The following is a 461,373-nucleotide window of genomic DNA, read 5'->3' on the forward strand; positions in this document are numbered from 1 at the left end:
GCAGAGACATGCGAAATGGACAGCCGTCATTTTGACTATCGTTGCAGGAGTGAGCTGGATGCTTATGGGTAACTCCAAGCCGAGAAACAATACGTCAACGAGTCAACCACCTGCGACTGAACGTGGGCTTGCCAAGGTGTCAAACGCACCGATCATTTCAGCGGATGTAACCTCGAAGATTGAACTGCTGGGGAGACCTTTTAGAAAAACACCCTATGCCAATAACGTCTGGGACATGCAACTGTATAACGGCAAAATATATTTGGGTCACGGAAATAGCAGCAATCTGGGCGTAGCGCCGAATTCAGGTCCTATTCCAGTCATTTATTATGATACAGCGAACGCGAAATTCAAGACTCAATCGGTGACCAACAGCAACCCGGGCATTCTACCATCGACGAAGATGTATGTGGATGAGGAACAGATTGATATCTACAGAGTACTGAACGACAAGTTATATATTCCTGGCAATGATTCCGATAGTGAGCAGTGGGAACTGGGCAACTTCTATCGTCTGGATGGGGATGTATGGACCAAATATCGCAATCTGCCGCTTGGTGTACACGTATACGATCTGGCATCCTATCAGGGCAAGATGTTTGCCGCGCTGGGTACGGACTCCAAACCAACCATATTAATCTCTCATAATGAAGGTGAAACTTGGCAGAAATATGCGACCATCAATACGTTTGGCTTCCGGGCGTATACGATGTTCCATCTTAATGGCAAATTATATGCCTCAGGCATGATGTATCCTGCCAATAAAATATGGAATGATAAAACCAATATCCTGGAGATTAATGAACAGCTTCAGAAACGGGACGTTGTCATCTATGGCAACAAAATGCTGCCTGGGTTAACCTATCAAACGGGCACAATTCCTTATAATAAAATAGGCAAAAATGTTAACTTTAATAATAAGTTGCTCTATATAGCCGGAGGCGTGTTCAATGATGGACAGCTGTTGCCCAAATCCTTGAATGTCATGACCGACATTAATCAGGCAAGACGAGTTAATCTGCCAGATGCCAAGGCGCTTCCTACGGATGTGCTGTTGCGGGATGGCAAGGTATATGTGCTTACGTACACCCGGCAAAGTGCCAATCTCTATATCAACAGGGTCTATCAATCAACTGATCTCACAACGTGGAATGAGATTTTGCGCTTTAACCAGGACACGTACGCCAAGTCATTCGAAGAGAATGACGGAGATTTCTATTTTGGTCTCGGTACCGATCCGGATGTATTATCGACTTCGTCAGGCAAATTACTTCGTGTAAATCGCGGTGATATTCCCGTGAATGCTAATTAAATTGGAAGGAAGATTATGGATTATATACTATGCTACATCCACATTATTGGTGACCGGGAAAATACCTGAAGATGTAGTAGAATAAGGGGCCGACTGCTGCAGCAGTTTGTTCTGAGGGAGGCTACCACAAGGTAGCTTTCTTTTTTTGTCCATAAGATTAGTATGAATGCCTAACTTCGAAAATTTGAAAATAAAATTAAGAAACTATAAAATGGATAGAGAAATAACCTTAAACCAGTCAACTCGATTAACCTGTTACAATATACAGAAGCAAGTCGCATTTCACAGGAGTGCGGAGTTCCATACTTCCAATTGTAAAGGAGAAATATACGATGAACGTACCTTCAGCATTATTCAAACCCTTCATCTCGGACAAGCTAACCTTGTCGAACCGAATTGTGATGGCACCCATGACACGTGGGTTTTCACCAGAGGGCGTACCTGGACCAGAAGTTGTTGAATACTACCGTCGTAGAGTAGCAGGCGGAGTGGGGCTTATCATTACGGAAGGCACAGGCATTAATCATCCGTCTTCCGTCAGTGGGGCGAGTATTCCATTGTTCCATGGTGAAGATTCGCTGCAAGGATGGGCTAACGTAGTGAAAGCAGTACATGAAGCAGGCGGCAAAATCATGCCACAATTGTGGCATGTGGGTACAGCGCGTCGTTCCGGCGACTTGCCTAATGCTGAAGCTGAACCGGTAAGTCCGTCAGGTGTTAGCATGGCAGGAGAACCATCACGTGAACCCTTGACGGAAGAGGAGATTCAAGGTCTTGTTCAAGCATTTGCCCAAGCCGCAGCGGATGCACAGCGAATTGGGTTTGACGGCATTGAGCTGCACGGAGCCCACGGATATCTGATTGACCAATTCTTCTGGGAGCAGACGAACCGACGGACCGACAAGTATGGCGGTGATTTGGTACAGCGAACCCAATTTGCAGTTGAAGTGATTGAAGCTTGTCGTGCGGCAGTTGGTCCTGATTTCCCAATTGTGCTTCGGTTCTCCCAATGGAAGATGGGGAATTATGATGCTCGTCTGGTGGAAACACCGGAACAATTGGAGCAATTTCTGACACCACTCAGTGCTGCTGGCGTGGATATATTCCATTGTTCTACACGCCGGTTCTGGTTGCCTGAATTTGAAGGTTCCGAGCTGAATCTCGCGGGTTGGACTCAAAAAATAACAGGCAAACCAGCTATTTCAGTTGGATCGGTAGGGCTGGAAGCTGAATTTGTGGACAGAGCAACCGAGAACCAAGGAGCAGGGGATGCCCATTTGGAACTATTGAATGAGAAGCTGGAGAATAATGAATTTGATCTGATCGCTTTGGGCCGCGTTTTGCTGAGTGATCCCGAATGGGCAGACAAAGTTCGTGAAGGTCGCACATCTGAAATCATTCCTTTTACAACGGAAGTGTTGCAAACACTCCAATAATTCAAGGTTAAGGACGTTTGGCAAAAGGTGAACCAACGCTGGACGGCAACGATTTCCAACGAAAATTAAAACAATAACGAACAAATAGGCCGCCTTTGGGCGGCTTTTTGATCTATCTATATTAATAATTTCAACATATGAAAAATTCACAATAGTAAAACACTTTCCTGCACCGTTGCTCCTATTGATTATCCCCACACATCCCGCACGCGCTTGGTCACAACACCATTTAGTTCCATAGTTCAGGTTCTATAGCAACCTTTTTTTCGCTGCATAGATGTCAGCACAACAATTCAATCCTCAGAAGCGCTCATTTTGAAAATCATTCACCTTGTGATAAGGTTAGGCCTGAACCTTTGGATTACCAAGATGACATTACATAAGGAGGATGAATATCCTTGCACAACTATAGGTACCACTCGAACAATCAATGGAAAAAAACATTACAGATGATGTGTTTCATGTTGGGGATCGTTCTGCTTTTATCGGCATGCGGCCAAGCTCAGAAACCTTCTTCCGCAACGGACTCGAACATCAATTCGAACACAGACTCCAACACAGGGCAAACTTCCTCATCACCGGAGCAGAATACCGTTCCACCACAGGAACAAGCGCAAGAGGAACCGCAAGAAGAATCCGACCCGGTGCAGGAGCAGCTCAGTTCACTGACGTTAGAAGAGAAGATTGGACAGATGATACTGGCTGGTGTTCAGGGAACAACGCTGGATGATCAAGCCAAACAGATGATTATGGATCAGAAGGTAGGGGGCATTATTTTCTATGCCAACAATGTAACGACGCTTGAGGGAACAGCCAAGTTTGTGCAGTCCATCAAGGACACGAATCAGTCCAATCCGGTACCGATCTTCATGAGTGTAGACCAGGAGGGCGGCAAAGTCAGCCGTATGCCGGAGACGGTGGAATCCATTCCTTCCAACAAAAAGGTAGGCCAGACGAACGATAGCGCGCTTGCTGAAACGATGGGAGAATTGCTGGCGAGACAGGTTCAACTTGCAGGTTTTAATGTGGACTTCGCTCCTGTACTGGATGTGAACAGTAACCCGAAGAACCCGGTGATCGGAGATCGTTCATTCGGCAGCTCGGCAGAACTCGTGTCACGTATGGGGATTGCAGAGATGAAGGGACTACGTAGTGAAGGCATTATTCCGGTAGTGAAGCATTTTCCGGGTCATGGGGATACGTCCGTGGATTCCCATCTTGATCTGCCTGTCGTAAACAAAACGGAAAAACAACTGGCCGAGCTTGAATGGATTCCGTTCCAAGCCGCAGTGAAGGAGCAGGTAGAAGCGGTCATGGTTGCACACATTTTGTTCCCCAAGCTTGATTCGGATCATCCGGCTTCCTTATCCGATGTCATTATTGGTGAACATTTGCGTGGCAAATTTAAGTATGACGGTGTCGTCATCACAGATGACCTTAGTATGGGAGCAATAGCGAAGAATTTCAAGTTGGACGAAGCTGCTCTAGCAACGGTTAGAGCAGGAAGTGACATTCTTTTGGTAGCTCATAGTTATGAAAGTGCCAAGACGATTTTTGACACGCTAATGAGTGCAGTGAAGTCAGGCGAGATCTCCGAATCTCGAATTGATGAAAGTGTATATCGAATCCTGGCATTGAAGCAACAATACAAATTATCCGATGACCAGAAAGCTTCCGGAGATCTGAAACAATTGAATGCAGATATTGTGGATTGGCGTAAGCAAGTCGATGCTCGATAATTAATCCTGTGATATGATTTTGGCAGAGGTGAGACCCAACTATGTATACCATTATGATTATAGAGGACGACCCCAAGATTGCGGGATTATTGAAATCACATATTGAGCGCTATGGGGATAAGGCCGTTTTGGCCGAGGATTTTGAGACGATTGTACAACAGTTTGAGCAGGTGCAGCCACATGTGGTGCTTCTGGATATCAATTTACCCAGCTACGATGGTTTCTATTGGTGCCGCCAGATTCGTACGATGTCTACGTGCCCGATTCTGTTTATCTCCGCCCGGAGCGGAAAAATGGATCAGGTCATGGCACTGGAGAACGGAGCGGATGATTATATTACGAAGCCGTTTGAACATGAGATTGTTATAGCCAAAATTCGGAGTCAGCTGCGCAGGGTGTATGGGGACTATGCTGTACGTGACGAAGAACGCAAGGTGGAATTGGACGGTTTGGTCGTGTATCTGGAAAGACAGGAGATTCAACTCGCTGATCTCAAAGTGCAGTTGACGAAAAAGGAAACGATTTTGCTGGAAACGTTATTGCGCCGCAGTCCAAAGCTTGTGAGCAGGGAGACGATTCTGGAGAAGCTGTGGGATGACTCTTTTGTAGATGACAACACACTTAGTGTTAACGTTACCCGGGTGCGTAAACGATTAGCCGAGCTTGGCATAACGGACGCACTGGAAACGGTAAGAGGTTCGGGTTACCGACTGAACAATAACTGGAAGTTCTCTTCACCGTCATGAGGTTGTTTATACGAGAACATCTCGCTTTAACTTGCTGGGTTGTTGCTATCTTGTTCACCGTTATTGCAGTGTTCTGGTATGACGGTTACAACGATTGGGTGACGGCTGCTTATGCTGTAGCGTTGGGATTGTTTTTATACGTTGCATATTTGGTCTATCGTTATTATTCACATCGCTCTTTTTATGCCCGTATGACACGATCGATGGATTCGCTGAAGGAATTTGTACCATTGAACGAAACAAGTCCTTTATCACTGGCACTGGAGAAGCTGCTGGATTCACAATACGGGCAGTATCATGCTCATCTGCATCGGCTGGAACAACGGCAGCAAGAATATCTGACGTTTATGAACCAGTGGGTACATCAGATGAAGACCCCGTTATCCGTCATTGAGTTGACCGTGGAAGATCAGGAAGATGATGATCCCAGGCTCATCAGCATTCGAGAGGAAGCGGACCAGATGAGACGGGGATTGGAGACTGTGCTGTATGTGGCCCGCTTGGATACCTTTGAACAGGATTTCAGTGTCGAACCTGTGGTACTGAAGAACGCTGGTGAAGAGGCGATCCATGAGCTGAAACGATTCTTCATCCGTAATCACGTTTATCCAGAGATGCATATCGATTCTGCGCTGGTTGTGCAATCCGATGCCAAGTGGATTCGTTTCGTCTTGGTACAGTTACTGTCGAACGCAATCAAGTACTCTGCGGGCAACGGACAAAAGATTCATCTGCGTGCGTATGAAGCGGAACGCTCTATCATGCTGGAAGTGCAGGATCAGGGCATCGGGATTCCGAAGTCTGATCTGAATCGGGTATTCCAACCTTTCTTCACCGGGGAGAACGGGCGGCATTTCAAAGAGTCCACAGGCATGGGATTGTATATAGCAAAAGAAGTGTTAACGCGGATGAATCATCAGATTGATCTTGAATCCGTGTACGGCGAAGGAACGACCGCCCGAATTACATTCAAATCCTGAAGTCGCAGGTTGAAGTTAAGATTGGGGCGTGAAGTCTGGTATTTTTGTTGAAGAAGTGTGAGTAGAGTATGAATTACAGTGTAGGTTTAAGTTTAGACGTCTATTGCCTGGTAAGGGCAAAGACGTCTTTTTTGCTTACCATCATGCAACCTTACAACATTGTCATGTTGATGAAAGGTTAAACCATAGGAGAATGGCCGAAACTTCGATAGACTGTAGTCAGAAGATCACAGGAAAGGCACTTACATCACCACATAAACAGAGCAGGAGAGTACTCATTTTCGCATTCATAAATCACGAAGGAGTTGTAAGCATGGAGATTTGTTCTGTAAAACAGATCAGTAAAATCTATAAAGGCATCGTATCATATGAAGCATTATCCGGTATTGACCTCAGTATTCAGGAAGGTGAGTTTGTTGGCATCATGGGACCATCCGGTAGTGGCAAAACGACCCTGCTGAACATGATCTCTACTATTGATCATCCAACATCAGGCGAACTGCGGATTGCAGGGAAGAATCCGTTTGAATTGAATCAGGATGAACTCGCGCTGTTCCGGCGCAAAGAGCTTGGTTTCGTTTTTCAATCGTTCAATCTGTTAAATACACTGACAGTCAAGGAAAACATCGTACTGCCACTGACCCTTGACGGCGTTTCGCTAGCAGAGATGAACGCACGTGTTGAACAGCTGGCAAGCAAGCTGGGCATCGAGAGTATTCTAAACAAACGGACATATGAGATCTCAGGTGGACAGGCACAACGTACGGCTATTGCCAGAGCGCTTATCCATTCCCCGAAGCTGATTCTGGCCGATGAGCCAACAGGTAATCTGGATTCGAAGGCGGCCAGAGATGTGATGGAGATTCTTGAAACACGCAATCAGGAGGATCGGGCTACGATGCTGCTGGTTACCCATGATGCAGTTGCAGCGAGCTACTGTAGTCGGGTCGTCTTTATCAAGGATGGCAAATTGTACAATGAAATTCATTACGGCGATAATCGCGCAGCCTTTTATCAGAAGATTATTAACGTATTATCCCTAATGGGAGGGTCAGGACATGAATTTTCGCCAGTTCGCCATTAATAACGTTGTTCGCAACAAACGAATTTATCTGGCTCATTTTCTGAGCAGTACATTTTCCGTCATGATCTTTTTCACCTACGCATTGCTCCTGTTCCATCCCGATCTGAAAGAAGGGTTAAAGGGATCAAGTGGTACGGTTACGTTGCTTGCCAACCAGGGGTTTATGATTGCAGAGGTCATTATATTCATCTTTTCATTCCTGTTCCTGCTCTACTCGGTTGGTTCATTTCTGAAGACACGTAAGAAGGAATTTGGTATTTTCCTGATCATTGGCATGACACGTAAACAAATGAACCGGCTCTTGTTTATGGAGAACATGTGTATCGGATTAGCTTCAATTATTACCGGTATTGGACTCGGGCTTATTTTCGGCAAATTGATTCTGCTCATCTGCGGCTCCATGCTGGCTGTCGAGAACAGCCTTCGGTTCTATTTTCCGCTGAAAGGCATCGCCCTGACGGTTGGGGCATTTCTACTGCTGTTCATTATCATTGCGATGTCGTCATCCTTGCTCATACGGAAAGGTTCGCTCATTGAGCTTGTGAAATCAGAGGAAAAACCGAAACCGGAACCCAAAGCATCGCGTCTGCTCGCATTGCTATCCGTATTGTTCATTGGGGGAGGTTATGCAGGGGTATTCACTTTTGTATGGGTAAGCTTCTCGTTTCCGCTATTAATGGCAAGTGTCGTGGTCGTTATTGCAGGTACGTACTTTTTGTTCACGCAGCTCAGTGTATACATCATTCGGGCACTCAAAAGAAACCCAAGATTGTTTTTCCGCAAAACCAATCTGCTCTTCTTATCGGAACTTACGTATCGAATGAAAGATAACGCCATCATGTTTTTCATGGTAAGTATCATTTCAGCTTCTTCATTTACGGGAATTGGCACCATGCTTGCTATTGCTGACCCGGGGTTGTCGTCCATGTCGAATCCGTACGCATTCAGTTATATGAATAACTGGGATACTCCAAACTCCGAGCGACATATTCGGCAGATTGAAGAAACGTTGGTTGATCATCAAGTTCCCTACGTGAAGGGTAGTTATGCTCCTATAGGTGAAAATAATAATGGGAAGATTATCAAACTGAGTGATTATAACCGTCTTGCGAAGGCACTGGGGTATGAAGAACGTACGTTGAAACAGATCGATGAGTCATTTATGACACCAAGCAATTTGGCGATTCGCAAGGCGTACCGTGAACAGGTTGAACAAGGAGTCTCGGGAGGAAAGGTCAATCTGGAGGTTGATAATCAGCACGTACCTGTCCAGCTATCGACACCTGGTACCGATATTGTGATTCCTTTTCAATATGAAATTTATCTCTACGTCGTAACCGACGAACTGTTTAATAAGATGAGACCTGCGTACAACGAGGAAGTTGGCATGCCTGAAGATTTCTATTCGAGTCGAACGATACAATTTATTGTGAAAGATTGGATGGGTACACGCAGCTTCGCTCCTGAATTGATCAAATCCATTCAAGATGATTATTCCGACAAAGGTTATTATGAGGTCAGCGCACTTGTGGTGGATTGGCTTAATTCCAAGCAGACCAATGGCATCATTCTGATTTTGAGCGGCCTGATCGGCATTGTTTTCTTCACCTTTGCAGCAAGTTTCACGTATTTCAGACTTTACGCAGATCTAGAGCGGGATGAAGCGCAGTATCGCATGATTGGCAAAATGGGACTGAGTCGTCCCGAACTCCGTAAGATCGTAACAAGGCAGCTATTGCTTATGTTCTTCCTGCCGCTTCTGGTGGCGGTCATCCACAGTTCAGTTGCCTTTGTAGCGTTACAGCAACTGGTTGATTTCTCGGTCTTCGGATACAGCCTGCGCATCTTCTTGGTGTTTGCTTCCATGCAGATCTTGTATTTTGCGCTTGTGCGCTGGCGGTATCTGCGTCATATGTATTCCAAGTTAGTCTAAAATAGCATGGCCCAACAGACACCGAACGCATGACTCGGTGTCTGTTGACTTTTCTATCCAAGGCACAGTACTATTTCGATAGATACAAAATGTATCATCACATAGTTTCTCAAGCAGTTAGAAGGATGGGGTTACAGAAATGTCAGGCAGATGCCTGAGAGGGAGGACAGATCATGAGCATCACGATGTCTCGTGGACAAGCTTACATTCAACGTTTGAATGATGAGCGGAATGTATGGCTGGACGGAGAACGTATCCGGGTTACCCAGCATCAGGCCTTTCAGGGAACACTTCAAACGATAGAAGGATTGTTTAATCTGGTGGATGACCCGGAGACAAGGGAAACCGTGGCCTATTGGGACGAACAGACGGGAAGTTATGTACATCGCTCTTTTCTTGTACCCCGTTCACATCTCGACGTGAATAGCAGAGCGGAGGCTTTTCGGCTTTGGTCTGAGCGGACGTATGGGGTGATGAGCCGATTGTCTGATTATGCTCGTTCCCGCCTGACCGGCTGGTATGCAACACGACATGAGATGACAGCACATGATCCTGCATTTGCAGGTAAAATATCGGCTTATTTTGAACAAGCCAAACGAAAAGATGTATTCCTGACCATTGTCCAGCGCGACCCCCAGATTAACCGTTCCTTGCCTGTTGGTGAAGACGAGGATGCCATGCTGCGGATTGTCAAAAGCAATACGGAGGGCGTAGTCATTCGCGGGGCCAAAATGGTGGCAACAGCAGCGCCTTATGCAGATGATATTATTGCTTATCCCGTTCAACGAATTCCGTCCCACCTGCCAGAGCTGGCCCATATGGTGATTGTAGCTGCGGACAGTCCGGGCTTACACATGATGTGTCGTGAATCTTTTGCCACAAAAGATACAGATCAATCACATCCACTCAGTGCGCAGTACGATGAGATGGATGCCGTGTTATTTTTTGACGATGTATTTGTGCCCTGGGAACGTGTATTGCTGCACAATAACCCTGAAGCCGTATGGCAGATTCGCTGTAATACAGCTTCGGCCAGTCTGGCCTATCATCAGAGCGTCATTCGTTTGCACTCAAAACTGGAGTTCATTACAGCCGTGACCTCAGCCATTGCCAAGGAGATTGGGGTGGACGCTTTCCTGAATGTACAGGAACAGCTCGGAGAGCTGATCAGTCAGATGCAGACCATCGAGGGATTGATTGTTGCTGCTGAAGCTCAGTCCAAGTCGGATACATTCGGCAACTGGTTGCCGGAATTCAAATATATTGAAACTGCCCGTAATCTGGGCAATCGGTATTATCCCCGCGCTGTGGAAATATTAAAGACGATTGCTGCGGGTGGTCTGATTCAGATTCCTTCAGGTACGTTTGAGATGAATGAAATGATGGGCTCCATGATGGGAAAATACCTTGGCGGAGTAACGATGCAAGCCCCGGAGAAGATTCGTCTCTTTCAACTGGCGTGGGAGCTAACAGGAAGTCCACTCGGAGCCAGGCATGACCTGTATGAACGCTTCTATGCGGGTGATCCCGTGCGCAACCGGGCGAGCCAATATGTGCAGTATGACAAACAACGTTTATCGCTGAAAGTTGAACCTTGGCTTCGTTCCGGTAAGGAATGATCTGATAGTCTAATCCGAATGGTCCGAATGAAGATTGAAAAGCCTGAATGAAGAATGAGAACGATCCTATTTTCATAAAGCCTTGGCTTGCGCCAGGGCTCTATTTCTATTTATTTAGATTATCTTTAGAAATGATTTAGGTTGAATTAAGAGACGTAGTATATAGTAATAATGTAGAGATAGGCATAGAGTATAGGAAATGAGAGGAATAACATGAGATACACCGTATTAATTGCAGATGACGAACCAGAGATTGTGGAACTGCTTCAGCTCTATCTGGAGAAGGACTATACCATTAAGACTGCGGTGAATGGAGCCGAGGCGTTACAATGTATACGTTCTACACAGATCGATCTGGTCATACTGGACATCATGATGCCTGTGATGGATGGGTTGCAGTTGATCAAACAGATCCGGGCTACACATCACATGCCTGTTCTGTTCCTATCCGCCAAAAGTCAGGATCACGATAAAATCCTTGGACTGGGACTTGGGGCAGATGATTATATAGCGAAGCCATTCAACCCGCTTGAGATTGTCGCCAGGGTAGAGGCATTGCTCAGAAGAGTCAATCATTTTGATGCAGCGGAGGTTCCCGCAGCGAAAGAACAGAATCTGGTATTAGGTGATCTGACCCTGGATCGATCCCAATGTATCCTTTTTCGTTCAGGAAGTCCTGTAACATTGACCTCTACAGAGTATAAAATCATGGAATTGTTGCTCGATCAGCCTGGCCGAGTGTTCACCCGTAAAAAAATATACGAAGCGGTCTGGGGCGACTATTATGCGCACGAGGACAGCACGATTATGGTACATATCAGCAACATTCGGGAGAAGATCGAGCGTGACTCCAGACAACCGGAATATCTCAAAACGATAAGGGGACTGGGATACAAAATTGAAGCGCCCATGGAAAGCTAGAGAAAAAAGACTGTTGCAGACATCCCTGACACTGGACTTCTTGCTGTTCAACTTCTTTTTACTGTTACTGGTATTGATCGTGTACCTTATGGTGTCACTGGATGTCGTGGATTTTCGTATATCGGATCAGGTGGTTGATCCGGATTTGAATGTCGAAGCCCATGTGTACGTGGCAGAGCTGGAGAACGAATTTTACTCCGGTGGGGGTTCGGTATCGAAAGATAAAGACACCGAGATTCAACGTCTCAAGGACAGCGGTGGCTGGATTGAGATACTGGATGCGAATCGCACCGTCATTCGTCATGTAGGAGATAAGCAAGATGCGTTCACCCAATACAGTGAAGCCGATCTGTATGCTGGATTGGAGAATCGGAGTGACCAGCCGTACTATTACTCCATCACTCCGTTTTCGACAGATGGAGCGGCAGCGTATGTGTTGCTGAAGATCCCGCGTGATCTGGTCAGCGTAAGGATTAATGATAATCAATTGATTACCAATCTGAAGCACCCGTTATCTTTTTACATTATGATTGGCATCGGTTTAGTGTTGTCATTGATCTTTGTCTATAGCTATTGGGTCGCACGGAGAATCAAAAAACCACTCAGCATTCTCTCCTCGGGTCTTACGCAGATGATTCAGGGAAATTATAGTACACGGATGTCGATCTCGGCCGAGAGAGAGTTTGTCCAGATTGGTGAGACCTTTAACTACATGGCGGACGTCATTGAGAACACCTCTGCGGAGAAACGTTATGCAGAAGAGAGTAAACAGCGACTGATTGTAGACTTATCACATGATCTGAAGACACCGATAACATCTATACAGGGATACGCGCAGGCATTGGTGGAAGGACGTGGGGAAGACAAGGACAGGCAGCAACGATATCTGGGATATATCTATAACAAGTCCGTTCAAGTTGCACGCATGATACAGAATATGCTGGAGCTGCTCAAGGTGGATTCGCCCGATTTCCGCATGCATATTCAGAGAAGAGAAATTGGAGAATTCGTGCGCGAGATTATGGCAGATACGTATGGGGAGATTGAACAAAAACAGTTTGTCCTTCACGTACTTGTTCCTGATCAGGAGATCTACGCGAGGTATGATCCCGAGCTGTTATCCAGAGTCATTCAGAATCTGATTACCAATGCTCTGTCTTATAATCCGCCCGGAACAGAAATGCGCGTGGAACTCATTCCGCTTCATACCCATGTGGTAATTGAAGTGGCAGATACCGGAGTGGGCATACCCCAAGAACTGTGGTCAACGATCTTTGACCCGTTTGTACGAGGGGATGAGGCGCGGACAGCGACCGGAGGCACCGGACTTGGTTTGTCCATCGCACGACGTAATACGGAGAAAATGGGCGGACGGCTGATCCTTTCCCGGCGTGGGCGAGAGACCACCGTGTTTACCATTGAGATTCCAAATTAAATAAGAGAAGAAATGTCCATGTGGAGGGGAATATTTTGTTCAAAGGAAATACGTTTGTCAGGTTCAGTATTGCACTGGCTCTGATATTGGTTAATATCTATTTATTATCACGTGTGAGCTTCATCTTTCAGCCGCTCGTTACCATGATCACGGTAATCACCGTGCCGATGATGTTATCGGTGTTCTTTTATTATCTGCTAAGGCCGCTCGTGAATTATATGGAGAAAAAGAAAATAAATCGCACGTTAAGTATTTTGCTAATCTATCTGGTTATTGCTATTCTGGGTGTGTTCTTCATCATTGGATTATGGCCATCGTTACGTGAGCAGCTCATCAACCTGGTCGATAACGCACCGAATCTACTTAATTCATTAAGTGAACAACTGAGAGAGCTGGAGCAGAATGGTGCGATTCAAGCCTTGTTCCCGGAGGGATCTACACCTTTATCTCAGATCACGGAGTATATCAACAAAGGATTTAACTTTGTGACCAACTATGTAAGTGGATTTTTCTCACTCGTGTCCAGTTTTGCGATTATCTTGTTTACATTACCGATCCTTTTGTTCTATATGCTGTTACAAGGTGAGAAATTCGGCCGTAAACTGGCACATATCGCTCCAAAACGTTTCCAAAATGACAGCCGTGAAGTCGTGCTTGAGATTGATCAGGCGCTGAGTGGTTTTATTGTGGGAAGAGTCTTGGTGAATCTGGCGCTGGGTGTACTGATGTATATCGGTTTCCTGATCATTGGACTGCCGTACGCATTACTGCTCACGGTAATCGCGGTCATCATGAACTTTGTTCCGTTTATCGGAGCGATTGTGTCGTCCGTGCCTATTGTGATCATGGGTCTCGTGGTATCGCCATCGGTTGCCATCTGGTCTCTGATTATTATTCTCGTCGCCCAGCAGATTCAGGACAACCTGGTTGCACCCTACGTATTTGGTAAAAAACTCGATATTCACCCGCTAACGACGATTATTCTGGTTTTGGGTGCAGGGGACCTCGGTGGAATTATTGCCATCCTAATTATTATTCCGGTGTATATGATTGTTAAAATTCTTTTGGTTCGAATCTACAACATGTTCTTCAAGGACAAATGGCAGAATGCATAGAATCTAAATTATTCGAAGGAGTGGAGCACATGTCTGAAATTATCGAAAAACCATACAATGAACCTGAATATATCGCACCTCAATCTGTTCAAATGGGTACCATTCACATCTCGAACGATGTGCTGTCCAAGATCGTGGGGATGGCCGCGCAGAGCACGAATGGTGTATCCTCCATGTCCGTGGGACTGACTGAAGGCATTGCCAAGAGCATCAGTGGCAAAAGTCTGCAAAAAGGGATTGATGTGCACGTCAAAGACGATCAGGCCACCATTCAGCTGCGCATCAACATTCAATATGGCAACAAGATGCACGAGGTTTGCCGTGAACTTCAACATAATGTTCAACAGGCTGTAGAACAATTAGCTGGCGTTATGGTCAATGAAATTAAAGTACAAGTCGTCGGCGTATCCATGCCGGAAACGGTATAAACGAATGGCAAAAACAGCACTTTCCCAATTAACAACTTAACTGGGAGGGTGCTGTTTTATGTTTGCGGTAGTAGGTGGGAGCTTCGCCCATCACTTTTTTGAACATTTTGGAGAACAGCAATTGATCGGTGTAGCCCACAGAACGGGCAATATCACCAATGGTCAGACCGGGATCAAGCGTCAGTTCAGCTGCCCTGCGCATCCGATAATGGACCAGATACGACTGGATGCTGCTTCCCATCTGGTCCTTGAAGAGAGAGCACAGGTAACTGCGCTGCAAACCGACATGGGCCGCGATGGATTGAACGGTAATGGCATTGGCATAGTTCATTTCAATAAAGTCCATTACCTGCGTTACGTACGTTTCCTTCGAATAATCCGGCATGGGTTGAAGATGATCTGCATTGGCCTGATCAATTAAAATAGAGAAGAATTGATACAGCAAACCAGTCATGCTAATCTCCCAGCCTTTATGGGTATGCCGCGAATTAATCATTCGGTGCAGGCAGGATCGCATCTCGTCATCCTCATTGCCCAGCTCAAAGATCGGGTGATGCTCCGACAGACAGGCCTGCTGTAAAAAGGAAGAACTATTGCTGCCTTGAAAAGCAACCCAGCTGTATTCCCAAGGGTCATCCTGATCTGCTTCGTAATGTACGACGGAATGCGGAACAATCAGAAAACCTTGACCTTTGTGCAGGGTGTACGTTTTGCCACCAACTTCGAAGGTGCCTTTGCCATTCAAAATATAATGAATTTTGTAGTAGTCTCTCATGGCAGGGCCAAAGTGGTGACCTGGTGTACAGGCTTCCGTGCCATAATGAAGGAGCTGAAGCTCCTGAAAATGATTGTTCTTGAACATATACGTAATCAAGGGTATTCACTCCTGTACGATTTCGTCTCATCTTGCATTTTAACATATTGATTCGTACAAAAGATCAATCATTTAAGATTAGTTTATATAGATATAACAATCATTTTTCCATATGTTCAAAGTGAAATGCCATATCGTTTTGCCAGAAAAATGTCTAAGATGAAAAGGAATTCAACAAACCTTACAGGAAAGTGAGAATGACGATGCCCTATACTGCGAGTGAACAACGATATGATGAGATGAAATATGTACGTTCCGGTAAATCCGGAATCAGACTGCCGCAAATTGCGCTGGGTTTATGGCAGAACTTTGGTGGCAACCGTACATTGGATATTCAGGAAGAGATGATTTTGCGTGCCTTCGACCTCGGAATTAACCATTTCGATCTGGCGAATAACTACGGTCCACCTCCAGGCTCAGCGGAAGAGAACTTTGGCGTGATTTACAAAAAACATCTGCGTCCTTACCGGGATGAGCTGCTCATCTCGTCCAAGGCAGGCTACCATATGTGGAGTGGACCTTACGGCGAATGGGGCTCCCGCAAAAATCTGATTGCCAGTCTCGATCAAAGTCTTGGTCGGATGGGACTGGATTATGTAGACATTTTCTATCATCACCGTCCAGATCCGGATACACCATTGGAAGAAACGATGACGGCGCTGGATCATATCGTACGCCAAGGTAAAGCACTGTATGTGGGCTTGTCCAATTATAATGCAGAACAGACACAAGAAGCGGTGACCATTCTTCGTCGTCTGGGTACGCCATGTCTGGTTCATCAGCCAAACTACTCGATGCTGAATCGCTGGATTGAAGACGGTTTGCAAGACGTACTGGATGAGCAAGGCGTAGGCTCCATAGCGTTCTGTCCGCTTGGCCGCGGTCAGTTGACCAATAAATATGTCGACAAGATCAAGGAAGAACGAGCCAACCCAACTGGCAATTTGAAAAAAGAAGCATACACGGACGAACGGATTGCCAAGTTCGATGCACTTCAGGCGGTTGCCGAGCGAAGAGGTCAAACTATCTCCCAACTGGCTCTGAACTGGATCTTGCGTGGTAACCGTGTAACTTCCGCACTGATTGGTGCAAGCCGTGTGTCCCAGATCGAAGAAAACGTAGCTGCGCTACAGGCACCGGATCTGACGACGGAAGAGCTCAATGAAATTGAGAGCATTTTGGACGGCATGGGTAATTATCCTTGGTAACCGAAAAATTATAGTTAGGCTAAAATTTTCGTGTAATGAAAGATTGAAAAATAAAATGGTGCCTCCCTGATGTTTCAGGTTGGCGCTATTTTTTTATATGTCATTTTCTTTATAGGAATAGATCGATTATAATAGTTCATTAATTGACCTATGTTTATTTTTTTCGGAATGAGCCTAGTTCATAGCACCTGGTCCTAGGATTTAGGGTATAATATATAGAAGCTTTACATTTGAATTACGAAGGAGAGGCTCCATTTGAACTTTGAACAGTGGATTTCGCCTGAAAGCTATAACCTGACATCCGAGATGGAAAATCATCCATCAGACCGGATTGCACTTAGATGGCTCAGCGATCAACGGGAATTGGAAGAGATCACGTACGGTGATTTATTCAAGCAGGCGAATCGTCTTGCTGGAGGTTTGCGTGAACTTGGACTAGAGAAGGGTGATCGGGTGTTGGTCATGGTACCACGCCGTATTATTGCCTATGTTATTTACATTGCTTGTCTGAAATTGGGGATTGCCGTTATTCCTTCCTCCGAGATGTTACGGGCCAAAGATCTTGAATATCGTCTGCGTCACTCTGAGGCGCGGGCTGTTATTGTATGGTCCGAGACGACCTCGGAAGTGGAAAAGATGGACGCAGATCTGCCATCACTGGCACATCGCATCGTGGCATCACCGAATGGTGAAGTCGGCGTACCTGCTGAAGGTTGGGTCAATGTGCATCAGTTAATGCAAAATCAACCCGATGAGATGGCTGCGGTGGAGACTCATCGTGATGATACGGCTATTCTTGCTTATACTTCGGGCACAACAGGTAATCCCAAAGGAGTTGTACATAGCCACGGTTGGGGATATGCCCACCTGCGGATCGCTTCTTCATTATGGTTGGATATTCAACCTTCAGATACCGTATGGGCAACGGCTGCACCTGGCTGGCAAAAATGGATCTGGAGCCCATTCCTGTCGGTACTCGGAAGAGGCGCGACTGGACTGGTCTACAATGGATCATTCCAGCCCAAGCGTTACCTGGAACTGATGCAGGAACATCAAATTAATGTCCTTTGCTGTACACCAACGGAATATCGGTTGATGGCCAAAGCCGATGATCTTGGACATTATGACCTGTCTCATCTGCGCAGTGCCGTGTCAGCGGGCGAACCGCTCAATCAGGAAGTCATTGAAATCTTCCAACGTCACTTTGATCTGACTATTCGAGACGGATATGGACAGACCGAGAGCACGTTGTTAATCGGCAGTCTCAAAGATGCGCCTGTGCGAATTGGCTCCATGGGTCAGTCGATTACACCTGGATTGATTGAAATTATTGACGAAGAGGGACAACCTGTTCCTGCGGGTGAAGTGGGAGATATCGCGGTGCACAAAGAGATGCCAGCTTTGTTCCGGTCCTATTATCAGGATGAGGGACGGAAGGAAGCGAGTCAGCGTGGCGATTATTTTGTAACAGGAGACCGTGCACGTAAAGACGAAGAAGGTTACTTCTGGTTTGAAGGCCGCAGTGACGATATCATCATCAGTTCGGGTTATACGATTGGACCATTCGAGGTGGAAGAAGCACTCATGAAACACGCCAGTGTGAAGGAATGCGCGGTGGTTGCAAGTCCGGACGAGATCCGCGGCAATATTGTCAAAGCTTTTGTCGTGCTGAGAGACGACTCACTGGCTTCACCGGAATTAATGCGTGAATTGCAGCACCACGTCAAGGAAATCACAGCACCTTATAAATATCCACGCAAGATCGAATTTGTTACGGATCTGCCGAAGACAAACTCCGGTAAAATCCGCCGGATCGAACTGCGCGAACAAGAAAAACGAAATAGTTAGATCATTTTGTATAGATGAAATTTTGCAAATTGATCATGCATAGTGAAAGTGAAGGAATCGATTCTGAAGAAGCGATAGCGTTCGTATTTGTCTCCAAATTTTAACCTTTGAAAAATACGATGAAGAAAATTTGGAGACAACGACGATCTAAAGAACGATCCTTCGCTGTAACGGCCACTCAATAGATCCGAAGACATTTTGCAAACCGATGCCATTAATATATGAAACAGGAGTGAACACAACCATGAGTCAATTTGAACAAACCTTTGAAAAGTCATTGGAACAATACGCAGAACTGGTTGTCAAAGTCGGCGTAAATATTCAAAAAGGACAGGATCTGCTCGTAACCGCTCCTATCGAAACACTTGAATTCACACGTCTGATTGTGCAAAAAGCTTATGCGGCTGGTGCGAACTATGTACAAGTGGACTTTGATGACGACAATATTACCCGCAGTCGTTTTGAGCATGGCTCCAATGACAGCTTCGACTACTATCCGGCGTGGAAGGCGGATATGATGGAGAAGTTTGCAGAAGCAGGCGGCGCTACCCTGACAATCAAAGTTCCAGATCCTGAACTGTATAACGGTATTGATTCGGACAGCGTTTCCCGGGCAACGAAAGCGGCTGCTCAGGCACGTAAAGGGTACGCAAAATATACACGTAACCATGAAATTAGCTGGTGTCTGATCAAGGCACCAACCAAGGCTTGGGCGAACAAAGTGTTTGCCGACATTCCGGAAGAAGACCGTATCAACGTGATGTGGGAAACCATCTTCAAAATGAACCGTGTCGATGGCGGGGATGCTGTACAAAATTGGAGAGAGCATCTGGATACCTTGAATACCATGAGTGATCTCCTGAACAAGAAGAACTATAAGAGCCTGCATTACCGTGCGCCAGGTACTGACCTGAAAATTGAACTGGTCCACAACCACATCTGGGGTGGCGGTGGTAGTGAAAATAAACAAGGCGTATACACAGTCGCTAATATGCCGACTGAAGAAGTATTCACCATGCCGAAGCGCAGCGGAGTGAATGGGTATGTTAGCAGCACCATGCCTTTGAACCTGAACGGGCAACTGGTAGATCAGATGAGAATCACATTTAAGGATGGACAGGTTGTAGCGTTTACGGCGGCATCTGGCGAAGAGCATCTGAAGAACCTGTTTGCTACCGATGAAGGAGCGCGTTATCTGGGTGAAGTGGCACTCGTACCGCATGACTCCCCAATCTCCAACCTGAATCGCATTTTCTACAATACGGGTATTGACGAAAATGCATCCTGCCATTTGGCTGTGGGCAGCGCTTATCCATTCAACATGAAAGATGGCACAACGATGTCTAACGAAGAGTTACTGAAGCATGAGTGCAATGTGAGCTTGACCCACGTCGATTTCATGATCGGTTCCGCAGAGCTGGATATCGACGGTGAGTTACAAGACGGTACAATTGAGCCGGTATTCCGTAAAGGCAACTGGGCATTTTAATTTCTAATCTAGTTATATAAGTTGAACTAAAGATTATTTACACTGACACTACGATGACAGAATAACCTTCCAATCGCTGTTATCCCCAGTTTTTTTGATTCCCTTTTCTCAAGGGAAAAATCCGGGGATAGCGTATGCTTCCGATGCAGCTTTCTTTCAGAAAGCTTTTGGGCGAGTGTGTGCTTTCGAAGTAGCTTTCTTACAGAAAGCTTTTAGCTTCGCTTTTTCAGGTTTTTTCTGCCCTCTTCGTTATCGTGTAAATAAACTAATAGTAGTGAACAAGAAAGTGACTTCAACCTGAAGTCACTTTTTTCGTTTCTTTGTAACGTGGATTACTCAGGTCTTACAGGCACACATATTTCGCACCAATGCTCATGGAGTAGTTCCCAACGATATCGTTCTATTACCGGCTTGTTGTCCATCCGATAACCACTTGTTTGTAAATGGGGTATGATTACATTCCATGCCTGCTGAATATCTTCTGCGGTGTGCTTCACTTTACAGATGAGATAATCTCCACCTGATAATTCTCCAAACTCAATAGAATCATCTTCCAGACGTTCGAATTCGGCAATAACAATACAGGCATCATATCTACATTTTTCGGGAGGTGTGCTCGCTGGGTCATCTTGAGGGATACCCAGTAATGTTGCTGATTCGTTAAGCAATTGTTTTTTGTCTGCCCATTGTTTCAGCGTATTCATCGCTTGAGCATTGGCTGGACCGTAAGGACCAACTTGTCGAACATAAGCGAGACGATATGACGGGAGGGTTTCGATATACATTTGCATGAAATTCTTCCTCTCTATTCGGTTTTTCCTTACATGTTGGATGCTAACACGGTATAAAAAAAATTAGATAGGTTAATATTGATTCCCTATGTTGAAACTCATAGAATAGGGATAATATGTTGGAAGACTGCTCCGAGAGAAGAAAAGGAGAGGGAGAGGATCATGGGTATGGATATCACCTATGCTTTCACGGATGAACGTTTCAGGCGAGTTGTGTTGGATCGTTTTTGTAATCAGAGGGGGTTCATTCAGGAGAGTGACGTTTGTGAGGTTGAGATATTACAACTTTCCAATCACAATATTAGCAACCTTGACGGAATCGAGTATTTTAGGGGTCTTCAAGAGCTGGATTGTGACTATATTCAATTGACCGGTCTGGATCTTACTCAGAATCACAAGCTGAGGATGTTACGTTGCAGAGAAAATCAGCTTCTTACACTGGACCTTAGTCCAAATAAAGAATTACAGGTGCTTGATTGCAGCTTTAATCGACTTCGTAAATTGGATCTTTCTCATAATTCCAAGCTTGTTACGTTGGAGTGTCACTGGAATATGTTGTCGGAGCTGGTTACAGAGTCCCTTGAGCGATTGGAGGAACTCAGTTGCAGTTATAACGCTCTTTTCTCGCTTGACCTTGAACACAATAAGCAACTGCAGCGACTCGATTGCGCCAACAATTACATGTTGGAACTTAATGTAACCGGTTGTCCAAATTTAATTGAACTTCGCTGTCACCACAACCATATCAAACAGTTGGATCTTCGTTCGAATTTGGTTTTGGAGAGTGTCCGTTGTTTTAACAATCACATTAGCGAACTGGACATTCGACATAACGTGCAACTACGTGAGCTGTACTGTTCCGAGAACAAATTAACCGAGTTGGATTATAGCGCTAATCCCAAGCTGGAGAGGCTGCAGTTTGCAGATAATCTGATTTTTGAATCCAATCATGAAGTTCAGGGGATGGGTGTATTCCAGTATGACGTATCAATGTCCAATTATCAGATACGCTTGCTGGTTCAGGGTAATGAGCTTGTAGTTACTGCACAGGTTTCAACCAAAACAGAGATGGAAGCCTTATCTCCATATATGGAAGCGACATGGAAACGATGGGATATGCTTGGTGAGCAGGCGCTTAGAACCATTGCCGAGGCCCATCCGGACGAGGATATTAATGCATTGGTTTTGGTTGATGCCGAATTTCAGGGAGATCAATATTTCCGATTGGGTTATGATGCGGGGGATACACCTGCAGGCCGACTGTACATATACGCGGAGTTTGATGAGGAATTTCAAATGTTGGACACCTTGATCTATGAAACATATTAAAGCCACGAGAACGTGGCTTTTTTGCTTGTTATTTTTATGTTATTCAGCGTGCATTTTGTTGAAGCTAACATATTCGTTAATCGGTTTACGGTAACCGCGTGGACGCTGTTTGGCTTCCGACTTTTTGCCGATCGTAATCATCATGGCAGGTACATAATGGTCGGGAATATCCAAACTCCGTTGCAGTTCTTCCGAGTCAAAACCAATCATTGGACAGGTGTCCCAACCGCGATCCTGAGCGATCAACATCAATTGCATGGCAGACAAGCTGGCATTGCGAATCGCATCCTCACGTTGGAAGAATCTGCCGCGAGATTCATAAAATTCAGTGACACTTTGGGATTCCTGCTCGTATTGAAACGGAGTGAGTGCGCCCAGGTTCAGCAAGCCTTCGTTAATGGTGCGGATATGATGATGCGCATTGACGTCGCCCAATACCACGATGACCGCAGAAGCTGTTTTTACTTTATATTGCTGGGAAGCTTCATAGACTTTCTCTATCTGTTCCTCATCTTTAAGCACAAGATAGTGCGTGTGTTGCAGGTTGAAGGCAGATGGTGCGAATTTGTTCAGGGCAAACATCTCTTGTAGTTCCGAATCCGAAATTTCAATTCCTTCTTCAAAAATAACGGCCGATCTACGGTTTTTGACTAGATTCTCTAACTCACTCATGATGGTTTCCCTCGCTTATGTATGATTTATAAACTGACTATAACACACTTAGTTACTTTATGTAAGTATTATTTTAGAATAAGACAAGGTTTGCCTGCCATACGCTAAAATAAAACACTAGAGGTGATTCATGAAAACATTCATCACAAGGTATAAGGGAGGACATAACCCGCATGAATTTCGGGTATATGTGATCCAATCTTCGACGTTAAAACGTTTTGTGGTAATGGAGATTATTCTGGGATCAATCGTTTACAATGTCGCACTGTATTTGTTCCATAATGCACTACTTGCTGGCGTAGGCTCTTGGGCTGGAACAGAAAGTCTGAAGAGATTGCCACTGGTTTTTAGAAGAATTGCGGGTACATGATGATGTGTTCAAATGAGAAAGATTGAAGCAGAAGAGGGCCAGTTTCGGCCCCACCTGCTGCTTCAGCCGTGCTTTAGTCACGCTTCTTTATCTGATCCGATAATTCGCTAAGCTTTGGGTCCCGAACCTACCTTATTTGGCACGTTCCAAATACTGCTCCAGCGTAAGTTTCTGGTTAGTAATCTCACCAGCAATATATACACCTACATAACGTACATGCCATGGCTCATAAGAATAGCCTGTCAATTTCTCCTGATCTTTACCGTAACGGATGATGAATCCGTACTTGTGGGCATTGGCTTTCAGCCATTTGCCTTCTTTGGTGTTGCCGAAGCTTTGTTGTAGATCATAACCGGCCGAAGCGCTGGAGATATCCATGGCTAGGCCAGTCTGATGTTCGCTTTGTCCTGGACGAGCACTTGTCTTATTGGCAACAGCTTCACCTTTGATACTGGCATTACGGTCAAAGATCGATTTTTGGGTCGCATAAGAGCGATAGCCGGACACCGCTTTGATATCAATGCCGTCTTTTTTGGCGGCGGCGAATAATTTTTCAATCGCGGTTGCAGCCACTTTACGCATTTGTTTCTTCGGACTGGAGCCTGAGAAGCTAAAAGGAATATTAGGGACTACCAAATCTTGAGGTGCATAAGTCGAAGGCAGATTTCTCTTTTTATTGACAAGCACAACTGTACTAGACACATTGGTCACCGTTGCTACATTTTTAATCGTTTTGATCGTACGACCAGGTGCATTATCATGCAGAAATTGAGTGAAGCTGGAACTCGCAGCAGATGCGACAGGATTCAAGCTTGAAGTAATAGGAAGGGTAGTAAAAGCAGAACCTGATACAACAGAACCTACCAGAATTGTGGATATGATGGATTTACGAGTAAAAGATTTCATGATGTGTGTTCCTCCTCGGATTATATGAATCTATATACCGAGTATACTAGAGGATTATATCCATAGGTTCTCCAATTGTTTCCGAGTTGTAAACAAAGTTTGTTAGAGTCTTTTTTGCAACTCTGATAGAGGCATATAAGGAAGAGAACATTAAAAAAAGCCGTTGCATTAGATGCAGCGGCTTTTGATGTGAAGAGAGGCAATGCTAGATTAATTCCTGCTGGAGACTGTATTACAGCATGCAGGCGTCAGATCCACTGGAGTTTCCTACAGTCACGGCGCGGGTATCACGAACACGAACGTTACCGCTGAGGACACCGGAATCACTGCTCAATTTGAAAGAAGGATAGTTTTCTTCCGTATCCAGCTTCATGTGTTGTTCAAGATTCAGCTGCTGCTTCGGATCAACATAGAACGGGACCAGATTGGTTTCAATCTGCGCGTCGAGAGTCGCAAGTTCGTCAACAATGATAATCGCGATAACTCCGTTACATCCGCAACCTTCTAGGTCATAGATTACTTTGAAATATCCGGGTTGGTCATTCAGGCTTTCGGTCAAGCGTTTTGCAGCCAGATCAGTAATTTGAATATACATATGGGTACACTCCTTTATAAATGAAAAAAGTGGTGAAAGGATAATTTATACTCTCAATGACTATCAATATTATACCACTATCGACATAAATCAACGCATTATTTTTTCGTGAACAGATAGCTCTAGTGAAAATGATGGAAGCAACACCATTATCCGGAGCAGTGATTATACGAACACACTTTTGGGGAAATAGATGAGAATGAATGTTAGGGCGTGTCTGAGACACTCCCTAGATAAAGGGGCGAAGAGTGCGGATGATTCAGTTTGAAAATGTATCTAAACAATATCCTGATGGGACTACAGCCTTGCGTCAGGTTAATCTCAACATTAACAAAGGAGAACTGTTCGTCATGATTGGTCCAAGTGGATGTGGCAAAACCACCATGCTCAAAATGATCAATCGCCTGATTGAACGAACAGATGGAACAGTAAGCATTAATGAACGCCCAATCGATGAATACAACATTCACGAATTGCGATGGAATATCGGATATGTGCTGCAACAGATTGCATTGTTCCCGCATATGACGATTGCCGAGAATATTGCGGTTGTTCCTGAACTGCGAAAATGGAAGTCAGATCAAATCAAGAAGCGCGTACATACGTTGCTGGACATGGTTGGATTGCACGGAGACACGTACAGTGAGCGTAAACCTGCCGAGTTATCTGGAGGACAACAGCAGAGAATTGGTGTGTTGCGTGCACTCGCTGCCGATCCCGAGATTGTCTTGATGGATGAACCGTTCAGTGCACTCGATCCGATGAGCCGCGAGAAATTGCAGGACGATATTCTGGATATCCAGCGTCAGATGAAGAAAACAATTGTGTTTGTCACCCATGATATTCAGGAAGCGATGAAGCTGGGGGATCGCATCTGCATTATGAAGGATGGACAGGTTCTACAGGTAGGCACTCCGGAAGAACTGATCCAGCATCCAGCCAATGATTTCGTACGCGAGTTTGTGGGGAGTCCAATTTCCGATATGAGTGAACAGTCTGCATTTGATCTCGAATCCATCATGTTACCCATCTCACCTGGTCATGTGCCAAAATCGGCCAAAACAGCCGTTCCCGTATCCATTACGTTGACGGAGTTAGTTGAGATCATGACTTTCCATGACCGTCTGCTGGTTGAACGTAACCGCCAGATTATTGGCGAGATCAGTCGGGCTGATCTGATGAAATATTGGTCCGGTCAGTTACAGGAGCGAGGTGATGGACATGAGTAGATTCACGGAGGTGTTCAGCGAGCGTAAAGGTCAGTTATTGTCTGCACTGCTTGAACATATTCAGATCTCATTTATCGCGTTGTTCTTTGCTGTTCTCATTGCTATTCCGCTTGGTATCTATTTGACACGAAAGCCAAGAGTTGCTGAACCGATTATCGGGGTTACGGCTGTATTGCAAACCATTCCTTCTCTGGCGCTTCTCGGATTGCTTATCCCGTTATTCGGCATAGGCACACTGCCTGCAATTATTGCACTGGTGGTGTATGCGCTGCTCCCGGTACTTCGCAACACGTACACAGGCATATCCGAAGTCGATCCTTCCATGGTCGAAGCGGCGAATGCGATGGGCATGAATAGTCGGCAACGGCTAATCAAAGTGGAGCTACCGCTGGCGATGCCTGTCATTATGGCCGGAATTCGGACCGCGATGGTCCTGATTGTAGGGACGGCGACACTTGCTGCTTTGATCGGCGCAGGAGGCTTGGGTGCATTAATCTTACTGGGCATTGATCGGAATGATACGGCACTGATCATCCTAGGAGCTATTCCAGCCGCATTGTTGGCCATTTTGTTTGATGTGCTATTGCGTCAGTTCCAGCGCTTGTCATTCAAGAAAACTTTGGTTACCTTGGGTTCGCTTGCTCTGATCGCGATACTTGTGATCACCATTCCCTTTTTTGCGAGGGGAGGACAGAAGGATCTCGTCATTTCCGGGAAACTGGGGGCGGAACCCGAAATTCTGATTAATATGTACAAATTACTGATTGAAAAAGATACAGACCTGACCGTTGAACTAAAGCCCGGATTAGGCAAAACGCCATTCCTTTTCAATGCACTCAAGTCGGGTGATATTGATATCTATCCTGAATTCACAGGGACAGCCATCTCCGAATTCATGAAGGAAACAGCTGTGAGTACGGATCGGACAGAGGTCTACGAACAGGCTAGAGACGGAATGCTGAGTCAGTTCAACATGGTGCTTCTGAACCCTATGGATTACAACAACACGTACACTTTGGCTGTACCCCAGAGTATCGCAGATCAATACAATCTCAAAACGATTTCCGATCTCAAACCGGTGGAGCAGCAGATGAAGGCAGGATTTACACTTGAATTCTCGGATCGGGAAGACGGATACCTTGGCATCCAGAAGAAGTATGGGATTGAATTCCCGAACGTGGCCACAATGGAACCCAAGCTTCGCTATGGTGCTGTTCAGCGTGGCGATATCAACCTCGTAGATGCCTACTCCACAGATAGTGAGTTGAGACAATATGAACTCGTTGTGCTGGAGGATGATCAGGAGTTATTCCCGCCTTATCAAGGCGCACCGATGCTTCGTCAAGAAACGGCAGATCAATATCCACAACTGGTTGAGGTGCTGAATCAGCTTGCTGGCAAAATTACCGATGACGAGATGCGTCAGATGAACTATGACGTGAACGTAGAGGGAGCGAATCCCGAAAAGGTGGCAGCAGAGTACCTTAAACAGGCTGGATTGCTGTAACTTCAGGCATCACTGCAATAGATATAACAAAAGGATGAGGAGGAACCGTGATGACCCAAGAAACCTATGACTTGATTGCAATCGGAACAGGAAGTGCAGCAAGCTCTGTAATCACCCGTTGCGCTGAAGCTGGCTGGAAAATCGCTGTGATTGATGAACGTGAGTTCGGAGGAACCTGCGCACTGCGCGGTTGTGATCCCAAGAAAGTGCTGGCTGGAGCCGCGGAGCTGATTGACTGGAATGAACGGATGCAAGGGAAAGGAATTCAAGGACAGGCGAGAATAGACTGGTCTGAATTGATGGCGTTTAAGCGCACTTTTACCGAGAGCATACCCAGAGCAAGCGAGGATAAATTCAAACAGGCCGGAATGGATACGTTTCATGGTAAAGCATCATTTGTCGATGAAGACCATATTCAAGTGGGAGAAGAAGTGCTCCATGGCAAACACATCCTGATTGCTACCGGTGCAAGACCTGCGCCACTTGAGATTGAGGGCTCAGAGCATCTTATATATAGTGATGACTTTCTGGATCTGGAACAGCTGCCGGATCGATTAGTTCTGGTAGGCGGTGGATACATTGCATTTGAGTTTGCGCATATTGCGGCCAGAGCCGGGGCGGAAGTCCATATCCTGCATCGGAGTGAACAGCCTCTGAAGTCGTTTGATGCGGAGCTTGTAGAATGTTTGTTGCAAAAATCAAAAGAGATCGGCATTCATGTTCACTTGAACGCGGAGGTGAAGTCCATACGGCAAGAGGGGAACGCCTATGTCGTTCATGGCACACGTAATGGTGCAGATCACCAGTGGCAGTGCGGACTTGTCGTTCATGGAGCTGGGCGTGTTCCTAATGTGGATGGGCTGGAATTGGAGAAAGCCAACGTCAGCTACAGCAAAAAGGGGATTACGGTGAACGAGTACTTGCAAAGTGAAAGTAATCGGAGAGTGTATGCTGCTGGCGATGTGACCGACACAAAAGGACTGCCTTTGACCCCGCTAGCTGGACAGGAATCCCGCGCAGTATCGTTTAATTTGTTGGAGGGAAATCAACACAAACCAAATTATAAAGTCATGCCTTCCATTGTGTTTACTGTCCCTGCACTTGGATCTGTAGGCATGAGTACGGAACAAGCCCAGAAAGAAGGCTACGAGGTACAAGTCAATGATATGTCGAAATGGTATACTTACAAGCGAACGCATGAAAAAGTTGCCATGGCCAAAGTGGTGATCGATAAATCAACCGGCCGTATTCTGGGTGCGCATGTGCTCGGTAGCAAAACAGAAGAATTGATTAACCTTTTTGCAGTGGCGATTCAATTCAATCTAACGACTGATCAGCTAAACACCATGAATTTTGCATATCCTACTGCTGCATCGGACTTGGGTTCGCTATTGTAGAAGTGATGATGTCCCCTCTTTGGGACGGAAGGAAGGATGAGAATAGCGATGTCATCGGATTTTATAGGGCTGCATGAAGGCAAGTGGACCACGGAACCTGTTGCTGCGCGGATGGATAGGGATCGTTTCGTCGTGGAAGCTCAGGAAGGTAGTGACTTCTGGGAAAAAACATTCTACGGGTTCTGTCATCGGAATGGACACGCCATGCTTGCACCATGGGATGGAACGGAAGCCATTGAAATATCTTTCGATCTGAGTTCATTTACCGAATTGTATGATCAGGCGGGATTAATGTTATGGTATGGAAAAGATCAATGGATCAAGGCTGGGGTTGAAGTCAATGATGGTGTCGCTCATGTCGGAGCCGTCGTGACGGATACGTATTCCGATTGGTCATTATCTCCGGTGCCAGAGTGGGGTGGACGAATTGTAACGATCAGAGCCTCCTACAGTAACGAGGCCGTTGTCATACGTGCTCGCACAGATGAGCATGCCTGGCGAACAATTCGAGTTGCGCGGTTTGCCTATCCGACGAACAAACAAGCCGGTCCGTTCCTATGTTCACCGAAGCGTGCAGGTTTTGAGGTAGCCTTTACGAAGTGGAGATCCACGGCACCGGATGAAGACTTGCACACAGATCCGCCAATTACGGATTAAGACAAGTTAACAAGTTAAGATGTACTTTAAATAATGAAACTTGAACAAGTATATCTGGCTTAAAAGCAAGGTAATACAAATAAGCAAGTCTTCCATTAATGGAGGACTTGCTTATTTTCGTGTTTACATTTTGGACCATGAAGAGTACTCGAGTACTCCAGGTGCTAACTCCATAATTTACCGGCTAAGTAAGTTTTTTTGCGTGTACAACGAGAGTGCTTGCGAACTTTACTGAGTTTAACGTTTATTTACTCGTGTCTGTATCCACGGACTGGGACTCGTTCTCTTTTTCATCCTCATCATCATTGGACTTATTGAACTCCAGCATACGCTCCTCGTAATCGTCCAGGAACCATAGTGGGTCCATACTGTCTTCCTCACCGTTGTAATTGATCACGATCTCTTCGCCAGCTTTGATATCTGTATATGCGTAAAAGTCAAAGGTGTGGTTATCAAAATTGATATCATAGGTAGCGTTAGGTTCATAAGAGTGGTTGATCAGACTGCCGTAGCCGAGCAGAATCGCGGTATGATTCGCCCCATATTCGAACACGTAATCTTCCAGGATCGTTTTTTCGACATGCTCATGATCTTCATTCGGGTAAGGCACAACGGGTGCCTGATGGATAAGCGTTCCTTTGGCAATATCAACGGTAGCAAATACCCCGCGGTTAAATTCACTACCATCACCCAACTTGGATTGTTTCACTTCAATCATATTTTTCACCTAATGCTCTTCGAAGAGCTCCGTTCTATATAGTAATAATTCGTTAAGGCAAAATTTTACCCCATACTTTCATTTAAGGCAAATTTCAGACAAAAAGGTGCAATATTTTTGAATATGACGTTGAGTTGTGCAGGATATAACGCTTATAATATACAAAGAATTAAGTCTATATAGAAAAGGTGTCATGAATGAGCATATTAAATGTAGAAAAATTAAGTCACGGTTTTGGTGACCGTGCTATCTTTAACGACGTTTCATTCCGCCTCTTAAAGGGCGAACATATTGGTCTGATCGGGGCCAATGGTGAGGGTAAATCCACCTTCATGAACATTATTACAGGCAAGCTTCAGCCGGATGAAGGCAAGGTGGAGTGGTCCAAACGGATGCGTGTTGGTTATCTGGACCAGCATGCTGTATTGAACAAAGGCCAATCGATCCGTGACGTACTTCGCGGCGCGTTCCAGTATTTGTTTGACATGGAACAGGAAATGAATGATATGTACGGGAAAATGGGCGATGTGACTCCAGAGGAGCTTGAACAACTGCTTGAAGACGTGGGTACAATTCAGGACACGCTGACGAATCAGGATTTCTACATGATCGACGCCAAAGTGGATGAAACCGCACGTGGTCTGGGTCTGACGGATATCGGCCTGGATAAAGACGTCAATGACCTGAGTGGTGGACAGCGTACTAAAGTACTGCTTGCCAAGTTGTTGCTGGAAAAACCCGATATTTTGCTGCTCGATGAGCCTACGAACTATCTGGATGAATTGCATATCGAATGGCTGAAACGTTATTTGCAGGAATATGAGAATGCATTTATCCTCATTTCTCATGATATTCCGTTCCTGAACAGTGTAATCAACTTGATCTATCACATGGAGAACCAGAATCTAACTCGTTATGTGGGCGATTATAATCATTTCCAGGAAGTGCATGAGATGAGAAAACAGCAATTGGAGTCGGCTTACAAGCGCCAACAACAAGAAATTGCTGACCTCAAGGATTTTGTAGCACGTAACAAAGCAAGTGTAGCTACACGCAATATGGCGATGTCCAGACAGAAGAAGCTCGACAAGATGGATGTCATCGAGATCGCCAAGGAGAAACCGAAACCGCAGTTCAACTTCCGTGATGCAAGAACATCCGGCAAGCTCATTTTCGAAACCAAAGGTCTTGTGATTGGTTACAACGAACCGTTGTCCAGACCACTGGATCTGCGTATGGAGCGGGGACAGAAGATTGCCCTCGTTGGTGCCAACGGAATCGGTAAAACAACCCTGATGCGCAGTATTTTGGGTGAAATTCAAGCTCTGGAAGGAACCGTTCAACGCGGTGAACATCTGGAGATTGGATACTTCCAGCAAGAGATGAAGGATGCCAACTACAACACGTGTATTGAAGAGATCTGGCAGGAGTTCCCTTCTTATACCCAGTTCGAGGTTCGTGCTGCACTTGCAAAATGTGGTTTGACTACAAAACACATTGAGAGCAAGGTAGCTGTACTAAGTGGTGGGGAGAAAGCCAAAGTGCGTCTCTGTAAGCTGATCAATAACGAAACCAACCTGCTTGTGCTCGATGAGCCGACGAACCATTTGGACGTTGATGCCAAGGAAGAGTTGAAGCGTGCGCTCAAGGCTTACAAAGGCAGCATTCTGTTGATTTCCCACGAACCGGAATTCTATCGTGATGTGGTTACGGAGACTTGGAACTGTGAGTCGTGGACGACGAAAGTATTCTAAGTTAATACGAGCGAGCTTGCGAACAAGCTCGAAGGGTGAAAAAAGGCGCGAATTTTGCTTGCAAAACAGGCAGAACTCGCGCCTTTTTTGCATGGTTTTAACGAAAAATGTTTGAGTCGATTTCATAGTTGACAGCTTGAATAAGGCAATAATATAATTCAGGAAAGCGATTACATTTTCATATTAAGAAACCTGTTTCACTGTATAGGGGCAAGAAAGACACGGTATTCCGAATGGGTATCATTGCACTTAGAAGAGAAGACGGGTCTTTTTTTGCGCTTTAATGAAACCGGTTTCATTAAAATAAGGAGGTGGACCTAGCTCGTTACTGACCGCTTGGCTGCTGAGGACAGGCCGGACAACAACACCGCGCCTTCAAGAACCATGCTTTCATCTTCCAAGCCAAAGGAGAGAATGAACATTGGATAAACTCAGGAAACCCATGATATTCATGTTATCTGCAACACTTGCGCTATCCTCCGGACCGCTGATGCTGCCGAGTAAGGCATATGCTGATCTGAACAGTATACCCGCCACGTTGTTGCAGGACGATTTTTCGGATGGAGATTTCACGGCATCACCTGCGTGGAACGTTAGCTCAGGCAATTGGGAAGTAAACGCTGACCCGACAGATGCGTCCAACTCGACGCTTTTCCAGAGCGATACCAATGAAGGCATCATCTCCACTGGGGACTCCATGTCGGACATGACCGTGTCCATGCGCTTTTACACGGGAGCCGGTCAGGGGTATCCGGGAATATTGCCGCGGTTTCAGGATAAGAGCAACTTTTACTATTTTCAAATGCAAGTTCCCAATAATAAACTCGTTTTCTCGAAAAGGGTAAATGGGACAGATACACCACTGAAAACAGTGGACTATGTGTTTGCAAAAGATACATGGTACACACTCAAAGTGGTGCTGGCGGGTACCTCCATTCGCGGGTATATCTCGGAAAACGGCTCCGATCGATTGGTATTCGATCTGGTCGATCCTACATACAGCTCAGGTACCGTTGGCATTCGAAATAAGTGGCAGTCGGTACATATCGATGACGTCACTATCGCGGAGCAGCCGCCAGGGAACGATATTCAGCTCTCCATTGCAGAGCAGACGGCATCTTCGGTTTCCCTGCAATGGTCTGAAATCTCAGGTGCATCAACCTACCGCCTGTATCGTTCCTCCACGCCTGAAGGCGGCTATTCCCTGGTAACCAACACCGGAACTTTGGGACACACGGATGTAGGATTAAGTGGGGATACGGTGTATTATTACAAGCTCGCCTTTGAATACGGAGGATTAACCGAATCATTATGGACTGCTCCGCTGGAAGTTCGGACGACTGCGGCAGCACCACAGGCTCCTGGCGAATTAAAAGCGGTAGCACTCAATGCCACGAGTGTTAAGCTATCTTGGCCCGCCGTGGACAAGTCAACTGGCTATCGCGTGGTTCGATCTGAAGCTGGCAGTGACCAATATGAGCAGGTTTACGAAGGGAAGGGGCTTGTTTTCACAGATGAGGGACTTGAGCCCGGCAACAGCTACAGCTATCGCGTGACGGCCTACAACGCAGCTGGGGAGTCAACGTTCACTGTTGCAGAAGCCACGACGTATTCCATTGACTCTCCTGCAGAGTTTGCTGCCACAGCTGTGACGGATACATCGATCTCTCTCGGATGGAATGTCCTGCCTGGATCTGATGTAACGTATACAGTGTCCCGTGCAACAAGTGCAACGGGGACATATCAGCAGGTGTACAGTGGCAATGAAAGCACGTTTACCGATAGTGGTCTGACGATGGGTACAGGATATTTTTACATCCTCCAGGCGACCGTAGACGGCGTAACTTCTCCCGCATCCGCACCGTTGGGGGTTGCCACAGTTCGCACAAGCATTACTCCGGGGCAATTGTGGCCAGATCTGGACGGGAAGCCGATCGATGCGCATGGAGCTGGTTTTTTTTATGATGAACAGACAGAGACCTATTACTGGTATGGCGAATATCATAAGGGCGGCTGGCCAGCGGTTGGTGTGCGTGTGTATTCTTCCAAGGATCTGATGAACTGGACGGATGGAGGCATGGCTCTAACGACGCTCCAATCGATGGATGATTTTGAGAATGACCCGTTGATCTCTGAATTGTATGCGGGGCGTGAGGACCGCGTGGATATCTGGGCAGATATTCGCAAAGGACGGATTATTGAACGACCAAAGGTCATCTACAACGACAAAACGAAGAAATACGTGATGTGGGCCCACATGGACGGCGACAAGGACCCTTATAACGATAATGCAAACTACGGTAAAGCGCGTGCTGGTTACGCGATCAGCGACTCTCCGACAGGGCCTTTCGTGTATCAGAAGAGTTACCGCATGGACAGAACCCCCGAAGGAGAGAAAGATTACTTCCCAAGTGATGTGGGTATGGCTCGTGATATGACACTATTTAAGGACGATGATGGCACTGGCTATCTGATCTACTCCAGTGAGGAAAACCTGACGCTGTATATCTCCAAACTAACTGAAGACTACAGTGACGTAACAGGGTGGCATAAGGAAGGACGAACGGATGACAAAGGCAATCCGGTACGTGATTCCACCTATCAGGCGGAATACGGCGTCGATTACGTGCGTGTGTTCCCTGGAGGGCAACGCGAAGCGCCAGCGATGTTCAAGTATCAGGGTAAATACTATATATTAACCTCCGGAGCTTCCGGATGGGCCCCTAACGAAAACAAAGTGACGGTGGCGGACAATATTTTCGGGCCTTGGTCAACGCAGACCAATCCGTTTGTACGTACGTCGCAGAGCGATCCCGATCCAGGCAAAGCATTTGGCACCCAGACTACATCCGTCATTCCGGTCGATCCGGAAAAAGGCAAATTCATTTACGTAGGGGATACGTGGAACGGTGGCAATTTCTCGAATGACGCTGCAAAATACGTGTTCTTGCCAATTGAGTTTGGAATAGGTTCCGACATTGCCATCAAGTGGTATAACAGCTGGACGCCTGACCTGCTGAATTCAATGGGCAAGGTGGATATCGCTGATCCGCTGCCAGAAGCTGTAGCGCTTGGCAAAGTGCCATCCCTGCCAACCACATTAAATGTGCGCGACGGGGATGAACTGGTGTCAACGCCAGCAGTATGGACGATTGATAATCGGGCTATGACGGCGGAAGATTTTGCTAAGCCTGGACCGCTCACGTTACAGGTAACGACACCGGAATATAACAACAAAAAACAGGCGGTCCGTGTAAACGTCATTCCAGAGAATACACTTTATTTTGTGAATAGCGGAGGTTATGAAACTGCTGATTACAGTCTCATGGGCGCTTATATGAAAGGAACACTTGCCAATCCGGGAATAGCGGATCAGATGTACGCTCCGGCAGAGGGACGTAATTGGGGGTATGTCAGCCCAGATGCACTGGCATCCGGTTCGAATGGCGGGGATATATTCTCGACCGTACGTTATCTGAACGGTGGCAATGTCAGCAATTCTCCTAAAGGCACGGACTTAACCTATACATTTGATGTGCCGAATGGGACATACGACGTGTACGCCGGATTCAACGATCCGTGGACCAATGCATCGCGGAGAGCGAATTTCCTTATCAATGGCACCAATACCGGTGCAGTCACTTTTACACCTGCCAGTGTGAGAGCGCACAAAGGCATTAGTGTATCGGGCAACAAGCTGGAACTGACCGTGCGCAACACAGCATCGCAGGACCCGATGATTAGTTGGATTATGATCGTTAAACCAGATGCGGCACCACCTGCCAATGACAGTGCGGGCCTCAATGCTGATGCGTTTGATTCAACGAGCGCAACGCTTCATTGGGATGCACGTCTTGGCGCAGCAAGCTACAAGCTCTACCGTTCAGATCGTGAGCAAGGTGAGTATAGAGTGGTCTATAACGGCAATTTGAGAGAATACAAGGACAGTGAGTTGAACCCCGGCACAGATTACTATTACAAAGTGGAAGCTTTTGATGCGTCCGGGCAATCCGTGAGCGGTCTATCTTCCGCATATCAGGTACTTACGGTTCAGCAGACCGCTGCCGATGTAGCTACAGGCATTACGGAACTGGAACAGCCTTCTGCAGGTGCAAAAAAACTGAAGTTACCGGTAGTACCGCAAGGTTTCACGGTGACGATCGCTTCCAGTTCGGTACCGTCTGTCATTCAAACCGATGGAACGATTGTCCTGCCATCAATGGAAACAACGGTACTAATTGCGTTGGAAATAACTCGAACTTCTGACGACAGTAAAGCTCTGACTGTGCCTTTGACGGTGAAGGTACCCGCGTCTGTTCCTTCCCCCGGAGGTAACCCTGGTTCGGGAGGTAGTCCAGGCGGCAATTCAGGTGGTAATCCAGGAAATGGTAGTCCAGGTGCGGAGAATCCTGCATCACAACCTGAACCACAGAAAGACCGTACTGTTCTGGAGTTGCAGGGGCAATCTGATCAGAAGGGTGTAGTGCAGTCTAAAGTGGATGCTTCCACCATCAAAGAGGCTTTCAAAGTTGCGCCTACAACAGAAGCGGGTCAGCGCTTGGTTGAACTTCGACTGAAGTCGGTCTCGGGAGCAACTGCATATGAAGTGTCTCTGCCTGCCTCTGCGTTGTTGGATCAAGGTGAATCACATGTGTTCAACATCGTAACTGAGCTGGGGACGTTGGAGCTTCCTGCGACACTGTTAACGAAGGATGCGGTTAGTGACGGTATTGCGTTAATCCGATTGGTCAGAACGGAGCTACCGAAAACAGTCGCAGATCAGCTTGGCACGAAGCATGGGGTTCAACTTGAACTCCAACTGGAGGGTCTGGCTTGGCCATCAGGAAGTGAGTTGGTGCTTAGTCTGCCTTATCAATCATCGCCAAATGCTCAGCAGGATCGAATTGTAGCGTTTGTCATTGACGCGAACGGTGTGGCAACCCCGTTGCCGCAAAGTCACTATAATTCAAATAGCGGGCAGATTGTATTTTCCGTAACACCACTTACAGGAAATTATGCTGTTGTCTCTGTAGAGCAGACATTCGCAGATCTTGCAGAAGTGCAGTGGGCCAAGAAAGCGCTGGAGGCATTGGCTGTCCGAGGTGTGATTGATGCTGAGGCAAGCGGAGATTCCACTCAGTTGCATCCAAAACAGGAGATGACCCGTGGTCAATACGTACAGTGGCTAATGACAGCGCTGGGCTTGAGTACGGCTTCCGGAAATGCGTTCTCTGATGTAAACGAAAAAGCTCCGTACTACGAAGCAGTTACAGCTGCACGTTCGCTCGGTATTACCGGGGGGACTGGTGACGGTCGTTTCTTGCCAGAGTCCACGATCACCCGTCAGGAAATGATGACGTTGACAGTGCGAGCTCTTGCAGCGGCAGGACTGGTTGACTCCGAGATGTCTGCAACAGATAATCTTACTCGTTTCCGCGACGCTTCCAAGATTCGCTCTTATGCCCGGGATAGTGTGGCATTACTTGTGAATTTGGGCATCGCCAACGGGTACAACGGTGAGGTGAAACCTCTTGCCGAAGCGACCCGAGCTGAATCGGCTACGTTGCTATATGCGATGATGAGCAAACTCGTATGGAATAAGTGATGATACATCAGAATCGCAGCGTGTGAAAAAGAAGGCTTACTTTGACCTGAAACCCAGGTTGGAGTAAGTCTTTTTGCGTTACCCTAACAGAGATGGATTCGCACATATTGTTCCTTTATCAGCGAAACTGATAAATGTCATAAAATCATTGAAATTGACCCTAAACACCCGGTGTGTTAGGTTTTAGAGAGAAGAAATTTAATTAATGTGATCATTTTAGTCGGAATTAAAATCGAAGCAATGCGCGAGGTGGCAAACAGTGGAACTTCAAGTGACAAACAGCCCTTTTAATCAAGAACAAGTTGAACTGCTTAATCGTCTTATTCCTACATTGACCGATGGACAACGGACTTGGTTGAGTGGATATATTGCAGCAATCCAGGCAAGCGCGACAATAACGGCTCCAGCTAACCTGGTACAGGCTGCACCAACTACAGATATTGCGCCTGTCAGTGCTCCGCCAGTGTCCAGGGAAGTGACCGTGCTCTTCGGTTCACAAACCGGGAATTCCAGTGGCCTGTCGAAGAAGCTGGCCAAGAAACTTGAAGAACAAGGTCTTCAGGTAACGTTATCATCGATGGGAGATTTCAAACCGAACGGACTCAAGAAAATTGAAAATCTCCTTATCATCGTTAGTACCCACGGCGAGGGTGAACCGCCGGATAATGCGATTCCGCTGCATGAATTCCTGAACAGCAAACGGGCTCCGAAGCTCGAAGGACTTCGTTACTCGGTGTTGGCTCTTGGAGATACCTCCTATGAGTTCTTTTGTCAGACAGGTAAGGATTTCGATAATCGATTGCATGAGTTGGGTGGTACAGCTCTTGTACCGCGCGTGGACTGTGATGTTGATTTTGATGAAGCAGCTGCGGAGTGGATGAATGAAGTACTGGCGTCATTAAGCAGCACATCTGGTGCTGCGGGCACAGTAACTACTGAAGCTGTTACAGCTGCGGTGAGCGGCGGGGAATCCGAATATGACCGCACGAATCCATTCAAGAGTGAAGTTTTGGAAAATCTCAATCTGAATGGCAGAGGCTCGGACCGTGAAACACGTCACATTGAGTTGTCTTTGGAAGGGTCCAATCTGGATTACGAGCCTGGTGATAGCCTTGGGGTATTTCCTGAGAATCACCCACGTCTTGTGGATGAATTGATTGCAGCCATGGGATGGAATGCAGATGAGCGCGTGACTGTGAATAAAAACGGGGATCAGGCATCTGTGCATGAAGCGTTGCTGCGTTATTTCGAGATTACAGCCGTAACGAAACCGGTCGTGGAACAACTGGCGAAGCTGAATCCGGGAAGCGGTCTGACAGCGTTGCTCGCAGATGATTCCGAATTCCGTACAGTCATGAACAGCTGTGATCTGTTGGATCTGGTTCAGGACTATCAGTTGAAAGGCATTCCTGCTGGGGAGTTCGTAGCTGCTCTTCGCAAAATTCCGGCACGTCTGTATTCTATCGCGAGCAGCTCGAAGTCTTTCCCGGACGAAGTTCATCTCACGGTTCGTACGGTACGTTATGAAGCACGTGGCAGAGAGCGTTACGGTGTATGCTCGGTTCATCTGGCTGAGCGAATCGAAGCTGGCGACACCCTGCCTGTATATATACAGCATAACCCGAATTTCAAGCTGCCTGAGAACCCGGACACGCCGATCATCATGGTTGGCCCAGGTACAGGCGTAGCGCCATTCAGATCTTTCCTTGGTGAACGTGAAGAAACAGGCGCAGAAGGCAAAACATGGCTGTTCTACGGGGATCAGCATTTTGCTACCGACTTCCTGTACCAGACCGAATGGCAGCGCTGGCTCAAAGATGGTGTGCTCACGAAGATGGATGTAGCCTTCTCCCGTGATACCGAACAGAAAGTGTATGTACAACATCGCATGCTGGAACACAGCAAAGAGTTGTACCAGTGGCTCCAGGAAGGTGCAAGTGTATATATCTGTGGTGACGAGAAAAAAATGGCACATGATGTGCATGCTGCGCTTACCACGATTCTTGAACAAGAAGGCGGCTTATCGCCTGAGCAGGCATCGGAATATCTGACACGGTTGCAACAGGATAAACGTTATCAGCGGGACGTCTATTAATTACCGGCCCAGCCGGATTGCATTAACCCGCAGAGACGAGAGGAGAAAGCAGCATGGCTTATAATAACTTACTTAACCCACAGCGCACGAATAGCGATGTGGAAGATATAAAGATCAAAAGTGATTACTTGCGCGGAAGTCTGACTGAAACATTGGCTGATCGTATCACGGGTGCGATTCCCGAGGACGACAACCGTCTGATGAAACACCACGGCAGCTACATGCAGGATGACCGTGACCTGCGTAATGAGCGTCACAAATCCAAGCTGGAGCCTGCATACCAATTCATGTTGCGTGTGCGCGCTTCCGGGGGCATTGTAACGCCAGAGCAATGGTTGATGATGGACAGTGTTGCACATAAATATGCGAACGAGACGATTCGTCTGACCACACGACAATCTTTTCAACTGCATGGCGTACTGAAGTGGGATCTCAAGAACACCATTCGCGAAGTAAACGATTCGTTGCTAAGCACACTTGCTGCATGTGGTGACGTGAACCGTAACGTGATGTGTAACCCGAATCCGAATCAGTCCGATGTGCATGCCGAAGTGTATGAGTGGGCATGTCAGGTGAGCAATCATCTGGACCCTCGCACGCGGGCCTACCATGAGCTGTGGCTGGACGGAGAGAAAGTGATTGATTCCCAGGATTCGGATGAAGAGGTTGAACCGATCTATGGCAAAGTGTATTTGCCACGTAAGTTCAAAATCGGCATTGCTGTACCGCCATCCAATGATGTGGACGTCTTTTCACAGGATCTTGGCTTTATTGCTATTGTGGAGAACGGCAAGCTGCAAGGCTTCAACGTTTCCGTTGGCGGTGGCATGGGGATGTCTCATGGTGACTCCAAAACCTATCCTCAGGTTTCCAAAGTTATTGGGTTCTGTACACCGGAGCAAATGATTGATGTTGCGGAGAAAACAGTCATGATTCAGCGCGATCATGGTGATCGTGCGGTTCGTAAACATGCTCGTTTCAAATATACGCTGGATGACCGTGGTGTGGAGTGGTTTATCGAAGAGTTGACTACCCGTTTGGGTTGGAAACTGGATGTGGCACGTCCGTATCATTTTGAGACGAATGGAGATCGATATGGTTGGGTTAAAGGCAATAATGGCAGATGGCACTACACGCTGTTTATTCAGAATGGTCGTGTAAAGGATGTTGATGGCTATCCGCTCATGACGGGCCTTCGTGAAATTGCTAAAGTGCATACGGGTGATTTCCGTCTGACGGCGAACCAGAATCTGATTATCGGTAATATCAGCAGCCAGAAGAAGAAAAAGATTGAAGCACTCATTCAGCAATATAACCTGACGGATGGTGCGCATTACTCTGCGCTGCGCAGAAGTTCGATGGCTTGTGTTGCACTTCCGACCTGTGGTCTGGCAATGGCTGAGTCGGAACGTTACTTGCCATCTTTGATTGATAAACTGGAGCCAGTACTGGACGAAGCCGGGCTGAGAGACGAAGAGATTGTCATTCGGATGACAGGCTGCCCGAATGGATGCGCAAGACCGATGCTGGCTGAGATTTCATTTATCGGTAAAGCACCAGGGAAATACAATATGTATCTTGGTGGCAGCTTCACCGGACATCGTCTGAATAAGCTGTACAAAGAAAACATTGGAGAAACCGAGATTCTGGACACGTTGACTCCAATGGTGAATCAATATGCCAAAGAGCGCAATGAAGGTGAACATTTCGGAGATTTTGTCATTCGTGCGGGATATGTTCCAGAAGTGCTGGATGGTCGACAATTTCATGCTTAAATGAGCGGGTAAGATGAACTGAAGTTAAGACTGATTTAGGGCGGAAGCATTCCTTACGGAGTGCTTTTTGCTTACTATATAACATGGGAATAGAGATAACGGGAGTTGCTGACGAGAGATTTATAAGAGGATAAACTGTGGCTAAACTTCAAACGGAGATGGATAATCACCGGAGTTATTCCCATTTTTTCGTGTGTATTAACTTGTTGAAGTACGCTCAACAAGATATAATGGCATAGTAGAAAGCAGATTACATGTTGAAAGTGAGCGGAAACGATATGGGTCGTAAGTGGAATAATATCAAGGAAAAAAAAGCTTCAAAAGATGCAAACACGAGCCGGGTCTACGCTAAATTCGGCGTTGAGATCTATGTAGCTGCCAAGAAGGGCGAACCGGACCCGGAAGCGAACCGTGCACTGAAAGTCGTGCTGGAACGTGCCAAAACGTATAATGTACCCAAAGCCATCATTGATCGTGCGATGGAAAAAGCAAAAGGCAGCGGGGATGAGAACTATGAAGAGCTGCGTTATGAAGGCTTCGGACCGAATGGTGCGATGGTCATCGTTGATGCACTTACGAACAACGTAAATCGTACAGCGCCGGAAGTGCGCTCTGCGTTTAACAAAAATGCCGGCAACATGGGTGTCAGCGGTTCTGTTGCTTACATGTTTGATCCTACAGCGGTTATCGGTATTGAAGGCAAAAATTCCGAAGAGGTGCTTGAACTTCTGCTCGAAGCAGATGTGGATGTACGTGATATCGTGGACGAAGACGATGCTGTGATTGTATATGCAGAACCGGATCAATTCCACGCTGTACAAGAAGCATTCAAAGCTGCGGGAATTAATGAGTTCACAGTAGCCGAGCTGACGATGCTTGCGCAAAACCATATTGAACTTCCAGAGGATGCACAAGCTCAGTTCGAGAAACTAATCGATGCGCTTGAGGACCTTGAAGATGTTCAGCAGGTTTACCATAACGTAGAGTTCGTTTAAGAGAACAAAGTGATACGTGGTTTGATTGCCAAAAAGAGTGTCTGACTAATCTCTAGGATTGGACAGACACTCTTTTTTGTTCGTTTATGAGTCAGACTGAAGTGTTCCAGGGGACTGCTCTGATTTTTCCGATTTCCCCCCACCGAACTTAAACAACACAATTCCGCCTACAATGACAAGTACACCGAGCAGTTGATTCCACGAAAAAGGAATTTGTTCCAGACCGAGCCATCCCATGGAATCAAACAATAGAGCAAAGCTCAGTTGGGACGTCAGTACGATCGAGATGGCATATGTGGGGCCAAGCAGCTTCATGCCTTGCACGAGACAGAAGACTACACCAACGCCGATGGCTCCACTGAGCCAGTACCAAGGTTGCATATGCTGAAAGCTGAATGTATTTTTGCCTTCGACTAGCAGAGAGATGAGGAATGAAGCAATAAATCCGGTGAACAGGACCATCGTTGTAGTGGACCATGAACCGGTGCGTTCATTGACTTTGCTATTAAAAATCGTTTGCAGACTGACAAGTGCACCTGCCAGTAGTGCAAGCGAAATACCTGTGATTAACATGGGTTGTCGAACTCCTTATTCATAAATGTTGTGACCTGCTATCTCACGTAGACCCGCCCGATCCTTAATCATAATCAATCCTTGATGTCTTTCAATTAACCCGTCCGTACAGAGCTTCTGAATGACCCGGTTCAGATGTCGGTAACTGGTGCCGATCAGATTTGCAATGTCAGTCAGATTGAACGCGTCTAGCTCTTCGTGAACGACGTTGCCGGCTTCTTCTGTCGAAATGGAAAGCAGGTAGCTGGCTAGACGAACCTCAACGGGATACATCAGGTTGAAATTGGAAAAGTTCGAGTCAATGTAGAATTTGTGTGAGATGATTTTCAGTAAAAATTTAAGCAACGGTGCATAATCGCTGGCAAGCTCAGCGAGCCATTGATAATGAATGCGAAGCATCACCACAGGCGATACGGCCTGAACCGTGTTGACAATATCGCTTTCGCGGACGTACTCTATGTCGCCAACGACTTCAAGCGGTGTTTTGAAACAAAGCACCAGCGTTTTATCCTGAGCAGAGGTGGTGAAAATCTTGATTTTGCCCTCGACCAGTACGTATAAATATTCGGAAGCTTCTCCTTCGCGACAGATCAGTTCACACTTCTCGAAGTGGCATAACGTTATATGCGGACGCAGGGGCTCGTGAAATACCGTTTCGAGTTGATATTGCTTCAGATAGTTCATTAATTGGTGCTCGTTATGGATCTCTTCCACGCTGTTGTTCACCCCCGACTATATTCTCGAAAAGCTACAGTTTCATAATGATAACGCCCGTGATCATCAAGGCAATGCCCAGAAATTGCGGCAGTTTCATCTTTTGTTTCACCGCGCCAAACCATCCGTTACTATCCACCAGAAAAGTCAGGAACAGCTGCGCAATGAGCAAGGCCGAGATCGTGAATGTAACCCCAATTTGCTGAATGGCCGTTACTTCGCTGAAAATAATGACGGCGCCAAAAGCACCTCCAGCCAGGTACATGGGTTTCACTTGTTTAAGTCCTTGAAGGTTGGTGTCACGAACGAACGACAGGATCAGCGCCGCTAATATGAAGCCTGTTAGTTGTGTAATCGTAGCGGCCTGCCATGTGCCCATATCCGTGCTAATCCGAGTATTGGCAACCCCTTGCAGCGTGATACACGCACCACCCAGTAATGCAAAAATAATTCCTCTCATATGTACGCTCCTTATTTAATCACTTCGACTTCTATTTAATGATATACTCATCCCAAACGCCAAGGACAAATGTCCTAAGCTCTGAAGTCACAGCATTTAGAGTACAATAAAGAACCCCGAAAATCCAGATGGGGCATAAAGAGATGCGCGGCATATGTGCGTAGTACTCATTTTTCATAATCTCTAATGAACCTGTTGGACCTATGTCAAAAAAGAGTCTGCCGACTCGACCCCGGAGCGTAGAAAGTATGTAAAGCTCCGAGGTACGCTGGGCAATGAGATTAGAAACCAACAATCAGTTAGATACTCTCCGTACAAATTGAATCTAGTATTAAATCATAGTATACAAAGGCTCCTCGCCTACAAAACGAACAGACAATTCGGGAAAATGTTCTCCCAACCTGTCTGCCAAAAGCTTCATTCCTGAAGCCTCGCTCTCGGCATGTCCCATCATGATCAGTGCTTTGGACTTGCCTTGTTGTACGGCATCACGGATATATTCCGGTGTCTCCCATTCGAATCCTTCTCCAGCGATGATGAGATCCAATTGCTCGTTCTGAATCAAGGGAATCGTTACAGGGCCATTGCCACGAAAACCTACTAATACCGCTGCGCGTCTACAGACTAATTCCGCATTGCCTGCAACGCGCACATACTCGATCCCAAGACAACTTTTCACATGGTGAGCAATAGCTTCAACAGTGCTTCCTTCCGGAAAAGAAAGAATGTCTGCTTCCGCTAGTCGTTGTTCCAAATAAGAGGACCACCCTAAGGCTTGAATCAATCCTTCCGTAATGCCATCCGGTTGAAACCGGTGGATGATATCATGACATCGATAGATGGAAATACCTGCTTCGTCGATCAACTTTCTTTTGTCCACATAAACCGAATCATTTGCAAGCCAATCCGTATGACTGTGATGGTTATAAAACGGAGATTCATGCGCAATGATCAAGTTAGCACCGTGTTGTATGGCTTGTTCAATAACATAATGTGTGGGCATAAAAGCAATGATAATACCTGTAACCTTTCGATCAAGTGATCCCGTAATGAGCTGATCCACCGTTTTTTCCGGCAATTCAATGTTAGCTGTGAGATGAAGTACAATGTCTTGAACAGTAAGGTCCATAGGATGCATTCCTCCAATGACAGGATATAAAGGTAGTGTACCATTTTGACATCTGAAATCTACTGTCTTCCAGAATATAGGGGTCATTTTTACTGTTTGCGGTTAATACTAAAACATACAGTTTACAGTCAGTTATGATAACAACGGAGGAATGTATTAGATGTGTACCGATGTTGGATTCATATAGTTTTCTCTAAAAAGAATAAGTATACTTACATAGAGTCTTTGTCTGCATTAATGGAGCTGATTGCGGCACAAGTCGTTCTATTTTAAAGCACGATGAGATTCAAATGAGGATAAGCATGAATTTGCATATACAGAACAGATTGTGAAAGGGGATAACTACGATGACATCAACAAATATTATGGAACGTCTGAAGAGCGAGACAGCTCATTATCACAGACAAGTAGAACAGAACCCTTATGCGAAAGCCATTATGAATCAAACTGTGACTATAGAAGAATATAGAACATATTTAGAGAAATTTTATGGATTCCTGAAACCGTTGGAAGATCAGGCTGTACATCAGCCTTTCTGGGGAAGTACGGGATTGGATATCGAGATTAGAGGCAAGGCTGGACTGTTGGAAAAAGATTTACGAAATCTGGGTGCAAGTGAAGAGGAAATCAGCCAACTTCCGCTCTGTGAAGAATTGCCGGATATTTCAACACCTGCGCGTTTGTTCGGATATCTGTATGTCATTGAAGGGTCCACGAACGGTGGACAGATTATGACCAAGCGTTTGTCGCAGTTTCTGCCGATTGAAGCTGATCGCGGTTTGGAATATTTCAATGCCTACGGTACAGAGACTAGAACAAGATGGAGTGAGTTTATGGGTTTGCTGCAGCAGTCCATCAGTACTCCAGAAGATCATGACAACATGGTGCACAGTGCATCAGAGACTTTCCGACTGCTGGATCAGTGGATTAATACGGACAAGTAACATCCCTTTTCTTCAACCCAAACGCCTGTAGGGCAGATTTTTTCACATTTATAAGGTATCTATATAAGTTGAAATAATCACTCCAACTTATATAACATCATGAGAGGGGATTTTCCTGGCTATGGCCGAACCGAAGTCCAAGAAAGAACAAAATTTATTGAACCGCACATTGCTTCAACAGGGAACATACACGAATGATCCAATTGATCTGAATAACTGTGATAAAGAACCGATTCATATCCCGGGCTTTATTCAACCTCATGGTGTGCTTTTGGCCATCAATACCAGTCATACGCCAACCGTTGTTCAGTGTAGCCAAAATACGGAGGACCATCTGGGTATTGCCTATGAGGATGTTCTGGGCATGCCTTTGGAAAATCTGATCGGAGAGGAAGCTGTACGCAAACTGTTGGGTAGTAGCTTCAATGCAGATGTAACCTCTGATTTGCATTACATGGATCTGACCATTAACGTATCCGGTGAAGACCGGATATTCTCTTCTGTTCTTCATGAAAGTGAAGGGCTGCTTATTCTGGAGATCGAGCCTTTCTATGAAAAAGAAAACATGGAGACCACTGACTTTGAATGGATATCCCGATTCTTCGGTCGGATCAAAAGTACAGACAGTCGCGTGGAAGCAAGTCAGATTGCGGCTGAACAGGTGAAGGAAATGCTCGGTTATGACCGAGTGATGATCTATGAGTTTGACGAGCAATGGAACGGGAAAGTTATTGCTGAAGCGCGTGAGCAGGAACTCGAACCCTTCCTGGGACATCACTATCCGGCTTCAGATATTCCAAAACAGGCTCGGGAATTGTATCTTCGCAATTGGCTTAGAACCATTGTGAATGTCAATTATAAACCCGTGGAGATTGTGCCTACGCTCCAACCGCTCACAGGCAAACCGCTGAATTTGAGTCTGTCGGTCCTGCGTAGCGTGTCTCCTCTTCACATCGAATATTTGCATAATATGGGTGTGGGTGCGACGGTTACGATCTCGCTTATTCATAACAATCAGCTGTGGGGACTCATTACATGTCATCATTATTCGGCCAGATATGTACCCCATCGCGTACGGAATCTGTGCAATTTTCTGGGGGCATTCTTCTCGAATGAATTGTTCCAGCGTCAGCAACTTGATGATTATCAAGCAGAGATTCAATCACGTGAAGCCGCTTCACGAATTGCCAACATTTTTATTGGAAATACAAGTCCTGCCCGGGTTCTAGAGGAATTACAGGGAGAAGAAGAGACGGTGTTAAACCTGATGGATGCTGCCGGAGCAGCGATCTGTTACCAGGACAAGCTGTTGTTGTATGGTGAAACTCCGAACAGTGGACAGATTCGTGAACTGGCAGGTTGGCTTGCAGGAAGGGCTGAGGATTACAGTTATCATACGTCGAAACTGAGTTTAGAGTATGAGACGTCCAAAGCTTATCAAGATAAGGCTTCCGGGGTTATTTATGTTGCGATCTCACCTGGACAGCATAACTATATGATCTGGTTCCGACCGGAGGTCGTTCAGGTTGTCGAATGGGCGGGTGATCCAGCCAAGGCGGTCCTTAAAACGGATGACGGCATGCGGTTGTCCCCTCGTAAATCATTTGAGAAATGGCGTGAGGTTGTGAAATCGACTTCCTATCCATGGACAACGAAAGAGCTGAGTGTATTACCTTTACTCAAAACCATTGTACGGCGCCAGACAGAGAATCAGTTGGTTCAGGCCGAAGAACAGGCGCTTCAGAATGCTCGTATTTTGCGACAAAATGAACAGCGTTATTTGCAGTTGATGGATTACTCGCCTGTGGCATTCTTTACTTTGACTGACGGTCAGATCATCTATTGTAACACGAAGGCTGCTGAGTTGCTCGGATTCGAGAGTTCCAAAAACCTGACAGGCAAGGACTTCAGAGAATTTGTACCTGACAAAACGAGAGTCACGTTGCAACAGAATTTTGAAGAATTACAACACAATAACACAAGTTTGATTACCAGCCAGTCGTATTTTACTACAGCTGCAGGTACCTCATTGTTGCTTGAAATTACACTTGCTTCTGTTACGCATGCGGGCAAGCCATCTGTGATGGTACTACTGCACAGTGGAGCGTCCCACCATGAACAGGATAGCTACTCGGAAACGACGAGCCAGCTTCAAAATTATCTGAACACAGATCCATTAACAGATATGCCGATTCAAGCGGTGTTTAGGTCACAGCTTCAGGATGACTGGGATGACTGTTTACAGGAAAAATGCAGTCTGGGACTGCTCATTATAGATATTGATGATTTCCGCTCATATAATGCAGCTTATGGCCTTCAGGGAGGCGACCTGTGTCTGCAATGGATCGGTGAGGTGCTTACGGTTGTTAGCGAACAGCATCATGGCTTGATCTCTCGTCTTCGCGGAGGAACATTCATGCTAAAATTGAAGAGCACAACGTCTGATGATGTAGATAAACTGGCAGAAGAGATTAGACAGCACGTTCTGGCTCTTCAGATTCAAAGGGAATCATCCGGTCCGAGTGGAGTCGTCACCGTTAGTGTCGGTGGGGCAGTACTGGTGCCAGATGAGAGCTCCAATGCATCCGATCTGATTGAGAAAGCTAGTCTGGCATTGACCCAAGCCAAGAGTGAAGGGAAAAACCGAGTGATTGTCGTGTAATTACGCCGGTGCAACGTTCGTTTGGAAACAATACAATCTCTTTTGAAAAAAGATTAAATAGACATGATGAAAAGAGGGCAGAAATGCCTTCTTTTTTTGTGTCCAAGAATGTCTTAATTTCGTCACCGCAGATAGAGGACAAGTGTTATAATGATCCCTATGGATACACTTGTTCGTATTCTGTCTTGGAGGAGGGTGAGATAACGTTATATGAAAGACGACTCTATACAATTGGAATTTATGGAGATAGATCTAAGTGAAGAACCCGAAACAGCAGCGGTTCCGGTTCCTGATCGTTCAACCATTGTGCAGTCTGCACATGAACCGATGCAGCATCGTGGAGGCATATTGTCCTCAGAGAAACGTTTTGTAGAGGAAGCAAAGCAGTCGGCGGAGATGGAGGGGGATGTATCCCCGTGGGTTCCCTTTATGAGTTACTGGCCAACGTATGGCGTGATGAACGAAGCCCAGCGCAAGTGGTATTTGTTTTGGAGGAAGGAAGTTCGTCAGGGGAGTTACCCGGATACCGATCTGTCCTATCTATTTGTTCATATCTACGAGTTAATTAACGGCATTGGCTGGCAGAATCCTGAGGATGGTTATAATCAATTAAAGCAGCTATGGGTGAACTACCGTGAACGGATGCCCCAATTAAATATATATATGCAAGAGTGGATGGTCGATTATGTGCTGGTCCATCAGATGGAGATGTCTTTATCCGAGGTCATGGGTCTTTCGGGAGGATATTTGCCAGCAGAGATGCTGGATATGGAGTTGCAACGTATTTTACAGGACAAGGTATCGGATATCTCGCTGAATATGCTGCAAAGATACTATGATTACGATATTACACTTAGCAAGTTCTACAGAGATGGCGGCAAAGAGGTGATGGAGCAGTACATCCCACGGGTCATGGCCTTGGTTGATTCATACCTGGAACGTACGCGAAAAGTTGGACTACTGCCTGAGTTTCAACCCAACGATGAACGCACGGTGGAGCGCATCCTGTTTCGCAAAGCAGTCTATGATGATTCGATCTATGGAAGATCGGTATCGTTCAGATATATACCCATAGGTGAGCAGGCTGATTTTGTGCAGATGGTTACGCGGATCTACCGATGTACTGAAAATAAACTTCGTGAACTGCTCGGATTCAGAGGCCGATTGCGAGGACAGACGCTTGAACCCGAACTTGCGAATTTGATTGAACGTTACTTGGACAAAGCATATGCGACCGAGCAGGCTGAGGCTGTGGAGCAACCGGTAATTCGGATTGATACGGAGAAATTGGCATCGTTACAGCAGGAAAGTGAGTACGTACGCCTGGCACTTACAATTGAGGAGGATCACCCTTCTGAAGTGAATGATGATCTCCCTCCAACGGAAGGTCTTATGGAGCCGGCCCCATCCCTAGTAGAGATTGAAACAGGAGCGCCAGCAGAATTAATTAGGTTGCAGTGGGACGAGTCTGCTGAGGCGGATCTGGATGAAGAATGGCTGCTTTTTGCCAAGGCACTATCCCCTCAGCAGGTGCAAGCGATTCATGTTCTGCTTGGTGATAATCCTGATACTGAACTGATGCGTCTGGCTGAGCAATATGGAACGATGCCTACGCTTCTGCTTGATGAACTTAATGATGTGGCTATGGAAACGATCGGTGATCTTCTGATCGATGGTGACCGGATTGTTCCTGATTATATAGAAGTGTTCGAACATGTGAAGAGGTGATACGCAGTGACAGAACTTAAAATACCGAAGCGGCTAACCACCGCACTTGTTAATTCGTTGACGGCGGGTGTTGTCCCGCGAATTGGATTGGAGCAGATTGCTGTCGGCCGGAAACCGGAAGTGGAAGCCATCTTACGGGATATGGACAATATTGCCGAGGGAGGGGCAGCGTTTAAACTCATTACCGGCCGTTACGGTAGTGGTAAAAGCTTTCTTTTGCAGATGATTCGCAACTATGCGATGGATCGTGATTTCGTTGTGGCGGATGCGGATCTGTCACCGGAGCGACGACTGGTGGGTACCAAAGGTCAGGGACTTGCCACATACCGCGAACTGATGACTCGTCTGTCTACACGCACACGCCCGGATGGGGGAGCGTTGGAGCCAATTTTGCAAAAATGGATCGCAGGGTTGCAACAGTCCACGATGCAGAGTCAGAACCTGCGCCCGGATGATCCCGCTCTGCCGCTTGAGGTAGAGAAACAGATCTATGCAGTGACGGGTGAGATGCAGAATCTGGTTCACGGCTTTGATTTTGCCAAGGTGCTGGCGTCCTACTGGAATGGGTACAAGCTCGCTGATGATGATCGCAAACAGGCGGCCCTTCGCTGGCTTCGAGGAGAATTTGCAACCAAAACGGAAGCGAAAAAAGAACTGGCTGTTGGCGTTATCATTGATGATGACAACTGGTATGACTACTTCAAATTATGGTCTGAATTCACAGCGCGCATTGGTTACAAAGGATTGTTGTTGTTCATTGATGAAGCGGTGAATCTGTACAAAATTACAAACAGTGTCTCCCGTCAAAGCAACTATGAGAAATTGCTGACGATGTTTAATGATACGATGCAGGGCAAGGCAGAGCACCTCGGCATATTTGTAGGTGGTACACCGCAATTTGTAGAGGATGAACGGCGCGGACTATACAGCTATGAAGCGCTTCGCTCCAGGCTTATTGATGGTCGTTATGCAACCAAAGCGTACGCGAATTATACAGGCCCGATCCTGAAGCTGGCGATGTTATCGCATGAAGAGATTCTGATACTGCTACAGAAACTACGACAGATTCATGCCCTGCATTTTGGATATAGCGCAAGTCTGACGGATGAACAATTGGTTGATTTTATGCAAACGGCGGTGAACCGACTGGGTGCGGATGAATTGCTCACCACGCGTGAAGTGGTACGCGACTTTATGGATGTACTGCATACGTTACACCAGAATCCTGAAGTGACTTATACTCAATTACTTGGCGAGCGGGTTGCCAAACCTCAGGAAACGGGTAAAGGGGCAGATGCTTCCGCGAATACAGATGATCTGGACGACTTTCTGGCGGAGTTTGAATTATGAGTGAGAATCCGTTCTATCGGCTGGCTCCGTTTGTTCAGGAATTTATATATAAAAAAAGATGGGAATCGCTTCGTCCTGCTCAGATTGAGGCCTGCAATATCTGTTTTCATACCCCGCATCATATGCTGATTGCGGCGGGAACGGCCTCCGGCAAAACGGAGGCGGCTTTTTTTCCTGCATTGACCGAGCTGTATGAACGGCCTTCCAAGTCGGTTGGTATTTTGTACATTGGACCTCTGAAAGCCCTGATTAATGATCAATTCGAACGGCTTAAGGATCTGTTATCCGAAGGAAATATTCCGGTTTGGCATTGGCACGGGGACGTGCCTCAGGCGGAGAAAACAAAACTGATGAAGAATCCGTCCGGTGTGCTCCAGATAACGCCAGAATCGCTGGAAGGTCTGCTCATGAATCGACCGAATGCAATCCCGGCGCTGTTTCATGACTTGCGATATGTCATCATCGATGAGGTACATGCCTTTATGGGAGCGGATCGGGGCATTCAAGTACTCAGCGAGCTTGCCAGAATCGAGCGTATGGCTGGCTGTACACCGCGAAGAGTGGGCTTGTCGGCTACACTCAGTGACTATGATGCGGCTACATCTTGGCTTGCTGCCGGAACGCAGCAGGGTGTGGATGTGGTCTCTTCCCCGGGCGGTCGCAAGTTGCGACTGCGGGTGGAACATTTCTCTTTTCCAGATGCGCAGGACGAGGAGCAGGCGGAGCAGCTTCATAACGCACGTAAAGCGTACTACGACTTCATCTATGAGAGCACACATCGTAAAAAAGCGCTGATCTTCACCAACAGCCGTACCGATGCAGAAGTCACCATTCTTGAGATGCGGCGGGTCGCGGCTCGCAGGGAGGAACGTGATGTGTTCCATGTTCATCATGGAAGTATCTCCGCCATGCTGAGGGAAGAGACGGAAGCTGCCCTACGCACTGGATCAGGGCCCGCGGTTGCTGCGGCAACGGTCACGCTTGAACTGGGCATCGATCTGGGCGAACTGGAACGTGTGGTTCAGCTCGGTGCACCGTATAGTGCGTCCAGCTTTGTACAGCGTCTGGGACGATCAGGGAGACGAGAGGACATGGCATCGGAGATGCTTTTTGTATGTCCGGAGGAAGAGGATGAGGAAGCACAATTGCCAGCACGTATGCCGTGGACATTGATGCGTGCGATTGCTGTTATCGAACTATATGTAAAAACGAAGTGGGTCGAGCCGCTTGAAGCCCGCAAAATGCCCATAGGTGTGCTCTACCATCAGACGATGAGCATGCTGAAAAGTATGGGGGAGGCGGAGCCGAGAGATCTTGCAGAAGCCATCCTTTCACTGGCTCCATTTGCGTTGATTAGAACTGATCAATATCAGGTTTTCCTGAATTACCTCATTGAGACGGATCATCTGCAATGGACAGAAGAGCGAACGCTGATCATCGGTCTGACTGGTGAGAAAATCGTGAATAATTATCGCTTCTACGCAGTGTTTAAGGACGATGAGGAACATAAGGTGCTTAACGGATCTGAAGAAATTGGTTCGATTACAACCGTACCCCCTCCTGGCTATTGCTTCTCGCTCGCAGGAAAACTGTGGAAAGTGGAAGAGGTCGATCACAAACACAAGGCTGTGTATGTGAAGTCTGCGAAAGGTAAAGTAGATACGTTATGGCTTGGCGCGGGAGGAGATATTCATACGTCGGTGGTACAGAAAATGCGTGAAGTGTTGTCTGACTCGACCATCTATCCCTACCTGTCACCACAAGCCGTCAATCGACTTGAACGGGCACGCCGCTTAGCTCGTGAAAGTGGACTGTTGAAACAGGTCGTGATTCCGGCAGGGGGAGATTCGATGTACGTTCTTCCTTGGGTTGGAAGTAAATCGTTCCGTACATTGGAGCGCTTGATGAAGCATAATCTGTCCAAGAAACTTGCCTTGCGTTCGGTAGTGCCCATGGAGCCATATTATTTTGTGGTGTCTGGCAAAGTCGATGAACGAACATTGTTAGCAGAGATCATGAGTGAGTGTCGAACGGCTGAAGACGCATCTGCGTTACTGGCTGAAGATGAAGCACCTTATCTGGGCAAGTATGATGAATTTGTCGCACCACCTTTGATCCGTGAGGCTTTTGCCGTGGATGGGCTGGATCTGGATGGATTGAAGGAAGGTTTACAGCAAACTTTGGAGTGGGATTCCTCGAGTACCAAACGGACATGACGTATTTACGTAATAAAATTTTTATATGGAATAGGGTTGACACCATCTCACCTCCCATGTAATATATGAAAAGTCGTCACACACGAATTACATCAAATTGCATATATCATTTCGTATAACCTCGCAGGCCGAAAGTGTACACAGGGCGAGGGTCTCTACGGGAAGCCTATACTTCCTAACTACGATGCCAAGGAACCGATTTATTCCTTGCTCGTAGTTAGGATTTTTTGCATTTTGATGGTGTCTGTGACCTTGGCATGAACTAAACATGCGGACGTACTTTTTTGATCATCAGGAGGTTTATTCACAAATGAAATATTATCTGTCCGTTCTCGCAGGAGCGATGAGCTATGGCATATTATCCACGATTGTGGTTCTGGCGTACGGCGAAGGATACAAACTTGGAGAGGTTGTGGGAACACAGCTGATTACGGGTTTTCTCTTATCCTGGATGCTGGCGCTCTACACACGGTTTAGAACCAAACGCAAGTCACAGGCAGACGGCAAAGCATCAGGAGCCGTGGCACAGGTATTCAAGCGTTTGACGTGGAAACAACGTCTGCTATTGATGGCTGCTGGAACACCAACGGTAATTACAGGGCTCGTCTATTATCAGTCTTTACGTTATATTCCGGCGTCACTTGCCATTATCCTGTTATTCCAGTTCACATGGATTAGCGTATTGATTCAGGCGATAAGCAAACGTCAACGTCCAGACAAAGTCACGTTCCTTACCTTGATCATTTTGTTCGGAGGAACTTTGCTGGCAGCCGGTTTCCTGGAACAGGGACTGGGTGAGTTCAATGGTCTGGGTATCGCACTTGGACTAATGGCAGCCGTAAGTTATTCCCTGTTTGTATTGTTCAGCGGTAAAGCAGTTCCTTCAGCGCATCCAGCCTTCCGCAGTGCGTGGATGGTTACAGGCGGATTGATCCTGCTGTGCATCTTGTTCCCACCGACATTCCTCTTTAACGGATTGATCTGGAGTCAGTTGCTTGTATTTGGATTGCTGCTCGGATTCTTCGGGGCTTTCATTCCACCTGTATTGTTCGCCATCGGCGTTCCACATATTGGTGGTGACATGGCCGGAATCCTGGGTGCTGTAGAGCTTCCAATTGCAGTTCTGTTATCCTCTATCGTGCTCCATGAGCATGTCAGCGGATTGCAATGGTTTGGGGTTATCATTGTGCTCATTGGTGTAGCCCTGCCAGAGTTGTATAAATTACGTATGAGACGAAGTCGAAGCACACCGATATATTCCTGATTTATACCAAAAGGGATATTGGGAAGCATGAACGGGAATAACCGTAGTAAAGCCTGAGAAATCAGGCTTTTTTTAATGAATTATTTTTGCTCAAACACAATAGCCCAGAGGGGTCATTTTCATTGTCCTGCGAATCAGGTATGCTTAAAGAATACATCCGTCTGTGATTAATTATTGATGGGACATCGAATGAGGAGTGTTTATATGAAAAGCTGGTTTGGAAAAACATGGCCTTGGTTAACGCTGGGTCTGACCGTTGTTGTACTGCTTGGATCATTTTTGGTTTATTTTATGGGCAAAGACCTATCCCCGGGATCGGGAAGTGCGGTAACTGCACAAGCCGAGACTCCGGAGGATTTGAAGGGATATGAAGTCATTGATGTGGACGTGAGCAACGATGGTTTTGGACCAGATGTTATTGAGGTGAAAGCTGGCGTACCGACGAAAATCAACTTTATTCTGACCCGGTCGGTGACACATGTCAAATCGGTGGGATCACAAAAGCTTGGCATGGATTTATACATGCAAAAAGGACCTAATTATTATACCGTCGATAAAGATCTGCCGAAGGGTGAATATGAGATTCACTGCGGTATGTACATGATATACGCAACGATTAAGGTTGTATGAGTAGAGGGAGCATGGTTTCGGGTCACCGAGCTTTGCTCCTTTTTTTGGTGCGTGATATCATGGAAAAGTGGGTAAAATCGATCAGGAGGTGGCAAAAATGAAAGCGCTATTTATTGGAGGGACAGGCACCATCAGTACGGCCATTACGGAAATGCTTGCACAGCAAGGCTGTGAGCTTTATTTGATTAATCGCGGCAATCGGAATAACGATTTGCCTGCAGAAGTCAACGTACTTCAAGCCGATATTAATGACGAGGCGCGTGTAGCGGAGTTGATTGCTGATCTGGAATTCGATGTTGTGGCAGATTTTATCGCTTTTGTACCGTCTCAATTGGAGCGAGATTACCGTTTGTTCAAGGATAAAACGAAGCAGTTTATTTTTATAAGTTCAGCATCGGCGTATCAGACACCTTTGGCTGATTACCGGATCACGGAAGGGACGCCATTATCGAATCCATACTGGGAGTATTCGCGCAACAAGATTGCGTGTGAAGACTATCTGATGAAACAATATCGTGAGCAAGGATTCCCAGTGACCATCGTGCGTCCAAGCCATACGTATGGGAACCAATCCGTACCTCTCGGTGTTCATGGTGCACAAGGCAGCTGGCAGGTTCTTAAGCGCATACGTGAAGGTAAACCTGTTATCATCCATGGAGACGGCACATCACTGTGGACCATTACGCACAATACTGATTTTGCCAAAGGGTTTATCGGGCTTATGGGAAATATCCATGCCATTGGTGAATCGGTACATATCACCTCAGATGAATCCGTCACGTGGAATCAAATTCATGAGATTATTGCCAGCGTGTTGGGTGTTAAGCTTCATGCGGTACATGTACCCTCCGAGTTCTTGGCAGCATGCAGTGACCAGGATCTGCGCGGCGGTTTGTTAGGGGACAAAGCCAATACCGTTGTGTTCGATAACAGTAAACTGAAACGGCTTGTACCGGAATTTGTAGCAACGACAAGAGCTGATCAGGGCATTCGAAGTACGATTGAGCACATTCTGGCGCATCCTGAATTACAGACCGAAGATCCGGAATTTGATGTATGGTGTGACAAGGTTATAGGCGCATTGGATGAGGCGTTATTGAAGATCAGAGATGAGAAGTAAGAAGAAAGGCGTTCATCATCAACTGTTTACATTCATGAGCTGAATCGTTATAATCAAGAAAAAATGACACTTGTTAGGGGAGGCACCCCAACTTAGGACATCGTTCCTTTGTTGGGGTGCCTCCTTTTTTTGGTGTACCAAAAAGGAGAGCAGACGTTGAAGAAATCAGGAAAACGTGTGAAGAAACAAGCGGAACAGTTAACCAAAGTGGTACTGGCATTTGCGTTATTATCACCTCAAGCCTTGTTGCTTGAATGGGGTGCAGCCACGGTAATGGCTGAAACGGTTGAAACAATCGGGATTGTATCCGATACGTCCAGCATGAAGGCTGTACAGTCCTCCAAGGTGAAAGTGGAGATGAACAGTGACGGTAAATACAGAATTGTATTACTACCAAACACAAATGTATTTTACGGTGGCGATACAGGGAATGTATCCACCATTATCGACCATAACGGATCTCCCGTGAACTTCAAAACATTGCCGCTGAATTATTACCGAATTAACAATAATGTGATTGAAATGTCCCGGCAAAAGGACAATGTGGAATATATTTTGCGTGTATCTATCGTTAATGCTACCTCACAAGGTGGGTACATGAAGGTTGAGCTGGAAGCTATCAACCGCAGCGGATCGGCACTGAATTTGGGTGGAACATTTTATTGGGATACGATGGTGAATGGCAATGATGCTTCTCCGTTTGAAGTCATCGAGAATGGATGGCGCAATTATAGCGGCGGTGTTCAGGTCACGGCTTTTTATGCGAATACGTACAATGTTGTGAATGCGGATCGCATATACATGGGCCAGTACAGCAGTCCGGATAGCGCACAACTTACAGGGGGTTCTTCACCTTCGGCATTCACTCCAGGCCAGACCGTGACGGCGAGTGATACAGCTGCACAGTTCTGGTGGAATGCCAAGGCAACAGCGAATCAGACTTCACGCAAATTTTCGACCATTGTGGGGATTGGCCCCAAAAATGTTCCGCCTTCATTTACACTAACAGCACCCTCTTCGGGTCAAACCTACTACAAAGGCGAGCAACTTCAGATCTCCGGTACAACGCGAGACACGGATGTAGGCGACCTGTTGACTGTGAAATGGTCCATTGATGGTGGGTCCGAGAACATTCTGACCCAGATGACCGCAACGGGTTCGAATCAGTCTTTTAACACCAATTATACGTTGCCTGACACCCTGCCAGATGGCACGCACACATTGCAAGTATGGGTCATGGACGACAAAGGTGGGGTATCCTCGGCAGGAACCGTTAACTTCACGGTAAGGAGTTTTGTTGTGCCTGGAACGCCGACGTATACACTGGTTAATCCTAATAACTTGACGGTGAACTGGGATAAGAAGGCCAATGATGCATCCGTTACGTATGAACTGAAGAATATGACAACCAATCAGATCGTGGATACAGGTGCTTCAAATAGTCGGCAGGTGACTGGACTCACTCCGAATACGAGTTATTCTTTTGCTGTACGTGCCAAAAATTCAAGTGGTTCCTTCACGGGGTACTCCACTCCATCCACAAAATATACATTGGCCAATCCACCCGCTACTGCGGCAGTGACACAATCAGGCAACTCTGTTACTGCGAGTTGGAATAATAATAGCAACCCTGCGGGCACTCAATACAAAACGGAAATACGCAGTCCAGGCGGGCAGGTCCTTGCATCAGGAACATCAACTTCAACACGTACAGCGTTTGCCCTGACCGGACTCGCGGACGGAAAATATGAAGTATTTGTGGCAGCGCTGAATGGCGAAGGGATACAGACCCCGTATATATCCGCTGGAGAGATGATGAAAGATACGACGGGTCCAACTGCTCCTTCCGTTACAGTCACTCCATCCACATGGACAAAGGAAGATGTTCTGGTCACGGTTGAGGAAGGGAAAGATGTATTGAGCGGAACTCAAAAGACTGAAGTGAAAGTGGGTCCTGCAGGAGAATGGCGTGAATACAGTGCTCCGTTTACCGTAAACAGTGAAGGCAACACAACTGTTATGGCACGCAGTATTGATGCATTTGGTAATACAGGACAGGAAACCGCTGTGACAGCTAGGGTAGATCGGACGGCACCAACGCCACCTGTTATCTCGTTGAATCCGCCCGAATGGACAAAAGCGGCAGTAATTGTGACATTAACGGAGGGTATGGACGAAGCAAGTGGCATTGGTCTGACACAGTATAAGCTGGGAAGCGAGGGAGAATGGATTGACTACAGGACCCCTTTTACACTCAGTGAAGAAGGAATAACGGAGATTTATGCACGAAGTGTAGATTGGGCGTCCAATGTCAGTGCTTCCACTTCGGTAACAGCCAGAATCGATAAGACTGGGCCTGAGCAACCAAGGATTACGTTAAGTGAAGAGCATTGGACGAATCAGGATGTAACTTTTGCAATAAACAGTGGTGAAGATGCAGGCAGCGGGCTTGCCAAGAGCCAATATCGACTTAACAAAGAAGGTCCCTGGATCGATTATACGGGCGAAGTGACAATTACCGATGAGGGAGAAACGATTGTATATGCACGCTCACTTGACCGTGTGGGCAATATAAGCATGTCCGCTCAGGCTACGGTTCGAATCGATACGACTGCTCCAACCGAGCCGGTAATTCGTTTGAGTTCTTCAGGATGGAGTAAAGAACATGTGCAATTCACGATCGCTGGTAGTGTGGATGAACGAGCGATATCCTATGAATACAGCATGAATGATGCCCCGTATATGACAGGAAATACAGGTACAGTTAGTACAAACGGCGCTACCACCATTCGGGCGCGAGCAAGAGATGCCGTTGGTAATGTGAGCAAGGAAGTCAGTCGAATCGCCTATGTGGATCAGATCGCGCCCACAATTACATTTGCACCGAACGGACATGGCTGGACGGACACGGACATATCCACTACGATTCAGTATGCTGACGCACACTCAGGCATTCAGGAGCTGGAACGATTCTATCAAGTTACGAACAGTGCAGAATCACCGGAACATTGGCTAGAAGCTCGCTCTGACGAGCATAAAGTATCCATTGAATCGGAAGGCATCTGGTACATCCATGCCAAGACCATGGACAGAGCTGGTTATACATATGAGACAACATCTTTACCTTACCAAATTCAACGCAAGCCCCAGCAACCGAGTCATGTGAAAACGACACAGATCACTGAGACTTCAGCTGAACTTACAGTGGATTTACCAACTGGGGAAAGGTATACCGATGGATATCAGTATGAGATAACGAATAAAACAACAGGACAGTCATGGACACTGGATTATCCTAACCACAGTATAATCGATCACTCCCTAAGCGGTGGTCAGGTCTATGAATATGAAGTTAGAATGAGAAACCATACCGGAGTAAGTGATGCAGTAAGCGCTCAAGTATTAACTACCCCAGCAGCTCCCGGAACGTTGCACGTTCGAAAAGTAGATTCACAGCCCCATTTGGCCGAAATTCAATTTGATTCAGTACGAGGAGCAGATGCATACCGCATCATCGCGACTACTTCGGACGGAACTACCGTGTTTGATCAGACGGTATCTGATCCGAGTAGCCTTCCCTATGTCAGCAACCTGGTTCCAGGAACCATTCATAACATTTCGGTAACGGCAATGAATGAAAGTGGAGCAGGTGGTAGCAGTAGAACCGGATTCCTCACACTGCCGGCAATGCCCGGGGAATTTATAGCCGTTCAAATTCAGGAGCATGATATTTCATTAGAATGGGAGACAGTGACTTCTGCAACGTATTATGGTCTTTCACGCGATGGAAAAGCCATATATGAAGGAGAGCAGTCGGAGTATCTGGACTCGGGTCTGGATAGCGGAACGGAGTACAGCTATACGTTAATTGCAGGAAATGAGACAGGACCAGGGCCGTTGGCTGGATTACCTTTGCTCAAGACGTTACCTGGACAGGTATCCGGCTTACAGATATCAGATGCTTCCACAGCGAGCCTTCGTCTAAATTGGGAAGCAGTACGAGGAGCCGATCGTTATGAGTTATGGTTGAATGGAGAGAAGTCGGGAATGGTTCCTGCCGGAACCCAAGAATGGGTCTTTGCGGGACTTAGTTCGGGAACATCTTATCAACTGGATGTACAAGCAGTGAACGGAAGTGGACAGGGGATGCGCAGTTCGGTATCAGGAACAACGCTACCAGAGAGCCCGTCGGGACTTCACGTTGCTCAAGTAACTGAACAGGGAGCGATCTTAAGCTGGGAGCCTGTCGTTGGGGCAACGAAATATCGGGTGGTTATCGATGGACAGAGCCATGAGATATCAGATACACAACTCGCAGTTCACCATCTGTCAAGCAGTCGTGAATATAATTATGATGTACAGGCAGGCAATGCTGCCGGGTACGGTGCATCCACCAGTAGTACAATTCTTACGCTACCTAGCAGGCCGGAAGGACTGAATGTCATATCGACTGGTGAGACAAGTATGGGACTTGCATGGCAAGCTGTAGATACGGCGAATCTCTATATTGTGAAAATCAATGGAACAGAAGTGGGCAGAACATCAGAACTGGCCTACACAGTTGAGGGATTGTTGCCAGGTACAGAGTACGATTTGGAAGTTCAGGCTGTGAATGCTTCTGGATCAGGTGAAACAGCTCAGCTCATCCGATTGTCCAAACCTGTGTCGCCTGCCGAGGTAATTGTTGATCCAGGAGTACATCGGGCAAAAGTTTCCTGGTCTGTCGTGGAAGGTGCCGCTGAATACGTGATTGAGCAGAATGGCAAGGAGATCTATAGAGGAGTGGAGAATGAAACAACGATTACAGGGCTCCAGGATGGAACGTGGCATCGCTATCAACTATGGGCGGTCAACAGACAGGGAACTCGTTCTGAAGAGACGGATGTATCTCTGCTGACTTTGCCTGAGAAACCCGTTAAGGTTGCAGTATATGATGTGGCAAAAAACAGCCTGGGTCTGGATTTCAGTAACACTGGTATCCAAGGGGCAGATCATTACGTCATTGAACGGGATGGAAGAGAGATTGCTCAGTTGAATTCAAGTGAGACCCTGTTCGTAGACAAGGACCTATCGCCAGGAACAAAATACACTTACGTGATTCGGGCAGTTAATACGAGTGGAGCGGGGGCGTCGCTTACGTTCAGTATAATGACTCAAACGTTGCCATTGGTTGCAGAAAGTATCACGGTGAAAGCTGGAACACATGCGGTGGATCTGGCTTGGGATGTTGTAAAAGGAGCAGCTGCATATGAAATTCGTAATCGGGTAACGGGAGAGGTGCAGAGCGTGTCTGAACCGTCTTTACATCTCAACAGTATGCTGGATGGCACAGTGTATGAATTCGAACTCGTTGCGATTAATGAAGATGGTCATCAGTCAGAGCCTATCCAGATTCAGGTTTTAACGAAACCCATAGCGCCTCAGACGGCAGGTATAACACACATCACAGATCAAACCGCGACACTGGACCTGAATGGCAGCTCCACACGGGGAGCAGAGCAATTCATCATGATGAGAGATGGCGTGGAAATCGCGAGGGTTCCAACAGATCAAGGAGCATTTGAAGATGATGGACTGACACCAGGAGAGTATTACACGTACACCATCCAAACATCCAATGCTGCGGGGGTGAGTGATTCCGGTTTTGAAGTTCAATTGCGGACATTGCCTGCGACTATTATTGAACCTTTACATGCAAGCATGATTGGGGAAAAGGAGGGATTGATCTTTTGGCCAAAGGTACGAGGCGCGGAGGGATATACCATACGCATCGGAGATCAGATCATCACCACAATTGAAGAAGGGGATATCACAGAGATGAGATTAACTCATCTGGAGAGTGCGACCCGATATGATCAGGTGCAGGTTATTCCTTATAATACGGCTGGTTCAGGAAGCCCCATGACTGTGACCGCTTTTTACACCCTGCCTCATGTGGATTCGCTGGAAATGAAGTTGTATCCGGAGACAGATCACGCCAAACTGGAATGGGACTTTCCTTATGTGAACGAAACATTCGTTGTATTACTGGATGGTAATGAAGTATATAGAGGCAAACAAAAAGAGTTTATTGTTGATCAACTCGATGCAGGCAAGCAGTACGAGATAGAGATCTACACGGAGAATGATCAGGGAGATGCATCGGAGAAGCTGGCGCATTCTGTCCTGACCAAGCCAGCAGCCCCTGTCAAAGTAGAGTATCTTTCAGCGAAGGACCGCATTCGTCTTCTATTGGAACAGAGTCGGGTTGTAGGTGCCGATCAGTTTGTCATTGAGCGTGACGGTGTGGAGATTGCTCGTGTTCCAGTAGACGAAGTGTTCTATGATGATGAGCGACTCGAACCAGGCGTGAACTATATTTATACGGTCAAGGCCATGAATGCCTCGGGCAGTAGTGACGGTGGTTACTATCTTTCTGCTATGACCCTTCCTGGTAGCGTTACTTCTCCTCCTGTAGTAGAAGGGCGTTCAATGTATGGTACAAACATTGTATGGGAACTGATTCCTGGTGCTGTGGGTTATCGAGTTTATCGGAATGAAGAGATCGTGGGAACGACAACGGAGACATCCATACATGTGTCTGATTTGAACAGTGCAGAGCGTTATACTGAATTTGCAATCATTCCATTCAATGAGGCAGGGGAGGGTGAGGTACTTCAAGTACCTGAATTCGAGACGCTACCTTCCGAGGAACTGACAGTAGCAGCCGTAGCGCAAGGTACGAACACGATTAAGCTAACTTGGGAACTGGAATCCATGAATGAGGTGATTGTGATCACCCATAAAGATCGTGAAATTTACCGTGGCACGCAGCGAAGTTATGTATGGACAGGATTGAATGCTGAGCAGCAATATGAGGTGGACGTATGGACGGAGAATTCAGCGGGTGAAAGAAGTGAAAGCAAACGGGCAGCAGCCATGACTTTTCCGTATCCACCATCCGCCTGGAGCGGTGGTGGTACAGCTTCAAATCCGGCAGATACTTCGGTAAAAGCCGATGAGTTGAGTTCACAACTTGAACCCTCTAAGCAATCTGATCTACCTGCGAAAAAAAATATCAAATTTATCGATATCAGCCAAACATTCAATAAAGACCAGATTACCTGGCTGGCGGAACAAAATATCATTCAAGGTGTAAGTGAAACTCACTTCGAACCACGCCGTCCGATCACGCGTGCAGAGTTCACCGCACTAATCGTGCGTTTGATGAGTGTGGACACGACTGCCAACAATCAGCATGGCTTTCAGGATGTAAATGACGAAGATTGGTTCGCTCCTGAGATCAAGGCAGCAGTTCATCATGAAATGGTTCAAGGCATGGGGAATGGAAAATTCGCTCCGTATGCGCTGGTAACACGTGAACAGGCATCCAAGATTATAGCGAATGTTGTCCATAAAATCAGCCCGAAACGGCTGACTTCTTTAAAATCATTTACCGACCAGACGGATGTATCCGATTGGGCCAAAGAAGAAGTAGAAGAGCTTGCAGGTTTGTACATGATTACCGGGTATGAAGACGGTAGTTTCCGTCCCATGCAGCACTTAAGCAGATCCGAAGCTGCAGCGCTGATCTTCCGCTTAAATAAGCTGATTCAAGTCATGGATGAGAACCGTACAGATCAAGTTGAGAAAGCGTCAGCGTTCGATCGTCATATCTAGATTGAATTGAATCATACATGTGATACTGCAAGCATCGCTAGTAACGACATTACCGCTTGGTTGGTTTTTAATGCTATAATGGTTGCCAATATGATAAAAAAAGGGTAATGAACAATGGTGATGAATAATGAATAATAAATTTATCCGGATATATGAAGATATTGCAAATCGTATTCGGACCGGAGAGATTGAGGCAGGGACGCTGCTTCAATCGGAACTGGATCTATCGGAAAGTTATCAAACGTCTCGAGAGACCATTCGCAAAGCGCTGAAAATGTTGTACGAAGAAGGTTATATTCAGAAGATTCAAGGCAAGGGCTCGATTGTACTGGACATACGCAAGATCGATTTTCCCATCTCAGGTCTGGTTAGTTTCAAGGAATTAGCCAAAAAAATGGGACATCGGGCTCAAACGTATGTGAAGGTTTTCGAGGAGCAACAGGTCGATCAGGCGTTGTACAAGAAAATTAACTTTGGTCTGAATGAACAGGTCTGGGAGATCAGACGTGTGCGCAAAGTGGATGGAGAGCACGTCATTCTGGACAAAGATTACATCAGCCAGCGGCTTGTTCCTGGACTCAGCAAAGAGATCTGTAATGATTCCATCTATCAGTACATTGAGCAAGAGCTGGGGCTTTCCATTTCGTTTGCCAAGAAAGAGATTCTGGTGGAAGAACCCACCGCTGAGGACAGGGAATTACTTGACCTTGAAGGTTTCCACAATGTGGTTGTGGTAAGGAGCCAAGTTTACCTGGAGGATGCCAGTCAATTTCAGTATACGGAGTCGAGGCATCGACCGGACAAGTTCAGATTTGTGGATTTTGCACGCCGAAGATAAGTTAATCAAGATTGATCAGAGAGTACCTTTCACTGCATTATTTGCGTGGATCGGTACTCTCTTTGGTTATGCGGGAAATCCGAAGATCGTCCATCAAGAACCGCTTAATGTCAATGTTCTTCCTTCATGCTGGAGCGTATGATCACAATATATACGAGACCGAGGAGTGAGGGAATTGAATCACGTGACAGCGAAATCAAATGTCCGCATATGGGAAGAAACCAGAGATATTCCAACCTATGGTACAGGTAAACCGGACAAAAACCCGATGTTTCTTGAAAAGCGAATCTACCAGGGAAGTTCGGGTAAGGTGTACCCGCATCCCGTGATCGACAGCATTGAAGATGAGGCCAAAATGAAGTCGTATCGACTAATTATTCTCGAAAATGAATATGTACGTATCGAGTTGATGCCCGAACTGGGCGGACGTATCTATCGTGCGCTGGATCGGACCAACGACTACGATTTTGTATACTATAACCGGGTGATTAAACCTGCACTTGTGGGACTGGCAGGGCCATGGATTTCCGGAGGAATTGAATTCAACTGGCCACAGCATCATCGGCCCAACACGTATGGCCCAGTCGACTATACATTTGGCAGTAATGAAGATGGAAGCGCTACCGTCTGGGTGGGCGAGATTGACCGCATGTATGGTACCAAAATGACCGCTGGCTTCACATTACATCCTGGCAAAGCCTATCTTGAAATCCAGGCCGAAGTATATAATCGCACCAACACACCTCAAACTTTTCTATGGTGGGCCAATCCAGCTGTAGCCGTCAATGATCACACGCAATCCGTGTTTCCACCTGATGTAACGGCTGTATTGGATCATGGTAAACGGGATGTATCCCGGTTTCCGATCGCAACCGGGACCTATTACAAGATGGACTATTCCGAAGGCGTGGATATCTCGCGATACAAAAACATACCGGTTCCAACATCGTACATGGCTTATAAATCGGATTATAATTTCGTAGGCGGCTATGACCACGGGGTTCAGGCAGGTTTGTTGCATGTGGCCAATCACCATATCTCACCCGGGAAAAAACAATGGACCTGGGGGAACGGGGAATTCGGGCAAGCCTGGGATCGGCAGTTAACGGACGAGGATGGACCTTATATTGAATTAATGACCGGGATCTATACCGATAATCAGCCTGATTTTACATGGTTACAGCCCTATGAAGCCAAATCATTTTCCCAGTATTTTATGCCGTATAAAGGAATTGGCATGGTTAAAAATGCATCAATTGATGCAGCGGTTAACCTCGAAATGGACGAAACGACCGGAATGGTAACCGTGATGGTATATGCGACGTCGGTTTTTGAACAAGTGACCGTTGAAGTGATAGGACCAACCGCGGTATATCTCCATGAGAGATGTAATATCTCACCTACGGAACTATATAAATCTTCATTCCCGTGGAGCGGACAAGATGAACGGCATCAGTTGAAGTTAAGTGTTCGAACTGCGGAAGGAAGAGTACTTGTGACCTATCAGCCTGAAAGATCTGAGATTCAGGAAGTTCCAGATCCGGCCACACCACTCCCACTACCATCGGAGATTCGTACCAATGAACAACTGTATCTCGCGGGTCTTCATCTGGAGCAATATCGGCATGCCACGTATGAACCGGAACCTTATTATCTGGAAGGATTGAAGCGTGATGCAACGGATATCCGTCTGAACATTGCCTATGGTACATTGCTGCTGCGTAGAGGACTGTTTCAAGATGCGGAGAAGCATTTCAGACAGGCCGTTCAATCGCTGACGTGGAAAAATACGAATCCGTATGATAGTGAAGCATTTTACCAACTCGGTCTGAGTTTGAAACTACAGGGAAAACAGGAAGAATCCTATGCTGCTCTCTATAAAGCTGTATGGTCTGCACAGCATCAGGATACGGGTTATTACATGCTTGCTCAGATCGATACGGGTCAACATCGGTACATCGAAGCGTTGGATCACATCGAACGTTCGCTGATTCGTAACACCAGAAACTACAAGGCTCGTCATCTGAAGGTGGCACTGCTGCGTAGATTGGGTCAAGATAAACAGGCGATCCAATATGCGCGTGAGACATTGGCACTGGACCCGGTTGAATTTGGAGCTGCACATGAATTAGTCCTGATTTACAGCGGGGCTACTACACCGTCAGATAGGCAAAAAGCGGAGCAAGCACGTGAACATTTCCATCGTCTGATGCGAGGAGACGTTCATAATTATCTGAATGTAGCCGCAGATTACGCGGATTGTGGATTGTGGGAAGAAGCACTGAAGGTACTCTCCGGTGTTGAATCCGAAGTTGCACAGCCGTATCCCATGGTTGGTTATGCGCTGGCTTACTTGTATCGTAAGTTGGGGGATACGGAACAGGTCCGAGAATATCAAAAGCAGGGGAAAGCTGCTCCAACCGATTATTGTTTTCCTAACACGCTATTTGAATTTCTGGTACTTCAGGATGTATTGGCAGTGGATTCGAATGATGCGCGTGCTCACTATTACCTGGGAAATTGGCTATATGATCATAAACGCTACGAGGAAGCGATCACTCATTGGGAAACTTCGCGTGAGACGGATGCTTCATATTCAACTGTACATCGGAATCTGGGACTGGCTTATTATAATAAGCTGAATCGGCCCGGTCTTGCACTGGCATCCTTAGAGGAAGCTTTCCGGTTGGATTCACAGGATGCCCGAATCTTCTACGAGTTGGATCAATTGCGCAAGAAGATGGGGTATTCTTGTGAACGTCGAATCAAATTGCTGGAACAACATATGGAGTTGGTTCATCACCGTGATGATCTGTATATCGAGTGGGTGACTCTGTTAAATATGCAGGGTAGTCATCAGGAAGCATGGGATGCTCTTCAGGCCCGGCGGTTTCATCCCTGGGAGGGTGGAGAAGGCAAAGTTACAGGACAATATGTTACGGCACTGACGGAACTGGCAAAGCAAAATCTGGAGAAACAACAACCTGAACTAGCATTGGAGCTGTTGCAGAAGGCTTTGCTTTACCCTGAGAACCTAGGTGAAGGTAAATTGGAAGGAGCTGGAGACAATCCATTGTACTTTTATCTGGGCTGTACCTACCAGCAATTGAAGAATAATCATGCTGCAGAGGAAAGTTTTCTAAGAGCCTCAATCGGTCTGAACGAACCGGCAAGCGCGATGTTCTATAATGATCAACCGCCGGAATCGATCTATTATCAGGGACTGGCCTGGCAGAAGCTTGGCAATACGAAGGAAGCAAACAGACGCTTTAACAAACTGATTGATTATGCCGAAAGACATATGCAAGATCACATCCGAATGGATTACTTTGCGGTCTCTCTGCCCGATTTTCTGGTATTCGACGATGATCTCGATCAGCGCAATGAAGAACATTGCCTTTACATGCGGGCATTGGGTCTCCAGGGACTGGGGCGGACGAACGAAGCAAAGGATGAGTTGGAGCGAGTACTGGAGAAGAACCCGAATCATCAAGGGGCAATCGTCCATCGATAATTGATAATCTATTCATCATCAACCATATCCCATTTATATCGAAGGAGTTATATAATCCATGAACGATAGTGTAGCAGGCAGCCATATTCACTTTGTATTGGATGCGGAAGATAAGGAAATTCGTGCGGGTCGCATGACTGGCAGTGGCGGCAAAAGCCCACGAGGGAAGTCGTATGACTTTACCAATTATTATATGACTCGTAATGCTAAACCCCATATTCCTGTGGTTGGTGAATTTCATTTCTCCAGATTCGCTTACCTGCAGTGGGAGGAAGAATTACTGAAGATGAAGGCAGGCGGGGTGAACATCATCGCTTCTTATGTCTTCTGGAATTTTCACGAGGAGCATGAAGGTGAGTTTAATTGGTCGGGAAATCTGAATTTGCGGCACTTTGTGGATCTGTGTGGCAAACATCAGCTGCCTCTGATCGTGCGGATTGGTCCATTCTGTCATGGAGAAGTTCGCAATGGAGGGATGCCGGATTGGTTATTCAGTTACCCATTTGAAGTCAGATCGAATGATGAAGGATACCTGTATTATGCCAAGCGACTATATCGCGAGATTGCCCGTCAGCTCAATGGCTGTTTTCACCAAGAGGGTGGGCCCGTTATAGCCGTACAGTTGGAAAATGAGTACATGCACGCTGGCGCACCCATGGATGCCTGGGGATATACACGTGAAAAGTATATTTACTCCGGCCGGGACGGGCGGGAACATCTAAAGGTGCTTCGCCGTATTGCCGAAGAAGTCGGCATGAAGCCCATGTTCTATACAGCCACGGCTTGGGGGAATGCTGCGGTTCCTGAAGAAGGCACGTTGCCGATGCTAGCGGGGTATGCGTACACACCATGGATTCCGAATCAGCCTCCAAGCCGCGAGTATTTATTCCGGGATCTGCACATGAATCCTGTTGAAGAAGTGGATTATGACAGTCTGGAGTATCCTGCGGCGTATTGTGAGCTTGCTGGCGGTATGCAGGTCAGTTATCACGCGCGTCCAGTTGTCGATGCGGACAGTGTTGAGGCAATGACCATTGTGAAGCTGGCAAACGGCAGTAATCTCGTCGGATATTATATGTATCATGGCGGTACCAATCCGATAGGGCAAAAATCTTATATGAATGAACAGGCATTGCCGAAAATGACGTATGACTATCAAGCCCCACTTGGGGAATTCGGACGTATTGGTGAATCGTATGACCGTATTCGTACCTTGTCCATGTTCCTGGAAGCCTACGGTGAGTTGCTTGCACCAATGGGCAGTGTTATACCGGAAGATCAACATGTGATAACACCGGAGAACACGATGGATCTGCGCTGGTCTGTTCGTCAACAAGCTGGTTCGGGATTTCTGTTCATGAATAATTATCAGGATCATGTAGCGTTGCCTGATCGTGATATTCAATTGGCGCTGCATACCAGCCAAGGAACGGCTTCTTATCCAAGAGAAGGCACGATGCAGCTGAAATCCGGTATGGCTGTCATTCTTCCTTTCCATATGAATCTGAGTGGAATGAAGATCATTAGTGCTACTGTTCAGCCACTGACCCGATTTATGGTAAATCAGGAGCTTACGGCTGTCTTTTATGCTCATGAAGGTATGACGCCTGAGTATGTTATGGATGCATCATCCGTTACAAATGTGGATATGCCCAAAGGCACAGTATCTGAGCAGGGAAATGAAGTTGTGATCTACCCGATTGCCGGCAAGGACCATCATCTGAGAGTCACAACATCCGACGGTATGGTCATACGAATCATTACATTGACCCGTGATGAGGCATTGCATGCCTACCGTTTCCATGTGGGCGGAGAAGAAAGGCTTGTGATTAGCAGTAGTCATTTGTATGTACAGAATGAAATGCTCATATGCACATCTGTGGAGCAACCGGAGATGGAGGTATCCTTTTATCCGGCACCAGAACAGATTACCGCTTCTGAATATGTTGTGTCATCCCAGTCTAAGCAAGGAGTATTCGATACGTACACAATCCAAGTTTCGCCTTACAAACCTGCTGTAGAGGTTGATTATCCGAAAGAGCATGCAGCAACACTGAAATTGGACACAATATGGCCGGAACATGTCGATGACGTGTGGGTTGAGATTGATTATGAAGGTGACGTTGCAGCAGCACATATTCATCATCAGATGTTAACGGATCATATTCACTATGGGCATAGCTGGATGCTTGGATTGAAGCAATCCCGTCATTTGCTGGCTGATCATGCGTTACGTCTGTCCATAACGCCAATTCGAAGAGGTACGACTGAGAGTTATGTGAATCAAGCTTATGTTGAGCGCTTTGAGGGTGTGGAGATCGGGAAGTTCAATCAGATTCGAGTGATACCTCAGTACCGGGTGGGGTTGGTGCTGGCGGGAGTTAGGGAAGGCGCTTAGTCTAGATCAGGGATTAAACAACAGATAAACAAGACTTAAACAAGAGTTAACTGACGTTAATAATACAGAGGGTTCTTTCTCCGAGCGATTGTGAGGGGAGAGAGCCTTTTTATTTTGCTGTGTGATGTAAAAACAAATGATTCCTAATCATGGTAAAAACATCTTGACTGGTAAGCGTTTTCATTTTATTATAACTTCATAACCTTATCGATAAAGTTTATTCGAGTTAATAAAATAAGAATAAATAAGGTTATTATTGTTTTGTTAACTACTACAAAAACTTCTATTACCAACGATTTTAGTTAACTTATTGCCTAGAGCAGGGTTAATTGAAATAAATAAAAAATTACAGGAGGTTCCAAACGAATGGTTAATCTGAAAAAGTGTACAATCTTCACGGTTATTGCTGCTCTCATGTTCATGGTACTGGGGAGTGCAGCCCCCAAAGCATCTGCTGCCACAGGATTTTATGTAAGCGGTAACAAATTGTATGATTCCACAGGAAAGCCTTTTGTCATGAGAGGTGTTAATCACGGACATTCCTGGTTCAAGAATGATTTGAATACCGCTATCCCTGCCATCGCCAAAACAGGTGCCAATACGGTACGCATTGTTCTTTCAAATGGTAGCCTGTACACCAAAGATGATCTGAACGCTGTTAAAAATATTATTAATGTGGTTAACCAAAATAAAATGATAGCCGTACTCGAAGTCCATGACGCTACAGGAAAAGATGACTATAATTCGTTGGATGCCGCGGTGAACTACTGGATTAGCATTAAGGAAGCTTTGATTGGCAAAGAAGATCGGGTAATCGTCAACATCGCCAATGAATGGTATGGAACGTGGAATGGAAGTGCGTGGGCTGATGGTTACAAAAAAGCCATTCCGAAACTAAGAAATGCTGGAATCAAAAATACGCTGATTGTGGATGCAGCCGGATGGGGACAATTCCCTCAATCCATCGTCGATTATGGACAAAGTGTATTTGCAGCGGACTCACAGAAAAATACCGTGTTCTCCATTCATATGTATGAGTATGCGGGCAAAGATGCTGCAACCGTCAAAGCCAATATGGAGAATGTGCTGAACAAAGGCTTGGCGCTGATCATTGGTGAGTTCGGGGGATACCACACGAATGGTGATGTGGATGAGTATGCCATTATGAGATATGGTCAGGAAAAAGGGGTAGGCTGGCTTGCCTGGTCCTGGTACGGAAACAGTTCCGGTCTGAACTATCTGGACATGGCTACAGGTCCGAACGGAAGTTTGACGAGCTTCGGAAACACCGTAGTGAATGATACCTATGGTATTAAAAACACTTCCCAAAAAGCGGGGATTTTCTAATCCGCCGATGAAACAGGAACACTCTGACGTTCACGTCAGGGTGTTTTTTTAATAAAAGTGCTAAATCCATATTAGTTTTTGAATTTTTCCGTTTATATTTAAAATCTTTTGTTTTCAAAACAAAACAAAGATGATAAACTCGGATTAGGAATAAAACAAACATTATCGGAGGGAAACGAATGGTACAGAGTTTATGGAATGCATCGCAGGCATCTGAGAAAACAACAGGACTGGAGCAATTGGTTTACCGATCCAATCTGATTGGAACCGATCGCAGTGTATGTAACATTTTCGGTGGAAATACGTCTACCAAAACGACAGTGAAGGATTTTCGTGGTCGTGATGTAGAAGTAATGTATGTGAAAGGCAGCGGATCCGATCTGGGTTCCATGGAAGCGAAGCATTTTACCGGACTTGGGCTGGAGGACATTCGACCATTAATTGAACGTGAATCCATGTCGGATGAAGAGATGGTTGAATATCTGGGACATTGCATGATTGATGCCAAGCACCCGCGTGCCTCCATCGAGACTCTTCTGCATGCGTTCCTTCCATATAAGCATGTGGATCATACGCACCCGGATGCGATTATCAGTCTGTGTTGTGCGCATAACGGTAAGGAATTAGCGAGAGAGATTTACGGTGATCGTTTTGTATGGGTACCATATGTACGTCCTGGGTTTACGTTATCTAAAATGATTGCTGAAAGCGTATTCTCGAATCCCAATGCGGAACTTGTACTGATGGAAAAACACGGGCTCGTGACTTGGGGAGAAACATCCGAAGAATGTTACGCTCAAACGATCAAGATTATCAATGAAGCGGAAGCATTCATTGAAGCACGGGTGGACGAAGGAAGTTTGTTCGGTGGTGTGAAGCACCCGGCATTGGCCGCTGATGTTCGGCGTCAGATCGTATCACATGTGATGCCAACGATTCGTGGAGCAGTATCGGATAGCAAAAAAATGATTTTGTCCTTTGATGATCAGGAGAATGTACTTGCCTTTGTTGGTGGGGCGGATTCTCCGCAATTGTCTCAGGTGGGCGCGGCTTGCCCGGATCATCTGGTACATACCAAAGTGGTACCTCTGTTCATTGATTGGACGCCGGATGCGAATGATATCGAAGGCTTGAAAGCGAAGCTGGTGGAAGGCGTGGCAGCCTACAAAGAGCAATATCAGCAGTATTTTGAAAGCAATAAAAACGAAGGTGACGTCATGTTCGAAGCGGCTCCTCGCGTTATCCTGATTCCTGGTGTGGGCATGATCAACACAGGCAAGAGTTGGGCACTTTCCCAAGTAAGCGGTGCATTGTATCACAGAGCCATTGCCGTTATGCGTGGAGCCACTAGCCTGGGTCAATTCGTATCGCTCAGTGCAAACGAATCTTACAATGTGGAGTACTGGCCGCTGGAATTGTACAAATTATCTCTGGCTCCCGCAGAAACCGAATTCTCCCGCAAAGTGGCATTTATTACAGGTGGAGCAGGCGGTATCGGAAGTGAAACAGCACGTAGATTGGTATCTGAAGGCGCTCATGTCGTGCTCGCTGATCTCAACCTGGAGGGCGCACAGAAGGTAGCGCAGGAGATCAATGAGCAATACGGTGCGAATCGTGCTTATGCGCTGAAAATGGACGTGACCGATGAAGAAGCCGTTCAATCTGCGTATGCAGATGTTGCGGTGCAGTATGGCGGAGTGGATATCATCGTGAACAATGCCGGACTGGCGACATCCAGCCCATTTGATGAAACGTCCCTGAAAGAATGGAACCTGAACATGAATGTACTGGGTACAGGTTATTTCCTTGTGGCTCGTGAAGCCTTCAAGCTGATGAAACAGCAGGGTATTGGTGGAAGCATGGTATTTATCGGGTCCAAAAACTCGGTGTATGCGGGTAAAAGTGCCTCTGCTTACAGCTCGGCCAAAGCACTGGAAGCACATCTCGCACGCTGTATTGCAGCAGAAGGCGGGGAGTATGGCATTCGTGTCAATACGATTCTTCCTGATGCTATTCTTCAGGGGTCAGCAATCTGGAACGGTTCCTGGAGAAACGAACGAGCAGCGGCATACGGTATCGAGCCGGATCAATTGGAAGAGTATTACCGCAAACGGACGACATTGCTCGTAAATATTTACCCAAGAGATATTGCGGAAGGGATCGCATTCTTTGCTTCTTCGAAATCCGAAAAAACAACCGGTTGCATGATGACCATTGATGGCGGTGTACCGGCAGCATTTACACGTTAAATAGGAGGGTTCTTGCGGATGGATAACCAAGTCAAGCAAGCGTATGAAGCAGCCAAGGCATTGTATGCCCAGCACGGAATTGATACGGACGAGGTACTGAACAAACTCGCGGAGATCAAAGTATCTGTACACTGTTGGCAAGGCGACGATGTTAAAGGCTTCCTGAACAAAGATGGAGAGTTAACAGGTGGTATTTCCGTGACAGGTCAGTATCCGGGGGCTGCAACCACGCCTGCTGAACTTCGCAACGATTTGGAGCAAGCTTTCGCTCTGATTCCCGGTAAACATAAGGTCAATCTGCATGCGATCTACACGGATACAGACGAGAAGGTTGAGCTGGATCGGATTGAGCCGAAGCATTATGAGAACTGGGTGAAATGGGCCAAAGAACAAGGACTCGGTCTGGACTTTAACCCAACGTGTTTTTCCCATGAAAAATCAAGTGACGGGTTCACGCTCAGTCATCCGGACCCTGAGATTCGCAAGTTCTGGATTGATCACTGCAAGGCGTCTCGCCGGATTGGCGCTTACTTCGGCGAACAGCTTGGTCAGACTTGTGTAACCAATGTATGGGTGCCAGACGGATTCAAGGATAATCCGGTTGACCGGTTGACACCACGCAAGCGTCTCAAGGAATCGCTGGATGAAGTATTCGGCGAACCACTTAACCCGGAGCACAACCTGGACGCGGTAGAGAGTAAGCTGTTTGGTCTCGGTTCGGAGGCTTATGTGGTGGGTTCTCATGAGTTCTATATGGGTTACGGATTGCAAAATGATACGTTAATCTGCCTGGATGCGGGTCATTTTCATCCTACAGAGGTTATCTCCAATAAACTGTCGTCCCTATCTTTGTTTACTAGCGGCATTCTGCTTCACGTAAGCCGCCCGATGCGCTGGGACAGTGACCACGTCGTAATCATGGACGATGAGTTACTGGAAATTGCCCGTGAACTGGTTCGACATGATCTGCTTGGGACCACACATATTGGATTGGATTTCTTTGATGCAAGTATTAACCGTGTAGCTGCATGGGTTGTGGGTACACGTAATACGATCAAAGCCCTTCTGCGTGCGATGCTGGAACCGGTGGATGCCTTGAAACAAGCTGAGTTGGACGGAGATTACACCCTGCGTCTCGCGTTAACGGAAGAGTTCAAATCCTATCCGTTTGGCGCGATCTGGGACTACTATTGTGCTCAGCAAGGCGTTCCAGTTCGTGAAAAGTGGATCACCGATATCAAAACCTATGAACAAGACGTATTGCTACAGCGTGATAAATCATTGGTGTAACCGCATTTATTTTTTGTATAAACCACTACGGAATTAAATTTCCGTGGTGGTTTTTTTGGCATAATTGCGCTGAAATGCATAACTAAGGCGATTGCTTCCATACTAGGAATATAGATCCGTATCGCATACGTATGTCACGCAGAGGAGGATTACTAGAGTTGAATCTAGCCCACAACAAACTGTATATTGCTGCACTTGGCGGCGTGAATGAAATAGGGAAGAATATGTATTTCATCCAGTACAATCAGGACATCATCGTGATTGACTGTGGTTCGAAGTTCCCCGATGAAACCTTGCCGGGGATTGATCTGATCATTCCGGATGTAGCGTATCTGTTGGAGAATCTGGATAAAGTAAGGGGTCTGGTGGTCACCCACGGACACGAGGATCATATCGGTGGCATTCCCTATCTGTTAAAACAAATGAACATCCCGGTGTATGCATCCAGGCTTACGCGCGGGCTGATCGAACTTAAACTGAAAGAGCATGGGCTGCTGCGCCAGGCGGACCTGCACACGATCGATGCTCATTCCAGCATTACGCTGGGAGGGATCGAAGTTTCCTTTTTCGCAACGAGTCATAGTATTCCGGATTGTCTTGGAATCTTCTTTCAGACCCCAGTCGGCAATGTCGTGCACACGGGAGATTTCAAATTCGACATGTCACCTGTGCATGGACCTTTCCCAGATCTGCACCGCATGGCCGAGATCGGCAAGCAGGGCGTTCATATATTGCTCTCCGAGAGTACCAATGCAGAAAGACCCGGATTTACACCTTCCGAGCGTATTGTGGGAGACCACATTCTGGATGCCTTTATTCGTGCAAAACAAAAAGTATTTATCTCCACCTTTGCATCAAATGTCAGCAGGGTACAGCAGATTGTGAATGCAGCATTCGAGACGGGGCGCAAACTGGCACTGTTGGGCAGAAGCATGGTGAATGTGGTATCGGTCGCCAGTGAATTGGGGTATTTGCAAGTTCCTGACGGATTGCTGATTGAAGCCATCGATTCAGATCAGTTTCCACCTGAACAAGTCGTTGTCTTATGTACCGGTAGTCAGGGGGAAGCCATGGCAGCATTGTCACGTTTGGCATCCGGTAAACATCCTCACGTAAGAATTAACGCCGGGGATACGGTTATTATTGCTGCCGGAGCCATTCCGGGCAATGAACGAAATCTTGCACATGTAATTGATAACCTCTATGTTCTCGGAGCACGTGTGATATATGGTTCAAGTGGTGCAGCAGGAATGCATGTCTCCGGACACGGCAGTCAGGAAGAACTCAAATTGATGCTGACCCTGATGAAGCCGGATTATCTGATTCCGATCCACGGTGAGTTTCGCATGTTGTATCAACACAGACTGCTTGCTGAATCCGTAGGTATAGAGCGTGATCATGTGTTTATCGTGAACAATGGGGATATGGTCCAGTACAAAGACGGAACTGCTTCTCTGGGTCCCAAAATTGCGTCGGGCAACAGCCTCGTAGACGGTCTGATCATGGGCGATGTCGGCAATATTGTACTGCGTGATCGCAGGCAACTGTCATCCGATGGCATGCTGGTCATTGTGACTACACTGAGCAAAACGGAGAAACAGATGGTCACGTCACCCGAAATTATCTCCAGAGGTTTTGTGTTCGTCAAAGACTCGGAAGAATTCATGCATGAGATTCATGAGCTGGTTCTGAACCGGATGGGTGAGTTGACCGGGGCTGGTGTGAATCAGTGGAATGTGATCAAAAGGAAGCTGAAAGACGAGATCGGTCACTACATTTACGCTCAAACCAAAAGAAGACCTATGATCTTGCCTATTATTATTGAAGTCTGAGGTCGTACGGAATAGGGAGCGTTCTTGTGTTAGTGGCCTGTGTAAACGTGTATATGGAAGCTTAACAGCCTGAGGAATGTCGGATCATACTTCGGTATGAACGTCACATTGTCATCGGGCTTTTGCTTTTTCATCACGAATGTACACGGTGCGCTATAAATTGAGTTGAATCAAATTCCCCATGGGTTTGCGATTCGAAGTATAATAAAAGGTAAACTATATGAATTGAACTAAACATTCACACGAGAACGTAGAGGACAGAAAAAACCTGAAGAAGCGGAGCTAAAAGCTTTCTGAAAGAAAGCTACTTCGGAAGCATACACCTCGCCTTTATCACCGGATTTCCCCTTTAAAAAGGGAAAAATCTGGGGATAACAGCGATCGGCAGGTTATTCTGTCATCGGAGTGGTAAGTGTGAATATTCTTGAGTTCAATTTATATAGCTAATAGAAATAAGAGGAGTCTTTATGAATAAAACGATTTCTGATATCGCTCAGATGGCAGGTGTGGCGAAGAGCACGGTCTCTCGCTTCCTGAATGGCGGATCTGTAAGTGAAGATACACGCCAGAAGATTGAGCGTATTATCAAACAATACAATTATGTTCCCAATACATTTGCACAGAGTCTGAAGGCTAAGAAGACCAGTATTATCGGTACGGTTGTGCCACGTCTTGATTCTTTTGCAACATCACAGACATTGATTGGAATTGATGAAGAACTGCGGAGTAATCAGTATCAGATGCTGATCGCGAATACGAGTCAGGACATGCAGCGCGAGATAGACGCCATCTATGATTTTGCAAGACAAAAGGTGTCGGGTATTATTCTGCTAGCTGCTGAAGTAACTGAAGCACATCTGAAAGCAGTTGAGGATATAGGTATTCCGGTGTTACTGGTGGGGCAGCAGCATGAGCAAATACATAGTCTGGTTCACAATGATGATCAGGCCGGTTATGAGATGGGCAAATATGTTGTAGGACAGGGTCACCGCAAGATTGTGTATATGGGGGTTAGCGAGAAGGATCAGGCAGTAGGTATCCATCGCAAACAGGGTTTTCAACGAGCAATCGCCGAGTGTGGTGATTGTGAAGTGAAGTATTATGAGACGAGCTTCAAGATGTCAGAAGCCATCATTACCGCTGAGGCTATACTGAAAGAGATCACACCAACGATCATTGTAGGGGCTACGGATAATATCGCACTGGGTGTGATGAAGATCGCATTTTCCAATAAAATTCGCATACCGCAAGAATTATCTGTTACCGGATTTGGCGGATATGATATTACGGAGATGATTCATCCCACGCTGACGACGGTGAAATATCATTATTTGCAGGCAGGCAAAGTAGCGGCGAATCACATTATACGACTGGTCAAAGGCGAATCGGTGGAAGAACGAACAACACTTGATGTAGAACTTATTCCTCGAGAAAGCGTTGACAAAATATAAAAAGATCCTTTATGATAATTCCATCGAACCGGTTCCACTGTAAATATCCAATCTGGATATGCGAACACGGGCAGGCACTAATGCCACATGGAATTATTTTTTTTGTATTCAACGGAACCGGTTCCTATAATTTGGTTTTTGTATAAGTTAAATAAGAAATAAACATTTACGGAGAGGGAAGAAAAAATTCGAAGAAACGTAGTGTTCGCCTTTATCACCGGATTTCACCCTTTAGAAAAGGGATCAGGAAATCTGGGGATAACAGCGATCGGAGGATTGTTCTGCCATCGTAGTCCCAGTGTGAAATTTCTTGGTTTAACTTATATAAGCAAGAATGGAGAACAGCTATGAAAATGACTAGAGAGCAACGCTACAGACGAATTGAGCAAGCGGAGCCTGGAGAGATTGCGAAGCTTGAAGCACGGATATCCGAATGTCCTTGGCGACAGAGTTATCACATTCAGCCGATAACAGGTCTGCTTAATGATCCTAACGGCTTTGCATATTATCAAGGCTATTATCATCTGTTCTATCAGTGGTTTCCACTTGGAACAGAACACGGTATGAAATACTGGTATCATACCCGCTCGAAGAATCTGGTGAACTGGGAAAATGTCGGCATTGGAATCGAACCGGGTGACCCATATGACTCGCACGGAGCTTATTCCGGAAGCGCGATTGAAAAAGACGGCAAACTGCACTTACTGTACACAGGCAATACAAGGGATGAGGCTTGGGTTAGACATCCGTATCAATGCTTGGCAGTCATGGATGAAAGCGGTTCAGTAAGCAAGCGGAATCATCCGGTCATCTCTTCGGTTCCACAGGGATACACGGAACACTTCAGAGATCCCAAAGTGTGGCAAGAAGGAGACACGTATTATTGTGTAATCGGAGCGCAGCGAACAGATGAGACGGGATGTACGGTGCTGTATCGCTCAACAGATTTGAAAAACTGGGAGTTTCTTGGTGAAATTCGTACGCAGTTAACCTCCTTTGGTTACATGTGGGAGTGCCCCGATTATATGGAGATGGACGGGAAAGGTGTGCTTGTCTTTTCCCCACAAGGCTTAGATGCCACTGGAGATCATTATCAGAATATTTTTCAATCCGGTTATCTGATCGGTGACCCACTGAATCTACAGACGAGAGAGTTCAATCATGGTGAATTTCAGGAACTGGATCGTGGATTTGACTTCTATGCTCCGCAGACGATGCAAGGCCAGGACGGAAGACGTATTCTGGTTGGATGGATGGGACTTCCCGATCTGGAATATCCGACAGATGATAGTGGTTGGGCTCATTGTCTGACCATTCCTCGGCAGTTGTCATTCCGAGACGGCAAGTTAATCCAACAACCTGTTGCAGAGATGGTGCAATTGCGCCTGCAAGAGGAAGGGACTCATATTCACGCAACGATTGACAATGAGAGCCGATCCTTCGCTGGTTTTGAGGGGATTGCCTATGAGCTGAAATGTGAGATAAGCCATGTAGTTGCAGAGGTTGTAGGCATCGAATTCCGGGCAAATGGAACTGAAAAAACGGTTCTTCTGTATGACCGAATTCAGCAGAAAGTTGTCCTGGATCGGACGATGTCTGGTACTAAATTGGCAGAGAAGAACGGCGTTGTACGACGGTGCACGTTTACTGCGGACGTGATTAAGTTCCATCTGTTCGTAGATTCTTCTTCGGTCGAGATTTTTGTGAACGATGGGGAAGAGGTCTTTACCAGCCGAATTTTCCCAAGCCGGGACAGCGTGGATATTCGTTTCTTTGCGCACGGCGGCAAGGCTGATTTTGAATCAACCCAATGGGATTATTAAGGATTACGTGAGAGGAATGAGATAACATGTCGGAGAATCAACGCATTGCCCAGGAAGTCATTCATGCCATCGGGGGCAAAGAGAATATCGCATCTTTTGCACATTGTGCAACACGTCTTCGGATCATGGTGAAGGATAAAGAGAAGATTGATCAGAAAACGGTCGAGAATATCGAGAAGGTGAAAGGCGCTTTTTTCAACTCAGGTCAATATCAGATTATCTTCGGTACGGGAACGGTGAATCGAATCTTTGAAGAGGTCGAGAAGCTGGGAATCGAAGGATCGTCCAAGGATGATGTGAAGAGTCAGGGGAAAAAGGAAGGAAATGCTTTTCAGCGGGCTATCCGCACATTTGGTGACGTATTTGTACCCATCATTCCCGTACTGGTAGCTACAGGTTTGTTCATGGGATTACGCGGATTACTTACCCAGAATGAAATTCTGGCGTTGTTCGGTGCAACACCGGATGATATCTCGGCCAATTTCCTGTTGTTCACTCAGATTCTGACGGATACGGCCTTTGCATTCTTACCTGCACTTGTAGCGTGGTCCGCGTTCCGTGTATTCGGCGGAAGTCCGGTGCTTGGTATCGTACTGGGGCTAATGCTGGTCAATCCGGCATTACCCAATGCTTACGCGGTGGCAGATGGATCAGCACAGCCGCTGCATATGTTCGGTTTTATACCTGTCGTGGGTTATCAAGGATCGGTTCTGCCTGCGTTCTTTGTAGGTTTGATTGGAGCCAAGTTTGAGAAGGTACTAAGAAGACGGGTACCTGAGGCACTGGACTTAATTCTGACTCCTTTTATTACGTTGACAGTCATGATTACGCTTGGACTCTTCGCGATTGGCCCCGTGTTCCATTCCCTAGAAGAGTGGGTGCTGCATGGAACAACTGCCGTATTGGATCTTCCGTTTGGCATCGCAGGTATCATCATTGGTTTCTTCCATCAGATTATTGTCGTTACCGGTGTGCATCACATCTTTAATTTCCTGGAGATTCAATTGCTGGAGAAGACGGGATTCAACCCATTCAACGCAATTATCACCTGTGCTATGGCTGCACAAGGAGCCGCTTGTCTTGCCGTAGGTCTGAAGACCAAAAATATGAAACTCAAAGCACTCGCGTTACCGTCGTCTTTGTCCGCATTTCTGGGCATTACCGAGCCAGCGATCTTTGGTGTTAACTTGCGTTATATGAAACCATTTATTATGGGACTGGTTGGTGGTGGTGTAGGTGGTTTCATCGCTTCCCTGTTCCATCTGCAGGGTACAGGTATGGCTGTAACGGTTATTCCCGGTACATTGCTTTATCTGAACAGCCAACTGCCGTTGTACATATTGTCCAACGTGGTTGCCATGGCTATTGCTTTTGCACTTACTTGGTTCTTCGGATATAAGGATCAACCGGTTGCAGAGGAATCGGTGAGCCATGACAACAGTGGAGTAACATCAACTGAAGTTAAAGCAGAGGAATCTAATCCGCGTATTAATTCAGTTACCGATGCCGTTACAAGCAATCGTCCTAAGGTAGATTTTCTCGAAATCGCTTCGCCAATGAACGGTACCGTCGTTGCTCTGGAGCAGGTTCCTGACCCGGCGTTCTCGAAAAAACACATGGGTGAGGGCATTGCCATTGAGCCATCAGAAGGCAAAGTGTATGCACCGTTTGATGGTGTCATCGCACATGTCATGAACAAGAGTAAACATGCGGTGATTCTGGAGCATGAGACAGGTGTACAGATGCTGGTTCATATCGGAATTAATACGGTTGGACTAAAAGGAAACGGTTTTACCGCGCATGTGAATAGCGGAGATCGTGTAACTGCAGGACAATTATTGATTGAATTCGATATGGATGTCATTCAGGCTGCGGGTCTGCCGTTGATTACACCTGTGCTGATTCCAAGCGGGAATGAAGCGATAGCAACTGTTACTGCAACCTCAACCGGTCGTGTGCAAGCCAATGGGGAAGCAGTACTGATAGTGAAATTTACTGAGCCACAATAGAGGCGTGTAAAGTGGGAAGCGGGTAGAGATTCATCTCACCCGTTTCCCTTTTTTGTGCACACCGATTATGAAATCAAATAAAACAGTCATCGGTGATCTAAACAATTCAAGAGAGTCAGAACGTAAGGTATCACCATTTTACGGTGATCCAATCTACGCCCTATGAATGAACAAACGTCAATCTTGGGTCTATAGACCAGCGTGCCGTTTCAGTCGCTCTGCAATCTGCATCAGATCTTCTGCGGATATCCCTGGCGCGAATTCTTCCGGCAGATCAGGCAGCTCAGGTACTGGCCCTCCATAACCCGGCAAGCCGGCAAAAGCCTCCAGTTTGCCACCATCGGTTGGATGTACTCCTTTCCAGATCTGAGCAATGCCCTGATAATCCTTGTCACTAAACGTGTACAGCCTGCGGTGCTCGCCCATCGCTTCCCATTTTCGTGTCGTTTCAAAAGCTTTGTTATCCAGTCGCGGAATAGGGAACATCTTCGTTACATCCACACCCGTTGCAATCTCCAATGCCTTGGCATAGGCCAGAACATGCACACCTCCACGAACAAGCAGATAACCTGTCATTTCACGGGCTGTCTTGTTGTCCGTCATTTCGTAGACTCTCATTTTGTGCGTCCTAGCTCCGCATTCAAGAAAAAAATTATGCAGCAGGTCGAAGATCAGATTGCCACTACTCACGACGTACGAACCATTCCAGGGTCTTCCCATGGAGTCATAAGGCAGCGCTGTCTGGGCCGATTCGATAAAATGTGAGGTCATACGTGCATCTTTGCCAACACGCAGCGGGGTGGAGTCGGGTGCGCCTGGTGAAGTGGAACCCTCAAGCATCAGGTTAATCGTATTGGCAACAAGTTCGACATGGCCGAATTCTTCGGCGGTTATACTGGCGACGATATCGTAGAAGGGACGTAGCTTGGACCTGCCTCTGAAATTGAAAGATTGAAACATATAATTATTCAACGTCGACATTTCCCCGAACTTTCCACCCAGTAACTCCTGAACCGCACTAGCTCCATTGGGGTCTGGATTATTCGATATGGGCAGTTCGATGGCAAGACGGTCTACACGTTTAAACATGACATTTCCCCCTCAATCCTAGTTACTGTAAAAGTATGAAGGGTTACTTGTACGTTATTCGATCATTTGTGAAACAAAAATCGTTCTGCCAGAGCTTTAGGCTCTGAGCAGAACGATAGATGAGTTCTTATTTGGAAGCTACGCCAACAACGCTGGTTCCATTTTTCGTGATTTTGTACGTAATCACATCTCCGTTCCAGAAGTGGAACTTAAGGGTTACTTCGCCATCATTGGTTTCATTGAAGAAGTTTGGTTTCAGCTCAATCACATTACGATCGTAATCTGGGCTAAATGTATAGGAGAACTCTTTGAACGAAGTCCAGTTCTGTGGACCGGCGTTTTCTCCGTTTGCATATGTCGCTTCCATGGTAGCGAGTTGATTGCCGTTAAACGTAGTCGGAATAGCAAATGCACTGGTCGTTCCAGTCGCATCGCTCAACGTAGGTGTGTCATATTTAATGATATTAAAGTTCCAGTCGGCACCTTGGTTGAATCCTGCTGTGAGTGTGGCATTTACACCTAAATCACCAGAGGCTGTCAATTTGGTTAACAGGTTGGATTTTAACGTAAGTACATCTTTTCTGATCGTATAGTCTTTACCTCTGACAAGAGGCGTAGTGCCGTTCTTCAAGGAATTGAATTTGTTGCCATTTAGATTAAGTTTTACTTTTTTATCTTGGATGGCTTCATTTTGTTTAAGATATACGAGGTCCGTTTCAGCTGTGGATGATCGACCAGTCCAGCTGGCTTGCATCGTATTGAATAATTCTTGGTCAGACCAAGTAAAGCTTGTACGTCCGAAATGCTGCCCATTGTCCCATAACATCGTTGCCATCTGTTTTTGACGCAGGTAATGTCCAACAAATTCGAAGAATTTCAGCTTTTCACCTTGCTCAATGACACCTGTGTGCTGATCAAACCCAAGCAAGCCATACTCACCAACGATCACCGGGATGCCTTTAGCTGTAAAAGCGTTGTATACCCGATCGAATGTATCGGTAATGTCTTTTTGTACTTCTTCGTTATACGTGGTGTTACCTGCGATGTTCACACTGAATGGCCAGAACCCGTAGTAGTGAACGGTTGCAATAATATTGGTGTCATTCAATTTTTGAATGGTTTTATTCAGTTCATCCAGATCCGGTTGAGCAGAAGAGGTATGCATCGTTGGAAGAACAAGCGGACGTGTCTCGTTGTTCCCACCCGAAGTTCTTACGATTCTGTGAAATGAAGTATTCAACTCGTCCAGCATGCGATATCCAATTGCTGCATCGGTTGTGCCACCTTCAGAGAAACGTGGTTCGTTAACACTTTCAAACATGAGTTTATCGGATGCATTTTTGAATTTGTCCGCAATCTGAGTCCAAGCAGCGTTGTAACGTGCAAGTACGTTGTCATGGTCTTTCTCCATGTAACTGATCCAACGCCAGGAATCATGGTGAAGATTGATCATGACATAGAGATCGGCATCGAGGGCCCAGTTTACTACTTCTTGAACCCGATTCATGTAAGCGGCATCAATTGTATAGTCGGGTGAGTTACCGATGTGGGCTTCCCAGGTCACAGGGATACGGATACTGTTGTAGCCCTCACTCGCAATCGATTGAATCAGTTCCTTTGTAATGCGCGGGTTGCCCCAGGCAGTTTCATCTTCACCAACGGCATCCAGAGAGTTACCCAGATTCCATCCAGGCTCCATGGCGTTCACGTAGGCCTGCATTTTGCTTGGCGCAGCTGAGGTAGTGGCTTGTTCACTATTGTCAGTTGCAGCGGAAGCCATAGCCGAAGAGAACAGAGACAGAATCATGGCAGTTACAAGTGTAAGAGAGAGGATCGGTTTACGGTTTTTTTTCATCAATATAATCTCCTTATAAGATAGAATGGTTGAACTTGAATAGCTGTTAAGCAGGATTGAAAATAATGCTCAACGCAAACAAAAAACGACTTCTTAATACTGGAATCACCACCGATTTATGTACTGAAAGCGTTTTCGTAATTTACTATATCATGATTAAATTTTGGACAATACCAGCACAATTGGAATAAAAATCATGTGAAAATTAGTGATTTGTTCTAGCCAATAGTTATGTAAAGATAATGCTTTCATTGGAAATGAGATGATATAATTGCTTTTTAACAATAATCAGATTTAACCTGGAGGGATGTAAAATGAAGCTGGATGCACATCAACATTTCTGGGAATACAATATCGCCGAGTATGGGTGGATTGGAGAAGAGATGAATGCCATTCGTCAATCTTTTCTTCCGGAAGATCTTGAACCTATATTAGTCCAATGCGGAATGAACGGATGTATTGCAGTCCAAGCCAGACAATCATTGACAGAAACCGAGTGGCTTCTGCAATTGGCAGACCGGTACGAGTGTATCAAAGGTGTTGTCGGATGGGTGGATCTTTGTTCGGATGATGTTCGAAATCAGCTTGAACTGCTCGCGTCCAATCCGTATTTGAAGGGAGTGCGTCATGTCATACAGGATGAACCTGATCTTCAGTATGTATTGAGAGAAGACTTTCAGCGTGGTATTTCATCGCTCAAAGAGTATGATTTGGCCTATGATCTGTTGGTATCCAAGGAGCAACTGCCTTATGCCGTTGAACTGGTTAAGACGTTTCCTGAACAGCGATTTGTACTTGATCATCTAGCCAAACCCGACATCAAATCAGGTATGCTCTCACCATGGAAAGAATCACTTGAATCATTGGCCGCACAACCGAACGCGTACTGTAAACTTTCAGGACTAGTCACGGAAGCAGATTGGAAAAATTGGACTCCGAGCGACTTTACAGCCTATCTGAATATCGCCATAGAAGCATTTGGAGTAGACCGGTTAATGTTTGGGTCCGATTGGCCAGTAAGCAATCTTGCGGCTTCCTATAATGATGTATGCGGTCTCATTACAACTCACATGAATGCCCTACCTATAGCAGATCAACAGATGATTCTTGGTGGTACATGTGCCACGTTTTATCAAATATCGTAGTGGGCGCTCCATAGTTAAATCAGTTTCAAGAAGTTGACAACTGTTCTGATTCTTGCTAAAGTTTTATCCAATCCGCATAATTGTGATCTGGGAATGTTACCGATATGGGCATAACCTGAGCTGGCTTGTTTACACGTAATCGTGTACCCAGGCTGGTTCGGGTTTTTTGTATTTAAGTTGAACAAACGATTTTACACGGGGCGACTGCGCGGCCAGAACAATCTTCCAATCGCTGTTATCCCCAGATTTTTTGAATCCCTTTTTAAAGGGGAAATCCGGTGATAAAGGCGAACGCGCCGCTTCTCCAGATTTTTTCTGTCCTCTCCGTTTATGTGTAATCGTGTAGTTCAACTTAAATAGTTTGTCTTTTTAATATTTCTTGCGATTTGAGCGGGTAGCTGAATTACATATTTGGAAGGAGAATGATGATGACGAATTTTAAATTTCCTAAAGACTTTCTGTGGGGTGGAGCCATTGCTGCCAATCAGGCGGAGGGCGCGTATCTGGAAGATGGCAAAGGGCTGAGTATCGTTGACTTGCTGCCGACCGGAGAGAACCGCAGAAGTATTATGAAAGGAAATGTTCCAGCTTTTACGCCGCTTGCTACCGAGTTCTATCCTTCGCATGAAGCGATCGATTTCTATCACCGTTACCCTGAAGATATTGCTCTATTTACAGAAATGGGATTCAAAGCACTGCGTGTCTCCATTGCCTGGGCACGAATTTTCCCAACAGGAGAAGATGCGCAGCCGAATGAAGCAGGATTGCAATTTTACGATAACCTGTTTGATGAATTGTTGAAAAACGGCATTGAACCCGTGGTTACACTGGCTCACTTTGATGTGCCTGTGCATCTGATTGAGAAGTACGGCAGCTGGAGAAGTCGTGAACTGGTAACTTTATTCGAGACTTACGCTACTACGGTATTCACTCGATACAAAGACAAGGTGAAATACTGGATGACTTTCAATGAGATCAACATGCTGCTACATCTTCCGTTCCTTGGAGCGGGACTTGCGTTCAACGAAGGGGATAACATCAAAGAAATTCAATATCAGGCTGCTCACCATCAACTGGTTGCAAGTGCACTGGCAGTCAAGGCATGTCATGAGATTATTCCTGGTGCCATGATTGGTTGCATGCTTGCGGCGGGAAGCTTCTATCCGTATACCTGTAATCCGGAAGATGTGTTCCAGGGGATGGAAAAAGATAGAGAATCCTATTTCTTCATCGATGTGCAGTCCCGTGGGGAATATCCGGGTTACGCCAAACGTTTCTTTAAGGACCACGAATTAAACATCGTTATGCAGTCGGGTGATGCGGAAATCTTGAAAAATCATACCGTAGATTATATCGGGTTCAGCTACTATTCTAGTCGTACAACCAGTACCGATCCGGAAGTCATCAAAAATATGACCAGCGGTAATGTATTTGGTTCGGTAGCGAATCCATATCTGGCGAAGTCCGAATGGGGTTGGACGATTGATCCCAAAGGATTCCGTATTACCGCCAATCAACTACATGATCGTTATCAGAAGCCACTGTTTGTCGTTGAGAATGGATTTGGCGCCAATGACGTGGTTACACCAGAAGGTGAAGTGGATGATGCATACCGGATTGATTACTTGAAACGGCATGTAGCTGAAATGGGTGAGGCCATTCAGGATGGGGTGGACATCATTGGTTACACCAGCTGGGGGCCAATTGATATTGTGAGTGCTTCCTCAGGAGAGATGAGAAAACGCTATGGCTACATTTATGTGGATCGTAATAATGAAGGTCAAGGAGAACTGACACGACTGAAGAAGAAGAGTTTTGAGTGGTACAAAAATGTGATCGAATCGAACGGAACAAACCTGGGTGACGAGTAGTTTATATTTTTCTGAATTAAAATGGTCTTGTACGGCAATAAAACATCGGAAGTTTCATCTATATAAATTGAACTAAACATTTACACAAAACGGAGAGGACAGAAAAAAGCTGGAGAAGCGAAGCTAAAAGCTTTCTATGGAAAGCTACTTCGTAAGCATAAACTCGCCTTTATCACCGGATTTCCCCTTTAAAAAGGGAATCAAAAAATCTGGGGATAACAGCGATCGGAAGGTTGTTCTGGCCGCGCAGTAGCTAGTGTAAATATTCTCTAGTTCAATTTATATAACTATGGGACTTCCGATTGTCCCCACCTTGAAAGCGTTGACATTTAGTCAGGTTCGCGCTATACTTGACGCAAATATATCGTTTCTGGGATTGTTACTACACGAAGTAGGCAAAACCTAAGCACCAAAAAAAGCAGACCACCATGTCTTGTTTATTTTGTGATGCTTCAGGTTTTTTTTGTATGCCCAAAAGACGATGTATAACTGCCAAGAGAGTGGAACGTGACGGGGGGATTGAAGTGAAAATAGCAAAGGTTATCAACAATAACGTCATTAGCATCTATCAAGCAGATGGAGCAGAGCTTGTGGTGATGGGGCGTGGGATTGCCTTTAAGAAAAAGCCGGGGGATAAAGTAGACGAGACCCGCATCCAGAAAGTATTTGCATTGAAAAACAAACAAACATCCGATAATTTTAAAATGCTGCTGCGCGAAGTTCCGATGGAACTGATTGAAATTGTGGAGGAGATCATCACGTATGCGCGTGAGAATCTGGGACGAAAGTTGAATGAGAACATTTATGTATCCCTTACGGATCATATTAACTTTGCGATTGAACGTTATCGGGAAGGTGTGGAGATCAAGAACGCATTAATGTGGGAGATCAAGCAATTGTACAAGCCTGAGTTCGGACTCGGCCTGAGGACGCTGGAACAGATCAACACTCGAATGAATATTGAGCTTCCAACCGATGAAGCGGCTTATATTGCTCTTCATATTGTCAATGCAGAGATGAATGAAGAAGTCATTACGACGATGAACATTACGAAGTTTATCCAGCAAATTATTAATATAGCGAAATATCATTTCAAAATGGAATTTGACGAGGATTCTCTAAGTTATTTTCGCTTCATCACACATCTGAAGTTCTTCTCTCAGCGTGTGCTCAGTGGTATGCATTACGACAACAACTATGATCATTTCTACGACATGATTAAGGAGAAGCATCCAGATGCGGCAGCATGTACGGAAAAAATTGAGTTGTTTGTCAAAAAGGAATACAACCATGAGTTGACCAATGAAGAAAAATTGTATCTGACGGTTCATATCGAACGAGTGGTTAATCGATAATATTTAAATGTTGACAAAAATGGTTTTATTATAATAATATGTGATTAACAGGAATTAAATACGATTTAACTGGGATTGTTACTGGTTATGCAGGCAAAACCTAAGTCATGAGAAGGTTAGGACCATTGTGTCCCCTCACTCTAGGCTTAGGTTTTTTGCGTGCAAAAAAATCGGTAAGGGGCCTGTTTGAGAAAAAGTGGGGGTGCAGATCATGAGTCAAGAGAAACTGGCCAAAGAGATTGTAGAACTGGTTGGCGGTGAGAAAAATGTGGAATCACTGGTTCATTGTGCAACACGATTACGGTTTGTATTGAAGGACGATGCCAAGGCAGACAAAGCCAAACTGGAGAAAACAGAAGGCATCATCGCAGTCAAAGAAAACGGAGGACAGTTCCAGGTGGTTGTTGGTAACAAGGTGCCTGAAGTCTATAGTGCCATTGGACAGATCAGTAACATTCTGGACGATTCGTCAGATAAAGAAAAACCTCGCAAAGCAGCCAAAGGGCTCGGGGGTATTATCGATATCATATCGAGCATCTTTGCACCACTTCTGGGTGTTATGGCGGGAGCCGGTATTCTTAAAGGGTTATTGTTGATTGCAAGCAATATCGGATGGCTGGAGACGACAGAAACAACGTATAAGATCCTGTATGCAGCAGCAGATAGTCTGTTTTATTTCCTGCCTCTGTTGTTAGCGGTTACAACAGCTCGCAAATTCCAGGGTAATATGTTTGTGGCGATGACGATTGCGGGTGCGTTGATCTATCCTTCGATCGTTGCGCTAAAAGCGGAGGGAACACCCACAGATTTCTTCGGAATTCCTGTAATCCTGATGAACTATTCATCTACGGTTATTCCTATCATTTTAGCTGTCATTGTCATGAGTAAGTTGGAGAAGTTCTTTAATAAGACTCTTCACGATAGTGTGAAAAACTTTGTTACACCTTTGTTTTTACTAGTGATCATGGTACCTCTGACATTGCTTGTATTCGGACCATTTGGCGTATACGTTGGTAATGCAATTGCAGCGGGACTCGTTGCCGCATTTGGATTTAGTCCATTGCTCGCTGGAGCCGTTATGGGTGCAAGCTGGCAGCTGCTCGTTATCTTCGGAATACACTGGGGTCTAATTCCCGTATTTATCAACAACGTTGCCGTGTATGGACAGGATGGGGTTAAACCAGCTGCGACAGCTTCAATCTTTGCTCAAACGGGTGCTGCTTTTGGGGTTATGCTGAAAACCAAGAACAAAAAACTGAAAACATTAGCGGGATCATCCACATTGACGGCTTTGTTCGGTATTACTGAACCGGCCATCTATGGGGTAACATTACCACTGAAACGTCCATTCATTGCAGGAGTTATCGGTGGTGCAGTTGGTGGAGCTATCATTGGTCAAGCGGGCACATTAGCATTTGCGTCCGGCGCACCGGGCTTGCTGACCTTGCCAATCTTCTACGGACCAGGTGGACAAGGCTTCCCAGGATTGATTCTGGGTATCGTAGTATCCTTTGTCGTCTCGGCTGTACTGACATACATCATGGGTTTCAAAGATCCAGTTGAAGAAGAAACAAAAACCGAATCTGCTGCATCTACCGAGCAATCTGTTCGTGCAGCGGATGCTTTAGACGAAGTTGTATTTAGCCCAATTGAAGGAACAATTGTGGAATTGTCAGAAGTTCCAGATCCGGCGTTTGCATCCGGAGCAATGGGTAAAGGAATAGCGATTGAGCCAGCTGTAGGCAGAGTCGTAGCGCCTTTTGATGGTACAGTTACCGTTGCATTCAAGAAAAAACATGCCTTGGCAGTTGTGTCAGACACGGGTGCTGAAATATTGGTTCACGTCGGAGTCGATACCGTCAAATTGGACGGTCAGCATTTTACCTCTCATATCAAAGAAGGGGACCGCGTCCGAGCGGGAGATCTGTTGCTTGAATTCGATATTGCACAGATTAAGGCTGCTGGTTATCACACGGTAACGCCGATTATCGTAACGAATTCCGCCAACTACGAGGAAGTCATTCCGCAGGCTAAAGGCAATGTTCATAGCCAGGAGATGTTATTGAAGTTGTACAGCGGAAAGGGACAGGAATAAAATAAGAATAGATACAAATTCGATACTTTAGAGTTTTCATGGTTCCGTTGACATGGTGGAATTGGAAAATTATAATTAGAATTGTACATCTATACATGATAATGAAAGGTGGATTATTGAATATGACACATGCGATGAGACTGCGTTTCCTTCCTTTGAATCGGTAATTGAATACGTTCAAAGGCTCTGACCATTGGTTCAGAGTAAACGGGATCAGTCTGTCATTTTCAAACATCTGACCTTAAAATAAGTGTTATACTCGTTTTCTCGTTTACATTGAATCACAGGCCCTGCCTGTGATTTTTTGTTTTCTTATGACTATTTTTAATTAGGTAAGGGTTTCAATACAAATTATAGGAGGTACCGCTATGATGACGTTACTGTTCTATTGATACGAGCTGGCACGATCAGCTCGTATCGATAGAAGCGTGCTTCGCTATCGATACGAAATAAATCTTATTTCGGAGGTAGCGAATATGGAAAAGATATGTTTTGAATTAGAACAGGTTGAGATGACCTATATGGATAAAGCAGTACTGAACATTGAGAGACTGGCCGTGCATCAACTGGATCGTATCGGTATAGTGGGTGGTAATGGTCAGGGTAAAAGTACGTTGTTGAAACTCATTGCAGGACAGATCCAGCCGACTGCCGGAAAGGTGAAAAGGTACGCGGAATTTGGCTATTTGGAACAAGTGGAACCACCCCAGGCTAATGGAAATCTGGAAGTTGACGTGGCTTTACTCAGTAAATTAGCCGTACCTCAACACGACCAACTATGGAGTGGCGGAGAACAGACCCGTATGAAACTGGCTCACATGTTCACTCATTATCATGAAGTACTGTTACTGGATGAACCAACAACACACCTGGATCAAGAGGGCATTACATTTTTGCTGGATGAATTGCGTTATTACTATGGGGCGCTTGTGCTGATCAGTCATGATCGTGCGGTTCTGGATGAATTGGTGACCACGATCTGGGAAATCCATCAAGGTGAGGTTCATGTATATTCCGGTAACTATAGTGATTATCAGGCACAGAAGAGGCTGGAGCGTGAACAACAAAACCAGGCCCATGAACAATTCTCCAAGGAGAAAAGACGATTGGAGCTGGCCGCCCGGGAAAAGATGAAGAAAGCCGAGAAAATAACACAGGCTGGAAGCATGTCCAAAAAAGAATCCAAGGCAAAACCAAACCGAATGGTTGAAACGAAATCCAAAGGCACCAGTCAAAAAGCGGTACACCGTGCAGCTAAAGCGATTGAACAGCGTATGCAACAACTTCATGAGGTAAAAGCAGTGCAAGAGGAACGACCTATGATCTTCCGTCAGCCGAAGACACTGGAGCTGCACAACCGATTTCCAATTATGGCAGATCGCCTTACGCTTGAGGTGGAAGGTAATGTTTTGTTGGAGAATGTAAGTTTTCAAATTCCATTAAAACAAAAAATAGCGATAACCGGAGCCAATGGCAGTGGGAAAAGCACATTGCTTAACCATGTTTTCCATGCTGGAGATCACATCACGATGTCTCCAAAAGCGAAGCTTGGTTATTTTCAGCAAATGAGCTATCGTTTCACAACAAAAGAGACCGTATTACAATTCCTGAAAAATCGTTCGGAATATGAGGAATCAGAGCTGAGAAGTGCGTTGTACGCGATGCAGTTTACAGGAAATGACTTGCGGAAGAATGTTAGTACATTAAGTGGAGGAGAAGCGATTCGTCTTCAATTATGTCACTTGTTTCTTGGACAATATAACATTCTATTGTTGGATGAGCCGACGAATTTTCTTGATATGCATGCATTGGAAGCGTTGGAGCGTTTTATCAAGGCGTATGAGGGGACCATTCTGTATGTATCTCATGATCAGAGGTTTATTGAAAATACAGCGGATCAACAATTTCAGATTACAGCGCGTCAATTGCTTCAGGTGAATATATAAGTTGAACTAAAGAAGATTTACACGGATCACTCCGATGACAGAACAACCTTAGAGGAAGAGAAGTAACGAAAACCGCCAAAGTGATTTTGGCGGTTTCGTCTTTTTCAAAGTAGGAAGATCGGATACCTTATGTAGCTTCTGTTAAGACTCCGCTTTTACAACCGTTGAATGCACGTTACCTGTGAGTCGTTGTGGTGGGAAAACCATGCGCACAGGTGCAATGATGATCGCAGCAAATGCAGATTTGATCAGATCCCCTATAATGTAAGGATAAAACCCTTGAATCATGGCCTCAGGTAAATCCATTTTGTATGCATAGGCAAGCCAAGGCACCCCGGATACATATACGAGCAGTGAACCAAACAGTTCAAATATGATAAAAGCGAGAATGAATCCTGTGACACCTTTGATGTTGATTCGTGCAAGCAGTAATCCAATTAATAATGCGGAGATCGGCCACATCATCACATATCCTCCGGTAGGTCCAAGAAGCACCGCAAGTCCTCCGGTCCCGTGCAGTAATGGGAAACCTAGAGCAGTGAGCAGAACAACCATGGTAACGCTTAGGAAACCATAAAGTGGACCAAGTAATCCTCCAGCCAGCATGACAGCCAAGGTCTGTAATGTTATCGGTACAGGGGAGAAGCCAATGGGAATGCTTATGTAACCAAAAAGTACTAAAATTGCGGCCATAAGTGCGCTAAATACAATGCCTCGCAAAGATAATTTCATGTTTGAACAATCCTCTCCATTTTGGTAATATGATTGTTAACCAATTAAATAAATGTGGTTAACGATTAGGATCGTACCACATAACAATAGAAAGGGAAAGGACTAATTTACAATGCAAGGCAACATGCCAATAATTATATTAGAGGACGTTCGAGTGCATTATGCTTCCGAAGGTGGTCAGGTGAGGAAAGCGTTGGATGGGGTATCACTTACGCTGCATCAAAGGGAATGGATTAGTATTGTAGGAGCGAATGGCAGTGGGAAAAGTACGCTCGCTGGACTACTAATTGGATTCACTCCGCTCTCGGGAGGGGTGCGGAATATCTCGGATGAACTTACCGTTCGAGGTGTATTGCAGCAACCGGATGCCCAGGTACTGGGCGATACGATTGAAGAGGAGTTTCATTTTGCGTTGTCTCCATTAATGAATACTGTAGAAGAACAATCGGAGCGCAGGGAGGACGCATTACATACTGTAGGACTTCATTATCCGCCAGAGATGGCCATCTCGCAATTATCGGGTGGACAGAAACAGCTACTAAACATTGCTGTAGCGCTCGCTGCCAAACCAGATGTATTGATTCTGGATGAGCCGACAGCCATGCTTGATCCGGGAGCAAGAGATCGTATCGAGGCCATCGTTCAGAAGATTACCAAGCGGGGGACAACGGTAATCTGGATAACGCATCATCTGGAAGAGGCGACCCTGTGTGATCGAATCATTGCTATCGAACGAGGGCGCTGTGTGTACGACGGGGAGCCGGAGTCCTTTTTCTATAAGACAGAGACGAATGAGAAAATCACCGGAGAAGATGAGCAGCTATCCGCTTGTGATCGGTTAGGGTTAGACCCTCCTTTCACTGTAAAGACTGCGTTATTGCTCAAGCAAAAAGGCATGATGCCAGAAGCCATGCCACTGCGGCCCGAGCAATTAGCTAAGGAGGTCGCGCGTTGGAGATCGAATTAACAAATATACGTATAGAAGCATCGGAATCGAGCAAACGTGCACTGCTTGAAGATATAAATATTCAGTTGAACAGTGGTGAAATCACCTTGCTGCTAGGCTGTACGGGTTCGGGAAAAACGACCTTACTACAGACACTGGCTGGCCTGAAACCTCTTAATGCAGGCAGTATTACATTGGATGGTACGCTTTTCTGGAAAGAAGGGAAAGTGCCGCACTCGATTTTATTGCAAATGGGACTAGTATTTCAATTTCCGGAGCAACAACTGTTTGCCCGAAGTATTCAGCGTGAATTCAACTATTCACTGCGTCCCTATCGACTTTCCGAGAACGAACAACAAGAGCAGATCACAAAAGCACTCAACCAATGGGACCCGTCAGTGTCTCCTGAGCTGGAACGGCGATTTCATCTGGATAGGTCTCCATTTGCACTAAGTGGTGGGGAGAAGCGCAGGCTTGGACTTGCTCTCGGAACTGTGACCAATCCACACTGGCTTCTGCTGGATGAGCCGAGTGCCGGGTTGGAAGCGCAAAGTGTCGTGCTCTTGCTGGATGCAATGGAGCAACATCGTCTGGCAGGTGGTGGAGTTGTGGTAGCCACCCATGATCTGGATACATTCTTGCCTTGTGCGGATCGGGTATTGTTGTTGCAGGGAGGTCGTCTAATCGCCGATCTCACGTCGAGAGAACTTCACGAAAGGCCTGAACTGCTGGAGCAGACAGGGATTGGTCTGCCACCTTCGATGCGACTAGCAGAGCAGTTTAAGGCAGCGGGTCTTGATCTGTCTTTTACCGCAATGACGCCAGAGGAGATGGCTGAAAGCATTGTTCAGTCCACGTCCGTTGGGGTGGGAGCTCAGAACGAATCGATAGATCCGTCTGGGATAGGGAATAGGATTGCCCAGAGGGATGCATTAGAGACTATAGATGGGGAGGATCCGAAACTTCTTCCGAACACATTGACTCATTCAGCCGGATTATATGGCGTGATGGATCCTCGTCTGAAGTGGATTTTGTATATTTTGCTGGTCACCGCCGCGATGCTTCAACAGCGCTGGCTGGGATTAACGTTAACACTGGTGCCGGTAGTGGCCGCACTTGCCGTTCTTCCGCGTCAGACGTTGGCTGGATGCATGAAACTAATGAAGCCACTGTTATTATTTTTCCTCATATCAACGTCGTTATCTGGAACCACCCTTTCAACTGAGGCAGGCGGTCTGCACTTTGGTTTTTCCCTGGCACAGGCGGAGGGCACTTTGCTGAATGTATATCGTTTGTTTATCGTTACTTTGGCAAGTCTGTGGTTTTCACTGACGACGCCTTATGGCCGGATGGTAGAAGGGCTGAACTGGGTACTCGGTATCGGTAAAAAAATGAAGCTACCCGTAGCTTCGTTTGCTCTTGCTGTATCGTTAATCTTTCGATTTATCCCGATGATCTGGAGTGAGTGGCAGCGATTCTCACTGATCGTACGGGCACGTGGGAAGGCCGCTTTAAGACCGAATACCGTGCGAATTCGTGACCTCGGTCCGATGGTCATTCCTTTGTTAATGGCACTGTTCCAACGTGCAGAGGATATGACCATTGCGATGGAAATGCGTAAAGTTCGAGAAAACTCTTTGCTTGGAGCACGTTCTTCGTTATTGGTATGGTCCAAGCGCGATACCTGGATTAGCATGGCTGGCCTCATTGGTTTTGTACTGTTAGTATGGATTCGCCAGTGGTGATGGCGATGATGATCGTGATGGATCCGGTAATGGATCAGAACTTTAAACGCAGTATTTTCCAATAATCATGCATAAATGCGTTTGACCTCGCTCACAATAAGTGTACGTTGATCATCTGAAGTGGATCAGGAGGGACGAACGATGAAAGATAAGTTTTTGCGTGAAGAACGGCAAGAATATACTGATGTGTCTACGGTGGAGTCGCAGCGAAACGATATCACACTCGAAGAATTTCCGGAGGGACCTTACGGTTCTTCTTTGTTATCCGAGTCTCTTGGGAAAAGTTCTCCGTGGCGGGTGGATCAGCGATCTGCACATCGTTTTGATTATGAAAATCATGAGCTTCATGAAGGAGATGTACGGGATTACCCGGGTCAGGATGTTTTCGACCAAACGGTTCCGGATAACGTATCCAAGCCTCAATACCCGGAAGAATCGTAATGAGATTTTGATATAAAGTAGAGCGTAGCCTCCAACAGGTTTGACCTGTTCGGGGGCTATTTTCGTTAGAGTGGTTTAAATAAAATCTCCTCTAATTCCACATTATGGGTTATTGTAAAGCCTGGATGTGTTCAGGAAGGTGTGCGTCGTCAGGTCATCTATACGGATGGAAAATATCAGGATCTGATCCTCTTTGGATTAACCAAAGACGAGTTTATAGAAAAAGAAGGGCTTGTTTGAAGTAAAAGCTAACAAGCTGAAATTAAGTGTGAAGTAGGAGGAAGTATGAACCAATCCATACAAAACGATGAATTAATCATCGATTGCAAGGATATTTATTTGCGTGAGTATCGAATTGAAGATTTGGAGAAACTGCAAGAAATTACGTGGCAACCCGAGGTGTATGAATTCCTACCAGGATGGAACGCTACGATTGAAGAGAGGGCCCTTTGGCTCGGCGAATATGAAATTCCTCAGAATCAGCGTTTTAAACAAGCTGTGATGGCCGGAGAGGATATTGGAGAGTTATACTTGCGTATGGCTATCGTACTCAAAGAAAATGATGAGTTTATAGGATGGTGCTGCTCGGGCATTAAGGATGAACTGCCAGCACCCAATCGGGAGATTATGTACGGTATTTCGAAAGATTTCAGGAACCGTGGCTATACAACCCAGGCAGTAAAAGGAATGACGGAGTATTTATTTGAATACACAAATGTTGAGGTGCTGAATGCCATCGCATTGATTACCAATCAAGCATCCAATAAGGTAATACTGAAATGTCATTTTGAACCGGTCAACTCGATCGAGATCGAGGATGAAAAATATAACCATTATCAACTGCGGAAGCAACAAGGTCATGTTTAATGCATTTGTCTCAAGATGGTTGTATTGACGTGATGATGTCAGGGCAAGAACATAGTCCCCCGAAAAATAGCTATAACATTAGCATTTCAAATCAGGTTAGACAGTTATTACTGGCTGCCTGATTTTTTTTCGTCGTTTAGTCTATAGGACAAGCTGAAATTAATAATTTTCTCCACGATAATAACGCTCCAATTTGTTATCCAAATGAACAAGCTGCGCTTTTTTCTCCTCGATATCATTCAGTAACTTTTGTTTTTGATCTTCAATTAGTTGGGTTCTTTCCTTCAGGGTTGAAGTACCTTCATTTACCTGATCATAATACTTTTTGATGTCTTCCACACTCATCCCGGTTTCGCGGAGACATTTGATAAAAACCAGCCAGTTCAGATCATCCTCCGAATAAAGACGGTTATTCTGCTCACTTCGCGCAGCAGGTTTCAACAGTCCCTTCCTTTCGTAAAAGCGGATCGCTCCGATCGAGACCTCAACTTTTTTCGCTACTTCTCCAATGGTTAACATGTTAAACCCCTTTTATAAAAAAAATTTGACCTACACTAAGTGTAGCATAGTAACTTATACATTGTTCAATATAAATCAATTTAGGGAAAGAAGGATTCGCATGAAAAAAACGGTCTTTGTAACCGGAGCTAATAAAGGAATTGGATATGAAATCGTCAAGCAGTTGGGTGAAGCGGGTTGGAAAGTTATCCTTGGCGCACGCAGTGTCGAACGGGGTGAAGCAGCTGTTTCGGAGTTAACTTCCAGGGGATTAGACGTAGAATTAGTACAGATCGACATGAACGACTTGAAGAGCATCGAACAGGCAGCCGAAACAATTCATAAGACTTATCCCGACATAAACCTTCTGATCAATAACGCGGGTATGCCGGGTGCGTTCTCTCATTCTTTTACGGATACCCAAGAGGAAGATTTACGGAATGCCTTTGAAGTCAACTTTTTCGGCACCTTCCGTTTGAATCAGCGATTGTTCCCGTTAATCAAAGATAATGAAGGCACAATCATTAATGTATCGACTGACATGGCTTCTCTGGATCATATGCAAAATGCGGAATTTACGTTAAATGCCTTCGACTATAACTCATCCAAAACGGCCAACAGCGCCATGACACTTTCGATGGCTTATGAAGTGAAAAACAGCCGGGCGCAAGTCTTTGCAGTAACGCCCGGTTTCACATCAACAGATCTTAACGGCAATGCCGAAGGCGGTAAATCAAAAGAAGCCAGCGCTGCGATTATTGTGCGCTATGCGACGGATGGCAAACGTCATAACGGGGAGTTACTAGATGAGAACGGTGTGTACCCTTGGTAATCGACCGTTGCCAAAAGTAACGATAGATAGGGATAATAGCGGAAAGTTAGATGAAAATATTGGCGCGGTTCTGTTACTTAGATAGAAGCAAGGAATATGAGAATACAACGTCGAATAAAAAAATGATAGTTTTATCTTGTTTGTATGCTGCAAATGAAACAAACACCAAACGTAAACGAACATCTTTCTTGTATTAAGTTAACAGAGCATGGACTATAAATCGTATTTCTAACAAGCATATCAATCGGAGGTATATATTTAATGGAGGTTTCATTGTACAAAGCAGATTTAGAAGATGCATCGACTATTCATGAAATGAAAGTCAAAGCATTTATGCCTTTGTTGGAAAAATATCAGGACTTTGAAACAAGCCCTGCCAATGAAACCTTAGAAAGAATTATTACTCAAATCAATCAATCTTTTACAGATTATTTTATAATTCATCATCTTGAGGTTGCTGTTGGTGGAATTAGAGTCGTGAAAAAAGATAATCGGATCTACAGTATTAGCCCAATTTTTATACTGCCAGAACATCAAGGAAAAGGAATCGCACAAAAAGTTTTTACAATGGTTGAGCAGATATATGATGATGCAAAGTCATGGAAATTGGGTACCATCTTACAAGAGCAAGGAAACTGTTATTTGTATGAAAAGATAGGCTACAAAAAAACGGGTGGAACAAAAGCAATTAACGACAAAATGACAATGGTATTTTATGAAAAGCATATATAAGCTTCAAATCCTTAAATATGACGCCTCAGATTCGTTAGCCTGAAACCCATTGGGCTGCCATCATAATAAACGGATACAACAAAAGAATCCCCCATTCATTTCTAAATCAAAATGAGTGGGGGATTTGTCATGCAATCAAAATCGGGAGCAAGATGAAAGAAAAAGCGTTTGGATAGCCTACTTGCAGCCGAAGCTCAGCCTAGATATCAGTCTTATGCAGCGGCATTAATATCATAAATTCAGTTCCCAAGCCTACCTGACTTCGTACCGTAATCTTCCCACTATACGACTCCACAATGGAGTGGGTAATGGCTAGACCGAGACCAGCGCCCCCTTGTTTGCGCGAACGAGAACTGCTTGTGCGGTAAAATCGCTCAAAGATATGGGGCAGATGTTCAGGTTCAATGCCCGTGCCGTTATCCTTTACGGACAATTCAGCCTTATGGTGCGTGGCATATAACGTTATGGAGATGGCCCCATGCTCTGGATCGGTGTGCTGCACCGCATTATGGAACAGATTCAGCACAACCTGCTTCAGCTTATAAGGATCAGCCAGAACATGGACAGCAGCCGTCAGGTCGAGATGAATGGACCTCCGCTGAGCCATCATGGTCAGTTGTGGTTGCATTTCGAGCAGCAGACTGTCCAGCTGAATGACCTCCTGCTCCTGCTTTGGAGCCTGATCCAGCTTGGTTAGTAACAACAAATCTTCAACCAATTTGTTAATTCGCACGGATTCGCCGTGCATGCTGTCCAGTGCTTTATATAGTTGATCTTGATTGGTGGCAGCCCCCCGCTGTAAAACTTCAATAAAGCCATGAATGGAGGTGAGGGGGGTGCGCAGCTCATGGGAAGCATCGGACAAGAAACGTTGCATCTGTTCTTTCGATTCCCGCTCTGCTTCAAACGAGTTTTCCAGCCTTTCAAGCATGCCATTGAATGAAAGTGCGAGCTGATCCACTTCTTCTTGTCCCTGAACGACGGGAAGGCGTTCTGCGAGACTGCCTGCATCGATCTGCTGTACTTTATTCACCATGTTGGACAGGGGAACGAGTGTCCGGCGTAATACCTTGGTGTACAGAATAAGGCCGGCCACCATGGCCAACAGCGATAACATGATGAAGATCAAAAGTTGTTTAATAATCAGATCTCTCAGTGGTTTCGTAGCCGTACCCATCTGGACCATCGGTAAGCCGCGATTGCGTGGACCGGGTGAGGCGAAGACAATCAATTGCTCCTTACCTTGGCTATCCGTTACGATCCGGTAGGGAATATGTTTTTGTTCTTTTAACTCATCTGTAATGTCCTGATATTCAGCGGTTGAGAGATGAGGGGCGTTCAGACCGTCTTCCCCAAAAACATCCTCGAACGTACCTTGGTTATCAAATAGAGCCAGTGAACGGTCAGGAATAAACAACACCCGATTGCCAGACACGTTACCTGCCTGTCCACCGAAAGGATTGTTGGAAGAGCCACTACGTGATTGGATTCCGAGCCAAACCGGGGGCATGGACATGAGCTGTTCTTCCATGGTTTTCGCCTGATTGCGGTAGAGAAAGCTTTCCATGATCCAGAATTGCAGAATGCCGATTAACAATAGTAGCCCTGCAAGCACGAAGAGAGAACGTGAGAGCAATTGCGAACGCAGGGAACGCGGCCAGATCCATTGGTGTAGACGTCCTAAACGAAGTTTATTTTTTTTACGCAGCGAGTTCATCAGAGATCCACCCTGTACCCGACACCTCGAAGCGTGCGAATGAGTCTGTGCTCTTTATCCCCGAGTTTGTCGCGCAAGGACCGAACGTACACCTCTACAATATTCTCTTCCCCGCCAAAATCGTACCCCCACACCCGACTCAAAATGGTCGCTTTGCTCAGTACAATCCCATGATTAAGCACAATAAATTTTAACAGTTCGTATTCGGTAGGAGATAACTCCAGGACCTGATCCTGATAGGTGATTTCTTTGCGCTGATCATCAATTCGGAAGGGACCATGAGTGACGGCTCCGATTAATAAAGGAAATTGATTACGCAGTCTGGCCTGAATCCGGGCGAGCAGCTCGTCGAAGGCAAAGGGCTTGATCATGTAATCGTCAGCACCTAACCACAAGCCCTTAACCCGATTCTCGACTTCGTCCTTCGCTGTCAGCATAATCACGCCAACCTGGGCTCCGGTCTTACGCAGACGCTCGACCACTTCAAAACCATCCATCTCTGGCATCATGACATCCAAAATAGCCATATGTGGCCTGAATTCAAGCGCCAACTCAAGTGCAGCTGCTCCATCGGGTGCTGTGCGCACATCGAAGCCTTCATTGCTTAATCCAAGCTCCAGAAATTGCAAAATATGTGGTTCATCATCAGCCAATAGTATTTTAATTCCGCTGCTAAGCTTCATAATGTACGTTCTCTCCTTGCTTGATCCATCTAGATTTCTCCCTCACTTCGGAGGGACTGTATGTAGTATTATCGCTTGCCAAACTGAAATTTAGCTGAAAGGATTGTGAATTATCCTCAGACAACATTCAGCGGGCACTCATCCCAGCTTTATTTTGGCATGTCACAATACTAGACATGAAGAACTTTGAAGGAGTGATTACCATTGAATAACACCAAAAGAAGGATGGATCTTGTCCTTCTGCCGATTGTATTACTGGCGGCATTTCTGAATGGGTACGGCATCTGGAACGATCAATATGCCAATTCCTATTATACGACTGCCGTTGGGAGTATGCTAAGCAACTTCCATAACTTTTTCTATGCATCACTAGACTCGGCAGGCTCGGTAACTGTTGACAAACCACCTGTTGTCTTCTGGATCCAGACAGCCTTTGCCTATGTATTCGGATTGCACGGATGGAGCGTTATTTTGCCGCAGGTATTAGCGGGAATCGGTTCGGTGCTCCTAATCTATTTCATGGTGAAACCTACATATGGTCTTGCAGCAGCACGAATCTCGGCACTTGCGATGGCGACTGTGCCTGTCGTAGCCGCAGTCAGTCGGACCAACAATATTGACAGCATGCTGGTGTTTACGCTGCTGCTGGGTTCATGGTTTTTGTTCAAAGGCAGCAAACAAGGCAGTGCTTGGCGCATTCTGGTTTCCTTTGGGTTCATAGGCTTAGCCTTTAATATGAAGATGCTTCAAGCCTACATGATTCTCCCGGCGTTTTACTTGTTTTATCTGCTTGCATTTCAGGCGAAGTGGAGAAGGAAGATCATCCTGCTGATTTGCAGCACAGCGGTTCTGGCAGTGGTTTCCTTATCCTGGGCGGTTACTGTGGATTCTATACCCGAAGACGAGCGGCCTTATATCGGCAGCAGTGAAACAAACTCGGTCATGGAACTGGCATTTGGATACAATGGCCTGTCCCGTCTAACGGGTCAGCAGAACACAGCAGGTAACGCGGGGATGCCGAACGCTGCTGGGCAGGGCAATAATCGTGGCAATCGAGGGGATTCGACTTCTGCTCCTAATCAGATGGGGAGTGGTGCCCCTGGCACGGGGCAAGATGTCAATGCACCGGATAACGATAATATGAATGGTTCGAACGGCATGAATGCCATGGGCGGTATGAATGGGCCGAATGCCAATTTCCCAAACGGTCAGATGCCGAATGATATGGAAATGCCAAAAGGAAGAAATTTCGGCGGTAATGGTGGCGGAGGCATGGGAGGCATGTTTGGTACGGGGGAGAAAGGTCCTCTGCGTCTGTTCCAGACTGAACTGTCAGGTCAAGCCAGCTGGCTTCTGCCAGTTGTATTGCTTGGATGCATTGCCATATTTGCAGGATTAAGACGGAGAAATATTACGAACAAGCACAAGGAGGCTTTGTTCTGGCTGGCCTGGTTGATTCCCGTTGCTGCCTTTTTCAGTGTGGCAGGTTTCTTCCATCAATATTATCTGATTATGCTTGCACCTCCAATTGCGGCGCTAACTGGCGCAGGATATGTAGCCATGTGGAAGTTATATCGTGAACGAATGGGCTGGCAGGCGTGGTTGCTTCCGGTATCCGTGCTGCTGACGACCTTGTTCGGCTGGTATATCATGCAGGTGTATAACGATACGATTGGTGCAGGCTGGTCCATTAGTGAATTGATCGCAGGTATTCTGGTCACGGTCATCCTGGTCGTTATGCTACATCGTACACATCGCTGGAAACAGGGCTTCATTATCGCAGGATTTGTGGTCATGCTGATCGGTCCAATCTATTGGGCATTCACCCCAATTACTTATGGTGGTAACAGTATGATTCCGGCAGCAGGGCCTACAGGTTCCAATGGCATGTTTGGCGGAGCCGGCATGGGTATGCCGATGGGTAATGGTGCAGGGGTCACAGAAATGCCTTCAACTGGTGGCCGCGGCGGAATGGGCAACCGTAACGAAGAAGTCGATACAGCTACACTGAATTATCTGAAAGAGCACAATACAGGCGAAACGTATCTCTTCGCCACAACAGACTATAATCAGGCAGCACCTTATATTATCGACGAGAAAGCATCGGTAATTACGCTGGGAGGTTTCTCCGGTTCAGACCCGGTGTACACAACGGAGGAACTGGAACAACTCGTCAAGAGTGGGCAAGTGAAATACTTCATGGTTGGTGGCATGGGTGGCCGAGGCGGAAACTCGGACATTAGTGATTGGATCAAAGAGCACGGTACCGAGATTCCATCCTCAGAATGGCAGACAGGTACCGACAGCGGATCTACGGATAGCGGTGCCGCAGGAAACAGAGCTGGATTCGGATTCGGCGGACAGACCACCTTGTACGAAGTGAAATTGTAGCCGAAATGAAAATCTCGAACGAAGTCCATTGGAAAAGGGAGGGGACAAACATGGCTCAAACGTACCGATACAGCATTATTATTCCCATGTATAACGAAGAAGCGGTGATCGAGGAGACCTATCGGCGTCTGAAGAAGGTCATGGGCAGCACAGGAGAGAGCTATGAACTGCTGTTCGTCAATGATGGCAGCATGGATCGAAGTGCACAGATGATTCGTGACTACGCCCGTTGGGACGAGAGTGTGAAGCTGATTGATTTTGCTCGTAACTTCGGTCATCAGATTGCGATAACAGCGGGTATGGATTATGCAGCGGGGGATGCCGTCGTCATTATCGATGCGGATCTTCAGGACCCACCCGAACTGATTCTGGATATGATCGCCAAGTGGAAAGAGGGCTATGAAGTGGTGTATGCCCGTCGCACCAGACGAAGTGGAGAAACCCGCTTCAAGAAATGGTCAGCCAGTCTGTTCTATCGTGTACTGCGTGCCTCAACGGATACAGATATCCCGGTGGACACCGGAGATTTTCGCCTGATTGACCGCAAAGTATGTGATGAGATGAAACGTCTTCCGGAGAAAAACCGGTTCGTGCGCGGGCTGGTCAGTTGGGTCGGATTCCGTCAGACTGCCATTGAATATGAACGTGATGAACGCCCGGCAGGCGAAACGAAATATCCGCTGAAACGCATGCTGAAGCTGAGCCTGGATGGTATTACGTCATTTTCGCATAAACCGCTCAAGCTCGCAGGTTATGTAGGTGCGATCCTGTCGGTAGGCGGATTCATCTATATGTTAACCGTTATTGGTTCGGCCATCTTTACGGATTCAACGATGAAGGGGTGGCCCTCCATTGTGAGCATCATGCTGATGTTTAACGGATTCATCCTGATCATGCTGGGCATTCTGGGCGAGTATGTTGGGCGAATCTATGATGAGACCAAGGCGCGTCCGCTATACATTGTGAGAGACGTGGTTCCGGACGATGCCCAGCAAGCACAATCCCGATTGACAGCCCGAGTTGCTCACCATGACTAATCGTCTGGTCACACTCTTCAAGTTCGGAATTGTGGGTGTCGCGAATACGGCAGTGGATGCAGTGGTGTTTGCTTTGCTCGCAGTGATCGGTGTACCGGTTTTGATTGCTCAAGTAATCTCGTACAGCTGTGGTGTTGCGAACAGTTATTGGCTGAACGGCAGATGGACTTTTCGAGATACAACACGAGAGGGCGGCGATAGAGCGAAACTTATTCGTTTTCTAATCACCAATCTCGTCGTTCTCGCGTTATCCGCGCTGATTCTGATGATTTTGCACGACATGTTGGGTTGGAGTCTCGTGATAAGCAAGATCCTGGCTACTTTAATGGGAATGGTTCTGAACTATATGGCCAGCAGATATTGGGTGTTTCGTATAGCTATCAAATGAAAGGAGCGTAAGATGAATGCGTATTAAAAAAGCAGTTATTCCGGCAGCGGGTCTCGGAACCCGTTTCCTGCCAGCGACCAAAGCACAGCCCAAAGAGATGTTACCGATTGTAGACAAACCGGCCATCCAATATATTGTTGAAGAAGCAGTGCAATCAGGCATTGAGAATATCCTCATTGTGACCGGACGCAACAAAAAATCCATAGAGGATCATTTTGATAAATCGGTTGAGCTTGAACATTCTTTATATGCCAAGGGCAAACAGTCTTTATTGGAAGAGGTGCAGGCGATCAGCGAGATGGCCAATATTCATTTTATTCGTCAAAAAGAACCGCTTGGACTAGGGCACGCGATTGGGTGTGCACGGCAATTTGTAGGGGATGATGCTTTTGCTGTACTGCTCGGAGATGACATTATGGTCTCTGATCCGCCTGCACTTGCACAGATGGTCCATCTCTATGAAAAGACAGGCAACCAAATCATCGGTGTTCGTCAGGTAGATGCGGCAAATGTGAGTAAATATGGCATCATTGATTCAAATGGTGCAGAGGACCGGGTTCACCGAGTCACCAATTTGGTCGAAAAGCCTTCCCTTGCAGAAGCTCCATCCCGAACAGCTGTAATGGGACGATACATTCTGAAACCTTCCATCTTTCCCATTCTGGATCAGATCGAGAGAGGGGCAGGAGGGGAATATCAGTTAACGGATGCTTTGAAAGAAGTAAGTCAGACGGAGGAACTGTTGGCCCTTGAACTGGAGGGGCGCCGCTACGATATTGGTGATCAGTTCGGATATATTCAGGCGATCTTGGAGATCGGACTGATGCGCAAGGAATTACAACCCATGTTGACACCTTATCTTCAGAAGCTTGCAACCCAGTGGGCATAGGGATTGATATGAAGCTTCCTGTAACGCTACAATGAGCAAGAAGTTCAAGTTGCTCTTTGAGGAGTGAGGAATCATGAATGAGTCTATCATCAGGGACCTTATTAAGTATATGGACGTGGAGGACAACGCCGCCATTCAGTACGTTCAGACCGAGCATCGGATGAAACTGGGACTCTTTTGGGGAATACAGGAAGGTAGCCGGGTTCTGGAAATCGGATGTGGTCAGGGGGATACAACGGCCGTGCTTGCACACTTGGTGGGGGAGCATGGGTACGTTCATGGTGTAGATATTGCACCAGAGGATTATGGTGCACCTCTGACCGTAGGGGAAGCGGCAGCCAAGCTGCGGAGATCTCCGCTGGGTGATCGAATTCGAATGGATTATGATTTCGACATTCTAAGTGATCAGGCTCAATTCGCCGAGAATGAGTTTGATGTGATCGTACTTTCCCATTGTTCATGGTACTTGAAATCGTTTGACGAACTGGCCCAGATTCTTAGCAAGGTTAGGACGTGGGGACATCAGTTATGTTTTGCCGAATGGGATGCACGAGTTACAGATGTGAGCCAGATCTCACATTGGTTATCCGTTCTAATTCAATCCCAGGTCGAATGTTACAAAGAGAACAGCTTCTCCAATGTGCGCACGCTCTTTACACCGGAGGATATCCAAGAGCTTGTCTCTGCGGCGGGCTGGATGATTAAGGAAGAGACTTCGATCCATTCTCCCGAGCTGCAGGACGGTCGCTGGGAAACCGAAATGACACTGGCAGAAGCGCCTGTGGAACTGCAAATGCTTCCGATCCCGGATAAAGTGAAAACACTTCTTCTTTCCGAATTGAAATTACTTAAGACACATCATGTCTCGGGGCCAGGGAGTCCATTGGGAACGTATGCGATTGTTGCCAAAAAGCAGTAAAGAAATAGCCATTTGCAGCAAATTTTAAAAAATGTGTTTACTTCATCACAGTAATTTTGATATTATAATCGCAATATCAAATGCGACGAAGAGACGAGTAGATAAAATTCATTCTTTCAAAGAGAGCTCCGGCAGCTGAAAAGGAGTAAAGAATCTTTTATTGAATAAAGACTCAGAGCAGCACATCGGAACTTAACGTTAAGGGATGGTGTGACAGGAGCTCCTGTTACAGAGCTAGAGTATGAACGGTCTACAGCAAGCATCATGGTTGTATTCCTTACTTGAAGAGGCGGATATGGTGACATATTGGCGAATCTGGGTGGTACCACGAGAGTTCAATCTCGTCCCTGAGACTATTGTCTTGGGGATGGGATTTTTTGGTTTTTTCGGGGCTGTGATTACACGCTTTGGAATTGCCTGAATAGTGTTAATTAAGGAGTCAATTTCATAATACTTTTTTTGGTGAGTTATGATATTGATACAAAGAGAAGCATCACTCAAACCGAAAGGAAATGATGATTAAATGTCAGCAAAATTGAAAGTCGGTATCGTCGGAGGAACAGGAATGGTGGGTCAGCGTTTTGTGGACCTGCTCGATCAACATCCATGGTTTGAAGTAACAGCTATTTCTGCAAGCGCCAATTCGGCAGGTAAAACATATGAAGAATCCGTACAAGGCAGATGGAAACTGGCAGTTCCTATTCCGGAAGCTGTGAAGAAAATCGTGGTTCAGGATGCTTCCCAGGTAGAGGCGTTTGCCAGCCAGGTTGATTTTATTTTCTGCGCGGTTGATATGAAAAAGAATGAGATTCAAGAACTTGAAGAGGCTTATGCCAAAACAGGAACACCTGTCGTGTCTAACAACTCGGCTCACCGCTGGACGGCAGATGTACCAATGGTTATCCCTGAGATTAACCCGGGACATCTGGACGTGATTGAAGCTCAACGCAAACGTCTGAGTACCAAAACCGGATTCATTGCAGTAAAACCTAACTGCTCGATTCAGAGCTATGTACCAGCACTGCACGCCTTGCGTGAGTTCAACCCGACTCAGGTTGTCGCTTCCACGTATCAAGCAATCTCTGGTGCAGGTAAAAACTTTACGGACTGGCCTGATATGCTCGATAATGTCATTCCATACATCGGTGGCGAAGAAGAGAAGAGTGAGCAAGAACCACTGCGGATCTGGGGTAGCATCGAAAACAATCAGATCGTGAAAGCATCGGCTCCATTAATTACAACACAATGTATTCGTGTTCCTGTAACGGATGGGCATCTGGCTACTGTGTTTGTAAACTTCGAGAAAAAACCAAGCAAAGACGAAATTCTGGAGCGTTGGTTGCAGTTCAAAGGTCGCCCACAAGAGCTGGCTCTGCCAAGCGCACCAAAACAATTCATTACGTATTTTGAAGAAGAGAACAGACCACAGACGAAACTGGATCGTGACATCGAACGCGGAATGGGTGTCTCCACAGGCCGACTGCGCGAAGATTCACTCTATGATTACAAATTCGTTGGATTGTCCCACAACACGCTCCGCGGAGCAGCAGGCGGTGCAGTTCTGATCGCAGAATTGCTTAAAGCTGAAGGATATATTCAGCCGAAATAATCATAAAAGATGTATGAGTAGCAACAGATTTCTGAAAAGAATGATTAGATGAAAACCATCACTCGTTGATGGTTTTTTTTCTATTGTGTACAAGAAATGGTAAGCGAAGAAGTTTCACTTGTTAAGATCATCATGTTGTTTGTGTGGGCGTTTGGTAATTCCAACCCTTCCAAAGCAAATTACGCAAAAGCATCATTGTTATGGATCGCCATCGGAATTGTGTTTTACATTCTTATCTTATCTTTAGGTTTAACAGCAGCATTTTCAGGAACGGATTACTAGGTTTACGAAACGTAGCAGTATCGTAGCATTATAGTAATAATAGCAACACAAATCAAAACGCCGACAATCATGTCGGCGTTTTTTTGATTATTCCAGTATGTTGTTAGGCAGCAGGTGTCTTATCTGACTTTTGCAGAAGCTGAGAGCGACGACCGAGCAGATAACCTGTCAATGATGCGAGCATCTGTTGGAATACCATGCCAAGCACGACCGGGACAGCAACAGGTGGCGGAAAATAAGAAACGGCCAGTACCGCGCCTGCGCTGATATTGCGCATCCCTCCATTGAACACCAGAGCTACCTGATCGGCCTCATTCCAGCCCAGCAATCGGGCGATGAAGTAACTTAACGCATAACCGAATGATGCCAGGAAAATAATGATGACCGCAAGACCAGCCAACTTCCAATTGAAATCGGCCAAGTAGGGTGCAACGACAGATCCGTTAATCGCGACGACAGATGCCATAAACAATTTGGACAACGGGTTCAACCTTGGTCCCCAGACTGGGACAATGGCGCCTTTGGTCCACTCATTCAAAAGCATACCTACCAGGGATGGCACAACAATCATCCAGAACAGACTGCTCATCATGGCTGCCGTATCCAATGTGACACTGGTGCCGATTAACAGGGATAACACGCCGGGCACTACAAAAGGAGCAAGCATGGTATCAATCAGGATGATGGAAAGTGTAAGTGCGATATTGCCCCGATAGATACTGACCCAGATAAAGCTGCTGATTCCTGTCGGAATCACGGCTGCCAGAACAAGGCCTGTTATAGTGTAGGCATCTGTAGGGAAGACCAAATGACCCATGCCCAGAGCGATGAGAGGCATTGCCAAATGCAAAATAAACAGACATACAAACAGGGGGAACGGCTTCTTCAGCACGTTCACAAAATCCCTTATCCCAAGACTGATACTTCCAGCGAACGTCATGAACGCAAAAAGCCAAGGGGATAAAAAGGTATAAGAAGAAAGAAAACTCCCGCATAACACGCCAATAACAATGCTGATTGGGGTAATCAGTGGCATGATGCGGTTCAAGCGTTGGTTTAAGGCTTGAAGCATAATCATGACATCCCTTTACCGTGTGATTCTACTATTATACATGTTAATAACGCTGGTTGCAGACCCATTTGCAATGAAGCAGTCTGAACAGGTATCATGGACTTGGAACAAGGATTCCGATAAGGAGAAGGGGAGATGATCATGTTCATAAGAAAAAGAAAGCACACGTTAATGATGACAGGCCTTATTGCATCAAGTATTCTGCTGATTTCAGCCTGTTCTGTCGTGGAACAAGCCAATCAAAGTTTAAATTATGTGAGTGGGGCTACTGATTATATAGAACAGGTATCGAACGCCGGGGCTGATCTGCAAGAGCTCGCATCAGGTGCGGTGAATAATCCGGAGATTACGACGCAGATTCAAGAGAAGATCGATCTGATTCAAGCAGAAGCAAGCGAGTTTTCTCAACTGACGGCACCAGCGATCGGAGAAAGCATTCATGAGAATCTCGTCAGCTACAATACGCAATTAACGGAAGTCGTGGACAATTTCGAGAATACGATTGCAGAGCAAGGCTTTACGGCTGAAAATTGGGAGAAGACAGGCATTCCTGAACTGATTACCAACATCAATAATTTGAAAGATCCGCTAAGCGGGCTTCAGGGAGAATAAGATGAATTAATCTAACTACATGAAAAGGGCGAGACATCGGAGTGATTGAATGACCGATATGTTCGCCTTTTTTTGTTTTCCGAAAACTCATGCATATTTAATGTCACTGGAGCTAGACTATATCAAGTAATCATGAGATACATATGACATTTATCTCATATTCATGTGAAGATGATCTATGATTTGACAAGGCTGTGACAGAGGCGTATGATAAAAATATAAGTTAATAAAATATAGTTACTTACTATAAGTTTATGATGTAACTAAATATATTTTGCCAAAGGAGAACTGCGTTATGACTGAACACAATGGAAAAGTAATCATTATTACAGGTGGAGCTAGTGGAATTGGTAAAGAGACAGCACTTCAACTTTCGGATCTAGGTGCGACTATTGTTGTCGCTGACTATAATGAAGAAGGTGCGAAGAAGCTTGCCGCAGAGATTGAAGCAGCAGGTGGAACAGCGGGCGCATATAAAGTGGATGTATCCAAAGGGGACGAAATTAAAGCTCTCATCGACTGGACAGTAGAGCAATATGGTACGCTGAGCGGTATTTTCAATAACGCAGGGATCGGACTTGTGAAGCCGTTTCTGGAGATGGACCCGGAATCCTATCACAGAGTCATTGATGTAGACCAACATAGTGTGTACTATGGCATGTATTATGGCGCAAAAAAAATGGTTGAATTAAATGTACAGGGTACCATTGTAAACACAGCTTCAATCTATGGAAGTGTTGCCGCAGTAGGCAGCTTCAACTACAATGCAGCTAAAGCTGCTGTTGTCATGATGTCCAAATCCGGTGCACTTGAACTTGCTGAGCATGGAATTCGTGTAGTTGGTGTAGCACCTGGCTTTATCGAAACACCGATTCTGGGTGATGACCAAGCCATGAAGGATGCGCTTGCTACTCAACATATGCGTGGAGAGCTTATTCAACCGGAGAAAGTAGCCAGTGTGGTTACATTCCTGTTCAGTGATGCAGCAAGTGCAGTGAACGGGACAACCGTTGCCGTAGATGATGGATTCCTCAGCTTCAAAACCAAATAAGTACCCTTCTAATATAAAGGTACTCATTTCTGTAAAAAGAAAAAAGAAAAAAATACAAAAACGGTGCAGAACGATTTATTCGTTTTGCACCGTTTTTGTATTTTCACTATAAAGTAATCTTAGCGTATAAGATGGAAATAAGTTTGTCGAATTATCCCGAAAATTCAGAGATCATGATACAATTAGCAAGGTTGTATCTTTTTATCATTTTGTGGTGTGTCATATACAATTCGAACGCCAAGAGAGCCATAACTCTCTTCTTTGTAGTGACATTGAGAACAAGTCTTGGTCGAGCATAATGCATCGTTATGAACTTGTAATTTTTCATTACACAGTGGACATTTATTTTCAAAAAGAGTCTTTAACACGTTAAACATGCTTAATCACTCATTTCGGATTAATTTACTTGGTTTTTATTATAACGGATAATATTCGCCGTGTATACCACTTTTACGTTGAATCGAAATGAGATATATATTGCACGAAAGGAAGCGCATAACCGATGGATCTTCTGCTTTTTGTCATCATGTTTATACTAGGTCTGGTCGGTTCATTCTTCTCCGGTTTGTTGGGTATTGGTGGAGCCATTATCAATTATCCGCTGCTGTTATATGTTCCATCCTGGATGGGATTGGAGCCGTTCTCAGCACATGAGGTATCGTCGATCAGTATGTTTCAAGTGTTTTTCGCTTCACTTGCCGGTGTGATCGCATTCCGCAGAAAAGTAAAAACGGGTAGAAGTGGTGGGGCGATCGTTCACCGTGGATTGGTGCTGTACATGGGCTCCAGCATTCTTGCTGGCAGTCTGATCGGCGGCTTCATATCCGGTCATCTGGCCGGACAGGTTATTAATCTGATCTACGGCATTCTGGCGATCATGGCGATTGTGCTTATGCTGATTCCCGGAAAGGGAAAGCTTGATACATCAGCACCACTGGTATTTAACCGATGGATTGCAGCAGGTACTGCTTTTGCAGTAGGCATTGTATCAGGAATTGTTGGCGCGGGTGGTGCTTTTATCCTTATTCCCATCATGCTGACGATACTCAATATCCCCGTACGAACCACGATTGCTTCTTCACTGGCAATTGTATTTATCTCCGCCATTGGAGGCGTTATAGGTAAAATTACGGGTGGGGATATTCCGCTAGAACCCATCATCTATACGGTGATCGGCAGTCTGCTAGGGGCATCTCTTGGTTCACGGGTTAGTTCGATGATCAATGTGAGGGTACTTCGTTATGCACTAATCGTACTTATCGCCATCACAGCGGTTAAAGTCTGGTCTTCTATTCTGTAAAATCATCTACGTGGGAATGAACAATGACGATTTCGTAACCAAACGGTTGGATCGCCGTATATAGGTTATGAACATGAGCTGAAGCGTTGAATACACGATCAAATGAGTTCAGTTTTCGTCCATGGAGCACCTCATACTCCTTTCATGGATACATGTTTAACATTAATAGAAGTTGAGGTATCCATCCTATGAATAACGTACTTACAGACCAGGCTGATGCAGGATATCGGCTAGCTGAGCAGAAAGCATCTCAGTATTTTACTTCTCTTAGGCAACAACTTATGGATAATACGTATACGACAGCACTTACCCAAGATATTTATGTATGGCAAAAAAAACATATTCATCGTTTTGCCTGGCTTTCTCTTTTATCACCAAGCAAAAGAAAACCGGATCCCCGGGATGTTCATAGATATATCCATTGGCTGAATGCTACAGGAAAACTGGATGATTACTTGGATCGGAGTATCTCATATATTTATATGCGAGATCTGGGGCAAGCCCTTGATTCTGCAGATACACAATCCCGAATTCAGCACGTTGTCCAGAATACCAAAAAGTACTTTATGGGCTCTGCTACTGGGCGCAAAGGACAGCCCGATTATATCAGTCTGGCTGCGCTGTATCGGTGGGGACAGAAGGAGCACATAGAATCCGCTGTCATCTGGGTGATGAACAAATTAAAGAACGTAGCATCCAACATCCCGAAGGAGCTGGATGCAGAGCAGGCACAACGGAAGCTCATCAAGATCATTCTCGGCGTAGTCCTTCATGTGGACGATGAGATGAACGAGCAGACACCACGTGAAGAACGTGCCCGGAGATTTGATGCGGCGATCCGACTGGGTTATTCGTACGGTTTGACGTATCCATTTGTGGATGACCTGCTGGATTCTCAGGCTCTGACTGTTCAGGAAAAAGAACAATACTCCCTGATGATACGCGATGCACTTCTTACCGGGGTCGTACCTGATCTGGGAGAGTGGAAAGGCAGCAATCTTGAAGTAATTGAATATGTGCATTCCGAGCTTCGGGAAGCATTTGAGTATATTAAGAACTACCAGCGTCCAGAGAAACAGCGCACGTTCTTAGAGCAATCTTATGTCTTCTTTCAGTCTCAGGAGATTGATCGCAGCAAGAAATTATCCAATGCGAATTATACCAATGAAGAATTGTACATTCCGATTATTATCAAATCTTCTTCCTCCCGATTGATTGTCCGATCTGTTCTCAGTGCGCCAGTGGATGAAGGCTTCGATCTGCGGACGTTCTATTACGGGATATATAATCAGCTGGCCGATGATTTTGCCGATATGTTTGCCGATATGGAGGAAGGGGCAGTAACCCCTTATACGTACTATTTGAAGTATCGAGATTTGCGCCCTGATCTGATTAATCCATATGAATTGTATTGGGCAGTCATCTCTCATCTGATCCATGATGTTTACAACTCGGACGCCAAGACCCGAGAGGTCATACTGGATCGTGCCATTAACGGGTTGAAGCGTTGCAAAGAACGGTTGGGTCAGGAGAAATATGATGAAGTGATGATGATTTTTGCCAGTGGGCAGCCTGAATTCAATCGACTGGTTCAACAGATGGTGCGTAAAGCGGATGACGTTGATTTCCTGGATAAATTGTTACGGGATCAGGTCGTGCTTCAATTGAAAAATGACAAGCAGGAGAAAGAGGAGTTCAAGCAGACCATTCGAACGGTTCGCGAACAGATTAATGTGGAGTTGCAGATTGCGAAACCAAATGGCCTTCATGAGATGAAAGAAACGCTGATCGATGCAGCCAATTACAGCTTGCAGGGAGACGGAAAAAGGCTACGCCCGATATTGACTTGGGTTATGGGTGTTCGCGAGTATGGTTTACCTGAATCATCCATCGTTCCGCTGCTCAGATCGCTGGAGTACATGCATACCGCTTCCCTGATCTTCGATGATCTGCCTACGCAGGATAATGCTTCGACAAGGCGTGGACGTTCCACGTTGCACCATGTGCACAATAGCGCCACAGCAGAGCTTACCGGTCTATTTCTTATCCAGAAGGCGATTGGAGAGCAATCCTCATTGAATCGCTTTGATGCGGCAACCGTGCTTACTCTCATTCAATATTCGGCTGAAAAAGCAGAGGATATGTGTATGGGACAGGCGATGGATCTGAACTCCAAAGGCAAGGCGTTGACGCTGGAGCAGTTGAACATGATCTGTTTTTACAAAACAGGTATTGCCTTCGAAGCTGCCCTGGTCATGCCAGCCATTCTTGCCCAAGTGAAGGAAGCGGAGATGGCTACGCTGAAGAAGTTCGCTTATCATGCGGGGATCGCCTTCCAGATCAAGGACGACTTGCTGGATTTCGAGGGAAATCACCTCATTCTCGGGAAACCTGCAGGTCAGGATGAGCGGAACAATAATTCCACCTTTGTGTCCATTTTGGGTGATGAAGGCGCAAAGAAAGCGATGTGGGAGCATTATTGTCTTGCCACAGATGCATTGAACGAGATGCCGAAACCTATTTCCTTTTTGAGACATCTGTTGGATTATCTTGTTGGTCGGGAGCGCTAACCCAGTTTTCTTAGAATTCATTGTTGCATATGATTTATAATGAGATATAACGACAAAGGTCGGGATTCCATATCGATGGATTCCAGGCCTTGTTTGGTGTTATAGACACAAATTTCTTGGAAAGATTTGTTTCAACGGCTGAAATTATGGGTATTAAGCAGGTACTGTTGTTTTTAAACCGGCTAATTCTTATAAAATAATTTATACCAGGTGAATATTAAATTTCGACAAGCTTTATCTTGAGTTTATATGCCAAAAGGAGAGCTTACAATGCAGGTTCAAAAGGTCGATCATCATGAATTGTTCGAACAGATCTATAACCAAGCGCCTATTGGAATTGCACTCGTTGCTCCGACAGGACAATGGATGAAAGTGAACCCTGCTTTTTGCTATATGCTAGGTTATACAAGTGATGAATTCATGGCTCTCAGTTATCAGAATATTACGCACCCCGATGATTCACCACAAGATGTGATCTGTAGTTACGAGCTAATTGAGGGTAAATCAAATGAGAATAAATATGAAAAGCGTTATATCAACAAAAATGGTGACATCTTATGGTGCTCAATACATGTTTCCTTGGTTCGAAGTGAAATTACGGATGAGCCGCTTTACTTCATTTGCCATATTGTTGATATTACTGACCGCAAAATGTCCGAACATAAACTTCTACATAGTGAAGAGATGTTCAAACTTATTACGGATCATGCACAGGAGATTATCTACATTGCTGATCAGGAGGGAATTTGTCGGTTCTGCTCACCGTCAGTCCAACATTTATTGGGTTATTCTCCGGAGGAAGTGATTGGCCAAAATAATGACGCATATTTTCACCCACAAGATCTGGAACGGATCTCACAGATGGACTTGACTAAAGGCAATCTGTTGACTATTAGGGTCCGCCATAAAAATGGGCATTATTTGTGGTTTGAAACCACATACAAGGTCTTTGGTCATCCTGAGCAGGGGCAGCAAATTCTTTCAATTGGACGAGATGTATCCGAGAGAAAAAAACATAAGGATATCAGTGTAGAGGCGGAACGCATCGCTTTAATTGGCAGTTGGGAATGGGATATGGTCAAAGACCAAATTACACTTTCAGATCAGATCTTTGAGATTTTTGAACTTGAACGCACTTGCAAACCATATCGTATAAGTGATGTTTTTGATGTTATGGATTCCGAAGATCTAGCCTCTTTACAAAAACATATTACAGGGGTAAAACAGGGTGAACCACTCGATTTTGAATATAAACACATCAGCTCTGACGGAAGTGAGAAGTATCTTCACTTGCGTGGGTTAATTACGCTTGATGAGAATCGTCGGCCAATCCAGCTGAACGGAACACTACAGGATATCACGGAACGCAAGCGCATCGAATTTAAATTGCAGGAATCTGTGGAGCGTTACACGTCGCTTAAGAAATACAATCATGACGCCATTATCTCGTTTAATATGGATGGTAATATTATGAATGCGAATCCAGTAGCGGTGACAATGACGGGCTGTCCTGTGGCAGAAATGATTGGCACAAGCATAAGCAGATTTATCGGAGCCAGTAATTTGGGTCTGATTCTGGGCAGTAATTATGAGATGGCTGAAAAGGAAATCAACGCTGTTCGGCACACGGATGGATCTGAGACAGAGGTCTTGGCTACGCTTGCTCCGATCATTGTTAACAAATCCAATGTCGGGTTTTACCTGATTGCGAAGGATATTACGGAGCAGAAAAAACTGCTTGTAGCCAAAGAGACAGCGGAGAGAATGAATAAGGCCAAAAGTGAATTTTTGGCGATGATGAGCCATGAAATCCGTACACCTATGAACGGTGTAATTGGGATGACGGATTTGCTCATGGATACCCCCGGACTTAGCGGGGAACAAAAGGAATATATCGAAATCATCCAGAAAAGTGGAGATTCTTTGCTGGCCATTATTAATGATATTCTTGATTTCTCCAAAATCGAGTCAGGCAAAACCGATCTGGTAGATGATCCTTTTGATCTCGTAGAGATCGTGACCGAGACGGTGCAAATCGTAAAACCGCTAGCTCGTGAAAAGAAGCTGGATGTTCGTTTGTGTATGGATGATGCCATTCCATCTCCGGTGTATGGTGATGCTTATCGTCTTAAACAGGTACTTACCAATATCATCGGCAACGCCGTCAAATTTACTTCAGAAGGCGGCGTAGAAGTGAAAGTGGGAGTTAAGGAGCAGGGCGGCAATAACGTGCAGCTTTATTTTAAGGTAAAAGATTCGGGCATTGGGATTCCGTTTGAGAGGAAACAACAATTGTTTGAACCGTTCTACCAACTGGAGAATTTTATGACCCGCAAACCTCAAGGTACCGGTCTTGGCCTAGCCATTAGCAAGAAACTGGTGGAGCTCATGCAGGGAGAGATCTGGATCGAGGAATCGGATGAGCCGGGTACAATATTTATGTTTACCGCCCGATTTAAATTAAATAACGGTGAAGAGAGCAATAGTATAGATCAAGAGCAGAAGAAGAGCAGAACATCAGCCTTGCGGATTTTAGTTGCAGAAGACAATGAGGTGAATCAGCTCGTCCTTAGCAGGATCATTGAGAAAAAAGGGCACTTCGTGGATCATGTGGCGGACGGTGTTGGGGCGGTCGAAGCGGTCAAACACAATTCATATGATGTTATATTCATGGATGTGCATATGCCAAGGCTTAATGGATTCGAAGCGACAAAAGTGATTAAAGAATTTAAATCCCCTGAGGATTGTCCATATATTATCGCGGTAACTGCAAATGCTGTAAGAGGAGACATGGATAAATGCTTAAAGGCAGGCATGGACGCATATGTAAGCAAACCGATTAAAATCGAATCCATTATGCAAGCATTAGAGACCTATTACATCAAAAATAATCTCTGAATGCACTAAAAATGGATCGGCAATAGAGCCGCTAGCTTAGCGTAAATAGGCTAACGGCTTTTTGCTATTCCATGATTTGCTCTACCCCTGTATGCGCCACAGATACGACTGTGCACATATCCCTATGGATTTTTGATCCACAGTTTGGAAATGTCCATGTAACCGAATTCTGCGATCTGCATACCGAAGATGCTCTGATCCAGTTCAGCCTGCTTGTTTATGTGACAGCCATGCAAGATCCAGTAGTGCTCACGTAGCAAAGCTTCCGCTTCATCCAGGAGCTCTGTACGGTCTGCCCGATGCAGCTGGGCGAAATGATCCAGTTTGTCATCCAGCAGGGACTGGAAAGCAGGAGACATACACATATGAAAATGATTGGAGAGGTTTTTGAAAAAATGAATCATGCCGTACTGCCAGTCTTCCTCCAGTATCTCTTCAGCCAGAATCAATTGCGCGCTTAAGGTTTTCTCTGAGTTGAAATAATCCACAACCGCGTGCATGCTGATGTTCATTCCGATGGACTGCGCACGACATTGGAACCACTCGGCAACGTCTGCATCCTTATTATGCTTATACGATAAAGTTATCGTCTCACCCTGGTACCCACAGTTATGCAACAATTCACGGGCATGATCAAGAGAGGCAACGGTCCAGTCTTGATCTGCACTTCTCCAGGGAAGGAAACTGCTGGCTGGTGTAATCCGATTCCCACCGAGATCTCGGACAAGTGCGACCGAATCATAGACGATACGCAGGGCTTGTCGAAATAGGGGGTGATGATGGATGCCTTCCTTGTGAAAATTGAACAGCATATACTGACAACCGAGCGCCGGATAATTGATGCTGTTGGTCTGATCACAGCCTGTTGCGAGACTCAGTCGATCTGTGCCCGGTAGCTCATAATAGCGATCATTCGGACTCAGGTCAGGTACAAACCAGAAATGCACTTGATCCAGATGTGGCCGGATGCCGTAATACGCATCGAAAGCAGCAAGCTCCAGTACATCTTCATTCAGCTCAGAGATCTGAAAAGGACCGGTACCTATTAAGGTATTGGCTACATTGTAATCGTAGGGCAGGATCGTCATCCGAATACAGCTAAACAGATGCAAGAAGAAGCGATTGGGACGATGAAGAACAAACTTGATGCAGTAATCGCCAGCTACTTCCGCACGTTCGATATCACGATATAACCAAATGGACGGACTATTTACATCTATCAAGCGTTGCAACGTCGTTTGCACATCCCGGGACGTCATGAAACGGCCATTGTGGAAACGTACACCTTTCCGGAGGTAGAAGGTCCATAAGCGATGGTCCTCGCTGCACTCCCACATGTGAGCCAATGCTGGCACAAAGGATTCCGTCTTGGCATCATAAGTGATCAACGTATTACAGACCTGGCTCAGCAGATAGGTTTCAAATGCAGTGTAGACAAAAGCAGGGTCCAGATCGCCCAATTGGCGTGACCTCATAATACGCAGGATATCCTGACCAGAGGCAGTTTCATCGTGGCTGTGAAATCCCATCTGTTGATGAAGAGAGAGCATGAGCTGTTCACGAAGTGTATCATCCATCTGAACGGTTCCGATGAGTTCAATGGCATCTTTCATTTTGCCTTTAGCCAGAAGTTCGGTAAAACTCGCTTCCAACGCTTCATTCATGCTACGCAGCATTGTTAGCTCCGAATGATGTCCACGACCACGCCCAGGCTGCCAATGGATGAAGCCTTGTTCCTCCAATTTTCTGAGAATGAATTTCACATTGCGAGGGGTGCAGCACAAGGCCGCGGACAGGCTGTCAATCGTCACCGCTACAGGTTCATGAAGCTTGAAAGAAAGTTGTTCGGCCCCGGCGAGCCTTATAAAGTGTGTATGTAGGGTATCCATGGTCATGACTCCTCTATTAAAGGTGAAAAGTGTGATCATATGTTTACACTTTTCTTTCCCCCTTTTATCCTTACAATTATACATTAGAAGAGGTAGTTCAAAAAGTCCGCTTTTGATTACGAAAGATGCCTTAAGGCATCATCAGCATCGAATATGGAATTCAGCCGAAATGTCCGTTGCTCACGTAGTTTTCCCTACGCTCCGCTACTCCATTTCTATCTTCATCCCATCTTCTCGGTACTGAAAACCGGACTTTTTGAACACTCATTAGAAGAGGTTGTTAAATCCCCCCGCATTGGAGCAGTCAGAATAGGAGAAGTTCGCATGAAGCAATATTTAAGGCAAATTCACCCTTTGGCATGGACCATCATTATCGGAACCATGTTTGGACGTCTTGTGACGTCAATGAGTATCCCGTTTCTATCCATCTATCTGACACGTGTGCTAGAGGCTACCCCGACACAGACCGGTGTTACGGTTGCAGTTAGCTCGCTGGCAGGTGTGATGGTCAGTTTTTATGGAGGTTATATCTCGGATCGGATCGGTCGCAAAATCGTGATGTTAATCTCGATATTTAGTTGGGCAGGTGTATTTTTTATTTTTTCAGCAGCAGAGCATCTATGGGTGTTCTTTGTTGCTAATACGTTAAACGGATTATGCCGCGCAGTATTTGAGCCCACCTCCAGAGCGCTGTTATCGGATATTACTTCACCTCAGAACAAATTGCTGGTGTTCAACCTCAGATATGCTGCAATTAATCTTGGTGTGGTTTTTGGGCCAATTATCGGATTTCAGCTGGGATCATCTGAATCAACATTTCCATTTGTGATTTCCGGCTTGGTATACATAGCCTATGGACTTGTACTGTTTCTGCAATTCAAGCTACAGCATGCCAATCTGCCAGAGCGTCACCAGGCGACTGCACCACGTTTACGTGAAGCATTGATGACCACGGGTCGTGACCGGGTATTTCTGCCGGTATTGATTGGTACCACATTTTGTGTGCTGGGTTACGGACACTTTAGTTCTACGTTGGCACAGTACTTGGCGAGGAGTCCGATCTTTGAAAATGGGAGCCAGATGTTCTCGTACATGCTCTCCCTGAACGCCGTGACGGTACTGATTATTCAATATCCACTGGTACGAACCTTCCGAAACTTTCCACCACTGGTTCCTCTGATTGTGGGTAACCTGCTGGTCGCAACCAGTCTGATGATGGTCGGAATCGCTGAAGGCGTACTCATGATGATGATTAGTGTCATACTATTTACCATTGGGGAAGTGCTGTTGTTCACGATGATGGATATGCTCATTGACCGGATTGCGAAGCCGGAATGGAAAGGAACGTATTTCGGAACTATCGGCTTCAATAATATCGGTAGTGTCATCGCTCCTGTAATGGGTGGTATACTGTTGAGTCAATTTGGAGCGGAGAATGGGCTCGCTGTTTTTGTACCAATTGCACTGACGACTGCACTGGGAGTGCCTTTTCTTCTGATCGCACATAGACGTCTTGTTGTTAGAGAGAAGCAAACAGAGCACACATCCATGAGTATGTAGCGGGAAAAGAAAAGATTAATGACATGAATTAAATAACAATTCAGTTAAAATTATCTTGACGGATGTTAATCCAACGAATACAATAAACAACAAATATGTGAAACGGGTGGGATGATGATTATGTTTATGCCGATACAGATTTCGAATCGATAACTGAATACGCATGAGCATAGTGACATTAATCCAATTTTTTGCAATAATCGCGTTGGGACAGTCATGTTTGTGCACCCCTGTCGTGGACGCTCATCATTATTGCGATGCAGAGGAGATACGGGAAATGCTTTGCATTTCATCCGGTCTCTTTTGGTTATAAGCTGTAGATGAACATTAGTTCATCTATGGCTTTTTTGCATGCATTCCACCAATCCGTTCACATGGAAAGGAGCATTTGAAGCTTTATTATTTTAAAAATCACATGTTACAAAGGAGAATGTACAATGGTCAACATATGTTCTACATATCAATTATGGGCGGGAAATGCCGATTTTAATGTCATTATGTATGACTCATCCTAGTGGGGATAACAGCGATCGAAAGGTTATTCTGTCATCGTAGTTACAGTGTAATGTTCTTTAGTTCATTTTATATAAATAAACCGATGAAGAGGTGGGACCTGTGCCCAAAACAGAGAAACGCTCCATGTCTTGGCTGCTGCGCTATCTAAAACCAGTCAAAGGACGGCTGGTCTTGCTTTTGATCATGTTGCTGACATCAACGGGACTTCAGCTTTTGAATCCACAGATTATCAAACGATTTATTGATACAGCTGCGAGTGGGGGAGTGCTCACCAACCTCATTCAGCTTGCAGGACTATTTCTGGTTGTTGCCGTGTTTAATCAACTTATCACGGTAGCGGTCAGTTATCTCGGGAATGATGTGGCCTGGCGGGCCACGAATCAACTGCGCGGAGATCTGCTGAAGCACTGTCTGCGTCTCGATATGCGTTTTCATAATGTGAAGACACCTGGAGAGATGATTGAACGTGTGGATGGTGATGTAACGAGTATCTCCAATTTTTTCGCGATGTTCATTGTGCAAGTGATTGGGAGTTTTGTACTACTGGCAGGAATTCTCGGATTCATGTTCAGTGTGAACGTGCCTATTGCTTTGGTCATGACCGTGTTCACATTGTTATCGATCCTGTTCATGGTCTTCATCCGAAATCTGGGAGTGGACTCTTCCAAAAATGAACGGGCGGCAAGTGCGTCTCTATTCGGATTAATTGAAGAACGTATTGCCGGGATTGAAGATGTGCAAGCCAATGGTCATGTGCCATATGTGATGAACCGCTTTTACCGCACGATGCGCACGGTATTTCTTAAGGGTAGAAAAGCTTGGCTGCTACGGGTTATTCCATGGAATACCACGGTAGTTCTATTCGCACTGGCGGTCACTGCGGTGCTCTTGCTGGGTGTACATTACTATATGGAAGGTCTAATTAGTATCGGAACATTATTTTTGATTTACCAATATACACAGATGCTGAATGATCCGATTGAGATGCTGGGAGATCAGGTGCAAGAGTTTCAAAAAGCAAAATCCGGCATGTTGCGCTCCAGAGAGCTGTTGTCCATACAGAGTGAGATTGAAGAGGGCACAGGGGAGCAATTGCCGGAAGGACCGCTTGGTCTGGAATTCAGTCAGGTACATTTCAGTTATAACCAGGATAAACCGGTATTGCAGAACATTAATTTCACTATTAAACCTGGTGAACGTCTGGGAATCATCGGTCGCACAGGTAGCGGCAAATCGAGTCTTAGTCGTGTCCTTCTCCGATTGTACAATCTGGATCGAGGTACGATCCGTGTAGGTGGAACGGATATCACGAAGCTTTCTTTACAAGCGCTCTATCGCCGGGTGGGTATGGTGACACAGGATGTGCAGCTGTTTGATGGCACGCTGCGTGATAATCTGACCCTGTTCAATGGGGATGTATCGGATCAGATGATCAGAGAGACGACAGATCGCCTTGGACTTAGTCAATGGATTGATTCACAGCCAGCAGGACTTGATACGTATCTGGCAGCAGGTGGGTCTTCATTGTCGGCAGGGGAAGCACAGTTATTTGCCCTAACCCGTGTATTCCTGACCGAACCAAGTCTGGTTATTCTGGATGAGCCTTCGTCACGTCTAGATGCTGCCACCGAAGGCATGCTTCAATCTGCGATTGACCAGTTAATGAAACAATCTACCGGAGTCATCATTGCTCACCGTCTGGCTACGCTGGAGAAAGTGGACCGGATTATGGTGCTCGGGGATGGCAAGGTATTGGAATTTGGAGCGAGAGAAGAACTTGCCAGTAACCCGGCATCGCACTATGCCAGACTGCTCATTACAGGCCGAGAGGAGGAATTGGCATGACTGTAGCAGGATTTATTGGCCGTTTGTTTCGATTCAGGCCATTCTTGTTTGTAATCAACGGATTGTTATGGTGTATATTTCATTCCTTGCCGTTAGCGATCGGGATCGGGATGCAGTGGTTTTTTGATCGGACGACAGCGGGTTCCAATGACTACATGTGGCTTGCTGTGCCGCTTATCTTTATTGCTTTGATCCGAATGGCGCGGGTGGGCACATTTTTTGTAGCTTTCTATGCATGGGTTACGTATCTGTATCATGTTCAGGCGATCTTGCGAACCAACATGCTCGCAGCGATCATGCGCTGGCCGGGACGTAATCTTCCGGCTTCACCAGGGGAGGCGATGAGTCGCTTTCGGGATGATGTGGATGAAGTTGTCGAGTATGTAGAATCATGGGTGGACTTCTGGGGACGGCTTGTATTTGCAGTTGTGTCCATCGTCATTATGGCGAACATTAATTGGCAGATCACATTGGTTGCCGTCCTGCCATTGGTGGTCGTGACCTTACTCAACAACCTGTCCGGGAATCGGGCGCGGAAGTATGCACAGGTTAATCGAGAAGCGACTGGGCGAATTACCAGTTTTATTGCGGAAACGTTTGGAGCTGTGCAAGCCCTGAAACTGGGACAGGCCGAAGAGAATGTCTCTTCACGTTTTAACCAGTTGAATGAAGATCGTCGCCAGGCTGCACTACGAGACAATTTGTTCAAGCAGTGGATGAGATCAATGAATCAGCATGTGCTAAGTATCTGTACCGGATTGATTCTACTGATGTGTGCAGCTGAGATGAAAGCAGGGAACTTTACCGTAGGTGACTTTGCCTTATTCACCAGTTATCTGGCCAATATCGGATTTAGCATTTCACTGTTTGGCTATATGGTGTTTCAGCACAAAAGGCTTAAGGTCTCCTACGATCGTATGCGTAAGCTATTCCGTCCAGGGGAAGAAGACCAGATCATGGATTCGAGAGACATCTACCTGTATGGAGATCCACCGGAGCTTATAAGTGAACAGAGAGACCCCAAGGAGAAATTGCAATCCCTTGAGGTGAATAATCTGACTTATCAATATCCAAATTCTGCAAATGGGATAGAAGAGATCAGTTTCCGTCTGAAACGCGGACAATTTTTGGTCATCACGGGAAGGATCGGATCAGGTAAATCAACGCTTGTACGAACACTTCTTGGACTGTTACCCAAGCAAAAAGGGGACATTCACTGGAATGGAGAAGCTGTTGATCCAGCTACGTTCCTGATGCCGCCTAGAGCAGCATATACCCCGCAAGTACCAAGATTGTTCAGTGATACGTTGAAAGAAAATATCGTACAGGGCAAACAGGGTAATATCGAGCAAACGCTTGAAAAAGCCATTCGTCTGGCTGTGATGCAAAAGGATATCAAACATCTGGATCAGGGGCTTGAGACCCCGGTTGGACCAAGAGGAGTGATGCTGTCAGGCGGGCAGATTCAACGCGCGGCTACAGGACGCATGCTAATGACGGAGGCAGACCTCTTTATCTTTGACGATCTGTCCAGCGCACTGGATGTGGAGACAGAACAACAAGTATGGGAAGGATTGTTCCAAGAGCCGGATGTCACCTGTATCGCGGTTTCTCACCGCAGGGCAGCACTTTCCAAAGCAGATCATATTATCGTAATGAAAGATGGACGCATTGAAGCTGAGGGAAGTTTGACCGAATTGCTTGCCACCAATGAAGAGATGCAGCTGCTGTGGCAAGGGGAGCAAACCCCCGTCAAAGTTGGATAGCTAAAAAAATTTAGAAAAGATAATAAAGAACCAAAAAAGCCTTACAGACGACTCTTCAAAAGAGGATAGTCTGTAAGGCTTTTATCGTTATAACGAGTGAAACGATGGCATATTTTTATCTCATCATCTGAGCAATCAAGGAATACGCAATGATAACCAGGAAGATAATAGTGATATGGTTAATGGAGAAGATAAACATCCGTTTGGACCATTTCTCTGTTTCTTTCTTATCAAAGGTAGCCACACTAAGAATGAGCCAGGCCAAGCTGACCAGAAATGCCACAATCGCGACAAATGGACTCATCGGCCAGAATAAAAAGCTGGAGATCAGCAACAGGACCAGATACACATTCGTCTGAATGTATGTCCGTCTGATGCCTTTAACTACCGGCAGCATGGGAACACCAGCAGCTTTGTATTCGTCAAAACGACGAATCGCAATTCCGTAGAAGTGAGGCATTTGCCATAAGAGCATCGTAACGACCAATGCCCAGATCTCAAAATGACCCAGTTCTGGTGAAATGGCTGCCCAACCGATGAGCGGAGGCACAGCACCCGAAAGACTTCCCACTTCCGTGTTGTAGATCGTTGTACGTTTGGTCCACATCGTGTAAGGGAACACGTAAAGCAACAGACCCAAAATACCAAATACAGCAGCGGATGGAGAAGCAATGTACAGCATGATGCCACCGATGACGGTGATTGCAATACCGAGAATTAGACCCGACTTGGTATCTACGCGTCCCGTAACGGTAGGACGTTTCTTCGTACGTTCCATGATCGCATCAATATCACGATCATACAGATTGTTAAACACCCCTGCAGCTCCAATAATGAGAGAAGACCCAATAAAGGAAAGGATGATCGGTACAATATTAGCTAAGATTGAAGCATCAAATACATATAAAGCCAAACTTAAACCCGCAAACATGGCGATCAGGTTGGACTTGATGATTCCGATTTTGATCGTATCGAAGAATACTTTCGGAATCGAGCTATACTCCAGGCTGATATTGGTCTGTGAACCATTATTCAATGTTTTCAAGAACTCACTTCCTATATCTATACTTGTATATTATGTCGCTATTATACCATTCAATACACTATGTGATTTAATTAACGTTTTAGTATTTAAAATAATGTCATTTGATTGTGAACAATTTAAAAACAAGGTGCTTTTTAATTGTTAAATAATTATTTCTGTGTTACAGGAGGGGATTTATACGATATACCGGCTGGGTTGAAGAGAATAGATGAAGATATGTCTTGCAAAATGCTCAGGGTTTGTTTATTGTAGATATAAGATATCTTTAATAGTCTTGTTTGGATATGTTCTTGTAAATCTCCGATTTTACTTTTCTTAAGAGAAAGCGGAGGTTATTTTTAAAGATAAATTAGAGACATTAAATGTCTGGAAAGGGTGAATAATATGAGTAATACGAATCAACTCCTGGATGTACTAATTATTGGTGGAGGACCCGCGGGGCTTAATGCAGCACTGGTGCTCGGCAGGGCTCGTAAGAACGTTGTAGTCATTGATGATGAGACACCGCGAAACTGGGTCACAAGGGAGACTCATGGATTTGTGACGAGAGATGGGGCCAGTCCTCGTGAATTCCGCAAAGCGGCCAAAGAGCAGATTGCAGCATATCCTTCAGTACGTTTTGCATCTGATACGGCAACAGCTGTAACAGGTAGCGATGGTGATTTTGTAGTCAAGACAACACAGGGGGCAAGCTATCGTACGAAAAAGATTTTGTTTGCAGTAGGTAAGAAAGATCTGCCTCTAGATATTAATGGATTAACAGAGGTTTACGGCAAAAGTGCGTTTGTGTGTCCATATTGTGATGGATGGGAGTTAAGAGACCAAGCGCTGGTCATCATCGTTAGTGGAGATAAGGCATTACATATGGCAAAAGTCATATCCGGCTGGACAGATCGTTATACGATCTGCACGAATGGATCAGATTCCTTAACCGATGAGCAGCGTGAAGAACTGAAACAGCATCATGTTACTGTATTTGATGCACCGATTCAATCCATTAACTCGGAAGAAGGAATGGTAAAACAAGTTGTACTGAATGACGGTACAGCGATTCCATGCACGGGAGTCTTCTTCCAACCGAAACTGTTTACCGGATCAGAACTACCGAAGGCCATCGGTTGTGAAATTACAGAGTCAGGAACAGTTATCGTCGATGCTTCCGGCAAAACATCCGTAGCGGGTGTATTCAGTGCTGGTGATGCGGCGTCCGAGATGTATCAGGCAATTACAGCTGCTTCTCTGGGTGCGTTGTCTGCAGTAAGCATTAATAATGAATTGAATTTTGAGAAGTGGGATGAGCCACGTCATCATTAGATTAAATGAATAAGCGTAAAGAACTATAGCGTCATAGGTTCATAAAATAGAGGATTGCATATGCAATCCTCTATTTGTAGTTGTTCTAGCTAAACGTTGAGCAGTTCAAATGAATGTAATTTAGGCAGAAGAAAATTTGATTTTATATAAATATTGGTTTATTGTATTATCAAATGATACATATTACTATCATTTATATAATCGTCAAAGGAGAGATCACTTATGAATGAAAGCAGAGTAGTCATCAAATGGCTAACGAATACCTTGCTCCACGGCGTACAGATAAGAGGTGATCATCATGAGTGATGCAACTTACATTCCACAGCCCAAAATGTATGGGCCACTTGGCAATCTGCCCTTAATCGATAAAGATAAACCAACGCTGTCGTTAGGCGTTCTGGCTGCACAGCATGGACCGATATATCGACTTACCGTTCCCGGTTATTCCGGTTTAATCGTATCTGGACCAGATCTTGTCGCGGAGTTATGCGATGTGTCCCGTTTTGACAAGTTTGTATACAATGAACTCGAGAATGTACGGGCCTTTGGAGGTGATGGTTTATTTACAAGCAGAACATCGGAGCCCAACTGGAAAAAGGCTCATAACATCCTGCTTCCCACCTTCAGCAAGCAGGCTATGAAAGGTTATCACCCCATGATGGTCGATATTGCGGAACAGTTGATTAATAAGTGGGCACGCCTCAATTCCAACGATACGATTGATGTTGCGGACGATATGACACGCCTTACGTTGGATACCATTGGACTATGTGGATTCAATTATCGATTTAACAGTTTTTACAGACAGGATCACAGTCCTTTTATTGAAAGCATGGTTCGGGCATTAAATGAAGCGATGCAAAAGAGCTCGCGTTTGAAAATTCAAAATCTGCTTATGGTCAAAACTAAACGACAGTTCCAGGAGGATATACAGACGATGTTCTCTCTGGTAGATCAGATTATAGAGGAACGTAAAGCGAGTTCAGCACCCGAAGAGGCAGACTTGCTCGCACGTATGTTAAATGGCAAAGATCCGGAGACTGGTGAAATGCTGGATGATGAGAACATTCGTTATCAGATTATTACATTTCTAATTGCCGGACATGAGACAACGAGTGGTTTGTTATCCTTTGCTCTTTATTTTTTACTGAAAAATCCGGAATCGCTTCAAAAGGCGTATGCAGAAGTTGATCAGATTTTGGTCAGTGACTCACCACAGTACGAGGAAATTCTTCAGCTTCCCTATATTCGCATGATTCTCAGTGAATCGCTCCGTCTATGGCCAACAGCCCCGGGATTTGACGTATATGCCAAAGAAGACACCGTCATAGGTGGCAAATACCCCTTGAAGAAAGGGGAGAGTTGCAGTATTCTTTTGCCCCAGCTTCACCGTGACAAAGAGGCCTGGGGAGAGGATGCGGAGCTTTTCCAGCCGGAGCGATTTGAGGATACGAAGAAAGTGCCTCATCATGCGTATAAACCTTTTGGTAATGGGGAGAGAGCGTGTATCGGCATGCAGTTTGCTTTATATGAAGCAACACTTGTGCTTGGCATGGTTCTCAAACATTTTGAGCTGATCGATTATAGCAACTATGAGTTGGATGTTAAACAGACGCTAACATTAAAACCGGGAGACTTCCGAATCCAGGTGAAAGCGCGCGCGGCTTCGCAAACGATGAATAAGGCTATTGTAAATGCAGAAGAGAAACCTGGTCCTGTTGTTCATAAAAATGTAGCAAGTGACAGCCAGACGGGAGAAAATCTGGTCGTTAAAGCAAATGGTCGTCCATCGCTCCTGGTGTTATATGGTTCCAATCTGGGAACGGCAGAAGGCATCGCCAGAGAGCTTGCGGAGAAAGGACGTTCGTATGGAATCCCAAGTGAAGCAGCTTCTCTGAATGAATGGGCTGGCCGATTACCCCAACAAGGTGTCGTTCTCATCGTTACTGCTTCGTATAACGGTAAACCACCGCAAAATGCTACGGCATTTGTAGACTGGTTGAGGGGAGCGGAGTCAGCGGAAGCACAGGATGTGAACTATGCCGTTCTGGGCTGTGGAGATCGGAGCTGGTCCGGTACATACCAGAGTATTCCGCGATTGATGGATGAGAAGCTTGAAATTTTGGGAGGTAAAAGACTGTTATCCCGCGGTGAAGCCGATGCCGGAGGTGATATGGAAAAGCAAGTCGAAGCGTGGCAACATATGTTGTGGCCTCAGTTGTTGAATGCTTTGGGAATCAACTCGGAGATTGTGAAGCCATCCACACCAAGCGCAAACAGACTTCAAATGGAGATTGTCCGTGAGAAAACGGATATGCCGCTTGCACGAACTTATGATGCCAGCTATGCCACGGTTGTGGTGAATAAAGAGCTTCAGGATCTGGGAAGTGGGAGAAGCACACGACACATCGAGGTGTTACTGCCCGAAGGCATGATTTATAGAGAAGGCGACCATCTCGGTGTGTTGCCTAGCAATCAGAAGCAGAACGTGGATCGGATACTCCGTCGGTTCGGACTAAGTGAAGATGTTCAGATCCAATTAACATCGGACATGACACATCTTACGCATCTTCCACTGAACCGTCCGGTCAAGGTGTATGAGTTGCTCACTCACTGTGTGGAATTGCAGACGCCTGTCACCAGAGCACAGTTGCAGGAGTTAGCTAATCATACGGTATGTCCACCTCATAAGCGTGAACTGGAAGACATGTTGGACGAAAATAGCTACAGGGATTATATTCTTGCCAATCGAATCACCATGCTTGAACTGCTGGAAAAGTATGAGGCGTGTGAGCTGCCATTCGAAAAGTTCCTTGAACTATTGCCTCCACTTAAGCCTAGATACTATTCAATATCCAGCTCGCCAAGCCTGAATTCCGAGCAAGCGAGCATAACCGTATCGGTAGTAAGAGAGCCTGCATGGAGTGGTAAAGGCGAATATCTGGGAGTTGCTTCATCGTACCTCGCCGGGTGTCATTCCGGAGAATGTATTCTGATGTTTGTACGTACACCTGAATCCGATTTTCATCTGTCGGAAGAGGCTGACGTTCCGATGATCATGGTGGGACCGGGGACGGGAGTTGCAACGTTCAGAGGTTTCCTCCAGGCAAGAGCTGTCATGAAACAGAGAGGTCTGCCACTAAGTGAGGCGCATCTGTTCTTTGGGTGCAGGAATGATTCAGATTTCATATATCGTCAGGAGCTTGAACAATACGAGCGAGAAGGGATCGTTAATCTACACACTGCTTTTTCTCGTGCGAAGGGCAAGCCGAAAACGTATGTACAGCATCTAATGAAGGAGGATTCCGAGCAGTTGCTTCACATGCTGATGAACAAAGGGAAACTCTACATATGCGGAGATGGAAGCCACATGGCTCCTGCAGTGGAAGAGACTTTGCGGCAAGCGTATCAGGAAGTGCAGGGAGCAACGATGCAGCAAGCGAAAGACTGGCTCATTCAGCTTCAGGCCGAAGGGCGCTACGTGCAAGACGTGTGGGCAGGTAATGAACGAACAAGTGAACCTTCCAAAGAAGTACATCAGGAGATACATTAAGACGGATTCGACTCTATTATGTGCTTTCACAGTCCTTAATCTAATTATTTTAACAAACAGCCGCTTAATCTGGAGTTTTGCATCCAAATTAGCGGCTGTTATGATAATCTGACCATGCGCAGTCGCTTGGTTTATTTTCTTACTCCTGAAGTGTTAACGTTTACATTAAAATTTGAAATAAAAATGATTGACAGTACCTATTTGAGCGGGTTTAATTATATAGACCGATTGTTATAATTATTTGAAGGAAGTGGCTTTCGTTGAGTGAAAAGTCTAATGCTAGAGAGTCCATTGTCAGCACAGCAGCGAGACTGTTTTTTTCACAAGGATATCATGCGACCGGTCTGAATCAGATCATCAAGGAGAGTAGTACGCCGAAAGGGTCCTTATATCATTATTTCCCGCACGGCAAAGAAGAGCTCGCGCACGAGTGTATTCAAAAAGCCAATGAACATATCTTGCAGACATTTGAGCAAACCTTTGCAGCCCATGACAACACGGGGGACGCCATTCAGAGATTTATTCATGATCTGGCTCATGAAACAGAAGCAGCTGGTTTTACCGGATTTCTGCCATTCAGCTTCTGGGCAGCTGTGGAGACCTCATGTATTAGTCAGCAGTTGCGTGTTGCCTGTCAGGGGGTATTTGCAGATTGGCAGGATGTCATTAAGAAACATCTGATTCTGGATGGCATTGGTGAAGAGAAGGCGCGGGAGACAGCACTTCTGGTCATTTCCTTGATGGAAGGCGCATTGATAATCAGCCTGACGAATCAGGATAAACAGCCTCTGCTGACGGCTGCTGATTATTTGTCGGTTGTGGCGAAGAATGCCAGACAGATTCAATAAGTTATACCAAGAGACAGAGAAAAAGAAAGTTCGATACGTTTGAGGAGGATGGGATCGTGGAGGTTTCCATGAAGGCTGATTCTGCACAGAATCAAGAAGAAACAAAGCAATATAAGGTATTTCCGATTTTGTTCGCCATGCTGCTAAGCGGCTTTATTGGTCTGTTTGGAGAAACGGCATTAAACGTGGCTTTGACGCCACTTATGGGTCTGCTTGAAGTAGGTCCTACAACGATTCAATGGTTAACCACAGGTTATTTGCTTGTGTTGGGAATCCTGGTACCGGTATCCGGTATGCTGTTGCAGTGGTTTACAACCAGACAATTGTTCACAACGTCCCTGATTTTCTCGATTGCAGGAACATTTGTTGCTGCACTTGCACCTAGTTTCGAAATTCTATTGGTGGCACGCGTACTGCAGGCGATAGGTACAGCGCTATTGTTGCCACTGATGTTTAACACCATATTGGTTATTTTCCCGATTGAAAAACGTGGTGCTGCCATGGGATTGATCGGTTTGGTTATCATGTTTGCGCCAGCAAGTGGTCCGAGTATCTCCGGTCTGATCCTGGCTAACCTGAGCTGGCACTGGATCTTCTGGATCTCCTTGCCGTTCTTCATTATCTCACTGGTATGTGGCTTGTTGTTCTTGCCGAATATTTCGAAATTGACCAAGCCCAAAATTGACGTACTGTCCATTATCCTGTCCACACTCGGGTTTGGTGGTATTGTATACGGGTTCAGTAGCGCAGGAGGACATGGGGAAACTGGCGGAGGCTGGACGAGCCCTGTCGTTGTTACCACTCTCGTTATTGGTGTGTTGTCCTTACTGTTATTCAGTATCCGTCAATTGAGAATGAAGCAGCCGATGATGGATCTGCGTGCATTCCGATATCCAATGTTTACGGTTGGTCTGATCCTGATCTTCATCTGTATGATGATGATGCTGTCTTCGATGTTGATTCTGCCAATGTACTTGCAACAAGGTATGGCGGTTACAGCTTTGACAGCAGGCCTGGTTCTATTGCCAGGTAGCTTGCTGAATGGATTCTTGTCTCCGATCATGGGACGTCTGTTCGACAAGTTTGGTCCAAAATGGCTTGTTATTATTGGGATGGCTATCGTATCCGTTGTCTTGTTCTTGTACACAGGCATCGAAGCGACAACTTCCCTGGGCATGATCATTACGTTGCACGTGTTCATGATGATCGGTATTTCGATGATTATGATGCCTGCACAAACGAACGGTCTAAATCAATTACCACCTGAGTTCTATCCTCACGGAACTGCGATCATGAATACACTTCAACAGGTATCCGGAGCTATTGGTACAGCTGTTGCGGTAAGTATATTGAGTGCAGGACAGACTCGCTTCTTGAGCAATGTGACGGACCCGGAGAGCCCTGAGAATCAGTTGGCAGGTTTCACGTCAGGTGTACAAAACGCGTTTGTCTTTGCACTGGTTCTTGCCGTGATCGGACTGATCATTTCACTGTTTGTGAAACGGGTCAAAGTTGGAGCACAAGCTGGACAACAAGGCCCAATGCACTAATTATTATAAAAAACGCAATATCAAGAGCGATGCGTTCCTTAAACCAAGGACGCATCGCTTTTTTGTGTATTATTATTTATTTTTTTATGTTGACGTGAAACGGGTTTCAGCCATTAGAGTAGGAATATAGCCGGAATACGGTGGTTCAACGAATGAATTTCAGAGCAAATACTTCATGTTCCGGCAAGATTGTATATGTTCATACTAATATAAAAGGGTAATATAGGATGTAATAGTGCAATTTTGAACCAATTCGAAAACGGTTTATATTTTATCTTTACTCAAGGAGACAACGTTATGATAATCATCAATTCCATTGGCAATAACATCGAAAAGATGCTGTTGCACTACGAAAAAAATCACCATTTAACTATACAGGCTTCGCTTATTAGCAATAGCTCGGTTGTATACAGATTGCAGGATTATTGTCTCAAAGTATACGCATCGCGTGCAAAATTGGATGGGGAAATGGAAAGTGAGGCTCTTAGGTCACTGCAAAGTCATCCGTATGCACCTAAATTGTATGCGTATTCACCAGGAGAGTACACCCTGACAGAATGGATTGAAGCATTCAATCTGAAACAGTACCGTGAGACATATGGACACATTCCTCCCAACTTGATATACGATATGTTTACGACGGAACTTCAGCAGATTTATGCTGGATATTGGGACTGGGATGTCATCCGATATGAGAATTTACTATGGACGGAGACAGGTGATGTGAAAAGAACAGACTTTTGGTTGTGTGAACCTGTGAAATCCAGACGTGAAAGTTTGTATAACCAGGTCATTCGAAAAATTGATAACATCTACAATGGGGATCGCATCGAAATGGAGGCGATGGAGCAGTATTTCTATCGTCACCAGTTGACGTCATCAGAGATCGAACAAGCCTTCAGCGATTTCAGATCCCAACGGCCAAGACTGGCGATAGCACAATAAATTCATAGCCAAAACCCCAAAGAGTTCGAGATTCTTTGGGGTTTCTTTCAAGTTACTTCTTCACCAAGGCTAATATTTCATCCGCAACGAGATCCGGGCGATATTGATGGATGTAATGATCAGTATCTTTAATGGTTATCTGTTTCGATTCATTAGACCAAGATTTGAATTCTGTTTGAGTTTTATCCCATTCGGGTTCACTGGCACCTAAGTAATCAGCCGTCAGTATGGTGAGCGGAAACGGCAAGGTTTGCTTGTGATCTACGACCACTTTGGCGTTGGCAGCTATTTCACGTAATTCATCCAACGTGTTAGCATTACCGTAGTTGTACAACAACGCAGTTGTATCCAATTTTTTCAGTTCATCGGGTACAAGTTTCAGTTCATTACGACTGGCATTGGAAGTCTCGACAACCAAGTCAGATTGCATGGAGAGGCGGAACAGTCCGGTTTGGATACGGAATTTATTCGCGAAACCACCAATTGTATCTGCCAAGGAGTCATCGTCATTCGCATAATATTCGGGACTTCCGCCATCAATCATGACGATACCTTTCACGAGATTCGGGTACTTCTGTGCGAAACGGATGGTTTCCAGCGAGCCGAGAGAATGTCCAACTAAAACATAAGGTGGCTTCTGTCCAGATACCTCTAACAACTCGTGTAATTCCTCTGCCACGGTATCGACATCGCGTTTCTTATCGGTTCGATCGCTATAACCATAGCCAAATCGATCATATACAGCAAATTTTGTGTTAGGAGCAAGCTTCTCATATAGGGGATAATAATCTACATAGGGATTAGCGGTACCCCAGCCGGAGGCAAGTACTACCGTTACCTCGCCTTCTCCACCGGTATATAAATGCATATTGTCTCCGTGTACTTCGTAGAGCTTTCCAGGAGGTACGAGTGTTTTGGCATCCTGCCTTAAACCCACTTGTTGGTAGATCACGCCTGTACCGAAAAGTAAAATAATTAACGCGAGGTCAAATATCAAAAACTTAACTAATCTTTTACGCCATTTCTTCATGTTCTCTCACATACTCTCCATTTATTTTCTCTATCATATATGCCCAATCTTATAGGAGAGAAAACAGAGTCTTAATTCTATCTTAATTAACCGAAAATTGAATATCAACGGCCAATGAATTAATATAAAGCTACGATATGAATAGATATTTTTCAAATGTTGAATCACAGATTGATTATATAGAACAGAAGGTATGCACAATGACAAAATATGAAAATCAGATCCCGACATCGGCCGGCATGAGCTTCAAGTCTCTGATCAGTATATTGAGAGATTCCATGCGTGGCAATGTAGAGCGGAGGCCAGTGGGCGTAATGCCCATGGAGGTATGTGAACCTGCAGACTCATTCAGTGCTTCCGATAATTCGCAGGTTACATGGTTTGGCCATTCAGCCTTTTTCCTTGAAATCGAAGGTCACAGGTTACTCTTTGATCCAATGCTAGGCAATCGTCCATCCCCTGTATCCTGGGTGGGTACCAAACGTTACAGCACGAATCTACCGATTCAACCCGAGGATTTCCCGGCTTTGGATGCAATCATTATATCGCATGACCATTATGATCATCTCGACTATGACTCCATTCGCAGATTGAAGGATAAAACAAAGCGCTTTATCGTGCCGCTTGGGGTCCGTCGTCGACTGATTCAACTGGGTGTGCCTTCGGAACAGATTACCGAGTATAACTGGTGGGATGAGTTATCGTTCAAAGGTTTAACATTTGCTTGTACGCCAGCGCGACATTTCTCGGGCAGAGGATTATTCGACCGTAATTCTACCTTATGGTGTTCGTGGGTTATTGCTGGACAACATACAAAAGTGTTCTTTAGTGGCGACAGCGGATACGGTCCTCATTTCAAAGAAATTGGCAATAAATACGGTCCATTTGACCTAACGTTGATGGAGTGCGGGCAATATGACGAGCGTTGGTCCAACATTCACATGATGCCGGAAGAAACAGTGCAAGCGCATTTGGACGTAAGGGGTAAGCTACTCATTCCAATTCATTGGGCAGCATTTACGTTGGCCTATCATGCCTGGAATGAACCGGTTGAACGAATTACGAAGGCTGCACATGCCTTGAACGTTAAGATTGCAACACCCAAAATCGGCGAGAAGGTTGTTCTTCATACGGAGAATTATCCTATACATCCGTGGTGGAGACCGGAATTAGGATAAAAATAAAAGCGTTCAGCTCATCAAATGAGTGGACGCTTTTTCTATTGCATTTTACATCAGGATTGACAGTGCACTGTAGATTAGCAATATACCCATCACGATATTAACAGGACGTTCGTATTTCAATAGAAAGCTCTGGAATAACATGCCACCGAACGCCCAGGTCATATTGGCACTAATACCGATGAAGGTGAGCAGCAAGGAGAATGCGATCAATTGAATATGGGATTGTCCAAGAGGCAGAACAAAAACGGATATGGCAGTAAGCCCATACAGAATGACTTTGGGATTGATGAATTGCAGGGTGAACCCAAATAGAAATGAATAATGATTGACCTTGTTTTCTTGCGAATTTGCAGGTTTACTTCGCATGATTTTGAGCGCCAGATAGAGCATGTACACACATCCTAACACGTTCAATACGGGTGCGATCCTGGGAATATATTGATGAAGAATAAGGTTGAAATAACTGGACAGAAACATAATTAGCAAGCAGCCGGCTGCAACTCCACTAATAAACGGAAGGGTCTTGCGGAATCCCTGATTTCTGGCATGCGTCATGGAAATGATGTTGTTGGGTCCGGGTGTAAATGAAGCGATGATTGCATAGGTCACTAAAGGTATAATGTTCATGGTTCCTCCACGTTTTCTTAGTTGTGTGATATAATGAACTGAAATGTACGTTATAGCGTACGGTCTTTATTATTGTACAATATGTGCGTTATATAGCACAATATAATTATAAAATGAGGAGGATGGATTTTTGAAAAACATTAATAGTATTCTTGCGCAGAACCTGAAACAGCTTCGGGAACAAAGAAAGCTGAGTCTAGACAAAGTTGCCGAAATGTCTGGTATTAGCAAGACTATGCTTGGTCAGATTGAACGTGGCGAATCCAATCCATCGATTGCAACCGTATGGAAGATTGCCAATGGCTTGAAGATTTCCTTTACTGCTCTGATCCACGAGCCGAAGTCAGATACGACTGTTGTAACGGGCGATGATATTCAAGTATTGATGGAGGATGAGGGAAGGGTTCGGATTTATCCGCATTTTCCTTTTGAAGAGGGTCGTCGTTTTGAAATATATATGATGGAGATGGACCCAAAGTCTGAGTTGAAAGCTGAATCGCATATCGAAGGTACGGAAGAATTTATTACTGTTTTTGAAGGGAAAGTTACGATTCGGGTAGGCACAGAAGAATATACGGTGAACCAAGGCGAGTCAATTCGTTTTGGAGCGGACAAGCCTCATGCCTATGTTAACTCCGGTATTAAGATGAACAAATTAAACATGGTCATTCATTATCCGAAGTGAGAAGCAAAGATCCATCTCTGAAAGTAACCAATGATGAACGAATGAATGCATACATGAAAGGAATGACAATAAAGCAGCCTGATGAAATGAACTGCAACACCCCTGTTCGTTATCTCTAACAAATGGGGTGCAGTTCGATACAGTGGCTGCTTTATTGATGTGTGTACTTATGGGGCTCAGCGCCTATGATATGACTCTGACTTAAGGCTTTTCTTTGGCCTGACGCTGGATTTCCTTGGCTGTTAATGCTTTGTCATACACTCTTACGTTATCCAGACTGCCTTTGTAGAACGGATCAGCCGCATAACGACTCTTGCCTACATAAGCTTCCGTTACCTGCAGATCTTTCGGGTTAAAGGTGATCTCAGAGCTGCTTGCAACCGATGTACCATTCACATACAGAGTACCTACATCACCCTGAAGGGTTACAGCCACATGAACCCACGCTTTGGAAGGCAGTGGATTTGCGGCAATCAGACTCTGATCCCGACCCTCATTATGAATGGTGAATTGTAGCGCTCCATTATGCTGGGAGGGAGTAAGGAACATATGCCTCGTCAAGCCATTTCCAAAGTCAAAAATACGCTGCCAGGACCCGCCGCCGTCCCAATTGACCCAAGCGCTAAACGTGAAATCCGTTGTATCTGTGATCAGGCCAGGTAATTGGATGAAACTGTCTGTCCCGTTAAATGTGGCAGCCTGATTTTTGCCACCAGCAGCAGAACTGACCACGTTAAAAGCTTGTCCGTGATATTCATTTTTACTGGAATCCTGTGCGACTTTGGCAAGTTTCTTGTGTTCAAAAGTATACTCCCCGAGCAACGGGCTTATCGCTTGCTGTGGAATGATAACGTTAAACGTTTTGGAGCTTATCGCAGTTCCTTTACGAATCGTTGCGGTTAATTTTACTTTGGCATCGCCCTTACCAGCGCGTGGTCGCTGCACTACACCTGTAGCGGATAGAGCCGAAGTGTTGGAGCTTTTCCACGTAATCGCTGCATCACTTGTTCCCTTAGTAGGCAAAGATAGGTTGAAGAACACATGATCCGTATTGCTAATGCTCAGATCCTTTTTCACCGCATCTACAATGTCTTGATCGCTCCGTTCAACACCTTGACTTCCCCAGATGGCTACCCCGGAGGAGGAGAGGGCGCTAAAGGTCAGAACCGTACTTTGAGATTCCGAGTTCCATTCATGCGTGAAAACGCCTTTGTAGACAACGTTATTCGATGTGATCTGAACCTTGTTGTCTGCGCCAAGGCTCCATGTTCCTGTCACAGCACCATGAATCTGCCCATCTGCCGTGAACTGAACCGTCTGGGATGGCTTGATGTCTGCCGTGATGTCCTTACCATGATTCACCCATTGGTACTGACCAGCAATATCCTGAGTTGTTAGTTGCGTTGTATCCTCTCCCAAAGCCGCATAGCGATAGGGAGAAACAACGGGCCACCCATCTGCATTCATATGCATCTCATGTACGCGAACTTCATGTTCTTCGCCACGCCCTGGAAAGCGAGTATGGAAGATGAGAAATTGTTTGCCAGTCTCCGGATCAACATAAGCAGAGTTATGTCCTGGCGAAACATAGCCACTACCTAGGCCTGTGCCTGGATCACCGATCTGTCTCTCGAACAGGAAGTTCCCCATCAATTTGACTCCAAAAGGCTCGATAGAACGATCATCAAACAACGGTTTATCCTTGTCCGCTTTAACGTTGATCATATCGTTTCCTTCCGCATCGAGGAAAGGTCCATCCGGTGTTTGGGAGCGGGCTACACGAATGTTATATCCTCCATCAGCACCTAGCCCGCCGTAAGACAGGTACAGATAATAATAATCGGTTTCTGGACTGTAGAGCATGTATGGGGCTTCAATACGACTATGGTTGCCTCCCGTCAGCTTCTTGCCATAACCTTGCTTCGGCAGCGGTTTGCCTGTCGTCTCATCCATCTCCAGAATGAAAATCCCTCCCGAATACGAGCCATACACCATCCATAACTTGCCGTTCTTATCATAAAAGACATCTGGATCGACCACATTGGGATGAATCGTTGCATCGTAAATGGTACCATCCTCACTGATCTGATCCCACATGCCAGATTTCAACAGAATGCCCTGATCCTTATAAGGTCCTTCGATGTTATCTGCGACAGCGATTCCGAGGGCTGATCGGGGAGAATCCCCTTTACAAGCATTGTAGTACATATAAAATTTGCCGTCCGCGAGCTGAATGACATCTGCCGCCCATAGCGTATCCGTCTGTGCCCATTCCAGCGCTTCAGCAAATTCCTTGGTTACATTGGGGACAACAGGGTTGTTATCCGTAACACCAGAGGCGACGAGATCCCAGTTCAGAAAATCTTTGGACTTGGCCACTTGCAGGTGTGATCCAAAAATATAAAACGTATCATCCACCTTAATGACAGAAGGGTCATGAACGGAAACATTTTTGAATGATGGAGCAGGATTTGCGATAGGTGTGATGGAAGTCTGCGAGTTACCCACGGTTGCCCCTGAACCATTTGCGAACACCGAGACCGGTGCCAAAGCTGTTGCAGTAAGTAAAGTGGTGCTTAGTACAGAAATATTAAGTACGCGTACCCAATAACGTTTCATACGTTTCCCCTTTCCTAATTCCCGGAATGAAAATAACCCGATACTTGGCAACACACGATATAAGGTTCGGCAGACCTCCTTTGAGTATTTAAATATATCAAGCGCTTTCATTTGTTATATTATCAATTGGTTTATATGTTTGTAAACCATAAATGTAATGTTTATAAGACTAAAATAAATAAATGAAGAGAGCTGGGAAGAGCTGATAAGGCTCATTACATTCAAACAAAACAGGTATTATTCTCAAATTTAGGATTGAAATTAGGTTATGTGATGGGATATTATTACGTTTAGATTAGGTGTTTAACTATTTATCAATCATTTTATACTTATACGAATTAAAGGCGAGTATTCAGTAACGACAATTCCAAACTACATAGGAGGTAAGAACATGACCACATATCAAAACCAATTAATCGCACAATACACGTTCGAAGATGCTGTTCAGATTGGGAAAGACAGCTCCGGGAACGGACATGATAGTTTGGCAAAAGGCGAGTTACCCCCTGTCATATCCGAGTTAAAAGGAAGATCGGCGGTAACTTTCAACGGGGGATCGAATGGAACTTCTTATCTGCAATTACCGTCGGATCTGCTTCGTGATGTAAGCGATAACACGGGAATTACTATTGCAACTTGGGTATTTCTCGGCAAAGGGTCCAATGTGTGGGAGCGCATTTTTGACTTTGGTAAAGGGGAGAAGGGGCCGTATGTGTTTCTGACGCGTCAGCTCCTGAGTACGTTATATGCTGGCGATAATCTGGTTGTCCACCCAAGTCGAGGAGTTGCAAGTGGAGAATGGCTGCACATTGCACTCTCTGTGGCAGGCAGCCAAGGGGGAACGTTGAGCAGTGCGGGGCCGATTGTATATGTGAATGGGGAGAAGGCCGCAGACGGTTCCATTAGTCAGACATCCAGTGGCAATTATGCCAAATTGCGCGAATGGTTTGATTCGTTCACCGATCCTGAGAATTATAGCCAGAATTATATCGGACGTTCCCAGTATGCAGCGGATGTGGATTTTGCAGGTTCGTTATCCGACTTTCGGATCTATGGGGCAGCACTTACCATGGATGAAGTCATTGAAGTGATGTGTGAGTCACTGACAGATGAAGCGATTGTGAAGCTTGCGGCAGACAAGTACTTGTCCTTCCCCAACCGAATTATCACCAAGGATGTATCATTACCTGCAGACTTGCTGGGTGGTAAAGTGTCTGTTGAATGGAGTTCCAGTAAGCCGGAAGTTTTGTCCGAGAACGGAGAGGTTCAGGCAATCACATCGGCACAAGAGGTTACGCTCCGTGCGCTTCTGAACAGAGGAGATCGTAAGCTGAGCCAAAGCTTTGACGTGTCTGTTGTGCCGGCGCATCTCCCGCCTTATACGGTCACCATTCATGGGGATCAGAAGGTGGCAGACATCAGTGAAGTCATGTATGGGCTTTTCTACGAGGATATTAATAACGCGGCAGATGGCGGAATCTATGCAGAGCTTGTTCAAAATCGATCATTTGAATCCTTTGCATTCGATACGTACTCCCATGACTCTGGAGAATGTGGTTGTTCGACAGGGCGAAACCGTGAGCCTTTGTTTGCTTGGTCAGGCGATACGGAGAAAATGCTCGTACAGCATACGGATGGACTGAACGTTCACTTTAACGTGGAAGACCCTGAAGTCAATGCTTATTATGTAACGGTTCAGGATGGGGCAACGATTCGAAATCGCGGATTCTCAGACTCCAACCAGCATTGTGCCATGTCCATCAAGCAGGGTGAATCGTATGACTTTACCGTATGGGCAAAAGCAGAATCGGCAGGAATGATCACCGTTCAATTACAGAATGGAAGTGACACTTCCATCAGTGATTCGGTAACGCTACATGTTGAAGGCGGGAACACATGGAAGAAATACGCTTTGCTTCTGACTGGAACCGAGACCGTACTTGGTCAACTGGCACTTACGTTTGAAGGTGAAATCTCCATCGATATGGTGTCCTTAGTCCCTCAGAATGTATGGGGAGCTGATCCGGCAGAAGAAGGAATATCGGCTACAGCACATGCCAACTATACAGGTAATCCGAACTATCGATTGAGAAAAGATCTAATCCAAGCACTCGCAGATCTGCATCCGAAGTTCCTGCGTTTTCCGGGAGGATGTATCTCGGAGGGATCTTTCATCTGGGATAACGTATATGACTGGAAGGATTCTGTGGGTCCGGTTGAGCTCCGCAAAGAGAATTATAATGTCTGGGGTTACATGATGACGATGGGGCTTGGCTATATGGAGTACTTCCAACTGGCGGAAGATCTGAATGCCGCTCCGGTTCCAGTCATGGCTTGCGGTGTGTTATGTCAGGCAAGATCGGATTACGCTCACCCTGCGGGTGGCGCTTTAAGGGAGTATTATATCCGGAATTTTACAGACCTGATCGACTTTGCGCTCAGTACAGACTTTGAACACAACGAATGGGCAGCGGTACGAAGCCAGATGGGACATCCTGAACCGTTTGATCTTCGTTATCTGGGCGTAGGCAATGAGAACTGGGGCACTGAATTTTTTGCCAACTTCGAAGTATTCAAACGTTCGATAGATGACTACATGAAACGGAACTATCCTGATCATGAACTGCACATTATCTCGACGGTTGGTGCTCAGGCGGATGATGATGCGTACCAGGAAGGATGGAAATTCCTCAGCGGGAATCTGACCGGATCAGCTCAGGTTGCTTTTGCAGATGGCACAGAGGTGATTGAGGAGACGGTAACCTGGTATGAGAATCAGGACAATTACATGGATACTATTGCGGATGAGCACTACTATCGATCCAATGAATATTTGCTGAACAACGCGGATCGGTACAATTACTATGATCGGGCTTATCATGAAGACGGAAGTATTGATTGGAAAGAAACATCCAAAGTATTTGTGGGAGAGTATGCTTCCACGGACAAAAATACGCTGGCAGGTGCGGTTGCGGAAGCTGCGATCATGACCGGATTTGAAAATAATGCGGACGTTGTTCGCCTGGCTGCGTATGCGCCATTGTTCAATAAAGTATTGACGGATGGTACCTACCGCTGGACGCCGGACTGCATCTGGTTTGATGATGAAACGGTGTGGTATACACCGAATTATTATGTACAGCAGCTTTTTGCAAAACATGTAGGAGATCAGGTGCTTGAGACTTCATTCTCCACCTATAGCAAAGGCAAATCGTTGAATCTCATTCCGCGTGGCGGTATCGAAATTGCAACAGGTCATGCAGACATCGTAGTGAAACGAGTCACGGTGACGTCCAATGTGGATGGCAGTATGATGTTTGATGAAGATTTCAGGGAACGTACAGAGCCTAGTGAGGCATGGAGACAGATTCCTGGATCGGAAGGATACACGTTAATCGCAGGGAATGGGATCATTTTGAAGGCACAATCAAGTGGATTGAATGGATTGTACCTGCTGAATGACGAATGGAGCAACTACAAAGTGAGCGTTGAGGCTGAACGAATCTCGGGTGAGGATGGTTTTTACATCGGTGTGGGACTGATGGATATCACGCCCGAGAATAAGGATGTCATTGAGTACGCAATCAGCTACGGTGGAAATGCCACGGGAGTGAAGGTGTACAAACAAGGGATCGAAGGTTACATCTTGGGAGATTATTCATCCAGTTCGGCAGCAGGTAACCTGAGAGCGGCCAACTATGAACCACTGGAGAATGGGACCGATTATACGATCACGGTTAACTATGGTGGGGACACAGGAAAGAATCTGATCTGCTCCTATACAGACGGTCGCAATACCAGCAAGATTCTGGATTACAAGCTGGAAGCTTACAACCGTGAAGTATTCCACTCTGTGACAAAAGACGCAGGGCATGTATATGTTAAACTGGTCAATGCAGATGGTGTGGATAAATCAACCCGGATTTGCCTTCAGGATCTGAAGGTTGATGCTTCAGCCAGACTGATCACGCTTACTGGAGAAGATCATTTGGTGCATATGCCAAATGTGAATCAGAAGAATGATGAGAAAGTGATTCCCCAAGAACAGGAGATCACACTGTCCGATACATCGGTGGTGGTTAATTTAGCTGCTCATTCAGTGAATGTATTAGTTTTGGATATTCTGATTTAAATCTATAGCGTGAACAAGAGACCGCGGATATCGCGGTTTTTTGGCGTTCCAGGGGAGTGAGTCAACAAAAGATACCCAAAGTAAATAGCCCACACTATTGCGGTGATCTGGCTGCTCCTATAATAAACGTTGAAGGAGGAGTCAGCTTATGCGTTCCAACTACAAACAATTTATCCGAAACGTTCCGCTTCATCTCATGATTCTGCCTGGACTGCTCATTATTATTGTATTCGGTTACATTCCGATGGCGGGACTTTCTATTGCCTTTCAGAATTTCTCTCCCATTGCCGGATTCAAAAATATGAATTGGGTGGGTTTGGACAATTTCAGGTACCTGTTCGATCTACCGGGATTCTCGCAGGTTGTATGGAATACGGTATTTATATCGACGATGAAAATTGTTTCCGGCTTGGTAATTCCGGTACTTGTAGCCTTATTGCTCAATGAGGTTCGCAAGACAGGTTTTAAACGAACGATTCAGACCGTAATCTATATGCCTCACTTTTTCTCATGGGTTATTCTGGCGGGAATCATCGTGGATGTGTTATCTCCAAGCACCGGGATCGTTAATATGTTGTTGAAAGCTGTGGGGATTGACCCGATTCAATTTCTGGCCAGTAATGAGTGGTTCCCTTACATACTTGTTATTACAGATCAATGGAAAGAATTCGGATTTGGTACGATTATCTATCTCGCTGCCCTAACTAATATTGATAAGTCTCTGTATGAGGCCTCTGTTATGGATGGTGCAGGAAGATGGAAACAGACATGGCATATTACACTGCCAGGCATTCGCCCGATCGTAATTTTGATGGTAACGCTTAGTCTGGGTAACGTACTCAACGGCGGCTTTGACCAAGTGTTCAACCTCTATAATCCATTGGTATATGAATCAGGAGATATTCTGGATACGATGATCTACCGAATCGGCTTGCAGGATGCACAGTATTCTGTATCGACAGCGTTGGGTCTAATCAAATCTGTCGTTTCCTTCATTTTTATCGGACTTGGTTATTTCTTGGCCTATCGGTTTGCGAATTATCGGATATTCTAGAAAGGAGGCAGAATCATGCACCACGCTTCAAGAGCCTATCGGTGGTTCCTAGGGTTTAACTACGTCATCCTGACGATTCTTGCCTTGTTATGCCTGTTCCCGATTGTGAATATATTAGCGATTTCCTTTAGTTCGAGTGATGCGGTCAAAGCGGGGAGTGTCACATTCTGGCCTGTGGATTTTACATTGTCCTCCTATCAATACATTCTGGAAAATCAGCAGTTCCTGAACTCTTTCGGCACGAGCCTTCTTCGTGTAGTTCTGGGGGTTACGACCAATCTGATCTTTACGATTCTGGTAGCTTATCCGCTCTCCAAAGAGGCTGCGAAATTCCGTTCAAGAACGTTCTATGCCTGGCTTTTTGTATTCACCATGCTGTTCAGTGGAGGATTGATCCCGGGTTATCTGGTGGTTAAGGAAGCGGGGCTGTTGGATTCCATCTGGGCTCTGATTCTGCCGGGTGCCGTTCCGATCTTTAATGTGCTCCTTATGCTCAACTTCTTCAGAGGTTTGCCGAAGGAGCTTGAAGAAGCCTCCTGGATGGATGGGGCAGGACATTTTCGCACACTATGGAGCATTTATCTTCCGATCTCTCTACCAAGTATCGCAACCATTACGTTGTTCGCCATGGTAGGACACTGGAACGCCTGGTTCGATGGCATGATCTACATGAAGAGTCCAGAAGGCTATCCGCTCGCTACGTATCTTCAGTCCATGTTACAGCAGGTGACGATGATCCAGAGCGAGATGATGACGCTGGAGGATGCGACGCTCTTAAGTCAGGTATCGGATAGAACGACTCAAGCTTCCCAGATCTTTTTGTCCGTTATTCCGATCCTGCTCGTGTATCCGTTCCTGCAGCGGTATTTCGTCCATGGGCTTGTTGTCGGCAGTGTAAAGGGATAAGATCGATAGGAGGAAAAACCGTTGGGAGGAAGGAGCCGATTTCTGGCTCCTTTTTTGCAATTTAAGAGAGTGAGGAGAGGAGGAGGGAAATATTGCGATTCATCCGGGGGAGATGGAGGGAGTCATCCATTGTTGTCAAACTGATGATTGCTTTTGTACTGGTCATTCTACCCTTGTATGGGATAAGCATTATGATTACGCAAGTCAGCTCCAAACAAATGCAGACGGAGGTGGAGAAGGCGCATGAATCCAAATTGTACTTCTACCATAATCATCTGCAATTCGAATTGGAGCGAATGAGTGCGCTGGTGACCGAATTTTCATTTGATGAACCCATGTCCACGCTAAGTACACGAGCCGCGATTATGAGCAGGTATGAAGTTACGTCCAGTCTGAACAATATCCACAACAAGCTGAGTCAGATCATGGTAACGAGTCCTTACATTAGTGATGTCGTGTATTACGTTCCCGCTCTGCATAAACGGGTCAGTGCGGCGGACGGAATTCGGGACGTGGAGGATACCGAGTGGAAGAATCTGCTCGCCACGATGGGCAATCTGAATGGCGAATTATCGCATTCCAATAAAGATCTCTATTTCCTGAAAAGTAATCCATATAACATGAACCATGAGGAACCGCCCAATTTCATATTAGGAATACGCTTGTCTGCTGAAGAATTGAAACACCGATTGCAACAGCTGTCGGAAACGGGTGAAAGTGAGATTACACTGAGTTTCGGTGAACAGCAGCATGTGGTGATCTCTTCATCTGAGCAGTCTGCACCTGTAAAACCGATTCGAACTGTTTCGCCTGAACCGTCCGAGTCCATGCAAGTTACGAAGTTTCAATCTGATCCATATCTCTATTATTCATTACATGATAAGGATCACTCGTTCACGCTGACAGCCACTATTCCACAAGATGTGCTTAGGGCACCACTGGAACAATACAAATTGTGGTTATGGATGGTGACCTTTATGTCGATTGTCATCATTATCATCTTCTCGTTTTCAATTTACAGATCGATTCATCAACCTTTATCGGTACTTATTCGAGGATTCAGAATGGCAGAGCAGGGCCAGACAAGCGTACATATTCCTTCATCCAGAAGGGATGAATTCGGCTATTTGTACTCTCGATTCAACCATATGATAGAGCGCTTACATATTTTGATCGATGAGAATTATGTTGCACGGATTCGAACAAGTGAGGCAGAACTCAAACATCTGCAATCCCAGATTCAACCTCACTTTTTATACAACAGTCTGTTCAGCATCAAGCAAATGGCGGAAGTGGAGAATGTGGAGCTCATTCAGGAATTCACCGACTATCTGGGTCAATATTTCAGATACATGTCCCGGGATTCCCATAGCGAAGTATCGTTAGGGGCTGAGATTGACCATGCGCTGGTCTATGCATCGATTCAGAAAATTCGGTTTGGTTCCAGGATTCAATTGGAATTGGAGGATCTGGATGCGAGGTACAGAATGATTTCGATTCCCAGAGTCATCATCCAGCCAATCGTAGAAAATGTGTTCGAGCATGCACTTGCGAAGCGTAGTCAGGGAGGTACTCTACAGCTTTCATACCAACAAGTCCAGGGATACCTGTCCATTCGTATTGAGGATGATGGGGATCAATTAACAGATGAAACCTTGAATTACCTGCAATCTGCCTTCGAGGAAACAGAGCGGAAACATGGAAACGAAGAGATAACCGGACTCATGAATGTGAATCAGCGCTTAAGAATCAAATTCGGGGCCGCCTATGGTCTTACAGCGCAGCGAAGTGAGCTGGGTGGGTTGTGCATTCTAGTGAAAATTCCATGGAAAGGGGAGTAGCGTTATGCAGCGGATGCTTATTGTAGATGATGAACCCGTTATTTTGGATGGACTATACGCTTTCTTTCAAAAGGCGAACTTTCAAGACATGGAGATTATTAAAGCGTACTCTGCCTTTGAAGCCATCGATTGGCTGAACTCGGTCAAGATTGATATTGTACTCAGCGACATCTGTATGCCTGGTATGGATGGTATGCAATTGATCGAGCAGATTATGGATCGGTGGCCACGATGCAAGGTTCTGTTGCTGACTGGTCATAACGAATTCGATTATGCACACCAAGCCATTCGTAACCCTTGCGTTGTGGATTACCTGTTAAAGACAGAGGGAATGAGTCACATTCGAGCTGCGGTAGAACGGGCGTTAACACAGATATCGGAAGAGAATGATTTTCGCTACCAAGCTGCATGGTTTCGTAGTAAATTGCCGCGAGCGTTGCCCCAGTTACAGCGTCAACTGTTACTGGATGTGCTTAAGCGAACGGATAGACATGATATCGCTTCACTTCAGGAAGAACTGGATGCTGTACAGCTGCCTTTTGAATCCGATCAACTCGTTATTCCTGTGATTATACGGGTAGAGGAGTGGAATAACTATCAGTCTCAGGCGGATCGTAGTCTCATCCGCTATGCGGTTGCCAATGTTGCGGAGGAGCTGCTGCAAGACAAGGCTAAGGTGAAGGCGATTGATCTGGACGCTCAGGTCATCGCGTGTTTTATTCAACCGCAGGAAGAGCTTCATTCACACATGTCTACTACACAAGTGGGACGAGGGAGTCAGCTGGACAGCTGGAATCAGAGCCTTCGTTTTGTCTATGGCACACTGGAGTCCGTGCAGCAATCCTGTGCGGACTGTCTGAACCTGTCTGTATCCATCATGGTCAGCGAGCAGGCGGTAGAGTGGATCAGGGTTAATCAGGCTATTGCGCAACTACGTCTGTCGGTTCATGAGAGTCCGGGGCTAGGGATGGAGAAGCTGCTGCGTGTCAATATCCAGGACGAATTGCCTTACACGCCTAGCATTATGAATCAACAGGGTGTGGTCGTACTGCATTTGGATCAGATCAAACAGCGAATAACCTCCGGTGACTCAGAATGGATAGAGTCTTTCCACAAATGGACCGAGGCTGCGAAGGAAGGGCTTCAAGATCCGTTCTTCCGCATGAAAACGTATACGGGTGCAGCGAGTGTACTCATTGAAGCTATGCACGAATTGGGGTTGTATGAGTCGGCAATGGAAGAAATATCGCTTTCCCGAATGCTGCATTTTGACATCCATACCGCATGGTCCGATCTGGTCATCTTTTATCAATCTGCATACGAATGGATGATCTCCAAACGAAGTGATGCCCGCCTGAATGACCAGTCACAGATTCTGATTACGATCCATCATTATATCAAGCACCATCTGGAGGATGACCTCTCACTCACACGGATCGCACAGGAAGTCTCTCTTAACCCTTCTTATCTGTCGCGTTGGTACAAACGGATTACAGGCAAAGGCATATCCGACTACATCCATGACCGCAGAGTAGAGCGAAGTAAAGAGTTGCTTCTGGGTTCTTCCTGCAAAATGCATGAAATATCGGCAAAGGTTGGATTTAGCGATCAGCATTATTTTTATCGTTTCTTCAAAAAAGCAACGGGCTGTACCCCTCAAGAGTATCGGGATCAGAAAAGTTAGATCATGTCTCAAATGGTAAATCAAAGATACTAGATGTCAACGGGATACACTCGAAGTGATAGCGCTTTCTTTATAAAATAAAAATATACCTCACGGGAGGAGAAAAAAGGGGGATTCGCATGAATATATCATTCAAGAAGTTCTCATTATTAACGTTAACCATGGTGCTGGCCACCACGCTTGCAGCCTGTTCGTCTGGTGCGGGAAGTGCCGAGAATGAAGCTGAGCCGAACACACAGCAGGATGCAGGAGGACCACTTACGAAATATGACCCACCCATTAAATTGACTTCCACCATGAATGAAACGGGGAAAGAATCGCTCGCCCAAGGAGATACACACGCCAATAACATCTGGACTAGAGGGTACAAGGATGAACTTGGTATTGATGTAACGTACGAATGGATTGTTCCGGATGCCAATTATAACGATAAGATGAATGTCACGCTCGCGAGTGGTGATCTGCCGGATGTACTGAAAGTGAGCGCTGTTCAATTCGAACAACTTCATGAAGCGGGAATGCTGGAAGATCTGACCGAAGTATATGACAAGTATGCATCCGAACTGGTGAAGGAGTTCATGTCCGCTGAAGATGGAGCAGGTTTGAAACCGGTAACGAAGGATGGCAAAATATACGCCATGGTGAGCTTCCCAGGCTCGCTGGATTCCTCGGATATGATCTGGATTCGTCAGGACTGGCTGAAAAAGGTCAGTCTTGAAGCGCCCAAGTCCATGCAGGATGTCATCCAGATTGCAGAAGCCTTTACCTTCGAAGATCCAGACGGAAATGGCAAAGACGATACGTATGGCATTGCCTTGAACAAGGATTTGCCTATCAATGCGTTCTTGCTTGGCTATCATGGTTATCTCGAAACCTGGATTAAGGATGCTTCAGGTCAAGTCGTGAACGGAACGATCCAACCGGAAGTGAAAGAAGGATTGCGTGAGCTTCAGACTCTCTATCAGAAGGGGGTACTTGATCCCGAATTTGGCGTGAAGGATTTTGCTAAAATGATGGAGGATGTGAATGCAGGCAAGTCAGGCATGTTCTTCCTGCCACAATGGGCACCTTTTCAGGTTAGCAGCATGATTAAGAAAGACCAGAACATCGACTGGATGGCTTACCCGGTTCAATCGATTGATGATCAGCCAGCCAAAACACAGAATCATCTTAGTCTGGGCGGTATATTTGCCGTTCGCAAAGGCTACGAGCATCCAGAAGCGTTAGTTAAGCTGCTCAATTTCCAGGCTGAAAAAATGTTTGGTGAGTCTGCCAAGGAAGAACGGGCTGCTTATTTGAACGGACTGACGGGTCTTGGTTTTCATAATGCGACGGTCTCCAATCTGCCAGCCAACAAAAATGTGAAAGCACAGGATGAAGTAGAGCAGGCGCTCAAGACAGGAGATACGTCCGGACTGGAACTCGAAGCGAAGCTGTTCTATGACGATATTATGGATTATCGGAATGGAAATCTCGACAAGTGGCACATGGAGCGCATCTTTGGTCCAGAGAGTTCACAAGGTGTTATTAAATACTATCGGGATAATGACTTGATTGTCATGAATGAATTCATCTACGCACCAACGAGAACAATGAATACGAAGCAAGCTACACTGGATAAACTGAGAGCCGAGACGTTTCTGAAAATCATCTATGGTAACTTGTCGATAGACGAGTTCGATAACTTCGTTGCCAATTGGAAGAAACTTGGTGGAGATCAGATCACACAGGAAGTGAATGATACCATCGCTGCTAACTAATAGAATGATTGGATTCATATCATCCAAGAACGAAAAATGAGAAAATGGTGCTCTCCCCAAAGGGAGGCACCATTTTTATGCTTTTTGATCATTTGCGTTTCAATAACAGAATGCCACTGATTTCTGACGTTTTGTAGCGGTATACCACTTTGAATCCAATATCATTGTCCAGCAAGCAGTTCAGTGCATTGATCAGGCGTGCACCGGGAACCAATGTAAATGTACATGGAGACGTATTACCAATCACACGCACACTTTGGATTCTGCGCGCAGAACCGGGAACGAGCGGATTTCTAGACCAATAGATTAATACCAGATCCGGCTGTGGAACAGCATTGACACGAGCCATCTAATCATCTCTTTTCTATTAAAGGTTCTTAATAGTAGATGATAAGGTGAGGAAAAGGTGTTAGACGGAAGACATGCTATTTAATAAACAGACGGATACAACGATGAACTCCATGATGAGATACAGTTTTCCCAGTTCGTCGATGGTTGCTTATTTATTCGTAGAATGCTGTTTCGATGGCAACTTACCACCGGGAGTTCCCTTGCCGTTGATTTTATAGGTCAGGGAGGACATACTGGACATGGAAAGTGTAGCCGTCTAAACTAGATAGACCAGACACAATAAGAAGGGATGCGCCGATCCACACATGTTGCAGAAATTCGGGTTTACACAATATGAAAGTCAGGTATATGAGGCTATATTTGCGCAGGATGAACCACTTGATGCCACATCCATTGTTAATCACTCCAACGTTCCCAAAGCCAAGATCTATGAAGTGCTCAACCGGCTGATCGACAAGGGAACGGTGCTGACAACGATGGATGGGAAGAAAAAACTATATATGGCAGTGGATCTTCAGTCCATTATTCATAAGATCAAGGCTGATTTTGAGAAAGATATTGAGGAATTGAAGAGTTACAAAATCAAACGTACCTTCACGGACGAGCATATCTGGACGTTGAAGGATGAGTCATCCATTGCTTCGAATATTGAACAGCTTATCGAGGAAGCAGACTCATCCATTCTTTTTCTGGCCTGGAATGAGCGAATGGAGAAATATCGTGAACTGCTGGAGCAGAAGGAACAACAGGGAGTATATGTTGAAGTGCTTGCTGTTGGGGGTATGGAGACATCCTTAACCCGGAAATACTCGTTGATTCCATTACTTGATGCGCCGGAACCTTCACAGCTGCTCATTGTAGATCATGCCTATTTGTTGTTTGCTGGTGTGGAACACGATTCATGGAGAGCCATCAAAACGATGTCCAAACCGATTGTCAAAGCCATGACCGATTATTTCTATCATGATGTTGCGCTTACTCAAATTACGAAAAAATACGGTGATCAATTGTTACAAGATGCTGAAATCGAGCGACTGTTAACCAGGTTGATCTATTAAAACTATTCTCTCGGAGGATAGTTTTTTTGTTATATCTACGTATGAAAACGATCATGAAAATAACTATTGAAACTTTCAGTTTTATAGGTTACTATCGTAGTTGTAACTTTTGAGGAGGATTCAACATGAATAAGAAAGTATACGTGCTTGCTATTGCAGCATTTGTGGTCGGAACCGTTGAATTGATTTTGGGCGGCATTCTGGACCTAATTGCTACAGATCTTCATCTTTCACTGGCGAAAGCCGGGTATTTAATTTCTATTTTCTCACTGGTCTATGCATTGTCTGCACCGATCTTATTAAATATGACGGCCAGATTTGAACGTAAAAAAGTATATATGTGTACGTTGTTTGTATTTCTGATCAGTAATCTAATCTCTGCATTCAGTACCAGTTTTTATATGCTGATGGCGGGTAGAGCACTCGGAGCCGCAACGGGTTCACTTATATTTGTACTCTCCCTGACACTTGCAGCGCGCATTGTGGAACCACAGTATAAAGGACGCGCCGTGGGGATCATAACCATGGGAGGCAGCGCATCACTTATCCTTGGTGTACCACTTGGTATCTTTGTAGGCAACATGGCAGGCTGGCGTGAGGTGTTTATATTGATTGCTGTTCTGACCGCAGTGGTTATGGTAGCGATCTGGATTGCAATGGACCGTGTGCAGCCGATTCCTGCTGTATCCCTGAAGAAACAGCTTACGGCGCTGTGGAATCCGAAAATGTTGGCAATCCATGCTACGACTTTGCTGGTACTCGCCGGTCACTTGACTTTATATGCGTATTTCACGCCATTTCTGCAAGAAACGCTGGGAGCCAGCGCGACGATGGTTACCTTTATCTATATGATGTTTGGTATCGCCGCTGTGGCAGGGGGAGGCATCGGAGGCATGTTATCTGATCGTCTGCATCCTGCTAAAGCGATTGTCATTGTGCTGATTCCCTTTATCGTGAGTATGGCTGTCATTCCGTTCAGCGTAGGATTGCCTTTGATCGCCTTCTTGCTGCTGTTAAGCATCTGGAGTGCACTGAGCTGGACCGTTACGCCCGTTCAGAATAGTCTCATTATCAAAACTTCACCGGAGACAGCAGAAACGCTAATCAGCACTAATTCAGGTATTGCACATGCAGGTATTGCACTGGGGACCTATATCGGTGGTATAGTTATCGATCATTCATCGATTCTGAACACCGGATGGGTTGGTTCTGTTCTGATTTTGCTTGGTTTGGTGTCTGCCATCTATGCCATTAGCGTTAAGGAAAAAACCGTTCAGGCGGTTGCTTAGAATAAAATACGTAAGCATAGTCTAACCCGCTACATTCCCATAGTTTATGGGAATGTAGCGTTTTTTTATTTTATCGATGGAAAAGATCGTTCTTCCATGAAAGCAACAAATTAGTGTCTTTTGTTTACCTGACTAAGGCGATTACTGATGCACTTTGGGGCTTTCATATCGGAATAAAATATTCTTTAATCAACGTCCTTGGCTGTCGCAAAATATCGTGAACTAATTAACCTGTATTTTCGTTTTAGGATTAGAAGGCAGAAAAATACAGCAAATTAACTACGTTTATCGTACAATAATATTTGCTACATAAAATATACGAACTAGGAGAGTGTACTTTGAAAAAGAAATTTTATTTAATACTTGTCCTTATCTGCTCAGTATTTATCTTAGGAGGATGTAATGACATCGATTTAACCAAAGAAAAAGATATAATACTTAAATTAATTGAATCTGATCAATGGTCTGAAGCCAAAATGAATTTAGAAAAAGAGGAGTTTAAAAGCATAGAGGACTATCAGGCGTTATATTCTTATGTTGATGCAAGAAATGACTACATTAATAATGAAAATGGAAACATATCATATGAACCAATTATATCAAAATTAAGAAGTATAGATTTAGATACATACAATGGCGTTTTGAAAGCAGAGATCGAGGGTTTTAAAGATGAGTTAATAGAGGAGAGAGATAAGTTTTATAAGGATTTTTATGCTAAACAAAGTAAAGAAGAAAAAGAGAGTAGAGAAGAAACAATAAAAACACATAAACAAGAAGATAAAATAGTTGCTAAAGAAATCAAAAAAAAAGTGTCTAACCTTATAAAAAATAGAGATTATGAAAGTGTACTAGATCTGATTATTCTTCATACTCATCTTGACAAAGATATTTATAATCTATACATCTTTGCTTCAGCACAATTGGAAAGAGAAAAAGGTGATGAGCAATCGATGATTGATTATTTAGAATTGATTCCTATGGCGTATGAAGGAGAGTATGCTAGTCTAATTTCAGATTATAAATTATCGATTCAACCTAAAGATAAATGGCTTGCAGCTGAAAGATACATAAGTGAAATTCGCGAAAAACCTATAGAAGAAAAAGAAAGAATTATGGTTTATTTACCCGCCATTGGCATGACTGCAGCTGAAATGAGAATCTCAAGTTGGGGAACCCCAAAGAAAATCAACAAAACCACGTATGAGTTTGGTATACATGAACAATGGGTGTACTCTGATTATCGTTATGTTTATCTTGAGGACGGAATAGTAACAGCAATTCAAGAGTAATTAAAATTACTTGAAAATTTTTTTTAATGTCGAAAAACATGTGAATAAGAGCATGGCTTCATTAAAAGTCGCTAAACTGTAGCGGCTTTTTCTCGTTGTATCCTATTCGAGTAGTGATGATATAGGTAAATAAAGTTCAAGTGTTTTCTGCTATCTAATCATGTGTAATTAATCTACTTTCATGTGCAGCAACACTTGCTTTATCCAACGTAATCTATATAATTAAAATAGTTTTAAAAAGTATTGTCTAATGTCAACATACACGATGTGTACCAAGGGAGCGGTGATCATGACTACGAAGACGGAAAAACAAAAAATGTTGGATGGCGAGCTGTACATGGCTTCGGATCTCGAATTGTCTGAGGACAGGGAGTATGCAAGAAGAATGACACGGACGTTCAATCAAACGACGGAAACAGACGGGGAGCTTCGCACCAAGTTATTGAAGGAATTGTTGGGATCTACAGGTGAACACCTGAGTATGGAACCTAATATTCATGTGGATTATGGATATAACATTCATGTAGGCAATCATTTTTATGCCAATTTTAACTGTACGATATTAGATGTGTGTGAAGTTCGTATTGGAGACCACTGCTTAATGGGGCCGGATGTACATATCTATACGGCTACTCATCCACTCCATCCGCATGAACGCAATACGGGTGCAGAATATGGCAAGCCAGTCACGATTGGCAATAATGTATGGATTGGTGGTAGAGCCGTTATTAATCCGGGGGTTACCATTGGAGACAACGTGGTCATTGCTTCCGGGTCTGTGGTTACAAAGGATGTTCCGGATAATATGATCGTTGGCGGTAATCCTGCTAGAATCATTAGAGAGATTGAGCTTTAACTTATTTTAGATTGAAGATGGGAAGTGCTTACGAAATGATGACTGAAAAAGAAAAATCTCAATTAGGGCTCTTATATAATGCCAATTACGATAAAGAGTTGATTGAAGAGCGTCTACACGCCAAAGGACTTTGTTACGATTATAACCAGCTCCATCCCGCCAAGATCAATGAAAGAGAAGCGTTAATCAAGAAACTGCTGGGGAAAACGACAGACCGTTTCCTGATTGAACAGCCATTTGTATGTGATTACGGCTATAATATTGAAATTGGTGAGAACTTCTATAGCAATCATAATATTGTCATGCTGGATGGAGGAAAAATAAGTTTTGGAGATAACGTTTTTGTTGCTCCCAATTGCGGATTTTATACTGCAGGCCACCCTTATGATGTTGAGCAGCGCAATGAAGGTCTGGAGATCGTTGGACCCATCACGGTGGGCAATAATGTATGGATCGGTGGCGGTGTGACAGTTCTTGCCGGAGTGACGATTGGAGATAATACGATCATCGGCGCAGGGAGCGTAGTCACCAAGAGTATACCGTCTGGCGTGATTGCTGCGGGTAATCCTTGCAGGGTCATTCGCAAGATAACGGAAGAAGACAAAACAAAGTACAGCAGGGATGTAGTGAAGAACATATAGTGAAGAATAAATAGTGAACAATGTGATAGTAGCTAATGAGAATGCCCGATGTGTAGCATCGGGTGTTTCTTTTTGAAAATAAAAATAAATCCCCCAGACAGAAAACATGCCAAGGTATCGTATAACCTACACTTTTTCATGTGATTTGTCTGAGGGATAGACTAATGTATCTGTTACATTTGCTTAAAAAACCTTAACGCTGCAAACTTTTCCCGTTACTGCTGATCACTTCTTTGTACCAATGGAAGGATTTCTTGCGATAACGTTCGAGTGTTCCTGATCCATCATCATGACGATCCACATAGATGTAGCCATAACGTTTTTTCAACTGGGCAGAAGACGCACTGACAACATCAATACAACCCCATGATGTATATCCCATAATCTCCACGCCATCTTTAATGGCTTCGCCAACCTGAACCAGATGATCATTCAAATACTGGATGCGGTAGTCATCTTCGACGGTTTTCTCGCCTTCAGCACCCGTGATCAACTCATCGACAGCGCCAAGACCATTTTCTACAATAAACAGTGGTTTTTGATAACGGTCATAGAACATATTAAGCACATAACGCAATCCTTGCGGGTCGATCTGCCATCCCCATTCACTTGCAGGCAGGTAAGGGTTAGGTACACCACCAAGCAGGTTACCTTCTCCTGCGACTTGTTTCTCCGGGTCTGCTGTCTGACAGATACTCATGTAATAACTGAAAGAGATAAAGTCTACTGTATTCAGCAGCATTTCCTCGTCGCCAGCTTCCATCTGAATCTCGATCCCATTTTCCTGGAAGTAACGTTTCATATAACCAGGGTAGCGACCTCTTACATGCACATCACCGAAGAAATAGTTGCTATGCTCGAATTCCATGACTTTGATCATATCGTCTGGATTCGGTGTCAGCGGGTAAGTCGGCATGCTAAGCATCATACAACCAATCTGTGCCGTAGGAATAATATCATGACAGAGCTTCACAGCAGAAGCACTGGCTACAAACTCATGATGGATCGCTTGATACAGATCTTGTTTGCTGAGCTTCTCCTTCGGCGTATAGATGCCGCCGCTCATGAATGGTGCTTCAAGGATCGAATTGATTTCATTAAAAGTAAGCCAATAATTTACCTTGTTTTTATAACGTTTAAATACGGCAGTTACATAACGCTCATAGAATCCAACCATTTTTCGGTTAACCCAGCCGTCGTATTCTTTGGACAAGTGAAGAGGTGTCTCATAGTGGGATAGTGTAACCAGTGGTTCGATCCCATATTTGTGACACTCGTCAAACAGATCGTCGTAGAATTGCAGACCTTCTTCATTCGGTTCCAACTCATCACCTTTCGGGAAAATCCGGGACCAGGCGATGGAAGTACGGAATACTTTGAAGCCCATCTCGGCAAACAGTTTCACATCTTCCTTATAGCGATGATACAGATCGATACCGATCAGTTTCATGTTATCCTCAGTAGGTTCTTCCGTGATTGGCCCCATGATGCCTTTGGGAGCTACGTCCTGAGTAGACAGGCCTTTGCCGCCTTGATTGTATGCACCTTCAGCCTGGTTGGCTGCAATTGCGCCACCCCAAAGGAAATTTTCCGGGAATTGATAGGTTTGATTTTGAGAGTTACTCATGTGTATCGCTCCATTCATCAAATTGATTTTAAGAGGTTGTTCAAAAAGCCCGATTTTGATTACAAAGGATGCCTAACGGCATCATCTGCATCGAATATGAAATTCAGCCGAAATGTCCGTTGCTCACGTAGTTTTCCCTACGCTCTGCTACTCCATTTCTAGCTTCATCCCATCTTCTCGGTACTGAAAACGGGTCTTTTTGAACACGCACTTTAAGATGATTCATATATGACATAAAAAAAGCTTAAACGTTGTAACGGGTTACACGTCAAGTTTTACTTTTGACCCCAATCTAAGGCATACTATTATTCTATAGTTCGTTAGCAAGAAGGGAGTCTCCGATGTCCAAGTTTGATGAAATTATGAAGCGGTCCGGTTACTCAAAAGCGACCGTGTCACGCGTGATTAATCATTCTCCGCATGTTAGTGATGAAGCAAGACAGATCATAACGGATATTATGAAACAGTTGAATTATATTCCCAACCGAAATGCGGTATCGTTATCTACCGGGCAGACCAAGCAGATTGGAATTGTGACATCTACCACAGGTGAGATCATTCTTACGTTCATGAATCAATTCATTGATACAGCCATGGATTTTGGATTTCAGACGATTATCTATACATCCCGTGGAGATCGGGATATTGAATTACAGGCTTTCGAAGATCTGCGCAGCAAACGAGTGGATGGGTTAGTTATTATTGCTTGTGTCAATGATCCTCGGAAATTAAAGGCTTATATGGAGTATGGGCCCATTGTCTCCTGGCAGCGAATGGGGAATGATGAGATTCCGTCTGTTGCGATGGATCAGGCAGAAGGGTATAAGTTAGCTCTGGAGCATCTGGTATCAAAAGGATACACCCGAATTGCGAATGCATTTGGTAGGACTGAAAGTTTGAATACCCAGAGCCGCCGTAAAGCCTATGAATCTTTCATGAAGAGTAGAGGGTTGCAGGTGTGGACTGAAGCATATCAATATTCCGTATTTAGCTCCTCCGATGGCGAAGAAGCGATGCGGAGAATGGCTGAGGGACCAGAACTTCCACAGGCCGTATTATGTTCGAATGATTATGCAGCCATCGGCATTCTGAGTGAAGCACGCAGACGGAATATACAGGTACCGGAACAACTCGCCATTGTGGGGTTTGATGATATAGAGCTTTCCCGTGTTCTCGGAATCACGACTATACACAATCCGATTGCGGAGCAAGCCACCCAGGCTTTCCATCAATTGTGGGCCGTATTGGGTAAAACAAATTTGAAGACGGAGCAGCTGACATACCATCTGATTGAGCGTGAGACGACTTGAATCCGTAAGACCTGATGTGGAAATATGGTTTTATGGATTCAATAATTATTCAAATTTGAAGCATCTTCGAATCAAATTCATACGTTATACTGAAGATGGGCTTCAGAACGACATATCTGAACGGAGATGTGGCGTGAAGTTTTCTTATCATGTTACAAGTTACATATTTCACAAACGATTAGCGGGAAAGGTGAGAATGGACTTTATGAAGACAGTGACAGGCCGATTCAGAATTGCGGGCATATGGGAGGGCGTATCCTTACTTCTATTGATTTTTATTGCTATGCCTCTGAAATATTTTGCAGATATCTCTTCCGCTGTAGCCGTAATGGGCATGATTCATGGTATTTTGTTTCCTTTATACCTTATTGCACTAGTGCATTTGGCTCTGGTCAAAAAGTGGAATATAACACGCTGGTTGATGGGTGGACTGGCGGGTCTATTGCCTTTCGGAACTTTCGTATTCGAATCTTATCTTCGGAAGAGAGATTGGAAATAAAATTTAATATGACTAAATGAAAGCAGGCGACTAATTCAGATGTTATCCGAATTGTCGCCTGTTACTTTCTGTACAAGTACTACTTTACAGTACCTTGCTGACGATCGGAAAGCAGGCTTACTCCAATATCGCCAGAGGCATTCGACACAGGTGCATACGCCGAGAAGGAAGTAACAACTACCAGGGCAGTGAACAGAAATAAGAATGATTTTTTCATACCATAACCTCTTTCATATGGGGATATATTCCATTTGATTCTAACGCACATAGGCTATACTTGAAAAGAAAAAGTTTAAATGAGCAAGCTATTGAATGACTGAAAGGGTTGAGCTTCAATGAAAGATATTCATGAGTTAACTTCCATAGAAATGGTTGAAGAAGTTATTCAACAACATGAATTGTTTTTTTTGTATGTATCTCGTCCAGAGTGCAGTGTATGTCACGCTTTACTCCCCAAGATCAGGGCTTTGCTTGAACCTTATTCATCAATATACCTGGGTCACATTAATGCTAACGAAGTGGAAGAGGTTGCGTCCAAGTTTCTTATTTTTACCGTTCCAACAATGATCATGTTTGTGGAGCAGAAGGAATATATTCGAGCGGATCGTTTTGTTCGCTTGGAACGTCTGGAAGAGCAACTGCAACAGATCCACTCCATGTATAAACAGGATGGGGAATAGAAAGCTAAAGCTTCATGAACGGCGGCTCATACATGAGCCGTTTTTTTGCGCCCGCAGTGGCCTATAGCTATGAATAAAGTACATGATGCCTGAACTCGCAAATTAAAGTGTTGCCATGAAAACGGTTTTATGATAATTTAAACATTATAAAAACGTTTTTATAGCAAAGGAACAAAATCTATGGCAAAAATAACGATTAAAGATGTAGCAAGGGAAGCGGGCGTATCCATATCGACGGTTTCCAACGCCTTGAATGGTGTAGATGTCTTGAACCCGGAGACGAAATCGCATGTTCTCAAGGTGGCAGAGCGTTTAAACTATGTGCCCAATCTGAACGGCAAGCTATTGAAGTCCGGTCAAACCAAAATGCTGGGTTTTTTCACCACAAGTGTATCGGGTCCATATTTCTATAAGCTGGTGGAGTCGATGTCTCGCGAATGTGATCGGCTTGGGTATGGTTTGAATGTATTTGTGACTAAGGATAAACACGTAATTATGAGTAACATTCTGGGGCGGCGGGTGGATGGTGTCATCATCTACGAAGAGCTTCGGATCGATGAGCAAGATATTATTGCTATGGAGAAAGATAAGATCAAGGCTGTTTTTTTGGATCGGGTCTATCAGAGCGATACGATGGGAAGTGTCATTTTTGACTCGTATGTGGCGGCTTACGAAGCAACCAAGTATTTAATTGGGCTGGGGCACAAGAAAATTGCTTATATTTCGGGTGTGGACACGATGTTTGATAGTGTGCAGCGTAAAGATGGCTATCTGGCGGCTCTGCGTGAATACCAGCTTCCAATCGATGAAGATTACATTATACAAGGGTATTTTGAGGAGGAGAGCACGTATAGTGCTATAAAATCTTTTCTTCACTTGCATCCTGGCAAGCGGCCTGATGCATTTCTTGCGGGGAATGACTTGAGTGCCATTGGTTGTATGCATGCGTTGAAATCTGAGGGCTTTGAAGTGCCTCAAGATGTTAGTGTCGTGGGCTTTGATGATATCGATATCGCACAGTATTTTTCCCCACCACTCACAACGGTAAGAAATCAAATTGCAAGACAGGGTATCCTGGCCATCAATCAACTGGTGGGCATGATCAAGGAGAAAGAACAAGGGGCTGCACAGAAATTGGCGGGTGAGCTAGTGGTGAGAGGTTCAAGCCATGTGAAGATCGACCGGAAAGATTATCGTACATAAGCTGACTCATCTTCTCCGGTCTTTTTTACACAAATAAAAGTAAAGGGGGTTTTTATGCCGAAAAATAAAAACGTTTTTATAAACATGCATGATGGAGGGGAGTAAAAGAACGTGGATAAATTAGCCGTAGAGACATCAACCGGTAAAAATCCGATCAGTCCCAATGGAAAGAAGCCCATGGGACAACGGATCAAAGAATTCATAGTGGATTATCGAAGACAATGGGAGATTCAATCAATGATTATCCCTGGCATTATCTTTATGATTATTTTCTGTTATATCCCGATCTACGGGTTGACGATTGCATTCAAAAATTACACAGTCATTGATACACTGGCTACTGCTCCATGGGTAGGACTGGATAATTTCAGAATCATTTTGTCTGACAAATACTTCTGGGATGCGGTCGTGAACACTCTGGGGATCAGCTTTTTGAAACTGGGTATAGGCTTCGTGATTCCCATCATTCTTGCGATCATGATCTACGAGTTAAACAGCGGACGCTTCAAGAAATTTGTGCAAACGGTTTCATATTTACCTCACTTTTTGTCCTGGATCGTACTTGGGGGAATGCTGATTACCTGGTTTTCAACAACGGGGTTATTTAATCAATTGTTACTTAGCCTGGGAGTGATCTCGCAACCACAGAACATCTTGCTGGACGCAGGCAAGTATTGGTGGATTGCTACCTTATCGGATATCTGGAAAGAGGCAGGTTGGGGAACCATTCTGTATCTGGCGATCATGGCGAAGATTGATCCTACGTATTATGAAGCTGCCAAAATTGATGGTGCAAGCCGTCTTAGACAGATATGGAATATCACATTGCCCAACATGAAATCAATCATCAGCTTAAATCTGATTCTAACTGTAAGCGGTTTATTAGGATCCAATCTGGATCAGACACTGGTTCTCATGAACTCCCAGAACCGCGACAAAGCGGAAGTCATCAATTCGTACGTCTATCGTATGGGGATGTCTCAGGGTGACTTTTCATATGCAACGGCCGTTGGCTTGGGCGTCTCAATCATCTCTGTCATTCTGCTCGTCACGGCGAACAAAATTACGAGCAAATTAAACGATAATCAATCTGTGTTGTAGAAGGAGGCATCCCGCGTGAATGGAAAGGTGGCAAAAGAAGATCTCGATAGTCGGATCTTTGATACCTTAAATATGATTTTGCTAATCATTTGTACGGTTGTTATTCTGGTTCCGCTTTGGAATGTCATCATCTCTTCCTTTAGTTCAGGCAAAGCGTTGGCGGAAGGTGGGTTCATCTTCTGGTCACCGGAATTCTCACTGGAGAATTACAGAGCTGTCTTCAACGATCAGGGCATCTGGCAGGCCTTCTTCATATCAGTGTCCAAAACAACGATCGGCGTTGTTACACATGTGTTCTTCTGTGCCATGGTTGGCTACGGTCTGAGCAAAAAGTACATAAGAGGCCGTAAATTATACGTTGCCATGGGGGTCATCACCATGTTCTTCTCGGGTGGCATGATCCCCACGTATCTGTTAATCAAATCACTTGGCTTGCTTAACAGCTTCTGGGTATACATTATCCCAGCGTTATTCAGCTTCTATGATGTCGTGATTCTGATGAATTTCTTCCGGAATGTCCCGGATTCTCTGGAAGAATCGGCCAAGATTGACGGCGCAGGGGATTGGCATATTTTCCTGAAAATATTCATTCCACTCTCCATGCCTGCCATGGCTACAATTGCGCTATTTAATGGGGTGGGGCAATGGAACGACTTCATGACAACCAAGTTATACATTACCGATCAGTCACTGTATCCGCTCCAGATGATGTTGTATGAGATTATCGTGCAGTCCCAGACCCAATCCATGCAAAATGTCGGGGGTTCGGCTGTCATTGAAACAACAACGAAAGGCGTGCAATTGGCCACCATTGTCATTACAACACTACCGATCGTGCTGATCTATCCCATCGTTCAGAGATACTTTATCTCGGGTATGATGCTGGGTGCTGTTAAGGAATAGAAGAACCAAATACCCATTCGAGGAGGAACAAAAACATGTTGAAGTTGAACAAGGCATCAGGAAAAAAAGGGATTAAAATGTTCGCAACACTGCTCACGGCCGTACTTATGATTACAGGTTGCAGTGGTGGATCTGGGGGCTCCAGTGAAGGGAACTGGGTATCCATTGAAGATCGCTATACGGTTGACCCGGAAAAGCCAGCTTGGCAGTTGGATAAAAAGGAAGAAGCTACCGACCTGACGTGGTACGTCAATGCAGACTGGTGGAACACCGATTTTGGCAAGGATATTGTCACTAAGAAAATCAAAGAGGATCTGAACATCAATGTTAAATTCATCACGGGTGATGATACCAAGTTAAATACATTTTTCGCCGGTGGAGATATGCCTGACTTGTTGACGGTGTTTGACTCGAATTCTCCAGTGGTGCAAAAAGCTGCAACCTGGGCTATGCCGCTGAATGATCTGGCGGAGAAATACGATCCCTACTTCAATAAAGTTGCGGCTGCCGATACGTTGAACTGGTTCCAACTGGCAGATGGTAAAACGTATGGTTATCCGAACTATTCCAATACGCAAGAGGATTATGATAGCGGTAACATTCCAGCCAAGACGGCATTCGTCATTCGTAAAGATGTGTACGAAGCTTTGGGTAGTCCGGTCATTGGAACACCAGAAGAATTCCAGAGTGTGATGAAACGAATTAAGCAAGAGTTCCCTGCGCTGATTCCGTTTGGATTCAACTCTATTGGTGAAGGAACAGGTTCACTCGGGGATACGTTGCAAGATTTCATCGGCGTTCCGCTCGAGACTGAATCGGGAGAGTTCTACGATCGCAATCTGGATGAAGATTATCTCACGTGGTTGAAGACATTGAACACCGTGTACAGAGATGGCAATATCAGTGATGACAGTTTCGCGGATGATGGTACGGCTTTTGAGGAAAAAGTGAAGTCCGGTAAATACGCGACCATGCTGCTCGACGGTACACCTCAACAAGGAGGGAACTTGCAGATCTACATGAGCGCCAATCCGGGCAAAGAATATATCGCCATTGATGGGCCGCAGAGCACCCAAGGCAATGCACCGACATTGAATCAATCCGGGATTACCGGGTGGATGATTAATTTTATTTCTAAGGACTGTAAAGATCCGGCCAAGGCCATTCAGATATTCACATACTTGCTGAGTGAAGAAGGCCAGACGCTTATGAATTACGGAATCGAGGGGGAAACCTACCAAACCAAAGCCGACGGTAGCGTAGAATTGCTGCCAGCGGTGAAAGACCTGCAACTGAATAACGCGGATCAATTCAAAAAGGACTATCGGATGGGTGAATTTATGTTCTTCGGTCATGATCGCCATAAAGCGCTGAGTGCAGATGCTTTTCCGGAAGCCATCAAACAGATGCAGGAGTGGGGCAAAGGCAAGCTGAAACCACACTTCATTCTGGAGAATATTAGTCCGGATCAAGGCACACCTGAAGCCCGTGCGTTGTCGGCGATTAACACCAAATGGAATACAACACTGGTCAGTATGGTACGTTCCAAGGATGATGCTTCGTATGACAATGCACTGGCTGTTTACAAGTCATTTCTAGGCGAAAACCGCTGGGAAGAGATTGTGAAGGTTCGCAGTGAGAAGATGAAGCTGAACAAAGAGAAATTAGGCATTCAATAATAGAAATATGAAGGAGAATCCTATGACTACATTCAAAATGTACAAATCGACGGGAGAGGACGAATTATTTGTCCCCGTATCCTCGGAACAATTAAAACCGCTTGCCTCCGATCTGGAGACAACGACCATTCTTCTGAATGATCAGGTAACGTATCAGGAGATGGACGGATTTGGTGCGTCTTTCACAGATTCTTCCGCCTATCTGATTAACCAAATCTTGAATGAGGAGCAGCGGGATGAGGTCATGACCCGACTATTCCATCCTGAGAAAGGGATTGGGCTATCAGTCATCCGTAATCCAATGGGGGCTTCGGACTACGCCAGAACGGTATACAGTTATAACGATATGCCAGAACAGCAGACGGACCCGGAATTAACCCAATTCAGTATTTCACATGATGAAGAAGACGTTATTCCTTTAACGCAACAGGCTTTGGCATTGAATCCTGAACTGAAACTGTTTGCTTCACCATGGAGTGCACCAGGATGGATGAAAACGAGCGGATCGATGATTACCGGACAGTTGAAGGCTGAATGGTATCCCGTTTATGCGCAATATTTTGTGAAATACATTCAAGCCTATGCTAAGCGTGGATTACCGATTCATGCCATCACACCACAGAATGAGGCGCTTTATGAACCGGGGCATTATCCCGGTATGTTGATGCCAGCTGAAGCGCAAGCAGACTTTATCAAAAACCATCTCAAACCAGCCTTCGTCAAAAACGATATTTCCACCAAAATTCTCTGTTACGATCACAACTGGGATCAACCGGACTATCCCCTGACCGTATTTGAACAAGCGGGAGAGGAAGTGGATGGCGTAGCCTGGCATTGGTACGGGGGTGATGCTTCTGCTCAAACAAAGGTTTATGAAGCTTTTGCAGGCAAAGAAGTGCACTTCACCGAAGGATCAGGCGGGGAGTGGATACCGCCCTTTGAACAGGCCTTCTCCAATGTGATGCGAACAGGAATTCAGATTCTTCGCAATTACAGCAAGTCTTTTGTACTGTGGAACATGGCACTTGATGAGAACAACGGGCCTACGGTTCCTGGTTTTGGTCGCAGTACATGCCGTGGTATCGTGCAGGTGAATCAACAGACGAGGGGGCTTACGTATACACTTGATTATTATGCATTGGCACACTTTAGTGCCTTGATTCGTCCAAAGGCTGTTCGTATTGAATCAACCGCCAGTAATGATTCTATCTTTTCTGTGGCGTTCAAAAATATAGACAGTTCCGTCGCAGTAGTCCTTTTCAACGATGGAGAAGAGACAACGAATGTGCAGACTAAGCTGCGAAATGAAGAGCTGTTATGTTTCCAAATGGAAAGCAAAAGTGCCATATCCATTTTAATTGATCCCAACAAGTAAAAAGAGCTGAGCATCAGGGCTTACGTCTTACGTTGTCAGTACCGTTGTTTGTCTCCGGTATTCCGTAGGCGTGAGCCCTGTATGCTTTTTGAATTGTCTGGAGAAATAGTACAAATCACTGAATCCGAGATGCTCGGCGATGGCCGTTATCGTGTTCGGTGTACAGGTGAGCAGTTCCTTGGCTTTATCGATTTTTTTGCCAGTAATGTAGAGGATCGGAGGAACACCGATCTGTTGCTTGAAGAATCGAATGAAATAATTGGGATGCATGTAGGCGATCTGGGCCAGCTCCTGAACCGAAATATTCTCTTCGATGTTGGAATCGATGTAAGCCAAAATGGCAGATAATTTCTCCATGACAGGCACGTTATTAAAAGAGAGCTGATCCAGATCGAGATTCATTATATAGTGGGACAATAACTCGGTCAGTTTGCTCTTGGCCATCATATGGGCATAGACTTCATCGGATTTTGCATATGTCAGAATACTGCTGAAGATTTCCTGAATCAATTCAGGGTGATCTATCGTACAGATGTGCGGGAACTTTAGAATTTGGAACAAATTGATTCCCCCAACCTTTGCACTAAAGTGACACCAATATTTGAGAAAAGGACGATCGTTAATTGCAGAGTAGGATTGTTTGATCCCTTCTGGCATTAAGATAAGCTGATTAGGCGTAGGGTAATACTCTTCACTGCCAATCTTGAGCCAACCTTCACCCTCACATATGAAATAAAATTTGCTGTAATCCGGCGTGTAATCCAGATCCCGCCAATCGGTGTCGCACCGATTGTAGTTGACCATAAATAATTCAACTTGCAGATTGGACAGGTAGTTCGTAAGCAAAGTTTGGTGATTCATATTCTTCATCTCCATACAAGGTTAGTATTGTCCATCTAAAAGTTAGTGTTCTGCATGTCTATCCTTCCGCTGTAGAACTACAATACAAATGCAGACGATAACGGAAGGAATGAGAAAATAGCATGGATAAAAACGAATATTTGCAACAGATCGAAGCAACGATTGCCAAGGGGAAATTCAAGGACAATTGGAGTTCACTTAGCGCATTTCAAGTTCCTGAATGGTACCAGAAGGCGAAATTCGGCATCTTCATCCACTGGGGGCTGTACTCCGTCCCGGCCTATGATAGCGAATGGTATTCGCGAAATATGTATATTCAAGGTTCCAAAGCTTATGAACATCACCTTGCGGTGTACGGACCTCATAAGGAGTTTGGATATAAAGACTTCATTCCGATGTTTCGTGCAGAGAAGTTCGATGCAGATGAATGGGCAACGTTATTTAAACAGGCCGGAGCCAGATATGTTATGCCTGTAGCTGAGCACCACGATGGTTTTCAGATGTACAAGAGCGATATCTCTCACTATAACACATATGAAATGGGCCCCAAACGGGATCTTCTGGGTGAGATGAAGGTTGCTTATGAGAAGCAGGGACTGACCTTATGTGTATCGTCCCACCGTGCCGAGCATTGGTTCTTCATGTCTCACGGGAAGGAATTTGAGTCAGATATTCAGGAGCCCCTGAAGCGCGGTGATTTCTATTGGCCTGCCATGCCGGAACCGGATCATCATGATCTGTATGGTTCGCCTCCAACCGAGGAGTATCTGGAAGACTGGTTGATTCGTTGCTGTGAGCTGGTGGATCAATATCAGCCAAAGGTCTTCTATTTCGATTGGTGGATTCAAACGGTTGCATTCAAACCCTATCTTAAGAAATTCACTGCTTATTATTATAACAAGGGCGAAGAATGGGGCGTGCCTGTAGCGATCAATTATAAACATGAGGCCTATATGTTTGGCAGTGCCGTTCCGGATGTGGAGCGGGGACAGTTTGCTGAACTCAAGCCCTATTTTTGGCAAACCGATACGGCTGTCGCTAAAAACTCATGGTGTTACACGGAAAATAATAACTATAAATCGGCCGAGGAAATCCTTCGGGATCTCGTGGATATTGTAAGCAAAAACGGAAGCCTGCTGCTGAACATTGGACCCAAAGCAGACGGCAGCATACCGGATGAAGATCGGGACATTTTGCTGACCATCGGCAAGTGGTTGGAAGTGAACGGCGAAGCCATCTATGATACATCCTTCTGGCGTACGTTTGGCGAGGGTCCAACAGAGGTGAAGGAAGGGCAATTCACGGATGGGGATACGAAGGTATTTACGAGTGAAGATATACGGTTTACGGTAAAAGAAAGCAGTCTGTACGCGACGGTTCTTGCCTACCCGGACAACGGGGTGATTCACATTAAATCGCTGAAGGAACATTCTCACCATTTTCAAGGCGTTATTCAGGACATTCAGGTCCTTGGGTACGAGGAACAACCGAAATGGGAGAGAACAGCGGAGGCACTGACGATTACTACAACCAACGTGAAGAGTATAGCACCTGTCGTTTTCAAAATTGAATTGGATTAAGAGGGAAAAAGAATCGGTTAAAGAGCCGGTTCTTTTTTTGTTTTTCAGGGTCTGTTTGGACTATTTTTTAATAGGTGTATTTGCGTTAATGCGCAAAGTGTAAGGAGAAGTACAAGCGACATGAGACATATAAAAGCATTAAATAGACTTATTTTCTATATTTTTCAATAAAAGTACTTGTATATATCGAATAATGATTCTATACTATACCAAGAAAATCCAATTAAATTCCTAATTGCCTATTATATGTAATTTAAACTGTTTTCTAACTCACTCGAACCACGATCGAAATACATATTGACTACTCCTTAGCAAGCGTTCTGCTAACGCTCTAGATCACCCTTCCACATGAATGCTTATAGACATTCACTCTCGTTGCATTACTCAAACACCCACACCTTTCACTCTCATGGCTTAATCCGAGTTGTTCCATCTCCTAAACGTCCAAGCGAAAAATCATAGAATGATCTAGTTATCTCTTCTGACTCATATTGTTCCCTAACCAGACCTGTAAAGGAGGTGAGGCTTTATGTGAAAACCAGGGCGTCTATTTCGTCCGTAATAAAGATCATTTTACCGTTTTATTCTGCAGAGAAGGGCATATGTACCAGACTAAATTACAAAACCGGGTAAAAGGAGTGGAAAAGTTTGATAAAGATTAATCGGTTACGCAAGCCCATCTCCATGGGGCTCTCGCTTCTCCTTGCATTTTCGATCGTTCATCCGGTTTCAGCTGAAAACTCCCCATCATCCAAATTGGATATGAAATCTGGACTCGCCAAAGTTACGGAATCCAAAGTAAACGCCAAGTTAACCAAAGAATTTGAGGGTAGCGAATATGTTACCTATCTGGTGAAAATGAAGGAGCAGGTGGACACAGCAGCGGTCTCCAAACAGGCGCTTGAAAAGGCGTCGATCGCCAAACAAACGGCCTCAGCCACGAAGCTGTCCGTTCGGAATTCCGTCGTCAGCTCTCTGCGGGAAACGGCCTCACGTACACAATATACATTGGAAAGTTATCTGGAAAAGGAAATTGACCTGGGCAAGGTCAAAGAATATAAAAGCTATTTTATCGTCAATTCATTGGCAGTAACGAGTACCAAAGAAGTCATGGAGCAGATTGCGCTGCTGCCTGAGGTAGAGAAAGTTCTACCGAATGAGACAAGATACTTACAGAAAGCGGAAGTAAGTAAAGAAGCGGCGAATGCGGCTCCAGCCAAGGATGTTGAACAAACGCCAGCCAAAGACTCTGCAGTCGGTGTCAAAGATAAGGAACCTGCTGCGAAGGACAAGCTTGCGACAGAGAACGTGGAATGGAACCTGGATTACATCAATGCGCCAGCCGTGTGGGATCGGGGCATCGATGGAACAGGAATTGTCGTTGCCAATCTGGACAGCGGTGTGGACTATACCCACCCGGCGCTTCGCAGCAAATGGCGGGGACTGGATGCTTCGGGCAATATCGTTGATCCCGAACTGAGCTGGTATGATCCGCATAGTAATGCTTCCCTTCCTGCTGACGAAGACGGACATGGTACTCACACGATGGGTACGATGGTTGGCTCTGAAGCGGATGGCACCAACCAGATCGGGGTTGCTCCCGGTGCAAAATGGATTGGTGTAAGGATATTCAATCCGGAAACAACGGATGCCATTATTCTGGATGGCGGACAGTGGTTGATCGCTCCGGTCGATGCAGAAGGCAATCTGCATCCTGAACTTGCACCGGATGTCGTAAACAACTCATGGGGTGGAGGCGCAGGACTGGATGAATGGTTCCGGCCTATGGTCCAAGCCTGGCGTGATGCGCAGATCTTTCCTGAGTTCTCCGCAGGTAATGTAAGACTGACGAATCCGGGTGGTCCCGGTTCTGTCGCGAATCCTGCCAATTACCCTGAAAGTTTCGCCACGGGAGCCACAGATATTAATGGTAACCTGGCTTCCTTCTCGCTGCTGGGTCCATCTCCGTATGGTGAGATTAAGCCAGAAGTATCTGCCCCTGGGGTAAATATCCGTTCAGCAGTTCCGGGTGGTGTATATGAGGGAGGCTGGAACGGCACGTCGATGGCAGGCCCGCATACAACTGCGCTTGCCGCACTCCTGCTACAGGCCAATCATTCCCTTACTGTGGATCAGCTGGAGCAGATTATTACAGATACAGCAACACCGAGAACGGATAGTCAATATCCGACCTCTCCTAATAACGGTTACGGTCATGGCATCATTAATGCCCTCGATGCTGTGGGTTCTGTACTCGAAGGAATCGGTACGGTATCCGGCAGAGTAGTTACAGCCGGAGATGATCTGGAAGAGCCGGTACTGGCACATACCCCTGTCAATTCTGCCTTTACAGGCATCGATATACCATTAACCGCTCATGTGACAGATAACGTCGCGGTAGTCTCCGTCGAGGCTTTTGCCAAAACGACAGGTACCAACCAGTACGTTTATCTGCCGATGAATCGAATTGCTGGAGATAGCAAAGATGGTACGTATACAGCGACCATTCCGGCATTTCTTATTGAGCCACAAGGCGTGGAGTATTATATTCGTGTGAACGATTACGGCAACAACGGATTCGAAAGTCAGGTATACAAAGTGGCTGTGTCCAATGGTGTTCAGCCAGGATATCTTCAGGATTTTGAAGAAGATCAGCTGGGCTTCACCACTGGTGGGACCGGAAGTACCTGGGTCTGGGGAGCGCCAAGCAGCGGTCCTGGAAGTGCATACTCTGGTGAGAAGGTGATTGCAACCAACCTGCAAGGGACTTATGTGGCGAATAGTAATGCATATCTGCTTGCGCCGCCAATTGATCTTACCGAGAGTCCGGAAGGTGCATTATTATCCTTCAAGCACTGGTATGATTTGGAGAATAACATCGACTTTGGCAAGGTATACATTGCTTCCGAGGACAGCGACTATGTGTTTGAAGAGTTGCTGAGCTTCACGGGCACGGGTGGCAATTGGAAGAAACAATATGTGGACCTTCGCGAATACGCGGGACAGCAAGTATTTATCAAATTCAATCTGACCAGTGATAACTCGGTGCAAAAGGCGGGTTGGTACATTGATGATTTCGCAGTAGAAGCCTTGGATGAGATTGCGCCGGGGGCACCTGCCGGATTGTCTGCGACTGCTGATATTCTGGGCAATGTAGCCTTGAGCTGGACTGGGCCGAGCGATGAGGATCTCGAATCCTATATCGTATATCGTTCCACAACCGCAGGTACAGGTTATGAATCCATTGGAACTGCAACAGGAACAACGTTTACAGATACGTCTACCGTGACGGATTCGACGTATTACTATACCGTTGCCGCACTTGATTATAGTGGCAATGAAAGCGACAAGTCGAATGAGGTCTCCATTACAGTAGAGGTGCCTCAGGACATCTATATCGATCATTTTGACGGCAGTGATGATAATGGCTGGACTCACTCGGGTACCAAAGATGAGTGGGAACGGGGCATTCCGGTAACGGGACCTGCCAGCGCCGTTTCTCCGCCGAATGTCTGGGCGACTGATCTGGACAATACGTACGAGAATGGCTCTAACTATTCACTCGTATCTCCGGTTATTGATTTGACGAATCTATCCGAAGGGACCCTTACGTTTAATCATTGGTACGAGATTGAGAGTGGATACGATTACGGTTATGTGGAAGTAACCAAAGATGGTGGAACGACATGGTCGGAATTGGGCAAATTCTCACACAGTACAAACGGCAAACAATGGGCACCAGTATTCTATGACCTCGATGCACTTACCGGTAATGAAGTTCAATTCCGGTTCCGTCTGACCTCAGACAACAGTGTTGTGAAGACAGGCTGGTTCATTGATGATTTCCGTGTACTGGGTGTTGCTGCGGAGACCGTAACCGAGGACAGTGCCGTTGTGCTTAATAGCGACAAACCGAAACCGTCCTATGATAACCCTTGGTACAAAATTTCGCGGACAGACAAAGCGGAATTCAACAAAACGAAACAGCAACAACCGGAAGTTGAAAAACCAGGAACAGGTTCGGTTAATCCACAAAGCCTGCCTGCCAGTGCAACGGTTACGGTGCTGGAAACCGGTCGTTCAGTGAAAACGGATTCGGCTACAGGCAAGTATAGCTTCACACACGTAGCGGGTGATTACACGTTAAAAGCTGAGGCATATGGATATTATCCTCGAACTCAGCAGGTAACGATCACCGATGGCAGTGGAGCCAAAGCCAACTTTAATCTGGAGGCAATTCCGCATGGACAGATTGAAGGTGTAGTAACGGATGAGCGGACAGGACAACCACTGGCTGATGCTTCCGTTCTCGTGGTGGAAGATGCGAAGGTAGGTGAAGTCCGCACAGGTTCAGATGGCAGCTTCGTTATCCAGGTATTGGAAGGAAATTATACTCTGTCCATCCGTGCTGCTGATTATTACAGTAAAACCGTTACTGTAACTGTACCTGGTAATGGTACGGCAGAGGCGAATGTTGCCTTGAAACCATTCATCGGTTTCCCAGGGGAAATTGCTTATGATGATGGAACAGCAGAGAACGCACGAGCTTTTAACGCTGCGGATAACGCTTGGGCGGTTCGAATGACACCAGAGCTGGAGACCGCTCAACTAACAGGTGCATCGTTCCGATTCTGGAACACCGAATGGCCTGTACCTGGAGGTACAGCGTTCCAATATGCTGTCTATGATGCTTCGGGTACTGGCGGCGCTCCGGGACGACAACTGGCTGGACCATTTGACGGTACTGCACTTCGTAACGATCAATGGACAACCGTTGAATTCCCGGAACCGGTCATTGTAACAGGTGATTTCTATATTGTGTATGTACAGAGTGTAGCTGGAACTGGTGCTCCGGGACTGGCTACTGATGAGAATGGTACGAATGCAGGTCGTAGCTGGCAGCGAGTAGGTGGCGCATGGAGCACTTCACCTGCAGAAGAAGGTAACTACATGATTCGTGCAGTTGTGAGATATCCGGTAAATGCACCTGTGCTTACGACACCAGCGAACACATACACGAATCAGTCAACTTTTACGATATCGGGAACGTCCCCGGCATCCGGTGCCCAGATCAAGTTTTACAACGGCAAGGATCTGGCTGGCACTACAACCGTGGCGAATGGGAAATTCTCGTACGGTGTGAAACTCCGTTCTGGGATTAATGCGATTACTGCCGAGGCAGTGGTGGATGGCAAAACAACTGACCGTTCACTCCCCGTCGTCCTTATTCTGGATCAGACCAAACCGCAGTTGACGATTCTAACGCCAGCTCAAGGGGATCGCATCAATGCAGAAGTGGTTCACGTAACGGGTAATGTCGTGGAACAATTCCTCGATAAAGTAACCGTTAACGGACAAACCGTACAAGTGGGCAAAGACAGAAGCTTCAGTCATCGCGTATTGGTCAATGAAGGGGAGAACACGATTACCATTACAGCAACCGATATCGCTGGCAACAAAACAACCGTAACGCGTACCGTCTACGTGGAAACGGCATTGCCAGAACTTACGAACATTACGCCAGCTGAAGATGTTCGCATCACATCAGGGGAGAGTGTCACCGTTTCATTTGACAGTAAACCTGGTCTGCAAGCCTCTTTTCGAATTCAGTTACCGCTGAATCTGAATGCCCAAGGGGCAGGAGAGATTCCGTTGGTGGAGACTGCGCCTGGTCGTTACACAGGTACGTACACTACACCTTCATCCCTTGTTCTTGAGGGCGGAGTTATCGTGATTCGTGCCCAGGATGCAGCTGGCAATAAAGTAGAGACGGAAGCAGCTGGACGATTGTTCGTCAGCGCAGCACAAGAACAATCAGTTCCAGAACCAGATTCGAGTCCAGCAGAGACTGAGGCTAATGAATCCAGTTTACCGTCCGCTGAAGGGTCTGCAACCTTAATGAATCAAAGTGTGAACCCGATGTTAACTGTGTTTTGACTATCTAAGCAAGAAGCCGATAAGCCGAGGTATCAGGGCTTGTCGGCTTTTTGTTATATTCTCTTTTCATAGCTGACGCCTAAGATTAGTTCGAGAGAATTGCATATACTGCATGGTTTGCAGCATTAGGATCAACAAATACGACAACAGGAGGAGTGAACAGTGGGAGTTGATGCATTACAACGATCCCAACCGTTACGAAGTAAATGGCTCAAAACCAAAATACTGCTGAACAACTCGACTATCAAACCATTCATCCCTGATACACAGCGATATAGCCAATCTAACCTTAAGTCCATGCTGGGGAAATATAGAATGGTATATATCAAACCTGAGATAGGCACCTTTGGAATGGGAGTCATTAAGGCTGAGATGGACAATCATGACCATTTTGCCTACCAGATCCATCAAAAGCGCCTGACGTTCAACAGCTTCGAGTCGTTTCATCGAAGTCTGACCCATCTGGTTAAGCAGAAAAGCTATCTCATTCAGCGAGGTATTCATCTCTTGCAATATCACAACAGGCGCTTTGACATACGGGTAATGGTCCAGTTGAATCCCGGGCAGAAATGGGAAGCGACCGGGGTCATCGGCCGACTGGGTCATCCGAAGAAAATCGTGACCAACTACCATAGTGGTGCCAAGCCAATGAGTATTCACACCTTGTTGAAATCCCATGCTTCCGACAAGCGCATTAATGAATTGATCCAAGAGATGAACCGCTTGGGCATTGACATAGCTCGACACATGAGTAAGAAGTACACTCGTTTGAAGAGCATTGGGTTGGATATCGGTCTTGATCGAAGTCTAACGCCATGGATTATTGAGGTGAATGCCAAGCCAGATCCCTATATTTTCAATCAGCTAAAGGACAAGACGATGTATCGTAAGGTGATCCAATATGATCGTCAGAACAGATCATAATAGATACCGTAGTCAAAAAGAAGCCAGAATTTATAAGTTTTGCAAGGGGCAGGTGGGAGAAAGGCAGTTTGATATGCGACCTAAATGCCTAAAAGACGTATAATATTCCTTAAGTCATTATCAGATGGATAGGGAGATGAACGATGAGAACACAAGTGAAAATATTCGAAAATGCAAGTACTTTAGAGTTGGAGAAAGAAATGAATGAATTTTTAAATGGGATCAATACTGTAAATGTAGTGGATATCAAGTATTCTCAAGTAGCCGTTTCTAACGGTGGTTATGTTATAAATCATTTCTCGGCTATGGTTATGTATGCCAAATAAATTTAATCATGAACTTTAGAAAATGAAGCATTCCATGGGGATGCTTTTTCTTTTGCCCTCATATGACAGAAGGTGAGTCGTCTCTTTCTTCACATTAATGATATAACATGATATATTAGGATGTAGAACATGAGAAGTATGGGTATTTATGGAGGTGCTTGTATTGGGGAAAGACTCGGCATCCAAGCCGATGTATGAACAGATCTTTGAATCCTTGCGTGAACGGATACAGCTTCATCAATATCAAGTGGGTGAGCGTGTTCCTTCGGAAAAGGAATTATGTGATGAATTCGGAGTTAGCCGGATTACGACTAAAAAAGCGCTTGAGATGTTGGCGAGTGAACAATTAATTGTTCGTCAGCCGGGAAGGGGTTCTTTTGTAGCTGATACGGCAGATATGTTACAGGAAAGACCTGCCAAATCTGCTCCGCGTGCTGCGGTTAAAGATCCGGAGAAAAAGCTGCTCATTGGCCTGGTCATGACCAACTTCAGTGACATGTACGGTACAGAACTGTTATATGGGATGGAAGAAGCTTCGCGAGAGCATGATTGTTTTCTCGTACTTAGACGATCCTTCGGGATTCCCGAGCAGGAGGAACAGAGTATTCAGGAACTGCTGGAACTGGGTGTGGACGGATTGATTATCTTTCCCGCACAGGGTGAATACTTCAGCGATGAGATTCTTAAACTGGTCGTTAACAAATTCCCGTTTGTCCTGATTGATCGGTATTTGAAAGGCATTCCAGCTTCATCTGTCAGTACGGATAACGTAGGCGCGGCGAGAGAAGGGACGAATTATCTGTTCAACCTAGGTCACCGACACATCGCTTTTCTGACACAGCCTCCAGCGAACACCACTCCAATTGAAGAACGAATTGAAGGCATCATTGAGGCTCATCACGATCAAGGAGTGCTGGTAAACAGGGAACTGTGGTTGGAATCTTTTCTTTCGACACTGCCCAGTGTGTTCGATCCTCAAGTCGAGGTCCGTGATGTGGAGACACTGGTGGAACATTTACAGAAATACCCGCAGATTACTGCACTCTTTGCTGCGGAGTATCATATTGCTTTACTTGCAGAGCAGGCAGCAGATCGGCTTGGTCTGAGGATTCCGGAAGATGTGTCCATCATATGCTTTGATAGTCCGAACGCTGCCGAAGGCAGTCGTGTAACACATATGAGACAAAGCCAGTTTGATATGGGAAAACAAGCATTTGAGATGGTGCTTCAAAGTATGCAGAACAACGAAACTGCAGTGAATAGAGTCGTTCTTCCTGCCCGCTTGGTGAAGGGGAAATCGACGAGTACGGTGAGATAAAAAGGTGAATTTTAATGGCTTAATATTCATTGTGTTCAATCAGGGGCTTCGTGTAAACGAGGCCTCTTTTTTGTGCGGATAAAATGGGGAGAATTGCTTTGAATGGTATACTATTTAGTGTCGTTTAATTAAAATAACATGCTAATATATAAATAAATATATTGACATAACATTATATTCGTTTTAGGATGATGAAAGCGGTTAACAAACTGGATTACATAAGGAGGACAACATGCTGACACCCAGAGATAATCAAGAAATTTCCCCCTCGATATACGACATGGTTGATCAGGTTAACAAACGTATGCCGGACCATCCGGAACTTAACCAAATGTTCAAAAATTGTTTCACCAATACGATGGCGACCACAATTCAGCGCAAAGAAGATGGAACAACTTTTGTGATTACAGGAGATATTCCTGCGATGTGGTTACGTGATTCTGCCGCTCAGGTCAGACCTTATCTGCTTCTCGCTTTAGAGGATGAAGATATCGCTGACATGATCGCTGGACTGGTTGAACGTCAACTGAATTATATTCTCCTGGACCCTTATGCAAACGCTTTTAATGAGACGGAGAGTGGAAAAGGACATCAGGAAGACCTGACGCAGATGAATGATTGGATCTGGGAACGGAAGTATGAGATCGACTCACTGGCTTATCCGATTCAGCTCAGTTATCTCCTGTGGAAGAACACGGGGAGAACAGCTCAATTCAATGATACGTTCCGCAAAGCAGCCGAGATCATCATGCAGTTATGGCAAGTGGAGCAGCATCATGAGACGAAATCACCCTACACGTTCCAACGTCTGGATGCTCCCGAAACCGATACGCTCACCCGAGAGGGACGAGGTACTGAAACGGTATACACAGGCATGACCTGGTCGGGATTCCGTCCCAGCGACGATCGCTGTGAATATGGATATCTGATTCCATCCAATATGTTCGCCGTTGTGGCGCTTCGATATCTGCAGGAAATTGCTGAAGCTGTGCTCAAGGATGAATCGCTGGCAGCGACCGCTAAGCAGTTGGAGGAACAGATCAACAAAGGTATTCAGGATTACGGCACCGTTGAACATCCGGAATATGGAACCATATATGCGTACGAAACGGATGGGAAAGGCAATCACAATCTGATGGATGATGCCAATGTGCCGAGCCTGCTGTCTTTACCTTATCTCGGATATGTAGATGAGAATGACAAGGTGTATCAGAATACACGCCGTTTCATTTTATCCACGCACAACCCGTATTTTTATGAGGGAACAGCAGCAGCTGGAATCGGTAGTCCGCATACACCTGAAGGGTACATCTGGCATATCGCTTTATCGATGCAGGGGCTCACTACAGAGGATCGCAATGAAAAACTAAGATTGCTTCAGCTCATCCATAAGACGGATGCGGATACCGGACTGACCCATGAAGGTTTTTCGGCCAACAATCCACATGAATATACACGTCCATGGTTTTCATGGTCCAACATGCTCTTTAGTGAACTGATGATGGATTATTGCGGATTCCGCGTACAGAAATAGGATAGGAAAGCAAGAGATAGCCTGCGAGTACATCATAACGTTCGGAGTTCGTTGAATTCCGACAAGAGGAGAGCGAATCATGAGAAAAATATCATTGAAAATGCCGGTAGCAGCAGTTATGACATCCTTGCTCATTCTTACTACAGCCTGTTCGGGCGGAAGCTCAAGCACAGGCACAACCAGTGATGGCAAGAAAGAGGTAACCGTATCGTTCCGTTCTTCAGGATCTGAAGATACACTTACGAAGTTCTTCCAATCAGGTTTGGTAGATCAATTCGAGAAAGAAAATCCCGATATCAAAATCAACATTGCACCTGTACTGGCAAGTGAGGGTGATTATACGTCCAAAATGGTTTTGCAGATGAAATCCCCGGATACGGCGCCTGATGTCATTGCTGAAGATACATCCATTATCAAATCTGATGCTGCTGCGGGATATCTGGAGCCGCTGGATTCACAGGTTCAAGGATGGTCCGATTGGGAAGAACACATCATCGACAACCTGAAGGCAGGGGTTACAGGTGAAGACGGCAAGGTGTATGGCGTTCCGGCTACCTCGGATACACGCGGGATTTGGTACAACAAGGAACTGTTCCAACAGGCAGGCCTCGAAGTTCCTTTCAAACCTGCAAGCTGGGCAGAAGTACTCGAAGCAGCACGTACCATCAAGCAAAAACTGCCGGGTGTGACACCACTTAATATGATCGTGGGCAAAGCAAACGGTGAGGGTGTGACCATGCAAACACTGGAAATGCTGCTCTATGGTACGGCGGATACGCTGTATAACGACACCAGCAAGAAATGGGTCGTGAACAGCCCGGGACTGCTGGATTCCTTCAAATTCATAGATCAAGTGTTTAACACGGATAAAACAGGTCCGACCATGCAGGTTGCCCTGAATGGACAAGCTGGCAGTATTGCATTCCAGCAACAGTTCCCACAAGACAAACTGGCGATGGCTGTAGATGGTAGCTGGGCAGGTTCAACATGGGCCGAGAACGGTGCTGCTCCAATCGCCAACGTCGAAGAGAAAATAGGTTTTGCGCCATTCCCAACACAAAATGGGGAAGAACCGGGGGCAACTACGATGTCTGGAGGCTGGGCTTGGTCTGTTCCTGCACAAGCGAAGAACAAGGAAGCAGCTTGGAAATTTATCGAGTTTCTGATGAATAAGGAAAATGCGACTGCACGCGTAGTGGCGGAAGGCAGCCTCAGCCCACGTAATGATTCCACAGAAGTTGAAGGTTATACGGATCGTCCATATACCAAAGAAGCACAAGAACTCTTGAATGTGGCCCACTTCCGCCCAGCGAACGATCAATATGCAGCGGTATCCGCACAATTGCAAAGCATTGTTGAGAGTATTGCCTCTGGCAAGCTGACGCCAGAAGAGGGAGTTACGCAATTGAAGGACAACGTATCCCGTTCCCTTGGCGCGGACAGCATCGAAGAGAAATAAGGATATCGATATATTCGGAGGGGGAGGCACAATCTCCCCTTTTTCCGGTTCGAATGGAGAGTGACTTATGAAAAGGAAAGCACCAGGTTCATTTCTGTTTCTAATGCCTTCCGTACTGTTATTACTTGTGTTTTTCATTGTTCCCATCATTCTGACGATCTGCTTTGCCTTTACGAATATGGCTCTGACCGGGGCGGCAGCCAAGAGTTTGGAGTTTGTCGGATTCCAGAATTTCATTAATATGTTCCATGATCCGGACTTCCGCATTAGTGTCTGGCGCACGCTGGTCTTTCTCATCTTCTCCGCAGTGATTGGTCAGGTATTGCTTGGATTCATTCTGGCGCTTCTAATGAAGGAGAAAAATGTGACGTTCCGCCGCGTCATCGGCATCATCGTCATTGCCGGTTGGGTAACACCCGAGATTGTCGTGGCATTCTGTATGGTGGCCTTTTTCAGTGACAATGGTTCATTGAATCAGATTCTCGGCTGGTTCGGGGCAAATCCAATCTCCTGGTTGTTCAGTTTCCCTATGGTGAGTGTCATTATCGCGAATATCTGGCACGGCACAGCCTTTTCAATGATGGTCTATCAGTCGGCACTGGATGATATCCCGAAGGAAGTCGAAGAAGCTGCCATTATTGACAGTGCCACCGGGTTCCAGATTGTTAGACACATTACGATTCCAATGGTAAAAGGGTCCATCGTGACCAACATGATGCTGGTTACTCTACAGACACTGGGTGTTTTCACGCTGATCTATACGATGACCGGTGGTGGCCCGGGTACTTCAACACAAACCTTGCCGATCTTCATGTACAACCAGGCCTTTGTGAACTATCAGTTTGGATACGGCACAGCCATCTCGTTGGTTCTGTTGTTCATTGGTATTATCGCCAGCCTGTTCTACATGCGATCCATGAAAGTGAAAGTGTAACCATGAAGGAGGTTCGATCCCTATGGTCAAACATGGGCTTCAACGCAAAATCCAGTACGGGATTCTAGTTTTTCTAGGGCTCTGTTTTTTATTGCCGCTGCTCTGGATCATTCTGGCTTCATTTGACCCGAACGCGCAACAGGGTATCAAAATGCCCAGTACCTGGACCATTCAAAATTTCAAGGATGTGCTCGGGGATTCGAGCAATCTTCGTTCATTCGGTGTAGGCCTGATTCTGTCGGGAGGGCAAGCGATATTAGTTGTTGTGGTATCGGTTCTTGCTGCGTATCCTTTATCCCGTTATGAAATGAGATTCAAAAAAAGCTTCCTGTTATCCATTCTGTTCATGACAGCTCTTCCGATTACTGCCGTGATGGTTCCGGTATTTCAAATGTTTCTGTTCTTCAAAATGCAAAATAGCATCATTGCCACGATGCTGTTCCTGACGGCATCCTCACTTCCGTACGGCATCTGGATGATGAAAAACTTCATGGATTCGGTGCCAATTGATCTGGAAGAATCGGCATGGATTGATGGTGCATCCGTGTGGAATGGATTGAGACGAATTGTAGCTCCGCTGATGCTGCCGGGTATTGCAACGATAGCGATATTTACCTTTTCCGGAAGTTGGGGCAACTTCTTCGTGCCATACATCCTGCTCCAGACACCGGAGAAACTTCCGGCATCGGTTACGATTTATCAATTCTTCGGCAGCCACGGTATGGTTGAATACGGCAGATTGGCTGCATTTTCACTACTTTATACGATGCCTTCGGTTGTGCTATATATCTTCTCCCAGCGTTACATGTCCAAGGGCTTCAGCATGGGCGGGGCAACCAAAGGTTAATGACAGGAGGTACGCAACATGACAACCCAAAAAACGGCACATCTCATCTCGCATACCCATTGGGACCGCGAATGGTATATGCCTTATGAACACCATCATGTACTGCTCATTGAGATGATGGATAAACTGCTGGATACGCTTGATCAGGACCCGGAATATCGTTATTTCCATCTGGATGGGCAGACGATTATTCGTGAAGATTATTTGCAGGTTCGGCCCGAACAGCAGGAGAGGCTCGACCGTTATATTCGTGAAGGACGCATTCATTTTGGCCCATGGTATGTGTTACAGGATGAGTTTCTGACCAGCAGCGAGGCCAACTTGCGTAATCTGCTCATCGGTCATCGTGATGCTCGACCTTTGGGCGTGATATCCAAGACGGGATATTTTCCAGACTCGTTTGGAAATATGGGACAGGCACCGCAGATTCTGCAACAGGCGGACATCCATAACGCAATCTTCGGGCGCGGGGTGAAGCCTACCGGATTCAATAATGCGGTGGTTGATGCAGACAGTTATGAATCTCCCTATTCCGAGATGATCTGGCGTTCGCGGGATGGTTCGGAAGTACTCGGCATTTTGTTCGCGAATTGGTACTGCAATGGGATGGAAGTTCCGGTTGATCCGGAGAAAGCCCGAGCCTATTGGGATAAAAATCTGGAAGATGCCGAGAAATTCGCCTCGACCCCACATCTGTTGTTCATGAATGGTTGTGATCACCAGCCGATCCAGACGGATCTGCCCGAGGCATTACGTACGGCAGCGGCTTTGTATCCTGATGTAGAATTTATCCACTCCAATTTTGACGATTACATTGAGGCTGTTACGACGGAAGTCCCTGAGCATCTGGCGACTATTGAGGGGGAGCTTCGGAGTCAGCACACGGATGGTTGGGGAACACTGGTGAATACGGCATCCGCACGAGTTTATCTGAAACAGTTGAATCAGCAGGGGCAGACGTTACTTGAAAATGTAGCCGAACCACTGGCCGCCATGGCCCATATAGCTAGGGTAAAAGATTATCCGCATCATCTGTTGACACATGCCTGGAAGATGCTGATGCAGAACCACCCGCATGATAGCATCTGCGGATGCAGTGTCGATGAGGTTCACCGTGAGATGGTGACCCGCTTTGCGAAGAGCAGACAGCTTGCAGAGAAATTGGTTTCCCAGAGCGCGCAGGCGATTGCTGAGTCTATACAAGTGCAACCTGCTGAGGCTTGGGGAGAGGAAGCGGTGCTGTTCACCGTGTTCAACACGAGTGGATGGAATCGAAATGGAATCATTGAGATGGACCTGATTGTGGACAAAGCATTTTTCCCAGAAGGTCCTAATCCTCAAGCGCTTGCTCAGAAAGTGGAAAAAGAGGCACTGCCAGTGTATCAGCTGGTCGATTCGGATGGACGCACGTATTCGGCAGAAATCAAGGATCTGGGTGCGCATTTCGGCTATGAACTTCCGAAGGATCGCTTCCGCCAGCCTTATATGGCTCGTAAAGTAAGAGTGACTTTCCAGGCGATGGATGTACCTTCGCTGGGTTATAAGACATATGCTCTTATTCCCGTTCAGGAGCAAACAGAGATTGCTGGAATGCCCGATACGAGCGAACTCGTCCAGGTTCAGGGAATGATGATGGAGAACGGTCATTTGCGGGTGACAGTTGAAGAGAATGGTACGGCAACGATTGAAGATAAGGTCTCTGGTGCTGTATACAAGGGATTGAATTCATATGAAAATACCGGTGATATCGGCAATGAATATGTCTACCGTCAACCTGAGGGAGAGACAACACTGACCACGGAGCATCTGAAGGCAGACCTGCGGATTGTGGAGCAGTCTCCGTATCGGGCAGTTATGGAAAGTGTATTACGTTGGGATATTCCGGCTGGAGCAGACGAACTGTTCGAGCTGGAGAAGCGACAGATGGTTCCTTTTACTGAACGGAAGGCGCAGCGAGTCAAGAACACTGTTCCATTGGTGATTACGACAACGTATACACTGGAAGCAGGTAGTAATATGGTCAAGGTAAAATCTGATTTTAACAATCAGGCCAAGGATCATCGACTACGCGCAATCTTTCCATCAGGACTAGTGACAGAGGATCATTATGCGGATTCCATCTTTGAAATCGCCAAACGCTCCAATACACCGGCCAAAGAATGGGTGAATCCGAGTAATGCGCAGCATCAGCAGGCATTTGTACATGTGACCGATGGTGATCATGGCTTGATGATTGCGAACAAAGGGCTGAATGAATACGAAATTTTACAGCATGAAGAGGGCAGTACGATTGCGGTTACGCTGCTCCGTGCCTCTTCGGAGCTGGGAGATTGGGGTGTGTTTGAAACACCGGAAGCCCAATGTCTGGGACCTCAGAGCGTGGAATATGCGATTATTCCATTTGCGGGCGATGCTGCTCAGTCAGGTGCATGTGCATCCGCATATGTGTATCCGATTCCGTGGACGACTGTACAGCTAGGGACACTTGCGTATACATTTGAGCAAGAAGGTCATGCCGGTGCCGATGGGCACAAGGTTGAACTGCCTCTGTCGAAGCAATGGCTGGCATGGAATGCACAAGGTTCGTCACTAGCCTTCTCCACATTGAAGATCGCAGAGGAAACCGGAGATTTGATTGCTCGCTGGTATAATTTGAACTCCGAATCCGTTGAGTTGAGCGTACAAACTGGATCCGAATGTGCCTCCGTCTATGAGAGCGATGTGCTGGAACGGGTTAAGGGCACGTTGGAGGGGCACAGCCAGATGGTATCGGGGTACAAGATTGTTACACAAGGGTACGCGTTCCGTTGAGTTGATTATTGAACATTATAACTTTTGAAACCTCCTGTTCACGGTAGTGTGGACAGGAGGTTTTTGTTAGTCAAAACATTGTCTTATTGAAGGATGCTACAGCGGCATTATTGCTCGTTTTAAGTTCTTTTTATCCAATAAAATAATTAATTTCCAATATAGAAAAATGTGGTATTATTGTGCTAGTTTGTTGTAATGGAGGTAGACCTAATGATCTATATTTTATTTGTATTCATCGTTGTAGTGATTATTGCACTTAGCCTTTGGGTTCTGAGTTTAGCACGTAAACAAAAGAAATCAACGGTGCTTACTGAGGAGAATTACGACTTAAAAGCCATTACTATCGCTGATATAGACAGGATGGAGGATGGCTCTGGCTTCGAGATGTACTTGTACAGATTGTTAATTGAGTTGGGCTATTCCGGGGTCTATAAAACGTTAGGAAGTCGCGATTTTGGTGCTGACGTAGTTTTCACTGATCGGGAAGGTGTTAGAAATGTCATCCAAGCAAAGCGATATTCAATAGAGTATCCTGTTGGCATCAGCGCTGTGCAAGAGGTCTTTTCTTGCATGAGATATTACAAGGCTAAGAAAGCAATCGTAATTACTTCATCTCATTTCACAGAGTCGTGTGAGACATTAGCTGGTATTAACTTTGTAAAGTTGATTGATCGAACTGACTTAATTCATGTGATTGAGGCTTTTAGAGACGGTGATGTGATTGAGGCGCGTGACATCATTGAAGGGGAACCGAGGATGATACTTGAATCCTGGTCGGAAGCGAATAGCAACACGCTACATGAGGTTCGAAAAGATTACAAGGCAGAAAAGTATGTAAAAAAAGTGATGAGTAAGTGAAAACACATAGCATAGTATTCAGTAGAAAAATGATTGATTCCGTTGACTATTCATACATAACCTAAGTGGGAAGAGGGGGTGCAATTTTAGTGAGGAAATTGAGTTGGGTTGATTTATTTTTAGTGCTTTTTTTGTACTTTATTTCGATCTACTCACTATATTCTCATATGAATAATAAATGGCTAGTTAGTCCTCCCAACTATGTAATTCTAATTCTCTCTATTTTAGGACTAGCTCTAGCTATACTTGGTTTTAAAGATACATCTAACAAGTCTACGAAGGTAAGAAGTTGGATCTCGACGGTTCTCTCCGTAGTATTGATCTTCATACTGTTGGGTGCTTTGTCATTTACATCGATATTTTCTGGATCAAAACAATTACTTACGACTACGCATTCACCAGATAAGCACAATACAATAAGTTTCTATAAAACTGACGCTGGAGCCATGGGATCCTTTGGCGTTGTAGGGGAATTAAAAGGTCCACTCTGGTTTAAAAGAGTATTTTACTATGAGGGAAAGACGGATCAGGTAGACTTGGAATGGGTCGATAACCACACGATTTCAATTAATGATCAAAAAGTTAATGTATTGAGCGGTGAAATGGTACGCCGTAGCCCTTAACTTTATAAGATTTTCTTTGAGAGTTAACTGACAGCTAAAGCAAAATTCCTTTACGGAGTTTCGCTTTTTTTACGTTATATTGAAAAAAGGTTAAGAGAAGTTGGATCGGCTACACTTAGTTGATATGCACTAAGGATACGATAAGGGATTGCACTGAAAGATTGTGTTTAAATCCTTTGGTTTGTTTTTTTATGAAAGAATTAGGGAAGTAATTCATGTCGTGATTTTATACATTAATTGTCGTGTGTTTCTATTAAAAATAGATTAAGTCTGTGATAACTTATAGATAAATGTCAGAATATTATATAGTATGGAGGTTAGACAACAGTGACCATTCGAATTGGTAAAATTAGCTTGTGGCATGTTCACGCATGGGATTACATTAAGCAAGCACAGGAACATGAGGATACAGTCATCGCCGCCGTGTGGGATGAGGATGCCAAGCGGGGGCAGGAAGCGGCTGAACGCTTAAACGTACCATTTTATGCTTCACTCGAAGATATGCTCGCCAAGGACGACATCGATGCCGTTATTGTAGATGCGCCAACTCGCATCCATGAAGAGGTGATCACCGCTGCTGCAAAAGCAGGTAAACACATCTTCACGGAGAAAGTTATTGCTTCGACACAGGCGGAATCCAACAGAATCCTTAATGAGGTAAAGGCAAACAAGGTTAAGATGACAGTCTCCTTACCACGTCTGAATGCAGGATATACGCTAACGATACAGGATGTGCTTAACCAAGGATTACTTGGTAAAGTGACTTATGTTAGAGCACGTTTATCGCATGATGGAGCGATTTCGAACTGGTTGCCTGAACACTTCTATGATCTGAAGGATTGTCAGGGCGGTGCGCTGATTGATCTGGGCTGTCATCCAATGTATCTCGCCAAACTGTTTCTGGGTCAGGAAGTAACTGCGGTTAACGCCAACTTCGGATATATTACAGGCAAAGAAGTGGAAGATAATGCGGTCGCAACCTTGTTTACGGATTCGGGAGCAGTCGGCGTTGTCGAAGCTGGTTTTGTGAACAGCCACTCTCCGTTTACGATTGAGGTTCATGGTACGGAAGGTACACTTCTGTATGGAACACCTGATGAAAAGTTATTGATTCGCACGAAAGCAGCACAGGGACAGTATCAAGAGTGGACTGAACTTCCTTTGGCAGACCAAATAGAAAACGCATTCAATCAATGGGTTGCACATATACAGAATGATACGGATGCAACCGAAAACGTGCAGATTGCTATGGAGCTAACCCGGTTGATGGAAGCTGCGAATCTCTCTGCCAAGGAAGAGCGCAGAATAGCTCTGAATGAGTTGAAGGATTAGGTTTTATTAGGGAGGTGTGCAATCTTGAGCCTATATCCTTATGAGAAAATGCTTGAGCGGCAGGATCTCCTGGAGAGACTGGATATTTTAATGGTTTGGGGACATTATGAGATTCGTGTGATGCGATTTCATCTGACTTCTTTTCCAGCGGGCCGAGTTGTGGATTTCCATAATCATGCGGAGTTTGAGTTTCATTTTATCCCGAGAGGTAAAGGCAAAGTTATTCTGGATGAACAGACACATGCACTCTCGGAAGGTATGCTGTATCTAACAGGACCGGGTGTCGTTCATTATCAGGAGGCCGACACCGAAGAGGATATGGATGAACTATGTCTTCATGTGGATATTGTCCATAAGCCAAGAGAGCATGTCGATCCCTGGGAAGCCGCTGAATCCGAGGAAACGATGGAGAAGCTGAGAACGCTTCCGCATACACCAGTGAATGATTATCATCGTGCGATGCATTGCTTTTTGGAAGCTTATGAGGCTTGTGATCACAAATTGATAGGATATTATACGTCCATTAAACAACTGGTCATCAGCATATTACTTAAAACCGTGCGAGCCTACGACACCGGCGGGAATCGACCGGAAGCTCCGGTGCGGGATATGTCGGTGTATCGCTATGAGTATGCAGTGCAGTATATGGAGGCGAACCACCCTACAGTGGTCACGCTGGAGCATGTAGCTGAGAAACTTCATATTAGCAGCAGACAATTGCAGCGAATCTTCTATCAGGTACAGCCGGAGATGCCGTTCAGCCGCGTACTGGAGGATATTCGTCTGCGCGCCGTGTGCCGCAATCTGGAGGAAAGTAACGTGTCCATTGAACAGATTGCTCTTGCTTCAGGTTTCAATAATGCCAACTATTTGCATGCTGTATTTCGTAAACGTCTGGGGATGACCCCGTCAGCTTTTCGAAAAATGAAACAACCAATACTTAAGTGAGGGTGAATATATATGAGTAAAGTATATCGTATCGGAATTATTGGCTGTGGTGGAATCGCGAATGGTAAACATCTGCCGAGTCTGAGTAAACTGGATAATGTTGAACTGGTGGCTTTCTGCGATATCGTTCAGGAACGTGCGGATGAAGCCAAGCAGAAATATGGCACTACTGAAGCCGAAGTCTACACGGATTATCAGGAATTGCTCAAGGATGAGTCTTTGGACATTGTGCATGTGCTTACACCGAATATTTCTCATGCCGAGATTTCTATTGCTGCTCTGGAGGCAGGCAAACACGTGATGTGTGAGAAGCCAATGGCGAAGACATCTGCTGAAGCACAACTCATGCTGGAAGCGGCAGAACGTACCGGCAAGAAACTGACCATCGGATACAACAACCGTTTCAGAGAAGACAGTCAGTACTTGAAGAAGGTGTGCGAAGCGGGTGACCTGGGTAATATTTATTTTGCTAAAGCACATGCAATTAGACGTAGAGCAGTACCAACTTGGGGTGTTTTCCTGGATGAGGAGAAGCAAGGTGGAGGTCCACTGATTGATATTGGTACGCACGCACTCGATCTGACGCTCTGGATGATGGATAACTATCAGCCAAAAGTCGTTCTGGGCACGACTTATCATGAGCTTTCGCAACGTGAAAATGCAGCTAATGCCTGGGGCCCGTGGGACCCTAAACAATTCTCTGTAGAGGACTCGGCCTTCGGCATGATTGTGATGGAGAATGGCGCAACGATCATGCTCGAATCCAGTTGGGCACTGAACTCTCTGGATGTGGATGAGGCCAAATGTAGCTTGAGCGGCAGCGAAGCAGGTGCGGATATGAAGAACGGACTGCGCATCAATGGCGAGAAATTCAGTCGTCTATACACGAACGAGATTGAACTGAGTGCAGGTGGGGTAGCTTTCTATGATGGTAAAAGCGAGAGTGCACCGGACGTTGAGATGAGAAAGTGGATTGAAGCGATTGAGAACGATCAGGAACCAGTCGTCACACCAAAACAAGCGCTGGTTGTATCTCAGATCTTGGAAGCACTCTATGAATCTGCTCGCACGGGCAAGGCTGTATACTTGAATAACGCTAGCGAAGCATAGAACATACAGAAAAGAATAGATTACAGAACCCTTTGTCCTGTTATTTGGGGACAGAGGGTTTTTTGGTGTTTTGGTAAATTCGGCGAGTTTTGAGACACGCCCTAGCTATTGGTCCATACCAGACTCTATTTCGGCACATATGATAGGAGAAAATTGAGCTGAAAAGAGGGTATGTCTTGACTAAACACAAAACGGGTCATGGTGTTTCCATTATTGTGTGTACCAATCGTCCGCAATTTTTTGACAACATCCTGCAAAATTACAGTCGGCAGCGTTATAAAAGCAAAGAGCTGATCATTGTTCTGAATCATGACAGTATGAATCTCGCATTATATCAAAACCGGGTTCGAAATCTTGCCAATGTTCATGTATATCAAGTTCCGGAGAGCATTTCGTTAGGACAAAGCCTGAACGCAGGAATAACAAGGGCACGCTTCTCGTTGATTGCCAAATTTGATGATGATGACTACTATTCGCCGTATTATTTAACAGAACAGGTGAGAGAGCTTAAACGGACCAAAAGTGATATTGTGGGCAAACATTCGTGTCTCGTCTACTTGGGTGCGTCCAAGACACTGTTGGTCAGATCTCCAGCAGAAAAGAATAAACGGGTTGAATTTGTACAAGGGGGTACTATCTTATTTAAAAGAGAGGTCTTGAAAAAAGTTCGCTTCACGGACCGTTCAATAGGGGAAGATGTAACCTTCCTGAGACAATGCAGGAAAAGAGGATTCAAAGCGTACGCGACCTCACCATACAATTATGTCTATCACCGCAGACAGAACAAAAAAAGTCATACGTGGAGAGCGGATGATAGCTTTTACCTGGAGGGGAGCACCAAACTTGCAGTTACAGAGGATTTCAGACCCTTTGCCAATAAGAAGTTATAGAGGAGAATAACGAAAGTAAAGATGCATCTGCTGCGTGCAGATGCGTCTTTTTTGTGCCCAAAATGGTTCAATTTGGAGATGGTGAAAAAAATATTTATGAATTTACTAGAAAAAAGTATTGCATATAAGTTTAGTCGGAATTATATTAATGGTATAAGGTCTAGACCATATACAGATCGGAGTGTTTAGATGTCCAGTACGTTTTCATTTCGTTTTGAGAAAGTATCCACCAAAAAGGTTAGTGAATTCATTAGGGAACAACTGGAAGAAGCCATTATTTTGAAAGAATTAATGAGTGAAGAGCAACTTCCAGCCGAGCGAGATCTGGCAGAAATCTTTAATGTAAGCCGCATTACGGTTCGCGAGGCACTTTCCTCACTGGAAGATAAAGGATTGATTGAGAAACGGGTGGGTGCCAAAGGTGGAACGTTTGTACTGCCTCTGACAGCCAATTCGCATAAACGGACCAGAGAAGAAATTAAACGAGATTGGGCACAGATGCTGAAGGTGTTTGAATATCGAACCATCATTGAGCCAGAGGGAGCTTTTCTGGCTGCTGAGCGGATCACCGCAGGCGAACTGGAGCTGCTTGAGGGCTATATGGAACAAAGTATAGAGCCAGATTGTACAAGGGAATGGTTCAGGGCGCTGGATGTGAAATTTCATCTGACGATTGCCAAAGCGTCAGGGAATCCATATTGCGAGAGAGCCGTCAGACAGATCCGGACCAAAATTAATCCGGCGCTGGATTTGATGCCTTATGATGACCGGATACGTACCGTCAACTACGGTGTACATATGGAGATTCTTGAAGCACTGAAAGCACATGACAGTATCAGGTCCCGGGAGACGATGAAAAGACATATCGAATTCTCGGCTGACGCGATCTATGCCCGTTTGGTTTCTGAATCGGACGAAAATGAAGGGAATGACAGCGAATGAATCATTCAGAACTAATACAGCTGGCTCAGCCACTACAAGCCCAGTTAAGCGCCTGGCGCAGAGATTTGCATCGCCATCCGGAAATCGGCTACGAGGAGCATCGCACATCTGCTATCGTAGCTGAGCATCTGGAAAGCCTGGGGCTGGAAGTTACACGCAATGTGGGACAGACCGGGGTTACAGGCCTGCTTCGCGGAGAGACAGATGGACCAACCTTTGCTTTGCGCGCGGACATGGATGCCCTGCCAATCCAGGATCAGAAAGCGGTGGAATACCGCTCGCAAGTGGAAGGCAAAGCGCATCTGTGTGGACACGACGCTCATACCTCCATCCTGATGGGTGCAGCTCAGCTGCTTACCGGCCTTGGAAGACCGAAATCAGGCAACATCAAATTCATTTTCCAGCCAGCAGAAGAGGGACTTGCAGGGGCAAGAGCCATGATCCAGGACGGAGTTCTGGAGAATCCGAAGGTTGATGCCATCGCAGGATTACACATGACACCTGGACAGAACACGGGAACATTGGGTGTAAGTCAGGGCGTTGCGTTTGCATCAGCTGATCCCTTGATTATCAAGGTCTTCGGTAAGGGTGGCCACGCAGCTCGTCCGCATGAGGGCATCGATGCGATTGCGGTATCTGCTCAGGTCATCACCGCATTGCAAAATATCGTCAGTCGCATGGTCGATCCGCTTGAACCCGCTGTAGTCACGATTGGCAAAATCACCGGAGGTTATATGGGAACAGCCATCGCCCCGGAAGTGGAGATGATCGGTACGGTTCGTACACTCTCACCTGCCATTCGTGAGCGGATGCCAGCTTTGATCGAACAGGTTGTTAAAGGGGTCTGTGATTCTTTCGGTGCAGGATACGAAGTTGTCTACGGCGATGGATACCCTGTTGTCGTGAATGATCTCGGTATGGTTGACCTGCTAACAGAGACCTGTGATCAGGTTAATGCGGAGAAGGGTTGGAATTATATCAAACCCTCCACAGGGGGCGAGGATTTCGCTTTTTATTGTGAGCAGGTTCCGGGTGTGTTTTTCAGACTAGGATCTGGGAATGATGAGGAACGTACTCGTTATCCACTTCACCATCCCATGTTTGATCTTGATGAGACAGCAATGCCTTATGGTGTGGGCATGTTGTCTGCAGTAGCACTTGAATTTTTGGCAAGGAATACAACTTCTGAGGGGGAGCAATCACAATGAAAAAAAGACAATGGACAGGCATGTGGATCACGTTACTGGCAGTCGTAATGGTACTCAGCGCTTGCGGAGGAAAAACGACAAGCACGAATGATGGTGCCGCAACAGAAGGAACGGGCAGTGGAAGCGCAAGTACAACACTGACCATTGCTGCAGCAACAGACATCGAGAGTTTCGATCCGCACAACAACAACAATACATCCAGTGAAGCGGTACTGGTCAACGTTTTCGATTATCTGATCAAAAATGACAGTGAACAGAAGAAAGTTGCAGGACTTGCGACATCATGGGATCAGGTAGATGATACAACATGGAGATTCAAGCTGCGTGAAGGCGTGACCTTCCATAATGGCGATCCATTTACTTCGGCAGATGTAAAATACACGCTGGAGCGCGTAGCCAAGGACGAGACACTGAAACAAAACAGCTATTTCAAAAATATTGTAGAAGTTAAAGTGGTGGATGACTATACCGTAGACATTATTACGGATGGCCCAGATCCATTGCTCCTGAATCGTTTGTCCAAAATGGGAGCAGGCATTCTGCCGGCAAAATATATTGCAGACAACGGTTTTGATGCTTTCCTGAAACAACCGGTTGGAACAGGCCCTTACAAGTTCAGTAAATGGACGAAAGATGATCGTGTGGAACTGGTGAAAAACGAGAGCTACTTCGATGGAGAACCAAAATGGAATGAAGTGGTATTCCGCGTTATTCCTGAAGCCTCCACACGTGTATCCGAATTGCTTGCTGGTGGTGTAGATGTGGCGTCTTCCATTCCGTCCACTGATATTGCCCGGATCGAAGGCGAAGCAGATAAGAAGATTGTCAAAGCCCCAATTCAGCGTGTGCTTCAGTTGATCTTCCGTCAGACAGAAGGCAGCATCACGGCTGATCCGAAAGTGCGTGAAGCGATTGACCTGGCTATCGACAAACAAGGAATCGTGGACAGCATTGCCGGCGGGGCAGGTATCGTAACTCGCACATCCGTAACGCCGGGCAACTTCGGTGCTGATCCTTCATTGTACAAAACTTCACTTTATGACCAGGAAAAAGCAAAACAGTTGCTGCAAGAAGCTGGCTATGCAGAAGGTGAAGCCGAGATGACGATCTCCGTTTCCGCACAGTACAAAGAACAGGCTGAAGTTGTTGCAGCAATGCTCGAACAAGCCGGATTCAAAATTAACCTGGATGTCCTGGAAGCAAGTGCATTCAGTGAACGTTACAGCTCCAAATCATTCAAAGAAATCTTCATGATCGGTATTGGTAACTCCTTGTTCGACGCTTCGAACAACTACAATCGTTATATGTTGGAAGAAGCAAAAGGCGAGTCGGATTACAACAATCCTGAAGTAGAAAAACTGCTTCAATCTGCATTGGTGAACATGGACCCTGCAGCTCGTGAGAAAGAGTATCAGCAAGTGCAACAAATTTTCTCCGAAGAGCGCCCAGCCGTATATCTGTACCAAATGGAAGGTGTCTACGGTACGAATGCTAAAGTGAACTTCGCGCCGCGCAGTGACGAGATGTTCTATGCTGACGAGATTACACCTGTTGCACAGTAACATCTAGTATAATAACCGGTCATTGAAAAGTTAAGGCCGTGAATGGCAGGGACTGGATAACCATGTTCCTGCCGTTCTTTTTTAAAAGGGAGGTGAACAAGGAATGGGCAAATACGTACTTAAGTCATTACTACAGATCATTCCGGTTCTGTTCATTGTTTCATTAATTGTGTTCATTTTGGTTCGAGTTACCGGTGATCCGGTTGCGCTAATGTTGCCCGAAACGGCTACCGCTGAAGATCGTGCTGTCTTGACGCAGGCACTCGGTTTGGACCAGCCTTTATATACGCAGTACGTGAAGTTTCTGGGCAGTGCGATACAGGGAGACTTTGGTCAGTCTTTTCGCTACAATCAGCCTGCATTAGAGCTTGTGCTGGAGAGATTGCCTGCGAGCTTCGAACTGGCGGTAGCCGCCATGTTCTTTGCCGTGCTGATGGCTGTGCCACTTGGTGTCATTTCAGCTGTCAAACGCAATACGTTTACCGATCTCATCATTTCCGGGATATCCGTAATTGGTAAGGCGATGCCAAACTTCTGGATGGGGATTATGCTTATCCTCTTGTTCTCCGTCATGTTGGGGGTATTGCCGGTCTCTGGTCGTGGAGGATTTTCACATCTGATCTTGCCGGCATTTACGCTTGGCGTTGGACTTGCCGCGCAGATGACCCGGCTGATTCGCTCCAGCATGCTGGAGATTCTGAACCAGGACTATATTCGAACAGCCCGTAGCAAAGGGCTAGGCCGGATGGTTGTCATTGTGAAACATGCGTTTCGGAATGGACTGATTCCAGTCGTAACGATTATGAGTTTGCAGTTTACAAGTCTGATCGGGGGAACCTTGATTACGGAAACGGTATTCTCCTGGCCTGGACTGGGTCAATTGCTGGTCGTTGCAGTCAACACACATGATATGGCGATCGTGCAGGCAGCAGTGTTTGTCATTGCGGTTATCGTTGTAGTAACTAACATCTTGACGGATGTAGCCTACAGGCTACTTGATCCGCGCATCAAATACGACTAGAAGGAGGTGCAATCATATGACAGGCAGCAATGAAATGCCAATTCCGGGTACAGAACAGGAACAAGACAATGGGCGTGCACCAACGGGATTTCGTTATATCTGGCAACAACTGATCATCAGCAAGACCGGAATGTTTGGGGCTGTGCTTGTATTGTTGGTTGTGTTAATTGCCATAGGTGCACCTCTATTAACGAGTCATGATCCGGCAGCGGTGAATCCGCTGGGCCGACTTAAACCACCAGCATGGCTTGAGGGCGGAACGGCCGAATACTGGCTCGGTACGGATAATCTGGGTAGAGACATGTGGAGCCGAATTGTATATGGTGCTCGGGTTTCCTTAATCGTGGGTATGGGTGCAGTGATTGTGTCCGGAATCATTGGTGCCATTCTGGGGCTGATATCCGGATTCTACGGGAAATGGGTGGACGCTTTAATCATGCGTGTAGGTGATGCATTCATGGCGATTCCAACCATTCTGTTCATGCTCGTTGTGATGGCGATTGTTGGCCCGGGTATTACGACGCTGATCTTTGTCATCGGGGTGACGAACTGGGTTCCATTCACCCGTGTAGTAAGAAGTGAGGTTCTTAGTATTAAAGAGCGTGATTTTGTTCATGCGGCCAGATCGATTGGCGCGAAGAATGGGAGATTGATTCTCAAACACATTCTGCCGAATATCCTTTCATCCTTTATCGTGATCTGCGGTATGAATGTGGGCACGACCATTATTATGGAAGCTTCACTCAGTTTCCTGGGTCTGGGTATCAAACCACCCGATGTATCCTGGGGAGGTATGCTCAGTGATGGCAGACAATACGTTGCAACAAGCTGGTGGGTCGCTACATTCCCGGGACTAGCCATTACATTTACCGTACTCGGTGTTATTTTCCTTGGAGATTGGCTGCGTGATGTGCTTGATCCACGTACGGAGACAACCCAAAAATAAACGGAGAAGGGAGCCATCATTATGAATCAAAGACCAATTATGCCGGAGGATCTGCTTCACTATCGTTGGATCAGTCAGCCGGTGATCAGTCCTAACGGACAAGTGGCTTATGTGGAACAGACCGTAGATCAGGATAAAAACGAATATAACACACAAATTCGAGGAATTTCCCTCGATGGTGATGAAGATATAGCACTTTCGGATGGAACGAAGGATTCCTCACCTGCTTGGTCGCCGGATGGCACACAGCTCACATTTATTCGCTCAGTGGATGGTGGCAAAGGACTATGGACGCTCCATACAGATCAAAAAGAGCCGGTCATGCTGATACCTCCCGCACGTAAAATATTGAGTTATATCTGGTCGCCGAACGGGCAGTACATTGCGTTTACCAGCAAAGTGCAACCGGAGGACCAACAGAAGAAAGCCGAAACCCAACAGGAGTCTGCACCTGTGCTGCGAGGTAAAGTCTTCGAGCGTACAACGCCAAAGGCGGAAGGGGCCGGCTGGTGGGATGGTCAATACAGCCATTTGTTTGTATATGAGATCAAGAGCGGGGAGATCACGCAGGTGACTTCCGGGCTATGGAATATCAGTGCTCCGGCATGGTCGCCAGATAGTCAGCACCTTTCCTTTATATCCAAGCAAGTGGAGGATGAGGAACTTGATGCGGATCTGCTGTACTTTACGGATGTATACAGCATTCGATTGGGAGAGAGTGATCTCTTCAAAGTGACGGATTCCAGTCTGGCGATTAGCCAGTTTTCCTATTCACCCGATGGACAGCAGTTGATCCTGATCGCCAGTGATCGCGAATATGGAAGTGGGAGTCACAACAGGCTATATGCAGTCCCCGTTCATCGAGGTGTACCCAGGTCAATCGCACCGCAAGTAGATATGCAGATTGGTAATGCGGCGCTTGGAGATATGAAGTCGGCAGGTGCGTCACCTTCTCCTATTTCAGATGCCCATTATCCGGAACGTGGTGTATATGTGCTCGGAACGCATAACGGGAATGTGGACGTGTACCGTATTCAAGAAGATGGGGCTTGTCAATCGGTGACGGGTGCTGGTGAAAAGGATGTGTATCAGTATACCTTAACGCCGGACGGTACCTCGCTGGTTATCGCTGCATTGACTGCTGAACATCCTGGAGAGTTATATCGCGTGGATATCGCCAGTGGTGAAATGTTCAGACTCACCCGCCGAAATGATGAATTCTTGGATGAATTAGCTGTACATGTGCCTCTACGTGTAGAGTTTAAGTCTTCCGACGGATGGCCGATTCAAGGTTGGTTAGCTACACCGGCAGTACGTTCATCCAATGGTAAGCTGCCACTGATTTTGCAAATTCATGGTGGACCTCACGCGATGTATACGGGAACATTCAGTCATGAGATGCAGACACTCGTTGCGCAAGGATACGCTGTGCTTTGGATCAATCCTCGTGGAAGTATGGGATACGGACAGGAGTTTGCCAGAGCATGCCGTGGTGACTTTGCCGGAGGCGATTACCGGGATCTGATGGAAGCTGTTGATTATGCCCTGGCTACATATGATTTCCTAGATGCATCACGTTTGGGTGTAGCGGGTGGCAGTTATGGCGGGGTGATGACCAACTGGATCGTAGCGCATACGCACCGTTTCAAAGCGGCTGTGACTCAGCGTTGCATCTCCAACTGGTTGTCCATGTATGGAACGAGCGATATCGGAATTTCCTATGTTCAGGGAGTCATTGGGGGGAATCCGGCAGAAAACGCTGAATTCCTGTGGTCCCGCTCACCTCTTGCCCATGCACATCACATTGAGACGCCACTTCTGATCATGCACGGAGAGCAGGACTATCGGACACCGATTGCACAAGCGGAGGAATTATACACCACGCTAAAACGATACGGCAAAAAGACCAAACTGATTCGTTACCCAGGCTCTAACCACAGTTTGCTCAAAAGTGGTAAACCTTCACTTCGAATCGATAGCTTCGAACAGGTGAATGCCTGGTTCAATCAGTATCTCGGCAATGAGGAGGGGGAGCAATGAGTCGAACTCAGCTGTCCATTCCTGTAGGGCTCCTTGTAGAGAATGTGCTGACAAGTGGGGTACCGAGAGAAGTAATTATTGAATACTTACAACGTCGAGACTACTCCCAGTTGTTGCCTCTGGTTAAGGAACCCGCGATGGATTTCGATGAGAGACTACAGACAGCAGCTGACATCGGAGACGATTGGGAAAAAGCGATACGTCAGGGTTATGAGTTCAAGTTTCTGCATATTAACGGTTTGAAACGATTGCTCGATTTCCGGTTTGATCGTAAGGTGGATCGGGATTATGTTCAAGATGAACTGTCACTGAAGCATATTCGTCTGACCGCACAAGAGATTGAATTGCTGCAATCGTTAATTGGCAGACAATGGTTCGTGCAAGTAGAAGAAACAGAGACAGCAGAAGAAGGCAGAACAGAGGGCGCGTCATCCTCCCACCTTCCTGTCCGTATTCAATTGAAATTCCCATAATAGACCAGCAGAAGCCGCGATGATCGCGGCTTTTTTGGTATGTATAGGTAGAAATGTAGACGACTGAAATCAAAAGTTGAAATCGGACTTCGTATGATTTATATTTATATTAAATGATATCATTATCTATCAAAAATACAGGCGTAAAAAGGGGGCCCTAGGATGTCCATTCAAAATGTTCTGGGAAAAATTCAAATATCGGATGATGTGATCTCCAAAATTGTCGGCAAGATCGCGAATACCACGAGTGAGATTTCCTCCATGTCGACAGGACTTGTAGAAGGCATCACCAAAAAGTGGAGCGGCAAAAGTCTGCAAAATGGCATTGCCATCCGCAAGGTAGAATCCAGACTGGAGATAAACTTAAAGGTTGTCCTTCGTTATGGTACGAAAGTACATGAAGTCTGCAGGGAATTACAAAACAATGTGAGAGTGCATGTGGAACAGCTGACCGGATTGACCATTGATACGGTGAATGTGATCGTTGAGGGGTTATCATTTAACCAACCTGCTGCCAAGCTTTAATCCAATTTCAGCTACCTAGAGGAGTGACAGCGATGAATAAGATTTCCATAACAAAAGCCAGTCCACAGTCCTTAGTCGGGGGGCAATTAAATCAGATGGCACTTGAATATATGGCATATTCGCTTGCAGGTACCAAGGATAAAGGCATTATAGAAAAAACATTTAACAAGTTATGGCGCTCGAATCAGAACCGATTCAGTCACCAATACGCTTATGAAGCCAAAATGGGTAGCCAAACGCTGGGTATGATCATGTGTTATCCGACCACCATAATGAACAAACTCGCTTTGCCAACGTTCTCCAAGCTGTTTGAACTTCGGAAATGGAGCCTGATCAAGTATAATCTTCAACATTGGAGAGAGTTCTACTCCATGGTGACATTGAAAGAAGCAGAGAATGACGAGTACCATATCGGAACATTGGCTACCTTGCCTGAAAGCAGAGGACTTGGCGTAGGTACGCAGCTCATTCAATTTGCTGAACGGCAAGCTCTAGTACTAGGTCTGTCCAAATCTTCGCTCACGGTTAAAAAGGAAAATGCACGGGCTATCCAACTGTATGAACGTTTGGGATACCAAAGAGTAGGGGAAATCAATAAACCTGCGCTATCCCTGTACCGGATGTCCAAAATACTGGTGTAGTGCTCTCTGAGAAGAGTAGTGTAAACAACTTGAAGGTTCACATACATAAGCTCGCATTGGAACAGTTAGAGGTGCGGGCTGGAGGGACGCTTTATGCGTCCCTTTTTTAGTTTTCAGAGATTTCCTCTAAAAAAAGTAACTTGACTTTTGTGGGTGTTTAAGCAGGTACTTGACAGGGGTGTGGTATAGTATAAAAAGTTCTTTTAATGAAGGAAGACGGGATAAATAAACAAGATGGGGTGTAACCAGTGTATCAATATAAGGATCAGGAATATGAAGCAGTACATTTTGAGGGACGCGATCTGAGATATGGAGAACTGATAAGCTGTGTTTTCAAACAGTGTACTTTCATGAACGCTTCTATGGAAGAAATCGAAACCAGTAACTGCCGTTTTATCGAGTGTGACTTCAAAGGAGCTTCGATGAATGGTTCGATTCATACGGAATCAGCTTTTGAAAACTGCACCTTCGGTGGTGCGAATCTCTTTGCTTCCAAATTCAGCTCTTGCAAGATGACAGGCTCGGATTTCTCGGGTGCGCAAATGGATGGCATTACACTAAGTCACGGTGATTGGTCTTATACGAATCTGAGACATACCCGATTAGGCAAACAGGATTTGCGAGGAATTCGTTTCTTTGAAGCTGACTTTACGGACACGGATTTCACCAAAGCAGATTTGAGAGACTGTGACCTTACCAGAGTCGTATTGAGCAGAGCCAAGCTGCAAGGGGCCGATCTAAGAGGGGCTAACCTGGAAGGCATCGATCTGAAATCACTGGATATCAAAGGCGTACGTTTGGATCGCGAACAAGCCGTTCTGTTTGCACGCTCTTATGGTGCCAAAGTAGACTAATCATACTTCGATGCCTGTATGAAGCTCAGTTACGCGTCTCGTGTACTGGGCTTCATTTCTAAAGGCAGTGGCTCGCTTACTGAAGGAAATGGAGAGCCTGAACGGTTACCTTTGGACCCATCCAAACGTCGTATACTTTTGCAGATGAAGCTGGAGTCCGGGCTACTTCAAGATCATTTTGCTATTATCAGGGATACGTTGTGTGCGAAAGACTATAGTTTGAAGCTGAATAATAATGACAGATCCATCCTTCATATGGCGAAAGAGATGCTGGTCAATGAGATCATGTATGTGTTAAATATCGCTACCAAAGATGCTTCCACGTATGTGAAAGAGGATATGGAGAAGCGTCAGCTGGAGTTCAACGTTCATAGATCATGATGAAATTCAGGGATTATATTGGAATAATACAGGTTGAACGTTCAGTATGTAAAAGCAAGTTATACGGGGCAATATCTACGGAGAGAGCTTAGGAAAAGTCATGATGCAATGAAAGATCATGTCCTTAACTAAAAAATCGACACCAGGAAACCGCTTGATGAGCGGTTTTTTTGGTGTCGATTAGCTACGGTACACTTAGATCACAGGCTCAATCCTCTTCTTTGGATAACTTTCTAACGACTAAATAAATAAAAGTGATGCCGATTAATATAATAATTCCATTCGTTATTGGAAACCACATAACCGAATTCACCTCCACTTTTGAGAAGCAATATGTTTAGGTTTAACCTTCCGCAGTTTTATTTTTGGCTCGTTTCAACCGCACGGCAACCCAGCTCATGATCAGAGCAGCAATAATCAGAAATACGGTCACACCTGCAATGACGACAAAGAAGGATTGGTCAAATGCAGCAAAGGCGGCATTTCTGAGCGATTCAGCAGACGCGGCAGGCAAGCTTTCGGCAGCGATAAGTGCTTCATCCAGACTGTCCTTCGCATTGGCGGGCACACGAATCCCCGCAGGAATCTTCATAGCGAGTGTGTAGAAAAGGGTAGACATGCTTCCGATGATGGCAATACCAGATGCTCCACCCAGCTCATAACCTACTTCCTCAATGGAAGCGGCCATACCCGCTTTGTGAGGTGGGGCATAACTCATAATGGAATGGGAAGCAGCGGTCATCCCTGATCCAAGACCCGCACCAAGCATTGCCAAACCGAGAATCTGCCCGGTAAACCCTGCATTGAAATACATTAGATATGTCCCCATGCCAAGGGCAGCGATGAAGAGAGAGAAGCTTTTGATATAGACAACATCCACACGGTGCATAATGGCCCCCGTAACAGGTCCGGCAATGAGTGCTGCAACAGGTATGGATACGGTGAATAGTCCAGCTTGAAGCGGTGACATGCCTTCCACCAGCTGAAGCCGCTGAGTGACCATATATTGCACCCCCATTTGTGCAAACAAGCCAACCAGTGCGGTAATAAAGCCGGTACTGAATCTTGGGATTTTGAACAAGGACAGATCCAGAAGCGGGTTGGGACTGTTATTCTGACGGCGAATAAAGATGATCAGGGACAGAACACCGATCACAGCAGCAAGGATAGCAAGTGTGAGAGATCCTTCACGTCTTGTGAATTCCTTAATGGAATAGATAATTCCGACCATGGCAATCATGATCTGAATGGAACTGGTGAAATCCCACTTTTTCGACGAATCCCCCTGATGTTTAGGGATTATTTTCAAGGCGAATATAAACGCGATAATGGCTATGGGCAGGTTAATCAGAAACACAGAGCCCCACCAGAAGTGTTGGAGAAGTAATCCGCCGACAATTGGTCCCAGTCCTGCGCCACCGGATGCAATGGAACCCCATATGCCGATCGCTAGTGCGAGTTCTCGTTCATTCGTAAACGTAACCCGGATGATCGACAATGTCGCTGGCATCATCATGGATGCGCCTACGGCAAGAAGAATTCTGCTCATGACCAGCACAGCTGGTACTGGAGAAAAGGCAGCAACAAGGGAAGCGGTAGAAAAGACGAGCAATCCCAGGGTGAATATTTTTTTATGACCAAGACGGTCCCCGAGCGTTCCCATAGCAGGCAGCAAACCCGCCATGACAAGGGAGTACCCGTTCAGAATCCATAATTTCTCCGAAGCTGATGCACTGAGATCATGGGTCAAGCTGGGTAAAGCCGTGTACAGGATGGTCATATCCATCACAATGAGTAATAGTGCACTTGAGACAATAACAAGAATCATCCAACGTTTGAATTTTGACATGTTTCCCTCCGACGATATGAATAACTTACAATTCCAGACTAAACTATCGGGTAACCCTATAGTCAAACTTTTCTTTGCATACTATAATGCATCTATATTGATAAAACTTAGACCACATATGTACATGGAGGGCCCAAAGATGGCTGGACATCACGCACAACACTTTACCACCAGTGAATTTGCCAAGGTCTGCGGAGTGACCAAACATACCTTGTTTCATTATGACGAGATTGGGCTGTTAAAGCCTGAATATACCAATGACAAGGGCTACCGCTATTATGGTGTGCAACAAACGTATGTGTTGGATGTCATACATGTGCTGAAGAAAGCAGGAAGCTCACTCCAAGAGATTAAGTCGTTTATTCAAAACCAGAATACGCCATTGTTAATCGAGCTGTTTGAACAGAAATTAAAGGCACTTGAGCTGGAGCAACAACGAATCAAACGTATGCAAAAGCTGCTAAGTGGTGCCATTGAAATGACGAAACAAGCCACGGATGCTTCGCATGAAGGACTGCATATCGAACAATGTGAGCTGGAGTATTTTATTGCAGTTCAACTGGAGCAAGGGGATGGAGATAAGGAATTCTCCCGTAAGTTCACTGAATATCGCAGTCATTGCGAGGAACAGATGATCGACTATGAGTTTCCGGTATGGACGATCTTACTTCAGGAGCACTTTGAGGCAGGAGAGTACTATCCGGATTACTTTGGCAACAAAATAAAAGCTCCCATTTCAGGGGAAACGATATTGATGAAGCCTAAAGGGATGTATGCCGTCATGAATCATCAGGGTTCATATGAAAGCATGCCAGAGACGTATTCCATCATGAAAGAGGATATAGAAAGAGAAGGACTACGAGTCTGCGGACATGTGTACGCACTGGATCTGCTCAGTTATTTTGCAGAAAGTAATCCCGACGAGTATCTCATCAAGATTTACGTTCAGGTGTGTAAGACTGATAATGCAAGCAAAGGACAGAATAACTTGATTTAGGAGGATATTTTTTGGAATTAATTAAAGCATATGATGTGGATCTAAGTGAAGAATGGTCAGCACTTCTTCAAGAATTACTTGTAGCCAGTTTTCCAGAGGTTTATCCGAAGGACAGATTGTTTTTCAAGCAAATACCACAGGGCAGAGTGCTGGCATTTAACCCGGATAACCAATTAGTTGGGCATGTAGGACTAGATTACAGGATGATGAATTTAAATGGAAAACCCATAAGAGTGTTGGGGATAATCGATTTGTGTGTTTCTCCTGCTATTCGCTCTCAAGGAATCGCTTCATTGTTAATTTCAGAAGTGGAAAGGATGGCAAAAGGGCGTGTTGATTTTGTCCTTTTATTTGCGGATCATGAGGGATTGTATAGCAAAAATGGATTCAAAACGGTAAGCAACACATGTAAGTGGTTGAAAATTGATCATGAAACCTTAACCACAGTTGGAGTTGGGACTCAAAGGGTAGAGGGGTTAATGATTAAAGAAGTTGGAACCCTGCCATGGGAAGAAGGAGAACTCGATTTTTTAGGATATTTATATTAATCAAGGTGGGTTATAAGATGAGGTTTTATAAGATGAGGTTTTATCTGATTGAGCGCCTTGACCCATGTTGTATTCCATGTTAAGTTTTTTGTATTAAATTTTGAGCGTTCAAAGGGGGATAGAGTCATGACTGAATTAGAGGTTGTAGATGTGTATGTGGACCTGTCAACGAACATGAGCAGTGGCATGGTTCACAATATTACTAATCAGAATCCGACACGTTATCCCGTCTATGCATAGATCTACTTGGCGCTAAATGTTATATCGTCAGGTTTCTTTATCGTATAAGCGATCTAAATTCTGATTATGTTCAAATATTAAAGTGAGGGAATCCATGCCATGTTCGATGGTGAAATCCCGTCAATTTACTTTTATATTTCACATAAAAAGGATGATTTGTATGTCATTAATCAACGTTACCAACCTGACCTTTGCCTATGAAGGCAGTTACGATAATATATTTGAAAATGTTAGCTTCCAGTTGGACTCCGATTGGAAATTGGGTTTTACCGGAAGGAACGGCAGAGGCAAAACGACCTTTCTTAATCTGTTACTCGGTAAATATGAATATAGCGGACAGATCTCGGCGAATGTTAGCTTTGAATACTTTCCTTTCCAGGTAGAGAATAAGGGAGCCATGACTCTCGATGTCATCAGCGAGAGTCATCCTGAATATCTGCATTGGCAAGTTGTACGCGAGTTTAACCTGTTAAAGGTGTCGGAAGATGTGCTATATCGGCCTTTCGATACGTTATCCAACGGAGAACAAACAAAGGTGATGCTGGCCGCCTTGTTCCTGAAGGATAATCGGTTTTTGCTCATTGATGAACCGACCAATCACCTTGATCTTCATGCGAGACAACTCGTCAGCAATTATCTTCACAGCAAGCGTGGATTTATTTTGGTATCACACGATCGCTCCTTTCTGGATCACAGCGTGGACCATATCCTTTCCATCAATAAGAGTAACATCGAGATTCAGAAAGGGAATTTCTCCGCTTGGTGGGAAAATAAAAGAAGGCAAGATCAGTTTGAACTTGCGAGTAATGAGAAATTAATAAAGGATATCAAGCGTTTATCCGATTCAGCCAAACGGACCGGTGGATGGTCGCATGAAGTTGAAAAAACCAAAAATGGTACGAGAAATTCCGGTTCCAAGGTGGATAAAGGATATATTGGGCACAAGGCTGCCAAAATGATGAAACGTTCCAAAAATATCGAACAAAGGCAGCAATCTGCGATTCAAGACAAATCCAAACTTCTCAAAAATATTGAAAGTGCAGAACGTCTACAGATTCATCAGCTGGATTTTCACAAGCAGGAACTTGTCGAATTGGAGCATGTGTCGATATCATACGGATCTAATATTGTATGTAAGGATGTCAGCTTCACGGTTGAAAAAGGGGATCGAATTGGCCTATACGGTAAAAATGGATCTGGCAAATCAAGCATCCTTAAACTGATCTGTGATGAAGCTATCCCTTATACAGGTCTTTTCAGAAAGGATCATCAGCTTAAAATTTCGTATGTGTCGCAGGACACGTCCGATCTAGGAGGACATTTATCCGAGTATGCGGCCACACAGGGGATTGATGAGAGCTTGTTTAAATCGATACTCCGAAAGTTGGATTTTACCAGACTGCAATTGGAGAAAGATATCTCAACGTTTAGTGCTGGTCAAAAAAAGAAAGTGCTTATAGCCAAAAGCCTTAGTGAGAAAGCCCATTTGCACATATGGGATGAACCACTCAATTTTATAGATGTCATTTCACGTATGCAGATCGAAGATCTGCTGCTGGAATACTCGCCAACCCTGCTTTTTGTAGAGCACGATAGTGAATTTTGTGCGAATATTGCAACGAGAATTATCGAATTGTAAGCAACGGACAAGATATAAGATGACCATGTTAAAAGCCGCCAAATGGCGGCTTTTAAGCTTGATATTTACATTACATATATAAGAGGTAACATATTACCTTCAACATGCGATATCGTGAGAATATATGCTATAATTTTATAATCTCATCCAATCATTTGATGGATGACTAGATCAATTGTAGACTAATTCGCCAAGAGGTGTACTACCAATGAAAAAGGAAATGACAACAATTAAACAAACCAGGCTACATTCCATTCTGGACGAGGCCACCAAATTGCTGATTGAAAAACCGAATGCTTCTATGAATGAGATTGCAGAATCTGCAAAAATCGGGATCGCTACGTTACATCGATATGTGGAAAGTCGCGAACAGCTTATGGTATATCTGGGATTACGCGCAATCGAGGTGGTCAGTGAGACCATGAAAGAAATTCAACTGGATGAGGAGCACTGTGAAAAGTACATACCCGAACTGATTGAAGCGCTGATTCCATTAGGCGACAAAATTTATTTTTTGGCTCATGACACCACCATTAACTATAATCCCGAGATTGAGGGAGCCGATCTGAAACTGAGAGAACCGGTACTTCATGCAGTCGGTCTGTTACAACAGAAAGGTTATTTCCGCTCCGATCTCGATAAAACCTGGATTGTTGATGTGCTGTATTCCATCATGTTCCTGACGTGGCAGCAGGTTGTAAGTGGTCATATCGCGAGAAAAGCAGCCCCTGCGCTTGTGGTAGATACGTTTTATCATGGATTTAAGCAGCGTTAGTCAAGGACCATTCAACGAAAAATAATCAATTTTTACTACGAAAGCACGCCTAAACCGTCAACCGTATCGTGTGATACGCAGACTCTTTGGGGGTGTTTTTTTGCGTTCACAACAGCGTTTCTCCGAGCGCAAGCATCAAAGACTTACATTTTTTACATATTCAAATATTAACAGAGTTCAGAATTTAAGATTTCAAGTTTACAAAAAATGATATAAATTTCTAGTAGATTCAAATCATTACCAAATAAAGACAAAATATTCAAACGAGGGGGCCGGGCAGAAACACCTGCAATTGTGTACTTCGAATCAGCTTATGTACTCATTCCATCAACCCAATCAGGAGGGATTCCATGCTTTACACCATTATTGTGCCAGTCAACCAGGACTATAACATTTTGAACCTGTTCACAGATTCGTTGCTCCGGACGGTAAGCCCATCCACTCAGATTATTTTCATCAACGATGGTTCCGGTTCAGCAGTCTTTCAACATCTGGATAAACTGAAGCAAGAAGTCAGAGAAGGTGTGACCATCGAGATTCTTCAGCATGATTTTCCACTCGGTTGCGCCGTGTCGATTAATAGCGCACTCAGTCTTGCCAAGGGAGAGTACATTTTCTTCCTGGATTCCGACACCATTCTTCAACCGAACTGGCAACCAATGATGAAAGAGACACTGGATAGCGATATTACGATCGGCATGATTGGAGGCGTTCTGTTGTATCCGCAAACCGGAGGTGTGCAGCACTGCGGCATTGCTTTTGCGGACACCATCGGCCGACACCTGTTCCTGAACGCATCCCCTGATGATATCCCGAAAGAAACCTTCTCCGTTCAACTGGTGGTGTTCGCCATGTTCGGCATGAAGCGGGAGGTCTACGAGACCATCGGCAACCTCGATGAGAAGTTCTTTAACGGATACGAGGATTTTGATTATCAGATGCGGGCACGAGCTGCCGGATACGATACGGTCATTAACCCGAATATTCAGGCATATCACTGGGAACGCAGCAGCGGGATTCACCGTAACTTCAACCGCAAGAACAATCTCGCACGCTTCTGGAAAAAGTGGGGCGCTCAAATCGAAGCTGATGTGTGGCCTTTCGTTTTCAGTCATCTAAAAGCACAGCTTGAAAGCCAAGAGGAATACCAGCATCTGCCGATTGTCGGCATTGACCTTGCCGAGGTTCGCAGTGATGCGGATACATTCTGGACCAAGCTGGAGGAAGCTGACTTTGCATCGGTTGCCGAAGTACGTGACTATTCCAACCGCTTCAATTCCAACGGAGCCATTTGGCTGCCGCAGGTACTGGGTAAGGAACTGATTCATAGTGAGAACCGATTACTGTTTTTGGTGGACAATTTCGCCCGTCTGCTGGAGAACCGCTACTGGATTGAGATGAGACATGCTCATCGAGCCAAGGATCTGATCATCGATCTGTATGGCAATGTCATCACGATGGATCGCATATACGATGGATGCTGGCCTGGAACCAAAGTTCGGTAATTCACTCACAACGAAAATAAACAGGGAGGTACTTAAGGTGAACGAAAAAGAGAGCACGCTCGATCGTGCCGTACGATTTACCCGCAATCTGGAGTGGTTGGAACAAGTCGAAAAGGTAATTCCGAGCGGATGCAGCACTTTAGCCAAAGCACCTGAACGTTTATTTCCGGGGCATACCCCCGTATGTTGTGCAGAGGCTTACAATTCCCGATTCACAGATATCGACGGCAATGAATGGCTGGATTGCGAAATGGCCATGGGTACGGCATCATGGGGCCATGCCAGACATGAAGTTCAATTAACTGTCATTCATCAGTTGAAAAAAGGGACAAGCTTTTCGGTTCCAGCTGACATCGAGCTTGAATGTGCGGAGTTAATTCTGGAGCGGTTCGAGGGTCGTTATCCGTCGCTACGCTTCACCAAGAGTGGTGCCGATGCAGTGAGTGGAGCTGTACGTCTGGCCCGTGCTGCAAGTGGCAAAAGCAAGGTGATTGCGACGGCTTATCACGGGTGGCATGATTGGTCCGCCTATGGGTATTATGGTGGGCAAACGAAAGAACGTGGTATCCCGGTGGATATCGAGCGTTCAACGATCTGGGTCAACAAACCTACTGCGGAGCGAATTGAGGCCCAGATTACCTCATCTCCCGAGGATATCGCATGTATTGTTCTGTGTCCCAACGAGTGGAAAAGGGACGCGCTGGAGGAAGTCGTAACCCTATGCCGGTCTCTGGACATCATTATCATTTTCGATGAGGTCACTTCCGGTATTCGAATGGGCAAACAGGCTACAGCAGGAGAATATGACATCTGGCCTGATCTACTCTGCATCTCCAAAGGTATGGCAAACGGTTTACCGCTTGCAGCGGTTTTGGGGCCTGAGCACTTGATGTCTCTGTCGGGACAGGTCCGATTCAGTAATGCCCATTCCAGCGAAACAACAGCGCTCGCGGCAGCCATTGCCTGTGAACGATTAATGAAAAATGCGAAAGTATGGCCGACCTGGCGTGATCCGGCAACCCGGATCATGGATCGTCTGGAATCTGAACTTGTGCTACTCGGATTGACGGATCAATTGGAAGTAAGGGGGACGTATGCAAGCTTCTGCATTCAATCCCTGGCCGAGGATAACTTCCAAACCGATTCTTTCCGTGAGTTCATGGTGAAGAGAATGGCTCACTTCGGCATTTTCACCAAAGGTTACTTTATTTTCTCGGATGCCCATACACGGGAAGAATTGTTGTGGGTCGAGGAAGCGCTGTTACAGATCCTGTCAGACTGGAAAGAGATTCAGAAGCAGGAACATCTTCATTCCATGCAACTTTCGAAAACGTTTGAAGCTTAATCCATAGATCATAATCGATAATCGACTAGGAGGAATTTTCAATGAAAGCACTCGTATATCAGGATCTCAAACAGGTAACTTACCAAGAGATTGAGGAGCCAACCATTCAAAAGCCGAATCAAGTTAAGATTAAAATCTACGGTTCAGGTATCTGCGGTACAGATCTGAATATTGTCAAAGGCAAAGTGCCTGCAAATAAAGGAACAATTATTGGACATGAAGGTGTGGGCACCGTTGTTGAGGTGGGCGATGAAGTTCGTGGTTTCAAGATCGGTGATCGCGTATTGGTTGATCCTACGCAATCTTGCGGTACCTGCTCATACTGCCGCGAAGGCCTGTTCATCTACTGCGAGAATTTTGATGACTATCAAGTAGGGATGACGACGCACGGAACCTTTGCCGAATATTTTGTTGGAGACGAAAAGTATATCTATGCCATCCCGGATTCGATGAGTTGGGAAACGGCGATGATGATCGAACCACTGGGATGTGTGCTTCAGACGTTCATGAAAGCAGGGACTAAGCCAAGTGACTCTGTACTGGTCCTCGGTTCTGGTGCAATCGGTTCCCTGTGTCAGCTAGTTAGCAAACGATTGGCAAGGCTTACCGTAGGCACGGAGGTTGATCCATATCGCAAAGAGTTCGCTTCAGGGATCGCAGATCATGTGTTCTATCCTCAGGACCTGACGCTCGATAAAGTATACGAGATCAATAATAACAAGAAGTTTGATATTGTAGTGGACGCGGTTGGTAACCAGCTTCATGTGGGATTTGAGATGATTGCCAAAGGCGGCAAAATTATTCCTATGGGATATGACGACAGCTATGAGGTGACGTTCAAATCAACAGCCGTAATTAATGATGGCATTAGTATCATTGGCGCGGTGGCTAACCACTCGATGATCAGTACAGCACTGAAATTTGCCCAAAGCATTCCGGAACTGGAGCAGATGGTGACAGCCAAAGAACTGCTGAGTGATTATGAGCAGGCCTTTAATGGAACGATTGGTTATGACATGCATTCTGGAGAGAAATTGCCGATGAATTCGGTCAAAACGGCTCTTATCCTATAAGCATGTAGACATTAGCGGGTTTGCCGCTGCGATAAGTTGGAATTCGCAGCGGTGAAAACCGCAGAAGGAAGGGATATCGATTGAAATTGCTTCAAGATTTGCCGAAGAATCCACGCTACTCCATTTTACTCGAACCGGTATGGGCCATTCCGGGCACGATCGTTCTCTTTTACGCTCCTTTATATATGAAGGAAGCCGGACTTTCGGACATTGAAATCGGTTTAATCAATTCGGTGAATCTTTATTTTGCCTTTATCTTTCAATTGTTTGCGGGTTCCATTACGAATAAGCTGGGCCGTAAACGAACAACGCTGATCTTTGATCTGCTTGCATGGAGTGTTCCCATGTTCATCTGGGCTTTCTCCCAGAACTTCTGGCTGTTTCTAATCGCCTACTTGCTGAACGCAACATCGAAGTTTGTAACGGTCGCCTTTAACTGTCTGATCATAGAGGATGTGGAGGAACACAAACGATCGAAGGTATTTGCCATACTCAACATGATTATTACAGGGGCTGGGGTGCTCACGCCGATTGCCGGAGTTGTCATTGCTGATTATGGTATTGTACCTACACTCGCCAGCATTTACTTTGTCGGGGGCATCCTGATGACGGCCATGTTCTTCATTCGTAACCGATACACGGATGAGACCGAGGTCGGCAAGGAACTTATGGGGCTGCATAGCAAAACCCGTGTGTTTCAGAGCTTGGGTTCCAGTCTGCGCCTGTTCGGCAAATCGTTCTACAAACGAAGACTGTTCCCGATCATTTTGATCACCGTGTTGTCCAATCTGATTTTACAGCTGAATTTCTTCCAGGTCATTTTCTTCAAGGAACAGTTGAAGTTTGATGACCGCGTCATTTCGTTTATTCCGGTCGTGACCGCAGTGACCGTCATGTTGCTCTATCTGGTCATCATTCCACGATTGAAACGGCGTTCGGAGGAAAAGTATGTTGGTTTTTCCATCGTGCTTAGCACGGCCGGGGCTATCCTGTTTCTATTGATTCCTGTGGGAAATATAGGGATGTTGTTTCTCACGCTAATTGTGCTCGCTGCGGGTAACTTCATTTTGCAGACGTACCGGGATGCCCTGCTGATGAACCGATTGGGCACGCATGAGAAAGCCGACATGTTCTCGGCCGTGCAGACGGTCATGACGCTAACAGCCATTCCATCCGGCTATCTGACAGGTTTGCTCTACCATCACAATCCAACGCTGTTATTCAGCGTCATTCTTGGGCTATACGTCGTACTTATGGTCATCATGTTTTTCCTGCCCGATCCGCAAAAGCACTCCCAAGTGCTAGAGCCTTACAAAAATATGTAGAAGAAGGGGTTTTCTGTATATGGAGCGAATATGTAGTACAGAAAAAAACTAGACTAAATTTTAACTTGGGAGGCTATTAACAAATGACCAACGTAATGACAACAGAAGCACGGAAACAATGGAACTGGATGAATGAGCCCGAAACCTGGTCCTATACGGATCAGGGAGGTGTGCTGGTGGAAGCGAAGGCGGACACCGACTTTTTCCAGGATCCTGCGGGCAAGCACATTCGTGCAACAGCACCATTTCTGTCCATGCCTGTGCCTGAGGACTTCGAAATCACAACCCAGTTAACCGTGGATATGAAAAATCAATATGATTCCGGATGTCTGATGGTGATGGCAGATGATCTTAACTGGTGCAAAATTTGCTTTGAGTATGATGGAAAAGCACCTACCATCGTGTCAGTGGTCACACGTGATGGTTCATCCGATGATTGCAATTCGGTGGAAGTCTCCGTACCTAATCCCTATCTGCGTATACGCAAAGTAGAGGGCTGCATATCATTCTTTTATTCACCCGATGGGGATGAGTGGAAACTAATTCGTTATTTCGGCATGCCGACACAAGGGGAACTTCGAGCTGGATTAGTTGTTCAGTCGCCGACTGGAACGGGCTGTACGTGTCACTTTTTATCCGTGAACGTGACTCATCCGGACTTGACCGCACGCTTCTAATCCGCTCCCCCGGCCGATCATTGGAGGGAGAACAGGTTCATGGTAAAAGCATTTATATTTGATTTTGATGGACTCATTGTGGATACAGAGACGCCCTGGTACTATGCGTTTCGCGATATTTATGAAGAACACGGAGTTGAACTTGGTCTGGAGCTTTGGTCGAAAAATGTAGGGACATCCTTTGAGGAGTTTCATCCATTTCTATATCTGGAGCAGGCGCTCCAAAGAAAGATAGATCATGATCATATCAAACTGCTCTCTGAACAGAAATACGAAGTCTATTTGGGACAGGCCGTTATTCTTCCAGGGGTGTACGAATTGCTTCAGTCTGCGAGGGAGAAGGGGATTCAGCTTGCAGTTGCTTCCAGCTCCACACGGGACTGGGTGCATGGGTACTTGCAGAAGTTAGGCATTTTCGATTATTTCACAGTCGTTCATACATCCGAGGATGTGAAGCGAGTGAAACCGGACCCTGAACTGTACCTTCTTGCTCTCCAAAGCCTTGGAATCGAGGCTTCCGAAGCGATTGTGTTCGAAGACTCACCTAATGGCTTGAAGGCAGCCAATGCAGCGGGTATTCGTTGTATCATCGTGCCTAACGAGGTAACGCGTGGTCTGGAATTCGCCATGCATGAGCTGCGGTTATCCTCGCTGGCCGAGATCGATATGGAGGCTCTTTAATCCAGATACTGCTTGCGTAGCTCGATAGGGGAGATCCCTTCGTATTTTTTGAACACCGATCCAAAGTAACTGGCACTGTTGAAACCAACGGCCTTGGCTATTTCATGAGCGGTAGTAGCGTTATTTTCGATGAGCATTTCCTTGGCTTTCAACAACCGATACCGCATCAGATACTCCAATGGAGTCATTTGAAATTGTTTTTTGAATATCCGATTCAGGTGCTGTTCGGTTACGTCCATCTGGTCAGCCAACATGGGGAGAGAGATATCCTGATGATAATTTTGTTTGATAAAAGTAATGAGTTCATCCAATCTTAATCGGGCATCAGAACGTTCGTAAGCACTATAGCGTTCACCTTCAATGGTTAATCTGACCAATAGCATGTACAGTAACGCGGATACGTGCCAGATCTGATCCTTGTGCCGGGACTGCAGCGCCAACGTAATTTCATGCAACAGGATATGAAGCATTCCATCCGGCTTGAAGGCGCGCAGCTCTCCGATCTGCAAGGTATGCAAGAACCGTGGCAATAAATAGCCATTGAAAGACAGACAATCAAATCGTAATGAATCACTCAGATTGTGGTAACGGTAGGTTACCTCCGGGAACAAGATGAGAGCGGTTCCTTTTTTGATCGAAAATTCATGATTCTTTGCTGCGATTCGCCCTGTTCCTCCGATGCACTGTACAATGCTGTAATCCCGTGAATGGTCGCTCCAATTCATCAATTCATCAACGGTCAACTGGTTTTGCCCTGTAATCATGAGCGGCATATCGGTATCCAGTGGATTCCCCATGCTAGGTTTCGGCATCGTCGTGTTATTCCTCTTTTCGTTAAAGGATCATGTGCGTAAGTGGCGTGGTTACAGTGTTAAAAGAAACCTAGAAAGAATTATATTACATAAATGGAATTATTTTAATGGATTGATGTTCGATAATAAAACGTTTTCAAAATATAGTCCAACAACTCTTTATTGGATGCATAAGCATGAATCGTAGCTTGATCAGTCTCTATTTATAGATTTAAAAGTACGCCTGCCTTGCCAACAGAATGCGAAAAAGTATACGCTATAACGGATGAGTGATTAAGGAAAGGGATGCAAACATGAAGAAAGTCATCGTAGTCGGATCGGGTATTCTGGGGGCATCAACAGCCTATCAATTAGCCAAACTGGGCGCAGAGGTCATCATCATAGACCGAAAAGATATAGGACAGGCAACGGATGCAGCTGCTGGTATCATCTGTCCATGGCTGTCACAGCGACGCAATCAGGACTGGTATCAGCTCGCCAAGGCTGGTGCGCGGTTCTATCCTGGCATCATAGCGGAGCTTGAGAGTGAAGGAGAAACGGAAACCGGATATGCTCAAGTAGGTGCGCTCAGTATTCATACGGATGTCGACAAAATCAACAAGATGGAAGAGCGGGCCTGCCTTCGCAAAGCGGATGCACCGGAGATTGGTGAAATTACACCTCTTGATGCAAAAGAAACCCATGAGCGTTTTCCACTGCTGGAGGAACATTATCAATCGGTACATATCAGCGGTGCTGCACGTATAGATGGACGGGCGCTGCGCGATGCCTTGATCCGGTCTGCACAGCGAAATGGAGCCGAAGTGATCCATGGAGACGCAATGCTTCAATATGAAGCAGATCGGGTCATGGGTGTGACAGTTAATGGTCAGCGTTTCCTGGCAGATGAAGTCATTGTCTGTGCAGGGGCATGGGCCAATGCACTGTTGAAGCCACTCGGCATACACTTTAAAGTGCACTATCAAAAGGCACAAATTATGCATCTACATGTTACGGATGGGGAGGATACGGGCAACTGGCCTGTGATTATGCCACCGTCTGACCAATATCTCCTGGCCTTTGATCAGCAGAAGATTGTGATTGGAGCCACTCATGAAAATGATGTGGAGGGTTATGATACAAGAGTAACCGCAGGGGGCATGCAGGAAGTTTTGAATAAAGGTCTGGAACTGGCACCTGGTCTTGCAAACAGTACATTCCAGGAAGTACGAGTTGGGTTCCGTCCGTTCACACCTGGCTTTCTGCCTGTAATGGGGGTTGTGCCAGGCTGGCAGGGTCTAATTACAGCGAACGGACTTGGAGCCTCTGGTTTGACAATGGGTCCTTTTATCGGGAGTCAACTGGCGAAACTAGCTCTCGGCATGGAACTGGATATCGATATTGAGCCATACACTGTGGGCAAAGCAATGGATGAAATTGAAAGAGGTGAGTCATGACATATTCACAACGTTTATCTGATGGAGCGAACTCGTCTGACCTCATATATCTGGAACATCAGATCGGTACGACGAAAGAAGAACTGCGAATAGCTTTGGAAAAACAAGAAACATACAAACGCGAATTGGCGGATTTGAAGTCATCACCACTCGGGACTGCATCGAAAGAGGGTTCGGACGAGCAAGTCTTAATGGAGAAGGCAAGCCACACGCAGAACTTGATTGAAACCTTGTCTGCACAGCTGGATCAGCTTCAGGAAGCATTGGCGAAACTGGGCGATTAATCGATTTGTATCGCTTTACTCTCTGGGACATTGATAAAAAATATACGATGCGTATAAATGAAAACCCCTTATAATAAGGGGTTTTTCTGATTTAGTTCGAATGATGTATATCAATAAATGAACTAGTGGTATAAAATTAAATTAGGTGCTGAACTGTCAATTCAGGTACCGATGTAACCAATCACGAAACTATTCTGAGAGGTGGCTTCCGAATGTACAAAGAAGTGATACGCGTTGAGGACATCACAGGGTTCCAGTCCAGATCTGAAGAGTTTTTTCCACTGCACTGGTTTCGAAAAATGCTGTCCGAACATCCTGTGTATTATCACGAAGATACAGACACCTGGAATGTGTTCAGATACGATGATGTAAAGCAGGTCTTGAGCAATCATGCTTATTTTTCAGCTGAAGGAACGCGAACGACCATTGCGGTCGGAGCGAAAAACAACGAAGGCACGCCTCCAGACAAATTAAACATTTCAAGTATCGATCCGCCCCGTCATCAAAAAAGTCGTTCGTTGTTGTCCGCTGCTTTTACACCCCGTAGTCTGAAGAACTGGGAGCCACGCATTCGCAACATTGCGCAGCAGCTGGTAGCCGATATTGAGCCGAATACGACCATTGATATTGTTCAAGCGTTGGCTGCTCCGCTGCCTTCGATGGTTATGGCTGATCTGCTCGGCATCCCTCTCACAGACAGTCATCGCTTCAAGAACTGGGTAGATATTCTGTTTCAACCCACCATTCCGAAGACGGCTGAAGAGAGTGAACTGAAAAAGCAGACAGCAGCGCAAGAGTACTATCACTTCCTGTACCCTATTGTGGTTCATAAACGGTCCCATCCTGGTGAGGATATCATTACGGATCTGTTGAACGTTGATGTTGAAGGGGAGAAGTTCACGGAGGATGAGGTTGTTCGCACGACCATGCTTCTGCTCGGAGCCGGTATTGAGACAACAAGCCATATGGTTTCAAATACGTTCTATTCCTTCCTGTACGATGACCCGAGTCTGTATGGCCAACTAAGACAGAATCCCGAGTTGGTTCCGCTCGCAGTGGAGGAAATGCTTCGTTATCGGTTTCATAATGCCAAGCGACATCGAACAGTGAAGCAGGATAACCAACTGCTCGGAGTAGACTTGAAAAAAGGCGATGTTGTCATCTCCTGGATGAGTGCAGCCAATATGGATGAGCAGATGTTTGAAGACCCATTTGAGCTAAACATTCATCGTCGGAATAACAAAAAACATCTTACCTTTGGCAATGGCCCACACTTTTGTCTGGGTGCCCCGCTGGCAAGAATGGAACTAAGCATTGCCTTGACTGCATTTGTAGAGAAGATTGCTCGGATCGAACCGGTGGAGTCCTTTGATCTGGAGAATAATCTGGCCACTTCAGCTCCGGGACAGTCGTTAACCCATCTGCCAGTGAAGATCGTTGAGTAGAGGGAAAGGTTCATACTGGATACATTATAAAAAGCGGCAGATCAGACGTAAACGTCTTGATCTGCCGCTTTGCTATGCGAGCAAGTATGAGGATGGACAACTTAATTTGAATTCATGGAAACTTTTTGTCTAACAACCTGTTTGATTTCTTCCTCTTTCGCTTGTTTGGTACGTTTGATAAAGAAGGAAAGAACCAATCCCACGACAGCGATACCGATAATCACGACATAAGCATCATTGATACCCTGGATCATGGATTCTGTGGCAAGCTGTTGTTGAGTAAGGCCATTGGCTGCACCAGTTGCCATCATATCCTGTACGTGTGCCGTTGTACGGGAAGTCATGACACTCACGAGCAATGAAGTACCTACCGCACCCGCAACTTGTCTGACGGTGTTGGAGATGGCTGTACCATGTGCGCCGAGTCTTGGTGGAAGTTGGTTAAGTCCCGCAGTTTGAATCGGCATCATGAGCAAAGCCATACCAATTCGGCGACCGGTTGACATTAATACTAGGTAACCATAACTGGTTGAATCCGTTAAATCGATGAAACCAATTGTCGTCACGATGGTGATCACCATCCCGATCACAGCCAGCCATTTCGCACCAAATCGGTCAAACAATTTTCCGGCTACAGGCATCAGGAAGCCCATAACAAGGGCACCCGGAAGGAGCAATAATCCAGACTCCAGTGCAGTGTAACCACGTGCGTTCTGGAGATACAAGGGAAGCAACATCATGTCAGCATACATGATCATCGTAATCGCAATACTGATGACCGTGGTCAGGGAGAACATGTTGTACTTGAAAGCCCGCAGATCAAGCAGGGGAGTATCTGAAGCAAGCTGACGCCATGTGAACAGCGCAAGAGCAACTATACCAGCGGCAATACAGATAAGTACTTCTGCACTTGACCATCCTAGACTTCCTGCTCTACTGAAGCCATACAGCAATGCGCCGAATCCGATGGTGGATAACACAACACTCATCGTGTCGAACTTCGTGCTGACCCGTTCGGATACATTCTTCAGGTATACAAACGCAAAGGCAATGACAATAAGAGTTAATGGAATCATGCCGTAGAACATGGTTTGCCAAGAGTAGTTCTCCAAAATATAACCGGCAAGGGTAGGCCCAATGGCAGGGGCAAAAATGATGGCAAAACCAACCATACCCATTGCAGATCCTCGTTTTTCAGGAGCAAACAAGGTCAAAATAACGTTCATCAAGAGCGGCATGATGATGCCGGCGCCCGCTGCTTGAATCATGCGTCCTGTCAGCAATGTACCAAAATTAGTTGCAAGAGCGGATACAATGGTACCAATCAGGAAAATAAACATCGAAGCTTGGAATAATTGCTTGGTTGAAAAGCGTTGCATGAAGTAAGCCGTGATGGGGATCAGCACCCCGTTCACCAGCATGTAACCTGTCGTTAACCATTGTGCTGTTGCGGCTGAGATGTTAAAATCACCCATCAGCTCCGGTGTAGCGACACTCATGATCGTTTGATTCAACGTTGCAAGGAAGGCTCCCAAAATCATAATAAACAGGATGGGGCCTTTCTTTACGGATAATTCATCTTGTACTCTAGCCTGACTCAATCCTTTTCATCCTTTCAATCCACGCGTGACTAAATTTACAACGTGTTGTATAGTTTACATTGTATTTATTGAATTATATACATATTCGGACAGATTACAATTTACGTTATGGTGTGTTTTCGTTGTTTATTTTACACAAAATTTGAATTTGTTGTTTAAATGAAGAATAAACGACTGTTTGTTTAAAATTGTAATGTTTAAAATTTAAAGGAGGGATACACGTGAAAGACGAGAAGAAATCAGCCGTGGACCCAAGAATATTGCGAACGCGTCAGTTAATTCGAGGTGCATTTGTTGAATTACTGCAGGAAATGGATATTGAAAAATTGTCAGTGAACAAAATTGCCGAACGAGCGACGATCAATCGGGTAACCTTCTACCTGCATTATCGCGATATTACCGATATGATGGAGAAGATGGCTGACGAGATGATCGAGCATATTGAACGGATCGTGGATGAATATGCCCCTCATTTTGAGAAGCAAAGGACGGAAGAGGCTTGGCCTGTTCTGGTCAAGTTACTGGAGCATTTTGCTGAGAACGCCTCATTCTATCAGGTCGTTCTTGCTACGAAGCGCACACCGATCTTTACCGAGCGACTGCTCAAATTGTTGAGTACGCTGGTCAAAGCCAAAATTGATCGAGTCGAGATGGAGGATGAACTCGAAGAATCCGGCATACACAAGGAGATTGCAATCTGGTATGGTTCTTCCGCCCTGATCGGCACCATTGTCGCCTGGCTGCGTAACGACATGCCTTATTCCCCGCATTTTCTGGCGAAACAATTCTCGTTGATTCGCTCGTACTCGTATAATGACCTGATATAATCAAACTACAATTACACCTAACGTTAACAGAGGAGGAATAATGTAAATGAAATATAGTGCAGAACGTATCTATGTGAGATTTTGGAATGTGGAAGATGCTTCATTACTTCTGGATCTACAAGTTCGTAATCGTGTGGAAATAGAGAAAATCTCTGCGAGTAATCGGGATGAGACTTTCTATAGTTTGGAAGGACAACGGTCACTCATTGAAAGCTGGAACAAGAAGAGAGAAGAGGGAAAGCGCTATTCTTTTGGCATTTTTCTACATACAACGAATCAACTCGTCGGTGAGATTTCTTTGTTCGAGATCATATTGGATTCTACCCCAAAATGGATCGCTGGTTATGTAACGGATATTTTGCATCAAGGAAAAGGATATATGAGCGAAGCCCTGCAATGTGTGCTGGAATTTGCCAAGCAAGAAACTGAAATTACTCGAATCGAAGCTGGCGCTGTACCCGATAATATAGGCTCCATTCGTGTCCTTCAAAAAGCAGGATTCAAGGAGAATGGATCACAGCCTGTGCCAATCCAGGGAACGATGAAAGAACATACGATGTTTGCTGTGGACTTACTATAAGCAGGATGTTTTACTATTTACTTTGCTAACTACTATATAATTTGAACTAATCACTTAAACGAGATAACAGAGAGGACAGAAAAAACTATGGCTACTATACTCGTTGCTGACGACGATGCGAACATTCGCGAACTTGTCTGTCTATTTCTCAAAAATGATGGATTCACTACTGTGGAAGCTGCGGACGGTAAGGAAGCTCTCACCGTGTATGGCGAAACTACAGTTGATCTGGTTGTGCTTGATATTATGATGCCTGTCATGGATGGCTGGGCGCTGTGCAAGGAACTCCGAAGAGCCAATCCCGACCTCCCATTACTCATGCTAACGGCGAGAGGCGAGACTTGGGAGAAGGTGAAAGGCTTCGAACTGGGCACGGATGATTACCTAACGAAACCGTTCGATCCATTGGAGCTGACCGCACGTGTCCGAGCATTACTGAAACGATACAAAATTGGCTCCACACATACAATCCAGTTTGGCAACGTAATTCTGGACCGTCAGACATATAAGGTGATGAGAGGCGCGGAGGTGCTTACGTTGCCACTTAAGGAGTTTGAACTTCTGTATAAGCTTGCTGGGACTCCAGGCCAAGTCTATACACGTGAGCAGTTGATCGATCAGATCTGGGGTATTGATTACGCGGGAGATGATCGAACAATAGATGTACATATTAAACGTCTGCGCGAACGATTCGCAACTACACCTGATTTTCGAATTGAAACGGTGCGTGGGCTGGGGTACAGACTTGAGGTCCATGAATGATTCGATCCATATATATTCGTGTGGTACTGACCTTTCTGGGGTCTGTCATCGCTGGTACGGTCATTTCATTTTTTGTGTCTACCTGGATATTCGAAGAAAAGTTGAACGAAAACGCTCAAATTAACCTACGAAACTTCGGGCAAGACGTTGTGCAGATTTATAAGGCTCTTCCAGTGCGTGAAGCGGACTTGTACGTCAGTGGAATGAAACAGCTCAGCTCCTATCATATTCGAATTTACGAAGCATCAGGTGAGTTCAAGTCTTACGGAAAGCTTAACGGACATAAGTCTGCTGCTGTGACGAGCGAGCAACTAAAGAAAGTGTTAGATGGGGGCGTTGTTCAAGAAACAACGAGTGGGATTGCTACAGGGTTCTTAGGGTTACCGTTGAAAACGGAGACGGGAACGAAAGGGATATTTTTGGAAACACTTGCGCCGCCTTCAACCTCTTTTGTGATCAGGTGGGGCTTAATCTTTGCAAGCTGTTCGTTGATTGCAGGAAGCTTGTTGATTCTTGTTGCTTCTGTATATCTGGTGAGACCGATCAAGAAATTGACCAAAGCGACCAAGCGGATTGCAGCTGGAGATTTCAACGTCAAGCTGAACATTAAGCAAACCACTGAGATTGGTACGTTGGCTCGCAGCTTTGAAGAAATGATGCACGATCTGAAGCAGTTGGAGCAGATGCGCAGGGAATTCGTTACGAATGTTTCGCACGAGGTTCAGTCTCCACTCACCTCGATATCCGGTTACGCTTCGGCACTGAAGCAAGTTAACCTCTCGGAGCAAGAGCGAAACCGTTACCTGGATATTATCATCTCCGAAGCGAAACGAATGTCCAAAATGAGCGATAGCCTGCTCAAGCTGAGTTTGCTTGAATCGCAATCCCAGCAACTTCGGCTGAGCTCCTTAAGTCTTGATGAACAGATCAGGCGGGTCATCGTGGCGCTTCAGCCGCAATGGTCGGGGCGCAACATTCATTTCGAGCTTGATTTAGAGAATATTAAGGTAACGGCTGACCACGATCAGTTAAATCAGGTATGGACCAACATTATCGGAAATAGCATCAAGTTTTCCGAGGATGGCGGTATGATTAAAGTCCGTATCGAAGAGGATTTCAAAAATGTGACTATTCGAATATCCGACACGGGCATTGGTATTCCGATGGAAGACCAAAAACGTATATTCGACCGTTTTTTCAAGGCAGATCGTTCCCACAGTCGTAAATATGACGGGAGTGGTATGGGACTTGCAATCGTTAAACAGATCGTATCGCTTCATCAGGGTGACATCCGAGTGGAAAGCGAACCTGGTCAAGGCACGACCTTTATGATCACGTTGCCCATCCATCCACCAACGGATAGTTAAACTCACTGGAAAGGTGAATGAATAGAATAACCATCGGAGTATCTAAACCGAATTTTTATGCCATGTGTAACATGCAAGCTTCCTTGTATGTTACACATGGCATTTTTTTTGCTTGTTCATATTCCGTTCATATTAATGTCATAGGGAGTACATCTTTGTTAGTTAGGCTTGCATTAGCAACCTGTTAAACCAATATACAGATGAGGATAGGAGCAGATGAACGTGAAACATCAAGGAGACAAAGGAGTACAGAGTCAGAGTCAAAATAAAAGAAAAACAAAGAAAGTGTTAGGCATTTTGCTTAAAGTGCTTGCCGCAATCGTTATCGTAATCCTACTTTTTATAGCCACGGTGTATACCGTTAACAAAATCAGTAGTTATTCGGAGCAAAAAAGAATGGAGCCGTATGGTCAACATGTATCTGTGGACGGGAAAAATATGAATGTGTTCATTCAAGGTGAAGGTGAGGAAACGATTGTGCTTTTGCCTGGCTTTGGAACGGCGTCACCTGCTCTTGATTTTAAACCACTTATCTCAGAGTTATCTCCATATTATAAAGTCGTCGTCGTTGAGCCCTTTGGTTACGGATTGAGCGATCAGACCGAAAAGGAACGCAGTACAGCGAATATCGTCAGTGAAATTCATGAAGCGTTACAGAGTCTACATATTGATCGTTACATCCTCATGGGTCATTCCATCTCGGGCATCTATAGTCTGGATTATGTGAACAAATATGCAGATGAAGTAAGTGCATACGTTGGGCTGGACACCAGTGTTCCCGCGATTAGTGAACAGAAGGTTGAAGCATCGGAAATCGTACCGATTACATGGTACCGTAACTTGGGTTTCCCACGTTTGCAATTGAAAATGAGTGATGATCCATATGCTGGGCTACCGTATGATGAACAAACCAAAGAACAATTGAACATTTTGATACAAAAGAACATGTTTAATCCAACTCAATTGAACGAGATTGTAAGTATGTATTCCAACTTTAAAACAGCTGAACAGCTAACGTTGCCTGTCAATCTCCCGGTTCTTTTCTTTGTACAAAAGAATCATCCGGCAGTGGACAATTGGGTTCCTGAACACGAGAAGTTAATAGAGGACTCTGTGCGTGGTGAAATGGTTCTGCTGGAAGCAAATCATTATTTATACCGTTCCCATGCCAAAGAAATAGCGGAACAATTCAGGAGTTTTATGCTGGGAGTTCAATAACTCCATCAGGTATAGGCTCCCGTGTCAGTAACGTCGCAACATTTTCTTGCTTGTTCATATTCAGTTCATATTGACGTCACGGGCAGTACACTTTCATTGGATAAGATTTCATTAGAAGTAAAGAAGATAAATGAACAAACAGTTCAAGACAGGAGAAGATCAGATTGACACAACCAGAAGGAAAGAAAGCCAAGAATAGAACCAGGGTCAAGAAGGTACGAAATATTATACTTAAAGTACTAGGAGCAATCGTAATCGCCATTATTCTTTTTCTAGGTATTGTTTATATCACCAATGTGATCAGTAGCAATTCAGAGGCGAAAAAGATAGAACCTTATGGTCAGCATGTATCTGTAGACGGGAAAAATATGAATGTGTTCATTCAAGGTGAAGGCAAGGAAACGATTGTACTTCTACCCGGTTATGGAACAGCAACACCAGTGCTTGATTTCAAGTTGCTTATCGATGAGTTATCTCCATTTTACAAAGTTGTTGCAGTTGAGCCTTTCGGTTATGGATTAAGTGATGAAACTGAAAAAGAAAGAACCACAGAGAATATCGTAAGTGAAGTTCATGAAGCTCTACAGCAACTTGATATTCATCAGTACATGCTCATGGGTCACTCCATTGCAGGCATTTACGGCATTGACTATGTGAACAAATATCCGGATGAGGTAACTGCTTTTGTCGGTATTGATAGCAGCGTTTCTACCCAACCAAGTATTACAGATGCGAAGTTCCCATTAAAAACGTTTGCTTTTCTCCGAAATACAGGTCTCTTAAGATTAATGATGAAGGCGGGTGCGGACCCCTATGAGGGACTTGCATTCGATGAACAGACGGTTGAGCAGATGAAAATGATCTCGAATAAAAACATGTATAATCCCACGTCATTAAACGAGATGGATCATATTTATTCCAATTTTAAAGATGCTCAAGGTTTAAGGTTCCCTAAAAATCTTCCACTTCTTCTCTTTGTACAAGCGAATAATGAAGGGGTAGAAGGATGGATTCCATTACATGAAGGACAGATCAAAGATTCGGTACATGGGAAAGTAATCACCATGGATGGTTCACATTATTTACACCATACGCAATTCAAAAAAATTGCTGAAGACGTTAGAGCTTTTTTGAACGAAGCGAAATAAATAGGGTATAAAAGTATACTCGTGACTTAACAGATATGTATTAACGAATATGAAGAACCGTCCTGTAGGACGGTTTTTCCATAATATGATCAATTCGGCTGTTGCCGTGATGAGAGAGGAATTCAAATGAGATTATTTGAGATACTTTTAGTTTTATCCTGTTTGGCTTTACTTATAGACCTACTATTTATTAAAAGAAGTGCAAAGAAAACAGGCTTGGGTGTGGGGATCGGAAGTAGCGTTATACTCGTAGTTCAATTGTTGGTTGAGGGATACCGATGGCAGTTGCTTGTGGTATATATCATGACTGCTTTATTCATAATCATCGTTTTACTGAGACATTTCCAAAAGATAAACAGTCTAAAAATAGGGAAGTTGTTGAAATATAGTTTATCTTCCTTAATCGTCATTCTGCTTGTTGGTACTACTGTCTTGTCTGTATACTTACCTGTCTTTAATTTGCCGAAGCTTGATGGTCCAGAGAAAGTAGGTACTCAAACATTTCATTTAACAGACCAGAACAGAGACGAAATCTTCACTGAAGATCAAAGCGACAAGAGGGAACTAATGGTTCAATTCTGGTACCCTACTGAGAATATGAATAACAACAAGCGTGACACGCTGTTTCCAAAAGATAAAGAAATGTTCAAAAAGTATATTCAGAGCTTCTCTACTTCTTTAAAACTGCCTGAATTTGTGCTCAACTACTGGAAGTATAGTCAAACCAACTCTTATGAAAATGTAGAAATATTACCTTCTGCAAGTCCTTATCCCGTGGTACTGCTATCTCATGGCATGGGAACCAGTAGAGTTTTACATGCATCACAGGCCGAGAATCTGGCCAGTCATGGGTATATCGTGGTCACCATCGATCATACGTATAGCACCTTTGCTACCCTTTTTCCGGACGGCCGTGTAACGGATTATAAAAAAAGTACGACTACACTAGATGAACGTATAAAAACAGGGGATATATGGACGAAAGACGTGGAGTTTGTAATCGATCAAATCGTAAAGCTGAATTCAGGTGCAATCGAAAGTCAGTTTAAAGGAAAAATAGATCTAGATCACATCGGCGCGATGGGTCATTCTTTTGGGGGTGCAACCGCGTTTAATGCAACGTATTTAGATCCTCGAATCAAGGCTGGGGTTAATATGGATGGGTCATTATATGAAGTGGAAAATAGAGATGATATAAACAAGCCGTTTATGTTCATCCGATCGGGAAGTTTTGAAGACTGGTTAGTCAATTTTGAAATGGATCGAAATTCGGATGACGAAGTAACTAAATCTCTATCAGATGAGCTTCACATTATGAAGAAAGTTATCGAACATGAGGGGGATGTGATTTATATAGAAGGAACCCAACACTTCAATTTCACAGACCTTCAATTCTATTCGGAGCTGGTTAAACTGTCCGGGATCACAGGAGATATCAATGGTAAAAGAGGATCAAACATCGTAAACGAATATGTACTCGATTTCTTTAACAAGCAACTGAAAGGAACGGGTGGAGATTTGATTCAGGGACCGAACGACTTGTATCCGGAGGTGAAATTTGTAGACCCAGAAGAGCTCTAATCAACCAAAACAAACATGTAAACTCAGGAGATGATGTGAATGGGATGGCAAAAGGGAAAACGCACTTCAATCACCGCCTTAACGCTGGTGTTAACGATGTTAGCTCCAATGTCAGTCATGGCCGCACCAGCTACGAGTAACAACAGCGATCTGACGTATGAACCAACCAAGAAAATAGTAGCAGAGAAAGCGAAGATCCTTACCGAGACGTATGATACGACCAGTGTGCAATATGCATTAATCGATGGTGGAGAGATTGTGGTGTCTGGTCAGATAGGCAAGAACGATCTAAAGGACAAGGTGCCACTTACTTCCAATACAATCTATGGCATAGGATCAACTAGCAAAATGGTGCTTACAGCTGCTGTAATGAAGCTGGTTGATGAGGAAAAGATTAATTTGGATCTGCCTGTTGTGAACTATTTACCTGATTTTAAAATGAAAGATCAGCGCTATACACAAATCACACCGCGCATGCTGTTGAATCATTCCTCCGGTCTGCTAGGCAGCACGGGCAGCAATGCTACATTGTACGGGGATAATGATACGTATTCACACGATACGTTTCTCGATCAATTAGCGAATCAAAACCTGAAGGCAGATCCGGGGGCATATTCGGTGTATAGTAACGACGGTTTTACGCTGGCCGAGATTATGGTTGAACGTGTCAGCGGCATGAGTTTTACGAATTTTATACACCACTATATTACGGAGCCTCTGGATATGAAGCATACCAAAACACCACAGGATGTGGTTGACCCGGCAGACATGGCGGGAATCTATTCTCTTTTGGTTGAAGGTCAGCTTCCACAAGAGAATTATAATATCATCGCTACGGGAGGCATCTATTCTACGGCTGAAGATCTGGTGAAATTTTCACAAATTTTCACGGGAGAGGTCGAAGGTATTCTTTCCAGTAAGTCGGTCGAAGCCATGGCGCAAGAAGAATACAAAAGAGGCATGTGGCCGGAGGAAAGCGATACGTCTATATCTTACGGGTTAGGGTGGGATAGTGTGAATCTGTTCCCATTCAGTGAATATGGCATCAAGGCCATTACGAAAGGTGGAGATACGATATCGTATCACTCCTCATTAATCGTACTGCCGGAATATAATCTGGCTGCAGCCGTTACCTCATCAGGTGGGACAAGTGCCAGAGATCAATTCATCGCGAGTGAATTATTACTCAGCGCACTTGAGGAAAAGGGCATCATTACAGAACGGAAGCCGGAAAAATCATTTGGCGTACCAGTGAAGGCGGATATGCCTAAAGAAGTACCCATGAATGCCGGCATATACGGCGCCAATAATTCGGTTAAGAAGATCGAAATGAATCATGCTGGACAACTGACTGTATCCTCACTCACAGCTCCGAGTAATCCGGCTCAAGAATATACCTATACAGTGGATGGTACTTTTGTTAACGATGCAGGTACAGAAAAGTTGAAATTCGTGACGGAGCAGAACGGAAGCACGTATCTGTGGTCTCGCTCTTATATATCCTTGCCAGGACTTGGACAGTTAGCTTTCTCAGAATACACAGCGGAGAAGCTGGAAGCGAATGAATTATCCCAGGCTATTATCGCCTCATGGGAAAAGCGCGAAGGTAAAAGATATTACGTGATCAATCAGAAATATACATCAACGGTCTATCTCCATTCATCACCAATTCTCTCTTTTCATATGAACGAAGAGAATCCAGGGTATATGTCCAATAGTAAGATTGTTGGAGCCAACAAAGCAGTCACCGAGCTGCAAATCCCTGGCATGGCTGGACGTGATACCAAGGAGATTTATTTCTCCGAAAAGAATGGAGTAGAGTACATTGAAGCCGTAGGAAGCGTATACGCCAGTGAGGAGCTTGTAAAACCACTCTATTCGGGCAAACAATCGGTAACTACGATTCAAGCAGACGGTTATGCGAAATGGTTTTCAATACCCGAAACGGTGAAAGGAAAAGTCATGACGGTGAAAATGCCCGCAAATGGCGCCTTTGCCGTATATGATCAAAAGGGTGTTTATATTAATCACACCGTCATCAGTGGTAAAAATGAGGTTGATTTACCTGAAAACGGCCGCATTGTATTTGCAGGTGACGTTGATTCCAAATTTGAAATTTCATTGAAATAGACGAGTGTTTATCCCCTTTAAGTGTCTACTTAAAGGGGATATTTTTATGGCGAAAAAGGAAGAATCAAGGATCATGAATCATGATGTATTCAAATTATTTTGCCTGTTCATATTCGGTTCATATAGACGTCACGAGCAGTACATTTATATTCGTTAAGCTTATTTTAGCACCAAAGCAAGATACTCTAATAAAGAGATCCTCACAGGAGAAGATGCAAATGATACAACAAGAGAAAATGAACGTGGTCAAGAGAACAGTCACAAAACGAACTTCAATTGCAGCTTTAACTCTAGTGTTAACCATGTTAGCCCCGTTATCTGCCATGGCCGCACCGGCTGTCATGAATAACAACAGTAAACTTACGTATGAGACAACGAAGAAAGCCGTGATCGAAAAAGCCAAATTACTGACTGAGACGTACGGTACGACGAGTCTGCAATATGCACTCATCGATGGTGGAGAGATTGTGGTGTCTGGTCAAACGGGCAAGAACGATCTAAACGATAAGGTGCCTCTTACTTCGAACACCATCTATGGTATCGGTTCAACCAGTAAAATGATGCTTACTGCCGCTGTAATGAAGCTGGTTGACGAAGGCAAAATCGATTTGGATGTGCCTGTTGTGAACTATATGCCTGACTTTAAAATGAAAGATAACCGATACAAACAGATCACACCCCGCATGTTGCTAAATCATTCCTCCGGTCTTCTGGGAAGTTCATTCAACAATGCCACCTTGTACGGAGATAATGACACGTATTCACATGATACATTACTGGAGCAATTGGCGAATCAAAACCTGAAGGCAGATCCCGGCGCATACTCCGTCTACAGCAACGATGGCTTTACATTAGCCGAGATTTTGGTCGAAAGAGTTAGTGGCATGGGTTATACCGCATTTATACACAAGTATTTTACGGAGCCTTTGGATATGAATCATACCAAGACGCCACAGGATGTGGTTAACCCGACAGAAATGGCGGGAATCTATTCCCCTTTTTATGCGGGACAACTTCCAAAAGAGAATTATAATATCATCGCGACTGGAGGTCTGTATTCCACCGCTGAAGATCTGGTCAAATTCTCACGAATCTTCACGGGAGAGGTCAAGGGCATTCTTTCCAGTAAGTCTGTACAAGCTATGGAGCAAGAAGAGTATAAAAGAGGCATGTGGTCAGAGGATAGCGATACGCTTATGTCTTACGGGTTAGGGTGGGATAGTGTGAATTTGTTCCCATTCAATGAATACGGCATAAAGGCTGTTATGAAAGGCGGAGATACGTTATCTTATCAGTCTTCATTAACGGTACTCCCGGAACACAACATGGCTGCAGCCGTAATCTCTTCGGGCGGGTCGAGCTTAACCAATCAATTCATTGCGAATGAATTATTACTCAGCGCACTTGAGGAAAAGGGAGTTATTACAGAACGGAAGCCGGAAAAATCATTTGGCGTACCCGTGAAGGCAGAAATGCCTATGGAAATCTCCAAGTTTGCAGGTATATATGGTGGCAATAATTCAGTTACGAAGATCAAAATAAATCCGGCTGGACAACTGACTGTATCTTCACTTACTGCTCCGAGCAATCCGGCTCAAGAATACACCTATACAGCAGATGGTACTTTTGTTAACGACGAAGGTACAGAAAAGTTGAAATTCGTTGTGGAGAAAAACGGGAATACCTACCTGTGGTCTCGATCTTATATATCCGTTCCAGGGCTCGGACAGCTGGCTTTCTCAGAATATAATGCGGAGAAGCTTGAAGCCAATGAATTATCCAAAGAGGTTACGGCCGCATGGGAAAAGCGTGATGGTAAAAAATATTACCTGGTGAATGAGAAATACACATCCATGGTCTATCTCAATGCTTCATCAATCCTGCCTATTCAGCTGAATCAAGAGAATCCAGGCTATATGTCCAATAATAAGATTATTGGAGCAAATGAAGCAGTTAATCCATTACAAATTCCGGGTACTGCCGGACGCGATACGATGGCCATTCATTTCTCTAAAAAGGACGGAGGAGAGTATCTTACAGCTTTGGGTTATGTATACGCCAGTGAGGAACTTGTAAAACCCATCTATCCGGGTAAACAATCCGCAACAACCATTCAAGCAGATGGATACGCTAAATGGTTTTCGGTACCAGTGAATGCGAAAGGAAAAGTCATGACGGTGAAAATACCCGCAAATAGCGCCTTTGCCGTATACGACCAGACGGGAATTTGTATCAATTACACCGTGGTCAGCGGTAAGAACGAAGTTGTCTTACCGGAAAACGGCCGTATTGTATTTGCAGGTGAGGCTGGCTCCCGATTTGAAATTTTATTAAAAAAGTAATATGAATGGAGCTCCAAACAGTTGTACAACAAACGAACTCAACAGGAGAGAACCATCATGATGAAAAAAATATTAATCATTTTGCTCAAAATATTCGGAGCCATTGTTATCGCTATTGCATTATTTATTGCCACTGTTTTTATCGTTAATGTGTTTAGCAATAAATCGGAGGAAGGGAAGATAAAACCCTATGGTCAGTCCGTAGCGGTTGACGGGAAAAACATGAATGTGTTAATTCAAGGAAAAGGCGAAGAAACGGTCGTATTACTTCCCGGATATGGAACACCAGCCCCAGCCCTTGATTTTAAACCGCTAATTGATGAGCTATCGCCATTTTACAAAGTTGTTGTCATTGAGCCTTTCGGTTATGGATTAAGTGATGTAACTGAAAAAGAGCGTACAACTGAAAATATGGTTAATGAAATTCACGAAGCGTTACAGCAGCTTAATATTCATCATTACACGCTCATGGGTCACTCCATTTCAGGAATTTACGGACTGGATTATGTAAACAAATATCCAAACGAAGTAAGTGCCTTTGTCGGGATTGATAGCAGCGTTCCAACGCAGGGTGGTAATGATGATCCATTTCCAACCGAAACGTACAAACTGCTTAAAAAATCAGGATTCTACCGATTGTTAATGAAACTGGCCCCTGATCAATTGATTGCACCTAACGTTGATGATGAAACCAGAGAACAAATTAGAATACTTTCACTCAAAAATACGTTTAATCCGAACAACCTGAATGAAGGCGAAAATTTCGGTCCTAATTTCAAAGCAGCTGAGAACTTGTCCTTCCCCAAAGATCTTCCTGTGATTTTCTTTTTACAAGCGAATGATACGGAAACGGAAGGATGGATTCCCTTGCATGAAGAGCAAGTCAAAGATTCTGTGCATGGAAAAGTGATGACATTCGAGGGAGATCATTATTTGCATCACACCCGATCCAAAGAAATGGTTCAAGAATATAGGAAGTTTATGAGTGAGATAAAGTAGTGTCGCCAACCAAAGAAGTCGCGAAATCGCGGCTTTTTTTGGTTGAAGAGATGATGAACATACATGCGTGTTACTTTATTGGAAAATTAAGGTTGACACCTCTTGTCATCGCGTATACAATCGTATACATGAATGCGTTGTATACAAATGTATACGCGCAATGGAGGTGGCAAAATGAGAGATCGTGATATGAATGAAACGGATCGAAGTGTACGTCAAGGTGAGCGTCCGAAACGTGATATGAGTGAAAATGAGCAACGTGGCGAGCGTTCAAGACGTGGCAGAGGACCTGGTGAACATCAGGGAAAACGGGGCCATGGTGCGCAAACATTCCGCCGCGGTCGGATTCTTGTATTTCTGGAGCAGATGCAGAATCGAAGAACGACGCTCGCCAGACAACTTGGACAGGAGGAGTACGAACATATTCGCCCAATGATTAGTGGGGAGTTGAAAGCCATTGATCAGGTCATCGACGAGTATATTCACCTTTTCGAGTTGCAAAATGAAGATGTAATTCCCAATAAGGATCTGGAGAGTGAGAGTGAATAAGTATGATTCGTCGTTTTTTTTCGTATTATCGTCCCTATAAAAAACTGTTTTTAATTGATTTTGGATGCGCTGTACTCGCAGGGCTTCTGGAGTTGGCTTTCCCCCTTGCCGTAAGCAAATTCATTAATGAATTGTTGCCAGGTCAGGATTGGCCTCTTATTATGCTTGCCTGCGTTGTGCTGTTATCCATCTATGCACTTAATACCGTATTGAACTATGTCGTTACATATTGGGGACATATGCTTGGCATTAATATTGAGACCAACATGCGTGAGAAGATGTTCGCTCACTTGCAGAAGTTGTCCTTCCGTTTCTTTGATAATCGTAAAACAGGCCACTTAATTGGTCATCTGACGAATGATCTGAATGATATCGGTGAGGTGGCTCACCATGGACCGGAAGATGTGTTCATCGCAGTGATGACGTTAATCGGATCGTTCTGGCTGATGGCTAACATTAATCTGGAGCTTGCGCTGCTTACCTTTATCATTATCCCGATTATGGCTTGGGTCATTATCGTATTTGGCGGGCGGATGACGAAAACGTATCGGCGACTTTTCGGAGACGTCGGCAATTTCAATGCACGCATTGAAGATAACGTTGGTGGCATGCGTGTTGTGCAATCGTTCGCCAACGAAGAACATGAGAAAGAGCTTTTTGCGGTGGATAATCAGAATTTCCGTAAAACCAAACTGCTTGCCTACAAAACGATGGCGAAAAGTATCTCGGTCAGTTATATGATGATGCGACTGGTTACGGTGTTTGTCATGATCAGCGGGGCTTGGTTTTATATCGATGGCAGAATCAATATGGGTGACTTTATGGCCTTCCTGCTTTTATCCAATATCTTCTTCCGCCCGATTGAGAAAATCAATGCTGTCATTGAAAGTTATCCAAAGGGCATCGCTGGTTTCAAACGGTATCTGGAGATTATTGATACAGAACCTGAAATTGCGGATAGCAAAAACGCCGTTGAATTCGAAAGTGTGAAGGGTGATATTCGCTTTGAGAACGTCTCGTTCGGATATGAATCCAGTCGGCGTATTCTGAGTGATATCAGTCTGTCCGTTCGACCAGGCGAAACGGTGGCTTTTGTTGGGCCTTCGGGTGCAGGCAAGACGACCATCTGCAGCTTGCTGCCAAGATTCTATGAGGTAGAAGAGGGACGCATCACTGTAGATGGTGTGGACATTCGGGACGTTAAGCTTCAATCGTTGCGCAAGCATATCGGAATTGTTCAACAGGATGTATTTTTGTTCTCGGGTACGATTAAGGAGAATATTGCTTATGGTGACCTGCGTGCAACGGATGAACAGATCTGGGATGCCGCCCGTCGAGCCTCGTTGGAGGAATTAATTCTTACGTTGCCAGACGGTATGGATACGGTCATTGGAGAGCGTGGAGTGAAGCTGTCCGGAGGACAAAAGCAACGGTTATCCATTGCTCGTATGTTCTTGAAAAATCCACCGATTCTTATTCTGGACGAGGCAACCTCTGCTCTGGACACGGAAACGGAAGCACTTATCCAGCAATCACTTGCAGAATTGTCGGTGGGTAGAACGACACTTGTGATTGCGCACAGATTGACGACGATCAAGAATGCGGATCGAATTATTGTAGTGAACACAGATGGCATCGCTGAGCAGGGTAACCATGAGGAATTGGTCGCCGCTGGAGGCATATATAGCCGTCTTCATCAGGTGCAATATAGTCACTCTTAATCCATGTAAATTGAATTTACATTGGCCACTCCGATGACAGAACAACCTTGTACCTAAATGAAGTAAACCTTGCCGCGCTTATGCGCGGTTTTTTTCTGTTTGGATGTTAAAAATGAGGTTATCAAATGCTAAGGAAAAGATAATGTTGACAACGTCCACAAACGTGATTATTATAATGTTGACAATGTCCACTAAAAAGGAGGGTTTGACATCGACTCTCAGTACATAAATCCAGATATACTGGCTGACATGCGACGTTTTAACCGTTTTTATACCAACATACTCGGTGTACTCGATAAGCATATTCTCGGAACAGGGTATTCGTTTGCAGAGGTACGGGTCATTATTGAGATTGGAATTCGGGGAGAGAGCATTGCGAACAATTTGGTGGATACACTGACAATTGATCGCAGTTATATGAGCCGAATCGTAAACAAGCTGTCCAAGGAAGGACTGCTGGTGAAAGTGGATTCTGCTGCCGACAGCCGGGTCAGTCTGATTCGTCTGACAGCCAAGGGTGAGGAATTGTATGCCCAATTAAATGATCGATCCGACCAACAGATCCTGAAATTAATGCAAGAATTGAATGAAGAAGAGATTCAAGAGGTATACACCTCCATGATGAACATACAAGAGAAGTTGAACAAGAAGGCAGGAGAGACAACACGATGATACGATTTGAATGTGATTATAATGAAGGTGCGCATGAACGCATTTTACAAAAACTGATGGAAACCAACATGGAACAGACGAGCGGGTATGGTACGGATGAACACTGCGAACGGGCGAGAATGCTTATTCGTCTGGCCTGTGACAATGAGCAGGCTGATGTTCATTTCTTGGTTGGTGGTACACAGACGAATACAACGGTGATTGCCTCTATTTTGCGTCCATTTCAAGGTGTGATTGCTGCGACATCGGGACACATTGCGGTTCATGAGACGGGAGCTATTGAAGCTACGGGGCATAAGGTGCTCACGGTTCCAAGCGAGGACGGAAAGATCACGCCAGAGCAGGTTAGGGCAGTCTACGATGCGCACATGAACGAGTCGTCACCGGAACATTGTGTACAGCCAGGCATGGTCTACATATCTCAGCCAACAGAGAACGGAACGATGTACAGTAAGGCAGAACTGCAAGCATTGCATACAGTCAGCAGAGCATGTGGTCTTCCATTTTTCGTGGATGGAGCACGTCTTGGATATGCACTTGCCTCCCGAGATTGCGATATGACACTTGCTGATCTTGCACGCTTGTGCGATGTATTTTACATCGGCGGAACCAAGATTGGGGCATTGATGGGAGAAGCGGTTGTTATCCTGAATGATGCACTCAAACCTGATTTTCGTTATATGATCAAACAAAAAGGTGGTCTGCTTGCCAAAGGAAGACTGCTCGGAATTCAATTCGAAACCTTGTTCGAAGACGGTCTGTATCTTGATATTTCCCGTCATGCCGTGGATATGGCCTTGAGAATTCATGATTCACTCGAACAGCAGGGAGTACGCTTCCTATACGACTCACCAACCAACCAGCAGTTTCCGATTCTGCCTAATCTGTTGCTTGAGAAATTACGCAGTGGTTATACGTTCTCCTTCTGGGAAAAGGTTGACGATACACACAGTGCGGTGCGATTCTGTACCAGCTGGGCGACTCGGCAGGAGAATGTGGATGCACTGACTCGTGATATCGCTCAATTATTGCACGAAGAGATCTACGTGCCTGAACGGGTCGAAGCATTGGTTTAAATTTGAATTTACTGAAAAGAGGACAACCCGTTGGGGTTGTCCTCTTTTGGTTTGCTTTTTTGAGATAGAGAGTGCATATCTCGGTTATTCACTCAAGACGATATCATATTTCTCTTTCAACCGTCGGATATCAGCTCTTGGCGGTGCACCGAACATGCGTGCATATTCGCGGCTAAATTGAGAGGCACTCTCGTAGCCAACCCGGAACGCTACATCTGCCGCATCTGCAGATTCGGCCATCAGGAGTCGCCGGGCTTCCTGTAATCTTAATTGTTACTGGAATTGTAATGGGCTCATGGCTGTGATCTCTTTGAAGTGACGATGGAATGAAGAGACGCTCATGCTGGCGGTCTCAGCCAGATCTTCAATGCGAAATGGCTGTTCCCAATGGTGAACGATGTACTCGATCGATTCCCTGATCCGATATGTGCTGCTGCCTTCCACTGCAATCTGCGCCAATTCTCCTCCGTAGGGTCCCTGAAGGAGGCGGAACAGAATTTCTTTAACGTATAACGGAGCAAGGAACGGAATTTCTCCCGGCGTATCCAGCAATCGGACAAGCCGGAGTACAGCGTCCTGAATGGACGATTCCATCTGACCTACGAACATGGCTCGTCTGGCGTTTTCGTTGAAAGTTACCTTGATATTGCATTCGTTCAGTACTTCGAGAATTTGGTTCGGTGTGAATTCAAGCTTGAGACTTAAGTAGGGTGCATCGGCGGATGCCTTGATAATCTGCCCGATAACCGGGAGATTCATGGAAGCAATCAGATAATTTGAAGGTCCATATTCATAACGCTCCTGCGCGAGCAATACTTCTTTCAACCCTTGAACAATCACACAAAATGAAGGTTTATATACTCTGTATGCTGGCTCGCTAATCCTTGAATGGTGATAAACAAACAGGGAAGGAATCGCCGTTTCCATTGCACCATTATGATTGGAATGGCGTTCAATCAGGTCACTCAATTCCTGTTTTGGTTGAGATAATTCTTCGGTCATACGTATTCCTCCTCACGGGTTTAACCTAGTTACATTATAAAGCTTACCGTACAGAACCAAAAGGGGGCTTGAGAGGATCAGGCAATCAATTAAGACGATTGATATACCGCTTGTAACCCATGACTCGGCATACTAAGAGTATGTTAACAGAGTCAAGCAATTAAAGTTTATTTGAAAAGTTGGGTGAACAAGGTGATGAAGTGGTTATCAATCCAGGTCAGGCGAATTTTGATTGACAGGCTCGAATCACAGATTAAGTTGGAAGAGAATTCCGTACATCGAGATATATACTTCACATGCTGGTTAGAGCTCGTTTCCGAAGAGGTGGAGACAACATCCTTTTACAAAACAAATTCAAAGAGAAAACGTGCATTGAAATAGGAAATTTCAGATGATCTGAATTTTTAATGTTAAGGTCGCCACCCGGCAGCTATTTTTTTATAATGATCATAGAAGTGAATTGACAGTTCCGTTATATTAAAGTTATTATAGATACATTAGATCCTTAATTGAGAAGGAGATTATATTTTATGAATAACGGACATTCATTTGATCAAGGGAACGAATCGTGGAGTGGGCATTCTGCTCCTTTTACATCGTTACAGGAAACACCTATCTTATCCTTGCTCCAGCCGTCTCATGGGGAACGAATCCTTGATGTAGGTTGCGGCAATGGGGAGATGACAGCCAAAATTGCAGCCGCAGGAGCACTGCCAACAGGTATAGATTTTTCAGAGGAGACGATTAGGCAAGCTAAACTGAAATACCCGGATATGAATATCCAAGTCGAAAATGCCTGTCATTATCGGACAGAAGAACCGTTCGATGCGGTCTTCTCTCATGCCGTTCTGCATTGGATACAAGATGCTCCAGCTGTAGTTCAATCGATACAGTTAGCGCTCAAGACGGGTGGGCGATTCGTGGCTGAGTTTGCTGCAAATGGCAATACGGCTATATTAATTACAGCGGTACGGGAAGAACTGGATGCCCGTGGATACAAATGGGAAGGTCGGAATCCGTGGTATCACCCAACCATTGGGGAATATGCGAATTTACTGGAGCAAAACGGATTTCGAGTTAGTCTGGCCCAGCACGTGGACCAATTTACCCCGTTCAAGCCAGGTGCCAGAAAGTGGTTGACCAGCTTTGCAGAGTATTTATTCAGCGGTATCACACCTGCGGTACAGGATGTTATTATGGAAGCTGTTGAGAAAAAAGTACAGCCACAACTGATGCGGGATGGACAATGGTATTTGGACAGAAGCCGATTGCGAGTCGTAGCTGTTAAGGAATAGGGGAATGCGGTATGAGAGTGGACAAACCCAAGCTTCAGGAGCAGTTGCTCGAACCGGAAACGATTGTATTTCTCGAATCCAAAGTGGAGTACAAGCATAAACTGATCGAGAACATTACATTGGATCAACAGGAAGCGAGTAAGGTTTCCTTTGAAAATGTTGTATTTAGACATGTGACGATCTCGGAGTCTACCTTGGAACAATTTGAATTCACCGACGTCCGGTTCGAACACTGCGATTTTTCCAATGTCAATCTCTCTGGTGCCTTCATGCACCGGATCGAATGGCATAACTGCAAGTTTGTCGGAACTGATTTTTCCAATAGTCGATTGCAAAATGTCAATTTCCTTCATGGTCTAGGAGACTACAGCAACTTCCGTTTTGCCCATCTGAAACAGGTCTCCTTCTCGGAATGTACCTTGATTGGTGCGGACTTTGCCTATCTTGCACTTCAAAAAATGGCGTTCATTCAATGTAACATCGACCAAGCTTCCCTGACGGGGACCAAAATGAAGGATTTGGATCTTAGCGATTGCCAATTTGACTCCTTGGTGTTAACCATGGAAGATCTCAACGGTTGTGTGATTTCACCACATCAAGCCGCTACATTTGTAGGATTAATGGGCATCATTATTAGATAATTAGCATGATCATAATACCAGGGTTGCCAAGATAGTAGAAGTGTGTATAATTGGAGACACATTAGAATAAAAACAGGTTTTCTAGGGTTCCGCGGCGGTTGTGTCGGTCTGGTCCGAGAGAAAACTCGCAACCTGTTGGTTGTGCCACGGAGGGATAAAAGCCTGGGAGATGAACTGCTACATGCAGTTTGTTTCCCGGGCTTTTTTGTTTTTACGCTAATTTACCCATACTAGGTGAAAAAATGAATTAGAGAAGGAGTGTTACAGGAATGAATAAAACATGGATGTCGGTTGTGATTGCTGCTTTGTTTGAAGTGGGTTGGGTCATTGGATTGAAACATGCCAGTGGTCTGCTGGAATGGGGGCTTACACTCGTTGCGATTATAATCAGTTTCAGCTTAATGATTGCAGCTTCGCGGACACTGCCCGTGGGAACCGTATACGCGGTTTTCGTTGGCTTGGGTACCGCAGGTACAGTGCTTGCAGAGATTGTTTTGTTTAATGCACCTGTGCAAACTGGAAAAATGATACTCATTGGTGTACTTTTACTCGGCGTAGTTGGGCTTAAAATGCTAAGTAAAGAGAAGAATAAGGAGGTGCAGCTATAATGAACTGGGTATTTCTTGTCTTGGCAGGCGTATTTGAGATGATCGGAGTGCTGATGATAAACAAGTTGCACAAAGACCGTAATTTCATTTCACTGGTTTTATTGATAGCCGGGTTTGGTTTAAGCTTCCTGTTCCTGTCCCTTGCGATGGAAACTCTTCCGATGGGGACAGCATACGCCGTGTGGACGGGAATCGGCGCCTCCGGCGGTGCCATTCTGGGTATGGTGTTTTACGGAGAACCTCGAAATGCTTTAAGAATTCTATTTATCGCTATGGTGCTCGGATCGGCAGTCGGTCTTAAATTGGTGAGTTAAACAAGTGAAATTAAAAAGTTAATGTACAGATTACGTTTTTAATGGTATCCTTATACGTTACGTGTGAAATAAAAGATACGTCTTATTGATAGATGTGCGTAAATGAAGGAGACAACATGACATTTAAGGACTTAAATATTATCCCCTCTATTATGGAAGGGTTAAACAAAGCAAACTATACTAATCCTACCCCTATACAGGAACAGGCCATACCAGCTGTATTAGCTGGCAGAGATCTGCTGGGATGTGCACAGACAGGAACAGGCAAGACGGCAGCATTTTCAGTGCCAATCATTCAATTATTAAGCGAAAGATCCAAAGGACCCAAGTCCGCACGACATATTCGCTCATTGATTTTGACACCAACAAGAGAACTCGCGATTCAAATCGCGGATAACATCAAGGTATATAGTCGGTATACGGACATCCGTTGTACGGCTATCGTTGGCGGTGTTTCGCAAAAAGTGCAAGAGCGTGCACTGAATCAAGGTGCAGATATTATTATCGCAACGCCTGGCAGATTGAACGATCTGATTAATCAGAAGCGTATCGATCTGAAGATGGTTGAGATTCTCGTTCTGGATGAAGCAGACCGGATGTTGGACATGGGCTTCATTCATGATGTGAAAAGAATCATTGCCAAGATGCCCAACAAGAAGCAGACGCTGTTCTTCTCAGCTACGATGCCTCCTGAAATCACCAAAATGGTTAAAACCTTGCTGGTTGATCCAGTCAAAGTGGAAATTACACCAGTGTCTTCGACAGTAGACCGCATTGAGCAGTCTATATATTTGCTGGAGAATGGCAAGAAGCAGCAGATGTTGAACCAAATTTTGGAGGATAAATCCATCGTCACGGCATTGGTGTTCACACGCACGAAGCGCGGCGCTGACCGGGTTACACGTGATTTGGCCAAGGTGAATGTTACGGCACAGGCTATTCATGGCAATAAGTCTCAGAACGAGCGACAACGGGCACTGAACAACTTCAAGAGCGGGGCCACGCGAGTACTGGTGGCGACGGATATCGCGGCAAGAGGAATTGACGTGGAAGAACTGTCGCATGTCATCAACTTTAACCTGCCTAACATTCCGGAAACGTATGTTCACCGTATTGGACGTACAGGTAGAGCAGGGAAAAGCGGGATGGCCATCTCATTCTGTGAGAAAGACGAACTTCCATTCCTAAGGGATATTGAGAAAGTAATCAAAAAGACGATTCCTGAAGTGAAAGGTCATCCGTATCCAATGACAGGTGTACCTGTGTTTGAAAAAACGAACAAAGCACCAGGCGGTAAACCTGCCTATAACAAATCAGCTGCAGGTAAACCAGCCAAGTCCAAGGCTAACCCGGCACGCAAGCCCAAATCCGAGTGGTTTGCTAAGAGTAGTAAAACGACTAGTAGTCGTTCAAACGATGGTAGATCCAATAGTAGTCGTTCAAACGACGGCAGATCCAACGGCAGTAGATCACACAGCAGTAGCAGTAAACCCAATAATGGCTCGTTCAGCCGAAGCAGCAAAACACGAAACGATAGAGCCAATTAAGATTTAAATAAATCCAGATAAAACCTTCTCCATTCATATGGAGGAGGTTTTATTATGAGCTTTTATGTGTAACAAGCTTATTTACATACGAACTTACATTCGGTATCATTATATCGTCCATTGGTGAAAGGGAGGTATTGACTTGAAAGATACGATGATTGAATACAGCTTGAAGAAGAAAGGTGCGACCAAGGATTATCCATTTGGGCCTGACCCAGTCGCGATTAAGGTTGAGGGTAAGATGTTCGCGCTTATTTTTGAAAACAAAGAAAAGAATTGTCGCTTGAACTTAAAATGTGATCCCATTATTGCAGAGAACCTGAGAGAGCAGCATGAAGCCGTTCAACCGGGATATCATATGAACAAAAAACACTGGAATACCATTACGCTGGATGGTTCCTTGTCAGATGAGGATATCTACGTCATGATTGATCACTCTTATGATATGGTTGTCAAATCCCTTCCGAAAAGCGTTCGGGAATCTCTGACCGAATAGTGAAGCTTTTCATGTAACTTACATTAATCGTCACTTAACAGGTCACTGACCTGGAGTTTCTCATATGTCTCGGCTGAAGTCTGCCTATTCGTCGCGTAGTTGATTTTATAGATACAAGAGTAGATGACGTTTAACACGTATTCAAAAGCAATTTGGGAAGAAAAGGATCCGATCTTGGCAAGCTTCACTTCATCATTGGGAACTCGGATACAGATCGTGCTGAGCTTCGCCAGTTCGCTGTGGCTGGTTGCTGTGATGGTGATAAAAGGAATGTGTTCGCGCTTAAAATGATGGGCCGCTGTAATATAACTCTGAGATTTTCCATGATAGGTAAGGAAAATGGCACAATCTTTTGTGGTCAAGTTGACGGTATGGTGCGCCCATTCAGACAGCTCCGTGGCAATGACTACATATTTGTTGATTTTGAACAATTTATTTTGAAAACTTTTCGCCCGAATCTGTGAATCGCCCATGGCGTAGATGAATATCCGTTCAGCCCGATCCAGTAATTGCGCTGTGAGTGACAGCAGGTCATCGTCCATATAGGCCACATTCTTCTCGATGGTTTCCTTCATTAATTCGGCAATTTCTTTTGCTACCTGAAGCGAAGACTCACCCAGACTGAACGGATAATTTGGGTCCACATTGGAGATGTTCTGGGCGGAGTCCTGTTCAAATTCCCGGGCAAGTCTGATGATGAATTCTTTGAAGCCAGTGAGTTCAAGTTTGTGAACGAGTCGATTAATTGCTGAATGCGAGGTATAGGTGACTTTCGCGAGTTCTTGCACATTTAAATGAAGAATACGGTCCTTATGCGTCAATATGTAGGAAGCAATGCTTTTTTCATTCGGTGTAAAGTTATGCATGTCGGTTAATTGAGTTAGTATTTTCATTAAGTTCACCCCAGGTAAGTTGAATAACGTCGATTACGGGCGTTCATTAAACATTTTGTTTATAGACAGACCGTCAGGCATACCTAAAAATGGTCGATTGTACCGTTATGGCGGCAAAGCCTTTATTCAGAGCTGTCTTCTTTTATAATAAATGAAAAAGAGCCTTGGGGGGAATGATTATGTTAACCATCGGATACATCGGTAATGGCAAGAGCACGAATCGATACCATCTTCCTTTTTCATTGAATAGGGATCATCTGAACGTAAAAACCATATACGCACGCAATCTGGATAAAACCGAGTGGGATCGTATACCTGACGTAAACTACACGGATGATGTCTCCACGGTGATGAATGATGAGGAGATTCAATTGGTGGTGGTCTGCACTCATACAGAGTCCCATTACTCATACGCGAAAATGGCACTCGATCATGGCAAACATGTGCTTGTGGAAAAACCGTTCATGTTAACCCAGGCTGAAGCCATATCCATCTTCCAATACGCGAAAGAGAAAAATCTGGTGATTCAATGTTATCAGAACAGACGTTATGATTCGGACTTCCTTACAACGAAGAAAGTGATTGAATCAGGGAAGCTGGGGGATCTGCTGGAAATAGAGATGCACTACGATTACTACCGTCCGGAAATCCCGAACAACATCTCTCATTTTTCCAAATATCACAGCTATCTATACGGACATGGGGTGCATACCATCGACCAGGTGTTATCCTACTTTGGCAAGCCGGATACGATCCATTCCGATGTGCGTCAACTGCTTGGTGAGGGAAGAATGAACGATTACTTTGACCTGGACTTTTATTATTCCTCACTCAAAGTGTCCGTCAAATCAAGCTTTTTCCGCTTGAAGCCCCGTCCAAGCTTTGTGGTATATGGCAAGAAGGGTGTGTTCGTGAAACAAACGGAGGATCGGCAGGAGGAACATCTGAAATTGTTTTATCTGCCCAAGGGACATGCTGATTTTGGCGTGGATCTCCCGCAGCACTATGGCGTCTTGACCTATCTGGATGATGAAGGAATCTATCATGAGGAAAAAGTGGTTTCGGAGATTGGCGACTACGCCCGAGTGTATGACGATATCTATCAAGCCATTGTACATGGCAAGGATAAGGTCATCCAAGATGAAGAAACGATTACTGCGATGGGGATTCTGGAACAAGGTATAGCCGCGTGCAAATAAACAAATAAGCATTGAGCTTACGATTATAGATCAGTCTCGAAGAATAAGTAAGTTAAGATGAATGACAAAAGCCACCTTCTGGTGGCTTTTGTCGTTCGATTTCAAATAATCTCAATTAAGTTAAATCCACAACCACTTTAACCGTTCCTTTGGCCTGAATCGCTGTATTAAAGGCTTCCTGGATATCATCCAGTTTGTATACCTGTGTTACAAGAGTAGATAATTCAGGATGGAAGTGGGTCAGATGTTCCACAACCTTACTGAAATCCTCGTGCGTGTATCCACTGGAACCTCTCACTTGCACTTCTTTGGACATCACCTGTTGTAGGCTGATGGGCACCTCGGTTTTATATACGGCAATAATTGAGATTCTGGCCTGCGGTTTGACGATCTTCATGATCTTCTCGAACAACACGGGAGCACCAGCCGCATCGATAAATACATCGACATTCGGCACCTCAACGCCGTATACGTTCACGGTGCCGTAGTGTCCAGCAAGTCCCTCTTCGAGGGTAGTAGTCGAGGTATTCACGGTCAGAGCACCGAGTCCTGCAGCTTTGGCGAGACGCCATTCATCGATATCCACAACACATACCTGTTTCATTCCCTCAGCAATCAGACTTGCAGCAGCCAGCAGGCCAATCGGACCCGCGCCCATGATGACAATCCGATCTTCAGGCTTCGGATCTGCACTGAAAGCCCCATGTCGTCCTACACTCATAGGTTCAATCAATGAGGCTACTTCTGCCGGGACACTTGCATCTATTTCATACAAGTTATAATTAAGCTTGGCTTCCTCCACCAGAACGTACTGGGAGAATCCGGAGCATTCCAGGGATTTGCGTCTTCCAACTTTTTTTGCGGTAATGGGATTAATGCCTACACGCATCCCGATGTGAATCTCCGAAGCAACGTCAGAGCCAATCTCAACAATTTCACCAACCATCTCATGTCCAAATTCAGAGCCCAGACTGATGCCCATATCTCCTTGACCCACTTTAACAATGTTAATATCAGTTCCGCAGATTCCACCGCGCAGATTTCGTACCAGAACATCGGTTGGACCGACAACCGGCATTGGTTTTTCTTCCACACGAATATCATTTTTCCCATAATAAATAGCTGCTTTCATCATGACTCACTCCTTAGGACTCATTATCATTCACTGCTTGAGCGACTGAGTACGTTTATCATGATGCAGCGATGTTTCCGTGTTGTTTGAATATTGTTTATGAGATATTAATTTAAGAGATGATAGATAGACGGTTTAAACAATTTTTTAACATCTGGACATTATAATGAGGACATGTAGCTTGAAAGGATGATTAGATGATCAAAATACTTGTGGTAGAGGACGACATTAAACTGAATCGTATTATCTGTACATATCTAACCAATAACGGATATCACGCTATCGGATGCTTTAATCCGCGAGAGGCGTATGATTTGATGTATAACGACATGTACGATCTTCTAATTTCCGATGTCATGATGCCAGAGATCGACGGATTTGAGTTTGCCGAGACGGTGAGACAGATTAATAAGACCATTCCCATTCTTTTTGTTACAGCACGTGACGATATTTCATCGAAACAAAAGGGGTATCAGGCGGGGATCGATGATTATATGGTCAAACCCGTGGATCTGGACGAGCTCGTCCTGCGTGTAGGTGCGCTGTTGCGGCGGGCCAATATTGCCCATGAGAAGAAACTGAGTGTAGGAAGTCTGTTGATGGATGCAAATGATATGACAACTACGGTAAACGGGGAGGAAATATCCGTAACGGTACGAGAATTCAATATCCTTTACAAATTGCTTTCTTATCCCAAACATACCTTTTCCCGTGCACAGCTCATGGACGAGTTCTGGGGTATTGACAGTCAGACCAGCCTGCGTGCAGTGGACGTATACATTGTTAAACTTCGGGACAAGTTCTCCGTGTGTGAGGATTTTAAAATCGTGACAGTGCACGGACTTGGCTACAAGGCTGTATTGCAATGACCAAGACACAGATCCCGGACGTGAGAATTAAAAAGCCACTACTATCATGGAAAGAGTTTCTCGGTACGTATCTCTTGTTGTCTACGTTGACCGCAGGACAAGCACTCATCTATAACGCCTATCTGCCCGTGGGTTATGTCCCATGGCCTTACATTTTCGGTATCTCGGGATACTGGGTCATCGTCAGTCTTATTTTTTGCCTGGTGACGGCAAGGCAGAAGTATAATGCCTTCGATAAGCCAATGCGCAAACTCAGTGAGGCTGCGAAGCAGGTAGCGGAAGGAGATTTCTCCGTATATCTGGAACCGATTCACCGAGCGGATAAGCAGAACTACGTGGATGTGATGTTCGAGGATTTTAATAAAATGGTAGAAGAGCTGAACAGTATTGAAACATTGAAAAATGACTTCATCTCCAATGTATCTCACGAGATTAAGACACCTTTATCGGTCATCCACGGCTATGCCATGGCGTTGCAGCAGGATGATATACGCCCAGAGCTTCGAAAAGAGTACACAGACACCATCATTTCTTCCACGAACAAACTCGCGACCCTCGTCGTTAATATTCTGAAGCTGAACAAATTGGAGAATCAGGAGATTATCCCGGTTGCCGAGCCTTATGATCTGTGCAGGCAGCTTGCTGAATGTGCTCTTTCTTTTGAACAGACCTGGGAAGAAAAAGATATTGAATTCATGGTGGATATCGAAGATCGTGCCATCATTCATGCGGAAGAGAGTATGCTGGAGATCGTATGGCATAATCTCTTCTCCAATGCGCTCAAATTCACATCTCCCGGAGGAAAGATCACCCTCAAGCAGACGTCGGATGAAGACACCATTACAGTCATGGTATCGGACACAGGCTGTGGCATGAATGAAGAAACGATGAAACATATCTTCGATAAATTCTATCAAGGGGACCCCTCCCATCACGGAGAGGGGAATGGCCTTGGTCTCGCTCTTTCGTTGCGTGTCATCGAGTTGATGGGTGGTTCTATTTCGGTGGAAAGCGAACCCCAGAAGGGCACAACCTTCACCGTTAAGCTAAAAGTGGGAGAGTAACATATAGCCTAGTTACGTGATCTTGAATAGCTAAGCCTGAATTCGAAACCATTGAATTCAGGCTTTTATTCATATTTCGTAAACATTTCATAAGCAACTTATAAACATTTGGTCGGTACGATAGGAACATCCAATGAGGGATATAAAGAAAACAATAGAGGGAGTGATGACACACATGAGTGAGATGATCAGAACTGAACATAGCTTCGTCGGCTATGAATATAAAGACGTTATTGTGAAGCAAGATGCCGAATCATTATATACGGACGGATATGCGCACTTTGGCTGGATTCTGGAAGCTACTTCAACACCATTTCAAAACGTGGGTTCCGTCACGATGAAGTTCAAGCGGGATCGCAAGATTCGGAACAAAGCGGAGTTGACCCGCCTGCAAAGACAATTTGAATCCTGTGTGACCGAGATCGCAACATTGGAACGATCCAAGATCATGGGCGCTTCTGCCGTTGCTTATATCATCGGAATTGTTGGCACAGCATGTATGGCTGGCTCGGTGTTTGCATATCAGGCAGACATGCTACCTCTTACCATTACGCTGGCGGTCCCCGGTTTTGCAGGCTGGATTATTCCGTATTTCAGCTACTGCGGGCTTCGCAAGAAAAAGTCCGACAAGGTGACGCCGTACATCGACAAGAAATATGACGAAATATACGAGGTATGTGAAAAGGCGAATGGTCTGCTCACCAAGTAGTATGAATATCCTATGAAAATGAAGACATACTTGAAGTCCCTATGGGCCCGTCACCTTGGAAATAAGCAAGATCGAACGGCCATGATCAACGTTGCTTCGCTTGTTATCAATGCTTTGATTGGAATAGGCAAGTTAATCCTGGGGATCTATCTGCTTTCCGGATGGTTCATTACGAATGCTGTGTATTATCTGATTCTGTGTGTAGCCAAAGGGCAGGTACTTCAACAATATAAAGTTGCTAAAAGGATGGAATCTCCCCAAGAAAGATATACTTTGGAGCTTACGGTCTATAAGCGCGGAGGTCTTTTCCTTTGCTTTCTGGGGATATCCTATTCAATAGTCTGCCTGCGAATGTATCTGATCGGCGATGCCTTCATCTATAGCGGCATCATTGTGTATGTCGTAGCTACAGTTGCCTTTACCAAGCTGGCTTTTGCCATATATGGTACCTGGGCTAATCGTCATCTCCATAACCCAATTATGTCTACATTGAAAATGATTAATTTCACAGATGCCATGGTATCCATCGTCGTGACGCAAGCGACACTGCTTACCATGCAAGCCTCACCTCTTGCATTAAAAACCAGTAGCCTGTTTGGCATGGGATGCAGTGCTTTATTTTGTCTGATGGGAGTCTGGATGATGTTCCACAAGAACAAGGACTCCAATAGGGAGCAGGGGAGTGCAACAAACGAACAGGGAGATGAATGAGGAGGGATTCACATGGAATGGTGTTATGTACTCCTGCTCAATATCATTTTGATCATGACCAAAATCATCGCAGAGCAGTTCACAAGTCGTTGAGGGGGAATTACCATGCAAGTTATGGACAACAGCTTTTTTAGAAACAACACCGCCAAAGTAAATAAAATCATTGCCACGATTCTATGGCTGACACTGGTCGCATTCTGCTTTTTCATAAGTAGTAAGCAGGTTGAACTTGCAGTCGTATTCTCGCTGTTCGTTGAGCTTTCCATTGCAACATTTTTGATGTATCGTAAGAAAAAACCGGTCATGACCATGGTTGTGCTAATGATTGCGATTCTGACTGCAACCACGCAATATATCCAATCTCCCGGAGCAGGCATGCTCATCGTGGTTGTGCTCTGTGTCATCTCACTCTATCTGAACAGGGTTCTGTTGTATGGATTCGGAGCCATGTATAACATTGCTTATATTGTGATTTATTACGCGGACCATCAGCAATACGATACGAACTTTTTCATGACCATTGGGTTCATTGAACTGACCATTGTTGCTCTGTATTTTGTATGTAAACGAGGAAGAGACTTGATTCAGGTCGCCCTCGACAAAGAAGCAGAAGCTAGAGATCTTGTGAAGGCACTCGATAATATGGTGAAGGTGATTCGAGAGAACACATCTACGTTAAATACCGATATTGCCAGTTGTAATGATGATATCCGTAATCTGAAGCAGATGAGCGACACCGTAACATCGAACATTCAGGAAGTGACGGAAGGCATTCGCGATCAATCGGGCAGCATTACACATATCAGCGAGATGATGAACACGGCAGATGCGCAGATGGTGGAGATCAATCAGATGTCACATCGCCTTGCCCAAATCTCTTCCGATAACGGACAAGTTGTTCGTCAGAGCTCGGATCGAATTGTGCAAATGGGCAATCAGATGAACATGATTAACGGAGCGGTAACCGATTCGATGACGACAGTCAAGGAATTGAACCAAAGCATGGATGATGTGAATACCTTCCTGTCGGCCATTAACCAGATCGCGGATCAGACCCATCTTCTGGCATTGAATGCCAATATCGAAGCATCAAGAGCAGGAGAAGCTGGAGCTGGCTTTGCCGTCGTAGCCCATGAAGTCAAGAAGCTTGCACAGGAAAGCTCCGATACGGTCAAGCAAATTAATGAGATCATTCATAATATCAAAAGAAAGACACAGCTCGTGGTGGAGAAGGCCACCATCGGCAATGCTGCTGTAAAAGAAGGAGAAGCGATCACCGGACAAGTACTTGAGAGCTTTGACCACATCAGGTCCACATTCGAGCATGTTGATCAATACATAGCTAAGGAATTAGACATGACGGATCAGATGAGCCTGATCTTTACACAAGTACGAACGCAAGTGGATCATATTTCCGATATTTCGCAAGAACATGCCGTCGCAACAGAAGGTGTACTGGCAACGACACAAGAGCAGGAAAATAACATCGATGTTATCTACGAATTCATTGGCAGAATTAATCATTCAAGTCTGCAGTTGCAGGAACTCATTGGTAATCATAATAAGGAGTGATAACGATGGATCAACAACAACAAATGGCAATGGTACAACGTATGCGTCAAAATGTCGTCGGCACAGGTGCAGCTCTTCAACCCAGTTCCGCGTATGCTGTCACCGTGGAAGAAGTCATGATTCCTACGAGAAAAGGCGATACGCGTGTACTGGTGTACCAACCAGATAGGGATCATTCGGCTCCTCTGCCAGTCTTCTTCAATATGCATGGGGGTGGCTTCATCTTCGGACAAGCAGAGATGGATGATCCATGGTGTCGTCTGATCGCTGATCGTGCTAAATGTGTAGTTATCAATATCGATTACAGTCTTGCACCAGAGCATAAGTTCCCAACAGCGGTACACGAATGTTACGACGTTGTACAGTGGGTCCACGCCAATCCCGAATCCTTATCGGTTAACCCGTCGCTATTCGCCATTGGGGGGCATAGTGCTGGTGGTAATCTTGCTGCAGCAGTATGTTTATTGAATCAGCAACGTGGAAGCGAGCTGCCAATTATTCTTCAGGTTATGGATTATGCCGTGTTGGATGTGGCAACAGATCCGGCCGATAAACCTAGTTTTGAAGAAGCCATTCCAGCCGATATTGCCAGAACGTTCAACGCGATGTACCTTGTTACGCCAGAAGATGCACATGACCCGTTAGCTTCTCCAGTGCTTGCAACATCATTAGAGGGTCTTCCGGAAGCCTTGATCATTACCGCGGAGAAAGATTCACTAGCTCAAGAAGCAAGAACATATGCAGCAAGGCTCGAAGCAAGCGGTGTGAAGGTGACTCATAGGGAGTATGAGGGAGCCGCTCATGGATTTACGCATTTTGGCGATCTCCAGATGGCTGAGGATGCCTGGTGTCGGATGAGTGATAAGATTAGAGAGACATTTTCCAAATAACGTAACGTTCATCAGAATGATGTTAGAAGGAATCTGGTTACCTTGAAGTCGCCTAATGGCGGCTTTTTTGGTTTATTTGTGTAGTTGTATCAAGCACTTGTTGAAACCAAGCTTCTGAGCTTGTGGGTGTGATAATAAACTAGATTAGGAGCGTTCTTGAGATTATAACGATATCGTTAAGGGTAAGAGTTGTTAATTAGAGGAAATAATGACCAATACCAGGAGGTTAATTATGAACCAATATAACAGTCCATCCGATATCGCGATTCTTGGCATGGGAACGGCTCTACCTGCTCACGCCGTAGCGCAGTCAGACATTGCAGAGCTGATCGCTTCTTCTCTTCAGAATCGGCCGGATTTGGCCCGTTTTGCCAGGCGAATATTCAAGTCCTGTGGTGTTGAAACACGATATACCGTGGAACCGAGCTATCTGGGTTCACTGGAAGAATGCCGTTATCTGCCCTCTGGTGATGTATCAGACATCCCGACAACCGAAGAACGAATGAATACATACAAGCGAGAGGCGCTTCCGCTCGGGATCGAGGCGGCAGAGAGAGCACTGAAGGATTCAGGCGTGTCTCCAAAGAGCATCACGCATATCATCACGGTCAGCTGCACGGGTCAATACTTGCCGGGTCTGGATGTTATGCTCATCCGTCACTTGGGTTTGTCTGCCCGAGTTAATCGACTGCCACTGATCTTTCAAGGGTGTGCCGCAGGGTTGAAAGCCATTCAGATGGCACGAGATGTCGTGCAGGGTGCTCCGGGGTCACAGGTTCTTGTTGTCTGTGTAGAGTTGTGCACACTTCATTTTCAGCCGGTGCAAGATCGGGAAGCGCTGTTTGCAGCTTCATTCTTCGGAGATGCTGCTTCTTCTTGTGTGGTGGGTAACCCAGAACCTCAGCATAAGAATGTTCTGAGTCTGGGAACGGGTTACTCTGTGCTTCTTCCGGATTCAACTGAAGATATGACATGGGAGGTCGGGAACCTGGGATATGATCTGTATCTATCACCTCGTATTCCGAAGCTGCTGGGTTTTCATCTGGAAGAGGAGCTGCGTCTGCTACTTCAAAGTGAACAGCTTCCTGAACTGTGGGCTATCCATCCGGGAGGTCGCGGAATAGTGGACTCTGTGCAGAATGTCATGAAGCTGCGAGACGAGCAAACGAAATACAGCAGGGATGTCCTCAGAACGTTTGGTAACTTATCCTCCAACACCATTTTGTTTGTACTGAATGCGATGCGTGAGGACATGAAGGCACAGGAGCAACCAGCAACAGAAGGTGTAGCCATGGCATTTGGACCGGGACTCACCGCAGAGCTGATGAAATTCACTTATGTACCGTCATTATCTTCCGTGATGGAGGAGCACGATCATGTCCTTCTTTAGAACATTGTCCATTCGGGCCAAGGAAGACGAACTCATGGATGACTTCTCGCTGGGCGGCGAGGAGCTGCGTGAAGCACTCCGACATCTGAGACGGCTTAACAAAATATTTGCAGCACCTGGCCCAACTCTGGCTGGTGTGGAGAAGTTATGGAACTCTGTCGGAAGGCCGGATAAGCTGACTCTTCTGGATGTGGGGGCAGGTTCAGGAGATGTGAACCAGAAACTACTGCAATGGGCGGATCGTCAGGGCATTCAATTGGAGATTACACTGGTTGATCTGACGGAAGAGGCGTGTGAGGAAGCGAGACAACTATTCCGTGATGAACCCCGAGTTCGGGTACAGCGTGCCGATCTTACACAACTGCCTGATGCTTCCGCAGATATCGTGACAGGCTCCCAGTTTGTGCATCATTTTGACGGAGATCAGCTGGTTGATATGGTTTCTCATATGTTGAGAGCATCCAGGCACGGTGTCGTCATTAATGATATTCACCGCCACACTGTATCCTATAAGGCGGTCTGGATTACAACACGTATGATCTCGCGCAATCGTTACATCCGTCATGATGGCCCGCTTTCCGTTGCCAAAGGCTTTACAGGGAGGGATTGGCGGGAACTTAAACAACGGCTAAATCATGACACGATGACCTATGAATGGAAGCCTTTATTCCGTTACTCTGTTGTTATTCCCACGAAAGGCAGGTGATCTTACGTGTCGAAATCGATAGATGTCATCGTTATCGGAGCGGGAATTGCTGGCAGTACGTGTGCAATGCAACTGGCGGAGAGAGGGCATCGGACCCTTTTGCTGGATCGCCAGGAGTTCCCGCGTCACAAAACCTGTGGTGAGTTCATGTCACCAGAAACCAGGGAGATGCTGGAGGTTTTGGACATTCACCTTCTGGACCAAGCGAAGAAACCCAGCACCATGGATCATGCCAAAATCGTTATGCAGCAAGGCGGAGTGATTGAAGCACCGCTACCAGGACTCGCTTATGGCATAAGCCGATATGAGCTGGATCAGATTTTGCATCAGAAAGCTCTATCGGCCGGAGCCCAGATTGTGACCAAAGCGACCATAACGAGCATTGAGCAGCTTGAGGATGCCAGTTATGAGGTTCAGGTGAAGCAGGGAGACGAGCGGATCAGCTACAGAGCCAAAGCCGTTATCGGAGCACATGGCAGCAAAAAGCTTCGCGGGATGGCTTCCGCACCTGATCTGCGGGACCAAACCGTATATGTTGGCGTTAAATCCCACTTCAGCGGTATTGAGATTCCCGCACGGGTCGAGTTATATTTTTGCGATGGTGGTTATGTGGGGATTTCCCCGATTGAGGATGGTATTGTAAATGTTGCCGCATTATTGACTTTGGAAACCGTGCAGGGAACTGGCAAGTCCGTTATCGATTTTTTGCAGGCTGCATCCCAGACGAATGTAAGCTTGGCAGCTCGTTTAGCCGAGGGGAAGCCTGTAGACGGAACGCAGGTGTCGATTGCGCCGCTGCATCTGTCCAACGTTCCTGAACCGTGGTCCAAATATCCGCATATTGGGGATGCCATGCTGATGATACCACCCCTATGTGGAGACGGGATGTCGATTGCTCTTCGTTCCTCACTCCTGTGTGCAAAGTGGACTGACAAGTACCTGCAAGGCGACATTGAGCATGCGGATTGGCAGAGTAATTACACGCTGGAAGCGAGCCGTGAATTTACCCAATTGCTCAGACGCGCAAGAAGAATTCAGAAGCTGGCTTTTGCCAAAACCAATAAATTCTATCCGGGTTTGGCTCGAATGATCCCCGGTTTAGCCGCTTATGTCGTAAAGGCCACACGGTTATCCGAGATGAATGCAGTGCAATGAACAAGTGATACTTGCGAAATAGACGTGTTGAAGAGGTTGCTGACGGCGGCCTCTTTTTTTGGTGTATAATAGAATCTAATGTTACGATAGAGAACTAAGTCAGATGAAATGTCGGGAGGCACTATTTAACATGAACTATTCATTTTCCAATCGTATCGCAGCACTGCAACCATCTATTATTCGTGAGATTCTGAAGGCTTCTTCGGGTCAAAATGTGATTCCATTCTCTGCGGGAAACCCCGCTCCGGAAACCTTTCCTATTGAGGCGATTCGTACGTTTACTCAATCCATTCTGGAACAGGACCCGGTCACGGCTTTGCAATATGGAATTACGGAAGGATATGTTCCCCTCAGGGAAGCATTGACTCAACATTTGAAGACGGGTTTTGATACGGGTAAGCCATCCGATCAATTGTTCATCGTATCTGGAGCACAGCAGGGGATTGAACTTGCCTGTAAAGTGTTCTGTAATGAAGGGGATACCATCATCTGTGAGAGTCCGAGCTTTATTGGTTCTCTGAACTCCTTCCGCGCATCCGGTGCGAAGCTTGCCGGTGTTCCGATGGAGATGGACGGTATGGATATCGAGAAGCTGGAACAGGCGCTGCAAACCGAGCCCAATGTGAAACTGATCTACGTGATCCCGAGTTTTCAGAATCCTACCGGTGTAACGACGAGCTTGGAGAAACGGAAGGCCATTTACGAGCTGGCTAAGAAGTATGGCGTTATGATTTTGGAAGATAACCCGTACGGAGAACTTCGATTCAATGGAGATGACGTGCCAACGATCAAATCTATGGATGATGAGGGTCTGGTCATCTATGTTGGATCATTCTCCAAAATTCTGTCGGCGGGACTGCGCGTCGGTTTTGTACAAGCGCCACATGAAGTCGTGGAGAAGATGGTTGTCGCGAAACAGGGAGAAGACGTACATACGGCCATGCTTCCACAGATTTTGGCATACAAGTTCATGACAGAGTATGACTACGCGGGGCATATCAACAGCATTCGTGAGGTATATCGGAGAAAAGCAACATTGATGATGGACAAGCTGCAAGAGCATATGGGTGAGTCCATTACCTATACCCAACCGGATGGTGGACTGTTCCTCTGGTGTGATCTGCCAGCACATGTGCCAATGCTTGATTATGCCAAGACTGCGGCAGCCCAAGGGGTTGCGGTTGTGCCGGGAAATGCATTCCTGGTGAACGAGCAAGACCCTTGTAATGCCATCAGACTTAATTTCTCCACGCCATCAGACGGACAGATTGTGAAGGGTGTTGAAATCTTGGGGCAGGTCTTGAAAGGCTATAACGCTTAAAATTGCTTCAATGTAATATATCTACGAAAAGCCGCCAATTGGCGGCTTTTTCTGGCTTTATCGCTCCTTAGTTATCAATCAACGCACTTAATTCTGCCTGAAATACCTTTTGATTCTTCTGATTGAATGTACTCAGCAGCACGGTAACAATCCCATTACCTTTACGTCTGGGAAGCAGGTCAATGACTTCTGCAATGACATGTAATTCATCATCCGGGAAGACGGGCTTCAAGAATTGAATGTTGTTCATTCCGGTTCCTGCCACAACATGCTCTCCATAGACTCCGACCTCAATCCATAACTTAAAGGAGATATTCATCGTTTGCATGCCAGAAGCAATCAAACTGCCGAAGCGGCCTTCTGTGGCCTTTTCTTCATCCAAATGCATGTACTGTGGATCATAGATTTTGGCAAACTCAATAATATCGCTCTTGGATAATGCCAAGGATTTTGTTTCGTAGCGCTGACCTATTACATATTCGCTGAATTTCATGAGGGTACCTCGGTTTCTTTAATGTGTTTTTTTCGCAGTCACGCCCTGGAAAGAGACATGATCGGACTGACGTGTTAGAATGCTAATGAACCATCTGGTGTGTATTGCAGTCATATTGAAATAAATAGATGAAACGGTCTTTGAGGAGTATATATCATGATAACGATTAAAGATGTCGCCAAGATGGCTGGTGTAGCCAGTTCAACCGTATCTTGCGTACTCAACGATAAAGGTAATGTAAGTGAATCAACAAGGCAGAGAGTGCTCGCAGCAGCAAACCAACTCAACTACGTGAAGAACGGCCCTGCATCTGAAATGAAGCGTCAGAGTACACAAACGATTGGTGTGATTGTGCATGACATGTCCAGTCCGTATTTCTCGGATTTGGTGAATGGAATACAGTCCATCGCGATGAGCCATGGATACGATATGATCGTGTGCAGCTCACTGGGTGGAGAGAAGTCGACAGCCCATCGTTACATTCGTGAAAGAAGAATCGACGGAGCTATTGTCATTGCTCAAAATATTGAAGATCAGTTGCTCATGGAGGCATCTGAAGCAGGATTTCCGATTGTTGTCATGGATCGGGATCTGGATGCTCCACATATTGTAAAGGTTTTAATGAGTGATACGCAAGGTGGGTATCTGGCTACCCGTTATCTGATCGACAAAGGACATCGGACGATTGCCTATATTAGTGGCCCAGCCCATTCGGAATGTAACCTGCAGCGTTATCAAGGTTATCTCAATGCCATGGCAGAAGCAGGCATTGAAGAGAACCCGGCATGGAAAATCGCTGGACAATACTTGAAGCAAGATGGCTACCATGCAGCGAAGAAACTGCTCGAAGGAGAATTGCCATCCGCAGTATTTTTTGCAAATGATGAAATGGCCTTTGGCGGTTTGGAAGCCTTCAGAGAGCATGGGATTGCAGTACCTGAACAGGTATCCGTAATTGGTTTTGACAATATCCCGGCATCTCAGTATGTGCACCCACCTCTGACTACATTTAGGCAACCGAAGACGGATGCTGCTCAGCTTGCCGGTCATGTTCTCTTTCAACTGTTAAAAGGAGAGTCTGTAGAGAATTTATATACACTGGATATCCAATGCGTGGAACGTGATTCCGTTCGGCTCCTCAACCTGAGTTGAGGAGTTTTTTTTTCGTTCAATAGAATTTTAAATATCCAAAAAGAAAGGAGTGTGGCGATTTATGCATAATAATAAAGACGAGAGATTCTTGCATAGGAAATAAATGGAGGGTGATTAGATGGGCGTACCCACGTTTCTGGAGACAGGCCATATGGAAGAAGGTTTTCCCATTCGGGTGATTCATACAGGTGATCAGTTTAATTTTGCTGCACACTGGCATGATGAGGTCGAATTGGTTGTCGTCAATGGAAAGAGCGCACGAATTGGCGTGAATGACCATATTCGTGAGCTGGGACAAGGTGATGTGCTGCTGATCAAACCAGGTGATGTACACTGCTTTTTGCCGGGGACTGAGCACCTAACCATAATCTTGTTCCGGCTGGAATTGTTAACAGGAAGCTTCACGACTGAAGCCGAGATACAGGATCTGGGCGAACTCTTCAATAAAACAACCGTTATTCCGTCGAATGCAGGAAGTCGTAACAATCTGGTTCAGTATATAGATGCCATCATTGCCGAGAAAAAAAATCGAAAGCCCGGATATCGATGGTTAATGGTTTCGCGGTTGTATGATCTCATGGTTCTATTGTTACGTACAAAGCCCCCGGTGACGGATCAACTCACGTCCGTAGGATGGCCCTGTACTTCATCCAAAAAATTCGAATTCCTTGAATCGGTCTGTGAATATCTGGAGGATCATTATGCTGAACCGATCAAGCTGGAACAGGTGGCGGAACATATTAAATTCAGCAAGTTCCATGTCTGCAAATTATTCAAAGAGATCAAAGGAGTGACATTGATGGAATACTTGAATCATTTTCGAATTATCAAATCCGAGTGGGCGTTATTGTTCCGTCAGGATTCCATTTTGGATATAGCCATCGGCCATGGGTTCAACAATGTGAACTCCTATAATCGTCTTTTTAAAAAATATAATGACTGTACACCCTCCGAATTTCGCAAGAAACACCGTACGAATATCACAAAATATGAAGGGTAATGCACAATATTTGTGGAGAAAGCCCTCTCCGAAATCAATATACTCTAATAAAATGTAAGCGTTTCCTTTTAGAAGGAGGGGGCCTATGAAGAAGTGGTTTAAGCCAACTATTGTATTCGTATGTGTACTCATGTTGTTAGCTGGATGTCAGCTCAGTCCGTCCAATCAAACCAAGCAGCAGGAAATAACGGTGTGGAGTTTTACGGATGAAGCTGGGTATGCCATTGAGAAATTCGAGCAGAAATATCCGAACATCAAAGTGAATTTTGTCAATATTCCCGGCAACTTCTATATTACCAAGCTTAAATCTGCGCTCCAGACGACCTCCAAAGCTCCAGATGTATTTATGATTGAAAATGCCAACATTCGAGAACTGATTGACGTTCCATATCTGGAGAATTTATCGGCTTCGCCTTATAACGCCAATGAGCTTATTCAAGAACAATATGCTTTTGTGCAGGCCAATGAAAAGGACAGTGAGGGAAATGTCAGAGCGATCGGTTATCAGGGAACACCTGGGGGAATCTATTATCGCCGGGATTTGGCGAAGCAATATCTGGGTACCGATGATCCTGAGAAGGTGGGTTCACAGATTGATACTTGGGAGAAGATCTTCGAGATTGGAGAGAAGGTGCAGCAGCTTAGCGGGAATAAAGTACATGCATTGGCGAACTGGAATGCCATATCGAACTCATATGACGGTATACCCTGGGTGAAGGACGGCAAGCTCGTCATCGATCCAACCTATATGGAGGTGCTGGATCTGGTACGTGAAGCGCGTGAGCGGCATGTTCTTGCAGAGTATGAAGATGGAAGTGCCGGTTACGCTGCATCCATGCAAAAAGGAGAGGTCATGTTCTATCCTGGGGCAACCTGGGGCTTGCAATATACGTTTAAGGCGAATGCTCCGGATACCGAAGGCATGTGGGGCCTAGCCCCGGGACCGTCGGCCTTTAGCGCGGGTGGGACCTATATATCGATGTACAGTAAAAGCGACAAAAAGGATCTGGCATGGAAGTTTATTGAGTTCTATAATTTTGACCACGACTTTCTGTCCGAGTTAGCGAAAGAGCAGGATTATTTTACGAGCAATATGGTTGTGAATGATAAACTTGCGCCTTCACTCTCATCGTCCTATCTGGGGGGACAGAAGCATTTCGAGTTTTTCTCGGAGGCTGCCAAGCGGGTTCCTGTGTATGAGCGCACCAAATATGATGCCATTATTAACAATGATATCTACAAAAATGTACTTCAGTTGTATCTCAATCAGGACATTCAGAACAAAGATGAAGTAGTGAAGCGAATCAAACGTGATGTCGCCTTGAGATTTCCGGAGCTGGAAGTGGATTAGCTGAGGACGTGTCTCAAAACTCTTTCGGAGTTTTCAGATACGCCCTAGAAGTAAGCGAATGGTTGTACACATCCGATGATAACTGGGGGGACAGAATATGTTTGCCAAAACGATTCGAAAGGACCATTACGGCTACTACTTCATTGCTCCGTTCTTTATTATTTTCACCATTTTTGGCCTCTATCCCATATTGTATTCGCTCTATATCAGTTTCACTAACTTTGATGGAATCACGACACCTGACTTTGTAGGGATTGGTAACTATGTGGCCGTACTACAAGATCCGCTGTTCTACAAAACCTTGTTCAATACGTTATTCATCTGGGGGGTCTCCGTGGTTCCGCAGCTGACGATCTCACTTGTGTTAGCTTTTATTCTGAACGATAAACTGCTCAAAGGGCGGGATTTTTTCAGAGCCGTGTACTTTTTCCCCAATATCGTTACGGCCGCATCACTCGGGTTGCTTGTCAGTCTGATCTTTGACTGGCAGTCCGGGGGACTGAATCATTTTTTGATGCAGATCGGGATTATTCAAGATCCAATTAATTGGAAAAATGACCCATGGTTTATGCGGCTAATTGTGTCATCTATCTTGTTTTTTCAATATTTCGGTTATTCCATGGTCATCTACCTTGCAGGACTTCAGGGTATTGATCCGTCGTTGCTGGAAGCTGCCCAGATGGATGGCGCGAAAAAGAAGCATATTTTCATCGATATTATCGTACCGATGCTGCGCCCAATTATTCTGTTTCAGATGATTACATCCATTATTGGTGGCATCCAGATTTTCGATCAGCCATTTACACTAACCAATGGCAATGGCGGTCCTGACCGAGCAGCCATGACGAGCATTATGTATCTCTATAATGTAGCATTTCAGAGCACTCGTTTTGGTTACGGGGCTGCAATAGCATTTTGTCTATTTATTATCATCATATTATTGTCCGTTGCATCCTTCATCATGACCAAGCGGAAGAGCCGTTCATAGGGAGGGGAGTTCTTATGCAAACTGCAAAATCAATTGAACAACCAAATGCGGCGATTCAACATTATGCCAACACAAGGCGTCTGACGGCAGGCAAGATCGTCATCTATCTATTGCTGATAGGTCTTGCCGTGCTCTGCATTATTCCGTTTTATCTGATGCTCATCTATTCTACACATAACAATGCCACAATCGCTTCAACGTTCACCTTTCTCCCCGGATCATTTTTGGTCGATAACTATATGAATATGGTATCCAAAATCAACATTTGGCGCGGGTTTGCCAACAGCATATTCATTGCTGGAACATCGACCGTGTTATCTCTGTATATAGGTGCTCTGACCGCATATGGCTTTGCCAAATTTAAATTCAAAGGTCGGAACGGGTTGTTTCTGTTTCTGTTAGCGACCATGATGGTGCCGGGTCAACTGGCCCTCATTGGCGTGTATCGACTATTCAGCATGCTGGGACTTTTGGACAGCTATGCTGCAATTATTTTGCCTGCTGCGGCTAACGCATTTAACGTATTTTTCATCAAACAGTTTATGGAGAGCAGCATCCCGGATGAGATTATTGAATCCGCACGGGTGGACAGCGCGGGTGAATTCCGGACGTTCAATCAGATTGTACTGCCCATTCTGGGACCGGCGATCTCGGCCCTTGGGATATTCACGTTTATCGGTTCATGGAACAATTTCCTTACACCGCTCGTCCTGTTTTTCTCTCTGGATAAATACCCGCTACCCGTACTGGTTGCGCTAGTGCAAGGGTACTATGGGATGGATTATGGACTCTTGTATTTGGGTGTAGCGATCTCAATCTTGCCTATTATTGTTGTATTCTCTGTATTTTCCAAACAGATTATTGGAAGTGTTGCCTTGGGTGCGGTGAAAGGATAGTAATTTATCGAGATTTTAATAGCATTTGGTATCATAAGGGTCGTCCATATGGACGGCTCTTTGCTGTTCTTTATTTTGCGTATATATCCCATCTTATAAGTAAAGGATACCTTTAACTGAGAATATCTGGACGGAGCATGAACGGGAAGGAGAGGTGTCATGGACACATCAGCGATAACACAACAGGACCTGCCGTTAACCGGATACCTAGCTGTTGATCAAGAAATGTTGCGCTCCGTTTTTGCCGGTTGCTCGGATATTGTATTTCATACGTTCCAAACGGCGTGTCTTACTTCAGCCTTATGCGTATATTGTGTTGGTTTGTGTGATACGGAGCGGCTTGAACGACAGGTATTGACACCTCTTCAGGAAATGGGGATCGAAGCTGCGCAAGTCCCATTGGCATCTGTTAAACATGTTGAAACAACCACTCAGGCGGTACAGGCCATATTAGAGGGAGAAGCTCTGTTACTGCTGGACGGTTCAAAAGTTGGAACAGCGTACCCTCTATACCAAGCTGCAAATCGTTCAACAGAGGAACCGTTAGCTGAATCGACTGTGCGCGGGGCACGGGATGGATTTACAGAATCGTTGACGATGAATATGTCACTACTGCGCAAACGTATCAAAACACCTGCATTAAAAATTCATACACGTAACATGGGAGATCGCACGAACACGAGTGTCTCACTTATCTATATGGAAGGCATTATTGATCCTAAACTGGTGAAGGAAGTAGAGGTACGACTTGACGATTTGAAGCTTCGAGACGTACTGGAGAGTCAGTACATTGAAGAAGGTATTGTGGATCAGCGATATTCACCATTTCCACAGATGATAGCGACGGAACGTCCGGATGTCGTTGCTTCCAACTTGCTGGAAGGTCGGTTTGCTATTCTCGTTGATGGAACGCCGTTCACCCTTATTGCGCCAGTGACCATCTTTTCCATGTTACAATCCCCCGAAGATTATTATCAAAATGTATTCATGAGTGTTTTTGTACGCTGGCTGCGATACATTTTTTATGTGTTATCCATGCTGCTTCCATCGGCTTATGTAGCAATTACTACGTTTCATCAGGAGATGATTCCTACTGTATTGCTTCTCAGTATTGCCCGGGCGAGAGAAGAAATTCCTTTCCCGGCACTGGTGGAAGCGCTCATTATGGAAATTGCCTTTGAAGCACTGCGTGAGGCTGGTGTCCGATTGCCGAAGCAGGTCGGATCAGCCGTCAGTATCGTGGGAGCCTTAATTATCGGGCAGGCGGCGACTAGTGCAGGAATTGTGTCAGCCCCCATGATTATCATTGTCGCGATTACCGGAATCGCTTCTTTCATGATCCCCCGTTATGCTGCCAGCATCGCGACCCGACTACTGCGTTTTCCCATGATGATTCTGGCAGGAACGCTGGGACTTACGGGTGTCATGCTGGGCGTCATCTTGGTTGTCATTCATCTGAGCAGCCTTCGTTCATTCGGAACACCTTATCTGTCACCGGTAGCGCCCACGATGGCTAAGGAACTCAAGGATGTGTGGTGGCGTCCATCTCCAAGGAACAAACCGCACTAGACCAATATGCACCAAGCAACCAATGCATCCAAGGGAGCGGGATCACACATGTTGACGGACAAAGGAAAAATATCGGAAACACAATTGGCATTCATGGTCTTTCCCGCCATTCTCGCGACGGCCATCTTATCAGTGCCTGGAATTACAATGCACTATGCAGGACATGACATGTGGATGACTCCAATTATAGGTTCTCTCGTTGGACTGGCTGCGATCGGTATCTCCATTGGTCTTGATCGTATGTACCCTGGAAAAACGCTTATTCAATCCAGTGTATCGATCGTTGGTCGGATTCCAGGCAAGTTGTTCGGCCTGATATACATTGCTTTCTTGCCCCACCTGACGGGCTTGATTATTCGGGAATACGGTGAGTTCATTGTCAATAATGCACTTCCAAGTACACCTTTGTTTGTTGTGATGGGTACGATGGTTGTTGTATGTGCGATTAATGTCAGGCTGGGGATCGAAGTTGTCGGACGAACATCTCAAGTATTTGTTACCCTGCTAATTGTGCTGCTGGCTTTGATCTTTATATTGTTGATCGGTGAACTGAATCCTGCCGAGCTGTTCCCTTTCATGGAGAAAGGACCCATTCCCATTATTACAGGAGCCGCTGCACCCGCTGCATGGTTTAGTGAATATATCGTGCTGGCTTTTCTGTTACCTTATGTGAATCAAAAAAAACGAACAACCCGGGTCATGCTGGGTTCCCTTGTACTGACGACAACTGCAATGACGGTTACCAATCTGTTTTGCCTGTTTTTAATTGGTGATTTGACGGATACATTCGTATTTCCGGTCATGATTGCAGCAAGATACATAACCATTGCGGACTTTCTGCAACATATCGAGTCCCTTATTATTGCAGTTTGGATTTTCGGTATTTTCGTTAAAATTTCCGTTTTTCTATATATCTTTGCTACATCCACAGCGGAATGGTTTGGGTTGAAGGACTACAAGCCCGTTGTTGTTCCGCTTTCGTTCCTGTGTATGGTATTTGCTTACTGGGTTGTGTCCGGCGGATCGGGCATTTCCAGTCTGGTTAGCGCTTCAGCCAACTTGTATACGATCAGCATTTTATTAATCCTTCCGGCTATGATCTACGGTGTTGCATGGCTGAAAAAGGGTTGGGCACATGTTAGAAAGAATCGAGCGAGTACTGATTGATGGGGGGAGGGGCACTTGCGAATATGCAGAGTACTACTTCTGCTGATATTGTCTTGTGTGCTGTTAAGTGGCTGCTGGGATCGTATCGAAATTAACGATTTGGCCATCGTGCTGGCTACGGGGATCGATTACGAAGAGGGCAAAGTACAATTGACTTCACAGATATTTGTTCCGCGCAAAGCAGGTGGAGGAGATAGCAGTGGGAGCGGAGGCAGTCCAAGCGGTGTCACATTGATTCGAACAGCGGAGGGGCGTACGATTGCCGAGGCGTTGAATCGGCTGCAACGGAAAGTTCCCCGAAATATGTTCTGGGGGCACTGCGAAGTCATTATCATTAGTGAACAAGCCGGCAAGCGCGGTATTCGCGAGTACATCGATTTCTTCCTGCGTTATCCTCAGTTCAGGGAGCATGCGTATGTCTTTTCCAGCGAAAAGGCGGCGAAAGATATCCTGGCGTTACTTGATCCCCTGGAGCGGAGTTCTGCTGAATCATTGCGTGAGATGGCCAATCTGAAGCTAGGTACACGTGTCACTGCACTTGAACTGGCTAAATCCATTGAAGGACCAAGCACTTCCGCCATTTTGTCTCGCATGTTAGTCTTACCCCCAGAACCCGATCAGGATAAACTGACGACTACACCATATGTGAAAGGTCTGAGCTTGTATAACAAGGATCGCTATGTCAAAACGGTTAAGGAACCAATGAGCGTAGGTGTATTGCTACTCGCAAAAGAGCTGAACAACATTATCATGCCTGTTGAGTTTGAGCCGTTAGAGGGTTCGTTCTCGATTCGACTCATTGAAATTAAAACGGCCTTGAAGCCACGAATTGTAAACCAGCATTGGAGCATGAAGGTGGATATCCAAACCAGCGGAGAAGTGGTGTTAAATACGACGGATGCCAATCTAACGGATCCCGCTGTGTTAACTAAACTGGAACAGGAATGGTCTGCCAAGCTCACATCTCTGGCTCATGATGCTTTAGACCTGTCCCAGAAGGAGCTGCGCTCCGATTTCTTCAAATTTGCAGTTGAATTCCGCAGATATTATCCGAAGCAATGGAAGAAGCAGGAGAAGAACTGGGAAACCCTCTATCCTGAATTGGACGTGGAAGTTAAAGTGGATGCACACGTAGTGCGTACCGGTAAATCAACCGGACCACAGGGGATACCGAATGAGGACGAAACTTAACAGCATTTGCTCCTGTTACAAGCTTGAGAAAGAGAGGTGATTGCATGAAACTGGGCTCAATCCTTGGAATCCTGATGTTGGCGACTGCAATAGTGTATGGAGAGTGGAGGAGTAGCAAAGAGAAGCGAGCCAGAATAGTGACAGCAGGAATTACTGCTGTGGCGGCTGTCATTGGAATCATTCTTCTCTTTCAACCTCGTTTGCCCGGTCCGACCCAGATTGTGAAGCTTGTATTTGGAAGCGTGGATAAACTTATGAAATAAATGGATAGCAAAGAAGGACCAAGTCTCTGACAAGAGAGATTCGGTCCTTCTTTTATTTTAAGTGAAATGTAATTTATTCATCCACTCAAAGATGTCTATTCTTTGATGACAGATGCATTCACGGCATCTTCCATCTTCGTATTGTACGAACGGAACAGACCCAGGCGCCAGAAGGCAGCTCCTTTCAGGTCATAACGTTTGGCAAGACCCAGTTTATCATCCACAGAGGACGGCGTTTCACTGCTTAAACTGATACCGAGAAGCAACTTATTTTTGGGGACACCAGCTTGAAGAGCTTGCTGAATGGCTTGGTCCACAAGGCTATTGGGTTCGGGTACCTGGGATTTGGTGCCAACCGGATTATACTGATAGGCCATAATAATAAGATCATCTGCAATAGAGGCAAGTGTTTTGTAATCATATCCTTTATAAGCACTGTTTAGCGGCGGTACCGCCAGAGATAAGGCTGTGTCTTGGGGTAAGGAACTCTTCAATTGTTTCACATAAGCATTGAGCAACTTCTGTTGTTCTACCGCATCCAGTTTAAAACCCAGTCCTTCAAAATCCAGAACAACTCCGCCAAAACCATGCTCAGCTACCGCAGCAGTTATACCTTCAATCGATTTCTGTCGCAGGCGGCTGTCACTCAGAACTTTGGTCAGTTCACCATTTCCATCCAAGGCATACACCATGAGCTGTGGTTGGATCTGCTGATCCGCTGCGTCAGCAACGATGGACTGCGGCGTAATATCACCCGCAGCAGCAGGGAGGCGGTACTCATCACCTTGAAGGGTGAATTGTCCATTGCGATCAATGCGGCTCCAGCCAAATGCTACAGAATTCATGGAAGCAATAAGATCCTTTTCTTGAAAGGATTGCAATGCATAGAAGGCTCTCAGATGCATTTCGCGCTGTGGTGAGACGAGGGAGACCGTTTTGGTTGCCTGATTCCAGCGCGCACTTACACCGAATTGGTTACTGAATGAACTGAGTGGAATGAGTACACGTCCTTCCCGCTGAACAGGTGCTGCAGGGAGTGTAACTTTTTTTCCATTTACGGTCGCTGTGGTGCTGCCAACTTGTAATAGCACCTCGGTCGTTTGTCCGTTCACAGTGTTCGTCGCTTTTACAGTCTGTGATTTGCTGTTCCAGGTAATATCGATACCAAGGGCTTCTCCGACCGTCCGAAAGGGAACGTAAGTGACACCTTTGTCTATCCGGGGTACTGCATCAAACTTCAGGGGAACATCATCCAATTGAACGGTAATGGCTGGAGCAGCATAGGCTCCACCGATATTTGGGGTACTTCCAAGGATAGAGAGAGCAATTACAGTAACCGCAGCAATTTTTCCTGCTCGTTTAATGAACATCGTATAATTCCTCCAACTTTCTACATAAGTAGTCGAATCATGTTTTGAACAAAATCTAGTAATCTAGCATATGTAGCATAACAAAATTTTCATATCGTTCCAATATAAGAGTTGGATGTTTAGTCATACGGATGGCAGGAATCATAATATAATCTAATAAACATAGCGGAAGGAGTGTGCTTTTTGCCAAACTCTACGGGCTTTATTTACAATCCAACTTCGGGTGAGACCCAATCCACACAGCTGATAGTAACATGCATTAATGATTCCCTCAATTCACCTGCCAATGTTGAGCTGGAAGTTTTCAGGTGGGACACCACTCAAGCGGCGCGCATACCCATTGGTCATGATCTTTTTGAATTACTTCCCCAAGCAACGAGAAGCTTAATCTATCCACTGATTAATGCGGCTTTTTATGAAGTGCAAAGTGATTATTTCAGTGCCACAAGTACGGTCATTCATGTATACGGTGTTAATTCTACAGGCCAGATCATTCAGCGTGTGCTTCAATCGGAGATGACTTTGATTGACCGCTTCACAAATATCCCTTAAACGAAAAGAGGTGAGCAGATGGTAGTAGTGAATATTACTGGAGCTTTGGCAGGCAGTCAATTTGAACCCTCGATTGCGGTTAATACGTTGAACCCGAGTATCATGTGTGTAGTTGCTGTGGATACCAGTACAGGACCCACATTGACTGGCTTCTATAGGTCCATTGATGGAGGCAGTACCTGGTCGACCACTGTACTTCCTCAACCAGCTGGATATGCAGGGGCAGAAGCACCAACAATTGACTACACGTTTCCCAATACCTTCATCGTTACCGTTCACTTGTTTAACGGGATCAACGATGGAACCATTGCAAGTTATACCTCATTTGATGATGGACTAACGTGGCAGCCACCAGTTATTGTACAGGCGGGTTTCGGTACCATTGTTCATAATGATGAACCGTACATAGCCGTTGATCGTTCCCCAGGAAGCCCATATCGAGGCAATGCATATGTCGGTTACACACCGCTTGCTACCGCTTCTTCCGCCATATTTACGCAAAGGTCACTCTCGCAAGGAATAACCTGGGAACCACCTGACCGACAGTCGAATCCGCGAGGAATCCATGACCGGGCAGCGTTGGCTGTTGGATTCTCAGGTCAAGTCTACGCGGGATATATCATTACGGGTCCTGCCAGTCCTTCCGCGCTATTGCGTATTTCGTATGATGGGGGGATTACCTATCAACCCCCTCTAGAGCGGCAGGCTACGTTCATCTCATCCGTTGTACCTGCACCTTCGCCCTTGCCTGTACCGAATTACGCTTTTCGAGTACAGACCAACTTAAGTTTGGGCGCGGATATATCGAATGGACCTAACAGTGGGACTGTGTATGGCGTTTGGAATGATGCACGTGCCGGATATACCGATATTTTATTCTGCGAATCTCCCGATGGCCTTCTTTGGTCAGATCCAGTCAGTATTACAGGCGCACCTCCAGGCACGCAGAATTTCTTCCCGTCGATCAGCGTGTCACCTTTTGCGGGCACGATTCGAGTTATTTATTACACAAATCGAATTGACGGGTTCCTACTGGACGTCTTTGTTGCGGAATCTTTTAATGGGGGTGCCAGTTTCACCAACCGACGGATCACAACTACATCCTTTAATCCCAATGGCAACTCTCCGATGCCCACAGTACTGATTGGAGATTATATTACTGCGGCCACCGTCAGTCCGGATAATCTGGCAGCGGTGTGGATGGCTACAACGCCGCCCACGGGTAAGCTGGATGTTTATTTTGGAAACTAATTCAGTGTAAATGGAACACCCCCATACTCTTAATCTTTATGGCAAACAGATTAAGAGTATGGGGGTGGAGGTATTCATGTTAATCCGAAACGACAAATCCATCGAAACTCTCAGGGCCTACCCGAACCGTTCCGAGCAAGTTGGTACTGATAAATGCGGAGTAGGTTAATTGTGGCACGATCGGAATGTTAAAGTCACTGGCAGAGAAGACAATCACTTCAGGGTTAAGCAGACCATTCAGACCATAGGTGTAGTTTCCGGAGTAAACGATCGGATCGGTTGCAACTGTGCCTCTTACAATAATAATCCTAACTTGAAATAGAGCAAGCGGTAATTGTACCGTTATGGTTCCTTTTAGGGAGACTCTCAGATTGGTTCCCGCTCCAGCCGTTTGCAGACCAATCTGGGCGAATAACTGAGGCGTGTTAATCACTGGAATCGGTATGGAAATGGAATTAAACAACGCAGCATTTTGCGATGATCGAGCATCCAGAAATTGGGTCAATGTATATACCTCCTATCTGTTTCAGATAGAATAATATATTCATCATTCAGAGATTTGCATGGACGTTGGTGCAGCACTGGAAATATTAAAGGCAAACCGACTGCCCAAGTCACTCGTCTCTTTAAGCCATACCACGCCACCCATCAATTCAGCGAGTTGTTTACAGATGGACAGGCCTAGCCCCGCTCCTCCATATTTTCCTGAGTTACCATGAATCTGGGAGTACGATTTGAATAACAGATCCTGGCGATCCTGGGGGATGCCGATGCCCGTATCGATTATCTCGTAAGATGCATGGAGTGTACCTTCTGGATCAGCAGCTACCTGAGTAGAGATACATACTTCACCTTTCTCTGTGAATTTCAGCGCATTGCCAACGAGATTAATTAGAATCTGACGGACTTTATGACGATCACCTATAAGCACCAGATGATCATTTATATTGTATTCTGCGTATAATCGGATTCCTTTTTTTTGTGCTTCAGAGGAAAACAACTGTAGTACGTGATCAACTGTGTCAGTGACACTATAGGGATTGATTTCCAAAGAAATCGCACCCGCTTCCGCTTTAGAGTAGTCCAGAATTTGATCCATCATCGATAGAAGGCTGGCGCCACTTGACTCGATGACATTAACATATAACGATTGATCCTCATTTAGTCGGGTAGACTGCAACAGATTGGCCATTGCAAGAACACCATTCATCGGCGTGCGGATTTCGTGACTAAGGACGGCAAGCAGATTTTTCTTCTCTTCAAGCACTCTTGCAGCCGTTTCTTCCGCATGTTTTAACTGTTGCAGCGTCGTTTCCATCTCAAGAAGACCCGTGAAAAATGAAGACAAGGAGAGAAGCAGATCCACGTCCTTTTGTTGATAGGAATAGAAATCCTGATCAAATGAGCAGAGGGAGCCGTAAATTTCTCCGTTTTCATTATGTATGGGTACACCGACAAATGAACAACCGCCTACGAATTCGGTAGCGTCCATATGTCTGGTTAATGGATGAGTCAGATTATTATTTATCACCAATGGGCCCTGACTATGTTCGGTCACAAGCGCACAGTATGACTCGGCGTTGTCAACGACTAGCCCCTCACCCAGAATTAGTTTGTCGCGATTATATACGTTCAGAACTTTGGTCGATAGGTGATCCAACTGGGCGATACAAAACGTATTTGCAGGAATTAACCTGCTCGCTGTATCCATAACATTAGCAGCCGAATCATATAATTTATGTGAGACAATGGACAGTACATCAATGAATTCTGTTTTCAACATCTTGATTTGACTCCTCCTGATTGTAGAAATTCGTTGTGCACTTGTATGTACCAGTATATATGAATTCATAGAATAGAGCATGCATGGTTTTGACAGTGAAAGACGAAAATGAGAAAATGTAATGCTGTGGAACATGTATGTATTAATAAAATGTTGGAGGCAGATCAATGAATCAGCGTTTTCGAATTACCCGATCCATGCAAGAAAGCAATGCGGAACAATCCATCTCCCTGGAAGAGTGTAAACTCTACTTCGCATCCAAACCCGATTTTACCTATTCAACGGTTCTTAACATTGTCGGAGCGGAGAGCACCATGTCCATTGATGGTGACTTTTTTATGTGGGACCTTGAAGGAGCACAAATAGCTTTTCGTTTGTACATGGGAGATCTATATGTAGCTATCTCTAACGAAGCTATTGTACCCAAAATGATTGAAATTGCAACAGATCTGCACGCAGATATCGTTGAAGGATAAAAGAATTAGCGAACTAGAGTTCAAATTTCAAACATGATAACGTAGTTTTCCTTGGATAATCCTGTAAAAATGAGGCTAAAGGTTCATTTATATTCCATATGTCAGCTTGTAATATATGGAATATAAATCATTTTACAGGAGAGTGAATGAAGTGAAAAAGACTAAATTAATACTTATGGTATTCATGAGTATGATCCTTACCTTATCGATACCTGGAATAGGCTCAAGTTCAAAGGCTTCTGCAGCTACAGCACGTACGCCCATTGTATTGGTACATGGATTAACCGGTTCAGATAGCAATTTTACAGCGATTGAGAGTTATTTGCGTAGCCAAGGGTGGACGAGAGAGGAAATATTCGCTATTGACCTCCCGAGCAAACAAGGAAACCAGCTGTTGAATTCCGCAGCAATCAGTCGATTCGTAGATGATGTACTACGGGAAACAGGTCACACGAAAGTCAATATTGTAGCGCATAGCATGGGCGGAGCCAATAGTCTGTATTACATACTTAACCGTGGAGGCGCTTCTAAAGTGGATAAGTTGATAACCCTTGGCGGGGCTAATCGATTGACCACAACTACAGCTCCGAGTGGAATAAAGGTGACTTCAATCTATTCCACCAGTGATACAATTGTTTCCCCGACACTTTCTCGTTTGAGCGGGGCCAACAACATTTCCGTTTCCCTCGTATCTCATATCGGTCTGCTGTTTAATTCCCGGGTGAATGCCCTGATTAAAACGGCTTTAAATGAGTAGCCTCATTACAAAATGCATATTCTTCATAGATATAAAATGATGAACTTGAACACGACTGACCACTCAGGGCAGTCGTGTTTTCGTATTGCGGAGTGAAACAAAGAAGAGGTCCCTGCTGGAGAGCAAGGACCTCTTCTATTTATTTTAACGTCGTGTAGATGCGCTCGCTGCTTCATGTTCAACTACACGTTGCAGTAATTCCTTCAATGCCTTCATGGGACGGCCTTGGCGTTGGCCTTCAATTATTGAATTCCGCAAAGATTCCACATCTTGAGTGCGTACCTTCCCACCATGATGGAAACGATTGAAGGCTTGATAATCGAGAGGCAGCATATCCCGTTCCATGTTAAGTTGTATTTTTGCCGTCATGCGTGCGCCCATCACAACACCCATCATTTTGCCGACAAGACCATGACTAGGCAAGGCTGCTATCTCACCTTGGGCACGGCAAGCGAGCTGCCAAAGTTCTGTATTGGCAATAACAGTCGAGAAGGGAGGCCAGCCCAAAATATCACAAGCAGCATATACAGGAAAACCGATACTGGAGTAAATATTGAACATGGCCGGGCTTACTCGACCACAGCGCGAGACTTTAGATTGATTATACAGCGCGATAAATTGTTTAGCTGCTGCTTTGTTATTGGATTCTACCTGGAAACCGACGTTGTTCGTCGGGTGTTTGTAACAGACAATGGCTTGAGCAACCTGTTTGGGATCGGTGGGCTCGTGGACAGGTAAATCAGCCGAGGATTGATGACTCAGCGTACCCAGTATTCCTCTTAGTAACTGATCCTCTCGAATCTGCATCACCTCCAGATAATGTTCACGGATTCCACTCCCAAACCCGCACATAATGACAGTGGTTGTGGAGTTCAGCACAACATTACCTATCTTGGACAGCAGTTCGATACCTTCTGGTGTGCGACTCGCATGACCATCCAAGGTGACAATAATATATTGATATTGCTGACGCTTGATAGCTGCTACATCTTCAATGACATGATAGCCGCTAAAATCTTTGAGAGAAGCATCGTCATAACAATAGAGTTTCTGAGGAGCATGGAAAGCTTCTATTCGTCCCTTTCGCACTAGAAAAGTCAGATCAGCACTAGCTAAGCGAAGGTGGTAACCCACTGAAAATCCAACAGCTCCTGCGCCGACTATTAAAACTTTAGGTTGTTTTGAGATAGTTGTCATATGGATTGCTCCTCTTATATGGTTGAAATCGAATTATGCATTTGGATCCTTGTTATTAAATGAACATGTGTTGATTTGATATCGCAATGTCAGTATAATCTACTCATCTCTGCAATCACAATCATCAATAGATGTGATAGTGTTATGAATTCAACAGTTCGGCTTATGTTTGTTGAGAAGATGATAATAAGAGGGGTTAGCTCATGGTTGGAATCAAAAATAATAGAAGAACTAAATATACGATGGAGCTTATTAAAGAGGTCTTTCTAGAGCTGTTAGAGAGCAAAAAATTACCTCAAATAACGGTAACTGAAATATGTAAGCAGGCGGATATCAATCGGGGGACGTTTTATTTGCACTACAAAGATCCTTATGAATTGTTTGAAGCCTTGCAGATGGAATTTACGCAAGAAATCATGGAAACGTTAGGACAGGGGACAAGTCCCTGCACAACAGAGCAATCGATGATTAATCTGCTGAACATCATTCAGGATAAGAAAACGATCTATCAAATCCTGATTTCGGAGAGTGGAGAAAATAACTTTTTATCACAAGTTCTACTGGAAGACTTTCTGCTAAAAAATGGAGAAGACGCGGGCAGCCAGAAGACATTTACAATGGACTATACGCTCACTTACATGGTTCATGGTTCCTTAGGCATCATCAATCAATGGCTGGAATCCAATAGCGAGGACAGCCCGCAAACGATTGCTCGTCTTATTTCTTCTTTGGGTCATCAGAATATGGCTAAAGGATATCGTAAGCATGAAGATACAATTGAATGATCGAATTAAAGTTCATCCAGGCTTTTGGGCAGGATTACATCAATTAGGGATTGGTGCTGACGACGTAGCTCACACTGCACAACTGCCTCTAGAGGTAATCAATCAACCTGTAGTGACCCAAGCTCAGTACTTTGCAATCTGGCAGGCCTATTCAGATCTCATTGGGGACACTGCCGAAGGCATCATCAAACTTGCAACTGGATATGAAATATCGAAGTATCCTCCGCCTGTTCTGGCGATGTACCATGCTCGTGATTATCGGGATGCGTTGAATCGAATGGTCCGTTACAAGCAAATGTGCCCTCCCGAGAGCTTGCAGATGAACGAAGCAGGGGAAGAATGTATCATTGAACTCGAATGGTTACATAAGGAGCAACCAGGTCCGCCATTGCTGGTGGGTATTACCCTGGCATTCTTGATCGAACTTGGACGGAGGGGCACAGGACAGCCATTGACTGCAAAAAGGGTTGAATTCTCGCAACCAATGGGTGACGTAGCCATACTCGAAGCTTACTTCGGCTGTCGAGTCCATACCCATTCCAACTATAATCGGGTGACGCTAGGGCGGAAAGATCTGAGTCTTCCATTTCTTTCGTATAACGAGGAGTTACTGGAGATTCTGACCCCGGCACTGGAACGGTCGCTGGACGAACAGGAGAGCAGTCGATCCATTATTGAAGTGGTCAAATGGATTATAAAACGCAGCCTCACTGGAAAGCGCCCTGACATTCAGACGGTCGCCAAAGAGCTTCGCATGAGTGATCGTACTTTGCAGCGGCGACTGACAGAGGAGAACACAAACTTCAAGCAATTATTAACCGAGGCCAGACGTGAGCAGGCCCGAGAGTACCTTGCAGATCCTTCGCTCGATATCAAAGAAGTGGCATTCCTGGTTGGATATGAAGACCAGAATTCGTTCTATCGTGCGTTCCGAAATTGGGAAGGGGATACACCTTCAAATTGGCGTGTCAGGCATTAATACTGGCGCAAAGTGCTAGTTACTAGTCCCTTCAGACTGCGTAATATTATACCTATCCGGTGCATGAAGCTGTTGGCAAGTTTCAAGAAGCACCTGCCGGATAGTTGTAATCAAGAAGGAGAAATGCAGGATGGATATGGGACTAAAAGAGAAAACAGCATTAGTTACAGGATCAACAAAAGGAATCGGTAAAGCAATTGCTTTAGAGCTCGCCCGAGAAGGTGTTCATGTTCTGATTAATGGACGCAATGATGAAGAGGTGGAACGAACCGTTCGTGAAATCAAGTCCACTTTTCCGGAGACCTCTCCACTAAAGGCTACGGCTGATCTTGTGGATCTGGAGCAAAGACAAGCTTTATTCGAGAAGTTCCCTGAGGTTGATATTTTAGTGAATAGCATGGGCATATATGAGATCATGAGTTATGAAGACGTGAACGACGAAGTATGGGAAAAATATTTCCGTACGAATGTATTGGCTGCCAATGGCTTGTCTCAATTTTATTTACCTAAAATGGTGAAGAACAATGACGGACGTATTATTTTTATCGCGAGTGAGGAAGCTCTTATGCCCTCAGGCCAGATGCCCCAATATTGCATGACCAAGTCAATGTTGCTTTCATTATCCAAAAGTCTGTCCAAACTGACAGCAGGAACTGAAGTTACGATCAATACGATCATGCCAGGGCCAACACTGTCTGAGAATGTGCGTGATATTATTGAAAGCATATACCCTGATGAGGCGCTGACTTTCGAGGAAAAAGAGAAAGATTTTATGAAGAGCAATCTGCCTCAGTCTGAATTGCAGCGATTCATCAAGCCAAGTGAAATCGGCAGACTCGCAGCTTTTGTATGTAGTCCGTATGCTTCAGCTTTTAGAGGCTCTCCCATTCGTATGGACGGGGGCATGGTTCCCACCATATTTTAAATTTGTTCAGGATATAGCATATGTAACGATGAGAAGTCGCCAGTATTGGCGACTTTTTTATTTGTAAATGATCTATGCGAGGAGCATCAATCGAGTTTATAATACAGGTATGATTTACGAAAACGGTTTCTCTTTCTTGGAAGCGATTACTTATATCGATTATTTGAATCTAAAAGGGGACATTATCATGATAGCTGCAATAAATCTGGAAGGGTTCTGGAAACTCCAACTCGATGAAAATAAGGTGGAAAGTGGTCTGAATTTCTCAGACGTCATTACATTGCCCAATACCACATCGCATGCGGCCAAGGGCAAGAAAAACGAGAAGGTGTTAATCGGTGCGCTAACGGATGAGTATTTATTTGAGGGTTATGCATGGTTTGCACGAGAGATTGAAATTCCCGAACACTTGGCTGGCAAACGGTGTTTCTTACATTTGGAACGAACTCGAGTAACCACAGTCTGGATCGATGGGGTGGAATGGGGAACGCAAAACAGTTTGAACACACCTCACCGTTACGAGATCGAGGCAGGGCTATCCGCTGGATCACATACAATTACGATTCGAGTGGACAATACCGATTATCCAACCAAAGGCGGTCACCTTACATCCGAAGACACACAGACGAATTGGAACGGCATCACCGGGAAGTTGGAACTTCAATTTTTCGAGCGTGTTTTCCTGGATAATGTTCAAGTTTACCCTGTTCTGGCGACTCGATCTTTCGACATTAAGGCAGCACTTATCGGTGACTTGCAAGGAGTGCGAATCGTGGTATCAGCTGTTGCTGTCAGTGCAGATCCGGTGTTTAGGACAGAGGAACAGATTTTCGCTCCGGATTCGCAGGAGATCCAGCTGACGTACACAATTGGTGAAGATGCGATGTTATGGAGTGATGATGAACCTAATCTGTACCAACTTCACATTCAACTGCAAGATCAAGATGGCGAAGTGCTGGATTCCACCGAAGTATGGACAGGATTACGGGAATTCCGGGCTGCCGGAGACAAATTCACCATTAATGGTCGCAAAACGTTTCTTCGAGGCAAACATGACGGGCTGATCTTTCCGCTCACGGGATACGCGCCAACCTATGTGGATGAATGGGTTCGCATTCTCGCTATCTCCAAGTCCTACGGTATCAATCACTACCGTTTCCATACCTGTTGTCCTCCGGAGGCTGCTTTTATTGCAGCGGATCTGCTCGGCATCTACATGGAACCTGAGCTTCCGTTCTGGGGAACCATCACCGATGAATCATCAGATGGGCATAATCAAGCAGAGCAGGATTATTTGATTAGCGAAGGATTTGCAATGCTGCGTGCTTTTGGTAATCATCCTTCGTTTGTCATGATGTCCATGGGGAATGAATTATGGGGAAGCAAGGACAGATTGAATTCGATCCTGAAGGCATACAAAGCATATGATCCTCGTCATCTATACACGGAAGGTTCCAATAACTTTCAGTTTGTGCCGGACATTCTGGAGGAAAGTGAATTTTTCTGCGGAGTGCGTTTCTCCAAAGAGCGCCTGTTCAGAGGCTCGTATGCGATGTGTGATGCTCCGCTTGGTCACGTGCAGACCGACTTGCCAAACACGCTGAAGGATTATGATTCGAACATTGTGCCGACGCAAGGCAACGATGCTGATCCTTCTGGGCAAACGGCGAACAAAGAGATTCAGATTCAATATGGGACAGGCTCGAAAACAGTGCAGGCGGAAGCCGGAAGTGAGCAACTTGTCTCACACGTACCGATCATCTCGCATGAAATTGGACAGTACGCCACGTTTCCTAATTTCGAGGAGATTAGCAAATATACGGGTTCTCTCAAAGCGAAGAATTTCGAAGTGTTTCGAGAGCGTCTGGAAGCCAAAGGACTGGGACATCTGGCGGAAGCCTACTTCAGAGCCTCTGGTAAGCTCGCGGTTGCGTGTTACAAGGAAGAGCTGGAAGCTGCTTTTCGTTCGCAGCAACTTGCCGGGTTCCAGCTACTGGATCTCCAGGATTTCAGTGGTCAGGGAACAGCGCTGGTGGGTGTGCTGGACGCATTCATGGATTCCAAAGGCATGATTACACCTGAGGAGTGGAGAACGTTCTGTTCCGATGCTGTGCTGCTCGCGAGATTCCCCAAATATAATTATCAAGCAGGTGAATTGTTCGAAGCACGCATTGAACTAAGTTACTTCCGGAGACAAGCGTTAGATGGACTTCAATTGAAGTGGGAACTTCAAAGCGAGCAGATCGAAGGAAGCATCCAATTGGAAGGGAAAGCAGACCTGCCAGCGACTCATGGAGAACATTATGTGAATATCACAGATCTCAGCATTCGCATTCCTGAAGTCTCCGATATGGCCCAAGTGGAGCTTAGACTGTCCATTCTGGGCACGGATATCCGTAAGTCGTACGACCTGTGGATCTACCCAAATCAGCAAGAAGTGGACCTGAGCGGTTTAAATCTATTTACCGAACTCTCGGAACAGGCGTTGGCGTTGCTTGAGCAGGGCGAGGATATTTTACTTTTCCCGAACCCCAATCAGATTCAACACGCGATCGAAGGTTTCTACAGCACCGATTTCTGGTCTTACCCCATGTTCCGTTCGATATCGGAGAATATGAAGAGAGAAGTTCCTGTGGGTACAATGGGCTTGTTGATTCAACAGGACCATCCGGCCTTCGAACATTTTGTCACAGAGGAGTACTCGACCTATCCGTGGTGGAGCATCGTATCCGAGTCGTCATCCATCATTCTGGATGGGCTGAATAAAGACTTGCAACCGATCGTGCAGACCATTGATAATTTTGAACGGAATCATAAGCTCGGACTGTTAATGGAGTGTCGGGTGCAGAATGGTAGAGTGCTTATGGGGGCGCTGAATCTGGAGAGTCTAATGGCAACGTTGGAGGGAAGACAGCTGTTATACAGCTTCCAGCGTTACGTACAAAGTCCGGCGTACCAACCAGCTACCTGTCTGGAAGTCGATGAGCTTCGCCAGTTGTTGAACTAAGGTTAGTAGGGAAGAGGCAGCGTGTTCCTTATTTTCACAACGTATTCATAGAAATATGCCCTTATAGACCCTTCCACGAATGGAGGGGTCTTTGGCATTTGTTTCTTTCTCTTGCACTTTAGGGTCAGTATAATGCATTTCAGCCCAATTCGACTCCGAAACCTGTGTTAAAATAGTATATTCGAGAGTGAAATGCAGAGTCGATGTCGATGAAAGGCGGATGTCCCCCATGTTCAATATTGCAATCTGTGATGACGAGGAGCAGCAGCGAGAACGTGTGAAATCCATGCTGGTCTCCTTGTCTGTAAAAACCAATTTTGATTTTCAAATAAGCCTATTCACATCTGGTGAACAATTGCTCTCACACTACAGAGAGGTTGGGGATACATTCAATATTCTCATCTTGGATGTGGAGATGGGCGGAATGAACGGGATTCAGACCGCTAAAGAGATTAGGAACATGAAGTTTCTGGATGTACAGATTATGTTTCTGACCAGTTACCCGGAATATATGGTGGAGAGCTTTGATGTCATCACCTTTCAATATCTGATCAAGCCCATCCAGCCGCAAGTTTTCGAGGAAAAGATGATTAAGCTGTGTCAATATTTTCAGGCATTGGACAAAAAGTATGTACTGATTAAGTCAGAGTATGATGAACTTCTTTTGAAATATGATGATATTCTCTGGATTGAGGTCGTCAAAAGTTTAACGATCAAAAACAAATTGAAGTTTGTGACCGAGGAAAATGTGCATGAGACTAAAGGTGTTATATCGAGTTACGCATCAGGGTTGAAAGACCATGGTTTTTTGCAGATTCATCGCTCAATTATCATTAACTTGATGCATGTTCAGAAGTTTTCCGGTACCCAAGTCGTCATGTTGAATGGAACGGAACTGCCCATAGGCCGATCCAAGGTCAAGGAAGTCAAGGATGCCTATACCAAATACATGATCATGAGGATTCAATGATATGGATACCTACATGATCTTTTCCATCATTTTCGTGACCTTACTTATGGCATTTCAGGCAAATTTTTTTTTTGATTCTGTGTTGGGCAAGTCCAGGCGGAAGTCGCATAGAGCTATTTATTTTATCGTTTTTATTCTGCTTTGTTATTTTTATTTGGTTTCTTCCTTCTCGGACATCGTTTCTACTGCTGTTGCCCTGCTATTATTCTTCAGTCTGGCACAATCCTATGAAGTGGAGTTCAAAATCAAACTTGTTTTTACCATCCTGTATGCGGTTCTGATTACGATGGCGAATACGATAGCTGTATATATTCTCGGAGTTTTGGAATCCACAGAATTCATCTCATGGGAACAGTTCAACGGAGAAAACCACTGGATTCTATCCAAAGTGATGCTGGTTGGTTGTAGTATCATGTTCATTGTTATTCAAATTGTACGTTTAGTGGCCAAACGCAGAAGCTTTACCGTGCATTATCGTTATTATTTGCTGTTTCTCATCGTACCTATTATTACAATCTATCAGATCAATGTGGCCTCCATATATAGTGAAAAAAACATATTCTACGTCTTTTCTGTACTAGGCTCTCTATTTCTCAACGTGTTCATTGTTTATGTATTCGATAATATGGTGGAAAAGGTACAGCTTGTGCATGAAAATGCCCAGTTACAGCGTCAGATGGACTATCAGGATGCCAACTATGAGAAGACCGTTCACAGTTACAAAAGCATTAAATCCATCATCCATGATATTAACCAGCAGTTTCTGTATATCGATGAATGTATTCAACGTAACGAACTGGCGGCGGCAGGTGACCATATCAAGTCTACATTAAATACCATTGAAGGTGCGTACCAGCGGGTGAACTCCGGCAATCTGGTCATTGATGCTCTCGTTACGAATACCCTCGCTATGGGGCAGGCAAACGGGATCAAAATCGACACCAAAATCCAGCTCCACTCGCAGCATGTCCAGATTGATCGATACGATCTGTGTGTGGTGCTCGGTAACATGCTCGATAACGCAATTGAAGCTTCCAAGAAGGTCAGACAAGCGGAGGATCGATATATCCTCATTGCCATTCACTCCACATCATCTGCACTCGTTATCCAGATTATGAATCATGTTGGGCAACCGATCGTTGACTTGAAAAGTGAAAAGCCCAATCCCGAGTACCATGGGATCGGTCTAACCAATATATCGAGAATGTGCGAGAAATATGGTGGACATATGAGTATTGAGCATCAGCATCGGAAGTTTAACAACATGGTCGTGCTTCCGTTCCACACCGACAATCCCTGAACCTGCCGTTCAGGGATTGTTTTTTTCCATTCAGGGTTCTTTTGCGTTCGATCTATATCTTCCCGGTTATGATGAATTCATTCATAAGAACATTTGAGGGAGGACATGGGATGAAGAAATTAATTAGTCTTTTATGTACAGCGGTGCTGGTCATTACACCGCTGGCAGATGTCAGAGCAGAGGCGAATAACAGCGGTACGATTGAGGCACGGGCGGAGCAGATCGCCAAGGCGATGGTGCAAAACTACGGTGTCACCAGTGTGCAATATGCGATCATGGATGAAGGAGAATACATTTTATCAGATAGTGTAGGACAGCACGATAAGGCATCACAGAAGCCAATAGACAAGGATAGCATGTATGGCATAGGCTCGGTTAGCAAAATGGTTGTTACGGCAGCTGCCATGAAGCTGGTCGATTCCGGCAAAATAGATCTGGATGAGCCGCTTACTTCGTATATCAAGGACTTTAAAATGGCAGATGCACGCTATACTCAAATCACACCGCGCATGTTGATGAATCATTCATCCGGTCTATACGGTACACATTATGGAAACAGCATGTTGTTTGACGATAATGACACCCGCAATCATGATGAGTTATTGCTCAAACTTCAGTCCGAAAAACTGAAATCCAAACCTGGCGAATACTCCGTCTACGCCAATGACGGTTTTCAATTGCTTGAAATCCTGGTTGAACGGGTGAGTGGGTTAAGCTACAGCGAATATATCGCCAAGTACATCAGTGAGCCGTTGAAGTTGGAATCAACGAAGACACCACTAGATTCCTTTGACAGAGCGCAGTTATCCGAAACCTATTGGCCTACACTTGAGATGACGATGCCTACCGAAAATGCAAACATTATCGGCACAGGCGGAGTGTACTCTACCGCAGAAGAATTGAGTCAATTCGGAGAGGTTTTAATGGGGAACAGACCGGATATTCTGTCCGAATCTGCTGTGAAGGCTATGCAATCTCATGAATATCGGAAGGGCATATGGGTATCTGATGAGCAAAATACGATCAATTATGGCTTGGGGTGGGATTCGGTTGACCTTGCACCTTTCAGCGATTATGGGATTACCGCGCTTGCCAAGGGCGGAGATACCATGTTGTACCATGCCGTGTTAATCACCATACCCGAACATGATATTTCAATGGCGGTCCTATCATCTGGCGGATCTTCCGTCTACAATCAGATGTTTGCTAGCAAAGTGCTGCTGGACGTTCTGGCGGATCAAGGCATCATTGATAATGTTCAACCTGATCAGACATTCTCACCACCTGTCAAAGTGAAAATGCCGACGGAGTTGAATTCGTACTCAGGCCTATATGGTACGGTAGGTGCTACACTGGATATAGCGATCAAGGATGGTGAGATGCAACTGCCTGCCTTGCTGGGAGGAATCATTCCGGAGCAGAACTATGTGTATACAGGCGATGAACATTTTACGAGTATGGATGGCAGTGTGAAAGCCAGCTTTGTAAAAGAACGTAATGACAAGGTGTATGTTAAAGTTCAGGCGACAATAACGTTGCCCGGTTTAGGCCAAACGGTGATGAACACGTATGATTATCAAAAGTTGGAGCATAACGCGCTGGACGCAGCAACGAAAGAGAAATGGACAGCACGTAACGGCTCAAAATATTACGCATTGGATGAAAAAATAACGTCGATCTTCTATCTGCTTCCATCGATGCTGATCAAGAATCTATCCGTTGATACCGAAAATGGCTACGCTAATGGCACGCAAATCATGGATGCGAACAACGCAGAGAATGTTGCCGAGATTCCTGTAATGAACGGAAGAGACGCATTCGATCTGCAATTCTATACAAAGAATGCCGCAGAGATTTTGATTCAGGATGGGCAGGAATACATTGCAGAGGATGCCATTACTCCGATCTTTGGTGGGAAAAAGGCACTCACGACCATTCCGGCTAACGGTCAGGCCCGGTGGTATGAGATCGACGCGCGTTCGGCTAACAAATCCATCACGGTGGTTTCTCCTGAGAGCGGAGGTTATGCGGTGTATGATGAGAAAGGCGAGATGGTTCACTTCTCTGTAGCAACCAATCAGGAGTCGATGAAGCTCCCGAAAAGTGGTTTTATCGTTTTTGGTGGTGATGCCGGGGATGTCTTCCAAATCCAATTAAAGTAAAGCAGAAACTTCATTAATACAAAGTCACGTTTGTAACTTTTCACCGAAAAATATAGTTATCAAGAAGTCGCCTAGTGGCGGCTTTTTTGATATTCTCTTTGAATAATTTAACAATCTGGTAACTATTTGGCCTAATCACACGTTATGTTTATGTAGTTATATATCAGGCTAATTTTCAATAGGAGGAATCACTATCCATGATCAATATACGTAAACGTCAAATGAATAAGCGTTGGAAAAGAAGAGCAGGAAGACCCATCATTGCAGGCATTACTGCCGGAATGCTAATGGTTCAGGGCGTTCTCGGCGTGTTGCCATCTCAGGCACATGCTGAAACATCGGATGTATCCATCCGTAACTGGTATTCGTATCAACGAATCACTGTACCTGAACTGAAACCTTCTTGGACAGCGAAAGTAGATAACTATTTGAATATGAACGAGACATATGCTGGAGTTAATGCGATCGCAGAAGAAGGCAAAGTATTCACGTTTGCTGGATCGAAGCTGATTGCACTCGATGCGACAACAGGTAAACGGTTGTGGACTTACGGCAAAGAACTGACGCCTTATATTACCTATCAAAGCGGCGTTCTCTATGGACTGACCATTGATCACAAGCCATATGCCTTGAATGCAAAGACAGGCAAAGCAAAATGGCAGTCAGGCACATCCACCTGGATTGATACGTATAACCGTACGGAAGCTCTGATTCCAACGTTGGATACCCTCTACGTAATTAAGGGGAGTACAACGTTTGCACTGGATATCCAGTCAGGCAAACTGCGCTGGGAAGCAGATGAACCATTAGGTGAAGGTAATGGTACTGAGTATCTGAGAGAATCTAATGGTGTGGTGCTGAGAACCTTTTTTGTCCAAGGGGCACTTACATCCTTACAGCTTAATGCCTATGACAAGAAAACGGGCAAGAAGCTATGGGGTCATTTTGGTCAGGGGGAAGCTATTCAGATCAAAGACGGACTTGTATACTCAGCGGACTACTATTCTTCAATGTTGGGAAATGATGAGTCTTCACCAGAACGAAAATGGAAAGTCAATGCGTACAATCTGAAGACCGGTGTGTTAAAAGGAAGTCAGGAGTATAAGTGGACCATTGAGGGGGATCCACCGTATGTAAATGGGTATGGAGGGATATTTTCCGATAAAGACAAACTATACATTTTACAAGGGAATACGATAGCGGAGTATCCGTTGAATTTGACCAAGTCGGGAACCGCGCCACTTCGAACTTTTCACCGTCCTTACGGGGAAAATATGGTATGGCTTGGCGTTACACAGGAAAGGTTGATCTTCAAAAACGGAAACACGGGAGAACTTACAGGCATCAAGCTGGCTAATGGTCAAGAGGTCCAGTGGCAAGGTGATGCCCCCGTTTCTCAGATTGATGTTTACGGCAAAAGCATGTATCGAGCGCAACGTAACGGCACTCTGCTTGCCCTCAATATGTTGTCGGGTCAGCCGGTCTTCCGCGTCTCCACCGGTGGAGATATACACAACACAACGTTGAAGACAAACGGGATGATGATTATTCAGACCGAAGGCAAACTAATCGGCGTTAAGCTGCCAGCATCGCTGAAATAAGCGATTTTCGTTTTAGCTGCATCTGCCGCTGAACGAAAATCATTTGAAAAGACCGGATTACGAGCACGGTTGCTCATAATCCGGTCTTTCTTATTTTTGCGCGTAAAACACCGCAAAGTCCAAGTATTTGTACATGCAGTCCGCTACACGAAACCCTGCGTCCTCTAACCACTCCAATTGATCCTCGAGCGTGGCATTGATATCGACCTTTCGTCTTTCGATCGAAGCCGAGATGGCTTCCTCAGACAGACCGCTTCGATGAATCGCTTCTAGCCAGCAATGGCGGTAATAGCTATCCGTATCGGGGGTTCTTCCCTGAACCTGGTCTGCGTTGATGAAGCGTCCACCTGGTTCTAACAGCTGGTGCACAGTTTCAAATACCTTTTTCTTGTCAGCGTGTGTGAGATGGTGAATAGACAGGGAGGAAATAATCATATCGTAGGAACTGGTAAAATCGTAGTTGGAGTAATCCCCGACGACATACTGTACTTGGTTAGCATCAGCAAATCTTCGACGTGCTCCTTCGAGCATTTGATCACTAATATCGATCAGCGTTAATCGCGCGTTGGGATACTTTTGCAGGACCAATCCGGAGAGCAGTCCCGTTCCTGCACCCAGATCAAGAATACGTGGAGAATCAAGCGGGCTTACCATTAGATCCAGGGCCATTCCATAAAAATCATCAAAACAAGGGATAAGCTGCTTACGCTGCACATCATAATCTTGGGCTACCTTATCAAACAGCTGCTTTACTGAGAATTGCATATGCTCATCACTCCTTGACGTTTTCTCCATAGTTTACAAACGGGAAGGGATCAAGGGAAATATCGATTATGGATAAGTTCATAGGTTGGACCTATGGGTTCCGAGTTTCTACCATGGGTAATAACCCATTTGACTTAGAGTACACTCTAAGGTGTAGACTTTGCAAAAGAAGAACTATTCCAAAGGAGATGAACAGATTGACACAGGAGAATAATTTTAAAACTTTACAACATAAAATCGGCTCTGGCTTCAACCATAACAGCACAGCGCAGGATGTATTGAGAGATCTGGATTTATCCGGACAACTTGCCATTGTAACGGGTGGTTATTCCGGCCTTGGGTTGGAGACGACACGCGCGCTTGTGAATGCGGGAGCCCATGTTGTGGTGACTGCGCGTCGTCCAGCGGTCGCGAAAGAAGCACTTGCTGGTCTGGAAGGTGTTGAAATAGATGAATTGGACCTCGCTGATTTATCCAGCGTGCACGCTTTTGCTGATCATTTTTTGGCGAGTAATCGGAGCATCGACATGCTGATTCTTAACGCCGGCATCATGGCTTGTCCGGAGACGCGGGTAGGTCCTGGTTGGGAAGCTCAATTTGCAACTAATCATCTGGGCCACTTTGCCCTGACTAATCTGTTATGGCCAGCACTGGCAAGTCAGGGTGGAGCACGAGTTGTTTCCTTGGCATCAGCTGGACATCATTTCTCACCGATTCGTTGGGATGATATTCAATTTGAACATGGTTATGAGAAATTCCCTGCCTATGGACAGTCCAAAACAGCAACGATTTTATTCAGCGTTGAGTTGGACAGACGCGGTGCTGAGCAAGGGGTACGAGCTTTCTCCGTTCATCCAGGCGGAATTATGACACCACTGCAACGTCATATGCCAAAAGAGGAAATGATTGCGCTAGGTTGGATTGATGAATCTGGAGAAGTGGCTAATCCTGCGTTCAAAACACCTGAGCAGGGGGCAGCGACGCAGGTCTGGGCAGCAACCTCTCCTCAGCTTGAGGGAAAAGGCGGTGTCTACTGCGAGGATTGTGACATCAGTGAACTGGCTCCAGCGGATGGAGGCTTCTACGGAGTCAAAGAGTATGCGATTGATCCCGAGCAAGCTATTCGTTTATGGGAGCTATCGGCTAAGCTGACTCATACGGACATAGGACTCTCCTGAACATGTAATTAACTTGTGCACGAGATAACGATATTGCATGAGAAACGACTTGCGGTGTTGATCCAGCCCAAATGCTGGTTCCGCAAGGCGTTTTTTATTTATTTCTGAAAACATCCATTTAAATCCATGAAAATTTTCATTTATCTTTAAGTTAAAACTAATCGTATCCTCATCTACTTCATGCTTAATAGAGGATAAGCTACGATACATCATACATAAGGAGAAACGCCTATGAAAATCAAGAAAAAACTCGGTACAGTCAGGAACCGTCTGGTAGCCTCATTTTTAATCGTATTGTTGCTTCCCAGTCTGGTTATCGGAGGATTCGCCTATCTGACCGCCAAACAGCAAGTAGATACACAGCTCGCCAACATGGCCGACACGGACATATCGCTCGTTAGCAGCATGGTCAACCAATACATACAAGCTAAACAATCAGATGTGGGTCTCTTAGCCGAATCCATTGCATCGACGAATCCGGAAACCGCATTAAAAGCCTATACCAATAACCATTTGGAGGTCGAATCGGCGATCTTCGTTAACAGCGACGGACAACATGTGTACGCTTTTTCCAGTCAGATCCAGCCAGACAACGATAAACCTCTGGAGAGCGAATACTATACGAAGGCGATTGCCGCTCCAGGACAGGTTGTTCTGACAGAGCCGTTCACTTCGGAACAGTCGGGTAACACGGTAGTGACCATAGCGAAAGCGTCCAGTGACAGCAAGTCAGTCGTCGCCGTAACCCTGGATTTAAGCACTCTGCAAGAGACTGTAGGTCAGATCAAAATTGGAGATAACGGCTTTGTCGTCATTTTTGGCGCGAATGGCTCTATGATCGTAACTCCACCTTGGGGGACTGAAGGTCCACAGGGTGAGGAAGCGGAAACCGCTAGTGCAACACCGGTCAACGCTGCTTCCAATGCAGAACAAGACAGCCCTCAAGGTGAGGGAGGACCTGGGACAACGATGTTTGAGGGCGACTCCGGGCAAATTGAGCAAAGCTCTCCTGAAGGAGAAACACGCCAACTCGTCTATATTACCAATCAGCTTACGGGTTGGAAAATCGCAGGGGATCGCTCGCCGATCGAGATCGTGCAAGCAGCCAAACCCATCTGGAACAATACTTTGATAGTTATCTCCGTGTTTGCCCTGTTAGGTATAGGGATGACCATCTTGATCGTGCGTTCGATCACCAAACCGCTCAAAACATTGAATGATGTATCCGGGGAAGTCAGTCGGGGAGATTTGAGCCGAAGTGCATCCATCCATTCGAATGACGAACTGGGTCAGTTGGGTGATGCCTTCAACCTGATGGTCGGTTCCCTGAATTCCATTGTATCCGAAGTGCAAAATTCGTCTAATCAACTGGTCGCCGCTTCGGAACAGTTATCCGCTAATGCGGGACAAAGTGCTACGGCAACTGGACATATCGCTGAGACGATTGAACAGATGGCAGAAGGCGCCGAAAGACAGGTCACGCTGGTTGAAGAAAGCCTGCGTACCATTCATCATGTGGCGGAGCAAATCGGTCATATCGCCAATAACGCCTCAGCAACAGCTATAGCTACAGAACAGGTTGCGGAGAAATCCAAGGAAGGCGGACAGGCCATCAATGGCGCTGTAACACAAATGGGAACCATCCACCATTCCGTAGGCCGTGTGTCGGATGGCATTAACCATCTGGTTCAGACTTCGTTGGAGATCGGGCAAATCATCAAGGTGATCTCCGATATCTCCCGTCAGACCAATTTACTGGCTTTGAATGCGTCCATTGAGGCTGCACGGGCAGGTGAGCACGGCAAAGGTTTTGCCGTTGTAGCCAGAGAAGTAGGTGCACTCGCGGAGCAGGCAGCTAATTCAGCGAAGCAAGTCACTACACTAATTGGCAGCATCAATGAAGGAATCCAGCATGCGGATCAATCCATGATTGAGGCGATTGGTGAGGTTTCCAAAGGGATGAACGTCATGAATACGGCGGGCCAGCTCTTTGAAGAAATCACCTTGTCCGTGGATACGGTGAACAGCAAAGCCAGCGAAGTGTCCACGATGGCCGATGATATCGTTCAAGAAACCTCTCATGTGGTGGCGAAAATCGAGGACATTTCTCATGTTTCCCGGGAAACGGCGGAAGGAGCACAGACGGTATCTGCGGCAACTGAACAACAGCTTGCTTCAATGCAAGAGATCAGTTCATCTTCATCTTATCTGGCTCGCATGGCATCACGCCTTCAGGAACTCACGGAAAGGTTTAAAATCTAAAGAGAATGCGATTAATTATAATGAAAACAACATAATCTCAAACAAAATCTCCTATTTAGCATATAATAAAGAAGGAGCATCTCATTTTGGCGATGGTGCAATCATTTCTTTATGAATTCAGGGAGAGAAAATCATGAATATTTTTGAACATCAGATACCTTTGGAAAAAGTGAAATTCAATGAACCGTTAAAAAATCACACGTTTATTAAAATTGGTGGTAACGCAGATATTCTCATCCATCCAACAACGATAGACGAAATCACAAAAATCGTAGAGATTGCCAACATACATCAATTGCCTCTGACGGTTATTGGCAAAGGGTCGAACGTCATCATTAAAGATGGCGGCATCCGGGGAGTAACGATTTCTCTTAGCCACTTCGATCAAATTAAAGTGAATGAGGACAGCATGATTGCGCAAAGCGGCGTTGATATCATTGATGTATCCAGACTTGCTTTGGAGCACAGCTTGACCGGTTTGGAGTTTGCTTGTGGCATTCCCGGCAGCACGGGGGGCGCACTGTACATGAATGCCGGTGCTTATGGCGGTCAGATCGCTGATGTAGTTGAACGTGCAACTGTGATCACCAAAGACGGCACAGTGTTGGAGATCCCACGAGAAGAGATGAGGTTTGGTTATCGAAATAGTCTCTTCAAGATGGATCACTATATCATACTGGAGGCCGAATTCGGGCTCAAAAAAGGAAACAAGGATGATATTGCAGGTAAAATGAAGGAATTAACGTTCCTGAGAGAATCCAAGCAGCCGCTGGAGTACCCTTCTTGTGGAAGTGTATTTAAACGACCCGAAGGACATTTTGCCGGAAAACTGATTCAGGATTGCAACTTGCAGGGCACTCGCATTGGAGGCGCTGAAATCTCCATGAAGCATGCTGGTTTTATCGTAAATGTGGAGCACGCTACTGCCCAGGATTATATGGATCTGATCCAATTTATTCAGAAGAAAGTATATGATACGTTCCAGGTTGAATTGGAAACCGAAGTAATTTTTCTGGGAGAATAACTTCGATGAACGACTTGAGAGGTCGCCTTTGGCGGCCTTTTTTTGTTGCCAAAGTAGTACCAACCATTCCGCCAGTGAATGAACCAATCCTACAAACCCGCGTCGCGCAAGCGATTGGCTCATGCTATGGCTGATTGAACGATTGTTGCTGACCCCGCTCTCCCTTAACATGTGAACAGAGGAGCCTGCTCGTCATTCACCATCATTTTGTCAAAGGGGGCCCGCGATCGTATGGCTGAGCTGTCGGAAACATCAACGTTGCAACCCGGGATTATAGTCAACAAACCCGTCAAACCAAGTTATCTGCGTAACATTCGAAAACACTGGATGCTGTATGTCATGATCCTGCCCGGCATTTTGTTCTATATTATTTTCAAGTACATTCCACTGGGCGGAAGCGTGATCGCATTTCAGAACTTTCAGATTATGAAAGGTATATGGAGCAGCCCATGGGTAGGCCTGGATAACTTCAAGTTTATTTTTACGTATCAGGATTTCTATCACGTGCTTCGAAATACAGCTCTGATTGCCTTATACAAACTGGTGATCGGATTTCCTGCTCCCATCCTGCTGGCGCTATTGTTCAACGAAGTGAGAAAAATGCTTGCCAAACGCTTTTTGCAAAGCCTGTTCTATCTGCCTCATTTTCTCTCCTGGGTTGTCGTCGGGGGGATCGTGTTTGAGGTGCTAGCCTCGGGTGGTTTTGTAAACGCTATCCGTGGGTGGTTCGGGTTCGAACCGATTTTGTATATGCAACAAGAGCAATATTTCCGTCCTATCGTCGTCCTGTCCTCTATCTGGAAAGAGGTGGGTTGGGGAACAATCATCTATCTTGCTGCGGTAAGTGGCATTGACCCTACGCAATATGAAGCGGCAGTGATGGATGGAGCGAATCGTTGGAAACAGACAATATACATTACACTACCTGCGTTATTCCCAACGATCCTGACGCTGTTCCTGCTGAATATCGGCAATTTTCTGGAACTTGGCTTTGATCAGATCTATAACCTGCTGACACCGATGACCTACTCGGTAGGGGATATCATTGAAACGTATGTATACCGCTCTGGTGTACTGCAAGGGCAATATAGCGTAACAACAGCGATTGGTCTATTTCAGTCGGTGATAGGCTTCATTCTGCTCTGGGTCTTCAATCGGCTTGCGAGAAAATCAGGAGAGGGGTTGTGGTAATGATCAAGCAGACGATTGGAGAAAAGCTGTTCCAAACCGCCAACTACATTTTCCTGACGCTTGCGGCCTTTACGATGCTCCTTCCATTGCTGCATCTGCTTGCGGTTTCCCTGAGTTCGCCGGTTGCAGCAGACTCCAAAGAAGTATTTCTGTGGCCTGTCGGTTTTACCTTCGCTTCATGGAAACACATTCTACAAAGCTCGGGTTTATGGCAATCATTTGGTGTAACCGTATTCATTACGGTAGTGGGTACTGCACTTAGTATGTTGTTTTCGGTGCTGACCGCTTTTCCGTTGTCGCGCAAAGAGTTCATGATTCGCAAACAAGTCATGCTGGGCATCGTTATTACGATGATTTTCAATGCACCGATGATCCCGTTCTTCCTGACGGTGAGGGAGCTGGGCATGATGAATTCCATCTGGTCTCTGATCATTCCTGGTGTAATTGGCACATTTAACATGGTCATTCTGCGTACCTTTTTTATGAGCTTGCCCAAGGAGCTTGATGACACAGCAAGAATCGACGGTTGTCATGACTTCCGAATTTTGTTCCAGATCTATCTGCCGCTATCCAAGCCGGTTCTGGCCACGGTCAGTCTGTTCTATGCGGTAGGATACTGGAATACGTTCCAGCGGGCAGTATTGTTCCTTCGTGATCCAGGACTCTGGCCTTTGCAGATGAAGCTGCGAGCATATCTAACTAGCCCGGAGGAGCTGGCTCAGGTGAACATGTTCCTAGGTGATTACAACTTCAATACAACGACGTTAAAAGCAGCGACGATACTTTTTGCAAGCGTTCCCATAATTTTGGTGTATCCTTATTTACAGAAGTATTTTGTGAAAGGTTCCTTGCTTGGATCACTGAAAGAATAAACCATGTTCAGGGGGATGATTCCATGAGAAAACAACTGACCCGCAAGATGATGCCGCTGATGCTCAGTCTAGCCATGCTGTTGGCCGCAGGATGTGGCTCGGCTACTACTAATTCCGGAAATGACGGTGGTAACGGCGAAGGCAGTGGTGGAGCTGTAAAAGTCAAAGTATTCAAAAGCCATATGGGTGTCGGCAGCTTGCCAACTGCGGATAATCCACATGTGAAATACATCGCTGAACAGACAGGAGTCCAGTATGAACTCATTACAACGCCTCCGGGTTCGGAGCCATCCGAATACTTGAACCTGATGATTGCCTCGGATGAACTGCCCGATATCCTGCGCCCGATTGGAGGCATTGAGCAGACGCTGATTCAACAGGGAGGCGCGTTGCCACTGGATGAATTGCTGCCTGAATATGCACCCCATGTGTGGGAAAGTATTCCTCAGGAAGCTTGGGATATCGTACGCTCTGCTTCACCTGACGGTAAAATTTATTATGTGCCCAAGGTATTCCTTGTGCCTGAACGTGCACCGTTAATACGTCAGGATTGGGTGGATAAGGTGGGTTTGGAGATGCCAAAGACCACTGATGAATATGTGGAGCTGCTCACAGCTTTCCGTGACAAGGACCCGAATGGCAACGGCAAACCGGATGAACTGCCAACAAGCGGCAGGGAATTCGGCAGATGGATGGACCATCTGTTCGCGATGTATGGTGTGGCGATGTGGGAAGGATATCCCGAATGGGATGAATACGATGGGAAAATCCAGTACGCAGGGACTACCGACAATATGAGGGAAGCAATCAAGTTCATTCGCATGTTATATGTGGAAAAACTGCTGGACAATGAAACCTTCTTGAACAAAGGGGAAGTGTGGCAGGCCAAAATCAATAATAACCTCGTCGGCAGCTGGTATCATTTGCCTGCAAATGTGCGAGATCGGTACAATGCGATGCTGACCCAGGCTCCAGATGCCTACATTGCAGCAATGCCGTTGCCCAAAGCCGAAGGGTTTGAAGCTTTTGTCACCCAGAAAAGCATGGGTGAACCGGAATGGATGATCCCAGCCACCAAACAGGATAATGCGCCAAATGCGCTGAAGCTGCTGGATTTCTTCTATAATCCTGAAAATGATGAGTTTGGTCGCTTTGGTCTTGAAGGTGAGCAGCATGAAGTCCAGGATGGACGCAAAGTCATTCTTCCACCTGCTGACAACAAACCGCTTGCCTTGGGTATGAAGAATCTGACCACAGCAGAAGACATGAACAAGCGGATTGAAGAGACATATCCGGAAGATCAGCAGCAAATGGTCAAAGACATGTTCGAAGTCAGCACTGCCGATGCACGGCAAATTGCAGGTGACGGTCTGCCAGCCTCTGTGTATGAAGGTTTTCCTGATATCCAGTCTCACAAGTTGTTTCAAGAGGTATTGACCAAGATTGTCATCGGCGAGCTGCCGATCGAGGCTTATGATGAATATGTGAAGAAATGGAATGCTTCCGGGGGCGAAGTGGTCACCCAGCGTGTACAGGAATGGTATGAGAAGGTGAGAAAATGAAAAAGAGATATGCCCTATGCGGGGTCAGCGGCAGAGCATTGGGACAATTTGCAAAACCAATTCATGAGCTATTCTCTCATAATTCAGAGGTTGTCGCCCTGCTGGATAGCGATCCTGCACGGTTTGAAGTCTATCGCGACCGTTTTCCTGAGCACACAGAAGTAGCGGTATATGGCGCTTCGGATTTCGGGATCATGGTCGACGAGACTCGGCCTGACTGTATCATCGTGGCTGGCAGGGACGATACTCATGCCCACTATATTGTTGCCGCGTTAGAGCGTGATCTCGATGTTATCACTGAAAAGCCGATGACGACTACAGGCGCTGATGCCAGACGTATTCTTGAAGCGGAAGCAAGGAGTAAGGGTAACGTCATCGTAACGTTCAATTATCGATATATGCCGATCCACATGCGCATCAAGGAATTGATTCAGGAGGGGAGACTCGGTCGCATCACTTCCATCGACCTTAACTGGTATATCGATACCCATCACGGCTCCAGTTATTTTAAACGGTGGAACCGTGAACGGGCATTCTCAGGCGGTCTGTCGGTGCATAAAAGTACCCATCACTTTGATCTGGTCCAGTGGTGGATCAATCAAAAGCCAGTTGAAGTTTTTGCCTATGGGGCACTGAACTATTATGGGGCTGAAGGCGAATGGAATCCGGCACAGGAGGACGGAAGACATTGCCGTACGTGCAATGTCTCAGAAGATTGCGCCTATTATTCCCGTTGGACGTCCCGCAGTCGTCAGATTCGGGTGCCGGATGACCATCTGAACCAACTCAGTACAGTAAGCCAGAAGGAGTTTCCGTACACTTCATACCGCCCCGACCAGTGTATCTTCGATTCCAGCATTGAAATTGAAGACACGTATGCTGCAACCGTGAAATATAATGGCGGCGCACTGATGAGTTATTCGGTCAATTTCTCTCTTCCCTACGAGGGTTACCGTCTGGCGGTAAATGGTACAAAGGGGCGTCTGGAAACACTGGAGTATCATATGCCCGCCCGGACGCCTTTTCCCACACCGGTCCAGACGATTGATTACTTTCCGCTCTTTGGTTCGAAAGAGACGATTCATGTTGTTCATCGTGAAGGCGGGCATGGAGGAGGAGATCCACTGCTGCTGGAGGATATTTTCCTCGGTGAAGATAAGAGACGCCCTTACCGAATTCTGTCGGGTGCTGAGGACGGGGCATATTCCGTTGCCGCTGGAGAAGCAGTGTGGAGATCTGTGGAAGAGCATCGGCCTATTTCCATAGACGAGATGCTGGGTGGTTGGGGCAGTAGAGTGCCCACCCACAAAGGGAGGGAGAAGTGATATGAGTAGCCATGTTTATTTCGAGCCAGAGGAGAGTATGGCTTATCAGAGTGGTGGAGGCATTATGCACGCTCTGATGAGCATTGCGGCAAGGTACATTGGAGCCAATCCTCCGCATCCCCCGGTCTACAGAGTGAGTCGACCAGGACTTGTGCGCAAGTGCGACGATCACCGTTACGTCTTTCCGTTGAAGGATCTATTCCCCAACATGCAGAGAGGACAACAGGTCTATGCATGGGCCAAACTGTGGAGCGACAGTGATCAGGAATTTGTTTTTCATATCACCTGCTTCGGACCTGTTAGGCTATATCATAATGGCGTGCTGATCTATGGTTCTGCTCCCGAGGAAGAATATCCTGAGATACCTGTTCTGAAACTGAAATGTCGATTGGTCAGAGGCTGGAATCACTTCGTTCTTGAATTCAAATTAAGCGAAAAGGGGGGAGGTGGCCAGTTTGGCACTGGCTCCCGGAAGAACAAACCACTTCACTTCATTGTGCCGACGTTCGAACGAGATGGGGAAGAAGGCTGGCTCTACACAGAGCCGTTGGATGCCCCGTTGTCGGAAATTCCTTCTGGCCCCATGCGAGAGAAGGACACTGGCGTTAACTGGTTGCCTCGGGAGGAAGACCCCGAGAAGGCATCGTCTCATGGACAGTTGGCACGGATGTACGGATTGACCAGTGGCATGTCTGCTTATGCTTGGACAAAGATAAATGGTATGAATTGTGGTAAAGAGACTGTGCTAATCTCCGGCGAGGCCTACAGTCCGATTGAATTCTTGATGGACAGCAAGGTGGTATTCCGACAAGAGCAGGCCGGACTCTTCCGTTTCGAACTTCCATTGTCTGCTGCGGTGCAAGATTTGACAGCGAACTGTGTATGTGGAGACTGGGATTGGGGATTCCGCATGGACCCGAGCACACAAGCGTTGCTAACGCCTGCACTGGATGTGAAAGGACATAGAGACAAATGGCTGTTCCTGGGTCCTTTTCAAGCGGAACAGGAGATTGATCTGGCTTCCTGCCAGAAGATGAAGCGGACTACTCGTAGCGGAACAGGTGAAGACGTATACTGGCGAACAGAGCTGCCATACGGAGAGGTACGTCCATTTCTGGAAAATGAATGGTTCGGCCGATGGAACTATCCCCTGGGCGTCACGTTATACGGATTGCTTCAGCTTGGCAAAGTGGGTCAACGATCGGATATTCGAGATTACGTGCTGAATCACATTGAATTTGCCTCTTCACGTTTCAGCTACTCCTTATGGGACAGAGAACGTTATGGTGCAGCTGGGCTGAATAATCAGCTCTCCCAGATCGACAGCCTAGACGACTGTGGATCTTTCGGCGCCACCATGTTGCTTGCCGATCGGGAACGCAAGTTGGACGGCGTTTCAGAGACGGCAGCTCATATCGCTGACTATATTTTGCATCAACAGTCCCGTCTGGAAGATGGCACGTTATACCGCAAGATTGGTGTCTCCAGATCAATGGATAACACGATGTGGTGTGATGATCTGTATATGAGCATCCCGTTCCTGTGTAGATACGCCGAATGGTCGGGTGACGATAAGCTGCTGGATGAAGCGGCAAGACAAGTTCTTTTGTATAAAAAGTATCTGTACATTCCAGAGCTGCAAATCATGTCACATGTATTCGATGTGGAGCGAGGTGAGCCAACACGGACCCCTTGGGGCCGAGGCAACGGCTGGGTGCTGTTCTCTTTGTCAGAACTGCTGACGGTCCTTCCTCAAGAGCATCCATCCTATATAGTTCTCATTCAGTTCTACAGGGAATTGTGTGAAGGGTACTTGGCATTGCAGGGCAGAAACGGACTGTGGCATCAGGTATTAACGGACCCCGAATCATATGAGGAAACCTCCTGTACCTCCATGTTTATCTATGCGTATGCCCGAGGGGTTCGAAAAGGCTGGCTTTTAGATCCGAAACCCTATGCACAAGCAGCGTATCAAGGCTGGAAAGGGCTATCGGAGCGTTCAATTGATAAAAGAGGCAATGTATACGGCGTATGTCGTGGCTCCAGCTACTCCTTCACGAATCACTATTACAAGCATGAACTGGGTTGGAATCTGAATGATACCCATGGGATCGGCATTGTACTTCTTGCTGGGCTTGAAACGATTTCCATGCAAGAATGGCAGACAAACAAGCCAGTTTTTGCTGCGGAAAGGGTCGGAACACCGGAGAAATTGGAGAAATCATCTTTTTAGAGGGAGAAAATAGGCTGTTGGACCGGGTCGTATTGGGCATATGGGAACGGTATAATATCGGTATATTGCATATGAGGTGGGATAATTGTGACCCTTTCCTTCTTGAAGTGGCTAAAATTCAATGTCACCAATACCCAGACCCGGCTGCTGCTGATTCTGACCGTCGTTGTCTTCATGATTATTATTGCGGTGGGGATGACGACGTATTATTCTTCCAAATCGGTGTTACAGCAGGAATTAAGTGAGCCGCAACACCAGATGCTGCGTATCAGCATGAATGATATTGATGAAGTGATCCGCGAAAGTGACCAGATTGCGGTGAAAATTGCACTGAACAGTAATGTATACCGATTTCTCACCAATGAAGTACAGGGATCATACCGCAATATTACGGAACTGGTACAATTTCTGGAAACCTTAATCAGTAGTACGTCCTTTATTAAGAGCGCTTACATTTATGATATGAATCGGGAGAGCATCGTTGCGTTTCCACAAGGCTACAGCTCCAGCAAGGTTAATTTCCCGGATTCGGGTTGGGTTGGCGTTGCCGATGAACTTGAAGAGCGTCCCATGCTGGTCAAGCAACGTGAGATTTCCACTTCTTCTGGTGCATCCATGCCGCAAATTACACTTTACCGAAAAATAATGATTGCTGGCGACTTAAAAGGGGTTATCGCAGTCAATTTCAAGACAGAGAAGATGTTCGAGCATATGCTGCTCTCATCCGTCTCCGACCTTGACAGCCATCGGTTCATCCTCGACACGAACAACCAGCCTATATATGATCTTGGCAACTATGCTGTCGGAGAGGATGCCGTTAGTCATGTGCTCACCCAACTGGATGGTGAAAAGCTTGGCGAGTTTAAGCATGAGGGGAAGCTTTTACTGGCTTCACAGACCATTTCACCGTACACCGGATGGCGCTATCTGTCCGTAATATCACAAGACAGTCTGCTGGCTAATGCACAGAAAATCCGTAATATTGTTTTCATCGTATCTCTGTTGGCTCTTGTAGCAGGAGCAGCTACAATCACATTTTACAATGCAGCTGCTTTTAGACCGGTAAGACGCATGAGGCAACTGCTGAGTGGGTACGACCAGGAGAGAATCCATCCGGAACAGATCGATCTTGAGAAAATAACCGGTCAACTGTTAACAGATCATGCTCAGCAGGCCATCAATCTCAGGCAGACCCTTCCGGAAGCTTCATCCAAATTTTTGACGGATATTTATAATGGACATATGACGGGAAATCGGGAAATTAGCGAGAAATGGTGCCGTTATTTCAAGGGTTGGAGCGATGAGCCACTCTCTATTGCCATGTTGTCGATTGATAATTATAAAGCCTGGTGTGAGCGTTTTACGAAGTCAGATCACTCCCTGCTGAAATTTGCCATTGGTAATATCATAGCTGAACTGTTGTCTGGACAGTGGCGAGTGTTATCTGCCGATCTGGGCAGAGACCGGATGCTCGTGATGTTGCAACCGCTTGATTCTGGCGGGGGAATGTGCGTAGCGACAGCAATACGAGAGACGATTGGCATGATTCCCCGCTTGCTCAAGTTCCAGGTGTCGAGCGGCGTTAGCGGGGGTCACGACGGGTTCGTACACCTTCAGCGAGCCATGCATGAAGCGGAGAGTGCGTTAGATTACAGATTGTACCGGGGGAATGAGCAAGTTATTTCGTATGAAGAGATATCAGGTCTGCAACCGCCGGAGAACACATCGGAAGAACATGAATTCATGACTCAACTGACGGAGATCGTCGAAGCAGGCAGAGGCGAAGAAGCCCTGAAAGCTTTTGACAAAATAATCGGTCGAATGGCGCATGAGCAATGGCATCCTTCATCTGCGCTGGCCTTTCTTGAAGCTGTTGCAGCTACACTTGAACGTATTCGCCTGAAGCGCGAGACAGATGGTTGCAGACTCGAAATGGTGGATATGCGGACCATGCATCTTGAGGCTGTCTGTGAAGTGCTGCGAAGTCAGATCGAAAGTTTGGCTGATTGGTTCGGTAGCCTTATGCTCAGCAAGGATTTTATACTGTGTCAACAGATGATTACATTTATGAACAACCACCTGGAAGATCCGGTAAGCATTCAGGAGATTGCCGAGCATGCCGGGATCGGAAGCAGTCTGGCAAGCCAGTTGTTCAAGCAGGAAATGGGGGATACCATCCACGGATATTTCACTAAGCTCCGCATGGAACGTGCCTGTGAACTATTGTTGGATACGGATTACAGAATATCCGAGATCGCAACGATGGTGGGTTATCAGCATGAGAACAGCTTTATTCGTGTGTATCGAAAATACAAGGAAATTACACCGGGTAAGTACAGAGAGATAATGCGAAGCCGTAGGGGTGTGCTAGGTGAGTCTTGATCCATACTTGAATCCGAGATAATGATAAGGAGGCAGAACCATTGATAGATCGACATTCAGTCGTCACCAGGAATCATCCGGTATTCACACAGCTTGAGCCCAGATCACCTTTATCAGTAGGTAATGGAGAATTTGCGTTCAGCGCTGATTTTACGGGACTTCAGACGTATCCAGATCTGTATGAAATACCTCTCGGTACACAATCCAACTGGGGTTGGCATTATACGGGCGGTCATCATGTATTCGGAGATGAGGATATCGTCTATCAAGCATTTGAGACACATGGCCGCAAAGTGCCGTATCCCATGAAACCCGAAGACAAGGAAGAAGCCTATCACTGGCTTAGGCAGAACCCGCATCGACTTCAGCTTGGACGCATTTCATTTCGTTTGCTAGGAAAAGATGGTCAGGACACGGACGTCACCCATGTCGTCCCGGTACGTCAGGAATTGAATCTGTGGACCGGAATTCTGCACAGTGAATTTACCGTGCAGGGGGAAAGAGTGCGTGTAGAGACAGCCTGTGATCCACGGCTCGATTGTATCGCCATTCGTGTACAATCCGAATTAATCCGTAAGCAGCGTCTGCAACTGTTTGTTGTATTTCCAGCGCCCGATATGACACACCGGAGCTGGTCAAAATCAGTATTCCCCGACTGGAAGCAACATGACAGACATTCTACTGTACTGACATCGGTCACTTCGACTTCGGCATCATTGAAACGTGTGCTGGATGAAGATGAGTATGCATTGGAATGGATCTGGGACGTAGGCCAACTGGAACAGACGGGAACTCACGAATTCACACTATCTCCCAAGGCCGTACCAGACTCGGACATCTGGTCGTGCAGTGTGTCTTTTGCTGCACATAAGCCGGAAACCTTGCCAGCAGATACAGTGTTGGGATCAAGCTCGGTCCACTGGAATCAGTTCTGGAACGATGGCGGAGTGATTGATTTTGAAGGGAGTTCAGATCCGCGTGCCGCTGAACTGGAGCGTAGAGTGATCCTATCCCAGTTCCTGAGTGCGGTGCACAGTGGTGGGTCCATGCCACCGCAAGAGACTGGATATATGTACAACAGCTGGTTTGGCAAAATGCATCTGGAGATGCATTGGTGGCATGCAGCGCATTTTCCGCTCTGGAATCGGACCGATCTGTTGTGCAAGAGTATGGACTGGTACCGGACCATCCTGCCAGAAGCACGCGAACTGGCACGCTCTCAAGGTTATGTCGGTGCGCGATGGCCCAAAATGGTGGGTTATAACGGGCATCAGACTCCGTCGCCGGTAGCTCCGGGATTGATCTGGCAGCAACCCCATCCCATGGCACTAGCTGAGATGTGTTATCTTTCCCGACCTGACCCTGCTATGTTAACACGGTATAAGGATATCGTATTTGAAGCGGCTGACTTTATGGTGTCCTATGCCCATTGGGAAGAGAAAAGACAAGCGTATGTGTTAGGTCCGCCGCTTATCCCCGCGCAAGAGAATCACGCCATGAACGATAGTTTGAATCCGCCTTATGAATTGGAGTACTGGAAATTTGGCTTGGAGATTGCCATCCTGTGGGCAGAGCGATTGAATCATCCAGCCAATCCAGACTGGGCAAGCGTGGCTTCGCGCATGGCTAAACCTCGACATGAGGATGGTGTGTACCTTGCACACGAGAATTGTCCGGACACTTTTACTGCTAAGAACCACGATCATCCCTCGATGGTTGGAGCACTTGGACTATTGCCAGGTTCGTTGATCGATCCGGAGATCATGAGAAATACGTTGCTCAAGGTCGAAGAGTGCTGGAACTGGGAGTCCGCCTGGGGATGGGATTTTCCGATGTGTGCGATGACAGCGGCCAGACTGAATGAACCAGAGCTTGCAATGGATTTCTTGTTAATGGATGCGACGAAGAACACGTATTTGCCTAATGGGCACAACTATCAGAGAGCCGGGCTGTGGGCATATCTGCCCGGGAACGGTGGCTTGCTGACTGCTGTTGCCATGATGGCTGCAGGCTGGACAGGGACGGGAGAAAAAGAAAATCCGGGATTTCCGCGGGATGGAAGCTGGACTGTGAAGTGGGAAGGTCTTCATCCGCTGATGTAATCGTCAGAAAGTTAACCCTCGAAATAACGGTACAGATGGCTTAGTCCATCAGAAGGAGGATTTCGATATGGTTGGAACTTCGACAAGGGCAGTTACACAGGAACGCAGAATGTCTGTCAAAATAGCAGATACCTTGCTTTCCGAATGCCAGAATGGCAATCACCCCAAGATTGCAAACAAATGGGGTTATGTAGGCGGGATGACGTTGATGGCACTTGAACGCGCTGCCGAATGGAATCAAGAATCCCGTTATGCGGAACTTGTTCATCGTCACATGGATGACCTCATCGAGAATGACGGCACCATTCGCACCTACCAGTTGAATGATTACAACCTGGATATGATCAATGAAGGCAAAAATCTGTTCATTCAGTGGAAGAATTCCGGCAATGAAAAGTATGTTAAAGCGATCCTGCACCTCGTTGACCAGCTTAAAGGACAGCCTCGGACAAGTGAAGGTGGATTCTGGCATAAGAAAATATACCCCTTTCAGATGTGGCTGGATGGCATTTATATGTCTTCACCCTTTCTGGCGGAATACGCCAGTACTTTCGATCACCCCGAGAGCTTCGATGAAGTGGCACGGCAGATTCTGTTGATTGAGCGAAAGACACGTAATCCACGAACTGGTTTATTGCATCATGCCTGGGATGAGAGCAAGGAACAACGCTGGTGCGATCAAAATACTGGTCGATCCTTTCATGTTTGGGGCCGGGCCATGGGATGGTATGCAATGGCGGTGGTGGATGCACTGGAGCATTTTCCGATGGATCACCCACAGCGCGGACAGATCATGGGTATATTTGAACGAATGGCCTATGCGATTGCTCACGCTCAGGATCAGGATAGTGGACTCTGGTACCAAGTGATGGATCAGAACGGAAGAGCGGGAAATTATCTAGAAGCCTCTGCTTCCTGTATGCTGACCTATGCACTTGCAAAAGGCCTCAGATTACATTATCTGGCTGAGCTGAACCGTGAAGTCGTTGATCATGCCTATGCAGGCATATTGAAGCGGTTGGTCACTGAAGATGAAAATGGGGTGCATCTGCACCACATCTGTCATGGTGCCGGACTTGGTGGCAAGAAGTATCGGGACGGTTCTTATGAATATTACATCAGTGAACCGGTCGTTAGTGATGTACAGATGGGCGTAGCTCCATTCTTGTTAGCCAGTATTGAGATAGAGAGACTTGGAGCGAAAGAAGGGTGAAGCATCACATAGACCATCCAGACACCTCAGGCACACGGCGGGACAAGAATAAACTTTTGCTGAAATATCCCTCATCTTGGTGGCAAGGGATGTGGCGAGAAGCACTTCCTTCCGGAAACGGTAAACTTGGTGCTTCAGTACAAGGTGGAATTCAGGTGGAAACCGTACTTTTGCAGCACAGTGAATTATGGCACTGGGGGCACAAGGCTGAGCTGCCTGATGTCAGTTATACCTTATCAGAGACCCGCAAGTTAATGGATGAGGAACGATATCTGGAGGCAAGCTGGCATCTGACTCGTAAGCTGCAAGAAGAAGGTTACGCGTCAAGGTTGTCTTCCCGCTATCCGCTGGCAACAATGACGGTGGGCATGCCATGTAATAACGCTTTTCGCAAATATCGGCGGGAACTGGATATGGACACAGGAGAAGTTCAGGTGCGCTGGCTGGAGGGGAGTCAGAGCTATGCAAGAAATCTGTTTGTCTCGCGTGCAGACGATTGTGTTGTCTATGAGATCCAAGCCCATAGAGTGAAAGATGGAGTAAGTGCACAAGAAACAGATTCAGCTGGGCATTCATTGCTGTCGGGAACTATAGGCCTGCAATTCCCGGAAGGTGACCGGGTGAGAGAAGACGATGAGTTCAACGTTCTAAAGTCGTCTATAACGATGAGAATCGACCGGGATGATCATGGAGACTACCTTTGCTATGGCGGCAAAAATGACGATGGACATGACTATGGTGCGGTGCTACGACTGATCCAATTGAACGAAATACCTGATGTGATTCATGATAAGCAAAAGGAAAGCGAGCCTAACGAAGCCACGCACAGCAGGCAACTTCATTTCCATACCTCTGGAAAAGTGCTTGTGCTTGTCAAAATGTTTGCTACGGGTAGACGAGCGGAGGAATGGACACGGTTGAAGCAGGAACTCGCATTGCTTGATAGCGACTACAATATGTTGCTGGATCGTCATATCTCACTGCATCAACCGTTATTTAAGTCCGCTGAATTTGATCTGGATGATGAGAATGATGACGGGCGCTGCAATGAAGAATTGCTTCTGGAAGCCTATGAAGGTGAAGCACCTACAGGGTTAATTCGCAAGATGTGGGCCTATGGTCGATATCTCTTCATCAGCGGAACTTCTGAACATAGCGGATTGCCATTTGGATTATACGGCTTGTGGGGTGGAGATTATCGCTTGATCTGGGGCCACAATATGGCGAATGAGAATGTGCAAATGATGTATTGGCACACTGCGGTAGGTGGTTTATCCAATCTGAATCGTTCGTTGTTCCGCTATTACAACGGATTAATGGATGACTTTCGGGACAATGCTCGCAAGCTATATGGATGCCGTGGGATTTACATTCCAGCTGGAACAACACCGGGTATCGGGGTGCCTAACCAGATTGTTCCAGTAATCATGAATTGGACGGGAGCAGCAGGATGGATCGCCAGGCATTATTATGCTCATTATCAGTTCACTGGGGATAAGCAATTTCTGCTGGAGGAAGCCCTGCCCTTTATGAAGGAGGCCCTTCAGTTCTATGAAGATTTTCTGGTGCTGGGTGAAGACGGCAAATTTAAGATATACCCGTCTGTTTCGCCAGAGAATACACCTGAGAATTTTATGCCTAAGCATGGACAGCCATTGGCCCACCCTATGCCTACAGCCATTAATGCGACTATGGACATTGCGATTATTAAAGAACTGCTACAGCATGTCATTGCAGCCAGTCGACTAACTGGAGTGCATACGTCTAAGATTTCTTGCTGGGAAGCCATGCTGGAGCATATGCCCGATTATCTTCTTGAACCGGAGGGAGCTGTGAAAGAATGGCTGCATCCTGCGTTTGAAGATCGACGTGATCATCGTCATCTTTCACACCTGTATCCTGTTTTTCCAGGACAGGAGGTCACCCGTGAAGAACAGCCAGAACTGTTCCAAGCGTTCGAGACAGCAGTTGATCAGCGAAGGCTTGGTGCCCAGAGTGGCTGGTCTCTTGCACATATGTCGTCCATATATGCTCGACTTGGCAATGGTGAGCGAGCGCTTGAAAGTCTCGATCTTCTTGCACGCTCCTGTGTGCTGAGTAATGGGTATACCTTGCATAATGACTGGCGCAATATGGGGATATGTATGTCCATGCCTGCTGCCCCGATTCAGTTGGATGCCAATATGGGCTGGGTTAATGCAGTACAGGAAATGCTGCTTTATGTATCAGAACAATGGATCAAGCTGCTGCCGGCTTTGCCAGAACGCTGGGTACGAGGTTCCATACACGGCTGGCGTATTCCTGGAGGTAGTCTGTCCTGCACATGGGATCAGAGTTCCGGTTTGTTCCGGGCAGAAATCAGCGCCTGTCGCCGGATCATGACGAAGCTTCATATCCCTGAATGGGTAAAAGCATGCGAGATGCTCAGTAGAAATGCCTGCCTATGTGAACTTGATGAGAATGGCATCTATGAGCTTGAGATTGAAGCTGGAGGGGAACTCATTCTGGAGCAAACAAGGTTTGGAAAAAATGATGAATAAAATGCCGCCCTTTGGCGGCATTTTTTACATAGGGATCTAATCAATCTAATAACTGCCGGTCGTATCTGCTTCACCATTTCGGCTAATCTCCCGGATAGGGACGTAATGCGGTTGATGAATAACGATCAGTTGAACGGTATCTCCGGATTGGATGCCATACAATGAACAGGTCGCCTCACTTCCTACGATACCATTGAAGACTTATATTCCAGTCTAAGCGTGCTGCTGTTCTTATCGTTAGGAATGTAATGGTGGTTAGATGGCTTTTGGATCATCTGCGTTCCGATTGGCCTTCACATATTTAAGCTGTGCAACGATGATGACGCTGATGATCACCAGCAGGAACCACGAACTGATCTTACTGAAGCTAACCAGTTGCCAGGCATCATGCTGATCAGGATATTTCCAGGCATTGAAGAATGTAGCGATGTTCTCTGCAGTCCAGATGAAGAAACCAACAATGATAAATGCGAGTGATAATGGCATTCGATAGGTCGTTGACCTTACCCGGTAGATAATCCACGTTTTATAGAAGACAATAAATACAAGCGCCGTCAACCACCAGCGAAAATCGGGAATAAAATGATGGGTGAAAAAGTTGATATAGATGGCTGCTCCGAGCAGAACGGAAGGTAATAAACCAGGCCAGCCGGTCATGTCCATGCGCAGTCTTCGCCACACCTGACACATAAAACTGGCTACACTTGCATACATAAATCCACTATACAGAGGGACCCCAAGGATTTTGGTATAAGCTTGCTCAGGGTATGACCATGATCCCATCCATACTTTATAGATTTCCAGCATCAGACCAATAATGTGAAATACACAGATGACCTTGATTTCATCCCGGCTTTCCAAACCACTTCGATACATCAGATACTGCACACCAAGCAATACAAGAAGAATGGCATCATAGCGATGCAGGAAAGGAATCGGGATTACGCTGGAGAGAGCCAATGTTCCAAAGATCGCTACAGGAAATATGCAACTCATGGCCTGATGATAGCCGAAATGAAGTAGTTGTATTAGAGGTTTCAATTCAAGTTTAACTCCTTTCCAAACACGTTTGAGCATAATTCATTTATATGATTTAAAGGTGTTCATCATGGGCGTTTTTTGCCTACACTTCATAATATAGAGTTCATCGGTGAATAAAAAGAGAAAAAAACACGCAAATCTGTTCTTGTTTTCAAATTATAACGATTCCCTTTCATTGATAATGATTTTCAATTAGATTAGAATAAAAGAATAAAAAACTCACTATGTCTCTCATAACGCTAGGCATGTGACTCTACCAGGAGGAATGAATATGTTAATACAAACTCGAAGTATCATTGTCAAAAAAGGAAATAGCGATAAGATCGTGGAACGTTTCAGTGGTCCAACTCCTGTTGTGGACATGCCCGGTCTGATTGATTTCAGTGTCACGGTCAACAAGAAAAGTACAGAAAACGAAGAAGTGATGGTCATCATTCGCTGGGAATCGGAAGAAGCATGGAAGAATTGGGAGAAAAGTGATGTTCATATCAAAGGGCACCGTGAGAAGAGAACACAGGAGAAACCGGATTATCTAATAAGCACGACCGTAAATATGTATCAGGTACAGACCGTGAAGACAGGTAATGGTTCCGAACAAGGGTCATAATCAGCCTGCGATACTTGGAAACTATCCGATTCTATGAGAAGGTTCTATTAGTGTATGACAGGGTCGCTCCATGTATATTCTCTCGTGGTTATGTTAAAATGAAATTCGTACAATTACATTAGACAAGGAGGCCGCTATGCAACCGATCAAACCTCAAGACATTCAGCTCCGGATCAATCAACTTGCTGATCAGGACTTATACGTACATCTCGAACTCACGTCAGGTGCTTACGCACACCACATGGATAGCACAAGACATCCAGCATCTGCATTCATTACCAATGCGGCCATACGATATACGCAGGGCTCCATCTCAGGTACAGGTCCTTACCGGGTTGGTCTGAAAACAACTCAAGGTTGGCTCTACGCCGAAGGCCTTACACACATTGATGAGCAAGAAGAAGAAAGACTGATTCTGGCTGGTCACGACAGTCAAGGCAAGCTGGTTGTGGCGTTACAACTGAGTCGGGAGATGTTCTGATGAAGACGGAGGATGGAATAACCATGAATACTACACACAACGAGCATGAGCGCATCTTGGTGGTGTACCCACATCCGGATGATGAAGCTTTCTCTGTATCAGGAACGTTAGCGAAGTACATAGATGGCGGGGCTCATGTAACCTATGCTTGTCTGACACTGGGCGAGATGGGGCGCAACATGGGGATTCCTCCATTTGCCAACCGAGTGACGTTGCCTGGCATCCGTAAACGGGAACTCATCGAAGCTTCTGAAGCGATTGGTATTCAGGACCTCAGGATGCTGGGCTTCCACGATAAAATGCTGGAGTTCGAAGACCCACAGTTACTGGAAGACACCATCATGTCACTACTGAAAGAGTTAAACCCCACGCTGGTCATTACGTTCTATCCAGGGTACAGTGTTCATCCCGATCATGATGCAACGGGAGCTGCTGTTATACGTACAATTGCTAAACTTCCTGTGGATGAGCGTCCGATTGTTCACTGCGTTGCATTCGCTAATAATCAGGAACAGTACATTGGCAAGCCGGATGTATTCGTTGACGTAACCGAATTTTTGGACAGAAAGATGGCGTCCATTCGTGCCCATCGTTCACAATTCCAGGCAGCGGAGCTTGTAGGAAATACTGAGCTGAATGATGAAGAAATCAAGCGTCGTTTCGGTAAAGAAACATTTTGGACCTACCCATTTGAATAATATAATTAAGTATAAGTCGCCTATACGGCGGCTTTTTTCGTTTGACATCACAATATCGACACAAAAATGTAGGGTCTATAGCCTGATTGAGCTATATGGAAAAAATATCGTTTTAAGTACACTATGATCAGGATTGTGATAACGCTTCATTTATGGCATTGCTTCAATTGGATGAGGAACATGGAGGGTTGATGCGGAGTGGAAAGGAGGGATGGCGTGTACAACCAAGGTATATTTGGAGTAAACGAAAGACGTGTTGAACACAATGCCACAGCAATGAACATCTGTAACAAGGAGCTGGAATTGCGCAGGAAGTTACATGCGTAATCCTTGGGTGAAGTTAGGTACATTCAAGAGCTGTGAGAAGAGTACGGGGCGAGGATTGGTTTTTCTAATTGGCCTGATGATTTTCATATTATTTTTCCCGCATGGTAAGGCAATGGCCGGCTCCGGCGAGCGTGATCTCATTCCCCTTCAGCCTATAATTGACCGTTCTGCACCTGGAGATATCATTCATCTTGCAACAGGCCGATATTCCGGCCCTGTAACGATTGATAAGAACATCACCATTCAGGGTGATCCTACGGGCATAGTCGTGAATGAGAAAACCACCTCTACGATAACCATTCAGTCAGATGGGGTGAAGTTGAGCGGGTTTACAATTGAGCATAATGCGAATGAACTGACCGCAGCGATTCAGGTTGAAGGAAAAAACAGTGAGATCACGGATCTGCATATTCAGACTCAGGGTTATGGGATGATTATCCGTAATTCAATTCATGCGACGATTCAGCGGAACAACATTACGTGGGCCGGGTCTGATTCTGCTTCCAGTGGCCAGAAGGGCAATGGCATTGATCTGTACAACTCCCATGATAGCTACATTGAAGCCAATGAGATCACCGGCATGAGGGATGGAATCTATCTGGAGAACAGTCGCAAGTCTACTGTGCAAAATAACAGGCTGTTACATACAAGGTACGGCATCCACTGTATGTACATTGACGGCTCTTCTGTCATGGACAATACCGGAGAGGAGAACATGACAGGTGCCATGATTATGGGCGTCAAGAATACGGTCATATCGGGCAATTCTTTTCGCAAACAGAGTACGAATGTTCATTCCCAAGGCATTTTATTGTATGACGTGCATCAATCCTCAATTCACAACAATGTGGTGGAGGGGAATCGTGTCGGCATGAATATTGCAGAATCATCGGGTAATGAGATCCATGACAATGCGGTGCTTCGGAATTTTGTTGGCATCCAGCTTGTTCTGGCAGAGGCGAATGAGTTTACACGTAACCAAATGGTGTCTAATGTCATTGAAGCTTCGGCGCTGGATAGCCCGAATAATGTCCTGATGGAGAACTACTGGGATTCCTTTCAGGGGCTCGATCTGAATCGGGATGGGATCAGTGAAATATCCTATGCCATCAATCCTTTTTATGAGCAATTGGTCAGTCGAAATTCAGCGTATCAGCTCTTTTTCCAATCGCCGGGCATGGTCTTTCTGAGTGACTTATTTACAGAGGGCAGAGAACAATGGACAACCGACAAATCGCCTCGAATGAGCATGGATACGGGATCTGACCTGAACATGTCAGTGGAAAGGCCAGCAAGATCCAATGTGGTGTGGATGCTTGGTTTAATTCTGCTGGGCGTAGCAACTTTTATAATCATCTATATGGGGGTATTACGAAAATGAACAAAAGTTTGAACAGAAGATGGACATTGGTCATGGTACTTATGTTTGGTATGGTATTGTTAACCGCTTGTGGAACAAAATACGCCGCATTGCCGATCAATGAAGACGTGGATATCTGTGCGATCTGTAAAATGCAGGTGAAGGACGATGCGTATGCAACGCAGCTCACTACGAAAGACGGCCAAAATTACAAGTTTGATGACATCGGTTGCATGAACCAGTGGAAAACGGAAAATGGCACAGATAACATCGGCATGGACTATGTACGTGATTACAATGACAAGGAATGGATTGAATACAGCAAAGCCACGTATGTATACGATGCTTCATTACGCACGCCTATGGCCTATGGAATTCTTAACTTTAAGGACAAGCCATCGGCCGAAGCTTTCATTGCAGAGCAAGGTGTGGGAACCATTATGACCGCTGAGGATCTTGCTTCTCATGATTGGAAACAGAATACAGAGAACATGGACATGATGGGTGAACATGGGCATGATGCACACGGACATGGTGAAGAAGAGGCAAATGAAGGAACACACCAGGAAGGTGAAATGGAAGAAGAGTCGGGTCACTAGGTATGATAATAGAAAATGGTGATCAATGATGGCAGATATGATACAGATTGCAAGACGAGAAGTGAAGATGGGATTTCGCAATCCCTGGGCGTATTCGTTTCTGATCCTTTTTTGCACATTTAGCCTAAGTTTGTTACTCCTGAATTCGCAGAATCTGGTTCAAGGATATTCGGGCACAACAGGTTCGATGTTGAATCTTATTCTCTACCTTTTGCCATTAATGACGCTGTTCCTCGGTTCCTTCTCATTAACATCCGAAAAGGAAGACGGTAGCTGGCAACTTCTGTCCACGTATCCCATCGGCACGATGTCTTTTATTGTTGGGAAGTATCTTGGGCTGTCGATTGTCTTGATCACCATTGTTGCGTTTGGATACGGCCTGATGGGGGGCATTAGCGGGTTGATCGGGAATCCACTGGATGTCATGACATATCTTCTCTTTCTGGCATTTTCCTGTGGACTGGTGTTGTTATTCCTGACGCTGGCGCTATTTATCGGTTCGTTGTCGCGCAATCGGTGGCAGGCGTTAACCATATCCGTGACCGTATGGTTCTTCGCTGTTATTGGATGGCCGACGTTATTGCTCTCTGTGCTGGGATTGATGCCTTATCTGTGGGTCAAACCGCTGTTGATTATACTAACTCTCATCAATCCGGCTGAGCTGGTGCGATTGTTTGTCGTAATCAAACTGGGAGGCGGCTCCATTCTGGGACCGGAATATTATCAATGGGTGGAATGGGTGCAGCAACCAAGTGGCAATTGGATTTTCATCGGGATATGCCTGTTCTGGATTGCCTGCTCTGTCCTGGCTGTATACGCGATCTGGGAGAGGGGGCGTTCTCATGGATAAAGCGGGACTCGAAGTGAGAGGATTGTGCAAATCCATTAAAAAGCAACCAATTGTTGAGGATATCTCCTTTCGCATTACTTCAGGCCAAGTGCTTGCCCTCTGTGGAGGGAATGGCGCAGGGAAAAGCACGGTGCTGCGTATGATCGCAGGAATTCTTCGGCCTACCTCCGGTGAGGTTGCGGTGAACAATGTGCGATGGTTGAAGGAGCGCAAGCGTTATTCGCAGCAGATTGGATATATGCCGGATGATTATCAATTTAATCAGGGACTGAGTGCGGAGGAAATGCTTCTGTTCTGGGCTTCTCTGAGGAAAGTCCCCAAGGAGAGAGTACAGGAAGTATTGACCATGGTAGGCTTGGAGGATCAAAAGAAAAACCGGGTAACGACCTTCTCCAAAGGTATGCGCCAACGTGTGTTATTCGCCCAGGCTGTACTGTCGAAACCTCCACTGCTCATCATGGATGAGCCAACAAATGGATTGGACCCATTCTGGATGCAGGAATTAGCTCAGCTGCTCAAGGGTATCAAACAAGATGGCCACATGGTCGTGTTCTCGACCCATCAGTTGGAGATTGCAGACGATATTGCGGATCAGGTGATATTCATGAACCATGGACGTAATGTTGGAGAGGGTTCCTCTCACGACTTTCGTGATCAATTCGGTTCGCTCCATGCAGCATTTCATCAAAGTCTTGGCTTAAAGTGAAGGTGAGTTTATTGCAGAAGAAGATGAAGAGATTTAATAACAGACATATACTTACAATACTGATTGGCTTGGTTGCGTTGTTCACAGGTGTTTGGGCCGTTTTTGAAAATATGTCGACACCCGAGTCACGGCGAGGCAACACTATTCAAGCAGGTGCAGTAGCTCCTGAGTTCACAGCGGTTAATTCAGCAGGCGAACAAGTCAGACTGTCCGATTATCGAGGTAAAGCCGTCATGATTAACTTTTGGGCTTCATGGTGCACACCCTGTGTAAGGGAGATGCCGCTCGTTCACCAGATTGCTCAGGATTATCAGAACGACGTGGAAACCCTGTTTGTCAACGTGGGAGAATCGAAGGGCACGATCCGTGAGTTTATGGATAAGCAGGCGTTTGATTTTCCGGTCATTATTGACGTGACAGGCAATATATCAGGCATGTATCGGATTACAGGTTTACCGGCAACGATGGTTATTGATAAGGATGGGGAGTTCCGTCATATATTGCTCGGTGAACTGACCGAAGATACGCCGTTACAGCAATGGCTGGAAGAGAGTATCTAGTCGTAAGCGTTGGATGGTGAGAAAAGGGTAGGAACGCCTGAGATCGACCATGTTACAAGTGAGATGAATGTACGTTAAAAGTAACCAGATAAAGTAACCACATAAAAAGCCGGACACCCCTTAAACCTAGGGGGGGCCGGCTTTTCTTTGAAGCTATGCTGCTTCGCAGCCGATTACAATACAGCAGTTGAAGCGTGATTGGCACGGGCGATTCTAGTTGCATCAACCATGTTGCGCAGGGAAGCAACCGTTTCTTCCTGTCCACGGGTTTTCAATCCGCAGTCTGGGTTAATCCAGAACAGCTTCGGATCAAGAACACGCAGTGCACGTTCAATCATGCTGCTCATTTCATCCACACTCGGAACTCGTGGGCTATGGATATCATATACGCCAAGACCGATCCCAAGCTCATACGTATTTTCTTCAAAACTATGAATCAGTTCACCGTGACTACGGGATGTCTCAATGGAAATGACATCTGCATCCATAGCTTCAATGGAGTCAATCATGTCATGGAATTCGCAATAGCACATATGTGTATGAATTTGAGTCGTTTCGTGCACTGTGCAAGTAGAGATACGGAACGCTTTAACTGCCCAGGCCAGATAATCGGCTTGTTCATTTTCCTTCAGCGGAAGCCCTTCACGAACAGCTGGCTCATCCACCTGGATCATGCCAATGCCTGCCTGTTCAAGTGCTTCGACTTCCTGTCTCAACGCATACGCCAATTGATAAGCAATCTGCTCACGAGCAATGTCTTCGCGTACGAATGACCAGTTCATGATGGTAATCGGGCCAGTCAGCATGCCTTTGACAGGGCGCTCTGTCTGCGATTGGGCATATTTCGTTTCTTCCACTGTCATTTCACCAGTAAACGCAACATCACCGAAGATAATAGGTGGCTTCACGCAACGTGAACCGTACGATTGTACCCAGCCAAACTGTGTAAAGGCAAAACCGGCCAGTTTCTCGCCAAAGAATTCAACCATGTCTGTACGCTCAAACTCACCATGAACCAATACGTCAATTCCGATCTCTTCCTGAAGCTTAATCCAGATATCAATCTGCTCCCGGATGAAGGCGGCATATTGTTCGTTGTTCAACTCACCCTTGCGCCACAACTGACGTGCTTTTCTGACTTCAGCAGATTGCGGGAAACTACCAATCGTTGTAGTCGGGAAAAGTGGCAATTGCCATTTGGCCTGTTGGGCTTCATGACGCTCGGCAAAAGGACGGGAGCGCTCTGGCTGTTGAACACTGATGGAAGCAACGGCTTTCTGTACAGCGGTGCGGTTCCGATCTTCGGATTGTTGAAGCGCCTGAAGAGGAAGCTCTGCTTCGTTAATCTTAGCTGTAATCTCTGCACTTGGTGAGGATAAGGCTGTAGTCAAAAGAACAATCTCATCCAGCTTTTCATCTGCAAATGCAAGAGCATTTTTCAGTTCAGATGTAAGTTTTGCCTCACGTTCAGTTGTAACTGGCACATGCAGCAGGCTGCAGGACGATTGCACGATGATACGTTCAGGCGTCACGAACTCAGTCAATTCATTCAGCAAATTCAGTTTTGTTTGAAGGGAAGCTTTCCAGATCCCACGTCCATCAATAATACCTGCTCCGAGCACTTTGTCTGCCGGGAAACCGGATGTCCGAATAGATTGTGTGTTACCAGAGAGTCCATGCACAAAATCAAGTCCTACACCTTGAACTGGCAATGCCACGATGTCGCTGTAGTTTTCGACAGATTCAAAGTACGTTTGCAGCATGATATTCAGGCCTGGAACGGCTGCTGCAAATGTCTCATATATTTTATTCAGACGCTGTACGTCTTCATTGCTTAATTTGGTTACCAGAATAGGCTCGTCGATCTGCACCCACTGAACGCCTTCGTTCGCAAGTTCCTGAAGCAATTGAGTGTAGAGTGGAAGCAAGCGGTCCAACCAAGCGTCCGTCTCGGATTTATCATAGCCTTTGGAGAGCTTCAGGAAGGTTAGCGGTCCAACAATAACCGGTTTCCCTTCAATACCAAGTTTTTCTTTTGCTTCACGATAAGCGAGAAGTGGTTTGTTCTCCGTCAGAGTTGGGGAAGCCCCGTCCAGCTCGGGTACAATGTAGTGATAGTTGGTGTTGAACCATTTCGTCATTTCGCTTGCTGCGGCATCTTTCGTTCCCCGGGCAATACCATAATATACGGACAACGGAACGGAACCACCATCATAAGCAAATCGTTTAGGAATAATGCCGAACATCACGGCCGTATCCAGGATATGATCATAATAGCTGAAATCATTCACCGGAATGATGTCGATGCCTTTCGCTTGTTGCTTGCGCAAATGATCGATGCGAATCTCTTGCAAACGTGTGTGAAATTCTGTTTCCTCCAGCTTACCTGCCCAGAACGCTTCCAACGCTTTCTTCCATTCCCGATCAGCACCAATACGCGGATATCCCAATACACTACTTTTCGTCATCGCTTAAAACCCCTCTGCTTTTATGTTACACAAAATTTATCACAGATCCGGAGTTATAAAGTAATTCCATTAAATTATACCTAGTTATAGCCTTAGGCTATATAGAAGAGATCATTACGTTTGAAATAGACCCCACTAATGTTACAATGGTGAACTACGTTCATACGAATGATTGAAAGGAAGGCGGTACGCATGAATCTGTATCATATTCAGTCCAACGTGCACGGAATCAACAGAGTAGCATCATTTCTGGAGGATAATTACATTGGAATCGCTTGGTCAGGTACAGGGGATCTGGGGCACACGCCCCCTGAGCTATGGAAGGAACAGCTGGTTCAGAACGATAGCTTGGATGAGTCGGAATTGGCGAGCACACTTGCGACACTACATATGTTTGTTAATCTCATGCAGGATGGAGATTATGTATTAATTAGCGATGATGAATGGACGTATGTTGGGGATATCGGGGATTATTATTACGACGATTCCGCTGGTTCTGAAGAGGACTTGATCTGTCACCGTCGCGGAGTTACATGGTTGGGGCGTATTCCTCTCCCTGAGCTGAATGACAAAGTGCAGGCACTGCAAAATGACTCATCCATCCTTGCGAAGTTTGAGTATCCCATATCACAAGCACAGCTGGATCGCGGACTTGCAGTCAGCATAACGGCTGAAGCAACCAACCCACCCTCAACGAGGGTAGATGAAGCCACGATTCAAACAGCTCTCCATGTACTGAGAGAAGCGTTGCACAGTGAAGAAGAAGAGCTGAGAATTCGTGCGGCTACAGCCATTTTACAGTTCGCAAAACATTAAAACCATGCACAAGGATAGAGAATTGTAGTGGCTAACAGCGATCGGAAGGTTGTTCTGTCGTCGGAGTGTCCAGAGTAAATATTCGTTAGTTCATTTTATATAGCCCTGAGATCTGTTCATTCACATTCACATGGCTTCGTCCACCGTGGTAACAAATCACAGATGAAGTGTCGAATTCCATATATTTTTTCAAGGAGCCACGAGCCGTCTCGATATCGAGTGTGGTAGGGCCATGAACGCCGCCAAGTATGCCGTCGACACTGTACATTGAATCTCCAGCGATGAGCGTCTTGCTAGCCATCAAATAAAGACTGATATGTCCTGGCGTATGACCAGGTGTATGAATAACGCGAATGCCGCCGCAAAACGGCAGTTCCTGACCATCGATTACCGTTTCATCAACTTTGCCCTTTGGAGGGTACTCAAGGTGAGCGTCTTTGAGAAGAGGGAGCTGCCCCTCAATATACGGCTTATCCAGTTCATGTGCATATACCCTGACATGATCACCACACGCCTGCAAAATCTCGGGAAGACAGCCTATATGGTCCACATCCTGATGCGTCAAAATCACTGCCTTAAGTTGGATGATCGGCACGCCTACCTTTTCGAGTTCGGTACATAAATCGTCATATTGACCTGGGAAACCGGCATCGATTAACACAGCCATTTCTTCATCCCATATTAGAACAGGGTGAATTATATTCCCATCAAAATTAAGTTGAAGCATTTCTATGCTTTTTGAAATTTTCATCGTACCAAACCTCCGAGAGATAAAATTCATATACATCGTTGCTCATTACATTTCTTATGTAAACGAATAGAGACGGCGATAAGATACGCTCGGGTACTTATAGAAATATTCAATGAATGAGGGAATTGACGCTTGATGTTGGGAATGATAATTTATATATATTAATAAAACCAATAAGTCCAATAAGATAAAGGGGGGTATGTGGGATGACACATATCGTGCATGCAGCGGCTGAAGATATTCGAAGCGAGGATTCACTGCAATTGATCAAGGAGTTGAGCGAAGAACTCGGTTTGTTATATGGCGGTGATGGAACAGCGGGATTTCAACTATCAGACGTTGAAGTGCCACGGGCGGCCTTTATCGTTGCCAGAATCGACGGGTATCCGGTTGGTTGCGGAGCACTTAGGCCCCTTGATGAAACATCCGTTGAGGTTAAACGCATGTATACTCGCAGTGGCTACCGCCGTAAGGGGATTGCGCAGGCTATTTTGGCCGAGGCGGACCGTCTTGCAAGCGAACTTGGTTACACCAATCTCAAACTGCAAACAGGTCCACTACAGCCAGAAGCAGCAGCGCTGTATGAGCGCGTAGGGTATTATCGAATCCCTATTTTTAGTGGCGATTGGGACAGAGTGTTGGCCTACCAGAAAGATCTGGTACACGAAAAAGTATAATTCTACGAACGAATCACAGCTTCCATTCACTGAATGGAAAGAGGAGTATAAGATACAAGAAAAGTCGCCTATGGGCGACTTTTTTACGTTTTAACTTATCCAATTTCTCTATAGGGATAGACCCAAGATTTTAATTCTTTGCGGAATGAATGCTCGAAGGATCTTGATGTTGAACACCCCATTCGCATAGTCCTTCCAAAACGGGCAATAACGTCTCAGCTTTGGCGGTCAGTCGGTACTCCACTTTAGGAGGGACTTGGGGGTACTCTTTCCGTTCCACCATACCATCTGCTTCCAATTCTTTGAGCTGTGAGCTCAATGTTTTATACGTGATGGCGCCGATCTGCCTTTTTAGCTCATTGAAGCGGACTGGTGGGTTTTCTGCCAGCAGGTACATAATCACCATTTTCCATTTGCCACCAATAACGGACAACGTGTATCCAAAAGGGGTATCTTGAATGTTCTTCACTTTACCGTGGTATTCAGCCATACTCATCATTCACACTATCCTTCCGGGTAGTACCTATCCTAAAAGACCGTACTATTTATTTGTTTGGGCTCAGTTTATACTAACCTTACTTTGAAGTAAAGGAGATTTACCATGACTCAAAAAACAATACGTCTGCTTATGCCACAATGGCAAGGTGGGGATAATCCTAACTACTCTTTTGGAGCGGAGCTGCTTGCATGGCTTGCACCTGACAATGATCAACCTCTTATTCATGTTCCTGTTGAGGCTTATGATGGAACATCTCTGGTAAGCGAGAACGGGATAAAAGGCAGAGCACAGCTGCTTCAGCAATTGCAGGCTGCCCAGCATATTATTCAAGCTCACCAGCCCGATCGCATTGTCATGTTTGGCGGTGACTGCTTGGTTGAACAAGCCCCGTTTGCTTATTTAAATGAACGATATGGCGGAGAACTTGGTTTGATATGGATTGATGCACATGGTGATCTGGTTAGATACGAGGGCTATGACAACGGTCATACTTTACCGCTTGGGAACCTTCTTCGGGAAGGCGATCCGGAGTTTGCTAAACATGTGAGTGTCCCCCTGAAGCCTGAAAATATCTTCATGGCCGGGTTGACGACCCCCACGGAACAGGAAACCGAAGTGATTCAAAGATTGGGTATCCGAACGGCTGGAACCGAAGAGTTAACTCATGGCATGGATTCGATTAAGAAGTGGATTAAAGAGACTGGTATCAAACATCTGGCTATTCATCTTGATCTGGATGTGCTTGATCCGAACATGTTCCGTTCATTGTTATTCGCCAAACCAGGGGAACCTTATTTGTTTTCACCAGCGGGAACCATGCAATTACCTCACTTGCTTCATCTGATCAAAGAACTGTCTGAAGAAACAGATGTAGTTGGATTAGGGATAACTGAACATCTGCCGTGGGATGCCATTAACTTGAAAAATTTGCTGGGAGAAATACCTATCCTGAACCAGTGATATAAGTTATAAGTCGCCAGAATATATCAGAATACTGATATAAGGAGTCAAAATATAGGAAGATTACAGATAGAAATATCAATATTATTATATGGGTGGTTCGACGAGAATCAGAAATTAAACAAACTGAGGAGAGTACACCCAGATGGTCACGTTATTGTTAATTATTATCTATCTCGCATTTATAGGACTGGGATTGCCAGATGCTTTACTTGGCAGTGCCTGGTCCGTTATGAAAAATGATATACATGCGACAACGGAAATGGCAGGTTACATATCGTTAATTATTTCATTTAGTACCGTCGTGTCCAGTCTCCTAGCCAGCCGATTGTTACACCGATTCGGAACAGGTAAAGTCACATTATTCAGCATCCTCTCAACAACGATCGCGCTGTTGGGGTTCTCAATCTCTGAGAATTTTGTGTTTTTACTGATTCTGGCGATCCCTCTTGGTCTGGGTGCAGGTTCGGTGGATGCAGCACTAAGTAATTATGTAGCATTGCATTTCAAGGCCAAGCATATGAACTGGTTGCATTGTTTCTGGGGAATTGGCGCAGTGACAGGCCCACTCGTTATGGCATATTGGCTGAATCAAGCAAACAACTGGCGTGCGGGATATGTTACTGTGGGGTTGATTTTGCTTGGGATTGCGTTGATCTTATTGTCAACGTTGTCTCTTTGGAAGATCTTCGAGAAGGGAAGAGTAGAGGAGTCAGGCGATGAGAAGAAACGGGTGAGCAACCGTGAGGCAATAAGCATCCCCGGCGTGAAAATGTCGATGCTGGCCATGCTTTGTTACAACGGCTCGGAAACTGCAGCCGGTCTGTGGATGGCTTCATTCTTCATCGGAAGCAAAGGCGTTTCTCCAGGTACTGCCGCAGCACTATCCTCCCTATTTTTCATTGGCATTATCTTGGGACGCGTAATCTCAGGTTTTCTATCGACTCATGTATCCAGCAAAAATCTCATCAGATATGGTGGAATCGTTGGCTGCTTCGGATTGGTTCTCCTGGTTATGCCGATTCCTTATTGGATTGCCGCAGGGGCTTTATTTATCGTGGGATTGGGCGGAGCACCGATCTATCCAAGTATCGTTCATGCGACACCGGAACGCTTCGGAGAGAAAGCATCCCCAAGTGTAATTGGACTTGAAATGGCCAGTGCCTATACAGGTTCAACACTGATCCCGTTAGGTATGGGGCTCCTAGCCAGCCAATGGGGAATGTCCATGGTACCCCTGATCCTGCTGATTCTGTTCAGTGTCATGTTCGCGGCTACAGAGCTGGTTAACAGAAGCAATAAGGCTACGCGTCTGACCATCTAGCTCTTGCTATGGGTCATTTAGGCTCTGCCACTATACAACAAAGGAACAACCATCGCTGGTTGTTCCTTTTGGTGTGTGGACTTTTTTATAAGAAGATCAGTAACAATGTACCTGCTACAAAACAGTAATACGAAAAGTATTTCAGGTTGCCTTTGGCCATAATGCCCATAAACCATCTCATGGAGAAATAGGTGACGAAGAGCGTCGTTATAAATGCGATCAGATAAGGGATCGCCAGCTGTGATCGATTCGGATCATTGGCGATGTCGGATACCCCCATGATGAGTCCACCAATACTTATGGGAATGTACAGCATAAAGGAGAATTTCAAAGCTGTTTCCTGTTTCATGCCGACAGCGATGGACGCAATTACAGTTGCCCCTGAGCGGCTAATGCCCGGAATAAGAGCGACCGCCTGAGCCAGACCCACCAACAATGCATCTTTCGTAGACAGATCGCCATCCTGCTTACGACCACGAAGATTACGAATCAACCATAAGGCAACCCCGGTGATCAATAGCGCGATGGAAACGGTATATACGGACGAGAAGATTTCTTCAATCCGATCCTTGAACAGGACCGCAACGACAGCAGCAGGGATCGTACCAATAATTATGTATAAGCAAAACATGAAGTCTGCTCGATATTCTTCTTTACGAGTACGCAGGTAACCAAGTGCTCCAATAATCAACTTTTTGATATCTTCCCGGAAAATAAAAATAATAGCGATAAGCGATGCCGTGTTTGTTAGAATTTCAAATGACAATCCATTCTGCTTGATGCCCATGAGTTTCTGAGCGATGATCAGATGACCACTTGAGGAGACGGGGATTGGCTCCGTCGCACCTTGAACAATACCTAAAAACAAATACTTTAACCACAATATAATCTCTTCCATGTTTTCCTCCTTGAATACGTTTCATTGGCTTTTTAATACTCTCTTTTTTAGAAAAAGTGAATGGTATACTCTATTGATGATAGCTGTTTAACTTGGTGACTTGCAAGTTAGAGTTCATAGAGGGAGTAAAATAAACATTGCTTGTCAAATCCTGCATAGCATGATATCGTTGATAACGATTATCAATATCAACGAAGAGGTGGGTTTATTTTGCGTAAACAGAGAAAACCAATATGGATCATTATGGCACTCATATTGCTTCTAGTACTTAGTGCATGTGGTCAGGCTGCCACGACGAATAGTACAACCGGGGACAACACGAGTGCAGCTGCTGAGACAGGAACCAAGACGGACTCGGATTCAGCTTCTTCCTCTGATGAAGCGGCAACCGGCGAAGAGGAACTCGTTACATATCAATCGGATGCAGGCGAAGTACAGGTGCCCAAAAATCCAAAACGTATTATTGATTTAACATCATTCTCGACAGGGTACTTTGTTGCCTTGGATGCACCGGTAGTCGGCGCTTTATCCGGAGCGATGAACAACAAGTATATCAAGGACCAACTTGCAGCAGCAGGCACCAGCGATCTGGGTGAAGAGCCTACCCCAGAAAAGCTAATCAGCTTAAAACCCGATCTCTTTATCGTGTACACTGGCACAGAGGGCATCGATAAGCTGGAGCAGATTGCACCTGTCGTACAGATTACATTTGGTAAGCGCGATTTCAAGGATCTCATGCTCGAGATGGGTAAGCTCACCAATAGAGAAGACGCAGCTAAAGCTTGGAATACGAAATGGGAAGCGAAGATCAATGAACTGAAGCCTCAGGTTCAGGAAGCTGTAGGCGATCGCACGGTTTCCATCCTGAATCCGTATGCCAAAGGATTATATGTATTCGGTCATAACTATGGTCGAGGCGGTGAAATTATTTACGGGGAGTTTGGTCTCAAAGCACCAGCCAAGGCCCAAGCTGAAGCAATTGACAGCGGAACTGGATGGGCTTCGATCTCCATGGAACTATTACCGGAGTATTCGGGTGATATCATCTTTACCAGCCCGTGGTCCGGAGATACAAACGATCCCAAGATCGTGTATGATAATGCATTATGGAAGAACTTGCCTGCGGTGAAGGCAAATCATGTGTTCCAGCTTGATCCAACTTCAGATTCGTATAACGATCCGTTAACGTTGGAAGGTCAGCTGCAGTTTATTTCCGATAGCCTGCTTTCGGCGAAGTAATATAGGACTGCATAGATGGTAGTACGGAGCATTTCCAAACGTCGTTACAAGACGGGGAAATGCTCTTTTTTATGAGTGAGTTATTTTATATAGGTCGATCATGGATGGATTTTGACCAATTTAATTAAGCTTGATACAATAAGATAACGGTAGACGAATATTTAAAATCAAGTGGGGTGATTTAGCTTGCAACAAAAAAGTGAACGTTTGAATGTATGGTTGTCTTTGTCTAACATTCATACCCATCTGAACGAGAAGTTGGAACAAGCCCTTCTTCAAGAATATAACTTATCTTTGAAGGAATTTTATGTTTTAAACTTTATATTTAATGCCGAGGGTAAGGAATTACGCCTACAGCAACTACAAGAACTGGTGGGGTTGAGCCAAAGTGCTACATCAAGGCTTGTCGTAAGGATGGAAGCCAAAGATTGTGGGGCTCTGGAAAGACACACTTGTGAAGATGATCGGCGTGGCATTTACACTCGTATTACAGAGCTTGGAGAGAATAAATACAAGAAAGCAATTCAAACGTTTAATCAGGTCTTGCAAACTGAATTGGAACAGGATGGATTTGAGACTCGATTAGAGAACCTCACGAAAGAATTGTTCTAAGGCTAGGGTGAATATAGGGTAATGTATTAATTTACCCTATAGGAAGACTTGACACTCATTCATATATCCGTTAAATTAAATGCATGCGCATGCTTTTATTGTGGATGCGGTGATTCATTTATAAGGAGGCATTGAATATGAAGGTGTTCGTCGTGGGATCTAATGGACAAATTGGTCAACAGCTTATCCAGCTTTTGAAGAATAGTGAAGAGCACACCGTTCTTGCCATGGTACGAAAACAAGAACAGGCAGACCAATTGGCAACACAGGGTGTGGAAACGGTGCTTGCCGACTTGGAAGGTACGGTTGACTCCATTGCGGATGCTGCAATGGGTAGTGATGCAATCGTATTTGCAGCCGGATCTGGCGGTACAACGGGGCATGACAAAACACTCCTGATTGATCTGGATGGTGCCGGGAAAACCATTGAAGCGGCTCAAAAAGCAGGTATTGATCGATTTATCATGGTCAGTGCAATCCAGGCCAATAACCGTGCAAACTGGCATGATAACATCCTGCCGTACTATGCGGCGAAGCACTATGCTGACAAAGTGTTGGAACTTAGCGGATTAACCTACACGATTATACGTCCGGGGATTTTAAAGAATGAACCAGGAACCGGGAAAATATCTGCTGCTGCGAATATCACATCCGGTAACATTGCTCGTGAAGACGTAGCTCATGTGATTATGGCTAGTTTGAGTGAGAAGAATACCTATAATCGTTCATTTGATCTAATCGCTGGTGAGATTGCATTACCTGAGGCACTGAGTAGACTCTGATCCAGAATGAAAGTTTCTACGATATCAGTAGAGATAAGTGAGGACTTTAAATGATGGGATTCATGCTTTTGTCCTTCATATTAGTTTTTTTCATCGCTGTTCGTCCATTTTGGCCGCTGCCTAATCTTAAACGTATAGATTATGAAGAGTTTCTCAGACAACAGAGTGTTTATCGGCAATATAAGGTGATCGATATCCGGGATGCAACAGATTACTGGGCTGATCCTACTCCGGATACCATTAACATTTCACTGGGTCGTCTTGCTTTTACATGGGAAAAATACCTACTACGAGAAGATAACGTTATCATTATGTCTCCTGGTATACTCCAATCCAAAAAGGCTGCACGTATATTGCGAAAGCGTGGGTTTAAATGTCTTTATGTGATGAAGTACAAGGTTGATGTGATTTCATGAAATATACAGGAATATTAATAATCGAAATTTTGATGCTTGCGCATGCATTATAATTAGTTTGCTATATGAAAAGGAGAGTTTATTTTGATGACAGATTTGTTTAGTCCATATTCTTTTAAAGGTTTAGAGCTTAAAAACCGGGTTGTAATGGCTCCAATGTGTCAATATTCAGTAGATCAAAAAGATGGTATAGCAACAGATTGGCATTACATGCACTACGTTAGTCGTGCTGTGGGAGGAACAGGTCTCATTATTATTGAAATGACAGATGTGGAGCCGGATGGCCGCATTTCAGATTTTGATCTTGGACTATGGTCGGATGAACAGATCCCGGCTCTGAAGCGGATCGTCGATGCGTGTCACAGTTATGGTGCCAAGGTGGGTATCCAGATTGCTCATGCGGGCCGCAAAGCAGAAGATGCTGAAGTTCCAGTAGCTCCGTCCGCGATCGCCTTTGATGAGAATTCCAAGCAACCTAGAGCGCTCACAACGGATGAGGTTAAAGGAATGGTTGAAAAATTCCGGAGTGCTATAGCTCGTGCTGTAAAAGCGGGATTTGATGCGATTGAGATTCATGGTGCACATGGTTATTTGATTCATCAATTCCATTCTCCACTAACGAACAAGCGCGAAGACGAATACGGTCAAGATTTAACGTTATTTGGCCGGGAGATTATTCAGGCTGCGAAGACAGAGATGCCCAAAGACATGCCTTTGATGATGCGTATTTCAGCCAAAGAATATGTAGAAGGTGGCTATGGCATTAACGAAAGTTCCGAGTTTGCCAAAGCTTATAAAGAGGCAGGCGTCGACGTATTTGACATCTCATCTGGTGGTGAGGGACCTATTGCTGCATGGGGAAGACCAGGAACTCATGCGGCATATCAAGTACCTCTCGCTAAAGCAATCAAAGATGCTCTTGATGTGCCCGTGATTGCTGTTGGAAGACTTGATGATCCTACGTTGGCGAATGCAGTGATTGGAAATGAAGAAGCCGATCTCGTTGCAGTCGGCAGAGGTCTGTTAAGAAATCCTTACTGGGTCTTGGAAGCTGCGTCTGCTTTGCGCAAGGCAACGGACGTTCCAAAACAATATACGACTGGTTTTTAATGTATTAACAATTTCATGTTAATGATTTAACGATCTTCATTAATCCATGGTTAAGAAAGGACTCCTCTGACAAAAAAGAAGGAGTCCTTTTTGTGGTTAAACTAGATGAGGTATAGGAAAGATATTAACCAGTAACCCGTCAAGAGATGGTAGTCGTTTCATCGGCTCTGCCTCTCAAGCGTTTAATATCTTCTCTGGGCGGATATCCGAACATGCGAGAATACTCACGACTGAATTGGGAAGGGCTCTCGTAACCTACCTGAAATGCTACATCTGCTGCATCGGTGGACTTGGATAATAACAAGCGCCGAGCTTCTTGCAGCCTCAGTTGTTTTTGAAACTGAATTGGACTCATGGCAGTCACTTCTTTAAAGTGTCTGTGCAGCGAAGCAGTACTCATATTCGCCAAATCCGCCAGATCCTCAACTCGGAAATTTTGATCAGAGTGATTCATAATATATTCAATAACGTCTCTGATTCGATAGGTGTGGCTGCCCTCCATGGTAGCTTGTTCCAGAGCAATCCCATGTGGACCCTTCAGAACTTTATAGAGAATTTCCTTTTTGAACAAAGGGGCGAGTAGTGGGATATCTTCCGAATGATCTTCCAACAAACGGGCCAACCTGACGACTGCATCCAGCAGAGACGGCTCAGCTTGGCTGACAAACATCGCTCTTCTTGTCGTTTGCCGCGGCCTTGCTGGGAAATCGGAATGGTTCAATACCTCCAGAATCTCACTGGATGTGAATTCAAGTTTCAGGGCCAGATAGGGAGCCTCAGAGGAGGCTTGAATCACTTGTCCACTAACCGGCAAGTCAACGGTTGCCACGATATAACTTCCTGGGCCATATCGGAAACGATCCTGTCCCAGCAAGACCTCTTTCTCACCCTGTACGATAATGCAGAAGGATGGTTCATTTACTCTAAATATAGGTTCAGTAACGACCGATTCACGGATTAGAAATAATGAAGGGATTGCAGTCGAGTGCACCCCATCCTTGTGAGAATAACGGTCAATGCGTCTGGCTAATTCGTCCTGATGTTCGTGTATTCGATCAGACATACATAGTTCTCCTTTTTCAACACAACATAATAAATCATATTCTATCGTACATTGACGCATGGTGGTAGAAAACGGATAGGAATAGGCAAACATTTGATGTGAATGGATAAGATACTGATTGCTGGTCGCATATTCACAAGCACACAGGTCATGATATACAACAAGTACACAAGTTATACTCTTACGGATCAGCTAATACATGATCAGATGAGAATGAAAAGAGGTATCTGCACTTTTTATTTACTGATCGTTCCCAATGTGTTAGATTAATTTTGGGAGGGAAGTCGAATGGCTAGAAGTAAAGAGTTTGAAGTGAACGAAGTATTGGATAAAGCAATGAAGATTTTCTGGGAACAAGGTTATGAGAAGACATCGATGAGTGACCTAGTCGAGCATATGGGCATTCATCGCAGAAGTATATATGATACGTTTGACGATAAACATACGCTGTTTTTACAGGCTATGGATCGTTATAGCGGCAAGATCAGCGCCACATTACTCGCAGAAATCAAAGCATCCAAGACGGCAGTGGAAGCACTGCATAAAATTTTTGATGTTATGATCAGTGAAGCAGAGGATACACCATCGGGCTGTTTGATCGTGAACTCGGCGGTGGAGCTAGGCACACGTGATCCGGACGTGGACACCCGATCTCTTGAATCGTTTAGCGAAGCTGAGCGAATGTTCGAGCAGATTATCCAATGGGGACAGCGGGAGGGAGAATTCTCCTCTGATCATGATGTGAAGGAAATGGCAGAGTACCTGCACAATATTTCCGTCGGCATAAGAGCAATGGGAAGAACTTCGATGGATAAAGAAAAATTAAACCGGATTATCGATGTATCGATAAAACTTTTGGAGAAATGATGAGCAGTTACGTACCACAAAAAAGCAGCTTGAAATCCGTCAGTGGACTTCAAGCTGCTTTTTTTGTGCGCCAATTTTTTAGAAGAAAAAGCATAACCCATCAATTGGTGATGGCATTTTCTATCGGTTTAATTTTGTGAATCTCTTCGGTTCCAGCTTCCAAAGCCGTTTCGTAGTAGGAGCATTTGTGCTCAATGACTTCCATGGTTCTTCTTAATTCCTCCATTTGTGCTTCCACAATCGCTTTTCGCTCCGTAAACATGTCATACCTTTGCTTCAGCGTGGAGTCCCCTTCAGAACACCATTCAATGAAGTCCTTAATGTCTTTGATAGGCATCCCAGTCAGCTTCAGACATTGAATTATTTTTAGAAAATCAATGTCGGAGTCTTTAAACAAGCGTGTTCCACTCGTGGTTCGTTCTACAAAAGGCATGAGTCCTTCCTTGTCGTAGTAACGCAATGTATATACCGTAAGGTCTAATTTTTTGGCAACTTCACCGATTGAATAGGTCATTTAGAATGAATTCCTTTCTACTAGGGGTAGACTTCGAGTTAACTCTAGGATTGATCCGAGTGAATTCTACCATGCTGCATAACTGCATGTCAAAGTACATCGAAGATAAAAAAATAAGATAAACATTTGACCTAGAGTTAACTAGAGGGGGTAAGATTATTTTGAACTTTAAATTACTAGGAGGTTATACCATTGATTATAGCTAAAGCCAGAGCCGTTGACGGACCAGACCAACAATTCAAAAGTGCTGAAATTAAACGACGTGATCTGGATACCAATGATGTATTAATCGAGATTAAATATGCGGGTATCTGCCATTCTGACATCCATACTGCCCACGGTGAATGGGGCCCTGTGAATTATCCACTCGTTCCTGGACACGAAATTGCCGGGATTGTAACCGATGTAGGAACTGGAGTCTCCAAATACAAGGTCGGTGACCGAGTAGGGGTCGGATGTATGGTGGACTCTTGTGGTGAATGTGTTAACTGTCGCAAAGGTGAAGAGCAATACTGTCTCAAAGGAAATATTCAAACTTACGCTGGCGTAGACAAATACGGTGAGCATACGCAAGGTGGATATTCAACTCATATTGTTGTCGTAGAGGATTTCGTCGTTCGCATCCCTGATAACATTGCACTTGATGCTGCTGCACCTTTGCTGTGTGCCGGTATTACGACGTATTCACCACTTCATCACTGGGGAGCTGGCCCAGGTAAGAAGGTAGCCGTTGTAGGTATGGGTGGTCTAGGTCATATGGCTGTCAAAATCGCACATGCGATGGGTGCGGAAGTAACGGTTCTCTCCCAATCCTTGAGCAAAAAAGAAGATGGACTGCAATTTGGTGCAGATCACTACTTTGCCACAAGCGAACCGGAAACATTCGAGAAACTTGCAGGCACATTTGATCTGATGATCAACACAGTAAGTGCGAATATTGATATTAACGCTTATTTCTCACTGCTCACACTTGATGGTACACTCGTGAACGTGGGTGCTCCTGCTGAGCCACTAGCCGTAAACGTATTTTCTCTTATCGGCCATCGCCGTTCATTCGCAGGTTCCATGATTGGTGGCATCCGTGAGACGCAGGAAATGCTCGATTTCTGTGCAGAACATAATATTGCTCCTAACATTGAGGTTATCTCCGCTGACCAGATTGACGAAGCTTACAAACGTGTACTGGCTTCCGACGTAAAATATCGCTTTGTTATCGATAACAGCACAATGTAATTGTGAAGTGTGATTATGGATAGTTATAGATAGAAGAAAGCAGCTGCCGCCAAGGTCAGCTGCTTTTTTGTTTTGTTCATTGCTGTTCGTTTTACGACCCACCATCTTATCGCAACGAACAGAAGATACCTGCGTCTAATAACTTGAAGAAAACGTGAAAGGAGTGGAATGAGAAAGATGACAGCATCATTTTCACATCAGCCCGAAGGGTACGAATGTCCATTTTGTCGGATTTGGGGTATTGAGCGACCAGATGAGGGAACAAAACAAAGAGATATCATCTACCAGAATGAAAAGGTAACGGCATTTATAGCAGGCAAATGGTGGCCAAACAATAAAGGACATGTTCTTGTTGTCCCTAATCAACATTTCGAGAACATCTTTGAACTCCCAGCGGAGTACGCTGTTGAAATTCACCGCGCGGCTCAGCTCACAGCATTTGCAATGAAAAGTACATATGGATGCGATGGGATTTCGACGCGGCAACATAATGAACCTGCTGGTAATCAAGATGTGTGGCATTATCATCTGCATGTTTACCCCAGATACGTGAACGATCAACTTTATCTGACCAATGGTTCCCAGTCCGATCCAGATGAACGCTCGCTCTATGCGGATAAGTTGCGTTCTTGGATAAAGGAAAACATTTAAGGTCTAGAAGGAGATGAATCTGAGATCCTATGTTATATTTGATCAGAAGTAAGCTACATTAGGATATTCTTTGTAACGAAAAAATCATAAGATAAGAGAAGGGCTGTGCCGGTATTGAAAGGTAAGATATCTAACAGATTTCTAGCAATTTTCGTAGTTTTAACTTTGTATTTAGGTAGCACAAATCAGATGTATGCAGAATTTACCGAATTAAGCTTAGAGGAGCACGGAGGGCTACAGCAAGAATGGGTACATACTCTTCCTAAAGAATTTAATTATCTGAACTTTGAACTAGGATACAATCCTCAAGACAGTATAAACCACGCTGCTCAGCTGGTCATGCTAAACCCGGGTACTTTGTCTGGTAATAACTTCGGCCTATACACGATAAATAATAAGACAGGGAAAATTGCCTGGGCGTACGACATTAAAAATAAAGTGAAAAATTTTTACCCTTTGAATCACGCTTGGTTCTATAACGAGAGCGGCAGTATATTCTATCAGTATTCTACGAATCACGGGAAAACGTTTAACATTCTTAGTTTGGATTCGAAAGGAAAGCGTTTATTCGAGAAGAAGGATTTAAGTTTCTCAAATATCTATCCTTATAAAAGCGGAATCGTTCTACAACAAACAGATTATCTTAAAAATCAGTCTCGTTTTATCACATTAAATTCCAAAGGAATAACGACAAGCGAAACTGTGTTAGGTTATAAAACTGAAGTACTGACTTCTGGTTATGTACTCCATTTTGTAGGTGAGAATAAAATCGAGGTTTTCAAAGATGTAACCTCTTTGAAAAAGCCATTATTTACGTTTAACTCCAAAAAGTTTGGTGGATTCTACGATGCGGGTTATCATCAATTAAGTGGCGGTACATTAATTGTAGAATATGCAAGATCCAATTCATATGGTGGACAGAAATTAATGGCTTATGGAGTTAATGGTAAACTCAAATGGGAAACCGTGCTTGATAGAAACATGAACATTTCTATGCATTCAACCGGAAGTAAACTATTAATCGATAACAAATCTGAACACAGAATCACTTTATATGATCATAACTTCAAAAAGCTGTTTTCTCGTGCGTATGAAGGAGAGCTTAATTTTAATGGTTTTATGAGCTCCTACCGAAACGATAGCTATATTGAGTATACAAGCTTTGGAACCATTGATGACAAATGGGGAGAGAGGTATACCTTAATGAAAGATAATGGAGACATAATACTTAGTAAATACTTTGTTTTAGATGATGTGCATAAGAGTAACTTTGCTTATGACTCGTCCGAAAATGTGGTCTATCGCACCATGGTTAGCGACTACCGATATAATCTGATTAAATACAAGGTAACAAAATAATAGTTGTAGTACCGTTGATAATAACAATCAACGGTTTTTTATATTCTATGAAGGTTCACTATTTATTTGGATGTAGGTTTGCAATTCATTAAAGAGAACATTGTTATCACATATTCTTTTTGCATTGAAGCAACCGGTAGGGGGTTATGAATTTGATATTCATGATAGAATGAGATGGAATTGGGCAAAATAAGTAGCATATTTCTTGTTATAGGGGGAACTAATGGAGACCTTTGCAGAATTTATAGCACGCATTGATAACCCGGAACACCAGGCGCGAACGGAAGAAGTCTTGAACTGGATTACTGAAAAATTCCCGAATTTAAAGCAAAAAATAGCCTGGAACCAACCGATGTTTACCGACCATGAGACCTTTATCATTGGCTTTAGTGTATCCAAGCAACATTTGGCCGTTGCTCCCGAGAAGGCAGGAATTATTCGTTTTTCGGAAGAGATCACGCAGGCGGGGTATGATCATACCAAAGAGTTGGTGCGGATGAAGTGGAAACAGGAGATTGATTTTTCGTTACTTGAGCGAATGATTGAATTTAATATAGCGGATAAGGCAGAATGTTCAACGTTTTGGCGCAAATAAATCGCGATATAAAAAGAAGACCCCCAACTTCCGAGTGCGGAAAGGGGGTCTTCTACATTTTAAGCAAAAGCGATTATTGAGCACCTACAACAGGGTGAGGTACATAGGGCTCTTCAAGGAATGTAACCTCTTCTGAAGTCAACTTAACGGAAAGAGCGCCTACCGCATCTTCCAGATGCGATAATTTGGTGGCACCGATAATAGGAGACGCTACAGTCTCTTTTTGTAGCAACCACGCAAGTGCAATGTGTGTGCGAGGGACACCGTATTTTTCTGCAATGGATGCAACTCGTTCAACAACAAGTCGATCTGCATCACTGGTCGCATTGTACTTGGATTTCTGAATTTGGTCTGTCTCGGATCGAAGCGTGGATACGGACCAGTCACGGGTTAACCTGCCTGAAGCAAGAGGACTGTAGGGAGTTATACCAATCTTCTCTTCCTTGCATAAAGGCAACATTTCTCGTTCCTCTTCACGATAGATGAGGTTCAAGTGGTTCTGCATGGAGACAAACTTGGTCCAACCATTTTTCTCTGCTACATGTAATGCTTTTTGGAACTGCCAAGCGAACATGGCTGAAGCCCCAATATATCTTACTTTACCGGACTTCACCACATCATGTAAGGCTTCCATGGTTTCTTCAATAGGCGTATTGTAGTCCCAACGATGAATGATATACAGATCCACATAATCGGTTTCCAATCGTTTCAGGCTTTTATCGATCTCACTCAGGATGGCTTTTCTGGAAAGGCCAGAACCGTTGGGTCCTTGATGCATTTGTCCGTGTACTTTGGTTGCAATCACAACCTCATCCCGATTCGCGTAATCCTTTAACGCCCGACCAAGATACTCCTCGCTAGTACCCAGAGAGTATATATTGGCTGTATCGAAGAAATTAATGCCTAGATCCAACGCTTTTTTGATCACGGGACGAGAGTCTTCTTCATTCAGTACCCATTCATGAACCCATTTACTGGCATCCCCAAATCCCATACATCCCAGGCAAAATCGAGATACGTCCAAGCCTGTGTTACCAAGTTTAGTATATTCCATGTTATGTTCAAATCCTTTCTAATGTTTATTATTACCACCTGTATGGTGATCTATTTACACATTATTATGTCATAACCAATGAACTAACCTGTACCACATTTCTATCAAACTTTTGCCTAATCCTATCACAATCTCTGAATCTGAATCAGTTGAGTCTATTGAAGTTCTTATATAAAAGAACAAGCCATTCGTTTCTCCATTGGAGATTCAAATGGCTTGTTCATGAATAGCAGGCGAGAGGGGATATCCAATTAAAATTATTGTTTAATCATTGTTTGATGAATCCAATCACTTGTCTTGGTTAATTTAAGATTGGCTTTGATATTATCGTCCAACTCTTCATACCGGGGAAGAAGATCGGTATGCCCATCGATCCATTGGTACAATCCTTTTAGACCTGCTGCTGTCTCACTTCCCAACAAAGGCTGAATCGCTGCTTCAAAATGATCAAAAGGTAGAGACATGAAGCTGATCTCTTCACCTAATTCAGCACTGAATTGTTCCGCTAATTGTGTACCTGTCAGGGCTTCTAATCCGGGTGCTGGGATGATGCTTCCTGCCAATTCCGAATGAGTCAGGGCATAATAGTGGAATTGAGCAGCATCATTTAAGCTAATCCAGGAGATCGGCTTGTCTGCTGGTACAGGGTAGGCCAAAACGCCATTGTTCAGTATTCCGGGAATCAGGAAGTTTTCCAAGTATACAATGGGTTCCACAATGATATATGGAAGACCACTTTGCTGCAATTCATGGATAACTTCACGTTTCAATTCGATTCCCTTGGAATGGGTGATAGGTTCAGGAACATAGGTACCGGTGTTAACTACAATTAATTTAACGTTTGCCTGTATAGCAGCATCAATTGCATTTTTGGTATATTGTCTGATCTTATCCGAATTGAACTCCACCGGCAGGTTTAGGAATACTTTACTTACACCTTCATGCGCTGCATGGAGCTGTTCCACATCTGATAAATCCCCGATGAAAGCTTCAATGTTTTGTTCCTTTAGTGTTTTGGCTGTTTCCTCATTTCGAGTGATTGTGCGAACCTCACAACCGTTTTGAACGAGTAATTGAGCGACAGCGCCGCCTTGGGAGCCCGAAGCTCCATATACTAAAAATCGATCATTCTGTGTCATAGTGGTCAATAACTTCCTTTCAATATGTGATTGGAATGGATGAGTTAGCACTCAGCATTGACCTCAGCATAACGGATTTAGAATAGGAGGGTAAGTACGCACATTAATGATATAAAGTATCCCTTGAGATACTATGGGAAGGCGTTTTACATATGTTTTGCTCCCCAATCACCTAACTGAAACAAGATCGAAGTCAGACTTTGTCCTTTTTCTGTCAGGGAATATTCAACTTTAGGCGGAACGACAGGGTGAGTAACACGGTTTATCAAACCGGCTTCTTCAAGTTCTCGTAATTGCCTGGTTAACGTACGATGCGTAATGGGGTCAAGCATTTTCTGCAATTCATTGAATCGAATTGTTGAATGGCGGATAAGCCGATTTATAATTAATAACTTCCATTTCCCACCAATCATATTGACTGCAAACTCAACAGGACACCGGTCCTCCGCAGGTTCTATATTCATATTTATGTATCCCTCCCAAAAGCATCAACTCATGTTTCATGTTTCGTTCATTTTATCGAATTTATAAAGGGGTGTATAGCTTACAGCGCATTCAGGGTATGAACCATGCCCAGGACAAAAAAAGATGCCCCCAGTGTAGCTCGAGGGACACCTAATATAATATAAATTATTGTTCAATTCAGACAGAGAAGAAAAAAGAATTGAACGTGAAAAAAAGCCATGATATAATCTATAGCGCAATTGACATTTCCATTAAATATAAAGGGTGAATCATTATTTCTCCTAATTTAATTTTACATCCGACATTGCGATTTGTCAATGCTCTTTTTTTGGTCCTAATAAATGGAAAAGGGAGTGGACTTATTCATGGATAAAACAAACGAATGGAAGTTGGAAGAGGAAAGACTAGTGCAGGTGAGGAACAAACTTCAGGCACGACTCGACGAGTTGGAGCCGAAGGTTGCCGGACTGCATGAACAGGCTGCCGAAATTCGTAAACGCTTCTGGGAAGAAGTGACGATTAACACGGGCTCGTATACGGATTTTGAAGATGCATTCTATACCATTAATCAGCAGTCCAGAGTGTTGGCCGAGAGGGAGCGCGGGCACAAGCTGTTAACACAACAATGGAAAAATACAAAGAGACTGCTTCCGACGCCGTACTTTGGTCGCTTCGACTATAAGGAAAAAGGCATGACATTTACTGAACAGATCTACATTGGCGTATCATCTTTCATGGATGAGGATGGATTGAACTTTCTAATCTATGACTGGAGAACGCCAATTGCGAGTCTGTACTATGATCACTCTCCCGGGCCAGCAGGCTATGACACACCTTCAGGACGAATTGAGGGCAAGATGGAGCTCAAGCGTCAATTCCAGATCCAGCATGGGCAGCTTCATAGCATGTTTGATTCTACTGAGACAATTGGTGACGAATTGTTGCAGCAAGTGCTCGCCAAAGGTGCAGACTCACAAATGAAGAGCATTGTAGCAACCATTCAGAAGGAACAAAACGCCATTATCCGTGATGACCGAAGCCGCATGCTTATCGTTCAAGGGGCAGCTGGCAGTGGCAAGACATCAGCTGCGTTACAGCGAGTCGCCTACTTACTTTATAAACATCGCCAGACTGTCAAAGCAGATCAGATAGTGCTTTTCTCGCCAAATCCGATGTTTACCAGTTATATCTCGACCGTACTCCCGGAACTTGGGGAAGAGAACATGCAGCAGACGACTTTTCAGGAATATCTGAACTATTGGTTGGATTCCTCCTTACGACTAGAGGATGCCTTTGATCAGATTGAATATGTGCTGACAGCCCAAGAAGATCCAGGTTATGACGCTCGTCTCGAGGCGATCAAGTACAAAGCTTCCGAGACATTCCTGCAAGTGCTCCAAAACTACGGCACGTGGCTGGGGCGGGAGGGCATGCGGTTCAATGGCATTCAATTTCGGAGACGTGAATTCATCAGTTCAGACCAAATCAAGACCCAATTTTACAGTTTAGATCAAAATCTTACCTTGTCCAACCGTATTCTTCTTTTGCAGGAATGGTTGTTGAGAGAACTCGTGACGTTGGAACGATTGGAGCGGGAAGCAGACTGGGTTCAGGAAGAATTGAACTATCTGGACACGGATGAGTACGTGGAAGCTTTCGGCATGCTGCACAAAGAAAAGCCTGTGTTTGATGTAGCGGAAAAATATGCAGCCCGCGAGAACGGAAATAACAAGGCAGGGCAAGATGAAGGTGCCTTTAACTTTGCAGTGCGGGAAGAGGAGCTGCTTCGTCAGAAACTGGTGAAAGACATGTTTAAACCGTTAAGAAAGAGTGTGCGGAAATTCCAGTTCGTGGATGTGAAAGGCATATATGAACAACTCTTTGCGGATGAAGCCACATATAGGGAACAGACGAACGGGGCAATCCCCCCGCAGCATTGGCCTGAGATTTGTAAACAGACCAAGGCAATGATTCTCCAGAACAAGCTGTTCCATGAGGATGCTACTCCTTATTTATATGTAAAAGAGATGATCGAAGGCGTCCGGACGAATACGGAGATTCGTTATGTCTTCGTGGATGAGGGCCAGGATTATTCGGCGTTTCAGTATGAATATCTCAAAAAGCTGTTTCCTCGTGCCCGCATGACCGTGCTGGGGGATTTCGGGCAAGCGATCTTTATGCAGGCTACGGATTTGGCAGCATCCAACTCGCCACTAGTTCACCTTTACGGAGAAGCTGAAACTACATTGATACGCCTGGTACGCAGTTATCGTTCAACCAGAGAGATTGTTGAATTCACCAAATGCATGCTACCAGGGGGAGAAGAGATCAGGCCGTTTGAAAGGGGAGATCGGAAGCCTCTTTTAACAAGACTGAAGGACGATAAGCTGCGTAGTGCGCAGATTCTCGCAGACATCGCCTCGCTTAAGGCGGAGGGGTTCGATTCCATCGCTGTGATTACGAAGACTGCGGCTGAAAGCCATGACGCCTATGAAAGTTTACGAAGTCAAGGCGGCGAAGGGTTACAGCTCATAACAAAGGACACACAGATTTTTGAAAAAGGAATCATGGTTATTCCTGTGTACCTCGCCAAAGGCGTTGAGTTCGATGCTGTCCTGGTCTATGATGCTTCACCCGAAGACTACAGCCAGGAATATGATCGCAAGCTTCTGTATACAGCATGCACACGGGCCATGCACCGACTTCATCTATATAGTACTAGCGAGTGGTCACCTTTTGTGCAGGCGTTGCCTGCGAATCTGTATGACATAAAATCATAATCCATATGTAAATCCGTTCTCAATGAAGGACCAAAGAAAGATGCTCGGAGCCTTATTTCAAAGGTTATCGGGCATCTTCTTTTTATGAAGACATGAATCATAAAAGTTATTCTTTACTGATCGTTCTTAATGTGATAGATTGTTATTGGGAGTTATGAGAATGATCATTCTCGTAACAGCTCGAAAATGAATGAATTCTCAATGAGAGGGAGTAATAATAAATGAATATTTCCAAACAAGTTGCTATTGTAAGTGGAGCTAATCGAGGGTTGGGCAAGGAACTTGCTCTTGAATTGCTTGCGCGGGGAACCAAAGTTTACGCTGGCGCACGGAACCCTGAATCCATTGATCTGCCGGGAGCTATTCCACTGCAACTCGATATTACGGATCCACAATCTGTCATGGCTGCTGCTGAGGTAGCTAGTGATGTAACCCTTCTAATCAATAATGCTGGTTCCGCTACGGGTGCTTCTCTGCTCACAGGTGAGCTGAACGATATTCACTTGGAGTTCAATACACATGTATTCGGTACGCTTTCAATGATTCGTGCGTTTGCACCGGTGATAGAGAAGAATGGGGGCGGTTCGATACTGAATATCCTGTCTGCTCTATCTTGGCTCAGCCTTGGTAACTCAGGTGCATATTCAGCTGCAAAATCCGCTCAGTGGGGAATTACGAATGCATTACGTCTGGAGTTAGCCCCTAAGAACGTTAGCGTTGCCGGATTGCACGTAGCGTTCATGGATACGGATATGACGGCAGGTATCGACGCACCGAAAACGAGCCCAACGGATATTGCCAAAATTGCAATAGATTCCATCGAAGCGGATCTCTACGAGATTATTGCTGATGATACTAGTCGGAATGTACAACAGGGTCTTGCTGGTGGTGTTGCTGCCCTTTACCCGCAATTGTTTCAAAAATAGAGGGGTGTAGATGGATTTTCTCGCCTTAAATAAAACAACCCCCACCAGATATGGTGGGGGTTGAGTACGTCATGAATACTCCAATTCTATTCCTAGAGAACCGTGAGAATACAAGGCTATCCTTTAACTGCACCGGCAGTGAGGCCGCTGACAATATATTTTTGCCCGAACAGATACAGGATGAATACAGGCAGTGAAGTGAGCACGAGATTGGCGAAAATCAGATTCCAGTCCCGGCTATATTTGCCGTAAAAATTGTAGATTGATAGTGGCATCGTCCATGTGGAGCTATCTGTCAGGAAGTACACCGGAATTGTGATGTCATTCCAGACGGACATGAACACCATGATGGCTACCGTTGCGTTAACGGGTAGAATGAGCGGTGTGACGATACGGAAGAACACGCCGAACACACTTGCTCCTTCCAGAAATGCCACTTCGTCCAGCGCTCTTGGAATGGTTTTGATGAATCCACTATACAAGAATACACTGAAGGCCGTATTTAACGCGGCGTAGATCAGGATGACACTTGTGATGCTGCCGTAGAATCCTAATCCCTGTACGACACGTATGGTCGTAATAATCGACATCGGCGCAATCAGTCCCATGAAGAAATACATGTAGATCGTACCGGATAGTTTGGTTTCCCGACGTGCCAGAATGAATGCCGCTGCCGAAGAGGCAACGATATTAATGATGGATGATACGCCAGTAATCAAAATGCTGTTGAAGAACGCTCGAGACAGACCACCTTCCTGGAAGACACGAACATAGTTCGAGAACTGCCATGTCTCGGGGAAACTCAGGGAGAAGCTGAGCACTTCGGCGCTGGTTTTGAATGAACCAAAGATCAGAATGACAAGCGGCAACAGAACGATAAGGGAGGCCAGAATCAGGAAACCTTCCACGATATAGTTGCGGATGGCAAGTTTGCGTGTGTAGCCCATGTTATTCCGTAACCTCCTTACGCCGCATGAAGATCAATAGCGGTATAGCAATAATGGTAACGACCACGAACAGAAGGGTGTTGACCGCCGTACCGAGTCCCCAGTTGCCTTCGCCGAAAGATCGCAGAATGATCGTACCCACGACTTGGGAAGCGTTACCCGGGCCACCACCGGTCATGACATACACCTCGGAGAATACTTTAAGTCCACCGATCAATGTCAGCATCAGGTTAATGTTAATGGCGGGCAATAAGAGTGGCAGTGTGATCTTGAAAAAACTTCTCCACGAGCTTGCGCCATCAATCTTGGCTGCTTCGTAATATTCTTGAGAAATGGACTGCAGACCAGCCAGATAGATGGCCATCTGGAACCCGGCGCTCTGCCAGATGGAGACGATGGCAATCGTCCAGATGACAATAGATGGGTTGGTCAGCCAAGCTTGGCTTAACGAATGTAATCCTACGGATTCCAACAGATTGTTGATGGTACCTTCGGTACGCAACATGGGAGTGAACAAAATGCTGATCACAAGGATGCTGAGAATGGAAGGGGAGTAGAAGATCGCGCGCAGCAGGTTCTTTGTTCTTAATCGCATGTTAAGGCCTACGGCCAGCAATAGGCCGATGACATTCTTGCCAACGACGGTGACGATCGCAAATATCGCCGTGTTTTTCAGCGCCAGAATTAGCGTTTTGTCCGAGAAAATTTTCTCGAAATTATCCCACCCGATGAACTTCAGCTCCAGCCGATCCAGCCGCCAATCCGTGAATGAGTAATAGAAAGCGGCGAGAGCAGGCACAACGAAAAAGATGGAGTAGATAATCAGTGCGGGAAATATCATGTAATACGAATACAAATTTTTAGTCCTTTTCATGTCTCACACTCCGTTATAGCTAGGCAGCATAACGATCGTCCATGTTATGCTGCCCTGTATTTCACTCTTTAGAAACCTTCTACACCTTTATCCTGCATCAGCTGACTGAACTTCTCATCCCAGGATTTCAGGACTTCTTCCGGTGACAAACCACCTGCAAATTGATCCTGTAACAACCGGTACAGTTCGCTGCGGTCGACCAGCATGAAAGCATCCGTTGTCAGCACTGTTTTCTTAGGCGTAATATAGTTGTCTACAATATCCTGCTTGTAAGCCGGCAATTCGGGTGTGGTGACGTCACTGAAATTGGATACGTACCCTTTGGAGTCCACGATCTGTTGTGCGACATCCTTGGAAGCAATATAGTCCAGGAACTGTTTAGCTTCTTCCAAATGTTTGGATTTCTTCGGAATGAACAGTTGTCCGCCGAGTGGACTTGCACCGAGACTGGCATTCTCTGACGATGGAATCGGGAATACGCCCAGTTCCATATTTGGATCTTGCTCAGCAACACCTTCAATTAACCAATCTCCCATAAACATCATGGCTACTTCCTTGTTCAGGAATTTACCTACTGCCATGTCATAGCTGTCACTAAGCACATCCGTGTTGGTGTACCCTTTGGTGTAAATTTCATACTGTTGTTCCAGGAAGGTTTTGAATTCCGGAATGTCGGACCATTTTTTCTTATTGCTGTTCAAGTCATCAAAAAACGTCGGCTCATTTTTGGCTACAAAATCGGCAAAAGCTGCAGCAGGCCAGATGTTGGCAGCCCAGGCATCTTTGTAAGGCATGAATACAGGCGTAATGCCACTCGCTTTGATTTTTTCACAGATCGCTAGGAATTCTTCGTAGTTCGTTGGAAGAGACAACCCGAGCTCTTCAAAGATCTGTTTGTTATAAACGACCCCTTGCATCCCTGTATCTTGGCTGACATGGAAACTGTAGAGGTGTCCACCAGAAGAGAGGACGTCTTTGTTCACAATTCTGCTCGCCCAAGGCTCGTTATCCAGAATTTCGAAGTTACGTTCAAGGTTCAGGTCCGTAACTGCGCTCGCCAGATTGTACTGAATAATGTCAGGCGTTTCATCTACAGCGAGTTTAGTTTGCAGTACCGTCGTCGTTTGTTCCGCTGGAATCAGCTGCAAATTGACGCGAATGTTCGTTTGTTTTTCGAATGCATCGAGAATGTCTTGCTGAATGAAGGCAGAGTCCTGAGAACTTTTAGAGATCGCCAGCTCCAGTGTGACTTTGCCGCCCTTACTGTCCCCGCCAGCAGCTGTACCGGAATCCTTGCCGCCTGATCCACAAGCGGTTAACGAGATGGATAATAAACTGGCCAGGATAATGGAAATCGCCTTTTTTCTTTTTATTGTTTTCAATGCAAATCCCCCTCTAAAACGTTTAGTGAATCCGTTTACAAGTCCGATTATAGATTCTTTTCTCTCCCCGGTACATGTCTGTGCTTGAACGTTGATGTGTAAAATCCTGAACTTGAAATCGCTATCATTTCATGGAGTACCGTGATAGAGTAGACTTGAATGTAAGGGATTTCACATCATGTCGGAACAGGAGGGCACCTCTAAGAATGGCGAAGCTCATACATAAAGCAACTCAATTCAGTTTGCAGACGAAGGTGTTTTTGACGTTTCTGGCTCTTCTTTTGTTCGTACTGGGCTGTTTTATCGTGTATGTAAATGTGATTGTTGTCCGCCCGCTCAAACTGAAAACGGAGCAGGATACCCTCGTGACCGCTACGAAGGTAAGAGAGCAGGTTGACCTTTACGTAGAACAGCAGAACCAGATGTCGCAGCGAATATTGTCCAGCAAGGACATTTTTGCAGCCATGGACAAGAGCTCCTCAGCTCATAGTAATTATGAAAGGCTGAAGCAGATTCGGATCATCAAAGACATCATGTTTCAGGCGATCGGGCCGAGTATGAATATCATGGACATGTCCATCTATGACAAGCAAGGCGTTCTCCTGACGTCCTATCTGGGTTCGGGCAATCCACCAGCGATCTTGAACACCATGATGAAGAGTAGCCAGATTGGACGAGATTGGACGGAAAGTGGGTTTGTTCTGCTGCGCCAAGCCGATACTATCTCCTTTGTTCGCACGATTAATGATCAGAACGGCAAGGTGTATGGATATCTAAGCATTCAGATGGAACAAGCCTATATACAGAACCTAACGGAAGGCATAACAGCAGGAGATGTTTATATTCTGAATGAACAAGGGGAGCAGATGACAGGCTCGGAAGCGGGTGTGACATTTCCCAATTGGACGAAGCCTTCATCAGACGAGGGACTGGGTGTCGACAAAGACGACAATTATATCACGCATTCCACATCACCCAGTACAGGTTGGATCACGTATATCATAACACCCAAAAAATCCGTGCTGGGCTCGATCCATTCAGTTCAGACGATGTCCATTCTGCTGATTACGGCACTGATGCTGGTTTCTTTTGTGTATATATTCCTGTCGACGCGTAACCTGTTGCTGCCTATCCGCAAGCTTCGCAGTCAGATCTGGCGTATGAACTATAGCAATATGAATCTGAAAGTGGATGAAACGCCGAAGAATAATGATCTGTTATTGCTGAATGAAGCTTTTCAGGACCTGATGGAAAGACTGCAGCAATCCATTGACCGTGAAAAATCGGCACTTCATGAAGAAGTAAAGGCTCGTAATTCGGCGCTGCAAGCCCAGATTGCGCCTCATTTTATTCATAACGTTCTATATCTGATCAGTATTGCTGCGCAAGAGGGGAAGACCAAAGTCGTATCGGATATGTGCAAGCATCTCTCGGACAGTCTGCGTTATATTGTCTCTTCACCATACGCACATGTGACCTTGGCTGAGGAGCTTCAACATACGAGGCATTATTTGTCCCTTGTACAACAAAAGTACGAAGAGGATCTGGAGTGGGACATCCGTGCGGACGAGTTGGCGAACGAAATCCGGTTGCCACGGTTGGTCATTCAGCCTTTTGTGGAAAACTGCATAGAACATGCCTTTGCCAACACCGCACCGCCTTGGCGTATCCAGATTACCGTGAAGCAATATAACGGATTATGGGCATTGGAGATCAAGGATAACGGGGAAGGCTTTCAACCGGATAAGATTCAGGAGATTTTAGCCAATATTCAGACATCGGGGACCGGAATGAACCAGACTGCCGATCGTGCTACAGCTCTTGGTAATATGGGGATTATCAATAGTGTCAATCGACTCAAACTAATGTATAACAACCGGCTCTTTATTAATATATTTAACAATCATACGGAAGAAGAACATGGAGCAACGATTCAGATCATCGGCTCATTGACGAAGGATTTTTACTAGCTAGGAGGTACAGATGATGTATAACGTTATGATCGTTGAGGATAGCAAACCGATATTACGTAATATTAAAATGCTCTTGGAGACGTTGAGCTTCCCGATTCGTATAGCTGCAACGGCAACGAATGGAGAAGAAGCCTTGGCAGCGTTAAAGCAGGAACCGATTGACCTGCTGTTGACCGATATCCGGATGCCGAAAATGGATGGCTTATCTCTGATTGAGCAAGCCAAGCTTGCCAACTCAGAGCTGAAGGTCATTCTGATTAGTGGTTATAGCGATTTTGAATACACAAGAAAAGCATTGAACCTGAAAGTATTTGACTATTTGCTAAAACCTGTGGAGCGAGAGGCACTCGAAGAGGTTATGGGTCGGGTAATTGACCAACTGGATCAACAGATGTCCAAGGACCTGCTGGATTTACAGGAAATCATTCATCCCCAATGTGAAACTGCACTGAAACAAGGGGAGGCGTTTCCGCCTTTATTCAGCCAGATGATGTTCATTATGAACAAACAGCCCTTCACCGCAGGACATGAACGATGGGTGCAGGTGGAGCTTGAGAGTATAATGCAGGATTTTTTTACATCCCATGCATGTCGAGTTTACACCAGTCAAACCCCGTATCAAATAGTCGCTTTCGTCAACAAGAGTGCACTCGATTTGTACTCTTCCGTACATGAATGTCTTGAATCGTTGCGTCGGCATCTGCTTTCACATGATTATGATGCCATAATCGGAGGACAACTGCTGTTCGCTGAATCTGGTAATCTGCCAGAACTCTATCACCGCATGTCGTCCATAGTGTCTGAGCAGCAAAGGTTGAAACAAGGATTAGCGCTGGATACCGGGAATCCGGTGTCGATGGCTAGATCCGAGACGGGCTGTCTGGATTCGGTGTTGGAAGCTGCTTTTGTACAGATGGTACAGGCTCGTCAGAAAGAGCGGTTTGCTCTTAAGTTATCCGAATTGCTGAATCGATGGGCGGAGGAAAATGTACATATCACCGAGGTGGAGCGGTTTATCGGGTTAATTGTAGACACGTTCGCTCATCTGTACGAGGAACAGGGGTCGGGGATTCGATTGGGTCTGGAGCTGCGGGCAAGACAATTCGCTCAGGCACATTCCTACGATGACTTTTGCCGGGAACTGACGGAATGGACGGGACAGTGCTTCGATATGCTGCAATCCCACGTTCGAAAAAGCAAGGCGATCTTGTTCGAGCAGATTGACGATCACGTAAAACTGAATAAATACTCTCCATTGTCGATCAACGACATTGCCATGAAATTTCACGTCAGCCCGTCGTATGTCAGCAGAGTGATCAAAAATGCAACGCAAATTACGTTTGTTCAGTATTACACCCAGCTTCGCATTCAGGAAGCTTGCAGACTGATGCAATGCCAACCGGACATGAAGTTCAAGGAAGTATCCGATCTGCTGTCGTTTAGTGATCAGCACTATTTCTCGAAGGTATTCAAGGAATATACGGGGCTAAGTCCTACGGAATATAAACAACAGCTGTCTGGCAGTAAGACCCAATCATAGCTAACAAACCCTTTTTATCTATGGTATAATACAAAACAAATACGGCTTGTTACTGAATTCATTCAGGCAATACCTATGTATATACATGCTCAACGTTTCTTTGAGTGTGTGTATATATGGGTTTTTTTGCGTTTACTTGCTGATTGATTCTACCAAAATCAATAAAGAGAGGGCGATTTATTTGAAAAAGGCAAAGAAACAAAGTTCATTTTTGAAGAAAGGAGGAACCGTTTTACGTTTGATGAGCACCAGACTCATTGCAGCTTTCCTTGCGGTACTTATTATCCCGACTGCACTTATCGGATACTTTTCGTATAATAGTGCCAAAGATCAGGTACAACAAAAAATGACAGATCCCATCAATACCATTTTAACCATGACAGGGCAGCACATTAACAATCTGGTGGGGGAAAAAGCAGCATTATTGAATTATATCGATAGCATGTATGGCTCCACCCTCAGTCAGGCGAACAACGAAAGGGTACAAGTAGGAATCGACCAATTATCTGATACATATCCTGATATTCTGGCCATAACTGTGGGCAACGACCAAGGTGATGTTATATCATCTCCAACAATAGAAGATGCAACATATGATCCACGCAGCACAGAATGGTATGCCAATGGGGAAAGTAACAATGGATCACTCTATTTTTCAAGTATTATGAAGGATTCCGGATCCGGGAAGATTTATGTAGAGATCTCAAAAGCTCTGTCAGATGATCGAGGTGTGGCAAGTATTAAACTTGATCTGGAGCGATTAGCAAATGAAATATCGAATGTGGATGTAGGAGGCAATGGGAGTCTGATTGTGGTGGACTCCAATCGGACGATTGCGGCTTGGTCCGGTGCCATTGTAAAAGGTGGGGGAGGAGAGCTCGGCGGAGCACTCATTGAGGGAATTCCAGTTCATCCGAATACGGCTTCCAGTTCCGAAGAACCGATGGCGTTTTCCCAATTTGTCAGAACGGATCTGGCGTATGATCTTGAAGTGTATAACGGTGTTAATGCCTTGACAGGTTGGAATGTCATTGCTCTGATGGGCCATGAAGACTTTATTGCTGCTGCGAAGCCTATTATGGTATCGAGTCTAACCGTCATTGCTATCTCTGTATTGATTGCCGTTGTAATTATTTTCTTCATTTTGCGATCTTTTATCGTACCTATGCAAAAACTGAGAAAGGCAACTCGCAGTGTAAGCGAAGGGAATCTGTCTGAACGAGTGAATCTTAAAACCGAAAACGAATTTGGTATATTGGCAAATGATTTTGACCAAATGACCAGTTCTCTTCAATCGGTAGTTGCTGAACTTCATCAGACATCATCGTTGTTAAGCCACTCTTCCCAAATGATTCAGGAGAGTACTGAACAAACGACCCAATCGGTTCAACATGTAGCTGAAACCATGCAACAGACTGCCGAATCAGCTATTGTTGGGGCGGAAAATTCGGAACAGACAGCGAATGCAGTCGAAGAGATGGCCAGAGGTATCAGTACAATCGCAGAATCTGCGAGTGCGATTGTGGATTCGGCTGAAGAGACAGAGCGCGCTGTCGCTAATGGTGGAAAAACGATAAACCAGGTCGGAACACAAATGGAACATATTCTCGTAGCTGTTGAAGAAACCTCGGCATTGATTAACGAGCTGTCCAGTCTTTCGGCCGAAGCCAATCGAATGAATGAAGCAATTGCGGATATCTCTCGGCAAACCAATCTTCTGTCACTGAATGCTTCTATTGAAGCATCACGAGCAGGAGAACACGGAAAAGGTTTTGCTGTCGTTGCAGGTGAGGTACGTACGTTATCCATGCAATCCAAACAAAGTGCGGATGAAATTGGCGCTACGATTGGCAAAATGCTCGATCTGATTGCGAAATCGACATCCCTCATGAATGATAAAGTTCGTAATCAAGTTGGTGAGGGAATGCGGATCAGCCAAGAAGCTTCTGCAACCATATCCAACATTGAACAATATACAACGCATATCGTTGATCAAATTCAGGATATTTCCGCTGTCTCAGAACAGTTGTCAGCCAGTACGGAAGAAGTCTCGGCTACCGTTGCCGCGATGAGTCATATCTCTAAAGTGTCGGCTGACAGTGCTCAGACGACTTCAGCAGCAGCCCAAGAGCAAATGGCGGCGATGGAGGAGATATCGGCATCATCTGCACAGTTATCCAAAACAGCTGAGAACATGCAAGAATTGGTTCGCCGGTTTAAGCTTTAAAGAGTAGTATGTATGTATGTGTGTAAGGTAAAGTGAATAGCCAAGGCGCTCCCCAAATTGGAGCGCCTTTTTGCGCTTAGAGAGATTAGTAAGATTAGTATGAATGTGATGCCTCATCCCCGAACATATCCTTTTGATTCTTTTTTCGAAAACTTCGCGGGGATTCACCAACTGTTTTGGTAAATAGAATCGTAAAGTAATTGGGGTTATCGTAACCAACCAGTTTGGCAATTTCCCATACTTTTTTGTTGGTTGAGACTAATAATCGGGTGGCTTCACCCATTCTTCGTTGAATCAGGTAGTGATAAGGCGAGGTGCCATAGTGATTTTTATACATATGAATTAAGTAATAAAAATCGATGTGAAATTGATCTGCCAATTCCTTCAGTTTAATGCTTTGCCGATAGTGGGTATCCAAATAGTCCTTAATGCTCTCAACAAGGGTGTTACTCCGGACACTCTCTCCATCAGGAAGCTGCTGACGGGACAGCCGATCGATGATCATAAGGATAGCTTTCAACACATGCCCAGAAATAGACTCGTATCCATGTTCCCGGATTGAAAATTCATTGAAGAGAGTCTGCATTAACGAATGAAGCTCATCGGAATATCGGTTGGCTCGAATGATCGGCTCGTTAGAGGGAGGGATGACCCAATCCTTGTGGGTACCTTCTGTAAAACGAAACCCACAATAAAAGGTGGATAACGGGAATTCAGGATTGGACTTCTCCTCGTGAAGAGTACCCTTGTTATAAATGAGCATGTCGCCTTTTTGAGCCCAGTGCTTGGTACCGTCGATGGTGAACAATCCTTTGCCTTCAGTTACGTAGATAATCTCGTGCAGGTCGTCATGCTTATGCGTCGGAAAGCTCCAATGCGGATTGTCGGCCAGCTTTCCTACATAAATAATGGTGCAATCTCGATTTGCATCCAGTTGGCCGGATTCGTGGTGTGTATTCATCTATGTCTTCCCTTCAGAATCTTTAATGATAATCTGTGCTGAAATGACAACATACATAATGTTTTGCAACAAAACCACAACAACCTTGATTGTCGTCATGGCATATCTGACAGTACAATTTCACTATCAAAATGTACTATATATCGAAAGTGGAGGGATGGGAAAGCAGAAAATACATGAATTAATGATGGTAGACAGAATTGAAGCGCTTGCAACAATAGAAAGGATTAGTGAGTATTGATTTATGACTAGAAATAGAGAGAACCTACTTATTTTAACGCTTACGCTTGTCAGCTTTGTATTGGGAACAACCGAGTATGTTATCGTGGGTGTGTTGAAGGAAATTGAAAGTTATATGAAAGTATCACTTGCTGCCGCGGGAATGCTTGTCTCCGGTTTTGCGATTGCATACGCAGTGGGTACACCATTTGCCGTGGCCTTCTTGGCTAAAATATCTAGACGAAGTTCCATATTGATTGGATTCGGGATCGTATTAGCATTAAATCTGTTGACCGTGTTCTCAACAACGTTCTATTCTCTAATGGCCATTCGCATCGTTTCGGCCGTTGCTTGTGGACTTACGATATCGCTTTCGATCTCGATCGTAAGCGACGCAGTGAACCGGGAGCGAAGAGGGGAAGCCATCGCCTGGATTTTGGGCGGATTTTCTATTGCGAATGTGCTAGGTGTTCCGCTCGGTACATTTATCGGACAACATCTGAGCTGGTCCATGACATTCGTCGTTACGGCATGCATAGGTGTTTTGCCGCTGGTGTTCATGTTCCGTATTCTGCCACGCCAAACAACAACGATTGCAGGTTCGTTCAGTGATCAGATGTCTCTCTTTTTAAAACCACGGATATTGCTGGCCTGTCTGATCCCGGTACTGGGAAACAGCTGTATTTTCGTCGTTTTTACGTACATTACGCCACTCCTTAGTGAGACAATGGGTGTCCCTGTACAATGGATTAGTGCCATACTCCTGATCTATGGCGCCTGTAGCATCCTGAGTAACTGGATTGGTGCCAAAATAGCCAAGGGTGACTTCCTACCCAAGCTCAAGCGACTTTTCGTCATCCAAGCCATCCTGTTCCTGGGCATGAGTTTTACCGTTTCTAATGTGTGGATGGGCTTGGCATTCCTGTTCCTGATTGGATGTGTGTCATCCTCGATGAGCGCGGCATCCCAGTTATATTTGTTTGATGTGTCTGGAACGATCGCGCCGGGGTCCAAAGCATTCGCATCTACACTCCTGCCTGTAGCAGCCAACGTGGGTATAGCGCTTGGCTCTGGTGTCGGCGGGATTGCCGTCAACATGGGTGGTGTGCAGTGGGTGCCTCCAGTGGCTGTGATGCTTGCGTTGCTTGCTTTTGTCATTACACAAATATGCCAGCGTTCCATCCAATTGAATTCAGATGAAGCAACCATTGTAAAAGCAGCTTAGATGAGATGATTTTTAGACTAATGGGATGAATGTATATATGTGAGATTTGAACGACAAACAAAGTCGCTGTTCTAGCGGCTTTGTTTGTTTTTATTTTTCCAGCACTCCGGATGATACCGGTTCGTAGATTATAAAGGTAGGAAAATGCAATAATTCAGTGAATTTGTATATGAAGAGATCTGATAAAATGAATGAAAAGATAGGAGGGGAACCCATGAAAAAGCCGATGATCGGTGTTCTGCCTTTGTACGATACAGACAAAAAAAGTTACTGGATGCTTCCGAACTATATGAACGCCATAGAGGAAGCTGGTGGGATTCCAATTATGCTGCCTTTGACAACAGATATCGAGATCATAGCAACTCTGGCTGATGAGTTCGATGGGTTCCTGTTCACGGGGGGACATGATCTCAATCCTGAGCTATATCATGAGTATGCAGAGATTGCCTGTGGGGAGTTGTGTATTGAACGCGATATTATGGAGTCGAACCTGTTACAAAAAGTGATTGAGCTTGATAAGCCTGCCTTTGGCATCTGCCGTGGACTGCAGCTATTTAACGTTATATTGGGTGGAACGTTGTATCAAGACATTCCAACCAGCCTTCAACTTCATGTGAACAAGATCGTTACTCACAAGCAAAGTCCGCCTTACTCGAATCTTGTACATGATGTACATATAGAGCAAAATAATTTGCTTCATGATATCTTGCAAACCGATACGCTACAAGTGAACAGCTATCACCATCAGGGAATCAAGAAGTTATCGGATAAATTAACTGCCGTGGCAGTCGCTGAAGATGGACTCGTTGAGTCGGTAGTCATGGCAGGCCGCTCGTTTGTTTTGGCCGTGCAGTGGCATCCAGAGTATAGCTATAAAGTAGATGACTATAGTCAGAAGTTATTTGCGGCGTTTGTTAATGCTGCTAAATCCCCACGCTATACGATCCATATTGAAGACATAACCGCATAAGAAAGATTAGGAACAGAAAAAAGACCTCCTGTTTATAAAAAACAGAGGAGGTCTTTTTAATGGTGAGAGTAGACGTGATTGTAGTCGCGATATCACCATTGTATAGGCAGTATTATTTTAATCCAGACTTGGTGTTGGCATGCTCTTCAGCATGAAGGGAAGCAATCAGCTTCTCGCCTTCAACATCCAGGTTCGGCAGGATGCGATCCAGCCATTTCGGAAGTGCCCAAGCTTTGTCTCCAAAAATAGCCATGATGGCAGGGACCAAGCCCATACGGATGATGAAAGCATCAATCAGAATGCCTACCGCCAAGGTGAAACCAATCTGCTTGATCATGACATCATCGGTGAAGATGAATCCTGCGAATACAGAGACCATGATCACCGCTGCGGCAACAACCACGCGACTAACCTGGTTGTACCCATGAACGACGGATTCGGTTCCGCGTTGACCATGAACATATGACTCGCGCATGGAGCTAACGAGGAAGACCTGATAGTCCATCGCGAGGCCGTACAGGATACCTGTCACGATGATCGGCATAAAGCTCAGCAGCGGGCCGCCGGTATCGAAACCAAAGAGCGAATGCAGCCAGCCCCATTGGAATACAGCAGTCGTGATTCCGAATGTAGCCAGGATACTAAGCAGGAAGCCAATTGTTGCTTTGATGGGAACGATGATCGAACGGAATACGAGTAACAGGATGATCAGTGATAGCAGGATGATAATGCCTACATAAATAGGGAACACCTGCGCCAGTTTGGCTGACATATCGATGTTAACAGCTGTAAGTCCAGTAACTCCGAGTTTCACATCATAGTTCTGTGCGATACCAGAATCAGCCGAGCGCAGATCATTGACCAGTGTTTTAGTTAGCGCATCGTTAGGACCTGTTTTTGGAATGAGACTAAAGATCGCCAAATCTTCTGTCATCCCAAGCGGTGTAACCTGTGCAACGTTGTTTTGACCTTGAAGCTCCATTACCAGACCGCCCAAGAGTTCCGGCGTGACTTTGGTGGAAGATTGATTAGGCTCTGCGACCAGAATAAGTGGTCCGTTGAATCCTTCTCCGAAGCCTTCCGAGATGGCATCATAACTCTGTCTTGCGTCTGTATCGAGATTCGCTGAAGAAGCGCCAGGGATACCCATTTCCATTTTGGCGATCGGTGTCGCCGCAAAACCAAGAATGACGATGATGGCGATAATGGTAGCCCAACGATTCTTGATAACGAATTTCACCCATCTGTCCGCAACTCCGTGGCTAGTGGCTTTAGGATGTTTCGTGCTTTTCTCACGAGCTTTGGCGGAACAGATGCGTTCTCCTACCAATCCCAGCAAAGCCGGCAACAGGGTTAAAGCAACGAATACGTTGATGAGCACGGTGGCAGCTGCGACCAAAGCCATCGTAGACAAGAAGGTGAGACCGATGACAAGCATACCGCACAGTGCGATAATAACCGTTAATCCGGCAAAAAATACCGCGCTGCCTGATGTGCCAATGGCTCTTGCCGTTGCTTCTTTTGCGCTTAAGCCTTGATCAATAATCATTCGACGCTGGCGATTGACAATGAAGAGCGCATAGTCGATTCCGACAGCCAACCCAACCATAAGAGCCAGAACGGAAGTGACACTAGGCATTTCAATGAATTTGGAGATCGAGAACGCACCACCAACTCCAATGGCAACACCGAGGAGTGCTGTGATCAGAGGCAGACCTGCTGCAACGACGGAGCCAAGGGTGATCAGCAATACAATCACAGCAATGACCAGTCCAACAATCTCAGCCGAGCCGACCCCAATTGATACCGCTTTGAGCGTTTCGCCCGGCAGCACCGTAATATGGGTTCCTTGCTCTACTGTCATAACGGACTGAATCACGGAATCAAATACATCTTGCGTGATGGCAGACTGTTCGATTGTAAATTGGAACTGGAACAGTGCGATACTGCCGTCCGAAGAGATCAGCATGCCAGGTACAGGAACACCATCCACCATTAAAGGTCCATAGGGAGGAGGTGTGGTTGTTGCGGCTTGCGCCGAATCAGTAGCCTGAGTATTCTGAGCCATCTCAGCTGTAGCACCTGAATTACCCGCTTCAGCTGCGTAGTCCGCAGGGTTAATGACTTTGTCTAATCCGTAAACTTCATTAACACCTTTCATCATGGCCGCCAAACGTTCAGGCGTATCCAAACGCTCGTTGTCCGGTGCTTTGAACACAACGCTTCCTTGACCGCCAGAGGCGGCTGGTAGTTCTTTTGCCAATTGATCCAGAACCTTCTGCGACTCTGTACCTTCAATCTTCATTTCAGAACTGATGTGAATACCATTGATGCTGATCATGGAGATGACAATTCCCAGAATTAAAACCCAGCCAATAATGAAGGTTGCAGGTTTGCTAAAAGCGGTTTTCCCCACTCGATATAATAATGTAGACATTTCTCTATTTTACACTCCCTCTAAGATGAATGTGGATGGTTAGCTTGTTCGAATCCTGTTCGCAAGTGACCAAACATGGTTTCTAAAAATTGATCGAACGTTACAGCACCGGGCTTGGTATCTTCAGTAATGGTTTGTCCGGGCAGCAACACATTGAGTCTTCCATCAATTAATGGCAGTATGGTGCCGTACATTGCATTAATTAGAAGATAAGTATAAATCTCGTCGTGCTTTCCGTTAGATAAGTCTAATAAGGTTTCTTGTGCCTGCGTCTGCATGCGGTGCATGGCTCCAAGGTAATGCGGTTCAAGCACGGGATAGGTCTGGGATAGCGATAGTAGCTGATGTAGTCTTCCTATTAGTTCTGTTGTAAGCTGCATTTTGATCAGGTCATACAGTACGTCAAGCAAGGAGACATTTTCGGGCATTTCGGTAAGTAAAGCTTCGAGTTCCGTTGTATTCTGAACGGATGTTGCGCCTCTTGCTACGGCTTCTTCTTTACATGTGAAGTAGTTTGCAAATGTTCTACGTGAACAACCCACCTGATGTACGATATCTTCCACCGTAAAGCCATCAAGGCCATGTTCAAGGGTAAGTTCAAATGCAGCAACAGCAAGCGCCCTTTCAGTTGCTTCTTTTTTCAAATGTCGCAAGTTTCTTTTGGTCATTATTCTCCGCTTATGCGTTCACCTCCAGCACCAATGACTATGGTGTAATTATAATAATGAAGAGCATACATACTTAGCATGCACGTTGTGAGGATTATCATAACAACAATTTGCCCAATGTGCAAATTTACTCATTGTGCAATTATTTTGGTGTGACAGGCATACTTCGAATCAAAGCTTCAACTCCAAAGGAATGAATGTTAAAATCAGAGAAAAACCTGGGGCGATGACGGGACATGAGTAGTCGTAAACAAAGTTTATTGGAAACAGCACTTGCACTATTTTTAGAGCATAGCTATGCAAATACAACAATTCAGATGATCTTGGATCAATCGGGTGTATCCAAAGGCACATTCTACAAATTCTTCAGTTCGAAAGAAGACTGTTTATATTCGATTATTGATCAGCGTATGCAAGAGGATGTTTTCATTCGTAAAGAGCTTGAGCAAAATCACTATACATCGGATTATGACTTGCTCGTAGATCAGATTGCTATTCCTATGTCCGTACCTAATAAAGAGCGAGTATGGGAATTATATTGGACTGGTTTTTATTCCGGGGAGATCAACTCAGCGAAACTAGCTACAGTTCAGCTAAATTGGCTGTCTACACGCTTGATTCAGGTGTACGGGAAGGACATCAGCTTGTATGCCAACGAAGGTGCAATATTGTGCTATGGCATATTACACCAGATTGCCAACACTTCGAGAAGTCTAAATACGCCAAAACCGGTATGGAGCGAAGTGGTTCCCAAAGTATTAACGTACATTGAAGTGATACTAAGAACAATGCACCAGAGAAATGAACATATTTTCGACTTTCAGTCTCTCTATTTCCTGAATGCGGACGAGCGTAACCGTGACATGGGGATGGATATCGATACTCTGCTGGAGGAATTGGAAGAGTTCAATAAGCGTGTTCAAAAATCCAAGGAATCTGCACCATTGAAGCAAATTTCGAAAGGGCTTTTGGCGCTTTTACAGGACAAAGAGGATTTAAATATTCCTGTAATTGAAGTTGTACTTCAAGCATTCCACAAAGAGTACAAATCCAATACTTTTCACGCAGAAGCCAATAGATTGACCGAAGCTTGCTGGTGGTTTTTGGAACTGGTGAAACAACGTCATTAATATGGGGGTTGGCCCAAAAGCCGACCTCTTTTTTATGTTTTTTGTGCTTGCAAATATAATGATTATACTAATCGTATATTAATAAAGTATTGGTATAACAGTTGTTTAGTGTAGTTATATCTATGAAATTTGAAATTAAATATACGAGTGGTATATAATCGAAATGAACATATATTTCCATAGATTTGAAATAACTTCACTTCGAAAGGAAGATTATTATGAATCATTCGAATAACCAGACATCAGAAAAAACAGAGTTTAATTTATTTAGCGAAGAAAATAGTAAAGATCCATTTGCTATATTTGCACAGATGCGTTCCAAAGGATCCGTTGTCCCGATCCCTAATCCGATGGGTGGAGCAGGGCAAACCTGGATTGTAACTCGGATGGACGTTGCCATGGAAGTGTTGAAAGATCATTCTCGATTTACGGTAGACATGAACTCTATTGATAGTGGCAATGATATTCGAAAGAATCTCTCAGGCGAGCTTGGCTCATCCGAACCCCAGACCTTTTTTACCGGAAAGTCGATGCTCTTTGTTGATGAACCGGATCACCGAAGACTCCGTAGCCTGGTTTCCAAAGCGTTCACGCCTAGGTATATGGAAAGCCTACGTCCACGCGTCCAGGAGATTGCCGATGAATTAATTGACCAATTTGAAGGAAAAGGAGAGATGGATCTTGTAAAAGATTATGCCTATCCTTTCCCAATCAACGTTATTTCTGAGATGCTAGGTATACCTCTGGAAGACCGACCTCAGATCCATGTATGGTCTGAAGCTATTGCGAAAGGTCTTGGTTTTGGTAAACAGGACCCTGCCGTAGCACAACACTTGCGATCATTCGCAGAGTACACCTCACAGCTTGTGGCGAATAAACGAGTAGAACCTTCAGATGACCTCATTAGTCAATTAATTGCGATTGAGGAGGAGGGAGATCGACTGAATGAAGATGAATTAATATCCATGATCACGTTATTGATATTTGCTGGACATGAGACGACTTCCAATCTGATTGCAACCGGCTCATATCTTCTTCTGACCCATCCCGAACAACTGGAACAACTGAAACAAGATCTGAATCTGGTTCCTTCTGCGGTGGAGGAGTTGCTGCGATATAACGGACCCGCCACTTCTTCAGGTCCTCGTTATGCAACGCAGGACACGGAGCTGGATGGACAATTGATTCAAAAGGGAGATGTCGTGATTCCCCTTCTGAAATCAGCGAATCGGGACGAGCAGCAGTTCACTGACCCCGAAGAGTTGGATATCGAACGCAAAATAAAACGGCATTTGGCCTTTGGACACGGCATCCATATGTGTCTCGGTGCTCCACTTGCTCGTGTGGAAGGGGACGTGGCATTTACTACTCTTTTACGTCGGCTACCGGATATTCAACTCAGCGTTCCTCAGGAAGAGATTCATTGGCACTCCGCTTTGTCATCACAGGGCTTGGCAGCATTGCCTGTGAAATTTTAATAGATTAACTTAGTGTAATTCACTGGGGTATGACGAATTTTCGTCATACTCTTTATTTGTAATGATGATAGAATGGTATGAACAAGAAGCATTTCAATGGAGTGAACATGCTTAATGTAAAAGATAAAGTCGAGTACATAATTTTTGTTATGGAGGTAAACCTTATGAATAAAGATGAACTTTTCATGCATAAAGCCATTGAAATTGCTCTGCAAGCTCGCAAAGAAGGAAACGAACCATTCGGAGCCATTCTGGTGAAAAACGGAGAGGTCGTTATGATTGGGGAAAATAAAATTAACACTTTTTGTGACCCTACACATCATGCAGAAATTGGTCTTATCCGAAAGTATTGTTCCGAACATCATGTGTTTGATCTAAGCGAATACACTCTTTATACGAGTTGTGAACCGTGTGTGATGTGTTCGGGTGCTATGGTTTGGTCGAATCTGGGGAGGCTGGTGTATAGTGTATCCCATGATCAATTAGCTGAAATTGCTGGTGGCAACATCATGATCGCGTGTGAAGAAGTATTCGACAAAAGTCCTCAAAAGCCAGAAGTAACAGGGGAATTACTTAACACAGAAGGCTTAAAAGTCTTCGAAGGATATCAATTTCATTCCTAGTTGTAATTCGGTCAAAAAATTATTTTTTGATAATTGCTTGATTTTTTTTTCAACGTCTGATAGTGTAAGACCTGTGATTTTGGGAAGTTGATTTATCAATATGAATTAGAGCTTTCCAGCAGATAATTTTTGACCACTTTCATCAGGAAGTTAAGGCCATACGGACAGCCGGGTCAAACGCCGATTGGCAACTTACGTTGCTTTATTGATTGAGTTCAAAGCTCAAATTTTATAAGTTGGTTACTTTACAACCAGTGCAATTGCACATCAACTTGTGAAACGGTCAATAAGAGTGGTAAAGGCGAATTATTTGCTATATAGACTCTGATCCAATATTGATATACATGAAGGAGCTTTCCGCCAAAGGAGTTCTTGTGAACTTTTTTGGTCATGGAGACTTCACGTCTTTTTTATGATGTATATCGATAAGCAAGTGTGATGATGCGCGATTGCGGGCATTTTTCACCTTGCTTTTTTTGTTGTCTTGTTGTTGTCAGCGTATTAAACCAATTTAAAAAAATACATATTGGGATAGGAGAATGTAAAATGGGAAAAGCACTAATCATCGGCGCCGGCGGCGTTGCTTCCGTGGCAGTACACAAATGCGTTCAAAACAGCGAAGTTTTTGAGGAAATCTGCATCGCGAGTCGTACAAAATCCAAATGTGATGAGCTCAAAGCCAAGCTGGACGGCGGAAAAACAAAAATTACAACAGCACAAGTAGATGCTGATAATGTTGACGAATTGATTGCTCTGATCAACGAAGTTAAACCGGATATCGTTATGAACCTGGCTTTGCCGTATCAAGATCTGACAATCATGGATGCTTGTCTTGCAACTAAAACAAATTACATGGACACAGCGAACTATGAGCCACATGATACAGCGAAGTTCGAATACAGCTGGCAATGGGATTACAAAGAGCGTTTTGAACAAGCAGGAATCACTGCATTGCTCGGAAGTGGATTTGACCCAGGCGTGACTGGCGTATTCTCCGCTTATGCCCTGAAGCACTACTTTGACGAAATTGAGTACATCGACATTCTGGACTGCAATGGCGGCGACCACGGCTACCCGTTCGCAACCAACTTCAACCCTGAGATCAACATTCGCGAAGTATCTGCGAACGGAAGATACTGGGAGAATGGTGAATGGATCGAAACAAAACCGATGGAAATCAAACGTGTCTATGACTTCAAAGAAGTTGGCGAGAAAGACATGTACCTGTTGTACCATGAAGAACTGGAATCTTTGGCAAAAAACATGCCAGGTCTGAAACGTATCCGTTTCTTCATGACATTTGGTCAAAGCTACCTGACTCACTTGAAAGCTCTTGAAAATGTAGGCATGACTTCAATCGAGCCTATTGAATATGAAGGCAAACAAATTATCCCACTGCAATTCCTGAAAGCAGTACTGCCGGATCCAGCATCCCTTGGACCACGCACTGTGGGTAAAACAAACATCGGTTGTATTTTCAAAGGCAAAAAAGATGGCCAAGACAAAACTTATTATGTTTACAATATCTGTGATCACCAAGAGTGCTACAAAGAAGTGGGTTCCCAAGCGATCTCGTACACAACAGGCGTTCCAGCTATGATCGGTGCAGCAATGGTTATGACAGGCAAATGGAACAAACCAGGCGTATACAATGTAGAAGAGTTCAACCCAGATCCATTCATGGAAGAGTTGAACAAATGGGGCCTCCCATGGGTAGAAGACTTCAACCCGGTACTCGTGGATGAGCTGCCAGAAGAAGTTAAAGAATCGGAGCTTGTTCGTTAAAATGCGGTTCGAGCAATTACCGACACCATGTTTTGTTGTTGACGAGGCGCTTATCGAGAAAAATCTGAAAATCCTGAACGGTGTTATGCAGCGTACAGGTGCCAAAATCGTGCTAGCTCAAAAAGCATTCTCCATGACTGCGATGTATCCGCTGATTGGTGAATACCTGAGCGGTGCAACGGCGAGTGGTTTGTATGAAGCGCGTCTGGGCCATGAGGAAATGGGCAAAGAGAATCATGTCTTTGCTCCAGCATACCGCGCAGAAGAAATCGACGAGATTCTCTCCATCTGCGACCACATTATTTTCAACTCATTTTCACAGCTTGCAAAATTCAAGGATAAGGCGCTTCAAGCTGGCCGTAAGGTCGGCTTGCGCGTCAACCCTGAATGCTCTACCCAAGAAGGACACGAGATCTACGATCCGTGTTCTCCGGGTTCGCGTTTTGGCGCGAAACTGGAGGATTTCGATGCAGACCTGTTGGAAGGCGTCTCTGGACTGCACTTCCACACGCTGTGTCAGCAAAACTCCGACGATCTGGAGACTACGCTGAATGCAGTGGTTGAGAAATTCGGACAATGGTTGCCACAAATGGAATGGATCAACTTCGGTGGTGGACACCACATCACACGTGAAGATTATGATATTCCAAGGTTGGAAGCTTGCATCAAGCGTATGCAGAACGACTATGGCCTGGAAGTATATCTGGAGCCGGGAGAAGCTGTTGCGCTGAACGCGGGTTATCTGGTGACCTCTGTGCTGGACTTCCATAAAAACGGTATGGACATCGCTATTCTGGATACTTCAGCTACGTGTCATATGCCGGATGTGTTGGAAATGCCATATCGCCCGCCGCTGATCGGTTCGGGAGAAGTGGGCGAGAAGGCTCATCTGTATCGCCTAGGTGGACAAACCTGTCTATCTGGTGACGTAATTGGGGATTATTCATTCGATCAGCCTTTGCAAGAAGGCGACCGTCTGGTATTCGAAGACATGGCGATTTACTCCATGGTGAAAACCAATACGTTCAACGGCATGCCGCTTCCAGCGATTGCAGTCAAACGAAAAGATGGCGATTGCGAAGTTGTTCGCGAATTCGGATATCAGGATTTCAAAATGAGGCTGGCATAATACTTCATTATATAGTAAGTATTAATATAGAATTGAAAATAAATACAAAAAAGGGAACCTGGAGACAGGTTCCCTTATTAACGTTAACTGAAGTTTAACGATTAGATTTAATAATGTTTATCAGTGAGGTTAGGTGAATGTTTACCGGTATTGAGCCGACTTAGTTTCGACTTCAGTTTTCGGGTTAATTTTGTGGTTTCGAGGCTGCTCGTGCAGCGTACGGAAAAATTGGTTCTCTTAGTTCAAAGTCATATGTTAACCCATCCACAATGCCGACCACGCTCTCGCTGTCATACAATTCAAGTAAAAATCCAGCCATTTGTTCTGCCGTATGGAACTTCGGAACTCTGCCTTCATATTCAAACTCGTCTACATTAAAGGAATGTTTCGCGAATTCCGTCTCGGTTGCAGCCGGAGCGAGCACTTTGGCCTGCATTGCTGCATTCTTGCCTTTTAACTCTTGCGCAAGTCCTTCGGTAAAGGCACTTACATAAAACTTGGTTGCGCAGTAGGTTACAGCATCGGCCACAATCGTATATCCTCCACCAGAGGAGATATTAATAATCTGTGTGCCATCTACATCTGCATAATCACGTACATACAGGGAAGAAAGAATCGTAAGAGCTTCTATATTAAGATGAAGCATCTGTTCAATCTTGGGTAGATGTTGTTCGCCAACGGAAGCAAAATTCCCGAATCCTGCGTTGTTAATCCATGTCTCAATGGAATAAGCCTGAAGACCTTCATAGAATTCATGCACATTAGCGGCAATGGACAGATCCACTGTACGAATGACAACATCCAGATCAGGATTAATTTCAGCTACTTTTGCTTTTAATTTGTCCAATTCATCGGTTCTGCGAGCTGCCAGAATCATATTTTTGCCACGAGCTGCAAAAGCTAAAGCCGCTTCATATCCAATGCCTGAACTGGCACCGGTAATCACTGTGTATTTCATGGAAACTCCTCCTGGATCTGATTTCATATTTATTGTGATATGACCACGAGTTGATTATACTGATTAGAGCTTACTCTAAGTCAAGCGGGAAAATGGAGGGGAGGTTAACCATGCATACCATTGGTGAAGTGGCAGAATTGCTTCATATTAGTGCGCATACGTTGCGTTATTATGAGAAGGAACAGATTGTGATTCCTCTCCGAGATGCCAGTGGAGACAGACGGTACAACGAGTCACACCTGAAATGGCTACAATTTGTGATCAAATTAAAAGAGACTCAAATGCCCATTGCGATTATTAAGAAGTATGCATCCTTGTTTCAGGAAGGGGAGCATACGGCAGCAGATCGTTTGAAGCTGCTGGAGGAGCATAAAGAGTCGATCCAAAAACAGATGCACATCCTTAATACAGCTGATGAGATGCTTGAGCATAAAATTTCGGCGTATCGAACGCTCATCGGACAATGAAGTAACACACACAAATGACGATCTATTGCCAAAACAGTGATTTTTATTATAGACTGTTTTTTATCGGTTGTTCATCAAGGGGGAAATGGAATGCATCAAAACAGAAAACAAAAGTCAAACAAGTTAAAGATCCTCTCCAAAGTATTATTGATTATCATTGGGGGATTTATAACGGCATATGGCCTGGAAGCCATATTGATCCCGAATAATGTCTCAGATGGTGGTGTCACAGGTCTGAGTATCGTAGGATCACAGTTGTTCGGATTACCACTGGGGATGCTCATCGGGATTATTAACATTCCATTTGTGTGGCTCGGGTACAAGCAAATCGGTAAAAGCTTCGCGTTATATTCGATCATTGGTATTGCTTCACTGGCAATCAGCACCAGTCTGATGCACCATGTACCAACCATCATTGAAGGCGATACCTTGCTCGTTACGGTTGTCGGCGGGATTATCATCGGTTTCGGTATGGGACTTGCATTGCGTAATGGTGGTGCATTGGATGGCATAGATATGCTGGCTGTACTCCTTTCGCGAAAAGTACCTTTTGGAACCAGTGATCTCATCCTGTTCCTCAACATGTTTGTCTTTATTGTCGTTTCAACCGTATTCGGTTTGCAAGGAGCGATCTTGTCAGGACTTGCGTATTTTATTGCTTCTAAAGTAATACATATTGTTGAAGAGGGATTGAGCGGCTCCAAAACGTTTAAAATTATTACGAATCAACCTGAGATCATGGTTGAAACCATTCGTGACCGTCTAGGTCGTGGTGCAACGTACACTGAGGCATACGGTGGCTACTCGAATGAACAATTCAAGGAAATCACTTGTGTCATTAACCGGATGGAAGAGAGTAAGATTAAAGATATCATTCATGAAATTGATCCGACTGCCTTTGTCGTCGTATACGATGTAGCTGAGGTAAGAGGCGGCAATTTCAAAAAGAAAGATATTCACTAATCACGTATTAGTAACTATAAAAACGCGCTGAGAGGATCTCTTAGCGCGTTTTTTTGTATTAGATATATTATTTATGAGAACCCTCAAAGCTATTTCCGGTTGCTCCAGCTAATATTTCTCACTGAAAATGGTACTGAAACTGCTGTCAACTCCTTCAATAAACAAAGGCACAGCATAAACATTGCCGATGTCTGACAAATCCTGATTCAAATTCATATTTGTAATCCACGTTCATAGTTTCTAACAAACCCATCTAACATGTAGTGGCTCTTATATATTACACGATCAGATACAGTGCTTGAGCATATATTATGTAAGGTTCCTGGTGTTAATGCATAAGCATAGCTCTCTTATGGAAAACTTCTGTAGTACGAATCATTGCATGACTTAATAAATGGGAGGTTTGCATAGTGACAAAGCAGGACCCGCAAGAGCTTTTGAAACAAAAACACGAACTGGATGAACAAAAAAGACAGTTCACTAATTTTTCCCGAAATATTTCCGGTCATGGTGAGGTTGAAGCTGGTCAAGAGTTCAGTGTTGACCGGGTACCAGATGACCAAAACCGTATGAAATCGGTTGAGAACAGACGCGGCGAAGTTTAAAAAGGTAGAACGTAAGCCGATCCTTTTTCATGGATCGGCTTTTTCTTGCGTAGCATGTTATCGAATAGGAAGATATATGTTGTAGTTGAGAATGATTATCGATAGAATGGAGAAAAGTGAAAATATCCGCTGATTTTGCTGATTTTTTGCTAACTTAATGGGTTGTGGAAGGTGAAGGAAGAGATGCACGTAGAAGAGCATGTGAAGTTATGGAATCTGGCCTCAATTAAAATATGGGATGTGCGTCACGTCGTCGTGCGTGCTGGCGAACCCATCCATGCCTATCGATTTCCAATTAGCGGGTTTATCTATACAGTTCGCGGTAATGCAACGATTACGCTGGATGACACGATGTACGCGATCGATCAGATGCAAGTCTTACATGGAGGCAAGGGGGTATGGATGAATATCTCCCTGAACGAGGATTCATTCGAGTTTTATTTGATGTTTTATCGGGCTAATTTGTCGTTAACCAATACTCGTGAGAATCAAGCTCTGCTCAGGTAACATGTCCCGTTTCATGTGCAATATGCTTTTGCCCCAAGCTATCCCATTGACTTATATGATAAAGTCCAAAGAATAGAGCAACATTGGGAACGGACGGATGCGTTCTCGAAATTTCAGGTAAAGACGTTATTTTATCAATTCATTAATGAATTAATGAGGCAGTTAAGTACACAAGGGATTGATACTGCCAAACCCGATCTGGTAGCTCAAGCCGTTCGTTATCTTCATGAGAACTACATGTTGCCCATTATGGTCGATCCGCTCGCAGAAATTCTGGATTGCAGTGCAGGGCATCTGTCGAGAACGTTCAAGAAAGAGACAGGTAGCAGTCTGATTACCTATTTAACTCGGATACGGATGTACAAAGCCAAGGAGCTGCTGTTACACACAGATGCATCTCTTCAGAAGATTGCCGAGGCAATCGGCATTCCGGATGTGATCTATTTTAATCGATTATTTAAAAAGCATGTTGGCCTTTCACCAGGTCGTTTCAAACAAAAATGTATCGCTCTGCCAACCGGTCAGAATAATGCTATCCGAGAATCAGAATTGTCCATTGTCAGTCCCCTTCTCAGGGCAATTCAGCAACAAGCAGTAATGGAACAAACGGTAACAATGCTCCAACCACAGAAGTCGCGCAATCCACCGAATCAGCAGTACAGGAACGTGTTGTTAAACATCCTTGGGGAGAAACGGTCATCAAAGGTGATCCTCAGCATATTATTTCGTTGTTCCCGGCTGCAACGGACTATTTGTTAGCACTCGGTATTGTACTCCAGGCAGCATCCAGTAATGAGGAGGGAAGTGATCAGTTTCCTACCTACCTGTCCGATCAACTACAAGGAAAAGAAAATCTAGGCTGGCAGGTTGATCCCAACTACGAAAGCATATTGGCGGCAGAGCCAGACCTGATCATCGGTCAGGATTTCATGAGTGATGCCTATGACAGCCTCAGCAAAATTGCGCCTACCTTGCTGGCAGAGAAGCTGCAGGACGAGCAAGGTATTATTCGTATGAAAACCAGCCTGTTACATATGGGAGATATGTTAGGGAAGACGGATCAGGCCAAACAAGTCATTGAAGAATACGAGAAGAAGGCTGCAGAAGCCCGCGAGAAAATCAAGCAATCCATCGGAGACGAAACCGTAATGTTCCTGCGTTTATCCGATAAAGAAGTGCGTTATTACAGTAAAAGAAACTATGAAGTTCTGTACGACGATCTCGGCTTGACACCTCCTGCATCCATACCTGACCCGACGGATTCAATGAAAGTAATCTCCATGGAGTCGTTACCATCGATTAATCCGGATCATATTTTCCTGTTGTCATCAGATGAGAATGAAACGACAGAATTGCAAAAAACAGCAGTGTGGAAGAGCCTGAATGCTGTTAAAAATAACAATGTCTACATCGTTGAATACGGCTTGTGGTTCCAAGGCCCCGGAGGACCTATCGGACAGACCAAGATTATTGACGAAGCGGTAAACTTCCTTACCCAATAAATAAGCAAACGAGACAGGAGGATTAACACATATGGAAACGTCCTTCGTGGAGAAGCTCATTCGTGAACGAAGAACTATTCGTCAGTTCAATGGCAAACCGCTGGCGAAAGAAACGATCATACACTTGCTCGAAGCTGCCGTGTGGGCACCCGTGCATTCCCGTAAAGAGCCTTGGCGCTTCATTTTATTTGTGGAAGAAGGTCGGAAGCAATTCGCTGATGCCGTACTGCATACGTTCTCCAAGGATGAGCAAGAGCGCTGGGGAGAGAAGTTGCAAAAAGACTATTGTGAGTCCATCCAAGCTCATCTCCTTGTTGTGATCGAGGCTGATCCTAGACAACGGGTGTGGGAAGATGCTGTTGGCGCAAGTGCTGCGCTTATTCAGAATTTACAAATTCTGGCATGGGAGCAGGGTATCGGCGTTGTGTGGAAGACAAATGAATATAATTTCGATCCTGATTTCTACTCCAAGACCGCTGTGAGACCAGGAGAGAGAATTGTTGGCACACTTCATCTGGGGTACTTTGATCAGGATAAGATTCCCAAGCCTCGTCCTCGTACTCCAGTAGAAGAGTTATTGACCTGTGTCTCTGTGGCACTTTAATATGTTCAACAGACATACCGCATTGATTCAGATATTTTACGCCGTTAAGCCAGTTTACGGATTCGTCGTCAAGAGAACTGTAGTTAACCGGTTATCCCTGATTACGATCATTGAAGCAATATAGGTGGTGGTCAATATATGTAAAAGGTCGTATATTATTAATATGTGGATTGTAGCAGTGAACATGGACCACACCGCAAAATGATATACAATTATACATAAAAGGACGGGGAAACATGGACTTTAAACCGCTTGCTTCATTTATTGACCGCATGACATCCTGGCGTATTCCGTGGGCAGAAGTGCTGGTGATGCATCGAAATGATACCGTTTTCCATTACCGCAATGGCTTCGCTAATCTGGAGGAGAAAACGCCGATCGGCGATGGAGCGATCTTCAATCTATACTCCATGACCAAAATCATGACCTGCGTTGCAGGCTTGCAACTGGTGGAGAGAGGGGAAATGCTGTTAAGCGATCCGTTGTCCGATTATCTGCCAGAGTATGCTGAGATGACAGTTAAGAAAACGATGGCAAACGGAGAGATCCGACTGGAAAAGGCGACAAGAGCCATTACAGTACGTGATTTGTTTACCATGACTGCCGGCTTCTCCTATGATGTTGGTAACCCCAGCATTCAGGAAGCAGTCAAAAGAACCAACGGAACATTGCCGACACGTGACTTCGCGAAAGCGCTTGCGAAAGAACCATTGCTGTTTGAACCAGGGACACACTGGAACTACAGCATGTGTCATGATGTGCTCGGAGCATTGGTGGAAGTGGTAAGTGGCAAACGGTTTGGTACGTATCTGCGGGATGAAATCACTGGACCACTTGGCATGAAGGATACGGCGTTTAATCTGAACGATGAGCAGCAGTCGCGCCTGATTCCGCAGTATGCGTACAATGATGAGCTTGAGAAAGCTGTACGAATGGATGGCAATGGATTCCGTGTGGGTACTGAGCTAGAGAGCGGCGGTGCAGGGTTGCTATCCACCGTTAGCGATTATGCACGTTTTCTGAACGCGCTTACTGGTCGTGGTATAAGTCCAGAAGGCGTACGGATTTTGTCTCAAGCTTCAGTGGAACTGATGCGAACAGATCACCTAAACGAGATGACCCGCGGTGATTATTCCTGGGATCATATGTATGGATACGGCTATGGACTAGGTGTCCGGACACATATCTCCAAAGCAGGCAGTGGCTCACTTAGTCCCCTTGGTGAATTTGGGTGGAGCGGCGCTGCTGGTTGTATGGCCATTATTGATCCGGATTCAGAACTTACGGTCATGTATGCACAGCACCTGCTGAACAGTCAGGAGCCGTACGTTCAACGACGCTTACGTAATGTCGTGTATTCCTGTATGTAAATCGTATTGGTATATACATGAAAAGCCGCTAATATGGTCATAACCCTGTCAAGTAGACAATACAAAAAAAGACAAGATTTAAGCTGCGGCCGTTTCCCGGTATTCTACTGGGGAACGGTCGTTTAGTTTTTTCTGAAATCGGTTTTGGTTGTAAAACAATATGTATTCGCTTACTTGCTGTTCAACCTCCGCTTTGTTTGCCGCTGTATTCAAATAAATTTTCTCAGTCTTCAAATGAGAAAAGAACGACTCGATACAGGCATTATCTAAACAATTCCCACGCCTGGAGTGACTGCCTAGGATGCCGAGTTGTTTCAGTTTACGGTTAAATGGCTTCGAGGTATATTGAAATCCTTGGTCCGAGTGCAGAATTACGCCACTCAGATCCACATGCTGACAGAGTCTATCCAACGTGTTATGGACCAAAGCGAGGTCATTTCGTTCAGAAAGATGCCACGCTACAATTTCGTTATTGTATAAATCCTGGACGACAGAGAGGTACACAAAATGTTCTCCAGCACGAATATAGGTAATGTCGGTAACCAGCTTCGTTCGTGGCGTATCCGCCTGAAACTGGCGCTCTAGCCGATTCGGGTTCACCACAGAAACTTGTTTTCCAAAGAATCGACGTTTCTTTCGAATGACAGAGCAGATGCCTAATTGTTTCATTAATCGGTACACCTTTTTGTGGTTGACCCGAAGGCCTTCTCTCCGTAAAGCTACCGTCATTCGAAGGTAACCAAAGTAGGGATGAACGCGATGGATGGCAAGCAGATGCGATTCCAATTCATGATCCTTTTGTCTACGTTCGCTTGTCGCCTGTCTGCTTTTTCTCCACTTGTAATAGCCCGAACGGGAAACCGCAGCTAACTTCAAGAGCCAAACCAGGCGATGGTGTGCTCGTAGGTCCTCTATAATTTGAAATCTGGCATCTTTACTCGTCACTCCTTGTGTAGATTTGGATACTGCTTTTTTAAGTATTCAATCTCCGCCCGCAAGTAGGCCATCTCTTCTTCCATACTAGAAAACTTGGTTCTAAGGCGTCCCCGTTTGGATGGAGCAGGTTCTAGACTCATTCCCTGTTTCGCTTTTGCTGCCCACACTTGTACCTGAGATTTATTTTGAATATTTAAACGTGTTGCTACTTCACGTATGCTCATATGTTCCTCGTTGACCAGCCGGGCCGCCTCCAATTTCAATTCCAAGGAGTACCGCCGGAAAGTTTGTCCTTTTTTAGCCATGAAAAAAATCCCCTTCGTTTGACAAGATTAAGTCCATCTTAACAGATGTCTTTTTTCTTTTGTCTACTAAAAGGGGATAATACCAATTAGCGGCTTTTTTGTTGTCCATGGAAGTGGTTGCGTAGTCTATTTTATTGGAGTGTTATTAGAGCTTTGCACAGAACGTACACGATTGACTAAATAAATGCCGACCGACACAAACAGCAATGCAGCCAGATTTTTCAGTTCCAGAATCGTTTCACCTAAGAATAAAGCCGATAACAATGCGCCAAATACAGGGATTAGGAAGTTGTACACAGACACTCTTCCGACCTTGTTGTACTTGAGAAGCATATTCCACAAACAAAATGCGACGGATGACAGTAAAGCCAGGTAGATCAAGTTACTAGTGGATTCCAGAGTAAAATGAGTGACCCGACCGCCGAGTGATAAACCTAACAGCGTAAGTACCAGTCCTCCGACGAATAAGCTGACACCTGTTATGATCAGAACATCGATCGTAGCTGTGAGACGTTTTGCATAAAGGGCCGTAACGGAGAAAACAAGTGCTGCTATAATCACGAAGCCTTCGCCTGTGAATGAAAAGGAAAAAGCAAGCAGATCCGTATGGAAGTTTACGATGATTACACCAACGAATCCGAGCAAGCAGCCAACGATTTTATTTCTGCTTAATTTGTCATTCTTATAAATGAAATGGGCCAGAACAACACTGAAAAAGGTCGTAGTTGCATTCATAATGGAGCCTTTGACACCCGTCGTATTGGCTACGCCAACGTAGAAAAACATATATTGCAAACCCGTTTGCAATATACCTAACATGATAAGGCCTGTCCACTGAGGCCTGGACAATTGGAGTTTCTGTTTTCTAACGATGCGAGACAGGAGCAAGAGCAGCATACCCGCCAATGTAAAACGGTATCCGGCAAATACATACTTGGAAGCAATATCTTCCGGCAGAATGTTAAATGCGATATATCCAAGTTTGATGGACGGGTACGCACTTCCCCATAACAAGCAACACAGGCTTGCCACGAGCATGACAAAAATAGGATCACTAAACTTACTTGGTTTCTCAAGGGTATTTCTCTCTATCACTTTCGATCTTCTCCTCGCATTTCATGCACATATGTATGTACGAATCTAATATCCTCACAAACCATATCACATAACGCCAATGTTTGTAATGATAATTAATAAACCGCTCCCCAGGTGGTTAGATTATAAAAGAGGAACGGTTCATGAAGCGTCTTTGTTATAGATTCCTTTCTAATAAAATCCCAACTTGTTCTGCAACAGTATGAGGTTGCCGGGGTAATCCATTGGTGAAATAGGATTCCACGATACCAACGATCGCTGTACCAAAGAACGTAAGAATAACTTCTTTCGTTAGTCCTTTATTTTTTCCCTCCGTTATATTCACCTCATCTTCCAGTTCTTCAATGACGAGAGCGAGGAAGCGACTGCGGAAAAAAGGGGCTCCTTTACTCCGTAACATAGCTGAGAAGAATGAATAGTGAATTTCAAAATAATCGAACCAAAGTACATTGCTTTCTATAAAATCCAGATCGGATGCTTCCTTGCACAATCTTCTTAGTTCATCGATATGTTCTTCGATTAATTTATCCAGCAAGTCGAATTTGTCCGAATAGTGATGGTATATCGTTCTGCGGCCGACATTAGCATGATCAGAGATATCCTGCATCGTAATGGTATCGAAAGGTTTCTCGTTCATGAGCTTGATAAAAGCGGATTTGATCGCTTCCTGAGACTTAAGTATTCTTCGATCTGTGATAGAAACGATAGTAATCACCATTCTTTCCAGAGAGTAATTGCACAAATGTTGTCCCCTTGCGCAATAAGGCACAGATCAGGTTCATTTGATCCTTGCAGAGGCAGTACAATTATTTTATATTATACACGAATGTGCGATATCGCACTTATGTGTTTTTTTTGAACAATGGTGAACATAATTCGTTAAATTAATTCATTGGAGGTACTCGAAGTGGCTAAGCATGAAGAAGTTAAAGATGGAGTTATTTTCCCGGTAGGAGAGAAAAACGAAGCATATGCACAATATTTTGTAGGGCAAAGTTATCTGCAATCCTTGGTTGCTGATCCCAAAGTGAATGTGGGGGTTGGGAATGTAACGTTTGAACCGGGATGCAGAAATAACTGGCATATCCACCGTGGTGGATTTCAGCTGTTGTTAGTGACTGGTGGAGAAGGTTGGTATCAGGAAGAAGGAAAACCTGCACAATTCCTAAAAGCCGGCGATGTTATTGTGACTCATGATGGTGTAAAACACTGGCATGGGGCCGCTAAAGATAGTTGGTTTGAACATATTGCGATCACTGCGGGTACACCGGAATGGTTGGAACCTGTGACAGATGAAATTTACGGAAGAGCTACAAAATAAGCGGTGAATAATATGAACAGTAATATGGCGAAAAGGTGACTGAATGTCATCTAGTAAGCCTTCTGTAATGATAGGGAAATCAAGAAAAGCCTTACCGGGAACGGTAGGGCTTTTTCTGCTTACCACTTATAAAAGAATGATAAGGAATACTAGGGATAGAATTCCTATCTGTTAATTCAATAATTGTTATTACGATCAAGGATATCACGCAAAAAGCGACCATTAATCGAGCGACGTTTTACTACCATTTCTTTGATAAATATGACCTGATGGAAACCGTGTTAAATGAAGATATATTGCGGGAAGTTTTAACAGATGTGACTTCGCATGAAGCTTTAACACCAAAGGTCTTACATGATATATTCATTAGCTTAATCACTTTTCAAAGTGGGCTGGCTAATCAGTGTTCACGAAGTTATGAGGCATTTACACCTAAAATTGAAACGGCTATAAAGGAAGCGATGGGCAGGGCATTTAATAAATTGCTGAAGCAACAGTATTCAACATGGCCAACGGACAAGTTAGAATTGCATAGTATTATGCTTAGTTGGAGCTTATATGGCTTCCCTATATTTCTTCCGATAGTTCGATGGGGAGACTCCAAAGTGGTTGGAGAATTGCCGGGAGAAATAGTCGGGTGAATGGAAGCCAACCGCCAGAGCAATCTCGGTAATGGGCCTGAGGGTATATTGAAGTAATGGTTCAGCTTGTTTCAAGCGATACTTCATTAACGTTTCCATGATGGAATCTCCCACTTGTTCCTTGAACAAATGAGACAGACGGGAAGGGGATAAACACACCCTCTTGCCCAAATCCTCGATAAGAATATGATCCATGTAATGCCGAGATATAATGTTTAGCACTTCCTGAACGCGTGAATCCAGTTCCTTTTTCGATTGATGCTGACTGGCGACCAACAAGATGACCTCTTCCAGTGCATTCAATGTCAGCTCATCCCTCAACATGGAATCCTCGTATAATCTGTAGGAGATCACTCTGCTAAAAGCCGATTCAATGGCTCTCCGGGAGCTTTCCTTATCGATATGGAGTTGAAAGATCGGGCCATCTGTATTGCTGGAGGGTATCCAATCCATCCAAGGTAGACGTGGAATGAAGTGAGCCCACATTTTATCCCATACATGTCCTTGCTCGGTGAAATAGTCTTGTGCGGTTCCAGGAGAGACAATGGTCAATGTTCCTGCTGTACAGCTCAGGTATCCACTGGCTCCATTATGAATACGTCCTTTTCCCGATAAAGTATATATGATTAGCCAATCCTTGGTTCCTTGTGCACGATAACAGGAGTAACCATAGGGTTGAATATAGTGGTCGGACACCAGAATACCAGGAGGATGTGTGTATTGTTTTTTTGTTTCAAATATAGCAGGATCGTCTGGTTTGTTAGCCATATCTTCATTCCTTTCGCTACAATACTTATTCTAAAATAATATACGAGAATCACTTGGAATGAAAGCGTTCTATATTAGTGGAAATAAGAGGTGAACCGCATGTCAGATCAGCAGCATAACAAGAGAATAGTTCAACTTGCGGGGGAGTGGAAATACGTACTGGATCCCCAGGATATCGGCGAAACCGAACGATGGCACGAGTCGTTCGTTTCCCAATCAAAGCATCTGGTAACACTCCCTGGCACGCTGACAGTAAACGGCATTGGAGACAAAACGGAATGGGGCGATGAGATGGATCGGGATACGGTCCGTTCTCTGCGGCAGCGGCATTCCTACATTGGATCAGCATGGTACGAATATGAAATCCATGTGCCTGCTGAATGGGCTGAACAACGGTTTGTCATATATCTTGAGCGGATCATGTTTCAATCCACCTTATGGGTGAACGGTCAACTTGCCGGGCAGCAAGATAGTTTATCGGTTGCTCATGAATATGACGTGAGTACATTCATTCAACCTGGAAAGGTCAACCGGTTCACCCTTCGGATTGATAATCGGGATGTTCAGAATCTGGGTAGTCATTCGAGCGCTTATACAGAAGAGACGCAGACGATCTGGAATGGAATTATAGGCCGGATGGAGCTACATATTTCAGAGCCATTCTGGATCAATAATATACAGGTCTTCCCAGAGCCGGATCTGCGTTCCGTTGTAGTGAAGGGCACATGCCATAATAAAACCGATACTGAAGCTCATGCCAAGTTGCGAATATCCGCGCATATCAAACATGGCGTAGCACCGAATGCGATTCCTGACATAGATAAAAGCATCCTTGTCTCCGCCGCATCCTCTGAAAACTTTGAATGGAAAGTGGATATGGGTGAAAACCCCTTGTTATGGGATGAATTCAATCCCAATATCTATGAGTTGAGAATAGAAGCAAATGTATTATTGGAAAAATACAGACCGATTCACATTGCAGAAAATCAGACATTTGGCATGCGATATTTTCATCGCAAGGACAGAGAATTGCAGATGAATGGAAGGCCTATCTTTTTGCGAGGAACCTTGGAGTGTTGTATCTTCCCACATACAGGTCATCCGCCGATGGACATTGAATCTTGGCTCAAGCTGTTTCAGGCAGCTAAGAACTATGGATTGAACCATATCCGTTTTCACTCCTGGTGCCCACCTGAAGCAGCATTCGAAGCAGCTGATCAATTGGGGGTCTACCTGCAAGTCGAGTCTCCCATGTGGATGGATACGTGGAATATGGCAGTTGGGGCGCACCCAGAGCACTACACATACTTGCCTCAGGAGGCTCGACGAATTGCTCATGTCTACGGGAATCATCCTTCCTTTTGTATCTACAGTAATGGCAATGAATTGAATGGTGACTTCGACCTGTTGCACTGGATGGTAGAAGACTTGAAATCGTTCGATGACAGACGTTTATACACGCTCACCACGAACTGGGATCGGCAGCTTGATGCAGCAGATGATCTGTTTATAGCCCAATCGGTTGATGGCATTGGTGTTCGCGGGCAATATTTCCCGGAAGAATTAGCGTTGTCCACGCAGCTAGACTTCCGAGACGCCGTAGCCAATCGACCTGTACCTGTTATTTCACATGAAGTGGGACAGTATGCTGTCTACCCGGATGTACAAGAGATGGAGAAGTATAGCGGTGCATTGCGTCCGGTTAATCTGGAGGTCATCCAAGCAGATATGAAGAAAAGAGGCTTGCTTGGTAACCTTCGTTCATTCGTCCACGGTTCAGGCATGTTGGCGCTGCAACTATATCGCGATGAGATCGAAGCTGCACTGCGCACGCCGAGTCTTGGAGGATTTCAGTTGCTGGATTTGCATGATTTCCCTGGTCAGAGCACCGCAACTGTGGGTCTGCTTAATGCATTTTGGGAATCAAAGGGCTTAATCGAACCTCAACAATTCCGAGAGTTTTGCGGGCCAACGGTACTGCTGCTTCGCATGCCGAAACGGATCTATACGAATACAGAGCTGTATGTGGCAGAGATCAACATTGCTCATTTTGGAGTAAAGGAACTTCAGCCGTCCTTCATTCAGTGGACAATTGCAGATGGGCAGGGCCGCATACTCGATTCAGGTTCTCTGCTTACAGATACGATTCCTCTTGGATCAGGTCAACCGTTAGGTCGCTTGGTATCAGACGCGCCACATCGAATACAGAAGAGCGATAGACTGACGATATCTTTGGAACTGGAAGGTAGCGAAATACGAAATGAATGGCCGATCTGGGTATACGAATGCTGCGTAGAGGATCAGGAACTTCCTCAGGGCATAGTGGTAAAACGAAGTCTGGACAAAGGAATGGAGCAGACCCTTGAAGAGGGAGGGACCGTTTTATTTCTGGCCAAAGATAGGGACTTAAGAAATACGACCCCAGGGAAGTTCTATCCGGTGTTTTGGAGTCCGGCACATTTTGCAACTGAAGCTCCATGTGGCATTATGGTTGATGCTGAACATCCGGCCTTGAGCGACTTCCCGACAAGGAAGTACGCGGAATATCCATGGAAGGACCTGCTGGAGCGATCCGTAACTCTTGTGGTGAACGATGATATTGCATTTAACCCGATTGTTCAGGTCATCCCCAACTTTGTTCATAACCGAAAACTGATGAATCTTGCGGAATATACCGTTGGAAATGGAAAGCTGATCATCTGCGGAATCGATATCGAGAATGATATGGACAGTCGACCTGTCGCAGCGCAGCTTCGCAGAAGCTTAATCGACTATATGTCCTCAGATTCTTTTGCCCCCAAAGTATCGATGGAGTTGAAAGAGCTTCGCCAATTGCTTGAGAAGAATGATCAGCCTGCCCTGACAGGAACTGCTGATTTATGCACTTCGGAGCATGAGCTTGCCTGCGGGAAGTTCGCATCAAGCGATAGCATGAACGATGGCAATGATGCCACGTATGGAAACGATGGTGTCGATGAGACCTACTGGCAGGCACAAGACGATCATCCAGGCCACTGGTGGCAGGTGGATTTGTTAGAGGAACGTTCCATCATAGGAAGCAAAGTAAGATTTCACGAGCAAGGTAACTTCCTATACGTGATTCAGGTTTCAAGCGATGCAATCGAATGGCGTGTGGTCGTTAACCAGACGGGGCAGACATCACATGAACAGACACGGATGGATCATTTTGAAGCAAAGGGCAGGTATGTAAGAATTGTATACAATGGGTTACCGCAGGGAGTTAAGGCAGGACATCGTGCATTTGAAGTGTACGGTAGCTGATCCAAGCAAAATGAAATGAAGGAAAAATAACGTTACTCTCAAGTGACGTTTTTTTTTCATGAAACAGTAAGAGATACGAATTATTTGCGTAACATAAGCTTAGTATTCTAGGGCGCATTTCAAAACTGTTTCCTTCGAAGTTTCAGGCACGACCTAGTTTATAACTTGGTTTCTTTTTAGAAGCCCCCATAATTGTTCCGCCACATCTTCCGATGACTGAGGCATATCATTCATAATCCACCATTCGATGATGCCGACAAAGGCTGATGCCATAAATTGAGTGACGAATTCTTTGCTGTAGCTGCTATTGTCACCATCCATATTGATGTTAATCCTTATGTGCGTTGTCACGAGTTCCAACATCTGTTCACGGAACGCAGGAATTCCTTTGTTAGAGAGCATTGAAGCGTAAAAACGATGATGCTCTTCGAAATATCGGATTACAGGTAGAAAAGAGGATTGAATGAGATCAACCGTTTCACCATTCGCATTCGTTGTCGTGGTTGCGGATATCATTTTGTTTAAGTTTTCTTCGATGCACTTGTTCAACAGATCATACTTATCACTGTAATGAAAGTATACCGTTCCCCGATTAATGTTAGCTCGATCAGCAATCTCGTTGATTGTAATGTCCTCAAAATTTTTCTCGGCAATGAGAGAAAGAAAGGACTGGAAGATCGCTTGTTTCGTTTTGACCACTCTTCGATCGATTTTAATGTGCACTTGGTAACCTCCACCCCGAGATATCTAACACTTTGTTATTGAACGTTGGATATCGAACAAAAAGCGCCAGATTAACGATTGTAGTTATTTTTGTACTCCTTATAATAATCAATAAGTCATACTTATTCAACAAATGTTGGATTACAAAATGCTATGGCTCAGACGATACATCAAGGAGGACAATGATATGTCACTGGAAATTTTACAAGCAAAATCCGAATTGAGAGATTTGGTGGACTCGTATGCTACATTAACCGATGCCAAAAGAATTGCAGATCAGATGCTCTTATTCACACCGGATACAAGATTCAAAGTATATTTTGGTGATCAACTGATGTCCGAAGTAACCGGAACCAAGCAGCTGCAAGAAGAGTTTAACGGTCATGTGGCGCTGGTGAAACGCTATTTCACAACGAACGCACAGCATGTAGTGAACGTGGAAGGTGATACTGCAACAGGCGTTGTATTTTCTCAGATCAAGATGGTTAGGGACGAAGATGGCAAAGAAGTTCTCACGGATTATAGTGTTCAATATCATGATGTTTATGTTCGCCAGGGCGAAAAGTGGTTGATACAGGAGCGTACTTCACAATATATCATCATCGAAGCAAGACCACTGTAAGCATAATGACATACGCAAAATAATAGTTAAAGAAATGATGAGGGCGTTAACTGATGCTCTCGTCATTTTCTATGTTTTGCAGCATGTTATTTCAAGCGTCGAACAGGCGGTGTGGCTTGGATTTGCAGGTATTGCAGTGTGTTCTCCAATGGACTTGGAGAAATTTCCAGAATGAAAACGCTTGTCAAATTAAAAATAATATGATAATTTAGTGTCTGTAACCGGTTACACATAGAGGAGAGCAACTTATGACAACAATTAAAGACGTAGCTCAGCTGGCTGGCGTATCTGTAGCCACCGTATCCAGGGTCATTAATGATAGAGGTTATGTTCATGCGGATACACGCAAGAAAGTCGAAGATGCTGTGAAGGCGCTTAACTTTTCGCCAAATGAAGTGGCTCGCTCATTATATAAGCGCAAGTCCAAACTGATTGGCCTGTTGTTACCGGATATTACCAACCCTTACTTCCCGCAGTTGGCCCGCGGCGTAGAGGACCGGATGCAGGAGCAGGATTATAGACTAATATTCGGAAATAGTGATGAGGATGAACAGAAGGAGCAAGATTACATCCAGACGTTTATCCAGAACAACGTGGTGGGTGTGATCTCTTCAACGAACTACCCTCATTCTTCAATATATGAAAAACTGAAGATTCCTGTCGTGTTTCTGGACAGAACTTCACTGGATCGTCCATCCGTGTATGCGGATGGCAGGGAAGGTGGAAGACTAGCTGCAAGGGAGATCATCAACCGCGGCAGTCGTCGGATCACGGTTATGCAAGGACCGTCACAGATCAGACCTGCGCAGGATCGCTTCGAAGGCGCGATTGAAATCATCCGTGATGCAGGGCTAGACTATCACGTCATTCAGACGACCTCGTTTTCGATTAACGAGGCAGGGGTATGGGCTGAAGAATTATTCAGGAAATATGCTGACACAGACGGAGTTATTGCCAGTAATGACATCGCAGCTATGGCCGTACTGCATGAGGCAACACGAATCGGAAGAAAGGTTCCTGATGACGTACAAGTGATTGGTTTCGATGATATTCCGATGAGCAGCCTGCTGTCACCGGCACTATCCACCATCCGTCAGCCAGCATACGAGATGGGAAGAGAAGCAGCGGGATTACTTATCCAGCTTGTGGAACAAGCTGCAATAGAGAACAAAAACATACAGTTGCCCGTCAGCTTCATCGAACGGGGCACAACGAGAAAGGTGTGATCAGATGGCTAAAATATGCGTAATTGGAAGCAGTTCGATGGATCTGGTTGTTACTTCTGCAAGACGGCCGGGAGCGGGTGAAACCGTTCTTGGCGATAGCTTCAAAACGGTTCCTGGTGGCAAAGGAGCCAATCAGGCTGTCGCCGCTGCACGATTGGGTGCCAAGGTTGCGATGATCGGCCGGGTAGGCGACGATGCTTTTGGCAAAGATATTTTAGAGAACTTTAGAGCAAATGCTGTAAATACGCAAAATGTGAAACCGGTTACACATTTAGAAAGTGGAACGGCTCATATCATTCTGGCGGAAGGTGATAATAGTATCGTAGTGGTTGAAGCGGCGAATCGCGAAGTCACTCCTGCATATGTCGATGAAGCAGCGGAAGTGATCCGCAATGCAGATATCGTACTAATTCAGCAGGAAATTCCGGAGGAAACGGTTGTTCATGTGAGTGCACGATGTGCTGAATTCGGAACACCTTTACTGCTCAATCCTGCTCCAGCGAGAACATTGCCGCAAGAAGTGATCGACAATGCCGCATATATCACGCCGAACGAGCATGAAGCCGAGATTTTGTTTCAGGGCATGAGTCCGGCAGAGGCATTACGTCAATATCCTAACAAATTGTTCATCACGGAAGGCAGTAAAGGCGTTCGTTATTTTGATGGGGCAGAGGAAATTCTGGTCCAAACTTACAAGGTTGACGCAGTGGATACCACTGGGGCAGGGGACACGTTCAACGCCGCATTTGCAGTTGCTTTGGCTGAAGGCAAACCGTTGCAAGAGAGCATACGCTTCGCCAATCGTGCTGCATCGTTGTCCGTCACCAAGTTCGGAGCGCAGGGCGGCATGCCAACGCGTGATGAAGTAGAGGAGAGCTTGTAATGAAAAGAAATGGCATGCTGAATAGTCACATTTCCAAGATTTTGTCTGATCTGGGCCATACGGACATGATTGCGATTGCGGATGCAGGTCTGCCGGTACCGGACGGGGTACTCAAAATTGATCTGGCCCTTAAATTGGGAACACCAAGTTTTCGCGAAGTGGTGGAAGTGATCGCTGAAGATATGGTCATTGAGAAAGTCATTGTGGCCGAAGAGATTTGCGAAGGCAATCCCGTAGCCCTGCAATTCATCACAGAGAAATTCGGGGTAGAAGCTATCGATGCTTCCGTCAGCCACGAACAATTCAAAGAATTAACACGGCAGGTGAAAGCTGTTATCCGCACAGGTGAAGCCACACCCTATGCCAATTGCATTTTACAATCGGGAGTCCATTTCGGTTAAAAAGGAGGTTGCGTAATGCACATTCAGATGCAAGACATTCATAAAGCGTTCGGTACCAATCAGGTACTGAGCGGAGTGGATTTTGAACTAAAAGATGGTGAGGTTCATGCCCTGATGGGGGAGAATGGGGCCGGCAAATCCACACTGATGAACATCCTGATTGGTCTTCATCAGCGTGATCAGGGGACCATCACCATAGACGGAGAAGAAAACTATTTTGCAAGTCCGAAGGAAGCAGAGAAACTGGGCATCACCTTTATACATCAGGAGCTGAACGTATGGCCTGAAATGACGGTGCTGGATAATCTCTTCATCGGTAAGGAACTGACATCATCATTCGGGTTGCTTAACACAAGACAAATGAAAGCGCTTGCCAAAGAACAGTTCGCCAAGCTTTCTGTACACATACCGCTGGAACGTCCTGCGGGAGAGTGCTCCGTCGGGCAACAACAGATGATCGAGATCGCCAAAGCGCTAATGACAGATGCCAAGGTCATCATTATGGACGAACCAACAGCAGCACTCACAGAGCGCGAAATCCAGAAGCTGTTCGGCGTAATCAGCTCGCTGAAGAAGGAAGGCGTATCCATCGTGTATATTTCTCACCGAATGGAGGAGATCTTCACGATCTGTGACCGAATTACGATTATGCGTGATGGAAGAACGGTAGACACGCAAGCTATCCCGCAGACAAGCTTTGATGAAGTGGTCCGGAAAATGGTAGGTCGGGAACTTACGGAGCGTTACCCTGCCCGGAATCCTTCCTATGGTGAAGTCGTTTTGGAGGTACGGAATGCAAGCAGCAAAGGGTTATTTGAGAATATCAACTTCAATGTGAGAGCGGGGGAAATCCTAGGTTTCTCAGGACTTATGGGTTCTGGACGGACAGAGATTATGAGAACAATCTTTGGTTTGGATACGTTGGATCGTGGTGAAATCTTCATCCGCGGCAAAAAAGCGAACATTCGTAAACCGGCCGATGCTGTGAAACATGGAATTGGGTTTATTACAGAAGACCGCAAGGATGAGGGGCTGGTATTAGACTTTTCTATTCGCGAAAATATGGCGTTGACGAATCTGTTCAGTTTCTCAAACAAAGGTTTCATTTCAGCTTCGAAAGAACAAGACTTCGTAGATACATTGATCAAACGTCTACAGATCAAAACGCAATCCTCCGAGACAACGGCAAGGAATCTATCCGGGGGTAACCAGCAGAAGGTGGTTATCGCGAAATGGGTTGGTATCGGTCCAAGCGTACTTATCCTGGATGAACCCACACGCGGAGTGGATGTCGGAGCGAAGCGCGAAATCTATGAATTGATGAATGAACTGACAGAACGCGGTGTTGCAATCATCATGGTATCGTCGGAGCTACCTGAAGTGCTTGGCATGAGCGACCGGATCGCGGTTGTGCATGAAGGACACATCAGTGGCGAGGTTGCAAGGGAAGTAGCCACACAAGAACACATTATGACATTGGCCACAGGGGGACAGTGATATGACAACAATGCAGGAAAACAAAACGGCCAAAAGCGGCTTCCGTTTCTCAAATGTAATACAAAAATTAGGACCGCTGCTCGGCTTAATCATTCTTATTCTCATCGTATCGGTGTTGAATCCAAGTTTCTTGGAACCGCTTAATATCTTGAATTTATTACGACAAGTCTCGATTAATGCGCTGATTGCCTTCGGTATGACGTTTGTTATCCTGACGGGCGGAATCGATCTCTCGGTCGGCTCGATCTTGGCTTTATCCAGTGCTTTTGTAGCGAATATGATGTTGTCCGGCCTGGATCCGATCTTGTCCATCATTATCGGTGTCGCACTCGGTGGTGTCATGGGTATGGTCAACGGACTGATGATTACCAAAGGCAGAATGGCTCCATTTATCGCTACATTGGCAACGATGACGATATTCAGAGGACTGACATTGGTGTACACGAACGGTAACCCAATTACAGGACTCGGAGATAATCTGTTGTTCCAATTGTTCGGCCGCGGTTACCTGCTGGGCATTCCGGTACCTGCAATCACGATGCTGATTACCTTCATGATTCTGTGGATTGTTTTGCATAAAACGGCTTTTGGCCGCAAAACGTACGCTATTGGTGGTAATGAGAAAGCCTCCATTATCTCGGGGATCAAAGTTAATCGCGTGAAAATTATGATCTACTCCCTGACAGGAATGCTCGCTGCTTTGGCAGGTGCAATTCTGACATCGCGCTTGAATTCAGCCCAACCAACGGCAGGTACATCCTACGAGCTGGATGCAATCGCTGCCGTTGTATTGGGCGGTACAAGCCTCGCTGGAGGACGCGGACGTATCGTTGGTACACTGATTGGTGTTTTAATTATCGGCGTGTTGAATAATGGATTGAACTTGCTGGAGGTAAACTCATTTTACCAAATGGTTGTAAAAGGCATCGTCATTGCCATTGCCGTCCTGCTGGACCGCAAGAAAACAGCATAAGGAGAGAAGCAAATATGAAAAAGTGGATTTTAACACTCGTAAGTATGCTGATGATCATCGTTCTGGCCGGGTGCTCTCTGGAGCCACCGGAATGGGCGAAACCTAATCCAAATAAAAGTAACGGACAGAAGAAAATAGGTTTGTCGATATCTACACTGAACAATCCATTCTTTGTATCACTGAAGGACGGGGTCATGGCTGAAGCCAAAAAACAGGGAATACAGGTGATCGTGGTTGATGCGCAAAACGATTCGGCTAAACAAACCAATGATGTGGATGATCTCATTCAGCAAGGCGTCAGTGCACTTCTGATTAACCCTGCGGACTCTGCAGCGATCTCCACAGCGGTTCAATCGGCCAATAGTGTTGGTATTCCCGTGATCACGCTGGATCGCTCCGCAGATAAAGGCGAAGTGGCGGCACTAGTAGCATCGGATAATGTAAAAGGCGGACGCATGGCAGCTGAATACTTTGTGGAACAACTGGGTGAGGGAGCAAAAGTTATTGAACTGGAAGGTGTGCCGGGCGCTTCTGCAACAAGAGAACGGGGTAAAGGCTTCCACGAAGTGGCTGACAAGCAACTCGATGTAGTTTCCAAGCAATCTGCTGATTTCGATCGGTCCAAAGGATTGAATGTCATGGAGAACTTGCTACAAGGTAATCCAGACGTGCAGGCGGTATTTGCTCATAATGACGAGATGGCACTTGGTGCCATTGAAGCGATTCAAAGCTCAGGTAAAGACATTCCGGTCATCGGATTCGATGGCAATGATGATGCAATTAAATCCATTCAGGATGGTAAATTGACAGCAACAGTCGCTCAGCAGCCTATACTGATTGGCCAACTGGCGCTGCAAGCAGCTCTGGATGTGCTCAGTGGCAAGCAGGTGGAGTCATCGATTCCCGCTGAATTGAAGTTGGTAACCAAGGAAAATGTGAATGAGTAAATCATCATAAAACACTCTTTTTCGTTTTGGAAATAAACTTAGAATTAAACCAAGCCGCTAATATAGCGGCTTTTTTTCATTTTCAAAGTGCGTGGGCATCATATCAAACAGATTACTGGCTTTTAATAGCAACAGAAAGGTACCCAATTGAATTGTAGTCCGTTTTGTGGTTTTGGATTGCTTCAAAAGAGTATTTTTGGATATGTATAACCAATCCATTTGTTGATACACTAGCATGACGTTCTACACAGTCTTCACAATACATAAGGAGGAGCTAATCTCAATTATCCATTCCTGTGCGGAATAGAAAGAAGGTGGCTGACATGCGGCATCTGGTAGAAGAAAATCTTCAATCTGTAAGACAGCAAATGGCACTGGCCTGCCAGGCTTCCGGTCGCAACATAGAGGAAATTCAGTTGCTGCTCGCGACCAAAACGGTACCGCTTGAGAAACTAGAGGTAGCGATTCAAGCAGGTGAGGTTCTATTCGGAGAAAACAAAGCTCAGGAACTTCGGGACAAATTTCCACTTATGCAGCAACACGAACAGGTGGAATGTCATTTTATCGGACACGGTATTTACCAGACGAATATTACTGTAATGAAAAACACACGCATCGATGATTAAGTGAAAGGTAGTGTTAAATATGAAGACAGCATCCCCTTCGTTACATGGCCGTGATTTGATATCGCCGGTGATCGCCGCTTTAATATCCGTAATTGTTAATTACGGGGGTACGTTTATCCTTGTTTTTCAAGCTGCAAAAGTGGCTGGTTTAAGCCCGGAAATGACCGCGTCCTGGATTTGGTCCATCTCGATTGGGGTAGGAGTAACAGGAATTTGGCTCAGTTATCGATATAAGGAACCGATTATTACAGCCTGGTCTACACCAGGTGTGGCGTTTCTAGTTTCGGCATTAGCGGTAACCCCTTATCCGGAAGCAATTGGCGCTTACATGATTTCAGCAGTTGGATTTATTATTTTAGGTTGGTCAGGCATGTTTGAACGTTTCGTTCGACTTATTCCCCCAGGCATCGCTTCCGGATTGTTAGCAGGTATTTTACTACAGTTTGGTATTTCGGCCTTTGGAGGGGCGAAGGTAGATCCTTTGCTTGTGATTGTACTGTTTGCAGCCTATATCGTGCTAAGAAGGTTTACTTCCCGTTACGCCATTGTTGGCATATTGGCAATCGGTTTGATTTATTTGATATGCATGGGGAAAACAGACTTCAGTACGATCCAATTGGCGGTAGCATCGCCTGTATTTGTTGTTCCAGCATTTTCGTTAAATGCTTTACTTGGCGTTGCGCTACCGCTGTTCATTATTACCTTGACAGGGCAGTATATGCCCGGAATGCTTGTTCTGCGTAATGATGGATTCAAGACAAGTGCCAATCCTATTTTGGCTGTAACAGGTTTGGGTTCGCTTCTTGCAGCCCCATTCGGATCACATGCTTTTAATGTGGCAGCTATTACAGCAGCGATTTGTACAGGAAAGGATGCACATGCGGATTCAACCAAACGTTATATTGCAGGTATTGCTTGTGGAATCTTTTATATTTCTGTCGGCATTTTTGGCGTAACTTTGGCTGCTCTGTTTTTGATTCTTCCTGCTACCTTTATTGCAACATTAGCGGGATTGGCCTTACTTGGAACCATCGGTGGCAGTCTTGCCAATGCATTAACGGACCCTAAGGGACGTGAAACTGCATTGATTACGTTTTTGGCGACAGCAGCGAATGTGACTTTGCTTGGTGTTGGTGGTGCATTTTGGGGACTGTTTGCAGGAATGATGGCACATCTACTGATGAATAGTAAATTTCCCAAAAAACAATTTGGAACGAATAGATAACCGTAAGGTTGGGAGGAAGCCCAAGGTGATTATCTAACACACGGAAGTCTCGTTAATTTTTCATTGAAGGTGTTCTGAGTAACGCCAACGTATTGGAAGAAACTTTAATGAATGAAGGACTCACCCTTGTATCGGGAGGAACAGATAATCATAAGCGAGTAAAAATGCAATCCCTCACGATACGGCAAGTCCTTTGGTTACGAGCGGTATTCGTTTTGGGACGCCGGCTATGACGTCCAGAGGACTTGGAGCCAGGGAAATGAAAGAAATTGCTCAGCTGATAGGGCTTGCTTTTAAAAATCCAAAGAACTCGGATGTAAAAAATCAAATATTAGGTAATGTCCGTGAAATCACTTCGCAATTTCCTCTATATGAAGGACTTAAATAGCTCAACAGCAGACACAAATAGAGCCTGCAATTGTTCCAAATGGATAACAATTGCAGGCTCGTAATTTGCTTGTTTATATTGAAACTTACTTTTTTGAACGAAGAGATATACCTTAATTGAGATTTAGAGACGCCCTAGTAGGCTATACCTACACGAGACTGTACATAGTCATCAGACATTAATTGCTGATAAGCAAACTCCGCAGTATCGATTACAGATATAGAAGTTCCGCCGTCAGGCAAATAGTCACGCTCAACCCGGTATTTACCGAGAGATTCTCCATCAAATAAGTAGGTAGGACACACGATGGTCCATTCTAACTCTGAAGCCTTGAGAATGTTGTACATCTCCAGATGCTCCTCAGCGGCTCGCGTGGACTTACGTTTGGACTCAGGGGATTGAAAACGTAGCAAGCCAGAATCCGTTCGACTTTCCAATATTCCTGCTGTACCAATGGTAATGATTCTTTTGATACGCTCCTGAGCCATAACCTCAACAATATGTCCCATGGATTGCGATAATATAGTCGTTCCGTCGGTACTTAAGGAACTAACAACGAGGTCCACACCCTGTATGGCGTGATGAATATCCTCTTTGACTAAAGCGTTTCCTTGATGCAGAACAAAATTGTCATCGTTGATTTGTACCTTTTCCGGGCTTCTAACCAGTGCGGTTACATGATGATTGGAACGTAGGGCATGAGAGACGAAATGACTTCCAACCCGTCCGGTGGCTCCTAACACTAAAATTTTCATTACAAAAAACATCCTTTCGAATCCGATTGGAGAGCATCTTCTCCATCATAATACAATCTTTGCAAGCCGATATATGCCTTCCTCAATCTGATCCTCATCCACTTTCGCAAAACCTAATATCCATCCCTTTCGATGACTCTCCAAGCAATATCTGCTAAGCGGATACACGCGTACACCTTGATCAAGGGCAGCATTCGTCAGCGCTTCTTCGTCAAATGACGTTTCAGATTCTAGAAGCATATGTAATCCCGTTTCCACACCACTTAATGTAAATCGTGAGCCTAGCCCAGAAGCAACAATGGCTTTGGTCATGACTTCGTGTCTGCGTCGATATATGTTCCGAACTCTTCTCATATGGCGCATGAAATGACCACGTTCAATAAAGTGAGTAAGCGTTAATTGTTCCATAATCGGCAGATGACGATACGTTAGTTCGTGTACTTGGGTAAGGCGATCGATGGCTATTTTGAGGCCAATGATAGCGGATAGTCGAATGCCTGGTGCAACCATTTTGGAAAAACTCATCATATAAAGCGTATTCTGAGGTTGCTGACTAAATATAGTCGGAAGCGGATCTCCACGGTACCTAAATTCGCTATCGTAGTCATCCTCAACAATCCAATATCGATGATGAGCTGCCAAGTGCATCAATTGTTGCCTGCGTGGCTCCGACATAATAACACCAACGGCGCATTGATGAGAAGGTGTGACAAATACGAGTTTTGTCTGTGGGTGAATACGATCTACACATAATCCATACTCATCAACCGGAACGGGGTCGACTTGCATCCCTCGGTATTTCATCGCCATCCAAGCGGCAGGGAAGCCGGGATCTTCTACGGAAACTCTGTCTCCCTCACTTAAGAGTGCCTGGGCAATTAAATCAATACTATGTTGTGCACCTGAGGTTAACAAGATTTGATTAACATCGATATGAATGCCTCGTTCAAGTGACAAATAACGCTGAATCTGTCCTCTTAACGCCAGTAACCCTCTGGCATCACCATAAGCCCAAAGATCCAGATTAGGTTCAGTGGAAGCTTGTAAAAAGGATTGCCTCCAGGCTTTTGTGAAACTTTCATCCAGATAAGGCTCGTGGGGATTAAAATCAATTTCTATTTTGCGATTGTCTCTATTGCCAAACCAACTATGCAGATGACCAATCGATTCGTTTAGTGTAGGCAGTTCGGGCGGAATAGGCCCTTGCATCGTGACGTCTTCTGATGAACGAGGTGCATATGTCCAATCACTAACTCTTGTCCCGGCTCGTCGGGAGGTTACCGTATACCCTCGACTGAATAATTCCTCGTACACAATCTGTATGGTTGAGCGTGAAACACCAATTAATTGAGCAAGTTCGCGTGAGGGGAGTAGCAATTCGCCTGGTTGCCATTTCCCGGTTGTGATATTATGAATCGCTTGATCCAAAAGTTGCTGCCAGATCGGGCGTTGGTCATTCCGATTAACTTTTAGCATTGCTTCAACTCCATTACTCATGCTGAATTATGGACTGCATTTATTTATGTACTTAGCCATGTTATTGGCACTCCATTGATTGATATACCATTATAGCAAAAGTTTAATTTGCAAACAAAAAAAGCTGGACTAAAGCGATTTTTACCGTGTGTACAACCTATTTGGGTTGGTCCTGCTTGGTTCATACTCGATTCATATTCAAGCCACAGACAGTTCATCTTCTTCGGTTACACTACGGGAGTACGAACACAGAGATTCCTAATCCATAGACTAGACAGGAGAAGATGAGATTGACACGAAAGAAACGAACTTCTATCGCCGCCATAACTTTGGTGTTTGCAATGATGTCCCCAATGTCGGCCATGGCCACACCCGCTACCAGTAACGGTAGTAGCCCTACGTATGACCTAACTAAAAAAGCAGTAAGTGCAAAGGCCAAGGTACTCACTGAATCATACGCTACGACAAGTGTGCAGTACGCGCTGATGGATGATGGCGAGATTGTGATCTCCGGTCAGGCAGGCAAAAATGATCTGAAAAACAACATCCCGCTTTCTTCAGATACCATGTATGGCATTGGTTCAACCAGTAAAATGGTGCTCACCACCGCCGTAATGAAGCTCGTTGATCAGGGCAAGATCGATCTTGATGAGCCTGTCGTGAAGTATATTCCAGACTTTAAAATGAAAGACAAGCGTTACCAACAGATTACACCACGCATGTTACTGAATCATTCATCCGGACTTCTCGGAACGTCAAGTAACAGTGCAATACTGTTTGGAGATAATGATACCTACGCGCATGATACGTTACTGGAACAATTGGCGACGCAACATTTGAAGGCCGATCCTGGCGCATACTCGGTGTATAGTAATGACGGTTTTACATTAGCTGAGATTCTGGTTGAGCGGGTTAGTGACATGAGCTTCACAACTTTCATGCACCGGTACATAACCGAACCTCTTGGTATGGCGCATACCAAAACACCGCAGGATATTGTGGACCTTAGCCAGATGGCAGCAACATATGCCCCTTTGCATGAGGAGCAACTCCCATTAGAGACTACAAATATGATTGCCTCGGGAGGCATCTATTCCACTGCTGAAGATCTGGTTCAGTTCTCGAAAATCTTTACAGGTGAGGTTAAAGGTGTTCTTTCGGAGGAATCCGTAGAGGCCATGGAGCAAGAAGAATACAAGAGAGGTATGTGGCCGGAAGAAGGCGATTCGTCTATTGGTTACGGCCTGGGCTGGGATAGCGTGAACCTGTTTCCTTTTAATGATTACGGCATCCAGGCAGTAAGCAAAGGCGGCAATACAATAACCTATCATTCCTCCTTGATTGTGTTACCGGAATATAATATGGCTGCTGCGGTAACCTCTTCGGGTGGTCATAGCTCAACGGATCAATTGCTGGCAACTGAGCTGTTGCTTGGCGCGCTTGAGGAGAAAAATATCATTCCAGAGCGTAAGCCGGAGAAGTCTTATGATGCACCGGTGAAAACAACCATGCCGAAGGAACTTACACAGCACACTGGCATATACGTTGGTGGGGCAAACATGTTAATGAAGATGGACGTAAAAGATGATGGGCAATTAACGCTATCTAATCTGTCCTCTCCTAACAGTCCTGATCAGACCTATACGTACACCAATGATGGCTCATTTGTTAATGATGCGGCTACGGAAAAGCTGAAGTTCGTTCAGGAAGTCAATGGGAACACATATTTGTGGTCTCGCTTGTATCAGTCTATTCCTGGACTTGGACAAGTTGCTTCGTCGGAATATAAAGCAGAAAAGCTTGAGACCAATGAATTGTCTGCAGAAGTAAAGGCCGCATGGCAGAAACGGGAAGGCAAAGCCTACGTGTTGGTCAATGAAAAATATACATCAACACTGTACAACGCAGCGATGCCGATGATTCCCATTCATACTTTTAATGAGCTGCCTGGTTATATCTACACCAATAAAATTGTTGGAGCTAACCAAGCCGTGAACCAATTGCAAATTCCTGGATTAGCGGGCCGTGACACGATGGAGTTTAATTTCTATGAGGAAAATGGCGTGGAATATGTTACAGCTGGAGGCAACGTTTATGCTGCTCAAGACATCATCAAACCGATCTATGCGGGAAAACAATCGAAGACTACGATTCAGGCGAATGGTCATGCCACATGGTACTCGATTCCGGCATCAGCTGCAGGTAAAGAAATGACCGTCAAGATGTCTGCAAACAGCGCATTTGCTGTATACAACCAAGCGGGTGTAGGCATTAATCATACAGTGGTCAGTGGACAAAACGAAATTGTATTGCCTGAGAACGGAACCATTGTGTTCGCGGGTGAAGCTGGTTCGAAGTTCGAGATTGTATTGACAACCAGAGCAAATTAATGGATGATAAAAAACTGTATAACAAAAAGTCGCGGAAATCGCGGCTTTTTTTGAGTTTTAAATTTTAAATAATACGTTTTAAAGTAAATGTACCTTTTTTCAGATTCACAATGTAATATTGGGTTTCGTAAAGCTTACCTAAAGGGTAAGTACTAAGAGGACTTTTACTGGTTGGAAAAAAATGATGGAGGAAAATGTTGCAAGTGGAAAGGCAAAGCATTGATTGTTAATATACAGTAAATAATAACAATCAAATGGGCAGAAGAACGACAAAAAGCATAACAGTAATACCGATTCCAAAGAAAATAATGATTATTCGGACAACACCGAGACGGGGAGGACACATGAAAACAACGAAGATCTCATTTTTTATACTTTCACTGATGCTGCTCCTGGTGAGCGGTCTATCAGGATGGGTAGGGAACGCTGCAGCAGCGTCCGATTCCGGTAAAACCTATGTTATCGGAACTGATGTCACATTTGCTCCATTCGAATATGAAGATGAGAATGGTGATTTTGTTGGTATCGACATGGATTTGCTGGATGCCATCGCCAAAGATCAAAATTTCAAGTATCAAATCAAATCCCTGGGATTTAACGCAGCTGTACAGGCACTTGAGGCGAATCAAGTCGATGGTGTGATCGCAGGGATGAGTATTACGGATGAGCGAAAAGCAAAATTTGATTTTTCTGATACTTATTTTGAATCAGGTGTCGTTATGGGTGTTAGTGCCAACAATGACGCAATTAAGAGTTATGAAGACCTTCGTGGGCAGAAGGTAGCCGTGAAAACCGGAACAGAAGGGTTTAGTTTTGCAGAGTCCATTGCTTCAGAGTATGGATTTACGATCGTTCCGTTTGATGAGTCATACCAAATGTATGAGGATGTAAAAACCGGTAATTCCATAGCCTGTTTTGAAGATTATCCTGTACTGGCCTATGGGGTTAATCAGAACAACGGTTTGAAAATTGTTACCGACAAAGAAGATGGCGCTCCTTATGGTTTTGCAGTAAGCAAGGGGAAAAACCAGGAGCTTCTGGAGATGTTTAATACAGGTCTCGCCAATATCAAAGCTAACGGTGAGTATAAACGCATTACCGAGACATATCTTGGTGAGAACGCTCCGACTGTTGCTAATCAAGGTCGCTGGGAGCTAATTCAGAAATCTCTTCCTGCACTTTTTAAAGGTCTGGGAAACACACTTTTATACACGATTGTGTCCCTGTTCTTCGCGTTTATCATCGGTCTGATTTTCGGATTTATGAAGGTGGGACAGAACAAATTCCTTCGTGGTGTTGCCACTGTATTTGTAGATATCTTCCGCGGCATTCCGCTGATTGTCCTGGCATTCTTTATTTATTTCGGGATTCCACAGGCGATGGGCTTCACGATGCCATTGTTCCTGGCGGCTATTCTGACACTTAGTCTGAATGCAGGGGCGTACGTAACCGAGATTATCCGAGGCGGGATTCAATCGATTGATCGTGGTCAGATGGAAGCTGCTCGTTCATTGGGCCTTCCTTATCGCAAAGCGATGATAAAGATCGTCATTCCGCAGGCAGTGCGGGTTATGATTCCGTCCTTCATTAACCAGATGGTTATCACGTTGAAGGATACGTCAATCTTGTCCGTTATTGGTCTCGTAGAGTTGACACAATCGGGTAAAATTGTTATTGCAAGAACGTTCTCCTCTTTTGATATTTGGTTAACGGTTGCGGTTATGTACCTGATTGTTATCATCACATTGACCAAAATTGCTGATTATCTGGAGGTGAAGGTTCGTCGTGGCTAAAATAAAAGTTGAAGGTTTGAAGAAAAGTTTCGGCACAAATCAGGTTCTCAAGGGAATTGATGTGGCGGTCAACGAAGGAGAAGTTGTCTGTGTCATCGGGCCTTCCGGTTCGGGAAAAAGTACCTTCTTGCGCTGTATCAATCAATTAGATGCCATTACGGCAGGCCGGGTTATCGTGGATGATCAGGATCTGAATGACCCTAAAACCAACCTGAACAAGGCTCGTGAAAATATTGGCATGGTATTTCAACATTTTAACTTGTTCCCTCATTTTAGTGTACTTAAAAACATCATGTTTGCGCCCAGAGAACTCGGGATATTAAATGCCCAGCAGGCGCGTGATACAGCACTCAAATTACTTGAGCGTGTGGGTCTGTCTGATAAAGCAGAGAGCTTCCCAACACAACTGTCAGGTGGACAAAAACAACGTGTAGCTATCGCTCGTGCGCTTGCTATGAATCCGGACGTTATGTTATTTGATGAACCAACTTCGGCGCTCGACCCTGAGATGGTAGGAGAAGTGCTTGGTGTTATGAAAGACCTCGCGAGCGAAGGCATGACGATGATGATCGTTACCCATGAGATGGGTTTTGCCCGCGAAGTAGCTGATCGTGTGATCTTCATGGACGGTGGTTATATCGTCGAGCAGGGCACTCCGGAAGAGATATTTGGAAATCCGAAGAATGAACGGACGATCAGCTTTTTGGAGAAGGTACTCTAGAACTGAATCGAGAATGAACACATTGAAAGTCGCTATTTTAAGCGGCTTTTTTTGTTATATTTATGAGGTGATATTATAGGTAGCGCTCCTTTCTTAAAAGACCAACCAAATAAGCGAAGAAAGCGAGGTCTGTACTCCATGGAAAATGTGTCACAAGAAGTTCAACTGGAATCCATCAAAGCCTTTCAATCAACCATCCGCAAATCGGAAAATGCTCTAGCAAATATGATCCAGAAAAGTTCAAATACTACCTTATTACAAAAACGCCTCAAAGCTCTGCATATCGGCGCAGCGTTATTGGAAAATGTCTGGAATCAAAAAGCTCATTCATACACCAAGGAAGATATAGCAGAAGCCCGCCTTGTCTTGATTGGATTGTTTCCATCCCTTGAGAGCATGTATCTCAAGTCCAAAGAAGGTAGCCCTCAAAAGACTCTACTGGAGAGAAGGATTAAAGCCTTCCGGCTAGCTGTTCAAGCCATGGATGATCTCGCAATTTAATCATTTCAACATTCTAAATCTTCAACAAATGAAACCGCTGAATATATTCAACGTATCCATTGTTTGACAGGAAGATTGGGTATGCGTAATGGACCATGGATACACATATGTCTATCGAATGGAGACTGATCATGGGCGAAAAAACGAATAATGCTGGATTACCCCAAGAACGGGGAAATAACACCATGAATGCATTGGTATATGATACCTACGGAACACCAGAAGTCCTTCGATTAGAAAAACTAGCCATCCCTATGCCCAAGGATCATGAAGTGTTAATTGAGGTCCATGCCACTTCGGTAAACTCCTGGGACTGGGATCTCCTTCATGGGAAGCCATTCGTTAACCGCATCGGCGCAGTCCGACAGCCTCGTTATCGAATTCTTGGCGCAGATGTCGCAGGGCGTGTAATCGCCGTTGGAGCTTCAGCTACACGGTTCAAACCAGGAGACAAGGTGTTCGGAGATCTTTCCGGTTGCGGCTGGGGTGGATTCGCGGAATATGTATGTGCGGCTGAGAATGCCTTGACACCCAAACCTGCGGGTATCAACTATGTGCAGGCAGCAGCTATTCCTCAGGCAGCCGTTCTGGCTTTGCAAGGTCTACGTGATCGGGGGGAGCTGCAAAAGGGACAGCGTGTTCTGATTAATGGCGCCGGTGGCGGAGTCGGAACATTTGCCATCCAATATGCCAAATTGCTTGGGGCTGAGGTGACTGGCGTTGACAGTGCTGAAAAGCTCGATATGTTACTCGCTGTGGGAGCTGACTATGTGTTGGACTATAGGAAAGCTGATTTCACTGCAAAAGGAGTGCAATACGACCTGATTCTGGATGTTATTGGCAAGCATTCGGTTTTTGCTGTGAAACGTGCATTAGTTAAGGGGGGCAGATATGTGATGATTGGAGGTCAAATGTGGCAAATTCTTCTCAATCTGATGTCAGCTCCTATTGTTGCCAGGCTTAATTATAAGCAAATAATACTTCTCATTCATAAACCGAATCATGAGGATCAAGAGGTATGGAAAGAACTTGTTGAATCAGGCCAAGTCGTGCCGATTGTTTATCGGGAGTACGCATTAAGTGAAGCGGCTCAAGCCATTCGGGATATTGGAGAAGGTCGTGTGAAAGGAAAAGCCGTCGTCTCCATCAAGAAAACGGAAGTATGAACAGAAGGGCATCATGAAGGTAGCTTGTCGATTCGTACCTTGACAACAAAAAACTCTTTAGTTATTATTGCATCAATGACAGTGGTTACTGACATTCAGGAAGGAGGGGATATAGACATGTCCATTAGCAGCAATCTAAGCAGTAAAGAAAACTTAATGTTGACGGCCATCGATTTAATTTCAAAAAAAGGCTATAAAAGTGTGACGACACAGGAAATAGCTACAACAGCCGGACTAAGTGAAAAAACCTTGTTTCGGCACTTTGGAACCAAACAAAACTTGTTAGAGACTGCCTTTGACCAATATCATTATGCAGAAGAGATGACAAGGATCTTCAATGAAAAACTCGTATGGGATCTGTATACAGATTTGTTGTTGATCAGCAAGACATATCATAATATCATGAACCGTAACCGCAAATTGTTTATGATTAGCCTGAAGGAAGTAGAGCATCTACCCGGTTATAGAGAGAGAACGGTAAAGCATCCTCAACAACTTTTGGAGATTCTAACCAATTACTTTAATATCATGTTTGATAAAGGAAAGTTGGTTCAAATCAATCCTGAACTGCAAGCTTTTTCATTCATGTCATTGAATTATGGCGTATTCATAAATAATCTCGAAGAAGATGTGCTTTTTCCAGGGCTCTCATTGGAAGGCATCATTACAGAGAGTGTGTGGACGTTTACTAGGGCATTAACTCCCTAGTTTTTTTAAAGTTTTTAATGACAGTAAGTACTGACAGACAATTTATTTTCAAAAGAATTGAGGAGAGTATGATGAACACCAATAAAGAAGCGTTATTGCTCCGTGTTCTTGTTTTCACACTGATCATATCAGTCATGAATGGAATGATGTTTAATGTTGTATTACCTGTGATTGGCAAAGAGTTCCAACTTACTGCTTCTCAAGCGAGTTGGATCGTTACAGGGTATTTGATTGTATATGCGATAGGTACTGTTACTTACGGGAAACTTACCGATAAATACAGCATAAAGGGTCTAATTTCATTTGGTCTTTGGATATTGGCAGCAGGCTCTCTTCTGGGGATTGTGGCTACAGAGTATTGGATGGTTATTGTTGCACGGATCGTACAAGCTGCTGGTGCAGCGGTCATACCTGCATTGGCCATGATTATTCCCGTTCGATACTTCGCACCGGAGAAACGCGGGCAAGCGTTGGGTACCTCCGCCATTGGTATTGCTCTTGGAAATGCTCTTGCTCCGATCGTAGCCGGATTTGTATCGAGTGCTTTAAGTTGGCAATTTCTTTTTGTAATCCCATTGCTTTCTCTTGCTGCGCTACCTTTTTATCGAAAATACATGGATGATGAAAGAGGCGGCAGTGAAAAAATGGATTATTTGGGCGGAGCGTTATTAGCAGGAACGGTTGCTACACTTTTGCTCGCATTAACCCAATCTAATGCATGGTGCCTATTAATCGGGATGGTCTTATTAATACTGTTCATTATGCGCATTCGTTATGCGGAAGTGCCGTTTGTGAAACCCGCTGTTTTTCAAAACAAAGCATATTCAGCATACGGCATCTTCACTACTTGTTGTTGGTTTCATAAGCCTATCATTAGTTGTAGGTGCTACACCTGTCTTGATTTCCTTTTTTCTTGTTTTTGGTGTTCTGGGTCAGTCTTATATGCAAATTGCGATCTCAAATACCATTGCTCAGACGCTTCCCAAAGAGCAAATTGGAATCGGGATGGGGTTGCTATCCATGTTTAACTTCATTGCAGTGTCTGTGTCTACTGCTGCCCTAGGAAAGGTGCTTGACGGGGGAAAAACCACGCTTCAACTGAACCCTTTGATTCAAGATAAGACAGCTTTTGTGTACAGTAATATTTTTATTGTGCTCGCTTTGTTTGTTATTGCGATGACCATGTTATATATGCTGCAATTTGGGCGTAAGTCCAAAACTGTTCATCATTCGAGTGCATCTTAACGATGAACATGAAATGAAAGAGAGGTCTGTCTAATGAACGACAGATCTCTCTTTTTCTTTTGTGAGTTTAGGAAAACTGATACAGCCGCACACCATGCGCTGGCACAGTCGCAGCTAAGGAGTTCTCACTAAATTCAGCTGCTTCTCCGCTCCACAATTCGGTACCTTTCGTAATGCCCGAGAGGCCGATTTCCTCAATAGACTGATCCACAGGTAGAGCATTCTCACCGATGTTAAACACAGCGACGTAAGAGGAACCATCCGCATGCAGGGCAGTCCACACAATAAGATCGTCTTTGCGTAAGGCTTCTTTGGCTCCGTAGCTCTCGCGATGCATTCGCAGAACCTCACGATTGGTTAACAGGGACAGTGTCCAGTCATCATTATCTCGCAGCTCACCACCGAAGATGAGCGGGGAACGGAAGATGCTCCACAGCGACATCATCGTCAGCTGCTCGTCAGGTGTGAACCGAGTCCAGCGATCCGCACCACCCCCGTCTACAGAACGGATGCCGATATGACCCAAAGGCAACATATCACAGTCTGGCCAGCAGCCTGCTTGGGGAACGCCTTGCCATGTGCGGCAGCGGTCGAACATATCCAATAACAGCGGCCAAAGGTCCCAGAAATCGTCCGTGACCCGCCACATGTTGGCATGTTCGGCTAAGAATTCGGAGTATTCTACCGGAGCAGGGCCGGGAGAGAGACTCAGTACCATTGGCCGACCAGAGCGCTCAATCGCTTTGGATATCATTTCGATCTCAGGCTGATGGGTGTCATAGAGCCTTGAAGCAGCAATATCGTCTACTTTAACCAAGTCAACGCCCCATTGTGCATACAGTTCAAAAAGCGAATCGTAATAGGCCTGTGCGCCTTCTTTTGAGCTATCGACACCATACATATCCGTATTCCAGGGACAGATGGAGTTCGGATGAGCAATATCGCGCGCAGTGGCGGTTGTACCCAGAATCGGAGTAGCCGCATGTGCAGCCTGACGTGGAATACCGCGCATGATGTGAATGCCGAATTGCAGTCCAAGACTATGAACGTAATCGGCTAATGGCTTAAATCCCTGTCCATTTGCAGCGGAAGGAAAGCGATTCTCAGCAGGCATAAGCCGTGAATATTCATCCATAATTAGTGGAACGAACGGACGATATTGCGAAGAATTGGCCAAAGGTTCGTACCATTGAATATCGACCGTAATGTAGCTCCAGCCGAAGTCTTTAAGATGTTCTGCCATGTACTCGGCGTTGCCACGGATTTCGTCTTCCGTAACGGCTGCACCGTAACAATCCCAGCTGTTCCAGCCAAGCGGTGGAGTTGATGCTGCAAGCGTATGATTCATGGTAAGGCTCCTTTATGGATTAATTATTGCTCTCGCTAAATTCATCATAATAAAGGATTTTATTAATATCTACAGTAATGTTGAGTGTAGAATAGCAAAATATTGCGGTTAGTCAAAGAACAATTTACGGTACACAAGGCTTTCTCCGCCACTACGAAATTCACCTGGCGTAACCCCGGTTATGCTGCGAAAGGCTTTGATAAAATAACTTCCACTGGAATAGCCGACTTGTTCGGCGATGACTTCAACACTAAGGGTAGTTCCGCGCAGCAGTTCCATCGCTTTCTCAGTGCGTACACGGGTCAGATAAGCACCTGGCGTCAAGCCTGTACTGGAGGAAAAGCGACGTATAAAGTGATATTTGGAAAGGGAAACCTGCTCGGCAAGGTGATCGATACTGATCATCTTGGAGTAATTGTTTTCTATGTATTCAACCGCTATTTGAATGTTCTCAGACCAATTTTCCCTGTTGTGCAATGTTGTTTTCTGTAGTCGGGTTAATTCTGTCATGAACTGATACACGCTGGATGATGCGATCAGAGGATCAGTAATTCGGCCTGCAGCCGCATCAGTCACGATCATCCGCAACAGTCGGATCGGTGTACAATCAGCGGGAAGATAGGGAACTTCTCCCGCTTCACGAAGAAATTTTCGCCAATGGGGTAGAATAAGAGTGGGCCTGAACAGCAGGAACAGAAACTCCCAAGGTTCTTTTGATGCTGGATGGTAGTAATAGCGATGTGGGCCTGGAATTTCTGCTAAAAAAGCTTGTCCTGCGGTAACATGATGAATACGATTATTCGACTCAAATACACCTTCACCTGAAATTGTATATTGGAACAACAGGAGAGGTCCGTCCGAACGCTCGAGTCCATCCCAATGATAAGAAGGATCGGTTATTGAATCACATCCAGCCGCAAACATTACACACAGCTGGAGCTCCTTGTCTTCGGCGAATCGAAACCCATAGGTTCCTCTGGGGATATTCATATCAGTTCTCCTTGTTGCCCTGAATTTTTACTGCGCTCCGCGAATGAAAAGTTCTACTAGCTTTTGGGCCAATGAAAAATTCGAACCATATTTGTGCAGGTTATCTTCCCGATTACCCATAAGCATTAAAGTCGAGAAGGTCTCTGCTAGGAAAAACGGATCTTCCGTCCGAAGTCTATTTTCATCGATTGCCCGTTGGAAATGAGCGGCTAACACCTCGTGAATCTGATGCTCCGCGTTGCGTATATCCTGAATTTGAGCATAGTCGAGAAAAGGCTCAGCTTTTCTGAGCATAGTTTCAATCTCTGCATGTGGATTGCCCAATCTGGCCTCTGCCAGACGAACAAGCCCCGACTCCAAATTCTCCGCCTGATCAAGCATCTGCGAGGTTAATTGACTCACATTGTGTAGCATCGTTGTAAAGGCAACCTTAAAAAGCTCTGGTTTGCTGGTAAAATGATAATAAATGGTTGGCTTTGACACGCTACATGCTTGGCCAATTTGCTGAAGCGTGACCGTTTCGTAGCCATACTCCATGAATAGCTTTGAAGCCGTTTGAATAATGGTTTGCTGAATAGAGATATCTTCGTCGCCAAGTTTCGGTCTTCCAGGCAAACGTTTGGGTGATTTTTTTGTCATTGGACTTCCCTCCATGAATATTTTATGACAAATAACGATAGTAAGCAAAATCACTTGTAATTATACTTACCGGTAAGTATAATTTATAAAGAGTTAAAAAAGGCAACACATTATCCTCATGACAAGGTGGTTTTAGGGTTGAAGACAGCACAACGTACAAACAAATGGAAAAAGATAATCATGTGGACAATCTTGTCCATCGTTATCATCGTGGCCGGAGTTTTCGTATATCTCAATTCGGTTACGTATAGTCCTTCTGAGCGAGCTGAAACGGCGATGACAAGCGATGCTCAGGTTAATGTCACCAAGATTAAGGACGGTTACCGGTTTGAACCCTTGGGTACAGAGGTAACCGAACCGAATATTATTTTTTATCCGGGCGGTCTAGTTAAACCTGAAAGTTATTCTCCACTTGCCAGAGAAATGGCAGAGCAGGGTCACCGTGTATACATCGCGAACATGCCGATAAACTTGGCGATTTTCGGTCAAAACAAGGCTGACTCCTTTATCGAGGAACATCCTAACGAAGCGTTTGTTATTGGCGGCCATTCATTGGGCGGGTCATTCGCAGCACGGTATGCCGCGGAGCACAAGGAGAATTTGGAAGGCGTCTTTTTCTTGGCTTCTTATGCAGACGAAGGGGGTAGCTTGAAGAATACAGACTTGTCTATCTTACAGATTACAGGCTCGGACGACGGAGTGCTTAACTGGGAAGACTGGGAGAACTCCAAAGCAAATCTTCCGGAAAAAACGACATATGTAAGTATCGAGGGTGGTAATCACGGTCAATTTGGCTCATACGGTATGCAAAAAGGAGATAATCAACCTGTTATTACGGAAGAAAAGCAGTTGGAAGAGGTTGTCGCAGCACTGGAGAACTGGATGGATACTTTAAATTAAACTATTAAATGAATGTATTGAATGGATAAATTACGTGGTACAATCGAAGTCGCTATTTTAGCGGCTTTTTTTGTTTAAAGAATTGCTTTAATTACCACTAATCGTTAACATTAGAAGCACTGTCATCGAAGTAGCAGCAAAACGAAGGACAGCAAGAGTAAGACAGTAAAAGGAGAAAAGATTATGTTTTTCAAAAAATTCGCTTACACACTATTGATCATCATCGCCGCATTATTGTTCTCGGGCTGTACTTCACAGTCACTGCTTGATCTCGGCTCACCTCAAGTTTCGGAGGATATGGGATTTGATGAGGTTGCCGACTATATCTCTGAGCACAATGAACTCCCGCCAAATTACATTACCAAGAAAGAGGCCAGGGATCTGGGATGGGAACCAAGTGAAGGGAACCTGCATGAAGTGGCTCCAGGCAAAAGCATCGGCGGTGACGTATTCAGAAACCGGGAAGGATTACTCCCCAACAAAAAAGGCCGTATCTGGTACGAAGCCGATATAAATTACTCAGGAGGTCGGCGCGGAAGCGATCGAATTCTATACTCGAATGATGGTCTAATCTACCAGACGACAGATCATTATAAGTCATTTGAACAGTTAAAATAAATGGAGGGATTGCTATGAGCATCATTCAGATTAACGGAAACGATTTTCACAGCAAGGAAGAGCTTCATCAAAGTCTTCAAAACCAGCTTGAGTTAGATGAGAGCTATGGAGGCAATTTGGACGCACTATGGGATGTCTTGACTGGCGCTGTAAGCATGCCGCTTACTTTTCAATGGATCGGGTTCGAGAAGAGCAAAGAGATTCTTGGAGATTACGCTGACCAAGTCATGGAATTGTTGCGGGAAGTTGAAGCAGAGATCCAAGGATTCACGTTGGAACTATATTATTGAAAAGTATTATTGGGATTATGAGGCGATGGGCAACCATCGCTTTTTTGGTTTTCCACTACAGTTTGACTGAGACTCATGTCTAGATCATGCTATTTTCATGGCTTAATAATCAAGGTTGGAGTTAATAGACTTCCTTATACTTTAAGCATGGAATAGGATAGGCAGGATTTTAATCGTTTGTTAACGCTTGGATATGTAAGCGTATACTATTCCGAAGTGAACCATCGTATTGTCTGCATTAGTTAACACGAATAACAACATCTAGGGGGCAGAGAAATAATGAGAGCCGTATCAAAAGTGCTAGGAGCTTGTCTCGTAACAAGTGTTGTGCTAGTTTCCGCTGGTTGCGGAAATGCTGCAGAGAATTCCGAATCAAATACCAGTGATCCCAACAGTCCGATTACATTTAGCTTTTTCGGCGCAGATGCAAGTCCCAACTGGAACAAAATGCAAGATGCTGTAGGGAAGAAAATTACGGAAGAAACCGGTGTAAGCATTGATGCAGAATTCGATATCTCGAGCGGAGGCGGCAACGACCGTATCTCCCTGATGGCTGCCAGTGGTGATTATCCCGACCTGATCTTCCCCAAAGGCAACTTAACCAGACTCGTTGATGCTGGTGCAATGGTTGATTTGACGGAGCTGATCGAAGAACATGCCCCCAATTTGAAAAAAATCTACGGTGAGCACTTCAATCGGTTGAAATACAGCAATGATGATCCTTCAATCTATTGGATTCCAACCAACGGTGCAATCGATCAAGTTAGCTTCGATGCCACGAACGGTGCGGCTATTCAACATCGTGTAGTCAAGGAACTCGGGTATCCTGAGATCAAAACCTTAAACGATTTCGAAAATGTGCTACGTGACTTTTACGAGAAGAATCCGACAACAGAAGATGGCCAACCTACAATTCCACTGACGCTTAGTGCAGATGGATGGCGGCGAATGATCACGGTTACCGATCCAGCTGCCATGTCTACGGGTGGCCCTGGAGATGGGGAGTATTTCATCGATCCTGACACTTACGAGGCTGTTCTCCATTACAAGCGGCCAGAGGAAAAGGAATATTTCCGGTGGTTGAACAAGATGTACAATGAAGGGTTGCTGGACAAAGACAGTTTTGTTCAAAAAGATGACCAGTACAAATCGAAAATCGCCAGCGGACGCGTGCTTTCTTTGCTTGATCCAAACTGGGGATTCAGTGATGCGGAAAATGCGCTGAAAAGTGCAGGGAAAGACGACATGACCTACGGATTCTATCCGGTAACACTGGATGACAGTTTTCAGCGCAAAGACTTCCAAAATATTGGTTTTGACGGTTATGGCATTGGCATAACGGTCGATTGTGAAGATCCTGTCCGGGCCATCAAATTTTTGGATTGGATGTCTTCCGAAGAAGGGCAAGTATTGAGAAACTGGGGCGTTGAAGGCGAGCAATATAACGTGGAAGACGGTGTTCGCACCATCCCGGCAGATGTACAGGAACGTAAAAACAAAGACAATAACACATTTACCAAAGAAACCGGCGTAGGTTTGTACTACATTTTTGGTGCTCATTACGGAGATGGTGTTAAAGATTCAACGGATAACTACTATACAACCAATTATCCCGAACAGATTCAGCAAAGTTATTCTGATGAGGAAAAAGAAGCTCTGAAAGGCTATGGCATCACGACCTGGAAGGACTTGTTCCCTTCCGAAGAGGAATTCCCGGTAAAAGAGTGGGGCGCGGCTTACAATATGCCGATTCCATCTGATAGCGGAGATTATAATGTGGTGTATCAGAAAACACAGGATATTATTCAGAAACGGATCGCCGAAGCGATTACATCCTCTCCGAGTGCTTTTGAAGGCATATATGACAATATGATTGCTGAACTTGATAATGCAGGTGCAGTAGGCATGGAACAGCAGTATACAGAGTGGATTAAAGATCGCGTTAGACTGTGGACTGGAAAAGAGATCAATTAACTAACAGATATGATCATAATAAACGGATCAGATTCAACTCCCGATCCTGTAAAGAAAACATCGAGCCATGCAGGATGGCTCGATGTTTTTTTTGCTTTCATTGAATAAGCCGGTCATGATCTTGGTAATGCCTCCATCGCATCACGCCGTCGTTTGATATATCTACCCGGGGAGATGCCGACCATTTTGGTAAAACTGCGAATAAAATTGGCATAGTCACTGAATCCCGACTGAAAGCACGCATCCGTAATACTCATTCCTTCAGACAGGTGGAATTTGGCCCGTTCAATACGGCGACCCAACATGTAGGACCGGATCGTCAATCCGGTATGTTTCTTAAATTGGCGGCTAATGTAGGTGCTGTTCATATAGAACTCTTCGGCAAGTTTGCGAAGTGTAATGTCTTGATGTAGATGTATTTCAATATAATCCATGGTTTCACGAACCAGTTCAGGCATAATGTCATGGGGAACAAAGGAATTGTTATGAAACCAGACGTTAATCATGAGTAATAATTGGGCTACGGCTGCATTTATTTTGATGTCGGTGCCATAAGTATCAGAAGCAAGCAATTCTTCCAGTTCGTTCGTCCATTGCAGCATCTGTTTCAAGTTATAATCGTCTAAATGTACGATGTTGCCTGTCCCTTTGGGGCGATGATCAAAACATGATGATAAATTGGTTGATGGTGTAGACAACTGATATAAATATGTTTTTTTGAGATTGATGGTTATTCGTTCATACTCAGATTCATCCAGAATAAAGGCTCGGTGCATCTCCTCAGGTGACATCACAAGTAGATCCCCCGGCTGCACATGATAGCATCGATTATCTACATAGAAATGAACGTTGCCACGAAGAAACAGATAGATCTCATATGCATTATGGCGATGGTAAATGGTATCCAGCTTATACGTAGTTACGCGGTGTAGATACAGGAATTCAGGCTGGATAGGGTCATAGAAACACTCAGAGGATCCACTCATGAAGCACCTCCCGTCATTTCACGCAATAAATAGAGCGCTTTACGCAATGAAATTGTATTCAGCTTACCTTAAAATGTAATCATCCTATCATGATACCTTTTGTATTGCAAACGCTTTCGGAGTAATGTGAAGATTAATACGTTTACAGGGGGATTCTTTCGATGAATCATAATTCTACATCACATGCTAATGTGCAAAAGCAAGACCCGTCAGCCAATCTGAAGAGTGTTAGAGGAGAGATTGGAAAGCTTCATCCCAACGGTAACCCTCTGATGGCCCACAAATTCGGAGCCGATCCCTATGCTTTGGTATTTAACAATCGAGTCTACTTATATATGACTAGCGATAAGCTGGAATATGATCAGGATGGTCTTCCTCAGAAAAACAGTTATAGTTCAATCAATCGGATTACGGTGATTTCTTCAGATGATTTGGTCAATTGGACGGATCATGGCGAGATTAGAGTTGCTGGACCTCAAGGTGCTGCGACATGGGCTTCGCAATCCTGGGCCCCGGCCGCTGCTCATCGAATTATTGAAGGTAAAGACCGCTTCTTTTTATATTTCGCAAATAATGCCAGTGGAATCGGTGTATTGTCCGCACCAACACCTGTAGGTCCATGGGTAGATCCTATAGGAAAAGCACTCATTACAAGAGAGACTTCGGGAGTAGAAGAAGTGACCTGGTTATTCGATCCTGCTGTGTTCGTAGATGACGATCACCAAGCCTACATATACTTCGGTGGTGGTATTCCAGAGGGGAAGGCCGAGAGACCGGACACGGCAAGAGTGATGCGATTGGGAGATGATATGATCAGCGTTGTTGGCAAAGCAAAGGTCATCCCGGCGCCATATATGTTTGAGGATTCAGGAATACATAAATATAATAATATGTACTACTATACGTATTGCTCCAATTTTGACGAGGGTGATCGGCTAGAGGGAGATCCACCACCCGGTGAAATCGCATATATGACTAGCGTTCAGCCAATGGGACCATGGACATATCAGGGAACGTTGCTTCAGAATCCGGGTCACTTTTTTGATGTTGGCGGCAACAACCATCATGCTATATTCCAACTGGCGGATCAGTGGTACATTGCCTACCATGCCCAGACGTTGTGCCAAGCCATGAATATACCGGAAGGTTACCGCTCAACGCATCTCAATCGAGTGGAACATGACGAAACCTCTGGTCGGATCAAGAAGGTGCAAGCAGATTATCAGGGCGTAGATCAGATCAAGTGGTTCGATCCCTATCAACAGGTGACTGGTTCGACGATTGGGTGGAGTAGCGGCGTATCAACAGAGCAATGTCTTAACTCGAATGAGACGTCTGCTGAGATGGCAGCATCAGATTCGAATGTGATTTCTGCTAAGTTGCAAAGTGACAGTTGGATCGCTATATCGAACGTCGACTTTGGTAGTGAGGGACCTACAATCTTCAAAGCCCTTATTTTGAATCAAGCAACCGAAGGTGTGTTAGAGCTTCGGCTTGATCGTTCAGACGGACCGTTAATTGGAGAGCTGATTATCCCTTCCGCGACCGGATCACTTCACTGGGTGGAGCTAACAACTGAAGTTACGGGTGCGCAAGGTGAGCATGACTTGTATATTATGTTTAATGGTTCAACAGACAGCTCGACCATCCTATTACGAGAATGGAAGTTTAATAGACAAAATGAGGTGTAATTGAAGCATGTATCCGAATCCAATTATTTGGGCCGATTACCCGGATCTTGACGTCATTCGTGTAGAGGACACATATTATATGGTCAGTACAACTATGCACATGATGCCGGGATGTGTCATTCTGCGTTCATATGATCTCATTCATTGGGAAGTAGCCACCTATGTATATGATAGGCTTGACGACACACCAGCCCAGCGGCTGGAGAATGGTCAGCACATTTATAGCAAAGGCATGTGGGCTGCATCCCTTCGTTATCATCAAGGGATGTTCTATGTGATCTTTGTCGCGAATGATACCCGAAAAACATACTTATACACATCCACCTCCATCTTGGGAGTATGGAAAAAGCAGATCGTAGAAGGTTTCTACCATGATTGCTCCTTATTTTTCGACGATGATGAACGGATATATCTCGTTTACGGTAATACCGAGATCTATCTGACCGAATTAAGCGCTGATCTGTCTGGGCCCAAACCTGGTGGATTGCATCGTTTGATCGTAAAAGACGAGCAGCCTTACCACCTTGGTTATGAAGGAGCACATTTCTACAAGATCAATGGTAAGTATATGGTGTTTCTGATTCATATCACGAAAGCTTCCGGGCGAAGAACACAGGCATTTTACATGGCTGACTCACTTGAAGGTGTCTTCACGGGTGGGGAAGTATTCAATGATGATATGGGTTATTTCAATTCAGGTATTGCTCAAGGCGGCATCGTGGATACGTCGGATGGGGACTGGTATGCAATGCTTTTTCAGGATCATGGGGCTGTTGGCCGCATTCCTGTTTTGGTTCCGCTACATTTTGATCAAAATACTCCGGTATTTGCAAGCAAAGCTCCGAAACAGATTGATATCCCAAGCACCAGACCTGAGCACCGTTATAACCCGTTGGTAGGCAGCGACCGTTTCAATTATGAAGCTGAAGAAGATGGAAGTGTACGCCTACGCGATTTTTGGCAATGGAATCATACACCTCATGATGAACTCTGGTCCGTTTCAGAGAAACCGGGAGTTTATCGTGTTCGTACTGGACAGATCAGCCCAAATCTGACGTTTGCCGTAAACACACTAACCCAGCGTTCCATGGGGCCCGCTTGCGAAGCAACGGTCACGCTGGATGGCAGTCATCTGAAGGATGGAGATTTTGCGGGACTGTGTTTCCTGATCGGTTCATACGGTATGATCGCTCTTACGAGACAGGAAGGTAAGTTTTACTTGGTCATGCATGCTAGAGATAGTGTAGATTCAACGATATTTGGTAATCTGATCGATCAGGAGCCTGCTGCTGAACATTCACGTGTTCCGGTATCAGCCCCCGTAGTTAAACTGAAAGCATACGGAAATTTTGAGAACAATCTGGATGAGTGCTCTTTTGCCTACTTCGATGGAACTGAATGGGTAGAGATAGGGATTGCCCATAAAATGATATATAAACTGGATCATTTTATGGGTTGCCGGATAGGGTTGTTCCTATATTCAACTGAAATGGTTGGAGGAACAGCTGATTTTTCGAGTTTCGAATATCGCGTGATTCATCCTGATTGAGCACAATGATGAGAACAGTGAGAATTTGTAAAAGCCGCCGAACAGCGGCTTTTCGTATTCAATGGGTATAAGTTGTTGTACAATGATATGGATTCAAATCGACAGAGAGAAGAGAGATGTTCAAACCGAACTGGGGGCATGTCATCATGTATAAGAGATGTCTGGACATAACAAGATGGACCTTCATTCTGTTTCTTGCTGTGTCCATACCAGCAGGTCATACCGAAGGGAACTCCAAACAATATCATCCGCAGCCAGATGGGCAGCAGATTCAACTTCCCTCTACGATTGAGAGGTATTCTCCTCCCATAGAGGTCTCTTTTGTCAGGGAAACTGGAGATGACCTTGAGCGAATGATTAACCAGTTGCCTGGTGAGACGATGCTGGATAATCGTTGGACTCGTTTGTACGAGAAAGAACTAGGTATTCAAATTCATTATGACTGGATTGCGAACGGGGATGTGTACAGTCAGAAGCTGGGTGTATCCCTCGCTGCAGGACGTTTCCCGGATATGGTCAAAGTGAATCCATATCAACTTAGACAACTAAGCAATGCTGGAATGATCGAAGATTTAACCGATGTGTACCAAGAGTACGCTTCCCCACTAACAAAGCGTATTTTGGAGGCGGAGGGAAGAGGAGCATTCGACGCGGCAACCATTGACGGCAAACTTATGGCGATTCCCGAATCATCTTCCTCCATTGAGACTGCGCAGTACCTGTGGATTAGAACCGATTGGTTGGAGCATCTGGGGCTACGGCCGCCTGAAACGCTGGAAGATGTGCTTCAAATATCGAAAGCGTTTACACAGAGAGATCCCGACGGGAACGGAGAGCAGAATACGTACGGACTGGCTCTAACGAATCATTTATGGGATCCCGTTATGGGAGCTGCTGGATTCATGTCCGGATATGGTGCCTTCCCTAATATATGGGTCAAAGATGCAGAAGGAAACCTCACTTATGGAGGCATACAGCCTGAAGTTCGCGAGGCGCTGCAAGTATTGCAAACGATGTATCTCGAAGGCCAATTTGATCCAGATTTTGGTTACAAAAGTGGCAGCAAGGCGTTTCGTATGGTTCAGGATGGGAGAATAGGGATGCTCTACGGCGAACAGTGGACATCCTTTATGCTTCAGACTACACGGGCTACAGATACAGATGTAGAATGGCAGGCATATCCAATTGCTGCGAAGTCAGGCAGAGACCTGAAGGTACCTCTCCGTTCTAACACAGGGCAATACTTTGCTGTAAAAAAAGGGTTCTCTAACCCGGAAGTTGTCGTTAAGCTCATGAATCTGCATCTCGAAACGAACTGGGGGGATGAGGCAGAGTACGAAACCTATTACAATGATGATTCCCGAGCCGTGTGGATGCTCTCACCGGTTACGCCTTTTCCCGGTAATAAAAATATAGATGCCTACAAACAAATCCGTGATGCCAGAAGCACAGGAGACTTCTCTGTTCTCCAGAATGAAGCTCTCGCCATTCACAAACGAATTGCAGCCTATGAATCGGAAGGTGTGGATAGCGGCTGGGGTTGGAAACAAACCTATGGACCTTCGGGTGCCTTTAGCATTGCAGATTCATATGAGAAAAACGGCCAACTTCTCTATGATGAGTTCACGGGCGGTATTACGGACACGATGGTTGATCGACAGATTATTCTTCGGGATCTTCAGCTTGAAGCTTATATGAACATTATTCTCGGTAAGCCAATAGATGAGTTTGATCGATTTGTAGAGAACTGGCGCAAGCTGGGTGGAGATCAGATTACATCGGAAGTTAACGCGTGGTATACAACCAACAAGCCAAAAGAGCACTAACGTTCTCATTCACTTTACTCATATAAGGAACTAATTTAGCTTTTGGCATTGGAGGTGATGTATTGATCAAGATCCCTGCTAAATCATGGTTTAACAGTATATTTGCACGCTTAATCATCACCTATCTCGTATTTGTGCTTCCCCTTATTCTTCTTGGCGTGTATCTATATCACTGGAGTTATGATAATGCAAGCCAGGAAATATCCTTGTCAACGGAGAGACGATTGAACCAATATGTCGTGGAATTGAACAGGGAGCTGGAATGGATGGAGTTACAGCAGTTTGATATCGTCGAGGATCGTAAACTGAATCGTCTGGCTATTCTCTGGGAGATGATGGATCAGGTTGAGCGTCGTGATACGTTGAATTATTTATCGGAACGCCTCGCTACGTTCAAAAACAGCACGGCTTACATCAAGAACGTTCATGTACATATCCCTACAGTCGACAAAAGTATATCCGCTACACAAGGCATCGACGATTTCGATAAAAGTTCGTATCTGTACTTCAGTTCAGGCACAGAAGGAAAAGGTACACGATTCACTGTGAAAGAGGACACCCTGAACTTGAGTGCAGTCCGGTTGACAGGCAAGAGAGAAGAAGCGCCGCTTTTTGTCATTCAAGTGGAACTGGATACCGAGCATTTTCAAAATGAACTCACGCGGCTTAATTTGTACCCGGAGAGTTCAACTTTTCTGATGGAGGACAAAACGGGACATGCCATCACAGATAAGCAAGAAAGTAGTGTTATTCTGGCGAATTACCGTGAGCACAGTGTAAAAGGTACACTTGATGGTTTTCGGATGAAAGTGGGGGACACCATGTATCATGTGAGTCAGTTGCATATGGACTCGCTGGGAATATCCGTAGCTACATATTTGCCTGAAGAAATTGTAACCAGACCACTTAGCAAGTTCTATCATTGGGCTTGGTTATTTGCCATTACATCATTTGTTGCGATCACGGCTTATCTCTATTCAAGCTACAAGCTGATCCACATTCCATTGTTATTGTTGGTGAAAAGGTTCAAAAAAATGGAGGGAGGCGTACTTGATGTTCCCATCGCGCACAATCGAAAGGACGAGTTTGGCTTCCTCTACACCCGGTTCAATCAGATGATTGAAAATCTTCAATCTCTGATCGATCGAGATTTCAAAAAAACAATGATGATGCAACGGGCCGAGTTGAAACAGCTACAATCCCAGATTAATCCTCATTTTCTGTACAATAGCTTCTTTATTCTAAATTCGCTTGCAAGAACAGGCGAAACAGAACGTATTGAGCAATTCACTAACATGCTTGGTGAGTATTTCAGGTTCATTACCCGGAATGAAACAGATCATGTCCAGTTGAAAGAGGAAGTGGAGCATTCACGAATCTATACGGATATCCAACAGTTGCGATTTTCCAGACGAATCAAGGTCGATTTCGGGACACTACCTGCTAATATGGAACATATTCACGTTCCGAGGCTCATCATTCAACCCATTATTGAGAACGCCTATGAACACAGCCTGGAAAAGAATACGGATTCCGGTCTTCTACTCATCCGATTCAATCTTGAAGGTTCGCATGCCGAGATCACGGTGGAGGACAACGGGAATGAGTTAGAGGAAGGACACATCCATGTTCTCCAACAACGTATGCATAAAGACGGAGGTACAGAAGAAATGACTGGCTTAATGAATATACACCGACGTCTGGTCCTGACGTATGGAGAAGGAAGTGGCCTTTTCCTATCCAGAAGTGAACTGCAGGGATTAAAAGTCACAATTCGAATCCAGTGGAAAGAGGGAGAAAACGAATGTATCGACTTTTAATTGTAGATGACGAGGAAATTATTACGGACAGTCTTTATGAAACGTTTGCCAGACATATGCCTGACCGGCTTGACGTATGCAAGGCCTATTCCGCGGCGGAAGCTTTGTCCTGGATGCGTAGATCAAGAATCGATATCGTGTTAACGGACATCCGCATGCCGGGGATGAGTGGCCTGGAACTGACCGAGCAGATTCAAGCTAGTTGGCCGAACTGTCGCGTCATTTTCCTGACAGGACATAGCGATTTTGATTATGCTTATCGAGCTTTTCAGATGTCCAATGTGCGTTATTTGCTCAAAACGGAAGGCTATGACAAGGTACTGTCTGTTGTCGAAAATGTGATGGAAGAGATCCGGCAGAGTCACAGTATGCTTGAATTATTGGAACGATCCCGTGAAGTAAACTCCCAGCTTGCAGTGATTCAGCAAGAGGAATATTTGCGGAAGCTACTTCAGGATTGTACTACAATCATATCTAATCCGCTTGTAATGCAAGATGAATTCACGAAACGAAATATTCCCTTGCAGGTGAACTCGCCAGTGTATCTCATACTGGGCCGGTTTAACACCCCACCAGAAACAGGATCGGAGCTCACACAACTCCAGGAATCTGTGCGCATTATCGGCTCTTCGCTAATGCATGAGCGTACAGTGTACGTCAGTGTAACGGATCATCATGGGGATACGATCTGGCTGCTTCAGCCGAAGCAGGAGCAAGAGATGGCGAATGATAAACTTGTGCGATTTCTGGAGGGGACATTGGAACTGGTACAGGAAGCTTGCATGGTATCCCTTGGCGTATCCATTGCTTTTTCATTAAGTGGGCGAAGCTGCGACTGGTTCGAGTTAACTAAACAATATGAACGGCTGAGATTGCTCCAGTGGATGAAAATTGGAGACGGTGTATCCATGGTACTCACCGATCTTCGCAATGATTTTTCGGCTGGTGTACCCAAAGAAGCGATGCGGCTCTCAAGCCGAATCGAGATTATGTCGGGCTATTTGGAAACGGGGCGAATCCAACCATTTTACGATAGTTTTGAGGAGCTTGCTGGAGAACTGTTGCAACAGGAGATTACGATGGAACGCGCTATGGAGACATATTACCATCTGGCATTGTTGTTGCATTCGACAATCAATCGATGGGGGCTCCAAGATAAAATACCAGATCAGCGAAGTTTGCTTCATTTGGGAGAGTATACCTGTATGAAAGATGCTGTACAATATCTCTATCTTGTTGCCGACGAACTAGTTCGATTCAAGAGATCCAATGAACAAGAACGCGCCAACATCGTGATTCATTCCTTGTGCAGTTACGTGAAGGAGAACCTTGAGAAAGATCTTTCTCTGGTGAGACTGGCTGAACTTCATCATTTTAACCCATCCTATCTGTCACGATTCTTTAAGCAGGAAATGGGAATCAACGTGTCGGAGTTTATTGATGACTGCCGAATACGGAGAGCCAAAGAATTGCTTCAGAATACGAATCTCATGGTGCGTGAGGTTGCACTTCAAGTGGGGTACGAGGCTGCGCATTCATTTACTCGACTTTTCAAGAAACTCACGGGAATGACCCCGCAGGAATACCGAGAATCTCTTCTGGTACGCTAGATATGAATCATTCCGAAAGGGCATAAACCACAGTCAATTCAGACAATGCAAAAACCGCAGGGAGAACAAATCCTGCGGTTTTTTTGAGTCGGAAAACCGATCTTAAGCGGAGTGGATTTTTTGACGTCTATAGGCATTTGGACTTGAGCCAGCATACGTTTTGAACTTTTTATAAAACCAATCGATGTCTTTATAGCCTACTTCTACAGCAATCTCATATATTCGCAGATTGGTGGATGACAGAAGCTGCTGGGCTTTTTCCATACGTTGCTCGAGCATGTAATCATTGAAAGACATCTTTTCTTCCAGCTTGAACTTCTGTCCAAGGTACGCGCAGTTAAAATGAAGCATGTCAGAGATCTTCTTCAGCGTGATTTCATCACCCAGATGCTCCCGAACATAGTCTTTGACAATACGAATGACATGGCTTGAATGCATGGGCTTGCCATTCAGTTGAACGGGCGTTTTGAAGAACGAAGACGTTTTGTGTGCCGGGTCGGTTTCAAGGTGGGATCGAAGTCCATGCAGACTGTTAAGTAAAGAAGAGGGACTAACAGGATACGGGAGATAATCATTTACCTGATACGTCAGGGCTTTGCGTACGAACCTGAAGTGATCTCTCCCACCCATAAGGAGGATAGGTATCTGACTTTTTTTTCGAATGTCGTTGCATAACCAGAGCCCTGCGGTATCAAACCTCTCTGTATGTACCATAACAAGGGAAAAGTCTCGTTCTGACAATGCGGTCAAAGCCTCGGGCGATGAGAACACACAATTTGCGATAGTATATTGAGCTTTGCTCCGTAGCAACATCTGTTGCAACTCTCCGCACAAACGACGGCTGAAATCCACAAGTAAAATATCATACATGAAGAAATACCTCACCTTCTGCTGAATTGTAATGCGCGAGATTAACTGAAATTTTGACTTAATTTCATTATGGTAATAAAAGAAAGCGCATACAATGTGCATATTTTTGTAGACAGTGCATTTCTTTACCAATTAAAACCTATAATGCACTTTGCTTGCACAAAATTACGAGAATCAATATTCACTCCGGGTAAACATCTGTATTCCGGCAGGTTGTTTGCGCTTTCATTTGAACGATACACTGTGAGAGCAAAAGACAATCAGGGGGGAAGACGATGAGAAAAAACAAGTTCATGCTACTGAGCCTGGTATTTGCGGTCTTGTTGGTGATTGCTGCATGCAGTTCTGCACCTACCGCTCAACCTGAGCCGGAAAAGACAACACCACAGGAGGAACAAAAACCCACGGAAACTGAACCAAAGAATGAAAACTCTACGCCAGAAATGGATTTTGACATGGGCGGCAGAACGATCAAAGTGGTTGCTTGGTGGGACATGGAAATACAGGGGAACAACCCGGACAACATTCAACGCCTTGAGAATCTCGAAGCGCTGAAGAAAAAACACAACTTTAATATTGAATACGTTTCCATCGATTTTGGTGAATATCAGGAAAAGGTGGTTGCTTCCCTGATGGCCGGTGAACCGCTTGGCGATCTGGTGAGATTGGGCAAAAACTATGCGATTCCGGCATTGACCAAACAGGATCTGTTATGGCCGGTGGATGATTATATTAAAAACGACAAGGTATTCAACCAGAAAACAACCAAAGAATACATGCAGTATGAAGGAAAAGGTTACGGCTTTACCGAGGACCAGTCCTCGTTTATCAACGGAATTTTCTATAATCGCACGCTCATGCAAGAGCTCGGCTTGAAGCCACTTCAGGAGTATGTGGATGCCGATGAATGGAGCTGGGATACATTCATGAGTGTTGCAAAGCAAGCGAACAAGGATCGAAACAATGATGGCAAGCTGGACACTTGGGGACTCGCTCAAACGGGTTTGCTGGAACCTATTCTGTATTCCAATGAGGCTTCTCTGACCAAAGAAGATAAGCAGAACCTGGAAGATCCAAAAACGAAAGAAGCGTTGAACTTCCTGTCCAAACTGGCTACCGAGAAGGTCGGAAGAGCTTCTGAGGGCGGTGACTGGACAGAGCCATCCACGTTCTTCCGTCAAGGTAACACCTTGATGTATTCAGGTGCCATGTACGAAGTCGAAGGTATTATGACGGATATGAAGGACTATGACATCGGTTTTGTACCGTTTCCAAAAGGTCCAAGTGCAACAGCGTATCACTCCGGTGAGTCACGTTACCAGGCTATAACGATTCCTAAAGCGGTAGAGAATCCGGAACAACTGATGTACATCTGGGAGAAAATTAACGAGATCGATTCGATCTATGAGTATCCGGGGCAATCCACACTGGAGACACATCTGACCGATGAAGCAGATATCAACAACGCCAGAGAGGTCGCGGAAGGTATGCTGGTTCTAGACCATAACACATTCCCGTCCTTGCCTTTCTGGGACTTTGATGCAGAGCTCAAAGAAGGGGTATCCGTATCTACGTTGATCGAGAAATACAAGGCTCCTTTCCAGGCTGCGATTGATGAGGTATACAAATAAGCATCACGTTACACGGGCAGAACGCACCAGTGAAGGTGTGGTCTGTCCGGGTTAGTCAATCGTCCAGTTCTCGCAACACTTAGAGGAAAGGGGATACATTCAAACATGCGGTCACGTAAGAAAAAGGGACTAATCCTGGTGCTTGTCCTGGCCTTGGTGCTCTCCATATGGACACTATATCCATCGCGGGATCGTAATCCGGGAACGGTACATGCGCTTGAGGACTTTGAGGCGGTATCGGGGACCGAGGATTCATTCAGTTATGAGCATTATCTGACTGCTCATGACAATACGGCCAAACCGGATGAAATTGTACGCATCGAAGGTGAATCTTATGTTCAGGCAGAGGATGGGGAATTTGAGGTTGTGCAAGGGTACGCCGGATTAGACGGAAGTGCCGTAATTACGCCGGAAACCGGAACCATTCGCTGGGATGTTCCCGTTCGAGTGAGCGGTTTGTACAACATTCGCATTCACTATTATCCCGTAGAAGGCAAAAGCTCCGGTATCGAACGCAGGCTTGAGCTTAACGGTAAGGTCCCGTTCAGAGGGGCCGATATTCTTCTGTTTGACAGGGTATGGGGGAATCGCGAGGATAACGTCCGACAGGACGATCGTGGCAATGATCTCAGACCAAGACAAGTGGAACAGCCCGAATGGCAGCTGACTTCCTTCAAGGACAGCGCAGGGTACTTCGAGGAACCGTTTCAGTTTTATTTTGACAAAGGGACTCAGCAATTATCGCTTACTTCATTAAGAGAGAGTATGGCAATTGATTATATCGAGTTGTACCAGGAAGATGAAGTGCCGTCCTATGCAGAGCTGGAGCAGACCTATGCCTCACTCGGCTTGAAACAAGCCGCTCCTGTCATATTGAAAGTGCAGGGGGAGGAGGCTGTTAGCAAGTCATCTCCTACACTGGCACCGATCTCGGACCGATCAAGCCCTTCACTGGAGCCTTATAATGTATCAAAAATTCGGATGAACGCCATCGGGGGCATTAACTGGAAACTGCCGGGCGAATGGATTGAATGGGAAATTGACGTGCCTGAAGACGGACTGTATCAACTGGCGCTTAAGGTGAAGCAGGATCAATTGCGTGGCATCTATGCCACCCGCAGTCTGACGATTAACGGCGAAGTTCCGTTTAAGGAACTGAAACGCATTCGATTTAACTACAGCCCGGCTTGGCAAACTCAGGTGTTGGGTTCGGGAGAAGATCAGCCATATCAGTTTCATCTGGAAAAAGGAAAACATCGAATCCGAATGACGGTTACACTTGGCGACATCGCTCCGCTGCTGCGGACCGTGGAATCCAGCGTGCTGGAACTGAATGAGATGTATCGCAAAATATTAATGATCACCTCCAACAGTCCGGATCCACTACGGGATTACCAGCTGGAACAGCGTATTCCAGAGATGACGGAGGTGTTTGAACGACAAGCTGACACCTTGCGTTCCGTTGCAGATTACCTGGAAAAGGCCACAGGTGAGCAAAGTGACAAAGTGGCCGTACTTCACGCTATGGTGTTGCAGCTTGGAGATATGGCGGCCAGACCAGAGACGGTTCCCAAACGGCTGGATACGTTCAAAATTAACGTAGGCGGTCTCGGCACATGGATTCTATCGGTACGTGAACAGCCGATTACGTTGGATTACCTTGTCGTATCTCCGCCGGGTGAATCACTGCCAAAAGCGGAAGCGAGCACCGTCCAGCAGGTGAAGCACGAACTGGGTGCATATGTTGCCTCGTATACCGAAGATTACGACAGTATTGGCAACGTGGAACAAAAGAAAGATGCCATCACCGTATGGATCACAACCGGACGAGATCAGGCCCAAGTACTGAAAGGTATGATCGACGATTCATTTACCCCGGATACGGATGTGTCCGTGCAGTTACGTCTCGTTCCGCCTAATATTTTGCTGCCCGCAACACTCTCGGGGGAAGGACCGGATGTTGCCATGCAGATGGGCGAAGACATTCCGGTGAACTATGCGATGAGGAATGCTACAGCGGATCTGAGCCAGTTCCCCGATTTCGAGGAAATTTCGGGTAGGTTCCGTGAAAGCGGATTGACGCCTTACCGCTACAACGACGGGGTATATGCCCTTCCGGAGCAGCAACATTTTCCAATGCTCTTTTACCGCAAAGATATTCTGAATGAACTGGGCCTCGAACCGCCGAAAACGTGGCAAGACGTATATAACGCCATCGCCGTGCTGCAGAAGCATAACATGGAGTTTTATCTGCCGATTGAAGATACGCTGAACAATGCCAACCTGGTTCCGAATTCAACCTTTGCGATGTTGTTATATCAGAATGACGGAACGTTCTACACCGAAGACCAGAAGAAAAGTGCACTGGATTCGGAGATTTCAATGGACGCGTTCAAACGCTGGACGCAATTTTATACCAATTACAAGTTTCCGCTCAAAGCCGACTTTCCGAACCGCTTCCGTACCGGGGAAATGCCGATCGGGATTGCTGATTACACCACGTATAACATGCTGACGGTTATGGCTCCGGAAATCCGCAATCTCTGGGACTTTACGATTGTTCCGGGTACACAGCTTCCGGATGGCTCCATACGGCATGAAGTGGCCAGCGCTACGAGTGCGGTGATGATGCTCGAAAATGCCGACAACAAGGAAGCGGCGTGGAAGTTCATGAAGTGGTGGACGGATGAGCAGACCCAGATTGAATACGGTAGAGAAATGGAAGGTCTTATGGGAGCGGCTGCCCGTTACCCGACGGCCAATATCGAAGCCTTGAAGCAATTGCCTTGGCCTGTGAAGGATTATCAAAATCTGGAGAAACAATGGGAATGGGTGCAGGGAATCCCGCAGCTTCCGGGAGGTTATTTCACGGGACGACATCTGGACAACGCCTTCCGCAAGGTGGTCAATGCAAATGAAAATCCGCGTGAAGCCTTATCGGACTATGTGTTGTACATTGATGATGAAATTGAGTTAAAACGTAAGGAATTTAATCTGAAATAGAGGAAAGGGAGGGTAACGGTTGCAAGCTAAAATTACCAAGACAGCCGCCGCTCCTGCCGTCCATACCCGCCAGGTCGGCTGGTGGTCCCTATTGAAGCGGGATCTGTATCTCAGCAGGCATTATTATGTATTGATGGCACCGTTTATGCTGATTTTTTTCTTGTTTACGGTCATTCCGGTCGGCATTTCACTCGGGCTCAGCTTTTTTCACTTCAATATGCTGGAGCTGCCGCGATTTGTCGGCTGGCAGAACTATTCCCGGCTTTTTCTGAACGATGACGTATTTCTGATCGCGCTCAAAAACACACTGCTTTTTGCCGTAATAACAGGCCCTGTCAGTTATATAGCTTGCTTTTTGTTTGCGTGGATCATCAATGAGCTGTCTCCTAAAATTCGGGCGGTCATGACGCTGGTTTTCTATGCCCCATCCATATCGGGCAATGTTTTCTTCATCTGGTTGATCATCTTCTCGGGTGACAGCTACGGGTATATGAATGGCTTCCTGATGCGCCTTGGCGTCGTACTGGAACCGATCCAATGGCTCGCAGACGAGAAGTATGTACTGGCAATCGTCATTATTGTACAGCTGTGGCTGAGCCTCGGAACCAGCTTCCTGGCCTTTATTGCAGGACTGCAAACCATTGATCGTTCTCTGGTTGAAGCAGGAACCGTAGACGGGATCAAAAACCGCTGGCAGGAGCTCTGGTACATCACCTTGCCTTCGATGAGACCGCAGCTGATGTTTGGTGCGGTAATGCAGATTACTGCTTCCTTCGCCGTAGCTGAGATCTCCATCGCACTGGCAGGTTTCCCGAGCGTAAACTATGCGGCACACACAGTTGTCACGCATCTGATGGATTTCGGAACCATTCGTTTCGAGATGGGGTATGCCTCGGCCATTGCAACGGTCCTGTTTGCCCTGATGCTGGGTACAAACGTTCTCACGCAAAAAATGCTTAGAAAGATAGGTGAATGACGATGACCAGCAAAGTACGTGCCGTGTTTGGCATGCCAAAAAGGCTTAATCGGTCATTTACCGTCAGCCTGATGTTATTTGCATTGCTGGGCGTGTTCGGCTCCTTTATGGTGCTTCCGCTCATCTATGCTTTCAACAATGCATTCAAGCCGCTGGATGAGCTGTTTATTTTCCCGCCGCGCTTCTGGGTGAACAATCCGACAACGGAGAATTTTGCCGATCTGATCAACCTCATGGGTAATTCGTGGGTACCGTTATCCCGCTATATTGCCAACACATTGCTCATTACGATACTTGGCACAGCGGGGCATATCCTGCTTGCATCTGCAGCGGCTTATCCGCTGGCGAAATATCGTTTTCCGGGTTCCAAAGTGTTGTTCACCATTGTCATTCTGTCCCTGATGTTCTCGCCGCATGTTACGGCGATTCCCAACTACATGGTCATGTCCTGGCTTGGCTGGATTAACACTCATGCGTCCATTATTGTGCCATCACTTGCGTTCTCGCTGGGACTTTTCCTGATGAAACAGTTCATGGAGCAGATTCCTGATGCTTTGCTGGAGGCAGCCAAAATCGACGGGGCCAATGAATACCGGATATTCTGGAGCATCGTGATGCCTAATGTAAAACCGGCATGGCTCACACTCATGATCCTGCAGTTTCCAGCTTTATGGGGAACGGATGGCGGGAGCTTCATTTACAGTGAAAATCTCAAAACGCTGCATTATGCGCTCAGTCAGATTGTGCAGGGAGGGATTGCAAGAGCCGGTGTAGGTGCGGCTGTTGCCTTGCTGCTGATGATTGTACCGATCACCCTGTTTATCATCTCTCAGAGCAGTGTTATGCAGACGATGGCCACTTCGGGCATGAAAGAATAGAAAGGAGGCAGCGAGGTGCGGAGAAGCACATGGAAAAAACGTAAATCGATCATCATGGGCATGATCTGCCTCCTGTTGTTCGTTCAAGAGGCGCCCTATGTGAGTGCAGACGGTAAAACGGATGCGTATCATTATTCATTCTGGGGTGACGCAGTTCCGGCACCGGCGGCATATGAGGCAACAACCATTATCACCGGCAAGAAGCTGAACACAACTCCGATGAAAGAGCCAAGTGACATGCATGTTACCGCCAATCAGCACGTCTTTGTGCTCGACTCGGGCAATGGCCGCATCATTGAGATGGATCGCAACTTCAAGCTGGTACGGACGATTGATTCATTTGAGCAGGAAGGCAAGGAAGATCATTTTAAGAATCCACAGGGATTGTACGTCACGGAAAAGGGCCATCTGCTGGTCGCTGATTCGGATAATCACCGGGTCGTGCATCTGGATGAACAGGGGAAGCTGGTCAAGATCGTGTCTGAACCAAAATCGGATCTGTTAAAAGCAGACTTCCAGTTTAAACCGATGCGGATTGTTATGGACAAAGGGGAGCGTATCTACGTCATGGCCGAAGGCGTATTTGATGGATTCATGGAGTTCAGCGCCGATGGTACGTTCTCTTCCTTCATTGGAGCGAACAGAGTTCAGGTGGACCCGGTGGAGTATCTATGGAAACGGTTTGCAACACGGGAGCAGCGCAGTCAGATGGTGATGTTCACTCCAACGGAATTTACCAATCTGGATATGGATGAAGAGGGCTTTATCTACGCCACTAGCGGGGATCGCGGCAAAGATCCGGTCAAGAAGCTGAATGCCCAGGGTACAGACATTTTGCGTAGAGAAGGCTATCAGACTCCGCAGGGTGATTTGCTGTATACCCAGGAAGCAGGGCCATCCCGTCTGATTGATGTGGATGTGGGTGACAGTGACATGTATTCCGTACTGGATTCCAGCAAGGGCCGAATCTTCACCTACAATGGAGACGGATATCTGCTCCATATATATGGCGGCATCGGGAACCGGCTGGGCCAGTTTAATACACCTGTTGCCCTGGAACGTGCGGGAGACCGGATGTTAGTTCTGGATAAAGCGCTGGGAGAAATCACCGTCTTTCAAACAACGGAATACGGACGTACACTCCACGAAGCGGTGCGCAGCTACTATAACGGTGATGAAGATCAATCTTCGGTGCTGTTTGCCCAAGCTGCTGAAATGAACGCTAACTTGGAATACGCGTATGCGGGAATTGGCAAAGCATTGCTTCGTCAGAAGGAATATGCCGAGTCTGCGAAATATTTCAAGCGCAGCATGGAGCCCAAAGGGTATTCCAAAGCTTTTCTTTTGTACCGCAAAGAGCTGATGCGTGAGCATTTTTCATGGATGATGTCCGGTATATTCCTGGCTGTCGCTGCGATTGTCACCGTCATCATCGTTCGCAGGCAGAAAAGGAGGACTACGAATGCAGGCATCAAGTAAGGAACTATACCAGTACCCGCTGCACCTGATATTTCATCCGTTTGACGGATACTGGGAATTGAAATATGAACGGAACCAGAGAAACTCACTGCTGATTGCTTTCATGATCCTGGTGCTTCTGGTCATCACCAAAATTTTGCATGCCCAATACAGCGGTTTTCTCATTAATCTCAGTAATCCAAAGTACCTGAACAGTTTGCTCGAAATGTTATATGTCATTATACCGGTACTGTTTTGGTGTGTGGCTAACTGGTCGTTAACCACATTGATGGACGGGGAAGGCAAGTTCTCCGAAATTTTCATGTCAACGTGTTTTGCACTGGTACCGTTGTTCCTCATTCATTTTCCATGGATCTGGCTGAGTCTTGTGATCTCTGCGCAGGAAACTGCCTTTTATTATTTCTCCAATGCACTCGCCGTTGCGTGGACGGTATATCTGTTATTTGTGGGGAACATGACGGTTCATCAGTATACACCAGCCAAAACGGTGCTCACGATGCTGCTGACACTTGTAGCGATGGCGTTTATGGCATTTCTGTGCCTGTTATTCTTCAGTCTTGTACAGCAGATTGTATCGTTTGTCGTAACCATCTATCAGGAATTAGTACTTCGGGGCTAAGGGAGGAGGAATTTGTTATGAAATATGCCGTAGCCAAAAAAATAACAGGAATGCTGCTCGCGAGCAGTCTGCTTCTTGGTGGTTGTCAATTCTCGCCAACACCGCTCGCTCACGAGACAGTGACTGCTGCAGATCAGACGGACTTTCCTTCCCTGCCTCCCGGAGAGAAACTGAAATCATCGTTCAGCGATGTCCGCCTTCCCGGCATGGTAGGCATTGCGCAGAATGCTGCGCTGCAGTTGTTCATTAACGAAGAGACTGCCGAGATTGCAGTGATTCACACGCAGAGCGGCCAGATCTGGCGCAGCAATCCTGCAGATCGTGAGCAGGATGGGGTTGCAGCCGGGATAAACAAAGACCTTTTGTCATCACAAACAAAGCTCAGCTTCTTCAACAGCCTCGGACAGAGCAGCACCGTGAATTCCTTCACGGATAGTGTTGCACACAAGCAGATAAGCTACGAGGTGCTGCCAAGCGGCGTGCGGGTCCGCTACCAGTTTGGAAGCACTGAGCGATCTATAGAAGACTTGCCGATGAAGATCAGCAAGGAGCGATTTGAACAAAAGCTGCTTGCACAGCTAGACAAAGCCGGGCAACGGGCCTTGAAGGTCGGCTATGCGGAAGACAAGGATGAAGGCGCTTACGTCCGGATTGATAAGGCGATGCAAGGATTACAGTTGTCCCGGGCCTTGAAGGCTTTTGACACAGCGGGTTACACACCAGAGGATCTGGTTCAGGATCATGCTGAGTTCGGCATTGAAGAGGAACGAAGTGGACCACGGCTGTTTATGCTTACGATGGAATATGAGCTGGATGGAGAGGATCTGCTTGTACGTGTTCCGTCCTCGGGCATTCATTTTCCGGAGGAATATCCGATCAACAGCATATCTGTAATGGAATATTTCGGGGCCGGGGGTTCAGATGAAGAGGGCTCCATACTGGTGCCGGACGGTTCGGGAGCGCTGATCCATTTTAACAATGGCAAGCTGCAGTATCCTGCCTATCAACAAGACATATACGGACCGGATATGACCATGAAACTGCGCGAAGCAAGTTCGAATGAAGCCAGAGCCAGGTTGCCGGTATTTGGACTGATTCGGAAAGAGGGAGCTTTCCTGGGCATTATTGAAGAAGGGGATGCCGTTGCCGTTGTGAATGCCGATATCAGCGGCAAACTGAACAGTTACAACAACGTATATCCAAGCTTCTATGTGGTTAACAAGAGCGATGTGACGCTTCAGGCAAGTGATATGGTTCGTACACTTCCGAAATTCCAGAAGAAACCGACCGCGTCCGACTTCGTCGTTCGATATGCTTTTGTGGGGGCGGATAAGGCCTCGTACTCAGGGCTTGCATCTCTCTATCGGGATTATCTGGTGCAAAACGGCGGACTTCCCGAGCTGAATGCCAGCAAGGAGCAGAGTAACGTTCCCTTTTATCTGCAACTGTTCGGTGGCATGACAACAAGGCAGCATATGCTTGGCATACCGTATGATTCAACGGAGGCTTTGACCACGTTTGATGAAGCCAAAAACATTCTCTCCGCCTTGACGGAGAAGAAGGTATCCAATATTCAGGTGCGCTATGCGGGATGGCTTAACGGCGGACTTCATCATCGACTGCCGGATTCCATCCAAGTAGATGGCGCGGTAGGCGGGAAAAAGGGATTGCGGGATTTCAGCGCATACACACAAGAAGCGGGTATCGGCTTCTATCCCGACATCACTCTGCTGAATGTGCAATCCAAAAAAGGGTTTAAACCGTCCAAAGAAGCTTCACGCACATTAACTCAGGAACCGGCGGTCTTATATCCGATGAACCAGGCCATCCAGCGGCGGGACCGGGATCGATCACCATCCTATGTGCTTTCGCCCAACATGCTGGAGGACGTGACAGCAGACATGTTAGATGAGCTGAGGTCCCTTCAAAAGGACGGACTGTCGCTAAGCCTGAATGATCTGGCAGCTCAGTTAAACAGCGATATGAATCCGAAAAAGCTGGTGGACCGAACACAAGCGCTCGGCTCCGTGAAGAAGGCACTTGAACAGATCGGGCAGCAGGCTGGCTCGCTTGTTGCTGAAGGCGGGAATGCTTATGCTCTGCCGTATGTAACAGGTCTGACAGATGCGCCGATGACCAGCAGTCGTTTCAAGCTGGAGGATGAAGAGATTCCGTTCTATCAGCTCGTTGTACACGGCAGCATCGGTTATACGGGGACGCCATACAATCTCTCCACATATACCAATGCAAGGCAATATGTGCTGAAGCTGATTGAATATGGAGCCAGTCCTTACTTTGCATGGTTCAATGCGCCAAACCATGTTGTGAAAGAAACGGATTATGATGATCTCTACGCGGCGAATTATGAACAGTGGATTGACCTGGCTGCCGAGATCTACAACGAGGTGAACCAGGTGAACCAACCGTTTGCCGGACGTTCCATGATATCTCATGAATCCCTGGAGGAGGGCGTCTTCCGGACAACATATGAAGGTGGCGGGTTCGTAATCGTCAATTATAACGACTTCCCTGTAGAAGTTGACAACGATACAGTGGAAGCCCAAAGCTATGTGACTGGTGGTGAGCAGCTCTGAAGACGCTCCTGAAATGGAAATGGGGAAGTCGTACGTATGCTCAGCAGAAAGCCATGTGGGGCGTAATCTACGTGCTTCCCTGGCTCATTGGTTTTGTGTTGTTTTTCTTCATCCCGCTGTTAGCCTCTCTGCGATACAGCATGAGTACAATTCAGGCTAACGCGGAAGGCATAGCCATTCAGTTCAACGGTGTTGCCAATTACATTCAGGCGCTGACCGTCAATACAAGCTTTAACCGTGCGTTAATTGAGGCGATCACAGACGTACTCATCAACGTACCACTTATCGTTATATTCAGTCTGTTCCTTGCCGTCATCCTGAATCAGAAGTTCAGGGGCCGGGCTGTAGCGCGGTCGATCTTTTTCCTGCCCGTTATTCTCGCATCGGGAGTAATTATGACGCTGGAGAGCACCAGCCTGATTGAAGCGGTTAATCAGAGCAGCACCGGTGGAAGTGCACTCGGGACATTTGAACTCGAAAATCTGATGGTTAACGCCGGAGTGAGCGATTGGATCGTCACGTATCTGAGCAGCGCCGTAGATCGGATCTATCAGATCGTCAGTCAATCCGGTGTACAGATTTTGATCTTTTTGGCAGGAATCCAGACGATTTCCCCTCAATTGTATGAGGCTTCGAAGATGGAAGGGGCGACGGGTTATGAAGCCTTTTGGAAAATTACGTTCCCAATGGTCAGCCCGCTTATTTTTGTCAATGCGATCTATACGATCATTGATTCGTTTGCCAATAACGCCATGACAGAACTGATCCGGGATACCGGATTCGTCAAATTTGATTTTGGATTAAGTTCTGCCATGGCATGGGTCTACTTTCTGGCCATTGCCATCATTCTGGTTATCGTAAACATCATTTTCTCGAAGCGAGTCTTCTATCAAGATTAGAAAGGAGGGTGTCCCACGTGACAACATCACGATTATTATCGCTGGAGCATTGGAAAGGCTGGCTGTGGGCCATGATCCGATTCGTTCTGATTACCGGGCTTTCCTTCGTTATCCTGTTTCCCATATTTCAGAAGGTTTCCACATCCATCAAAGCTAAAGGTGATCTGTATTCAGCAGTGGTGGTGTGGATTCCACAGAACTTCTCCATCGACAATTTCAAAGAGGCGATACGCGTAATGGATTACTGGGCAACGCTGTTTAATACGTTTGCCCTGTCTGCAACGACTACACTGCTGACTACAGCATCCTGTGCACTTGCAGGATACGGATTCGCCAGACTGAAATTTAGGGGAAGCAACTGGCTGTTTGCTGGTGTAATTCTGACGATTCTTGTACCGCCAACGACCATTCTCATTCCGGTATACCTGAATCTGAAAAGCTTTGACCTGATGGGGCTTATGACGCTTATAACCGGCAAACCTGTTAATTTGCTTAATACCTATTGGCCGTTTATTCTGACAGCGATTACGGCCAATTCACTTAAAGCCGGCTTGTACATCTTTATCTTCCGGCAATTCTTCAGAGGTATTCCGAAGGAAGTGGAGGAGGCGGCCTATGTAGACGGCGCGGGCATCGGACGAACATTTTCAAGAATCATGCTGCCTAATGCCATTCCGTCCATGGTAACAGTCATGCTGTTTTCCTTCGTATGGCAGTGGAACGACAGCTTTTATACGACAACTTATCTGACTTCAAGTAAAGTCATGTCAACCCAGTTATCGTCCCTTCCGTATAATCTGGCCCAGCAGGTTACTGACGGTGCAGCTTCCCAGGCCGATCCATTCTATCTGAGCATGATCCAGGATACAGGAATTCTTCTTGCCATTCTGCCTTTGATCGTCATCTATTTGTTTGTGCAACGATATTTCGTAGAGAGTGTAGAGCGTACGGGAATCGTCGGTTAAGTTAAGTTCTCCTGTTCACTCGAAGTGGTTCAGACATGGAAGAGGGAGGAGGAACTTCATGCAATATTCCATCTGTGAAAAGGGGGCATGCAACAATCTCATGAACGTCTGCTTACACCAGAACCGCGATCCTTCCCTACGCAGAATCCCCCTGCTGGTGTGGAACGGATTGCGGGAGCGGGCACCGACTGAGCGATATGTTTGATCAGAGATACTCTGACGGAGCTTACCTCGCAATATGGCAAGGCAATATATCAGATCAGGAGGAATTAAAGTGAAGAAGTTCATGACATCTTGTAAACTTGTACTCGTTCTGGCTTTATTGATCACAATTGCTCCATGGGGAGGCAGTCGCGCCGAAGCATGGGTGGGCATGCCGATGGGCAAGCTGCACGTAAACGGCAAAAACCTGGTGAACAGCAACAACCAGCCTGTGCTTCTGAACGGTTGGCATCAACCTTCAGGTGCCTACTGGACATATCAGGACAGCAATTATTATCTCAACCTGCACGGCAATAACCGTCATGCAGCTACACTGGCTTATCTGAAAGACATTACCGATACATTTGCGGACACCAGCCCGAAATATGGAAGCAATCATGGCTGGAATATGAATCAGGTACGTCTGTTCATCGATCGTCAGGACATGGGAGATGTGGCTGCTGGTACATATAACTTTGCCGGTGTGCAGACCGTTACGCAAAATGTAATTATTCCGTACATTCAATATGCCAAAACAAAAGGTGTCTATGTTGTCCTGGGACTGGACTTCACATTGAAGGATGATCAGGCAACAACACCTGCCAACCTGCAAAAATTCAACGAAATCTGGGGTTATCTCGCTTCACGCCCGGAGATCAAAAGTGCAGACAACGTTCACTTCGAACTGATCAACGAACCAGTGAAATCCTATGCCAATGGACATTGGGGTGGATACAACGGGGAAAATGACTTTGTGGATCACTGGAATGACTTGCGTAATTTCCAAAATTCCATGATTTCAACGATTCGCAGCAAAGGTGCGGACAATGTCATCTGGGCGGCAGGTCTGGGATACAACCAATTTTACAGCTTGACGGCAAGCCATCCATTGACTGATCCGCTCAATAACTATGGATATGCGGTTCACTGGTACCCTGGTTACGGCGCATATGACAACTTCTCTATCCTGCAAGACCAGTGGAATACCAACGTGAAGGCAGCCGCTGACAAGTATCCGATTAATATTACCGAGGTAACCTGGTTTAAAAACAAACCTGGCGATTCGGCCTATTGGAACTTGTTTAATGGCAGCAATGAAGGTTTTGGGACGAATACCAAAACAATCTTTAACGCAGCAGGCAATGTCAGCATTGCAGCTCATATGAACGGATTCATTCTAAGTGAAGGACCACGAAGCTCCTTTGCCGACCCAACGGCTGGACTGAAATGGGATGGAGATGCTTCACGGAGTGCCATGGGACGTTTCCTGTTCAACTGGTACCATGAACGTGCTCAGACTTACCCGGGCAGTGGAACAGGTGGACCAACAACAGGTCTTGTATCCGGTGCAACCTATAAAATTGTAGCCCGGCATTCCAACAAGGTTATTGATGTCCCAGGTGGTCAAAACGAAAACAATCTTCAGCTCCAGCAGTGGAGTGATCTGGGCGGCAACCCTCAGAAGTGGGTACTGACCTCGATCGGCAGCGGAAACTACACTTTGACAAGTGTGAACTCACCTGACAAAGTCATCGACATTCGCAACGGTACCAACACCAATGGGGAAGTGGTCCAGCTCATGGGCAATCTGAACACAACCGCTCAGCATTTCAAAGTGAATGACCTTGGAAACGGATACTGGAGTATCATCAACGTGAACAGCAACAAAGCGGTGGAGGTAACAGCGTCCTCGACGGCAGACGGAGCGAAATTGCAACAAAACGTTTTTACGAATGCAACGAACCAGCAATGGAAGTTTATTGCTGTTAACAACTAAATCAACAATAGAAAACGGACCCCATTCGCATGTTCTGCGAGTGGAGTCCGTTTTTGCGTTTAGAAATAGTCGTATACAGATCATTGATGTTAGTAAATACGATATCGGCCGCTCAGTGCGAGCATGCTGAAAAAATACAGGCAATTGTCGTAATAACGTCGCTCTCCCTGACGCAGAGGTGTGTTCCAGAACTTACGAACGAATGTGTCAGCATGTGGACCATCAGCAGCAAGTGAAGCCATGGCATTGGTAGCCAGCAAACCTACAGGATGCAGTGAAGCTTCGTTGAAGGGTTCACCTTCTATTGTATAACGACGATAATCGGACATTTCAATATCACTGAAGAAGGATTGAATCCGGTTGGATTGTTCGATCTGCCAGTGATCCTTGCGGAACCACTCCCAGTCCAGCGCAATATTGGCAGCAGTACGATATGCATCACTGTAAAAATGCCTGAAATCTCCATGTGGCTGTATTGGAGCCGGAGAGCCGTCATAGTTCGCGTATTCAGGTGAAAGTCCGGTTACGGGATGGCAAGCTGTATGCAGATAAGCCCGACTTGCTGCCGCCGCTTCATTCCAAAAAGCCTGATCAGCGTCATCCGCATATATAGCGAACAGTTCATAAAAATGAGGCAGATGGTAGGAGGGATCGCTAAACGGTGTCTCGGGTATGAATTTGATCAGTTTTGTTTCCGGGTCCCACATGGGGTCACCTTCGCCGTCTTCGCCCTGATGTATACAGGCACTAAGGATCTTGCGGGCTTGTGCCTTGTAATCATAAGGTTCAGCGCCATCGCCCCAGCGGTTGGAGGCAAAAAAAAGCGCCATGGCAAAGAACTCTTCACCGTCCGGCGCCGGTCCTTGCGACAAGCGTGTTCCGTCAGGCTTGCAATGCCAAGCGAAGTAATCTTTGTATCGACCCTCGGTATGCTGCATAAACGTGTGGGAGAAATTCCAGAGTCGGTCAAATTCTTCTTTTTTGTCCATTTGCACAGCCATCATCATGCCATAAGACATACCTTCAGAGCGAACATCGAAATTACCGGTATCCAGCAAATAGCCTTTGTCCTCATCCATGGGATAGTATATTCGAGTATTCTCATCGCCATAAAACAACTCTTTCCATGTGTCTTCCAATCTGGTGGTAATTTCATTCTCATCATAGCCTAATTCGAGAAACAGATTCGTATATGTACGCGTATGCAATGCATCCTGTCCCGTGATATTCATGGATACTCTCCTTCGTCAATGTGGTTTTCAAAAATTATAACATGGAAATAGTATACAAATTAAAGCGTTTACATGAAAAATTATAGGTGTTCGATTCGATGTGTTATGCTAGTCAACTTGAAATGATATAGTGGTAAAAATTCTATACTTTGCCAGGTTGTTGTAAAATTATGTAAGGGATACACTTTGGGAGAAGGATCACACCTGAACTAATCATAACGCAAGCTGTGATCCTTCACATGTTGTTCGAGAATGATCAGAATCTAGCGGAAAGGAGGTGACGGCGAGTTATGCTTCAGGATTCAGGAGACACAGGTGGGAACACGGAATTCACTGCACCGCGGGATCCAGTGGGAGTGACAGAGTCGATAGTCAAGCCTGATATTGACTTTGAATCACATGGATATCGCGATATGATTACCCGATCTCTTCTGAACAAAGGGAATAATGTCAGATTAAAACGAGCTATTGAGAAGGCAAAAAACGGCGAGCCTGTTGCGATGGCTTTCATTGGAGGTTCCATTACCCAAGGTGCTGGTTCGGCACCGATTCATCTCCAAAGTTACGCTTATCGGTCGTATGAGTCGTTCAAGTTTATGTTTGCGCTTTCAAAAGAGAGTCCGGTACATCTAATTAAAGCAGGTGTGGGTGGTACACCTTCAGAACTGGGGATTGTACGCTATGACCGGGATGTGCTACGGGAAGGTATCGTTCAGCCGGATATTGTGATTATCGAATTCGCAGTCAATGACGCAGACGATGAAACCCAAGGCAATTGTTACGAGAGTCTGGTGCTCAAAGCACTTGCTGCCGATAACAAGCCAGCGGTCATCTTGTTATTCAGTGTATTCGAAAATGACTGGAATCTTCAGGATCGTCTCGCTCCGGTGGGCTGGCACTATGACCTGCCAATGGTAAGTGTAAAGGACGCTGTCGTAGCTCAGTTCCACAAGACAAAAGGTGAGGGCAACGTTATTTCCAAAAAGCAATTTTTCCATGATATATATCATCCGACTAACTTGGGGCATCGGATCATGGCCGATAGTTTGGAATACTTGTTCGACGTGACGAATCGCTCTGAGTGGGACGAGCAAGATCATGATATTGAAAAAGCGCCGTTAATTGGAAATGACTTTGTGGATGTAAAGTTGTTGGATCGGAAAAACGGCAACGATATCGCCCGAATCGATGCAGGTTCTTTTGATAAAACGGATACGGATCTGCAGATGGCGGAGATGGATGCTCATGACTATGGTACACCCCAGTTCCCCAACAACTGGATGCGAACGGGAGAAGGAAACGATGCCCAGCGCAGCTTTAAGATAAGTTTGCGATGCAAACGACTTATCCTGGTCTTCAAGGACTCTGGTCACGACGAAGTTGGAACCGCACAGATCAGGATAGATGGGAAATTCGTCAAACAAGTCGATCCACGTCAGGTGAACTGGACCCATTGTCATGCCACACTCCTGCTTAACGAAGTGCATGTTGGAGAGCACTCCATTGAGATTGAAATGGCAGAAGGCCATGAACATAAATGCTTCACCATTTTGGGCTTTGGCTATGTGGATTAACTGAGGGTTGATAGTCACTCGTAGTGAAATGTTCGGAGAGAAAGGAGAATGACATTGATATCATCAGCACCAGCGGGATACGACCAATACCGGGAGAATATACCGCGCGGGGTAATGGAAATTATAGACTATCCTTCAACAACGGTGGGAAATTCGCGTAAAGCGATGGTGTACACTCCACCACAATACTCTTCTACCAATGCGTATCCTGTACTCTATCTGTTGCACGGTATTGGTGGAGACGAAGCCGAATGGCATAATCATGGATCTCCGCAAATTATTCTGGATAATCTGTGCAGCGATAATTTGCTTGAGCCGATGATTGTGGTCTTCCCTAACGGTCGTGCCATGGTTAATGATCGGGCGGAAGGAGACCTGTTTGCTCCTGAGAAAATCCAGGCATTTGAAAGATTTGAATCCGATCTGCTTCATGATTTAATACCTTACATCGAGTCCAACTATCCTGTGCACACAAGCCGGGACAAAAGGGCCATTGCCGGTTTATCTATGGGCGGAGGTCAGTCCTTGAATATTGGGCTAGGCAATCTCGACCATTTCGCCTGGGTCGGTGCTTTTTCCGCAGCTCCAAATACCAGAACACCAGAGGTTCTAGTTCCCGATCCATCGGAAGCCACGTCACTTCTCTCACTGTTATGGCTCTCTTGCGGTGATCAGGACAATCTCATCAACATCAGTCTCGGAGTTCATCAGTATCTCACCCAACACGGAGTGCCTCACATTTGGCATGAGGAAAGTGGAGGACATGACTGGCCCGTGTGGAAGAACGATCTGTATCTGTTGTCGCAACGTCTTTTCAAGTAAAACCGCCGGGGAATCTCATATCGGTTGGCGTTTCACCTAAATCTATTAAAATATCAGGAGGTACCATCCTATGTTCAAATTCAGCAAAAAATTAATGACTGTTGTTCTTGCAGCTTCCATGAGTTTTGGCGTCTTTGCAGCAACATCCAGCGCTGCAACAGATTATTGGCAAAATTGGACAGATGGCGGAGGTACGGTCAACGCCGTGAATGGATCGGGCGGGAATTACAGCGTGAATTGGCAGAATGTAGGTAACTTTGTGGTCGGGAAAGGGTGGACATCTGGCACGCCGAATCGTGTAGTCAATTACAATGCAGGTGTATTCTCTCCATCGGGTAACGGATACCTGACCTTCTATGGTTGGACCAGAAACGCTCTAATTGAATACTACGTGGTGGATAGCTGGGGAACGTATCGTCCAACCGGAACGTACAAGGGCTCTATGACTAGTGATGGCGGCACATACGACATCTATACAACGATGAGATACAATGCACCTTCCATTGATGGTACGCAGACCTTCCCTCAGTATTGGAGTGTTAGACAGTCCAAGAGACCGATTGGAGTCAACTCTACCATTACGTTCAGCAATCATGTGAATGCTTGGGCAAGCAAAGGGATGAACCTTGGAAATAGTTGGTCCTATCAGGTGATGGCGACGGAGGGTTATCAGAGCAGCGGAAGTGCTAACGTAACTGTTTGGTAAAAATGACGATCTGATGCAGATGAATGTCTGCATTTTCATTGGGAATTAATGTATTCCGGAAGCGTTGAGGACCGCTATTCACCAGACTAACGGCCCTCGACGTTCCTGAATTCAAGCTTAGCATAGGAGGATAGTCAAATGAGAAAGCTGGTATGGTTAACTTTAATCGCCATGGTTGTTAGTCTAAGTGCCTGTTCAGCGAGTAATTCTGAATTAAATGATGATATGGTATTCGTCGAAGAAGGAGCGTTCAAGAACAGTAAGTCAAGTCAAATTGAACGAAATGAAACGATGGATTCCTTCTATATTAGCAAATACGAAGTGACGCAACGAGAATGGATGGAGGTCATGGGGGAAAACCCGTCTGGCTTCAAGGGAGATGACCTGCCCGTTGAGATGGTGAGCTGGTATGATGCCGTGGAATACTGTAATCAAAAGAGCATCAAAGAGAACCTGAAACCTTATTACAATATAGACAAAGACACACAGGACAAGAATAATCACAATGAAAACGACAATATAAAATGGACCGTAACGATGAATGAGGATGCTAACGGCTACCGTTTACCAACAGAAGCAGAATGGGAGTACGCTGCAAGCGGAGGTCAAAAGAGCTTAGATTACACCTACAGTGGAAGTAATAATCCGGATGAAGTGGCTTGGTACTGGAAAAATGCTGGTGACACCGTACTGACTGGTGACTGGAGCTGGCCCGCTATTGAGAGCAATCGTAATCAAACCCAAAAGGTCGGTACTCAGAAGCCTAATGAGTTAGGAATCTATGATATGTCTGGAAACGTGAGAGAATGGTGCTGGGACTGGTACAGTGATTCAGAGAGTGCAGATCATTCTTGGCGAGTTGTAAAAGGCGGTGGTTGGATTGGCGGCGTCAATAACAATGAAATCTTATTCCGAGGTAAATTCGATGCGAATGGTTATGGTCCTGATCAAGGATTTCGAATCGTGCGTGGAGAATAACCTCCTTTTCCGAAAGGGGCAAGCCCACAGTTCAACCTATACTTCATCGGGTGAAAACCTATAATTCCTCAGGTTGTTGTGTGCAATTGTAAGCGTTACACTTGAATTGCATATGATGAACGTTGGGTTCTTCGAGTTGGGCGAGCAGACAACAATCCTGCAGTTGTTCTGCTGTTTAGTGTGTTCGAGAACGACGGGAATCTACTACTCCATATAAACGATTTTCATGTAAGTGATCACGGAGGAATGGCAGGTGAGGTAATGTATAAAGTTATTGTCGCGGATGATGAACCGTTTATGCTAGAAGGATGGAGAACGATGATCGACTGGCAAGCTTGTGGGTATGAACTCTGTGGAACAGCAACGGATGGAGAAGAAGCACTTTCTTTATTCAATGCTGTTGAACCGGATCTTGTGGTCACTGATATCCAAATGCCTGTTATGGATGGTCTGGGTTTGATCCATACCTTGCGTGAGGATCTTGCCTACACTTCAAAAATTGTTATTGTTACAGGATACTCCGACTTTAATTATGCCAAACAAGCGATACGGTATCAGGTTGATCAATATGTGCTTAAACCTCTTGTCCCTGAGGAAATTCATCAAATTCTTATGGAAATGATTGAGCCTCTGGACAAACGCAGAGAAGAGCTCCATCAGCAGGATGATCTCACGTTTACAGATGATGTTCATGTAGATCATCTTGATGAACGACGCGTAAGCGAAGAATATGATTTAGAGCAAATGATGAATATCGCTAAAGACATATTGACATTAATTGAAGCGGGAGACACAGATCCGATCGATAATGCCGTGAATAAATTGCTACTGATGACTGAGAAGGCAGAGGTTTCATTGGAATGGATACACCATGTCATCCGATATATCCATGGCGATCTGCTACGAAAATATGGAAAAAGGGAGGTTTGCAGAGAAATATTATGCGAGAAGGAATGGCATGAGACTGCAAGTTGGTCTTCCGGCACATTGCAAGAGCTCTGTGTTCGGATATCTGAGCAACTATCCCAGTCTGATCTGAAAAAGTTGGGTACAGGGGGCCTTGTTGCGGAAGCAGTCCATGAACTGAAGCAACACTACCGAAGTAAAATTAAATTGCAAGATGTCGCTAATCGTATTCACGTTAATTCTGCCTATCTGGGCCAGCAATTCAAGCGAGAGATGGGAGTCAGTTTCAGTGACTATGTGCACCAGCTTCGAGTTGAGGAGGCACGCAAACTTCTGCGACGTACCAACATGAAAATCACTGACATAGCATTCAAGCTTGGGTATCATGATGCCGAGTATTTTACTCAAAAATTCAGAGCGCATACAGGGGAGCTTCCATCCGTATATAAAAACAAAAACCAAGGGTGATCACATGCGCCATAAATTCTGGATGTTTCGTAACGTTAATGATATTCCTCTCCGATCCAAATTTCTGCTTATTTATGTACTTAGCATCCTCCTTCCGGTAATAACGATTAATATCTTCTTTTATCAACGAACCTCTGCAGACATCAAGATTCGAGAACAGGAAAATCTGCGTAAATCTATCGACAGGGCTGCGGGGGAACTGCTGGGCATGATTGATGAGAGCGTAGCTCTGAGCCGAATCATTGCAGCAGACGATTCACTCTATGAGCTACTTGATCGAACTTATCGTTCCCCTGTGGATTATTACAACGAGTACCATGCATTTCTGCGAGATAAATTAACACGTTATATGTCGGCCAATATTTTGGAGGTGCGCATCTTTACCGAGAACGATACTATTCAAACCGGAAGCCATTATATCGTGATGAATGACAAGAATATACTTCCCGGATTAAAACAGCTGAAATCCACCAGCGGTGGCATTCTGGTCGTGGACTATATTGAACCATCTGGATTTAACGCCGGAAGAAGGATCAGTGTGATTGGCAAAATGGATACCTATACCTCGTATGCGAATTATGCGAAATATTCCAAGATTGATCTGGAAGTTAGCCGGATATATAGCATTTTAAATCGTGAATCAGACAGTCTTCAGCTGCGCCTGGTGGACAGCAACAATCGTACTGTCGTTTCAAGTGGGGAATTTAGCGAAACCGATTTATCCAACTCGGATAACGATTCAATAGCCAAGGAATCTGGCAATTCTGCTTACACGCTCGAGAAGTCGTTGGGGAATCTAGCCTACCTAAAGGGTTGGAAATTGATAGGAGTTGCCGATACGCGTCACCTTGACCACCTTTTGCAAGAAGCCTTTAAATCAATTCTGGGGTTGCTTGCATTAAGTATCGTGGTCCCCTCTGTATTGATCTACATTATTTTACGTTCCTACCACTATCGGATTCGCAAGTTATCCAGACATATGGAGAAGGTTCGTAACGAACGATTCGATCTGATTGAAATTCACGAAGGCCGCGACGAAATCGGCGGGCTTATTCGTACATTTAATATCATGATTGGTAAAATTCATACGCTTATTAATGACGTATATAAACTGGAAATCCGTCAAAAAGATTTGGAGTTGGATCAAGTGAGGACTGAATTGTCCATGCTCCAGAGTCAGATGAATCCCCATTTTTTATTTAACACATTGAATGCCTTGCTGGTCGTTAGTACAAAGAATGGATATACGGAAGTAGTTGAGATTATTAAAAGTCTGTCCATGCTGATGAGACAGCTACTCAGTCATTCTGACAATCTGATTCCTTTGCAGGAAGAGCTGCAATTTACGAATCTTTATCTCCAGATTGAGAAGTTTCGCTTCGGAGAGCTGTTTGATTACACCTTCGAGGTTGATCCTGATGCAGCTTCGTTGCTCATTCCCCGAATGAGTATTCAACCGCTCGTCGAAAATGCCTGCAAACACGGCTTGCAGGCGCGAAAAAATGGAAGAGAGATCAAGATAACGGCGAGACGAAACGCTTCTGAACTGGTTATTCAGGTGATTGATAATGGAATCGGGATGGATGCAGGGAGACTAACCGAGCTCCTGCGAGATATTCGTTCTGAAAGACCCAGAAATGGCGAGCATGTAGGACTACGAAATGTATATCGCAGATTGGAACTCTTTTATGAAGGGAATGCGATCTTTGATCTAAGTAGTGTGCCTGGAAAGGAGACTATCGCGGGTTACCGTATACCAATCTCCAAGCTGGAAAGAGGAAATAGGAGGTAAACTCTCATGTATAAAGTGCTGTTAGTAGACGATGAACCGTATGCCATTGAAGGATTACAACTTCTAATCAACTGGGAAAAGTATGGTTTTGAAATCAGAGGTGTATGTGCCAATGGTGAGGAAGCCATTCGGATGATACAACAAGACCAACCTGATCTCGTGGTGACAGATATTCGTATGCCTGTCATGAATGGGCTGGAGCTGGTCGAAGAAGCACGACGTTTGGAGCATGAATCCGTGCTGTTTGTCATCACGAGTGGATACAGTGACTTTAATTATGCCAGACAAGCTATCCGATTAGGTGTCTCTAACTATTTAACCAAGCCGGTTGACAGTACAGAAGCAGAGGAGATGCTGGAACGCCTCCGTCTACATTTGCAGGAACGTGAAAAGCAGGAACGTATTCGGGAACATGCAAAGGTGCAAAAGATCAAAGCATATTTGTCCACACTGATCCGGGATAAACAGAATATATCGGAGCAGGAGATCTCAGAGATCGTTCCTCATTTAAATAAGTCCCATTGGACTTACCTGCGGATTACTTTTCAAGGAGATATTCAGGAGGCCTGCTCAGTGGCTGAACAAACGGCTGGAGGAACAACCTGTTGTTATGTGCTAGACAGAACAAGAGACGCATTAGGACTTGTATGGGGGGAGGAGGAGCCTAGCAGAAGCGAGGCATCAGAAGCAATTAAAGCTTTTACACAGCGCTTATTGAACAACATGCAAAATAATGGTTGTGAAGATATTCATATCGCCGTCGGATTAATGACCAGCAATCTGGAACATTTGTCTGAATCCTTCCACTCCGCACAGGAAGTTGGACGTTATTTGTTTTTTAATCAAGAGCGTCTTTTGTTTGCCGAAGATATCGAGCTGGAGAAATGGCAATTTGATCCGGAAACCATGTCAGAGGTTGATCGTATTGCCGATCTGCTTGAGAACGGATCTGTAGATGAACTCTCAAGTTCCATTCGTGATGTCTTTGAACTGTTTCTGCAGATGAAGGCTGCACCAGAGATTGTACATATTTTTTCCACACACATTATGTTCCGCGGACTTTCCCTATGTAAAGAATTGGGAGGAGAGCCTAATGGACTGATGAACGAATCGGCGAGCCGCATTCTGGAGAAGAGTCATCGAAATATAGAAGAGGTTGCTGGCAATCTGGAACACTTCTTTTTGCAATGCAAATCGGAACTGGCTATTCTGCGTGAGAGGCAAGTCGGGGGCATTCAGGCTAAGGTGGCTGAATATGTGCAGACCTACTACAGGGAGACCTTTACGATCCAGGAGCTCGCAGAACGATTCTACGTGAACCCTGTCCATTTAGGCCAATCTTTCTTACGTAAGTACGGCAAGGGTGTAATAGAGGTGGTGCATGATCTGCGAATGGAAGAAGCGAAGCGTCTGCTTCAGGAGACGAATCAGACATCAAGTGCCATTGCAGAACAGGTAGGGTATCGTAGTTACCAGCATTTTCTCAGACATTTTGAAAAACGAACAGCCATGAAACCTTTGGAATACAGGCAAAAGTTCACGACTTGATCTGCTCAAGAAAAGAACCCCTCTTGAATAAGACCTGAAATTACAGGGGGGAGGAACTTAAATGTATATATTTTGTAACCGCATACATTTATTCATACTAAAAACAGTAAGACATACCACTTCCAAGGAGGGCAAGTACATGGGGGGACTGAAGAAAAAGAAGCTTTGGGGTTCCGTATCACTCGTTCTGGCTTTAAGTTTGGCACTGGCAGGATGCAGTGGTGACAATGAGAAAGCGACTACACCGGATGGTAAAGAGGTATTGAACATCTCGGCCTTTATCGGAACGCCGAATCAGGCGCCAGCTAAAGATAACCGAATCTACAAGAAGATCCAGGATGAACTCGGCGTCAATCTTGAGATGGAGTTTCTGGTAGGTGATCTTCAACAGAAGCTCGGCGTTATGATCGCCGGCGGCGATTTCCCTGACTTGATCACAGCAGACACCAAATTGGTCTCAGCCGGCGCGGTCATTCCGCTGGAAGATCTGATCGAGGAGCATGCACCCAATCTGAAGAAGCATTTCGGTAAAGATTGGAACCGGATGAAAGACTCCAGTGACGGACATATTTACTGGTTGCCTAACTATGGCGTGTATACAGGGGAGTTCATTAGTAACTATTATTCTGGCCCTGCCTTCTGGATTCAGAAGTCCGTACTGAAGGATGCCGGATACCCGACGCCTAAAACACTGGATGAATTCACACAGTTGATCCGTGATTACGCAGCCAAGAATCCAACCATTGATGGTCAACCGACGATTGGTTTTACTACACTGGCTTCTGACTGGCGGACGTTCCCATTGCTTAATCCACCAGAGCATCTTACGGGTCATCCCAATGATGGCGGTGTGGTCGTAGATGAGAATGGAGTGGCGAGTGTATTTGCCGACAAGGACATCTCCAAACGTTATTATAAGGAACTGAACAAATTGTATAATGATGGCTTGCTTGATAAAGAAGCCTTTGTTCAGAACTACGATCAATATTTGGCGAAAATCTCATCGGGACGTGTGCTTGGCATGTTCGACCAGCACTGGAATTTCCAGTCCGGTGAAGACCCACTCGTAGCTCAAGGCAAGATTGGCCAGACTTACGTTGGCTTCCCGCTAGTCTATGATACAAGTATTACAGATCATTATCTGGATCGTCCAGTCATCAACTTGAACAATGGTTTTGGTATCAGTAAAGATGCTGAAGATCCTGTCGCACTCATCAAATTCCTGGATAAGCTTATGGACGAGAAGTACCAGAAGCTCCTGTCATGGGGCGAAGAGGGTGTAGATTATCAGGTAAATGAAGAAGGAAGATTCTATCGTACCCCAGAGCAACGGACAGAGCAGGAAGATCCGGCATGGAGACTGGTTAACAAAGCAGAAGGTTTCTATGCTGCGGCACCGAAGCTGGAAGGAACCTTTGAAGATGGCAATGCGATTGGAGCGATCAACCAACCTGAGGAATTCTATGACAATCTCAAACCGGAAGATAAAGAACTTCTGGACGCATACGGCTTCAAAACATGGAGTGATTTCTTCTCTCCTGCACCAGAGAATCCGGTGTACTATCCAGCATGGCAGGTCGATCTGAAAGAAGGCTCTGATGCTGCGGTAGCAAACAAGCAAATGACAGACACTTCCTTAAAATTCTTGCCTAAGGCGATCATGTCAAAACCAGATGAGTTTGATAACATTTGGACCGAATATGTAGACGCTTACAAGAAAATCAATGTGCAATCCTATGAAGACCGGATTAATGAACAACTGAAATGGAGAATCGAGAACTGGTCTGTTAAATAAAAAAATACGGCAATGATTGCCTCGGAAGGTATCAACCAGAGGATTACTCAGGCGAGTGCCTTCCGGGACGATCATGCATAATGTCGTTGCAAGCCAATAGGAGGAGTGAAGATGGCGAACACGCCTGGAGCCATACCGGAGCAAACTACCCGTACAGCCGTTACCAAGACACCAATACTAAAACGGTTGCGCGGACAAAGACAACTGATGTTCATGTCATTGCCCATCGTTGCGTACATTCTCGTATTCTCGTATTATCCCATTTGGGGCTGGGTTATGGCTTTTCAGAATTATAGTCCTGCCAAGAGTTTCTCCCAGCAGGAATGGGTCGGACTCAAGCACTTCAAGTTTTTGCTGACAGACGATGCATTTCTAAACGTGCTTCGTAATACCATTGCGATGAGTGTAATCAATATGGTACTCGGATTTGCGACAGCCATTATATTTGCCATTTTACTTAATGAGATCAAACACAAGTTCTATAAACGAACCATTCAAACGATATCGTATTTGCCTCACTTTCTCTCATGGATCATCGTGACAGGCATCGTGGCAAGCTCCCTGTCTGTAGACGGCGGGATTGTCAATGTGGTGCTCATGAAGCTGAACATCATTCAAGAACCGATCATGTGGCTTAGTGTTCCCGAGTACTTTTGGGGCATTGTAGGCGCATCTCATGTGTGGAAAGAAGTAGGCTGGAATGCCATTATTTATTTGGCGGCCATCACGTCTATCGATCCGTCGCTCTATGAAGCGGCAGAGATTGATGGTGCGAACCGATATAAGAAAATGCTGTATGTGACCTTACCCGGAATCAAATCCATTGTTATCATCTTGCTGATCATGAATATGGGCTGGATTTTGGAAGCTGGATTTGAAGTTCAGTATCTGTTGGGTAATGGTGTGGTTGTGGACTGGTCACAGACGATAGATATATTTGTCCTGAAATACGGACTACAGATCGGGAATTATTCTTTGGCTACCGCGGCAGGTATCTTCAAGACGGTGGTTAGTATCACGCTGATCTTTGCGGCGAATTCAATTTCCAAACGACTCGGGGAAGACCGATTAATATAAGGGGGACTAGAGATGGGAATCAATAAATCTCGGCTTGAACCGATTGTCTTCCATACGTTAAACGGTATACTGATGATCGCTATCGCGATTGTTACCCTGTATCCGTTTGTGAATACACTCGCCGTATCGTTCAATGCCGGTAATGACACCATCCGGGGTGGGATTTATCTGTGGCCTCGGGTATGGACAGATCAAAACTACAGAGCTGTATTTGCAGGAGGGACGATCTTCAGCGCCTTTGGTATCTCGGTGGCGAGAACGGTGCTCGGAACAGTCTTGAGTCTGTTTCTGACCTCCATGCTGGCTTACACACTAAGCCGAAAAGATTATATTTTACGTAAACCAATTACCATTTTCGTTGTGCTTACGATGTATTTCAGTGCAGGACTTATTCCAACATACTTCCTGATGAAAGATTTGCATTTGTTAAACAACTTCCTGGTGTACATTATTCCTGGACTGATTAGTGCCTTCAATATGATTGTCATTCGGACTTATATCCAGACACTACCCGAGGGACTGATCGAATCAGCCAAAATTGACGGTGCTGGAGATTTCAGAACATTCATATCGATTATTCTACCGCTGTGCCAACCGGTGCTGGCTACGGTTGCACTGTTCATTGCAGTCGGTCAATGGAACTCGTGGTTCGATACGTTTCTGTATGCGTCTTCCAAGCAAAACCTGAGCACTCTGCAATATGAGTTGATGAAATTACTGTCTTCTTCCATGAACTCGAACAGCAGTGCAGCCGTTGCCAATGGTGCAGATCTCGGCGCTGCGCGTAACATGGTTACTCCTGTATCTATTCGGGCAGCGATTACGATTGTAGCTGCATTGCCGATCTTGGTCGTCTATCCATTTTTGCAAAAGTATTTTGTTCATGGCTTGCAGCTTGGTGGGGTAAAAGAGTAAACTTAGATGCAGTTGCAGATAACCGATCAAAAACGGTCACGATGGTGACCGTTTTTTTTGTTTTTCAAGCGGAAAGCCATGCCATATCCATTGTACACGAATCTACTCTATTCAATAATGTTGTTGACAATTAAATTAAAGTTACTATAATTTATATTTACTTGATTCACCAGTCAGTCTCTCTCAAGAACTGTGAACAGCGCCTGACAATCCCGAACTCTTACCATTTTATTGAGGAGATTGAAGAGAAAATGAAAGTATTAATTGTGGAAGACTCCATATTTGTACAGAAATTGCTTCGAAAGCTGATTGTTGATCATATTCCAGAATGCGAGATTCAGATTGCTAGCAATGGAGAGCAAGGATATAACCTATTTCAGGAGTTCCGACCTGATTTTATAACGACCGACCTGCTGATGCCTGGCTTGAACGGACAAGAAATGCTGCGAATGATTCGGGAAACGGATAGCACAGTCAAGATTATTATTCTATCTGCAGATATTCAGAAGACGACTCGGGATGAAGTAGAGAATCTGGGGATCTCCGGATTTTTGAATAAACCGTTAACCGCGGAAAAGGCAAATACATTGATTCAACTGATTCAGGCGGCTTATCATGCTGAATGATTTACAGAAAGATCTGCTGACTGAACTTGTGAACGTTTACGTGGGACAAGCGGCTAACATGTTGTCAGAGATTGTAGACAAACGTATCGTTTTGAATATTCCGGAAGTGGAGCTGATCTCCATATCAGATGTTGATCCTGGAGATCGAAGATACAACATTTTCTTCAGTGAAGGTCACCTGTTCAGATCGTCTTTACAGTTTGGCTACGAATTTCAAGGAAAAGCATTTCTGATGTTTCCTGTTGAGCAGGCTAAAGTGTTGGCCAATATCTGCCTTGGAGAACTGGGAGAGACCGTTATTCCTGCTGATCCGAGCTTGATGGATACGGATCTGGACGTGCTAAAAGAAGTTAGCAACGTCTTACTTAACGCCATCATTGGCGAATTCGGAAATTTTCTGGAGATCAAACTGGAATATGTACTGCCTGATATTGAGCTGATCTATGTCACCAATTCAGATCAACAAATACTTTTGCAGAATGAAGTATATGTGCTGGTGTTGCACACATCGTTTTTACTTGCCGATACCGATGTGACAGGCATTATTGTTATAGCGCTGAGTATGAACTCCATATCGAGCCTGTTGGCCAAAATGGACGCTTTATTGGAGGCAGACCATGGGTAATCTCGTATCACAAGCTTTGAACAAAGCCAATATGGGAATTATGATTGTCGACAGGCAACTGAAAGTTGTGGTGTGGAATGGCTGGTTGGAACGCCTTACTGGCAAGAGTAGGGAAGAAGTCGTTGGCAAGAATCTGCTTGAAGTGTGTCCACGCTTTAAGTCCAATGTCTACCTGAATATTTTGCAAAATGCGCTGTATCATGGTCAGAGCAGGTTTTGCTCAAGCGCTTTACATAAAGCGTTTATTCTCCCTAGTGAAGGCGAGGATGAACATTTAATCCGACAAAATATGCATGTTGAACCGCTCTATCAGGAAGATCGCTGTTATGCCCTTATTCAAATTACTGATATGACAAACATGAATACCCGGGTATATAAACTTAAAAACCTGATTAAGGAACTGGAGACCGAGTACACCAAAATCAAAATTTCCGAGAAGATCAGCAAGCATATGTCTTTGCATGATCCACTTACGGGTCTGCCTAATCGTCTGGCTTATAATGACCGCCTTGCATGGGCTATAAGCAACGCCCAAAGAAGTGATAGCAAACTTGCTGTCATGTTTGTAGATGCTGACGGTTTCAAGCAAGTGAATGATACGTATGGGCATGATGTTGGTGATCAAGTGTTGCTGGAGATGGCCAAGAGATTAAGCGAAACGATTCCAACGACAGACACTGTAGCACGGCTCGGCGGGGATGAATTCATCATATTAAGCCACCTGAAGGATGATCATGACGCTCACATCATCGCCAAACAATTGGAAGCTGCATTCAGCACCCATTTCAAAATTGCCGGAAATTATATCAATTTATCGATCAGTATTGGCATAAGCCTATTTCCGAAGCATGGACAGGAACCTTCCGAACTTTTGAGACATGCGGATCGAGCCATGTACAAGATTAAGAAGAATGGTAAGAACGGATACGGAATCTTCGAACCTGAAAGTGATGAATAAATTTGAACATGGCCTTTCTTAAAGTTGCTAGAATAGCAACTTTATTTGTCTATACAATGAATACAAGAAAAAAAATGTTTTTCCTAAATAGTAAACGCCTGGTCTTTTGCATTTTAAAAGGACAGGCGTTTTTTTGTATGACCTTTGAATCATTTGTTTTTTAGAAATCGGTTGAATATCGATGTAACTGCTCCATATCCAACACCTTTAATGTTCTATTTTCCTTAATGATGATCTGCTCCTGGGCCAAATCACTTAACAATCTTCTAATATGTCGATCGGAGATTCCCATCATGCTTGAAATATCTTTCATGACAAACGGAATCGTTACCGACTCAAATTTTTCCGAGGTTTGCAGAATATATTTACAAAGCTTATTTTTTGCAGGATACAACAATGATCTTGCATTTTTTACTGAAGACTTCATGAGTTTATCCGTAAGAACCGTACACATATGCGATAGAAAAGAGACTGATCTGGTCAAATGCGAATGTACTATCTCCAAAGGGATCAGTAGAATGGTTGACGGTACAACAGCGACAGCAGTATGAAGATAATTGCACTGTTGAAAAAATTCCAAGTCCCCCAACACTCCGTTTTTTTCTACATAATCGACAACGGCTATGTTTCCTTGATCAGAATAATTGTGAATGGCAACCCTGCCTTCAATTACGATATAAAAGTACTTCAATTCGTTGCCTGAGACGACAACCGTCTCGTTTTTCTTATACATTTTCACTTGCAGAGTGGTCAAAACTTCATCGGTAATGATTTCATGTAAATTCGCTTTGAGAACCGCAGCTGTGATATCAGGGTGAACCTTTATAGACATAACACGTGATGACTCCTTCACTAACTATTTTAGATCGTTCATGTTCTCCCGATCATCATACATAAAGTGATTATTTGATGAACTCTCCAAAAGGCGGACATTTGTCCTTATTGACAGTCCTTTTTTAATATTATACTTACCTCGAATTATAAAACAACGGAGTGGGACATAGGGGGAACTTGTGATGAACAGTATTATTGATGATCAAAGTTTGGCTAGTGCGGGGTTAGTGAGAATGCAGTGGTTTAGAGAGAGAATGCCTTTGATCACAGAAGTGAATCAATTGTTTCAAGAGCAACAAGTTCTTAAAGGAATGACGATTGCGATCAGTATGCATATTGAGCCCAAAACGGGATTCTGGGTAGAAGGTCTTCTAGCGAGTGGGGCTGCACATATCTATTTAGTCGGGTGTCTTGGAACAACGAAGAAGGATACCGCAGCATATTTGGCATCTCTGCCTAATGTCACGGTTTTAGCGAAAGAAGGAGATCTTTATGAGGACCACAAACGCTATCTAAAGATGGTCATGGCGCATAAAATCGATCTCTTCCTGGACAATGGTGCTAGTCTGATTCTTGCTCATCATGAACTAAAACCCGGTTGGAACCCCATCGGTGCAAACGAAGAGACACGTACGGGAAGGTTGTTGATTGAGAAGAGTGGTGTTCAGCCTGATTATCCCGTTATCGTGATTGATGACTCGCCCTTGAAGCAGACTTTTGAGAATGCGCTGGGTGTTGGACAGTCTGTTGTGGATGGTTTCATGCGCACAACCAGTCTTCTCGTTGGAGGGAAAAAAGTTCTGGTTGTAGGTTATGGTTATTGCGGCAGCGGCATTGCTAAAAAGTTCCGGGGATTAGGCGCGAATACGTTAGTCTATGACATGAATCCTGTTCATCTCTTAAATGCAAAAACAGACGGGCATTGGGTTGGCGAGCTGCACGAATTAATTCCCGCAGCAGATGTGATTATTACGGCAACTGGATCTTTTAATGTCATTACCGAGCAGCATATACCTCTGTTCAAAGAAAAAGTCATCCTTGCGAATTCAGGACACTATGGGTTTGAAATCAATGTGGAAGAAATCAAGCAAGCTTCTCAATCCGTTGAAATCGTGAAAGAAGGGATTGAACGAATACGTTTTGCAGAGAAAAGTATCTATTTGCTTCACAATGCCAATCCTGTTAATTTGGCAGGAGCTGACGGTAATCCCATCGAGATTATGGACATGGGCTTTGCTCTAATTTCCTATTCTGCCTATCGTATAATGACGAATGTGGAATCACTGCAACATGGTTTGCAACCTGTACCGAAAGATATTGATAGTCAAGTTAGTAAGTTATTTATGAACTCTATTCAATAGAGTCGTCGAATTGAAGTTCACCCTGCGACCCATAGAATGGATATTAGACAACCTCCGATAAATATTATTGAATACGGTGGATGTTGACGTTGTGTTATAAGCTTACGTTGTCTCACCGTATTCTCTACCGTAGTCTGCCATCTTTTCAAGAATCGGAAGTAATTTGATTCCCTTGTCTGTTAATGAGTACTCGACCCGTGGAGGAACTTCCGGAAAGACATCCCGTTGAATAACTCCATCATTCTCCAATTCCTTAAGCTGCTTCGTAAGAGAGCCTTGAGACAGATCTCCAAGAAATTTTTTGATATCCGTATATCGACGTGTTTCGTTTTTTAAATACCATAATATAAAATATTTCCAACGCCCGGAAAGGACGTTCTGAGTAAACGCTATGGCGTACATATCACTTTTTCCATCTATAAAGTCTTGATCAAATCCTTCGTTGCATACTCTCATTCATATCACTCCTGATCCAAAGGTACAAAAAGATGTACTATGTTCATTTAAATTGCCCTCTTTGCAAACGAAACGAATACACCTATGATGGTGTCAACACCAAAACAATTTTAGTTTACCTAAAATGTGAAAGATAAATAATGATATCTTGATTCTATAGTTAGCAAGCTAAATAAATATACCATAGAAAGGAGTGACTGATAAGGGCATACAGCAAGTAGAAGGAAATAGGGATACGTTTTTTAGATGTACATGGTTGGGAACAACTGATATTCGATCATACCGTGAACTATAACAAGGGAGTTGTTTAATAATGAGTAAAAAAATTCGTACAGGAATCATAGGAGCTTCAATTAATAACGGATGGGCAAGTGGAACACATATTCCAGCTATTGAGAACCTGGATGAGTACGAGCTTACCGCAGTGGGAACAAGTAATATGGAAAGTGCTAAGAAGAGTGCAGAAGCTTTCCGCGCAGATCACGGATTTGATAACATCGAGGAATTGGCTCATCATACCGATGTTGATATGGTGGTTGTTAGCATTAATGTTAGGGAGCATTATAATGCAGTCAAAGCCATCGCTCCTGCTGGCAAACCAATCTATTGTGAATGGCCCCTGGGTTCTAATACAGAGGAAGCGCTTGAAATGAAGGATTGGGTATCCTCTGCCCAATTGCCAAATGCGATTGGACTTCAGGCCAGACAAGCACCAGCAATTCAGTATGTGAAAGATCTGTTGGCAGAGGGTTATGTTGGGAAAGTGTTGTCTGCCAACCTGAAGATCTCTATAGATGGCATGGGTGGCATTGGTGACAAGTCGACTGCGTACTTGTTTGACCGGAAAGTTGGAGGGAACTTACTGACCATTGTAGGGGGACATAATCTGGATGCCTTCACTTACATGCTTGGGGACTTTACAGAATTGTCTGCCACCACAGCTCAACAGTTTCCAGAAGTTGAATTGGTAGATATTCAGAAAGTCATCAAGAAAACAACGGATGATCAGATTATGATTACTGGAAAATTGACTAATGGTGCAGCAGCCAGCGTTCATATTCAAGGTGGAGTTAAACATCAGACAGGACTAACGTTAGAAATTTTCGGAGACAAAGGAACCCTCGTGCTGAGTGCACCTGCATCCATTCAATTCGGATCACACCAATTACGCGGTGCGGGATCAATGGACAACGAACTTCGTGAACTACGTATTCCTAGTTCCTATTACTATGCTCCTGATTCACTTCAATCCGACTCTGGATTTGTTCTGAATATAGCTCAAGCTTATCGCAAGTTCGCCAAAGATATCCAAGAGGGGACATCTTTGACACCTAACTTCGCGGATGCGGTAAAACTTCATCAGTTACTTGATGCTGTCGAAAAATCAGCACAGAGCGGTGAACGTCAATATCTATAATCTTCAAGGAGAAGAACGTTATGAATAAAAGAAGAGAGATGCAACTGGCACTACAGATGGTTTCGGGATATGGAGCAGAATTCAGTGCGTGGAGAATGCCTGGGACAGATCCGGAAGCTTATACGAACACGGATAGTTATGTGGAACGAGCCAAATTGGCCGAAAAAGGAAAATTTCATATGATTTTCATCGCTGATACACCAGCACTAACCGTTAACTTAGGTCCTCAAACGCCTATGTTTCCTATGGACCCAATGCTGGCACTGATGGCCGTGGCAAGAGAGACAATGCACATTGGATTAGTTGCTACGCTGTCTACGACATTTAATTATCCCTACAACATTGCACGTCAGTTCAAAGCATTGGATGTAATCAGTCATGGACGTGTGGGATGGAATGCGGTTACCACATCCGATCATACAGCCGCGGCAAACTTTGGGGCACGTGTGGCAAGTCGCCAGGAACGTTATGACAGAGCACATGAAAGCATTCAGATTGTTCAGTCCTTATGGGGAAGTTGGGAATCAGATGCTTGGACGTTAGATGTGGAGAGAGGGGAATTTGCGGATATGAATAAAATCCGGCCTATTAACCTTCAAGGTCAATATTATGCATCTCGTGGTCCTCTACCGATTCCTCCATCCGAGCAAGGACAACCGGTTATTTTCCAAGCTGGAGGAGGAAGTGAGGGACTTGAGTTGGCGGGAAAATACGCTTCAGGTGTATATGCTAATCCATATGACATAGAGTCCGCTCGTGAGCAGAGACTAGCTATTCAACAAAGTGCTATTCGTTTCGGTCGAAACCCAGATGATATCAAAATGTTTGCAGGTTTTATGTTTTCTCTGGGTGCTACGGAAGAAGAAGCGTTGGAACGTCGAAAACAGCTCATGAGTTTTAATCCTGAAGAGATACCCAATCGGGTAAGTTACCTTGGTTCCATGATCGGTATACCGCTCTCGGTAAACTCGGTAGATATTGATAAACCATTAGAACCAAACTTGTTGAGAAATGCATATGCCAACCCAATGGACCCCCGTTCCGCAAGGGCGTTGAAGTTACTTTTAGAAGGATTAACGATTCGCGAGGTTCTGGCCCATGGTGTTATTAACTATCACCCAGTGGTTGCGGGTACTCCCGTACAAGTTGCTGATTTCTTGGAAGAATGGTTTTTGGCAGATGCATGTGATGGATTCTCAGTGGTACCGGATATATCTTTTGACGGAGTTGCGGATTTTGTCAACATGGTTGTCCCCATTTTGCAGGAACGGGGTCTGTTCCATAGAGAATATGAAGGGAAAACACTACGCGAGAATATGGGTGTTCCTTATGAGTATGGAATGCGGGAAAATGAAATAACTAGATAGAGGAGAGAGTTTTTATGAATAACACACTTGAATTGCTTCATAACCATACATCGCATCGATCTTACACATCTCAACCTCTGACAGCAGAGCAAAGAGATGCAATCTTTCAGGCAGCGAATCAAACTTCATCGTTCAGTCTCCTGCAGGCCGTGTCCATTATTCGAATCACCGATCCGGTTCTTCGAAAGAAAGTCAGACAACTTTCTGTCAATCAACCTTATATCGAAGAAGCAGCTGAGTTTTGGATTTTCTGTGCAGATTTTAACCGCAATCATCAAATTGCCCCAGAAGTGGATATTGAATATATTGAATTTCTGCTAATCGGTTCATTCGATGCCGGCCTGATGGCACAAAATGCGTTAACCGCTGCCGAATCGATGGGACTTGGCGGCGTGTTCATTGGTGGGGTCAGAGCTAATATTAGCGAACTATCTGACGTATTGAATTTACCTAAATATGTTATTCCTCTGGTGGGGCTATGCATTGGTCATCCAGATGGAGATAAACCTGAGCTGAAGCCTCGACTCCCCCAATCCATGGTATTGCTTGATAATCAATACCAACCATTAGATCAGGAGAAATTAGCAATTTATGATGAGACCATGCTGAAGTATTATGAAAATCGTCCGACGAGGGCTCCTTTCACCGTAAAAAAAGTAAAAGGATGGAGTGACCATATTCAGGATCACCTTGAGAGAAGTATTCAGCCGCAAATGATGGACTATTTGAACAAGCAAGGTTTTGCCAAAAAATAAGGACCAAACCAATGTATCCTGCTGAAACTTGGTTAGGAAAAGGTACTTATAACGATACTAGGGTGAATTGACACCTCCATTTCCCCATGATACATTTAGTCTGCTAAATATATAATTCGGATGGCAGGGAGGAATCGTTCATGACAGATGCAGTAGATTGTGATATTCGACAGTCCTTAGATCGAATTTCCTCCCAAATGCGTCGAAATTATAGTGAATCTCTTCGGGAACTTAATCTTTATGTAGGACAAGATAATTTGTTGTATCGGCTGTGGTTGGGGGATGGTGTAACACAGATGCAACTAAGTGAACATATGAAATGCGAACCACCAACCGTTACGAACATGGTCAAATCATTAGAGCAGAACGGATTTATATATCGTAAACGGGATGTACAGGATGCAAGGATTATGCGTATCTTTTTAACCGACAAGGGCAAAGAATTAGAAAAACCGGTTGAGCTTAAATGGAGTGAGCAGCAAGCGAAATTACTTCAATCCATTTCTTTGGAGGATCGGTTAATATTGAGGCAATTAATGCAACAAATGGAGCGAAACATCTTATAATTTAAGCAAGTTTCACTAAACTAAATGCAATGAACGATACAAAGTCGCTATTATAGCGGCTTTTTTTTATTGCTGAGATAGGATTGTGATAATTCAAGTTAATTTTGTTCATTTAGATGCTCATGAGATTACAGTACACTGAAATAACATACAAACGGAACACACTAAACATAAACAATGTGAGGAATTATAATTCGTTGGAGGTTTTAACATGAAGACCCAAAATATCTGGTTTAATCAACCTGCTGGAAGATGGGAAGAGGCATTACCTATTGGAAATGGAACTCTTGGAGGCATGATTTTTGGGAAAACACAGATCGAGAGAATTCAGCTCAATGAAGATAGTCTATGGTACGGTGGTCCGATGCAGCGGAATAATCCTCAAGCACTTGAATCTTTATCTCAGATCAGAAACCTGATTTTTGATGGCAAGATTAGTGAAGCAGAAGAACTCGCAGCAGTTACTCTGGTAGGTGTTCCTGACGGGCAAAGACATTATGAGCCACTAGGGGACTTGTATATCGCTATGGACCACAGTGAGCATGAACCGAATGAATATCAAAGACATCTCGATCTGGAACAAGGCAAGGTAAACGTGAATTATAGCGCAGATCAATCCATTTACAGCCGTGATTATTTTGCTAGCTTTCCGGATCAAGTACTCGTTGTTCATCTCAAATCTAGCTTGCCTGGAAAGTTATCTTTCTCCACTATTTTCGGCAGGGGAGCTGTTCTGGAGTCAACATCCTATTCAGATATTCTTAAGCATCCTGTTGGTTTCCAATCCTATCTGGACCAGATCGAGAAGCGTGGAATGAATAACTTGATCATCCGGGGAAGAAGTGGGGGAGAAGAGGGAATCCGATTTTGTTGTGCGATTCGCCTTATATCTGAAGGGGGGCATGTTCATTATTCAGGCGGTCAGCTTTCTTTGAAGCATGGTAATTCAGCGACTATTCTAATCTCGGCTTGCACGGATTTCCGTGTACCCAAAGAACAACTCGAAGTAGAGTGCCTCCGCAGAATTGATGCTGCTTCCGCAAAGCCATATAGTGAACTGCTCGCCGCTCATGTCTCGGACTATCAATCCTTATTCAAAAAGATGGATATACATCTCGAAGATGAAAATAAAGATGTAATATGTTCCGAACTTCCAATCGATCAGCGCCTTGAACGACTTAGAGCTGGTAAGCATGATCCGGAACTGATGAGTTTATACTTTCAATTTGGTCGTTATCTGCTTATCTCAAGCAGCCGTCCAGGTTCTTTACCAGCAAACCTTCAAGGGATATGGAATAAAGACATGCTTCCTGTATGGGATAGCAAATATACGATTAATATTAATACACAGATGAACTACTGGCCTGCAGAAAGCTGCAATCTGTCTGAATGTCACATTCCATTGTTTGATTTTATAGAGAGATTGCAAGTCCGAGGAAAGGAAACCGCTAGAACCATGTATGGATGCAAGGGGTTCGTTGCTCATCACAATTCGGATATCTGGGCAGACGCTGCTCCGCAGGATGTATGCATGACATCGACGTTTTGGACCATGGGAGGAGCATGGCTTTCATTACATCTATGGGACCATTACGATTACAATAAGGATATTCAATTTCTCAAAAACGTTTACGCCACGATGAAAGATGCGGCTATGTTTATTCTGGATTATCTAATAGAGGATCCTTCCGGCAATTGGGTGATATGTCCTTCGTCCTCACCGGAAAATCGCTATATATTAGATAATGGAGAGGCGGGGTCTTTATGCTTTGGTGCTTCAATGGACAATCAGATTATTAGAGAACTCTTCACGCGTTGCATTGAAAGTACTCGGATCTTGCAAAAAGATCAGGAATTCGGAGAAGTACTCCGTAGTGCGTTAACCAAAATACCGGAGACCTCCATTGGAAAACATGGACAGATCCAAGAGTGGAGTAACGATTATGATGAATTGGAACCTGGTCACAGACATATTTCCCATTTATTCGCTTTGCATCCTGGAACGCAAATTACGTTGCAATCAACGCCTGACCAGGCCAAGGCAGCTCGCGTAACACTCGACAGAAGATTGGAACACGGTGGTGGACACACTGGATGGAGCAGGGCGTGGATTCTCAACATGTGGGCACGATTAGAGGAGTCGGAACTTGCACACGCTAACATCGTGGAACTTCTGCGTTCCTCCACGTTACCCAATCTGTTCTGCGACCATCCTCCATTTCAAATTGATGGGAACTTTGGAGGTACTGCAGGGATAGCAGAGATGCTTCTCCAGAGCCATGACGAAGTAATCAGATTGTTACCTGCTTTGCCCACAGCCTGGCCAAAAGGATATATTCATGGTGTTCGGGCTCGTGGCGGATTCGAAATAGATCTGGAATGGGAAAATGGTCGTCTGTTGAATACAAGGATTCGCTCTATTGAAGAAACAAGAGTAACCGTATCCTATCAGGACCAAAAGATAGAATTAACCTTTCCTGGCCCCAATTCTATGATTGAATTGAAAGGTTACGACTGGAGCAATAATTAAGAAGTTCCTGATTAAGAAAACTATGGTTTTCATATATATACTGTTATACAAGCGCAACAAACGATATCGTAGTAGCGTCTATTCATCCATAGATTAACAACAGGAGTGAAATAGATGCATGTAAAATGGAAGACGATCTTTGGAGCCGTTCTCGGCTCTATGCTGATAGGGGCGGGGGGCGCAGCTGCGGAAGAACGTTTTGTCGATCTGAAGCACTCGAAGTGGGCAGAGGATGGCATAACGTATATGGCGAAACGGGGAACAGTGGCCGGATATGGCAATGGGATATTCAAGCCTGGGGCACAGGTGACGAGGGCACAAGCCATCACATTTATGGTTCGGGAGCTTTATCCGGAGCAGCTTCAAAGAGCAGTGGAAGGCACAACCTATTCGGATGTTCCAACTACACACCCCTTTTATAGAGAAATTACAATTGCAGCTAAAAATGGACTTGCGAGCGGATTCCCTAACGGGACCTTCCGTCCGGACGCACCGCTGAACCGCGCAGAGACTGCGGCGTTTCTCACACGTGCGTATTCACTCGCGGAAGGCAATGAACCGGCAAGATGGACAGATACGGACAGACATTGGGCAGCAGCACCTATTCTTATCATGAGTTCCAATGGTCTGGTCGGCGGTTATTCGGATGCTACTTTTCGTCCAAATCAATCTGTCACGCGCGCTGAATATGCCGTGTTTATGTCGCGAGTGATTCGTTTCGAACGCGAAGCCGCCATTCGGACACAGGATTGGGACAAGCTGATATCCTATATGACGGTAAGCGAGCAAGTCGGTCAGATGCTTATGCCTGACATCAGGCAGTGGAATGGTAAAGCCACGACGACGGTTAATGAAGGACTGAAACGCAGTATCCATGATCAAGACCTGGGCGGACTTATTCTTTTTGATAAAAATATCGTAGACGTGAAGCAGCTTACAACGTTCACACATGATCTGCAAAGAGAAGCCGGTGATATTCCTCTGTTTCTTAGCATCGACCAAGAGGGAGGCGTTATTAAACGCATACCCGGCGGGACCAATCTGCCCGGTCAGATGGCGATTGGCGCAACGGGAGACACAGTACTGGCTCAAGCCGCTGGGCAGCTGACAGGGGAGGAGCTGAAGGCACTGGGACTGCAGATCAACTTTGCGCCAGTGCTAGACATCAACAGCAATCCGGACAACCCCATCATTGGTATCCGATCATTTGGCTCGAATGCAGATTTGGTGACGCGACTTGGTCTCGCCACAATACAGGGCTTACAGCAAGCCGGGGTGATGGCGGCAGTGAAGCATTTTCCGGGGCATGGAGATACGCAGGTAGACTCCCACCTTGGTATGCCGGTACTAACTCATAATCAGGAGCGTCTTGATGCGGTAGAATTAAAACCGTTTCGGGCTGCAATCGAGAATGGAGTAGAGATGATTATGACCGCGCATATTGCTTTTCCTGCCATAGATAACGAGCATGTCACTTCGCTCAAAGACGGTGAACAAGTGCCGATTCCTGCCACCTTATCGAAAAAGGTACTGACCGGACTTCTTCGCGGAGAGCTCGGATATGAAGGTCTCATCATTTCGGATGCTTTTACCATGAATGCAATTGCGGAGCATTTTGGGGAGAATAAATCGGTAGAGCGCGCCGTTTCCGCAGGTGTTGATATCATCCTTATGCCGAAAGATTCAGCAGCGGCCCATCAAACGTTGGTGAACGCGGTGAACAGTGGAACGATCAAGGATGAAACCATACATGCATCCGTGAAACGAATTTTGGAGATGAAATCGAAATATGGACTGTTTGAAAGCAGCGAATCGCTTGCACAAAAGCTAGCTCAGCTTAATGGCATCATCGGATCGAAGGCGCATCGAGTAGTGGAGCAGACAATCGCAGAGCGAGCGGTCACTGTGCTCAGCAGTCGCGACGGTGTGCTTCCAGATCCAGTGAAGCAAGGCGATCGGGTTGTTATTGTCGCAGCCGAGCAGGAACAGGCGAAACAGCTCGAGAAGCAGCTATTGCAAGCTGCTAATAACCTGTCATTAAAGACAGAAATATCAGTTGTTGGTGAAGGCAAAATGAATGAAACCCTTCAGGCGATTGGCAAAGCCAATTATGTCATTCTTGCATCTTACCAATTCCGTAATGTCGCCAGCCAGTTCGGATGGAGCAATTATCAAAGCTTGATTGATTCGATGAACAAGAGTAATCAGCGGTACACGCTATTGTCACTCGGCAACCCTTACGAGATGGTCTATTTGCAGAACGTGCGCTCAGGGCTTGCTGTGTATGGAAAGCAGGAGACGAATACGTCTGCCGGGATCAAAGTTTTGCTTGGCCAACTGAAAGCTAGAGGAACATTGCCCGTACAAACGGATTAACGCCTCATTACTAATGAAGAAAAAAACGGATTCCAGCATACGGAATCCGTTTTTTATTTTAAACTTTGATTTACCGATCCATGCTAACATGCTATTCCTCGGGTATTTCCTCACTACAGACAAAATGAAGCAGCATCTTCACAAATTGCTCCGTCATCCGAGTATCCATTGCACTGGATTTTGACGGATCGATCTTAACAACCCGTTGAAGCATGCCCATCAACGTTGTGAAGATAAACTGAGCAAGTTCCAGCGGAGGGGACAGATTCTTGATACTGCCATCAGCTACGCCTATGGACAAAGCGTGCAAGAGGAAATGCTTTTCTTTCCCGTTCTGGTTGAACTTATCATACTGTTCTCTCAATTCTGGACTAAAATCATACATCTCATAGTTGATATCAAATAATTGAATGAATCGGATGTAGTCTGGGTGATCCTGGGCAAAAACAACCCATGCATTCAACATGACCGTGAGCTGCTCTCGTCCGTTCAAGTCCTTCGTTGATTTACGGCTAACCTCATCGGTTAAATGTTCGATCAATTGCATCTGAATGGCTAGAAGAAGCTCATCCATCGACTGAAAATGTTTATAGAAGGTCACTCTACTAAGTTCAGCTTTCGTGCATACATCCTTTATTTTCACCTGGAGCAATCCATATTTCAAAAAAAGCTCTTTACCTGCTTCTATCAGATCATCACGATTTTTATTTCTCAATTGTTGATGCCAGTTTTCATTCACTTGTATACAGTTGTCCTTTCCTTGAACGGAATGCTTTCATTGTAAGTGCAAGAGAAGCAAGAAGCATAATTGCACCAAAAATATACGGGAAGTTGATGTTTTTGTCAAACAGTAGCCCTGCGATCAGTGGGCCGAATACCGTTCCCAGACTGGAGAATGTGGTGTTCAGACCAGACGCATAACCTTGCCGATCACCTGCGTTTTTGGATATTAGCGTGCTGATTGCTGGTCGCAAGAATGAATTGAATGCAA

367 protein-coding genes, 5 pseudogenes, 2 riboswitches and 1 other annotated feature (2 of these 375 only partly in view) are annotated in these 461,373 nt (G+C 45.3%); of the genes and pseudogenes, 300 read left to right on the forward strand and 72 right to left on the reverse strand.

Annotated elements, in window-relative coordinates; genetic code table 11:
- The 12 genes from MKX75_RS12595 to MKX75_RS12650 all read left to right on the forward strand — a co-directional run.
- Positions 1-1,312 carry the 3' portion of a hypothetical protein gene (locus MKX75_RS12595; protein ID WP_339169829.1) on the forward strand. The gene continues 2 nt to the left of window position 1, outside the view, so only the last 1,312 of its 1,314 coding nucleotides appear in the window; the start codon is cut by the window's left edge — 1 of its three bases falls inside, at position 1; the stop codon is at positions 1,310-1,312.
- A gap of 332 nt (positions 1,313-1,644) precedes the next feature.
- On the forward strand, positions 1,645-2,748 hold the full coding sequence (locus tag MKX75_RS12600; RefSeq protein ID WP_339169830.1) for an NADH:flavin oxidoreductase: 1,104 nt from the start codon (positions 1,645-1,647) through the stop codon (positions 2,746-2,748).
- Between the two features lie 398 nt (positions 2,749-3,146).
- Positions 3,147-4,487 carry a beta-N-acetylhexosaminidase gene (gene nagZ, locus MKX75_RS12605; protein ID WP_254847816.1) on the forward strand — a complete coding sequence of 447 codons (1,341 nt, stop codon included), beginning with the start codon at positions 3,147-3,149 and terminating at the stop codon, positions 4,485-4,487.
- Positions 4,488-4,528: 41 nt separating this feature from the next.
- Positions 4,529-5,233 (forward strand): response regulator transcription factor, encoded by a 705-nt coding sequence (locus MKX75_RS12610; protein ID WP_076330902.1) that lies wholly within the window; start codon positions 4,529-4,531, stop codon positions 5,231-5,233.
- Positions 5,230-6,213, forward strand: coding sequence for a sensor histidine kinase (locus MKX75_RS12615; RefSeq protein WP_076330903.1), 984 nt, complete (start codon positions 5,230-5,232; stop codon positions 6,211-6,213). The genes MKX75_RS12610 and MKX75_RS12615 overlap by 4 nt, the downstream gene beginning before the upstream one ends.
- Before the next feature lie 313 nt (positions 6,214-6,526).
- Entirely contained in the window at positions 6,527-7,297 is a 771-nt protein-coding gene (locus MKX75_RS12620) for an ABC transporter ATP-binding protein (RefSeq protein WP_076330904.1), read from the forward strand.
- The gene (locus MKX75_RS12625) at positions 7,272-9,230 is read left to right on the forward strand and encodes an ABC transporter permease (RefSeq protein ID WP_076330905.1); all 1,959 of its coding nucleotides are present in this window, start codon (positions 7,272-7,274) and stop codon (positions 9,228-9,230) included. Before MKX75_RS12620 ends, MKX75_RS12625 begins: the two co-directional genes overlap by 26 nt.
- A 173-nt stretch (positions 9,231-9,403) precedes the next feature.
- Positions 9,404-10,849, forward strand: coding sequence for a 4-hydroxyphenylacetate 3-hydroxylase N-terminal domain-containing protein (locus MKX75_RS12630; protein WP_083679449.1), 1,446 nt, complete (start codon positions 9,404-9,406; stop codon positions 10,847-10,849).
- Positions 10,850-11,062: 213 nt separating this feature from the next.
- Positions 11,063-11,770: a response regulator transcription factor gene (locus tag MKX75_RS12635; RefSeq protein WP_076330906.1), complete on the forward strand. Its 708-nt coding sequence runs from the start codon at positions 11,063-11,065 to the stop codon at positions 11,768-11,770.
- The gene (locus MKX75_RS12640; RefSeq protein ID WP_076330907.1) at positions 11,748-13,205 is read left to right on the forward strand and encodes a HAMP domain-containing sensor histidine kinase; all 1,458 of its coding nucleotides are present in this window, start codon (positions 11,748-11,750) and stop codon (positions 13,203-13,205) included. Before MKX75_RS12635 ends, MKX75_RS12640 begins: the two co-directional genes overlap by 23 nt.
- 35 nt (positions 13,206-13,240) lie before the next feature.
- Positions 13,241-14,320 carry an AI-2E family transporter gene (locus tag MKX75_RS12645; protein ID WP_062834116.1) on the forward strand — a complete coding sequence of 360 codons (1,080 nt, stop codon included), beginning with the start codon at positions 13,241-13,243 and terminating at the stop codon, positions 14,318-14,320.
- A 29-nt stretch (positions 14,321-14,349) separates the two neighbouring features.
- A complete protein-coding gene (locus tag MKX75_RS12650; protein WP_076330908.1) occupies positions 14,350-14,748 on the forward strand; it encodes an Asp23/Gls24 family envelope stress response protein in 399 nt (132 codons plus the stop codon).
- Between the two features lie 28 nt (positions 14,749-14,776).
- On the opposite strand, the gene MKX75_RS12655 is transcribed toward MKX75_RS12650, so the two are convergent.
- Positions 14,777-15,622, reverse strand: a complete 846-nt coding sequence (locus MKX75_RS12655) for an AraC family transcriptional regulator (protein ID WP_339169831.1) — start codon at positions 15,620-15,622, stop codon at positions 14,777-14,779.
- Positions 15,623-15,825: 203 nt separating this feature from the next.
- Between MKX75_RS12655 and MKX75_RS12660 the strand changes: the two genes are divergently transcribed.
- From MKX75_RS12660 to MKX75_RS12670, 3 genes are all read left to right on the forward strand, one after another.
- Positions 15,826-16,830, forward strand: a complete 1,005-nt coding sequence (locus MKX75_RS12660; RefSeq protein WP_091016774.1) for an aldo/keto reductase — start codon at positions 15,826-15,828, stop codon at positions 16,828-16,830.
- A gap of 255 nt (positions 16,831-17,085) precedes the next feature.
- Entirely contained in the window at positions 17,086-18,678 is a 1,593-nt protein-coding gene (locus tag MKX75_RS12665) for an acyl--CoA ligase (RefSeq protein WP_339169832.1), read from the forward strand.
- A gap of 244 nt (positions 18,679-18,922) precedes the next feature.
- On the forward strand, positions 18,923-20,167 hold the full coding sequence (locus tag MKX75_RS12670) for an aminopeptidase (protein ID WP_339169834.1): 1,245 nt from the start codon (positions 18,923-18,925) through the stop codon (positions 20,165-20,167).
- 332 nt (positions 20,168-20,499) lie between these two features.
- Here the strand turns inward: MKX75_RS12670 and MKX75_RS12675 are convergent, their stop codons facing one another.
- The gene (locus tag MKX75_RS12675) at positions 20,500-20,958 is read right to left on the reverse strand and encodes a GyrI-like domain-containing protein (RefSeq protein WP_339169836.1); all 459 of its coding nucleotides are present in this window, start codon (positions 20,956-20,958) and stop codon (positions 20,500-20,502) included.
- 162 nt (positions 20,959-21,120) lie between these two features.
- Here MKX75_RS12675 and MKX75_RS12680 point away from each other — a divergent pair, with 162 nt between their 5' ends.
- Positions 21,121-22,287: a leucine-rich repeat domain-containing protein gene (locus tag MKX75_RS12680; protein WP_339169837.1), complete on the forward strand. Its 1,167-nt coding sequence runs from the start codon at positions 21,121-21,123 to the stop codon at positions 22,285-22,287.
- 39 nt (positions 22,288-22,326) lie between these two features.
- Here MKX75_RS12680 and MKX75_RS12685 read toward each other — a convergent pair whose 3' ends face one another.
- Positions 22,327-22,959, reverse strand: a complete 633-nt coding sequence (locus MKX75_RS12685; RefSeq protein WP_076330914.1) for a nitroreductase family protein — start codon at positions 22,957-22,959, stop codon at positions 22,327-22,329.
- 130 nt (positions 22,960-23,089) lie between these two features.
- On the opposite strand from MKX75_RS12685, the gene MKX75_RS12690 reads away from it, so the two are divergent.
- Entirely contained in the window at positions 23,090-23,329 is a 240-nt protein-coding gene (locus tag MKX75_RS12690; RefSeq protein ID WP_339169839.1) for a hypothetical protein, read from the forward strand.
- Between the two features lie 132 nt (positions 23,330-23,461).
- Here the strand turns inward: MKX75_RS12690 and MKX75_RS12695 are convergent, their stop codons facing one another.
- Together MKX75_RS12695 and MKX75_RS12700 are read right to left on the reverse strand one after the other, a co-directional pair.
- Positions 23,462-24,235, reverse strand: a complete 774-nt coding sequence (locus MKX75_RS12695; protein ID WP_339169840.1) for a M15 family metallopeptidase — start codon at positions 24,233-24,235, stop codon at positions 23,462-23,464.
- A 232-nt stretch (positions 24,236-24,467) separates the two neighbouring features.
- Positions 24,468-24,830 carry an iron-sulfur cluster biosynthesis family protein gene (locus MKX75_RS12700; RefSeq protein ID WP_062834125.1) on the reverse strand — a complete coding sequence of 121 codons (363 nt, stop codon included), beginning with the start codon at positions 24,828-24,830 and terminating at the stop codon, positions 24,468-24,470.
- Between the two features lie 254 nt (positions 24,831-25,084).
- On the opposite strand from MKX75_RS12700, the gene MKX75_RS12705 reads away from it, so the two are divergent.
- The 4 genes from MKX75_RS12705 to MKX75_RS12720 are packed head-to-tail and all read left to right on the forward strand — an operon-like array spanning position 25,085 to position 29,620.
- A complete protein-coding gene (locus tag MKX75_RS12705; protein ID WP_339169842.1) occupies positions 25,085-26,059 on the forward strand; it encodes an ABC transporter ATP-binding protein in 975 nt (324 codons plus the stop codon).
- Positions 26,052-27,566, forward strand: coding sequence for an osmoprotectant update ABC transporter permease/substrate-binding subunit OpuFB (opuFB, locus tag MKX75_RS12710; protein ID WP_339169844.1), 1,515 nt, complete (start codon positions 26,052-26,054; stop codon positions 27,564-27,566). The genes MKX75_RS12705 and opuFB overlap by 8 nt, the downstream gene beginning before the upstream one ends.
- Before the next feature lie 50 nt (positions 27,567-27,616).
- On the forward strand, positions 27,617-28,963 hold the full coding sequence (locus MKX75_RS12715; protein ID WP_339169845.1) for an NAD(P)/FAD-dependent oxidoreductase: 1,347 nt from the start codon (positions 27,617-27,619) through the stop codon (positions 28,961-28,963).
- Between the two features lie 48 nt (positions 28,964-29,011).
- Positions 29,012-29,620: a DUF1349 domain-containing protein gene (locus MKX75_RS12720; RefSeq protein WP_339169846.1), complete on the forward strand. Its 609-nt coding sequence runs from the start codon at positions 29,012-29,014 to the stop codon at positions 29,618-29,620.
- A gap of 244 nt (positions 29,621-29,864) precedes the next feature.
- Here the strand turns inward: MKX75_RS12720 and MKX75_RS12725 are convergent, their stop codons facing one another.
- Complete coding sequence (locus MKX75_RS12725; RefSeq protein WP_339169847.1) at positions 29,865-30,338, reverse strand: SET domain-containing protein; 474 nt, start codon at positions 30,336-30,338, stop codon at positions 29,865-29,867.
- A gap of 197 nt (positions 30,339-30,535) precedes the next feature.
- On the opposite strand from MKX75_RS12725, the gene MKX75_RS12730 reads away from it, so the two are divergent.
- The 5 genes from MKX75_RS12730 (at position 30,536) to MKX75_RS12750 (ending at position 42,562) form a co-directional block, all read left to right on the forward strand.
- On the forward strand, positions 30,536-32,092 hold the full coding sequence (locus MKX75_RS12730) for an ABC-F family ATP-binding cassette domain-containing protein (protein WP_062834130.1): 1,557 nt from the start codon (positions 30,536-30,538) through the stop codon (positions 32,090-32,092).
- A 421-nt stretch (positions 32,093-32,513) separates the two neighbouring features.
- Positions 32,514-37,697 (forward strand): S-layer homology domain-containing protein, encoded by a 5,184-nt coding sequence (locus MKX75_RS12735; protein ID WP_339169848.1) that lies wholly within the window; start codon positions 32,514-32,516, stop codon positions 37,695-37,697.
- Between the two features lie 259 nt (positions 37,698-37,956).
- Positions 37,957-39,792, forward strand: a complete 1,836-nt coding sequence (locus MKX75_RS12740) for an assimilatory sulfite reductase (NADPH) flavoprotein subunit (RefSeq protein ID WP_339169849.1) — start codon at positions 37,957-37,959, stop codon at positions 39,790-39,792.
- 53 nt (positions 39,793-39,845) lie between these two features.
- On the forward strand, positions 39,846-41,567 hold the full coding sequence (cysI, locus tag MKX75_RS12745; protein WP_145147314.1) for an assimilatory sulfite reductase (NADPH) hemoprotein subunit: 1,722 nt from the start codon (positions 39,846-39,848) through the stop codon (positions 41,565-41,567).
- Between the two features lie 278 nt (positions 41,568-41,845).
- Positions 41,846-42,562 (forward strand): YebC/PmpR family DNA-binding transcriptional regulator, encoded by a 717-nt coding sequence (locus MKX75_RS12750; protein WP_062836010.1) that lies wholly within the window; start codon positions 41,846-41,848, stop codon positions 42,560-42,562.
- Positions 42,563-42,646: 84 nt separating this feature from the next.
- On the opposite strand, the gene MKX75_RS12755 is transcribed toward MKX75_RS12750, so the two are convergent.
- The 4 genes from MKX75_RS12755 to MKX75_RS12770 all read right to left on the reverse strand — a co-directional run bounded on the left by MKX75_RS12755 (position 42,647) and on the right by MKX75_RS12770 (position 45,438).
- On the reverse strand, positions 42,647-43,135 hold the full coding sequence (locus MKX75_RS12755) for a DMT family transporter (RefSeq protein ID WP_062834134.1): 489 nt from the start codon (positions 43,133-43,135) through the stop codon (positions 42,647-42,649).
- Between the two features lie 15 nt (positions 43,136-43,150).
- Positions 43,151-43,849 (reverse strand): helix-turn-helix domain-containing protein, encoded by a 699-nt coding sequence (locus MKX75_RS12760; RefSeq protein WP_339169850.1) that lies wholly within the window; start codon positions 43,847-43,849, stop codon positions 43,151-43,153.
- A 34-nt stretch (positions 43,850-43,883) separates the two neighbouring features.
- Positions 43,884-44,309 (reverse strand): DMT family transporter, encoded by a 426-nt coding sequence (locus MKX75_RS12765; RefSeq protein WP_339169851.1) that lies wholly within the window; start codon positions 44,307-44,309, stop codon positions 43,884-43,886.
- Positions 44,310-44,640: 331 nt separating this feature from the next.
- A complete protein-coding gene (locus MKX75_RS12770) occupies positions 44,641-45,438 on the reverse strand; it encodes a Nif3-like dinuclear metal center hexameric protein (protein WP_339169852.1) in 798 nt (265 codons plus the stop codon).
- A gap of 347 nt (positions 45,439-45,785) precedes the next feature.
- Between MKX75_RS12770 and MKX75_RS12775 the strand changes: the two genes are divergently transcribed.
- The 19 genes from MKX75_RS12775 (at position 45,786) to MKX75_RS12865 (ending at position 83,762) form a co-directional block, all read left to right on the forward strand.
- The gene (locus tag MKX75_RS12775; RefSeq protein WP_076330927.1) at positions 45,786-46,382 is read left to right on the forward strand and encodes a biliverdin-producing heme oxygenase; all 597 of its coding nucleotides are present in this window, start codon (positions 45,786-45,788) and stop codon (positions 46,380-46,382) included.
- 121 nt (positions 46,383-46,503) lie between these two features.
- Positions 46,504-49,044, forward strand: coding sequence for a diguanylate cyclase (locus tag MKX75_RS12780; protein ID WP_339169854.1), 2,541 nt, complete (start codon positions 46,504-46,506; stop codon positions 49,042-49,044).
- A gap of 210 nt (positions 49,045-49,254) precedes the next feature.
- Positions 49,255-50,772, forward strand: coding sequence for a TerB N-terminal domain-containing protein (locus MKX75_RS12785; RefSeq protein WP_339169856.1), 1,518 nt, complete (start codon positions 49,255-49,257; stop codon positions 50,770-50,772).
- A gap of 6 nt (positions 50,773-50,778) precedes the next feature.
- Entirely contained in the window at positions 50,779-52,122 is a 1,344-nt protein-coding gene (locus tag MKX75_RS12790) for an ATP-binding protein (RefSeq protein WP_076330930.1), read from the forward strand.
- Entirely contained in the window at positions 52,119-54,338 is a 2,220-nt protein-coding gene (locus MKX75_RS12795) for a DEAD/DEAH box helicase (RefSeq protein ID WP_339169858.1), read from the forward strand. Before MKX75_RS12790 ends, MKX75_RS12795 begins: the two co-directional genes overlap by 4 nt.
- 91 nt (positions 54,339-54,429) lie before the next feature.
- Positions 54,430-54,540, forward strand: a riboswitch (purine riboswitch).
- Between the two features lie 108 nt (positions 54,541-54,648).
- On the forward strand, positions 54,649-55,602 hold the full coding sequence (locus MKX75_RS12800) for a DMT family transporter (protein ID WP_062834143.1): 954 nt from the start codon (positions 54,649-54,651) through the stop codon (positions 55,600-55,602).
- A 204-nt stretch (positions 55,603-55,806) separates the two neighbouring features.
- Positions 55,807-56,232: a cupredoxin domain-containing protein gene (locus MKX75_RS12805; RefSeq protein WP_169481773.1), complete on the forward strand. Its 426-nt coding sequence runs from the start codon at positions 55,807-55,809 to the stop codon at positions 56,230-56,232.
- A gap of 97 nt (positions 56,233-56,329) precedes the next feature.
- A complete protein-coding gene (locus MKX75_RS12810) occupies positions 56,330-57,352 on the forward strand; it encodes an SDR family oxidoreductase (protein ID WP_339169859.1) in 1,023 nt (340 codons plus the stop codon).
- Between the two features lie 156 nt (positions 57,353-57,508).
- Positions 57,509-65,011 carry a fibronectin type III domain-containing protein gene (locus tag MKX75_RS12815; RefSeq protein ID WP_339169860.1) on the forward strand — a complete coding sequence of 2,501 codons (7,503 nt, stop codon included), beginning with the start codon at positions 57,509-57,511 and terminating at the stop codon, positions 65,009-65,011.
- Between the two features lie 127 nt (positions 65,012-65,138).
- A complete protein-coding gene (gene treR / locus MKX75_RS12820) occupies positions 65,139-65,849 on the forward strand; it encodes a trehalose operon repressor (RefSeq protein ID WP_339169862.1) in 711 nt (236 codons plus the stop codon).
- Between the two features lie 175 nt (positions 65,850-66,024).
- Positions 66,025-69,363 (forward strand): DUF5107 domain-containing protein, encoded by a 3,339-nt coding sequence (locus MKX75_RS12825; RefSeq protein WP_339169863.1) that lies wholly within the window; start codon positions 66,025-66,027, stop codon positions 69,361-69,363.
- A 58-nt stretch (positions 69,364-69,421) separates the two neighbouring features.
- Complete coding sequence (locus tag MKX75_RS12830) at positions 69,422-71,761, forward strand: beta-galactosidase (protein ID WP_076330936.1); 2,340 nt, start codon at positions 69,422-69,424, stop codon at positions 71,759-71,761.
- A gap of 366 nt (positions 71,762-72,127) precedes the next feature.
- Entirely contained in the window at positions 72,128-73,108 is a 981-nt protein-coding gene (locus MKX75_RS12835; protein WP_062834150.1) for a glycoside hydrolase family 5 protein, read from the forward strand.
- A 179-nt stretch (positions 73,109-73,287) separates the two neighbouring features.
- Positions 73,288-75,357, forward strand: a complete 2,070-nt coding sequence (locus MKX75_RS12840) for a bifunctional aldolase/short-chain dehydrogenase (RefSeq protein WP_339169865.1) — start codon at positions 73,288-73,290, stop codon at positions 75,355-75,357.
- Positions 75,358-75,375: 18 nt separating this feature from the next.
- A complete protein-coding gene (rhaA, locus tag MKX75_RS12845) occupies positions 75,376-76,647 on the forward strand; it encodes an L-rhamnose isomerase (RefSeq protein ID WP_339169867.1) in 1,272 nt (423 codons plus the stop codon).
- Between the two features lie 131 nt (positions 76,648-76,778).
- Entirely contained in the window at positions 76,779-78,479 is a 1,701-nt protein-coding gene (locus MKX75_RS12850) for a ribonuclease J (RefSeq protein WP_339169868.1), read from the forward strand.
- 467 nt (positions 78,480-78,946) lie between these two features.
- Positions 78,947-79,930 (forward strand): LacI family DNA-binding transcriptional regulator, encoded by a 984-nt coding sequence (locus MKX75_RS12855; RefSeq protein ID WP_339169869.1) that lies wholly within the window; start codon positions 78,947-78,949, stop codon positions 79,928-79,930.
- A gap of 347 nt (positions 79,931-80,277) precedes the next feature.
- Positions 80,278-81,753, forward strand: a complete 1,476-nt coding sequence (locus tag MKX75_RS12860; RefSeq protein ID WP_339169870.1) for a sucrose-6-phosphate hydrolase — start codon at positions 80,278-80,280, stop codon at positions 81,751-81,753.
- 26 nt (positions 81,754-81,779) lie between these two features.
- A complete protein-coding gene (locus tag MKX75_RS12865; RefSeq protein WP_339169872.1) occupies positions 81,780-83,762 on the forward strand; it encodes a sucrose-specific PTS transporter subunit IIBC in 1,983 nt (660 codons plus the stop codon).
- Between the two features lie 189 nt (positions 83,763-83,951).
- Here MKX75_RS12865 and MKX75_RS12870 read toward each other — a convergent pair whose 3' ends face one another.
- Both MKX75_RS12870 and MKX75_RS12875 read right to left on the reverse strand, forming a co-directional pair.
- A complete protein-coding gene (locus MKX75_RS12870) occupies positions 83,952-84,851 on the reverse strand; it encodes a manganese catalase family protein (RefSeq protein ID WP_076330944.1) in 900 nt (299 codons plus the stop codon).
- Positions 84,852-84,978: 127 nt separating this feature from the next.
- The gene (locus MKX75_RS12875; RefSeq protein ID WP_339169873.1) at positions 84,979-86,709 is read right to left on the reverse strand and encodes a cellulase family glycosylhydrolase; all 1,731 of its coding nucleotides are present in this window, start codon (positions 86,707-86,709) and stop codon (positions 84,979-84,981) included.
- A 311-nt stretch (positions 86,710-87,020) separates the two neighbouring features.
- Between MKX75_RS12875 and MKX75_RS12880 the strand changes: the two genes are divergently transcribed.
- From MKX75_RS12880 to abc-f (MKX75_RS12900), 5 genes are all read left to right on the forward strand, one after another.
- Positions 87,021-87,851, forward strand: coding sequence for an amidohydrolase family protein (locus tag MKX75_RS12880; RefSeq protein ID WP_339169874.1), 831 nt, complete (start codon positions 87,021-87,023; stop codon positions 87,849-87,851).
- 428 nt (positions 87,852-88,279) lie between these two features.
- The gene (locus tag MKX75_RS12885) at positions 88,280-89,722 is read left to right on the forward strand and encodes a 6-phospho-beta-glucosidase (protein WP_339169875.1); all 1,443 of its coding nucleotides are present in this window, start codon (positions 88,280-88,282) and stop codon (positions 89,720-89,722) included.
- Between the two features lie 524 nt (positions 89,723-90,246).
- Complete coding sequence (locus tag MKX75_RS12890) at positions 90,247-91,077, forward strand: PRD domain-containing protein (protein WP_062834162.1); 831 nt, start codon at positions 90,247-90,249, stop codon at positions 91,075-91,077.
- Between the two features lie 211 nt (positions 91,078-91,288).
- A complete protein-coding gene (locus MKX75_RS12895) occupies positions 91,289-93,172 on the forward strand; it encodes a beta-glucoside-specific PTS transporter subunit IIABC (RefSeq protein ID WP_339169876.1) in 1,884 nt (627 codons plus the stop codon).
- Positions 93,173-93,648: 476 nt separating this feature from the next.
- Positions 93,649-95,118: an ABC-F type ribosomal protection protein gene (gene abc-f / locus MKX75_RS12900; RefSeq protein WP_339169878.1), complete on the forward strand. Its 1,470-nt coding sequence runs from the start codon at positions 93,649-93,651 to the stop codon at positions 95,116-95,118.
- A 141-nt stretch (positions 95,119-95,259) separates the two neighbouring features.
- Here the strand turns inward: abc-f (MKX75_RS12900) and MKX75_RS12905 are convergent, their stop codons facing one another.
- Entirely contained in the window at positions 95,260-95,850 is a 591-nt protein-coding gene (locus MKX75_RS12905) for a biotin transporter BioY (protein WP_339169879.1), read from the reverse strand.
- A gap of 124 nt (positions 95,851-95,974) precedes the next feature.
- On the opposite strand from MKX75_RS12905, the gene MKX75_RS12910 reads away from it, so the two are divergent.
- The 4 genes from MKX75_RS12910 (at position 95,975) to MKX75_RS12925 (ending at position 99,849) form a co-directional block, all read left to right on the forward strand.
- Entirely contained in the window at positions 95,975-96,817 is an 843-nt protein-coding gene (locus tag MKX75_RS12910) for an ATP-binding cassette domain-containing protein (protein ID WP_339169880.1), read from the forward strand.
- Entirely contained in the window at positions 96,802-98,541 is a 1,740-nt protein-coding gene (locus tag MKX75_RS12915) for an ATP-binding cassette domain-containing protein (protein WP_339169881.1), read from the forward strand. The genes MKX75_RS12910 and MKX75_RS12915 overlap by 16 nt, the downstream gene beginning before the upstream one ends.
- 141 nt (positions 98,542-98,682) lie before the next feature.
- The gene (locus MKX75_RS12920; protein ID WP_076330953.1) at positions 98,683-98,982 is read left to right on the forward strand and encodes a hypothetical protein; all 300 of its coding nucleotides are present in this window, start codon (positions 98,683-98,685) and stop codon (positions 98,980-98,982) included.
- Between the two features lie 285 nt (positions 98,983-99,267).
- Positions 99,268-99,849, forward strand: a complete 582-nt coding sequence (locus tag MKX75_RS12925) for a GNAT family N-acetyltransferase (protein WP_339169882.1) — start codon at positions 99,268-99,270, stop codon at positions 99,847-99,849.
- A 159-nt stretch (positions 99,850-100,008) separates the two neighbouring features.
- Here the strand turns inward: MKX75_RS12925 and MKX75_RS12930 are convergent, their stop codons facing one another.
- Positions 100,009-100,368 (reverse strand): MerR family transcriptional regulator, encoded by a 360-nt coding sequence (locus MKX75_RS12930; RefSeq protein WP_062834171.1) that lies wholly within the window; start codon positions 100,366-100,368, stop codon positions 100,009-100,011.
- 100 nt (positions 100,369-100,468) lie between these two features.
- On the opposite strand from MKX75_RS12930, the gene MKX75_RS12935 reads away from it, so the two are divergent.
- Both MKX75_RS12935 and MKX75_RS12940 read left to right on the forward strand, forming a co-directional pair.
- On the forward strand, positions 100,469-101,179 hold the full coding sequence (locus MKX75_RS12935) for an SDR family NAD(P)-dependent oxidoreductase (RefSeq protein WP_339169883.1): 711 nt from the start codon (positions 100,469-100,471) through the stop codon (positions 101,177-101,179).
- A 261-nt stretch (positions 101,180-101,440) separates the two neighbouring features.
- Complete coding sequence (locus MKX75_RS12940) at positions 101,441-101,911, forward strand: GNAT family N-acetyltransferase (protein ID WP_339169885.1); 471 nt, start codon at positions 101,441-101,443, stop codon at positions 101,909-101,911.
- Positions 101,912-102,110: 199 nt separating this feature from the next.
- On the opposite strand, the gene MKX75_RS12945 is transcribed toward MKX75_RS12940, so the two are convergent.
- Both MKX75_RS12945 and MKX75_RS12950 read right to left on the reverse strand, forming a co-directional pair.
- Positions 102,111-103,628, reverse strand: coding sequence for an ATP-binding protein (locus MKX75_RS12945; protein ID WP_339169886.1), 1,518 nt, complete (start codon positions 103,626-103,628; stop codon positions 102,111-102,113).
- Positions 103,628-104,311, reverse strand: a complete 684-nt coding sequence (locus MKX75_RS12950; RefSeq protein ID WP_062834175.1) for a response regulator transcription factor — start codon at positions 104,309-104,311, stop codon at positions 103,628-103,630. Before MKX75_RS12950 ends, MKX75_RS12945 begins: the two co-directional genes overlap by 1 nt.
- 225 nt (positions 104,312-104,536) lie before the next feature.
- Between MKX75_RS12950 and MKX75_RS12955 the strand changes: the two genes are divergently transcribed.
- The 6 genes from MKX75_RS12955 to asd all read left to right on the forward strand — a co-directional run bounded on the left by MKX75_RS12955 (position 104,537) and on the right by asd (position 111,544).
- Positions 104,537-106,702 carry a glycosyltransferase family 39 protein gene (locus tag MKX75_RS12955; RefSeq protein WP_339170448.1) on the forward strand — a complete coding sequence of 722 codons (2,166 nt, stop codon included), beginning with the start codon at positions 104,537-104,539 and terminating at the stop codon, positions 106,700-106,702.
- Between the two features lie 50 nt (positions 106,703-106,752).
- The gene (locus MKX75_RS12960; RefSeq protein WP_339169887.1) at positions 106,753-107,739 is read left to right on the forward strand and encodes a glycosyltransferase family 2 protein; all 987 of its coding nucleotides are present in this window, start codon (positions 106,753-106,755) and stop codon (positions 107,737-107,739) included.
- Positions 107,732-108,127, forward strand: coding sequence for a GtrA family protein (locus MKX75_RS12965; RefSeq protein ID WP_062834178.1), 396 nt, complete (start codon positions 107,732-107,734; stop codon positions 108,125-108,127). The genes MKX75_RS12960 and MKX75_RS12965 overlap by 8 nt, the downstream gene beginning before the upstream one ends.
- Before the next feature lie 16 nt (positions 108,128-108,143).
- Positions 108,144-109,016, forward strand: coding sequence for a UTP--glucose-1-phosphate uridylyltransferase GalU (gene galU / locus MKX75_RS12970; RefSeq protein WP_339169888.1), 873 nt, complete (start codon positions 108,144-108,146; stop codon positions 109,014-109,016).
- 73 nt (positions 109,017-109,089) lie between these two features.
- Positions 109,090-109,935 carry a class I SAM-dependent methyltransferase gene (locus MKX75_RS12975; RefSeq protein ID WP_339169889.1) on the forward strand — a complete coding sequence of 282 codons (846 nt, stop codon included), beginning with the start codon at positions 109,090-109,092 and terminating at the stop codon, positions 109,933-109,935.
- Between the two features lie 76 nt (positions 109,936-110,011).
- Positions 110,012-110,287 (forward strand) — a binding site (T-box leader).
- A gap of 171 nt (positions 110,288-110,458) precedes the next feature.
- Entirely contained in the window at positions 110,459-111,544 is a 1,086-nt protein-coding gene (asd, locus tag MKX75_RS12980; RefSeq protein ID WP_339169890.1) for an aspartate-semialdehyde dehydrogenase, read from the forward strand.
- Between the two features lie 385 nt (positions 111,545-111,929).
- On the opposite strand, the gene MKX75_RS12985 is transcribed toward asd, so the two are convergent.
- Positions 111,930-112,898 (reverse strand): bile acid:sodium symporter family protein, encoded by a 969-nt coding sequence (locus MKX75_RS12985; RefSeq protein ID WP_339169892.1) that lies wholly within the window; start codon positions 112,896-112,898, stop codon positions 111,930-111,932.
- A 171-nt stretch (positions 112,899-113,069) separates the two neighbouring features.
- Between MKX75_RS12985 and MKX75_RS12990 the strand changes: the two genes are divergently transcribed.
- From MKX75_RS12990 to MKX75_RS13010, 5 genes are all read left to right on the forward strand, one after another.
- Complete coding sequence (locus MKX75_RS12990) at positions 113,070-113,510, forward strand: DUF6376 family protein (RefSeq protein ID WP_124114481.1); 441 nt, start codon at positions 113,070-113,072, stop codon at positions 113,508-113,510.
- A 295-nt stretch (positions 113,511-113,805) separates the two neighbouring features.
- Positions 113,806-114,561, forward strand: a complete 756-nt coding sequence (locus tag MKX75_RS12995; protein ID WP_062834183.1) for an SDR family NAD(P)-dependent oxidoreductase — start codon at positions 113,806-113,808, stop codon at positions 114,559-114,561.
- Positions 114,562-115,063: 502 nt separating this feature from the next.
- Positions 115,064-115,861, forward strand: coding sequence for a sulfite exporter TauE/SafE family protein (locus MKX75_RS13000; protein WP_339169895.1), 798 nt, complete (start codon positions 115,064-115,066; stop codon positions 115,859-115,861).
- Positions 115,862-116,049: 188 nt separating this feature from the next.
- Positions 116,050-118,431 (forward strand): polyprenyl synthetase family protein, encoded by a 2,382-nt coding sequence (locus MKX75_RS13005; protein WP_339169897.1) that lies wholly within the window; start codon positions 116,050-116,052, stop codon positions 118,429-118,431.
- A gap of 270 nt (positions 118,432-118,701) precedes the next feature.
- Positions 118,702-121,329 carry a PAS domain S-box protein gene (locus MKX75_RS13010; protein ID WP_339169898.1) on the forward strand — a complete coding sequence of 876 codons (2,628 nt, stop codon included), beginning with the start codon at positions 118,702-118,704 and terminating at the stop codon, positions 121,327-121,329.
- A gap of 122 nt (positions 121,330-121,451) precedes the next feature.
- On the opposite strand, the gene MKX75_RS13015 is transcribed toward MKX75_RS13010, so the two are convergent.
- A complete protein-coding gene (locus MKX75_RS13015) occupies positions 121,452-123,218 on the reverse strand; it encodes an ABC transporter substrate-binding protein (protein WP_339169900.1) in 1,767 nt (588 codons plus the stop codon).
- A gap of 324 nt (positions 123,219-123,542) precedes the next feature.
- Here MKX75_RS13015 and MKX75_RS13020 point away from each other — a divergent pair, with 324 nt between their 5' ends.
- The 3 genes from MKX75_RS13020 to MKX75_RS13030 all read left to right on the forward strand — a co-directional run bounded on the left by MKX75_RS13020 (position 123,543) and on the right by MKX75_RS13030 (position 128,905).
- Positions 123,543-124,778, forward strand: a complete 1,236-nt coding sequence (locus MKX75_RS13020; protein WP_339169902.1) for an MFS transporter — start codon at positions 123,543-123,545, stop codon at positions 124,776-124,778.
- A 639-nt stretch (positions 124,779-125,417) separates the two neighbouring features.
- Entirely contained in the window at positions 125,418-127,139 is a 1,722-nt protein-coding gene (locus MKX75_RS13025) for an ABC transporter ATP-binding protein (RefSeq protein WP_339169903.1), read from the forward strand.
- On the forward strand, positions 127,136-128,905 hold the full coding sequence (locus MKX75_RS13030) for an ABC transporter ATP-binding protein (RefSeq protein ID WP_339169904.1): 1,770 nt from the start codon (positions 127,136-127,138) through the stop codon (positions 128,903-128,905). The genes MKX75_RS13025 and MKX75_RS13030 overlap by 4 nt, the downstream gene beginning before the upstream one ends.
- A 115-nt stretch (positions 128,906-129,020) precedes the next feature.
- Here the strand turns inward: MKX75_RS13030 and cyoE are convergent, their stop codons facing one another.
- Complete coding sequence (gene cyoE, locus MKX75_RS13035) at positions 129,021-129,950, reverse strand: heme o synthase (RefSeq protein ID WP_062834191.1); 930 nt, start codon at positions 129,948-129,950, stop codon at positions 129,021-129,023.
- A gap of 384 nt (positions 129,951-130,334) precedes the next feature.
- On the opposite strand from cyoE, the gene MKX75_RS13040 reads away from it, so the two are divergent.
- From MKX75_RS13040 to MKX75_RS13060, 5 genes are all read left to right on the forward strand, one after another.
- On the forward strand, positions 130,335-131,264 hold the full coding sequence (locus tag MKX75_RS13040; protein ID WP_339169905.1) for an NAD(P)/FAD-dependent oxidoreductase: 930 nt from the start codon (positions 130,335-130,337) through the stop codon (positions 131,262-131,264).
- A gap of 298 nt (positions 131,265-131,562) precedes the next feature.
- On the forward strand, positions 131,563-134,817 hold the full coding sequence (locus MKX75_RS13045; protein WP_339169906.1) for a cytochrome P450: 3,255 nt from the start codon (positions 131,563-131,565) through the stop codon (positions 134,815-134,817).
- A 260-nt stretch (positions 134,818-135,077) separates the two neighbouring features.
- Entirely contained in the window at positions 135,078-135,665 is a 588-nt protein-coding gene (locus MKX75_RS13050) for a TetR/AcrR family transcriptional regulator (RefSeq protein WP_062834203.1), read from the forward strand.
- A 68-nt stretch (positions 135,666-135,733) separates the two neighbouring features.
- Positions 135,734-137,215 carry a DHA2 family efflux MFS transporter permease subunit gene (locus tag MKX75_RS13055; protein WP_076331301.1) on the forward strand — a complete coding sequence of 494 codons (1,482 nt, stop codon included), beginning with the start codon at positions 135,734-135,736 and terminating at the stop codon, positions 137,213-137,215.
- 297 nt (positions 137,216-137,512) lie between these two features.
- Complete coding sequence (locus MKX75_RS13060) at positions 137,513-138,160, forward strand: hypothetical protein (protein ID WP_076330975.1); 648 nt, start codon at positions 137,513-137,515, stop codon at positions 138,158-138,160.
- A 52-nt stretch (positions 138,161-138,212) separates the two neighbouring features.
- Here MKX75_RS13060 and MKX75_RS13065 read toward each other — a convergent pair whose 3' ends face one another.
- Positions 138,213-139,190 (reverse strand): alpha/beta hydrolase, encoded by a 978-nt coding sequence (locus tag MKX75_RS13065; RefSeq protein WP_076330976.1) that lies wholly within the window; start codon positions 139,188-139,190, stop codon positions 138,213-138,215.
- Positions 139,191-139,390: 200 nt separating this feature from the next.
- Between MKX75_RS13065 and MKX75_RS13070 the strand changes: the two genes are divergently transcribed.
- Positions 139,391-140,368: an MBL fold metallo-hydrolase gene (locus tag MKX75_RS13070; RefSeq protein WP_076330977.1), complete on the forward strand. Its 978-nt coding sequence runs from the start codon at positions 139,391-139,393 to the stop codon at positions 140,366-140,368.
- 51 nt (positions 140,369-140,419) lie between these two features.
- Here MKX75_RS13070 and MKX75_RS13075 read toward each other — a convergent pair whose 3' ends face one another.
- Positions 140,420-141,001, reverse strand: coding sequence for a LysE family transporter (locus MKX75_RS13075; RefSeq protein WP_076330978.1), 582 nt, complete (start codon positions 140,999-141,001; stop codon positions 140,420-140,422).
- A gap of 130 nt (positions 141,002-141,131) precedes the next feature.
- Between MKX75_RS13075 and MKX75_RS13080 the strand changes: the two genes are divergently transcribed.
- A complete protein-coding gene (locus tag MKX75_RS13080) occupies positions 141,132-141,686 on the forward strand; it encodes an XRE family transcriptional regulator (protein WP_076330979.1) in 555 nt (184 codons plus the stop codon).
- Positions 141,687-141,887: 201 nt separating this feature from the next.
- On the opposite strand, the gene MKX75_RS13085 is transcribed toward MKX75_RS13080, so the two are convergent.
- Positions 141,888-144,305, reverse strand: a complete 2,418-nt coding sequence (locus MKX75_RS13085; protein ID WP_339169907.1) for a family 43 glycosylhydrolase — start codon at positions 144,303-144,305, stop codon at positions 141,888-141,890.
- A 391-nt stretch (positions 144,306-144,696) separates the two neighbouring features.
- Between MKX75_RS13085 and MKX75_RS13090 the strand changes: the two genes are divergently transcribed.
- From MKX75_RS13090 to MKX75_RS13115, 6 genes are all read left to right on the forward strand, one after another.
- A complete protein-coding gene (locus MKX75_RS13090) occupies positions 144,697-148,437 on the forward strand; it encodes an alpha-L-arabinofuranosidase C-terminal domain-containing protein (protein WP_076330981.1) in 3,741 nt (1,246 codons plus the stop codon).
- 148 nt (positions 148,438-148,585) lie between these two features.
- The gene (locus MKX75_RS13095; RefSeq protein ID WP_047842804.1) at positions 148,586-149,491 is read left to right on the forward strand and encodes an ABC transporter permease subunit; all 906 of its coding nucleotides are present in this window, start codon (positions 148,586-148,588) and stop codon (positions 149,489-149,491) included.
- A gap of 15 nt (positions 149,492-149,506) precedes the next feature.
- Positions 149,507-150,397, forward strand: a complete 891-nt coding sequence (locus MKX75_RS13100; RefSeq protein WP_076330982.1) for a carbohydrate ABC transporter permease — start codon at positions 149,507-149,509, stop codon at positions 150,395-150,397.
- A 92-nt stretch (positions 150,398-150,489) separates the two neighbouring features.
- Entirely contained in the window at positions 150,490-152,238 is a 1,749-nt protein-coding gene (locus MKX75_RS13105) for a histidine kinase (RefSeq protein WP_339169909.1), read from the forward strand.
- 4 nt (positions 152,239-152,242) lie between these two features.
- The gene (locus tag MKX75_RS13110) at positions 152,243-153,922 is read left to right on the forward strand and encodes a response regulator (RefSeq protein WP_339169911.1); all 1,680 of its coding nucleotides are present in this window, start codon (positions 152,243-152,245) and stop codon (positions 153,920-153,922) included.
- 119 nt (positions 153,923-154,041) lie between these two features.
- Positions 154,042-155,682 carry an extracellular solute-binding protein gene (locus tag MKX75_RS13115; protein WP_339169913.1) on the forward strand — a complete coding sequence of 547 codons (1,641 nt, stop codon included), beginning with the start codon at positions 154,042-154,044 and terminating at the stop codon, positions 155,680-155,682.
- A gap of 88 nt (positions 155,683-155,770) precedes the next feature.
- On the opposite strand, the gene MKX75_RS13120 is transcribed toward MKX75_RS13115, so the two are convergent.
- Positions 155,771-156,031: a hypothetical protein gene (locus MKX75_RS13120; RefSeq protein ID WP_062834214.1), complete on the reverse strand. Its 261-nt coding sequence runs from the start codon at positions 156,029-156,031 to the stop codon at positions 155,771-155,773.
- 307 nt (positions 156,032-156,338) lie between these two features.
- Here MKX75_RS13120 and MKX75_RS13125 point away from each other — a divergent pair, with 307 nt between their 5' ends.
- The 5 genes from MKX75_RS13125 (at position 156,339) to MKX75_RS13145 (ending at position 161,166) form a co-directional block, all read left to right on the forward strand.
- Positions 156,339-157,091: a TrmB family transcriptional regulator gene (locus MKX75_RS13125; RefSeq protein WP_062834215.1), complete on the forward strand. Its 753-nt coding sequence runs from the start codon at positions 156,339-156,341 to the stop codon at positions 157,089-157,091.
- A gap of 125 nt (positions 157,092-157,216) precedes the next feature.
- Positions 157,217-158,380 carry an MFS transporter gene (locus tag MKX75_RS13130; RefSeq protein WP_339169916.1) on the forward strand — a complete coding sequence of 388 codons (1,164 nt, stop codon included), beginning with the start codon at positions 157,217-157,219 and terminating at the stop codon, positions 158,378-158,380.
- A 338-nt stretch (positions 158,381-158,718) separates the two neighbouring features.
- A complete protein-coding gene (locus MKX75_RS13135; protein ID WP_339169917.1) occupies positions 158,719-159,669 on the forward strand; it encodes a hypothetical protein in 951 nt (316 codons plus the stop codon).
- Between the two features lie 289 nt (positions 159,670-159,958).
- Positions 159,959-160,525 carry a sugar O-acetyltransferase gene (locus MKX75_RS13140; protein ID WP_339169918.1) on the forward strand — a complete coding sequence of 189 codons (567 nt, stop codon included), beginning with the start codon at positions 159,959-159,961 and terminating at the stop codon, positions 160,523-160,525.
- Positions 160,526-160,563: 38 nt separating this feature from the next.
- The gene (locus MKX75_RS13145) at positions 160,564-161,166 is read left to right on the forward strand and encodes a sugar O-acetyltransferase (protein ID WP_339170451.1); all 603 of its coding nucleotides are present in this window, start codon (positions 160,564-160,566) and stop codon (positions 161,164-161,166) included.
- Between the two features lie 193 nt (positions 161,167-161,359).
- Here the strand turns inward: MKX75_RS13145 and MKX75_RS13150 are convergent, their stop codons facing one another.
- Positions 161,360-162,793 carry a glycoside hydrolase family 1 protein gene (locus MKX75_RS13150; protein ID WP_339169919.1) on the reverse strand — a complete coding sequence of 478 codons (1,434 nt, stop codon included), beginning with the start codon at positions 162,791-162,793 and terminating at the stop codon, positions 161,360-161,362.
- A 341-nt stretch (positions 162,794-163,134) separates the two neighbouring features.
- On the opposite strand from MKX75_RS13150, the gene MKX75_RS13155 reads away from it, so the two are divergent.
- Entirely contained in the window at positions 163,135-164,103 is a 969-nt protein-coding gene (locus MKX75_RS13155; protein ID WP_339169920.1) for a LacI family DNA-binding transcriptional regulator, read from the forward strand.
- Between the two features lie 205 nt (positions 164,104-164,308).
- Entirely contained in the window at positions 164,309-164,602 is a 294-nt protein-coding gene (locus MKX75_RS13160) for a DUF3817 domain-containing protein (RefSeq protein ID WP_339169922.1), read from the forward strand.
- A 79-nt stretch (positions 164,603-164,681) separates the two neighbouring features.
- Here MKX75_RS13160 and MKX75_RS13165 read toward each other — a convergent pair whose 3' ends face one another.
- Entirely contained in the window at positions 164,682-164,819 is a 138-nt protein-coding gene (locus MKX75_RS13165) for a hypothetical protein (protein ID WP_167350856.1), read from the reverse strand.
- A 118-nt stretch (positions 164,820-164,937) separates the two neighbouring features.
- On the opposite strand from MKX75_RS13165, the gene MKX75_RS13170 reads away from it, so the two are divergent.
- The 6 genes from MKX75_RS13170 to MKX75_RS13195 all read left to right on the forward strand — a co-directional run bounded on the left by MKX75_RS13170 (position 164,938) and on the right by MKX75_RS13195 (position 171,543).
- Positions 164,938-165,282: a thioredoxin family protein gene (locus MKX75_RS13170; RefSeq protein WP_339169923.1), complete on the forward strand. Its 345-nt coding sequence runs from the start codon at positions 164,938-164,940 to the stop codon at positions 165,280-165,282.
- A gap of 180 nt (positions 165,283-165,462) precedes the next feature.
- Positions 165,463-166,485, forward strand: coding sequence for a LacI family DNA-binding transcriptional regulator (locus MKX75_RS13175; RefSeq protein WP_062834223.1), 1,023 nt, complete (start codon positions 165,463-165,465; stop codon positions 166,483-166,485).
- A gap of 177 nt (positions 166,486-166,662) precedes the next feature.
- Entirely contained in the window at positions 166,663-167,586 is a 924-nt protein-coding gene (locus MKX75_RS13180) for an ABC transporter permease subunit (RefSeq protein WP_339170454.1), read from the forward strand.
- 15 nt (positions 167,587-167,601) lie between these two features.
- A complete protein-coding gene (locus tag MKX75_RS13185; RefSeq protein WP_076211802.1) occupies positions 167,602-168,489 on the forward strand; it encodes a carbohydrate ABC transporter permease in 888 nt (295 codons plus the stop codon).
- A 35-nt stretch (positions 168,490-168,524) separates the two neighbouring features.
- On the forward strand, positions 168,525-170,168 hold the full coding sequence (locus MKX75_RS13190) for a sugar ABC transporter substrate-binding protein (protein ID WP_339169924.1): 1,644 nt from the start codon (positions 168,525-168,527) through the stop codon (positions 170,166-170,168).
- Positions 170,169-170,190: 22 nt separating this feature from the next.
- Positions 170,191-171,543, forward strand: a complete 1,353-nt coding sequence (locus tag MKX75_RS13195) for a glycoside hydrolase family 30 beta sandwich domain-containing protein (protein ID WP_339169925.1) — start codon at positions 170,191-170,193, stop codon at positions 171,541-171,543.
- Between the two features lie 27 nt (positions 171,544-171,570).
- Here MKX75_RS13195 and MKX75_RS13200 read toward each other — a convergent pair whose 3' ends face one another.
- Positions 171,571-172,404 (reverse strand): AraC family transcriptional regulator, encoded by an 834-nt coding sequence (locus MKX75_RS13200; protein ID WP_339169926.1) that lies wholly within the window; start codon positions 172,402-172,404, stop codon positions 171,571-171,573.
- Between the two features lie 122 nt (positions 172,405-172,526).
- On the opposite strand from MKX75_RS13200, the gene MKX75_RS13205 reads away from it, so the two are divergent.
- The 27 genes from MKX75_RS13205 to MKX75_RS13335 all read left to right on the forward strand — a co-directional run bounded on the left by MKX75_RS13205 (position 172,527) and on the right by MKX75_RS13335 (position 206,428).
- Entirely contained in the window at positions 172,527-173,984 is a 1,458-nt protein-coding gene (locus MKX75_RS13205; RefSeq protein ID WP_062834227.1) for an alpha-L-fucosidase, read from the forward strand.
- Positions 173,985-174,632: 648 nt separating this feature from the next.
- Positions 174,633-179,921: a S8 family serine peptidase gene (locus MKX75_RS13210; protein WP_339169928.1), complete on the forward strand. Its 5,289-nt coding sequence runs from the start codon at positions 174,633-174,635 to the stop codon at positions 179,919-179,921.
- A gap of 162 nt (positions 179,922-180,083) precedes the next feature.
- Positions 180,084-180,845 carry a YheC/YheD family protein gene (locus MKX75_RS13215; RefSeq protein WP_339169930.1) on the forward strand — a complete coding sequence of 254 codons (762 nt, stop codon included), beginning with the start codon at positions 180,084-180,086 and terminating at the stop codon, positions 180,843-180,845.
- 143 nt (positions 180,846-180,988) lie between these two features.
- Positions 180,989-181,171, forward strand: a complete 183-nt coding sequence (locus MKX75_RS13220; protein WP_062834230.1) for a sporulation protein Cse60 — start codon at positions 180,989-180,991, stop codon at positions 181,169-181,171.
- Positions 181,172-181,319: 148 nt separating this feature from the next.
- The gene (locus MKX75_RS13225) at positions 181,320-182,489 is read left to right on the forward strand and encodes a GntR family transcriptional regulator (RefSeq protein ID WP_339169931.1); all 1,170 of its coding nucleotides are present in this window, start codon (positions 181,320-181,322) and stop codon (positions 182,487-182,489) included.
- 232 nt (positions 182,490-182,721) lie between these two features.
- Positions 182,722-184,023: a glycoside hydrolase family 125 protein gene (locus tag MKX75_RS13230; protein ID WP_339169932.1), complete on the forward strand. Its 1,302-nt coding sequence runs from the start codon at positions 182,722-182,724 to the stop codon at positions 184,021-184,023.
- Positions 184,024-184,102: 79 nt separating this feature from the next.
- Entirely contained in the window at positions 184,103-185,482 is a 1,380-nt protein-coding gene (locus MKX75_RS13235; RefSeq protein ID WP_169479594.1) for an extracellular solute-binding protein, read from the forward strand.
- 67 nt (positions 185,483-185,549) lie between these two features.
- Positions 185,550-186,416 (forward strand): sugar ABC transporter permease, encoded by an 867-nt coding sequence (locus MKX75_RS13240; RefSeq protein ID WP_091016580.1) that lies wholly within the window; start codon positions 185,550-185,552, stop codon positions 186,414-186,416.
- Positions 186,417-186,438: 22 nt separating this feature from the next.
- Positions 186,439-187,263: a carbohydrate ABC transporter permease gene (locus MKX75_RS13245; RefSeq protein WP_062834233.1), complete on the forward strand. Its 825-nt coding sequence runs from the start codon at positions 186,439-186,441 to the stop codon at positions 187,261-187,263.
- Between the two features lie 18 nt (positions 187,264-187,281).
- On the forward strand, positions 187,282-190,074 hold the full coding sequence (locus MKX75_RS13250; protein ID WP_339169935.1) for an alpha-mannosidase: 2,793 nt from the start codon (positions 187,282-187,284) through the stop codon (positions 190,072-190,074).
- A gap of 210 nt (positions 190,075-190,284) precedes the next feature.
- Positions 190,285-190,932, forward strand: a complete 648-nt coding sequence (locus MKX75_RS13255; RefSeq protein ID WP_339169936.1) for a restriction endonuclease — start codon at positions 190,285-190,287, stop codon at positions 190,930-190,932.
- A 98-nt stretch (positions 190,933-191,030) separates the two neighbouring features.
- Entirely contained in the window at positions 191,031-191,555 is a 525-nt protein-coding gene (locus MKX75_RS13260; protein ID WP_339169937.1) for a DUF5412 family protein, read from the forward strand.
- A 327-nt stretch (positions 191,556-191,882) separates the two neighbouring features.
- Positions 191,883-192,887, forward strand: coding sequence for a Gfo/Idh/MocA family oxidoreductase (locus MKX75_RS13265; RefSeq protein WP_339169938.1), 1,005 nt, complete (start codon positions 191,883-191,885; stop codon positions 192,885-192,887).
- A gap of 24 nt (positions 192,888-192,911) precedes the next feature.
- The gene (locus tag MKX75_RS13270; protein ID WP_339169940.1) at positions 192,912-193,835 is read left to right on the forward strand and encodes an AraC family transcriptional regulator; all 924 of its coding nucleotides are present in this window, start codon (positions 192,912-192,914) and stop codon (positions 193,833-193,835) included.
- Positions 193,836-193,847: 12 nt separating this feature from the next.
- Positions 193,848-194,945, forward strand: coding sequence for a Gfo/Idh/MocA family oxidoreductase (locus tag MKX75_RS13275; RefSeq protein ID WP_062834239.1), 1,098 nt, complete (start codon positions 193,848-193,850; stop codon positions 194,943-194,945).
- A gap of 176 nt (positions 194,946-195,121) precedes the next feature.
- The gene (locus tag MKX75_RS13280; protein ID WP_339169942.1) at positions 195,122-195,835 is read left to right on the forward strand and encodes a glycosyltransferase family A protein; all 714 of its coding nucleotides are present in this window, start codon (positions 195,122-195,124) and stop codon (positions 195,833-195,835) included.
- Positions 195,836-196,024: 189 nt separating this feature from the next.
- The gene (locus MKX75_RS13285; protein ID WP_062834241.1) at positions 196,025-196,777 is read left to right on the forward strand and encodes an FCD domain-containing protein; all 753 of its coding nucleotides are present in this window, start codon (positions 196,025-196,027) and stop codon (positions 196,775-196,777) included.
- The gene (locus tag MKX75_RS13290) at positions 196,774-197,985 is read left to right on the forward strand and encodes a M20 family metallopeptidase (protein WP_339169944.1); all 1,212 of its coding nucleotides are present in this window, start codon (positions 196,774-196,776) and stop codon (positions 197,983-197,985) included. Before MKX75_RS13285 ends, MKX75_RS13290 begins: the two co-directional genes overlap by 4 nt.
- The gene (locus tag MKX75_RS13295) at positions 197,982-199,547 is read left to right on the forward strand and encodes an ABC transporter substrate-binding protein (protein WP_145147470.1); all 1,566 of its coding nucleotides are present in this window, start codon (positions 197,982-197,984) and stop codon (positions 199,545-199,547) included. The genes MKX75_RS13290 and MKX75_RS13295 overlap by 4 nt, the downstream gene beginning before the upstream one ends.
- Before the next feature lie 103 nt (positions 199,548-199,650).
- A complete protein-coding gene (locus tag MKX75_RS13300) occupies positions 199,651-200,568 on the forward strand; it encodes an ABC transporter permease (protein WP_339169946.1) in 918 nt (305 codons plus the stop codon).
- Between the two features lie 16 nt (positions 200,569-200,584).
- A complete protein-coding gene (locus MKX75_RS13305) occupies positions 200,585-201,514 on the forward strand; it encodes an ABC transporter permease (protein ID WP_339169947.1) in 930 nt (309 codons plus the stop codon).
- A 21-nt stretch (positions 201,515-201,535) separates the two neighbouring features.
- The gene (locus tag MKX75_RS13310) at positions 201,536-203,554 is read left to right on the forward strand and encodes a S9 family peptidase (protein WP_339169948.1); all 2,019 of its coding nucleotides are present in this window, start codon (positions 201,536-201,538) and stop codon (positions 203,552-203,554) included.
- Positions 203,551-204,027, forward strand: coding sequence for a hypothetical protein (locus MKX75_RS13315; protein ID WP_339169949.1), 477 nt, complete (start codon positions 203,551-203,553; stop codon positions 204,025-204,027). Before MKX75_RS13310 ends, MKX75_RS13315 begins: the two co-directional genes overlap by 4 nt.
- 162 nt (positions 204,028-204,189) lie before the next feature.
- Complete coding sequence (locus MKX75_RS13320) at positions 204,190-204,552, forward strand: Asp23/Gls24 family envelope stress response protein (RefSeq protein ID WP_339169950.1); 363 nt, start codon at positions 204,190-204,192, stop codon at positions 204,550-204,552.
- Between the two features lie 32 nt (positions 204,553-204,584).
- On the forward strand, positions 204,585-205,193 hold the full coding sequence (locus MKX75_RS13325; RefSeq protein WP_339169952.1) for a GNAT family N-acetyltransferase: 609 nt from the start codon (positions 204,585-204,587) through the stop codon (positions 205,191-205,193).
- Between the two features lie 248 nt (positions 205,194-205,441).
- Positions 205,442-206,047, forward strand: a complete 606-nt coding sequence (locus MKX75_RS13330; RefSeq protein WP_145147484.1) for a pentapeptide repeat-containing protein — start codon at positions 205,442-205,444, stop codon at positions 206,045-206,047.
- An 18-nt stretch (positions 206,048-206,065) separates the two neighbouring features.
- The gene (locus MKX75_RS13335) at positions 206,066-206,428 is read left to right on the forward strand and encodes a hypothetical protein (RefSeq protein ID WP_339169954.1); all 363 of its coding nucleotides are present in this window, start codon (positions 206,066-206,068) and stop codon (positions 206,426-206,428) included.
- A gap of 343 nt (positions 206,429-206,771) precedes the next feature.
- On the opposite strand, the gene MKX75_RS13340 is transcribed toward MKX75_RS13335, so the two are convergent.
- The gene (locus MKX75_RS13340) at positions 206,772-208,277 is read right to left on the reverse strand and encodes an MFS transporter (RefSeq protein WP_339169955.1); all 1,506 of its coding nucleotides are present in this window, start codon (positions 208,275-208,277) and stop codon (positions 206,772-206,774) included.
- A 139-nt stretch (positions 208,278-208,416) separates the two neighbouring features.
- Here MKX75_RS13340 and MKX75_RS13345 point away from each other — a divergent pair, with 139 nt between their 5' ends.
- The 10 genes from MKX75_RS13345 (at position 208,417) to MKX75_RS13390 (ending at position 219,082) form a co-directional block, all read left to right on the forward strand.
- Entirely contained in the window at positions 208,417-209,274 is an 858-nt protein-coding gene (locus MKX75_RS13345; RefSeq protein ID WP_339169956.1) for a MerR family transcriptional regulator, read from the forward strand.
- An 11-nt stretch (positions 209,275-209,285) separates the two neighbouring features.
- Positions 209,286-209,822 carry a GNAT family N-acetyltransferase gene (locus MKX75_RS13350; RefSeq protein ID WP_339169957.1) on the forward strand — a complete coding sequence of 179 codons (537 nt, stop codon included), beginning with the start codon at positions 209,286-209,288 and terminating at the stop codon, positions 209,820-209,822.
- Between the two features lie 400 nt (positions 209,823-210,222).
- On the forward strand, positions 210,223-211,701 hold the full coding sequence (abc-f, locus tag MKX75_RS13355) for an ABC-F type ribosomal protection protein (RefSeq protein WP_339169959.1): 1,479 nt from the start codon (positions 210,223-210,225) through the stop codon (positions 211,699-211,701).
- A 208-nt stretch (positions 211,702-211,909) separates the two neighbouring features.
- Positions 211,910-212,476, forward strand: a complete 567-nt coding sequence (locus MKX75_RS13360) for a helix-turn-helix domain-containing protein (protein ID WP_036608234.1) — start codon at positions 211,910-211,912, stop codon at positions 212,474-212,476.
- Positions 212,477-212,826: 350 nt separating this feature from the next.
- On the forward strand, positions 212,827-213,981 hold the full coding sequence (locus tag MKX75_RS13365) for a glycosyltransferase (protein ID WP_062834256.1): 1,155 nt from the start codon (positions 212,827-212,829) through the stop codon (positions 213,979-213,981).
- A gap of 37 nt (positions 213,982-214,018) precedes the next feature.
- Positions 214,019-215,326 carry an aminotransferase class III-fold pyridoxal phosphate-dependent enzyme gene (locus MKX75_RS13370; protein ID WP_339169960.1) on the forward strand — a complete coding sequence of 436 codons (1,308 nt, stop codon included), beginning with the start codon at positions 214,019-214,021 and terminating at the stop codon, positions 215,324-215,326.
- Between the two features lie 41 nt (positions 215,327-215,367).
- Positions 215,368-216,399, forward strand: a complete 1,032-nt coding sequence (locus MKX75_RS13375; RefSeq protein ID WP_062834258.1) for an alcohol dehydrogenase catalytic domain-containing protein — start codon at positions 215,368-215,370, stop codon at positions 216,397-216,399.
- An 80-nt stretch (positions 216,400-216,479) separates the two neighbouring features.
- Positions 216,480-217,724 (forward strand): MFS transporter, encoded by a 1,245-nt coding sequence (locus MKX75_RS13380; RefSeq protein WP_062834259.1) that lies wholly within the window; start codon positions 216,480-216,482, stop codon positions 217,722-217,724.
- Positions 217,725-217,807: 83 nt separating this feature from the next.
- Complete coding sequence (locus MKX75_RS13385) at positions 217,808-218,401, forward strand: DUF1349 domain-containing protein (RefSeq protein ID WP_062834260.1); 594 nt, start codon at positions 217,808-217,810, stop codon at positions 218,399-218,401.
- Positions 218,402-218,440: 39 nt separating this feature from the next.
- On the forward strand, positions 218,441-219,082 hold the full coding sequence (locus tag MKX75_RS13390) for an HAD family hydrolase (RefSeq protein WP_062834261.1): 642 nt from the start codon (positions 218,441-218,443) through the stop codon (positions 219,080-219,082).
- Here MKX75_RS13390 and MKX75_RS13395 read toward each other — a convergent pair.
- Positions 219,079-219,894: an AraC family transcriptional regulator gene (locus MKX75_RS13395; protein ID WP_076331027.1), complete on the reverse strand. Its 816-nt coding sequence runs from the start codon at positions 219,892-219,894 to the stop codon at positions 219,079-219,081. The two genes, MKX75_RS13390 and MKX75_RS13395, sit on opposite strands and share 4 nt — an antisense overlap.
- A gap of 293 nt (positions 219,895-220,187) precedes the next feature.
- Here MKX75_RS13395 and MKX75_RS13400 point away from each other — a divergent pair, with 293 nt between their 5' ends.
- The 3 genes from MKX75_RS13400 (at position 220,188) to MKX75_RS13410 (ending at position 223,059) form a co-directional block, all read left to right on the forward strand.
- Complete coding sequence (locus MKX75_RS13400; protein ID WP_339169961.1) at positions 220,188-221,330, forward strand: FAD-binding oxidoreductase; 1,143 nt, start codon at positions 220,188-220,190, stop codon at positions 221,328-221,330.
- Positions 221,327-221,614, forward strand: a complete 288-nt coding sequence (locus MKX75_RS13405; protein WP_339169962.1) for a hypothetical protein — start codon at positions 221,327-221,329, stop codon at positions 221,612-221,614. The genes MKX75_RS13400 and MKX75_RS13405 overlap by 4 nt, the downstream gene beginning before the upstream one ends.
- Positions 221,615-221,826: 212 nt before the next feature.
- A complete protein-coding gene (locus tag MKX75_RS13410; protein ID WP_339169963.1) occupies positions 221,827-223,059 on the forward strand; it encodes a cytochrome P450 in 1,233 nt (410 codons plus the stop codon).
- 101 nt (positions 223,060-223,160) lie between these two features.
- Here MKX75_RS13410 and MKX75_RS13415 read toward each other — a convergent pair whose 3' ends face one another.
- Positions 223,161-224,600, reverse strand: coding sequence for a DHA2 family efflux MFS transporter permease subunit (locus MKX75_RS13415; RefSeq protein WP_339170457.1), 1,440 nt, complete (start codon positions 224,598-224,600; stop codon positions 223,161-223,163).
- Between the two features lie 281 nt (positions 224,601-224,881).
- Here MKX75_RS13415 and MKX75_RS13420 point away from each other — a divergent pair, with 281 nt between their 5' ends.
- From MKX75_RS13420 to MKX75_RS13485, 14 genes are all read left to right on the forward strand, one after another.
- Positions 224,882-225,487 (forward strand): TetR/AcrR family transcriptional regulator, encoded by a 606-nt coding sequence (locus MKX75_RS13420; protein WP_062834267.1) that lies wholly within the window; start codon positions 224,882-224,884, stop codon positions 225,485-225,487.
- Positions 225,488-225,533: 46 nt separating this feature from the next.
- A complete protein-coding gene (locus MKX75_RS13425) occupies positions 225,534-226,067 on the forward strand; it encodes a GNAT family N-acetyltransferase (protein WP_339169964.1) in 534 nt (177 codons plus the stop codon).
- Between the two features lie 87 nt (positions 226,068-226,154).
- Positions 226,155-226,829, forward strand: a complete 675-nt coding sequence (locus MKX75_RS13430; protein ID WP_062834269.1) for a response regulator transcription factor — start codon at positions 226,155-226,157, stop codon at positions 226,827-226,829.
- A complete protein-coding gene (locus tag MKX75_RS13435; RefSeq protein WP_339169965.1) occupies positions 226,826-228,196 on the forward strand; it encodes a HAMP domain-containing sensor histidine kinase in 1,371 nt (456 codons plus the stop codon). Before MKX75_RS13430 ends, MKX75_RS13435 begins: the two co-directional genes overlap by 4 nt.
- A gap of 222 nt (positions 228,197-228,418) precedes the next feature.
- Entirely contained in the window at positions 228,419-229,414 is a 996-nt protein-coding gene (locus MKX75_RS13440) for an alpha/beta hydrolase (RefSeq protein WP_339169966.1), read from the forward strand.
- 164 nt (positions 229,415-229,578) lie between these two features.
- Positions 229,579-230,562: an alpha/beta hydrolase gene (locus tag MKX75_RS13445; protein WP_339169967.1), complete on the forward strand. Its 984-nt coding sequence runs from the start codon at positions 229,579-229,581 to the stop codon at positions 230,560-230,562.
- Between the two features lie 126 nt (positions 230,563-230,688).
- Positions 230,689-232,143, forward strand: a complete 1,455-nt coding sequence (locus tag MKX75_RS13450; RefSeq protein ID WP_339169968.1) for an alpha/beta fold hydrolase — start codon at positions 230,689-230,691, stop codon at positions 232,141-232,143.
- Positions 232,144-232,182: 39 nt separating this feature from the next.
- Positions 232,183-234,273 (forward strand): serine hydrolase domain-containing protein, encoded by a 2,091-nt coding sequence (locus MKX75_RS13455; protein ID WP_339169969.1) that lies wholly within the window; start codon positions 232,183-232,185, stop codon positions 234,271-234,273.
- Positions 234,274-234,491: 218 nt separating this feature from the next.
- Positions 234,492-236,615 carry a serine hydrolase domain-containing protein gene (locus MKX75_RS13460; protein ID WP_339169970.1) on the forward strand — a complete coding sequence of 708 codons (2,124 nt, stop codon included), beginning with the start codon at positions 234,492-234,494 and terminating at the stop codon, positions 236,613-236,615.
- Between the two features lie 57 nt (positions 236,616-236,672).
- Positions 236,673-237,614: an alpha/beta hydrolase gene (locus tag MKX75_RS13465; RefSeq protein WP_062834276.1), complete on the forward strand. Its 942-nt coding sequence runs from the start codon at positions 236,673-236,675 to the stop codon at positions 237,612-237,614.
- Positions 237,615-237,788: 174 nt separating this feature from the next.
- Positions 237,789-238,163, forward strand: a complete 375-nt coding sequence (locus tag MKX75_RS13470; RefSeq protein ID WP_339169971.1) for a hypothetical protein — start codon at positions 237,789-237,791, stop codon at positions 238,161-238,163.
- Positions 238,164-238,165: 2 nt separating this feature from the next.
- Entirely contained in the window at positions 238,166-239,884 is a 1,719-nt protein-coding gene (locus MKX75_RS13475; RefSeq protein WP_062834277.1) for an ABC transporter ATP-binding protein, read from the forward strand.
- A 249-nt stretch (positions 239,885-240,133) separates the two neighbouring features.
- Positions 240,134-240,556, forward strand: coding sequence for a MarR family winged helix-turn-helix transcriptional regulator (locus MKX75_RS13480; RefSeq protein WP_036670809.1), 423 nt, complete (start codon positions 240,134-240,136; stop codon positions 240,554-240,556).
- Complete coding sequence (locus MKX75_RS13485) at positions 240,553-241,632, forward strand: low specificity L-threonine aldolase (RefSeq protein WP_339169972.1); 1,080 nt, start codon at positions 240,553-240,555, stop codon at positions 241,630-241,632. Before MKX75_RS13480 ends, MKX75_RS13485 begins: the two co-directional genes overlap by 4 nt.
- An 84-nt stretch (positions 241,633-241,716) precedes the next feature.
- Here the strand turns inward: MKX75_RS13485 and MKX75_RS13490 are convergent.
- Positions 241,717-242,634, reverse strand: a pseudogene (locus MKX75_RS13490) (AraC family transcriptional regulator).
- A 530-nt stretch (positions 242,635-243,164) separates the two neighbouring features.
- On the opposite strand from MKX75_RS13490, the gene MKX75_RS13495 reads away from it, so the two are divergent.
- The 6 genes from MKX75_RS13495 to MKX75_RS13520 all read left to right on the forward strand — a co-directional run bounded on the left by MKX75_RS13495 (position 243,165) and on the right by MKX75_RS13520 (position 247,535).
- Complete coding sequence (locus MKX75_RS13495) at positions 243,165-243,929, forward strand: class I SAM-dependent methyltransferase (protein ID WP_339169973.1); 765 nt, start codon at positions 243,165-243,167, stop codon at positions 243,927-243,929.
- 11 nt (positions 243,930-243,940) lie between these two features.
- Entirely contained in the window at positions 243,941-244,570 is a 630-nt protein-coding gene (locus MKX75_RS13500; RefSeq protein WP_339169974.1) for a pentapeptide repeat-containing protein, read from the forward strand.
- Between the two features lie 70 nt (positions 244,571-244,640).
- Positions 244,641-244,741, forward strand: a riboswitch (guanidine-I (ykkC/yxkD leader).
- Between the two features lie 98 nt (positions 244,742-244,839).
- Positions 244,840-245,178: an SMR family transporter gene (locus tag MKX75_RS13505; protein WP_339169975.1), complete on the forward strand. Its 339-nt coding sequence runs from the start codon at positions 244,840-244,842 to the stop codon at positions 245,176-245,178.
- A complete protein-coding gene (locus tag MKX75_RS13510; protein ID WP_062834283.1) occupies positions 245,178-245,492 on the forward strand; it encodes a multidrug efflux SMR transporter in 315 nt (104 codons plus the stop codon). The genes MKX75_RS13505 and MKX75_RS13510 overlap by 1 nt, the downstream gene beginning before the upstream one ends.
- Positions 245,493-245,608: 116 nt before the next feature.
- A complete protein-coding gene (locus MKX75_RS13515; protein ID WP_339169976.1) occupies positions 245,609-247,039 on the forward strand; it encodes a DEAD/DEAH box helicase in 1,431 nt (476 codons plus the stop codon).
- Positions 247,040-247,181: 142 nt separating this feature from the next.
- Positions 247,182-247,535 (forward strand): MmcQ/YjbR family DNA-binding protein, encoded by a 354-nt coding sequence (locus tag MKX75_RS13520; RefSeq protein ID WP_339169977.1) that lies wholly within the window; start codon positions 247,182-247,184, stop codon positions 247,533-247,535.
- 23 nt (positions 247,536-247,558) lie between these two features.
- Here MKX75_RS13520 and MKX75_RS13525 read toward each other — a convergent pair whose 3' ends face one another.
- Positions 247,559-248,428, reverse strand: coding sequence for a MurR/RpiR family transcriptional regulator (locus tag MKX75_RS13525; protein ID WP_062834286.1), 870 nt, complete (start codon positions 248,426-248,428; stop codon positions 247,559-247,561).
- A gap of 179 nt (positions 248,429-248,607) precedes the next feature.
- Here MKX75_RS13525 and MKX75_RS13530 point away from each other — a divergent pair, with 179 nt between their 5' ends.
- On the forward strand, positions 248,608-249,627 hold the full coding sequence (locus tag MKX75_RS13530) for a Gfo/Idh/MocA family oxidoreductase (RefSeq protein WP_339169979.1): 1,020 nt from the start codon (positions 248,608-248,610) through the stop codon (positions 249,625-249,627).
- A gap of 115 nt (positions 249,628-249,742) precedes the next feature.
- Here MKX75_RS13530 and MKX75_RS13535 read toward each other — a convergent pair whose 3' ends face one another.
- On the reverse strand, positions 249,743-250,762 hold the full coding sequence (locus MKX75_RS13535; RefSeq protein WP_339169981.1) for a zinc-binding dehydrogenase: 1,020 nt from the start codon (positions 250,760-250,762) through the stop codon (positions 249,743-249,745).
- A gap of 194 nt (positions 250,763-250,956) precedes the next feature.
- Between MKX75_RS13535 and MKX75_RS13540 the strand changes: the two genes are divergently transcribed.
- The 10 genes from MKX75_RS13540 (at position 250,957) to MKX75_RS13585 (ending at position 261,146) form a co-directional block, all read left to right on the forward strand.
- Positions 250,957-251,628, forward strand: coding sequence for a response regulator transcription factor (locus tag MKX75_RS13540; protein ID WP_338594556.1), 672 nt, complete (start codon positions 250,957-250,959; stop codon positions 251,626-251,628).
- Entirely contained in the window at positions 251,625-252,692 is a 1,068-nt protein-coding gene (locus MKX75_RS13545; RefSeq protein WP_339169983.1) for a HAMP domain-containing sensor histidine kinase, read from the forward strand. Before MKX75_RS13540 ends, MKX75_RS13545 begins: the two co-directional genes overlap by 4 nt.
- A 175-nt stretch (positions 252,693-252,867) precedes the next feature.
- Positions 252,868-253,401 (forward strand): hypothetical protein, encoded by a 534-nt coding sequence (locus MKX75_RS13550; RefSeq protein WP_339169985.1) that lies wholly within the window; start codon positions 252,868-252,870, stop codon positions 253,399-253,401.
- A 12-nt stretch (positions 253,402-253,413) separates the two neighbouring features.
- The gene (locus MKX75_RS13555; RefSeq protein ID WP_339169986.1) at positions 253,414-254,112 is read left to right on the forward strand and encodes a hypothetical protein; all 699 of its coding nucleotides are present in this window, start codon (positions 253,414-253,416) and stop codon (positions 254,110-254,112) included.
- A gap of 105 nt (positions 254,113-254,217) precedes the next feature.
- Positions 254,218-255,684 (forward strand): methyl-accepting chemotaxis protein, encoded by a 1,467-nt coding sequence (locus MKX75_RS13560; protein WP_339169988.1) that lies wholly within the window; start codon positions 254,218-254,220, stop codon positions 255,682-255,684.
- 5 nt (positions 255,685-255,689) lie between these two features.
- Positions 255,690-256,574, forward strand: a complete 885-nt coding sequence (locus MKX75_RS13565) for an alpha/beta hydrolase (RefSeq protein ID WP_339169990.1) — start codon at positions 255,690-255,692, stop codon at positions 256,572-256,574.
- A 232-nt stretch (positions 256,575-256,806) separates the two neighbouring features.
- Positions 256,807-257,964, forward strand: a complete 1,158-nt coding sequence (locus tag MKX75_RS13570; RefSeq protein WP_339169991.1) for a type III polyketide synthase — start codon at positions 256,807-256,809, stop codon at positions 257,962-257,964.
- Entirely contained in the window at positions 257,951-258,670 is a 720-nt protein-coding gene (locus MKX75_RS13575; protein ID WP_076331052.1) for an SAM-dependent methyltransferase, read from the forward strand. The genes MKX75_RS13570 and MKX75_RS13575 overlap by 14 nt, the downstream gene beginning before the upstream one ends.
- Positions 258,671-258,676: 6 nt before the next feature.
- A complete protein-coding gene (locus MKX75_RS13580) occupies positions 258,677-259,825 on the forward strand; it encodes an NAD(P)/FAD-dependent oxidoreductase (protein ID WP_339169994.1) in 1,149 nt (382 codons plus the stop codon).
- A gap of 130 nt (positions 259,826-259,955) precedes the next feature.
- Positions 259,956-261,146 (forward strand): PLP-dependent aminotransferase family protein, encoded by a 1,191-nt coding sequence (locus MKX75_RS13585; RefSeq protein WP_339169995.1) that lies wholly within the window; start codon positions 259,956-259,958, stop codon positions 261,144-261,146.
- A gap of 67 nt (positions 261,147-261,213) precedes the next feature.
- Here the strand turns inward: MKX75_RS13585 and MKX75_RS13590 are convergent, their stop codons facing one another.
- Complete coding sequence (locus tag MKX75_RS13590; RefSeq protein WP_339169996.1) at positions 261,214-261,639, reverse strand: MaoC family dehydratase; 426 nt, start codon at positions 261,637-261,639, stop codon at positions 261,214-261,216.
- Between the two features lie 156 nt (positions 261,640-261,795).
- Here MKX75_RS13590 and MKX75_RS13595 point away from each other — a divergent pair, with 156 nt between their 5' ends.
- From MKX75_RS13595 to MKX75_RS13635, 9 genes are all read left to right on the forward strand, one after another.
- Positions 261,796-262,791 carry a LacI family DNA-binding transcriptional regulator gene (locus MKX75_RS13595; RefSeq protein WP_062834299.1) on the forward strand — a complete coding sequence of 332 codons (996 nt, stop codon included), beginning with the start codon at positions 261,796-261,798 and terminating at the stop codon, positions 262,789-262,791.
- A 118-nt stretch (positions 262,792-262,909) separates the two neighbouring features.
- Positions 262,910-263,791: an AraC family transcriptional regulator gene (locus MKX75_RS13600; RefSeq protein ID WP_339169998.1), complete on the forward strand. Its 882-nt coding sequence runs from the start codon at positions 262,910-262,912 to the stop codon at positions 263,789-263,791.
- 85 nt (positions 263,792-263,876) lie between these two features.
- The gene (locus MKX75_RS13605; RefSeq protein WP_339170000.1) at positions 263,877-265,142 is read left to right on the forward strand and encodes an extracellular solute-binding protein; all 1,266 of its coding nucleotides are present in this window, start codon (positions 263,877-263,879) and stop codon (positions 265,140-265,142) included.
- 97 nt (positions 265,143-265,239) lie between these two features.
- Positions 265,240-266,130 (forward strand): sugar ABC transporter permease, encoded by an 891-nt coding sequence (locus MKX75_RS13610; RefSeq protein ID WP_339170001.1) that lies wholly within the window; start codon positions 265,240-265,242, stop codon positions 266,128-266,130.
- Between the two features lie 14 nt (positions 266,131-266,144).
- On the forward strand, positions 266,145-267,026 hold the full coding sequence (locus MKX75_RS13615; RefSeq protein ID WP_339170002.1) for a carbohydrate ABC transporter permease: 882 nt from the start codon (positions 266,145-266,147) through the stop codon (positions 267,024-267,026).
- A 159-nt stretch (positions 267,027-267,185) separates the two neighbouring features.
- Complete coding sequence (locus tag MKX75_RS13620; RefSeq protein WP_076331056.1) at positions 267,186-268,595, forward strand: spore germination protein; 1,410 nt, start codon at positions 267,186-267,188, stop codon at positions 268,593-268,595.
- Positions 268,596-268,643: 48 nt separating this feature from the next.
- Positions 268,644-269,762, forward strand: coding sequence for an endospore germination permease (locus MKX75_RS13625; RefSeq protein WP_186333600.1), 1,119 nt, complete (start codon positions 268,644-268,646; stop codon positions 269,760-269,762).
- Positions 269,763-269,777: 15 nt separating this feature from the next.
- A complete protein-coding gene (locus MKX75_RS13630) occupies positions 269,778-270,953 on the forward strand; it encodes a Ger(x)C family spore germination protein (RefSeq protein ID WP_062834305.1) in 1,176 nt (391 codons plus the stop codon).
- Between the two features lie 44 nt (positions 270,954-270,997).
- Positions 270,998-271,216 (forward strand): hypothetical protein, encoded by a 219-nt coding sequence (locus MKX75_RS13635; RefSeq protein WP_062834306.1) that lies wholly within the window; start codon positions 270,998-271,000, stop codon positions 271,214-271,216.
- A 95-nt stretch (positions 271,217-271,311) separates the two neighbouring features.
- Here MKX75_RS13635 and MKX75_RS13640 read toward each other — a convergent pair whose 3' ends face one another.
- Complete coding sequence (locus tag MKX75_RS13640) at positions 271,312-272,586, reverse strand: stalk domain-containing protein (RefSeq protein ID WP_339170006.1); 1,275 nt, start codon at positions 272,584-272,586, stop codon at positions 271,312-271,314.
- A 183-nt stretch (positions 272,587-272,769) separates the two neighbouring features.
- Here MKX75_RS13640 and MKX75_RS13645 point away from each other — a divergent pair, with 183 nt between their 5' ends.
- Positions 272,770-273,138, forward strand: a complete 369-nt coding sequence (locus tag MKX75_RS13645) for a hypothetical protein (protein ID WP_076331060.1) — start codon at positions 272,770-272,772, stop codon at positions 273,136-273,138.
- A gap of 18 nt (positions 273,139-273,156) precedes the next feature.
- A complete protein-coding gene (locus tag MKX75_RS13650; protein ID WP_076331061.1) occupies positions 273,157-274,389 on the forward strand; it encodes a sialidase family protein in 1,233 nt (410 codons plus the stop codon).
- A 79-nt stretch (positions 274,390-274,468) separates the two neighbouring features.
- Here MKX75_RS13650 and MKX75_RS13655 read toward each other — a convergent pair whose 3' ends face one another.
- Positions 274,469-274,894, reverse strand: coding sequence for a hypothetical protein (locus MKX75_RS13655; RefSeq protein ID WP_127548373.1), 426 nt, complete (start codon positions 274,892-274,894; stop codon positions 274,469-274,471).
- Positions 274,895-274,936: 42 nt separating this feature from the next.
- Positions 274,937-276,172 (reverse strand): ATP-binding protein, encoded by a 1,236-nt coding sequence (locus MKX75_RS13660; protein WP_339170008.1) that lies wholly within the window; start codon positions 276,170-276,172, stop codon positions 274,937-274,939.
- A 167-nt stretch (positions 276,173-276,339) separates the two neighbouring features.
- Here MKX75_RS13660 and MKX75_RS13665 point away from each other — a divergent pair, with 167 nt between their 5' ends.
- On the forward strand, positions 276,340-276,648 hold the full coding sequence (locus MKX75_RS13665) for a hypothetical protein (RefSeq protein ID WP_076331064.1): 309 nt from the start codon (positions 276,340-276,342) through the stop codon (positions 276,646-276,648).
- A 175-nt stretch (positions 276,649-276,823) separates the two neighbouring features.
- Complete coding sequence (locus tag MKX75_RS13670; RefSeq protein WP_339170459.1) at positions 276,824-277,405, forward strand: alpha/beta fold hydrolase; 582 nt, start codon at positions 276,824-276,826, stop codon at positions 277,403-277,405.
- A gap of 144 nt (positions 277,406-277,549) precedes the next feature.
- On the opposite strand, the gene MKX75_RS13675 is transcribed toward MKX75_RS13670, so the two are convergent.
- On the reverse strand, positions 277,550-278,602 hold the full coding sequence (locus MKX75_RS13675; protein ID WP_339170010.1) for a 2-dehydropantoate 2-reductase N-terminal domain-containing protein: 1,053 nt from the start codon (positions 278,600-278,602) through the stop codon (positions 277,550-277,552).
- A 203-nt stretch (positions 278,603-278,805) separates the two neighbouring features.
- Between MKX75_RS13675 and MKX75_RS13680 the strand changes: the two genes are divergently transcribed.
- The 8 genes from MKX75_RS13680 to MKX75_RS13715 all read left to right on the forward strand — a co-directional run bounded on the left by MKX75_RS13680 (position 278,806) and on the right by MKX75_RS13715 (position 290,331).
- Complete coding sequence (locus MKX75_RS13680; protein ID WP_339170013.1) at positions 278,806-279,387, forward strand: TetR/AcrR family transcriptional regulator; 582 nt, start codon at positions 278,806-278,808, stop codon at positions 279,385-279,387.
- Entirely contained in the window at positions 279,368-280,366 is a 999-nt protein-coding gene (locus tag MKX75_RS13685) for a helix-turn-helix domain-containing protein (protein ID WP_339170015.1), read from the forward strand. The genes MKX75_RS13680 and MKX75_RS13685 overlap by 20 nt, the downstream gene beginning before the upstream one ends.
- Before the next feature lie 130 nt (positions 280,367-280,496).
- Positions 280,497-281,291: an SDR family NAD(P)-dependent oxidoreductase gene (locus MKX75_RS13690; protein WP_339170017.1), complete on the forward strand. Its 795-nt coding sequence runs from the start codon at positions 280,497-280,499 to the stop codon at positions 281,289-281,291.
- A gap of 187 nt (positions 281,292-281,478) precedes the next feature.
- Positions 281,479-284,298, forward strand: a complete 2,820-nt coding sequence (locus MKX75_RS13695; RefSeq protein ID WP_339170018.1) for a glycoside hydrolase family 2 TIM barrel-domain containing protein — start codon at positions 281,479-281,481, stop codon at positions 284,296-284,298.
- Positions 284,299-284,527: 229 nt separating this feature from the next.
- Complete coding sequence (locus tag MKX75_RS13700) at positions 284,528-285,268, forward strand: LytTR family DNA-binding domain-containing protein (RefSeq protein ID WP_339170020.1); 741 nt, start codon at positions 284,528-284,530, stop codon at positions 285,266-285,268.
- 1 nt (position 285,269) lies between these two features.
- Positions 285,270-286,568, forward strand: a complete 1,299-nt coding sequence (locus MKX75_RS13705) for a GHKL domain-containing protein (protein ID WP_339170023.1) — start codon at positions 285,270-285,272, stop codon at positions 286,566-286,568.
- A gap of 110 nt (positions 286,569-286,678) precedes the next feature.
- Positions 286,679-288,730 carry a serine hydrolase domain-containing protein gene (locus MKX75_RS13710; protein ID WP_339170026.1) on the forward strand — a complete coding sequence of 684 codons (2,052 nt, stop codon included), beginning with the start codon at positions 286,679-286,681 and terminating at the stop codon, positions 288,728-288,730.
- A 197-nt stretch (positions 288,731-288,927) separates the two neighbouring features.
- Entirely contained in the window at positions 288,928-290,331 is a 1,404-nt protein-coding gene (locus tag MKX75_RS13715) for a PQQ-binding-like beta-propeller repeat protein (protein WP_339170028.1), read from the forward strand.
- Positions 290,332-290,421: 90 nt separating this feature from the next.
- Here the strand turns inward: MKX75_RS13715 and MKX75_RS13720 are convergent, their stop codons facing one another.
- Positions 290,422-291,096, reverse strand: coding sequence for a class I SAM-dependent methyltransferase (locus MKX75_RS13720; protein WP_145147592.1), 675 nt, complete (start codon positions 291,094-291,096; stop codon positions 290,422-290,424).
- 188 nt (positions 291,097-291,284) lie between these two features.
- On the opposite strand from MKX75_RS13720, the gene MKX75_RS13725 reads away from it, so the two are divergent.
- The 12 genes from MKX75_RS13725 (at position 291,285) to MKX75_RS13780 (ending at position 310,980) form a co-directional block, all read left to right on the forward strand.
- Entirely contained in the window at positions 291,285-292,274 is a 990-nt protein-coding gene (locus MKX75_RS13725) for an SDR family NAD(P)-dependent oxidoreductase (protein ID WP_339170030.1), read from the forward strand.
- Positions 292,275-292,505: 231 nt separating this feature from the next.
- Positions 292,506-294,536: a methyl-accepting chemotaxis protein gene (locus MKX75_RS13730; protein ID WP_339170032.1), complete on the forward strand. Its 2,031-nt coding sequence runs from the start codon at positions 292,506-292,508 to the stop codon at positions 294,534-294,536.
- Between the two features lie 133 nt (positions 294,537-294,669).
- Positions 294,670-295,560: a UDP-N-acetylmuramate dehydrogenase gene (murB, locus tag MKX75_RS13735; protein ID WP_339170034.1), complete on the forward strand. Its 891-nt coding sequence runs from the start codon at positions 294,670-294,672 to the stop codon at positions 295,558-295,560.
- Positions 295,561-295,791: 231 nt separating this feature from the next.
- Positions 295,792-296,751, forward strand: coding sequence for an ABC transporter permease subunit (locus MKX75_RS13740; RefSeq protein WP_339170037.1), 960 nt, complete (start codon positions 295,792-295,794; stop codon positions 296,749-296,751).
- 2 nt (positions 296,752-296,753) lie between these two features.
- A complete protein-coding gene (locus MKX75_RS13745; RefSeq protein WP_062836022.1) occupies positions 296,754-297,623 on the forward strand; it encodes a carbohydrate ABC transporter permease in 870 nt (289 codons plus the stop codon).
- 23 nt (positions 297,624-297,646) lie between these two features.
- Positions 297,647-299,185 (forward strand): extracellular solute-binding protein, encoded by a 1,539-nt coding sequence (locus MKX75_RS13750; protein WP_062834328.1) that lies wholly within the window; start codon positions 297,647-297,649, stop codon positions 299,183-299,185.
- Positions 299,182-300,510 (forward strand): Gfo/Idh/MocA family oxidoreductase, encoded by a 1,329-nt coding sequence (locus MKX75_RS13755; protein WP_339170040.1) that lies wholly within the window; start codon positions 299,182-299,184, stop codon positions 300,508-300,510. The genes MKX75_RS13750 and MKX75_RS13755 overlap by 4 nt, the downstream gene beginning before the upstream one ends.
- 1 nt (position 300,511) lies before the next feature.
- Entirely contained in the window at positions 300,512-302,743 is a 2,232-nt protein-coding gene (locus MKX75_RS13760) for a glycoside hydrolase family 88 protein (RefSeq protein ID WP_339170042.1), read from the forward strand.
- 102 nt (positions 302,744-302,845) lie between these two features.
- On the forward strand, positions 302,846-305,125 hold the full coding sequence (locus MKX75_RS13765; protein ID WP_339170043.1) for an AraC family transcriptional regulator: 2,280 nt from the start codon (positions 302,846-302,848) through the stop codon (positions 305,123-305,125).
- Between the two features lie 44 nt (positions 305,126-305,169).
- On the forward strand, positions 305,170-307,227 hold the full coding sequence (locus MKX75_RS13770; protein ID WP_339170464.1) for a glycoside hydrolase family 65: 2,058 nt from the start codon (positions 305,170-305,172) through the stop codon (positions 307,225-307,227).
- Positions 307,228-307,294: 67 nt separating this feature from the next.
- Positions 307,295-308,440, forward strand: a complete 1,146-nt coding sequence (locus tag MKX75_RS13775; protein WP_339170044.1) for a glycoside hydrolase family 88 protein — start codon at positions 307,295-307,297, stop codon at positions 308,438-308,440.
- The gene (locus tag MKX75_RS13780; protein ID WP_339170046.1) at positions 308,437-310,980 is read left to right on the forward strand and encodes a glycoside hydrolase N-terminal domain-containing protein; all 2,544 of its coding nucleotides are present in this window, start codon (positions 308,437-308,439) and stop codon (positions 310,978-310,980) included. Before MKX75_RS13775 ends, MKX75_RS13780 begins: the two co-directional genes overlap by 4 nt.
- 255 nt (positions 310,981-311,235) lie before the next feature.
- On the opposite strand, the gene MKX75_RS13785 is transcribed toward MKX75_RS13780, so the two are convergent.
- Complete coding sequence (locus MKX75_RS13785) at positions 311,236-312,021, reverse strand: DUF817 domain-containing protein (RefSeq protein ID WP_339170048.1); 786 nt, start codon at positions 312,019-312,021, stop codon at positions 311,236-311,238.
- Positions 312,022-312,292: 271 nt separating this feature from the next.
- Here MKX75_RS13785 and MKX75_RS13790 point away from each other — a divergent pair, with 271 nt between their 5' ends.
- The 8 genes from MKX75_RS13790 to MKX75_RS13825 all read left to right on the forward strand — a co-directional run bounded on the left by MKX75_RS13790 (position 312,293) and on the right by MKX75_RS13825 (position 318,209).
- Positions 312,293-312,628: an antibiotic biosynthesis monooxygenase gene (locus MKX75_RS13790; protein WP_339170050.1), complete on the forward strand. Its 336-nt coding sequence runs from the start codon at positions 312,293-312,295 to the stop codon at positions 312,626-312,628.
- Positions 312,629-312,764: 136 nt separating this feature from the next.
- The gene (locus MKX75_RS13795; protein ID WP_062834334.1) at positions 312,765-313,109 is read left to right on the forward strand and encodes a YojF family protein; all 345 of its coding nucleotides are present in this window, start codon (positions 312,765-312,767) and stop codon (positions 313,107-313,109) included.
- Positions 313,110-313,132: 23 nt separating this feature from the next.
- On the forward strand, positions 313,133-313,807 hold the full coding sequence (bshB2, locus tag MKX75_RS13800) for a bacillithiol biosynthesis deacetylase BshB2 (protein ID WP_076331087.1): 675 nt from the start codon (positions 313,133-313,135) through the stop codon (positions 313,805-313,807).
- Between the two features lie 319 nt (positions 313,808-314,126).
- Entirely contained in the window at positions 314,127-315,515 is a 1,389-nt protein-coding gene (locus MKX75_RS13805) for a NosD domain-containing protein (protein WP_339170053.1), read from the forward strand.
- The gene (locus tag MKX75_RS13810) at positions 315,512-316,093 is read left to right on the forward strand and encodes a nitrous oxide reductase accessory protein NosL (protein WP_339170056.1); all 582 of its coding nucleotides are present in this window, start codon (positions 315,512-315,514) and stop codon (positions 316,091-316,093) included. Before MKX75_RS13805 ends, MKX75_RS13810 begins: the two co-directional genes overlap by 4 nt.
- 28 nt (positions 316,094-316,121) lie before the next feature.
- A complete protein-coding gene (locus MKX75_RS13815; RefSeq protein WP_339170467.1) occupies positions 316,122-316,943 on the forward strand; it encodes an ABC transporter permease in 822 nt (273 codons plus the stop codon).
- Positions 316,936-317,649, forward strand: coding sequence for a heme ABC exporter ATP-binding protein CcmA (gene ccmA / locus MKX75_RS13820; protein WP_339170059.1), 714 nt, complete (start codon positions 316,936-316,938; stop codon positions 317,647-317,649). Before MKX75_RS13815 ends, ccmA begins: the two co-directional genes overlap by 8 nt.
- A gap of 23 nt (positions 317,650-317,672) precedes the next feature.
- Positions 317,673-318,209 carry a redoxin domain-containing protein gene (locus MKX75_RS13825; protein ID WP_339170062.1) on the forward strand — a complete coding sequence of 179 codons (537 nt, stop codon included), beginning with the start codon at positions 317,673-317,675 and terminating at the stop codon, positions 318,207-318,209.
- A gap of 173 nt (positions 318,210-318,382) precedes the next feature.
- Here the strand turns inward: MKX75_RS13825 and metE are convergent, their stop codons facing one another.
- Positions 318,383-320,677, reverse strand: coding sequence for a 5-methyltetrahydropteroyltriglutamate--homocysteine S-methyltransferase (metE, locus tag MKX75_RS13830; RefSeq protein WP_339170065.1), 2,295 nt, complete (start codon positions 320,675-320,677; stop codon positions 318,383-318,385).
- Between the two features lie 192 nt (positions 320,678-320,869).
- On the opposite strand from metE, the gene MKX75_RS13835 reads away from it, so the two are divergent.
- On the forward strand, positions 320,870-321,493 hold the full coding sequence (locus tag MKX75_RS13835) for a hypothetical protein (RefSeq protein WP_339170067.1): 624 nt from the start codon (positions 320,870-320,872) through the stop codon (positions 321,491-321,493).
- A gap of 85 nt (positions 321,494-321,578) precedes the next feature.
- On the opposite strand, the gene MKX75_RS13840 is transcribed toward MKX75_RS13835, so the two are convergent.
- Positions 321,579-322,244 carry an MBL fold metallo-hydrolase gene (locus MKX75_RS13840; protein ID WP_339170068.1) on the reverse strand — a complete coding sequence of 222 codons (666 nt, stop codon included), beginning with the start codon at positions 322,242-322,244 and terminating at the stop codon, positions 321,579-321,581.
- 206 nt (positions 322,245-322,450) lie between these two features.
- Between MKX75_RS13840 and MKX75_RS13845 the strand changes: the two genes are divergently transcribed.
- The gene (locus MKX75_RS13845) at positions 322,451-322,921 is read left to right on the forward strand and encodes a GNAT family N-acetyltransferase (RefSeq protein WP_062834343.1); all 471 of its coding nucleotides are present in this window, start codon (positions 322,451-322,453) and stop codon (positions 322,919-322,921) included.
- 130 nt (positions 322,922-323,051) lie between these two features.
- Here MKX75_RS13845 and MKX75_RS13850 read toward each other — a convergent pair whose 3' ends face one another.
- Positions 323,052-323,417 (reverse strand): helix-turn-helix domain-containing protein, encoded by a 366-nt coding sequence (locus MKX75_RS13850; RefSeq protein ID WP_339170469.1) that lies wholly within the window; start codon positions 323,415-323,417, stop codon positions 323,052-323,054.
- Between the two features lie 105 nt (positions 323,418-323,522).
- Between MKX75_RS13850 and MKX75_RS13855 the strand changes: the two genes are divergently transcribed.
- Both MKX75_RS13855 and MKX75_RS13860 read left to right on the forward strand, forming a co-directional pair.
- On the forward strand, positions 323,523-324,380 hold the full coding sequence (locus MKX75_RS13855; protein WP_339170070.1) for an arginase family protein: 858 nt from the start codon (positions 323,523-323,525) through the stop codon (positions 324,378-324,380).
- 145 nt (positions 324,381-324,525) lie between these two features.
- Entirely contained in the window at positions 324,526-325,704 is a 1,179-nt protein-coding gene (locus MKX75_RS13860; protein ID WP_339170071.1) for an MFS transporter, read from the forward strand.
- A gap of 85 nt (positions 325,705-325,789) precedes the next feature.
- On the opposite strand, the gene MKX75_RS13865 is transcribed toward MKX75_RS13860, so the two are convergent.
- Positions 325,790-326,602: an undecaprenyl-diphosphate phosphatase gene (locus tag MKX75_RS13865; protein WP_062834346.1), complete on the reverse strand. Its 813-nt coding sequence runs from the start codon at positions 326,600-326,602 to the stop codon at positions 325,790-325,792.
- Positions 326,603-326,812: 210 nt separating this feature from the next.
- On the opposite strand from MKX75_RS13865, the gene MKX75_RS13870 reads away from it, so the two are divergent.
- From MKX75_RS13870 to MKX75_RS13890, 5 genes are all read left to right on the forward strand, one after another.
- Complete coding sequence (locus tag MKX75_RS13870; protein ID WP_339170072.1) at positions 326,813-327,841, forward strand: ABC transporter substrate-binding protein; 1,029 nt, start codon at positions 326,813-326,815, stop codon at positions 327,839-327,841.
- A gap of 186 nt (positions 327,842-328,027) precedes the next feature.
- A complete protein-coding gene (locus tag MKX75_RS13875; protein WP_062834348.1) occupies positions 328,028-328,453 on the forward strand; it encodes a MarR family transcriptional regulator in 426 nt (141 codons plus the stop codon).
- 137 nt (positions 328,454-328,590) lie between these two features.
- Entirely contained in the window at positions 328,591-329,235 is a 645-nt protein-coding gene (locus tag MKX75_RS13880; protein ID WP_339170073.1) for an SDR family oxidoreductase, read from the forward strand.
- Positions 329,236-329,285: 50 nt separating this feature from the next.
- Positions 329,286-329,651 (forward strand): rhodanese-like domain-containing protein, encoded by a 366-nt coding sequence (locus MKX75_RS13885; RefSeq protein ID WP_339170075.1) that lies wholly within the window; start codon positions 329,286-329,288, stop codon positions 329,649-329,651.
- A gap of 87 nt (positions 329,652-329,738) precedes the next feature.
- Entirely contained in the window at positions 329,739-330,761 is a 1,023-nt protein-coding gene (locus MKX75_RS13890) for an NADH:flavin oxidoreductase/NADH oxidase (RefSeq protein WP_339170076.1), read from the forward strand.
- Between the two features lie 139 nt (positions 330,762-330,900).
- On the opposite strand, the gene MKX75_RS13895 is transcribed toward MKX75_RS13890, so the two are convergent.
- The gene (locus MKX75_RS13895) at positions 330,901-331,824 is read right to left on the reverse strand and encodes an AraC family transcriptional regulator (RefSeq protein ID WP_339170077.1); all 924 of its coding nucleotides are present in this window, start codon (positions 331,822-331,824) and stop codon (positions 330,901-330,903) included.
- A 288-nt stretch (positions 331,825-332,112) separates the two neighbouring features.
- Here MKX75_RS13895 and MKX75_RS13900 point away from each other — a divergent pair, with 288 nt between their 5' ends.
- Entirely contained in the window at positions 332,113-332,691 is a 579-nt protein-coding gene (locus tag MKX75_RS13900; protein ID WP_339170078.1) for a TetR/AcrR family transcriptional regulator, read from the forward strand.
- 100 nt (positions 332,692-332,791) lie between these two features.
- Here the strand turns inward: MKX75_RS13900 and MKX75_RS13905 are convergent, their stop codons facing one another.
- Positions 332,792-333,205, reverse strand: a complete 414-nt coding sequence (locus tag MKX75_RS13905; RefSeq protein WP_062834354.1) for a MerR family transcriptional regulator — start codon at positions 333,203-333,205, stop codon at positions 332,792-332,794.
- A gap of 192 nt (positions 333,206-333,397) precedes the next feature.
- Here MKX75_RS13905 and MKX75_RS13910 point away from each other — a divergent pair, with 192 nt between their 5' ends.
- The 4 genes from MKX75_RS13910 (at position 333,398) to MKX75_RS13925 (ending at position 337,043) form a co-directional block, all read left to right on the forward strand.
- Positions 333,398-334,438, forward strand: coding sequence for an NAD(P)-dependent alcohol dehydrogenase (locus tag MKX75_RS13910; RefSeq protein ID WP_062834355.1), 1,041 nt, complete (start codon positions 333,398-333,400; stop codon positions 334,436-334,438).
- 177 nt (positions 334,439-334,615) lie between these two features.
- Positions 334,616-335,089 carry an HIT domain-containing protein gene (locus MKX75_RS13915; protein ID WP_339170079.1) on the forward strand — a complete coding sequence of 158 codons (474 nt, stop codon included), beginning with the start codon at positions 334,616-334,618 and terminating at the stop codon, positions 335,087-335,089.
- A gap of 105 nt (positions 335,090-335,194) precedes the next feature.
- Positions 335,195-336,448: a hypothetical protein gene (locus MKX75_RS13920; RefSeq protein ID WP_339170080.1), complete on the forward strand. Its 1,254-nt coding sequence runs from the start codon at positions 335,195-335,197 to the stop codon at positions 336,446-336,448.
- Between the two features lie 223 nt (positions 336,449-336,671).
- On the forward strand, positions 336,672-337,043 hold the full coding sequence (locus tag MKX75_RS13925; RefSeq protein WP_264926087.1) for an iron chaperone: 372 nt from the start codon (positions 336,672-336,674) through the stop codon (positions 337,041-337,043).
- Between the two features lie 73 nt (positions 337,044-337,116).
- Here MKX75_RS13925 and MKX75_RS13930 read toward each other — a convergent pair whose 3' ends face one another.
- From MKX75_RS13930 to MKX75_RS13940, 3 genes are all read right to left on the reverse strand, one after another.
- Positions 337,117-338,097 carry an aldo/keto reductase gene (locus MKX75_RS13930; protein WP_339170083.1) on the reverse strand — a complete coding sequence of 327 codons (981 nt, stop codon included), beginning with the start codon at positions 338,095-338,097 and terminating at the stop codon, positions 337,117-337,119.
- Between the two features lie 257 nt (positions 338,098-338,354).
- Complete coding sequence (locus MKX75_RS13935; protein WP_339170086.1) at positions 338,355-339,236, reverse strand: NmrA family NAD(P)-binding protein; 882 nt, start codon at positions 339,234-339,236, stop codon at positions 338,355-338,357.
- A gap of 146 nt (positions 339,237-339,382) precedes the next feature.
- Positions 339,383-339,700 (reverse strand): helix-turn-helix domain-containing protein, encoded by a 318-nt coding sequence (locus tag MKX75_RS13940; RefSeq protein ID WP_339170087.1) that lies wholly within the window; start codon positions 339,698-339,700, stop codon positions 339,383-339,385.
- A gap of 366 nt (positions 339,701-340,066) precedes the next feature.
- Between MKX75_RS13940 and helD the strand changes: the two genes are divergently transcribed.
- Both helD and MKX75_RS13950 read left to right on the forward strand, forming a co-directional pair.
- Positions 340,067-342,481, forward strand: coding sequence for an RNA polymerase recycling motor HelD (helD, locus tag MKX75_RS13945; RefSeq protein ID WP_339170088.1), 2,415 nt, complete (start codon positions 340,067-340,069; stop codon positions 342,479-342,481).
- Positions 342,482-342,702: 221 nt separating this feature from the next.
- Positions 342,703-343,407: an SDR family oxidoreductase gene (locus MKX75_RS13950; protein ID WP_036616036.1), complete on the forward strand. Its 705-nt coding sequence runs from the start codon at positions 342,703-342,705 to the stop codon at positions 343,405-343,407.
- A gap of 116 nt (positions 343,408-343,523) precedes the next feature.
- Here the strand turns inward: MKX75_RS13950 and MKX75_RS13955 are convergent, their stop codons facing one another.
- From MKX75_RS13955 to MKX75_RS13965, 3 genes are all read right to left on the reverse strand, one after another.
- The gene (locus MKX75_RS13955; protein ID WP_017688542.1) at positions 343,524-344,354 is read right to left on the reverse strand and encodes a carbohydrate ABC transporter permease; all 831 of its coding nucleotides are present in this window, start codon (positions 344,352-344,354) and stop codon (positions 343,524-343,526) included.
- A 1-nt stretch (position 344,355) separates the two neighbouring features.
- Entirely contained in the window at positions 344,356-345,228 is an 873-nt protein-coding gene (locus MKX75_RS13960; protein WP_062834362.1) for a sugar ABC transporter permease, read from the reverse strand.
- 68 nt (positions 345,229-345,296) lie between these two features.
- Positions 345,297-346,610, reverse strand: coding sequence for an ABC transporter substrate-binding protein (locus MKX75_RS13965; protein WP_339170090.1), 1,314 nt, complete (start codon positions 346,608-346,610; stop codon positions 345,297-345,299).
- A gap of 206 nt (positions 346,611-346,816) precedes the next feature.
- Here MKX75_RS13965 and MKX75_RS13970 point away from each other — a divergent pair, with 206 nt between their 5' ends.
- The 3 genes from MKX75_RS13970 (at position 346,817) to MKX75_RS13980 (ending at position 352,350) form a co-directional block, all read left to right on the forward strand.
- Complete coding sequence (locus tag MKX75_RS13970; protein ID WP_339170093.1) at positions 346,817-348,580, forward strand: histidine kinase; 1,764 nt, start codon at positions 346,817-346,819, stop codon at positions 348,578-348,580.
- 13 nt (positions 348,581-348,593) lie between these two features.
- A complete protein-coding gene (locus MKX75_RS13975) occupies positions 348,594-350,123 on the forward strand; it encodes a response regulator (RefSeq protein ID WP_339170095.1) in 1,530 nt (509 codons plus the stop codon).
- A gap of 241 nt (positions 350,124-350,364) precedes the next feature.
- The gene (locus MKX75_RS13980) at positions 350,365-352,350 is read left to right on the forward strand and encodes a methyl-accepting chemotaxis protein (protein WP_339170471.1); all 1,986 of its coding nucleotides are present in this window, start codon (positions 350,365-350,367) and stop codon (positions 352,348-352,350) included.
- A gap of 94 nt (positions 352,351-352,444) precedes the next feature.
- Here the strand turns inward: MKX75_RS13980 and MKX75_RS13985 are convergent, their stop codons facing one another.
- A complete protein-coding gene (locus MKX75_RS13985) occupies positions 352,445-353,311 on the reverse strand; it encodes an AraC family transcriptional regulator (RefSeq protein ID WP_339170097.1) in 867 nt (288 codons plus the stop codon).
- Positions 353,312-353,555: 244 nt separating this feature from the next.
- Between MKX75_RS13985 and MKX75_RS13990 the strand changes: the two genes are divergently transcribed.
- Positions 353,556-354,755 (forward strand): MFS transporter, encoded by a 1,200-nt coding sequence (locus MKX75_RS13990; protein WP_339170099.1) that lies wholly within the window; start codon positions 353,556-353,558, stop codon positions 354,753-354,755.
- A 214-nt stretch (positions 354,756-354,969) separates the two neighbouring features.
- Entirely contained in the window at positions 354,970-355,725 is a 756-nt protein-coding gene (locus MKX75_RS13995; RefSeq protein WP_339170100.1) for a gamma-glutamyl-gamma-aminobutyrate hydrolase family protein, read from the forward strand.
- A 112-nt stretch (positions 355,726-355,837) separates the two neighbouring features.
- On the opposite strand, the gene MKX75_RS14000 is transcribed toward MKX75_RS13995, so the two are convergent.
- Together MKX75_RS14000 and MKX75_RS14005 are read right to left on the reverse strand one after the other, a co-directional pair.
- Positions 355,838-358,162, reverse strand: coding sequence for an MMPL family transporter (locus tag MKX75_RS14000; protein ID WP_339170103.1), 2,325 nt, complete (start codon positions 358,160-358,162; stop codon positions 355,838-355,840).
- 20 nt (positions 358,163-358,182) lie between these two features.
- Positions 358,183-358,830, reverse strand: a complete 648-nt coding sequence (locus MKX75_RS14005; protein ID WP_062834371.1) for a TetR/AcrR family transcriptional regulator — start codon at positions 358,828-358,830, stop codon at positions 358,183-358,185.
- A gap of 236 nt (positions 358,831-359,066) precedes the next feature.
- On the opposite strand from MKX75_RS14005, the gene MKX75_RS14010 reads away from it, so the two are divergent.
- The 5 genes from MKX75_RS14010 (at position 359,067) to nspC (ending at position 364,975) form a co-directional block, all read left to right on the forward strand.
- Positions 359,067-359,960 carry a TetR/AcrR family transcriptional regulator gene (locus MKX75_RS14010; RefSeq protein WP_076331119.1) on the forward strand — a complete coding sequence of 298 codons (894 nt, stop codon included), beginning with the start codon at positions 359,067-359,069 and terminating at the stop codon, positions 359,958-359,960.
- Positions 359,961-360,178: 218 nt separating this feature from the next.
- Positions 360,179-361,438: a cytochrome P450 gene (locus tag MKX75_RS14015; RefSeq protein WP_339170105.1), complete on the forward strand. Its 1,260-nt coding sequence runs from the start codon at positions 360,179-360,181 to the stop codon at positions 361,436-361,438.
- 164 nt (positions 361,439-361,602) lie between these two features.
- The gene (locus MKX75_RS14020) at positions 361,603-362,061 is read left to right on the forward strand and encodes a nucleoside deaminase (protein WP_076331121.1); all 459 of its coding nucleotides are present in this window, start codon (positions 361,603-361,605) and stop codon (positions 362,059-362,061) included.
- 546 nt (positions 362,062-362,607) lie between these two features.
- Entirely contained in the window at positions 362,608-363,846 is a 1,239-nt protein-coding gene (locus tag MKX75_RS14025) for a saccharopine dehydrogenase family protein (RefSeq protein ID WP_017688530.1), read from the forward strand.
- 1 nt (position 363,847) lies between these two features.
- On the forward strand, positions 363,848-364,975 hold the full coding sequence (gene nspC / locus MKX75_RS14030) for a carboxynorspermidine decarboxylase (RefSeq protein WP_062834375.1): 1,128 nt from the start codon (positions 363,848-363,850) through the stop codon (positions 364,973-364,975).
- A 184-nt stretch (positions 364,976-365,159) separates the two neighbouring features.
- On the opposite strand, the gene MKX75_RS14035 is transcribed toward nspC, so the two are convergent.
- Positions 365,160-365,933, reverse strand: a complete 774-nt coding sequence (locus MKX75_RS14035; RefSeq protein ID WP_062834376.1) for an SDR family NAD(P)-dependent oxidoreductase — start codon at positions 365,931-365,933, stop codon at positions 365,160-365,162.
- A 110-nt stretch (positions 365,934-366,043) separates the two neighbouring features.
- On the opposite strand from MKX75_RS14035, the gene MKX75_RS14040 reads away from it, so the two are divergent.
- The 8 genes from MKX75_RS14040 (at position 366,044) to MKX75_RS14075 (ending at position 371,951) form a co-directional block, all read left to right on the forward strand.
- Entirely contained in the window at positions 366,044-366,400 is a 357-nt protein-coding gene (locus tag MKX75_RS14040) for a MerR family transcriptional regulator (protein ID WP_062834377.1), read from the forward strand.
- Between the two features lie 90 nt (positions 366,401-366,490).
- Positions 366,491-367,363, forward strand: coding sequence for a YitT family protein (locus MKX75_RS14045; protein ID WP_036670902.1), 873 nt, complete (start codon positions 366,491-366,493; stop codon positions 367,361-367,363).
- A gap of 410 nt (positions 367,364-367,773) precedes the next feature.
- Entirely contained in the window at positions 367,774-367,968 is a 195-nt protein-coding gene (locus MKX75_RS14050; protein ID WP_017688524.1) for a hypothetical protein, read from the forward strand.
- 183 nt (positions 367,969-368,151) lie between these two features.
- A complete protein-coding gene (locus MKX75_RS14055; RefSeq protein WP_339170107.1) occupies positions 368,152-368,475 on the forward strand; it encodes a hypothetical protein in 324 nt (107 codons plus the stop codon).
- Between the two features lie 153 nt (positions 368,476-368,628).
- Entirely contained in the window at positions 368,629-369,234 is a 606-nt protein-coding gene (locus tag MKX75_RS14060; protein ID WP_339170109.1) for an AraC family transcriptional regulator, read from the forward strand.
- Positions 369,204-369,977, forward strand: a complete 774-nt coding sequence (locus MKX75_RS14065; RefSeq protein ID WP_339170111.1) for an iron-siderophore ABC transporter substrate-binding protein — start codon at positions 369,204-369,206, stop codon at positions 369,975-369,977. The genes MKX75_RS14060 and MKX75_RS14065 overlap by 31 nt, the downstream gene beginning before the upstream one ends.
- Positions 369,978-370,008: 31 nt before the next feature.
- Entirely contained in the window at positions 370,009-370,581 is a 573-nt protein-coding gene (locus MKX75_RS14070; protein ID WP_339170114.1) for a nitroreductase, read from the forward strand.
- 236 nt (positions 370,582-370,817) lie between these two features.
- Positions 370,818-371,951 (forward strand): serine hydrolase domain-containing protein, encoded by a 1,134-nt coding sequence (locus MKX75_RS14075; protein ID WP_076331126.1) that lies wholly within the window; start codon positions 370,818-370,820, stop codon positions 371,949-371,951.
- Positions 371,952-372,029: 78 nt separating this feature from the next.
- Here the strand turns inward: MKX75_RS14075 and MKX75_RS14080 are convergent.
- The 3 genes and pseudogenes from MKX75_RS14080 to MKX75_RS14090 all read right to left on the reverse strand — a co-directional run bounded on the left by MKX75_RS14080 (position 372,030) and on the right by MKX75_RS14090 (position 375,005).
- Positions 372,030-373,192 (reverse strand): annotated as a pseudogene (locus MKX75_RS14080) (IS3 family transposase).
- Positions 373,193-373,318: 126 nt separating this feature from the next.
- Positions 373,319-374,287, reverse strand: a complete 969-nt coding sequence (locus MKX75_RS14085; RefSeq protein ID WP_139331853.1) for a DMT family transporter — start codon at positions 374,285-374,287, stop codon at positions 373,319-373,321.
- Between the two features lie 157 nt (positions 374,288-374,444).
- The gene (locus MKX75_RS14090; protein ID WP_145149146.1) at positions 374,445-375,005 is read right to left on the reverse strand and encodes a TetR/AcrR family transcriptional regulator; all 561 of its coding nucleotides are present in this window, start codon (positions 375,003-375,005) and stop codon (positions 374,445-374,447) included.
- Positions 375,006-375,194: 189 nt separating this feature from the next.
- On the opposite strand from MKX75_RS14090, the gene MKX75_RS14095 reads away from it, so the two are divergent.
- Positions 375,195-375,608 carry a cupin domain-containing protein gene (locus MKX75_RS14095; protein WP_062834384.1) on the forward strand — a complete coding sequence of 138 codons (414 nt, stop codon included), beginning with the start codon at positions 375,195-375,197 and terminating at the stop codon, positions 375,606-375,608.
- 554 nt (positions 375,609-376,162) lie between these two features.
- Here MKX75_RS14095 and MKX75_RS14100 read toward each other — a convergent pair.
- Positions 376,163-377,017, reverse strand: coding sequence for a helix-turn-helix domain-containing protein (locus MKX75_RS14100; RefSeq protein WP_062834385.1), 855 nt, complete (start codon positions 377,015-377,017; stop codon positions 376,163-376,165).
- Between the two features lie 99 nt (positions 377,018-377,116).
- On the opposite strand from MKX75_RS14100, the gene MKX75_RS14105 reads away from it, so the two are divergent.
- Positions 377,117-380,299: a sugar-binding domain-containing protein gene (locus MKX75_RS14105; protein WP_339170117.1), complete on the forward strand. Its 3,183-nt coding sequence runs from the start codon at positions 377,117-377,119 to the stop codon at positions 380,297-380,299.
- Positions 380,300-380,452: 153 nt separating this feature from the next.
- Here the strand turns inward: MKX75_RS14105 and MKX75_RS14110 are convergent, their stop codons facing one another.
- On the reverse strand, positions 380,453-381,022 hold the full coding sequence (locus tag MKX75_RS14110) for a TetR/AcrR family transcriptional regulator (protein ID WP_062834387.1): 570 nt from the start codon (positions 381,020-381,022) through the stop codon (positions 380,453-380,455).
- 187 nt (positions 381,023-381,209) lie between these two features.
- On the opposite strand from MKX75_RS14110, the gene MKX75_RS14115 reads away from it, so the two are divergent.
- From MKX75_RS14115 to MKX75_RS14160, 10 genes and pseudogenes are all read left to right on the forward strand, one after another.
- A complete protein-coding gene (locus MKX75_RS14115; RefSeq protein WP_339170119.1) occupies positions 381,210-381,644 on the forward strand; it encodes a nuclear transport factor 2 family protein in 435 nt (144 codons plus the stop codon).
- 248 nt (positions 381,645-381,892) lie between these two features.
- Entirely contained in the window at positions 381,893-382,870 is a 978-nt protein-coding gene (locus MKX75_RS14120) for a LacI family DNA-binding transcriptional regulator (protein WP_339170120.1), read from the forward strand.
- 4 nt (positions 382,871-382,874) lie between these two features.
- Positions 382,875-383,753 (forward strand): ribokinase, encoded by an 879-nt coding sequence (gene rbsK, locus MKX75_RS14125; RefSeq protein ID WP_062834390.1) that lies wholly within the window; start codon positions 382,875-382,877, stop codon positions 383,751-383,753.
- Positions 383,753-384,154: a D-ribose pyranase gene (gene rbsD / locus MKX75_RS14130; RefSeq protein ID WP_339170121.1), complete on the forward strand. Its 402-nt coding sequence runs from the start codon at positions 383,753-383,755 to the stop codon at positions 384,152-384,154. The genes rbsK and rbsD overlap by 1 nt, the downstream gene beginning before the upstream one ends.
- 15 nt (positions 384,155-384,169) lie before the next feature.
- Positions 384,170-385,651 (forward strand): sugar ABC transporter ATP-binding protein, encoded by a 1,482-nt coding sequence (locus MKX75_RS14135; protein WP_339170123.1) that lies wholly within the window; start codon positions 384,170-384,172, stop codon positions 385,649-385,651.
- Position 385,652: 1 nt separating this feature from the next.
- The gene (rbsC, locus tag MKX75_RS14140) at positions 385,653-386,624 is read left to right on the forward strand and encodes a ribose ABC transporter permease (protein WP_076331134.1); all 972 of its coding nucleotides are present in this window, start codon (positions 385,653-385,655) and stop codon (positions 386,622-386,624) included.
- A 14-nt stretch (positions 386,625-386,638) separates the two neighbouring features.
- A complete protein-coding gene (gene rbsB / locus MKX75_RS14145; RefSeq protein ID WP_339170126.1) occupies positions 386,639-387,571 on the forward strand; it encodes a ribose ABC transporter substrate-binding protein RbsB in 933 nt (310 codons plus the stop codon).
- A gap of 323 nt (positions 387,572-387,894) precedes the next feature.
- A pseudogene (locus MKX75_RS14150) lies at positions 387,895-388,161 on the forward strand (YggS family pyridoxal phosphate-dependent enzyme); the annotation flags it as partial.
- A gap of 55 nt (positions 388,162-388,216) precedes the next feature.
- Positions 388,217-389,422 (forward strand): benzoate/H(+) symporter BenE family transporter, encoded by a 1,206-nt coding sequence (locus tag MKX75_RS14155; protein WP_339170129.1) that lies wholly within the window; start codon positions 388,217-388,219, stop codon positions 389,420-389,422.
- Between the two features lie 59 nt (positions 389,423-389,481).
- Positions 389,482-389,810, forward strand: a pseudogene (locus tag MKX75_RS14160) (serine hydroxymethyltransferase); the annotation flags it as partial.
- Between the two features lie 134 nt (positions 389,811-389,944).
- Here MKX75_RS14160 and MKX75_RS14165 read toward each other — a convergent pair.
- Together MKX75_RS14165 and MKX75_RS14170 are read right to left on the reverse strand one after the other, a co-directional pair.
- Positions 389,945-390,565, reverse strand: coding sequence for an SDR family oxidoreductase (locus MKX75_RS14165; protein WP_076331138.1), 621 nt, complete (start codon positions 390,563-390,565; stop codon positions 389,945-389,947).
- A 45-nt stretch (positions 390,566-390,610) separates the two neighbouring features.
- Complete coding sequence (locus tag MKX75_RS14170) at positions 390,611-392,041, reverse strand: PLP-dependent aminotransferase family protein (RefSeq protein WP_339170132.1); 1,431 nt, start codon at positions 392,039-392,041, stop codon at positions 390,611-390,613.
- A gap of 284 nt (positions 392,042-392,325) precedes the next feature.
- Between MKX75_RS14170 and MKX75_RS14175 the strand changes: the two genes are divergently transcribed.
- The 7 genes and pseudogenes from MKX75_RS14175 (at position 392,326) to MKX75_RS14205 (ending at position 400,565) form a co-directional block, all read left to right on the forward strand.
- Positions 392,326-394,431: a serine hydrolase domain-containing protein gene (locus tag MKX75_RS14175; protein WP_339170134.1), complete on the forward strand. Its 2,106-nt coding sequence runs from the start codon at positions 392,326-392,328 to the stop codon at positions 394,429-394,431.
- Between the two features lie 344 nt (positions 394,432-394,775).
- Positions 394,776-396,224, forward strand: a complete 1,449-nt coding sequence (locus tag MKX75_RS14180; protein WP_339170136.1) for an amino acid ABC transporter substrate-binding protein/permease — start codon at positions 394,776-394,778, stop codon at positions 396,222-396,224.
- Positions 396,217-396,945, forward strand: coding sequence for an amino acid ABC transporter ATP-binding protein (locus MKX75_RS14185; RefSeq protein WP_091030560.1), 729 nt, complete (start codon positions 396,217-396,219; stop codon positions 396,943-396,945). The genes MKX75_RS14180 and MKX75_RS14185 overlap by 8 nt, the downstream gene beginning before the upstream one ends.
- 138 nt (positions 396,946-397,083) lie before the next feature.
- On the forward strand, positions 397,084-397,446 hold the full coding sequence (locus MKX75_RS14190) for a hypothetical protein (protein ID WP_091030558.1): 363 nt from the start codon (positions 397,084-397,086) through the stop codon (positions 397,444-397,446).
- A gap of 107 nt (positions 397,447-397,553) precedes the next feature.
- Complete coding sequence (locus MKX75_RS14195; protein ID WP_339170139.1) at positions 397,554-398,612, forward strand: NAD(P)-dependent alcohol dehydrogenase; 1,059 nt, start codon at positions 397,554-397,556, stop codon at positions 398,610-398,612.
- A 117-nt stretch (positions 398,613-398,729) separates the two neighbouring features.
- Positions 398,730-399,320, forward strand: coding sequence for a TetR/AcrR family transcriptional regulator (locus tag MKX75_RS14200; protein ID WP_339170473.1), 591 nt, complete (start codon positions 398,730-398,732; stop codon positions 399,318-399,320).
- A 71-nt stretch (positions 399,321-399,391) separates the two neighbouring features.
- Positions 399,392-400,565: pseudogene (locus MKX75_RS14205) on the forward strand (MFS transporter).
- Positions 400,566-400,632: 67 nt separating this feature from the next.
- On the opposite strand, the gene MKX75_RS14210 reads toward MKX75_RS14205, so the two are convergent.
- From MKX75_RS14210 to MKX75_RS14220, 3 genes are all read right to left on the reverse strand, one after another.
- Positions 400,633-401,913 carry a glycoside hydrolase family 27 protein gene (locus tag MKX75_RS14210; protein WP_339170140.1) on the reverse strand — a complete coding sequence of 427 codons (1,281 nt, stop codon included), beginning with the start codon at positions 401,911-401,913 and terminating at the stop codon, positions 400,633-400,635.
- 108 nt (positions 401,914-402,021) lie between these two features.
- Positions 402,022-402,903, reverse strand: a complete 882-nt coding sequence (locus MKX75_RS14215) for an AraC family transcriptional regulator (protein ID WP_339170141.1) — start codon at positions 402,901-402,903, stop codon at positions 402,022-402,024.
- Between the two features lie 27 nt (positions 402,904-402,930).
- On the reverse strand, positions 402,931-403,542 hold the full coding sequence (locus MKX75_RS14220; RefSeq protein ID WP_339170144.1) for a TetR/AcrR family transcriptional regulator: 612 nt from the start codon (positions 403,540-403,542) through the stop codon (positions 402,931-402,933).
- 138 nt (positions 403,543-403,680) lie between these two features.
- Here MKX75_RS14220 and MKX75_RS14225 point away from each other — a divergent pair, with 138 nt between their 5' ends.
- From MKX75_RS14225 to MKX75_RS14240, 4 genes are all read left to right on the forward strand, one after another.
- Positions 403,681-404,442 (forward strand): alpha/beta hydrolase, encoded by a 762-nt coding sequence (locus tag MKX75_RS14225; RefSeq protein ID WP_082762749.1) that lies wholly within the window; start codon positions 403,681-403,683, stop codon positions 404,440-404,442.
- Between the two features lie 183 nt (positions 404,443-404,625).
- On the forward strand, positions 404,626-405,060 hold the full coding sequence (locus tag MKX75_RS14230; protein ID WP_339170147.1) for a ribonuclease domain-containing protein: 435 nt from the start codon (positions 404,626-404,628) through the stop codon (positions 405,058-405,060).
- A gap of 14 nt (positions 405,061-405,074) precedes the next feature.
- Positions 405,075-405,350 carry a barstar family protein gene (locus tag MKX75_RS14235; RefSeq protein WP_062834405.1) on the forward strand — a complete coding sequence of 92 codons (276 nt, stop codon included), beginning with the start codon at positions 405,075-405,077 and terminating at the stop codon, positions 405,348-405,350.
- Between the two features lie 279 nt (positions 405,351-405,629).
- The gene (locus MKX75_RS14240; protein ID WP_339170150.1) at positions 405,630-407,324 is read left to right on the forward strand and encodes an ABC transporter substrate-binding protein; all 1,695 of its coding nucleotides are present in this window, start codon (positions 405,630-405,632) and stop codon (positions 407,322-407,324) included.
- Between the two features lie 113 nt (positions 407,325-407,437).
- Here the strand turns inward: MKX75_RS14240 and MKX75_RS14245 are convergent, their stop codons facing one another.
- Positions 407,438-408,310, reverse strand: a complete 873-nt coding sequence (locus MKX75_RS14245) for an AraC family transcriptional regulator (RefSeq protein ID WP_339170152.1) — start codon at positions 408,308-408,310, stop codon at positions 407,438-407,440.
- Between the two features lie 161 nt (positions 408,311-408,471).
- Between MKX75_RS14245 and MKX75_RS14250 the strand changes: the two genes are divergently transcribed.
- The 5 genes from MKX75_RS14250 (at position 408,472) to MKX75_RS14270 (ending at position 416,806) form a co-directional block, all read left to right on the forward strand.
- On the forward strand, positions 408,472-410,001 hold the full coding sequence (locus MKX75_RS14250; RefSeq protein ID WP_339170154.1) for a glycoside hydrolase family 43 protein: 1,530 nt from the start codon (positions 408,472-408,474) through the stop codon (positions 409,999-410,001).
- A gap of 7 nt (positions 410,002-410,008) precedes the next feature.
- Entirely contained in the window at positions 410,009-411,550 is a 1,542-nt protein-coding gene (locus tag MKX75_RS14255) for a glycoside hydrolase 43 family protein (RefSeq protein ID WP_339170157.1), read from the forward strand.
- Between the two features lie 146 nt (positions 411,551-411,696).
- Positions 411,697-413,376, forward strand: coding sequence for an extracellular solute-binding protein (locus tag MKX75_RS14260; RefSeq protein WP_339170159.1), 1,680 nt, complete (start codon positions 411,697-411,699; stop codon positions 413,374-413,376).
- Between the two features lie 62 nt (positions 413,377-413,438).
- Entirely contained in the window at positions 413,439-415,196 is a 1,758-nt protein-coding gene (locus MKX75_RS14265) for a histidine kinase (protein ID WP_145147719.1), read from the forward strand.
- The gene (locus MKX75_RS14270) at positions 415,181-416,806 is read left to right on the forward strand and encodes a response regulator (protein ID WP_339170162.1); all 1,626 of its coding nucleotides are present in this window, start codon (positions 415,181-415,183) and stop codon (positions 416,804-416,806) included. The genes MKX75_RS14265 and MKX75_RS14270 overlap by 16 nt, the downstream gene beginning before the upstream one ends.
- 102 nt (positions 416,807-416,908) lie before the next feature.
- Here the strand turns inward: MKX75_RS14270 and MKX75_RS14275 are convergent, their stop codons facing one another.
- Complete coding sequence (locus tag MKX75_RS14275; RefSeq protein WP_175623685.1) at positions 416,909-417,436, reverse strand: helix-turn-helix domain-containing protein; 528 nt, start codon at positions 417,434-417,436, stop codon at positions 416,909-416,911.
- 515 nt (positions 417,437-417,951) lie between these two features.
- On the opposite strand from MKX75_RS14275, the gene MKX75_RS14280 reads away from it, so the two are divergent.
- From MKX75_RS14280 to MKX75_RS14325, 10 genes are all read left to right on the forward strand, one after another.
- On the forward strand, positions 417,952-419,307 hold the full coding sequence (locus tag MKX75_RS14280) for an extracellular solute-binding protein (protein WP_339170164.1): 1,356 nt from the start codon (positions 417,952-417,954) through the stop codon (positions 419,305-419,307).
- A 105-nt stretch (positions 419,308-419,412) separates the two neighbouring features.
- Positions 419,413-422,310 carry an extracellular solute-binding protein gene (locus MKX75_RS14285; protein WP_339170165.1) on the forward strand — a complete coding sequence of 966 codons (2,898 nt, stop codon included), beginning with the start codon at positions 419,413-419,415 and terminating at the stop codon, positions 422,308-422,310.
- Between the two features lie 19 nt (positions 422,311-422,329).
- Positions 422,330-423,286 carry a sugar ABC transporter permease gene (locus MKX75_RS14290; RefSeq protein WP_339170166.1) on the forward strand — a complete coding sequence of 319 codons (957 nt, stop codon included), beginning with the start codon at positions 422,330-422,332 and terminating at the stop codon, positions 423,284-423,286.
- A gap of 2 nt (positions 423,287-423,288) precedes the next feature.
- Positions 423,289-424,164: a carbohydrate ABC transporter permease gene (locus MKX75_RS14295; RefSeq protein ID WP_339170167.1), complete on the forward strand. Its 876-nt coding sequence runs from the start codon at positions 423,289-423,291 to the stop codon at positions 424,162-424,164.
- A gap of 15 nt (positions 424,165-424,179) precedes the next feature.
- Complete coding sequence (locus MKX75_RS14300; RefSeq protein ID WP_076331157.1) at positions 424,180-425,643, forward strand: NHL repeat-containing protein; 1,464 nt, start codon at positions 424,180-424,182, stop codon at positions 425,641-425,643.
- A complete protein-coding gene (locus MKX75_RS14305) occupies positions 425,627-426,262 on the forward strand; it encodes a YIP1 family protein (RefSeq protein WP_339170168.1) in 636 nt (211 codons plus the stop codon). Before MKX75_RS14300 ends, MKX75_RS14305 begins: the two co-directional genes overlap by 17 nt.
- Before the next feature lie 17 nt (positions 426,263-426,279).
- Complete coding sequence (locus MKX75_RS14310) at positions 426,280-428,856, forward strand: DUF5696 domain-containing protein (RefSeq protein ID WP_339170170.1); 2,577 nt, start codon at positions 426,280-426,282, stop codon at positions 428,854-428,856.
- A 53-nt stretch (positions 428,857-428,909) separates the two neighbouring features.
- Entirely contained in the window at positions 428,910-429,755 is an 846-nt protein-coding gene (locus MKX75_RS14315; RefSeq protein ID WP_339170171.1) for a sugar ABC transporter permease, read from the forward strand.
- Between the two features lie 17 nt (positions 429,756-429,772).
- Entirely contained in the window at positions 429,773-430,720 is a 948-nt protein-coding gene (locus tag MKX75_RS14320; RefSeq protein WP_339170173.1) for a carbohydrate ABC transporter permease, read from the forward strand.
- 274 nt (positions 430,721-430,994) lie between these two features.
- Positions 430,995-432,698 carry an RICIN domain-containing protein gene (locus tag MKX75_RS14325; protein WP_076331161.1) on the forward strand — a complete coding sequence of 568 codons (1,704 nt, stop codon included), beginning with the start codon at positions 430,995-430,997 and terminating at the stop codon, positions 432,696-432,698.
- Positions 432,699-432,787: 89 nt separating this feature from the next.
- Here MKX75_RS14325 and MKX75_RS14330 read toward each other — a convergent pair whose 3' ends face one another.
- A complete protein-coding gene (locus MKX75_RS14330) occupies positions 432,788-433,930 on the reverse strand; it encodes a glycosyl hydrolase family 8 (protein WP_339170175.1) in 1,143 nt (380 codons plus the stop codon).
- A gap of 290 nt (positions 433,931-434,220) precedes the next feature.
- On the opposite strand from MKX75_RS14330, the gene MKX75_RS14335 reads away from it, so the two are divergent.
- The 13 genes from MKX75_RS14335 to MKX75_RS14395 all read left to right on the forward strand — a co-directional run bounded on the left by MKX75_RS14335 (position 434,221) and on the right by MKX75_RS14395 (position 448,720).
- A complete protein-coding gene (locus MKX75_RS14335) occupies positions 434,221-435,504 on the forward strand; it encodes an SGNH/GDSL hydrolase family protein (protein ID WP_339170177.1) in 1,284 nt (427 codons plus the stop codon).
- A 48-nt stretch (positions 435,505-435,552) separates the two neighbouring features.
- Positions 435,553-436,326: an alpha/beta hydrolase-fold protein gene (locus MKX75_RS14340; protein WP_339170178.1), complete on the forward strand. Its 774-nt coding sequence runs from the start codon at positions 435,553-435,555 to the stop codon at positions 436,324-436,326.
- A gap of 70 nt (positions 436,327-436,396) precedes the next feature.
- The gene (locus tag MKX75_RS14345; RefSeq protein ID WP_062834426.1) at positions 436,397-437,032 is read left to right on the forward strand and encodes a glycoside hydrolase family 11 protein; all 636 of its coding nucleotides are present in this window, start codon (positions 436,397-436,399) and stop codon (positions 437,030-437,032) included.
- Between the two features lie 138 nt (positions 437,033-437,170).
- A complete protein-coding gene (locus MKX75_RS14350; RefSeq protein WP_339170179.1) occupies positions 437,171-438,010 on the forward strand; it encodes an SUMF1/EgtB/PvdO family nonheme iron enzyme in 840 nt (279 codons plus the stop codon).
- Between the two features lie 261 nt (positions 438,011-438,271).
- Entirely contained in the window at positions 438,272-439,384 is a 1,113-nt protein-coding gene (locus MKX75_RS14355) for a helix-turn-helix domain-containing protein (RefSeq protein WP_339170180.1), read from the forward strand.
- A 22-nt stretch (positions 439,385-439,406) separates the two neighbouring features.
- Entirely contained in the window at positions 439,407-441,176 is a 1,770-nt protein-coding gene (locus MKX75_RS14360) for a sensor histidine kinase (protein ID WP_339170181.1), read from the forward strand.
- A gap of 6 nt (positions 441,177-441,182) precedes the next feature.
- The gene (locus MKX75_RS14365; protein ID WP_339170184.1) at positions 441,183-442,724 is read left to right on the forward strand and encodes a response regulator; all 1,542 of its coding nucleotides are present in this window, start codon (positions 441,183-441,185) and stop codon (positions 442,722-442,724) included.
- A gap of 139 nt (positions 442,725-442,863) precedes the next feature.
- Positions 442,864-444,519 carry an ABC transporter substrate-binding protein gene (locus MKX75_RS14370; RefSeq protein ID WP_145147748.1) on the forward strand — a complete coding sequence of 552 codons (1,656 nt, stop codon included), beginning with the start codon at positions 442,864-442,866 and terminating at the stop codon, positions 444,517-444,519.
- A gap of 111 nt (positions 444,520-444,630) precedes the next feature.
- Positions 444,631-445,596, forward strand: a complete 966-nt coding sequence (locus tag MKX75_RS14375) for an ABC transporter permease subunit (protein WP_082762750.1) — start codon at positions 444,631-444,633, stop codon at positions 445,594-445,596.
- Between the two features lie 12 nt (positions 445,597-445,608).
- Positions 445,609-446,511, forward strand: coding sequence for a carbohydrate ABC transporter permease (locus MKX75_RS14380; protein ID WP_062834432.1), 903 nt, complete (start codon positions 445,609-445,611; stop codon positions 446,509-446,511).
- Between the two features lie 251 nt (positions 446,512-446,762).
- Positions 446,763-447,137 carry a response regulator gene (locus MKX75_RS14385; protein ID WP_062834433.1) on the forward strand — a complete coding sequence of 125 codons (375 nt, stop codon included), beginning with the start codon at positions 446,763-446,765 and terminating at the stop codon, positions 447,135-447,137.
- Positions 447,127-447,762, forward strand: coding sequence for a chemotaxis protein CheC (locus MKX75_RS14390; RefSeq protein ID WP_076331170.1), 636 nt, complete (start codon positions 447,127-447,129; stop codon positions 447,760-447,762). Before MKX75_RS14385 ends, MKX75_RS14390 begins: the two co-directional genes overlap by 11 nt.
- Complete coding sequence (locus MKX75_RS14395) at positions 447,755-448,720, forward strand: sensor domain-containing diguanylate cyclase (RefSeq protein WP_339170186.1); 966 nt, start codon at positions 447,755-447,757, stop codon at positions 448,718-448,720. The genes MKX75_RS14390 and MKX75_RS14395 overlap by 8 nt, the downstream gene beginning before the upstream one ends.
- 160 nt (positions 448,721-448,880) lie before the next feature.
- On the opposite strand, the gene MKX75_RS14400 is transcribed toward MKX75_RS14395, so the two are convergent.
- A complete protein-coding gene (locus MKX75_RS14400; protein ID WP_339170188.1) occupies positions 448,881-449,552 on the reverse strand; it encodes a Crp/Fnr family transcriptional regulator in 672 nt (223 codons plus the stop codon).
- A 184-nt stretch (positions 449,553-449,736) separates the two neighbouring features.
- On the opposite strand from MKX75_RS14400, the gene MKX75_RS14405 reads away from it, so the two are divergent.
- Positions 449,737-450,915, forward strand: a complete 1,179-nt coding sequence (locus MKX75_RS14405) for an adenosylhomocysteinase (protein ID WP_339170189.1) — start codon at positions 449,737-449,739, stop codon at positions 450,913-450,915.
- Positions 450,916-451,017: 102 nt separating this feature from the next.
- Here MKX75_RS14405 and MKX75_RS14410 read toward each other — a convergent pair whose 3' ends face one another.
- Positions 451,018-451,371 carry a helix-turn-helix domain-containing protein gene (locus MKX75_RS14410; RefSeq protein ID WP_145147760.1) on the reverse strand — a complete coding sequence of 118 codons (354 nt, stop codon included), beginning with the start codon at positions 451,369-451,371 and terminating at the stop codon, positions 451,018-451,020.
- A gap of 313 nt (positions 451,372-451,684) precedes the next feature.
- On the opposite strand from MKX75_RS14410, the gene MKX75_RS14415 reads away from it, so the two are divergent.
- From MKX75_RS14415 to MKX75_RS14440, 6 genes are all read left to right on the forward strand, one after another.
- Entirely contained in the window at positions 451,685-452,788 is a 1,104-nt protein-coding gene (locus tag MKX75_RS14415; protein ID WP_339170191.1) for a Gfo/Idh/MocA family oxidoreductase, read from the forward strand.
- A 20-nt stretch (positions 452,789-452,808) separates the two neighbouring features.
- The gene (locus MKX75_RS14420; RefSeq protein WP_339170193.1) at positions 452,809-454,155 is read left to right on the forward strand and encodes an NtaA/DmoA family FMN-dependent monooxygenase; all 1,347 of its coding nucleotides are present in this window, start codon (positions 452,809-452,811) and stop codon (positions 454,153-454,155) included.
- A 14-nt stretch (positions 454,156-454,169) separates the two neighbouring features.
- A complete protein-coding gene (nfsA, locus tag MKX75_RS14425; protein ID WP_339170197.1) occupies positions 454,170-454,910 on the forward strand; it encodes an oxygen-insensitive NADPH nitroreductase in 741 nt (246 codons plus the stop codon).
- A 140-nt stretch (positions 454,911-455,050) separates the two neighbouring features.
- A complete protein-coding gene (locus tag MKX75_RS14430) occupies positions 455,051-455,476 on the forward strand; it encodes a MarR family transcriptional regulator (RefSeq protein WP_076331176.1) in 426 nt (141 codons plus the stop codon).
- Between the two features lie 211 nt (positions 455,477-455,687).
- Positions 455,688-458,006: a glycoside hydrolase family 95 protein gene (locus MKX75_RS14435; protein WP_339170199.1), complete on the forward strand. Its 2,319-nt coding sequence runs from the start codon at positions 455,688-455,690 to the stop codon at positions 458,004-458,006.
- 114 nt (positions 458,007-458,120) lie between these two features.
- Positions 458,121-460,382, forward strand: a complete 2,262-nt coding sequence (locus MKX75_RS14440) for a glycoside hydrolase family 3 N-terminal domain-containing protein (protein WP_339170200.1) — start codon at positions 458,121-458,123, stop codon at positions 460,380-460,382.
- Between the two features lie 91 nt (positions 460,383-460,473).
- Here MKX75_RS14440 and MKX75_RS14445 read toward each other — a convergent pair whose 3' ends face one another.
- Complete coding sequence (locus MKX75_RS14445; protein WP_339170202.1) at positions 460,474-461,121, reverse strand: TetR/AcrR family transcriptional regulator; 648 nt, start codon at positions 461,119-461,121, stop codon at positions 460,474-460,476.
- On the reverse strand, positions 461,114-461,373 hold the 3' portion of the coding sequence (locus tag MKX75_RS14450) for an MFS transporter (protein WP_145147773.1). Its footprint extends 943 nt past the window's final position; the window shows 260 of its 1,203 coding nt (coding positions 944-1,203); its start codon lies off the right edge, out of view; the stop codon is at positions 461,114-461,116. The genes MKX75_RS14445 and MKX75_RS14450 overlap by 8 nt, the downstream gene beginning before the upstream one ends.

Source organism: Paenibacillus sp. FSL R5-0341 (genome assembly GCF_037975235.1).
GTDB lineage: Bacteria > Bacillota > Bacilli > Paenibacillales > Paenibacillaceae > Paenibacillus > Paenibacillus amylolyticus_A.

What these genes read in the sequence shown, in the direction of transcription:
- MKX75_RS12690 (WP_339169839.1), top strand. Translation starts at nt 23,090, where the DNA reads ATGAAAACATTCATCACAAGGTATAAGGGAGGACATAACCCGCATGAA.
- MKX75_RS13940 (WP_339170087.1), bottom strand. Translation starts at nt 339,700, where the DNA reads ATGAATATAGAACCTGCGGAGGACCGGTGTCCTGTTGAGTTTGCAGTC.
- MKX75_RS13575 (WP_076331052.1), top strand. Translation starts at nt 257,951, where the DNA reads ATGTCCTTCTTTAGAACATTGTCCATTCGGGCCAAGGAAGACGAACTC.
- asd (WP_339169890.1), top strand. Translation starts at nt 110,459, where the DNA reads ATGTCAGCAAAATTGAAAGTCGGTATCGTCGGAGGAACAGGAATGGTG.
- MKX75_RS12695 (WP_339169840.1), bottom strand. Translation starts at nt 24,235, where the DNA reads ATGAAATCTTTTACTCGTAAATCCATCATATCCACAATTCTGGTAGGT.
- MKX75_RS14075 (WP_076331126.1), top strand. Translation starts at nt 370,818, where the DNA reads ATGGACTTTAAACCGCTTGCTTCATTTATTGACCGCATGACATCCTGG.
- MKX75_RS12700 (WP_062834125.1), bottom strand. Translation starts at nt 24,830, where the DNA reads ATGTATATTCAAATTACTGATCTGGCTGCAAAACGCTTGACCGAAAGC.
- MKX75_RS13325 (WP_339169952.1), top strand. Translation starts at nt 204,585, where the DNA reads ATGAATAAGATTTCCATAACAAAAGCCAGTCCACAGTCCTTAGTCGGG.
- galU (WP_339169888.1), top strand. Translation starts at nt 108,144, where the DNA reads ATGCGTATTAAAAAAGCAGTTATTCCGGCAGCGGGTCTCGGAACCCGT.
- MKX75_RS14275 (WP_175623685.1), bottom strand. Translation starts at nt 417,436, where the DNA reads ATGGGTGGGAGAGATCACTTCAGGTTCGTACGCAAAGCCCTGACGTAT.
- MKX75_RS13485 (WP_339169972.1), top strand. Translation starts at nt 240,553, where the DNA reads ATGATACGATTTGAATGTGATTATAATGAAGGTGCGCATGAACGCATT.
- MKX75_RS12935 (WP_339169883.1), top strand. Translation starts at nt 100,469, where the DNA reads ATGAAAAAAACGGTCTTTGTAACCGGAGCTAATAAAGGAATTGGATAT.
- MKX75_RS12905 (WP_339169879.1), bottom strand. Translation starts at nt 95,850, where the DNA reads ATGAAATTATCTTTGCGAGGCATTGTATTTAGCGCACTTATGGCCGCA.
- MKX75_RS13475 (WP_062834277.1), top strand. Translation starts at nt 238,166, where the DNA reads ATGATTCGTCGTTTTTTTTCGTATTATCGTCCCTATAAAAAACTGTTT.
- cysI (WP_145147314.1), top strand. Translation starts at nt 39,846, where the DNA reads ATGGCTTATAATAACTTACTTAACCCACAGCGCACGAATAGCGATGTG.
- MKX75_RS13685 (WP_339170015.1), top strand. Translation starts at nt 279,368, where the DNA reads ATGAAGATACAATTGAATGATCGAATTAAAGTTCATCCAGGCTTTTGG.
- ccmA (WP_339170059.1), top strand. Translation starts at nt 316,936, where the DNA reads ATGGATAAAGCGGGACTCGAAGTGAGAGGATTGTGCAAATCCATTAAA.
- MKX75_RS13925 (WP_264926087.1), top strand. Translation starts at nt 336,672, where the DNA reads ATGGAGACCTTTGCAGAATTTATAGCACGCATTGATAACCCGGAACAC.
- MKX75_RS13950 (WP_036616036.1), top strand. Translation starts at nt 342,703, where the DNA reads ATGAATATTTCCAAACAAGTTGCTATTGTAAGTGGAGCTAATCGAGGG.
- MKX75_RS13635 (WP_062834306.1), top strand. Translation starts at nt 270,998, where the DNA reads ATGAAACTGGGCTCAATCCTTGGAATCCTGATGTTGGCGACTGCAATA.
- MKX75_RS12865 (WP_339169872.1), top strand. Translation starts at nt 81,780, where the DNA reads ATGTCGGAGAATCAACGCATTGCCCAGGAAGTCATTCATGCCATCGGG.
- MKX75_RS13070 (WP_076330977.1), top strand. Translation starts at nt 139,391, where the DNA reads ATGACAAAATATGAAAATCAGATCCCGACATCGGCCGGCATGAGCTTC.
- MKX75_RS12880 (WP_339169874.1), top strand. Translation starts at nt 87,021, where the DNA reads ATGAAGCTGGATGCACATCAACATTTCTGGGAATACAATATCGCCGAG.
- MKX75_RS13405 (WP_339169962.1), top strand. Translation starts at nt 221,327, where the DNA reads ATGACATATTCACAACGTTTATCTGATGGAGCGAACTCGTCTGACCTC.
- MKX75_RS13340 (WP_339169955.1), bottom strand. Translation starts at nt 208,277, where the DNA reads ATGTCAAAATTCAAACGTTGGATGATTCTTGTTATTGTCTCAAGTGCA.
- MKX75_RS13335 (WP_339169954.1), top strand. Translation starts at nt 206,066, where the DNA reads ATGAAGCTCAGTTACGCGTCTCGTGTACTGGGCTTCATTTCTAAAGGC.
- MKX75_RS13690 (WP_339170017.1), top strand. Translation starts at nt 280,497, where the DNA reads ATGGATATGGGACTAAAAGAGAAAACAGCATTAGTTACAGGATCAACA.
- MKX75_RS13895 (WP_339170077.1), bottom strand. Translation starts at nt 331,824, where the DNA reads ATGTCTGATCGAATACACGAACATCAGGACGAATTAGCCAGACGCATT.
- MKX75_RS13020 (WP_339169902.1), top strand. Translation starts at nt 123,543, where the DNA reads ATGAAGCAATATTTAAGGCAAATTCACCCTTTGGCATGGACCATCATT.
- MKX75_RS14210 (WP_339170140.1), bottom strand. Translation starts at nt 401,913, where the DNA reads ATGAATCATACGCTTGCAGCATCAACTCCACCGCTTGGCTGGAACAGC.
- MKX75_RS14390 (WP_076331170.1), top strand. Translation starts at nt 447,127, where the DNA reads ATGCTGAATGATTTACAGAAAGATCTGCTGACTGAACTTGTGAACGTT.
- MKX75_RS13835 (WP_339170067.1), top strand. Translation starts at nt 320,870, where the DNA reads ATGAATCTGTATCATATTCAGTCCAACGTGCACGGAATCAACAGAGTA.
- MKX75_RS14220 (WP_339170144.1), bottom strand. Translation starts at nt 403,542, where the DNA reads ATGACAAAAAAATCACCCAAACGTTTGCCTGGAAGACCGAAACTTGGC.
- MKX75_RS13130 (WP_339169916.1), top strand. Translation starts at nt 157,217, where the DNA reads ATGAATAAGAAAGTATACGTGCTTGCTATTGCAGCATTTGTGGTCGGA.
- abc-f (WP_339169878.1), top strand. Translation starts at nt 93,649, where the DNA reads ATGGAAAAGATATGTTTTGAATTAGAACAGGTTGAGATGACCTATATG.
- MKX75_RS13995 (WP_339170100.1), top strand. Translation starts at nt 354,970, where the DNA reads ATGAAAAAGCCGATGATCGGTGTTCTGCCTTTGTACGATACAGACAAA.
- MKX75_RS12715 (WP_339169845.1), top strand. Translation starts at nt 27,617, where the DNA reads ATGACCCAAGAAACCTATGACTTGATTGCAATCGGAACAGGAAGTGCA.
- MKX75_RS12615 (WP_076330903.1), top strand. Translation starts at nt 5,230, where the DNA reads ATGAGGTTGTTTATACGAGAACATCTCGCTTTAACTTGCTGGGTTGTT.
- MKX75_RS14015 (WP_339170105.1), top strand. Translation starts at nt 360,179, where the DNA reads ATGAATCATTCGAATAACCAGACATCAGAAAAAACAGAGTTTAATTTA.
- MKX75_RS14255 (WP_339170157.1), top strand. Translation starts at nt 410,009, where the DNA reads ATGTATCCGAATCCAATTATTTGGGCCGATTACCCGGATCTTGACGTC.
- MKX75_RS13200 (WP_339169926.1), bottom strand. Translation starts at nt 172,404, where the DNA reads ATGAATCACCAAACTTTGCTTACGAACTACCTGTCCAATCTGCAAGTT.
- MKX75_RS13240 (WP_091016580.1), top strand. Translation starts at nt 185,550, where the DNA reads ATGAAAAGGAAAGCACCAGGTTCATTTCTGTTTCTAATGCCTTCCGTA.
- MKX75_RS13245 (WP_062834233.1), top strand. Translation starts at nt 186,439, where the DNA reads ATGGTCAAACATGGGCTTCAACGCAAAATCCAGTACGGGATTCTAGTT.
- MKX75_RS12895 (WP_339169876.1), top strand. Translation starts at nt 91,289, where the DNA reads ATGAGTCAAGAGAAACTGGCCAAAGAGATTGTAGAACTGGTTGGCGGT.
- MKX75_RS14195 (WP_339170139.1), top strand. Translation starts at nt 397,554, where the DNA reads ATGTCTATCGAATGGAGACTGATCATGGGCGAAAAAACGAATAATGCT.
- MKX75_RS14385 (WP_062834433.1), top strand. Translation starts at nt 446,763, where the DNA reads ATGAAAGTATTAATTGTGGAAGACTCCATATTTGTACAGAAATTGCTT.
- MKX75_RS14270 (WP_339170162.1), top strand. Translation starts at nt 415,181, where the DNA reads ATGTATCGACTTTTAATTGTAGATGACGAGGAAATTATTACGGACAGT.
- MKX75_RS13010 (WP_339169898.1), top strand. Translation starts at nt 118,702, where the DNA reads ATGCAGGTTCAAAAGGTCGATCATCATGAATTGTTCGAACAGATCTAT.
- MKX75_RS13030 (WP_339169904.1), top strand. Translation starts at nt 127,136, where the DNA reads ATGACTGTAGCAGGATTTATTGGCCGTTTGTTTCGATTCAGGCCATTC.
- nfsA (WP_339170197.1), top strand. Translation starts at nt 454,170, where the DNA reads ATGAATAACACACTTGAATTGCTTCATAACCATACATCGCATCGATCT.
- MKX75_RS13220 (WP_062834230.1), top strand. Translation starts at nt 180,989, where the DNA reads ATGAGAACACAAGTGAAAATATTCGAAAATGCAAGTACTTTAGAGTTG.
- MKX75_RS13795 (WP_062834334.1), top strand. Translation starts at nt 312,765, where the DNA reads ATGCAACCGATCAAACCTCAAGACATTCAGCTCCGGATCAATCAACTT.
- MKX75_RS13740 (WP_339170037.1), top strand. Translation starts at nt 295,792, where the DNA reads ATGGCTGAGCTGTCGGAAACATCAACGTTGCAACCCGGGATTATAGTC.
- MKX75_RS12650 (WP_076330908.1), top strand. Translation starts at nt 14,350, where the DNA reads ATGTCTGAAATTATCGAAAAACCATACAATGAACCTGAATATATCGCA.
- MKX75_RS13990 (WP_339170099.1), top strand. Translation starts at nt 353,556, where the DNA reads ATGACTAGAAATAGAGAGAACCTACTTATTTTAACGCTTACGCTTGTC.
- MKX75_RS13885 (WP_339170075.1), top strand. Translation starts at nt 329,286, where the DNA reads ATGATGGGATTCATGCTTTTGTCCTTCATATTAGTTTTTTTCATCGCT.
- MKX75_RS13345 (WP_339169956.1), top strand. Translation starts at nt 208,417, where the DNA reads ATGGCTGGACATCACGCACAACACTTTACCACCAGTGAATTTGCCAAG.
- MKX75_RS14105 (WP_339170117.1), top strand. Translation starts at nt 377,117, where the DNA reads ATGTCAGATCAGCAGCATAACAAGAGAATAGTTCAACTTGCGGGGGAG.
- rbsC (WP_076331134.1), top strand. Translation starts at nt 385,653, where the DNA reads ATGACAACAATGCAGGAAAACAAAACGGCCAAAAGCGGCTTCCGTTTC.
- MKX75_RS14010 (WP_076331119.1), top strand. Translation starts at nt 359,067, where the DNA reads ATGAGTAGTCGTAAACAAAGTTTATTGGAAACAGCACTTGCACTATTT.
- MKX75_RS13175 (WP_062834223.1), top strand. Translation starts at nt 165,463, where the DNA reads ATGGCAAAAATAACGATTAAAGATGTAGCAAGGGAAGCGGGCGTATCC.
- MKX75_RS13695 (WP_339170018.1), top strand. Translation starts at nt 281,479, where the DNA reads ATGATAGCTGCAATAAATCTGGAAGGGTTCTGGAAACTCCAACTCGAT.
- MKX75_RS13390 (WP_062834261.1), top strand. Translation starts at nt 218,441, where the DNA reads ATGGTAAAAGCATTTATATTTGATTTTGATGGACTCATTGTGGATACA.
- MKX75_RS13385 (WP_062834260.1), top strand. Translation starts at nt 217,808, where the DNA reads ATGACCAACGTAATGACAACAGAAGCACGGAAACAATGGAACTGGATG.
- MKX75_RS13500 (WP_339169974.1), top strand. Translation starts at nt 243,941, where the DNA reads ATGAGAGTGGACAAACCCAAGCTTCAGGAGCAGTTGCTCGAACCGGAA.
- MKX75_RS12965 (WP_062834178.1), top strand. Translation starts at nt 107,732, where the DNA reads ATGACTAATCGTCTGGTCACACTCTTCAAGTTCGGAATTGTGGGTGTC.
- MKX75_RS13975 (WP_339170095.1), top strand. Translation starts at nt 348,594, where the DNA reads ATGATGTATAACGTTATGATCGTTGAGGATAGCAAACCGATATTACGT.
- MKX75_RS13095 (WP_047842804.1), top strand. Translation starts at nt 148,586, where the DNA reads ATGCGTTCCAACTACAAACAATTTATCCGAAACGTTCCGCTTCATCTC.
- MKX75_RS14040 (WP_062834377.1), top strand. Translation starts at nt 366,044, where the DNA reads ATGCATACCATTGGTGAAGTGGCAGAATTGCTTCATATTAGTGCGCAT.
- MKX75_RS12670 (WP_339169834.1), top strand. Translation starts at nt 18,923, where the DNA reads ATGAGTCAATTTGAACAAACCTTTGAAAAGTCATTGGAACAATACGCA.
- MKX75_RS14285 (WP_339170165.1), top strand. Translation starts at nt 419,413, where the DNA reads ATGCGGTCACGTAAGAAAAAGGGACTAATCCTGGTGCTTGTCCTGGCC.
- MKX75_RS13620 (WP_076331056.1), top strand. Translation starts at nt 267,186, where the DNA reads ATGGACACATCAGCGATAACACAACAGGACCTGCCGTTAACCGGATAC.
- MKX75_RS12685 (WP_076330914.1), bottom strand. Translation starts at nt 22,959, where the DNA reads ATGAGTGAGTTAGAGAATCTAGTCAAAAACCGTAGATCGGCCGTTATT.
- MKX75_RS12940 (WP_339169885.1), top strand. Translation starts at nt 101,441, where the DNA reads ATGGAGGTTTCATTGTACAAAGCAGATTTAGAAGATGCATCGACTATT.
- MKX75_RS13565 (WP_339169990.1), top strand. Translation starts at nt 255,690, where the DNA reads ATGGATCAACAACAACAAATGGCAATGGTACAACGTATGCGTCAAAAT.
- rbsD (WP_339170121.1), top strand. Translation starts at nt 383,753, where the DNA reads ATGAAAAGAAATGGCATGCTGAATAGTCACATTTCCAAGATTTTGTCT.
- MKX75_RS14370 (WP_145147748.1), top strand. Translation starts at nt 442,864, where the DNA reads ATGGGGGGACTGAAGAAAAAGAAGCTTTGGGGTTCCGTATCACTCGTT.
- MKX75_RS13255 (WP_339169936.1), top strand. Translation starts at nt 190,285, where the DNA reads ATGATCTATATTTTATTTGTATTCATCGTTGTAGTGATTATTGCACTT.
- murB (WP_339170034.1), top strand. Translation starts at nt 294,670, where the DNA reads ATGAATATTTTTGAACATCAGATACCTTTGGAAAAAGTGAAATTCAAT.
- MKX75_RS13205 (WP_062834227.1), top strand. Translation starts at nt 172,527, where the DNA reads ATGGATAAAAACGAATATTTGCAACAGATCGAAGCAACGATTGCCAAG.
- MKX75_RS14435 (WP_339170199.1), top strand. Translation starts at nt 455,688, where the DNA reads ATGAAGACCCAAAATATCTGGTTTAATCAACCTGCTGGAAGATGGGAA.
- MKX75_RS13085 (WP_339169907.1), bottom strand. Translation starts at nt 144,305, where the DNA reads ATGAAACGTTATTGGGTACGCGTACTTAATATTTCTGTACTAAGCACC.
- MKX75_RS13905 (WP_062834354.1), bottom strand. Translation starts at nt 333,205, where the DNA reads ATGACCTATTCAATCGGTGAAGTTGCCAAAAAATTAGACCTTACGGTA.
- MKX75_RS13230 (WP_339169932.1), top strand. Translation starts at nt 182,722, where the DNA reads ATGCTGACACCCAGAGATAATCAAGAAATTTCCCCCTCGATATACGAC.
- MKX75_RS14420 (WP_339170193.1), top strand. Translation starts at nt 452,809, where the DNA reads ATGAATAAAAGAAGAGAGATGCAACTGGCACTACAGATGGTTTCGGGA.
- bshB2 (WP_076331087.1), top strand. Translation starts at nt 313,133, where the DNA reads ATGAATACTACACACAACGAGCATGAGCGCATCTTGGTGGTGTACCCA.
- MKX75_RS13540 (WP_338594556.1), top strand. Translation starts at nt 250,957, where the DNA reads ATGATCAAAATACTTGTGGTAGAGGACGACATTAAACTGAATCGTATT.
- MKX75_RS13670 (WP_339170459.1), top strand. Translation starts at nt 276,824, where the DNA reads ATGGTATTCATGAGTATGATCCTTACCTTATCGATACCTGGAATAGGC.
- MKX75_RS13615 (WP_339170002.1), top strand. Translation starts at nt 266,145, where the DNA reads ATGCAAACTGCAAAATCAATTGAACAACCAAATGCGGCGATTCAACAT.
- MKX75_RS13610 (WP_339170001.1), top strand. Translation starts at nt 265,240, where the DNA reads ATGTTTGCCAAAACGATTCGAAAGGACCATTACGGCTACTACTTCATT.
- MKX75_RS13865 (WP_062834346.1), bottom strand. Translation starts at nt 326,602, where the DNA reads ATGGAAGAGATTATATTGTGGTTAAAGTATTTGTTTTTAGGTATTGTT.
- MKX75_RS13810 (WP_339170056.1), top strand. Translation starts at nt 315,512, where the DNA reads ATGAACAAAAGTTTGAACAGAAGATGGACATTGGTCATGGTACTTATG.
- MKX75_RS12885 (WP_339169875.1), top strand. Translation starts at nt 88,280, where the DNA reads ATGACGAATTTTAAATTTCCTAAAGACTTTCTGTGGGGTGGAGCCATT.
- MKX75_RS13725 (WP_339170030.1), top strand. Translation starts at nt 291,285, where the DNA reads ATGAACAGATTGACACAGGAGAATAATTTTAAAACTTTACAACATAAA.
- MKX75_RS12840 (WP_339169865.1), top strand. Translation starts at nt 73,288, where the DNA reads ATGGTACAGAGTTTATGGAATGCATCGCAGGCATCTGAGAAAACAACA.
- MKX75_RS13815 (WP_339170467.1), top strand. Translation starts at nt 316,122, where the DNA reads ATGGCAGATATGATACAGATTGCAAGACGAGAAGTGAAGATGGGATTT.
- MKX75_RS13930 (WP_339170083.1), bottom strand. Translation starts at nt 338,097, where the DNA reads ATGGAATATACTAAACTTGGTAACACAGGCTTGGACGTATCTCGATTT.
- MKX75_RS13495 (WP_339169973.1), top strand. Translation starts at nt 243,165, where the DNA reads ATGAATAACGGACATTCATTTGATCAAGGGAACGAATCGTGGAGTGGG.
- MKX75_RS13585 (WP_339169995.1), top strand. Translation starts at nt 259,956, where the DNA reads ATGAACTATTCATTTTCCAATCGTATCGCAGCACTGCAACCATCTATT.
- MKX75_RS13195 (WP_339169925.1), top strand. Translation starts at nt 170,191, where the DNA reads ATGACTACATTCAAAATGTACAAATCGACGGGAGAGGACGAATTATTT.
- MKX75_RS14215 (WP_339170141.1), bottom strand. Translation starts at nt 402,903, where the DNA reads ATGAATATCCCCAGAGGAACCTATGGGTTTCGATTCGCCGAAGACAAG.
- MKX75_RS13805 (WP_339170053.1), top strand. Translation starts at nt 314,127, where the DNA reads ATGCGTAATCCTTGGGTGAAGTTAGGTACATTCAAGAGCTGTGAGAAG.
- MKX75_RS12795 (WP_339169858.1), top strand. Translation starts at nt 52,119, where the DNA reads ATGAGTGAGAATCCGTTCTATCGGCTGGCTCCGTTTGTTCAGGAATTT.
- MKX75_RS12975 (WP_339169889.1), top strand. Translation starts at nt 109,090, where the DNA reads ATGAATGAGTCTATCATCAGGGACCTTATTAAGTATATGGACGTGGAG.
- MKX75_RS13040 (WP_339169905.1), top strand. Translation starts at nt 130,335, where the DNA reads ATGAGTAATACGAATCAACTCCTGGATGTACTAATTATTGGTGGAGGA.
- MKX75_RS13790 (WP_339170050.1), top strand. Translation starts at nt 312,293, where the DNA reads ATGTTAATACAAACTCGAAGTATCATTGTCAAAAAAGGAAATAGCGAT.
- MKX75_RS13365 (WP_062834256.1), top strand. Translation starts at nt 212,827, where the DNA reads ATGCTTTACACCATTATTGTGCCAGTCAACCAGGACTATAACATTTTG.
- MKX75_RS13110 (WP_339169911.1), top strand. Translation starts at nt 152,243, where the DNA reads ATGCAGCGGATGCTTATTGTAGATGATGAACCCGTTATTTTGGATGGA.
- MKX75_RS13595 (WP_062834299.1), top strand. Translation starts at nt 261,796, where the DNA reads ATGATAACGATTAAAGATGTCGCCAAGATGGCTGGTGTAGCCAGTTCA.
- MKX75_RS14335 (WP_339170177.1), top strand. Translation starts at nt 434,221, where the DNA reads ATGCTTCAGGATTCAGGAGACACAGGTGGGAACACGGAATTCACTGCA.
- MKX75_RS14260 (WP_339170159.1), top strand. Translation starts at nt 411,697, where the DNA reads ATGTATAAGAGATGTCTGGACATAACAAGATGGACCTTCATTCTGTTT.
- MKX75_RS13890 (WP_339170076.1), top strand. Translation starts at nt 329,739, where the DNA reads ATGACAGATTTGTTTAGTCCATATTCTTTTAAAGGTTTAGAGCTTAAA.
- MKX75_RS13625 (WP_186333600.1), top strand. Translation starts at nt 268,644, where the DNA reads ATGTTGACGGACAAAGGAAAAATATCGGAAACACAATTGGCATTCATG.
- MKX75_RS12635 (WP_076330906.1), top strand. Translation starts at nt 11,063, where the DNA reads ATGAGATACACCGTATTAATTGCAGATGACGAACCAGAGATTGTGGAA.
- MKX75_RS13225 (WP_339169931.1), top strand. Translation starts at nt 181,320, where the DNA reads ATGGAGGTGCTTGTATTGGGGAAAGACTCGGCATCCAAGCCGATGTAT.
- MKX75_RS13530 (WP_339169979.1), top strand. Translation starts at nt 248,608, where the DNA reads ATGTTAACCATCGGATACATCGGTAATGGCAAGAGCACGAATCGATAC.
- MKX75_RS14190 (WP_091030558.1), top strand. Translation starts at nt 397,084, where the DNA reads ATGGAAAATGTGTCACAAGAAGTTCAACTGGAATCCATCAAAGCCTTT.
- MKX75_RS14360 (WP_339170181.1), top strand. Translation starts at nt 439,407, where the DNA reads ATGTTTCGTAACGTTAATGATATTCCTCTCCGATCCAAATTTCTGCTT.
- MKX75_RS14175 (WP_339170134.1), top strand. Translation starts at nt 392,326, where the DNA reads ATGAGATTGACACGAAAGAAACGAACTTCTATCGCCGCCATAACTTTG.
- MKX75_RS14055 (WP_339170107.1), top strand. Translation starts at nt 368,152, where the DNA reads ATGCACGTAGAAGAGCATGTGAAGTTATGGAATCTGGCCTCAATTAAA.
- MKX75_RS12625 (WP_076330905.1), top strand. Translation starts at nt 7,272, where the DNA reads ATGAATTTTCGCCAGTTCGCCATTAATAACGTTGTTCGCAACAAACGA.
- MKX75_RS12805 (WP_169481773.1), top strand. Translation starts at nt 55,807, where the DNA reads ATGAAAAGCTGGTTTGGAAAAACATGGCCTTGGTTAACGCTGGGTCTG.
- MKX75_RS13935 (WP_339170086.1), bottom strand. Translation starts at nt 339,236, where the DNA reads ATGACACAGAATGATCGATTTTTAGTATATGGAGCTTCGGGCTCCCAA.
- MKX75_RS12725 (WP_339169847.1), bottom strand. Translation starts at nt 30,338, where the DNA reads ATGATTGAAGTGAAACAATCCAAGTTGGGTGATGGTAGTGAATTTAAC.
- MKX75_RS14250 (WP_339170154.1), top strand. Translation starts at nt 408,472, where the DNA reads ATGAATCATAATTCTACATCACATGCTAATGTGCAAAAGCAAGACCCG.
- MKX75_RS13710 (WP_339170026.1), top strand. Translation starts at nt 286,679, where the DNA reads ATGAAGAAATTAATTAGTCTTTTATGTACAGCGGTGCTGGTCATTACA.
- MKX75_RS14400 (WP_339170188.1), bottom strand. Translation starts at nt 449,552, where the DNA reads ATGTCTATAAAGGTTCACCCTGATATCACAGCTGCGGTTCTCAAAGCG.
- MKX75_RS12835 (WP_062834150.1), top strand. Translation starts at nt 72,128, where the DNA reads ATGGTTAATCTGAAAAAGTGTACAATCTTCACGGTTATTGCTGCTCTC.
- MKX75_RS13915 (WP_339170079.1), top strand. Translation starts at nt 334,616, where the DNA reads ATGACAGCATCATTTTCACATCAGCCCGAAGGGTACGAATGTCCATTT.
- MKX75_RS14410 (WP_145147760.1), bottom strand. Translation starts at nt 451,371, where the DNA reads ATGAGAGTATGCAACGAAGGATTTGATCAAGACTTTATAGATGGAAAA.
- abc-f (WP_339169959.1), top strand. Translation starts at nt 210,223, where the DNA reads ATGTCATTAATCAACGTTACCAACCTGACCTTTGCCTATGAAGGCAGT.
- MKX75_RS13065 (WP_076330976.1), bottom strand. Translation starts at nt 139,190, where the DNA reads ATGAAGAAATGGCGTAAAAGATTAGTTAAGTTTTTGATATTTGACCTC.
- MKX75_RS13605 (WP_339170000.1), top strand. Translation starts at nt 263,877, where the DNA reads ATGAAGAAGTGGTTTAAGCCAACTATTGTATTCGTATGTGTACTCATG.
- MKX75_RS13455 (WP_339169969.1), top strand. Translation starts at nt 232,183, where the DNA reads ATGGGATGGCAAAAGGGAAAACGCACTTCAATCACCGCCTTAACGCTG.
- rbsK (WP_062834390.1), top strand. Translation starts at nt 382,875, where the DNA reads ATGGCTAAAATATGCGTAATTGGAAGCAGTTCGATGGATCTGGTTGTT.
- MKX75_RS13090 (WP_076330981.1), top strand. Translation starts at nt 144,697, where the DNA reads ATGACCACATATCAAAACCAATTAATCGCACAATACACGTTCGAAGAT.
- MKX75_RS14005 (WP_062834371.1), bottom strand. Translation starts at nt 358,830, where the DNA reads ATGACCAAAAGAAACTTGCGACATTTGAAAAAAGAAGCAACTGAAAGG.
- MKX75_RS13425 (WP_339169964.1), top strand. Translation starts at nt 225,534, where the DNA reads ATGAAATATAGTGCAGAACGTATCTATGTGAGATTTTGGAATGTGGAA.
- MKX75_RS13100 (WP_076330982.1), top strand. Translation starts at nt 149,507, where the DNA reads ATGCACCACGCTTCAAGAGCCTATCGGTGGTTCCTAGGGTTTAACTAC.
- MKX75_RS12720 (WP_339169846.1), top strand. Translation starts at nt 29,012, where the DNA reads ATGTCATCGGATTTTATAGGGCTGCATGAAGGCAAGTGGACCACGGAA.
- MKX75_RS14090 (WP_145149146.1), bottom strand. Translation starts at nt 375,005, where the DNA reads ATGGTGATTACTATCGTTTCTATCACAGATCGAAGAATACTTAAGTCT.
- MKX75_RS14035 (WP_062834376.1), bottom strand. Translation starts at nt 365,933, where the DNA reads ATGAAATACACAGTGATTACCGGTGCCAGTTCAGGCATTGGATATGAA.
- MKX75_RS14100 (WP_062834385.1), bottom strand. Translation starts at nt 377,017, where the DNA reads ATGGCTAACAAACCAGACGATCCTGCTATATTTGAAACAAAAAAACAA.
- MKX75_RS13525 (WP_062834286.1), bottom strand. Translation starts at nt 248,428, where the DNA reads ATGAAAATACTAACTCAATTAACCGACATGCATAACTTTACACCGAAT.
- MKX75_RS13505 (WP_339169975.1), top strand. Translation starts at nt 244,840, where the DNA reads ATGAATAAAACATGGATGTCGGTTGTGATTGCTGCTTTGTTTGAAGTG.
- MKX75_RS14415 (WP_339170191.1), top strand. Translation starts at nt 451,685, where the DNA reads ATGAGTAAAAAAATTCGTACAGGAATCATAGGAGCTTCAATTAATAAC.
- MKX75_RS12750 (WP_062836010.1), top strand. Translation starts at nt 41,846, where the DNA reads ATGGGTCGTAAGTGGAATAATATCAAGGAAAAAAAAGCTTCAAAAGAT.
- MKX75_RS13980 (WP_339170471.1), top strand. Translation starts at nt 350,365, where the DNA reads ATGAGCACCAGACTCATTGCAGCTTTCCTTGCGGTACTTATTATCCCG.
- MKX75_RS14240 (WP_339170150.1), top strand. Translation starts at nt 405,630, where the DNA reads ATGAGAGCCGTATCAAAAGTGCTAGGAGCTTGTCTCGTAACAAGTGTT.
- metE (WP_339170065.1), bottom strand. Translation starts at nt 320,677, where the DNA reads ATGACGAAAAGTAGTGTATTGGGATATCCGCGTATTGGTGCTGATCGG.
- MKX75_RS13055 (WP_076331301.1), top strand. Translation starts at nt 135,734, where the DNA reads ATGAAGGCTGATTCTGCACAGAATCAAGAAGAAACAAAGCAATATAAG.
- MKX75_RS13675 (WP_339170010.1), bottom strand. Translation starts at nt 278,602, where the DNA reads ATGACAACTATCTCAAAACAACCTAAAGTTTTAATAGTCGGCGCAGGA.
- treR (WP_339169862.1), top strand. Translation starts at nt 65,139, where the DNA reads ATGAATAATAAATTTATCCGGATATATGAAGATATTGCAAATCGTATT.
- MKX75_RS14280 (WP_339170164.1), top strand. Translation starts at nt 417,952, where the DNA reads ATGAGAAAAAACAAGTTCATGCTACTGAGCCTGGTATTTGCGGTCTTG.
- MKX75_RS12930 (WP_062834171.1), bottom strand. Translation starts at nt 100,368, where the DNA reads ATGTTAACCATTGGAGAAGTAGCGAAAAAAGTTGAGGTCTCGATCGGA.
- MKX75_RS13300 (WP_339169946.1), top strand. Translation starts at nt 199,651, where the DNA reads ATGGGCAAATACGTACTTAAGTCATTACTACAGATCATTCCGGTTCTG.
- MKX75_RS12990 (WP_124114481.1), top strand. Translation starts at nt 113,070, where the DNA reads ATGATGACAGGCCTTATTGCATCAAGTATTCTGCTGATTTCAGCCTGT.
- MKX75_RS13410 (WP_339169963.1), top strand. Translation starts at nt 221,827, where the DNA reads ATGTACAAAGAAGTGATACGCGTTGAGGACATCACAGGGTTCCAGTCC.
- MKX75_RS13550 (WP_339169985.1), top strand. Translation starts at nt 252,868, where the DNA reads ATGAGTGAGATGATCAGAACTGAACATAGCTTCGTCGGCTATGAATAT.
- MKX75_RS12620 (WP_076330904.1), top strand. Translation starts at nt 6,527, where the DNA reads ATGGAGATTTGTTCTGTAAAACAGATCAGTAAAATCTATAAAGGCATC.
- MKX75_RS13660 (WP_339170008.1), bottom strand. Translation starts at nt 276,172, where the DNA reads ATGTTGAAAACAGAATTCATTGATGTACTGTCCATTGTCTCACATAAA.
- MKX75_RS14155 (WP_339170129.1), top strand. Translation starts at nt 388,217, where the DNA reads ATGAAGACAGCATCCCCTTCGTTACATGGCCGTGATTTGATATCGCCG.
- MKX75_RS13515 (WP_339169976.1), top strand. Translation starts at nt 245,609, where the DNA reads ATGACATTTAAGGACTTAAATATTATCCCCTCTATTATGGAAGGGTTA.
- MKX75_RS12920 (WP_076330953.1), top strand. Translation starts at nt 98,683, where the DNA reads ATGAAAGATAAGTTTTTGCGTGAAGAACGGCAAGAATATACTGATGTG.
- MKX75_RS12850 (WP_339169868.1), top strand. Translation starts at nt 76,779, where the DNA reads ATGTCACGCAGAGGAGGATTACTAGAGTTGAATCTAGCCCACAACAAA.
- MKX75_RS13755 (WP_339170040.1), top strand. Translation starts at nt 299,182, where the DNA reads ATGAAAAAGAGATATGCCCTATGCGGGGTCAGCGGCAGAGCATTGGGA.
- MKX75_RS13825 (WP_339170062.1), top strand. Translation starts at nt 317,673, where the DNA reads ATGAAGAGATTTAATAACAGACATATACTTACAATACTGATTGGCTTG.
- MKX75_RS13985 (WP_339170097.1), bottom strand. Translation starts at nt 353,311, where the DNA reads ATGAATACACACCACGAATCCGGCCAACTGGATGCAAATCGAGATTGC.
- MKX75_RS13125 (WP_062834215.1), top strand. Translation starts at nt 156,339, where the DNA reads ATGTTGCAGAAATTCGGGTTTACACAATATGAAAGTCAGGTATATGAG.
- MKX75_RS14405 (WP_339170189.1), top strand. Translation starts at nt 449,737, where the DNA reads ATGAACAGTATTATTGATGATCAAAGTTTGGCTAGTGCGGGGTTAGTG.
- MKX75_RS12730 (WP_062834130.1), top strand. Translation starts at nt 30,536, where the DNA reads ATGAGCATATTAAATGTAGAAAAATTAAGTCACGGTTTTGGTGACCGT.
- MKX75_RS13150 (WP_339169919.1), bottom strand. Translation starts at nt 162,793, where the DNA reads ATGAGTAACTCTCAAAATCAAACCTATCAATTCCCGGAAAATTTCCTT.
- MKX75_RS13840 (WP_339170068.1), bottom strand. Translation starts at nt 322,244, where the DNA reads ATGAAAATTTCAAAAAGCATAGAAATGCTTCAACTTAATTTTGATGGG.
- MKX75_RS13705 (WP_339170023.1), top strand. Translation starts at nt 285,270, where the DNA reads ATGGATACCTACATGATCTTTTCCATCATTTTCGTGACCTTACTTATG.
- MKX75_RS12830 (WP_076330936.1), top strand. Translation starts at nt 69,422, where the DNA reads ATGAACGATAGTGTAGCAGGCAGCCATATTCACTTTGTATTGGATGCG.
- MKX75_RS13430 (WP_062834269.1), top strand. Translation starts at nt 226,155, where the DNA reads ATGGCTACTATACTCGTTGCTGACGACGATGCGAACATTCGCGAACTT.
- MKX75_RS13315 (WP_339169949.1), top strand. Translation starts at nt 203,551, where the DNA reads ATGAGTCGAACTCAGCTGTCCATTCCTGTAGGGCTCCTTGTAGAGAAT.
- MKX75_RS12800 (WP_062834143.1), top strand. Translation starts at nt 54,649, where the DNA reads ATGAAATATTATCTGTCCGTTCTCGCAGGAGCGATGAGCTATGGCATA.
- MKX75_RS13960 (WP_062834362.1), bottom strand. Translation starts at nt 345,228, where the DNA reads ATGAAAAGGACTAAAAATTTGTATTCGTATTACATGATATTTCCCGCA.
- MKX75_RS14000 (WP_339170103.1), bottom strand. Translation starts at nt 358,162, where the DNA reads ATGTCTACATTATTATATCGAGTGGGGAAAACCGCTTTTAGCAAACCT.
- MKX75_RS13400 (WP_339169961.1), top strand. Translation starts at nt 220,188, where the DNA reads ATGAAGAAAGTCATCGTAGTCGGATCGGGTATTCTGGGGGCATCAACA.
- MKX75_RS14345 (WP_062834426.1), top strand. Translation starts at nt 436,397, where the DNA reads ATGTTCAAATTCAGCAAAAAATTAATGACTGTTGTTCTTGCAGCTTCC.
- MKX75_RS12780 (WP_339169854.1), top strand. Translation starts at nt 46,504, where the DNA reads ATGGCCGAACCGAAGTCCAAGAAAGAACAAAATTTATTGAACCGCACA.
- MKX75_RS13560 (WP_339169988.1), top strand. Translation starts at nt 254,218, where the DNA reads ATGCAAGTTATGGACAACAGCTTTTTTAGAAACAACACCGCCAAAGTA.
- MKX75_RS13545 (WP_339169983.1), top strand. Translation starts at nt 251,625, where the DNA reads ATGACCAAGACACAGATCCCGGACGTGAGAATTAAAAAGCCACTACTA.
- MKX75_RS13015 (WP_339169900.1), bottom strand. Translation starts at nt 123,218, where the DNA reads ATGGATACCCTACATACACACTTTATAAGGCTCGCCGGGGCCGAACAA.
- MKX75_RS12860 (WP_339169870.1), top strand. Translation starts at nt 80,278, where the DNA reads ATGAAAATGACTAGAGAGCAACGCTACAGACGAATTGAGCAAGCGGAG.
- MKX75_RS13570 (WP_339169991.1), top strand. Translation starts at nt 256,807, where the DNA reads ATGAACCAATATAACAGTCCATCCGATATCGCGATTCTTGGCATGGGA.
- MKX75_RS13855 (WP_339170070.1), top strand. Translation starts at nt 323,523, where the DNA reads ATGACTCAAAAAACAATACGTCTGCTTATGCCACAATGGCAAGGTGGG.
- helD (WP_339170088.1), top strand. Translation starts at nt 340,067, where the DNA reads ATGGATAAAACAAACGAATGGAAGTTGGAAGAGGAAAGACTAGTGCAG.
- MKX75_RS13160 (WP_339169922.1), top strand. Translation starts at nt 164,309, where the DNA reads ATGAAGACAGTGACAGGCCGATTCAGAATTGCGGGCATATGGGAGGGC.
- MKX75_RS13760 (WP_339170042.1), top strand. Translation starts at nt 300,512, where the DNA reads ATGAGTAGCCATGTTTATTTCGAGCCAGAGGAGAGTATGGCTTATCAG.
- MKX75_RS14375 (WP_082762750.1), top strand. Translation starts at nt 444,631, where the DNA reads ATGGCGAACACGCCTGGAGCCATACCGGAGCAAACTACCCGTACAGCC.
- MKX75_RS14060 (WP_339170109.1), top strand. Translation starts at nt 368,629, where the DNA reads ATGAGGCAGTTAAGTACACAAGGGATTGATACTGCCAAACCCGATCTG.
- MKX75_RS13320 (WP_339169950.1), top strand. Translation starts at nt 204,190, where the DNA reads ATGTCCATTCAAAATGTTCTGGGAAAAATTCAAATATCGGATGATGTG.
- MKX75_RS12755 (WP_062834134.1), bottom strand. Translation starts at nt 43,135, where the DNA reads ATGTTAATCACAGGTATTTCGCTTGCACTACTGGCAGGTGCACTTGTC.
- MKX75_RS12705 (WP_339169842.1), top strand. Translation starts at nt 25,085, where the DNA reads ATGATTCAGTTTGAAAATGTATCTAAACAATATCCTGATGGGACTACA.
- MKX75_RS13190 (WP_339169924.1), top strand. Translation starts at nt 168,525, where the DNA reads ATGTTGAAGTTGAACAAGGCATCAGGAAAAAAAGGGATTAAAATGTTC.
- MKX75_RS14295 (WP_339170167.1), top strand. Translation starts at nt 423,289, where the DNA reads ATGACCAGCAAAGTACGTGCCGTGTTTGGCATGCCAAAAAGGCTTAAT.
- MKX75_RS13295 (WP_145147470.1), top strand. Translation starts at nt 197,982, where the DNA reads ATGAAAAAAAGACAATGGACAGGCATGTGGATCACGTTACTGGCAGTC.
- MKX75_RS14135 (WP_339170123.1), top strand. Translation starts at nt 384,170, where the DNA reads ATGCACATTCAGATGCAAGACATTCATAAAGCGTTCGGTACCAATCAG.
- MKX75_RS13970 (WP_339170093.1), top strand. Translation starts at nt 346,817, where the DNA reads ATGGCGAAGCTCATACATAAAGCAACTCAATTCAGTTTGCAGACGAAG.
- MKX75_RS14230 (WP_339170147.1), top strand. Translation starts at nt 404,626, where the DNA reads ATGTTTTTCAAAAAATTCGCTTACACACTATTGATCATCATCGCCGCA.
- MKX75_RS13465 (WP_062834276.1), top strand. Translation starts at nt 236,673, where the DNA reads ATGATGAAAAAAATATTAATCATTTTGCTCAAAATATTCGGAGCCATT.
- MKX75_RS12955 (WP_339170448.1), top strand. Translation starts at nt 104,537, where the DNA reads ATGGATCTTGTCCTTCTGCCGATTGTATTACTGGCGGCATTTCTGAAT.
- MKX75_RS12985 (WP_339169892.1), bottom strand. Translation starts at nt 112,898, where the DNA reads ATGCTTCAAGCCTTAAACCAACGCTTGAACCGCATCATGCCACTGATT.
- MKX75_RS14165 (WP_076331138.1), bottom strand. Translation starts at nt 390,565, where the DNA reads ATGAAAATTTTAGTGTTAGGAGCCACCGGACGGGTTGGAAGTCATTTC.
- MKX75_RS14200 (WP_339170473.1), top strand. Translation starts at nt 398,730, where the DNA reads ATGTCCATTAGCAGCAATCTAAGCAGTAAAGAAAACTTAATGTTGACG.
- MKX75_RS13900 (WP_339170078.1), top strand. Translation starts at nt 332,113, where the DNA reads ATGGCTAGAAGTAAAGAGTTTGAAGTGAACGAAGTATTGGATAAAGCA.
- MKX75_RS13715 (WP_339170028.1), top strand. Translation starts at nt 288,928, where the DNA reads ATGATCAATATACGTAAACGTCAAATGAATAAGCGTTGGAAAAGAAGA.
- MKX75_RS13750 (WP_062834328.1), top strand. Translation starts at nt 297,647, where the DNA reads ATGAGAAAACAACTGACCCGCAAGATGATGCCGCTGATGCTCAGTCTA.
- MKX75_RS14070 (WP_339170114.1), top strand. Translation starts at nt 370,009, where the DNA reads ATGGAAACGTCCTTCGTGGAGAAGCTCATTCGTGAACGAAGAACTATT.
- MKX75_RS13720 (WP_145147592.1), bottom strand. Translation starts at nt 291,096, where the DNA reads ATGCAATTCTCAGTAAAGCAGCTGTTTGATAAGGTAGCCCAAGATTAT.
- MKX75_RS13665 (WP_076331064.1), top strand. Translation starts at nt 276,340, where the DNA reads ATGAATCAGCGTTTTCGAATTACCCGATCCATGCAAGAAAGCAATGCG.
- MKX75_RS14310 (WP_339170170.1), top strand. Translation starts at nt 426,280, where the DNA reads ATGAAATATGCCGTAGCCAAAAAAATAACAGGAATGCTGCTCGCGAGC.
- MKX75_RS13650 (WP_076331061.1), top strand. Translation starts at nt 273,157, where the DNA reads ATGGTAGTAGTGAATATTACTGGAGCTTTGGCAGGCAGTCAATTTGAA.
- MKX75_RS13880 (WP_339170073.1), top strand. Translation starts at nt 328,591, where the DNA reads ATGAAGGTGTTCGTCGTGGGATCTAATGGACAAATTGGTCAACAGCTT.
- MKX75_RS12810 (WP_339169859.1), top strand. Translation starts at nt 56,330, where the DNA reads ATGAAAGCGCTATTTATTGGAGGGACAGGCACCATCAGTACGGCCATT.
- MKX75_RS13460 (WP_339169970.1), top strand. Translation starts at nt 234,492, where the DNA reads ATGATACAACAAGAGAAAATGAACGTGGTCAAGAGAACAGTCACAAAA.
- MKX75_RS12610 (WP_076330902.1), top strand. Translation starts at nt 4,529, where the DNA reads ATGTATACCATTATGATTATAGAGGACGACCCCAAGATTGCGGGATTA.
- MKX75_RS13775 (WP_339170044.1), top strand. Translation starts at nt 307,295, where the DNA reads ATGGTTGGAACTTCGACAAGGGCAGTTACACAGGAACGCAGAATGTCT.
- MKX75_RS14355 (WP_339170180.1), top strand. Translation starts at nt 438,272, where the DNA reads ATGTATAAAGTTATTGTCGCGGATGATGAACCGTTTATGCTAGAAGGA.
- MKX75_RS13005 (WP_339169897.1), top strand. Translation starts at nt 116,050, where the DNA reads ATGAATAACGTACTTACAGACCAGGCTGATGCAGGATATCGGCTAGCT.
- MKX75_RS13060 (WP_076330975.1), top strand. Translation starts at nt 137,513, where the DNA reads ATGATAATCATCAATTCCATTGGCAATAACATCGAAAAGATGCTGTTG.
- MKX75_RS13250 (WP_339169935.1), top strand. Translation starts at nt 187,282, where the DNA reads ATGACAACCCAAAAAACGGCACATCTCATCTCGCATACCCATTGGGAC.
- rbsB (WP_339170126.1), top strand. Translation starts at nt 386,639, where the DNA reads ATGAAAAAGTGGATTTTAACACTCGTAAGTATGCTGATGATCATCGTT.
- MKX75_RS14395 (WP_339170186.1), top strand. Translation starts at nt 447,755, where the DNA reads ATGGGTAATCTCGTATCACAAGCTTTGAACAAAGCCAATATGGGAATT.
- MKX75_RS13600 (WP_339169998.1), top strand. Translation starts at nt 262,910, where the DNA reads ATGGGCGTACCCACGTTTCTGGAGACAGGCCATATGGAAGAAGGTTTT.
- MKX75_RS13415 (WP_339170457.1), bottom strand. Translation starts at nt 224,600, where the DNA reads ATGATTTTGGGAGCCTTCCTTGCAACGTTGAATCAAACGATCATGAGT.
- MKX75_RS13435 (WP_339169965.1), top strand. Translation starts at nt 226,826, where the DNA reads ATGATTCGATCCATATATATTCGTGTGGTACTGACCTTTCTGGGGTCT.
- MKX75_RS13285 (WP_062834241.1), top strand. Translation starts at nt 196,025, where the DNA reads ATGTCCAGTACGTTTTCATTTCGTTTTGAGAAAGTATCCACCAAAAAG.
- MKX75_RS14045 (WP_036670902.1), top strand. Translation starts at nt 366,491, where the DNA reads ATGCATCAAAACAGAAAACAAAAGTCAAACAAGTTAAAGATCCTCTCC.
- MKX75_RS13535 (WP_339169981.1), bottom strand. Translation starts at nt 250,762, where the DNA reads ATGATGAAAGCAGCTATTTATTATGGGAAAAATGATATTCGTGTGGAA.
- MKX75_RS13235 (WP_169479594.1), top strand. Translation starts at nt 184,103, where the DNA reads ATGAGAAAAATATCATTGAAAATGCCGGTAGCAGCAGTTATGACATCC.
- MKX75_RS13860 (WP_339170071.1), top strand. Translation starts at nt 324,526, where the DNA reads ATGGTCACGTTATTGTTAATTATTATCTATCTCGCATTTATAGGACTG.
- MKX75_RS13170 (WP_339169923.1), top strand. Translation starts at nt 164,938, where the DNA reads ATGAAAGATATTCATGAGTTAACTTCCATAGAAATGGTTGAAGAAGTT.
- MKX75_RS13850 (WP_339170469.1), bottom strand. Translation starts at nt 323,417, where the DNA reads ATGAGTATGGCTGAATACCACGGTAAAGTGAAGAACATTCAAGATACC.
- MKX75_RS13395 (WP_076331027.1), bottom strand. Translation starts at nt 219,894, where the DNA reads ATGCCGAAACCTAGCATGGGGAATCCACTGGATACCGATATGCCGCTC.
- MKX75_RS13165 (WP_167350856.1), bottom strand. Translation starts at nt 164,819, where the DNA reads ATGAAAAAATCATTCTTATTTCTGTTCACTGCCCTGGTAGTTGTTACT.
- MKX75_RS13700 (WP_339170020.1), top strand. Translation starts at nt 284,528, where the DNA reads ATGTTCAATATTGCAATCTGTGATGACGAGGAGCAGCAGCGAGAACGT.
- MKX75_RS13450 (WP_339169968.1), top strand. Translation starts at nt 230,689, where the DNA reads ATGAGATTATTTGAGATACTTTTAGTTTTATCCTGTTTGGCTTTACTT.
- MKX75_RS12660 (WP_091016774.1), top strand. Translation starts at nt 15,826, where the DNA reads ATGCCCTATACTGCGAGTGAACAACGATATGATGAGATGAAATATGTA.
- MKX75_RS13155 (WP_339169920.1), top strand. Translation starts at nt 163,135, where the DNA reads ATGTCCAAGTTTGATGAAATTATGAAGCGGTCCGGTTACTCAAAAGCG.
- MKX75_RS12945 (WP_339169886.1), bottom strand. Translation starts at nt 103,628, where the DNA reads ATGAACTCGCTGCGTAAAAAAAATAAACTTCGTTTAGGACGTCTACAC.
- MKX75_RS13045 (WP_339169906.1), top strand. Translation starts at nt 131,563, where the DNA reads ATGAGTGATGCAACTTACATTCCACAGCCCAAAATGTATGGGCCACTT.
- MKX75_RS14330 (WP_339170175.1), bottom strand. Translation starts at nt 433,930, where the DNA reads ATGAATATCACGGGACAGGATGCATTGCATACGCGTACATATACGAAT.
- MKX75_RS14340 (WP_339170178.1), top strand. Translation starts at nt 435,553, where the DNA reads ATGACATTGATATCATCAGCACCAGCGGGATACGACCAATACCGGGAG.
- MKX75_RS14120 (WP_339170120.1), top strand. Translation starts at nt 381,893, where the DNA reads ATGACAACAATTAAAGACGTAGCTCAGCTGGCTGGCGTATCTGTAGCC.
- MKX75_RS12765 (WP_339169851.1), bottom strand. Translation starts at nt 44,309, where the DNA reads ATGAGAGGAATTATTTTTGCATTACTGGGTGGTGCGTGTATCACGCTG.
- MKX75_RS13640 (WP_339170006.1), bottom strand. Translation starts at nt 272,586, where the DNA reads ATGTTCATTAAACGAGCAGGAAAAATTGCTGCGGTTACTGTAATTGCT.
- MKX75_RS13555 (WP_339169986.1), top strand. Translation starts at nt 253,414, where the DNA reads ATGAAAATGAAGACATACTTGAAGTCCCTATGGGCCCGTCACCTTGGA.
- MKX75_RS14235 (WP_062834405.1), top strand. Translation starts at nt 405,075, where the DNA reads ATGAGCATCATTCAGATTAACGGAAACGATTTTCACAGCAAGGAAGAG.
- MKX75_RS13680 (WP_339170013.1), top strand. Translation starts at nt 278,806, where the DNA reads ATGGTTGGAATCAAAAATAATAGAAGAACTAAATATACGATGGAGCTT.
- MKX75_RS14170 (WP_339170132.1), bottom strand. Translation starts at nt 392,041, where the DNA reads ATGCTAAAAGTTAATCGGAATGACCAACGCCCGATCTGGCAGCAACTT.
- MKX75_RS12870 (WP_076330944.1), bottom strand. Translation starts at nt 84,851, where the DNA reads ATGTTTAAACGTGTAGACCGTCTTGCCATCGAACTGCCCATATCGAAT.
- MKX75_RS13510 (WP_062834283.1), top strand. Translation starts at nt 245,178, where the DNA reads ATGAACTGGGTATTTCTTGTCTTGGCAGGCGTATTTGAGATGATCGGA.
- MKX75_RS13000 (WP_339169895.1), top strand. Translation starts at nt 115,064, where the DNA reads ATGGATCTTCTGCTTTTTGTCATCATGTTTATACTAGGTCTGGTCGGT.
- MKX75_RS14380 (WP_062834432.1), top strand. Translation starts at nt 445,609, where the DNA reads ATGGGAATCAATAAATCTCGGCTTGAACCGATTGTCTTCCATACGTTA.
- MKX75_RS12680 (WP_339169837.1), top strand. Translation starts at nt 21,121, where the DNA reads ATGGGTATGGATATCACCTATGCTTTCACGGATGAACGTTTCAGGCGA.
- MKX75_RS14115 (WP_339170119.1), top strand. Translation starts at nt 381,210, where the DNA reads ATGTCACTGGAAATTTTACAAGCAAAATCCGAATTGAGAGATTTGGTG.
- MKX75_RS13845 (WP_062834343.1), top strand. Translation starts at nt 322,451, where the DNA reads ATGACACATATCGTGCATGCAGCGGCTGAAGATATTCGAAGCGAGGAT.
- MKX75_RS12770 (WP_339169852.1), bottom strand. Translation starts at nt 45,438, where the DNA reads ATGGACCTTACTGTTCAAGACATTGTACTTCATCTCACAGCTAACATT.
- MKX75_RS13360 (WP_036608234.1), top strand. Translation starts at nt 211,910, where the DNA reads ATGAAAAAGGAAATGACAACAATTAAACAAACCAGGCTACATTCCATT.
- MKX75_RS12925 (WP_339169882.1), top strand. Translation starts at nt 99,268, where the DNA reads ATGAACCAATCCATACAAAACGATGAATTAATCATCGATTGCAAGGAT.
- MKX75_RS13180 (WP_339170454.1), top strand. Translation starts at nt 166,663, where the DNA reads ATGGGACAACGGATCAAAGAATTCATAGTGGATTATCGAAGACAATGG.
- MKX75_RS13590 (WP_339169996.1), bottom strand. Translation starts at nt 261,639, where the DNA reads ATGAAATTCAGCGAATATGTAATAGGTCAGCGCTACGAAACAAAATCC.
- MKX75_RS13310 (WP_339169948.1), top strand. Translation starts at nt 201,536, where the DNA reads ATGAATCAAAGACCAATTATGCCGGAGGATCTGCTTCACTATCGTTGG.
- MKX75_RS13730 (WP_339170032.1), top strand. Translation starts at nt 292,506, where the DNA reads ATGAAAATCAAGAAAAAACTCGGTACAGTCAGGAACCGTCTGGTAGCC.
- MKX75_RS14025 (WP_017688530.1), top strand. Translation starts at nt 362,608, where the DNA reads ATGGGAAAAGCACTAATCATCGGCGCCGGCGGCGTTGCTTCCGTGGCA.
- MKX75_RS14180 (WP_339170136.1), top strand. Translation starts at nt 394,776, where the DNA reads ATGAAAACAACGAAGATCTCATTTTTTATACTTTCACTGATGCTGCTC.
- MKX75_RS13290 (WP_339169944.1), top strand. Translation starts at nt 196,774, where the DNA reads ATGAATCATTCAGAACTAATACAGCTGGCTCAGCCACTACAAGCCCAG.
- MKX75_RS14430 (WP_076331176.1), top strand. Translation starts at nt 455,051, where the DNA reads ATGACAGATGCAGTAGATTGTGATATTCGACAGTCCTTAGATCGAATT.
- MKX75_RS14365 (WP_339170184.1), top strand. Translation starts at nt 441,183, where the DNA reads ATGTATAAAGTGCTGTTAGTAGACGATGAACCGTATGCCATTGAAGGA.
- MKX75_RS12775 (WP_076330927.1), top strand. Translation starts at nt 45,786, where the DNA reads ATGACATCAACAAATATTATGGAACGTCTGAAGAGCGAGACAGCTCAT.
- MKX75_RS13305 (WP_339169947.1), top strand. Translation starts at nt 200,585, where the DNA reads ATGACAGGCAGCAATGAAATGCCAATTCCGGGTACAGAACAGGAACAA.
- MKX75_RS14020 (WP_076331121.1), top strand. Translation starts at nt 361,603, where the DNA reads ATGAATAAAGATGAACTTTTCATGCATAAAGCCATTGAAATTGCTCTG.
- MKX75_RS13075 (WP_076330978.1), bottom strand. Translation starts at nt 141,001, where the DNA reads ATGAACATTATACCTTTAGTGACCTATGCAATCATCGCTTCATTTACA.
- MKX75_RS14440 (WP_339170200.1), top strand. Translation starts at nt 458,121, where the DNA reads ATGCATGTAAAATGGAAGACGATCTTTGGAGCCGTTCTCGGCTCTATG.
- MKX75_RS14245 (WP_339170152.1), bottom strand. Translation starts at nt 408,310, where the DNA reads ATGAGTGGATCCTCTGAGTGTTTCTATGACCCTATCCAGCCTGAATTC.
- MKX75_RS12785 (WP_339169856.1), top strand. Translation starts at nt 49,255, where the DNA reads ATGAAAGACGACTCTATACAATTGGAATTTATGGAGATAGATCTAAGT.
- MKX75_RS14350 (WP_339170179.1), top strand. Translation starts at nt 437,171, where the DNA reads ATGAGAAAGCTGGTATGGTTAACTTTAATCGCCATGGTTGTTAGTCTA.
- MKX75_RS13025 (WP_339169903.1), top strand. Translation starts at nt 125,418, where the DNA reads ATGTCTTGGCTGCTGCGCTATCTAAAACCAGTCAAAGGACGGCTGGTC.
- MKX75_RS13115 (WP_339169913.1), top strand. Translation starts at nt 154,042, where the DNA reads ATGAATATATCATTCAAGAAGTTCTCATTATTAACGTTAACCATGGTG.
- MKX75_RS13375 (WP_062834258.1), top strand. Translation starts at nt 215,368, where the DNA reads ATGAAAGCACTCGTATATCAGGATCTCAAACAGGTAACTTACCAAGAG.
- opuFB (WP_339169844.1), top strand. Translation starts at nt 26,052, where the DNA reads ATGAGTAGATTCACGGAGGTGTTCAGCGAGCGTAAAGGTCAGTTATTG.
- MKX75_RS14305 (WP_339170168.1), top strand. Translation starts at nt 425,627, where the DNA reads ATGCAGGCATCAAGTAAGGAACTATACCAGTACCCGCTGCACCTGATA.
- MKX75_RS12855 (WP_339169869.1), top strand. Translation starts at nt 78,947, where the DNA reads ATGAATAAAACGATTTCTGATATCGCTCAGATGGCAGGTGTGGCGAAG.
- MKX75_RS13470 (WP_339169971.1), top strand. Translation starts at nt 237,789, where the DNA reads ATGAGAGATCGTGATATGAATGAAACGGATCGAAGTGTACGTCAAGGT.
- MKX75_RS13140 (WP_339169918.1), top strand. Translation starts at nt 159,959, where the DNA reads ATGACTACGAAGACGGAAAAACAAAAAATGTTGGATGGCGAGCTGTAC.
- MKX75_RS13120 (WP_062834214.1), bottom strand. Translation starts at nt 156,031, where the DNA reads ATGGCTCGTGTCAATGCTGTTCCACAGCCGGATCTGGTATTAATCTAT.
- MKX75_RS13480 (WP_036670809.1), top strand. Translation starts at nt 240,134, where the DNA reads ATGCGACGTTTTAACCGTTTTTATACCAACATACTCGGTGTACTCGAT.
- MKX75_RS12910 (WP_339169880.1), top strand. Translation starts at nt 95,975, where the DNA reads ATGCCAATAATTATATTAGAGGACGTTCGAGTGCATTATGCTTCCGAA.
- MKX75_RS12630 (WP_083679449.1), top strand. Translation starts at nt 9,404, where the DNA reads ATGAGCATCACGATGTCTCGTGGACAAGCTTACATTCAACGTTTGAAT.
- MKX75_RS12960 (WP_339169887.1), top strand. Translation starts at nt 106,753, where the DNA reads ATGGCTCAAACGTACCGATACAGCATTATTATTCCCATGTATAACGAA.
- MKX75_RS12675 (WP_339169836.1), bottom strand. Translation starts at nt 20,958, where the DNA reads ATGCAAATGTATATCGAAACCCTCCCGTCATATCGTCTCGCTTATGTT.
- MKX75_RS12950 (WP_062834175.1), bottom strand. Translation starts at nt 104,311, where the DNA reads ATGAAGCTTAGCAGCGGAATTAAAATACTATTGGCTGATGATGAACCA.
- rhaA (WP_339169867.1), top strand. Translation starts at nt 75,376, where the DNA reads ATGGATAACCAAGTCAAGCAAGCGTATGAAGCAGCCAAGGCATTGTAT.
- MKX75_RS13955 (WP_017688542.1), bottom strand. Translation starts at nt 344,354, where the DNA reads ATGGGCTACACACGCAAACTTGCCATCCGCAACTATATCGTGGAAGGT.
- MKX75_RS12600 (WP_339169830.1), top strand. Translation starts at nt 1,645, where the DNA reads ATGAACGTACCTTCAGCATTATTCAAACCCTTCATCTCGGACAAGCTA.
- nspC (WP_062834375.1), top strand. Translation starts at nt 363,848, where the DNA reads ATGCGGTTCGAGCAATTACCGACACCATGTTTTGTTGTTGACGAGGCG.
- MKX75_RS12995 (WP_062834183.1), top strand. Translation starts at nt 113,806, where the DNA reads ATGACTGAACACAATGGAAAAGTAATCATTATTACAGGTGGAGCTAGT.
- MKX75_RS13145 (WP_339170451.1), top strand. Translation starts at nt 160,564, where the DNA reads ATGACTGAAAAAGAAAAATCTCAATTAGGGCTCTTATATAATGCCAAT.
- MKX75_RS14315 (WP_339170171.1), top strand. Translation starts at nt 428,910, where the DNA reads ATGTGGGGCGTAATCTACGTGCTTCCCTGGCTCATTGGTTTTGTGTTG.
- MKX75_RS13275 (WP_062834239.1), top strand. Translation starts at nt 193,848, where the DNA reads ATGAGTAAAGTATATCGTATCGGAATTATTGGCTGTGGTGGAATCGCG.